The sequence below is a fragment of the Anaerotignum neopropionicum genome, from assembly GCF_001571775.1.
Lineage (GTDB): Bacteria > Bacillota > Clostridia > Lachnospirales > Anaerotignaceae > Chakrabartyella > Chakrabartyella neopropionicum.
Genome location: NZ_LRVM01000001.1, coordinates 57,438 through 518,810, shown reverse-complemented (window position 1 = coordinate 518,810; position 461,373 = coordinate 57,438). Strand labels below are relative to the sequence as shown.

Annotated in this window: 402 protein-coding genes, 11 tRNA genes, 2 other RNA genes, 3 pseudogenes, 4 riboswitches and 1 other annotated feature (2 of these 423 running past the window's edge); of the genes and pseudogenes, 192 read left to right on the top strand and 226 right to left on the bottom strand. The window is 42.3% G+C overall.

Annotation, left to right across the window (positions count from 1 at the left end):
- Window positions 1-874, top strand: partial view of an ABC transporter substrate-binding protein gene (locus CLNEO_RS02445; protein ID WP_066083844.1) — the 3' portion only. Its footprint begins 20 nt before the window's first position; 874 of the gene's 894 nt are visible here — the last part of the coding sequence; its start codon lies off the left edge, out of view; its stop codon occupies window positions 872-874.
- 334 nt (window positions 875-1,208) lie between these two features.
- Here the strand turns inward: CLNEO_RS02445 and CLNEO_RS02440 are convergent, their stop codons facing one another.
- The 7 genes from CLNEO_RS02440 to CLNEO_RS15675 all read right to left on the bottom strand — a co-directional run bounded on the left by CLNEO_RS02440 (window position 1,209) and on the right by CLNEO_RS15675 (window position 9,483).
- Window positions 1,209-1,889 (bottom strand): class I SAM-dependent methyltransferase, encoded by a 681-nt coding sequence (locus tag CLNEO_RS02440; RefSeq protein WP_066083842.1) that lies wholly within the window; start codon window positions 1,887-1,889, stop codon window positions 1,209-1,211.
- A gap of 35 nt (window positions 1,890-1,924) precedes the next feature.
- Entirely contained in the window at window positions 1,925-2,701 is a 777-nt protein-coding gene (locus CLNEO_RS02435; RefSeq protein ID WP_066083840.1) for a ZIP family metal transporter, read from the bottom strand.
- Window positions 2,702-2,721: 20 nt separating this feature from the next.
- A complete protein-coding gene (locus CLNEO_RS02430) occupies window positions 2,722-3,336 on the bottom strand; it encodes a class I SAM-dependent methyltransferase (RefSeq protein ID WP_066083839.1) in 615 nt (204 codons plus the stop codon).
- Between the two features lie 66 nt (window positions 3,337-3,402).
- Complete coding sequence (locus CLNEO_RS02425) at window positions 3,403-4,014, bottom strand: TetR/AcrR family transcriptional regulator (RefSeq protein WP_066083837.1); 612 nt, start codon at window positions 4,012-4,014, stop codon at window positions 3,403-3,405.
- Window positions 4,015-4,405: 391 nt separating this feature from the next.
- Complete coding sequence (locus tag CLNEO_RS02420; protein WP_066083836.1) at window positions 4,406-8,869, bottom strand: S-layer homology domain-containing protein; 4,464 nt, start codon at window positions 8,867-8,869, stop codon at window positions 4,406-4,408.
- A 55-nt stretch (window positions 8,870-8,924) separates the two neighbouring features.
- Window positions 8,925-9,116 carry a hypothetical protein gene (locus CLNEO_RS02415; RefSeq protein WP_162266448.1) on the bottom strand — a complete coding sequence of 64 codons (192 nt, stop codon included), beginning with the start codon at window positions 9,114-9,116 and terminating at the stop codon, window positions 8,925-8,927.
- 208 nt (window positions 9,117-9,324) lie between these two features.
- A complete protein-coding gene (locus CLNEO_RS15675; RefSeq protein WP_157723450.1) occupies window positions 9,325-9,483 on the bottom strand; it encodes a hypothetical protein in 159 nt (52 codons plus the stop codon).
- A 171-nt stretch (window positions 9,484-9,654) separates the two neighbouring features.
- Here CLNEO_RS15675 and CLNEO_RS02410 point away from each other — a divergent pair, with 171 nt between their 5' ends.
- From CLNEO_RS02410 to CLNEO_RS02390, 5 genes are all read left to right on the top strand, one after another.
- The gene (locus CLNEO_RS02410) at window positions 9,655-11,589 is read left to right on the top strand and encodes a sigma-54-dependent Fis family transcriptional regulator (protein ID WP_066083834.1); all 1,935 of its coding nucleotides are present in this window, start codon (window positions 9,655-9,657) and stop codon (window positions 11,587-11,589) included.
- A 276-nt stretch (window positions 11,590-11,865) separates the two neighbouring features.
- Window positions 11,866-13,308, top strand: coding sequence for an SLC13 family permease (locus CLNEO_RS02405; protein ID WP_066083833.1), 1,443 nt, complete (start codon window positions 11,866-11,868; stop codon window positions 13,306-13,308).
- A gap of 98 nt (window positions 13,309-13,406) precedes the next feature.
- Window positions 13,407-14,600, top strand: a complete 1,194-nt coding sequence (locus tag CLNEO_RS02400) for a CaiB/BaiF CoA transferase family protein (RefSeq protein WP_201032842.1) — start codon at window positions 13,407-13,409, stop codon at window positions 14,598-14,600.
- A gap of 28 nt (window positions 14,601-14,628) precedes the next feature.
- Window positions 14,629-15,531 (top strand): hydroxymethylglutaryl-CoA lyase, encoded by a 903-nt coding sequence (locus tag CLNEO_RS02395; protein ID WP_066083829.1) that lies wholly within the window; start codon window positions 14,629-14,631, stop codon window positions 15,529-15,531.
- A gap of 84 nt (window positions 15,532-15,615) precedes the next feature.
- The gene (locus CLNEO_RS02390; protein WP_066083828.1) at window positions 15,616-16,524 is read left to right on the top strand and encodes a hydroxymethylglutaryl-CoA lyase; all 909 of its coding nucleotides are present in this window, start codon (window positions 15,616-15,618) and stop codon (window positions 16,522-16,524) included.
- Window positions 16,525-17,112: 588 nt separating this feature from the next.
- On the opposite strand, the gene CLNEO_RS02385 is transcribed toward CLNEO_RS02390, so the two are convergent.
- The 21 genes from CLNEO_RS02385 to CLNEO_RS02280 all read right to left on the bottom strand — a co-directional run bounded on the left by CLNEO_RS02385 (window position 17,113) and on the right by CLNEO_RS02280 (window position 41,896).
- Window positions 17,113-21,660, bottom strand: a complete 4,548-nt coding sequence (locus CLNEO_RS02385; protein ID WP_066083826.1) for a GLUG motif-containing protein — start codon at window positions 21,658-21,660, stop codon at window positions 17,113-17,115.
- A gap of 579 nt (window positions 21,661-22,239) precedes the next feature.
- Window positions 22,240-22,749 carry a hypothetical protein gene (locus CLNEO_RS02380; RefSeq protein ID WP_066083825.1) on the bottom strand — a complete coding sequence of 170 codons (510 nt, stop codon included), beginning with the start codon at window positions 22,747-22,749 and terminating at the stop codon, window positions 22,240-22,242.
- Between the two features lie 182 nt (window positions 22,750-22,931).
- Window positions 22,932-23,432 (bottom strand): hypothetical protein, encoded by a 501-nt coding sequence (locus tag CLNEO_RS02375; protein WP_066083823.1) that lies wholly within the window; start codon window positions 23,430-23,432, stop codon window positions 22,932-22,934.
- A 327-nt stretch (window positions 23,433-23,759) separates the two neighbouring features.
- Complete coding sequence (locus CLNEO_RS02370; RefSeq protein WP_066083821.1) at window positions 23,760-24,479, bottom strand: FadR/GntR family transcriptional regulator; 720 nt, start codon at window positions 24,477-24,479, stop codon at window positions 23,760-23,762.
- A gap of 383 nt (window positions 24,480-24,862) precedes the next feature.
- Window positions 24,863-26,395: an L-serine ammonia-lyase, iron-sulfur-dependent, subunit alpha gene (gene sdaAA, locus CLNEO_RS02365; protein WP_066083819.1), complete on the bottom strand. Its 1,533-nt coding sequence runs from the start codon at window positions 26,393-26,395 to the stop codon at window positions 24,863-24,865.
- Window positions 26,396-26,868: 473 nt separating this feature from the next.
- The gene (dctP, locus tag CLNEO_RS02360; protein ID WP_066083815.1) at window positions 26,869-27,903 is read right to left on the bottom strand and encodes a TRAP transporter substrate-binding protein DctP; all 1,035 of its coding nucleotides are present in this window, start codon (window positions 27,901-27,903) and stop codon (window positions 26,869-26,871) included.
- A complete protein-coding gene (locus CLNEO_RS15670) occupies window positions 27,900-28,073 on the bottom strand; it encodes a hypothetical protein (protein WP_157723449.1) in 174 nt (57 codons plus the stop codon). The genes dctP (CLNEO_RS02360) and CLNEO_RS15670 overlap by 4 nt, the downstream gene beginning before the upstream one ends.
- A 44-nt stretch (window positions 28,074-28,117) precedes the next feature.
- On the bottom strand, window positions 28,118-29,425 hold the full coding sequence (locus CLNEO_RS02355; RefSeq protein ID WP_066083813.1) for a TRAP transporter large permease: 1,308 nt from the start codon (window positions 29,423-29,425) through the stop codon (window positions 28,118-28,120).
- Window positions 29,422-29,958: a TRAP transporter small permease gene (locus CLNEO_RS02350; protein WP_066083810.1), complete on the bottom strand. Its 537-nt coding sequence runs from the start codon at window positions 29,956-29,958 to the stop codon at window positions 29,422-29,424. Before CLNEO_RS02350 ends, CLNEO_RS02355 begins: the two co-directional genes overlap by 4 nt.
- A gap of 51 nt (window positions 29,959-30,009) precedes the next feature.
- On the bottom strand, window positions 30,010-31,305 hold the full coding sequence (locus CLNEO_RS02345) for an L-serine ammonia-lyase, iron-sulfur-dependent, subunit alpha (protein WP_066083808.1): 1,296 nt from the start codon (window positions 31,303-31,305) through the stop codon (window positions 30,010-30,012).
- Window positions 31,306-31,957: 652 nt separating this feature from the next.
- Window positions 31,958-32,413, bottom strand: coding sequence for a hypothetical protein (locus CLNEO_RS02335; protein WP_066083804.1), 456 nt, complete (start codon window positions 32,411-32,413; stop codon window positions 31,958-31,960).
- A 244-nt stretch (window positions 32,414-32,657) separates the two neighbouring features.
- A complete protein-coding gene (locus CLNEO_RS02330) occupies window positions 32,658-33,104 on the bottom strand; it encodes a hypothetical protein (RefSeq protein WP_066083801.1) in 447 nt (148 codons plus the stop codon).
- 190 nt (window positions 33,105-33,294) lie between these two features.
- Entirely contained in the window at window positions 33,295-33,492 is a 198-nt protein-coding gene (locus CLNEO_RS02325; protein ID WP_066083800.1) for a helix-turn-helix transcriptional regulator, read from the bottom strand.
- Complete coding sequence (locus CLNEO_RS02320; RefSeq protein ID WP_066083797.1) at window positions 33,479-33,850, bottom strand: DUF3796 domain-containing protein; 372 nt, start codon at window positions 33,848-33,850, stop codon at window positions 33,479-33,481. Before CLNEO_RS02320 ends, CLNEO_RS02325 begins: the two co-directional genes overlap by 14 nt.
- Window positions 33,851-34,051: 201 nt before the next feature.
- Window positions 34,052-34,125 (bottom strand) — tRNA-Arg (locus tag CLNEO_RS02315).
- 98 nt (window positions 34,126-34,223) lie between these two features.
- Window positions 34,224-35,573: a phosphoglucosamine mutase gene (gene glmM, locus CLNEO_RS02310; protein ID WP_066084571.1), complete on the bottom strand. Its 1,350-nt coding sequence runs from the start codon at window positions 35,571-35,573 to the stop codon at window positions 34,224-34,226.
- A 20-nt stretch (window positions 35,574-35,593) separates the two neighbouring features.
- Entirely contained in the window at window positions 35,594-36,865 is a 1,272-nt protein-coding gene (locus CLNEO_RS02305) for a CdaR family protein (RefSeq protein WP_066083792.1), read from the bottom strand.
- Entirely contained in the window at window positions 36,862-37,716 is an 855-nt protein-coding gene (gene cdaA / locus CLNEO_RS02300) for a diadenylate cyclase CdaA (protein WP_066083790.1), read from the bottom strand. Before cdaA (CLNEO_RS02300) ends, CLNEO_RS02305 begins: the two co-directional genes overlap by 4 nt.
- An 843-nt stretch (window positions 37,717-38,559) precedes the next feature.
- Entirely contained in the window at window positions 38,560-40,017 is a 1,458-nt protein-coding gene (gene lysS, locus CLNEO_RS02295; RefSeq protein WP_408605430.1) for a lysine--tRNA ligase, read from the bottom strand.
- A 104-nt stretch (window positions 40,018-40,121) separates the two neighbouring features.
- Window positions 40,122-40,598: a transcription elongation factor GreA gene (greA, locus tag CLNEO_RS02290; protein WP_066083786.1), complete on the bottom strand. Its 477-nt coding sequence runs from the start codon at window positions 40,596-40,598 to the stop codon at window positions 40,122-40,124.
- A gap of 365 nt (window positions 40,599-40,963) precedes the next feature.
- Window positions 40,964-41,896, bottom strand: coding sequence for a hypothetical protein (locus CLNEO_RS02280; RefSeq protein WP_066083784.1), 933 nt, complete (start codon window positions 41,894-41,896; stop codon window positions 40,964-40,966).
- Window positions 41,897-42,332: 436 nt separating this feature from the next.
- On the opposite strand from CLNEO_RS02280, the gene nifJ (CLNEO_RS02270) reads away from it, so the two are divergent.
- Entirely contained in the window at window positions 42,333-45,866 is a 3,534-nt protein-coding gene (nifJ, locus tag CLNEO_RS02270; protein WP_066083781.1) for a pyruvate:ferredoxin (flavodoxin) oxidoreductase, read from the top strand.
- Window positions 45,867-46,085: 219 nt separating this feature from the next.
- Here the strand turns inward: nifJ (CLNEO_RS02270) and CLNEO_RS02265 are convergent, their stop codons facing one another.
- From CLNEO_RS02265 to CLNEO_RS02255, 3 genes are all read right to left on the bottom strand, one after another.
- A complete protein-coding gene (locus CLNEO_RS02265; protein ID WP_066083780.1) occupies window positions 46,086-46,445 on the bottom strand; it encodes a hypothetical protein in 360 nt (119 codons plus the stop codon).
- A gap of 54 nt (window positions 46,446-46,499) precedes the next feature.
- Window positions 46,500-47,375, bottom strand: a complete 876-nt coding sequence (locus tag CLNEO_RS02260) for an alpha/beta fold hydrolase (protein ID WP_066083779.1) — start codon at window positions 47,373-47,375, stop codon at window positions 46,500-46,502.
- A 293-nt stretch (window positions 47,376-47,668) separates the two neighbouring features.
- On the bottom strand, window positions 47,669-48,793 hold the full coding sequence (locus CLNEO_RS02255; RefSeq protein WP_162266447.1) for a GGDEF domain-containing protein: 1,125 nt from the start codon (window positions 48,791-48,793) through the stop codon (window positions 47,669-47,671).
- Window positions 48,794-49,136: 343 nt separating this feature from the next.
- Here CLNEO_RS02255 and CLNEO_RS02250 point away from each other — a divergent pair, with 343 nt between their 5' ends.
- Window positions 49,137-49,787 carry a DL-endopeptidase inhibitor IseA family protein gene (locus tag CLNEO_RS02250; protein ID WP_066083773.1) on the top strand — a complete coding sequence of 217 codons (651 nt, stop codon included), beginning with the start codon at window positions 49,137-49,139 and terminating at the stop codon, window positions 49,785-49,787.
- A gap of 229 nt (window positions 49,788-50,016) precedes the next feature.
- On the opposite strand, the gene CLNEO_RS02245 is transcribed toward CLNEO_RS02250, so the two are convergent.
- Both CLNEO_RS02245 and proC (CLNEO_RS02240) read right to left on the bottom strand, forming a co-directional pair.
- Window positions 50,017-50,562, bottom strand: a complete 546-nt coding sequence (locus tag CLNEO_RS02245; RefSeq protein WP_083531794.1) for a cupin domain-containing protein — start codon at window positions 50,560-50,562, stop codon at window positions 50,017-50,019.
- A gap of 107 nt (window positions 50,563-50,669) precedes the next feature.
- Complete coding sequence (proC, locus tag CLNEO_RS02240; RefSeq protein ID WP_066083771.1) at window positions 50,670-51,482, bottom strand: pyrroline-5-carboxylate reductase; 813 nt, start codon at window positions 51,480-51,482, stop codon at window positions 50,670-50,672.
- Between the two features lie 232 nt (window positions 51,483-51,714).
- Here proC (CLNEO_RS02240) and CLNEO_RS02235 point away from each other — a divergent pair, with 232 nt between their 5' ends.
- Window positions 51,715-52,014, top strand: coding sequence for an ArsC/Spx/MgsR family protein (locus tag CLNEO_RS02235; protein WP_066083770.1), 300 nt, complete (start codon window positions 51,715-51,717; stop codon window positions 52,012-52,014).
- 95 nt (window positions 52,015-52,109) lie between these two features.
- Here the strand turns inward: CLNEO_RS02235 and CLNEO_RS02230 are convergent, their stop codons facing one another.
- From CLNEO_RS02230 to dapD (CLNEO_RS02195), 8 genes are all read right to left on the bottom strand, one after another.
- A complete protein-coding gene (locus tag CLNEO_RS02230; RefSeq protein WP_066083769.1) occupies window positions 52,110-52,820 on the bottom strand; it encodes an SDR family oxidoreductase in 711 nt (236 codons plus the stop codon).
- A 4-nt stretch (window positions 52,821-52,824) separates the two neighbouring features.
- A complete protein-coding gene (locus tag CLNEO_RS02225) occupies window positions 52,825-53,355 on the bottom strand; it encodes a flavodoxin domain-containing protein (RefSeq protein WP_066084565.1) in 531 nt (176 codons plus the stop codon).
- Between the two features lie 16 nt (window positions 53,356-53,371).
- The gene (locus CLNEO_RS02220) at window positions 53,372-53,953 is read right to left on the bottom strand and encodes a uracil-DNA glycosylase (protein WP_066083766.1); all 582 of its coding nucleotides are present in this window, start codon (window positions 53,951-53,953) and stop codon (window positions 53,372-53,374) included.
- A 235-nt stretch (window positions 53,954-54,188) separates the two neighbouring features.
- Window positions 54,189-55,202 carry a rhomboid family intramembrane serine protease gene (locus tag CLNEO_RS02215; protein WP_066083764.1) on the bottom strand — a complete coding sequence of 338 codons (1,014 nt, stop codon included), beginning with the start codon at window positions 55,200-55,202 and terminating at the stop codon, window positions 54,189-54,191.
- Window positions 55,203-55,429: 227 nt separating this feature from the next.
- Window positions 55,430-55,672, bottom strand: coding sequence for a pro-sigmaK processing inhibitor BofA family protein (locus CLNEO_RS02210; RefSeq protein WP_066083762.1), 243 nt, complete (start codon window positions 55,670-55,672; stop codon window positions 55,430-55,432).
- A 25-nt stretch (window positions 55,673-55,697) separates the two neighbouring features.
- Window positions 55,698-55,937, bottom strand: a complete 240-nt coding sequence (locus CLNEO_RS02205; RefSeq protein WP_066083761.1) for a DUF2508 family protein — start codon at window positions 55,935-55,937, stop codon at window positions 55,698-55,700.
- A gap of 211 nt (window positions 55,938-56,148) precedes the next feature.
- Window positions 56,149-56,577, bottom strand: a complete 429-nt coding sequence (locus CLNEO_RS02200) for an immunoglobulin-like domain-containing protein (RefSeq protein ID WP_066083759.1) — start codon at window positions 56,575-56,577, stop codon at window positions 56,149-56,151.
- A 131-nt stretch (window positions 56,578-56,708) separates the two neighbouring features.
- Window positions 56,709-57,419, bottom strand: coding sequence for a 2,3,4,5-tetrahydropyridine-2,6-dicarboxylate N-acetyltransferase (gene dapD, locus CLNEO_RS02195; protein WP_066083758.1), 711 nt, complete (start codon window positions 57,417-57,419; stop codon window positions 56,709-56,711).
- A 123-nt stretch (window positions 57,420-57,542) separates the two neighbouring features.
- On the opposite strand from dapD (CLNEO_RS02195), the gene CLNEO_RS02190 reads away from it, so the two are divergent.
- From CLNEO_RS02190 to CLNEO_RS02170, 6 genes are all read left to right on the top strand, one after another.
- Window positions 57,543-58,691 (top strand): M20 metallopeptidase family protein, encoded by a 1,149-nt coding sequence (locus CLNEO_RS02190; RefSeq protein ID WP_201032840.1) that lies wholly within the window; start codon window positions 57,543-57,545, stop codon window positions 58,689-58,691.
- Between the two features lie 249 nt (window positions 58,692-58,940).
- The gene (locus CLNEO_RS15660) at window positions 58,941-59,141 is read left to right on the top strand and encodes a hypothetical protein (RefSeq protein WP_157723447.1); all 201 of its coding nucleotides are present in this window, start codon (window positions 58,941-58,943) and stop codon (window positions 59,139-59,141) included.
- A gap of 118 nt (window positions 59,142-59,259) precedes the next feature.
- Window positions 59,260-59,739 carry a MarR family winged helix-turn-helix transcriptional regulator gene (locus CLNEO_RS02185; protein ID WP_066083753.1) on the top strand — a complete coding sequence of 160 codons (480 nt, stop codon included), beginning with the start codon at window positions 59,260-59,262 and terminating at the stop codon, window positions 59,737-59,739.
- Window positions 59,736-60,845, top strand: a complete 1,110-nt coding sequence (locus CLNEO_RS02180) for an efflux RND transporter periplasmic adaptor subunit (RefSeq protein ID WP_066083750.1) — start codon at window positions 59,736-59,738, stop codon at window positions 60,843-60,845. Before CLNEO_RS02185 ends, CLNEO_RS02180 begins: the two co-directional genes overlap by 4 nt.
- Before the next feature lie 3 nt (window positions 60,846-60,848).
- Window positions 60,849-63,968 (top strand): efflux RND transporter permease subunit, encoded by a 3,120-nt coding sequence (locus CLNEO_RS02175; RefSeq protein WP_066083748.1) that lies wholly within the window; start codon window positions 60,849-60,851, stop codon window positions 63,966-63,968.
- Window positions 63,969-64,096: 128 nt separating this feature from the next.
- Window positions 64,097-64,819 carry an MBL fold metallo-hydrolase gene (locus CLNEO_RS02170; RefSeq protein ID WP_066083747.1) on the top strand — a complete coding sequence of 241 codons (723 nt, stop codon included), beginning with the start codon at window positions 64,097-64,099 and terminating at the stop codon, window positions 64,817-64,819.
- Between the two features lie 154 nt (window positions 64,820-64,973).
- On the opposite strand, the gene CLNEO_RS02165 is transcribed toward CLNEO_RS02170, so the two are convergent.
- Window positions 64,974-66,014 (bottom strand): stalk domain-containing protein, encoded by a 1,041-nt coding sequence (locus tag CLNEO_RS02165; protein ID WP_066083746.1) that lies wholly within the window; start codon window positions 66,012-66,014, stop codon window positions 64,974-64,976.
- 15 nt (window positions 66,015-66,029) lie between these two features.
- Window positions 66,030-66,548 carry a C-GCAxxG-C-C family protein gene (locus CLNEO_RS02160; protein ID WP_066083743.1) on the bottom strand — a complete coding sequence of 173 codons (519 nt, stop codon included), beginning with the start codon at window positions 66,546-66,548 and terminating at the stop codon, window positions 66,030-66,032.
- A 121-nt stretch (window positions 66,549-66,669) separates the two neighbouring features.
- Here CLNEO_RS02160 and CLNEO_RS02155 point away from each other — a divergent pair, with 121 nt between their 5' ends.
- From CLNEO_RS02155 to CLNEO_RS02145, 3 genes are read left to right on the top strand one after another with little or no spacing between them, the layout of a single operon-like run.
- Complete coding sequence (locus tag CLNEO_RS02155; RefSeq protein ID WP_066083742.1) at window positions 66,670-66,870, top strand: 4Fe-4S binding protein; 201 nt, start codon at window positions 66,670-66,672, stop codon at window positions 66,868-66,870.
- A gap of 1 nt (window position 66,871) precedes the next feature.
- Window positions 66,872-67,072 (top strand): 4Fe-4S binding protein, encoded by a 201-nt coding sequence (locus CLNEO_RS02150; RefSeq protein WP_066083741.1) that lies wholly within the window; start codon window positions 66,872-66,874, stop codon window positions 67,070-67,072.
- The gene (locus tag CLNEO_RS02145) at window positions 67,065-67,637 is read left to right on the top strand and encodes a 4Fe-4S binding protein (RefSeq protein ID WP_066083739.1); all 573 of its coding nucleotides are present in this window, start codon (window positions 67,065-67,067) and stop codon (window positions 67,635-67,637) included. Before CLNEO_RS02150 ends, CLNEO_RS02145 begins: the two co-directional genes overlap by 8 nt.
- A gap of 49 nt (window positions 67,638-67,686) precedes the next feature.
- Here the strand turns inward: CLNEO_RS02145 and CLNEO_RS02140 are convergent, their stop codons facing one another.
- Window positions 67,687-68,346, bottom strand: a complete 660-nt coding sequence (locus CLNEO_RS02140) for a Crp/Fnr family transcriptional regulator (RefSeq protein WP_066083738.1) — start codon at window positions 68,344-68,346, stop codon at window positions 67,687-67,689.
- Window positions 68,347-68,490: 144 nt separating this feature from the next.
- Here CLNEO_RS02140 and CLNEO_RS02135 point away from each other — a divergent pair, with 144 nt between their 5' ends.
- Window positions 68,491-68,856, top strand: a complete 366-nt coding sequence (locus tag CLNEO_RS02135; RefSeq protein ID WP_066083735.1) for a hypothetical protein — start codon at window positions 68,491-68,493, stop codon at window positions 68,854-68,856.
- 322 nt (window positions 68,857-69,178) lie between these two features.
- Here the strand turns inward: CLNEO_RS02135 and CLNEO_RS02125 are convergent, their stop codons facing one another.
- The 10 genes from CLNEO_RS02125 to CLNEO_RS02080 form a co-directional block, all read right to left on the bottom strand.
- Entirely contained in the window at window positions 69,179-70,441 is a 1,263-nt protein-coding gene (locus CLNEO_RS02125; protein ID WP_066083730.1) for a sensor histidine kinase, read from the bottom strand.
- Complete coding sequence (locus CLNEO_RS02120; protein ID WP_066083726.1) at window positions 70,438-71,112, bottom strand: response regulator transcription factor; 675 nt, start codon at window positions 71,110-71,112, stop codon at window positions 70,438-70,440. The genes CLNEO_RS02125 and CLNEO_RS02120 overlap by 4 nt, the downstream gene beginning before the upstream one ends.
- Before the next feature lie 350 nt (window positions 71,113-71,462).
- Window positions 71,463-73,490, bottom strand: coding sequence for a carbohydrate-binding domain-containing protein (locus tag CLNEO_RS02115; protein WP_066083725.1), 2,028 nt, complete (start codon window positions 73,488-73,490; stop codon window positions 71,463-71,465).
- A gap of 14 nt (window positions 73,491-73,504) precedes the next feature.
- Window positions 73,505-74,197 (bottom strand): DUF4956 domain-containing protein, encoded by a 693-nt coding sequence (locus CLNEO_RS02110; protein WP_066083723.1) that lies wholly within the window; start codon window positions 74,195-74,197, stop codon window positions 73,505-73,507.
- Window positions 74,190-74,918, bottom strand: a complete 729-nt coding sequence (locus CLNEO_RS02105) for a polyphosphate polymerase domain-containing protein (RefSeq protein WP_066083720.1) — start codon at window positions 74,916-74,918, stop codon at window positions 74,190-74,192. The genes CLNEO_RS02110 and CLNEO_RS02105 overlap by 8 nt, the downstream gene beginning before the upstream one ends.
- 291 nt (window positions 74,919-75,209) lie before the next feature.
- Complete coding sequence (locus tag CLNEO_RS02100; protein WP_066083719.1) at window positions 75,210-76,016, bottom strand: MBL fold metallo-hydrolase; 807 nt, start codon at window positions 76,014-76,016, stop codon at window positions 75,210-75,212.
- A 234-nt stretch (window positions 76,017-76,250) separates the two neighbouring features.
- Window positions 76,251-76,324 (bottom strand) — tRNA-Met (locus CLNEO_RS02095).
- A 25-nt stretch (window positions 76,325-76,349) separates the two neighbouring features.
- Window positions 76,350-76,430 (bottom strand) — tRNA-Tyr (locus tag CLNEO_RS02090).
- An 8-nt stretch (window positions 76,431-76,438) separates the two neighbouring features.
- Window positions 76,439-76,511, bottom strand: a tRNA-Thr gene (locus CLNEO_RS02085).
- A gap of 103 nt (window positions 76,512-76,614) precedes the next feature.
- Window positions 76,615-76,821, bottom strand: a complete 207-nt coding sequence (locus tag CLNEO_RS02080; protein WP_066083718.1) for a hypothetical protein — start codon at window positions 76,819-76,821, stop codon at window positions 76,615-76,617.
- Between the two features lie 98 nt (window positions 76,822-76,919).
- Here CLNEO_RS02080 and CLNEO_RS02075 point away from each other — a divergent pair, with 98 nt between their 5' ends.
- The 4 genes from CLNEO_RS02075 to CLNEO_RS16840 all read left to right on the top strand — a co-directional run bounded on the left by CLNEO_RS02075 (window position 76,920) and on the right by CLNEO_RS16840 (window position 79,821).
- The gene (locus CLNEO_RS02075) at window positions 76,920-77,864 is read left to right on the top strand and encodes an alpha/beta fold hydrolase (protein ID WP_066083715.1); all 945 of its coding nucleotides are present in this window, start codon (window positions 76,920-76,922) and stop codon (window positions 77,862-77,864) included.
- 14 nt (window positions 77,865-77,878) lie between these two features.
- Window positions 77,879-78,361 carry a PaaI family thioesterase gene (locus CLNEO_RS02070; RefSeq protein WP_066083711.1) on the top strand — a complete coding sequence of 161 codons (483 nt, stop codon included), beginning with the start codon at window positions 77,879-77,881 and terminating at the stop codon, window positions 78,359-78,361.
- 16 nt (window positions 78,362-78,377) lie between these two features.
- Window positions 78,378-78,854: a PaaI family thioesterase gene (locus tag CLNEO_RS02065; RefSeq protein WP_066083710.1), complete on the top strand. Its 477-nt coding sequence runs from the start codon at window positions 78,378-78,380 to the stop codon at window positions 78,852-78,854.
- A 640-nt stretch (window positions 78,855-79,494) separates the two neighbouring features.
- Window positions 79,495-79,821: a hypothetical protein gene (locus CLNEO_RS16840; RefSeq protein WP_066083709.1), complete on the top strand. Its 327-nt coding sequence runs from the start codon at window positions 79,495-79,497 to the stop codon at window positions 79,819-79,821.
- Between the two features lie 47 nt (window positions 79,822-79,868).
- On the opposite strand, the gene CLNEO_RS02055 is transcribed toward CLNEO_RS16840, so the two are convergent.
- The 4 genes from CLNEO_RS02055 to CLNEO_RS02040 all read right to left on the bottom strand — a co-directional run bounded on the left by CLNEO_RS02055 (window position 79,869) and on the right by CLNEO_RS02040 (window position 90,237).
- A complete protein-coding gene (locus CLNEO_RS02055) occupies window positions 79,869-80,360 on the bottom strand; it encodes a DUF2442 domain-containing protein (RefSeq protein WP_066083706.1) in 492 nt (163 codons plus the stop codon).
- Between the two features lie 77 nt (window positions 80,361-80,437).
- Window positions 80,438-82,942, bottom strand: coding sequence for a helix-turn-helix transcriptional regulator (locus CLNEO_RS02050; RefSeq protein WP_066083704.1), 2,505 nt, complete (start codon window positions 82,940-82,942; stop codon window positions 80,438-80,440).
- Window positions 82,943-83,270: 328 nt separating this feature from the next.
- Complete coding sequence (locus CLNEO_RS15235) at window positions 83,271-83,699, bottom strand: hypothetical protein (RefSeq protein WP_157723445.1); 429 nt, start codon at window positions 83,697-83,699, stop codon at window positions 83,271-83,273.
- Complete coding sequence (locus CLNEO_RS02040; RefSeq protein ID WP_066083700.1) at window positions 83,623-90,237, bottom strand: GLUG motif-containing protein; 6,615 nt, start codon at window positions 90,235-90,237, stop codon at window positions 83,623-83,625. Before CLNEO_RS02040 ends, CLNEO_RS15235 begins: the two co-directional genes overlap by 77 nt.
- 892 nt (window positions 90,238-91,129) lie before the next feature.
- On the opposite strand from CLNEO_RS02040, the gene CLNEO_RS16600 reads away from it, so the two are divergent.
- Window positions 91,130-91,267, top strand: coding sequence for a DUF4368 domain-containing protein (locus tag CLNEO_RS16600; RefSeq protein WP_157723472.1), 138 nt, complete (start codon window positions 91,130-91,132; stop codon window positions 91,265-91,267).
- Between the two features lie 94 nt (window positions 91,268-91,361).
- On the opposite strand, the gene CLNEO_RS02030 is transcribed toward CLNEO_RS16600, so the two are convergent.
- From CLNEO_RS02030 to CLNEO_RS01965, 13 genes are all read right to left on the bottom strand, one after another.
- Entirely contained in the window at window positions 91,362-92,225 is an 864-nt protein-coding gene (locus CLNEO_RS02030) for an AraC family transcriptional regulator (protein ID WP_066083692.1), read from the bottom strand.
- A gap of 134 nt (window positions 92,226-92,359) precedes the next feature.
- Window positions 92,360-93,199 carry a nucleoid occlusion protein gene (gene noc, locus CLNEO_RS02025; protein ID WP_242864140.1) on the bottom strand — a complete coding sequence of 280 codons (840 nt, stop codon included), beginning with the start codon at window positions 93,197-93,199 and terminating at the stop codon, window positions 92,360-92,362.
- Window positions 93,200-94,051: 852 nt separating this feature from the next.
- Window positions 94,052-94,771 (bottom strand): 16S rRNA (guanine(527)-N(7))-methyltransferase RsmG, encoded by a 720-nt coding sequence (gene rsmG, locus CLNEO_RS02020; RefSeq protein WP_066083690.1) that lies wholly within the window; start codon window positions 94,769-94,771, stop codon window positions 94,052-94,054.
- 3 nt (window positions 94,772-94,774) lie between these two features.
- A complete protein-coding gene (locus CLNEO_RS02015) occupies window positions 94,775-95,209 on the bottom strand; it encodes a hypothetical protein (protein ID WP_066083688.1) in 435 nt (144 codons plus the stop codon).
- Between the two features lie 250 nt (window positions 95,210-95,459).
- Entirely contained in the window at window positions 95,460-97,412 is a 1,953-nt protein-coding gene (gene mnmG, locus CLNEO_RS02010; protein ID WP_083531789.1) for a tRNA uridine-5-carboxymethylaminomethyl(34) synthesis enzyme MnmG, read from the bottom strand.
- Window positions 97,413-97,577: 165 nt separating this feature from the next.
- Window positions 97,578-98,963 (bottom strand): tRNA uridine-5-carboxymethylaminomethyl(34) synthesis GTPase MnmE, encoded by a 1,386-nt coding sequence (gene mnmE / locus CLNEO_RS02005; RefSeq protein WP_066083686.1) that lies wholly within the window; start codon window positions 98,961-98,963, stop codon window positions 97,578-97,580.
- 357 nt (window positions 98,964-99,320) lie between these two features.
- Window positions 99,321-99,938 (bottom strand): RNA-binding cell elongation regulator Jag/EloR, encoded by a 618-nt coding sequence (jag, locus tag CLNEO_RS02000; RefSeq protein WP_066083684.1) that lies wholly within the window; start codon window positions 99,936-99,938, stop codon window positions 99,321-99,323.
- Window positions 99,931-100,611: a YidC/Oxa1 family membrane protein insertase gene (locus CLNEO_RS01995; protein WP_242864141.1), complete on the bottom strand. Its 681-nt coding sequence runs from the start codon at window positions 100,609-100,611 to the stop codon at window positions 99,931-99,933. The genes jag (CLNEO_RS02000) and CLNEO_RS01995 overlap by 8 nt, the downstream gene beginning before the upstream one ends.
- 22 nt (window positions 100,612-100,633) lie before the next feature.
- A complete protein-coding gene (spoIID, locus tag CLNEO_RS01990; RefSeq protein ID WP_066084575.1) occupies window positions 100,634-101,554 on the bottom strand; it encodes a stage II sporulation protein D in 921 nt (306 codons plus the stop codon).
- A gap of 345 nt (window positions 101,555-101,899) precedes the next feature.
- Complete coding sequence (locus CLNEO_RS01985) at window positions 101,900-102,697, bottom strand: hypothetical protein (protein ID WP_066083920.1); 798 nt, start codon at window positions 102,695-102,697, stop codon at window positions 101,900-101,902.
- Window positions 102,698-102,721: 24 nt separating this feature from the next.
- Window positions 102,722-103,594, bottom strand: coding sequence for a radical SAM protein (locus CLNEO_RS01980; protein ID WP_066083916.1), 873 nt, complete (start codon window positions 103,592-103,594; stop codon window positions 102,722-102,724).
- 433 nt (window positions 103,595-104,027) lie between these two features.
- Window positions 104,028-106,784 (bottom strand): S-layer homology domain-containing protein, encoded by a 2,757-nt coding sequence (locus CLNEO_RS01975; protein WP_066083915.1) that lies wholly within the window; start codon window positions 106,782-106,784, stop codon window positions 104,028-104,030.
- Window positions 106,785-107,130: 346 nt separating this feature from the next.
- Window positions 107,131-107,523 carry a YhcN/YlaJ family sporulation lipoprotein gene (locus tag CLNEO_RS01965; protein WP_066083910.1) on the bottom strand — a complete coding sequence of 131 codons (393 nt, stop codon included), beginning with the start codon at window positions 107,521-107,523 and terminating at the stop codon, window positions 107,131-107,133.
- Between the two features lie 127 nt (window positions 107,524-107,650).
- On the opposite strand from CLNEO_RS01965, the gene CLNEO_RS15650 reads away from it, so the two are divergent.
- A complete protein-coding gene (locus CLNEO_RS15650; RefSeq protein ID WP_157723452.1) occupies window positions 107,651-107,818 on the top strand; it encodes a hypothetical protein in 168 nt (55 codons plus the stop codon).
- A gap of 87 nt (window positions 107,819-107,905) precedes the next feature.
- Window positions 107,906-109,003, top strand: a complete 1,098-nt coding sequence (gene ychF, locus CLNEO_RS01960) for a redox-regulated ATPase YchF (protein ID WP_066083908.1) — start codon at window positions 107,906-107,908, stop codon at window positions 109,001-109,003.
- A gap of 422 nt (window positions 109,004-109,425) precedes the next feature.
- Here ychF and wecB read toward each other — a convergent pair whose 3' ends face one another.
- Window positions 109,426-111,273, bottom strand: a complete 1,848-nt coding sequence (wecB, locus tag CLNEO_RS16715; RefSeq protein ID WP_083531801.1) for a non-hydrolyzing UDP-N-acetylglucosamine 2-epimerase — start codon at window positions 111,271-111,273, stop codon at window positions 109,426-109,428.
- A 41-nt stretch (window positions 111,274-111,314) separates the two neighbouring features.
- Window positions 111,315-112,193 carry a fumarylacetoacetate hydrolase family protein gene (locus tag CLNEO_RS01950; protein WP_066083905.1) on the bottom strand — a complete coding sequence of 293 codons (879 nt, stop codon included), beginning with the start codon at window positions 112,191-112,193 and terminating at the stop codon, window positions 111,315-111,317.
- A 351-nt stretch (window positions 112,194-112,544) separates the two neighbouring features.
- Here CLNEO_RS01950 and CLNEO_RS01945 point away from each other — a divergent pair, with 351 nt between their 5' ends.
- Together CLNEO_RS01945 and argH are read left to right on the top strand one after the other, a co-directional pair.
- Window positions 112,545-113,762, top strand: a complete 1,218-nt coding sequence (locus tag CLNEO_RS01945; RefSeq protein ID WP_066083904.1) for an argininosuccinate synthase — start codon at window positions 112,545-112,547, stop codon at window positions 113,760-113,762.
- 115 nt (window positions 113,763-113,877) lie between these two features.
- Window positions 113,878-115,257, top strand: coding sequence for an argininosuccinate lyase (gene argH, locus CLNEO_RS01940; protein WP_066083902.1), 1,380 nt, complete (start codon window positions 113,878-113,880; stop codon window positions 115,255-115,257).
- A gap of 521 nt (window positions 115,258-115,778) precedes the next feature.
- Here the strand turns inward: argH and CLNEO_RS01935 are convergent.
- Both CLNEO_RS01935 and spoIIP read right to left on the bottom strand, forming a co-directional pair.
- A complete protein-coding gene (locus CLNEO_RS01935; RefSeq protein WP_066083900.1) occupies window positions 115,779-116,429 on the bottom strand; it encodes an HAD-IA family hydrolase in 651 nt (216 codons plus the stop codon).
- A gap of 448 nt (window positions 116,430-116,877) precedes the next feature.
- Window positions 116,878-117,948 (bottom strand): stage II sporulation protein P, encoded by a 1,071-nt coding sequence (spoIIP, locus tag CLNEO_RS01925; RefSeq protein ID WP_066083895.1) that lies wholly within the window; start codon window positions 117,946-117,948, stop codon window positions 116,878-116,880.
- A 503-nt stretch (window positions 117,949-118,451) separates the two neighbouring features.
- Between spoIIP and CLNEO_RS01920 the strand changes: the two genes are divergently transcribed.
- On the top strand, window positions 118,452-119,252 hold the full coding sequence (locus tag CLNEO_RS01920) for an AIM24 family protein (RefSeq protein ID WP_066083894.1): 801 nt from the start codon (window positions 118,452-118,454) through the stop codon (window positions 119,250-119,252).
- Window positions 119,253-119,547: 295 nt separating this feature from the next.
- Here CLNEO_RS01920 and CLNEO_RS01915 read toward each other — a convergent pair whose 3' ends face one another.
- Together CLNEO_RS01915 and CLNEO_RS01910 are read right to left on the bottom strand one after the other, a co-directional pair.
- Complete coding sequence (locus CLNEO_RS01915; RefSeq protein ID WP_066083893.1) at window positions 119,548-120,732, bottom strand: aminotransferase-like domain-containing protein; 1,185 nt, start codon at window positions 120,730-120,732, stop codon at window positions 119,548-119,550.
- Between the two features lie 489 nt (window positions 120,733-121,221).
- Window positions 121,222-122,406 carry an aminotransferase-like domain-containing protein gene (locus CLNEO_RS01910; RefSeq protein ID WP_066083892.1) on the bottom strand — a complete coding sequence of 395 codons (1,185 nt, stop codon included), beginning with the start codon at window positions 122,404-122,406 and terminating at the stop codon, window positions 121,222-121,224.
- Between the two features lie 604 nt (window positions 122,407-123,010).
- On the opposite strand from CLNEO_RS01910, the gene CLNEO_RS01905 reads away from it, so the two are divergent.
- The 5 genes and pseudogenes from CLNEO_RS01905 to CLNEO_RS16080 all read left to right on the top strand — a co-directional run bounded on the left by CLNEO_RS01905 (window position 123,011) and on the right by CLNEO_RS16080 (window position 127,854).
- Entirely contained in the window at window positions 123,011-123,544 is a 534-nt protein-coding gene (locus CLNEO_RS01905; protein WP_066083891.1) for a helix-turn-helix domain-containing protein, read from the top strand.
- A 16-nt stretch (window positions 123,545-123,560) separates the two neighbouring features.
- Window positions 123,561-124,565: pseudogene (locus CLNEO_RS16710) on the top strand (ABC transporter ATP-binding protein); the annotation flags it as partial.
- A 578-nt stretch (window positions 124,566-125,143) separates the two neighbouring features.
- Window positions 125,144-125,983, top strand: a complete 840-nt coding sequence (locus CLNEO_RS01895; protein WP_066083887.1) for an ABC transporter permease — start codon at window positions 125,144-125,146, stop codon at window positions 125,981-125,983.
- A 3-nt stretch (window positions 125,984-125,986) separates the two neighbouring features.
- Entirely contained in the window at window positions 125,987-126,784 is a 798-nt protein-coding gene (locus tag CLNEO_RS16085) for an ABC transporter permease (protein WP_066083885.1), read from the top strand.
- A complete protein-coding gene (locus CLNEO_RS16080; protein WP_066083884.1) occupies window positions 126,781-127,854 on the top strand; it encodes an ABC transporter substrate-binding protein in 1,074 nt (357 codons plus the stop codon). The genes CLNEO_RS16085 and CLNEO_RS16080 overlap by 4 nt, the downstream gene beginning before the upstream one ends.
- A gap of 380 nt (window positions 127,855-128,234) precedes the next feature.
- Here the strand turns inward: CLNEO_RS16080 and CLNEO_RS01880 are convergent, their stop codons facing one another.
- Window positions 128,235-130,124, bottom strand: a complete 1,890-nt coding sequence (locus tag CLNEO_RS01880) for a glycoside hydrolase family 5 protein (protein ID WP_066083883.1) — start codon at window positions 130,122-130,124, stop codon at window positions 128,235-128,237.
- A gap of 777 nt (window positions 130,125-130,901) precedes the next feature.
- On the opposite strand from CLNEO_RS01880, the gene CLNEO_RS01875 reads away from it, so the two are divergent.
- From CLNEO_RS01875 to CLNEO_RS01865, 3 genes are read left to right on the top strand one after another with little or no spacing between them, the layout of a single operon-like run.
- Window positions 130,902-132,083: a leucine-rich repeat domain-containing protein gene (locus tag CLNEO_RS01875; RefSeq protein ID WP_066083881.1), complete on the top strand. Its 1,182-nt coding sequence runs from the start codon at window positions 130,902-130,904 to the stop codon at window positions 132,081-132,083.
- Window positions 132,084-132,106: 23 nt separating this feature from the next.
- Entirely contained in the window at window positions 132,107-133,483 is a 1,377-nt protein-coding gene (locus CLNEO_RS01870) for a vWA domain-containing protein (RefSeq protein WP_066083880.1), read from the top strand.
- A 2-nt stretch (window positions 133,484-133,485) separates the two neighbouring features.
- Window positions 133,486-135,024: an ATP-binding protein gene (locus CLNEO_RS01865; RefSeq protein ID WP_066083878.1), complete on the top strand. Its 1,539-nt coding sequence runs from the start codon at window positions 133,486-133,488 to the stop codon at window positions 135,022-135,024.
- 430 nt (window positions 135,025-135,454) lie between these two features.
- On the opposite strand, the gene lsrF is transcribed toward CLNEO_RS01865, so the two are convergent.
- From lsrF to CLNEO_RS01830, 5 genes are all read right to left on the bottom strand, one after another.
- A complete protein-coding gene (gene lsrF / locus CLNEO_RS01855; RefSeq protein WP_066083875.1) occupies window positions 135,455-136,339 on the bottom strand; it encodes a 3-hydroxy-5-phosphonooxypentane-2,4-dione thiolase in 885 nt (294 codons plus the stop codon).
- A gap of 180 nt (window positions 136,340-136,519) precedes the next feature.
- Window positions 136,520-137,617, bottom strand: coding sequence for a substrate-binding domain-containing protein (locus CLNEO_RS01850; RefSeq protein ID WP_066083873.1), 1,098 nt, complete (start codon window positions 137,615-137,617; stop codon window positions 136,520-136,522).
- A gap of 400 nt (window positions 137,618-138,017) precedes the next feature.
- Entirely contained in the window at window positions 138,018-139,034 is a 1,017-nt protein-coding gene (locus CLNEO_RS01840) for an ABC transporter permease (RefSeq protein WP_066083870.1), read from the bottom strand.
- Window positions 139,031-140,065 carry an ABC transporter permease gene (locus CLNEO_RS01835; protein WP_066083869.1) on the bottom strand — a complete coding sequence of 345 codons (1,035 nt, stop codon included), beginning with the start codon at window positions 140,063-140,065 and terminating at the stop codon, window positions 139,031-139,033. The genes CLNEO_RS01840 and CLNEO_RS01835 overlap by 4 nt, the downstream gene beginning before the upstream one ends.
- A complete protein-coding gene (locus tag CLNEO_RS01830; RefSeq protein ID WP_066083867.1) occupies window positions 140,062-141,585 on the bottom strand; it encodes a sugar ABC transporter ATP-binding protein in 1,524 nt (507 codons plus the stop codon). The genes CLNEO_RS01835 and CLNEO_RS01830 overlap by 4 nt, the downstream gene beginning before the upstream one ends.
- 415 nt (window positions 141,586-142,000) lie before the next feature.
- Here CLNEO_RS01830 and CLNEO_RS01825 point away from each other — a divergent pair, with 415 nt between their 5' ends.
- The 5 genes from CLNEO_RS01825 to CLNEO_RS01805 all read left to right on the top strand — a co-directional run bounded on the left by CLNEO_RS01825 (window position 142,001) and on the right by CLNEO_RS01805 (window position 146,103).
- Window positions 142,001-142,912, top strand: a complete 912-nt coding sequence (locus CLNEO_RS01825) for a sugar-binding transcriptional regulator (protein WP_066083866.1) — start codon at window positions 142,001-142,003, stop codon at window positions 142,910-142,912.
- An 83-nt stretch (window positions 142,913-142,995) separates the two neighbouring features.
- Window positions 142,996-144,558, top strand: a complete 1,563-nt coding sequence (gene lsrK, locus CLNEO_RS01820; RefSeq protein ID WP_066083864.1) for an autoinducer-2 kinase — start codon at window positions 142,996-142,998, stop codon at window positions 144,556-144,558.
- Window positions 144,559-144,575: 17 nt separating this feature from the next.
- The gene (locus CLNEO_RS01815; protein WP_066083863.1) at window positions 144,576-144,914 is read left to right on the top strand and encodes a cupin domain-containing protein; all 339 of its coding nucleotides are present in this window, start codon (window positions 144,576-144,578) and stop codon (window positions 144,912-144,914) included.
- 89 nt (window positions 144,915-145,003) lie between these two features.
- Window positions 145,004-145,447 carry a hypothetical protein gene (locus CLNEO_RS01810; protein ID WP_066083861.1) on the top strand — a complete coding sequence of 148 codons (444 nt, stop codon included), beginning with the start codon at window positions 145,004-145,006 and terminating at the stop codon, window positions 145,445-145,447.
- 161 nt (window positions 145,448-145,608) lie between these two features.
- The gene (locus CLNEO_RS01805) at window positions 145,609-146,103 is read left to right on the top strand and encodes a GNAT family N-acetyltransferase (RefSeq protein ID WP_066083859.1); all 495 of its coding nucleotides are present in this window, start codon (window positions 145,609-145,611) and stop codon (window positions 146,101-146,103) included.
- Window positions 146,104-146,155: 52 nt separating this feature from the next.
- Here CLNEO_RS01805 and CLNEO_RS01800 read toward each other — a convergent pair whose 3' ends face one another.
- The 4 genes from CLNEO_RS01800 to scfA all read right to left on the bottom strand — a co-directional run bounded on the left by CLNEO_RS01800 (window position 146,156) and on the right by scfA (window position 150,156).
- Window positions 146,156-146,935, bottom strand: a complete 780-nt coding sequence (locus CLNEO_RS01800; RefSeq protein ID WP_066083858.1) for a sulfite exporter TauE/SafE family protein — start codon at window positions 146,933-146,935, stop codon at window positions 146,156-146,158.
- A 216-nt stretch (window positions 146,936-147,151) separates the two neighbouring features.
- The gene (locus CLNEO_RS01795) at window positions 147,152-148,489 is read right to left on the bottom strand and encodes an aminotransferase class I/II-fold pyridoxal phosphate-dependent enzyme (protein ID WP_066083855.1); all 1,338 of its coding nucleotides are present in this window, start codon (window positions 148,487-148,489) and stop codon (window positions 147,152-147,154) included.
- Window positions 148,490-148,494: 5 nt separating this feature from the next.
- Window positions 148,495-149,871: a thioether cross-link-forming SCIFF peptide maturase gene (gene scfB, locus CLNEO_RS01790; RefSeq protein ID WP_066084573.1), complete on the bottom strand. Its 1,377-nt coding sequence runs from the start codon at window positions 149,869-149,871 to the stop codon at window positions 148,495-148,497.
- A 138-nt stretch (window positions 149,872-150,009) separates the two neighbouring features.
- On the bottom strand, window positions 150,010-150,156 hold the full coding sequence (gene scfA, locus CLNEO_RS15215; protein WP_066053385.1) for a six-cysteine ranthipeptide SCIFF: 147 nt from the start codon (window positions 150,154-150,156) through the stop codon (window positions 150,010-150,012).
- Window positions 150,157-150,574: 418 nt separating this feature from the next.
- On the opposite strand from scfA, the gene CLNEO_RS01780 reads away from it, so the two are divergent.
- The 5 genes from CLNEO_RS01780 (at window position 150,575) to CLNEO_RS01760 (ending at window position 154,647) form a co-directional block, all read left to right on the top strand.
- A complete protein-coding gene (locus CLNEO_RS01780; RefSeq protein WP_066083851.1) occupies window positions 150,575-151,213 on the top strand; it encodes a TrkA C-terminal domain-containing protein in 639 nt (212 codons plus the stop codon).
- Window positions 151,214-151,363: 150 nt separating this feature from the next.
- Window positions 151,364-152,491 carry a betaine/proline/choline family ABC transporter ATP-binding protein gene (locus tag CLNEO_RS01775; RefSeq protein ID WP_066083850.1) on the top strand — a complete coding sequence of 376 codons (1,128 nt, stop codon included), beginning with the start codon at window positions 151,364-151,366 and terminating at the stop codon, window positions 152,489-152,491.
- Window positions 152,488-153,129, top strand: a complete 642-nt coding sequence (locus CLNEO_RS01770; protein ID WP_066083847.1) for an ABC transporter permease — start codon at window positions 152,488-152,490, stop codon at window positions 153,127-153,129. Before CLNEO_RS01775 ends, CLNEO_RS01770 begins: the two co-directional genes overlap by 4 nt.
- A gap of 4 nt (window positions 153,130-153,133) precedes the next feature.
- On the top strand, window positions 153,134-153,733 hold the full coding sequence (locus CLNEO_RS01765; protein ID WP_066083846.1) for an ABC transporter permease: 600 nt from the start codon (window positions 153,134-153,136) through the stop codon (window positions 153,731-153,733).
- A gap of 20 nt (window positions 153,734-153,753) precedes the next feature.
- Entirely contained in the window at window positions 153,754-154,647 is an 894-nt protein-coding gene (locus CLNEO_RS01760; RefSeq protein WP_066083844.1) for an ABC transporter substrate-binding protein, read from the top strand.
- Between the two features lie 334 nt (window positions 154,648-154,981).
- On the opposite strand, the gene CLNEO_RS01755 is transcribed toward CLNEO_RS01760, so the two are convergent.
- From CLNEO_RS01755 to CLNEO_RS15645, 7 genes are all read right to left on the bottom strand, one after another.
- On the bottom strand, window positions 154,982-155,662 hold the full coding sequence (locus tag CLNEO_RS01755; RefSeq protein ID WP_066083842.1) for a class I SAM-dependent methyltransferase: 681 nt from the start codon (window positions 155,660-155,662) through the stop codon (window positions 154,982-154,984).
- A 35-nt stretch (window positions 155,663-155,697) separates the two neighbouring features.
- On the bottom strand, window positions 155,698-156,474 hold the full coding sequence (locus CLNEO_RS01750; protein WP_066083840.1) for a ZIP family metal transporter: 777 nt from the start codon (window positions 156,472-156,474) through the stop codon (window positions 155,698-155,700).
- A 20-nt stretch (window positions 156,475-156,494) separates the two neighbouring features.
- Entirely contained in the window at window positions 156,495-157,109 is a 615-nt protein-coding gene (locus tag CLNEO_RS01745) for a class I SAM-dependent methyltransferase (RefSeq protein ID WP_066083839.1), read from the bottom strand.
- 66 nt (window positions 157,110-157,175) lie between these two features.
- Complete coding sequence (locus CLNEO_RS01740) at window positions 157,176-157,787, bottom strand: TetR/AcrR family transcriptional regulator (protein ID WP_066083837.1); 612 nt, start codon at window positions 157,785-157,787, stop codon at window positions 157,176-157,178.
- Between the two features lie 391 nt (window positions 157,788-158,178).
- On the bottom strand, window positions 158,179-162,642 hold the full coding sequence (locus tag CLNEO_RS01735; RefSeq protein WP_066083836.1) for an S-layer homology domain-containing protein: 4,464 nt from the start codon (window positions 162,640-162,642) through the stop codon (window positions 158,179-158,181).
- Window positions 162,643-162,697: 55 nt separating this feature from the next.
- Complete coding sequence (locus CLNEO_RS01730; RefSeq protein WP_162266448.1) at window positions 162,698-162,889, bottom strand: hypothetical protein; 192 nt, start codon at window positions 162,887-162,889, stop codon at window positions 162,698-162,700.
- A gap of 208 nt (window positions 162,890-163,097) precedes the next feature.
- A complete protein-coding gene (locus CLNEO_RS15645; RefSeq protein ID WP_157723450.1) occupies window positions 163,098-163,256 on the bottom strand; it encodes a hypothetical protein in 159 nt (52 codons plus the stop codon).
- Window positions 163,257-163,427: 171 nt separating this feature from the next.
- Here CLNEO_RS15645 and CLNEO_RS01725 point away from each other — a divergent pair, with 171 nt between their 5' ends.
- The 5 genes from CLNEO_RS01725 to CLNEO_RS01705 all read left to right on the top strand — a co-directional run bounded on the left by CLNEO_RS01725 (window position 163,428) and on the right by CLNEO_RS01705 (window position 170,297).
- Complete coding sequence (locus tag CLNEO_RS01725; RefSeq protein ID WP_066083834.1) at window positions 163,428-165,362, top strand: sigma-54-dependent Fis family transcriptional regulator; 1,935 nt, start codon at window positions 163,428-163,430, stop codon at window positions 165,360-165,362.
- Window positions 165,363-165,638: 276 nt separating this feature from the next.
- Window positions 165,639-167,081, top strand: a complete 1,443-nt coding sequence (locus CLNEO_RS01720; RefSeq protein ID WP_066083833.1) for an SLC13 family permease — start codon at window positions 165,639-165,641, stop codon at window positions 167,079-167,081.
- 98 nt (window positions 167,082-167,179) lie between these two features.
- The gene (locus CLNEO_RS01715) at window positions 167,180-168,373 is read left to right on the top strand and encodes a CaiB/BaiF CoA transferase family protein (protein ID WP_201032842.1); all 1,194 of its coding nucleotides are present in this window, start codon (window positions 167,180-167,182) and stop codon (window positions 168,371-168,373) included.
- 28 nt (window positions 168,374-168,401) lie between these two features.
- Window positions 168,402-169,304 carry a hydroxymethylglutaryl-CoA lyase gene (locus CLNEO_RS01710; protein ID WP_066083829.1) on the top strand — a complete coding sequence of 301 codons (903 nt, stop codon included), beginning with the start codon at window positions 168,402-168,404 and terminating at the stop codon, window positions 169,302-169,304.
- Window positions 169,305-169,388: 84 nt separating this feature from the next.
- Entirely contained in the window at window positions 169,389-170,297 is a 909-nt protein-coding gene (locus CLNEO_RS01705) for a hydroxymethylglutaryl-CoA lyase (RefSeq protein WP_066083828.1), read from the top strand.
- 588 nt (window positions 170,298-170,885) lie between these two features.
- Here the strand turns inward: CLNEO_RS01705 and CLNEO_RS01700 are convergent.
- From CLNEO_RS01700 to CLNEO_RS01595, 21 genes are all read right to left on the bottom strand, one after another.
- Window positions 170,886-175,433, bottom strand: coding sequence for a GLUG motif-containing protein (locus CLNEO_RS01700; protein ID WP_066083826.1), 4,548 nt, complete (start codon window positions 175,431-175,433; stop codon window positions 170,886-170,888).
- A 579-nt stretch (window positions 175,434-176,012) separates the two neighbouring features.
- Entirely contained in the window at window positions 176,013-176,522 is a 510-nt protein-coding gene (locus CLNEO_RS01695) for a hypothetical protein (protein ID WP_066083825.1), read from the bottom strand.
- Window positions 176,523-176,704: 182 nt separating this feature from the next.
- Window positions 176,705-177,205 carry a hypothetical protein gene (locus tag CLNEO_RS01690; protein WP_066083823.1) on the bottom strand — a complete coding sequence of 167 codons (501 nt, stop codon included), beginning with the start codon at window positions 177,203-177,205 and terminating at the stop codon, window positions 176,705-176,707.
- A 327-nt stretch (window positions 177,206-177,532) separates the two neighbouring features.
- Window positions 177,533-178,252, bottom strand: coding sequence for a FadR/GntR family transcriptional regulator (locus CLNEO_RS01685; RefSeq protein WP_066083821.1), 720 nt, complete (start codon window positions 178,250-178,252; stop codon window positions 177,533-177,535).
- A gap of 383 nt (window positions 178,253-178,635) precedes the next feature.
- A complete protein-coding gene (gene sdaAA, locus CLNEO_RS01680) occupies window positions 178,636-180,168 on the bottom strand; it encodes an L-serine ammonia-lyase, iron-sulfur-dependent, subunit alpha (RefSeq protein ID WP_066083819.1) in 1,533 nt (510 codons plus the stop codon).
- Between the two features lie 473 nt (window positions 180,169-180,641).
- On the bottom strand, window positions 180,642-181,676 hold the full coding sequence (gene dctP, locus CLNEO_RS01675; protein ID WP_066083815.1) for a TRAP transporter substrate-binding protein DctP: 1,035 nt from the start codon (window positions 181,674-181,676) through the stop codon (window positions 180,642-180,644).
- Window positions 181,673-181,846, bottom strand: a complete 174-nt coding sequence (locus CLNEO_RS15640) for a hypothetical protein (protein ID WP_157723449.1) — start codon at window positions 181,844-181,846, stop codon at window positions 181,673-181,675. Before CLNEO_RS15640 ends, dctP (CLNEO_RS01675) begins: the two co-directional genes overlap by 4 nt.
- A 44-nt stretch (window positions 181,847-181,890) precedes the next feature.
- Window positions 181,891-183,198, bottom strand: coding sequence for a TRAP transporter large permease (locus CLNEO_RS01670; protein ID WP_066083813.1), 1,308 nt, complete (start codon window positions 183,196-183,198; stop codon window positions 181,891-181,893).
- Entirely contained in the window at window positions 183,195-183,731 is a 537-nt protein-coding gene (locus CLNEO_RS01665; RefSeq protein WP_066083810.1) for a TRAP transporter small permease, read from the bottom strand. Before CLNEO_RS01665 ends, CLNEO_RS01670 begins: the two co-directional genes overlap by 4 nt.
- Window positions 183,732-183,782: 51 nt before the next feature.
- Window positions 183,783-185,078, bottom strand: coding sequence for an L-serine ammonia-lyase, iron-sulfur-dependent, subunit alpha (locus CLNEO_RS01660; RefSeq protein WP_066083808.1), 1,296 nt, complete (start codon window positions 185,076-185,078; stop codon window positions 183,783-183,785).
- A 652-nt stretch (window positions 185,079-185,730) separates the two neighbouring features.
- Complete coding sequence (locus CLNEO_RS01650; RefSeq protein ID WP_066083804.1) at window positions 185,731-186,186, bottom strand: hypothetical protein; 456 nt, start codon at window positions 186,184-186,186, stop codon at window positions 185,731-185,733.
- 244 nt (window positions 186,187-186,430) lie between these two features.
- Window positions 186,431-186,877 carry a hypothetical protein gene (locus CLNEO_RS01645; RefSeq protein ID WP_066083801.1) on the bottom strand — a complete coding sequence of 149 codons (447 nt, stop codon included), beginning with the start codon at window positions 186,875-186,877 and terminating at the stop codon, window positions 186,431-186,433.
- A 190-nt stretch (window positions 186,878-187,067) separates the two neighbouring features.
- Window positions 187,068-187,265 (bottom strand): helix-turn-helix transcriptional regulator, encoded by a 198-nt coding sequence (locus CLNEO_RS01640; RefSeq protein ID WP_066083800.1) that lies wholly within the window; start codon window positions 187,263-187,265, stop codon window positions 187,068-187,070.
- The gene (locus CLNEO_RS01635) at window positions 187,252-187,623 is read right to left on the bottom strand and encodes a DUF3796 domain-containing protein (protein ID WP_066083797.1); all 372 of its coding nucleotides are present in this window, start codon (window positions 187,621-187,623) and stop codon (window positions 187,252-187,254) included. The genes CLNEO_RS01640 and CLNEO_RS01635 overlap by 14 nt, the downstream gene beginning before the upstream one ends.
- A 201-nt stretch (window positions 187,624-187,824) precedes the next feature.
- Window positions 187,825-187,898: transfer RNA gene (locus tag CLNEO_RS01630), tRNA-Arg, on the bottom strand.
- A gap of 98 nt (window positions 187,899-187,996) precedes the next feature.
- Window positions 187,997-189,346 carry a phosphoglucosamine mutase gene (gene glmM / locus CLNEO_RS01625; RefSeq protein WP_066084571.1) on the bottom strand — a complete coding sequence of 450 codons (1,350 nt, stop codon included), beginning with the start codon at window positions 189,344-189,346 and terminating at the stop codon, window positions 187,997-187,999.
- A gap of 20 nt (window positions 189,347-189,366) precedes the next feature.
- On the bottom strand, window positions 189,367-190,638 hold the full coding sequence (locus tag CLNEO_RS01620; RefSeq protein WP_066083792.1) for a CdaR family protein: 1,272 nt from the start codon (window positions 190,636-190,638) through the stop codon (window positions 189,367-189,369).
- Entirely contained in the window at window positions 190,635-191,489 is an 855-nt protein-coding gene (gene cdaA, locus CLNEO_RS01615; protein WP_066083790.1) for a diadenylate cyclase CdaA, read from the bottom strand. The genes CLNEO_RS01620 and cdaA (CLNEO_RS01615) overlap by 4 nt, the downstream gene beginning before the upstream one ends.
- Before the next feature lie 843 nt (window positions 191,490-192,332).
- Window positions 192,333-193,790, bottom strand: coding sequence for a lysine--tRNA ligase (gene lysS, locus CLNEO_RS01610; RefSeq protein WP_408605430.1), 1,458 nt, complete (start codon window positions 193,788-193,790; stop codon window positions 192,333-192,335).
- 104 nt (window positions 193,791-193,894) lie between these two features.
- Window positions 193,895-194,371, bottom strand: coding sequence for a transcription elongation factor GreA (gene greA, locus CLNEO_RS01605; protein ID WP_066083786.1), 477 nt, complete (start codon window positions 194,369-194,371; stop codon window positions 193,895-193,897).
- Between the two features lie 365 nt (window positions 194,372-194,736).
- Entirely contained in the window at window positions 194,737-195,669 is a 933-nt protein-coding gene (locus CLNEO_RS01595) for a hypothetical protein (RefSeq protein ID WP_066083784.1), read from the bottom strand.
- Between the two features lie 436 nt (window positions 195,670-196,105).
- Between CLNEO_RS01595 and nifJ (CLNEO_RS01585) the strand changes: the two genes are divergently transcribed.
- Entirely contained in the window at window positions 196,106-199,639 is a 3,534-nt protein-coding gene (nifJ, locus tag CLNEO_RS01585; RefSeq protein WP_066083781.1) for a pyruvate:ferredoxin (flavodoxin) oxidoreductase, read from the top strand.
- A 219-nt stretch (window positions 199,640-199,858) separates the two neighbouring features.
- On the opposite strand, the gene CLNEO_RS01580 is transcribed toward nifJ (CLNEO_RS01585), so the two are convergent.
- The 3 genes from CLNEO_RS01580 to CLNEO_RS01570 all read right to left on the bottom strand — a co-directional run bounded on the left by CLNEO_RS01580 (window position 199,859) and on the right by CLNEO_RS01570 (window position 202,566).
- Window positions 199,859-200,218, bottom strand: a complete 360-nt coding sequence (locus CLNEO_RS01580; protein ID WP_066083780.1) for a hypothetical protein — start codon at window positions 200,216-200,218, stop codon at window positions 199,859-199,861.
- Window positions 200,219-200,272: 54 nt separating this feature from the next.
- The gene (locus tag CLNEO_RS01575; RefSeq protein WP_066083779.1) at window positions 200,273-201,148 is read right to left on the bottom strand and encodes an alpha/beta fold hydrolase; all 876 of its coding nucleotides are present in this window, start codon (window positions 201,146-201,148) and stop codon (window positions 200,273-200,275) included.
- 293 nt (window positions 201,149-201,441) lie between these two features.
- Window positions 201,442-202,566 (bottom strand): GGDEF domain-containing protein, encoded by a 1,125-nt coding sequence (locus CLNEO_RS01570; RefSeq protein WP_162266447.1) that lies wholly within the window; start codon window positions 202,564-202,566, stop codon window positions 201,442-201,444.
- Window positions 202,567-202,909: 343 nt separating this feature from the next.
- Between CLNEO_RS01570 and CLNEO_RS01565 the strand changes: the two genes are divergently transcribed.
- The gene (locus CLNEO_RS01565) at window positions 202,910-203,560 is read left to right on the top strand and encodes a DL-endopeptidase inhibitor IseA family protein (protein WP_066083773.1); all 651 of its coding nucleotides are present in this window, start codon (window positions 202,910-202,912) and stop codon (window positions 203,558-203,560) included.
- A gap of 229 nt (window positions 203,561-203,789) precedes the next feature.
- Here the strand turns inward: CLNEO_RS01565 and CLNEO_RS01560 are convergent, their stop codons facing one another.
- On the bottom strand, window positions 203,790-204,335 hold the full coding sequence (locus tag CLNEO_RS01560; RefSeq protein ID WP_083531794.1) for a cupin domain-containing protein: 546 nt from the start codon (window positions 204,333-204,335) through the stop codon (window positions 203,790-203,792).
- 107 nt (window positions 204,336-204,442) lie between these two features.
- Window positions 204,443-205,255, bottom strand: coding sequence for a pyrroline-5-carboxylate reductase (gene proC / locus CLNEO_RS01555; RefSeq protein ID WP_066083771.1), 813 nt, complete (start codon window positions 205,253-205,255; stop codon window positions 204,443-204,445).
- A 232-nt stretch (window positions 205,256-205,487) separates the two neighbouring features.
- Between proC (CLNEO_RS01555) and CLNEO_RS01550 the strand changes: the two genes are divergently transcribed.
- Window positions 205,488-205,787, top strand: coding sequence for an ArsC/Spx/MgsR family protein (locus CLNEO_RS01550; RefSeq protein ID WP_066083770.1), 300 nt, complete (start codon window positions 205,488-205,490; stop codon window positions 205,785-205,787).
- 95 nt (window positions 205,788-205,882) lie between these two features.
- On the opposite strand, the gene CLNEO_RS01545 is transcribed toward CLNEO_RS01550, so the two are convergent.
- The 8 genes from CLNEO_RS01545 to dapD (CLNEO_RS01510) all read right to left on the bottom strand — a co-directional run bounded on the left by CLNEO_RS01545 (window position 205,883) and on the right by dapD (CLNEO_RS01510) (window position 211,192).
- Entirely contained in the window at window positions 205,883-206,593 is a 711-nt protein-coding gene (locus CLNEO_RS01545) for an SDR family oxidoreductase (RefSeq protein WP_066083769.1), read from the bottom strand.
- Between the two features lie 4 nt (window positions 206,594-206,597).
- Window positions 206,598-207,128, bottom strand: coding sequence for a flavodoxin domain-containing protein (locus CLNEO_RS01540; protein ID WP_066084565.1), 531 nt, complete (start codon window positions 207,126-207,128; stop codon window positions 206,598-206,600).
- Window positions 207,129-207,144: 16 nt separating this feature from the next.
- Window positions 207,145-207,726: a uracil-DNA glycosylase gene (locus CLNEO_RS01535; protein ID WP_066083766.1), complete on the bottom strand. Its 582-nt coding sequence runs from the start codon at window positions 207,724-207,726 to the stop codon at window positions 207,145-207,147.
- Window positions 207,727-207,961: 235 nt separating this feature from the next.
- Entirely contained in the window at window positions 207,962-208,975 is a 1,014-nt protein-coding gene (locus CLNEO_RS01530) for a rhomboid family intramembrane serine protease (protein ID WP_066083764.1), read from the bottom strand.
- A 227-nt stretch (window positions 208,976-209,202) separates the two neighbouring features.
- Window positions 209,203-209,445 (bottom strand): pro-sigmaK processing inhibitor BofA family protein, encoded by a 243-nt coding sequence (locus CLNEO_RS01525; protein WP_066083762.1) that lies wholly within the window; start codon window positions 209,443-209,445, stop codon window positions 209,203-209,205.
- Window positions 209,446-209,470: 25 nt separating this feature from the next.
- Window positions 209,471-209,710, bottom strand: a complete 240-nt coding sequence (locus CLNEO_RS01520) for a DUF2508 family protein (protein ID WP_066083761.1) — start codon at window positions 209,708-209,710, stop codon at window positions 209,471-209,473.
- Window positions 209,711-209,921: 211 nt separating this feature from the next.
- A complete protein-coding gene (locus tag CLNEO_RS01515; protein ID WP_066083759.1) occupies window positions 209,922-210,350 on the bottom strand; it encodes an immunoglobulin-like domain-containing protein in 429 nt (142 codons plus the stop codon).
- A gap of 131 nt (window positions 210,351-210,481) precedes the next feature.
- Entirely contained in the window at window positions 210,482-211,192 is a 711-nt protein-coding gene (gene dapD, locus CLNEO_RS01510) for a 2,3,4,5-tetrahydropyridine-2,6-dicarboxylate N-acetyltransferase (RefSeq protein WP_066083758.1), read from the bottom strand.
- 123 nt (window positions 211,193-211,315) lie between these two features.
- Between dapD (CLNEO_RS01510) and CLNEO_RS01505 the strand changes: the two genes are divergently transcribed.
- The 6 genes from CLNEO_RS01505 (at window position 211,316) to CLNEO_RS01485 (ending at window position 218,592) form a co-directional block, all read left to right on the top strand.
- On the top strand, window positions 211,316-212,464 hold the full coding sequence (locus CLNEO_RS01505; RefSeq protein ID WP_201032840.1) for a M20 metallopeptidase family protein: 1,149 nt from the start codon (window positions 211,316-211,318) through the stop codon (window positions 212,462-212,464).
- A gap of 249 nt (window positions 212,465-212,713) precedes the next feature.
- Window positions 212,714-212,914, top strand: a complete 201-nt coding sequence (locus CLNEO_RS15630) for a hypothetical protein (protein WP_157723447.1) — start codon at window positions 212,714-212,716, stop codon at window positions 212,912-212,914.
- Window positions 212,915-213,032: 118 nt separating this feature from the next.
- Window positions 213,033-213,512, top strand: coding sequence for a MarR family winged helix-turn-helix transcriptional regulator (locus CLNEO_RS01500; RefSeq protein WP_066083753.1), 480 nt, complete (start codon window positions 213,033-213,035; stop codon window positions 213,510-213,512).
- Window positions 213,509-214,618: an efflux RND transporter periplasmic adaptor subunit gene (locus CLNEO_RS01495; RefSeq protein WP_066083750.1), complete on the top strand. Its 1,110-nt coding sequence runs from the start codon at window positions 213,509-213,511 to the stop codon at window positions 214,616-214,618. Before CLNEO_RS01500 ends, CLNEO_RS01495 begins: the two co-directional genes overlap by 4 nt.
- Window positions 214,619-214,621: 3 nt before the next feature.
- Window positions 214,622-217,741: an efflux RND transporter permease subunit gene (locus CLNEO_RS01490; RefSeq protein WP_066083748.1), complete on the top strand. Its 3,120-nt coding sequence runs from the start codon at window positions 214,622-214,624 to the stop codon at window positions 217,739-217,741.
- A 128-nt stretch (window positions 217,742-217,869) separates the two neighbouring features.
- Complete coding sequence (locus CLNEO_RS01485) at window positions 217,870-218,592, top strand: MBL fold metallo-hydrolase (protein WP_066083747.1); 723 nt, start codon at window positions 217,870-217,872, stop codon at window positions 218,590-218,592.
- Window positions 218,593-218,746: 154 nt separating this feature from the next.
- Here CLNEO_RS01485 and CLNEO_RS01480 read toward each other — a convergent pair whose 3' ends face one another.
- The gene (locus CLNEO_RS01480; RefSeq protein ID WP_066083746.1) at window positions 218,747-219,787 is read right to left on the bottom strand and encodes a stalk domain-containing protein; all 1,041 of its coding nucleotides are present in this window, start codon (window positions 219,785-219,787) and stop codon (window positions 218,747-218,749) included.
- A 15-nt stretch (window positions 219,788-219,802) separates the two neighbouring features.
- The gene (locus tag CLNEO_RS01475; RefSeq protein ID WP_066083743.1) at window positions 219,803-220,321 is read right to left on the bottom strand and encodes a C-GCAxxG-C-C family protein; all 519 of its coding nucleotides are present in this window, start codon (window positions 220,319-220,321) and stop codon (window positions 219,803-219,805) included.
- 121 nt (window positions 220,322-220,442) lie between these two features.
- Here CLNEO_RS01475 and CLNEO_RS01470 point away from each other — a divergent pair, with 121 nt between their 5' ends.
- From CLNEO_RS01470 to CLNEO_RS01460, 3 genes are read left to right on the top strand one after another with little or no spacing between them, the layout of a single operon-like run.
- Window positions 220,443-220,643: a 4Fe-4S binding protein gene (locus CLNEO_RS01470; RefSeq protein WP_066083742.1), complete on the top strand. Its 201-nt coding sequence runs from the start codon at window positions 220,443-220,445 to the stop codon at window positions 220,641-220,643.
- Window position 220,644: 1 nt separating this feature from the next.
- Window positions 220,645-220,845: a 4Fe-4S binding protein gene (locus CLNEO_RS01465; RefSeq protein ID WP_066083741.1), complete on the top strand. Its 201-nt coding sequence runs from the start codon at window positions 220,645-220,647 to the stop codon at window positions 220,843-220,845.
- Window positions 220,838-221,410: a 4Fe-4S binding protein gene (locus CLNEO_RS01460; RefSeq protein WP_066083739.1), complete on the top strand. Its 573-nt coding sequence runs from the start codon at window positions 220,838-220,840 to the stop codon at window positions 221,408-221,410. Before CLNEO_RS01465 ends, CLNEO_RS01460 begins: the two co-directional genes overlap by 8 nt.
- Window positions 221,411-221,459: 49 nt before the next feature.
- Here CLNEO_RS01460 and CLNEO_RS01455 read toward each other — a convergent pair whose 3' ends face one another.
- Window positions 221,460-222,119, bottom strand: coding sequence for a Crp/Fnr family transcriptional regulator (locus tag CLNEO_RS01455; RefSeq protein WP_066083738.1), 660 nt, complete (start codon window positions 222,117-222,119; stop codon window positions 221,460-221,462).
- Between the two features lie 144 nt (window positions 222,120-222,263).
- Between CLNEO_RS01455 and CLNEO_RS01450 the strand changes: the two genes are divergently transcribed.
- The gene (locus CLNEO_RS01450; protein ID WP_066083735.1) at window positions 222,264-222,629 is read left to right on the top strand and encodes a hypothetical protein; all 366 of its coding nucleotides are present in this window, start codon (window positions 222,264-222,266) and stop codon (window positions 222,627-222,629) included.
- Between the two features lie 322 nt (window positions 222,630-222,951).
- On the opposite strand, the gene CLNEO_RS01440 is transcribed toward CLNEO_RS01450, so the two are convergent.
- The 10 genes from CLNEO_RS01440 to CLNEO_RS01395 form a co-directional block, all read right to left on the bottom strand.
- Window positions 222,952-224,214, bottom strand: a complete 1,263-nt coding sequence (locus CLNEO_RS01440; RefSeq protein WP_066083730.1) for a sensor histidine kinase — start codon at window positions 224,212-224,214, stop codon at window positions 222,952-222,954.
- Complete coding sequence (locus CLNEO_RS01435; RefSeq protein WP_066083726.1) at window positions 224,211-224,885, bottom strand: response regulator transcription factor; 675 nt, start codon at window positions 224,883-224,885, stop codon at window positions 224,211-224,213. Before CLNEO_RS01435 ends, CLNEO_RS01440 begins: the two co-directional genes overlap by 4 nt.
- Before the next feature lie 350 nt (window positions 224,886-225,235).
- Window positions 225,236-227,263: a carbohydrate-binding domain-containing protein gene (locus CLNEO_RS01430; protein WP_066083725.1), complete on the bottom strand. Its 2,028-nt coding sequence runs from the start codon at window positions 227,261-227,263 to the stop codon at window positions 225,236-225,238.
- Between the two features lie 14 nt (window positions 227,264-227,277).
- Complete coding sequence (locus tag CLNEO_RS01425; RefSeq protein WP_066083723.1) at window positions 227,278-227,970, bottom strand: DUF4956 domain-containing protein; 693 nt, start codon at window positions 227,968-227,970, stop codon at window positions 227,278-227,280.
- On the bottom strand, window positions 227,963-228,691 hold the full coding sequence (locus CLNEO_RS01420; RefSeq protein ID WP_066083720.1) for a polyphosphate polymerase domain-containing protein: 729 nt from the start codon (window positions 228,689-228,691) through the stop codon (window positions 227,963-227,965). Before CLNEO_RS01420 ends, CLNEO_RS01425 begins: the two co-directional genes overlap by 8 nt.
- 291 nt (window positions 228,692-228,982) lie before the next feature.
- A complete protein-coding gene (locus tag CLNEO_RS01415; RefSeq protein WP_066083719.1) occupies window positions 228,983-229,789 on the bottom strand; it encodes an MBL fold metallo-hydrolase in 807 nt (268 codons plus the stop codon).
- 234 nt (window positions 229,790-230,023) lie between these two features.
- Window positions 230,024-230,097: transfer RNA gene (locus CLNEO_RS01410), tRNA-Met, on the bottom strand.
- A gap of 25 nt (window positions 230,098-230,122) precedes the next feature.
- A tRNA-Tyr gene (locus CLNEO_RS01405) sits at window positions 230,123-230,203 on the bottom strand.
- An 8-nt stretch (window positions 230,204-230,211) separates the two neighbouring features.
- A tRNA-Thr gene (locus CLNEO_RS01400) sits at window positions 230,212-230,284 on the bottom strand.
- A gap of 103 nt (window positions 230,285-230,387) precedes the next feature.
- A complete protein-coding gene (locus tag CLNEO_RS01395; protein WP_066083718.1) occupies window positions 230,388-230,594 on the bottom strand; it encodes a hypothetical protein in 207 nt (68 codons plus the stop codon).
- 98 nt (window positions 230,595-230,692) lie between these two features.
- Between CLNEO_RS01395 and CLNEO_RS01390 the strand changes: the two genes are divergently transcribed.
- The 4 genes from CLNEO_RS01390 (at window position 230,693) to CLNEO_RS16835 (ending at window position 233,594) form a co-directional block, all read left to right on the top strand.
- Complete coding sequence (locus tag CLNEO_RS01390; protein WP_066083715.1) at window positions 230,693-231,637, top strand: alpha/beta fold hydrolase; 945 nt, start codon at window positions 230,693-230,695, stop codon at window positions 231,635-231,637.
- 14 nt (window positions 231,638-231,651) lie between these two features.
- The gene (locus CLNEO_RS01385) at window positions 231,652-232,134 is read left to right on the top strand and encodes a PaaI family thioesterase (RefSeq protein ID WP_066083711.1); all 483 of its coding nucleotides are present in this window, start codon (window positions 231,652-231,654) and stop codon (window positions 232,132-232,134) included.
- A gap of 16 nt (window positions 232,135-232,150) precedes the next feature.
- Window positions 232,151-232,627, top strand: a complete 477-nt coding sequence (locus CLNEO_RS01380; protein ID WP_066083710.1) for a PaaI family thioesterase — start codon at window positions 232,151-232,153, stop codon at window positions 232,625-232,627.
- A 640-nt stretch (window positions 232,628-233,267) separates the two neighbouring features.
- Entirely contained in the window at window positions 233,268-233,594 is a 327-nt protein-coding gene (locus tag CLNEO_RS16835) for a hypothetical protein (RefSeq protein WP_066083709.1), read from the top strand.
- 47 nt (window positions 233,595-233,641) lie between these two features.
- On the opposite strand, the gene CLNEO_RS01370 is transcribed toward CLNEO_RS16835, so the two are convergent.
- The 4 genes from CLNEO_RS01370 to CLNEO_RS01355 form a co-directional block, all read right to left on the bottom strand.
- Window positions 233,642-234,133, bottom strand: coding sequence for a DUF2442 domain-containing protein (locus CLNEO_RS01370; protein WP_066083706.1), 492 nt, complete (start codon window positions 234,131-234,133; stop codon window positions 233,642-233,644).
- Between the two features lie 77 nt (window positions 234,134-234,210).
- Window positions 234,211-236,715, bottom strand: a complete 2,505-nt coding sequence (locus CLNEO_RS01365) for a helix-turn-helix transcriptional regulator (RefSeq protein ID WP_066083704.1) — start codon at window positions 236,713-236,715, stop codon at window positions 234,211-234,213.
- Window positions 236,716-237,043: 328 nt separating this feature from the next.
- Entirely contained in the window at window positions 237,044-237,472 is a 429-nt protein-coding gene (locus CLNEO_RS15210; RefSeq protein WP_157723445.1) for a hypothetical protein, read from the bottom strand.
- Complete coding sequence (locus tag CLNEO_RS01355) at window positions 237,396-244,010, bottom strand: GLUG motif-containing protein (RefSeq protein ID WP_066083700.1); 6,615 nt, start codon at window positions 244,008-244,010, stop codon at window positions 237,396-237,398. Before CLNEO_RS01355 ends, CLNEO_RS15210 begins: the two co-directional genes overlap by 77 nt.
- 892 nt (window positions 244,011-244,902) lie before the next feature.
- On the opposite strand from CLNEO_RS01355, the gene CLNEO_RS16585 reads away from it, so the two are divergent.
- Window positions 244,903-245,040 carry a DUF4368 domain-containing protein gene (locus CLNEO_RS16585; protein ID WP_157723472.1) on the top strand — a complete coding sequence of 46 codons (138 nt, stop codon included), beginning with the start codon at window positions 244,903-244,905 and terminating at the stop codon, window positions 245,038-245,040.
- 94 nt (window positions 245,041-245,134) lie between these two features.
- Here CLNEO_RS16585 and CLNEO_RS01345 read toward each other — a convergent pair whose 3' ends face one another.
- The 11 genes from CLNEO_RS01345 to rpmH all read right to left on the bottom strand — a co-directional run bounded on the left by CLNEO_RS01345 (window position 245,135) and on the right by rpmH (window position 255,673).
- Complete coding sequence (locus CLNEO_RS01345) at window positions 245,135-245,998, bottom strand: AraC family transcriptional regulator (RefSeq protein ID WP_066083692.1); 864 nt, start codon at window positions 245,996-245,998, stop codon at window positions 245,135-245,137.
- Window positions 245,999-246,132: 134 nt separating this feature from the next.
- Entirely contained in the window at window positions 246,133-246,972 is an 840-nt protein-coding gene (gene noc / locus CLNEO_RS01340) for a nucleoid occlusion protein (RefSeq protein WP_242864140.1), read from the bottom strand.
- Between the two features lie 852 nt (window positions 246,973-247,824).
- Window positions 247,825-248,544, bottom strand: coding sequence for a 16S rRNA (guanine(527)-N(7))-methyltransferase RsmG (gene rsmG, locus CLNEO_RS01335; RefSeq protein ID WP_066083690.1), 720 nt, complete (start codon window positions 248,542-248,544; stop codon window positions 247,825-247,827).
- A 3-nt stretch (window positions 248,545-248,547) separates the two neighbouring features.
- Entirely contained in the window at window positions 248,548-248,982 is a 435-nt protein-coding gene (locus tag CLNEO_RS01330; RefSeq protein ID WP_066083688.1) for a hypothetical protein, read from the bottom strand.
- 250 nt (window positions 248,983-249,232) lie between these two features.
- Entirely contained in the window at window positions 249,233-251,185 is a 1,953-nt protein-coding gene (mnmG, locus tag CLNEO_RS01325) for a tRNA uridine-5-carboxymethylaminomethyl(34) synthesis enzyme MnmG (protein WP_083531789.1), read from the bottom strand.
- 165 nt (window positions 251,186-251,350) lie between these two features.
- Complete coding sequence (mnmE, locus tag CLNEO_RS01320; protein ID WP_066083686.1) at window positions 251,351-252,736, bottom strand: tRNA uridine-5-carboxymethylaminomethyl(34) synthesis GTPase MnmE; 1,386 nt, start codon at window positions 252,734-252,736, stop codon at window positions 251,351-251,353.
- A gap of 357 nt (window positions 252,737-253,093) precedes the next feature.
- Window positions 253,094-253,711: an RNA-binding cell elongation regulator Jag/EloR gene (jag, locus tag CLNEO_RS01315; RefSeq protein WP_066083684.1), complete on the bottom strand. Its 618-nt coding sequence runs from the start codon at window positions 253,709-253,711 to the stop codon at window positions 253,094-253,096.
- The gene (locus tag CLNEO_RS01310) at window positions 253,704-254,768 is read right to left on the bottom strand and encodes a YidC/Oxa1 family membrane protein insertase (protein ID WP_066083683.1); all 1,065 of its coding nucleotides are present in this window, start codon (window positions 254,766-254,768) and stop codon (window positions 253,704-253,706) included. Before CLNEO_RS01310 ends, jag (CLNEO_RS01315) begins: the two co-directional genes overlap by 8 nt.
- Window positions 254,769-254,841: 73 nt before the next feature.
- Window positions 254,842-255,054 carry a membrane protein insertion efficiency factor YidD gene (gene yidD / locus CLNEO_RS01305; protein WP_066083680.1) on the bottom strand — a complete coding sequence of 71 codons (213 nt, stop codon included), beginning with the start codon at window positions 255,052-255,054 and terminating at the stop codon, window positions 254,842-254,844.
- 4 nt (window positions 255,055-255,058) lie between these two features.
- Window positions 255,059-255,442, bottom strand: a complete 384-nt coding sequence (gene rnpA, locus CLNEO_RS01300) for a ribonuclease P protein component (RefSeq protein ID WP_066084558.1) — start codon at window positions 255,440-255,442, stop codon at window positions 255,059-255,061.
- Window positions 255,443-255,538: 96 nt separating this feature from the next.
- Window positions 255,539-255,673 (bottom strand): 50S ribosomal protein L34, encoded by a 135-nt coding sequence (gene rpmH, locus CLNEO_RS01295; RefSeq protein ID WP_066083678.1) that lies wholly within the window; start codon window positions 255,671-255,673, stop codon window positions 255,539-255,541.
- A gap of 664 nt (window positions 255,674-256,337) precedes the next feature.
- Here rpmH and dnaA point away from each other — a divergent pair.
- The 19 genes from dnaA (at window position 256,338) to CLNEO_RS01195 (ending at window position 279,478) form a co-directional block, all read left to right on the top strand.
- On the top strand, window positions 256,338-257,666 hold the full coding sequence (gene dnaA / locus CLNEO_RS01285; protein ID WP_066083674.1) for a chromosomal replication initiator protein DnaA: 1,329 nt from the start codon (window positions 256,338-256,340) through the stop codon (window positions 257,664-257,666).
- A gap of 244 nt (window positions 257,667-257,910) precedes the next feature.
- Complete coding sequence (gene dnaN / locus CLNEO_RS01280) at window positions 257,911-259,023, top strand: DNA polymerase III subunit beta (RefSeq protein WP_242864139.1); 1,113 nt, start codon at window positions 257,911-257,913, stop codon at window positions 259,021-259,023.
- Between the two features lie 38 nt (window positions 259,024-259,061).
- Complete coding sequence (locus CLNEO_RS01275; protein WP_066083670.1) at window positions 259,062-259,283, top strand: RNA-binding S4 domain-containing protein; 222 nt, start codon at window positions 259,062-259,064, stop codon at window positions 259,281-259,283.
- Between the two features lie 194 nt (window positions 259,284-259,477).
- The gene (gene recF / locus CLNEO_RS01270) at window positions 259,478-260,563 is read left to right on the top strand and encodes a DNA replication/repair protein RecF (RefSeq protein WP_066083669.1); all 1,086 of its coding nucleotides are present in this window, start codon (window positions 259,478-259,480) and stop codon (window positions 260,561-260,563) included.
- Window positions 260,564-261,030: 467 nt separating this feature from the next.
- Complete coding sequence (gene gyrB, locus CLNEO_RS01265) at window positions 261,031-262,932, top strand: DNA topoisomerase (ATP-hydrolyzing) subunit B (protein ID WP_066083667.1); 1,902 nt, start codon at window positions 261,031-261,033, stop codon at window positions 262,930-262,932.
- A gap of 247 nt (window positions 262,933-263,179) precedes the next feature.
- On the top strand, window positions 263,180-265,672 hold the full coding sequence (gene gyrA / locus CLNEO_RS01260) for a DNA gyrase subunit A (RefSeq protein ID WP_066083665.1): 2,493 nt from the start codon (window positions 263,180-263,182) through the stop codon (window positions 265,670-265,672).
- A gap of 198 nt (window positions 265,673-265,870) precedes the next feature.
- A complete protein-coding gene (locus CLNEO_RS01255) occupies window positions 265,871-266,956 on the top strand; it encodes a GGDEF domain-containing protein (protein WP_066083662.1) in 1,086 nt (361 codons plus the stop codon).
- A 128-nt stretch (window positions 266,957-267,084) separates the two neighbouring features.
- Complete coding sequence (locus CLNEO_RS01250; RefSeq protein WP_066083660.1) at window positions 267,085-267,375, top strand: hypothetical protein; 291 nt, start codon at window positions 267,085-267,087, stop codon at window positions 267,373-267,375.
- A gap of 224 nt (window positions 267,376-267,599) precedes the next feature.
- Window positions 267,600-268,775, top strand: a complete 1,176-nt coding sequence (locus CLNEO_RS01245; RefSeq protein WP_066083658.1) for a CapA family protein — start codon at window positions 267,600-267,602, stop codon at window positions 268,773-268,775.
- A gap of 79 nt (window positions 268,776-268,854) precedes the next feature.
- Complete coding sequence (locus CLNEO_RS01240; RefSeq protein ID WP_066083656.1) at window positions 268,855-269,583, top strand: FadR/GntR family transcriptional regulator; 729 nt, start codon at window positions 268,855-268,857, stop codon at window positions 269,581-269,583.
- Window positions 269,584-269,802: 219 nt separating this feature from the next.
- A complete protein-coding gene (argS, locus tag CLNEO_RS01235) occupies window positions 269,803-271,497 on the top strand; it encodes an arginine--tRNA ligase (RefSeq protein WP_066083654.1) in 1,695 nt (564 codons plus the stop codon).
- 16 nt (window positions 271,498-271,513) lie between these two features.
- The gene (locus tag CLNEO_RS01230; RefSeq protein WP_066083652.1) at window positions 271,514-272,425 is read left to right on the top strand and encodes a YegS/Rv2252/BmrU family lipid kinase; all 912 of its coding nucleotides are present in this window, start codon (window positions 271,514-271,516) and stop codon (window positions 272,423-272,425) included.
- Window positions 272,426-272,559: 134 nt separating this feature from the next.
- A complete protein-coding gene (locus CLNEO_RS01225) occupies window positions 272,560-273,333 on the top strand; it encodes a ParA family protein (RefSeq protein WP_066083651.1) in 774 nt (257 codons plus the stop codon).
- A 2-nt stretch (window positions 273,334-273,335) separates the two neighbouring features.
- Complete coding sequence (locus CLNEO_RS01220) at window positions 273,336-274,232, top strand: ParB/RepB/Spo0J family partition protein (protein ID WP_066083649.1); 897 nt, start codon at window positions 273,336-273,338, stop codon at window positions 274,230-274,232.
- A gap of 5 nt (window positions 274,233-274,237) precedes the next feature.
- The gene (locus CLNEO_RS01215) at window positions 274,238-275,056 is read left to right on the top strand and encodes a DUF4446 family protein (protein ID WP_066083647.1); all 819 of its coding nucleotides are present in this window, start codon (window positions 274,238-274,240) and stop codon (window positions 275,054-275,056) included.
- Window positions 275,057-275,252: 196 nt separating this feature from the next.
- Window positions 275,253-276,059 carry a Cof-type HAD-IIB family hydrolase gene (locus CLNEO_RS01210; protein WP_066083645.1) on the top strand — a complete coding sequence of 269 codons (807 nt, stop codon included), beginning with the start codon at window positions 275,253-275,255 and terminating at the stop codon, window positions 276,057-276,059.
- Window positions 276,060-276,443: 384 nt separating this feature from the next.
- Window positions 276,444-277,733, top strand: coding sequence for a serine--tRNA ligase (gene serS / locus CLNEO_RS01205; protein WP_066083643.1), 1,290 nt, complete (start codon window positions 276,444-276,446; stop codon window positions 277,731-277,733).
- Between the two features lie 218 nt (window positions 277,734-277,951).
- Window positions 277,952-278,039, top strand: a tRNA-Ser gene (locus tag CLNEO_RS01200).
- A gap of 851 nt (window positions 278,040-278,890) precedes the next feature.
- A complete protein-coding gene (locus CLNEO_RS01195) occupies window positions 278,891-279,478 on the top strand; it encodes a class I SAM-dependent methyltransferase (protein WP_242864138.1) in 588 nt (195 codons plus the stop codon).
- Between the two features lie 310 nt (window positions 279,479-279,788).
- On the opposite strand, the gene CLNEO_RS01185 is transcribed toward CLNEO_RS01195, so the two are convergent.
- Window positions 279,789-280,520 carry an SIMPL domain-containing protein gene (locus CLNEO_RS01185; protein ID WP_066083639.1) on the bottom strand — a complete coding sequence of 244 codons (732 nt, stop codon included), beginning with the start codon at window positions 280,518-280,520 and terminating at the stop codon, window positions 279,789-279,791.
- Window positions 280,521-280,670: 150 nt separating this feature from the next.
- Between CLNEO_RS01185 and CLNEO_RS01180 the strand changes: the two genes are divergently transcribed.
- Window positions 280,671-281,609 carry a carbohydrate kinase family protein gene (locus CLNEO_RS01180; protein WP_066083637.1) on the top strand — a complete coding sequence of 313 codons (939 nt, stop codon included), beginning with the start codon at window positions 280,671-280,673 and terminating at the stop codon, window positions 281,607-281,609.
- Window positions 281,610-281,777: 168 nt separating this feature from the next.
- On the opposite strand, the gene CLNEO_RS01175 is transcribed toward CLNEO_RS01180, so the two are convergent.
- Window positions 281,778-282,857 (bottom strand): PTS transporter subunit IIC, encoded by a 1,080-nt coding sequence (locus tag CLNEO_RS01175; protein ID WP_242864137.1) that lies wholly within the window; start codon window positions 282,855-282,857, stop codon window positions 281,778-281,780.
- 295 nt (window positions 282,858-283,152) lie between these two features.
- On the opposite strand from CLNEO_RS01175, the gene spoIIID reads away from it, so the two are divergent.
- Window positions 283,153-283,410: a sporulation transcriptional regulator SpoIIID gene (gene spoIIID, locus CLNEO_RS01170; RefSeq protein ID WP_066083635.1), complete on the top strand. Its 258-nt coding sequence runs from the start codon at window positions 283,153-283,155 to the stop codon at window positions 283,408-283,410.
- 338 nt (window positions 283,411-283,748) lie between these two features.
- On the opposite strand, the gene CLNEO_RS01165 is transcribed toward spoIIID, so the two are convergent.
- Window positions 283,749-284,393 (bottom strand): Crp/Fnr family transcriptional regulator, encoded by a 645-nt coding sequence (locus tag CLNEO_RS01165; RefSeq protein ID WP_066083632.1) that lies wholly within the window; start codon window positions 284,391-284,393, stop codon window positions 283,749-283,751.
- Between the two features lie 153 nt (window positions 284,394-284,546).
- Here CLNEO_RS01165 and CLNEO_RS01160 point away from each other — a divergent pair, with 153 nt between their 5' ends.
- Window positions 284,547-284,927, top strand: coding sequence for a desulfoferrodoxin family protein (locus CLNEO_RS01160; protein ID WP_066083629.1), 381 nt, complete (start codon window positions 284,547-284,549; stop codon window positions 284,925-284,927).
- Between the two features lie 76 nt (window positions 284,928-285,003).
- Window positions 285,004-287,532, top strand: coding sequence for an FAD-dependent oxidoreductase (locus CLNEO_RS01155; protein WP_066083627.1), 2,529 nt, complete (start codon window positions 285,004-285,006; stop codon window positions 287,530-287,532).
- Window positions 287,533-287,732: 200 nt separating this feature from the next.
- Here CLNEO_RS01155 and rbr read toward each other — a convergent pair whose 3' ends face one another.
- The 9 genes and pseudogenes from rbr to argC form a co-directional block, all read right to left on the bottom strand.
- Window positions 287,733-288,272: a rubrerythrin gene (gene rbr / locus CLNEO_RS01150; RefSeq protein WP_066083625.1), complete on the bottom strand. Its 540-nt coding sequence runs from the start codon at window positions 288,270-288,272 to the stop codon at window positions 287,733-287,735.
- Window positions 288,273-288,415: 143 nt separating this feature from the next.
- The gene (dapF, locus tag CLNEO_RS16830; RefSeq protein ID WP_456297611.1) at window positions 288,416-289,234 is read right to left on the bottom strand and encodes a diaminopimelate epimerase; all 819 of its coding nucleotides are present in this window, start codon (window positions 289,232-289,234) and stop codon (window positions 288,416-288,418) included.
- A gap of 33 nt (window positions 289,235-289,267) precedes the next feature.
- Window positions 289,268-292,453: pseudogene (carB, locus tag CLNEO_RS01145) on the bottom strand (carbamoyl-phosphate synthase large subunit); the annotation flags it as partial.
- Between the two features lies 1 nt (window position 292,454).
- Entirely contained in the window at window positions 292,455-293,528 is a 1,074-nt protein-coding gene (locus CLNEO_RS01140; protein WP_066083620.1) for a carbamoyl phosphate synthase small subunit, read from the bottom strand.
- A gap of 15 nt (window positions 293,529-293,543) precedes the next feature.
- Window positions 293,544-294,449 carry an ornithine carbamoyltransferase gene (gene argF, locus CLNEO_RS01135; protein ID WP_066083618.1) on the bottom strand — a complete coding sequence of 302 codons (906 nt, stop codon included), beginning with the start codon at window positions 294,447-294,449 and terminating at the stop codon, window positions 293,544-293,546.
- 157 nt (window positions 294,450-294,606) lie between these two features.
- Window positions 294,607-295,779: an acetylornithine/succinylornithine family transaminase gene (locus tag CLNEO_RS01130; protein ID WP_066083616.1), complete on the bottom strand. Its 1,173-nt coding sequence runs from the start codon at window positions 295,777-295,779 to the stop codon at window positions 294,607-294,609.
- Between the two features lie 301 nt (window positions 295,780-296,080).
- Entirely contained in the window at window positions 296,081-296,938 is an 858-nt protein-coding gene (argB, locus tag CLNEO_RS01125; RefSeq protein ID WP_066083615.1) for an acetylglutamate kinase, read from the bottom strand.
- 16 nt (window positions 296,939-296,954) lie between these two features.
- The gene (gene argJ / locus CLNEO_RS01120; RefSeq protein WP_066083612.1) at window positions 296,955-298,169 is read right to left on the bottom strand and encodes a bifunctional glutamate N-acetyltransferase/amino-acid acetyltransferase ArgJ; all 1,215 of its coding nucleotides are present in this window, start codon (window positions 298,167-298,169) and stop codon (window positions 296,955-296,957) included.
- 17 nt (window positions 298,170-298,186) lie between these two features.
- The gene (gene argC, locus CLNEO_RS01115; protein ID WP_066083611.1) at window positions 298,187-299,116 is read right to left on the bottom strand and encodes an N-acetyl-gamma-glutamyl-phosphate reductase; all 930 of its coding nucleotides are present in this window, start codon (window positions 299,114-299,116) and stop codon (window positions 298,187-298,189) included.
- 632 nt (window positions 299,117-299,748) lie between these two features.
- Between argC and CLNEO_RS01105 the strand changes: the two genes are divergently transcribed.
- The 3 genes from CLNEO_RS01105 (at window position 299,749) to CLNEO_RS01095 (ending at window position 303,109) form a co-directional block, all read left to right on the top strand.
- On the top strand, window positions 299,749-300,606 hold the full coding sequence (locus CLNEO_RS01105) for a CPBP family intramembrane glutamic endopeptidase (RefSeq protein WP_066083606.1): 858 nt from the start codon (window positions 299,749-299,751) through the stop codon (window positions 300,604-300,606).
- Between the two features lie 356 nt (window positions 300,607-300,962).
- Complete coding sequence (locus CLNEO_RS01100; RefSeq protein ID WP_066083604.1) at window positions 300,963-301,526, top strand: PadR family transcriptional regulator; 564 nt, start codon at window positions 300,963-300,965, stop codon at window positions 301,524-301,526.
- Complete coding sequence (locus CLNEO_RS01095) at window positions 301,523-303,109, top strand: flavodoxin family protein (RefSeq protein ID WP_066083601.1); 1,587 nt, start codon at window positions 301,523-301,525, stop codon at window positions 303,107-303,109. Before CLNEO_RS01100 ends, CLNEO_RS01095 begins: the two co-directional genes overlap by 4 nt.
- A 139-nt stretch (window positions 303,110-303,248) precedes the next feature.
- Here CLNEO_RS01095 and asnS read toward each other — a convergent pair whose 3' ends face one another.
- The 4 genes from asnS to CLNEO_RS01075 form a co-directional block, all read right to left on the bottom strand.
- Window positions 303,249-304,643, bottom strand: coding sequence for an asparagine--tRNA ligase (gene asnS / locus CLNEO_RS01090; RefSeq protein WP_066083598.1), 1,395 nt, complete (start codon window positions 304,641-304,643; stop codon window positions 303,249-303,251).
- Window positions 304,644-304,723: 80 nt separating this feature from the next.
- On the bottom strand, window positions 304,724-305,695 hold the full coding sequence (msrB, locus tag CLNEO_RS01085; protein WP_201032838.1) for a peptide-methionine (R)-S-oxide reductase MsrB: 972 nt from the start codon (window positions 305,693-305,695) through the stop codon (window positions 304,724-304,726).
- Between the two features lie 342 nt (window positions 305,696-306,037).
- Window positions 306,038-306,862, bottom strand: a complete 825-nt coding sequence (locus CLNEO_RS01080) for a carbon-nitrogen hydrolase family protein (protein WP_066083597.1) — start codon at window positions 306,860-306,862, stop codon at window positions 306,038-306,040.
- 322 nt (window positions 306,863-307,184) lie between these two features.
- Complete coding sequence (locus CLNEO_RS01075) at window positions 307,185-308,561, bottom strand: sodium-dependent transporter (protein ID WP_066083595.1); 1,377 nt, start codon at window positions 308,559-308,561, stop codon at window positions 307,185-307,187.
- Window positions 308,562-308,789: 228 nt separating this feature from the next.
- Here CLNEO_RS01075 and CLNEO_RS01070 point away from each other — a divergent pair, with 228 nt between their 5' ends.
- From CLNEO_RS01070 to CLNEO_RS01035, 8 genes are all read left to right on the top strand, one after another.
- The gene (locus CLNEO_RS01070; RefSeq protein WP_066084549.1) at window positions 308,790-310,046 is read left to right on the top strand and encodes an L-cysteine desulfidase family protein; all 1,257 of its coding nucleotides are present in this window, start codon (window positions 308,790-308,792) and stop codon (window positions 310,044-310,046) included.
- Between the two features lie 225 nt (window positions 310,047-310,271).
- The gene (locus tag CLNEO_RS01065; RefSeq protein ID WP_066083593.1) at window positions 310,272-311,825 is read left to right on the top strand and encodes an alanine/glycine:cation symporter family protein; all 1,554 of its coding nucleotides are present in this window, start codon (window positions 310,272-310,274) and stop codon (window positions 311,823-311,825) included.
- 313 nt (window positions 311,826-312,138) lie between these two features.
- Window positions 312,139-312,211, top strand: a tRNA-Phe gene (locus CLNEO_RS01060).
- Window positions 312,212-312,302: 91 nt separating this feature from the next.
- A complete protein-coding gene (locus tag CLNEO_RS01055; protein ID WP_066083592.1) occupies window positions 312,303-312,665 on the top strand; it encodes a NusG domain II-containing protein in 363 nt (120 codons plus the stop codon).
- A complete protein-coding gene (locus CLNEO_RS01050; RefSeq protein ID WP_066083590.1) occupies window positions 312,666-313,160 on the top strand; it encodes a Gx transporter family protein in 495 nt (164 codons plus the stop codon).
- A 226-nt stretch (window positions 313,161-313,386) separates the two neighbouring features.
- Complete coding sequence (locus CLNEO_RS01045; RefSeq protein WP_066083588.1) at window positions 313,387-314,892, top strand: IMP dehydrogenase; 1,506 nt, start codon at window positions 313,387-313,389, stop codon at window positions 314,890-314,892.
- Window positions 314,893-315,510: 618 nt separating this feature from the next.
- Window positions 315,511-316,044 carry an RNA polymerase sigma factor gene (locus CLNEO_RS01040; RefSeq protein WP_066083586.1) on the top strand — a complete coding sequence of 178 codons (534 nt, stop codon included), beginning with the start codon at window positions 315,511-315,513 and terminating at the stop codon, window positions 316,042-316,044.
- Entirely contained in the window at window positions 316,034-317,158 is a 1,125-nt protein-coding gene (locus CLNEO_RS01035; RefSeq protein WP_083531786.1) for a hypothetical protein, read from the top strand. The genes CLNEO_RS01040 and CLNEO_RS01035 overlap by 11 nt, the downstream gene beginning before the upstream one ends.
- A 182-nt stretch (window positions 317,159-317,340) precedes the next feature.
- On the opposite strand, the gene CLNEO_RS01030 is transcribed toward CLNEO_RS01035, so the two are convergent.
- Together CLNEO_RS01030 and CLNEO_RS01025 are read right to left on the bottom strand one after the other, a co-directional pair.
- Window positions 317,341-317,532, bottom strand: coding sequence for a ferredoxin (locus CLNEO_RS01030; RefSeq protein WP_066083581.1), 192 nt, complete (start codon window positions 317,530-317,532; stop codon window positions 317,341-317,343).
- Window positions 317,533-317,749: 217 nt separating this feature from the next.
- Complete coding sequence (locus CLNEO_RS01025) at window positions 317,750-317,980, bottom strand: hypothetical protein (RefSeq protein WP_066083578.1); 231 nt, start codon at window positions 317,978-317,980, stop codon at window positions 317,750-317,752.
- A 389-nt stretch (window positions 317,981-318,369) separates the two neighbouring features.
- Here CLNEO_RS01025 and CLNEO_RS01020 point away from each other — a divergent pair, with 389 nt between their 5' ends.
- Window positions 318,370-320,964 (top strand): cation-translocating P-type ATPase, encoded by a 2,595-nt coding sequence (locus tag CLNEO_RS01020; RefSeq protein ID WP_066083576.1) that lies wholly within the window; start codon window positions 318,370-318,372, stop codon window positions 320,962-320,964.
- A 252-nt stretch (window positions 320,965-321,216) separates the two neighbouring features.
- Here the strand turns inward: CLNEO_RS01020 and CLNEO_RS01015 are convergent, their stop codons facing one another.
- Complete coding sequence (locus CLNEO_RS01015) at window positions 321,217-323,358, bottom strand: Tex family protein (RefSeq protein WP_066083574.1); 2,142 nt, start codon at window positions 323,356-323,358, stop codon at window positions 321,217-321,219.
- A 204-nt stretch (window positions 323,359-323,562) separates the two neighbouring features.
- Window positions 323,563-324,606 (bottom strand): MBL fold metallo-hydrolase, encoded by a 1,044-nt coding sequence (locus tag CLNEO_RS01010; RefSeq protein WP_066083573.1) that lies wholly within the window; start codon window positions 324,604-324,606, stop codon window positions 323,563-323,565.
- A gap of 173 nt (window positions 324,607-324,779) precedes the next feature.
- Here CLNEO_RS01010 and CLNEO_RS01005 point away from each other — a divergent pair, with 173 nt between their 5' ends.
- From CLNEO_RS01005 to CLNEO_RS00940, 14 genes are all read left to right on the top strand, one after another.
- Window positions 324,780-324,980 (top strand): helix-turn-helix transcriptional regulator, encoded by a 201-nt coding sequence (locus CLNEO_RS01005; protein ID WP_066083571.1) that lies wholly within the window; start codon window positions 324,780-324,782, stop codon window positions 324,978-324,980.
- Between the two features lie 70 nt (window positions 324,981-325,050).
- The gene (locus tag CLNEO_RS01000; RefSeq protein ID WP_330382549.1) at window positions 325,051-325,440 is read left to right on the top strand and encodes a DUF6773 family protein; all 390 of its coding nucleotides are present in this window, start codon (window positions 325,051-325,053) and stop codon (window positions 325,438-325,440) included.
- Window positions 325,441-325,473: 33 nt separating this feature from the next.
- Window positions 325,474-325,914 (top strand): DUF6773 family protein, encoded by a 441-nt coding sequence (locus CLNEO_RS00995; protein WP_083531785.1) that lies wholly within the window; start codon window positions 325,474-325,476, stop codon window positions 325,912-325,914.
- Window positions 325,915-326,071: 157 nt separating this feature from the next.
- A complete protein-coding gene (rpsF, locus tag CLNEO_RS00990; RefSeq protein WP_066084543.1) occupies window positions 326,072-326,359 on the top strand; it encodes a 30S ribosomal protein S6 in 288 nt (95 codons plus the stop codon).
- Between the two features lie 15 nt (window positions 326,360-326,374).
- Complete coding sequence (locus CLNEO_RS00985) at window positions 326,375-326,806, top strand: single-stranded DNA-binding protein (RefSeq protein ID WP_066083568.1); 432 nt, start codon at window positions 326,375-326,377, stop codon at window positions 326,804-326,806.
- A gap of 27 nt (window positions 326,807-326,833) precedes the next feature.
- Window positions 326,834-327,064 (top strand): 30S ribosomal protein S18, encoded by a 231-nt coding sequence (gene rpsR, locus CLNEO_RS00980; RefSeq protein ID WP_066083567.1) that lies wholly within the window; start codon window positions 326,834-326,836, stop codon window positions 327,062-327,064.
- 158 nt (window positions 327,065-327,222) lie between these two features.
- A complete protein-coding gene (locus CLNEO_RS00975) occupies window positions 327,223-327,417 on the top strand; it encodes a hypothetical protein (RefSeq protein ID WP_066083566.1) in 195 nt (64 codons plus the stop codon).
- 99 nt (window positions 327,418-327,516) lie between these two features.
- Window positions 327,517-327,629, top strand: a riboswitch (FMN riboswitch).
- 176 nt (window positions 327,630-327,805) lie between these two features.
- Complete coding sequence (locus tag CLNEO_RS00970) at window positions 327,806-328,390, top strand: ECF transporter S component (protein WP_242864136.1); 585 nt, start codon at window positions 327,806-327,808, stop codon at window positions 328,388-328,390.
- Window positions 328,391-328,591: 201 nt separating this feature from the next.
- Window positions 328,592-329,665 (top strand): D-alanine--D-alanine ligase family protein, encoded by a 1,074-nt coding sequence (locus CLNEO_RS00965; protein WP_066083564.1) that lies wholly within the window; start codon window positions 328,592-328,594, stop codon window positions 329,663-329,665.
- An 18-nt stretch (window positions 329,666-329,683) separates the two neighbouring features.
- On the top strand, window positions 329,684-330,487 hold the full coding sequence (gene murI / locus CLNEO_RS00960; RefSeq protein WP_066083562.1) for a glutamate racemase: 804 nt from the start codon (window positions 329,684-329,686) through the stop codon (window positions 330,485-330,487).
- A gap of 126 nt (window positions 330,488-330,613) precedes the next feature.
- A complete protein-coding gene (locus tag CLNEO_RS00955; protein WP_066083561.1) occupies window positions 330,614-331,717 on the top strand; it encodes an HD-GYP domain-containing protein in 1,104 nt (367 codons plus the stop codon).
- 616 nt (window positions 331,718-332,333) lie between these two features.
- Window positions 332,334-332,651: a thioredoxin gene (gene trxA, locus CLNEO_RS00950; RefSeq protein ID WP_066083559.1), complete on the top strand. Its 318-nt coding sequence runs from the start codon at window positions 332,334-332,336 to the stop codon at window positions 332,649-332,651.
- Between the two features lie 665 nt (window positions 332,652-333,316).
- Window positions 333,317-334,843, top strand: a complete 1,527-nt coding sequence (locus CLNEO_RS00945; RefSeq protein WP_066083558.1) for an L-lactate permease — start codon at window positions 333,317-333,319, stop codon at window positions 334,841-334,843.
- A 53-nt stretch (window positions 334,844-334,896) separates the two neighbouring features.
- On the top strand, window positions 334,897-335,838 hold the full coding sequence (locus CLNEO_RS00940; RefSeq protein WP_066083557.1) for an L-lactate dehydrogenase: 942 nt from the start codon (window positions 334,897-334,899) through the stop codon (window positions 335,836-335,838).
- An 881-nt stretch (window positions 335,839-336,719) separates the two neighbouring features.
- Here CLNEO_RS00940 and CLNEO_RS00935 read toward each other — a convergent pair.
- The 3 genes from CLNEO_RS00935 to CLNEO_RS00925 all read right to left on the bottom strand — a co-directional run bounded on the left by CLNEO_RS00935 (window position 336,720) and on the right by CLNEO_RS00925 (window position 339,136).
- Window positions 336,720-337,919 carry a vWA domain-containing protein gene (locus CLNEO_RS00935; RefSeq protein ID WP_066083555.1) on the bottom strand — a complete coding sequence of 400 codons (1,200 nt, stop codon included), beginning with the start codon at window positions 337,917-337,919 and terminating at the stop codon, window positions 336,720-336,722.
- Between the two features lie 16 nt (window positions 337,920-337,935).
- Window positions 337,936-338,748, bottom strand: coding sequence for an AAA family ATPase (locus CLNEO_RS00930; protein ID WP_066083553.1), 813 nt, complete (start codon window positions 338,746-338,748; stop codon window positions 337,936-337,938).
- A gap of 127 nt (window positions 338,749-338,875) precedes the next feature.
- Complete coding sequence (locus tag CLNEO_RS00925) at window positions 338,876-339,136, bottom strand: AbrB/MazE/SpoVT family DNA-binding domain-containing protein (RefSeq protein WP_066083551.1); 261 nt, start codon at window positions 339,134-339,136, stop codon at window positions 338,876-338,878.
- A gap of 327 nt (window positions 339,137-339,463) precedes the next feature.
- On the opposite strand from CLNEO_RS00925, the gene CLNEO_RS00920 reads away from it, so the two are divergent.
- From CLNEO_RS00920 to recR, 8 genes are all read left to right on the top strand, one after another.
- Window positions 339,464-340,048, top strand: a complete 585-nt coding sequence (locus CLNEO_RS00920; protein ID WP_334292142.1) for a nucleoside recognition domain-containing protein — start codon at window positions 339,464-339,466, stop codon at window positions 340,046-340,048.
- Between the two features lie 4 nt (window positions 340,049-340,052).
- Window positions 340,053-340,586 (top strand): spore maturation protein, encoded by a 534-nt coding sequence (locus CLNEO_RS00915; RefSeq protein WP_066083548.1) that lies wholly within the window; start codon window positions 340,053-340,055, stop codon window positions 340,584-340,586.
- A 154-nt stretch (window positions 340,587-340,740) separates the two neighbouring features.
- Window positions 340,741-342,060 carry an FG-GAP repeat domain-containing protein gene (locus CLNEO_RS00910; protein ID WP_066083547.1) on the top strand — a complete coding sequence of 440 codons (1,320 nt, stop codon included), beginning with the start codon at window positions 340,741-340,743 and terminating at the stop codon, window positions 342,058-342,060.
- Between the two features lie 19 nt (window positions 342,061-342,079).
- The gene (tadA, locus tag CLNEO_RS00905) at window positions 342,080-342,559 is read left to right on the top strand and encodes a tRNA adenosine(34) deaminase TadA (protein ID WP_066083545.1); all 480 of its coding nucleotides are present in this window, start codon (window positions 342,080-342,082) and stop codon (window positions 342,557-342,559) included.
- A 97-nt stretch (window positions 342,560-342,656) separates the two neighbouring features.
- Window positions 342,657-342,920: signal recognition particle sRNA large type (gene ffs, locus CLNEO_RS00900), an RNA gene on the top strand.
- A 339-nt stretch (window positions 342,921-343,259) separates the two neighbouring features.
- Window positions 343,260-344,852, top strand: coding sequence for a DNA polymerase III subunit gamma/tau (dnaX, locus tag CLNEO_RS00890; protein ID WP_066083539.1), 1,593 nt, complete (start codon window positions 343,260-343,262; stop codon window positions 344,850-344,852).
- Window positions 344,853-344,924: 72 nt separating this feature from the next.
- On the top strand, window positions 344,925-345,260 hold the full coding sequence (locus CLNEO_RS00885) for a YbaB/EbfC family nucleoid-associated protein (RefSeq protein WP_066083537.1): 336 nt from the start codon (window positions 344,925-344,927) through the stop codon (window positions 345,258-345,260).
- A gap of 16 nt (window positions 345,261-345,276) precedes the next feature.
- A complete protein-coding gene (gene recR, locus CLNEO_RS00880) occupies window positions 345,277-345,873 on the top strand; it encodes a recombination mediator RecR (protein ID WP_066083533.1) in 597 nt (198 codons plus the stop codon).
- Window positions 345,874-346,180: 307 nt separating this feature from the next.
- Here the strand turns inward: recR and CLNEO_RS00875 are convergent, their stop codons facing one another.
- Entirely contained in the window at window positions 346,181-346,666 is a 486-nt protein-coding gene (locus CLNEO_RS00875) for a threonine/serine exporter family protein (RefSeq protein ID WP_066083531.1), read from the bottom strand.
- A gap of 15 nt (window positions 346,667-346,681) precedes the next feature.
- The gene (locus tag CLNEO_RS00870) at window positions 346,682-347,434 is read right to left on the bottom strand and encodes a threonine/serine exporter family protein (RefSeq protein WP_066083529.1); all 753 of its coding nucleotides are present in this window, start codon (window positions 347,432-347,434) and stop codon (window positions 346,682-346,684) included.
- Between the two features lie 181 nt (window positions 347,435-347,615).
- A riboswitch (TPP riboswitch) is annotated at window positions 347,616-347,724 on the top strand.
- A 222-nt stretch (window positions 347,725-347,946) separates the two neighbouring features.
- Between CLNEO_RS00870 and tenA the strand changes: the two genes are divergently transcribed.
- The 14 genes from tenA to spoIIR all read left to right on the top strand — a co-directional run bounded on the left by tenA (window position 347,947) and on the right by spoIIR (window position 365,495).
- Window positions 347,947-348,612 carry a thiaminase II gene (gene tenA / locus CLNEO_RS00865; RefSeq protein ID WP_066083528.1) on the top strand — a complete coding sequence of 222 codons (666 nt, stop codon included), beginning with the start codon at window positions 347,947-347,949 and terminating at the stop codon, window positions 348,610-348,612.
- Window positions 348,613-348,628: 16 nt separating this feature from the next.
- The gene (locus tag CLNEO_RS00860) at window positions 348,629-349,384 is read left to right on the top strand and encodes an ABC transporter ATP-binding protein (RefSeq protein WP_066083527.1); all 756 of its coding nucleotides are present in this window, start codon (window positions 348,629-348,631) and stop codon (window positions 349,382-349,384) included.
- Complete coding sequence (locus CLNEO_RS00855; RefSeq protein WP_066083525.1) at window positions 349,381-350,124, top strand: ABC transporter permease; 744 nt, start codon at window positions 349,381-349,383, stop codon at window positions 350,122-350,124. The genes CLNEO_RS00860 and CLNEO_RS00855 overlap by 4 nt, the downstream gene beginning before the upstream one ends.
- A 2-nt stretch (window positions 350,125-350,126) precedes the next feature.
- Complete coding sequence (locus tag CLNEO_RS00850) at window positions 350,127-351,161, top strand: ABC transporter substrate-binding protein (RefSeq protein ID WP_066083521.1); 1,035 nt, start codon at window positions 350,127-350,129, stop codon at window positions 351,159-351,161.
- A 31-nt stretch (window positions 351,162-351,192) separates the two neighbouring features.
- Window positions 351,193-351,405 (top strand): hypothetical protein, encoded by a 213-nt coding sequence (locus CLNEO_RS00845; RefSeq protein WP_066083519.1) that lies wholly within the window; start codon window positions 351,193-351,195, stop codon window positions 351,403-351,405.
- A gap of 564 nt (window positions 351,406-351,969) precedes the next feature.
- A complete protein-coding gene (locus tag CLNEO_RS00840; protein ID WP_066083516.1) occupies window positions 351,970-352,722 on the top strand; it encodes an SDR family NAD(P)-dependent oxidoreductase in 753 nt (250 codons plus the stop codon).
- Between the two features lie 6 nt (window positions 352,723-352,728).
- A complete protein-coding gene (locus tag CLNEO_RS00835; protein ID WP_066083513.1) occupies window positions 352,729-353,574 on the top strand; it encodes a YihY/virulence factor BrkB family protein in 846 nt (281 codons plus the stop codon).
- 646 nt (window positions 353,575-354,220) lie between these two features.
- On the top strand, window positions 354,221-356,452 hold the full coding sequence (locus tag CLNEO_RS00830; RefSeq protein ID WP_066083511.1) for a copper amine oxidase N-terminal domain-containing protein: 2,232 nt from the start codon (window positions 354,221-354,223) through the stop codon (window positions 356,450-356,452).
- A 676-nt stretch (window positions 356,453-357,128) separates the two neighbouring features.
- Entirely contained in the window at window positions 357,129-359,537 is a 2,409-nt protein-coding gene (locus CLNEO_RS00825; RefSeq protein WP_066083508.1) for a copper amine oxidase N-terminal domain-containing protein, read from the top strand.
- Between the two features lie 216 nt (window positions 359,538-359,753).
- On the top strand, window positions 359,754-360,935 hold the full coding sequence (locus CLNEO_RS00820) for a TolC family protein (RefSeq protein ID WP_066083506.1): 1,182 nt from the start codon (window positions 359,754-359,756) through the stop codon (window positions 360,933-360,935).
- A gap of 167 nt (window positions 360,936-361,102) precedes the next feature.
- Entirely contained in the window at window positions 361,103-362,575 is a 1,473-nt protein-coding gene (locus tag CLNEO_RS00815; RefSeq protein ID WP_066083504.1) for a spore germination protein, read from the top strand.
- Window positions 362,576-362,578: 3 nt separating this feature from the next.
- Window positions 362,579-363,682, top strand: coding sequence for a GerAB/ArcD/ProY family transporter (locus CLNEO_RS00810; RefSeq protein WP_066083502.1), 1,104 nt, complete (start codon window positions 362,579-362,581; stop codon window positions 363,680-363,682).
- Entirely contained in the window at window positions 363,675-364,742 is a 1,068-nt protein-coding gene (locus CLNEO_RS00805) for a Ger(x)C family spore germination protein (protein WP_066083501.1), read from the top strand. The genes CLNEO_RS00810 and CLNEO_RS00805 overlap by 8 nt, the downstream gene beginning before the upstream one ends.
- Before the next feature lie 57 nt (window positions 364,743-364,799).
- Window positions 364,800-365,495, top strand: a complete 696-nt coding sequence (gene spoIIR, locus CLNEO_RS00800) for a stage II sporulation protein R (protein WP_083531782.1) — start codon at window positions 364,800-364,802, stop codon at window positions 365,493-365,495.
- An 85-nt stretch (window positions 365,496-365,580) separates the two neighbouring features.
- On the opposite strand, the gene CLNEO_RS00795 is transcribed toward spoIIR, so the two are convergent.
- The 19 genes from CLNEO_RS00795 to rsxC form a co-directional block, all read right to left on the bottom strand.
- Complete coding sequence (locus CLNEO_RS00795) at window positions 365,581-365,892, bottom strand: DUF1294 domain-containing protein (protein ID WP_083531781.1); 312 nt, start codon at window positions 365,890-365,892, stop codon at window positions 365,581-365,583.
- A 4-nt stretch (window positions 365,893-365,896) separates the two neighbouring features.
- Window positions 365,897-366,292, bottom strand: a complete 396-nt coding sequence (locus CLNEO_RS00790; protein ID WP_066083499.1) for a methylglyoxal synthase — start codon at window positions 366,290-366,292, stop codon at window positions 365,897-365,899.
- Window positions 366,289-367,437 (bottom strand): rod shape-determining protein RodA, encoded by a 1,149-nt coding sequence (gene rodA, locus CLNEO_RS00785; protein ID WP_066083495.1) that lies wholly within the window; start codon window positions 367,435-367,437, stop codon window positions 366,289-366,291. Before rodA ends, CLNEO_RS00790 begins: the two co-directional genes overlap by 4 nt.
- 106 nt (window positions 367,438-367,543) lie before the next feature.
- Window positions 367,544-367,828, bottom strand: coding sequence for a cell division topological specificity factor MinE (gene minE / locus CLNEO_RS00780; RefSeq protein WP_066083493.1), 285 nt, complete (start codon window positions 367,826-367,828; stop codon window positions 367,544-367,546).
- Between the two features lie 30 nt (window positions 367,829-367,858).
- Window positions 367,859-368,656: a septum site-determining protein MinD gene (gene minD, locus CLNEO_RS00775; protein ID WP_066083491.1), complete on the bottom strand. Its 798-nt coding sequence runs from the start codon at window positions 368,654-368,656 to the stop codon at window positions 367,859-367,861.
- 145 nt (window positions 368,657-368,801) lie between these two features.
- Window positions 368,802-369,434 (bottom strand): septum site-determining protein MinC, encoded by a 633-nt coding sequence (minC, locus tag CLNEO_RS00770; protein WP_066083489.1) that lies wholly within the window; start codon window positions 369,432-369,434, stop codon window positions 368,802-368,804.
- A 14-nt stretch (window positions 369,435-369,448) separates the two neighbouring features.
- Window positions 369,449-372,286, bottom strand: coding sequence for a penicillin-binding transpeptidase domain-containing protein (locus CLNEO_RS00765; RefSeq protein WP_066083487.1), 2,838 nt, complete (start codon window positions 372,284-372,286; stop codon window positions 369,449-369,451).
- Between the two features lie 91 nt (window positions 372,287-372,377).
- Window positions 372,378-372,890 carry a rod shape-determining protein MreD gene (gene mreD, locus CLNEO_RS00760; protein ID WP_066083485.1) on the bottom strand — a complete coding sequence of 171 codons (513 nt, stop codon included), beginning with the start codon at window positions 372,888-372,890 and terminating at the stop codon, window positions 372,378-372,380.
- Window positions 372,887-373,732, bottom strand: coding sequence for a rod shape-determining protein MreC (gene mreC, locus CLNEO_RS00755; RefSeq protein ID WP_066083483.1), 846 nt, complete (start codon window positions 373,730-373,732; stop codon window positions 372,887-372,889). The genes mreD and mreC overlap by 4 nt, the downstream gene beginning before the upstream one ends.
- Before the next feature lie 48 nt (window positions 373,733-373,780).
- The gene (locus CLNEO_RS00750) at window positions 373,781-374,809 is read right to left on the bottom strand and encodes a rod shape-determining protein (RefSeq protein ID WP_083531779.1); all 1,029 of its coding nucleotides are present in this window, start codon (window positions 374,807-374,809) and stop codon (window positions 373,781-373,783) included.
- Between the two features lie 204 nt (window positions 374,810-375,013).
- Complete coding sequence (locus tag CLNEO_RS00745) at window positions 375,014-375,277, bottom strand: DUF4321 domain-containing protein (RefSeq protein ID WP_408605427.1); 264 nt, start codon at window positions 375,275-375,277, stop codon at window positions 375,014-375,016.
- Window positions 375,278-375,462: 185 nt separating this feature from the next.
- Complete coding sequence (locus tag CLNEO_RS00740) at window positions 375,463-375,654, bottom strand: hypothetical protein (RefSeq protein ID WP_066083477.1); 192 nt, start codon at window positions 375,652-375,654, stop codon at window positions 375,463-375,465.
- A gap of 24 nt (window positions 375,655-375,678) precedes the next feature.
- Complete coding sequence (locus CLNEO_RS00735; protein WP_066083475.1) at window positions 375,679-376,464, bottom strand: hypothetical protein; 786 nt, start codon at window positions 376,462-376,464, stop codon at window positions 375,679-375,681.
- 281 nt (window positions 376,465-376,745) lie between these two features.
- Complete coding sequence (rnfB, locus tag CLNEO_RS00730; protein ID WP_083531778.1) at window positions 376,746-377,612, bottom strand: RnfABCDGE type electron transport complex subunit B; 867 nt, start codon at window positions 377,610-377,612, stop codon at window positions 376,746-376,748.
- Window positions 377,613-377,631: 19 nt separating this feature from the next.
- Entirely contained in the window at window positions 377,632-378,210 is a 579-nt protein-coding gene (gene rsxA, locus CLNEO_RS00725) for an electron transport complex subunit RsxA (RefSeq protein ID WP_066083474.1), read from the bottom strand.
- Window positions 378,211-378,227: 17 nt separating this feature from the next.
- Complete coding sequence (gene rsxE / locus CLNEO_RS00720; RefSeq protein WP_066083472.1) at window positions 378,228-378,839, bottom strand: electron transport complex subunit RsxE; 612 nt, start codon at window positions 378,837-378,839, stop codon at window positions 378,228-378,230.
- Window positions 378,839-379,378 carry an RnfABCDGE type electron transport complex subunit G gene (locus CLNEO_RS00715; protein ID WP_066083470.1) on the bottom strand — a complete coding sequence of 180 codons (540 nt, stop codon included), beginning with the start codon at window positions 379,376-379,378 and terminating at the stop codon, window positions 378,839-378,841. Before CLNEO_RS00715 ends, rsxE begins: the two co-directional genes overlap by 1 nt.
- Window positions 379,375-380,337 (bottom strand): RnfABCDGE type electron transport complex subunit D, encoded by a 963-nt coding sequence (locus CLNEO_RS00710; protein WP_066083468.1) that lies wholly within the window; start codon window positions 380,335-380,337, stop codon window positions 379,375-379,377. The genes CLNEO_RS00715 and CLNEO_RS00710 overlap by 4 nt, the downstream gene beginning before the upstream one ends.
- Before the next feature lie 18 nt (window positions 380,338-380,355).
- A complete protein-coding gene (rsxC, locus tag CLNEO_RS00705; RefSeq protein ID WP_066083466.1) occupies window positions 380,356-381,747 on the bottom strand; it encodes an electron transport complex subunit RsxC in 1,392 nt (463 codons plus the stop codon).
- Between the two features lie 455 nt (window positions 381,748-382,202).
- Here rsxC and rpoN point away from each other — a divergent pair, with 455 nt between their 5' ends.
- The 4 genes from rpoN to alaS all read left to right on the top strand — a co-directional run bounded on the left by rpoN (window position 382,203) and on the right by alaS (window position 388,745).
- Window positions 382,203-383,600 (top strand): RNA polymerase factor sigma-54, encoded by a 1,398-nt coding sequence (gene rpoN, locus CLNEO_RS00700; RefSeq protein ID WP_083531777.1) that lies wholly within the window; start codon window positions 382,203-382,205, stop codon window positions 383,598-383,600.
- Between the two features lie 13 nt (window positions 383,601-383,613).
- Window positions 383,614-385,050, top strand: coding sequence for a MocR-like pyridoxine biosynthesis transcription factor PdxR (gene pdxR / locus CLNEO_RS00695; protein WP_066083464.1), 1,437 nt, complete (start codon window positions 383,614-383,616; stop codon window positions 385,048-385,050).
- A 154-nt stretch (window positions 385,051-385,204) separates the two neighbouring features.
- On the top strand, window positions 385,205-385,423 hold the full coding sequence (locus CLNEO_RS00690) for a hypothetical protein (protein WP_066083463.1): 219 nt from the start codon (window positions 385,205-385,207) through the stop codon (window positions 385,421-385,423).
- Window positions 385,424-385,807: 384 nt separating this feature from the next.
- Window positions 385,808-386,029: a binding site (T-box leader), on the top strand.
- Window positions 386,030-386,102: 73 nt separating this feature from the next.
- Entirely contained in the window at window positions 386,103-388,745 is a 2,643-nt protein-coding gene (alaS, locus tag CLNEO_RS00685) for an alanine--tRNA ligase (RefSeq protein ID WP_066083461.1), read from the top strand.
- Window positions 388,746-388,755: 10 nt separating this feature from the next.
- Here alaS and CLNEO_RS16385 read toward each other — a convergent pair whose 3' ends face one another.
- Complete coding sequence (locus CLNEO_RS16385; protein ID WP_278276609.1) at window positions 388,756-388,878, bottom strand: hypothetical protein; 123 nt, start codon at window positions 388,876-388,878, stop codon at window positions 388,756-388,758.
- 189 nt (window positions 388,879-389,067) lie between these two features.
- Here CLNEO_RS16385 and CLNEO_RS16380 point away from each other — a divergent pair, with 189 nt between their 5' ends.
- Both CLNEO_RS16380 and CLNEO_RS00680 read left to right on the top strand, forming a co-directional pair.
- The gene (locus CLNEO_RS16380; protein WP_278276608.1) at window positions 389,068-389,199 is read left to right on the top strand and encodes a hypothetical protein; all 132 of its coding nucleotides are present in this window, start codon (window positions 389,068-389,070) and stop codon (window positions 389,197-389,199) included.
- A 149-nt stretch (window positions 389,200-389,348) separates the two neighbouring features.
- On the top strand, window positions 389,349-390,734 hold the full coding sequence (locus CLNEO_RS00680) for an NAD(P)/FAD-dependent oxidoreductase (protein WP_066083459.1): 1,386 nt from the start codon (window positions 389,349-389,351) through the stop codon (window positions 390,732-390,734).
- Between the two features lie 60 nt (window positions 390,735-390,794).
- Here the strand turns inward: CLNEO_RS00680 and CLNEO_RS00675 are convergent, their stop codons facing one another.
- Window positions 390,795-391,220: a hypothetical protein gene (locus CLNEO_RS00675; protein ID WP_066083458.1), complete on the bottom strand. Its 426-nt coding sequence runs from the start codon at window positions 391,218-391,220 to the stop codon at window positions 390,795-390,797.
- The gene (locus CLNEO_RS00670) at window positions 391,220-391,945 is read right to left on the bottom strand and encodes a S8 family serine peptidase (RefSeq protein ID WP_066083456.1); all 726 of its coding nucleotides are present in this window, start codon (window positions 391,943-391,945) and stop codon (window positions 391,220-391,222) included. Before CLNEO_RS00670 ends, CLNEO_RS00675 begins: the two co-directional genes overlap by 1 nt.
- Before the next feature lie 79 nt (window positions 391,946-392,024).
- Here CLNEO_RS00670 and CLNEO_RS00665 point away from each other — a divergent pair, with 79 nt between their 5' ends.
- The 4 genes from CLNEO_RS00665 (at window position 392,025) to thiE (ending at window position 395,178) form a co-directional block, all read left to right on the top strand.
- Window positions 392,025-392,294 (top strand): FmdB family zinc ribbon protein, encoded by a 270-nt coding sequence (locus CLNEO_RS00665; protein WP_066083454.1) that lies wholly within the window; start codon window positions 392,025-392,027, stop codon window positions 392,292-392,294.
- 143 nt (window positions 392,295-392,437) lie between these two features.
- Complete coding sequence (locus CLNEO_RS00660; protein ID WP_066083453.1) at window positions 392,438-393,349, top strand: recombinase family protein; 912 nt, start codon at window positions 392,438-392,440, stop codon at window positions 393,347-393,349.
- Window positions 393,350-393,725: 376 nt separating this feature from the next.
- A complete protein-coding gene (gene thiM, locus CLNEO_RS00655; protein ID WP_066083452.1) occupies window positions 393,726-394,553 on the top strand; it encodes a hydroxyethylthiazole kinase in 828 nt (275 codons plus the stop codon).
- On the top strand, window positions 394,540-395,178 hold the full coding sequence (gene thiE, locus CLNEO_RS00650; RefSeq protein WP_066083450.1) for a thiamine phosphate synthase: 639 nt from the start codon (window positions 394,540-394,542) through the stop codon (window positions 395,176-395,178). The genes thiM and thiE overlap by 14 nt, the downstream gene beginning before the upstream one ends.
- Before the next feature lie 143 nt (window positions 395,179-395,321).
- Here the strand turns inward: thiE and CLNEO_RS00645 are convergent, their stop codons facing one another.
- Window positions 395,322-396,035, bottom strand: coding sequence for a GntR family transcriptional regulator (locus CLNEO_RS00645; protein ID WP_066083448.1), 714 nt, complete (start codon window positions 396,033-396,035; stop codon window positions 395,322-395,324).
- A 538-nt stretch (window positions 396,036-396,573) separates the two neighbouring features.
- Here CLNEO_RS00645 and CLNEO_RS00640 point away from each other — a divergent pair.
- From CLNEO_RS00640 to CLNEO_RS00630, 3 genes are read left to right on the top strand one after another with little or no spacing between them, the layout of a single operon-like run.
- Window positions 396,574-397,710, top strand: coding sequence for a TRAP transporter substrate-binding protein (locus CLNEO_RS00640; protein ID WP_066083447.1), 1,137 nt, complete (start codon window positions 396,574-396,576; stop codon window positions 397,708-397,710).
- Window positions 397,711-397,730: 20 nt separating this feature from the next.
- Window positions 397,731-398,219: a TRAP transporter small permease gene (locus CLNEO_RS00635; protein WP_066083446.1), complete on the top strand. Its 489-nt coding sequence runs from the start codon at window positions 397,731-397,733 to the stop codon at window positions 398,217-398,219.
- A complete protein-coding gene (locus tag CLNEO_RS00630; RefSeq protein WP_066083445.1) occupies window positions 398,216-399,505 on the top strand; it encodes a TRAP transporter large permease in 1,290 nt (429 codons plus the stop codon). Before CLNEO_RS00635 ends, CLNEO_RS00630 begins: the two co-directional genes overlap by 4 nt.
- Before the next feature lie 252 nt (window positions 399,506-399,757).
- On the opposite strand, the pseudogene CLNEO_RS00625 reads toward CLNEO_RS00630, so the two are convergent.
- A pseudogene (locus CLNEO_RS00625) lies at window positions 399,758-399,967 on the bottom strand (hypothetical protein); the annotation flags it as partial.
- A gap of 122 nt (window positions 399,968-400,089) precedes the next feature.
- Here CLNEO_RS00625 and CLNEO_RS00620 point away from each other — a divergent pair.
- Window positions 400,090-400,560, top strand: a complete 471-nt coding sequence (locus tag CLNEO_RS00620) for a hypothetical protein (protein WP_066083440.1) — start codon at window positions 400,090-400,092, stop codon at window positions 400,558-400,560.
- Window positions 400,553-400,813, top strand: a complete 261-nt coding sequence (locus CLNEO_RS00615; protein WP_066083438.1) for a hypothetical protein — start codon at window positions 400,553-400,555, stop codon at window positions 400,811-400,813. Before CLNEO_RS00620 ends, CLNEO_RS00615 begins: the two co-directional genes overlap by 8 nt.
- Window positions 400,814-401,047: 234 nt before the next feature.
- Here the strand turns inward: CLNEO_RS00615 and CLNEO_RS00610 are convergent, their stop codons facing one another.
- Window positions 401,048-401,359 (bottom strand): hypothetical protein, encoded by a 312-nt coding sequence (locus CLNEO_RS00610; RefSeq protein WP_066083435.1) that lies wholly within the window; start codon window positions 401,357-401,359, stop codon window positions 401,048-401,050.
- A gap of 127 nt (window positions 401,360-401,486) precedes the next feature.
- Here CLNEO_RS00610 and CLNEO_RS00605 point away from each other — a divergent pair, with 127 nt between their 5' ends.
- The 14 genes from CLNEO_RS00605 to CLNEO_RS00535 all read left to right on the top strand — a co-directional run bounded on the left by CLNEO_RS00605 (window position 401,487) and on the right by CLNEO_RS00535 (window position 416,745).
- Complete coding sequence (locus CLNEO_RS00605; RefSeq protein ID WP_066083432.1) at window positions 401,487-402,275, top strand: metallophosphoesterase; 789 nt, start codon at window positions 401,487-401,489, stop codon at window positions 402,273-402,275.
- Window positions 402,276-402,604: 329 nt separating this feature from the next.
- A complete protein-coding gene (locus CLNEO_RS00600) occupies window positions 402,605-403,618 on the top strand; it encodes a deoxyguanosinetriphosphate triphosphohydrolase (RefSeq protein ID WP_066083430.1) in 1,014 nt (337 codons plus the stop codon).
- 191 nt (window positions 403,619-403,809) lie between these two features.
- Window positions 403,810-405,588 (top strand): DNA primase, encoded by a 1,779-nt coding sequence (dnaG, locus tag CLNEO_RS00595; protein ID WP_066083428.1) that lies wholly within the window; start codon window positions 403,810-403,812, stop codon window positions 405,586-405,588.
- 39 nt (window positions 405,589-405,627) lie between these two features.
- The gene (gene rpoD, locus CLNEO_RS00590; RefSeq protein WP_066083426.1) at window positions 405,628-406,701 is read left to right on the top strand and encodes an RNA polymerase sigma factor RpoD; all 1,074 of its coding nucleotides are present in this window, start codon (window positions 405,628-405,630) and stop codon (window positions 406,699-406,701) included.
- A gap of 266 nt (window positions 406,702-406,967) precedes the next feature.
- The gene (locus tag CLNEO_RS00585; RefSeq protein WP_066083425.1) at window positions 406,968-407,654 is read left to right on the top strand and encodes a tRNA (adenine(22)-N(1))-methyltransferase; all 687 of its coding nucleotides are present in this window, start codon (window positions 406,968-406,970) and stop codon (window positions 407,652-407,654) included.
- Complete coding sequence (locus CLNEO_RS00580) at window positions 407,645-408,769, top strand: Nif3-like dinuclear metal center hexameric protein (protein WP_066083424.1); 1,125 nt, start codon at window positions 407,645-407,647, stop codon at window positions 408,767-408,769. Before CLNEO_RS00585 ends, CLNEO_RS00580 begins: the two co-directional genes overlap by 10 nt.
- A 28-nt stretch (window positions 408,770-408,797) precedes the next feature.
- Window positions 408,798-410,450, top strand: coding sequence for a nucleoside kinase (locus tag CLNEO_RS00575; RefSeq protein ID WP_066084523.1), 1,653 nt, complete (start codon window positions 408,798-408,800; stop codon window positions 410,448-410,450).
- A gap of 33 nt (window positions 410,451-410,483) precedes the next feature.
- Window positions 410,484-410,816: RNase P RNA component class A (gene rnpB / locus CLNEO_RS00570), an RNA gene on the top strand.
- A gap of 487 nt (window positions 410,817-411,303) precedes the next feature.
- Complete coding sequence (locus CLNEO_RS00565) at window positions 411,304-412,020, top strand: serine/threonine-protein kinase (protein WP_066083423.1); 717 nt, start codon at window positions 411,304-411,306, stop codon at window positions 412,018-412,020.
- Between the two features lie 94 nt (window positions 412,021-412,114).
- Window positions 412,115-412,702: a hypothetical protein gene (locus CLNEO_RS00560; RefSeq protein ID WP_066083422.1), complete on the top strand. Its 588-nt coding sequence runs from the start codon at window positions 412,115-412,117 to the stop codon at window positions 412,700-412,702.
- Window positions 412,703-413,827: 1,125 nt separating this feature from the next.
- Window positions 413,828-414,376 carry a beta-class carbonic anhydrase gene (locus tag CLNEO_RS00550; protein WP_201032836.1) on the top strand — a complete coding sequence of 183 codons (549 nt, stop codon included), beginning with the start codon at window positions 413,828-413,830 and terminating at the stop codon, window positions 414,374-414,376.
- A gap of 1 nt (window position 414,377) precedes the next feature.
- On the top strand, window positions 414,378-414,950 hold the full coding sequence (locus tag CLNEO_RS00545; protein ID WP_066083418.1) for an SOS response-associated peptidase: 573 nt from the start codon (window positions 414,378-414,380) through the stop codon (window positions 414,948-414,950).
- A gap of 181 nt (window positions 414,951-415,131) precedes the next feature.
- Window positions 415,132-415,815, top strand: a complete 684-nt coding sequence (locus CLNEO_RS00540; protein ID WP_066083417.1) for an MBL fold metallo-hydrolase — start codon at window positions 415,132-415,134, stop codon at window positions 415,813-415,815.
- Window positions 415,816-415,938: 123 nt separating this feature from the next.
- The gene (locus CLNEO_RS00535) at window positions 415,939-416,745 is read left to right on the top strand and encodes an N-acetylmuramoyl-L-alanine amidase (RefSeq protein WP_066083416.1); all 807 of its coding nucleotides are present in this window, start codon (window positions 415,939-415,941) and stop codon (window positions 416,743-416,745) included.
- Window positions 416,746-416,890: 145 nt separating this feature from the next.
- Here CLNEO_RS00535 and CLNEO_RS00530 read toward each other — a convergent pair whose 3' ends face one another.
- Window positions 416,891-418,054, bottom strand: coding sequence for an AI-2E family transporter (locus CLNEO_RS00530; RefSeq protein WP_066083415.1), 1,164 nt, complete (start codon window positions 418,052-418,054; stop codon window positions 416,891-416,893).
- A 377-nt stretch (window positions 418,055-418,431) separates the two neighbouring features.
- Here CLNEO_RS00530 and CLNEO_RS00520 point away from each other — a divergent pair, with 377 nt between their 5' ends.
- The 4 genes from CLNEO_RS00520 (at window position 418,432) to gltX (ending at window position 424,614) form a co-directional block, all read left to right on the top strand.
- The gene (locus CLNEO_RS00520; RefSeq protein WP_066083412.1) at window positions 418,432-420,150 is read left to right on the top strand and encodes a LytS/YhcK type 5TM receptor domain-containing protein; all 1,719 of its coding nucleotides are present in this window, start codon (window positions 418,432-418,434) and stop codon (window positions 420,148-420,150) included.
- The gene (locus CLNEO_RS00515) at window positions 420,128-420,868 is read left to right on the top strand and encodes a LytR/AlgR family response regulator transcription factor (RefSeq protein ID WP_066083411.1); all 741 of its coding nucleotides are present in this window, start codon (window positions 420,128-420,130) and stop codon (window positions 420,866-420,868) included. Before CLNEO_RS00520 ends, CLNEO_RS00515 begins: the two co-directional genes overlap by 23 nt.
- Before the next feature lie 469 nt (window positions 420,869-421,337).
- Window positions 421,338-422,771, top strand: coding sequence for a carbon starvation CstA family protein (locus tag CLNEO_RS00510; protein WP_066083410.1), 1,434 nt, complete (start codon window positions 421,338-421,340; stop codon window positions 422,769-422,771).
- 394 nt (window positions 422,772-423,165) lie between these two features.
- Window positions 423,166-424,614: a glutamate--tRNA ligase gene (gene gltX / locus CLNEO_RS00505; RefSeq protein WP_066083409.1), complete on the top strand. Its 1,449-nt coding sequence runs from the start codon at window positions 423,166-423,168 to the stop codon at window positions 424,612-424,614.
- Between the two features lie 395 nt (window positions 424,615-425,009).
- Here the strand turns inward: gltX and CLNEO_RS00500 are convergent, their stop codons facing one another.
- Together CLNEO_RS00500 and deoD are read right to left on the bottom strand one after the other, a co-directional pair.
- Window positions 425,010-426,212, bottom strand: a complete 1,203-nt coding sequence (locus CLNEO_RS00500; RefSeq protein WP_066083408.1) for a class I SAM-dependent rRNA methyltransferase — start codon at window positions 426,210-426,212, stop codon at window positions 425,010-425,012.
- A 181-nt stretch (window positions 426,213-426,393) separates the two neighbouring features.
- Window positions 426,394-427,116: a purine-nucleoside phosphorylase gene (deoD, locus tag CLNEO_RS00495; RefSeq protein ID WP_066083406.1), complete on the bottom strand. Its 723-nt coding sequence runs from the start codon at window positions 427,114-427,116 to the stop codon at window positions 426,394-426,396.
- A gap of 221 nt (window positions 427,117-427,337) precedes the next feature.
- A riboswitch (Lysine riboswitch) is annotated at window positions 427,338-427,506 on the top strand.
- Window positions 427,507-427,739: 233 nt separating this feature from the next.
- Here deoD and CLNEO_RS00490 point away from each other — a divergent pair.
- On the top strand, window positions 427,740-429,380 hold the full coding sequence (locus tag CLNEO_RS00490; protein ID WP_066084519.1) for a Na+/H+ antiporter NhaC family protein: 1,641 nt from the start codon (window positions 427,740-427,742) through the stop codon (window positions 429,378-429,380).
- A 180-nt stretch (window positions 429,381-429,560) separates the two neighbouring features.
- Here CLNEO_RS00490 and CLNEO_RS00480 read toward each other — a convergent pair whose 3' ends face one another.
- A complete protein-coding gene (locus CLNEO_RS00480) occupies window positions 429,561-429,968 on the bottom strand; it encodes a bacteriohemerythrin (protein WP_066083403.1) in 408 nt (135 codons plus the stop codon).
- A 281-nt stretch (window positions 429,969-430,249) separates the two neighbouring features.
- On the opposite strand from CLNEO_RS00480, the gene CLNEO_RS00475 reads away from it, so the two are divergent.
- Window positions 430,250-431,083, top strand: coding sequence for a deoxyribonuclease IV (locus tag CLNEO_RS00475; protein WP_066083401.1), 834 nt, complete (start codon window positions 430,250-430,252; stop codon window positions 431,081-431,083).
- 144 nt (window positions 431,084-431,227) lie between these two features.
- Entirely contained in the window at window positions 431,228-431,695 is a 468-nt protein-coding gene (locus CLNEO_RS00470) for a methylated-DNA--[protein]-cysteine S-methyltransferase (protein WP_066083398.1), read from the top strand.
- Window positions 431,696-431,817: 122 nt separating this feature from the next.
- Here the strand turns inward: CLNEO_RS00470 and CLNEO_RS00465 are convergent, their stop codons facing one another.
- Together CLNEO_RS00465 and CLNEO_RS00460 are read right to left on the bottom strand one after the other, a co-directional pair.
- On the bottom strand, window positions 431,818-432,330 hold the full coding sequence (locus CLNEO_RS00465) for a folate family ECF transporter S component (RefSeq protein WP_066083396.1): 513 nt from the start codon (window positions 432,328-432,330) through the stop codon (window positions 431,818-431,820).
- A 138-nt stretch (window positions 432,331-432,468) separates the two neighbouring features.
- Window positions 432,469-432,568: riboswitch (THF riboswitch) on the bottom strand.
- A gap of 71 nt (window positions 432,569-432,639) precedes the next feature.
- Window positions 432,640-433,212, bottom strand: a complete 573-nt coding sequence (locus CLNEO_RS00460; RefSeq protein ID WP_066083393.1) for a hypothetical protein — start codon at window positions 433,210-433,212, stop codon at window positions 432,640-432,642.
- A gap of 211 nt (window positions 433,213-433,423) precedes the next feature.
- Between CLNEO_RS00460 and CLNEO_RS00455 the strand changes: the two genes are divergently transcribed.
- The 6 genes from CLNEO_RS00455 to CLNEO_RS00430 all read left to right on the top strand — a co-directional run bounded on the left by CLNEO_RS00455 (window position 433,424) and on the right by CLNEO_RS00430 (window position 436,503).
- Window positions 433,424-434,134, top strand: a complete 711-nt coding sequence (locus tag CLNEO_RS00455; protein ID WP_066083391.1) for an ABC transporter ATP-binding protein — start codon at window positions 433,424-433,426, stop codon at window positions 434,132-434,134.
- A 4-nt stretch (window positions 434,135-434,138) separates the two neighbouring features.
- Window positions 434,139-435,062 carry a SufB/SufD family protein gene (locus CLNEO_RS00450; protein WP_066083389.1) on the top strand — a complete coding sequence of 308 codons (924 nt, stop codon included), beginning with the start codon at window positions 434,139-434,141 and terminating at the stop codon, window positions 435,060-435,062.
- Window positions 435,063-435,087: 25 nt separating this feature from the next.
- Window positions 435,088-435,612, top strand: a complete 525-nt coding sequence (gene lepB, locus CLNEO_RS00445) for a signal peptidase I (protein ID WP_066083386.1) — start codon at window positions 435,088-435,090, stop codon at window positions 435,610-435,612.
- A gap of 15 nt (window positions 435,613-435,627) precedes the next feature.
- Window positions 435,628-436,002 carry a hypothetical protein gene (locus tag CLNEO_RS00440; RefSeq protein ID WP_066083384.1) on the top strand — a complete coding sequence of 125 codons (375 nt, stop codon included), beginning with the start codon at window positions 435,628-435,630 and terminating at the stop codon, window positions 436,000-436,002.
- A gap of 12 nt (window positions 436,003-436,014) precedes the next feature.
- Window positions 436,015-436,218 (top strand): PF20097 family protein, encoded by a 204-nt coding sequence (locus CLNEO_RS00435; RefSeq protein WP_066083383.1) that lies wholly within the window; start codon window positions 436,015-436,017, stop codon window positions 436,216-436,218.
- 78 nt (window positions 436,219-436,296) lie between these two features.
- Window positions 436,297-436,503, top strand: a complete 207-nt coding sequence (locus CLNEO_RS00430) for a DUF1858 domain-containing protein (RefSeq protein WP_066083381.1) — start codon at window positions 436,297-436,299, stop codon at window positions 436,501-436,503.
- A 197-nt stretch (window positions 436,504-436,700) separates the two neighbouring features.
- Here CLNEO_RS00430 and CLNEO_RS00425 read toward each other — a convergent pair whose 3' ends face one another.
- Complete coding sequence (locus CLNEO_RS00425) at window positions 436,701-437,366, bottom strand: hypothetical protein (protein ID WP_066083380.1); 666 nt, start codon at window positions 437,364-437,366, stop codon at window positions 436,701-436,703.
- Between the two features lie 17 nt (window positions 437,367-437,383).
- On the bottom strand, window positions 437,384-439,300 hold the full coding sequence (gene abc-f, locus CLNEO_RS00420) for a ribosomal protection-like ABC-F family protein (protein WP_066083379.1): 1,917 nt from the start codon (window positions 439,298-439,300) through the stop codon (window positions 437,384-437,386).
- Window positions 439,301-439,440: 140 nt separating this feature from the next.
- Here abc-f and CLNEO_RS00415 point away from each other — a divergent pair, with 140 nt between their 5' ends.
- The 3 genes from CLNEO_RS00415 (at window position 439,441) to CLNEO_RS00405 (ending at window position 442,279) form a co-directional block, all read left to right on the top strand.
- A complete protein-coding gene (locus CLNEO_RS00415) occupies window positions 439,441-440,142 on the top strand; it encodes a redox-sensing transcriptional repressor Rex (protein WP_066084515.1) in 702 nt (233 codons plus the stop codon).
- 133 nt (window positions 440,143-440,275) lie between these two features.
- Window positions 440,276-440,866 (top strand): LysE family transporter, encoded by a 591-nt coding sequence (locus CLNEO_RS00410; RefSeq protein ID WP_066083378.1) that lies wholly within the window; start codon window positions 440,276-440,278, stop codon window positions 440,864-440,866.
- Window positions 440,867-440,932: 66 nt separating this feature from the next.
- Complete coding sequence (locus CLNEO_RS00405) at window positions 440,933-442,279, top strand: MATE family efflux transporter (protein ID WP_066084511.1); 1,347 nt, start codon at window positions 440,933-440,935, stop codon at window positions 442,277-442,279.
- 70 nt (window positions 442,280-442,349) lie between these two features.
- Here the strand turns inward: CLNEO_RS00405 and CLNEO_RS00400 are convergent, their stop codons facing one another.
- The 6 genes from CLNEO_RS00400 to CLNEO_RS00375 form a co-directional block, all read right to left on the bottom strand.
- Window positions 442,350-443,168 (bottom strand): MerR family transcriptional regulator, encoded by an 819-nt coding sequence (locus CLNEO_RS00400; RefSeq protein ID WP_066083376.1) that lies wholly within the window; start codon window positions 443,166-443,168, stop codon window positions 442,350-442,352.
- A gap of 139 nt (window positions 443,169-443,307) precedes the next feature.
- The gene (locus CLNEO_RS00395; protein ID WP_066084508.1) at window positions 443,308-444,012 is read right to left on the bottom strand and encodes an ABC transporter ATP-binding protein; all 705 of its coding nucleotides are present in this window, start codon (window positions 444,010-444,012) and stop codon (window positions 443,308-443,310) included.
- Window position 444,013: 1 nt separating this feature from the next.
- Window positions 444,014-444,874 (bottom strand): ABC transporter ATP-binding protein, encoded by an 861-nt coding sequence (locus CLNEO_RS00390; protein WP_408605429.1) that lies wholly within the window; start codon window positions 444,872-444,874, stop codon window positions 444,014-444,016.
- The gene (locus CLNEO_RS00385; RefSeq protein ID WP_066083373.1) at window positions 444,849-445,937 is read right to left on the bottom strand and encodes a branched-chain amino acid ABC transporter permease; all 1,089 of its coding nucleotides are present in this window, start codon (window positions 445,935-445,937) and stop codon (window positions 444,849-444,851) included. The genes CLNEO_RS00390 and CLNEO_RS00385 overlap by 26 nt, the downstream gene beginning before the upstream one ends.
- 3 nt (window positions 445,938-445,940) lie before the next feature.
- The gene (locus CLNEO_RS00380; RefSeq protein WP_066083370.1) at window positions 445,941-446,828 is read right to left on the bottom strand and encodes a branched-chain amino acid ABC transporter permease; all 888 of its coding nucleotides are present in this window, start codon (window positions 446,826-446,828) and stop codon (window positions 445,941-445,943) included.
- A 209-nt stretch (window positions 446,829-447,037) separates the two neighbouring features.
- Entirely contained in the window at window positions 447,038-448,282 is a 1,245-nt protein-coding gene (locus CLNEO_RS00375) for an ABC transporter substrate-binding protein (RefSeq protein ID WP_066083369.1), read from the bottom strand.
- 287 nt (window positions 448,283-448,569) lie between these two features.
- Here CLNEO_RS00375 and thyA point away from each other — a divergent pair, with 287 nt between their 5' ends.
- Complete coding sequence (thyA, locus tag CLNEO_RS00365) at window positions 448,570-449,400, top strand: thymidylate synthase (protein WP_066083365.1); 831 nt, start codon at window positions 448,570-448,572, stop codon at window positions 449,398-449,400.
- Between the two features lie 13 nt (window positions 449,401-449,413).
- Complete coding sequence (locus CLNEO_RS00360; protein ID WP_066083363.1) at window positions 449,414-449,902, top strand: dihydrofolate reductase; 489 nt, start codon at window positions 449,414-449,416, stop codon at window positions 449,900-449,902.
- A 266-nt stretch (window positions 449,903-450,168) separates the two neighbouring features.
- Here CLNEO_RS00360 and CLNEO_RS00355 read toward each other — a convergent pair whose 3' ends face one another.
- The gene (locus tag CLNEO_RS00355) at window positions 450,169-451,374 is read right to left on the bottom strand and encodes a CCA tRNA nucleotidyltransferase (RefSeq protein ID WP_066083361.1); all 1,206 of its coding nucleotides are present in this window, start codon (window positions 451,372-451,374) and stop codon (window positions 450,169-450,171) included.
- 490 nt (window positions 451,375-451,864) lie between these two features.
- Here CLNEO_RS00355 and CLNEO_RS00345 point away from each other — a divergent pair.
- The 4 genes from CLNEO_RS00345 (at window position 451,865) to CLNEO_RS00330 (ending at window position 456,611) form a co-directional block, all read left to right on the top strand.
- Window positions 451,865-451,937 (top strand) — tRNA-Lys (locus CLNEO_RS00345).
- Window positions 451,938-452,103: 166 nt separating this feature from the next.
- Window positions 452,104-453,096 carry a CotS family spore coat protein gene (locus CLNEO_RS00340; RefSeq protein ID WP_066083357.1) on the top strand — a complete coding sequence of 331 codons (993 nt, stop codon included), beginning with the start codon at window positions 452,104-452,106 and terminating at the stop codon, window positions 453,094-453,096.
- A gap of 348 nt (window positions 453,097-453,444) precedes the next feature.
- Window positions 453,445-454,869, top strand: coding sequence for a PEGA domain-containing protein (locus CLNEO_RS00335; RefSeq protein WP_066083355.1), 1,425 nt, complete (start codon window positions 453,445-453,447; stop codon window positions 454,867-454,869).
- A gap of 14 nt (window positions 454,870-454,883) precedes the next feature.
- Complete coding sequence (locus CLNEO_RS00330; RefSeq protein WP_066083354.1) at window positions 454,884-456,611, top strand: phospho-sugar mutase; 1,728 nt, start codon at window positions 454,884-454,886, stop codon at window positions 456,609-456,611.
- Between the two features lie 79 nt (window positions 456,612-456,690).
- Here CLNEO_RS00330 and putP read toward each other — a convergent pair whose 3' ends face one another.
- The 5 genes from putP to CLNEO_RS00305 form a co-directional block, all read right to left on the bottom strand.
- On the bottom strand, window positions 456,691-458,235 hold the full coding sequence (gene putP / locus CLNEO_RS00325) for a sodium/proline symporter PutP (RefSeq protein WP_066083353.1): 1,545 nt from the start codon (window positions 458,233-458,235) through the stop codon (window positions 456,691-456,693).
- 312 nt (window positions 458,236-458,547) lie between these two features.
- Complete coding sequence (locus tag CLNEO_RS00320; RefSeq protein WP_066083351.1) at window positions 458,548-459,150, bottom strand: TetR/AcrR family transcriptional regulator; 603 nt, start codon at window positions 459,148-459,150, stop codon at window positions 458,548-458,550.
- An 18-nt stretch (window positions 459,151-459,168) separates the two neighbouring features.
- Entirely contained in the window at window positions 459,169-460,371 is a 1,203-nt protein-coding gene (locus tag CLNEO_RS00315) for a Card1-like endonuclease domain-containing protein (protein ID WP_066083349.1), read from the bottom strand.
- Between the two features lie 38 nt (window positions 460,372-460,409).
- Complete coding sequence (locus CLNEO_RS00310) at window positions 460,410-460,823, bottom strand: GerW family sporulation protein (protein ID WP_066083347.1); 414 nt, start codon at window positions 460,821-460,823, stop codon at window positions 460,410-460,412.
- A protein-coding gene (locus CLNEO_RS00305) for a hypothetical protein (protein WP_066083344.1) crosses the window boundary here: on the bottom strand, window positions 460,816-461,373 show its 3' portion. The gene runs 447 nt beyond the window's last position; the window shows 558 of its 1,005 coding nt (coding positions 448-1,005); its start codon lies off the right edge, out of view; it ends in the stop codon at window positions 460,816-460,818. Before CLNEO_RS00305 ends, CLNEO_RS00310 begins: the two co-directional genes overlap by 8 nt.

Genomic DNA, 461,373 nt, shown 5'->3' with positions numbered 1-461,373 from the left:
TCTGGCAATTGCCACTACGGCGCTTTTGTCCATGACATTAACAGGCTGCGGCAGCAAGGATACCGTTGTCATCGGCTCCAAGGATTTCAGCGAGAATATCATTATTGGCGAAATCCTTGCACAGCTAATCGAAAACAAAACCGAATTAAGCGTAGAACGCAAGCTGAATATGGGAGGAACCTTTATTAATTTTGAAGCGCTTAAGAAGGGGGATATTGATGTTTATGCTGAGTATACCGGTACCGGCTTGACTGCTCAATTAAAAATGGGCGTTCTTACCGACCCTGACGAAACCTATCGCATTGTTTCCGAAGAATTTGATAAACAATTTGATATTACTTGGATGGAGCCCTTGGGCTTTAACAACACTTATGCCATCGCCGTTACAAGGGATGTGGCTGACGAATATAGTCTGGAAACCTGCTCTGATCTTAAGGGCGTATCGGAAAATCTTGTATTTGGCGGCGAAAATGAATTTTTCAACCGTGAAGACGGGTTTGAGGGCTTTTGTGATTTGTACGACATTTCCTTCAAGGGAAATCCAAAAATGATGAATGTATCCTTAAAATACAAAGCCATCGGCAGCGGCGATATGAATGTAACCGACGTTTTTACCACCGATGCAGAAATTAAGAAATATGATTTGCAGGTATTGACGGATGATCAGAGCTTCTTCCCACCATATTATGCCGCTCCCATTGTCCGAAATGAAACCCTAAAAAACCATCCCGAGCTAGAGGAAGTGCTGAATCTATTGGCCGGAAAAATTTCTAACGAAGAAATGACAGACTTGAATTATCAAGTAAATGTAGAACAAACGGATGTGGCACAGGTTGCCAAAGATTTCCTACAAAACAAAGGTTTGTTGGATTAAATCTAATTTTCAAGGGTATTTTACCCTAATTCATCCAATTTTCCAATTGCTTTTATCTGTGTAAAAGGGTGTGGAAAAAACTTGGGTGACGCCCAAACCACTTGCTTTTTGTAAAAACAAGACCAAAAACTTATGTAAAAACCCCATATTCATGGGGTTTTTACTTGGTGAAGGATGCAATGGCAAAGAAATGCCACCTATTCAAAGGACAGCTTTAGAACAAAAGTGATGACCCCTCACTGCCCAAGATAGGGCAGACGGCGAAGCCGGCTTTTGCAAAGCAAAAGTGATGACCCCTCACTGCCCAAGATAGGGCAACGCCTAAAGCTGTCTTTTATTTTTTGCAAGTAAAACAAGCCATCCCTTCCACGCAGTTCACCTGTACCTCTGTAAACATGGTTTGCAGCCTGTCTTTTAAGCTCTCTGCCGTTTCAAAGGGGGGAGTAAAAAAACCTTTCGGTACATAAACCTTGCGGATAAACCAATCCGTTCGTCTGTTTTCTCCTCGTACATAAAAGCAACCGCAAAAAATGCCCCCGGGCTTTAAAACACGAAACACTTCCTCGTAAGCCGCCTTCTTATCTGGAAATGCATGAAAACCATTGAGTGACAATACCAAATCATAGGTTTCTTGGGGAAATTGCAATGCGCCCACGTCCCCTTGGTAAAAAGAAACATTGGAAATCCCCATTGCACCAGCCCTTCTCTGTGCCCTTGCCATCATTTCTACGGAATAATCCACACAAGTAATTTCTGCCTTTGGCAACGTGGCATAAATTGGCATCGTCAATATTCCGGTGCCTACGGGTATTTCCAACATTTTCCCCGAAAAATCCCCAGGGATTCCCGAAAGTGCAAGCTGTATATAGTGATTGTTTTTTTCCCGATTCATATTCCAAACAAGCTTGCATACAGCCTTTCCACCAAGGGTTGCACATGTAATCATACCGTCATAAAAGGTATGCTCTCCACCCAAGGCTTGATATGATCTTTGAATTTTACTGCGCCTGTTCAAGTTTTCTACCCCTTTCTTTTTTTCCCATCTTCCCTTTACCCTAAGGCCACATCAAGCACCATCATTAACGCAAAACCCAATGCCGCACCAATCGTGCCAATGTTGGAGTGCTCTCCTTCCTGGGCTTCGGGAATCAATTCCTCTATGACCACATAAATCATTGCCCCGGCGGCAAATGCAAGAAAATATGGCAATATGGGTACTACCTGCTTTGCCAGCAAAATGGTAATCACAGCACCCACAGGCTCAACAACCCCCGAGCCTACACCATATAAAAAGGCTTTTTTCTTGCTTGCCCCCTCATTGCGCAAAGGCATGGAAATAATGGCACCCTCGGGAAAATTCTGCAAAGCAATGCCCAATGCCAGTGCAAAGGCAGACATCATGGTAATATTACTGCTCTCCATCATCGCCCCTGCAAAAGCTACACCAACGGCCATGCCTTCGGGAAAATTATGCAGCGTTACCGCAAAAACCAGCATGGTTGTCTTAGACAATTTGCTTGGCACTCCCTCCGGCTTATCGCTGTCCATATGCAAATGTGGAATTATACTGTCCAATACTAACAAAAAACCTACCCCCAGCAAAAACCCTAGTAAGGCAGGCAGCCACGCAGGCCCGTTCCCCTCCTCCGCCAACGCAATGGAAGGAATTAATAGCGACCATACGGATGCCGCAATCATAACGCCTGCGGCAAAACCTAACAGTAGTTTTTTTAGTTTTAGGTTCATTTCCTCCTTCATAAAAAACACCATGGCAGAGCCAAGGGCAGTTCCAACAAACGGTATAAATAAAATCATAATTTCCTTCATCCTAATTCACCTTACTTTCCCTAAACCGCTTTTTTTGCCGCCAAATAACATATTGGCGTAATATTACTGTCCACCAACGAATATTCCGCGACCAAAAAACCTTTCTTTTCCACAAATTGTGCAAATTCCGCTTGGCTCCACCTATGGAACACCTTAAAACCAAACATTTGCAACAGCCAAGCTCCCACACCAAAGACCACGCCACTTTTCCATATAAAGGTGGGTGCAAACAGCAATCCTCCCGGCTTAAGCACACGAAATATTTCTTCCAAAGCCAGATCCGGTTGTGGCATAATATGCAAAGCATTGGCAATGAGCACCGCATCAAAGGAATGCTCCTCGTACGGCAGGCGTGTTGCATCCTGCACAGAAAAAATAATGTTTTTTTGCGTGCTTTGTTTTTTTGCTTCCCCAAGCATCGCCGGAGAAAAATCGGTGGCGTACCATTCCTTGACCTGCTTCGCAAGACAAAAGGTCAGCTGACCGCTTCCACAAGCCAATTCCAAAACCTTCATGTCTTTGTTTAGGCATTGTAGGATTTTACTGCTGATGATATCGTAGGAGGATAGGTTCCTTTTCATAAAAAATCCATATAAAGCCGCAACCCTTTCCCAAAACTTGATATTGCTTTCCATATTTTAAACCTTCCTCAAAACACTGGGATACATAAAATATAATTTACCCTGCCCCCAGACTATATTTTATTCAAATAATTGATACCAACAGGCAACCAAGCATTGAATCATTGTCTCCAAATGCTTTATCGCCGTTTCTTCCGACTTTTCGTGGGTTATGATATGCACAAAAAGATCAACCTGGGTATGGGTGAACCAATGAATCATATAGCTTTCTACCTTGGGGCTATTGTTTTGCATGGAAATTCCATTCGCCAACACTTGGTATTTTTTCTCCATAATTTCCACAAATTCATCCACGATTTGCTCAAACCTTGACCCTTGGGCTTTTGTAAGCAACAGCTGAAATTCATCATAATAACGATACATACAGCAGATTATTTTTTTCGCAATTTGAAAATGCGCCGGATCATCCACCCTTTGGGTATCCGTGCTTTTTAATTGCTCCAATTCGTGCTGCTGGTGCTGATTCATAATTTCTTGCAATTCCTGCAGCGGCTGCTCCACAATAGACACAAACAGCTCCTCCTTATTTTCGAAAAAAAAATATAAGGCCCCTGTCGTAACCCTGGCATTTTTGCAGATATTGCGTAAGGATGCCCGGGCATATCCCTTTTCCAAAAATTCCTTTTTACCGCTTAGCAACAGCCGTTCCTTCGTTTCCTTGTCGTTTTTCAATTGGCACTTCCCTTCGCCCCAACATAACACTGTTATCTATTGTTTTTATGTTAGCCTTTTATTTACGTTTTGTCAATAAGAAGAAAACAAATTACACCAAAAAACAAAAACCCTTACTCAGACTGCGGAAAAACCTTGGACGTTGCCCCCCTCACTGCCAAGATAGGGCAGACGGCGAAGCCGGCTTTTGCGTAGCAAAAGTGATGATCCCTCAACCCCTTATGGATGTTTAAATGCAAAGCCCTCAAGGTTTTGACCTTGTCTACACGCAGTCTTTTCCCTTTGGGAAAATATCCCTTTTCTTCTACACATATCATAATAAATAAAGCAGAAAACCAACCACTTTTTCTGCGGCTGATTTTCTGCTTTTTATCCCTTGCAAAATTTTAGATTATTTTCTAAGCAGGCTATAAAGTACCTGCACCATTTCACCACGGGTAGTTGTACCTGTCGGTGTAATCTTTCCGCCGTTGCCACTTACTGTGCCTGTCTTCACAAGAAGGGTCATCGCATCAACAGCCCATTTATCTACCTGTGGAGCATCAGTGAAGTCAGAGAGGGTCTTGCCCACACTGCCCTGGGGCAGTTGATCAATTGCCTTCAGCGCATTATACAGTAAAGTGAACATCTCCTGACGGGTAATTTCCTTGTTTGGTGCGTACATATTGTCCCCTATGCCCGACGTAATCCCCAATTGCTTTGCCGTTGCAAGATAGCCGGTATAGTAGGTATTTCCCGCATCCGCAAAGTTATCCTTCGCCTTCGTGTTGGGCGCAATACCATAAGCTTTCATCATCAGCACAATAAATTCGCCGCGGGTCAGCTTTGCTTCGGGGCTGAAATTTCCATCGCCTGTGCCTGTGGTAATTCCTCTAGCCGCAATGAAAGTCACGGCTTTCTTATACCATGCGTCTGCCGCCACGTCATGAAAGCTTACTGGGTTATATGCCACCCCATAATCACTAAAATGGGTCGTTTCAAAGGTAACTGTGCCTGTTGCAGCATGATAGTGTCCGTTGGGTATGGTGACAACGTTACCGCTGCCGTCGATATACCAAACAACAATGCTTTCGGGGTTTTCCAGCTCCTTTGCCGTGGGCGTATAAGGTATCGCAACCATTACCGGTGCAGCCGGATTATTCCATTGGGTCTGATTGCCGTCAACAGCAAGTGTAAGCTGAATGAGCGGTCTATTTCCAATTGCATCCTTCACCTGATCGGGCAAATTATCTTTGTCGCCTTCGCCCATGGTAATTTGCGCCTTGCTTCCATCCTGACCCTTTGCTCCTGTGAGCATATTAGAGGGAAGGGTTATGGTTCCATTTGCCGTATCTATGGTCAGACTGCCCATTAAACTATTCGTGGACAGATTTGGAATCGGGATGCCCACCGTATAGGAAGCCACATCCGGAATAGAGGGTACCGTTATTGTAGCGCCTTTCCCTTCGGACAACAGTTTGATTTGCGTACTTGCATCAATAGAAGCACTTCCCGTATTCGTATCCACCGCAACGGGCAATGTAGAACTATTACTCTCTCCCTTTACCTCCGCTTTGTAAGCCTGGGTCGTTACAGGGGTCGTTGTGGGGGTACTGGAAGATCCACCACCACCACTGGAAGAAGCGACACGGGGTGTTACACTGTTTGAGTCTAAGGATGCCCCACCTGTACCTACGGCGCTTGTCGCCGCTACAGTAAAGGTATAATCCGTACCGTTTGTCAGTCCCGTTATTACAATAGGGCTTGTTGTCCCTGTGGCAGTAATCCCGCCGGGATTTGAAGTAACGATATAACTTGTAATCTCTAAGCCGCCGTTTGATTCCGGTGGCGTAAAGCTTACGGTAGCCCGACCATTGCCCGCTTTGGCAGTGCCAATCGTGGGTGCTCCGGGCTCTACGCCATTTACATAAAAAGTGCGAGAAACGGGTATCGCAGGCAGATAGTTAATATTACCCTCCTGTTCTGCCGTTATGGTTGCTTGTCCTGCTCTGATAAAGGTAAGCACTCCTTCGGGGGTTATAGTGCAAACCTCTGGGGTTTCGCTTCTAAAGGAAACCGTCAAGCTTGAATCCGAGGAGGCTGTCAATTGAGGGGTAGTGCCGAAGTTTTGTGCCCCTGGATTATTAAAGGTAATGGTCTGGGATGCCGCCGGCGTCACGCTGTTTGATGGAGCTGACGACGGGCCATCACCTGCGACGTTTGACGCCGTTACAGTGAAGGTATATGCTTGTCCATTGGTAAGCCCTGTCACTGTAATTGGGCTTCCTGCTCCACTCACAGGGGCTATATAAGGAGAGTTCCCTGTAACGGTATAGACTGAAATATTCGTGCCACCAGTGAAATTAGGAGGGCTAAAGGCCACCGATGCACTTCCATCTCCAGCTGTGGCAACTACGTTTGTTGGTGCACCAGGAGCTACAGGGTTTACAGTAAAGCTCTGAGAAACCTGCGGTGCCGCTAGGTAGCTTCCATTCCCTGGCTGATCTGCATTTATCGTAGCAGTACCTGCAGTGATAAAGGTAAGATATCCATTCCCGTCTATAGTACAAACCCCCGTTGTACTGCTGGAAAACGTCACAGGCAAATTCGAGCTTGCCGTTGCTTCTAACTGGGGAGTTGTGCTGAAGTTTTGTGCCCCAGGATTATTGAAGGTAATGGTCTGGGATAACTTTGGTGTCACGCTGTTTGATGGGTCTGACGGTGCGCTTGTACCGCCCACGTTTGTCGCCGTTACAGTGAAGGTATATGCTTGCCCATTGGTAAGCCCTGTCACTACAATTGGGCTCCCTGTTCCACTCACAGAGGGTACATGAGAGGGGTTCACTAAAACGGTATAGGTTACGCCACTAGACGCTGGGGGCGTAAAGCTCACCGTTGCCGATGTATCGCCTGCTATGGCAGTGCAACCGCTTGGTGCGCTAGGTGGTTCGACACTCACTATAACCGTGGAAACAATGCTAAGGCTAGTTGAATCCTCACCGCCGTTTTCTGTACCACCATTGTCCCGAATACCCGTCAGCGTAATAACCCTGTTGAGAAGTGTAGGGCTGCTACTGGAGTTTTCATATGCAAGTCCGTCTACAAGTGTTTGTACCGCTGAGACTGAAATATCACCTGCCTTGGTAATGACCACCGTGGCAGTGCCCCCGGTAAGGGAAACTTGGTATGTATAGTCATTTCCTCCGCTTGTTCCAGAATTTCCAGTTGTCAAAGCAACCTTTGTACCGTCAATGGCAATCTTTTCACTTGCACCATCCATTACATTTGTGATCGTTAAGGCGAGTTGTTTAATCATCTGTCCCGCCTCTACTGTGTCAACTGCCGTATTACTAAAAAGCAAAACGGCGCTGCCACCCGAGGTAAAGGTGGGATTCCTGGGAGTTGCTGTCAGTGTAGGCGGGTCATTTACATTGCTTACTGTAATGGTGAATTGCTTATCAAAAGTCATTCCACCCATATCCATGGTACGAATGGATACAGTATAGCTGCTTTGGATAGCATAATTTGCACTGCTATTCATGCGTAACATTGTACCATTAATGTTGAAAGCAGAGGCATCATCCCCTCCCACAATAGCATAGGTAAAGGTATCCCCATGATCAATGTCGATGGTGCTTAAGCTGCCAACCATTCCATTTTCCCCTGCATTTTCCAGTATTGAACTGTTTGACAGTGCAATATCTGTAGGGATGTCATTGGCGCCCGTAATGTTCACCGTTAGGGTTGCAGAGCCTGCTAAATCACTGTTATCCGTAGCGGTAACAGTGAAGGTTTCGCTCTCATTTTCGATTGTACCGTTGATTGCGCCGTTATTGGGAACGTAAACATATTCACCACTTCCACTATCGACGTACAGCGTGCCATAGGTTCCCGCCTTAGATGCATCATAAGTCTTTCCTTCAATCTCCCAACTGCCTACCGTACCGTCGGAAATACCATAAGACGTGATGCTGCCGCCAGAGGTGGCTGAAATCGTACCTGTGGTGTTAGTAAACGTATCGTACGCTGAGGTATCGGTGTACGATACAGGCGTAGATGTAGTCACCGAAGGAGGTTCAACATAAGTAAACTGGTCAGCCGCACCTGTTTCACTTGTGCCAGCCCAATTTTCAACGGTAACGTGTACCGTACCCTCGCTCCCCTCCGGGGATGTGGCTGTAATTTGTGTTTCAGAGTTGACGGTGTAACTGCTTGCTGCAGTTGCGCCGAATTTCACGTCAGATACATCAATAAAGTTGGTTCCTGTAATGGTTACAATGGTGGCACCTCCGGTGGTGCCCGCAGAGGGAGATATGCCGGTTACCGTGGGGGCTAACTCACTGATGGCTTGTATATTTTTCAGCTCAATGTTCTGGAAAACCGCATAATTATCGGATGATAAGACAACCTTTGTTATATTCTGTGTGGGTAGCCCAGATACATTTATTGTCATTAGCCCTGAAGAGTTGATAGCGCCAAACGGAAAACTTTCGGAGTTACCATTGGCGTAGGTTACGTCAGCATTAACATTGCCGTCATCTGCCATTGCATCAAAGGAAGACAAATCAAACATATATTCGCTTTCGATTTCTATCGTTAATTTTACTTTATCATCGGGCCCTTCATAAGCATAGAGTCCCTGTCCGTCATACCATAACCCTCCAGCTCCTGTCAAGGTAAAGGTTTTTTCCCCTATGGTTCTGGTGATCGTTGTATTGCTCCCATCAAATAAATCAGCATCTGAGCCTGAAAAAGACAACGTCCCATCAGCCGCCCTCGCCTCAAGGGGAAAAGCCACAAACAGGCCCATCACCATCACCAATGTCAGCACTGCCGACAAGAATCGCCTTCCTTTTGCGCTTAATATGTTTTGCATATGCATTCCTCCATATTCTCGTAACTTTTTTCTTTCAATGAGTTATTTTTTTGCGCTATACTTCTGTTCTTTCTGCAAGAAGCTTGGAAAACGCCCTGCATTGCTTGGTAAACACAAACAGCCCATTGGTATCCTTGGTAGGCTTGTCCAGCTTAGCAATCTTATGGTCTTTTTCTGAAAAGCCGCCATAAACAAAAGTCCCTTCAATTTTTTCGTTTTTCACTGGGAATGGCGTAAGCCCTGCCACCAACAGCTTTTTCTTGTTTCGCCCTTAAACTCACCCGTCCCTTTCCCTGCGTGATTTATTGTTGCTTTGTGGCTTTATATCTGCCTTGTGGATCAAAGGTTTTGGTAGAACTATAAAATCCCCTTTTGTATCCTAAAAAAAAGTGGCATCCTCAAAAACCCCTAGTTCTATCCCTTTTCTAATCCCTAGCAACATAACTTTTCAATATTTAACCTGTATTATTTTCATTATAGATAACCATAGTTTTCCTGTCAATTGTTCTCTTTTGCTTTTCGGGAATAATGCTGCCAAAATATTTTTTCAGCCTTCTATTAAGCAGTAAAAAGAACACAAAAGCCTTCCGCAAACAGTCTTCCTCTCTTTTCATTTTACAGTAACCCCATTGGTGGTGCTAAAATATGATTGTAACACCCCAGCCAAATAAGCTATAATCTTATCAGAAAAAGAGTAAACATAATTTTGCTGCAAAAAATACAAAAGCATTTTTAAACACAAAAGCGGAAAATTTAATTATTGTGGTTGGAATGGAGGCAAGCAAATGACAAAGAGAGCAAAAAATGCGGAAATAAGTTTTATCGCACCATCCGAAAAGCTGGCAATAAGAGCTAAAAAAATAATTAAAGAAAGAAACGAAGACATTGACGTATATATATCCGCCTTGAATGAAGCTTATATTTTAGCCAAGGAGCTGCGCAAAAATGGCACTCGCGTTATTATAAGCAGAAAAGGTACGAAGGCATTTATGGAAAAGCATCTGGATATCCCCGTTGTTGGTGTAAATACTATTTTATCGGATTATATTGACATTTTAAAAACAGCAAAGAGCCTAGACGGAGTCATTGCTTTTTTTACTTATGATGAAATCACAGAAGGCATTAAAACAATGTGTTATTTGCTAAATATTAATGCAAAATACTATACATTTCACGATGTTGAAAGCTGCGAAGCCATTGTAAAACAGGCAATTGATGATGGAGCAAAGCTTGGTATTGGCGGAGCGCTGACCGAAACCTTCTCTCTAAAATATAATCTTGAACACATTGTTGTGGAAAATTCTGAGGAGGCAATTATAAATTCAATTGAAACCGCAAAGCAAATTTTAGCGATTCAAAAAGAGGAATTAAAGAAACAAGAAAAACTGAAGCTGAAGCTGAAAAGCTATCAAGCTGTGCTTGATTTTACCCACGATGCCATTATTTCCGTGGACACCTCCGGAAAGCTAACCGTAGTAAACCCTGTTGCAGAAAGAATCATGAATGTAAACAGGAAAAACTGTATTGGAAAATGGGTGGAGGATGTTCTCCCCAACAGCAAAATGATTGAGGTTTTACATAACGGAGAAAAAGAAATCAATGAGTTGATGAAAATAAACGGAACCTTGGTTTCCACAAACAGAATCCCCATCATTATAGATGATAAAGTAAAGGGCGCTGTTGCTACCTTTCAGGATATCAAAACAATTCAAGACAGTGAGAAAAATATAAGAATGCGGTTGAACAAAAAGGGATTAACGGCAAAATACACCTTTGACGATATCCAAGGTCACTCTGAGGCGATTCAAAAAACCATAGATACCGCAAAAAGATATGCCCTGTCAAACTCAACCATACTAATTCATGGTGAAACCGGCTGCGGCAAAGAATTATTTGCCCAAAGCATTCATAATTATTGCGCTAGAAAAAATGAGCCCTTTGTTGCAATTAACTGTGCGGCATTATCAAAAAATCTTTTGGAAGCGGAGCTTTTCGGATATGAGGACGGAAGCTTTACCGGCGCCTTAAAAGGCGGAAAGGCAGGTCTTTTTGAATTGGCGCACAAGGGAACTATATTTTTGGATGAAATCGGAGAAATCCCCATGGATGTGCAGGTGCAGCTTCTTCGGGTTTTGCAGGAAAAGGAAATCAGAAGAATTGGGAGCGTTGCAGTAACGCCCATTGATGTAAGAATCATTACAGCCACAAATAAGCGTCTTGAGGATGAAATTTTAAACCATAGATTTCGGGAAGATTTATATTACAGGCTAAATGTTTTGAATCTTGAAATCCCCTCCCTAAGGATGCGGAGGGAGGATGTGCCTGAAATAGGTAATTCTATCCTAAAAAAGCTGAGCGGCGAAAACTATGATGAATTTAAGAATTACTTTGATGAAGTCATAGGCAATGTTACTGATTATGATTGGCCCGGAAATATTCGGGAATTGCATAATTTTGTGGAACGAATTTTTGCAATTTTGTCAGGAGGCACCAAAAATATTCTCCTTGAGGATTTAATAAATACATCTTACGCAAAAGAAAAAAAAGACCTTAAATTTGAAAGGCAGGAACAAGAGGAGGATTTGGCTGTTTGGGAACGAAAAAAAATTATTGCAGCACTTACAAGCAATAATTGCAGCATGAAAAATGCTGCAATTGCTTTGGGAATCAGTAGGACAACCCTGTGGCGAAAAATGAAGGAATATAATATAAAACCATGATGTTTCATTGTGTTTCAATACGTTAACTTATTTTAATACAACTGAGCAACATCATGAAACAAAATATGTTTGTACAAAGTTAAAAATGTCAGCTTTATTTTTAGGCTGGCATTTTTTTAATCTCAACAAAATAAGGCAAATTCGACAATTATTTTTTGTTTCATAGCAGTTTGGCATGCATCTTGCTTAATACTATAATCACATGGCAAAGGGCTATTCCCACAGCATTGCCAACAGTCATTATTTTAATTCTATTCAATCAAAGGAGGAAAGTTTATGGGTAAGTATGCAATACGAAAAATTGGTTTCTTTATCGGTATTATCGTTTTTGTCATTATGCTTGCAATGCCGACACCGGAAGGGCTAACACCAATTGCACAAAAAGTTTTGGCTTCAACTGTTTTGATGGTTATTTTTTGGGTGACTGAAGCAATCCCCATTGCCATGACATCATATTTGCCGCTGATCGTTTTCCCGATCATCAGTTTAACAGGAGCGAAAGGACAAAATGATATTCAATTATTTAGTCACTATGCTTACACAACAGTATACTTACTTGTTGGTGTAGGGTTCCTCTCCGGCGCAATGGTGAAATGGAACTTACACCGCAGAATCGCCTTGGGTATTGTTAGAAAAGTTGGTGCCAAACCCAAAAACTTGATTTTAGGTTTTATTTTGGCAGTCGCCTTCGTTTCCATGTGGATGTCAAACACAACGGCAACCGTTATGATGATACCCGTTGCATTATCCATTACCGCTGCACTCAAAGATACGGATGGCGGATTTAAGAAAGCATTAATTTTGTCAATCCCCTTTGCAGCAACCATCGGTGGTATCGGAACAGTCATTGGTACAACAACAAACCCTACGGGCATTGGCCTCATCAGAGAATCCATTGGTCTTGATATCACCTTTACAGACTGGTTAAAAATAGGCCTCCCCTTTGTTATTGTAATTATCCCTATTTTATGGATCTATATGGTTAAGTTTTTCAAGGTTGACAAAATGAAGGATATTGATGTTTCTGCAATTGACAATGAATATCACAAACTTGGGCCTATGTCTAAGGGCGAGAAATTCACAGCTTACATTTTCCTTTTTGCCATTGTGGCATGGATGACCCGTTCACAGGTATGGGGCAAATTTATCCCCTTTGCAACAGACGAAACAATCGCTATGTTTGCGGCGTTACTTACAATTGTTGTCCCTGTTAACTGGAAAGAGGGAGAATATTTGATGGACATGAAAACAGCCATTAAAGAAATCCCTTGGTCTGCATGTATTTTACTTGGCGGCTCCATGGTAATGGGTAATGCATTTAAAGATTCCGGCTGTGCTGCATGGATTGCAGGAAAATTAGGCGGTTTGGCAGGCTTATCCCCATTACTTATTGTAATTATTGTTGGTGTTGTTACAGCAATCATTACAGAGCTTACAACAAATGCTGTTGTTGTTGCAGCGTTTTTACCCGTTCTTGCCAGCGTGGGAACAGCCATCGGCGTAAACCCTTTGGCAATGATGCTTGCATGTATGTTAGCATGTAACTTTGCATTTATGCTGCCCCCTGCAACACCTCCAAATGCGGTTGCATATGGTTCAGGCGAAATTGAGATGGCGGATCTTATTAAGTGCGGTCTTGGTCTAAAAATCATATGTTTAATTGTATTCCCAGTTATCATTTATGGTATTACAATGGGCGTTTTCGGCTTTGGAGTTTAAAAATACATAAGAAGCAATATTCAACAATATTAACATTAATGTAAATGCAACATTTACGGCGACTTTACTACTATCGCCGTATGAAAGGAGTAATGAAAATGAGTAGAGGAATACTTGACGGAATTGTAGTGCTGGACCTTACCAGGGTTCTTGCAGGTCCCTATTGCGGTATGCTTTTGGCAGATATGGGCGCAGATGTAATTAAAATCGAAAGACCCAAAAAAGGTGATGACAGTAGAGCTTTCGGGCCCTTTATCAATGGAGAAAGTGCATATTATATGAACTTGAACAGAAATAAAAGGGGTGTAACCTTAAACCTTAAGGATGAAGAAGGCAAAAAGGTTTTCATCGAAATGGTAAAAAAGGCGGATGTCGTTCTGGAAAATTACAGACCGGGAACCATGGAAAAATTGGGCTTAGGCTATGAAACATTAAAGGAAATTAACCCTCGTATCGTATATGGCTGTGTTTCCGGCTTTGGGCATTATGGCCCTTACAGCCAAAGAGCAGGCTACGATATCATCGGCCAGGCAATGGGCGGCTTAATGAGCACAACAGGGTGGCCCGGCGGCCAGCCCACCAGAACAGGCACAGCTATGGGTGATGTTTTGGGTGGTTTAAGCGTTACCATTGGTGTTCTTGCAGCCGTTGTAAATCAAATAAAGACAGGCGAAGGACAAAAGGTTGATGTTGCATTGGTAGATTCCGTGGTTTCCTCCCTTGAAATAATTACACAAATTTATCTTGCTTCCGGCAGAATACCCGAAAGAATCGGAAACAGATATGAATCAACCTACCCCTATGATTCCTTCCAGGCCAAAGACGGAAGCGTTGTTATTGCCTGCGGCAATGATAAATTATTTAAGCTTTTGGCCGATGAAATGGGTCAGTCTGAAATTGTTGATGACCCAAGGTTCAACAAAAATACAGAAAGAGTTTTAAATCATGCTGTGCTTAAGGAAATTGTTGAGGCATGGACAGTAAATTATACCATAGATGAAATTCAAGATAAGCTTCTTGCTATTGGTGTGCCTACTGCACCCATTAACACTATTGACCGAATCGTAAATGACCCCCATATTGCAGGGGCAAGAGAAATGTTTGTTGAAATTGATCACCCCGTTGCAGGCAAAACAAAAATCACAGGGGAGCATATTAAGTTCAGCGACCTAAAGGCAGACGTAAGAACACCTGCCCCCACTTTGGGTCAGCATAACGAAGAAATCTATAGTGACTTTGTGGGATTAAGTGCCGAGGAAATTGAAAACTGCATCAATAAAGGAATATTCTAAAGCGAGTGCTTTTTAGGAGGTGAACATCATGGGAAAAAAAATTGAAATCATTGAGGTTGGGCCAAGGGATGGGTTCCAAAATCTAAAGGACTACATTTCTGTGGAGGATAAGCTAAAGGTCATAGACGATATCGTTTCTTCCGGCGTAAAGCATATCGAGCATACTTCCTTTGTAAGCCCGAAGGCAATCCCCCAGCTTAAGGATGCAAAGGAAATTACGGAAATTGTTTTAAAGAAATATCCCGACGTGGAGTTTTTCCCGCTGGTTCCCAATCTTTATGGAGCAAAAATGGCTTGGGAATTGGGGCTGAAAAAGGTTTCCTACGTTGTTTCTCTTAGCTTAAGCCATAACAAGGCCAATATTAATCGTACACATGAAGAATCCTTTGAGGAATTTAAAAAAATACGAGAGAATTATCCCGAATTAAATATCTGCTTGGATTTAGCCACAGCCTTTGGCTGCCCCTTTGAGGGTAAGGTAAAAGATCCTAACGAGGTTGTTGCATTTTTAAAGGCGTATATTGATTTAGGAGTAAATAACGTTTGCCTCTGCGACACAATAGGCATTGCAAATCCTAAACAGGTAAGAGAGATTGTTACAGCTGTAAAGACCTCCTATCCCGAAGTAGAATTTGAGGTGCATATTCACGACACCAGAAATATGGGTATGACAAATACCTTAGTGGCGATTGAAGCAGGCATTACAAAAATCCAATCAACCCTAGGGGGATTGGGCGGCTGCCCTTTTGCCCCCGGAGCATCGGGCAATTTGGCAACAGAGGATGTTGTTTTTATGCTAAATGAGATGGATTATGAAACCGGCGTTGACTTTGAGAAAATTGTTTCTGCTGCAAAATTTGAAAATACCATTATTGATGGCACCTTTAGCGGTCACAATTTGAATATCGAAAAAATAACCGAGTGTAAGTAACAGATAATGCCGCAAAAGGATACTAAGTTTAAGTATCCTTTTGCTTTTTAAAATCTAAATTCTGGGATGAAAGGATGTAGAACGATGAATTTACCAAAAAAAGTGAAAATTGTGGAGGTTTGTGGACGCGACGGCTTCCAAAATGTAAAGACGTTTATAAAAACTGAAGATAAAATAGCAATTATTAAAAAAATAATTGATTCCGGCTTTCAAAAGGTTGAGATCACTTCCTTTGTGAATCCCAAAAGAGTTCCGCAAATGTCTGATGCAAAGGAGGTTTGCAAGGAAGTTCTTAAATATGCTGAGGGCAAAGGGGTGGACTTGGTGGCACTTGTGCCAAATATGAAGGGTGCGCAGCTTGCCTTTGAGTCAAACATCAAGGAGATTAACTATGTGGTATCTGTAAGTGAAAAGCATAATATGGCAAATGTTCAATCCACAGTAGAGGAATCCCTGCTTCATTTTGAAGAAATATGCAAAGAATACAAGGGTGCTTTAAAGGTAAGATTGGCTTTGGCCACCACCTTTGGCTGCCCCTTTGGGGAGAAAATTGAAACCCAAAAAATTATCACCATGGCAGAACGAGGATTAAAGGCAGGTGCAAGTAAAATTTTACTGGCAGATACCGTTGGGCTGGGCAACCCTGTTTTGGTAGACTCGGTTTTAAGTGAGGTAAAAAAATACATTCCTGTTGATGCAATTTCTATGCATCTTCATGATACCAGAGGCTTAGCTTTGGCAAATACATTGGCGGCACTCAATTATGGAGTCACGGAATTTGAATCGGCTGCCGCAGGCTTGGGCGGCTGTCCCTTTGCACCGGGTGCCTCGGGCAACGTTTCATCAGAGGACTTGGTAAATATGCTTACAATGATGGGCATTGAAACAAATATTAACATGGATGAATTAAAAACTGCCATAGCTTTCATCCGCGAAAGGGTAAATGCTCCCGTAATAAGCCATATGGCAAGTTTATTTGCAATCGGAATATAAGGGCAATGCCCCGTGATAGACAAACAAAAATTATCATGGGGCTTTTTGCCTTAGGTGTATGAGGATGCGCCCATAGAATCGGCGTTTGTATTGGTTGGTACAACACGTTATTTATTGGACATACAACAAAAGGAATGCTGTTTTTTTGCATTCCTTTTGTTGTAAAATTTAATTTTTTCTAACTTTGCCAACGGGATTTGAACTTACGATCCTTCGCTTAGGCACAGCCTCCATTTTTACAAAACACATTTCGTCACAACTTGTGCATTTACGATCACAAAAGCCCAGCTCCCTCTTAATCTTAAAAAACCCAATTTCTTTACATTATTAGCTCTGCTTATTTTATTGACTGATATAATTTTCGCCCTTTGTATTTTTTATTCTCTAATAATTTCTTTAATAATAAGGAAAGAACACGAACAAAACTCAGTAAAATGCCAAGACATACAGTTATTGTTGCTGCTGCACACCTTGTAATTCCTAAAACCCATTGGCTTATAAACAAAAAACATGGTACCCCAAAAGTCATAAATAGCTTAAGGGACACCATGTTTTCTTATTGGGGATGCCTAACCCCTAAAAATCGTCTTACTTCTCCATGTTTTGGCAAAAGCGCTGGAGAATTGCCGCAACCTGGGCACGGGTAGCACCGCCGGAGGGCATGAGACTGTTGTCACTTCCCTTAATAAGGCCTGCGCCGCATGCCCACTGCATTGCGGGAATTGCGTATTTACTGATGCCGGAAGCATCCTTAAAGCTTGAAATATTGGTTTCCTCTCCCCCGCTGAGGTCATAGCCCTTGTACTGGGCATAGCGGTAGAGGATGGATGCCATCTGCTCACGATTGATGGATGCTGCGGGATTGGTTCCATCGGAAATTCCGTTTTCCATGGCCCAAGCACGCGCCGCCTCCATATTGGCAGGAGCCTTGCCATCCATACGAGCCAGTACCATCCAGATCATCTGGCGCGTCATGGCAACATCGGGGCCAAACGTGGTTGCTCCAGTACCGGCAAACAGGCTGTTATTGTAAGCATACGCCACGCTGCCATAATACCAAGCATCCTCCGTTACATCCAGGAAGGGGAAGCTCAAAATTAGGTACTGGGAAAGATGGTTGGTAGTAAATTCCACGCTGCCCGCAGAAGCGTTATATTTTGCTTCCTTGGGTTCAATGGTACCATCATCCTTTACAAACCATACTGTGATACTATCAGCACTTTCGCCGGATTGCAGTGTGTAAGGAACAGAAACACTAATTTCCCCATCACCGAATGTACTAATTTTGGTGCCGCCTGCATAAAGATTTACATCCACCACAAGGGCAGTTTCCGTCTGCTTTCCAAGTACAGCTTTTTGCGCATCAGAAAGCTGGGCAGGGGAAACGGCTTCCACAGAAATCTTAATATCGCCCTTGCCTGCCACAGCGGCTAATGCCTCCTTATCCAGAGTAACGGTGCCTTCAGGCAATGCCACTTCAAGACCCTTGGTGCCGGAAGCTTCCTCTGTTGCAGAAATAATCTTCTGAGGGATTAACACCTCATCCACCTTCAGCTTGGATACGTCAATCTTAACCGTATCTTTGCTGGAAGCAATCTCTTTTAGCTGCCCATCTGTAGCCACAACTGTTGCAGTACTGCCGGAAACAGACACAGAGAATTCTGTTTCCGAATCACTTGTCGTTGGGGTAGTGGGGGTAGTGGTTGTGCTGGAACCACCTGTTGAACCACCGGAAGTGCTGTCATCACTGGACTTCTTTTTTGTCCGTTTTGCATAGGAAATAACATAAGCTTCCCCATCTTCTTCGCCTGTAAGGGTGAAAATGGTTTTTCCGCCACTCGTTGTAATGCTATAGTTTGCCCACTTCACTTCATCTTCATCACTGCCGGTTACATAAGCTGCATAAATTCCGGATTTTGTGTCGCTGGAGCCATCGTTGTCATAGGCAAAAACCTGATAATTGGAGGCATTTTGCCCATTGTAATAGGTGTGCCCGTTGCCCTTTGCATCCACTGTGAAATACAGCTTATCTGACATGGTCTGTCCATTAACATAATAATCCCATGTGCCTACCAAGTCGCTGATTTGGGACAGGGATGCGGTAGTACGAGGAGCAGTATAATCCATATTTTCCAAGCAGAACAGTGCAATTCCATTTCTTAATAAGGTTTCCTCAGGATCCTTCAATGCACTGGTGGGAATGCCTGCTGCCAGCCAGTAAGCACAATCTCCCTTGGCAAACTGGTTCAAATTATCGCCGCGTTCACTGCCATAACGGAACTCAATATGGTAGGTAGTATCCGGTGTATCACCACACATAAAGAAATACTTGAACTGATCCTCATTATCATCCAGACTTTGGAATACCCATGCATCCATAACTGGAGATGTACCATAGTATATATGATCCTCACCTACATATTGGTAAGGATGGGAGAAAAGCTCTTCACCATCAGCATCTTTACCGCTGATCTGGGAGCCGTTAAAGGTAATGGTTGCAACCTCTCCGGTAAAGCCGCAGAAGAACCGAATGCTTTCGGGGTTTTCTGCGTAAGCCGCCTCGGCTTCTTGTCCATATAGGGTACCGCTAATATGATTTTTCAACTGCGCTACTGTGGCATCAGCGTTATCCGCACCAACAATAGTTGCAGCGTAGTCATACCAGTAGAGGTTGTAATCTTCGTTAAAGGTGGCATCATCACCAAACAATTCCTGATAGGTATCTGTCAAGCCATACAGCAAAGCGCCGCTGACATCATCATCATACTGATCTGCGCTTTCGTACATAAGGCCGGTGGTGCCGATTTTATTTTCTGCGGCAACGCCATTTATGGTAAGGCCATCAAATGTGCAGCCGTCTACATCACAGCCCACTGCACGGCCTGCCACTGCACCGGGTGTTGATGCGCCAAAAACAGAGGTTTCATCTGTTCCCCCAATGATAGTACCCGTTACAGAGCAATTTGTAACATTAAAACGATCCTCCATGCCATAGTAGTAAAGACCTGTACCTACCAAGCCGCCTACATGTGTGGCATTGGGCGCATTAATATGAACCGCAACATCACAATTTGAAATTTCGCTAGGATCAGCTACTGTGCCTTTGCCATCATCGCCCATACCGGCAAAGCCGCATAAACCGCCGATAGCATGACCGCCATTGGTGGTATTGATGGTAACATTGGCTGTATTTCCCGAAATTTCCGCCATGCATTGCAGGCAGCCGCCGATGCCGCCAAGGCCCACAGGATCCTGCCCATTTGCCGTAATTGTTCCCGTTGCATCACAATCGATAACACTGCCACCAAAGCCGCCGCCTACGATAAGACCGCCGCACTCTGCGATATCACACTGAATGATACGACCATCGAAAAAATCGTTGTCACCAATGACAATAATTTCGGTGCCTCCTTCCGCCGACACTGTACAATCGCTGATTGCCCCTTCACTTCCGCCCACAATACCGCCGACGCAGTTCGTGCCTGTAATGGTGTTGGTGCCTGTCAAGATAACGCCTGAAACTGTACCATCCATGGCATAACCAACCACACCGCCGGTTGCCATGGTGGTTTCATCCCCTGTAACAGTCACATTTTCCAAGGTAAGATTTTCAATGGTACCTGTTGTGCAGGCAAAAATGCCGCCTACTGCCAGCATATCCCCGTCAGTAGTAACATCTACGTTGGAAATAGTATAATTGTCACCGTCAAAGATGCCGGAGAAAACCTTACTCATATCCACATCATTAGAATAGGTTAAGATACCGATGGGCTTCCAGCTGTTATACACATGTCCTTCGCCCATATTTAACACCAAATCATTTAAATCAATATTGTCTGTCAGCTTATAGCTTGCCTCCAAATCATAGCGCATAGCATACAGCTGTGCCGCACTGGCAATTTCATATGGATCGTCAGTCGAACCGTCGCCGCCGTCAAAGAGCGGCTGGTCAAAGCCCACCATATCCGACACGCCTGTCATATCGCTATTGCAATTTTCAATATTGCACAGGCAAGCATACCCCACAAGAGTACCTACTGCTTCACTACCTGCTCCCGCTGATATGCTGCCATCCGTTGCACAATTTGCCAGCTTAAAACGTGTGGGTATGGGATAAAAGGCTTTGTACGCATCAAGGTAGAATCCGCCGCCAATCAATCCGCCCACTCTTGCAGAATCATTTCCTACGGTGAGGTCCACCCCTGCGGAGCAGTTGGAAATCTCCGTTGCAGGATTTTCCCCATCCTGTCCCACATAACCCATCAGCCCGCCTATCAGATAAGCATAGTCGCCCACTGTTATGGTTACATCCATCACTTCACAATTCATAATATATTCAGCGGAAATGGCGCAGCCGGACAAGCCGCCAATGCCGAAGCAATAATCACCGTCCACGGCAATACTGCTATCATCCGCTGTACAATTCTCCAGATTGCAACCCTCTAAGCCGCCGCCCACCAAGCCGATGTCGTGAACATTGGTACCCAGCATACTCGCATCTTCGATTACCTCCATTGTCATGGTGGTTCCGGTAACGTCACAATTTAAAATGGTGGTGTCTATACCTGCGCCCACAACACCCGCCAGCATATTCGGGGGCATTGTTCCACTGTCCACAAAGCCGGTAATGGTATTGGCACCGGACAGATCTACGTCGTCTATTGTAGAGTGATAGGCATAGCCGATGGCTGCAGCAGCCATGGTATTGCCGGAAATGGTGGCATCTTCAATAATGAAGTTTTCCACCGTGGCATTTGCCACAACGCCAAACAAGCCGACACACATACTCTCATCTTCAACGGTCAAGCCGCTGATTGTGTACCCATTGCCATCAAAGGTACCATGAAAAGCATATTCCTCATCGGGCGCTTCGCCGGACGAATCATAGGGATCGGGCCTATAGGCTCCAACGGGAGTCCAATCCGTTTCAGACAGATCAATATCGTTTTCCAGTCGGTAGTAGCCGCCCAAATCCTCCCGCATGGCGTCCAGTTCTTCCACTGTACCAATCAGGTAAGGATCATTTCTTGTTCCGCTCCCCTCCCCGGGGAAATCCGCCGCCAATGCCATTGTGGGCATCAGTGACAACGCCATGGAAGCCGTTAGCACCCAAGACAGCATTCGTTTCTTTTGCATCTGTACCTCATCCTCTCTTTGTTCCAATTTTTTCGACTTGATACTGCTCTTATCAAGACTTTCCCTTCGGCAACAAGTGTTAGCCAACGCTAACCCCAGCACTAAATGAAATCCATGCCTTCTGCAATATCTGCTGCAATAAACATGGATTACTAAGTATTGAATGGCACATCAAATCGCCCCTGTACTATGGATTTCATAGTGTGAGAGTGTTTTTCTAACCCCTTTAAAATCATTTATGGAAAGCAATCCTTTTTGTAGGTTAGTTAAAGCTAACCATATCCCAAAAAAATACATCGTTTTTAGATTGTCTTAAAAACGAAGGTACCTAACGGATTATATCGACTGCTTCTTATTCTTTTTATATCACTTACTTTTCTCCTTGTCAAGTATTACCATCAATAAAATATACACAAAAAGAAAACATTTAAAAAAAAATCAATTCCATCTTTGCTTTCTTTGCGCAATGGTCAAGCTTTGGCCATCACAAACCATGGCTTTTGCTGCCCATCCTTTTTTCAATTTATGGTACCTGACTTAGGCGTTTTACTCTACACGGTTTATCATAAAATTGTTTTGTCATTCAATTTTGGGGATTTCATTCACACGTTCAATATGTGTAATCCTTGTATCAGAATCATAAGAGATATATTTTGTATAAAGCTGATAGATTTCATCAGATGTTGCAATGACAGTACCATCTGTAAGCATTACTGCAAATTGTGTTATTTTATCATTGGTAAGGATGGTAGATATTATATCCATAGAAGGAAAGGTCCCGTTTTGAGAATACATCAGTTGCTGTACATTTTCACCGTTACGCCAACGAATGCCTGCAACCATATTTTCTCTGCCTGTTTTTTCATAGGATAGAATATAAAATTTTCCGTAGAATCCTTCATCGTCACGAAAGAGGTAGTTGCTTTTCTCTCCATCTATAACAACGGTTGTCTTGCCCGTTACCCCTCCGTTTTGGTATATATTCGCAGAAACTTCTTGCTTTATATTTTGGTTAAATGGGATTTTTGAAAGCATCCAAAGCCCAATTATGCATACAACCGCTATTTTCATTGCTTTTTTCTCTTTCATACTTGCACCTCGAATTATAGATCCCCTTTACCAAATTTCATAATAAATCTTGCAAAAGACCCTGCATATATACATTTTCTCATCCATGACTTTTTGTGAAACGCTGTACACCCTTCGATTATTAAGAAACAATGGAAATTTCTTAAACACTGTGCCCTTTTTATTGGCGTTCAAATATAAATTTACTGATGCTGCTTCTCAACATAGTTTTGATACGCCTGGGCTGAAGTTGCAAGCACACGATCAGCGTCTATCGCCCATACCATCTCATCCATGCTGCGGTTCATAGAAAGCATGAAGGCTCCTCCCGTTTCTTCTATGTATGCGCTGCCAACTTGATTGCTGTGAAAGGTAATCAACTGATATTCATAATGCACGCCATCTATCTTCTCCTCGTACCAAGTAATTTCAGCATTTAACGAATCATTTTCCGTTTCAGGCACTTCTGCCACAGAAAATTTACCCCAAAAGCTATCTTCACGCAATAAGTGAGGATAGTATTTCCCGGAAATCGTTACGGATGTTTCCCCCACCTGCACACCATCTGCATAGATTCCCGTTGATATTGTGTGGTCAATTTTTTTGTGAATGGTAATTCCGTTATAGTCAAGCATCATCCATACAAAGTATAAAAGACACACAACAAACAATATTGTTGAAATGTATTTTCTCATTTTTTTCATTCCGTTACTTCTCCTTGCCCGTTTGTTTTGCCTTACGACGGTCTATCAAAACAGTCTTACCTTTATTTTACTACAAATAAAACAAAAAGTCATGTTTGCATTGAAATTCACAGATACAACTTTGGTAGGGTGTGGTTTCCCCCATAAAAAAAGACCAGACAAACATCTGGCCTTTGTAGCAAACTACTCATTTTATGTGGCATCCACTGAAATTTGTTCTTAAAAGACAAGCTTATGGGCAAAGGCTGGGTGGTACTATATGCATACTTTGCCCCAAAAATTCGTTCCCGCAATAAAGAGTTCTGTTATTTTAGAAACAAAAACTTATTAATGAGGAAGAAATTCTGTTGCATTTTTCTCATCAACAATCATACTCAGCACATCTTCTGTCATATGCATATGCCTTTGCATCTCTGCCTGTGCCGCCTCTACATCGCGGCAACGCAAAGCCTCACATATGCGTTTATGGCTTTCAATATAATAGGACTTATCCTCATAAAACGTAGCCATATTTTCCCTGTATTGCTCAACCGTATCGCCCAAAAAGCGAAGGTTAGAAATAAGAAGGGGATTCCCGCTCATCTCGGCTATTTTTGTATGAAATTTCGTACCCCATTGTACCCAACCGGCTTTGGCTAAAACCGCTTCTCTGTATTGGTGCGTAATTTCTTCCAATTCTTCAAAATCCTTCTCCGTTCCTCTTTGGGCAGCCAATCCAATGGCTAAAACCTCCAAAGGTGTACGGATCTCCATAATCTGCGCAATTGTTGCCCGCGCCTGTGTTTGTAATGTTCCATCCTCTCCTATGACTGTATTCATGGCCTTCGGCTGCAAAAAGGTTCCTTTCCCCGGCGTGGATGAAACCACTCCATTAATGCTCAACGCCTTCATGGCCTCACGAATGCTGGTACGACTGACTTGAAAAAATTCAGCAAATTCGCTTTCTGTTGGAATTTGATCTCCGGCCTTCAGATTGTTATCCTTAATATATTTAAAAATAGATTCAACCACCTGTTCAGACAGAGATTGGCGTTTTATAGCCTTCACAACAAAACCCCCCTATATTAATTATTTCCGTATCTAAATTTTATGACAAATGCCATTATGTTTGCAACCCCTTGGTCTGATAGATATTCCTCTTATCCCAAGAGAAGCTCATCCAAAAAAACTCCCATCATACTGAGAAACTTCTTTTCTAATTTATACTCTTTTCTTGAATTATACTTCAAAAAACATTTTCGCCCCATCAATTACAGAAGCCTTACAGTATTACCAAGTAAGCCCACATGCAGCAAAAATTAGGTAAAAGTGTTATGAGATGACTTGATCACAGCAATATTATTTCTTCAAATGTTATTAGAGATAATGTAGTTTTTATCCATATTTTATTCATTATAACATAGTATCCTATTTTAAACTATAGATTATTTTCATTCATTGCCCGACAGTTTTTCTCTTATTTTTTTTGCCGTACAGGTGCAAGCCAAACCGCCTACCGTAGCACACTTTAATTCCTGAGGCAGACGTTCCTCCACATCCACCAAGGCATCAATGACCTCATCCGGTGGAATAAAGCTTTCTATTCCGGCCAGTGCCATATCTGCGGAAATAAATGCATTTGCCACACCCACTGCATTGCGCTTAATACAAGGAATTTCAATGGGCCCTGCAATTGGATCGCATACCAACCCAAGAAGATTTTTAAGGCACAAGGCCATTCCATGGACAATTTTCGTAGGATTTTTGGTAAACAGGCTTACCATGCCCGCTGCTGAAATTGCACTGGATACCCCTACCTCACCCTGGCAGCCGCCAACAGAGCCGGAAAAAGACACCTTTCGATGCGCCATGATTACCCCCATGATTCCACATACAAAAAGGGCATTCACAATTTCCTCATCGGAAAAACCGTATTCCTTTTGCAATGTAATAAAGCAACCCGGCACAATGCCTGATGAGCCTGCTGTGGGCGCCGCTACAATAATGCCCATGGAAGCATTGTATTCCATAACCCCGATGGCACGAGAAACAGCCAAAGGGACAATACCCCCGGAAATTGTTTTCCCCTCCATCACTGCGTTATTTAACAGCTTCCCATCTTTACCAGACGCCAATCCATATAACAGCCTATTGGGCTTTTCACCCTCTTCCACAGACTTTTTCATTGTTTTTAAAAGCTGATGCATTTCATTGCAAATGTATTCTTGGGAAAATCCCGACCGTTTCATCTCGTAGCCCACCGCCAAGTCTGAAATTGTCAGTCCTTTTTCTTCAGCCACGCGGCATAAATCCAAACAGCTTTCATATTTCTCGTCTGTTAAAGTCACCCCATACGCAAGAATGGGAGGAATGATTTTCAATGCTGTAATACCTTTACATTCCCCAAGGTGTGCAACAAAGGCCTCCGAAGGCATGGCGGAAAAGGTAAGGCAGGTAATCATTCCTTTTTTACCCTCACCCCTTTGAACGACAGCCTCTGATTGGGGTAAATCCAAGGCATCCCCACTCCAAAGAATGATATGATATGCCTCGGGCATAATCCGCAGGCAGGCATCATCCACAGCATCAATTACTATGCTGCCACCGCCCACAGAAGTGCCTAAAACCGAAACCTCCCTTCCATCCTTGCAACCCACGGTAAGACGAGCAGTGTTTTGAGGATATTGACCCTCGGGCAAAAAATCAATTTTTGTTTCAATCCCTTTTTCATGGGCCAGCTCGATTGCGTCACGGATTTCTATATCCCCTTCACATAAGCCAATTACGCCCCCAATCAAAGCCGCATCTGAACGATGTCCATGATAGGTGGTTCGCAACATGGGGCTGAATTCAATATTGATATACCGAATGTCCCCATCCACAATCCTGTGTGTCATCCTTCCAATGCGAACCATGCCTGCCGTATGAGAGCTGGATGGCCCGATCATCGTTGGGCCTATAATTTCAAAAATACTAGTACTCATAAATAACCTCCAATCATTTGCCGTTATTGAGCGCTAAAAATTTCCAACAAAACTTGGCTCATATGCCTGCAGAAGCACTGGTAAGAGCATATCAACAAAGCTTTGTTGCAGCGAAGCCATTTTGTATAAAAATATTTGATATAAAAGTACAATAACATAATGAAAACGCATATTTATTTTAATAAGTTTAAGGCAAAACTGCATAATTCTATGTACCCAGCTGTAAACAGATGGGTACACAAAGCGTCCGCTGAAAGTTATGCGGCGTTGCCTTAAACCTCATCACATAAAATCATAAAATAGCAGCCAAAAAATTGTTAATAACACCCGTTTTCAAAATAAATTGTAAAAAGCTTTGCAAAGTCAAAGGCTTATTCCCTCTTGATTGATTCCGCCGCCCTTTTTGGGGAAAATCTAGCGGTACAAAAAAGCCACTTTATTTATGTGGCTTTTCTGTATCTCTTTTCAATTTTTTACTTAATACTATTTGTTACTGCTTCAAAATTCTCAGTTCCATATTCCTCTGCAATCGCCGGCCAAACAGCCTCACGAACAACCTTGGCAAACTCGCCTAATTGCTCATCTGTGTAATCCACAACAATTGTGCCGCTGTCGCGTAATTTCTGTTCATATTCATCGGTTTCGCCTTCAGCAACGTCCCATCTTGCCTTTTGCATATTATCGGCAGCAGTCTGAAGGGCATTGCGCTGATTATCACTTAAGCTGTTCCACTTGTCTGTATTAATATACATATACCATTGTTCAAAATGGTCGTTAATGGGCAAATAATATTTAACCAAGCCGGATAAATTGCCATAATACATTTCCGCACCTGCCCCTATTGCGCCATTCACTACACCCGTCTGAATAGAAGTAAACATTTCGGAGGATGCCAAAGGCGTTGCCAAATACCCAAGGGTTGTGGCGGTTTTCTCGAAGGTTGACATTGCTGGAACACGAATTTTAATACCGGAACGGGCATTGGGGTTTGTTGGATCCACGGGATCGGTATTTAGCGCAATACCACCAAAATACAGAGGATAGGAAGCTAAATAGGTCATATTATATTTTGCCATTTTCTCTTTGTAAATTTCAATCAGAGGACTATTCCCTGCAAACATCACCTTTGCTTCATCCCATGTACTGCACAGATATGCTGCATTGGACATGGCAAAAACCTTGTCCAGATTGCTGCCCAAACTGGCAATTTGCATATCAACATCCCCGATGCCTACACGCTCTTGAACGGTTGTATAGTCACCCAGCTGGCTGGCAGGATATACTTCAAACTGCAAGGTGCCGCCGGAAAGCTCTGTTGCTTCCTCTGCAAAAGCCTGGATTGCCAAGTCGGCAGTAGAACCTACTGGTCTTATATGTGCCAAAGATAATGTAACTGTTTGTTCCTCTTTCTGCTCTTGTGCCTGATTGCTGGAGTCGGCGCCGGAACCACAGCCCGCCAAGGCCAAAACCATCGTTGATGTAAGTAGTAAACTTAGCAGTTTTTTCATAATACATTCCTCCAATTCTTAGGCTTATCCGCCTGTAATAAAAAAGCCAACACCCTTGTCCCTGTTACCCCTAAATGAAGAAAATCATTTAAGCACATTTTTTTCTTTTGTGCCTTTTCATCAGTATCTGCCATAGTAGATGGATCGTTTCCTTCGTCAATGGTAAACACTTTTATTCCTGCCTCATCCCCTTTGTTATTGTGATTTTTGAATCCTATGCAAAACCAAATAATTTTGGCAAAAACATTGATAACTCTGGCCAAAAAGAGGTTAAAAACACAACCGGAACATAACCAAATATCAATAATTTCATGGCCGGCTTCAAAATATCTTGAAACTCACACTTACCAATGCGCATACCCAAGTAAAGAATACTGGCATAAGGAGGTGTTACGCCCCCCATTGCAAGATTTACACCCATAATTGCGCTAAAATGTATGGGGGAAATGCCCAGCTCTCGAACCAACGGCAGCAGCAATGGCGCACAAAGCAGCATGCCCGTTGAGTCATTTACAATCATACCAACAAGGAATAAAAAGAGATTCATAAGTATCAAAATGATCACTCTATTTGTAGTCAGGTTAAATATTATTTGAATCAAGGCCTGAGGTACTTGAAGCATAACAAAGGTCTGGCTTAGCATAAGACAAAAAACAATCATAACCATGATAGAACCAATGGAACAAATGGAATCAAAGGTCATCTGCTTAATATCCCTTAGCTTCATTGCCCGATAAATAAACAGCCCTACAGGTATGCTGTAAATTGCAGCAACCGCTGCCGCCTCGGTAGGTGTGAATACACCACAATAAATTCCGCCCAAAATAATCACAGGCATCATCAGTGCGGGAATTGCGGAAACGGTTCTCTTTCCCGTGATCTCGGCTTTTTCCTTCAAGGACATGGGAGGCATCAATTTTAAATCAAACTTTCTGCACTCAACCAAATTAATAACGCAAAATAAAATCATAACCAAAATGCCCGGGCCAACTGTAGCCAAAAAGCAGGCAAGAATTGAGGTTTCGGTAATCCAGCCATAAATAATCATAATAGCACTGGGAGGAATTAACAAACCAAGTACCGAGGATACCGTCACCAATGCGGTAGCAAAACCCCGGGAATAGCCTTGTTCCACCATACGGGGAATCATGATTGGCCCAGTAGCGGCAACACCGGTAAAACCGCTGCCGGAAATTGCACCAATGATGGCACAGGTAATAACACTTACCACGCCTAAGCCGCCTTTAATTCGTCCAACAAACGCATCGCAAAGATCCAAAAGCTTTTTTGCCACGCCACTGCCGCCCATATATGTACCTGCTAAAATAAAAAGCGGACTTGCCAGCAAAACTGTTCCTATAGACTGGGAATATGCCCACAACATCATGCTTTTCATTGACACATTGGCGGCAATACTGATGAAAAGTAATGCTCCGCCAAAGCAATAGGGCAACGGAACACTTAGCATAAGAAGTAAAATCAGTAAAATAACATCAATCCCTACAATAGCCAACGTACTCATACCCTTTTCCCCTCCTTTAAAAATGCGATTAGCTCTCGGATAGAATCAATCACTTCTAAGGCTGCAAAAAACAGCATGAATGCCAGACCCAAAAACATTGAGCTTTCACCAAAAAACATAGGAATTTTCAAAATACCGCTTGTCTTCCATAGGCCAAGGGAATATTGAAAATACCAAAATGCCCAGCGTGTCAGCCATGCACAAATTATGAAAGAAAAGATGGATTTAAAGCATTTAAAAATTTTTATTGTTTTTTCATTTTTAATATAAAGTGTCAAAATACCGCACTCTATATGGCAGCGCCTCTCTGATGCAACGGAACCGCTCATCATATAAAGCCAAATAATGAAAAAAGTTAACAGCTCCTCAATGCCCATTAAAGGTGCCTTCAGAACATAACGCAAAACCACTTGATAGGTAATAATGAGCGGAAGTGCTATTGCACAAATATAGCACACAAATCGTTGAACTGAGATAATCGCCCGATAAATCATTCTTAGTGCCGGCGTTTTAATGCCCTCATAATATTCCATATTATCCTCCTCCCATTTCAACAAAGCGCTAGGGTGTTTACTAAAAATCAATTAACCCTGTGCCTGTTGTTTTTCGTACAGTGCCTTGCATAATGCCAAGTCCGACTCTGCCATACCCGTCTGAGCAAATTTACCCATAAAATTTAAAGACATATCTGCATTTCCACCAACAACCCCTTCATTCAAAGGTGTTTCCACACCCTCTACGGCTAATATAGAACATTCTATAGCAATACCTGCCGCAGAAGCAAGTTTTAACGCACAAGCTAGGCGTGCCCCGTCACAAACAACGCCAAAAATGTTTACAATTGTATTATTGATTGCTTTGTTTATACAGGCTAAATCTCCACCAAGCAGCATAGTTGCACCAGCAGCTATCCCTTGGGAGGCAGCTGTTACACATGCACACATGGAGGATACACGGCCAATACGATTCTTTACACAAATCGTCATTAAAAAGCTCATGGCCAGGGCACGAAGTAACTGCTCCTCCTTACATTTCAAATCCTCCGCCATGCTAACTAACGGAAGGGAAGCAGTAATCCCAACATTTCCGCTGGTCGCACAACTCATTGCCGGCAGGGGATACCCAATCATTCTTGTTTCCGCTCCCGCAGCAGTCATGGCCTTTGCTTTTTTTACCATGTCCTCTCCTGCATGCTTTAACATAGAAATGCCAAACCCAGCACCCTTTGCCTCACCCATAAAACAAGCATCTGCCAGAGCTTTATTCAATTGTACAGCTTCTTTCAAAAATTCCAATTTCTCTATGGGCGTTTGCGTTGCAAAAGCATAAAAATCGGCAATTTCATAATGGGCCATTGCATCCTTCGTTTCATTCATGGATGCAATACGATCAAAAGGAATATCCACCTGCTTTATGCCGTTTGCCTCACGGTATACCAAATTGGTATGTGTTTTTAAAACGATGGCACGGCCAATCCCTTTATCCGTTGTAACCACGCAATCCATGTACAAGCCCAAAATATCTGTTTCTAAATCAGGAATTACGCTTACATTGCCGGATTTTGAAAAAGCCTGCGCCACGGCTTCATCCTCCTTTGTCACCTTATGTAAAACATTAAGACCCGCCTGTGCATCTCCGGCAATGGCCCCTAAGGCAGCAGCAATTTTCAAGCCTACACTACTTGTTCCCGGAATACCCACATCACTGTTTTTCGTGCCAATATGCCGGTCAACCTTAACTTCTACCTTTAACGGCTTTCCCCCAACGGCGGTTGCAGCTTCTGCCGCCACATAAGAAACGGCTGTAGGCCCTGTACAACCAAGGGCAGGTGCAAGTTCTTTTTTTAGAATTGCATACATTTCTTCTTGCTTCTTATCCATATTGTCTACCTCCATGTGTATTACAGCTATTTGTTTAAATGTATTATATTATTATAATATTACATTGTCAACGGGTATTTTTATTTTTTCAGGGGTGAATTCTTTGCAAAAATCAGCTGAGCACATTTTTCTCGAAAAAACCACCCAAGGGTTGGCGGAAGGCTGTGTAGGGACATAAAAAAAGCCGAAAACCTTAATTTATAAGGCTTTCGGCTTAGATTTTTCATAAAGTCATTTTTTATAACGGAAGGGGTTGGGAAACAAAGAGCTTCCCGAATGGCATCCACAGGATGAGCTATGCTCATCTAAGGAAAATAGGGGATTTCAAGACCTCTGGTCGCAGGAACTCATCTGTTTGGCCTATGTATCATTGACCCATCTAAAAACCCATGAATATGCGGTTTTAATATAAGTTTTTGGTCTTGCTTTTTTCAAAAAGCACTTGGGTTTGGGATAAAACAGCCAAGAAAACGCTGCCCTCACACACTGATCGTTTTGGGAGCAAAATTCCTGACCCAACGCCCAAGGTTTGTCTTTGCTCTGATTTATTTCATTCTACCATAAATAAAAAAAGCATGTGTGCGTTCAATTCCATACATGTCTTTTTTTGAATCCTTAACACAAACAAATACAGGCAATTCCTCGCTGCATGTCATTTCGTTGGATTAATATTAAAATTCAAAGTATATTCTTCTTTATCCTGATCAATTATTTTGATGCCTTGAAACAACTTCATGCCATCGATTTCTTCTTTGGTTTTATCATGGGTATCAAACACAAAGCTTCCCCCAATTTCCAAATATGGATTTTTCGTTTCTGCGTCTTTCATCTCTGCATTATGGGGACCGTTTTCCAACATGAACTTATCATATTCCATGTTAATTAATGGTTCTTGAACATCGATATTTTCAATATCCTCCTTGCTCCCTTTAATCACAACAGAATATATGACCTTCGTTTTATCTAAGCTCTCATCCTCCGCAACGCCTAAAGATACAGAACCACTCATGCTATATTTTTCTTTTGGTATCTTTGCTTGATTAACTAAATAACCAAATAAAAAAAGTATCATGGATAGCGTACAACAAAGAAACAACAATTTTTTCATAATAATTCTCCTTGCAGCATTCAAATAGTCTTTGTACTATTTTATCATAGATAAAACAAAAAGCCATATATGGGTTCATATACTCTTGCATACCTTTTTATTGGCGTTATACTGCAATAAAATCTCTTGTCATAAGCACAGTCAGACCGCGGGGTTTTGCGCATCAAATTCCCAGGACAGCAAAGAACTTCCCATGCAGGAGGCCTTTCTTAGATATGAACAATAAAAAAATTTCAGCTTCGCATTATATGGTGTGGCTGTCATCCGATTTTTCAGAAGCTATTTGTTCCTCCTCCTCTTCAATTTTCATATGCTTTCTATAAACCGTGGAAATATAAATACCAGAAGCCAAGGCAGATAACAGGCAAAGCCATAAAAACCATTCCCAAGTTGGCAACAGCATTACAACGCAAAAGCCCAATACTATAAAAAACATTGGACTCCACCGCACAAGAAAGGTAAATTTTCCGAATAGCTTTCCATTAACCCGTTTTGCTCTTTCCACACGCTTAACATATTCTTTATAGCAATCCTCTGAAAATGAAACACAGAGTCCGTCTATGATGTAATATGCCAAAAAGATCAGCTGCACAAAATCCTCCAAACCATTAAAACGAAGGATGGTAAATACAAAAAATCCACCACCTAATACTATACTCACCAAAAGAGTTTTCCAACTATATACTTTCATGGCATGATCCCTTTCAAATTTTTATGTAGCTACATGATTATGTGAAATCTTCTAATTATCATAACAAATTTTTATGCAAAAAGAAAGACACACCTTCCCTTTTCTAGAAGGTATGTTTTTTATTACCATCCCCAGCGTATTATGATATCATTTGAATTATCATCACTATAGATTGTGCTCATTGCAAGAACTAATCTGTCACTTCAAATATATCTTCTATTGTACAATTAAATACTTTTGCAATATTCCAAGATAAGATCAAAGAAGGATTATATTTTCCTTTTTCAAGATTTCCAATGGTTTCTCTGCGGACGCCTACCAATTTTGCTAAATCATCCTGTTTCATGTCGTGTTTTGCCCGATACTCTTTAATCTTATTCTTTATCATTTCCAGCCACCCAGCTTTCCCTGAAGCTATAATACCCAACGGAAAAACCATGCACGGCTACAGAAACACCCCACCCTGACGCAAATCCAGCTAAAAGGGCTGCGTTTCCTTGTTGACTGCCTGCAAAGAGACAAATTAGCGTAACAATAGCAGTGGTAATCATGCCACAGTAAAATCCTAATGAAGCAGCCTTATTCATGTATTCCTCCACCATTTCATCAGACTTAATGAAAAAGTATACAAAGTTAACAGCAAAAGCAAAAAAAGCCAAGAATCCTTTGTTTCCTGTATAAATTCCAATGAAACCCAGTAGCGATAGCAAACCCATAAGCCCACGCATAATGCACCTTAATTTCATAATTTCCCCTCCTATAATGTGGTGTATTTATATCTTTACGTTATAAATATACCACATTATTATGAAGCTTTCAATCTTAAAAACAGCAGACTATATTTCCAAGCCTACTAAAGAATATATAATTACCTTTACAATACAATATCCCAAAAATATAAAAAAGTCATGTATGAGTTCAAATCCTCAAACATGACTTTTTATTACCGTCCCCGGCGGGATTCGAACCCACGGCCTTTCGCTTAGGAGGCGAACGCTCTATCCTGCTGAGCTACGGAGACACTTATAAAAAATATTATGACCAAAGCAGTCCTTCTCTATTTTATGCATAACCCCCGTTGCAGTCAAGGATTTTCTTCTGCAACAGGGGAAAAATATATTATTGGAGCTTATCCTCTATAAAACAAGCCAGTTTTTTTGCTTCTTTTTCCATGGCCAGCTTATCCTTTCCTTCAATCATGACACGAACCAGTGGTTCTGTACCCGAGGTGCGAATCAGCACCCTCCCATCAGAGGAATATTTCTCCTGCATTTCTTCAATGGCGGCTTTAATTTCCGGCACCTCCATGTAGTCATTTTTTCTGTCATTGTTCACCCGGGCATTCACCAACACCTGAGGCATAACCTCCATAATTTTTGCCAATTCTGACGCTTTTTTTCCGCTGCACTTCATAACGGATAACAGCTGAATTGCCGTTAAAATGCCATCTCCTGTTGTGTTATAATCCAGGAAAATAATATGCCCCGACTGCTCACCGCCCAAGTTATAATCCTCCGCCAGCATACATTCCAAAACATATCTATCGCCAACATTTGCCTGTAAAACGGAAATATCATTTTCCCGCCCCATAACCGTCAGCCCAAGGTTAGACATTACCGTTCCAACAACGGTATTTTTTTTCAGCTCTCCCTTTGCCTTCATGGCACAGCCGCAAATTGCAAGAATTTTATCCCCGTCAATCAACGTACCGTTTTCATCCACAGCCAAGCATCGGTCTGCATCTCCGTCAAAGGCAAAGCCGATATCCGCACCGTTTTCCTTCACAAATGCCGCCAAGTCCTCCATATGGGTGGAGCCGCATTTTTCGTTGATATTTGTTCCGTCAGGTTCGTTATGGATAATGCATAACTGCGCCCCCAAATCCAGCATGGTTATGGGGGCCGCCTTATAGGCCGCCCCATTGGCACAGTCCAACGCCACCTTTATCCCCTGAAAACGCTCCCCTGTGCTATTTCTAAGGAAGGCAATATAATCATCCAATGCATCCTCCGCGTAGCCCTTTGTTCCAATGCCGCTCCCCGTAGGGCAAGGCAAAACCTCCATGCGGCTCAAGAGAATATCCTCAATTTCCTGTTCCAATTCGTCACTTAATTTATAGCCCTCATCGTTGAAAAATTTAATTCCGTTATATTCAACAGGATTGTGGGATGCGGAAATCATAACCCCTGCATCCAACCGATAGTGGCGCACCAAATATGCCACCGCAGGCGTAGGAATTACTCCCGCAATCACCGCATGGGCACCAACAGAGCATATCCCCGCTACCAAAGCTGATTCCAGCATATCCCCGCTGATTCTTGTATCCATTGCCACCAAAATGCGAGGTGCATATCTTTTCTCTTTTGTCAAAACATATGCCCCTGCACGGCCCAATTGATATGCCAGTTCACCTGTTAATTCCGTATTGGCAACGCCCCTGACACCATCAGTTCCAAATAATCTTCCCATATTCCTTTTTCCTCCAAAAATCACGATTCATTCTCCGCTGCGGCTATCGCCTCCGTAACAAGAACATCAATATAAGCATATCCCGCCGTTACGCCTTCCGGTAAGTCCAGCGCAATGAGCGCCTTATGCTGTCCCACAGAAAGACCGCTTACATCAACAGTACCTGTGAGATCACTCTCAATAATACGATTTACCACCGCCTCATCGCCGGTAATCATTACAGTGGTACTTCCGCTGATTTCATAGCTCTTTGTACTTTCCGCCTTAGCCAACGTCAATTGTTGCGCATTCACTGTTACCTCATGGCCATTGGCACTTATAATTTGTACATTTACCAATATTGTAAGACTATTTCCATTCTTTACTTCAACGCCCTGGGGCAGATAATCAGCCACTGCAAAGCTTCTGGTAACATCAGCATTGCGTCCCGAAATATCGATGTCCGGCAGCTGAAGATACATAAAATCAGTCAATGCCTCGGTTGCACCCATCACCTCTATAGTTTGAGGCGTACAGCTGGTTTCTCCCACCACAAAGCCATCCCCGGGCACACCGGAAATATTTACTTTAATGGGGATTGCTTTTATATTCATTGAATGATAAGTTACAGTAATTTCCTCTATCCCAAGGCTAACTCCCTTTACCGATGCTCCTTGTGCGTCACAGGCAATCAGCTTTGCACCAAGCTGAACATTGTCCCCAACATCTTGGGCATTAATCTCAGCTTTTACCGCGGAAACCTGATCCACTTGGGATGCCGGCCCCCTCACCAAAACACTTTCCGCGCTTAAAACAGGCGTGGAATATAATACATCCGCTGGAAGCTCACCATTTACAGCTACATAAATAGGCATCTCCTTGCTTGTCATTCTTTCAATATGCACAGTAACCGTTGTTGGCGCCTTCCCTACAATGGTATACCCCGTATAAACCCCTGTCATTTCCACATTTACAGGCAATGAAACCGTATCTCCCTCCATGACAGAAGCCAGCCCCGACAAATCCACGGTAGCCTGAAGCCAATCGTTCGTCTGGTTTAAACGGTCAAGTGCCGTTCTTTGGGCTTTAATTCTAATACTTATTTTTGTTGCAGTCAAATCCGTGGCATTCTCAACAGTAAGACCTCTATTCGTTAAAACATCCATATTTTTCAAGGTAATAAATTTGGTATAGGTTCTCGTATCCACAGGCTGATTGATATTGATTACCATAAACCACATAATCGTAGCAATGCCTATAGACAGTAGCTTCCACCCCAAATCCTTCATTAGCAATTCTTGAAATTTTTTCATTTATCCTGCCTCCCTTTCCAAAAAGAAAGTTTCTTTTTCCCAACCTTCTTGGTTTGCGAAAGCATTGTTCTTAATTGCTCCATGGTTAAATCACGGTAGAGAACGCCGCCTCTTGCCACAGAAATAGAGCCTGTTTCCTCCGATACCACAATAACATAGGCATCAGACACTTCGCTTGCGCCAATGGCGGCACGGTGTCTGGTTCCCAATTCCATACTAACCTCGTTGCTATCTGTCAGCGGCAAAAAGCACGTTGCTGCCGCCACACGGTTTCTACGAACAATTACCGCGCCGTCATGTAACGGTGTATTATGCTCAAAAATATTAATTAAAAGCTGACTGGAGATTACCGCATCAATGGGGATGCCCGTTCTTTCCAAATCCCCCAAAGGCACCTCTTGCTCAATCAAAATCAAAGCCCCTGTGCGCACTGCCCCCATTTTATCCACCGCTTTAATAATTTCATCTACGGTACGCGCTGAGGCTTTCTGGTTGTCCTCCTCCTCATTGCGTATAAAATAGGAAAAAAACTGTCCTTTTCCCAGCTGCTCCAACGCTTTTCTAAGCTCCGGCTGAAAAACAACAATCACTGCAATAATGCCCACGGAAATAGTATTCGACAAAATCCAAAGAATGGTATTTAGCTGTAATATGGTTGCAATTGCCGCTAAGCCAAGAATGACCAATATTCCTTTAAACAAAACCCACGCTCTTGTTTCTTTAATCCAAAAAATAATTTTATAAATAATATAGGCAACAATCAGAATATCCAAAAAATCAGAAAACCCGATGGATGGACGCACAAAGCCTGTTACCCCTAAATTGTCAAAAAACCCCTTAATTGACTCCATACAACACACCCTACCTCTTGAAAATATGACATCTTTTCCATTATATCATAACATTCGCCCATAGATTCTTAAAAAAAGAAAAATATCTCTCTGCCTGTTTTATTTCCAACTTCCATTGTTTTATTTTATTATAGCATAAACACAAGTGAATTGTTATAAAAAGTCTTTGAAAAACCTTTCTTTTCACGATTTGTCAAAAAAAATCTTTTCCTTGTAAAATTAAGCTTTCTGTAATAAATAAAGAAGGTTCAGACTGAAGATAACGTTATTTTTATACAAGGGAAAGGGTTGGGAAACAGGGGTTATTTCATTTCTCTTGGAGAAAAGACCGATCTTTTTCATACAAAATATGACTTAGCTTTGGGTTAACCCCTTCACGCACTCGCTTGTTCAAAAAATAAGGCATCATCACGCTGCACCCCCAGAGGACTGCCCGTAACTGCAGACCTTCTCATACTGTTGGACCAGCAACACCAGCTTTTTTCTCTCTGAAATGGAGCTATCGAATGGGGTAACGTATTGTCATCAGCAACGCATCGAAATTTCCTTTTTTATAGTATTTTCTTGAAACCAGCAACGAAATAAAAGAAGAAACAAAAATAACCATTGCATTTTGGTACGCCCAATCACCTATAATGCTTCACATATGCAGCTCCCCCGCCTTGCCTTTTAAAAAGACCCCACCGGGTAGATTTCTCTATCCAACGAGGTCTTTATTTCATCCATAGGATGTTCTATATCATCTTTCTCTGCAACATTTTTTTTCAGTGGTTGCGGTATCCATGCACACTGTAATGCTTCTAATCCACTAAAAATTAAATGTTTTGCGCCTTTCAAGGCACATTATTTATCCAAAGGCTTCATTGTAGGGAACAAAATGACATCGCGAATGGAAACGGCTTCTGTCAGCAGCATAACAAAACGGTCAATGCCCACACCCAAACCGCCGGTAGGAGGCATGCCATATTCCAATGCGGTTAAGAAGTCCTCGTCAATCATATTGGCTTCATCATCCCCTGCTTCACGCAGCATTTCCTGATATTCAAAACGCCCACGCTGGTCAATGGGGTCATTCAGCTCGGAGTATGCATTTGCATATTCACGACCGATGATAAACAGCTCAAAACGTTCGGTATAATCTGGGTTTTCAGGCTTTCTCTTGGTCAAAGGAGAAACCTCTACAGGGTAATCAATGACAAAAGTAGGCTGAACCAAATTCTTCTCCACAAATTCCTCGAAGAACAGCAGTAAAATATCCCCTTTTACATGACGCTCCTCAAATTCCACATGGCGTTCCTTTGCCAAAGCCTTCGCTTCCTCGGTATTCTCCACTGCATCAAAATCAATGCCTGTGTATTCCTTCACCAAGGAAACCATGGTTTTTCTTGCAAAGGGCTGACCTAAATCTAAATCATGTCCGCCATACTGTACCTTTGTTCCACCCAATACATTTTGGGCAACAGTACGGAACATTTCTTCCGTAATGTCCATCATGCCATTATAGTCTGTGTAGGCTTGATACAGCTCCATCAAGGTAAACTCGGGGTTATGTCTTACGGAAATCCCCTCGTTACGGAACACACGACCAATTTCATACACCCGCTCGAAGCCGCCCACAATAAGACGCTTCAAAGGCAATTCCAGAGCAATACGGCAGTACATATCAATATCCAGCGTATTGTGGTGGGTGATGAAAGGTCTTGCGGATGCACCACCGGGAATAGTCTGCAAAACAGGGGTTTCTACCTCCAAAAATCCTTTTCCGTCCAAAAATCTTCTGATTTCGCTGATGATTTTGGAACGCTTAATAAAGGTATCTCTTACCTCAGGATTTACAATTAAGTCCATGTATCTTTGGCGATAACGCAATTCCTGATCTTTCAAGCCATGGAATTTTTCGGGTAAAACCTGCAAGCTTTTGGAAAGCAGTGTAACCTCTTTTGCATGAACAGAGGTTTCACCTGTCTTTGTACGGAAAACAAAACCTTTGATACCGATGATATCACCAATGTCAAATTTTTTGAAAGCGGCGTAATCCTCATCTCCAATATCGTTACGGCTAACATAAGACTGAATGGTGCCGTTTCGATCCTGAAGATTGCAAAAGGATGCCTTCCCCATGATGCGTTTACTCATCAAACGGCCTGCGATTGCCACATCCTTGCCTTCCAATGCATCAAACCCATCCTTAATTTCATCGCTGTGATGGGTCATATCAAATTTTACAATTTCAAAGGGATTCTTCCCCTCTGCCTGCAATTGTGCCAGTTTATCACGACGGATGAGAATCTGCTCGCTCAACTCCTGCTGGGTTAATTCCTTCTCCTGTACGTTTTCATTTTGCTCTGCCACGTTTCTTCCTCCATTCCCTTTTGGCTTTGGTATCTCGCCAACTTCATAGTTTGTTATTTTCTAATGGATTTCACTTCAAAAACCGCTTCGCCATCCGGTGTGTCGATTTTAATTTTTTCGCCATTTGTATGTCCCAAAAGTGCCATTCCCACAGGGGACTCATTGGAAATACGCCCATTCATAGGATCAGCCTCTGCAGAGCCAACAATGGTATAGATCATAGTTTCGTCAAATTCCACATCATACAGCTCTACCGTAGAGCCCAAACCAACCTTATCATGGGATAACTCTTCGTCATCAATTACCTCTGCGTTGCGCAGCATTTTTTCAAGAACAACAATTCTTGCTTCAATTTCAGCCTGTTCTTCCTTCGCAGAATCATACTCCGCATTTTCGGACAAGTCCCCCTGCCCTCTGGCTTCTTTGATTTTTTCTGCAATTTCTTTTCTTTTGACGATTTTCAAATTTTCCAATTCTTCTTCCATCTTTTTCAAACCATCATAAGTTAAAACAACCTTTTTATCAGCCATGGCCGTCGTCATCTCCCTTTTTTTCGGATTTTCTCCGCTTTTTCATCCTGCCCTTGCCAAAATCACATTTACAAGGAAAAAAGAGGGTCGCGACCCTCAAAATTCATTGATAAATTATATAATACTTAAAGAAGAGTTGTCAATGTATAATCCCCCGAAAATAGAAATAATCCTATCACTCAAACTGTGGAAAAACCTTGGGCGCTGCCCAAACCTCCTTGCTTTTTGTAAAAAGCAAGACCAAAAACTTATGTACAAATTCCATGTTCATGCAATTTGTAATGGGTCAAGGGTGAAACCCTTGTGGGTGTTTGAGGGCAAAGCCCTCAAGGGTTTGACTTTAATGACACTCTGACTGTTACAAACTATCCTTGATTTTTCTGGATTTTTACCCGTTTGCCCAAGGCGGAAAAGCCGCTGACGGAAAAACCCTTTGCCTTTAAGGCTAAATAAATACCCTCAGCCGCCTGTTCCGGGAAATGATTCAGCCAAAAATTTTGAAATTCCATGAGCTTTATGAACGCCACAGCCTCAGCCCTTCTGCCCTCCAGCTGCTTTTCTTCATAGTTAAAATAAAATCCATCGGCCGTCACAACATCCCACCTTCTTTGGGACAAGCGCCGCAAAGCAGGCCGATTCCCCGCCGCATCAATAAACACGGCATAGCGTTTTAAAATGTGTTCATAACCCGTTTGCTCCATACCGCAAACAATGATCACATCTGCTTCCTGAAACAGGAGGTTTTTGGGAGAAGAAAATGCTTCTGTCATCAAGCCTTTCTCCGCAAAAAGTGTGTCTTGTATTTCCTCCAGCTCCCCAATATTATCCGCAAAAAACGAAAGATGATTCACATACGCTCCCATGCCTGCCAAAACCAAGGGTAACACGGTTTTTTCTGTTCCGCAAATCAAAAAATGTGCCTCCTCGGGATTTTTCCCCTGTCTGCGCAGTGCCTCTGCAGCACCATCAAAGGCAAATAAAGCCGCCAAAATTCTGCCATTGGCAACAGGCAAAATTTGTTGCGAAAATTCCCCCTCATATGGTGGAATAATAATTCCCGCCCCCTCCGCCGCCAGCGTTTTTGCCAAGGCTTCGGCCTTATCCCGCCACGGCGACGGCAAACCCTGCCCTTTGGTAAGGGAAAGGACGCCAAAGAGCGTGTTGTCCTTTTCCTCAATGGTGAACGGTTTTTTGGAAAGAATATATCTTTCCCGCCACTTTTGCGTCAAAAATTTACTCCAGCGAGGTAATACCACTTCCTCCTTTTTTTCCAGAAATCGAACCTCTGCAATTTTCATATAATCTCCCCCTTTTTGTATAAAACGATGTACTTATTGTCATACAATGGAGAACTTATTTGCTTTTTATCTCCACAAAACCTTTGATAATAACCTAAGACAGCCTTCAAAAGAACGAATTGTATGTATTTTTGTACAATTTTCCATTCTTTTCCTCCCTATATTTTGGTTTTAAAATCATATCCTTTCTTTGTTTTTAATATAATTATATATGTTTTAAATTTTATACAATCAATGTATAGCAAAAATGCACAAATATTATTTTTTATCACGATTTTTACCGTTTTTCAAAAAAATTTTTTCGTGAAATATTGACAACTACATTGCGGCAAACTATCATCAAATTATCAAAGAAGATTTGCCCTGTGTCCATCGTTTGGGATGCAGGATGTATTTTTCTCGTATTTTGTATACTGTATATGAAAGGAGCTTAGCCATGAATCCAAAAATCATGAAAACAATGGATGGTAACGAAGCTGCTGCGTATATTTCTTACGCTTTTACTGAAGTTGCAACCATCTATCCAATCACCCCTTCCTCCCCTATGGCGGAGCATGTTGATACTTGGGCCGCCAACGGCAAAAAAAATCTTTTTGGCCAAACCGTGCGCTTGGTTGAAATGGAATCCGAAGCAGGTGCGGCAGGCGCAATGCATGGTGCATTGGAGGCAGGCACTTTAACCACCACCTATACCGCCTCCCAAGGGCTTTTATTAATGATCCCCCCCATGTACCGCATTGCAGGGCAGTTAAAGCCCGGTGTATTCCACGTTAGCTCCAGAACAGTGGGCACCCACGCTTTTTCTATTTTTGGCGACCATTCCGATGTTATGAGCTGCCGCCAAATTGGTTGTGCCATGCTTTCCGCAGCCTCCGTACAGGAGGTTATGGATTTGGGCGGTGTTGCCCACCTAGCGGCCATCAAGGGCAGTGTCCCCTTCATTCATTTTTTTGACGGTTTCCGCACCTCCCATGAGCTGCAAAAAATCGAAGTAATGGATTACAAAGACATCGGTAGTCTTATGGATGAAGATGCACTCCACAAGTTCCGCAAAAATGCATTAAATCCTGAACGCCCCGTGCAACGTTCCACGGTGCAAAATCCCGATGTTTTCTTCCAAAACAGAGAAGCCTGCTCCCCTTTTTACAAAAGACTTCCTGGAATTGTGGAAGAATATATGAATGAAATTAACAAGCTTACAGGCAGAAGCTACAAGCTCTTTAACTACTTTGGTGCTACCGATGCAACCCATGTTATCATCGCCATGGGCTCTGTTTCCGGCGCAATTCAAGAGGTTGTGGAGCATCTTACTCAAAAAGGTGAAAAGGTTGGTTTCCTACAGGTTCACCTATATCGTCCCTTCTCCATGGAGCATTTTATGGCGGCTTTGCCAGAAAGCACAAAAATCATTACGGTGATGGACAGAACAAAGGAGCCAGGTGCTTTGGGCGAGCCTCTTTATGAAGATGTTTGCTCTGCATTGATGGAAGAAGGCAGAGTGCTTCGGGTGCTTGCGGGGAGATACGGTCTCTCTTCCAAGGATGTTACCCCTGCACAAATTGTTGCAGTGTTTGACAACATGAAGACAGAACAGAAAAATCATTTCACGGTAGGCATCAATGATGATGTCAGTATGAGCTCCCTTCGTGTGGGTGCTGAGCCGGAGGTGGCAGATGAATCCACCATTGCTTGTAAATTTTGGGGGCTTGGCTCGGACGGTACCGTTGGCGCAAATAAAAACTCCATTAAAATCATTGGGGACCATACCGATAAATATGCACAGGCATACTTCGAATATGACACAAAAAAATCCGGCGGTATCACAAAAAGCCATTTGCGCTTTGGCGATCGCCCCATCCGCTCCAGCTATTTGATTTCAAAGGCTGACTTTGTTGCCTGCCATCAGCACTCCTACATAAATAAATACGACATTGTTTCAGAAATAAAGCCCGGCGGCACCTTCCTTTTAAACTGCGCATGGAAAGCGGAGGAATTGGATGGCCATTTGCCTGGGGCTGTAAAAAGATACATTGCCAATCACAATATTTCCTTCTATACCATTGATGCTGTGGAAATCTGCCGTGAAATCGGATTAGGGAATAGAACAAACACCGTTTTGCAGTCAGCCTTCTTTAAGCTGGCGAACATTATTCCTGCGGAGGATGCCCTTGGCTATATGAAAGCCGCCATCGAAAAATCCTATGGGAAAAAGGGTGAAAAGATTGTAAATATGAACTATGCCGCTGTAGATGCGGGCTTGAGCGGTTTGGTGAAAATCGATGTGCCCGAAAGCTGGAAAAATGCAAAGGATATGGACAAAGAGGATTTCAAACGCATTCTGCCCGAATATGTGGAAAAGCTTTTGATTCCCATGAACGCACAAAAAGGCGACACTCTGCCCGTTTCCGTATTCCTTGGCAGAGAGGACGGCACCGTGCCCTTGGGTACCTCTGCCTATGAAAAGCGTGGCGTTGCCATTGACGTACCCCAGTGGAATATAGAAAACTGCATCCAGTGCAACCAATGTTCTTACGTTTGCCCTCACGCTTGTATCCGCCCCTTCCTCTTGTCGGAAGAGGAAGCAAAAAATGCGCCTGTTGGCTACGAAACAAAGAAGGCAAACGGCGGCGGCGAAATTGCAAGCTATCGCTACCGCATTCAAGTAGACCCTCTGGATTGCCAAGGCTGCGGCGCTTGTGTTGAGGTTTGTCCAGCCAAGGAAAAGGCATTGACCATGAAGCCTTTGGATTCCCAATTAGGTGAGATGGCAAACTGGGAGTATTCCTTATCCCTCTCCCATAAGGAAAATCCCCTGGATAAATACACCGTAAAGGGCAGTCAGTTTGAGCAGCCCTTGCTGGAGTTCTCCGGTGCTTGTGCCGGCTGTGGCGAAACACCCTATGCAAAGCTCATGACCCAGCTTTATGGTGACAGAATGTATCTTGCCAACGCAACAGGCTGTACCCAGGCTTGGGGCGCAGCAGCGCCTTGCGTACCTTACACAACAAATAAGGACGGTTGGGGCCCCGCATGGAGCAACTCCCTGTTCGAAAATAACGCAGAGTTCTCTATGGGCATGGTGCTTGCCGTAGAACAGCAAAGAGAACGGGTGAAAATGCAGTTAAATGACTTATTGCCCCTTTGCGATGATGAAGCATTGCTTGCTGCCGCAAAAACTTGGCTTGACCATTACGATGATGGCCACAGAAGCAAGGAGGATACCCGTGCACTCCTTACCGCTTTGGAAAACGCAAAGGTTCCTTCCGAGGGTTCAGAATTTAAGGCATTTATTTTGGATAACAAAGAACACCTGACCAAAAAATCCATGTGGATGTATGGCGGTGACGGCTGGGCATATGATATCGGTTACGGCGGCTTAGACCACGTTTTGGCGTCGGGTACAGATGTAAACGTATTGATTGTTGATACCGAAGTCTATTCCAACACAGGCGGTCAGTCCTCCAAGGCAACCCCAATCGGTGCAGTGGCACAGTTTGCCGCCGGCGGAAAGCCCACGGTAAAGAAGGATTTGGGGATGCTAGCCATGAGCTATGGTTACATCTATGTGGCACAGGTTGCCATGGGCGCAAACCCTGCACAGCTGGTAAAAGCAATGAAGGAAGCTGAAGCATACAAAGGCCCTTCCTTGATTATTGCTTATGCCCCTTGCATTAACCACGGCATTATGAAGGGTATGGCAAATGCCCAGCTAGAAAGCAAACTAGCCGTTGATGCGGGCTATTGGTTCTTGTATCGCTACAACCCAGAATTGAAAAAACAAGGGAAAAATCCATTTATTTTAGATTCCAAGGAGCCAACCATGGATTACAACGACTTTATCATGGGCGAGGTTCGCTACTCCTCTTTGGTACGCACCTTCCCCGAAACTGCAAAAGTTCTATTGAAGGAAGCCGCGGAACAGGCCGCGGAAAAATACAAAACCTATAAAAAGCTGGCAGAGCAATACTAATTTGTATTAATCACCGCTAAAAACCCCCTACCTAATTGGGCAAGGGGTTTTGGGGTGTAGACAAGGTCAAAATCTTGAGGACTTTGCCCTCAAACACCCACAAGGGTTTTACCCTTGACCCATTAATTAAGGGGCAGACGATTGTCTGCCCCTCTTTCTTTTTGCCAGTAACTCCTTATCGTCAGGCGAAGCTAAATAAAGTTTATGGTCTTGCTTTTTTCAAAAAGTAAGTGAGAGGTCATCACTTTTCTTCTTAAAAGCCGGCTTTGCCGTCTGCCCTATCTTGGGCAGTGAGAGGTCATCACTTTTCTTCGCAAAAGCCGGCTTTGCCGTCTGCCCTATCTTGGGCAGTGAGAGATCATCACTTTTCTTCGCAAAAGCCGGCTTTGCCGTCTGCCCTATCTTGGGCAGTGAGAGGTCATCACTTTTCTTCGCAAAAGCCGGCTTTGCCGTCTGCCCTATCTTGGGCAGTGAGAGGGAAACGCCCAAGGTTTGTCTACAGGCTGACCCCGTCAAATTAGGTAGGATTTTTTTGTTCCCTTGGGGTTGTACAAAGTAAACATCTTTGTTGACGCTCATTTTTTGAAATTGGGTGCCTTTGCAAAAATCGTTACAAAAAAATGCTTATTCCCTTTATTTTAAAAATTCCATCAGCGCCCCATAGGTTTCTTCCGGTGCTTCCTCGGGCAGAAAATGACCGCAGGGCAGAGGGCCGCCAACCACATTTTTCGCCCGCTCACGCCATACCCCCAACACATCATATAATTTCCCCACCAGACCTTTTTCTCCCCATAAAACAAGAAGGGGTACCTGAATTTTTTTATTCCGATCCTCTACATCATGGGTTAAATCTATGGTTGCGGCAGCGCGGTAGTCCTCACAGGTGGCATGCACAGCACCCGGAAGGCAAAATGCCCTTGCATATTCCTCCACCATTTGCTCATGAAAGCACCCTTTGTTGCGGCTCCATGCCTCCAACAGGCTGCGAAGGTAAAAAGCTGGATCACTGCCAATGAGCTTTTCGGGGATTCCCACGGGCTGAATTAGAAAAAACCAATGATAATACCCCTTTGCAAAATCCATATTCGTCGTATGATACATATCATAGGTAGGTAAAATATCCATCATGGTGCAGCTAGTCACCCTTTCGGGATAATCCAAAACCAATCGATGGGCAACCCGAGCGCCACGGTCATGGCCTACCAAATCAAATTTCTCAAAACCCAAAGCCTCCATTACCTTCACCTGATCTCTAGCCATGGCACGTTTGGAATAGTTGGAATGATCCTCCAAGCCTTCGGGCTTCTCACTGTCCCCATATCCCCGAAGGTCCGGCACCACAACGGTATAGTTTTGTTCCACAAGGCGGGGTGCCAGATTGTACCACATCATATGGGTTTGGGGATAGCCATGAAGCAGCAAAATGGGTTTTCCTCCGCCTGCATAATTTACATTAATTTCCACATCACCGGTATTAATACGGATTTCTTGAAAACCTTCCAATCTCATTGTTTTCCCTCCAATGTGTTATCACTTTACCAAAAGCAACAAAATATATACTTGCCTGTATAATGCTGTATTCTCTTTATTCCGTCCAAAAAGTTTCCCATCAAACCATTTCAAGGTTATTTTACACCAGCTTTTGGGGGAATCCCCACTGTTATTTGATTAGTTTAACATTTCCAGTTCCCCTTCTCAACCTTTTGCATTTTTTTTTGCTATAATTGCTTTTTTTCAAAAAAACAGTTTTTTAGATGCTTCAAAAAAAGAAGGCATCTTTCAAAAAACGACGACGCCCTCTGCTATTTAATTTTATTTTTATACATTTCTTTATCGGCCCGTTCCACAATGCACTCCTTAGAAAAGGACTCCTCCGCCAGAAAATCCGACGAACCAATACTTAGGGACAAGCCAACCCCTACGCTGTCTGCGGCATTAAACACCTCCACAAATTGGTGAATTCCTTTGGTGATTTCCTTCTTTACCCCTGCTTTGCAAATGATATAGAACTCATCACCACCATAGCGACCGATCATTGCGCCCGTTCCCTGGCATGCCCGCCGCAAAATTAAAGCTGTTTCAATCAAAACCCTGTCCCCAAAAACATGGCCATAGGTATCATTAACCTCCTTAAATTTATCCACATCAATAATCAAAATAGAATAAGGCTGACCCTTGGTGATTCCATGGCGTATATTTTGCAAATACATATCAAATTGATAACGATTGTTCAGCTGTGTCAACGGATCTGTTGAAATTCTTCTGTTTTGAAAATTAATAAATATAATTAATAATGACAGCACTACGCAAATCCATATTAAGGAAAGTCCATAAAAAAACATTTGAAACACAATACCAATCACAGGTAAAAAATAGGTTCTCATGATTATAGCGCAATCCTTTTTCTCAAGAATACTCTCTGAAGTTCGATAGATCTTAAAACAATAATAAAATGGGATCAAAAAATAGGGTAGCGCCAGCAAAAACGAAATAAAAAAGAATGGCCCTCTGGCATATACATTGTTTTCATCAATATAAAAGAAAATTTTATATTTAAAATTCAAGATAACCAACACCATATTGACCAGCAGGGGAATTCCTATGATTGCCCAAAATTTCTTATTTATTATTTTCTTATCATAAAACAATAAGGAAATATAAATAAACCAAATAAAGGCAACAAAACAGTTTAAAAAATAACAGCAACCAGATACTGCCCAATTGATTGTTTTGGCATAAAGAAATTGCTTTCCATCAATTAACCACATGACAGAGTCAAAAAACTGAATGGTAAAAACAGAATAAATTAAATATATAAACGCCTTTTGTCTGCCTGTACCGTCATCAATATTCTGTTGATTTGCAAGAATGATAAATATAATTATCATTCCAACGATATTTACTTGTAAATATAAAAACGAGATCATTTTTTCACCAATTTTCATTATATCGGGGGATTAAATTTGAAACCAACCTGTTTATTTTACATCTTACAACTTTTGACGTTTTAATTTTTTTCCTATCTTATACATTACCAAAAGCCGAGAATAAAAGCAATCTTCATGATTACATAATCTCCCATTTTTTTGTAAAATAATAAAATACATGGATCCATAATTTTTTTTTCATTTCTTATAATGCTTTTTGCTCATAATTTTGATTATTTTTTATTTCTTAATTGTTTTTATCAATTATTTACATTTACTTACAGATGCGAATAGTTATGATATAATAATTATTGAATGAAGAATGTTGAAAGGAGTTCCTTTTATGAGAAAATATGTAATTATCATACTGTCTTGCCTGTTGCTTTGCGCCCTTGTTTTTTCAGCCTGCACAAGCAACTCCGCCCCAAACTCACCATCTCCTTATGACGAAACCATCTACACCTCGGAGGATGGCTTGCCCCCTTTGGAAGATGATTTAAAACAACTTTATCAAGATGCGGAAGCCATCTATTTGAAAATTGTTTTTTTCGATTTTCACACTGACTTTAATCAACCAATAGAAAAGTATGGATATGTTTTTTATAAAGTAGACGAGGATCATTTTAATTCTTACGATTCCTTCAAAACCTATCTATCAAATTACTTTAGCCAAGATTTTATTAACGGAAAAATACTTGCTCCCGGGGATTCGCAGTTTATAGAGGGTGAAGATGGCGCTTTATATATGCTGGATGCTGGACGAGGCTCAAATATTTTTTATGCAGGGTGTGTATTCCATTCTGTAGAGCGCAGCGAAGATAAAATCAAATTTACTGCCACTGCATATTATGCAAATACGCAAGAAGGCTACGAAGGGGAACTCTTTTTTGCGGAGCCCGAAAACATGAGTGACTATTCAACGGAAGACTTTACCTTTATTCTGGTAATGGAGGGAGATAAATGGAAATTTGACCTATTTTCCTGTTTTTTTTAATGATACCATGCTATGAGCCTCAACGAAAAGCAAAAACTTCTGTTTACGAACAAAATTTTATTTTAAAAAACGGATACCGTTGAAAAACAGTATCCGTTAAATGAAAAGTAAAGTCATTTATATACAACAAAAGGGTGTCAACTATATATTGACACCCTTTTGTTGCGTTCAAAAACATCATCCGTTTTTCTTTTCCTATCCTCCCATATTTTAAATCAAAAAAATATTTTCATTGGTAATAATGCTTCTCCGCTTCTTCCGCTTCTTGTTTTGTAGAATGAACCGCACCTTTGGGATGATGGGCCGGGGCATAGACGGAATAAACCTTCAGTGGCTTATTACCCATATTAATCAAGTTATGCCAAGTTCCCGCAGGAACTAAAATAGCAAAGCGTCCATCCACATTTCTTTGATAGTTCAACTTATCCTTGCTGCTGCCCATTTGGATAACGCCGATACCATCTTCAACACGGATAAACTGATCCTCATCCGTATGAATTTCCAAGCCGATATCTCCGCCGGGAGGAATGCTCATCAAAGTCAACTGCAAATATTCGCCTGTCCACAATACAACACGGTAATTGGGGTTATGCTTTGTTACCATATCAATATTTACAACAAAAGGCTCAGGTCCGTAATCAATAGTGTTATAAACATTCTGCTCGGAATTTTGTACTTGATTCTGTGCCCGATTCTGTGCCCGATTCTGTGCCGGATTCTGTGCCGGATTTTGCGCTGCATTTTGCTTATTATTACGCATATTGTTTGGATACATTTCTTTTCCCCTTTTTCAGTTTTCTGGTATTTATTTTTATGTTTCAAAAAGAGAAATTAGAAATAGTCCGCATAAAAAATTAAAATTTTTTTATTTTATTCTGTTGCTTATTTCTTCTGGCCAAAGGCATTATCCTTCGCCAATACGGCGTCAAAAGCCTTCACCAGCGTTGCCTCAAAGCCGCCTGCCTGCAAAGCACTCACCCCTTCTATGGTAGTGCCGCCGGGGGAGCAAACTTGGTCAATCAAAGGCCAAGGTGCTTCTCCACCTTCCAATACCATTTTTGCACTGCCCAAAACGGTTTCCGCCGTAATTTGCAAGGCCTGTTTTTTTGGCATTCCCGCCTTTAGGGCAGCATGGGCCAAAGCATCCATATATAAGTAAGCAAACGCAACAGATGCACCGCCAATCACACTAAATATAGAAAACTGACTCTCATCAATTTCCGTAACGGTCCCAATGGTAGAAAAAATATCCTTCACCAACTGCTTTTGCTCTCCACTTACATATTCATTGCAGCAAAGCCCTGTTGTGGAGGCGCCGATTTTTGCATTAATATTGGGCATCGCCCTTACAATGGCAGTTTTTTCTGGGAAATATTCACTCAAATATTCTAATGTTTTCCCTGCGGCAATAGATACAACAAGGGGATTTTTTTTTGCAAATGCCTGCTGCAGCTCCGGCAAAATAACAGCAAGCACATTAGGCTTTACCCCAAGAATCACCACATCACTATGGGCAATTACCTCCAAAGAGGTTTGGCAGGCAGTTGCGCCGCACTCCTCTGCCAACTTTTTTGCCGTGGCTACACTTTTACTTGTAAGAAAAATATTTTTTCCTTCAAAGCTTCCTGTCCCCAGTGTCATTCCCTTTACAATTGCGCTTACCATGTTGCCTGCGCCGATAAAACCAAAATCCATATTACCTTCCTCCCATCCGCCTATTCATTAAGTTTAAAAGAAACAAATTGTTTTAATAAAAATAAAGTATGTAAAACTTTTTCTCATTTTACAGCCGTTTATTTGAAAAAGCAATCCTATATTCTTGCCCCTACCAAAAGGAGCCATTATAATATAAAAAAGGAGGTTTTCGAATGAATCTTATTTTTTTTCACTACCCAAAAGCAGCACTAGCCAAAAGGCAAAAAAATGGCTGAATTCCGCCGACGTAAAATATTTTGAACGTCATATGGTGGAGGAAAACCCTTCCTCATGGGAATTAGAATTTTGGTGGGAAATGAGTGACTTGCCCCTAAAAAATTTTTTTAACACCAGCGGTGTTTTATACAAGCAACTGGGCTTAAAAGACAAGCTGCCCCAAATGACGGCGGAAGAACAGCTGCAACTGCTAGGTACGAACGGCTTACTGGTAAAACGGCCCTTGCTTGTTGGGGAGGATTTTGTTTTGGTGGGCTTTCGAGAAGAGGAGTGGCAAAATAAATTGCTCCGGTAAAATAAAGTAAAAAAAACAGCCTTTTTACCCATTTGGACATTAAGACTGTTTCGTTAAAAAAATTATTTCAAAGGGTGTCTACTTTATTTGGCACCCTATTCGTCCAAAAACCAACCATTATCATCATGATAAATCATCTGCCGTGTCATACCGCCATCAATGCAAATATTTTCTCCCGTAATAAAGCCCGCCTTTTGGCTGCATAAAAACAGCACCATATTTGCAATGTCCATGGGGTGTCCCACACGCTTTACGGGATGTTGCTCTGCATCCGCACCGTCATAAACGGTATATGCCGTATCAATCCACCCGGGAGAAACGGAATTTACCCTTACCCGCCCTGCCAGCGTTATGGCCAAGGCATGGGTTAACGAGGAAATTGCCCCCTTTGCCGCCGTATAGCTTTCCGTGTTGGGCTGACTCATACGATCTCTGGAGGAGGATATATTCACAATCGCCCCACCCTCCGTGGCAAAATAAGAATTGAACAGCTTGGTTAAATAATACGGGGCAACAACCCCAACACGCAAAGCATAGTCAAAGGCACCATAACCGCAGGCGTTCAGCCCTCCCATGGAAAACATTGCGTTATTGATTAAATAATCCACCCTGCCGTAGTCATTGATAACCTTTTTTGCGAAGGCCTCTAAGGTTTCCCTATTCCCAATATCCCCTGTAAAATAGGGATTTTCCTCACGGTCAATGATGCAAACCTCAGCACCTTCCTTGGAAAACTCATCTGCAATGGCTTTCCCTATTCCATGAACGCCGCCTGTGATAACGACGACTTTTCCTTCAAACTCCATAACCTCATTCCTTTACATATGAAATCAATGCTTCCCCTTGAGAAACATCAACAAAATCCATAGGCGTTTTTTGTGTTTGCAGTATGCCTTCTTCTTCTGTAGTACGCTCCTTTTTCCGCTTTATCATTTCATATAATACCTTCATCATGCCCTTATGGGTAAGCTTCAGACGCTTATAATCCATAGCCCCTCGAAAAAAGAAAATCTTTGCGTGGCTCATCAATTCCTCCCCAAGGGATTTTTTCACTCCATTTAGAATGTTTTCCACATTTTTTTCATCCTGAGGATCGGAAATTCCACAGGTAAAAAGAATCAATTTTTTATGCAACAGCGCCTCTTGGTTTTTCTTCAGCCAATCACTCCCATTCAATCCGCTGGCATAAATTCCTCCGCCAAAAACAATGGTTTCATAGGATGATATATCCTTTGCCTCTTCCGTCGTAAAAATATCTGCCTGCAACTTTTCCCCAATATAGGTTGCATACCTTTTTGTACTGCCGTATTCGGAACGAAAGATCACTGCTGTTTTTGCCATAGATAGCTCCTCCTTTTTATTGTTCATATAAAAATTTTTTCAAGCTCTGCAAATCCTCCTGATAGGTTTCCGCCAAAGCCCGATTATAGATCACTGCCGCCGGATGATATAAGGGAAAAAGAAACCGCTCCTCCGTCAAGGGATACGGCCGTCCATGAACATCGCCAATGGTTATGCTTTTCTCTCCCCACACCGCCTTTAAGGGAACATTTCCTAGGGTAACAATCACTTTTGGAGAAATGATCTGTATTTCCTCCATTAAAAAAGGAAGAAAAAAAGCGATTTCTTCCCCCGAAGGCGGTCGATTTACCGCTTTCCCCGTTTTGGGACTTTCCTTGGTAGGACGCAATTTTACAACATTGGAAATATAAATTTCTTCACGCCTTAAACCGATAACTTCCAAAAAAGAGGAAAGATTTTTGCCCGCCTTTCCAACAAAGGGCCTGCCTAATTTTTCCTCTTCCCCTCCGGGAGCCTCACCAATCATCATTAATTGGGGTGCCTGCGCCCCTTCCCCAAAAACCAATCGTTTCTGGCCAAGGACGGCACTTTCAAATTTTTTAATGATTTTTTTTTGCAATTCCTCTTGCCTATTCATTTTTTGTTCCTTCCTTTTATAAACAAAGTTATCCACAACTTAACAACCTTGTCCACAGGTTTTCTGTTGATAACTTTTTATGTATACCCCAATATCTTGTGTTAAATTTCTCACTTCGACAATTTCACATTAAAATTTCATTGAAATTTAAGGAACGTGTATTATGCACCTTGTGTTGTATAATTTCGAGGTGGATAACTTCCACATTATCCACAGAAATCATGGGGATAACTCCTTATTTTTTACTATCATATCTGCGATAAATTAAGAATACCAGAATTCCACTAAGAAAACCACCAATATGGGCAAAATTATCCACGCCCATATCCAAAAAACCAAAACCTATGGAGGTAAAGGCCAAAAGCAGCATAGTGGCATAATTCATCCCCGTGTATCGAGGACCGTTTTTCTTCGTCAGCACCAGCATTGCCCCCAACACGCCATAAATGGCCCCCGACGCCCCTATGGCTAACACATCGTGAAACAGTATGCTGCAAATTCCACCACAAAGACCAGAAATCAAATACAAACCCAAAAAACGCCAATTCCCAAAGATATACTCCGCCTTAACGCCAAAATAATATAAGAAAATGCCGTTTGAAGCCAAATGAAGCAGGCCGCTGTGTAAAAACATTGAAGTGAAAAAACGGTAATATTCCCCCTTCAAAACGCCCCCTCGGCTAATTCCAAAGACCTGTATTATGGCATCACCGTTTCCGGAAAACATAGTAACTGCAAGGAGCAACGCACACACCACAAAAATTGTTAAGCATGCCCACGGCTTTCCGCTTTTCATGACAGGCGTAAGGGGCGTTTCCACAGCCTCCCCCGCCCTAGCCAGGGACAATAAGCGTTCTATTCCAAAAAGGCGGTTTGGCTCTCCTTCTCCGGCAAAAACCTTATTTTCCTGCAGGGAATAACGCCAGTTTACGCCATGAATCCGCGCATCTGTAAAAACCAGGGGGGGCTCATCCCCGTCCTCCTCTGCCAATAGTATTCCCAAGGCGATCAGATGATTACAGCGCATCTCCTCCAATACCGCCGACATCTGTTTGGTATAGGCAGTGAAAAGCGCCGTTGTTTTTTGCTGGGTTTCTTTGTCAAACACACCTAAAATATATAACACAGGGTTTTCCATACGGATATAAACTCCCGGTATTTTATCCCCATTGGGATCCTTTACTTGCAAAAAGCTGTGGGCCAATAATTGCTCATGAAATTTTTCTATAAAATTAATTAAGTTATCCACAATTTTCACCTACTTTTTTATGAAAAAACTCACTGCAGCGCAGTGAGTTTCTCTTAGATAAGAAATGGGGTTAAATCCTATCGTTTTAAGGATTTTAATTGCAAAAATTTGTAAATAACCAAGATTTGTACACAGGGAAGATTTGATTATCCACAGCATTATCCACAATATTATCCACAAACGAATATAGCACATTTTAATTCAATTGTCAAACAATAACAGTTGATTTATAGAAAAAAACTTAAAAAAAGTAATCCCACAAAGCCAGGTGCCCCCAAAAGCCCCACTGTACATAGTGTTGCAGGGTTCACCCCTACCTGTAATCCAAACCGATTGCAAAGCCAAAGGCAGGCTCCCCCAAGTGCAGCAGAAAGTATAAAGCGAAGTACAAGCCTTAATGGCTTTGCCAATGTGGCCAATGCTAAAATAAGCAGACAGCTAATAATCATAATTGCTAACACTTTTGTCATTTTTTCTTCCCCCTCTTGCGTTTTTTCAGCCTATCTTTCGGAAAGGCATTGTCAACCCCATTTCCTTTGCCGTTTTTAAAAAAAAGTCGTATTTTTTTTGCAAAGCAGTAATTTCGAAAATATAGCTGTCAACCAAAGCCTCATCTGTCGCCGCTTCAAAGCCTTGTCTGGCGCAGATGAGCCTTGTCTGAATTTCCTGAATGGCAAGGAGTAATTTTTCTCCTTCCGTAAGCATACTGTATTTATTTTGTTTCCTTTTGTTCATCCGCTTGCCTCCTTCCTATTACCCTAAATATAAGCAAAAAAAATGAATTTTATTCCAATGGCAATTTGATTTCAAAAAAAAAGAAGCATTTTCCCCTCTCCCAAGCTAAAAATACGTCTTGGAAATCGTTGAACCATGCTTCCTTAATCATGAAATTATGCTATATTTTTTGTTTTGGAAATGAGGTTATCCTCCATAAAAAGATGCCTTGTTAAATCCCCGTAATTTCAACTGCAACAGCGCTGCCATTGACCAGAATAATCAAGCGATATTGTGTACCTTTTACCGTACTTCCGCAGAAGGTTTTCCAGACATAGCTTAATTCAACCTCCTGACCCGCTTCCAGTGTAGCTGCTTCTTCACTCCAGTTGGCCTGGGCTGTTCCCGTAAATTCCACCCATTGCCCATCCTTCAGCTGCTCAAAATGATATTCATGGGCACTGTAATTGATTGGCCCTTCCGTATTATTGGTCAAAATAAAGGTTGCGCCGGAGCTTTTTAGGGTTCCCTCCTTTAAAACAAAGGAAATTCCATCCTCCACATTTACCTCCGTATAGACAGTTCCCCCATTTTCCCCACTGCCACACGCCGTTAAAAAAATCAAAAAAACCGAAACTAAAAAAACCAAACCTTTTCTCATTTTCTTCTTTCCTTTCCACTCCTGTTTTTTCCCACACAAAAGGAATCTATGCATATGGTAGCACAGCCCTTAGTATCTTGCAAGCAATGAAAAAAGGCCTGGCAAAACATTTTCACCAAGCCAATCATCCTTTATTTTCTTAAATCATCCAAAATCTGGGTTTTGCTTTCCGTCTTTTCGTCCTTCATCTTCACAATTTTTGCAGGAGAGCCGGCTACCACAGCACCCTCAGGTACATCCTCCGTCACAATGGCACCTGCCGCAACAACGGCATTTGCACCAATCTGAACCCCCTCCAAAACAACGGCATTTGCACCGATTAATGCTCCATCGCCAACAACAACAGGGGTTGCGCTAGGCGGCTCCAAAACACCTGCCAAAACGGCCCCGGCACCAATATGCGCATTTTTACCTACGGTGGCTCTTGCCCCCAAAACGGCATTCATGTCAATCATAGTACCATCGCCGATTTCCGCGCCGATATTGATGACAGCCCCCATCATTACAACGGCATTTTTTCCAATTTTTACCCGATCACGAATAAAACAGCCCGGCTCAATGCGCGCTTCCAAATTGGTAATATCCAGCATTGGTACGGCGGAATTTCTTCTATCATATTCCATATGATATTCCTGAATGTCTGCGGCTTTTTCCTCTAAAACCTCTTTTACCAAAGCAGCATCACCCAGCATAATCCAGAAGCTTCCGTTACCAAAGAGCTTCACATTTTCTTTTTTCACACCACTTAAATCGCCATTTACATAAACCTTTACAGGTGTAACCTTCTTTGCATCCTTAATATATTTTGCGATCTCATAAGGATTTGTCATATCGTAGTTCATTTTTGTTCCTCCATTCATGTTAATATAATTACCTATTATATATGAAAAAATAATATTTTCCAAGGTCGTCGGGCGTATTTTGTGATACAATGGTAAAAATTATTATAAAAAGGAGGGATTTCTTTGCGAAAAGCTATTTTAAATATGGAGCAAGAGCTTAGACAAATTCGTCGGGACTTACACCGGATTCCCGAATTAGGGCTTTCGGAGCATAAAACCGCCGCTTACATAGAAAATATGCTGCATACACTGGGCGTTGACGAAGTGGAGCGCTGCCTTGAAACTGGGGTAATCGGCTTAATTAGGGGAAAGGGAACGGAAAAACCCATTGCCTTTCGTGCCGATATGGATGCACTGACTGTGCAGGAGCCACCCCGGCCATATGCCTCCTGCCACGAGGGCTTGATGCATGCCTGCGGCCATGACGGCCATATGACCATTCTCCTTGGCTTTGCAAAATACCTTATGGCACAAAAGGAGCGTCCCAAAGGGGATGTGGTTTTGATTTTTCAGCCGGCAGAGGAAGGCCCCGGCGGCGCAAGGCTCATGGTTGAAGCAGGAATCATTGAAAAATACAACATTTCCAAGGTCATTGGCTGCCACATTTTTCCCGATGTTCCCCAAGGGAAAATTGCCTGCAGAGCGGGCGGGATGATGGCACGAAACGGAGAGGTTTCTGTGCGTATTCTTGGCAAAAGCTCCCACGGAGCACAACCTCATCTGGGGGCAGATGCGCTTTTGGCGGCGGGAGCAGTAATTAATGGCCTGCACACCATTTTATCCCGCAATATTTCTCCCTTGGAGAGCGGAATTTTATCCTTTGGCTCCATTCACGGCGGCGAGGCTTGCAATATCGTTGCAAAGGAGGTTTGCATCGAGGGTACCATGCGCGCTTTTTCCGACGAAGTCTATGAAAAAATGGTGCAAAGGATAGAGGCAGCCGTTAAATTCATTGCCGAAGGCTATGGCTGTGAGGGTGTTGTTGCCTTTCGCCATATGTACCGTGTGGTAAACAACGATGCCGTCTTGGTTCATGCCTTGGAAAAGGCCTGCGGCGACAGCTATCTGACAACACCGCCCTATATGCTTGCCGAAGATTTTTCCTTTTTTCAACAAGCAGTGCCCGGTTTATTTTTCTTTTTGGGCGCAGGAAATGAAGAAAAGGGCTTTATCCACCCTCTGCACAGCGGGGATTTTGATTTTGACGAAAAAATACTGTGCTTTGGCGTTGAAACCTATATGAATTTGTTGTTGGCATTGGGACTGACATAAACCAGTGGTTTTAGAAGCACACAGGCGAAAAACCTTGGCTTTGACAAGCAAAAACTGATGTCCAACGAAATAAATTAATTTATAAAGCATAGAAAAATGCCTTAGCCTGTCAATAAAGTCAAACCCTTGAGGGCTTTCCCCTCAAACACCCACAAGGGTTTCACCCATTGACCCATCTAAAACCCCATGAATATGGGGTTTTAATAAAAGTTTTTGGTCTTGCTTTTTTCAAAAAGCAAGGGGGTTTGGGTGGCACCCAAGGCTTGTCATCAGTCTGCGTATTTTCTTCCTTGGAAAAATGCCTTTTCTCATGCTCCCCATCCAATTGCAGCTATAAAAATTTATAACATTATATTTTCTTGGACTTTTACCAACTTTGTATCATTCAAAAATACAAATTGCACCTTTCTATTTCATCAGTTTAATTTATGGCCTTTCTTCCCAGCTTAAAAACACATTAAAATCTTTAACAATTCTTAATAATTTTTTACCATAAATCGATTGACACTAAAATAGTTTTATCATAAAATTAGTTGCATCTTACAAGTGGAAAGAGGAGGAAGTTTTTATGTCCGATGTAAGCGGTCAAAAGATCGCTGAGCTTTTTTTTAGTCTAAAGGTGAATATCACCTTTTGGAGCAAGCTTCATTTGGAGCAGGTGTTTAGCATAAATGGGAAAGGAGAGGTAGGAAAATTAACAATGCAGCAATTTCATTTCCTCCTTTGTATTCGAGATTTAGGCATAAATACCGTTTCCCAAATTTCAAATTCTTTTTGCCTTAGCAAAAGCAGTACGTCCCTAAGCATTGCAAAGCTAGTAAAAAAAGGCTATTTAGAAAAAGAATTGCCTTCCAATGATGATGACGGTCGAAAAATTTACTTCCGTTTAACCGATAAGGCAAATGCTACTGTGGATGCTACCCAAAATGCCCTCATGAACATTACCAGCAGCTACTTTGATTCGTTTGATGATGAAACGAAACAGACCTTATATCATCACCTAAGTGCAATCAATCAATTAATCATATCAGGAGGAACCTTAAAATGAACCAAAAGCTAATTGTTTTAAGTCTTTGTACTGTTCTTTTGGCGGGCTGCGCCAATGGGGCAAGCGAAGAAGAAACACCTGTATTACGTAGTGTTGAAGTCGCCGCCGTTGGAATAGACTCAATTTCCAATGCGTTCTCTTATTCAGGAAAGGCTGCCGCAGTAAAAGAGATTTCCGTTGTTACCACCGTTGCTGGCAAAGTCATGTCCTACAACTTTGAGGTTGGCGATACTGTAAGAGAAAATCAAGTTCTTTTTACCGTTGATTCCTCCAATTTGACCGACCAGCTGCGCAGTTCCGAAGCAAACTATAAGGCTTCAGCCCTTAGCCTTGAAAATGCAGAAAAAATCTATAACAACAACCAAGTGCTTTTGGAACAAGGCATTATTTCCAAAAACGAAATGGATCAAATTAAGCTGTCCTATGATTCTGCAAAGGCAAGTATGGAAGCGTTGGATATCAGCTTGGATGTTTTGAAAAAACAAATCGGCGATTGCACCGTCACCTCACCAATGAGCGGTGTTATTGTGCAAAGAAATGTGGAGCGCGGCAGCTTTATCAGCCAGGCTACCCCCGCTTATGTCATTATGGATCTTTCTACAATTAAAGTTGAGGTGGGTGTTTCCGAACAGGCAGTAAATTCCATTCACGTTGGAGATGAAGTGCAAGTATCCATGAGCGCCGTTTCTGACACTCCGTTGATTGGAAAGGTTTCTACCATAAGTCCTGCCTCCGGTCAAGCAGGTACATATTCTGTGAAGGTTGAGCTTAACAACAAGGATGGAAGCATTAAAGCCGGCATGCTGGCTGATGTCAGCTTTACAAAGGAAAAGGCGGAGGCCGTTGTGGTATTGCCAAGAAGCGCAGTCCTCACGAAAAATGATGAAACCTATGTTTATGTTGTTGAGGGTGATATTGCAAAGAAAACCCTGGTAACCACCGGAATTGATACGGGAGAAACCATTGAAATCACCTCCGATTTGCCTGCTGGCACACTGGTAGTTACCCGCGGTCAAACCTACATTTCCGACGGCGAACAGGTCGCCCTTCAAGACCCGGCCGCTTCAGCAGAAAGCTCCTCAGAAAATACGGCAAAGGGGGAATAAATTATGTTTTCCAGAATCTCCATACGCCGACCTGTCACCACAATCATGGTGACGCTGATGGTATTTATTGCAGGTATTGTGGCTTATACCAGCCTAAATCTGTCCTTAATGCCTAACGTTGACATTCCCGTTGTGCTGGTGAGTACCTCTTATGTAGGCGCAGGCCCCGAAGAAATTGAAAACATTGTTTCCAAGCCTTTGGAAAATGCCCTTGGCACAGTAAACAACGTGGATACCGTAACCTCCATATCCAATTCCGACACTTCGTTAATCATCGTTCAATTTGTGGACGGTACGGATATTGACATGGCCTCCCTAGATTTACGAGATGTACTAGACCGAGCAAAATATTCTTTACCTGACGATGTTAACGATCCTATTATCTTTAAAATAGATATGAACGCCATCCCCATTTATTTAGGGGTTACCGCCGATCATCTTGACTTAAAGGAGCTTAACGACCTGTTGGAAGACAATATTATGCCCCGCTTGGAGCGTATTGAAGGTGTTGCCTCTATTGATTCCTACGGCGGCATTGAAAAAGAAGTGGCTATTACCATTGATCCAACGAAGCTTGCCGGATACAATTTGAACATCAGCGCTCTTTCTCAAGTTTTAGCCGCAGAAAATATGAACCTTCCCTCCGGCACCCTTTCCCAAGGGGAAACCAAGCTGCAGGTGCGTACCATGGGACAATTCTCCTCTGTTGATGAAATCAGGGATCTGCCCATTGCCACACCCTCCGGCGCAATTATTCAGCTAAGCGATGTGGCAACCGTTGTGGAAACGGAAAAGGACGAAGAATCCATCTCCTATGTCAACAATCAAAAGGGTATGCTGATTGCAGTAAACAAGCAGTCTACGGCAAATTTAGTTAAAACAAGCGATAAGATTGAAAAAGAATTAAATAAAATTTCAAAGGAATATCCTGATCTAAAGATCAGCATTGTCATGGATACCTCAGACTATATTAAGGACTCCATTTCAAACGTAACCCAAACCGCATTCCTGAGTGCCCTGATTGCATTCTTTGTACTGATGTTATTCTTAAAAAATCCTGTTACCTCGGGAATTATTGCCGTATCCATTCCCACATCAATCTTAAGCACCTTTGCCTTGATGTATTTGGCGGGTATGTCCTTAAATATCATCTCCATGGGCGGTGTCGCCATCGGTATTGGTATGCTGGTTGACAACTCTATTGTTGTTTTAGACAGCATTTACCAATATTATGAACGGGGCTATTCACCAAAGGAAGCAGCGGAAATCGGTGCAAAAGAAGTTACCATGGCAATTACCGCTTCTACCTTAACAACAGTTGCGGTATTCTTACCCATTGCTTTCACCAAAGGCTCCGTCGGACAGCTTTTGCAAAACCTATCCTTCTCGGTTACCTTTGCCCTGTTATCCTCCCTTGTAGTTGCCATTACCTTCGTTCCCATGGCAAGTGCTTTAATGCTGCAAAAGGATAAGAAAACAAAATTACGAAAATACAAAAAATTCTCCGCCGGCCTTGTTCTGTGGGATAAAATTTTAGATTACATCACCCAAATATATGACCATCTCCTACGTTGGGCTTTGGCAAACCGTAAAAAAACGGTTCTCCTCATTCTGCTCGTCTTTATTGGCAGTTTGGCTACGGTACCCATGACGGGAATGGACTTTATGGAGGAAATGGATGAAGGTACAGCTAATATTTCCATTACCCTGCCCAACGGCACTTCCCTGGATACCACAGAGGAGGTTGTTTTGGAGGCCCTTTATCGCCTGCAAACCATACCTGAGGCAGAAACGGTTTATGCCAATATCGGTTCTGACTCCATGTCCAGCAATAGCGCAGCCGCAAGTATTTATATGAATTTGGTATCCAAAAACCAGCGCAGCCGCAGTACCTCAGAGGTTTGTGAGGAAATCAAAACGCTATTGGGTAATATTCCGGGAATGGAACTTTCCGTATCCGCATCCCAATCGGCAATGGGCAGTAGCAGCAGTGCCGATGTAACCTTTAATGTTTACGGCTATGACAATAATGTTTTGATGGACGTAGAGAACGATATTGTGGAACTTATCAGCAATATTAATGGCTTTAGCGATGTGGAAGGCTCAACGGGCACCACCGTTCCCGAAGCAAGAGTTGTAATTGATCGAAGCAAGGCCTCCCATTATGGTATTACCACCGCTGCCATTGCCAATACTTTAAGCACGGCAATCTCCGGAACCACGGCAACCAAATATAAGGTGGACGGCAACGAGTTGGATGTGGTATTGCGCTACGATACAACACAGCTGAATTATCTGGCGGACTTAAATAACCTAACGGTCACATCAGCAAGCGGTTCTCAAATTCCTCTTACTGACGTTGCCAACGTAGAAATCAGCGAAAGCGCAACCTCTATTACTCGCGAAAACCAAAAGAATTATATTACAATCAGTGCCAACACTAAGGATATGAGCGCAAGCGAGGCACAAAAATTGATTGATGGAGCCATGGCTTCTTATAATTTCCCTGATGGTTGCAGCTACGCTTATTCCGGCAACATGGAAATGATGATGGATTCCTTTAGAAGCTTAATGCTCTGTATGATAATTGGGGTGCTTTTGGTTTACATGATTATGGCTTCCCAGTTTGAATCCCTGCGTTATCCTTTTATCGTTATGTTTTCCATGCCTTTGGCAATTACCGGCGGTATTTTGGGTCTGTTCCTTACAGGGCATACCATAACAACGCCAGCCTTTATGGGCTTTGTCATGCTCATCGGTATGGTTGTTAATAACGGTATCGTATTAGTAGATTATGCAAATCAGCTGATGGGCCGCGGCTTAAGCTGCTATGATGCTTTGGTAACGGCAGGACCCAGACGTTTGCGCCCCATTTTAATGACCACCTTGACTACCATTTTGGGTATGCTTCCTATGGCATTAAGCATGAGAGAAGGCGGCGAAATGATGAAAAGCTTGGCCATCGGTGTTATTTTCGGCCTCGCCTTTTCCACCGTTGTAACCCTTGTGTTTATTCCCATTATTTACATATGGATGAATGAAAGAAAAGAGCGGAAAAAACAAAAGAAAGAAGCACGAAAAGAGAAAAAGGCATTAAAAGCACAAAAAAAAGCAACGGTATAACATAATTAAAATTTTGTATTGCTTTTTCCTATGTAAAAACGATATACTTAAGTAAGCATGGAAGTACCGTTTATTGATAAAATAAGCGGTACTTTGCTATGTTAAGTTGCCAAGAAAGGAAACGCACAATGAAGCTTACAAAAATATCAGAACATATTTATTATATGGAGCATGATCCTGAAACCGACCGCCCCGCCTTGGGCTATGTGAAAGGGGAAAAAGGAGGTTTTATGATGGATGCAGGCAATTCCTCTGCCCATCATCATCACTTCATAGAAAAATTGCAGGAAAATCAGCTTCCGCCTCCCCGCTATCTTTCTATAACCCATGCCCATTGGGATCATAGCTTTGGTCTTTGGGCAACCAATGCGGCGACCATTGCCGGAGGAAAAACCAATAAAGAGCTGGAGAAAATGTCCCATTGGGCGTGGGATGATGAAGCCATGGAAAAACGCCTGAAAACAGGGGAGGATTCCCTTTTTGCCCACACCCATATTTGCAAGGAATATACCCACCGCAGCGACATTAAAGTAAAAACGGCGGAAATCAGCTTTAATGGCTCCATGACCATTGATCTGGGGGACATTACCTGTATATTAAGAGAAATTGTTTCGCCCCACTGTCGGGATTCTGTGGTATTTATCATTCCTCAAGATAGCGTCATCTTTCTGGGGGACTCCTATTGCTCCGTTCCCCAAGGGGAGGAATGGGTTTATGATAAGGTTTTACTCACCGCATACATTGACGAATTGGAAAAAATCGACTTCCGCCTTGCCATCAAGGGACACCATCCCCCTCAAACTAAGGAGGAGCTTTTGGCTGAGCTTAAGGCAGAGTGGAAAAAGCTTTGAGCCTCAACGCAATAAGAAAAAAGCCTGTATTGCTTAAGATTTGCCTTGCAAATCCCCACAATACAGGCTTTTGTTTTATTCTTTTTGCAAAAATGGCCAGTGTTTCCATGCCGCCTGTAAAGGGGCGGGCTTCTATGCATTCAATAAAAATTCCCTAAAATTCATACTTCATGGTAAACGAAATAATTCCCGCTTCCTTGGGGGCAATGGTTTCCGGTGGCAAATAAAATGCAATACCATCTGCCGTCAAGTAAAACCCAACCTTATCCATGCACTTCTCCAAGCGCTTTTTTGCATCTGAATAAAAACCTGTGGGTTTTTCATCAATAAGTGTACCAAAGGAGGTACTCCAAAAAGCCTCTATCTCCTTTTGACTGTCATCTATGAGATCAGAAAGCTTTTGCTCCTTCCCGTTTTTAGCAGAGAAGGTATGGGACGAACAACTCCTCACTGTTTCACTTCCCCCGGTATACCCAGTGCTTGTTCCGTAAAAGGATACCAGGGCACTGTCCTCCCTCGTTATCTCATAGGAACCCACGGAATAATAGGGTGCAAAGGAATTGCCCGCTGCCTTTGCCCCTTCATAATCCTTTTTCGCTTTTGCACCATAAGTATTCACAAAATCTTTGGCAAGTTCTTCCGCTTCAGCCAAAAGGACTTTTTCCATTTGAGCCGCATACTGATTACTGCTTTGGGCAAGGGACATTTTATAGGATAAAACAACGGTACCATCCTCTGCCTCAACTGTGGTGGAATAGCTGTTTTGTGTTGCATCCTCTGCAGAGAAAATGGTTATCACATACCCAACGGAATCCCAATTCACCTCCGCATCAAAAGCCTCGGCAATGGCACGCACAGGCACCATAGTTCTGTCGTTCACAATTTGTGCAGGCACATCCATGCTATAGACGAGCTGTCCGTTTTTATAGAGCCCTGTTTGTCCAATAACCAAAACAAAGGAATCTCCGTCTTTTGTTGAAGTAACCGTTTTGGTAGGCTCATACCAGCTAACCTCACTGCCCAAGGCCTGAAAAATGGCACGCATGGGCACCAGCGTACGGTCATTTATAATGATAGGGGCTTGGTCAAAGGAAACCGCCTGACTATCCACATATACATTGATGGGCGGATGTGCAAATGCCGACGTTGCAAAGAGAAAACTTACCGTTAGTGCCATCAACAACCTCTTTTTCATGGTTTCACCTCTTTTTTAGCTTTCCCGTGCCAAAATTTCTTCCTCTTTTACCAGTTCCTCTGCCTTTAGGGCATATTTCATGGCTAAACCGCCGCAATAGCCGATAATTTCCATGCAATTTTTCTTTCTTGCCTTTCCTTCAAACTCGCCCAGTGGAGATGAAAGCTCCTTACAAATTAAGGTTCCATAGTGATCCTCAATTTCCTCCACCATTTCCCCCACCAGAGAATAAACGCCTTTTAGCTCTAAAATTCTCTCTCTCACCGTTTCTTTTGCAAAGGGATCCTTTCTGCCGATCACACTGCTCAACGCCATAACCGCCCCAGTGATTGCACCGCAGGTATTTTTTGTTTCCCCCATGCCCGAGCCAAAACCCGTTGCCAGCGCCATGCATTCCCTTGGCATATCCTTATTGTAGATATCCAAAAAGGTACACATAATGCATTCTGTGCAATTTAGCCCCTGGCGAAAATAGTTACTGCTATTTTGCGTTGCCTGCTCCACCAGCGTCAACTCGTTTTGTTCTTCACTCATGAAAAAGCCTCCTATCCATATTTTTCATTCGTAACAAAGTTACGGAATCTCTCATGCGTCTTATGTTATTATCATACCATAAAAACACAAAACCCGCTTTATTTTTGAAAGGAATTATGATATGAAAAAAATAGTAAAAATTGATATTAATCGATGTCCCCAAAACCACCGCTGCCCCTCTGTACGGGCTTGTCCTGTGGGGGCTTTGACCCAAAAAAACATTTTTTCCGCCCCCGTTGTTCATGAGGACAATTGCATCGGCTGCGGTAGATGCGCTATGGTTTGTCCCAAAAAAGCTTTATTTATGACACAGGAGGTTTGATATGAAAAAAATTGCAACCTTAGCGGCAAATGCTTGCGTATCCTGCGGCTGCTGCGAAAAGTCTTGTCCGAAAAATGCCATTGCCGTTTATAACGGCATCTTCGCCAAGGTAGAAAAGTCCCTTTGCATTGGCTGTGGGCTGTGTGTGAAAGCCTGTCCCGCAGATATCATTTCGTTAAAGGAGGTTCCACCCATTGACTAAGAAAAAAAATTGGTACGACTATCTATGGATTGCTTCTTTACTCTATATCTTCCTAGGTTTTTTTAATATCTTGTTTGCATGGCTTGGGTTGATTTGCTTTTTTATTCCCCTCATTATGTCCCTGACCGGCGGCAAAAAAGGCTATTGCAACCGTTATTGCGGCAGAGGTCAGCTTCTTTCTATCTTAGGAAAGCGGTTCTCAAAAAATCTGCCCATTCCCAAATGGCTTTACAGCAAATGGTTCCGTTATGGATTTTTGGTATTTTTTCTCACCATGTTTGCCAATATGCTGTTTTCCACCTATTTGGTTTTCGCAGGCACCCATGGTTTACGAGAAACCATTACCCTACTTTGGAGCTTTTCTCTGCCTTGGCACTTCGCCGCCTCGGCTGCGCCGATTGCCGACTGGGTAAAGCAGTTTGCCTTTGGCTTTTACAGCCTTATGCTTACTTCAACCTTGCTAGGACTGGTGACCATGGTTTTATTCCGCCCCCGCAGCTGGTGCGTTTACTGCCCCATGGGGACGATGACACAGCTTGTATGTAAAGCAAAATATAAGGAGTAATTCTTTTATCCCCCTCCAAGGGTATCGTTGGCAGCAATGATACCCTGATTTATAAAATAGCATACAGCTCTTTTTTATCCAGCAAATGAATACAGCCACGTTCTACGGAAATTAGTTTTTTTTCCTTCATCCGCTTTAGCGTGCGGCTGACCGCTTCTCTGGCACTGCCGATGTTTTCTGCAATTTGCTCTTGGGTTAAATAAAGGGCGTCGCTTTTGCGCTGACTGCTTTCATCCAAAAGATAGGCTGCCAGACGCTGCTCTAAGTTCAAAAACATCATTTGCTGTACTCCTTCCACGAGAGAGGACATGCGCTCCATCATTAACTCTAGGGAGAAGTTTTTTACATAAATATTTTGCTGCTCTACATCGGCAAAAACCTCTGTGGGTACAAGTAAAAGGCGGCAGTCTGCACAGGCCTCCACCTCGACATCAAAAGTAATTTGGGACATGGCACAGGCCATAGTCAGCATACAAAACTCCCCCTCACGCAGGCGGAAAATTGTTGCTTTTTTTCCTTCCTCGGAAATCAAATAGGCCCGCACCGCACCCTCCAATACCTGCACCATACCTAAGGACCCTTTGATGGGGGTATAAATTAAATCACCTTCTTCAAACTCCAGAATTTTTATATTTTTTTGTAAATAATCTTTTTCGTTCTCTGTAAGATGGGGAAAAAAGGGCAGCCCTTCTATTGCATTGGGAAACATATATCCTCCTCCTTTTTTGGTGATACAATGGCTTCGCTTGCTTTGATTTTATGTTATTGTTTAAATATTGTCAAGGACACCTTCCTTGACGCAGCCCTTCCTTCATGCTAAAATCCAGCCATAACATAGACGGAGGTACAAAAGATGAAATCTGAATTAGCGCTTTTACAAAAACTACCCCTTTTTCGGGGAATTGCCCCCCAAGGGTTGGAAACTATGCTGGATTGCTTTTCGGGGGAATTTATTTCCTTGAAAAAGGGCGAAAAGCTATATGGCGAAAAAAACAGGGCGGTTTGCGTCATTTTGGGGGCAGCTTCCGGCCTAGAAATCGGGCGCATTGCCCCCATGGTCGCAAAGGACAGCCCTTTTTTGGCCACAGAGGATAGTCTTGTTTTGGTCATGGAGAGCCATATGCTCCTTTATCCTTGCTACGGCTGCTGCTTTTTCCATGCCCAATTATTGGAAAATATGCGAGAGGACGGTATTGATTTTCAAGCCTTTAACAAATAATTTTTTTTGGTTTTTTATGCTTTTTAAAAAAGCAAAACTTTCATTTATTTTATGAAAACCGAAGCCTTTCTATGCTCAATCCCTATGCGGGTGCGGATATAGTACAAAAGCACAGCCAAACCCGCTGTCTTGTTTATGTGCATATGGCTGTCAGCCCTCAATTTATCTCTCGGGTAATCTCCCTGGGCAATGGCGTTAAAATCATGGGTACTGGGGCGATGGGGAAATAATACAAAACCGGATACAGGAATTAAAGGTTCCATATTTATAGCAAAAAAGCATCCCCTTCGTTGTTTTGTACAACCAAAGAGATGCTTTTATTTTATCTTAATGTAATCGTAATTTCCAAGGTATCCTCATTTAATGCCATAATGGAAATTTTTCCTCTATGCTGCTCAACTATGGCGTTTGCAATGGAAAGACCTAAGCCATAGCCTCCCGTTTGCCTGCTTCTTGAGGCATCGGTGCGATAAAAACGCTGCAAAAGAATATTCATATTCCCAGTTTTCTCTAAATAAGCCTTATTTTTTATGGTTAGCTTCCCACCGGAAGAAAGTGCCACCTCAATAGGCGAATTTTCCTTTGAATGCTTCACGCTATTATCCAAAAGAATATAAATCAATTGGCGCAGCTGATCCTCATTCCCGTTTACCATTACCTTGGGGCAAATAGCCGCTTGAATGGTCTTGTCCTGTCCTTGGGCACAGGCCTCCATTTCATCGCAAACCTCTGTAATAATCTGGGAAAAATCAAGGCTTTCCATAGAAATTTGCACCTGTCCTTCCTCCATTTTTGCAAGGGTGGTCAGCTGATTGGTCAAGCGGGTAAGACGTTCTATCTGATGCTTTATGCTTTGTGTCCATTGGCTTTCCCCGTGTTCCATTTCTATGACCTCTGTGTTTGCATCGATAATAGACAAGGGTGTTTTCAATTCATGCCCCGCATTGGTGATAAAAGTTTTCTGCTTTTCATAGCTTTCCGTCATAGGCCGTACGGCTGTTTTTGAAAAAATAATAATCAAAAGGCAAACAGCAAAAAACCCTGCGCCGCCAACATAAATGCTGTTTAGCAAAAAGTTGTTCATAAAAAATAAGTCCTTAGTACAGTCTAGAAAAACAACCATCTTGCCCTCGTCCAGCTCTGTAATACAGTAGCGATAGGCACCCCAAAACCCTTTTGTCTTCCCCTTTTCCATCACAGAATTGGTCATCTGCGTTGCTTCCTCTATGGAGATTGCAGCAATGTTATTCAGGTTCATTCCCGTTTGCTCTAAATCCTCAGTTAATGTAACGGAAAAATATCGGGTTGAAAAAGGATCCTCCGGGGTAAAATCCATTCGCTTTGACGGAACAGGCTGACCTTCGGTTTCCGTCTTATTTTCCGGAATCGGCTGGCTTTTAGGCTTGTCCTTATGTACCTTAGGAAAAGTGCCGTTATTTTCTGCAATGACAGATAATGTTCTATCTGCATTATCCGTCATGTTGCTGTAATTCCAAACATTAATGCACACAAGAAAGGAAAAAAGTACGATAAATACACTTAAGGATGCAATTGCAATAAAGCGAAGCCTCAATTTTTTGCTCATGCTTTAACCTCCAGTGTATAGCCCAAATTTCTGGCAGATTTAATCTGCACATTTGCTCCTACCGTGTTTAAGCGTCGGCGCAAGTAGGAAATATAAACCCAAACCACACTCAGCTCCGCTTGGGTATCATAGCCCCAAATGCGTTCCAAAAAACGCTCCGCAGAAATCAACTGATTGAGATTCAGCATCATCAATTCCATCATTTGAAATTCCTTGCCCATTAGACGAAGCTGTCCCGCTTCGGTGGAAAGGACAAATGTGCTGCGATCCAGTGTTATATTTCCAAAGGTTAACTGATTATCTCCCCCAACCTCTGTTTTTCTGGTCATCGCCCGCAATCTAGCTATCAGCTCCTTCATGGCAAAGGGTTTTGTCAAATAATCATTTGCACCGCTGTCTAGCCCTAAAACCCGATCGTCCACCTCGGATTTGGCTGTAAGCATTAATACGGGAATAGGGTTCTTTCTCTCCCTCAGCTTTTTTAACACCGTCAGCCCATCCACTTTGGGCATCATAATATCTAATATCACGCCATCATAATTGTCCGCCTCCAAATAATCCAAGGCATCGGCCCCGTCATAAACAGCATCCACAGAAAAGCCGCTTCTTTGTAAAATGGTTACCAAAGCGTTAGAAAGCTCTTTTTCATCCTCGGCCAATAAAATACGCATGGGTTCTCACCTCCGGTTGGTAAATCTTAATCTTTTTTTCTATTGTAACATACTTCATTTTGAAAAAAAGACCTATCTGTATTAGCAATAGGTCTTTTTTAATCAATATTTTGAATAAGAGTAAAATATTGATGGGGGTCAAATACTTTGCTTACTCATAGTAACATTGAAAGCTTAAATGAAGTTAAAATTTTAATCTTTTTTAATTTACAACCATAATGCGTAGTTTTTAACTGCTTTATGTAACAAATTTTTTTATAAAATTCTTCCCTTGGTTCACAAATTTTGTGTGTCTATAAAGAATCCACCATTTTACGCCAAGTGGGAAGGGATATTTTTTTATGAAGCTGTTATTTCGTCGTTTGTGTGCCGTTTTGGGCTGTAGTTCTATCGGGCTTCGTTCCCGTCATAGTACCATTATTCCCTCTGTTGCCAAAAGAATTCGTTGCAGTACCTGAGGTATAGCTTAATCCATCCATGGTAAAGGTCTGGGTTTCAGAGCCCATGGTTATAGTATAGGTGGAGCCACTCTTTAACAGTGGACTGGAAATCAAAACCGTAGGATAAGCTCTTGTTGGTGTATAGCTTAAAATAGTTGTGTTCCCACTTTTTACTGTGATTGCACCTGTCTGGGATGAGGTTAAATGAAACTGTGCCCAACCCTGTGTTGTGTCTGTACCAAAGCCGTTAAACATTCCATTGGAACCGCAGGCAACAATGATTCCTCCTGTCACCGTAACGCTGCCATCACTGTCAATGGGTGAATCTGCGCCGCTTTCAGCTCCTGTAATATAAATTTCTCCGCCGGTAATGTTGATTGTTCCGTTGGAATCTATACTATCACCCTTTGTATCAAGGGTAATTTTCCCACCGCTAATGGTGATGTCACAATTTGCATTTGCACCAAAGCCGCCGCCATTTCCCATGCGTCCGCCTCCAAAATTTGCATTTTCTGTTGCTGTCTCAGTTCCATCAGCAGCAGGGGCTTGACCGTTTGCCTGTGGTGCGTTTGCAGAGTCAAAGGTTGGTCTTTCGCCGTTTTCTGTAGGTGCGTTTGCAGGGTCAAAGGTTGGTCTTTCGCCGTTTTCTGTAGGTGCATTTGCTGCATCAAAGGCCGGTCTTTCGCCGTTTGCCATAGGGTTTTGCCCGCCACCCATTGCAGTATCTTCTGTATCCTCGCCGCTTTCTGCCGCATTGATACCGTCATCGGATGCAACAATATGAATCGTACCTGCGGAAATAAGCACGGTTTCGCCTTCAATGCCTTCGTAGCTGGTTGTAATATTAATGGTGCCATCCTCAATAATTGTAGCTGCATCGGCATGGAAGCCGTCATCTCCTGTAGCAATGGTATAGGTACCATTTTTCACCGTCAAATTCCCGTTGGAATGAAAAGCATCATCTGCACAATCCAAGGTAAAGGTGCCCTTTGTAAGCAACAGGTTTCCACCTGCCTTTATCCCCTTTGCACTGGCATCCGCATCCGTTAGGGTAGCAGTAGCGCCGCCGCCTGTTTTGATTTGGAAGGTACCATCATCAACCTGCAAAATTGCCGCAGAATCAAAGCCATCGCCTTGGGCTGTAATCGTATAACTGCCGCCACCCACATAGGTAAAGCCCTTTGTGGCGTCATCCTTATTTTCGCTGTGGAAGCCATCCTTGCCAGAAGTTATCTGGAAGGTACCATCTGCAATGGCAATACTATCTTTTCCGGCAAAGCCATGCGCCGCCGCAGTAACCTTATAAGTACCTCCTGTAATGGTAAGGTCATCCTTTCCAACCACGCCGCTGCCGTAGGCTGCGTTGATGGTTAAGGTGCCACTGCCGTTGATCGTGAGGTCATCCTTTGCATAAATAACACCGTCAATGCTGTTATCATCAATGGCAACAAACTCGTTTTTGTTGGAAAGGGTATTTGTTGTGTTTGCAGCCAGGGTGATAAACACCTTATCCGCCTGACGAACGTATATGGCAGCACTTGTATCACAATTAATGGTTACACCCTTTAGCACCAGCTGAACCTTGTCGGTATCCTCGGCGTCGATAATAATTTGCCCATTGGTCAGCTGCCCGCTTAAAACATAAACACCTTCCTCCTTTATGGTTACTTTTGCTCCGCTGATACTCACCTTAGAGCTGTCGGAAGTGGTGGCTTTTGTGGTGCTTAGCGCAACAGAAACAGCCTCGCTTTCATCATAGGTTGCCGCTTTATCTCGGCTTGTAAATAAATCCTCGGGGTTTAGGGCTGTAAGCTGTGTTGCTGTTGTGTCAGTTGCTGCTACATCTGTTGTTTCACCCTTTGCCGTTGCCTGATTACAGCTGCATAATAAGCAAGCCATGGTTACGACGGCCAAAGCCGTTCTTTTTCTTTGCTTCATATTAAATGTCCTCCTTATAATTCATTGTGGTTTAAAGGTCTGGATAGACTGATTTCTAAGTTCCCGTTGCGAACGCGAATTGCGTCCATCATCTTCTTTTCTGCCACGCCGTCCTTTATCGTTACAAGATAAGTTAAACGGAATAGGCTGCCCAGGTTTGTGGTCTTTACCTCGGTAAGCTCATAGCTTTTAAAGCACTTTACAAAAATATCATCAAAAACATCGGCATAGTCCAAATCCTCAGGGATGGTGATGCGAAGCTGTTTTTGCTGTGTGCTTCCATAAAAATTCTGCATTTTTTCTGTGCTGTAAAATACTTCAACCACACAGAGAATTATTGTGAATAAAATCGCCAAAATTAAGTATCCCATACCAACGGCAAGCCCTGCTGCCATCGCAATGAATATTGCACAAATTTCCTTTGCCGTACCGGGAACAGAACGGAAACGCACCAAGCTAAAAGCTCCGGCAACAGCAACCCCTGCGCCAATATTTCCGTTTACCATAAGGATTACCATACCAACCACAGTTGGTAAAATGGCTAATGTAACCAAAAAACCCGGGGAGCTTTTCCCCTGTTTCTTGTAAGTAAGAGCAATCAAAAACCCGATGAATAACGCAGCCACAATGCAAAGGATAAAGGGTAAAAATGTAATTCCTGTTTCTGTTGTCCCACTTAAAATGTTTTCTGTTAATAAATTAGGCACTGTATCTATTTCTCCTTTCAATATTTTCCTTATTTTTTTGTATCATTTGGGTATATGCTTTTCCATACTTTGAAAAGCTGGTTGCAAAAATATTATTTTCGCTAAAAAATTTTGTTAGCCACATAGGCATTCCCATTCCTGCCTTTACTTCTAAAAGCTGCGTTTTTGGGGGTAAAATTGCCTTGCCGTAGGCACCTTTGCAAAGGCAAATATCATAATCCCGCCAAAGAATGGCGTCATCAAAGGTCATTCGAAATTCGGGATCTTCTTTGCCAAAAAAAGCCTCTCTTTCGTAGGAAAGCAATACCGCTGGCTTTATGGTATATACATGAGTAAAATAATCAATCTCCCGAATAATCTGGGAATCCTTTGGCGGCATATCATCCCGCTCCAGCCAAAGCTTTGCATCCCCCTGGCTCATAGAAACCCTTCTTTTGTAAACAATACCTTTGTATTTTTTCTTTAATTCCACAAAAACCGTTGATTCAGGGGTGGCTGTGCCATAGCTTCGCACACGCAGCTTCTCTTTATAAACGGGTTTCTCCATGGAATGACGGATCAGTTCCTTGTTATCCGTATCATAGTAAATATTCATGATCGTTGATCTTCCAAAGCTGTCGGGGGACATATGCTCCTCCATCAAAGTCTGCAGCTTAATTCTTTGATCATAAGTAATAAAATACTTAACTTCCTTACGCTTAAATGTTGTTGGTGTTCCCATTGCTTTCGCCTCCTTACCTGCTGTTATTTTGCAGGCTTTACTCCGTTTTCCAAGACCAAGTATATTGGGGAAACCTAAAATCTACTTTAAATTTAAAAATTATTTTACAAGAATTTTACAAACAGCTTTTAGCCATATAAAGCTTGCAATTTTAATGAAAAAAGGCATTCAACGGTATTGTTTTCATAAAAAAAGCCCCGAAAGCTTTCATTTCCGGGACTTTTCTTGCTTTTCTATATATACTTTTTGTTTCTGCTTCCACCCATAGGTTGAGTTTTTCTTCCTATATAATTATAATTTGTCTAAACTCATTGTACGAAATACTTCGCAATATTTTTTGAATCCTTCGCTCCCAAGGATGTAGATGTTAGGCATATATGCCAGCCTTTTTTGAGAATATTGAATACGCTCCAGGCCATTGTCCATTGCAGTATGATTACTTAAAGCCACATCCACATTTTTTTCTATTGCCCCAGCCATAAAGTAGTCCAAAGATTTCAGATATTGTTTCACTGCGGTTTTTTCCCAAGGCGGTGTCACCCCTCCCCACAGGGCCGCCATATGCTTTTCTCCGTTTTCCTTTACAGGGAAGATGTAGCTCATACATCCGGGGGTATGACCAGGGGTGGCATAAACGTATATTGTTTTATCGCCAAGGGTGATACTATGACCATCTTTCAGGTAATGGCTAATGGAATAATCCTTCCACGTTTCCGGTCTATCCGGCTTTGTTGGATGCTCCTTCCAGAAAATATCATCCACCTGGGAGAGGTATGTCTCCACATGATATTGGTCAACAAACCACCTTCCGCAGCCTGTATGATCCACATGTCCATGGGTTAAAACCAGTTTTTTGATGGTATCTGGGTTCCATCCCACCTCTTTTATTGCATGAACGATGGCTTCAAATGCCTTTTTTGCGGGCCAAATGGCATCAATCACTATCAGCCCTTCCTTGGACTTTAGTACAAAGCAATTGGTTTCTCTTTGTGCGACAATCAATAGGTCATCAAAAATGAGGGCATGGATAAAAAATGACATATCCTCCATTGCTTTGATGGTTTCAACGGTAATCATTGGTTTTTTCAGTCGATTCATTTATTATGCACTCCTCTATACAATTTTTATTTTAACTTTGTATAGAGGAAAAACGATTCTTTGGAGGCACAGTATCACTTCTTTCATGAATTTTGGTATTTGTTCCTTTGAGGGCTATTTTTTCTTGGAAAATCTAAAATTATATTAGCATATTTTCGAGGGGAAGGAAACCTTAAACACAAATGCCCAACGAAAAAAGGCTTAAAACCTAGGTTTTAAGCCTTTTTATCACAATTGCGGAGGCCAGATTTGAACTGACGACCTTCGGGTTATGAGCCCGACGAGCTACCGGACTGCTCCACTCCGCGGCAATAAAAAATTATGAAGTTACTATGGGCGGAGAAGGATTCGAACCTTCGAAGCTATCGCAACAGATTTACAGTCTGCCCCCTTTGGCCGCTCGGGAATCCACCCATATAAAAAGCCGATGATCGGACTCGAACCGATAACCTGCTGATTACAAGTCAGCTGCTCTGCCAATTGAGCCACATCGGCAAGATACCCGTAAATCGAGTACGAATAATATAATAACACAGGAATTATATTTCGTCAAGCATTTTCTTCTTTCGTCAAATGAACCATTTCTTTTTCTTATATTTTAAAAAAGTCGACTCAGGGAGTTTAAAATATCCGCCAAATATTGCTGCATAAAGCGCAGCACTAAAAGCAAGGATGCAATATAGCAACCAAGGGCAATGGGTTTTTGCAAATGGTACTGCCTTCTGGAAGATGACATTACTTCTAGTATGGACTGAATGCACAAAATTATAAAAAATTGTCCTGCCAAAATTAGAAAATCCTGCATATTTTTACTCCTTTTCCAAAACTTATTAACATACTATGAAATTTTCTCTTTTCAAATGACGTTTTTTCGTTCATAATAATAGAAAAGGAGGGTCTAATATGCACAAAAAAGTAAAGGAAGCGGCACTTTCCCTTTCTGCCGCAGCTGCGGGTCTTTTGGGCGGACTATTTCTTTGGCAAAAAGCTTGTTTTTGGCAAGCACAAAAAAAAGCAGCTATAACGAATTTTGAAATTTACACTTCACCTTTTGGTGATATTGCCTATACAACTATGGGTCATGGCCGCCCTTTGCTGCTCATCCATAGCATGATGCTGGGGACAAGCCTACAGGAGTGGGACATGGTCATTCGTGATTTGGCGAAAAGCTATCATGTTTATGCCATGGACTTACCCGGTTTTGGCGCATCCTTTGTGCCCGGCAAACCCTGGACAGCTTATCAATATGCCCATTGCATTGATGATTTTTTGCAGAAGGTAATCCGGCGACCTGCTTTTATTTTGGCTTCCAACGGCGGTGCAGATATGGCTTTGGTTGCATCCATGCTTTATCCCGCAAAAATAAAGGGTCTGATCCTAGTATCGCCGGAGGGTTTTGGGCGTGGTTTTGCAACAAATGCAGAGGTAAAGCCCCTGCACAGCCTGCTTTTACCTATTTTGGGTACGCAGCATTATCTTTCTGGAACAACAAAAGGTAAAATCAAGGAAATCTTGGAAGAAGCCTTTTTTGCAAAGGAGAACATTTCAAAAGATTTGGTAAATGCCTGCTATTATTCTGCCCGAAGAAGCCAGAAAGCACAGGTTTCATTTGCAACTTTAAAAACCAGCTTTTGGCGTGCGGAAACAAAAGCGGCTTTTTCTGCCCTTAACGTGCCTTTTGAAATTATTTGGGGTGAGGAAAACAAGCTAAATCCCATTTTAAACTTAGAATGGGCCAAAGATGTTCGCCCCGACGGGGAATATGTTGTTTTTGAAGAAGTGGGTAATTTCCCCCATCTTGAAAACAACCAGGCTTTTACTGGTATTATCAAAGATTTTTTGAAATAGAGGAGATTATTGCAATGAATGAATTAGAATCGGCGCAAGCTCAAGAAGTAATGGAAAGCTGGTTTCGCCAGGTAACCACTCCCGGTTCCAGGCTTTTGAGTCATGGCGTTGTACCAAAGATCGAACCCAAATTTGTCAGCTGCAATTTTGAAGAAAAAACCGTTACCCTCTCGTTTGATGTTTTAGAATGGGAATTGAACCCGCAAAATGTCATTCATGGCGGCATCATTGCCACTGCCTTTGATACAACCTTAGGGCTTCTTTGTCATTATTTCACAAAGCCCCAAGTGGTGATTACGGTAAGTTTAAATACCACCTACCACAAGCCTATTTTCATGGGCGATGCCTTTTACATCAAGGCAAAAATGGAATTTCAAGGGGGCTCCTTATGCAATATTACGGGAGATGCGTGGACACAAAACAATTCTGTTTTGGCGGCAAGTGCCACCGCAGTTTTTAAGGCCCTCAGAGAAATGCAACATAACCCATTAGTATAGGAAGGAAGACTTACTTATGATTGGCAATCAAAACTTAAACCAAGGGGATATGGAGACTTGGTTTTCTCAAATAAACGCACCTGATTTTTATATGCGAAAAATGGGCATCTTGACTTTATTAGATCCCCGATTAAAAGAATGCAGCTTTGAAAAAAAAGAGCTGGTTTTATCCTTTGACGTTAAGGACTGGGAATTAAATCCAGAAGGTGGATTGCATGGCGGTATCATTGTAACAGGGTTTGACATGACCTTTGGCTTATTATGCCATTATTTTGAGAAGCCAAATATGGTTTGTACTGTAAATCTTTCCACCACGTTCATTCAGCCCGTTCTTCCTACGGATACCGTGGAGTACCATGTCCGCATTATTTCCCATGGCAAAAATATGGTCAGCATGACAGGGGAAGCGCGATTAAAAAGAGAGAATATCCTTGCGGCAACGGCTGCAACCACGTTTATGATTTTAAATAAGCAAATAGAGGTGCCAAAATAATACTTTGGTTGGAAAAAGCTGTCCACAAACCTTGGACGCCGCCCTCTCACTGCCCACGATAGGGCAGACAGCGAAGCTGGCTTTTGCGAAGCAAAAGTGATGACCTCTCACTGCCCAAGATAGGGCAGACAGCGAAGCTGGCTTTTGCGGAGCAAAAGTGATGACCTCTCACTGCTTTTTGTAAAAAGCAAGACCAAAAACTTATGTACAACCCGTATATTCATGGGGTTTATAACGGGTCAAAAGGGCGAAACCCTTGTGGGTGCTTGAGAGCAAAGCCCTCAAGGTTTTGACTTTATCGAAAAAAAGGTGCAGACTTTAATAGCCCTCCAATAAGGATGTTTACGAAAATTATAATTGTTTAACGCACAGCCGAACAATTACCGATGAATTGTAAATAATCTTTATTGGAGGGTTTGCTTTATGGCAAAGTTTGAATTTAAGTACACTGAAATTGATGGGTTAAATATCTGCACATTGAGCAGATGCTTTTGGCATTCCATTACACACCCATGCGGTTTATGGACTGGCTTTTAGAGCGATATTGTTATATGCATTTTTCAAAAGCACTTCCGGAGTATATTGAATATCTTCAAATAATAGGGTTGGATACCTGCTTTGGCAGAGTTACTCAGGAGTTATGCCGGAGATTTTATCCCAAGTGATTTTTCATATTAAAAAGGGTGCACAGGCTGAAATTTCAACTTGTGCACTCTTTTGTGTTAATACCTTATTTCGTTTTTCTCACGCCATGTTCGTCGACTTCATAGCCGTCAATCTTTGTGCTTCGAGCAAGAGAACCGTCGGTGTTAAAGTAATACCATTTACCGTCGAATTCATGCCATTTACAGAATATCATCAGGCCATTTTTGTAGTATATAGGTACTGTCCAGCATCGTTTTGCGACCAGCCCTGCACTGGGGCAGAATTTATGGTGAGCTTAATTAACGGTACAACATTAAAGTAATTTGCGTTTTGTTTCTTTGATTGTTGTTCCCTTTCTAAATTCATTTTTTAAGCAAAATAATGCAATATAGTGCTAACAGGAATCTCTAATTGGATATTAGAATCCTGCCAAAGTAGAGAATGTTCCTTTGCTTTTATGGTTTTCCATAACCCTTTTTGTAAAAGGGGTGCAAACAGCGAAAACTCCAGAAGTTGGCTCATATCCATATCCAGTCGATTTCCGTTATCAAGTTCAAGGTGCAGCAGCCAGTTTTTTTCTGATGTAACCCTGTCTATTTTCGCATCCTCACCAAATTTCACCCCCATTTTAAATAATCCTGCCAACCTGTCTATGGAAAGCTCAACGGTAGAATTGCCACCCCAACGAAGACAAGTATCCTGCACCTCCACAGAGTTCCATATCGTTTTATCCTTGAGTGGACAAAACTGCACAGTTTCCAATTGCGTTGACATATCTAAAAATAAACGATTTCCGTTGTTCATAATGATGTCCAGCGTATAATCTTCTCTTGGAACAGCGCTTTGAAAACAAACAATCATAAATAACTCTCCTTTCAAAAAAATTCCCTATACCTAAGTATAGAGAATTGATTCTGAAAATGATATTAGCCAAACGGCTAATTCTTTAGGATATTAAGTTCCTGTGCTTTTTGTACCGCCCTAATTTTATTGTTGACATTAAGTTTTCCATAGATATTCTCCAGATGCTTTTTAATACTCGAAACTGAAAGATAGAGTCGTTGCGCCATTTCCCGCTGTGTCAGCCCCTGCGCCAGTAAATACAGCACCTCTATTTCTCGATTAGTCAATTCAACCATGCAACCCTGTGACGACTTCAAGTTCTCATTGCATCGCTCGCAGAGCCGTATCAATCCCTCTAAATAGCACTGGTCAAGCTTTTCACTTTTCTTCAGTTCATTGAGGATGGGCAAAACAGATTCAGCGTTTTCAGCAAATGGTATCATGATTCCGTCCGATTGAGCCTCAAAAAGTGCAGGAAGAATTGCGTTTATGCCTGCCTCCATACCATAAAGGTTATATTTTGCCGTTGCGGAATAAATTGAATTGTATAACAAACTGAGCTGATTATGAAAGACGGAAAAGCCTGCATCAAAACTCTCAGAGAGAATTTCAAGCTCTATCCAATTTTTTGTTAACATGATTGCTTTTCCATAAATAATATAAGGATAGCCCATGCCACGCAGCATTAAAGTTCTGGAACCGATATCCCCACTGCGCAACCATTCGGGTATCAAATCAGGAAAATTCAAGTAGCCATATAAATATCCTTCACACATATCAATGGTTGCATTATAAATAATGGTATCTTGAAGATTAATTTTTTCTTCTAAATCCAAAAGAAATTTTCGCATGATAGCAACCTGCTCTTTTGCGTCGGAAAAATTCCCCTGAAGTAAGCATAGCCTCATTATGGTAAAATATGCACATAAAATGATGCTTGTTTGTCCCATTGTTTTTGCTTTATAAGTTGCCTTTTTGGCAAACATTTCTGCGTTTTGGAAATCACCTATTTCTAAAGCATATTCCGCCTGTGCCACAAATTCACACCCTGTACCACAGCCGTCAAATACCTTAGGCGGAAATCCTGCTTGAACATAATCAACGGTTTCTTTCAGCTTTCCTGCTTCACGATAATAGCTATAAAGGAAGTGGGGTATTCCAAAGGTGAATATATCGTTTCTCAAAACAACAGTGGACACTTCCCCCGCACCCAGTAGCTTTTCAGCTATTTGTGAAAGTTTGACCATTTTATCTGCGTCGTTGACCACAAGAAATATCTTAACAATATTAATTTCACCAAGTATCCGATTGCGCAATTTCTCCGAGATTTTTTCTGTGTGGCTATAATGGTTCTCTAGGACAGTAATTATCTTTACACTTTCCTCAGCTTGCGTTTTTTCACCGCTGAGAACAAAGCTGCGGGCAAAGTGTAGCATCGGAAAAGGATACTTAACATACCACCCGCTTGGCAATTCCTGATAAATCTTTTTCAGCAAATGAACCCCAATAAACCAGCTTCCTATATTTTTAATTTTGTTAATACGATTAAGAAGCTCCTCAAGCTGTTCTGCACGGTAATAATAATCAAAAGCAGAAATGGTTTCACCCTGCTCAAAAAACCACTTTCCTGCACAATGATATACCATACGCATATCGATATTATCTTTGATAACCTTATCTCTGAGAAAATCCAGAAGAACATTATGCAGTTTATAAACTCCTGTTTTCCCATCATATTCCACAAAAGCATTCTGTGCTAAAAGTCGTTCAATAATTGGGGGGATTTTTGGATTTTTTAAAATTTGCACTGCCTGGGGAAGGGTAAATGTATCCAAAATAGATAGCTTCAGAAGAACTTCCTTGACTGAATCATCAAAAGTTGAAAAAAGGTTGTCGCTTACAAGCTGAGTAATATTCGAAACCTCTGTCAAAGGCAACCCTTTTTTTATTCCCAACATAAGCAAATAAACAGCGGAAATCCAGCCTTCGGTATAGCTGTATATTTTTTCAATATCTTGAGGAAGTGCACAAAAGCCCATTAAATCTAAATATTCCTTTATTTCCTGCATAGTAAAGGATAACGAATCTGTATCCAAATAGTAGCATAGCCCTTTTGATATTAAATTCATGTGATTGAATTTCGGTCGGGTACGCGTAAGCAGTAAAATATGTAAATTAGGAATTTCTTCTTCTGCCAGCAGCTCAATTAATGTGCCAAGCTGTGTACTCTGATTGATTAGATGATAATCATCAATGACGAGTACAAGTGGTGCTTCATTTTTTAAGTTCCAAAACAAATCTATAATTGCTACAGTTTGTCTTACATCTATCGGAAAACCCAGACGTTCAAGATGCTTGCCGAATTCCGGATAGAGTCTGCCAACAGACATTGACAGCTTATTCCAGAATATCATTTCGTCACCATCACAACCAAGCAAGGGAATCCATATGGTCCGTAAATCTCGTGCAGTCAAATATGTGCGCACAGAAGTGGTTTTCCCATATCCCATAGTGGCTGAGACGATGGTGAGTGGGTAATTGGTCAGATTGTCCAAATCCTCTTCCACCCTTTGACGCCTCAGTATTTTGCTTTCCTTCAATCAACATCCCCCTTTCTCTTAAAGTATTTCCTTTATTTAAACATGTATAACTAAATAGTTATTTCCCTCATGCTTTGTGTACTACAATTACTATATTATACATCTTTAATCAAAATTTTTCTATTGTAAATTGCAAGCTCTTCTGGGATACGGTAGGAGGGAGTACCGGAATAGGAAAAGGTGAAATAAATCATATGAACAGCAACTTTGTTAAATACAAAAAAACAGCACTTTTCCCATAAAAGCAAAATGCTGTTTTTTTGTATTTGTTGATTATCGTTCTATCTTTATTTCCATACCCGAAAAGCATGGAAGTTTGGAATGTCGGTTACTTTGTTTTTCTTACACCTTTTTCATCCACTTCATAGCCGTCGATTTTTGTGCTTCTAGCAAGAGAACCATCGGTGTAAAAGTAATACCATTTGCCGTCAATCTCAAGCCACTTACCGGATACCATCAGACCGTCTTTCATAAAGTAATAGGTCTTGTTGTTTCCGTTTGCACCAAGATCCCAAAAGCCGACTAACATTGTCTTACCGGAATAAAAACGCCAGTTATCGCCGTCCTTGACCCATCCGGTTTTCAGCGTACCATCGGTATTGAAGAAATACTTCACACCGTCGATGGTCTGTGTACCGGTGAGGGCCTTGCCGTCCTTATAGTACAGATACTGTCCGGTGTCATTCAGCGCCCTGCGCTGTGTCAGCGTTAATGGTAAGTTTAATGTAACGGCTGAGCATGGAGGAAACCTCCGCACGAGTGGCATTTCCTTTGGGATTAAACTTATTGTCACCGCCGCCCATCATAATGCCAGCCTGCTGCATGGCCTTTACAGCGTCTTTATAAGCACTGCCAATGCTGGAAGCGTCTGCATAAGTTGTAGCTTCACCAGTAACAGGGAATGTATATCCTGTTGCTTTCCCATAGTTTGCAAAGATCACCGCAATTTCCTCACGGGTGATCGCTCTATCAGGCGCAAACTGGTTGTCACCGATGCCCCGAATAATACCTTTGCTGTACGCCCATTCAACATATGGACGATATGCGCTCTCCTCATTGACATCTGTAAATCTATTTGTGGTGTAAGCCTTCGCATCCGCTCCTGCCAATTTGCCAAACGCTGTTACCAACATGCCCCGCGTCATAGGAGAATCAGGCGCAAAGGTAGTTTCCGTCATGCCCGAAACAAGGCCTCTGCCTACCACATATTCAATGCTTTCCTTGCCCCAATGGGAGGAAATATCCGTAAAATTTTCTGTTGGCGCGGTATAACCGATGCCGTACTGTGAAAAGTGAGTTGTGGTGAAAATAACACTGCCGCTGTTTGCATCGTAAGCAGAGCCTGCAATGGGAGTGGCGTTGCCCTTTTCGTCTACATACACGGCATACAGACCGTCAACTACTTCATTCTTGCCCAGCGTATACGGGATAGATACCGTTGCAACGCCACCGCCAAAGTTTGCTACGCTCTTACCGCTTCCATAACCCACAGTGATGTCATATACCGGTCTTGTGCCAATTAATATTTTTGCCGCATCTGAAAGGTTTGTCTTCGGAGCAATGGCAATATTTACGTTACCACTGCTCTGCTTCTGGATTTCCATCAATGCCGTTTTGTCAAAGCTTACCTTTACAAGGGAGCCGTTGATTTCAAGGCTGCTTACCCCTGCACTCACAAGGCTATCCAGAGAACTGCGTGTGAGAACTGCCGTCAGGGAAGATGCTCCCTTTGGCATAATTATGTTCAGCTCCACAGAAAATTCATTTGCAGTTTTCCCCTGTGCTTTTGCGTCAGCTTGCGCTTTCGCAATCGCGTCGGTTACTGTTTTATCCGGAATAGATGCACTTGCAGTGCCATTGGCCCCTGCTGTTGCTGTTACCGGCTGATTTGGCTTCTTTTCCGGTGTTGTGGTTGATGTTGAACTTCCGCCCGAGGAGGAACCTCCGCCATTGCTGCCGCCGGATTGCTTGGTAAACGTCACGGATAACACGCCGCTGTCTATCATGCCCGTTTTTACCGCAATCGCCTTGACGGTCGTGGTAGACGTCAACGGAAAGGGTGCGCTGTACAGGGTACTGGTCGTTGTTGGCGTGCTGCCATCTGTGGTGTAGTAAATCTGCACACCAGCCGTCTGGCAAGAGAGTATCACGCTTTGACTTCCTTTAAATGTGCCGCCGTTTGGCGAAGCCGCGGGCGTTTTCACCTGAAACAAAGGCAGAGTCACGCTGTCGATTATGTTGGAGCTGGCATTATAGCCCGGCTTTGCCGCCATGCGCTTATAGCCTGTGATGCTATCGCCGGACTGGCAGCCGGTTTTGGTGTTTTCTCCGCTCCAAGTTGTGCCGTTAAAGCTATACTCCGCGCCTGCTGTTGCAGGAATCGTTACGGTGTAGCTTGCATCATCTACACTTTCATAGGTCAGTGTAAATGCAGACGGCGCGCTCTGATCCTGGTTTGCCGTATTGACGGTTACGCTAGTCTCTGGGGATGCGTTATATGCTTCCGTTTCTTTGAGGCGAATAGACAGCATTACCTCCTCAACGCTGTTTGAAGTAAAGATTCTTGTTTGAGAATATCCGCCGTTGTTAAATTGATATTCCGCGCCCTCAACCTCTGTGATAGTCACGGTTTTGGGAAAGTCGCTTTCGCTCACGGTATAGTTCAGTGCCGGAGCCGAACGATCATTCCGCTTTTCTATGTTGTAGGTTACACCGGTTTTTGTACCGGTAAAGCTGCCGATGCCCGTCAAGGTCAGCGTTACGGTTCCAGCATTTGTGCCTGCACTGGTGTCTGTGCCGTCTACGCTTGTAGCTGAAACGGTATAATCCACATCCTTCTCAAGCGCTTGTTTACCAAAGATAACTTCCAAGGTAGGGAGGATGGGACTGCCAGTGTAGGTATAGGTATTTTCATTGAGTGTTACCAAGACACCCGCAATATCACGCGTGATCAGGTATAGGCCGCCGTCGCCAGATTGCGTACCACCCACATTTTGAAGGATGGGCAGTTTGCCGTTTACTGCCGTCCAGATACTGGTATCGGCAAAGCATCCGTCAATGGTACCGTCCGCTTTGATTTGGGCAGCGCTTATATCTTCGCCGTTTATGTTATCTGCCGCACCGTCGCTGATGGATTGGGGTACACCATTTACCTTAACCGTCATACTAGAAAATGCCACGTTGTCAGAAAGTGGATCACCATAGGGAATGTAGCCCACCACACGGCCGACATCACTACTACCATTGACGCTTGGATTCAATGCAGCACAACTTGTCGCACTGCCGTCAACATAGCCTGCCACGCCGCCGACATAATTTGAGCCGCTAACCGCACCTGTGGCATAGCAATTTATCACACTGCTGTTGCATTGGAGTTGGCCTGCCACACCGCCGACATAATCTGTGCCGCTGACCGTGCCCGTTGCATAGCAGTTTGTTACGCTGCCATAAACCAGACCCGCCACGCCGCCGATATTGTATTTGCCACTGATCGAGCCGGTTACATAGCAATTTGTTATACTGCCAGAAACATAGCCTACCACGCCGCCAACATTCGTACCTGTGCCGCTGACCGCGCCGGTTACATAGCAATTAGTTACACTGCCAGAAACATAGCCTGCCACGCCGCCAACCTCCGAACCTATGCCGACAATGCTGACCTCCTCAAGTCCAAGGTTTTGCACCGTGCCGTCTCTTATATAACCGAACAGACCTGTGTAATTCGCCGTGCGTTTGATATAAAGCCCGGTGATTTTCTTGCCGTTTCCGTCAAAGCTTCCCTTGAAGCAATTGGCAACGTCCCTTCCCATAGGTATCCAGCCTTTACCGCTGTTCCAGTTTTTCCCGTAGGCAGAAAGGTCAAGGTCAGCAGTGAGCTTATAATATTTGTCATTGTAATTTGTGTCATCTGCATTTACCAGCTCTGCCAGCTTTGCAAGCTGTGCCGCCGTGCTGATTTGGTATGGGTCACTGTCTGTGCCAGCACCAAGAAAGTAAGTGCTGCTGCCGCCTGCAAGATGGGGTGGCAGGGCAGCGTTCTGCGTACCGCCTACATTTTTCAGGATAGGCAGCTTGCCATCTTCAACCGTCCAGATACTGGTGTCGGTAAAGCGGCTGCCGATGGTACCGTCCGCTTGGATTTCGGCGGCGCTTATATCTTCACCGTTTATATTATCTGCCGCACCGTCACTGATAGTTTGGGGTGCACCGTTTAACATAACTGTCATGCCGGAAAATGCCCCAGTGTTAGAAAGTGTGACTTCACCGGCATTTTGACCCAGCACACGCATGACAGAGCCTGTGCCGTTGACGCCTGGGTTCAACGCTGCACAGCTTGTCACACTGCTGCTATCGCCACCACTGCCAATGACGCCGACCAAGCCGCCTACAGTTGCACCACTGACCGCACCGGTGGCATAGCAGTTTGTCATGCTACCGCCAAGCAATCCCACCACACCGCCGACATAAGCACCTGTGCCTGTGACAGCACCTGTGGCATAGCAGTTTGTCACGCTGGCATCGGCAACCATACCTGCCACGCCGCCGACTCTCACGCTGCCGCTCACTGCACCGGTGGCATAGCAGCTTGTCACACTAGCATTGATGTTAGCACCGGCCACCACACCACCGGCAATTCTGCCACTGACAGTGCAGGTGGCATAGCAGTTTTTCACACTTCCATCAGCAGAGCCCTCCACGCCGCCGACATAGCCCGCCACGCCGCCGACATAGCCGCCTGTATTGCTGACCGCACCGGTGACATGGCAGTTTGTCACACTGCCGGTATCAATTTTTCCTGCCATGCCGCCCACATAATCTTGGCCAACAAGGCTGACCTCCTCAATTCCAATGTTTTGCACCGTACCGCCTTTTATATAACCAAACAGACCTATGTAATTCTCCGTGCCTCGGTTGATATAAAGCCCAGAAATTTTATGGTTATCTCCGTCAAAGGTTCCCTTGAAGGTTCTGTAGTCCGTGGTTCCAATGGGTATCCAGCCTTTGCCGCTATTCCATCCTTCGCCATAGGCAGAAAGGTCAAGGTCAGCGGTAAGCTTATAATACTTGTCATTGTAATTTGTGTCGTATGCATCTACCAACTCCGCCAGCTTTGCAAGCTGTGCCGCCGTGCTGATTTGATAGGGGACTGTTTCTGTGCCCTCACCAAGAAAATAGGGTGCGCTAGTATCGTTCGCAAGGTGGGGCGGCAGGTCAGCACTCTGCGTACCGCCCACATTCTGGAGAATAGGCAGCTTGCCGTTTTCAACCGTCCAGTCGTTGGTAGTGGTGAAGCGGTTGCCGATGCTACCGTCCGCTTGGATTTCGGTGGCACTTATATCTGCACCACTTTTATTATCTGCCGCATCGTCACTGATGGTTTGGGGTGCACCATTTACCGTAACCGCCATGCCGGAAAATGCCGCATTGTCGGAGAGCGTACCTTCATCGACAATGTAGCCCACCACACGACCAACATCGCTGTTCCCGATTACACTTGGATTCAGCGCAGCGCAGCTTGTTACATTACCAGTAATGGCCCCCGCCACGCCACCGACATAACCGTCTATGCCTGTGACGACACCTGTGGCATAGCAGTTTGTCATGCTGCCGTCAACATAGCCCGCTACGCCACCGACAGTACCGTTGCCGCTAACCCCACCTGTGGCATAGCAGCTTGTCACACTGCCATCAACCCTGCCCGTCACGCCACCGACAGCAGTTGTGCCGCTGACCGAACCTGTGGCATAGCAGTTTGTCACACTGCCGTCAACCGTGCCTGCTACGCCGCCGACATGAGTGTTACCGCTGATCCCACCTGTGGCATAGCAGTTTGTCACACTGCCGTAAACATCTCCCGCTACGCCACCGACAACATTTGTGCCGCTGACCGCGCCCATAGCATAGCAATTTGTCACACTGCCGACACTTGCAATTGTACCTACCACGCCGCCGACATTTTCGTTACCGCTAACCGAACCGGAAGCATTGCAGTTTGTCACACTGCCGTCAACCCTGCCCGCCACGTTGCCGACATTATTGCCACCGGTGATGCTTACCTCTACAAGCCCAAGGTTTTGCACTGTACCGCCGTTTATACGTCCGAACAGACCTGTGTAATCCTCTGTGCGGTTGATATAAAGTCCTGTAATTTCATTATCGTTTCCATCAAAACTTCCCTTGAAGGAATTATTTAACGTCCCAATGGGTACCCAACCTTTACCGCTGTTAAAGTTTTCACCGTAAGCGGAAAGGTCGAGGTCGTTCATGAGTTTTAGTGATACTGTGGCTGTGCTGTCGCCCAGCAAAAAGCTTTCCAATCTGCCGTCGTTTACCAGTACGGCAATTTCTGCAAGCTGTGCCGCCGTGGTAATTTCCAGTGGGCTCGTGGAGGTGCCGCTACCCGCCATAAGCCTCATCATCCGCTTTACAGCAGGAATGTATACGGTGATGCGAGGCGATTCCACATCTTCAGCAAGGGTATAGTCTTCGCCCGGTTTCGCGGTGAACACATACAGCCCAGTTGTTGGAGAATCAGAGTCATAGTCGTGGTCGGCTTCCCATGTTACTGAGATTTGGACATTTTCCCCCTCCACTGTACCGGTGAGTTCCGACGGAAGCTCCGCCTTTGTGGTGTTCTGCCAGCGAATTTCATCTTTTAGCTCGTCAAAAGCGGTGATTGTGCCCGTAGCCGTCGCCTGACCCACTGTTATGGTGATGACAGGTAACTCGCTACTAACTGTAAAGCCGCTAATTTCGGCAGTATAGACATACACCCCTGCCGCATTCCCGTCATAGTCCGGCGAAGCCGTCCATGTGACCGGCACTTGGACAGTCATTTCCGTATATCCAGTATCGGATTCTTCCTGTACTAGGTCTACGGCTTCCTGATCAGATGCGGAAGTGTCCTCATGTTCTGGGGATATTTCCTCTTCGGGAGCTTGCTCCTGCTGTGTGCCCTCGTCAGCTGGTTCTTCCTGTGCAAGCGTTACGGCTGCTCCAGTAGCGACCTGCTCCTGCTGTACCGAATTACCGGAATCCTGCGCCTGCTGGCTTGCGTCCGTTTCAAGGCGTACCGTAGCCGTCAAGGTTTCAGGCAAATCCAAATCTTCAAACGGTGTACCAAGCGCTACCGTTTGTATTACTGTCCCATCCACTAATTTTTCGAATGCAGTAATCTCGCCGCTTGTTCCAGCGGGCAAGTCTTCTGCTGCTGCCGTTATAGGCAGCATTCCCAGTACCATGACAACGGACAGAGCCATTGCCAAAAGCCGCCGGGATGGTTTGTGTTGATTCATATAGTTTCCTCCTCATTCTCCTGTTTTTCTGTTACCTCAAAGTCCTACGCAAAGTAACGGAGTATCGTGTTTATGGGTAGCTTCAGCCGGAAAAATTTCGTTGAAAAAGAGTAATCGTAAGAATATCGTCCGCCGCGAAAACAGTGCTTTGAAATGTTGCGATTAAAAAACCACTCCTTTCCGGTAAGGTAAATTGGCAAAGCAATTTTTATTTTCAAAAATAAAAAATTTCCCTATACCTAAGTATAGAGAATTGATTCCAAAAATGATATTAGCCAAACGGCTAATTCTTTAGAATATTAAGTTCCTACAGGTAAGGAATATTTATCCTATAAGCAAAACAGCTTCGGTCTTGGCTTTTCCTCTATTCTGGAAACCGCAGAGCGGTATGATGGCCTTTACAAACTGCATTTTTTGCAGTAAGATGAGCACATAACCATGAACCTTGACAAATGAACATCGTATCCCGCAATGCAACGTGAGCATTGGGCGAGCGACGAGCCGAAGGGCACTGACGGAAGTTCATTTCCAGCGATACACCTTGCGGCTGTTACTGCTGTGCGGTACAGCAGAATTGCAATAACCCCAATGATAATTATGATACTTCTGCCATGGCGGCAGGTCTGAAAGACGGCAACACGCATCACCCCGGTTTGAGAAAGAATCAGGGGCGGCTGTTATGGGATTTGCGTAACCGGCAAATCGGCATTGTGGACTGGAAAACCTTTTTAATACGCATTTATTATTTGTATGAATGTCTAATTTTTAAAAAGAGACAGCCGGTTCCAAGGGAATAGTATGTTCATTTGTAGAATAGAATTGTGACCGAATAGCTCTGTGTGATTTTTGGCACGGAGCTATTTTTACGTCCATTTGAGAGTAAGAGTCAAAACTGCCTAAAAAGCTGACACCTGAAATCGTGCGGGAGTTTGTTGAGAAGATTGTGGTGCATGAGCGTTCCGAGCCATACAAGAAGAAAAACTATACCCAGCAGGTTGATGTCTATTTCAACTTTGTGGGCAAGGTTTAAGACAAGAGAAAAACCGTAGGACTTGAAATCCTACGGCAAATCTTAAAAATTGAAAACATCCTTATTGACATGGGACTTTGTCCGCACCCTTTTTTTACTGTTTTTTCACAATGGGAAGCCAAACCTGACTGCGGTAATTCGCTGCACTTTGATCTCCCTCATAATAAACCTCTATATCCGGCGCCGCTGCATATTCGTAACCCGATGTGGGAAGCCATTCTGTAATGATTCTTTGCTGCAAACTTTGTATTGCATGGGGCATAGGGCCAACACAATCAAAGATTGCCCAAGTTCCTTGGGGAACAAAATACTCCTCCATCCCCTCTGCGCAAGGCTGCTTCGTTGCCGCGGCAATATAATATCCGCTAAATTCACCATTGTCACAGGTGGAAACACCTAATATCCCCTGGGGCTCTGTCCCATCTACCAAAGTACAAACCTTCTCAATGCCGCCCTTCGCAGCTACCTCCTGCCAAAAAACCGGCACCTTTTCTAAGCAATCCTCCATTGTCATGGGTTCCTTTAGGGCATAGCCTGCAATTCTGAAGCCTTCCTTTGTTTCGATTCTGAAATTCATTGCCTCATCTCCTTTTATTGATAGAGTAAAGGTAATGCGTGGATAGACCGTTAAGGAGACCCCCTCGTTTTTTGCCGCCGTGGGTGCCATCCCATGAATTGCCTGAAATGCACGGTTAAATGCCGTTGGCGAATCATACCCATATTTTACTGCAATATCAATGACCTTTTGACCACCCTGCAGCATTTCAAATGCCGCCAAGGTCATTCTTCTTTTTCGGATATAATCTCCTAGGGTTACCCCTGCAATATAGGAAAACATTCTCTGAAAATGAAAGGTAGAGCAAGCTGCAATTTTTGCCGCTTCATCCACATGAATTACCCTATCAAGATTGTTCTCTATATAGTCCACCGCCTGGTTCAGTCTTTGTATCCACTCCACATTCCTTACCTCCTATGATAAAAGGATAGCATTTCCTTTTTTCCTTTTCCTCTCTAATCTGAAACAGAAATTGAGAGCTTACACTCACTGTATCACAAAAGGTTTTTTCCAACAATATTAAAATTTTTTTTGCATTACGCCGATTCCACTACACCCTTACGAATACGAATTATGATTTCACAGCCTTCTTCGTTCTGCGAATCCTCGTATACCACATCCATACCGCTGCGACGGATCACCTCAAGAGATTGCTTAATAGTATTGGTAAACAAACGAAAATCAGTAACAAAGCGTTTTTCCTTACGCTCTCCTTTTGGCGTATGCTTATTTCGCATTTCTTCCAAGGTATACTCCACCAAGTCCTCTGTCCGTTTTACATTCATTTCCTCACGAATCATCTGCGCCATTACCACCAAGCGGCTTTCTTCATCAGGCAGACGAAGCAAGGCTCTTGCATGACGTTCTGTGAAGCTATGATCCAAAAGCTCTTTTTTTACACTTTCCTCCAGCTTTAAGACACGCAGCTTATTTGCAATAGCCGATTGGCTTTTAGAAAGCTTTGCCGCCAGCTGCTCTTGGGTCAAGCCATAGTCCTCCATCATGTTGCGATAGCCCTCGGCCTCTTCCAAAAAACTAAGATTTTGCCGTTGAATATTTTCAATGAACGCCAATACTGCACTATCGCTGTCATTTACTTGCACAAATAAGGCGGGAATGGTTGTAAGCCCTGCCATTTGAGCCGCACGCAAACGGCGTTCCCCCGCCACCAATTCGTAAAATCCTCCACTCATTTTTCGCACGGTAATGGGCTGCAATATTCCATATGCAGTGATGGACTCCGCCAACTCCTCCAAGGCAGTCATATTGAAATACTTTCTTGGCTGGTATGGATTGGGGCGGATTTTTTCAATGGGTAGCTGATAAACTGCCTTTTCTTTTTTCAAACGCATTTCGGGAAATTTCAAAACCTCCATATGTATTTCCTCCTTTTTTATTCTATGGAAACCGCAATACCTTTACAAATCTACGGCATTTTTCTTTTTTTTCATTTTATCACAGGAAACCCATTTGGGCAGAAAAAGAGTACAACAAAATCACTGTGGCCTCGACAAAAAGACAGCGCAACAGACACAAAAAGCTCGAAGCTTTGGAGATATTGGCGGAGGTTGTGAAAAAGAGATGGGGTAATTTCCTTTTTATGTCAAAATTTTTTAAATAAATACTACATATACTGCTTTTTTTGACATTCAAATACTATATATTGAAAGTGTATTTTTCCATTCAAAGAAAAATTTATAAAGATTTTCTTGTTTTTTTCAATAAAAATTTAATTTTTGAACTTGTTGAAAAACAATAACCATTGCTATGACTTTATGAATTTGATTTTTATAGGAATAAAATCCTTATCAAAAAAACATTTCCCAAGAAATTCCATGGCGAGAGCAAATTTAAAATTCTCCCGGCTTTGCCGTCTGCCCTGTCTTGGGCAGTAAGGGTCATCACTTTTGCTTCGCAAAAGCCGGCTTTGGCGTCTGCCCTGTCTTGGGCAGTGAGGGATCATCACCAATGTTTTATACCATTACATATGTCAATCATTTTTTAATTGAAAACAATACAAAGCCTTTTTTAAAAAAAATTTAAGGGTCTACTTTGCCATTTTCCCAAAAAATGATTTTAAAAACCTTTGTTTCCAAAACACCCTCATTTTTTTATTTTGGCGAAAAATAAAAAAGCCTTTTTTTGCAAGGCAAAGCTTTTGCCAAGTAATTGGGCTTTTTTTAAGGTGTGTGGGAACAACCCACACAGGCCATATATTGTCCACCTTATCATTTTAAGGGGTTTTTTGTAATTTTACCTGCTTTTCTGGGATATGCTTTTGGCGTAGAAGCTACCTTTTCGATAAAAACAAGCTTATGGGATAGCTCCGTAAACGGAATGGCAACGTCAATCACCTCTGTCACCCTGCCCCCAAGCTTCCCTAAAGCACCCTCTGCTGCGGCGATTTCCGCCAGTGCATCCGGGCCTTTTAAGGCTGCCAGTTTGCCGCCTACCTTTACAAAAGGCAGACAATATTCCGCCAACACAGCCAAATTCGCCACCGCACGGGATACACAGTAGTCAAACTGCTCCCGATACATGGGGTTTTGCCCACCATCCTCCGCCCGCGCATGGACACAAGCAACATCCGTCAGACCCATGGCCTGAATGGCCTCCTCCAAAAAACCGATTCTTTTTTGCAAGGAATCCAATAGGGTCATAGAAACCTGAGGACAGACAATTTTCACGGGCAGACCGGGAAAGCCTGCACCCGTTCCCACATCTATTATTTTCGTGGCGTCCCATAGCTTTAAATAAGGCACAAGGCTTAGGCTGTCAACAAAATGCTTTAACACAACCTCGCGTTCCTCCGTTATGGCGGTTAAATTCATTTTTTCGTTCCATTCCAAAAGCAGGGACTGATACGCCATAAACTGGTCTGCCATTTGTGGGGAAAGATGAATTTGCATCTCCTCACAACAGGCTTGCAATAGCATTTTATTTTCCATAAGCTACTCCTTTTCAATATAATTTATTTTCCACTTGCCAAAACGGTTGGGTTCAGCCACCATTTGAACAAAAATCACTTCGGTATTGCCCTCGTCATTTTTACAAGTCAACGCTACCGTTCTGATTTCGTTAAAAATATCATCCGAAAAAAAACGCAGCAGCTTTCTCTCGCCAAAAAAGTTTTTAATTCCCTCAAAATCCACCATAGTAGCTGCTGATGTAGAAAGATAGCCCATCGCCTCGTCTTGATGATCCTTTTCTAAAGCGTTCAAAAAGGAACGCACCGTTCCACTGGGATTTGGCAATGAAAAAAAAGGGCCGCCAATTGTTTTAAAACAGGAATCCTCCAAAGGAACTCTTCTTTTTGGCAGAAATACTTTTCTGTCTTTATTGGGCTTTTCCATTTCAGAGCCCTCCCAAGGCAGAAATAACTTCATGAAACCGCCTCCTTTCTGAATAAAAATCAAGACCGTGGGGCTTTGCCCTCTCACTGCCCATGATAAAGCAAACAGCGTAACAAAAGTGATGAACAACCCCACTTGCTTTTTGTAATAAACAAGACGAAAAACTTTTATTTGAAACCGCATAACTATGGGGTTTCAGGGGGATTGGGATATAAACTTTCATTTTACCCATTCCCCTGCAAAAACGAATGGTTTTGCATGTAAAAGTTTCGCTCAAGCCTTTTCAAAGGCTTGCAGGGTTCGGGATAGCATCCCGAGAACTTGCCCTTTCTGGGTTCGGGATAACGTCCCGAGAACTTGCCCTTTTTTGCTGCTCTAAATAAATAAGCAAAACGGAAATATCCGCTGGCGATACCCCAGTAATTCGGGAAGCCTGCCCTAGTGAGCTGGGATGAATTGCATCTAGCTTCTGCTGTGCCTCGATGCGCAGCCCTTGAATACTCTTATAATCCATGTCATCCCCTAGCTTACGGTTTTCCAGCTTCTTAAACTGCTCTACTTGCTTTAATTGCTGCCCAATATACCCCTCGTACTTGATCTGGATATTTACCTGCTCCTTCACTGGCTCTGGCAAATCGGGTCTTTCCCCATCAACGGGCGCTAGCTTTTCATAGTCCAATTCAGGCCTTTTGATCAAATCCGATAGCCTTACCCCGGATTTGATGGCCGAGCTTTGATATTTCTCCAAAATTTCCAATGTTGTTTCATTGGGTGCAATGGTTAAGCCCTTTACACGCTCAATTTCCAAGGCAACCAAGCGTTCCTTCTCCCGTAATGCTAAGTAACGCTCCTGGGAAATCAAACCGATTTCGTGTCCAATGGGCAATAACCTTTGGTCCGCATTGTCCTGGCGTAACAGCAAACGGAACTCCGCACGGCTTGTCATCATACGATATGGCTCTTTGCTCCCTTTGCTGATTAAATCGTCAATCAGTACACCGATATACCCATCGGAACGCTGTAAAATAACAGGCACTTCTCCTTGAATATAGCGCGCCGCATTGATCCCACCGATTAACCCCTGGGCCGCCGCTTCCTCGTATCCCGAACTGCCGTTAAACTGCCCCGAACTAAATAAACCCTTATACTCCTTAAATTCCAAGGAAAGCTTTAATTGTGTGGCATCAATGCAATCATATTCAATGGCATAGGCAAAACGGGTAAATTCGCAGTGCTCCAATCCGGGAATGGTACGATACATGGCAATTTGCACATCCTCAGGCAAGGAGGAGGACATTCCCTGTATGTACATTTCCTCTGTCCCCTCGCCTTCCGGCTCGATAAAAATCTGATGGCGGTCCTTATCGGCAAAACGAACCACCTTATCCTCAATAGACGGACAATATCTGGGGCCTGTCCCTTCGATGACACCGCCAAACAATGGGGAACGATGCAAATTATCCCGTATTACTTGATGGGTTTTTTCGTTGGTATAGGTCAACCAGCATAAAAGCTGTTCTCTTTTAATATCCTCTGCTGTATTTTCAAAGGAAAAGGGAACGATATTTTCATCCCCATATTGAGGTTGCATTTTCTCAAAATCCAAGGAACTTTTCAATATTCTTGCCGGTGTGCCCGTTTTAAAACGATACAGACGGATGCCCATATCCTTTAAATTTTCGCTTAAGTGGGTGGCTGGCATCAAATTATTAGGCCCACTGGGCACAATTACTTCACCATGCAAACAACGCCCATGCATAAATGTACCCATGCAAAGAACAGCGGCTTTACAGCGAAAGATTGCTCCAGCAGCAGTCACAACGCCCGAAACCTTGCCATTCTCCGTCAAGATCTCTGCAATCTCCCCTTGATAAATCCGCAAGTTTGGCGTTCTTTCCAAGGTAAGCTTCATTTCCGCCTGATATTTTACTTTGTCCGCCTGGGCACGCAAGGAATAAACTGCAGGACCTTTCCCCGTATTCAACATTTTTGTCTGAATATAGGTTTTATCAATCGCTTTCCCCATTTGCCCGCCCAAAGCATCGATCTCTCTTACCAGATGACCCTTGGAGCTGCCGCCAATGGACGGATTGCAGGGCATCATGGCAATGCTGTCCAGACTGATGGCAAACATTATGGTTTTCATGCCCATTCTTGCCGCCGCCAACGCCGCCTCACAGCCTGCATGGCCGCCGCCGACAACAGCAACATCGATGGTTCCCGCCTCATACATCATGATTAAAACTCCTTTATATCGCAAAGGGAAATCCCCTCGGTTTATTTTCTATTCTCAACCTACTATTTTAGGATAAGTTCGCTAAATAAGCAATGGTTTCCGGGCAATTCCGTGGGAAAAAATTTCCCATTTTCAACAAAAATCGTTAAACAACATTCCTGTAAATTATTTGCCCAAGCAAAATTTTGTAAAAATACGGTCTATAATTTCCTCATCTGCCACATCCCCAGTAATTTCGCCCAAGGCACGGTTGGCATCTTGTAAATCCAAGGAAATAAAATCCTCGGGCATACGGGTACGAATGGTAATCAAGCATTGCTCCATGGCTTCTTTGGCACGGAATAGTGCATTTTTATGGCGGGTATTACCCAAAAGCCCGTCCTCCGCCTTTACACCTTCGCCATGGAAAAACAATTCCTTTAAGCCGTTGATTAATTCCTCAAAGCCACGGTTTTCCTTAATGGAAACGGAAAGCAGCTGCTCCTTAGGGATATATTTTTCCAACTCCTCCATGGAAAGCGCCTGGGTCAAATCCGTTTTATTCAGCAAAACCAGAGTCTTTTTTCCCTGAATGAAGGACAAAATCTCTCTATCCTCCGCCTCCAGCGGTCTTGAGCTATCCAGCATCATCAAAATTAAATCGGCTTTTTCAGCATGGGCCTTGGATTTCTCCACACCCATTTTTTCCACCAAGTCGCCGGTTTCTCGAATACCTGCGGTATCCACAATTTTCATAGGAATGCCGTCGATATTAATATATTCCTCAACGGTATCCCTGGTTGTGCCGGGGATGTCCGTTACGATTGCCCGTTCCTCCTCCAAAAGCCAATTCAAGAGGGAAGATTTACCCACGTTGGGCTTGCCCACGATAACGGTTTCCAAGCCTTCCCGGATGATTTTACCTCGATCGGCATTTTGCAACAGTTTTTCCATACGGTCTAAAATTTTCAAAGTGCCCTGCTCCATAGTTCCATAAGTTTCTTCTTCCACGTCATGCTCGGGATAATCGATGACTGCCTCAATGGAGGCAATCATATCCAGAATTTCCTGACGCATAGAACCCACTTCTATTTTCAATCTACCCTCCAGCTGATTCACCGCCGCCTGACGGGACAGATCAGTATGGGAGTTGATGATATCTATGACTGCCTCGGCTTGGGTCAAATCCATACGGCCATTTAAAAAGGCTCTCTTGGTAAATTCTCCCGGCTCCGCCAATCTTGCGCCCTCGTTTAAAACCGCTTCTAATATTCTACGAGTGACCAAAGAACCGCCATGACAGTTGATTTCCACAATATCCTCTTTGGTATAGGTTTGGGGGGCTTTCATAACGGAAACCAGCGCCTCGTCAATGATCTCGCCATGATGAATGATTTTACCATAGGACAGGGTATGACTTTTCTTGGACAAAAGAGTGTTTTTTCCCGAAAACAGGCCATCCACCAATTCGATACTGCCCCCTCCACTGATTCTGACAATCCCGATTCCGCCCACACCCAAGGGGGTTGAAATCGCCGCTATTATATCATCTAGTTGGTTAAATCTATTCATTTTATCCCTCCTATTTAGGTCAAAGTCAAGTTCAAGGGCAAAGACAAGGGCAAGACCTCGGGACGCTGTCCCGAACCCTGCAAGCCTTTGTAAAGGCTTGAGCGAAACTTTTATACGCAAAAACATTTGTTTTTGCTAGTGGTTTTCATTAAAAGTTTTTGGTCTTGTTTTTTTCAAAAAGCAAGTAAGTGGTTCATCACTTTTGCTACGCAAAAGTCGGCTTCGCCGTCTGCCCTATCTTGGGCAGTGAGAGAGCAAAGCCAAAGGTCTTGCCCTTTTATCTTGCCCTTATGTCTTGACTTTAGATATAGCAAAACCCGCAACAAGCGCTCCTGTAACGGGTTTTTTTGACTGCGTTTATTTTAAAGTAATCACAACATTGCGGTAAGGCTCTTCTCCCTCGCTAAAGGTTGTTACAAAGCGGTCATTTTGCAATGCGGAATGGATAATTCTTCTTTCATAAGGATTCATTGGTTCAAGCACTACATTTTTCTTTGTGTGCTTTACCTTCTTTGCTAAGTTAAAGGCAAGGGTTTCCAAAGTTTCCTTTCTTCTTTGACGGTAATTTTCCGTATCCAACATTACGCTGATATAGGAATTACTGTTTTTATTCACAACAAGGTTTACTAGGTATTGCAACGAATCTAAGGTTTGGCCTCTTTTGCCGATTAGAATGCCCATTTCATTGCCAATTAAATTTACCAACAAATGCTTGTCCTTTATTTGGGATTCAATTTTTACAATTAATCCCATAGCTAAAAATACTTCTCTTAAAAAATTTTCTGCAGCACGCTCGGGTTTGAAATTTTTACGAACCAATACAATTGCATCTTTTCCGCCAAATACACCAAAAAAGCCTTTTGATCCCTCATCAATCACGGTTATGGAAACTTCTTCCTTAGACGCTCCCATCTCTGCTAAAGCAGCATCCACCGCTTCTTCAATGCTTCTACCGCTTTTTCTGATTTCATCCATTCTGAGCAGCCTCCCCCATAAATTTCTTTTTATAGTACTTCTGCAAGATTACCTGCTGAATAATACCGAACACGTTACTGATTGTCCAGTAAAGGCCAAGACCAGCCGGCATACTAATACAGAAGAAGCCCATCATAAACGGCATTACATACGTCATTGTTTTTGTCATAGCCATTGCAGGGTTCTCCTGCCCGCCATTGCTCGCAGGTGGTGTCATAGACATCATAATTTTAGATTGGGCATAGGTGGTAATTGCCGCTAAAATAGGAACCATGATACCCGGCCATTTCAACCCTGCCTGGCTTACCAAGGGCAGGAATAAAAATGTTTCAATATTATTCTTTGTTGCCAAAAGATCTACCAATGCAGTTCCATTGGAACCAAGCTGACTTACAATTGACTGCCATGAATCAACATTCAGATAATTCACCAGCATTACAATGTCATTTAAACGACTTAAATCAAAGCCATTGGCTTTAATTGTTGCAACATTTTTATATTGATCCACAAATGTCTGAGCATAGGGCCCAAAAACTTCCATTCTGGTAGTTTGGGGAATTTGCAAAATTGCGTTTGCAATATCTGTATAATTTTGACCAATAACATCAACATATACATATGCATTTTGGAAAATGTAGAACAATGCATATAATATAGGAAGCTGAACTAACAAAGGCAAGCAGCCGCCCATAAGGTTAATGCCGTTTTTCTTTTGAAATTCCCTGATAATAATGACATAATATTTCCCGATAATCCATGCCTTCCTCCGCTAAATAAGAAGCGCCATATTGGCTCATTCCTGCACCATGACCATAGCCATGGGTTACAAAAACAAAGCTGTCCCCTTGCCGCTCCACCTCAAAGTTTGCGCTGCGCAGCCCCAGCGCGGTGCGAACCTCCAAACCGCTTAGACTAATGCCGCCTACTCTTAACTTTTGAATGTAGCCCGCTTGGGATCTATCTATAATATTGAAGGTCAAATTCGTTTCATCTTGATTTAACTCCCCAAATTTTTGCAGCTTATCCCAAACCTCCTTAGCGGAAATCGTACAAGTATATTCGTTATTGGGCGCATTCTTATCCTCCTCGCTGTCAACGCTTTTTAAATAGGGCAGAGCACTGGACCACACATTTTCCGAGGCCTCTGTTTTGCCGGCGCTTTGGGCATGAAATACCGCCAAAATTGGCTCCCCATCATAAACCATAATTTCGCCCTGGGTTTCCTTTACCGCTTTTCTAATTTTATTTGCATTATCAATATAATTTTCGCCCCATTTTTTCTTTTGCTCCACAACGGAATTGTAGGCTTGTCCTACATCATAAAGAACTTCTTCGGAGCCCGCCTCCTGCATCTTTCTCACTTCATAGGTACGAGCAGCCACAGCCTGCGCCTTTAAGGCTTCTTCCGGAAAAGAAGCAGGCATTTCCGCAGAAACAACCCCCACAATATATTCCTCCAGCTCCGGCGAAAACACATCATCAATCCCGATCAGCGTTTTTGCCTCCTTCACCTCTTGGGTGAAAAATCCGCCCCAAAGCAGGGTAATGAACAACGGAAGAAGGATAACTGCCAATATAATATATCCAATCAGGATTGCCAAAAGCTTTTTTCCCATGTTTTCACTTCCCCTCCCTCCAACATATGAAGAAAAGGGACGTTCCATGCTTTGCAGAAGGAAGAATCCGGGGCAAAATTCGGCTATTTTTTGACGATAACAGTGCATTTCAATACAAATACCTGCTCTCGATTTTTCGGAAAGTTTTTTTTCAATGCTTTTTTCAAATTTATCAAAAAATTTATTTCTCCGTAGAAATTTTGGCGACAAATAATATCTCTACTCCTTAATTTAGCGTATTTCCGGTTTTAAAAAAGCCTCTTTATAAAAATCAAGGAATCAAAAAACCTGTATCACATAGCATCTGCTTTGCAATACAGGTTTTTTCATTTCATAAAAAAATATCTATACCAAAAATAACCATACACCAAAGGCTGTGACTAAAATACAACCAAATATACCAAGCTTAGCATCCCGTCTGTCTGTTCTGCGGATTCGTTTTAAGAATTCAGCCGCATCCAACTGCGTAATATATAACCCACCAAAAACCCCAATTTTTGCCTTGAGATTTAATATAGATTCCTGCTGCAGCATAAAATAGGTGCGCCGCGTCATTCTAAAATGATAGGTAATTCCATTTTGAATTCCCTCCAGAAAATAGCCCTTACCAATCCCTTTTTCCACACCGCTTTCGCTGGCGATATAAAACTGACAGGAAAGAAGCGTCAGCTCCTTTTTTTTGCAGTATAATCGATCCATCGCAGTAAACACCATTTGTGTAAAAATCCAATTCAAGGCCAGCATCGGCGTTATAGTAAGCAGCATTGTCCAAACACTTCCGTGGTCACTTTTCCAGCCCTGAACATTTAATATATACCCATAGAGTTGAGCCTGGGCAAAGGAATATAAAAACATGATGAACACAATGATATATACCATTGCAAAAATAATGCTGTGGCGCTTTCTGACCTTTGTATTCCACATTTTTACATCCACCAAGCCTCGTCGGCAGACCCAAAACATCAAAATGCAAATAATTACCATCAACCCGTTAATTGATATATCGCCTTCATAGGTAATGGTCATTGCAAGAATGGGTATCAGCCAAATACAAATGGCAATCCACCCCAGCCTTCCTGACGTGGCAGAAGTAAAAACGCACCAATATATTGTTATCAAGGTAATAATTCCCAACCACGCCATATGCCCTTCTCCTTACCCGAAAACTCAGATTCCTCTAAAGCTGTCGGGGCGGAACGAGCTCCGACGGCGGCTAGCCTCAATTTGCGCCAAAATTTTCTCTTTATCTCCATTTAATGTACCGCCCAATGCAGTATAATTAGACGCATGGTTTGAACGGAACACAGTGCCCTGGGCATCTACGTTACGAATAAATAATTCCGTTTCATCCAAAACCTCTTGGGGATTCAAAAGCTCAACTTCCCCTCTTTGCACCTGATCGTATATTTCGGTGCCGGGTTCAACCATTAATGTCAAAAATCCCACATACTCTGGCTTAATGGCAGAAATCACCCTTGCACTGCCCAAAGCATGCTCCTGCCAATATTTTTTCCCGCCTAACCCGGAAATTACAGTCATGGAAAGCACCATCCCGGCCTCCCTCACCTTTTTGCCTGCCTCAATCATTTCTGCGGAAGTAACACCTTTTTTTACATCCTTCAAAACTTCATCCGCACCGCTTTCCAAGCCCACATAAACCATATCCAAGCCAGCTTCCTTCAAGCGGCGTAAGTCCTGGGGAGTCTTGTTGATAATATCCTTTGGCGCACCATAAACGGAAATTCGTTCCACTTCGGGAAAATATTCATGGCACTTGTCAATAATATACAACAAATCCTCAGTCTTTACAATCAACGCATCGCCATCAGCAAGGAAAATGCGGCGCACCTGAATGCGGTTGTAATAGTTTCTTGCCATTTCCAAGTCCTCCGCCACCTCATTTAAGGGACGAATACGAAATTTTTTGTCCTTATACATATTACAAAATGTACAGGTATTTCTGGCACAGCCAATTGTTAATTGAATAATTAAGCTTCCCGCCTCGCTGGGCGGTCTATATACCGTTCCTTCATATCTCATTTTATAATCAACTCCTATTCCCATACTATCTTATCTATTATACAGGGATTATTGCAAAATTATCAATACCCATTTCTTACAATTGACAAAGATCACAAATTTGAATATAATTAAGCTTGTACTTTTGGTCTTTGTATATTGTTTGCGACTATTTGGATGAATTGTTTCGGGGATAAGAATACAACCTCTCGGCTGTTTTTTTACACTAAACATTTTTCCTTCTACGCCACAGCCCAATAAGCCTAGCTAGGTCCGGTCATTCCGGCACACCCATTCCTTGTCTGCGTTTATTCGGTTGCAATATCCAAAGAAAAAAAACAAGGGCAATTTTGCTCTTGTTTTTTTTATTGATTTTTATTGAAAAGAAACTTTACTTATTCATAATGCATAATTTATAACTACAAATTATGCATTATGAATGATACATCGTATTTCAGCCTGTTACGGATTGCAGCAAACCGTCACTGTTAAATGTAAGCTTTACGGTTTTGCCTACGGCAAGATCATTCACCTTATCTTTTGCAACACCACTGATATTAATCGTAGGGTTGGCAACCGTATTAAACGTGAACTTATTCCCATCCTCGGTCAAAATTCTTAATAATTTGGTGTCATTATTATATTCCTGGAAAGCACCCTTAGCATCTTTGATGTAAACATTTATGCGTTCCACATTATTCTTTTCATTCAGTCGAACCTCTGCATATACAGTAACGTCCTCGTCCTCAATCGCTGACTTCACACGATCTAAGGAAGTAGTGTTCAAGCTATAACTATGCAAGTCTGTATTGGAGCTGCTCAACCATCCATAAACCGCAGAATTGCCAGAGAATTTCAAACCGTTCGCCGCTGATTCAGCAGTACCTTTTGCGCTGATAGATCCAGATAAATATGCATTTTCAGAAACATTGATTTTTTGCACAATGCCATCTTTGTCAAAGCTTAGCGTAAGTGCAGAGCCAATATAGCCCGATGTTCCAATGTCCTCATAGGTATAATCATCCGTTCCGGTAGATGGCTTTCTAGCTGTAGTAAATGTAATTTTTTTACCATCCGTAGTTTCCAGCACCAATTCTTTTTCATCAATATCATAGGAAACCAGATTGCCCTTAGCAGCCGTAGGCCTTGCTTCAATGGACTGAATAACGTTATTGCCATCCGCCTTAATTTCCGCATAAAGGGTAACCCCGCTAGATTCTGCCATTTTTCTGAAAACAGTCAAAGAGCTCACCGGGGAACCCAACATAACCAAGGGATATTTCACCGTATTTCCATTGGAATCAGTACCCGTAATTACGTCAACATCCTTGCTTCCATCAATTTTCACATTATACTGGTTTAACAATGTATAGGCTACCGTGGAGTCTTTAAATTTCAGCGTATTTCCGGAAAGAGAAGCAACCTCGGCAGTTCTTTCTGTATACGCACCACTGCCTGTAGACCACGAAGATTTTTGGGTAGACAGATATACCTTGTTTATTTTTTTGCCACTATTAAACTCAACCTTGCCATAAACTTTTTTATTATTATCGTCATTTGTGTCAAAGTAGGTTACCGCATTGGAGAGTTTGCAAGATAACCAATCATCATCAGATGTATCCCACTTATAGAACGTAATATTTGAAACGGGGTTTGTTGAGCCAAATTTATAAGTAAGATTGTTGCTGCCATTTTTCAAAACAATTCCCGTATCCGAAAGATCAGCCACTTCATAAATGGAGGATGTATCACTGCTCACCGTAAAGCTCTCCTCGGATAATATTATCTTCGTTGCTTTTCCTGTTTTATCCACCGTAACTTTTACATATACCGTTCCGCTGTTTGCCAAAGACTTGAGCTGTGACAAAGAAACCGAGGTTTCATTAATGTAGTAAGTACACCCAGATGCAAAGTAAGTTCTGCTTGTCGCACTGGAATCACTAGCCTTAAAGGTAATAGAAGTGTCATCCATGGTGCTTACAATGCCGGAGCTCATATATTGTTCGTAAAAGGTCACATAAACCTCTGTAGCATATGTGTTTTCAACCTGAGTAGAATTGCCGCTGCTGTCCTTGCCCTTTTCCACCTTTGAATTGGTATTAATTCCGGCATAAGCATATTTATCGGAATTATCTTTTAATTCAGTTTGCAAATCAGCCCGCTTAATGCTCTTGTTATCTAAATAAAACAGACAGTCGCTATCTAACTCTATTTTTTCAGTTTCTCCCGTATTATCATTTTCAATCGTTACTTTGTCGGTGGCTAAAGCTGTAATATAACCCGTAATATTGTATTTTTGCTGCAGAGTTGAACCATCCACAATACGGATTGTATCTAAAGCACCGCTGTTATAAGTAAAGCTAACCTTATCTCCCACGCTTAAGCGGGATAAAGCCAATTCCTGTGTAGTACTCCCACTGTAAAGCTTTACATGCTTCGCTGTAGCATTAAAATCCAAAGCCATGCCGGCATCTGTTTTTATGGTTATTTTATAGGTGCTGCCGTCCCCCTCAAAAGCAGTGACTGTTCCTGTGGTTTCCATACCATTCTTTAATACTTCATAGGTTTTATTCAGCATAACTGCCATTTCTGCACGGTTGATATTGTTTGTGGGGTTAAAATTATTACCAGTATCTCCATTTATAATACCAAGACGAGCTAAAACATCAACCAAAATAATAGCATCCTCGGAAATACGATAATAATCATTAAACTTACTGGCTGTCGCAGCTTTTCTGTCCACATCATAGCGCACAGCCATGGCATTGCCAAACATCTTTGCCACATCCTGTCTTGTAGCAGAATTGCTGGTTTTTCCGGTCATGAACTTTGCCATATCCGTTGTGGTAATCAAGCTTTTTTCCAGTCCATAAGAAACTGCGCTTTGTGCCCAGGTAGGAATATTATACGCTTGCATAAATGTAGTATATTTGTATTGCTCTGCTGCATCCAGCTGCTGCGCAGTGCCCGTTTTCACCAAAACAGAATACAGCATTTGTATTGCTTCACAATATGTAACGTTATTACGGGCACGGAATGTGTTGTCCTCATACCCGTTTAATAAACCTAAATCGGCAACGCTATTAATAACAGCTTTTGCCCCGTCCCAAGGAACATCATTAATATCCTTAAAACCTGCTGCATATCCTGTTACATTCATGCAGGAAGATGCCATCACTGCTGCCATAGCCAGTGTTATTTTCTTTTTCATGAATTTACCCCCTTTTGTTCTTTTTGGAGCTTCCATATTTTACTCTTGCTTACAAGTTTATCATATTTTTTTTAACATGCCTAGACCTTTCGTTCTTAAGGATTTATTAAAAACTTACAAATTGGAATAAAAATGAAATTATTTTACTGTTATATTTTGAAAAATGCTAAAAACATCATATATTTTACACGAATGCCTTTCTGTTACAAACGCATAATTAGCATAAATTTCCAAGAATCTTTGCAAAAAACCAGCCCGCCTTGCCACAATTTCCAGAAAAAATTCTGTTTGCTGCAATCGGGCTGTATTAAAGGGTTTCGGTATGAATTTCTGCATTTCCTCTCTTTCACCTTGCTCTTTTTTGTTCCATTTCCTCAATCAAGGAAACAATTTTTTTATTGGTTGTGATTGAGGTATTATTGATATATTCGTCAGCTTCCCGGGCAGCATTGTCTGCTTCTTTGCTTATTCTAGCCGCCTCATTTTCCATGCCATCCTCCAAACGCAGCCCAATAATAGCCGTATGCCCTTCCACCACTACTGCGTTACCGGAAATCCCTTTAATTTTGTGAAGCAAAGCTTTAATGCTTTGTGCTCGTTCCTCAAAGGTTTTATCTCCAATTTTTTCATCCGCTTTTACAAAATGCACACCGGACAAATTATTTTCCGTTACCTTTGCGGAACATCCGCTGAAAACAAATATTGCCAAAATCAAAATACTCATCCTTTTTTTCCACATTTTTCGCCGCCTCCCTTTTTCTTTAGTATGTCTTAAAAAAAAAGATTTATGAAAAGCAACTTATGGTTGATTTTGATTTTTGCCCTAAAATCGGATATACTAAAGGCAGAAAAAAGGAGGCGAAAAAATGGAGCCCAATAAAAAGAAGCATTTTCGTGTAATTGTGAAAAATATTCACGAAACACCTGCAAATGGAATTTATTTAACAAATGTTGAAGCAGCTAAGTTCTGTGTTTTCGGAGGTATTGTTTTTTTTATTTTAACAATTTTTGCTGTTTTTCCCCGAAAAAAATAAGGTTCCACTACTTCTTTCTTGCCAATTGAGTCCCTTTTCGCTATAATAATTTCAGTATGAGTGAAACCCATGGAAAGGAAGAATAACATGAAACTCGGTATTGTAGGTCTGCCCAATGTGGGCAAAAGCACCTTATTTAATTCAATGACATTGGGAAAAGCGGAGGCGGCCAACTATCCCTTTTGCACCATTGACCCCAACGTAGGCGTAGTAACCGTTCCCGATGAACGTTTAACAAAACTGGCCGAAATACACGCTTCGGCAAAAATTGTACCTGCGGTCATTGAATTTGTTGATATTGCAGGCTTGGTTCGCGGTGCAAGCAAAGGCGAAGGCTTGGGGAATAAATTCCTCTCCCATATTCGTGAGGTGGATGCCATTGTTCACGTTGTACGCTGCTTCGAGGACACCAATGTAATCCACGTTGACGGTTCTGTAGACCCCATTCGTGATATTGAAACCATCAATTTGGAGTTAGTATTCTCCGATTTAGAAATTTTAGAGCGTCGAATTGCGAAAACAGGAAAAATGGCAAAGGCGGACAAGTCCTTGCAGCACGAAATGGATCTTTTGCAAAAAATAAAAGATACTTTGGAGCAGGGAATTTCAGCAAGGGCCATGGAATTTGATACGCCTGAGGATAAGGCTTTCGTGGAATCCCTTACGCTGCTGACGACAAAGCCTGTTTTATATGCTGCAAATGTATTGGAAGAGCATTTGGCTGATGACGGCACTACCAATCCTTTTGTTGGAAAGGTGCGGGAATATGCGAAAAACGAAGGTAGTGAGGTATTTGTCCTTTGTGCAAAAATCGAAGAGGAAATTGCCGATTTAGACGAAGGGGATAAAAAAGAATTCCTTGCGGAACTGGGCGTAGCCTCCAGCGGACTTGACCGTCTGATTGCTGCAAGCTATCAGCTTTTGGGCTTAATCAGCTACTTAACCGCAGGTCCCCAGGAAACCCGTGCATGGACAATCGTCAACGGCACAAAAGCACCCCAGGCAGCAGGTAAAATCCATAGTGATTTTGAAAGAGGCTTTATTCGTGCAGAGGTTGTTGCCTATGACGATTTGATTCGTTCCGGCTCTAACACCGCCGCAAAAGAACAAGGCTTGGTTCGTTCCGAGGGCAAGGAATATGTTTTTAAAGACGGAGATGTGGTTCTGTTCCGCTTTAACGTATAATTGCATTTTTCATAAATACAAGGTCAATACCTTGAGGACTTTGCCCTCAAACACCCACAAGGGTTTCGTTCAGCACTTTGCTTCGCAAAGCTGTCCTTCGGACAGTTGGCACTTCTTTGCCATTGCAACCTTGATCATTTAGAAACCGCATAACTATGCGATTTCAATAAAAGTTTTTGGTCTTGCTTTTTACAAAAGCAAGCAGGGGGTCATCACTTTTGCAAAGCAAAAGCCGCCTTCGTCGTCTGCCCTATCTCGGGCAGTGAGAGGGCGGCGCCCAAGGTTTGTGAATTTCAAATACTCCACTTTCGGGATAAACAAAAAAACGATAATCACTAATTCTGGTGATTATCGTTTTCTTTATGTTGTAATATCCATTGCAATATAAATTAATATATTGCTGTGACAATTTTTACTTTTTCTTATTTATTTTCCTCATAGGAAGGCTCTTTCTTTGATGCTTCTCCTTCCACCAATTCTTCTGCAAGCGCCTCAGCCTCTTTGGTTTCCTCATCTTCTTCCAAAGCAGCATCAAAATCCCCAAGGGCGGACTTCAAAAAACTTTCTGCATCATCAATTTCATTCATTTGAATTTGCAATGAATTTAAAACTGACTCAACATTTTGCGTATATGCCTCCTCTTCTGAAAAAGCATCTGAATTATCCGTGGCCGAAGGCTCTGTTTCCTGCGCATCCATGTCTGTCCAGTCCTCAGCCTGATCTCTTTCTCTTTTTTCCTTCATCTTTTCCCTGTAATTTTTTACATCCTCCTTTAGGCTGTCCATCATCTCTGCCATTCGGAAAGCCGCACTTCTTACTGCCGGTTCAAGATCTTCAGCCTTTTCGGAAGCCTTGTTCGCCATATCCTTAACCATGGGCTGAATTTTTTCCGCCTTTTCGCCTACGGTCTTGGCTACGGAATTCAAAGCCTCTCCCGCCTTGCCCAAAACATCCCCTACAGATTTGCTGATTCCTTCCTTGTCAAAGCCTGCGCTGCTTTGTAAAATAATTAATAATCGCTCTGCTTCATCAACATTGATAATCCCTTTTTCCAGCATACTTAAAATTGCCATCCGTTCTTCATTCATTGATCGTTCCTCCTTTTCATGGGAATTTATATAAACATTATATTCATCCGGTCTATTTTCGCTTTTCCCAAAGGCAAATAAAATGCTTTCCACAATGCGTCTGGAAGCCTGTCCGTCCCCAAAGGGATTCTTTGCCCGGGCCATTTTTTCATAGGCCGTGCCGTTGTCCAAAAGCTCCTTTGCAGCAGAGTATATTGCTTCTTCATTGGTCCCCACAAGCTTTAATGTTCCGGCTTCCACCCCCTCGGGACGCTCCGTCACGTTGCGAAGCACCAAAACAGGCTTGCCCATGGAAGGAACCTCCTCCTGCAAGCCACCGCTATCCGTCAATACCAAATAGGAACGGCACATTAGGTTGTGCATATCCTTTAAATCCAGAGGCTCCGTCAAATAAATTCCCTGGGTTTGCCCAAGAATTCTGTGAACAGGCTCCATCACCGCTGGGTTTTTATGCACTGCATAAACAACCTCCACATCGGGATATTCCTCCACCAAACGCTTTACGGCATGGCAAATATTTTCCAACGGCTCCCCAAGGTTTTCCCTCCTGTGGGCAGTCATGGCAATGACACGCTTCTTTTGAAAATCAATATGATTTAGCTCCTCCACCGTAAAGGTATAGCCCTCCTCAATGGTATGTGCCAATGCATCAATGACGGTATTTCCTGTAACGAAAATACTATTTTCATCCAAATTTTCCTTTAAAAGATGCTCCTTTGCCAAGGGCGTGGGGGCAAAATGCAAATCCGTCAGCGCCCCTGTTAAACGGCGGTTCATCTCCTCGGGAAAGGGTTGATATTTATCATAGGTACGCAGCCCCGCTTCCACATGACCCACCTTCGTTTGATTGTAGTACGCAGCCAAAGCCCCGGCAAAGGTGGTAGAGGTATCTCCATGCACCAAAACAATATCCGGCTTTTCCTTTGCAATAACACCCTCCAAGCCTGTTAAGGCTCTTGTTGTAATTCCTGCTAAGGTTTGTCTTGACTGCATAATATCCAAGTCATAGGCCGGGTGCAAATCAAAAATCTCCAGAACCTGATCCAGCATTTCTCTGTGCTGCGCCGTTACGCAAACAATGCTTTCTACTTGTTCGTTTTTTTCCAATTCCTTCACAAGGGGGGCCATCTTGATTGCCTCCGGTCTTGTGCCGAAAACACTCATTACTTTAATTTTATTCATGCTGGGTGCCGCGCTCCTTTATGTCTAAATTTAGGTCAAACTTACTTAATATAATTTGTGATTGTACCGATGCCATCAATTTCGCATCTTACTACATCGCCCTTTTCCAAAAATTTGGGGGGATCAAAGCCCATACCAACACCCGCCGGTGTACCCATGGCAATAATAGTGCCTGCCTTTAAAGTCATTCCCTGTGAAAGCTGGCTGATTACGTCGGCAACGCCTGTAATCATCAAGGATGTGTTCCCGTCTTGTCTTAATTCCTCGTTCACATAACAGCGAATCCCCAGGGCAGGAGGGTTCTCAAATTCATTTTTCGTTACAATCCAAGGGCCAATGGCAGTAAAATCATCCAAACTCTTGCCAAAATACCACTGCTTGTGGGCAGTCTGCAAATTTCTTGCGCTAAAATCATTGATAATCGTATAGCCAAAAACATAATCAAAGGCATCCAGTTGGGAAACATTTTTTGCATCCTTCCCAATGATTACGCCCAATTCAACCTCATAATCCAACCCATCCACAATGTCCCAATGACCATCCACCATTTCATGGTCTGCCACAGCAACATTCACACGCTTGGAAAAGTAAATGGGCGCAGGTCTTTCGCCGCCAAAAGCTTCATCATGAAACTTCGCCGCTTCCTCAGCATGGGCATAGTAATTAATTCCCAGACAAATCAGATCCTGCTTAGGCACCGGAATGGGGGAAATTACCTTCACATCCCTCATGGGAATACCCTTCATCAATTCCTTATTTTTTTCCAATTTTTTTTCTTTTTCCGGTGTCATCAAGTCTAAAAATTCATTCATATTATGGGCAGTACAGCCTAAGTAATTTACAGGCACTACTTCCAAACCATCATCCTTCAGTACACCAACCATTACTCTACCACTATTTTTAAATGTTAAAACCTTCATTATCAAACACCCTCCTTTTTCGGTTTTCTTTTGTAGTCAAATTAATTTCTAGTATCCATCATATCATAAAAAATGTATGAAGCAAAGACCATTCTTTCGTATACTTCACCTTAATAGAGCTACTTATCCCTCTCACCTTTTGCATAAATATACTGATTTCATTTATTTTTTTGATAAAAAATAGCTAAATGCGCCTTATGGCAGAAATGCATTTTAACACTAATATACAAAAAAACTTAATTCTTTTTATTTTTATTATTTTCTATTGCATTTTACCCCTTCGTTATGTATAATTTGTTTATATTATTCATTCTGAAATCATTTTTCAAATATAAGGAGGATACAATTATCATGAAAGAAAAAATTGTTTTGGCATATTCCGGTGGTCTTGATACTTCCGTTATTATTCCCTGGCTGAAAGAAAATTATGATGCTGAGGTCATTGCTGTTTGCGGTGATGTGGGTCAGGGCAAGGAAACCGATGGCTTGGAAGAAAAGGCACTGCGCACCGGTGCAAGCAAGCTTTATATAGAAGATTTAACTGAAGAATTTATCACAGAGGCAATTTACCCTTGCATTAAGGCAAACGCTGTTTATGAAGGAAAATACCTCTTGGGTACCTCCATGGCAAGACCAATTATTGCGAAAAAATTGGTTGAAATCGCAAAAAAAGAAGGCGCAACGGCAATTTGCCACGGCGCAACAGGCAAGGGCAACGATCAGGTTCGTTTCGAATTAACCATTAAAGCTTTGGCTCCTGAATTGAAAATCATTGCGCCTTGGCGTCTGGATACATGGGGTATGGAAAGCCGTGAAGACGAAATGGCTTACTTGGAAGCAAGAGGCATTCCTTTCCCTGCAAAGAAGGATGATTCTTATAGCCGTGACCGCAATATCTGGCACTTAAGCCACGAAGGCTTGGAATTAGAAGATCCCGCGAATGAGCCTAATTATGAACATTTGCTCCAGATGGGCGTTTCTCCCGAAAACGCACCGGACGTACCCGAATATGTAACCGTTGATTTTGAAGCTGGCGTTCCCGTTTCTGTAAATGGCGAAAAATTAGGTCCCGTTGCTTTGTTGACAAAGCTCAACGAAATCGGCGGAAAAAACGGTATCGGTATCATTGATATTTGCGAAAACCGTGTTGTTGGCATGAAATCCCGTGGTGTATACGAAACCCCCGGCGGTGCAATATTATACTATGCACACCGTGAATTGGAATACCTTTGCCTAGATAAGAAAACATTAGCGTACAACGAGGTTGCAAGCAATAAGCTGACGGAATTGGTTTACAGCGGCGAATGGTTTACGCCTTTGAGAGAGGCTCTTTGCGCTTATTTCGACCATACCAATGCTACCGTTACAGGTTCAGTAAAAATGAAGCTCTATAAGGGCAACATTATTTCCGCAGGGGCAACCTCCCCTTACAGCCTATATAACGAATCCATTGCAAGCTTTACAACAGGCGAAATGTATAACCATAAGGACGCAGACGGATTTATTAACCTGTTTGGCCTGTCCATGAAGGTTCGTGCAATGATGCTGCAAAATAACGAGAATAAATAAATATCCGTAAAACATTTTGGGGCTTTGCCCCATACCCAAATGTCTGTAACAAGATGTCATGGGTTTGGGACAAGCCCCTTTGATTTTATGGATCAATAAGAAAGGATGCATAACTATGAAACTTTGGGGCGGCCGCTTCACAAAGTCCACCGATAGCTTCACCGACCATTTCCATTCCTCCATCTCCTTTGACAGCCGTATGTATCAAGAGGATATTACAGGTAGTATGGCCCACGCAGCAATGCTTGGCAAACAGGGCATCATCCCCCAAGCGGATGCAGATCTGATTATCACGACCTTACAAGAAATCCTTGCAGATATTGAAAAGTGCGACGTAACCTTTGACGAAAAAGCGGAGGATATCCATATGAACGTGGAATCCATCCTCATTACCCGCATTGGCGACGTAGGCAAGCGTCTGCATACAGGAAGAAGCCGAAACGATCAAGTTGCCTTGGATACCCGCATGTATACCAAAAAGGAAATTAAGTCCATTCAAGTCTTGGTGAAAGAGCTGATGGGCGTTTTAAATACCTTAGCCGAAAAGCATACGGAAACCATTATGCCCGGCTATACCCACCTGCAAAGAGCACAGCCTGTCACCTTGGCCCACCATTTGTTGGCATATATTGAAATGTTCAAGCGTGATTATGACCGCTTGGCGGATTGCTTCAAGCGTACCGATGTACTGCCTTTGGGCAGTGGCGCCTTGGCAACCACAACCTACCCGTTGGATAGGGAATTTGTTGCGGAGCAGTTAAGTTTTTCTGGAGTTACTTCAAACAGTATGGATGGCGTTTCCGACCGTGATTTTTGCATTGAATTGGTTTCCGATTTATCCATTTTAATGATGCATTTAAGCCGTTTCTGCGAAGAGATCATTCTTTGGAGCAGTCATGAATTCCGTTTTATTGAATTAGACGATGCGTATTCCACAGGCTCAAGCATCATGCCACAGAAAAAGAATCCCGACATGGCAGAATTAATCCGCGGAAAAACAGGCAGAGTTTACGGGCATTTGATGGGGCTTTTGACCACCATGAAGGGTCTGCCCTTGGCTTATAATAAGGATATGCAAGAGGATAAGGAAGCTTTGTTTGGTGCCATAGACACCATTAAAATGTGCGTCCCCGTATTTACCAATATGCTGGCTACCGTTACCGTTCGTAAGAATAATATGCTGGAGGCGGCAAAGGGCGGTTTTACCAATGCCACTGATGCAGCGGACTGGTTGGTAAAACAGGGCGTTCCCTTCCGTGATGCCCATGAAATTATTGGAAAATTGGTTTTATACTGCATCCAAAACAGCACCAATTTGGATGATCTTTCCCTTGAGGAATATCAGTCAATCTCCCCTGTATTTAATGCAAGCGTGTATGACGCCATTTCCGTAAAAGAATGCGTGGAAGCAAGAAACGTGATTGGCGGCCCGGCGAAGGCAGTTACGACGAAGGCAATTGAAGGGAATAAGGCTTATCTGGATTCTTTGGCATAAAACAATAAGTTCTCGGGACGCTGCCCCGAACCTTGCAAGCCTTTGAAAAGGCTTGACCTAAACTTTATTTGCAAAAATTTGTATTTTGCTGAAAGCTATGCAATTTCTATGAAAGTTTTTAGTCTTGCTTTTGTAAAAAGCAAGTGAGTTTGTTCATTACTTTTGATATGCAAAAGCCAGCTTCGCTGTCTGGTCTATCTTGAGCAGTGAGAGGGCAACGCCCACGGTCTTGAATTTTTCTTGGAACAGCGTCCCGAACCTTAACAAATCAAGGTCAAGTTCTCGGGACGCTGTCCCGAACCTTGCAAGCCTTTGAAAAGGCTTGACTTAAACTTTATTTGCAAAAATTTGCATTTTTGCTGGAAGCTATGTAATTTCTATGAAAGTTTTTGGTCTTGCTTTTGTAAAAAGCAAGTGGTTTGTGAGGGGGCAAAGCCCTCAAGGTCTTGCCTTTATCGACACCCTGCGGGTTTTGCCTTTTTCCATACCCTTACCAACATTTTTTGATTTTCTTTCATCCATCAAAACAGCTCCTCCACAGCCTTTGGTGTCGCCGCAATATAATCCGCGCCGCAGGCATCAAATTCCGCCTTGTCCCCATAGCCAAATTCCACAGCAACACAAGGAATTCCCACCAAATGGGCGCCCTCAACGTCAAACTTCCGATCCCCCACCATAATAGCATCTTCCTTTTCTACCTTCATGGTTTCCAACACATATTCAATGACCTTTCCCTTCGTATCACGGCCGATTTCTCGGTTATCACCGCCAATTACCTCAAAAAATTCATCTATTCCAAAGTGCTTCAAGATACGAACCGCCGTTTCTTCTTTTTTAGAGGTAGCTACTGCAAGGCGTTTCCCCTTTTTTCCTAATTCCTCCAGCATTTCAGGAATCCCATCATAAACCTTATTTTCAAATAGACCCACCGTGGCATAGCGTTCTCTGAAATACTCCAAAGCCTTTTGCGCCTCTTCCACGCTCATTTTAAAATCCTCGGTAAAGGTTCGCATCAAGGGCGGGCCAACAATAAACCTTAAATCCGCATCTACCCACTTGGGAATCCCCATCTTTTCTTGCATATGCTGTGCGGAACGAATTACCCCCTCGGCGGAGTCTGTTAAAGTACCGTCCAAGTCAAATAATATCACCTTTTGCTGTAATTTTTTCATATCGTCGCTCCTATCCTCAATACCTAGCCTTATCCTAAACAAACTGTAATAAGGCAATCATTTTCTGATTTTCTTCTATGAAAGTTTTGTTTATTTTACCCCAAATACTGCTTTTGTGCAATTAAAAAACCCCTTAAAGATTCTTATTAAGGGGTGAGAGTGTCGAAAAACCCATTTTATAAACGGAAGGGTTTGGAAAACGAAGAGTTTCCCAAATGGAATCCGCAGGATGAACTTTGCCCATCCGAGGATAATTGTTCTGCACCCTGAAAATAACAGGGCGGCGGAGCCGTTTCCCCGCCTGGGAAAATGCTTTGACCCGTTTTGAAACCTTTTGGTCACAGGAACGCATCTATTTGCCCTCTGCTAACTTAAAAAAGCTTGAAGGAACTGAGCTTTTTCAAAGGGTATCGACTTTATCAACACCCTGCCCCCCCAAAGATTCTCTCTAGGGGGTATCCTCCAACAGCACTTCTGCCAAAATTTTTGCCAAAGGCTCCATTGCATTGAGTGCTTCCTGCTTTGTATTTGTTTGCGCTCCCACTTCAATCAGTGCAGAGCGAGGCATATAGTGCAAAATAAAACGATAGGGGTTTAAATAATTTTTCCGCATAAACCCTGGAAATTTCTGTCCTGCCAAGGTATGTATTTGGAGGCTAAAGGCCAAATTTTCTTTAATATATTTATTTTCCAGCCAAGAAACCGGCTCTGCCTGGCCATCCTTATTCAAACGGCATATACCGTTTACAAGCATTACTTTTGCACAGGTTTTCCCATCAATTTCAGTAACCAATCTCATGGTTTCCGGTATTCCATCCCTATGTAAATCAATACACACCTCAATGGATGGATATTGCTTCAATATTTTCTCCACCCCAGGGCCGCTGCGTTCATAGGCTCCCTCTCGCTGTAAAACACCATTCACTGCATCATAAATATTCATATCGTGCAATACGCTTATTCCATATTTTTTCTCCAAAATATCCTTTAATTCCTCACCCACGCCGCATATGCCCTCTTGAAGCCCCTTCGACATATCACTATCCACAAAATCCTCATGGGTATGGGTATGAAATATCAAAATCCTCGGCTCCTCTAAGGTAGGTTTTATGGAAAAATCCATGGATAAGGCTTCACTCACATTGATATCGCCTTCCAAAAGGGAGGTTCTTGAATCTATAGTATAAAAATTACTTTTTAAATAAGAAAAGTCCTTCATCTTTTCAAGGACTTCCGCTGTTACACACAAACCCTTTTCGCCAATGAGATTCGTGTCTTTTTGCTGAAATTCCACATCCTTCACACCCCAAACAGCAACGTCGTCCATTTCCTTGGGCACTGTCCGTTCAAACCGCAAGCTTTCTATGGACAATGAATCGTGGGGTACTTGTCCTGGCAATACTTCTGCCAAAAGCCATTGTCCACCACCCATCTGCAAAAAAAGCGGCATGGATAGCAGAAAAAGCAGAAGGCCAAAAATGCTTAGACCAAGTTGCCTTCCGCCACCTTTTTGCTCCACTGGCACCGCCTCCTTTCATACAAAGTTTATGCCAGTGGAAAAGGACGTAGAACAATAATCTATAGCAATGGTTTTTTACATCTTTCAGTGTCTCCAAGAAAATATAATGCAGTCACAAATCTCTCTGCTCACCGCTTGACTTCTATTTTTTTGTCAATTCTTATAGCTATCTCTAAAAAATTGATAAAGCATCCTATTATTCAAAAAACCCATACATTTTGTTGCCAATTGCATTTTTTTGCTGCGCTTTTTCACTTCAAATGCAATTGCAGCCAAGCTTTTGACAGCGCGTATTTTTCTTCTATAAATATTTACACTGGGTAAAAACCATCATAAAATATTCAAAACAGTAGAAAAAATTGCAAACCAGTGCTATCATGATAATTGTTAAGTCACTATGTATTTTTCACAAAAATACACCAGACGAATGACAAACCTTGAATAACTTAATATAAAGCATATCTTGATTTTTTTTATGCGCATAACGCAAAGGAGGATTTTTTATGATTCGCACCAATTTGTTTCAGCCCACCGACGCACACAAGGTTGTTGCAAGCCAAGGATGCTTTTCCCTTTTGGAGTACGAAAAAGATATTTCTGTGACCCCCGAAAGTGCCCAGTTTTCTTATTTTGCTTCAAAAATGAATGTTCGAAAAAGACAGGTCATTGCCAACCTCAATGGCGACAACGGGGTTATTATTCAAGGCGGAACCATGCAGATGATGATTGGTCAGCTTCAAGTAACCACCAATATAAAGGGCGCAGGGGATTTAATGAAAAAGTTTGTGGGGAGCAAAGTCACCGGCGAAACTACCATTAAACCACGCTATACAGGAAACGGTTTATTGGTCTTAGAACCCACTTATAAATACGTTTTCTTTGAGGATTTGGCAACATGGAACGGAAGCATGGTTATTGAGGATGGAATGTTTTTGGCATGTGACGATAGTGTCAACATGAAGGTGACCGCAAGGTCTAATCTTTCTTCTGCGGTTCTTGGAGGCGAGGGATTTTTCAATACAGCATTGACAGGAACAGGCATTGCCGTGCTTGAAAGCCCCGTACCCAAGGAGGAGCTAATTGTGGTTGAGTTAGAAAAAGATGTTTTGCGCATTGACGGAAACATGGCAATCGCATGGTCAAACACCCTAGAATTCACAGTTGAACGCACTACAAATACTTTGGTTGGCTCCGCCGCTTCCGGCGAGGGACTTGTGAATGTATACAGAGGAACGGGCAAGGTATTGATTGCCCCTGTTGCTCGGAACAAAAAAATTTCCACCCCACAGCCTACAAAAAAGTAAGCAGTTTATCATGGCACACTTTTCGTGCATAAACGCTGTATTTTTGTGCTTCTTGCCAAGGAAAAGCCAGCTTCGCCGTCTGCCCTGTTTTGGGCGATGCAGGGCCAACGCCTAAAGTTTGTCAAACACTCTGGTTAAATGCAAAATTTATGTTATCACAAAATACATATTTCCCTTTTCCTCTATCCTTACACTAAGTTTTTTACAAATCCTATATAACATAAAACCCCCACAACAAAAGCTGCGGGGGTTTTACGCATATGGAGTTATGGTTTGTATGTTCAAAGCAACAAGATTATCTCAAGTTCGCTTTGATTACCTCTGCAATACGCTTAATGCCCTCTTCAATTTTTTCCTCAGGCATATTGGAATAGTTCATGCGGAAAGTATTTTCGTGTCCGCCATTGGGGAAGAAGCTGCCACCGGGAACATAAGCAACCTTTTTTTCCAAGCATTGAGTCGCCAATTCCTTTGCATCCATGTATTCAGGTAAAATTACCCATGTAAATAAACCACCGTCGGGATAGGTCCAGGTACATTCCTTGGGGAAATACTCCTCCATGGCTTTCAACATACAGTTACGTCTTTTGCCATAAACCTCTTTGATTTTTGCAACATGCTGATCCAAATCATTCATTTCCAAGAAGGTATTTGTTTCTATCTGGGAAACTGTGGAGGACTGAAGATCTGCGCCCTGTTTAATAAAGTTGAATTTTTCCAAAATTTCGTCCTCTGCACAAACCCAACCCAGTCTGTAGCCAGGTGCTAAAATTTTAGAGAAGGTTCCTAAGAAAATAACAAGATCCTTTGTATCCATTGATTTCAATGAAGGCATATTTTCATTTTCAAAACGCAATTCCCCATAAGGATTATCTTCAATAACAGGGATTTCAAATTTGTTAATGATTTCCATAAATTTTTCACGTCTTTCCAGCGTCCATGTTCTGCCTGAGGGATTCTGGAAATCGGGAATTACATAAATCATTTTTACATTATCTGTAGTAGCAAGAATTTTTTCCAATTCTTCCATAAGCATACCGTTGTTATCGGTAGGAACCTCTACAAATTTTGGTTCACTGGCCTTAAACGCATTGATCGCCCCTAAGTAAGAAGGGCTTTCCATTAAAACAACATCACCCGGGTTTAAGAAAACACGCCCTGCAAAATCCAACCCTTGTTGAGAACCACTGGTAATCAATATGTGGTCAATATCTGTTTGGATACCGTTTTTTGCTTTCATTCTGTCCACAATTTTCTGTCTCAACGGCGGAAAACCCTCTGTAGTGGAATACTGCATGGCAGCCTCTCCACTTTCCTCCAAGGTTTTAATAGCTGCGGCTTTCATTCCCTCAACAGGAAACAATTCGGGTGCAGGTAAACCGCCTGCAAAAGAAATAATATCAGGCTGAGCAGTGAGCTTAAGCAACTCTCTGATTTCAGAGCCTGTTAAAAGATTCATTCTGTCTGCAAAACGTATCATCGATTTCTTCCTCCTTAAAAAACAATTAATGTCTGACAAGTATCATATTTTTTTTATACATTGACAAATTAATTAAAAATTTCTTACATAATTTAATTAAAGCATATCTTTTTACCAAAGTCAATGTAATCTTATGATTTTTAAAGCTAAAAAATCACATAAAATAAATCATTCTCCAATATTTTTTTGTATAAATTCAAGAACAATTTTTCTTGCTTTAAAACAACACCCATTAAATTGTTTTTATTCAAAAACAATTTTTACAAAAAACTTCTTAACCTCAAAACTAATTTTGTATTAATTTACAAACATGTTCCGTTTCCTCTCCATAAACCCAACAACAACTATCTAAAAAAAACGCCATGATTTTTGTTAAAAAATTATCAGGACTTTTATAGTAGAAAAACCCTCGCATATCATCCGTCTTTGGATATATTACGAGGGTCTATTTTATCTAACTTCAAAGAGGGCGAAAACTTTCCCGCGTGCTTATTTCAGGTTTGCCTTAATAACCTCCGCCAAAGCCTTTACACCTTCAATGATTTTTTCATCACTCATACAGGAATAATTCATACGGAAACAGTTATTTTTCCCCCCATTGGGAAAGAAACTGCCGCCGGGAACGTATGCAACCTTCTTTTCCAGACACTGCAAAGCCATATCCTTTGTGTTAATGTAGGAAGGCAATTCCACCCAAGTAAACAAGCCTCCAACGGGATAGGTGAACTTTGCTTCCTCTGGGAAATACTCTTTCATTGCCGCCATCATTACATCACGTCTATGCTTATAAACCTCACGAATCTTATTCACATGAGCATCCAGGTCATTCAAATCCAAATACTTGTTTGCCTGAAGCTGTGTCAAAGTTGAGGTCTGCAAATCTGCCCCTTGCTTCATCGTGTTGAACTTAGAAAGGATTTCATCCTCTGCACAAACCCAACCTAAGCGGAAACCAGGAACCATAATTTTGGATAGTGTACCAAGGTAAACCACAAGACCCTTAGTATCCAAGGATTTCAACGCCGGCATATCTTCGTCCTCAAAACGCAGCTCGCCATAAGGGTTATCCTCAATGACAGGGATTTCATATTTATTAATAATTTCCATAAACTTCTTTCTTCTCTCCAAAGACCATGTACGGCCTGTGGGGTTTTGGAAATCAGGAATCACATAAACCATTTTTACATTTTCCGTTGTGGCAAGAATTTTATCCAAATCCTCCATAATCATGCCACCATCATCGGTAGGCACTTCAATAAAGGTAGGCTCACTTGCCTTAAATGCGTTAATCGCACCTAAATAGGAAGGGCTTTCCACCAAAATTACATCGCCCTTATCTATAAATACCCGTGCCGCAAAATCAAGTCCCTGTTGAGAACCACTGGTAATCAAAATCTGATCTGCGCTGGTATGAATATTGTTTTTTACTTCCATTCTTTCCGCTATTTTTTGTCTTAACGCAGGCAGACCTTCGGTAGAGGAATACTGACAGGCAACAGTGCCCATTTCTTCCATGACCGCAATCCCGGCCTGTTTTAATTCTTCTACAGGAAACAGCTCCGGTGCGGGCAAGCCGCCTGCAAAAGAAATAATGTCGGGTCTGGCAATGAGTCTTAAAAGATCTCCAATATCCGAACCATCTAATAAATCAAGTCTTTTTGCAAAACGAACCATATTTATTTATTCCCCTTTCATGTCGGTTTTTTAACCTTATAATAATGTACTTCAATAAAGACATGTACTTATTAAGCCACAAAATCCCCTAGCTGTCAATGTCATTTTGTAAAAATTGTATGTTTTTAAATACAGTTAAACTAGTGATTTTTAAGGCTTTGTTCAGCGAAATACTGTTAATTTTTATAACAAAATGAATTCTTTATTTTTAGCTTTTATCTTATTTCCGTCAAAACAACAACAGATTTGTTTAAAAATGACAAAAATTCATGATTTTTTTTAAAGCTTCAAATCTCTAATTTATTTCACTTTTCCTCACAAAAGTTTATTATATAAATATAGAAAGTTTTATATTGATAAACAGCAGAGAATGTATGCAATTTGTAAAGGATTCCTTTCCCCAGTTGATGAGCGAAGAAACTAAAAAACGGCAATAAAATATAATTTTATTACTGCATTTTGTCAAAAAGTTTTATATATCAAATTTTTTGTTTCATTTCTATTGCTTTTCGACTTATTTGTTGTATAATAATTGAGGTTTAGTAAAATTAATACAAAAGTTTAGCGCTGCTAAATTTTTTACGATAAAAAGGAGTTGTTGAGGATGGAAATCGGACATAAAATCAAGCAGCTTCGTGTGCAAAAGGGCCTAACCTTAGAAGAATTGGCCAGCCGCAGCGAGCTGACAAAGGGTTTCCTCTCCCAGATGGAAAGGAATTTGACGTCTCCTTCCATTGCGACCTTAAATGATATTTTAGAGGCCTTAGGCACCACCCTTGCGGAGTTTTTTAAGGAAGAAAAACAAGAGCAGTTGGTTTTTCATAAAAAAGATTTTTTTATGGATGAACGCGGACAATACACCGTTCACTGGATTGTGCCAAATACACAAAAAAATGAAATGGAGCCAATTTTAATTGAGCTGCCGCCTGGTGGAGAATCCTTTCAAATGAACCCTCACAGCGGCGAAGAATTCGGCTATGTCCTTGAGGGCAGCATTATGCTTGACTGCGGGGAGGAACGCCATACTGTGCATAAAGGAGAAACCTTCTACCTCTTGGGCAAAACAAGTCATATTTTAAAAAACGATAAAAAAACGAAGGCGAAGGTTCTATGGATTTCAACGCCACCGTTATTTTGATATGTGGGAGGCAAACATGAAAAAGCTGATTCAATTCAAAAACATCGTCAAGGACTTTGACGGCAAATTGGTTTTAAAGGGTATCAATTTGGATATCTACGAAAACGAATTCGTTACACTGCTTGGCCCCAGTGGCTGCGGAAAAACAACCCTCCTGCGTATTTTGGGTGGTTTTTTAACACAAACTGAAGGACAGGTTCTTTTTGATGGCCAGGAAATCACTAAAGTACCTCCCTACAAAAGAGAAATCAACACGGTATTTCAAAAATACGCTTTGTTTCCTCACATGAATGTTTATAATAACATCGCTTTTGGATTGAAAATCAAAAAAGAGCCAAAGGATATTATCGAGCAAAAGGTAAAGCGTATGCTTAAGCTTGTAAATTTAGAAGAATACGCAGACCGCAACGTGACGGAAATGAGCGGCGGTCAACAGCAGCGTGTTGCCATTGCCCGTGCCTTGGTAAACGAACCAAGCGTACTGCTTTTGGACGAGCCTCTGGGTGCGCTGGATTTAAAGCTAAGAAAGGAAATGCAGCAAGAGCTGAAAAAAATTCAGCAGGAGGTAGGCATTACCTTTATTTATGTTACCCACGATCAGGAAGAAGCCCTCACCATGTCCGATAAAATTGTGGTTATGAAGGATGGGGAAATTCAGCAAATCGGCACGCCCACCGATATTTATAACGAGCCTGTCAACCAATATGTTGCCAACTTTATCGGGGAAAGCAATATCATTGACGGTGTCATGCAGGAGGATTACCTTGTTATATTTGAAGATAAAAAATTCAAATGTGTGGATTTTGGCTTTGCCCCCAACGAGAAGGTGGATGTTGTCATTCGTCCCGAGGATTTGGATATTGTCCCAAGAACAGATGGCAAGCTAAAGGGCATTGTAAAATCCGTATTGTTTAAAGGGGTACATTACGAAACCATTGTAGAAACCAAGGTGGGTACCTCAATCACCGTAAAAATGATGGTTTCCGACGACCGCCCTGTTTATAACGAAAGCGCCAACGAAAAAATTTCTGCCAACGACTTTTACCTTGATGTGGAGGACGTTGAAAAATTGGACGAAGGCACCATTGTAGCCCGTGCCGATGCTCAGGCATGGGATCCCGAAACAGACGAGTTTATTTCCATTAAAGAAATCAGTTATTCTATCCAAAAAGAAAACGGCAGCTATCCCGTAACCTTCTCTACCGCCGCTGGCACCTCCGTAACGGTAAACATGATTGTGAAAGACGAAAACCGTGTGGCAAATAAGGAATATCAGGAAGAAATTTTTGCCGTAAACTTCTTTAAAAAGGCGGATGAAATCCACGAATCCATCGCCTTGGAAACAGACTTGAAAACTTGGGCAAATGCCTCGGCCTGGAGCCTGGAGGACGGCACTTCCGTGGAAATTGCCGACGTAAAGTACACCTTTGACCCTGAAACCGTAGCACCCGGCACCTACGAAGTAACCTTCGCCACCGAAGGCTACGAATACAAGGTTGACACCACCGACCGCTACGAAATCGGCAACGAGGTGGGTCTGATCTTCCAGCCCGAGGATATTCATATCATGACAAAGGAAAACTGAGGGGAGGGTGACCGGTGAAACAATTTCGAAATATGGCTTTGCCTTATATCGTTTGGATGGCGGCAATTATTGTTGTACCCATGCTGCTGATCATACTATATGCCTTTACTGTCAAAGGAAATGATGTGGCCACCATTCGCTTTTCCTTGGAAAACTTTGCACGTTTTTTTAGCGATACCGTATTTATGAGTGTATTGAAGCGCTCCTTATACATTGCAATTATTACAACGATAATTTGCATCCTTTTGGGCTATCCCATTGCCTATGCCATCGCAAACCGCAGTGAAAAGAGCAAGCTGTTTTGGATTCTTTTGATTACCCTGCCCACATGGATTAATATGCTGGTGCGCACCTATGCGTGGATGGGTATTTTGCAAGATGAAGGGGTCATCAATTATTTTTTGGGCTTTTTAGGCATTGGTCCCATTACTATGATACACACAACCTTTGCCGTTGTTTTGGGTATGGTTTATAACTTTATCCCCTTCATGATTTTACAAATTTATACCGCCCTTACAAAAATGGATAGAAGCTATCTGGAGGCGGCGAGCGACCTTGGGGCAAACGCCGTACAGTCTTTTTTGCGGGTGACACTCCCCCTCTCCATTCCTGGGGTCATCAGCGGAATCACCTTGGTGTTTTTGCCTGCTGTATCCAGCTTCTTTATCCCAAAGCTTTTGGGCGGCGGACAGTATGTATTAATCGGTAATGTCATCGAAACAGAGTTTTTGACCTCAGGGGATTGGAACTTCGGCAGTGCCATTTCCTTGGCTATGGCAGTCATCATCATGGTTTCCATGTACATTACCAAAAAAGTGGATACCGACCCTGCGGCAAACAGAAAGGGGGAGTAAGAAATGGAAAAGAAAAAAATCCGCCTGTTTTCCAAGCTTTTATTAGGCTTAACAGCAATTTTCTTTTATGCACCAATTTTGTATATCATTCTATTTTCTTTCAATAGCTCCCGTTCCCTGACAAAATTTGAAGGCTTTTCCCTGCGCTGGTATGAGAAAATGTTTTCCGACTCCACCATGATGGAGGCTGTGGCTTATACCGTAATCATTGCAGTTTTAGCCACCATCATTTCCACCATTGTGGGTACCTTAACGGCAATTGGACTTTCCAAATCCCGAAAGCTGATGCGGGGTATTGTGGAGCAGGTAAATAACCTGCCCATTATGAACCCGGAAATCGTTACAGGTATTGGGCTGTTAATGTTTTTCAGTGCATTGGGTGTGAAAAAAGGGTTTCTAACCTTGCTTCTTGCCCATGTCATGTTTTGTATCCCCTATGTGATATTAAGCGTAACTCCCAAGCTGCGTTCCTTAGACCCGAATTTGGCGGATGCCGCCTTAGACCTTGGCGCAACGCCCATGCAGGCACTCTGGAAGGTTATCGTTCCCCAAATTCGCCCGGGAATCATTTCCGGTGCTTTGATCGCCTTCACCATGTCCTTTGATGACTTTGTGATTTCTTATTTTGTCACAGGCAATGGTGTCAATAATATTTCTATTTTGGTTTATACCATGAGCAAGCGTGTCAATCCTTCGATTAACGCCCTAAGCACATTGGTTATTATCATTATTACCGTGACTTTATTTATTGTAAATATTATCCCTATTCTAAAAGAAAAGAAAGGAAGAAAAACGACATGAAAAAAATGATTGCCTTAGCTCTTGGCGCAGCGTTATTACTCTCCGGCTGTGGCGGTTCCGCTACCTCAGATGCAGCACAAAAATACGGCTCCGCAACCTTAAAGCTCTACAACTGTGGGGAATATATGGGTGAAAACCTAATTTCCGATTTTGAAAATGAATATGGCGTAAAAGTGATTGTAGAATACTTTGATTCCAACGAAATGATGTATACAAAATTACAAGCCGGCGATGCTTACGATGTGATCGTGCCCTCCGACTATATGATTGAGCGTTTGATGAAAGAAAATATGCTGCAAAAGCTGGATTTGTCCTTAATCCCCAATATTTCCAACTTGGCAGAAGGGGTAAAAAATCTCCCCTATGACCCCGACAACAGCTATTCTGTTCCTTATTTCTGGGGCAATGTGGGTATCGTTTATAACCATAACAACGTTGATCCCGCCGAGGTGAAACGCTTAGGATATAATATTTTGCAGGATACCGCCTATCAGGGACGGATTTATGTTTACGACTCCGAACGGGATTCCTTTATGATGGCTTTAAAGGCATTGGGCTACTCTATGAATACAGAGGAAGAAAGGGAAATTCAAGAAGCCTACAACTGGCTCCTTCAGGTAAACGACACCATGAATCCTGCTTATGTTACCGACGAAGTCATTGACGGAATGATTAACGGCAACAAGGATATCGCCGTTGTTTACAGCGGTGATGCCACAACCATTCTGGATGAAAACGAGGATATGAGCTTCTTCCTGCCAACAGAGGGCACAAACCTGTGGAGCGACTCTATGGTGATTCCCACAAACGCAGAAAACCCTCTTTTGGCTCATGAATTCATTAACTATGTATTGACGCATGACGCTTCCTATGGTAACTCCGAAACCGTAGGCTACGCTTCCTCCAATCAAGAAGTATTGGACGAAATGTCAGCGGCAGACGGTATCTATGCCGAAAACGAAGCATATCTGCCCAGAATTGATTATGCCAAGGACGAGGTGTTTGAGGATAGCCCCGTGTTAAAGCAGAAGCTGGCGGAGCTTTGGATTAAAGTAAAGGCTTCTCACTAAAATGTATCACAAAAGCCCGTATTGCAAGGATTGAAAAATCAAATCCTCTGAAAGCAATCGGGCTTTTTGTTTGCTGAAAAGCTTGGTTCAATCAGTCGTAGCCAATCTTAATTGCTGATACATATATATTTAATGCATGATAAAAGATGCATGATAAAAGGCTTCAAAAACCACACAGTAAAAACAAAAAATAGGCACCTTTATCTCAACCCGTCACAGAACAAAGTTTAGGGCATCCCGTTTGCAAGCAAGAATGCCCTTTTTTGTTCTAATGAAGTGCAACGCTATTGCAAGGCTTTTTGACGATGTCCAAACAAAATTTTACCCATTAGCTGTGCACAACGGAATGAATCAGTGCTTCTCTAAATCCAGCTTAAATACTATTCAGCCAACAGTCCATGAAAAATATCATAATTCTCCTTCACCTTATAATGTGCTGAATTCGGTATTTTTTCATAGGTCACATCTGCATCGGGCACGGGATAGGGTGTAACCAAACCCAACCCTCCTATATAACTACCATAACTCCAACCAATTCCATTTTCCTCAAAAGCATGAATTATATCTGTAAAAAATTTTTTTCTGATTTCATTGGAATACGCAAAAGGAAATAAGGTTCCCCCTTCCCCATCATAAAAACAGCCCCACTCACCAATCATAAATCCCACATTGTTTTTTTTCGCAATTTCTTTCAACTCTAATGGAGTAACCAACAGGTCGGATTGATTCAGACACGCATTGGCATCCCAAACCTTGCCGTCTTTGTCGGTATACGGCCAATCATAAGCGTCGAAAGCACTGGGATTCTTTGCATAAAGATACATATTGGGAACACAGAATTCTCTCGGCTCATAAAGATGATAGCTTAAGGCTACGCCTTGCTTTGCCATCTCTTCCCCTGTAATATCCATATCATGAACATCCGCTACCAATACTCTGTCAGCAGATTCTTTTCTGATTGCCTCAATGGAAGGAAGATATGCTGCTACATATGCCTGATCATTGGGGTGATTAGGCTCATTCATTAGGTTAAAGCTCAAATAGTTATTGGGAATATCCTTATATCTTCTGGCTAGGGCACCCCAAATATCTGCAACATCCTTTTGAAGCTGTTCATCTGTAAAAATGCTGTCATTTAGGTCAAACATAACTTCTTGCTTTTTCACATCTCCATTTGCACCCGGCACCTCAAACATAACAAATTGTATATGAACACCATATTCCATGCCCCATGAAAGAATTTGGTCTAAATATTCAATCTCCCGCAAATTTAACGTACCCTCTTGGGGATAAATCGTTCCTGTTAATGTATTTGCGGATTGCAGTCTGCTGAAGCTTATTCCAACTCTTGCAAAATTAAAGCCACACTCTGCTAAGGTTTTTATATCATTCTCCATGACAATATCATCCACATCACAGCCATTGGCTCCATCAATTGTCCATGTTTCATGACAAAGCAGCATGCCTTTCCATTGGGGAAGCTGCTGATTGGATGCATCAGGCAAGGTTGTGCTTCCTGTATATAGAGCTTTATCAATAGAATGTATGCCTATTTCCTTAGGTAAAACAAATACCGCTTCAGGAAGTTTTGAACCATAATAACGCGTCATTACAAGTAACGCGTCTTGGATTGAAACACTGCTTTCTGGGTTGAATTTTTGGTTCTCATCCAAGGTTAATATTTTTTCTCCCGTGCTTAAATCACAATACTTCAAAAAAAATTCAACATGTGCTCCCGCTCTGCCAGGCAATAGAAGCCCAGAAAAACGCGATTCATCTATTTCGGAGAGATCTATACAGCAATACTGTATGCTGCACTCTCCGTATGTATTATCCATCCTTTTTTCCACTAAAGAATATCTTTCGTTTATAATAGGTGCTGAATAGCGTTCTTTAAGCTCCTGAATTTTTTCATACCCAAAAATCCGCTCCGCTTCTGCCAAATACAGCAACTCTACCATATCATACCTTTTGGCAACATCATCATTGTACATAGCTTTCGCTTCACTAAGCACCTTAAGCTCACCAATATGATACATCTGGCTTAAGGTGGTTTGAATTAATTCCGATAATTCACCAACCGTAATGGTTTCTTCATATTTTTTGAAAAGCTCATCTCCTGCAATATTTAATGTGTATGCCTTTTTCAATTCTTCCGGCAGTGTATCTTGATTGATGGTGCTTGAAGCAGAATTAGAATTTGTATTGCAGCCTGTCATTCCCAATAGCATAGCAATTACCAAAAAACACGCAAATAAAATTTTTTTCATACTCCACCCCTATTTTCAAAAATTCAAATCATTTCCATTAATTATAGCATATTACACAAATTATACAATATCGGTCCAGGGCAATCTGTGGGAATTACGGGGGCATTGTGGGGTGAAAAAGTAGGTGCGTATACATCCAACCTCCGTTGTTCGCCTATATATTTCCTTTTTAAAAGCCTTTGTTCGGTTTTCTTACCATCATGCAGTAATTCACATTATCAAAAGCAGTCATAGGGTGCTGAGGATTTGCCCAGTCATATAATTCAAAATACTGTTTGGTAATTTCTGCGGGGCGTCAAATGCTCATAAATTAAAAATCCGTGGTTAGAAAGAAGCTGTTTCATGCTCTCATAGGAAAATCCCCCTTCTTATTTTTTTAAACATAATACCAAGTTCTCGGGACGCTGTCTTAAAGCAAGGTCAAGTTCTTAGGACGCTGTCCTCATCCCCGGAAGCTTTTGAAAAGGCTTGTGCGAAACTTTTATTGCAAAGATATTTATTTTTGCCACTGTTAACATTTTTTTCTTCTATTCTTAATACACCTTTTCCTCAATTCGTACAAGACTTGAAATTTTGCCGTTTTTATGGTATTATAAATACAGAAAATCAAAGAACTTTTCATTTTTCGTCACCTTTTTTGTGGCGATTTTTTATTATATGAACCAAATGGAAAGCAAAATTCACGATTGTTTTTATAAAATCTATGTGATTTTTTTGACACAGTTCACGCAAGGAAGTATAATGAAAAAATAGATAAAATTTGAAAAGGACACAACTATGAAACCAACAAAAAAGGTTATATTATACTATAAAGCCTACGGCGAAGGCATAATTATTTGGGGCATTAAGGGCAGAGCAAGCCAACTGCATATTCCAGAAACCATTGACGGAAAGCCAGTGGTTGCCCTTGGGGATTTTGCATTTGCAATAGAAACGGAGCAACCCATAGGGGATGAGGAAAGCTTTGGGGAAATAACTCTTTGTCCAGCCCTAGGGGAAAGAACTACCCCGCTCCAAGCAGACGAAGGAGATGCCCTTGTGCGCATCGTTCTTCCCGATACCCTCCGCCATATTGGTGCTTCTGCCTTTTTGGGCTGTAACGCGTTGCGGACTCTTCTTTTGCCCGAAGGGCTGGAGGAAATTGCACCCTATACCTTTTCTGGCTGTTCTGCTTTAGAAACACTGACATTGCCCGAAAAAGTAAAGAAAATCGGCTGTTATGCCTTTTATGATTGCCACAGTTTAAGGTCCCTTTATATACCGGAAAACGTGGCCTCCATGGGGCGATACGCTTTTTATAATTGCAGGGCGCTCACCAAAATAAATATCCCGAAAACCGCGGAGCATTTGGAGACAGGCTTATTTTTGAATTGTGACAGCCTATATGAAATTCATTTTGGGCAATGCAAGCACATTTCCGATTTAATTGCCGTTTTAAACCACGAGCTGTTGCTTTCCATAGACTTCCCCGATGCCCACGTAAAACTATTGATCCCAGATTTTCAATACGAATATATCGAGGACACACCGGCAAGAATGTTTCATCAGATCAATTACGGCACAGGGCATTTATTCCGCCAATGTATTCGCAATGGAGACATTGACTTTCGCAGATATGACGAACTGTTTTATCTTACCCGACGAGAGGATGCGGCGGTTTTGGTACTGCTTTTGGCGGTTTACCGCCTTTCCTATCCCTATCGTCTGCCCATAGAGCGGCGGGAGACCTATCTTTCCTATGTGCGGGAGCATTTGCTTTTTGCGGTAGATTATTATATCCAGAGCAGCGATTTGGAAGTCATCCGTCAGCTTGCCCAATGGGAACTTTTTACCGCCGAAACCTTGCCCAAAATCATTGCGCTGGCACAAAAAAAAGGAAAAACGGAAATACTCAGCTTTCTTATGGACTATCAGCATAAAAATGGGATATCGACAAAGAAAAAAAGCTTTGATTTGTAAAGGAAGGAGGGGGGAAAAACACTATGAATGAAAACCATGAACGTCTGATACAAATCGGCAACGCAATTTTAAACGCCTCCCGCAACGAATTATATTTATCCCTGCGGTTTTTGGATATTGCCTTAAGTGGATTAAATTATCAAATGAACCTCTCCTCTCTTTATGTGGGAACGGACGGCGAAAAGGTGTTGTTTAACCCCCGCTATCTGGCGGAACGGTATCAGTCCGATCCTGTTTTGGTCAACCGCCTTTATCTGCATATGCTTTTGCATTGTATTTTCCGCCATCCCTTTCACACAGGGGAACGAGATGAAGCCCTTTGGGGTGTTGCCTGTGATATTGCCGTGGAATCCATTGTGGACTCCCTGCCCTTAAAGGCTACCCATTTGGTAGTTTCCGACCGTAGAAATGAAATGTATGATGAGCTAAAAAAAGATTTGAAGGTACTTTCCGCCGAGGGCATTTACCGCATGCTTTCTGAGAAAAAATTTACCGACAAAGAGTTCGGGAAGCTACAGCTTGAATTTTGGGTGGACGACCATGTTTTTTGGGAGAAGAAAAAAGAGGACGAGCAAAATAACGACAATCAAAATGATGATACTTCCGAAAACCAAGACCAAACAGAACAGGAACAGGAAAAACAAAAGCAGTTAGAAGAAAAATGGCAGCAAATCGGAGAAAAAATGGAAACCAATTTGGAAACCTTCTCCAAGGAAATGGGCGAAAATGCCGGGGATTTATTACAGCTTTTGAAAATAGAAAACCGTGAAAAATATGATTACCGCCGGTTTCTTCAGAAATTTATGACCTTGAAAGAGGACTTGCGGGTGGATGACGATGCCTATGACTATATTTTTTATACCTACGGCCTATCCCTTTATGGAAATCTCCCTTTGATTGAGTCCTTGGAATATAAGGAAGTGAAAAAAATCGAGGAACTGGTCATTGCCATTGATACCTCGGAATCCTGCGAGGGAGAAACGGTTCGCCGCTTTTTGGCGGAAACCTATACAATTCTTGGAACCAGTGAATCCTTTTTTCATAAAATTAATATTCACCTCATCCAGTGCGATGCAAAATTACAGCAGGATACCATCATTACCTCCAAAGAAGAACTGGAGCAATATATGGAAAGCTTTCGTCTGATGGGCAGTGGCGGCACGGATTTTCGTCCTGTATTTGAATATGTAGACAAGCTGATTTTGGAGAAAGCCTTTCATAACCTAAAGGGGCTGATTTATTTTACCGACGGCTACGGCACCTTTCCCCGCCGCAGACCCAGCTACGATACGGCTTTTATCTTTTTCCACGAGGAATATTTAGACCTGAATGTACCCCCTTGGGCAATGAAGGTTGTGCTTGGGCCGGAAGACCTTTCCATTTATGATAAGGAGAAGTGAGTATGAATATTAAGCAGGCAAAGGAAGAAATCCAAAGAGCCATACAGGCTTATTTATTGAAAAATGAATTTGGGGAATACGTTATCCCCCGGGTACGTCAGCGTCCCGTACTACTCATGGGCCCTCCGGGCATCGGCAAAACCGCCATTATGGAGCAAGTGGCTAGGGAATGCGGCGTTGCTCTTGTGTCTTACAGTATTACCCACCATACCCGCCAAAGCGCCATCGGTCTGCCCTTTATCAGCCATAAGGAATACGGTGGCAAGGAATATGCCGTAACAGAGTATACCATGAGCGAAATCATTGCTTCTGTTTATAACAAAATGGAAGAAACAGGCCTTTCGGAGGGCATTCTTTTCATTGATGAAATCAACTGCGCCTCGGAAACCCTTGCCCCTGCTATGCTGCAATTTTTACAGGCAAAGACCTTCGGCGCCCATAGTGTGCCCCAGGGATGGCTCATTGTGGCGGCAGGAAATCCTCCCGAATTCAACAAAAGTGTGCGCGAATTTGACGTGGTCACCCTTGACCGTGTGAAAAAAATCGACGTAGAGCCGGACTTTCAGGTTTGGAAGGAATATGCCTATAAGCAATCCATTCACGGGGCAATTCTCTCCTATTTAGAAATCAAGAAAAATTATTTTTATGCCATGGAAACGACAGTGGACGGAAAGCGTTTTGTCACCCCAAGAGGTTGGGAGGATCTTTCCACCATTTTAAAGGTATATGAAACCATGGGCATTGAGGTGGATGCAGGGATGCTTGTGCAATATTTACAGCACCCAAAAATGGCCAGAGATTTCGCCAATTATTTGGATTTATATAACAAATACAAAACGGATTATCATTTGGAGGATATTTTAAAGGGAGCCTTTACGGGGCAGGCAGTTTCCAAGCTTTCCTCCGCAGCCTTTGATGAAAAGCTCAGTGTCCTTGGGTTGCTGCTTAGCCGTCTTTCCGACGATTTCAAGCTGGCTTATGAAGGGGATTTATTTACCACCGAATTACACCAAGCCCTTTTGGAGCTAAAGGAACGCTTCCAAAGCCCTTATTGTGAGGAAACCCCTTGGGATCAGCTGATGGAAGGCTTATTGGAAGAAAAAGAAAACACCTTCATTCAAGAGCAAAAGGCAGCCCTTTTAGATCAAAACATCAAAAAAAGCCGTCGCATGACCATAGAACGGCTGATTGCCATGGAAAAGGAAATAAAAGGCCTTGGGCTTCGGGAAAAGGATGCGGTTTTCGAGGAAATCAAAGCTTCCTTTGCCAAGGATGTAGCCCTTCGGGAAATGCTTATTGAAACAGGGGAAAGAGAATTGGAAAATACCTTTCTGTTTTTAGAGGAAGCCTTTGGCGCAGGACAGGAAATGGTTATTTTTATTACAGAATTGACCACCAATTTTTACAGTGTAAAATTTATCAGCGAAAACGGCAGTGAAAAATATTATCAGTATAACAAGGAATTACTGTTTGATGAAAAACAGAAAAGCATTCTAAAGGATATTGAATCTGCAAAGGCAGAGGGAACGTTGCTGTTTTAAGGTTTCATTCATGGAAGGCAACCCTAACAAAAAGCTTTCGCCTGTTGATAAAATCAAAACCTTGAGGGCTTGCCCTCAAACACCCACAAGGGTTTGGGTCATCACTTTTGCTTCGCAAAAGCCGGCTTCGCCGTCCGCCCTATCTTGGGCAGTGAGTGGTCATCACTTTTGCTATGCAAAGCTGTCCTTTGGACAGATGGCACTTCTTTGCCATTGCACCTTGACCCATTGCAAACCGCATGTATATGCGGTTTGCACAAAAGTTTTTGGTCTTGCTTTTTTCAAAAAAGCAAGGGGGTTTGGGCAACGCCCAAGGTTTTTGCCAACAAAACTGAGGACGTCCTCCTTACAAAAAGGTGACGTCCTCAGTTTTTCTTTTATAAAAGTAATCCCTATCTTCAATACCTTAGTGCATTTGAATCGGCTTTTCTTACTTGCGGCTTTTTTCTTCTCTATAGATTTCATATGCTTCCTCAATGGTTGCCTTTTTATGCACAATTGCGCCGATGGCCTTTGCCATACCAATGGGGCAATCGCTCTGGAAAATGTTTCTGCCCATATCAAGGCCTCTTGCCCCACCATCCATCGCTCTAAAAGCCATGGTTAAAGCCTCTTTCTCTTCAATTTTTTTCCCGCCAGCCACCACAATGGGCACAGGGCAAGCTGCTGTAATTTCTTCAAAATCATCGCAATAATAGGTTTTAACAATCTGTGCGCCCATTTCCGCAACAATACGCGTTGCCAGCTTGAAGAAGGTTGGTGTTCTTTCCATGGTCTTACCCACTGCCACGACACCCAGTGTGGGAATGCCATAACGGTTTCCTGCATCAATGGTTTTGCATAGGTTTTCGATGCTTTCTTTTTCTCCCGCCGCTCCAATAAAGGTTTGCACTGCCATGCAAGAAGCATTCATACGAATGGCATCCTCAATATTTACAGCAATGACTTCATGGGACAAGTCATCATCAATCATGGATGAGCCAGCACTGCAACGCAAAGCAATACCTTTTTTGAAATCTGGGGGAATACAGCTTCTCAAAGCACCCCGCGTTGCCATCAAAACATCAACATAAGGAATCAGCGGCGGCATGGATAAATCCATTCTCTCCAAGCCTGCCGTTGAGCCCATAAAATATCCATGGTCAAAAGCAAGCATGACTGTGTTGCCACTTTCCTTCTGAAAAATTGTTGACAAACGTGTTTTCATACCCCAATCAACATCGTCCATTCCTTTTACATGAAAGCCGCCTTTTCTGCCGAATTCCACATTCGTCTGATAATCCTTTGCAATTCTGTTTCCATCTTTATCTGCCATAAAAAAACTCCTTCTCCTAAAAATTTTTTCCACTTTTTTGTATGAACATAAGTAAGTTCTTTTTGTTTTATCATGCTGTCACAAAAATGTCAAATACTTATGTCAACTCTATAAAATATAATAATGTAGCTGTGGCTTTTACACCACAGCTAATTTATTCACTTGTGATTGTTACTTTATTTAGAAATTGTAATCGTCAATGTTATCCTTTGTAAATACAGTTCTCTCCGGCAGTAATACTACGCCTGAGTCGTCAGCTGTGTATGCGTTAGGATCCAAAACGGTGTTGGGCATTACTTCAACCTGACCAATGCCAGGAATATCAATCTTATCGCCAACCTTGAAGGTGTTGCCTGCCGCCAGCCAGTAACCAAGGTAAGCACCCATAGCGCCTTGTACCTTACAATCCCAAAGACCAAATACAGGTACTGTGCCGTTCTTGCAGAAATCTCTCATTCCGTTTGGCGTACAGAAGCCTGTTACGATAACCTTGCCAACCATGCCAAGGTTTTCAACTGCCTGAGCCTGCCCGGGAAGTGCTGTGGAATCGTTGCAGATGATTGCATCAATGTCAGTATGTGTCTTTAAAATAGATTCGCCTACGGATACAGCCTTTTCTGCATCCTGATCGCTGTAATAATTGTCGGGAGCTACGTTTACCCAGTTAGGATATTTTTCTTTTATGTACGCTTCTCCGGCAACCTGCCAAGAATTCTGGTCAGTTACTGTTGCAGAAGAATAATGCCAGCAATATTTAATGCTGTCTTTTTTGTCATCAGGTAATTGCTGAACAACCATTTCAACCAACATTTGGCCAAGCTGCTCGGGTGTGCCCTGGGCTACATGGAGGGAACGCATGTCGTTTTGAACGTCCGAATCCCAGCAAACAATCTTAACTCCTGCATCCCTTGCAGCCTTGAGTGCATTGTTCAAGCCATCGGGAGTAACGGAGGAGATTGCAACTGCATTGAAGCCCTGCTGTACTGCAGAGTTGATTACCTGAACCTGGTTTGCAACGGAAGCCTCGGGATTTCCTGTATAAACACATTCAAAACCGACTTGCTTTGCCATATCCTGCGCACCAACATTTGCAGATTCAAAGAATGAGTTTCCTGTTAATTTGGGGATGAATGCTACCGAAATATCAGAAGCATCGGCTACTGCAGCGCCTTCGCTTGATACAGGTGCACTTTCATCGGCTTTTTTCGCTGCACCTCCACAGCCAGCCATAGAAACAGCCATTGCAAGAGAAAGCAGTACTACTAAAAACTTACGCATAAAACCTCTCCTTTCAATTTTTCTCATCTAATTATTTTATTAAATACTATCTGGCGATAATACTAATAACAATTTGATCGCTTACCCATTAAGCAGCCAGGGTGTGGATAAAGTGAAAACCTTGAGGGCTTTGCCCTCAAACACCTACAAGGGTTTCGTTTCAGCACTTTGCTCTGCAAAGCTGTCCTTTGGACAGATGGCACTTCTTTGCCATTGCAGCCTTGGCCCCTTTGAAAACCCCATAAATATACGGTTTCAATAAAAATTTTTGCGCTTGCTTTTTACAAAAACAAGCTGGTTTTGGCTGGAACAGCCAAGAAAACGCTACCATCACACAGTGATGGTTTTGCAAAGCAAAATTCCTGACCCAACGCCCAAGGTTATTCCGCTGTCTAACTGTTTAAACTGATTTTTGTTTTCTTACCAAAAAAGACGGGCGTTTCATGTACAAACTGGCTCCTCTTGCCGCAACTGCTACAATCAACAGCAGTCCAACGGGGATATCAAGATACTGCGTGCTCACACCGGACATTTGAAGTCCAAATCTTAGCAGTCCAATAACAATAGCCGCAAGTCCCGTTCCTATAATACTGCCTTTTCCGCCGGTAATTGCAGTTCCGCCAAGCACCACCGCGGTAACAATGGGCATGGTCAATCCATTTCCAAGGTCTGCCCTGCAAGAACCCAAATAGCTGGTTAATACAACGCCTGCAACGGAGGCAGCCATGCCGGAGAATATATAAGCAAACATGGAAACCAATCTGTAATTGATACCCGAAAAACCGGCCGCATTGGGATTGACACCCACAAGAAAAACATATCTGCCATAACGGCTCTTGTGAAGTAATATATAAGCAATCACAACCAAAATTAAAAATATGATAAACGGATTGGGTATTACGCCAAATACCTTTCCCCCTGCGATATGCAAAAATTCCTCAGGAAAGCCACCGATTCCTTCATAAGCACTGGACACGGACAAAGTAGATAAAACCACTGCCAAACCGGAGTAAAGGAACATTCCCCCTAACGTCACAACCATGGCCTGCACACCTATATAGGAAACCAAGAAGCCATTTAATGCGCCGCAGATGGCCCCAGTGAAAATGCTGATTACAACCGCCACCCAAATATTCATTCCCACATCCTGCCAAAGAAGCCCCAGCACCATGGAGGTCAACCCAACAATTGCACCTCCTGAGATATCAATCCCTCCGGTAATCATGACGATGGTTCCAAATAAAGCAATAATACAAATACTGATGTAGTCGTTGATGCTGCCAAGAAGTACAGGAATCTTGAGAAACCTTGGATTAATAGAACCAAAGATAACAATTTCCAAAAGCAGGATTAAAACCAATGCCATTTCCCATCTGAAAATTAATTTTTTCCAATTAAATGTGCTCGATGTTTTCATTGGAATACACCTCCCACTTCCTCGCAGGTCTTTTCTGCAACGAATAAATCTCTGGCGGCCAAGCGTTCCCTTCTTGCCTTTTCCTTCAAATGCTTCTGAATCAATGCATCAGCCACAACAATGATAATCAGAAGAATTCCGGTAATCGTATTATCCCAGTTGGAGGAAAACTGTAAAAACACCAGTATTCTACTGATGGAGGACATAATGATTGCACCAAACATTGCCCCGATAACCGAGCCAACACCACCCGTCAGGCTGACACCGCCCAAAACACAGGCGGCTATGGCTTTCATTTCATAACCATTGCCTGCCGTTGGCGTTACAAAGCCAATTTTGCTAGCAAAAATAATTCCGGCAAAAGCAGCGAAGATGCCACATAAAATAAAGGCCAAAATTCGTGTTCTGTCCACAGGAATGCCAATCAATGTGGCGCCGCACATATTATCCCCGATGGCGGCAAGATATTTCCCCTTATTTGCTTTCTTTATGTATAGATATACCCCAATTACAATCAGTACTGTAACAAGCAGGAATAAATTTACAAAGCCTGCCAAGGTGATTTGCCCATATCTTTTGAATGCGGCAGGCAGATTTTCAACCCACTTACCTTCTGTATAAACATAAATGGAACCCCTAACTACGCCATTTACACCCAATGTCATAATAATGGCAGGGATACGCAGCTTGGTTACCCCAAGACCGTTAATCAAACCGATTATAGCACCAATGAGTAAAGCCGTAGCGGATGCAGCAAGCAGAGAGCTGCCATCTCGTATCATTGTGGCACAAACCGCAGCCGTTAACCCCAGCGTAGCGCCAATGGAAACATCAATGTCACCTGTTGTGATAACGAAGGAAATTCCGATTGCCAACAGTATGTAAATTACACTTCCGTTTAAGCAAAGCAAAATATTATCCGGCGCTAAAAAGCCAGGATTAACAATCCCCGTTCCCAAAAACAAGACAAACATGAATACAACCGTAAACACCTCTCTTGTCTGAGTTATCCTTTCAATCAGCTTATTCACGCCGTCACCTCCTTCTTATATACACCGAAGGAAGCTGCCATCAGATTGTCCACCGTTATGCTTTCCCCTTTAAAGGTGTGATTGATACGGCCCTGATACATAGTTACCACACGATCTGATAGCTCCACAACTTCCTCTATGTCAGATGAAATCAGTAAAATAGCTACACCCTGGGCTCTTAATTCATTAATAATGCGATAAACATCCCCTCTGGCACCGGCATCAATCCCTCTGGTTGGCTCATCCAAAATTACCACCTTAGGATTCGCTGCAAGGGTTTTTCCCAAAACAACCTTCTGTTGATTCCCCCCGGAGAGAGAGCCAATGGCCTGATCCCTCCCCGTTACTTTGATACGGAAATTATTAATATATTGATCCGTTAATTCGTTTACCTTTTTTCTATCCACAAAAAACTTATTCAAGTTTCCCAACACACCGGAGGTTATATTGGCTTCCACATCGCTTATGGAATAAATTCCGTTCAAATGTCTGTCCTCGGGAACATAATTCAGGCCTTTTTCAATGATACAGCTGCATTTCTTCCCTGTAATATCCTCTCCGCCAAGAAATACCTTTCCGCTCTTTACAATATCCTTGCCAAAAACAGTAACCGCAAACTCCGTTCTTCCCGAGCCCACAACACCTGCCATACCAAGAATCTCACCGGGATACACCTCAAGATTAATATCACTGAAACCGTAGCCACTAAAATTTTTTATATCTAACAACGGCTTTACACCGGAACATTCCACATCCGTACATTCTCTTTCTTTTTTTACGGCACTTTCATAATTGGCAGGCAGCAGACCTTGAATCAGCATTTCCTGATTAAACTCTTCCACAGCGCCTTCCATGGTGATTTGTCCATCCCGAAGGATCACAACTCTTGTGGCAATATCAAACACCTCCGTCAAACGGTGGGTTATGTAGAAAATGCTGATACCATTTTTATGTAAATCAGTTACAATACGAAACAATGATTCAATCTCATGAAACGTCAGGGCTGATGTTGGTTCGTCTAAAATCAAAATCCTTGAATTGCGCAGTAAACCTCGCAAAATTTCCACCAGTTGCTGTTCTGCAATGGATAGGCTTTCCGCCTTACGATCTAATTTCAAATCCCAGCCCAGATTTTCAATAAGCGCCTTCAAGCGCTCATGCAATTGACTTCTTTTTTCTTTGAAGCCCAATACGATGTTTTCTTCCACCGTCATATTTGGAAACAGCATGGGTTCCTGGGGAACCAAATAAATGCCCTGGGCCAGTGCCGCAGAGGGTGAGGATAAACTTACCCTCTTGCCGCTCATGAAAATTTCACCAGCATCCGGCTGATAAATTCCCATAAGAATTTTCATCAAGGTGCTTTTCCCAGCGCCATTGCCTCCGATTAATGCCACAACATCACCCTCGAAAACATGGAGATTGATTTCTCGAAGCACCACATTGGATGCAAACGATTTGCTGATTCTCTTGATGCTGATAGCAGGAATCTTTACCTCATCCTTTTTGTTTGAACCCATAATGAATCCTCCATTTGACAAAATCGCTTCAATTTATACATAAGTTATTGATTCAATCTTTTGTTTTATCATAAGGCTTTTTGTTCAGTTTGTCAACAATTGATGTGCAAAAATATATTTTTTTCTCGTTTCCAGCATCCACTTTTCTTTTCTATATAAAAAAATACCATCAAATCCGACTTTTTCGCTCTGTTTTCATCAATATTTTCGTATTTTAATAAATTCCCGCAAAAAAAGAAAGAGATTGACACGTCTGTTTTTTCGCTATATAATGGAAACAAATTAAAACAAAATATCAACTGCAAAACATTTGTTTATCTTTTGTAAAAATTTTTTTGCCGTCTGTCTTGATTCCCTGGGACATTTGAAGTAGTCTATTAAAGTAAAGAAAAAGCAGAAGCGAAGGGGTATTACAATGAACATGGATTATGAACATTCTTTAATTATAAAAGCAGTCTGGTGTTATTATATCGAAAACATGACACAACAGGCCATTGCAGATCACCTGGGAATTTCCCGCATGCGTGTGATTAAGCTTTTAGAAAAGGGCAGAGAGAAAAAACTGATTCAATTTAAAATCAGAACAGACGCATACCAGCAAACAGAAATCACCATGCAGTTAAAGGAACGCTATGCCTTGCAAGAAATCATTCTGGTTCCTTCCATTTCCAATAATATTAACGAAACCGTAGCCCATGCCGCCGCCATGTATCTGAGCGACCATCTGACTGACGGAGATTTTGTTAATGTAGGCTTCGGCGATACCATGTCCCGTACGCTGCGCAATCTGGAACTGCCCGAGGAAGCCCGAGTGTCCTTTGTTTCCCTTACAGGAGGCGTTAAACATTACAACGTCCCCTCCAACAGCGAGGCTCCCCATGCGGTATTGTATATTGTTCCAACCCCGTTTATTGCTTCAACCCCCCAGATGGCTTGTGCAATGAAAGAAGAGCCTTCTGTGAAGGACGTCTTGAAGCTTTCCAGCCTTGCGGGCTATACCATTGTGGGCATCGGCGGCGTAACAGAAAAGGCTACTGTCGTCAAGGAAGGCAACATGACCGCCAACGATTTGCTTAGACTTCAGGCGGAAAGCGCCGTGGGTGATGTTTTGGGATACTTTGTGGATAAGGACGGCAACGTATTAAATGGTACGATTAACGACCGCCTTGTCAGCACCCCTCCCCATGTTCTGGCTTCCTTCCCTAATGTGATTGCAGTGGCAGGCGGTATTGAAAAGGCAGAAGCAATTGCAGGTGTTTTAAAAACCGGCTGTATCAACATTCTGATTACAGATGAAGAAACCGCTAAGGCCATCTTGGAGATATAGAACCCTCCATCGTTAAATCAAAATATTGCAGTATGATTTTATATGCATTTCAAATATTGAAGTATATTTAAAGGAGGAATCATATGGCTCAATACTTAATGGCAATTGACGCCGGTACCGGAAGTGTAAGGGCAGTCATCTTCGATACGGATGGGAAACAGCTTTGTGTTGCCCAACAGGAATGGGCGCACAAAGAGGATCCTCGCTACCCAGGTTCCATGGATTTTGACTGGACGCACAATTGGGGGCTTGCTGCGCAGTGCGTCCGTGAAGTACTTAGGGAAAGCGGCATCAATCCTACAGAGATTGCGGCAATCGCAACCACAAGCATGCGAGAGGGCATTGTGCTTTATGATGAAGGCGGCAAAGAAATTTGGGCATGTGCCAACGTGGATGCCCGTTCCACAGACGAAGTAATTCAGCTGCAAAAAATTTCTCAGGGATTGGAAAATGAAATCTATCTTCCGTCAGGGCAAACCTTCGCCCTTGGCGCTCTTCCCAGAATACTTTGGGTAAAAAATCATCTCCCAGAAATTTATGAAAAAACCAAGACAGTCACTATGTTTAATGATTGGCTGATTGCAAAGCTTACCGGTTTATTAACCGCCGAGCCCTCCAACGGATGCACAACAGGCATTTTTGATCTTTCCAAAAGAGATTGGCTTCCGGAGATAGCGGAAAAATGCGGCTTAAAATCGGATATTTTTCCTCCCGTTTACGAAAGTGGTACTGTCATTGGGGAAGTTTCTAGGGAATGTGCAGCCAGGACCGGTCTGGCGGAAGGAACTCCCGTAGTCACAGGCGGCGGCGATGCCCAGCTTGGATGCGTAGGGGTTGGCTTAGTCGAGCCAAATCAAGGGGCGATTTTTGGCGGCAGCTTTTGGCAATTTGAATTCAATACGGATGAAGCAAAAACAGACCCCGCTTGCAGAGTACGGGTAAACTGTCATGCAGTGCCCGGCCTTTGGCAATATGAAGCTTTGGCATTCTATCCCGGATTGATTATGCGATGGTATCGGGATGCTTTCTGTCAATGGGAAAAGGCGGAAGCGGAAAAAACAGACGTTGACCCCTATAACCTTATGAACGCGGAAGCCGCCAAAATTCCACCTGGCTGTTATGGCATGCTATGTACTTTTTCCGATGTGATGGACTTCATTCATTGGAAACACGCCGCACCCTCCTTTATCAATTTTTCTATCAATCCTGATAAGTTCAATAAATACACCTTCTATCGGGCTTTGATGGAAAATGCCGCCCTTGTAACCAAAGGAAATGTGGAGCTGGTTTCCGAATTAACAGGCAAACGCCTTGATTCCGTGATTTTTGCCAGCGGTGCATCAAAAAGTCCAATTTGGTGCCAAATTCTCTCCGACGTCCTGGGCATCCCCGTAAAGGTTCCAAAGGTAAAAGAAGCAACGGCATTGGGTGCGGCAATTACCGCAGGTATCGGCGTTGGGATCTATCATAACCTCTCCGACACAGCCAAGGAATTGGTGCGGTGGGATGCAGAGTATCAGCCAAACATGGAAAACCACAAAATATACAGCGAAATTTACATAAACTGGCGAAACATATACAAAGACAGTCTGGAGCTAACGAATCAAAAGCTTACCACCCCTATGTGGGCAGCTCCCGGCTTATAATAGAAAGGAGAACAGCTATGTATATTATAGATGAAAAGAATTTAGAGTATCGCAATGGAGATAACGGCCCCAAATATTTGATGAAAGGCCCTCGCATGAATTTTGCAATTGTTCAGTTCCCTCCTGGCTGTGATTTTAAGGCCCACTATCACAACATCATGGAGGAAAACTTTTATGTTATGGAGGGCGAAATTGATATTTTTGTGGATGAGAAAAAATTCACCCTGACACAAGGTCAATTTATTCATGTGGAGCCTACAGAAAAGCATTATCTAATCAATAATTCCGACAAAACAGCAAAATTGGTAGCAACCCTTGCCCCCTATCAGGAATCCGACAAGGTGGAAACGGACTAATTTCAAAATCCTTTCATTCATTTAAAAGCTGATAATTCAATCAGCGGTATATCTATTTAGTAAATGGGTGAAAACGAGAAGGGGAAATAATGGCCAAAAAAATGTTTATAATAATCGGCATTATTTTAATGGGCTTTATTGCAAAAGATGCATTTCTGTATCAAATACCCAGAAGCTCCTATGCTGATATCATCCAATTAAATTGGTCCATTGATATTTCAAAAAATTATGACGAAATATACTCTATCGATAGCGGCGCAAGCTTTCACGGTGATGGTGAGAGATACCATATCTTTCAATACAAAAACAGTAGTGATCTCCTTTCGTCTCTAAATTTGATGAGCGGTAAAAATACAGACATGGAATCAAACGTAATGGAGATTCTTAATTCCCTCCAAATTCCCGCGGAATATATTCCTGATTTTCAAAGGGACTATCAATACAATGCAACAACAGCAACAGATTCCTCAAGAATATTCTTTATATTTGTTCCAGATACAAAAAAACTTTATATTATTGAACATATTCTATAAGAATTGTTGGATAAAACAGAGCGTGGATTTTCAAGGACATTGAAACGGCAAAGAGGGAAGAATTGTATTTTGTAAACAATACAATTCTTCCCTCTTTTTACGGTTGTCATGTTGTGTTATTCTATAAATTGGTTTATCATTACTTTCAGGAGGTGTATATCATGAATATTGTTTTTGAAAAGCTTGGAACGGAGCATCAAAAATCGGTTATGGAGATTTTTAACTACTACATTACCACAAGCACTGCGGCATTTCCGCCCGCTCCCCTGCCCGAACAGTTTTATTCTATGCTAATAAAAAGATCAGAGGGCTTATGTGCCTATGGGATAGTTGATACGGAAACCAAGCAAACCATAGGCTTTTGCACTTTGAGTCCTTTTCACCCCTTCTCCACCTTTCAGACAACTGTCGATGTTTCCTATTTTATTGCCGCCGATTATACGGCAAAGGGAATTGGCGCAAAATGCCTTGCTTTGCTGGAAAAAGAGGGGAAAGACCTTGGTGTGCAGCACTTGCTTGCGGAAATATCCTCAGAAAACGAGGCCAGCATCCAATTCCATAAAAAGAACGGGTTTGTGCAAGTGGGCGAGCTGAAAAATATCGGAGAAAAATTGGGCCGCAAGTTTGGTGTTGTACTGATGCAAAAAAACATATAAATGGAAATAAAAATGGCCGCCAACATTGATGCCGTGTTGACGTCCTTTTATATTACAATAAAAAATCTGCACCCATTTTAATAAATAATAATACAATTACAACATTTAACATTAATTTAATGGCTTTCGCACCCTTTATTATGGCAAACCCCGATCCAATAAAATTTCCTACAACGCCAAAAACCGCTGCCGGAATTGCAATTTTAAAGTCTACCGTTCCTTCCAATAAAAATACCGCCAAAGCCGCATAATTAGATGCCAAATTCAAGCATTTTGCATTGCCCGAAGCAGTACGCAAATCATATTTCATTATAAAACAAAAAGCCATTAAAGCGAACGTTCCCGTCCCCGGGCCTGCCACCCCATCATAAAACCCAATCAATCCGCCAATCAACAACGCCAGAACGGTCTTTTTTTTCATAGAATAGGTATCGGCATGATTTTCATTCCCCATATTTTTATTGAGCACCGTAACTACCCCCGCAATGGGCAAAACAATCAGCATCAAGGTTTTTAAGGTACTGTCGTTTAAGTAAATTACTACCTTGGCTGCCAAAGCTGATGTCACAAAAGCCCCCATTGCCGCTAAAATACCCACTTGAATATCCAGCATCTTATGCTTCCAAAATCGCAGTGTGGCTATGGTTGTTCCGCAGACGGCAGAAAATTTGTTACATCCATAAACATAATGCATAGGCATTCCCGTCAGCGTATAGGCTGGCAAAGAAATCAATCCTCCGCCACCAGCAATGGAATCCAAAAAACCGGCAAAAAAACAAGCCACCATTAACATGATAAAGCTTGGAACGGAAATGATTATATCTGCACCCATACCTGCTCACCTCACCGACATTAGCCAACCTTACGCAAAACAGCACCTATAGCTACTTACTAAAAAACGAATTAACATAGAAAATTTGCAGATCGCGGAGAAAACTTTTTTCATTTTCAGTAAAAGCCCAGCAAGCACCGCAATTGCCGGACTTTTGATAAAACCAAAAAAAATAATTTCCAATCACATGTGCCTATGACATAAATCAGTGTTGCTCTAACTCTCCAAAACAACTTGAATTTCCTCTATTCCATAAAGCAAAAACAGCCTTATCATTTCCTCCGTAATCCGCTCTCCACTGACGGCAATGGGTATGGCAGGCGGGCAGGATACCGCAGATGCTGCGCAAATTCGCCCCAAGGCTTGCTCCGCCAAAACAGTACACCCCTTTGCAAACACGGCCTCTCTAATAGACATCACCCGTTCTCCCCGAGAGGAGATTGCTGTTTTTGGCCCATTGCCCGCCTTTGCAATCATAGGGGGAAGAGCCTTCTCAATTTTTTCAAAATCCTCTTCCGTTGTTTCAGGTGTGAACATCAAAACAAGATGGTCTGCATCGGAAAATTCCGGCTCAATCTCATTTTCACGTAAAAATTCCCCAAGCTCATACCCTGTAATGCCCATCTTTTCGCCCTCTAACACCAGTTTCAACGGCTCAAAATGCTGTAAGGAATAGCCCATATCCCTTAACCCCTCCGCCAACTGCGCTATCCGCTTGACGCAATGATGAATTTTATCCCCATACCCTTCCGCCAAAATGCGGTTACATAAATCTAAGGATTGCAAGATGAGATAGGAAGGACTTGTAGATCCAAACAATGCCAAGGCATTTTTCCCGTCCTCTTCAAAGGAAGCCAAAGCTTTCGTTCCCACGTGCAAATATGCCCCTCCCGTTAACACAGGAAGGGTTTTATGGGCAGAATCGCAGCATAAATCCGCCCCCAAATCCATTGGATGTAAGGATTCGGGCAAAAAACGCAAATATGCACCGTGGGCGTTATCCACCAAAAGAGGAATGCCAAATTTTCTGCAAACCGCTGAAAGCCCCTGAATATCTGCCATTCCTCCCAAATAATCAGGGGAGGTAATATAAAAGGCAAAGGGCAAAACCTCCATTGACCGCAAAATATGCTCCAGCTGTTTGGGGGAAATAGGGCAGCTACAAAGGGTTGCCTCTCCCTGGGGATAAACCCACTTCACATCTAAATCCAGCAGCGCACAGGCATGCAAAAAAGCCTTATGGACATTTCTTGCCGCCAAAATGGGCTGTCCCTTTTTGCCATGGAGCATGGTCAGATACACCATGGCCCCAATACATTGAGAGGAACCCCCCGTGGCATAAAAGGTTTTTCTTGCCCCAAACAAATGGGTTGCATTCTCCTCACTTTTATGAATAATGCCTTGCGCATGATACAAATCGTCAGCACCTTTGATCTCTGTAATATCTAGAGCCTCGCAACCCAAAAAAGGGCTGCCTTTATGCCCCGGCATATGCAGGCGTACAGTCCCTTTTTCTTGATATTTTTTTACAAAGTCATAAATTGGTGTATCCATCCCTTTTATTCCTCACAGTTTTCCGCGACCTTCATCATAATGGCACATTCGATGCGCTTTTTAAACAGCTTACAGCCATATTCGTATACACCACGAACACTACCTGTAGCATGGTAAGCATTTGCGGCACAGCCGCCGGAACAGTACATTTTTGCCCAGCAATCTCTGCATTCCTCTCTTGCGTAAGCATTGCAATGACGAAATTCGTCCTGAATTCCTGTGTTTTTTACACCGTCCCAAACGTTCCCCAAGCTATACTTGCTATCCCCAACAAACTGATGGCAGGGGAATAGCTCGCCCCAAGGAGTTACTGCCATATATTCCGTTCCCGAGCCGCAGCCTGTTATTCTTTTATATACACAAGGGCCATTTTCCAAATCCAATATATAATGATAAAATTCAAAGCCATTGCCCGCTTTTTTACGACGAAGCATTTCCTTTGCCAAAATTTCATACTGCTCAAAGAGCTTTGGCAAGTCCTCCTCTGTCAATGCATAAGGGTCGGAAGGATCGCAAACAACAGGCTCCATGCTCAATTCCGTAAAGCCCATATCCGCCATATGGAACAAATCATTTGTGAAATCCACATTATTATGGGTAAAGGTTCCACGCATATAATAATCTTTTCCACCTCTTTTTTCCACAAATCTCTTAAACTTGGGCAAAATGGTATCATAGCTGCCCTGACCTGTAATGGTTTTACGCAAATGGTCATGAATTTCCTTTCTGCCATCCAAGGACAATACTACATTGTGCATTTCCTTATTGGCAAAATCAATCACATCATCATCAATGAGCATCCCGTTTGTTGTTAAGGTAAAGCGAAAATTTTTATTATGAATAGGCTCCTGCTCTCTCGCATAAGCCACCAATTTTTTGACAACCTCCCAATCCATTAAGGGTTCGCCACCAAAAAAATCCACCTCCAAGTTCACTCTGCTTCCCGAATGGGCAATCAAATAATCCAAAGCCTGCTTGCCAACTTCAAAGGTCATCAAGGCACGCTCTCCCTGATATTTTCCTTGACTGGCAAAGCAATAACTGCAATTTAAATTACAAGTATGGGCAACATGAAGGCAAAGAGCCTTTACCACACTGCTGTTATTTTTGAAATCCATGGCAAGATTTTCATATTCATCCTTGGTAAATAATCTGCCCTGATCTGCCAAGGCTTGAATATCCTCCAAGCACAGCAAAATCTCTTCCTCCGTTACATCGGATCTATCTGCATATTTTGTCAAAACTGTGCGTACAATCGTTTCCTTCTCACTTTTTTCATACAGCTCGATGATATCATACGCAACCTCGTCCACCGCATGAACCGAGCCGCTGCAGGTATCCAATACAATGTTATATCCGTTTAATTTATACTGATGTACCAATTTATTCAATCCTTTCTACTCCAAAGGGAGCCTTTCGGGGAAACGCCCATTGTCAGCGGCTCCTTTCCAGTCCCCAATACGAAAAATGCCGCTCTACTTAGAAAGCAGGCGGCGGGTTCGTTTTCAATCCTTTTGAGCTTACTTCTGTTTGTTCTCGCAGGGCTGATTTGCAACGCCACAGGAGGTTTTGCAAGCAGACTGGCAGGATGTCTGGCATTCGCCGCAGCCGCCAAAAGCTACGCTCTTTTTCAAGTCACGTGTTTTAATTGTTTTAATTCTCTCCATGGTTTCATCTCCATTCCAATTATGAAAATTCTATGCGTTTTCTATTGTTTAAAAGAGGAAATCTCTTCCATTGAAAATCGCTTTATACACTAAAAAAGTATATAGCAACATGCCCCAATTGTCAAGGCGTATCCGTCTGAATGCAAGAATCCTCCCGCCTTTTTTCTGCCTAAGGGAAGCCTTTTATTTAAAGCTATCCTCCAAGTAAATTTTTATTTTTATAGGGAAGTTTGAAATTTGAATCCCTCTGGACTTATGGAAAGAAATATGTTAGAATGCATCTTAGAATTTGGGGAATATTAACCCCTGCAAGCACTGTGATCTTTACAAAAAAACAAGGCTTCCAACCTTAGTGGCATTAAAATTGTTTCACGCCCAAAGAAACGCAAATAAAATTTAAAATGAAATGGTGTTTATTATGAAGGAAAAAATCAGTCCACCTGTCTATTCGCAGATTGCCCTCGATATCGCACTGCGTATTTCCAGAGAAGAATTAAAAGAAAACACAAAAATTTATGGCCGTTCTGTGATGTCCTCAGAGTATGGTGTATCCCCGGAAACGATCCGCAGAGCGTTGAAGCTGCTTGAGGATATGGGTATTGTGGAGGTCCGAAAAAACAGCGGGGTGGTGATTCTCTCCGTGGAAAAGGCAAAGGACTTTGCTCAGCGTTTCAGTGAGCAAAATGATACTCGCCTGATAGAGCGTAACCTGAGAAAGCTTTTGGAGCAGCAGCATAGTCTAAACGAGCAAATTAGTGAAATGGTATCTCATTTGGTACGTACCAATGATAAGTTTTCCAAAAGCAACCCATTTCAAAATTATGAAATTGATATCCCAGCGGATTCCCCCCTCATTGGCAAAAGCCTGATGGATCTTATGTTTTGGCACAAAACCGGAGCAACGATCATCGCCATTCGCCGAAAGGATAAGGTTATTTTATCTCCCGGCCCCTATGCCGTTTTGTTAGAAGAAGATACGATTATCTTTGTGGGGGATATTTCAACCATTGAAACCGTTAGCAGCTATGTTTCAAAGGCCGAGCAAAGTCCCGAATAAAAATAATAAAGCTAAGAGATACTACCTCTGTCTTCCAAAAAAAAAGACAGGGGGTTTTTTTTGTGAAAATCCTCTTTATTTGACATCTGACAACTTAAAATGTATAATAGAGTTGTTAGTTTCGTAAAAAAAGAAAGGAGATTTGAACCTATGATTCAATTTCGCAATGTAAGTAAGCGCTATGGTAAGAAAACAATTTTAGATAATCTTACTCTAGATATAAAAGCGGGCGAGTTTGTAATCCTTATCGGGCCTAGCGGCTGCGGGAAAACAACCACGTTAAAAACCATCAACCGTTTAATTGAACCAGATTCCGGTGAAATTATCATTGACGGAAAGGATATTACCAAAGTAGATCCCGTAAAGCTGCGCCGTACCATTGGCTACGTCATTCAACAAATTGGGCTTTTTCCAAATATGACCGTGGAGCAGAATATTGCCGTTGTACCAAAGCTGCTCAATTATAGCAAAGAGGAAATCGACGCAATCGTACACCGTTTGTTAGAATTGGTTAATATGCCCTACGAAGAAAATGCAAAAAAATATCCTTCGGAGCTTTCCGGCGGACAGCAGCAGCGTATTGGTGTATTACGTGCCCTAGCGGCATCCCCTCCCATCGTACTGATGGATGAGCCCTTTGGTGCCCTCGATCCCGTAACAAGGGATTCCCTTCAGGAGGAAGTAAAAAAAATTCAGAAAAAACTGGGGAAAACCATTGTTTTTGTTACCCACGATATGGATGAGGCAATTCGCCTCGCCGATACCATCGTTTTTATGAACGATGGTAAGGTTTTACAGGTGGCTTCTCCCGAAGAAATGCTGCAAAATCCCGCTGACCCCATCATCAAAAGCTTCCTTGGGAAACATATGAATCACGAAAACAACGCCGCCAATTTAGTTGCGTCGGATTTTATGCGGGCAAAGGTTCTTACCGTACCAAAAACAAAGAAAACACTGGAATGCATTGAGCTAATGAGCCGAAGGGACGTATCTTCCCTTATTGTTGTGGAGGAGGACGATACCTATTTAGGAACTGTTTCCGTTGACAAAATCAGGGCACAAGGAAAGGCAGGCAAGGAAATCAAAGAGCTTGTCACCGTAGAATCCATGACGGTAACCCGCAATTCCAACGCCCAAGAGGCCTTTGAGCTATTAATTGCTTCACCCACCGGCTATGTGGTTGTGCTAAACGATGACAATACCGTTGCTGGGCTTATTACAAAAACCAGCATGGCAAAAGCCATGGGCGAAGCTCTGTGGGGGGAGATGACACAATGAGTTATTTAGCATTTTTCACAAAGCATTCTAACGAAATACTTAAGGCCTTGCTAACCCATATGGAGATTGTGCTGATCTCCGTGGGGATCGGTGTTGTCATTGCAGTACCCGTTGGAATTTTACTGTCACGCCATAAAGGTGCGGCAAGCTATGTTCTGGCCTTTGCCGGTGTTATTCAAACAATTCCCGGGCTTGTGCTTTTGGGTATTATGCTTATTTTAATGGGAATCGGCAAACCCCCGGCCATTGCGGCACTATCACTATATGCAATTTTGCCGATCTTGCGCAATACCTATACAGGCATTTTGGAAGTGGATGCCCATTGCATCGAAGCCGCAAGGGGCATCGGCATGAGCCAAAAACAAATTCTGTTTCAGGTGGAACTGCCCCTTGCCATGCCGGCAATTATCGGTGGACTGCGTTTGTCCACAGTTTATATCATCAGCTGGGCAACCCTAGCCGGCATGATTGGTGCAGGCGGTCTTGGTGATATGATCTGGACTGGGCTTTCCACCTATGAATCAAAATATATTCTCGCAGGGGCAATTCCCTCTGCAATTCTGGCTCTTTTGGCGAATGCACTGATTGGGTTTATCCAACGTGCCATTACGCCCAAAGGCCTACGGCTTGGGAGGTGAAAAAATGGCTGATTTATTTTTTCTGACAATAGAACACATGGTACTTGTTTTAATTGCCATTGTTATTTCCACGGCTTTTGGAATACTCCTTGGAATTATCTCCTACTGGACCCCTTATCTTGATAAAATAATCCTCTGGACTGTAGATTCGTTACAAACAATTCCTTCCTTGGCCCTTCTCTCCATTTTAATGATTTTTTTTGGTCTTGGTAATGTAACGCTGATTGTAGGGCTGATACTGTATTCTCTTTTGCCCATTGTGCGCAATACCTATATTGGCTTGACAGGCGTTTCGCCCCACTTAAAGGATGCGGCTAAGGGTATGGGAATGTCCAAGCTGCAACGAATGTTCAAGGTAGAGCTTCCCCTTTCGTTCCCGCTGATTTTTTCTGGGATTAAAATTGCAACCGTAACCGCATTATCCATTGCAGTAATTGGCGTTTTGATCGGTTCCGGCGGACTGGGGTATCCCATCTATCGAGGAATTCAAACGATGAATTTTTCAGCAATCATAAAAGGAACCATTCCCGTTGTAATTATGGCAGTGATTTTCGATTTTTTTATGTCGAAAATTGAACAAAAACTTGTAGCACGAGGAAAGTAAATTTTATAGGAGGCTAACACATGAAAAAGAAAATACTATCTCTGGCAATTGCCACTACGGCGCTTTTGTCCATGACATTAACAGGCTGCGGCAGCAAGGATACCGTTGTCATCGGCTCCAAGGATTTCAGCGAGAATATCATTATTGGCGAAATCCTTGCACAGCTAATCGAAAACAAAACCGAATTAAGCGTAGAACGCAAGCTGAATATGGGAGGAACCTTTATTAATTTTGAAGCGCTTAAGAAGGGGGATATTGATGTTTATGCTGAGTATACCGGTACCGGCTTGACTGCTCAATTAAAAATGGGCGTTCTTACCGACCCTGACGAAACCTATCGCATTGTTTCCGAAGAATTTGATAAACAATTTGATATTACTTGGATGGAGCCCTTGGGCTTTAACAACACTTATGCCATCGCCGTTACAAGGGATGTGGCTGACGAATATAGTCTGGAAACCTGCTCTGATCTTAAGGGCGTATCGGAAAATCTTGTATTTGGCGGCGAAAATGAATTTTTCAACCGTGAAGACGGGTTTGAGGGCTTTTGTGATTTGTACGACATTTCCTTCAAGGGAAATCCAAAAATGATGAATGTATCCTTAAAATACAAAGCCATCGGCAGCGGCGATATGAATGTAACCGACGTTTTTACCACCGATGCAGAAATTAAGAAATATGATTTGCAGGTATTGACGGATGATCAGAGCTTCTTCCCACCATATTATGCCGCTCCCATTGTCCGAAATGAAACCCTAAAAAACCATCCCGAGCTAGAGGAAGTGCTGAATCTATTGGCCGGAAAAATTTCTAACGAAGAAATGACAGACTTGAATTATCAAGTAAATGTAGAACAAACGGATGTGGCACAGGTTGCCAAAGATTTCCTACAAAACAAAGGTTTGTTGGATTAAATCTAATTTTCAAGGGTATTTTACCCTAATTCATCCAATTTTCCAATTGCTTTTATCTGTGTAAAAGGGTGTGGAAAAAACTTGGGTGACGCCCAAACCACTTGCTTTTTGTAAAAACAAGACCAAAAACTTATGTAAAAACCCCATATTCATGGGGTTTTTACTTGGTGAAGGATGCAATGGCAAAGAAATGCCACCTATTCAAAGGACAGCTTTAGAACAAAAGTGATGACCCCTCACTGCCCAAGATAGGGCAGACGGCGAAGCCGGCTTTTGCAAAGCAAAAGTGATGACCCCTCACTGCCCAAGATAGGGCAACGCCTAAAGCTGTCTTTTATTTTTTGCAAGTAAAACAAGCCATCCCTTCCACGCAGTTCACCTGTACCTCTGTAAACATGGTTTGCAGCCTGTCTTTTAAGCTCTCTGCCGTTTCAAAGGGGGGAGTAAAAAAACCTTTCGGTACATAAACCTTGCGGATAAACCAATCCGTTCGTCTGTTTTCTCCTCGTACATAAAAGCAACCGCAAAAAATGCCCCCGGGCTTTAAAACACGAAACACTTCCTCGTAAGCCGCCTTCTTATCTGGAAATGCATGAAAACCATTGAGTGACAATACCAAATCATAGGTTTCTTGGGGAAATTGCAATGCGCCCACGTCCCCTTGGTAAAAAGAAACATTGGAAATCCCCATTGCACCAGCCCTTCTCTGTGCCCTTGCCATCATTTCTACGGAATAATCCACACAAGTAATTTCTGCCTTTGGCAACGTGGCATAAATTGGCATCGTCAATATTCCGGTGCCTACGGGTATTTCCAACATTTTCCCCGAAAAATCCCCAGGGATTCCCGAAAGTGCAAGCTGTATATAGTGATTGTTTTTTTCCCGATTCATATTCCAAACAAGCTTGCATACAGCCTTTCCACCAAGGGTTGCACATGTAATCATACCGTCATAAAAGGTATGCTCTCCACCCAAGGCTTGATATGATCTTTGAATTTTACTGCGCCTGTTCAAGTTTTCTACCCCTTTCTTTTTTTCCCATCTTCCCTTTACCCTAAGGCCACATCAAGCACCATCATTAACGCAAAACCCAATGCCGCACCAATCGTGCCAATGTTGGAGTGCTCTCCTTCCTGGGCTTCGGGAATCAATTCCTCTATGACCACATAAATCATTGCCCCGGCGGCAAATGCAAGAAAATATGGCAATATGGGTACTACCTGCTTTGCCAGCAAAATGGTAATCACAGCACCCACAGGCTCAACAACCCCCGAGCCTACACCATATAAAAAGGCTTTTTTCTTGCTTGCCCCCTCATTGCGCAAAGGCATGGAAATAATGGCACCCTCGGGAAAATTCTGCAAAGCAATGCCCAATGCCAGTGCAAAGGCAGACATCATGGTAATATTACTGCTCTCCATCATCGCCCCTGCAAAAGCTACACCAACGGCCATGCCTTCGGGAAAATTATGCAGCGTTACCGCAAAAACCAGCATGGTTGTCTTAGACAATTTGCTTGGCACTCCCTCCGGCTTATCGCTGTCCATATGCAAATGTGGAATTATACTGTCCAATACTAACAAAAAACCTACCCCCAGCAAAAACCCTAGTAAGGCAGGCAGCCACGCAGGCCCGTTCCCCTCCTCCGCCAACGCAATGGAAGGAATTAATAGCGACCATACGGATGCCGCAATCATAACGCCTGCGGCAAAACCTAACAGTAGTTTTTTTAGTTTTAGGTTCATTTCCTCCTTCATAAAAAACACCATGGCAGAGCCAAGGGCAGTTCCAACAAACGGTATAAATAAAATCATAATTTCCTTCATCCTAATTCACCTTACTTTCCCTAAACCGCTTTTTTTGCCGCCAAATAACATATTGGCGTAATATTACTGTCCACCAACGAATATTCCGCGACCAAAAAACCTTTCTTTTCCACAAATTGTGCAAATTCCGCTTGGCTCCACCTATGGAACACCTTAAAACCAAACATTTGCAACAGCCAAGCTCCCACACCAAAGACCACGCCACTTTTCCATATAAAGGTGGGTGCAAACAGCAATCCTCCCGGCTTAAGCACACGAAATATTTCTTCCAAAGCCAGATCCGGTTGTGGCATAATATGCAAAGCATTGGCAATGAGCACCGCATCAAAGGAATGCTCCTCGTACGGCAGGCGTGTTGCATCCTGCACAGAAAAAATAATGTTTTTTTGCGTGCTTTGTTTTTTTGCTTCCCCAAGCATCGCCGGAGAAAAATCGGTGGCGTACCATTCCTTGACCTGCTTCGCAAGACAAAAGGTCAGCTGACCGCTTCCACAAGCCAATTCCAAAACCTTCATGTCTTTGTTTAGGCATTGTAGGATTTTACTGCTGATGATATCGTAGGAGGATAGGTTCCTTTTCATAAAAAATCCATATAAAGCCGCAACCCTTTCCCAAAACTTGATATTGCTTTCCATATTTTAAACCTTCCTCAAAACACTGGGATACATAAAATATAATTTACCCTGCCCCCAGACTATATTTTATTCAAATAATTGATACCAACAGGCAACCAAGCATTGAATCATTGTCTCCAAATGCTTTATCGCCGTTTCTTCCGACTTTTCGTGGGTTATGATATGCACAAAAAGATCAACCTGGGTATGGGTGAACCAATGAATCATATAGCTTTCTACCTTGGGGCTATTGTTTTGCATGGAAATTCCATTCGCCAACACTTGGTATTTTTTCTCCATAATTTCCACAAATTCATCCACGATTTGCTCAAACCTTGACCCTTGGGCTTTTGTAAGCAACAGCTGAAATTCATCATAATAACGATACATACAGCAGATTATTTTTTTCGCAATTTGAAAATGCGCCGGATCATCCACCCTTTGGGTATCCGTGCTTTTTAATTGCTCCAATTCGTGCTGCTGGTGCTGATTCATAATTTCTTGCAATTCCTGCAGCGGCTGCTCCACAATAGACACAAACAGCTCCTCCTTATTTTCGAAAAAAAAATATAAGGCCCCTGTCGTAACCCTGGCATTTTTGCAGATATTGCGTAAGGATGCCCGGGCATATCCCTTTTCCAAAAATTCCTTTTTACCGCTTAGCAACAGCCGTTCCTTCGTTTCCTTGTCGTTTTTCAATTGGCACTTCCCTTCGCCCCAACATAACACTGTTATCTATTGTTTTTATGTTAGCCTTTTATTTACGTTTTGTCAATAAGAAGAAAACAAATTACACCAAAAAACAAAAACCCTTACTCAGACTGCGGAAAAACCTTGGACGTTGCCCCCCTCACTGCCAAGATAGGGCAGACGGCGAAGCCGGCTTTTGCGTAGCAAAAGTGATGATCCCTCAACCCCTTATGGATGTTTAAATGCAAAGCCCTCAAGGTTTTGACCTTGTCTACACGCAGTCTTTTCCCTTTGGGAAAATATCCCTTTTCTTCTACACATATCATAATAAATAAAGCAGAAAACCAACCACTTTTTCTGCGGCTGATTTTCTGCTTTTTATCCCTTGCAAAATTTTAGATTATTTTCTAAGCAGGCTATAAAGTACCTGCACCATTTCACCACGGGTAGTTGTACCTGTCGGTGTAATCTTTCCGCCGTTGCCACTTACTGTGCCTGTCTTCACAAGAAGGGTCATCGCATCAACAGCCCATTTATCTACCTGTGGAGCATCAGTGAAGTCAGAGAGGGTCTTGCCCACACTGCCCTGGGGCAGTTGATCAATTGCCTTCAGCGCATTATACAGTAAAGTGAACATCTCCTGACGGGTAATTTCCTTGTTTGGTGCGTACATATTGTCCCCTATGCCCGACGTAATCCCCAATTGCTTTGCCGTTGCAAGATAGCCGGTATAGTAGGTATTTCCCGCATCCGCAAAGTTATCCTTCGCCTTCGTGTTGGGCGCAATACCATAAGCTTTCATCATCAGCACAATAAATTCGCCGCGGGTCAGCTTTGCTTCGGGGCTGAAATTTCCATCGCCTGTGCCTGTGGTAATTCCTCTAGCCGCAATGAAAGTCACGGCTTTCTTATACCATGCGTCTGCCGCCACGTCATGAAAGCTTACTGGGTTATATGCCACCCCATAATCACTAAAATGGGTCGTTTCAAAGGTAACTGTGCCTGTTGCAGCATGATAGTGTCCGTTGGGTATGGTGACAACGTTACCGCTGCCGTCGATATACCAAACAACAATGCTTTCGGGGTTTTCCAGCTCCTTTGCCGTGGGCGTATAAGGTATCGCAACCATTACCGGTGCAGCCGGATTATTCCATTGGGTCTGATTGCCGTCAACAGCAAGTGTAAGCTGAATGAGCGGTCTATTTCCAATTGCATCCTTCACCTGATCGGGCAAATTATCTTTGTCGCCTTCGCCCATGGTAATTTGCGCCTTGCTTCCATCCTGACCCTTTGCTCCTGTGAGCATATTAGAGGGAAGGGTTATGGTTCCATTTGCCGTATCTATGGTCAGACTGCCCATTAAACTATTCGTGGACAGATTTGGAATCGGGATGCCCACCGTATAGGAAGCCACATCCGGAATAGAGGGTACCGTTATTGTAGCGCCTTTCCCTTCGGACAACAGTTTGATTTGCGTACTTGCATCAATAGAAGCACTTCCCGTATTCGTATCCACCGCAACGGGCAATGTAGAACTATTACTCTCTCCCTTTACCTCCGCTTTGTAAGCCTGGGTCGTTACAGGGGTCGTTGTGGGGGTACTGGAAGATCCACCACCACCACTGGAAGAAGCGACACGGGGTGTTACACTGTTTGAGTCTAAGGATGCCCCACCTGTACCTACGGCGCTTGTCGCCGCTACAGTAAAGGTATAATCCGTACCGTTTGTCAGTCCCGTTATTACAATAGGGCTTGTTGTCCCTGTGGCAGTAATCCCGCCGGGATTTGAAGTAACGATATAACTTGTAATCTCTAAGCCGCCGTTTGATTCCGGTGGCGTAAAGCTTACGGTAGCCCGACCATTGCCCGCTTTGGCAGTGCCAATCGTGGGTGCTCCGGGCTCTACGCCATTTACATAAAAAGTGCGAGAAACGGGTATCGCAGGCAGATAGTTAATATTACCCTCCTGTTCTGCCGTTATGGTTGCTTGTCCTGCTCTGATAAAGGTAAGCACTCCTTCGGGGGTTATAGTGCAAACCTCTGGGGTTTCGCTTCTAAAGGAAACCGTCAAGCTTGAATCCGAGGAGGCTGTCAATTGAGGGGTAGTGCCGAAGTTTTGTGCCCCTGGATTATTAAAGGTAATGGTCTGGGATGCCGCCGGCGTCACGCTGTTTGATGGAGCTGACGACGGGCCATCACCTGCGACGTTTGACGCCGTTACAGTGAAGGTATATGCTTGTCCATTGGTAAGCCCTGTCACTGTAATTGGGCTTCCTGCTCCACTCACAGGGGCTATATAAGGAGAGTTCCCTGTAACGGTATAGACTGAAATATTCGTGCCACCAGTGAAATTAGGAGGGCTAAAGGCCACCGATGCACTTCCATCTCCAGCTGTGGCAACTACGTTTGTTGGTGCACCAGGAGCTACAGGGTTTACAGTAAAGCTCTGAGAAACCTGCGGTGCCGCTAGGTAGCTTCCATTCCCTGGCTGATCTGCATTTATCGTAGCAGTACCTGCAGTGATAAAGGTAAGATATCCATTCCCGTCTATAGTACAAACCCCCGTTGTACTGCTGGAAAACGTCACAGGCAAATTCGAGCTTGCCGTTGCTTCTAACTGGGGAGTTGTGCTGAAGTTTTGTGCCCCAGGATTATTGAAGGTAATGGTCTGGGATAACTTTGGTGTCACGCTGTTTGATGGGTCTGACGGTGCGCTTGTACCGCCCACGTTTGTCGCCGTTACAGTGAAGGTATATGCTTGCCCATTGGTAAGCCCTGTCACTACAATTGGGCTCCCTGTTCCACTCACAGAGGGTACATGAGAGGGGTTCACTAAAACGGTATAGGTTACGCCACTAGACGCTGGGGGCGTAAAGCTCACCGTTGCCGATGTATCGCCTGCTATGGCAGTGCAACCGCTTGGTGCGCTAGGTGGTTCGACACTCACTATAACCGTGGAAACAATGCTAAGGCTAGTTGAATCCTCACCGCCGTTTTCTGTACCACCATTGTCCCGAATACCCGTCAGCGTAATAACCCTGTTGAGAAGTGTAGGGCTGCTACTGGAGTTTTCATATGCAAGTCCGTCTACAAGTGTTTGTACCGCTGAGACTGAAATATCACCTGCCTTGGTAATGACCACCGTGGCAGTGCCCCCGGTAAGGGAAACTTGGTATGTATAGTCATTTCCTCCGCTTGTTCCAGAATTTCCAGTTGTCAAAGCAACCTTTGTACCGTCAATGGCAATCTTTTCACTTGCACCATCCATTACATTTGTGATCGTTAAGGCGAGTTGTTTAATCATCTGTCCCGCCTCTACTGTGTCAACTGCCGTATTACTAAAAAGCAAAACGGCGCTGCCACCCGAGGTAAAGGTGGGATTCCTGGGAGTTGCTGTCAGTGTAGGCGGGTCATTTACATTGCTTACTGTAATGGTGAATTGCTTATCAAAAGTCATTCCACCCATATCCATGGTACGAATGGATACAGTATAGCTGCTTTGGATAGCATAATTTGCACTGCTATTCATGCGTAACATTGTACCATTAATGTTGAAAGCAGAGGCATCATCCCCTCCCACAATAGCATAGGTAAAGGTATCCCCATGATCAATGTCGATGGTGCTTAAGCTGCCAACCATTCCATTTTCCCCTGCATTTTCCAGTATTGAACTGTTTGACAGTGCAATATCTGTAGGGATGTCATTGGCGCCCGTAATGTTCACCGTTAGGGTTGCAGAGCCTGCTAAATCACTGTTATCCGTAGCGGTAACAGTGAAGGTTTCGCTCTCATTTTCGATTGTACCGTTGATTGCGCCGTTATTGGGAACGTAAACATATTCACCACTTCCACTATCGACGTACAGCGTGCCATAGGTTCCCGCCTTAGATGCATCATAAGTCTTTCCTTCAATCTCCCAACTGCCTACCGTACCGTCGGAAATACCATAAGACGTGATGCTGCCGCCAGAGGTGGCTGAAATCGTACCTGTGGTGTTAGTAAACGTATCGTACGCTGAGGTATCGGTGTACGATACAGGCGTAGATGTAGTCACCGAAGGAGGTTCAACATAAGTAAACTGGTCAGCCGCACCTGTTTCACTTGTGCCAGCCCAATTTTCAACGGTAACGTGTACCGTACCCTCGCTCCCCTCCGGGGATGTGGCTGTAATTTGTGTTTCAGAGTTGACGGTGTAACTGCTTGCTGCAGTTGCGCCGAATTTCACGTCAGATACATCAATAAAGTTGGTTCCTGTAATGGTTACAATGGTGGCACCTCCGGTGGTGCCCGCAGAGGGAGATATGCCGGTTACCGTGGGGGCTAACTCACTGATGGCTTGTATATTTTTCAGCTCAATGTTCTGGAAAACCGCATAATTATCGGATGATAAGACAACCTTTGTTATATTCTGTGTGGGTAGCCCAGATACATTTATTGTCATTAGCCCTGAAGAGTTGATAGCGCCAAACGGAAAACTTTCGGAGTTACCATTGGCGTAGGTTACGTCAGCATTAACATTGCCGTCATCTGCCATTGCATCAAAGGAAGACAAATCAAACATATATTCGCTTTCGATTTCTATCGTTAATTTTACTTTATCATCGGGCCCTTCATAAGCATAGAGTCCCTGTCCGTCATACCATAACCCTCCAGCTCCTGTCAAGGTAAAGGTTTTTTCCCCTATGGTTCTGGTGATCGTTGTATTGCTCCCATCAAATAAATCAGCATCTGAGCCTGAAAAAGACAACGTCCCATCAGCCGCCCTCGCCTCAAGGGGAAAAGCCACAAACAGGCCCATCACCATCACCAATGTCAGCACTGCCGACAAGAATCGCCTTCCTTTTGCGCTTAATATGTTTTGCATATGCATTCCTCCATATTCTCGTAACTTTTTTCTTTCAATGAGTTATTTTTTTGCGCTATACTTCTGTTCTTTCTGCAAGAAGCTTGGAAAACGCCCTGCATTGCTTGGTAAACACAAACAGCCCATTGGTATCCTTGGTAGGCTTGTCCAGCTTAGCAATCTTATGGTCTTTTTCTGAAAAGCCGCCATAAACAAAAGTCCCTTCAATTTTTTCGTTTTTCACTGGGAATGGCGTAAGCCCTGCCACCAACAGCTTTTTCTTGTTTCGCCCTTAAACTCACCCGTCCCTTTCCCTGCGTGATTTATTGTTGCTTTGTGGCTTTATATCTGCCTTGTGGATCAAAGGTTTTGGTAGAACTATAAAATCCCCTTTTGTATCCTAAAAAAAAGTGGCATCCTCAAAAACCCCTAGTTCTATCCCTTTTCTAATCCCTAGCAACATAACTTTTCAATATTTAACCTGTATTATTTTCATTATAGATAACCATAGTTTTCCTGTCAATTGTTCTCTTTTGCTTTTCGGGAATAATGCTGCCAAAATATTTTTTCAGCCTTCTATTAAGCAGTAAAAAGAACACAAAAGCCTTCCGCAAACAGTCTTCCTCTCTTTTCATTTTACAGTAACCCCATTGGTGGTGCTAAAATATGATTGTAACACCCCAGCCAAATAAGCTATAATCTTATCAGAAAAAGAGTAAACATAATTTTGCTGCAAAAAATACAAAAGCATTTTTAAACACAAAAGCGGAAAATTTAATTATTGTGGTTGGAATGGAGGCAAGCAAATGACAAAGAGAGCAAAAAATGCGGAAATAAGTTTTATCGCACCATCCGAAAAGCTGGCAATAAGAGCTAAAAAAATAATTAAAGAAAGAAACGAAGACATTGACGTATATATATCCGCCTTGAATGAAGCTTATATTTTAGCCAAGGAGCTGCGCAAAAATGGCACTCGCGTTATTATAAGCAGAAAAGGTACGAAGGCATTTATGGAAAAGCATCTGGATATCCCCGTTGTTGGTGTAAATACTATTTTATCGGATTATATTGACATTTTAAAAACAGCAAAGAGCCTAGACGGAGTCATTGCTTTTTTTACTTATGATGAAATCACAGAAGGCATTAAAACAATGTGTTATTTGCTAAATATTAATGCAAAATACTATACATTTCACGATGTTGAAAGCTGCGAAGCCATTGTAAAACAGGCAATTGATGATGGAGCAAAGCTTGGTATTGGCGGAGCGCTGACCGAAACCTTCTCTCTAAAATATAATCTTGAACACATTGTTGTGGAAAATTCTGAGGAGGCAATTATAAATTCAATTGAAACCGCAAAGCAAATTTTAGCGATTCAAAAAGAGGAATTAAAGAAACAAGAAAAACTGAAGCTGAAGCTGAAAAGCTATCAAGCTGTGCTTGATTTTACCCACGATGCCATTATTTCCGTGGACACCTCCGGAAAGCTAACCGTAGTAAACCCTGTTGCAGAAAGAATCATGAATGTAAACAGGAAAAACTGTATTGGAAAATGGGTGGAGGATGTTCTCCCCAACAGCAAAATGATTGAGGTTTTACATAACGGAGAAAAAGAAATCAATGAGTTGATGAAAATAAACGGAACCTTGGTTTCCACAAACAGAATCCCCATCATTATAGATGATAAAGTAAAGGGCGCTGTTGCTACCTTTCAGGATATCAAAACAATTCAAGACAGTGAGAAAAATATAAGAATGCGGTTGAACAAAAAGGGATTAACGGCAAAATACACCTTTGACGATATCCAAGGTCACTCTGAGGCGATTCAAAAAACCATAGATACCGCAAAAAGATATGCCCTGTCAAACTCAACCATACTAATTCATGGTGAAACCGGCTGCGGCAAAGAATTATTTGCCCAAAGCATTCATAATTATTGCGCTAGAAAAAATGAGCCCTTTGTTGCAATTAACTGTGCGGCATTATCAAAAAATCTTTTGGAAGCGGAGCTTTTCGGATATGAGGACGGAAGCTTTACCGGCGCCTTAAAAGGCGGAAAGGCAGGTCTTTTTGAATTGGCGCACAAGGGAACTATATTTTTGGATGAAATCGGAGAAATCCCCATGGATGTGCAGGTGCAGCTTCTTCGGGTTTTGCAGGAAAAGGAAATCAGAAGAATTGGGAGCGTTGCAGTAACGCCCATTGATGTAAGAATCATTACAGCCACAAATAAGCGTCTTGAGGATGAAATTTTAAACCATAGATTTCGGGAAGATTTATATTACAGGCTAAATGTTTTGAATCTTGAAATCCCCTCCCTAAGGATGCGGAGGGAGGATGTGCCTGAAATAGGTAATTCTATCCTAAAAAAGCTGAGCGGCGAAAACTATGATGAATTTAAGAATTACTTTGATGAAGTCATAGGCAATGTTACTGATTATGATTGGCCCGGAAATATTCGGGAATTGCATAATTTTGTGGAACGAATTTTTGCAATTTTGTCAGGAGGCACCAAAAATATTCTCCTTGAGGATTTAATAAATACATCTTACGCAAAAGAAAAAAAAGACCTTAAATTTGAAAGGCAGGAACAAGAGGAGGATTTGGCTGTTTGGGAACGAAAAAAAATTATTGCAGCACTTACAAGCAATAATTGCAGCATGAAAAATGCTGCAATTGCTTTGGGAATCAGTAGGACAACCCTGTGGCGAAAAATGAAGGAATATAATATAAAACCATGATGTTTCATTGTGTTTCAATACGTTAACTTATTTTAATACAACTGAGCAACATCATGAAACAAAATATGTTTGTACAAAGTTAAAAATGTCAGCTTTATTTTTAGGCTGGCATTTTTTTAATCTCAACAAAATAAGGCAAATTCGACAATTATTTTTTGTTTCATAGCAGTTTGGCATGCATCTTGCTTAATACTATAATCACATGGCAAAGGGCTATTCCCACAGCATTGCCAACAGTCATTATTTTAATTCTATTCAATCAAAGGAGGAAAGTTTATGGGTAAGTATGCAATACGAAAAATTGGTTTCTTTATCGGTATTATCGTTTTTGTCATTATGCTTGCAATGCCGACACCGGAAGGGCTAACACCAATTGCACAAAAAGTTTTGGCTTCAACTGTTTTGATGGTTATTTTTTGGGTGACTGAAGCAATCCCCATTGCCATGACATCATATTTGCCGCTGATCGTTTTCCCGATCATCAGTTTAACAGGAGCGAAAGGACAAAATGATATTCAATTATTTAGTCACTATGCTTACACAACAGTATACTTACTTGTTGGTGTAGGGTTCCTCTCCGGCGCAATGGTGAAATGGAACTTACACCGCAGAATCGCCTTGGGTATTGTTAGAAAAGTTGGTGCCAAACCCAAAAACTTGATTTTAGGTTTTATTTTGGCAGTCGCCTTCGTTTCCATGTGGATGTCAAACACAACGGCAACCGTTATGATGATACCCGTTGCATTATCCATTACCGCTGCACTCAAAGATACGGATGGCGGATTTAAGAAAGCATTAATTTTGTCAATCCCCTTTGCAGCAACCATCGGTGGTATCGGAACAGTCATTGGTACAACAACAAACCCTACGGGCATTGGCCTCATCAGAGAATCCATTGGTCTTGATATCACCTTTACAGACTGGTTAAAAATAGGCCTCCCCTTTGTTATTGTAATTATCCCTATTTTATGGATCTATATGGTTAAGTTTTTCAAGGTTGACAAAATGAAGGATATTGATGTTTCTGCAATTGACAATGAATATCACAAACTTGGGCCTATGTCTAAGGGCGAGAAATTCACAGCTTACATTTTCCTTTTTGCCATTGTGGCATGGATGACCCGTTCACAGGTATGGGGCAAATTTATCCCCTTTGCAACAGACGAAACAATCGCTATGTTTGCGGCGTTACTTACAATTGTTGTCCCTGTTAACTGGAAAGAGGGAGAATATTTGATGGACATGAAAACAGCCATTAAAGAAATCCCTTGGTCTGCATGTATTTTACTTGGCGGCTCCATGGTAATGGGTAATGCATTTAAAGATTCCGGCTGTGCTGCATGGATTGCAGGAAAATTAGGCGGTTTGGCAGGCTTATCCCCATTACTTATTGTAATTATTGTTGGTGTTGTTACAGCAATCATTACAGAGCTTACAACAAATGCTGTTGTTGTTGCAGCGTTTTTACCCGTTCTTGCCAGCGTGGGAACAGCCATCGGCGTAAACCCTTTGGCAATGATGCTTGCATGTATGTTAGCATGTAACTTTGCATTTATGCTGCCCCCTGCAACACCTCCAAATGCGGTTGCATATGGTTCAGGCGAAATTGAGATGGCGGATCTTATTAAGTGCGGTCTTGGTCTAAAAATCATATGTTTAATTGTATTCCCAGTTATCATTTATGGTATTACAATGGGCGTTTTCGGCTTTGGAGTTTAAAAATACATAAGAAGCAATATTCAACAATATTAACATTAATGTAAATGCAACATTTACGGCGACTTTACTACTATCGCCGTATGAAAGGAGTAATGAAAATGAGTAGAGGAATACTTGACGGAATTGTAGTGCTGGACCTTACCAGGGTTCTTGCAGGTCCCTATTGCGGTATGCTTTTGGCAGATATGGGCGCAGATGTAATTAAAATCGAAAGACCCAAAAAAGGTGATGACAGTAGAGCTTTCGGGCCCTTTATCAATGGAGAAAGTGCATATTATATGAACTTGAACAGAAATAAAAGGGGTGTAACCTTAAACCTTAAGGATGAAGAAGGCAAAAAGGTTTTCATCGAAATGGTAAAAAAGGCGGATGTCGTTCTGGAAAATTACAGACCGGGAACCATGGAAAAATTGGGCTTAGGCTATGAAACATTAAAGGAAATTAACCCTCGTATCGTATATGGCTGTGTTTCCGGCTTTGGGCATTATGGCCCTTACAGCCAAAGAGCAGGCTACGATATCATCGGCCAGGCAATGGGCGGCTTAATGAGCACAACAGGGTGGCCCGGCGGCCAGCCCACCAGAACAGGCACAGCTATGGGTGATGTTTTGGGTGGTTTAAGCGTTACCATTGGTGTTCTTGCAGCCGTTGTAAATCAAATAAAGACAGGCGAAGGACAAAAGGTTGATGTTGCATTGGTAGATTCCGTGGTTTCCTCCCTTGAAATAATTACACAAATTTATCTTGCTTCCGGCAGAATACCCGAAAGAATCGGAAACAGATATGAATCAACCTACCCCTATGATTCCTTCCAGGCCAAAGACGGAAGCGTTGTTATTGCCTGCGGCAATGATAAATTATTTAAGCTTTTGGCCGATGAAATGGGTCAGTCTGAAATTGTTGATGACCCAAGGTTCAACAAAAATACAGAAAGAGTTTTAAATCATGCTGTGCTTAAGGAAATTGTTGAGGCATGGACAGTAAATTATACCATAGATGAAATTCAAGATAAGCTTCTTGCTATTGGTGTGCCTACTGCACCCATTAACACTATTGACCGAATCGTAAATGACCCCCATATTGCAGGGGCAAGAGAAATGTTTGTTGAAATTGATCACCCCGTTGCAGGCAAAACAAAAATCACAGGGGAGCATATTAAGTTCAGCGACCTAAAGGCAGACGTAAGAACACCTGCCCCCACTTTGGGTCAGCATAACGAAGAAATCTATAGTGACTTTGTGGGATTAAGTGCCGAGGAAATTGAAAACTGCATCAATAAAGGAATATTCTAAAGCGAGTGCTTTTTAGGAGGTGAACATCATGGGAAAAAAAATTGAAATCATTGAGGTTGGGCCAAGGGATGGGTTCCAAAATCTAAAGGACTACATTTCTGTGGAGGATAAGCTAAAGGTCATAGACGATATCGTTTCTTCCGGCGTAAAGCATATCGAGCATACTTCCTTTGTAAGCCCGAAGGCAATCCCCCAGCTTAAGGATGCAAAGGAAATTACGGAAATTGTTTTAAAGAAATATCCCGACGTGGAGTTTTTCCCGCTGGTTCCCAATCTTTATGGAGCAAAAATGGCTTGGGAATTGGGGCTGAAAAAGGTTTCCTACGTTGTTTCTCTTAGCTTAAGCCATAACAAGGCCAATATTAATCGTACACATGAAGAATCCTTTGAGGAATTTAAAAAAATACGAGAGAATTATCCCGAATTAAATATCTGCTTGGATTTAGCCACAGCCTTTGGCTGCCCCTTTGAGGGTAAGGTAAAAGATCCTAACGAGGTTGTTGCATTTTTAAAGGCGTATATTGATTTAGGAGTAAATAACGTTTGCCTCTGCGACACAATAGGCATTGCAAATCCTAAACAGGTAAGAGAGATTGTTACAGCTGTAAAGACCTCCTATCCCGAAGTAGAATTTGAGGTGCATATTCACGACACCAGAAATATGGGTATGACAAATACCTTAGTGGCGATTGAAGCAGGCATTACAAAAATCCAATCAACCCTAGGGGGATTGGGCGGCTGCCCTTTTGCCCCCGGAGCATCGGGCAATTTGGCAACAGAGGATGTTGTTTTTATGCTAAATGAGATGGATTATGAAACCGGCGTTGACTTTGAGAAAATTGTTTCTGCTGCAAAATTTGAAAATACCATTATTGATGGCACCTTTAGCGGTCACAATTTGAATATCGAAAAAATAACCGAGTGTAAGTAACAGATAATGCCGCAAAAGGATACTAAGTTTAAGTATCCTTTTGCTTTTTAAAATCTAAATTCTGGGATGAAAGGATGTAGAACGATGAATTTACCAAAAAAAGTGAAAATTGTGGAGGTTTGTGGACGCGACGGCTTCCAAAATGTAAAGACGTTTATAAAAACTGAAGATAAAATAGCAATTATTAAAAAAATAATTGATTCCGGCTTTCAAAAGGTTGAGATCACTTCCTTTGTGAATCCCAAAAGAGTTCCGCAAATGTCTGATGCAAAGGAGGTTTGCAAGGAAGTTCTTAAATATGCTGAGGGCAAAGGGGTGGACTTGGTGGCACTTGTGCCAAATATGAAGGGTGCGCAGCTTGCCTTTGAGTCAAACATCAAGGAGATTAACTATGTGGTATCTGTAAGTGAAAAGCATAATATGGCAAATGTTCAATCCACAGTAGAGGAATCCCTGCTTCATTTTGAAGAAATATGCAAAGAATACAAGGGTGCTTTAAAGGTAAGATTGGCTTTGGCCACCACCTTTGGCTGCCCCTTTGGGGAGAAAATTGAAACCCAAAAAATTATCACCATGGCAGAACGAGGATTAAAGGCAGGTGCAAGTAAAATTTTACTGGCAGATACCGTTGGGCTGGGCAACCCTGTTTTGGTAGACTCGGTTTTAAGTGAGGTAAAAAAATACATTCCTGTTGATGCAATTTCTATGCATCTTCATGATACCAGAGGCTTAGCTTTGGCAAATACATTGGCGGCACTCAATTATGGAGTCACGGAATTTGAATCGGCTGCCGCAGGCTTGGGCGGCTGTCCCTTTGCACCGGGTGCCTCGGGCAACGTTTCATCAGAGGACTTGGTAAATATGCTTACAATGATGGGCATTGAAACAAATATTAACATGGATGAATTAAAAACTGCCATAGCTTTCATCCGCGAAAGGGTAAATGCTCCCGTAATAAGCCATATGGCAAGTTTATTTGCAATCGGAATATAAGGGCAATGCCCCGTGATAGACAAACAAAAATTATCATGGGGCTTTTTGCCTTAGGTGTATGAGGATGCGCCCATAGAATCGGCGTTTGTATTGGTTGGTACAACACGTTATTTATTGGACATACAACAAAAGGAATGCTGTTTTTTTGCATTCCTTTTGTTGTAAAATTTAATTTTTTCTAACTTTGCCAACGGGATTTGAACTTACGATCCTTCGCTTAGGCACAGCCTCCATTTTTACAAAACACATTTCGTCACAACTTGTGCATTTACGATCACAAAAGCCCAGCTCCCTCTTAATCTTAAAAAACCCAATTTCTTTACATTATTAGCTCTGCTTATTTTATTGACTGATATAATTTTCGCCCTTTGTATTTTTTATTCTCTAATAATTTCTTTAATAATAAGGAAAGAACACGAACAAAACTCAGTAAAATGCCAAGACATACAGTTATTGTTGCTGCTGCACACCTTGTAATTCCTAAAACCCATTGGCTTATAAACAAAAAACATGGTACCCCAAAAGTCATAAATAGCTTAAGGGACACCATGTTTTCTTATTGGGGATGCCTAACCCCTAAAAATCGTCTTACTTCTCCATGTTTTGGCAAAAGCGCTGGAGAATTGCCGCAACCTGGGCACGGGTAGCACCGCCGGAGGGCATGAGACTGTTGTCACTTCCCTTAATAAGGCCTGCGCCGCATGCCCACTGCATTGCGGGAATTGCGTATTTACTGATGCCGGAAGCATCCTTAAAGCTTGAAATATTGGTTTCCTCTCCCCCGCTGAGGTCATAGCCCTTGTACTGGGCATAGCGGTAGAGGATGGATGCCATCTGCTCACGATTGATGGATGCTGCGGGATTGGTTCCATCGGAAATTCCGTTTTCCATGGCCCAAGCACGCGCCGCCTCCATATTGGCAGGAGCCTTGCCATCCATACGAGCCAGTACCATCCAGATCATCTGGCGCGTCATGGCAACATCGGGGCCAAACGTGGTTGCTCCAGTACCGGCAAACAGGCTGTTATTGTAAGCATACGCCACGCTGCCATAATACCAAGCATCCTCCGTTACATCCAGGAAGGGGAAGCTCAAAATTAGGTACTGGGAAAGATGGTTGGTAGTAAATTCCACGCTGCCCGCAGAAGCGTTATATTTTGCTTCCTTGGGTTCAATGGTACCATCATCCTTTACAAACCATACTGTGATACTATCAGCACTTTCGCCGGATTGCAGTGTGTAAGGAACAGAAACACTAATTTCCCCATCACCGAATGTACTAATTTTGGTGCCGCCTGCATAAAGATTTACATCCACCACAAGGGCAGTTTCCGTCTGCTTTCCAAGTACAGCTTTTTGCGCATCAGAAAGCTGGGCAGGGGAAACGGCTTCCACAGAAATCTTAATATCGCCCTTGCCTGCCACAGCGGCTAATGCCTCCTTATCCAGAGTAACGGTGCCTTCAGGCAATGCCACTTCAAGACCCTTGGTGCCGGAAGCTTCCTCTGTTGCAGAAATAATCTTCTGAGGGATTAACACCTCATCCACCTTCAGCTTGGATACGTCAATCTTAACCGTATCTTTGCTGGAAGCAATCTCTTTTAGCTGCCCATCTGTAGCCACAACTGTTGCAGTACTGCCGGAAACAGACACAGAGAATTCTGTTTCCGAATCACTTGTCGTTGGGGTAGTGGGGGTAGTGGTTGTGCTGGAACCACCTGTTGAACCACCGGAAGTGCTGTCATCACTGGACTTCTTTTTTGTCCGTTTTGCATAGGAAATAACATAAGCTTCCCCATCTTCTTCGCCTGTAAGGGTGAAAATGGTTTTTCCGCCACTCGTTGTAATGCTATAGTTTGCCCACTTCACTTCATCTTCATCACTGCCGGTTACATAAGCTGCATAAATTCCGGATTTTGTGTCGCTGGAGCCATCGTTGTCATAGGCAAAAACCTGATAATTGGAGGCATTTTGCCCATTGTAATAGGTGTGCCCGTTGCCCTTTGCATCCACTGTGAAATACAGCTTATCTGACATGGTCTGTCCATTAACATAATAATCCCATGTGCCTACCAAGTCGCTGATTTGGGACAGGGATGCGGTAGTACGAGGAGCAGTATAATCCATATTTTCCAAGCAGAACAGTGCAATTCCATTTCTTAATAAGGTTTCCTCAGGATCCTTCAATGCACTGGTGGGAATGCCTGCTGCCAGCCAGTAAGCACAATCTCCCTTGGCAAACTGGTTCAAATTATCGCCGCGTTCACTGCCATAACGGAACTCAATATGGTAGGTAGTATCCGGTGTATCACCACACATAAAGAAATACTTGAACTGATCCTCATTATCATCCAGACTTTGGAATACCCATGCATCCATAACTGGAGATGTACCATAGTATATATGATCCTCACCTACATATTGGTAAGGATGGGAGAAAAGCTCTTCACCATCAGCATCTTTACCGCTGATCTGGGAGCCGTTAAAGGTAATGGTTGCAACCTCTCCGGTAAAGCCGCAGAAGAACCGAATGCTTTCGGGGTTTTCTGCGTAAGCCGCCTCGGCTTCTTGTCCATATAGGGTACCGCTAATATGATTTTTCAACTGCGCTACTGTGGCATCAGCGTTATCCGCACCAACAATAGTTGCAGCGTAGTCATACCAGTAGAGGTTGTAATCTTCGTTAAAGGTGGCATCATCACCAAACAATTCCTGATAGGTATCTGTCAAGCCATACAGCAAAGCGCCGCTGACATCATCATCATACTGATCTGCGCTTTCGTACATAAGGCCGGTGGTGCCGATTTTATTTTCTGCGGCAACGCCATTTATGGTAAGGCCATCAAATGTGCAGCCGTCTACATCACAGCCCACTGCACGGCCTGCCACTGCACCGGGTGTTGATGCGCCAAAAACAGAGGTTTCATCTGTTCCCCCAATGATAGTACCCGTTACAGAGCAATTTGTAACATTAAAACGATCCTCCATGCCATAGTAGTAAAGACCTGTACCTACCAAGCCGCCTACATGTGTGGCATTGGGCGCATTAATATGAACCGCAACATCACAATTTGAAATTTCGCTAGGATCAGCTACTGTGCCTTTGCCATCATCGCCCATACCGGCAAAGCCGCATAAACCGCCGATAGCATGACCGCCATTGGTGGTATTGATGGTAACATTGGCTGTATTTCCCGAAATTTCCGCCATGCATTGCAGGCAGCCGCCGATGCCGCCAAGGCCCACAGGATCCTGCCCATTTGCCGTAATTGTTCCCGTTGCATCACAATCGATAACACTGCCACCAAAGCCGCCGCCTACGATAAGACCGCCGCACTCTGCGATATCACACTGAATGATACGACCATCGAAAAAATCGTTGTCACCAATGACAATAATTTCGGTGCCTCCTTCCGCCGACACTGTACAATCGCTGATTGCCCCTTCACTTCCGCCCACAATACCGCCGACGCAGTTCGTGCCTGTAATGGTGTTGGTGCCTGTCAAGATAACGCCTGAAACTGTACCATCCATGGCATAACCAACCACACCGCCGGTTGCCATGGTGGTTTCATCCCCTGTAACAGTCACATTTTCCAAGGTAAGATTTTCAATGGTACCTGTTGTGCAGGCAAAAATGCCGCCTACTGCCAGCATATCCCCGTCAGTAGTAACATCTACGTTGGAAATAGTATAATTGTCACCGTCAAAGATGCCGGAGAAAACCTTACTCATATCCACATCATTAGAATAGGTTAAGATACCGATGGGCTTCCAGCTGTTATACACATGTCCTTCGCCCATATTTAACACCAAATCATTTAAATCAATATTGTCTGTCAGCTTATAGCTTGCCTCCAAATCATAGCGCATAGCATACAGCTGTGCCGCACTGGCAATTTCATATGGATCGTCAGTCGAACCGTCGCCGCCGTCAAAGAGCGGCTGGTCAAAGCCCACCATATCCGACACGCCTGTCATATCGCTATTGCAATTTTCAATATTGCACAGGCAAGCATACCCCACAAGAGTACCTACTGCTTCACTACCTGCTCCCGCTGATATGCTGCCATCCGTTGCACAATTTGCCAGCTTAAAACGTGTGGGTATGGGATAAAAGGCTTTGTACGCATCAAGGTAGAATCCGCCGCCAATCAATCCGCCCACTCTTGCAGAATCATTTCCTACGGTGAGGTCCACCCCTGCGGAGCAGTTGGAAATCTCCGTTGCAGGATTTTCCCCATCCTGTCCCACATAACCCATCAGCCCGCCTATCAGATAAGCATAGTCGCCCACTGTTATGGTTACATCCATCACTTCACAATTCATAATATATTCAGCGGAAATGGCGCAGCCGGACAAGCCGCCAATGCCGAAGCAATAATCACCGTCCACGGCAATACTGCTATCATCCGCTGTACAATTCTCCAGATTGCAACCCTCTAAGCCGCCGCCCACCAAGCCGATGTCGTGAACATTGGTACCCAGCATACTCGCATCTTCGATTACCTCCATTGTCATGGTGGTTCCGGTAACGTCACAATTTAAAATGGTGGTGTCTATACCTGCGCCCACAACACCCGCCAGCATATTCGGGGGCATTGTTCCACTGTCCACAAAGCCGGTAATGGTATTGGCACCGGACAGATCTACGTCGTCTATTGTAGAGTGATAGGCATAGCCGATGGCTGCAGCAGCCATGGTATTGCCGGAAATGGTGGCATCTTCAATAATGAAGTTTTCCACCGTGGCATTTGCCACAACGCCAAACAAGCCGACACACATACTCTCATCTTCAACGGTCAAGCCGCTGATTGTGTACCCATTGCCATCAAAGGTACCATGAAAAGCATATTCCTCATCGGGCGCTTCGCCGGACGAATCATAGGGATCGGGCCTATAGGCTCCAACGGGAGTCCAATCCGTTTCAGACAGATCAATATCGTTTTCCAGTCGGTAGTAGCCGCCCAAATCCTCCCGCATGGCGTCCAGTTCTTCCACTGTACCAATCAGGTAAGGATCATTTCTTGTTCCGCTCCCCTCCCCGGGGAAATCCGCCGCCAATGCCATTGTGGGCATCAGTGACAACGCCATGGAAGCCGTTAGCACCCAAGACAGCATTCGTTTCTTTTGCATCTGTACCTCATCCTCTCTTTGTTCCAATTTTTTCGACTTGATACTGCTCTTATCAAGACTTTCCCTTCGGCAACAAGTGTTAGCCAACGCTAACCCCAGCACTAAATGAAATCCATGCCTTCTGCAATATCTGCTGCAATAAACATGGATTACTAAGTATTGAATGGCACATCAAATCGCCCCTGTACTATGGATTTCATAGTGTGAGAGTGTTTTTCTAACCCCTTTAAAATCATTTATGGAAAGCAATCCTTTTTGTAGGTTAGTTAAAGCTAACCATATCCCAAAAAAATACATCGTTTTTAGATTGTCTTAAAAACGAAGGTACCTAACGGATTATATCGACTGCTTCTTATTCTTTTTATATCACTTACTTTTCTCCTTGTCAAGTATTACCATCAATAAAATATACACAAAAAGAAAACATTTAAAAAAAAATCAATTCCATCTTTGCTTTCTTTGCGCAATGGTCAAGCTTTGGCCATCACAAACCATGGCTTTTGCTGCCCATCCTTTTTTCAATTTATGGTACCTGACTTAGGCGTTTTACTCTACACGGTTTATCATAAAATTGTTTTGTCATTCAATTTTGGGGATTTCATTCACACGTTCAATATGTGTAATCCTTGTATCAGAATCATAAGAGATATATTTTGTATAAAGCTGATAGATTTCATCAGATGTTGCAATGACAGTACCATCTGTAAGCATTACTGCAAATTGTGTTATTTTATCATTGGTAAGGATGGTAGATATTATATCCATAGAAGGAAAGGTCCCGTTTTGAGAATACATCAGTTGCTGTACATTTTCACCGTTACGCCAACGAATGCCTGCAACCATATTTTCTCTGCCTGTTTTTTCATAGGATAGAATATAAAATTTTCCGTAGAATCCTTCATCGTCACGAAAGAGGTAGTTGCTTTTCTCTCCATCTATAACAACGGTTGTCTTGCCCGTTACCCCTCCGTTTTGGTATATATTCGCAGAAACTTCTTGCTTTATATTTTGGTTAAATGGGATTTTTGAAAGCATCCAAAGCCCAATTATGCATACAACCGCTATTTTCATTGCTTTTTTCTCTTTCATACTTGCACCTCGAATTATAGATCCCCTTTACCAAATTTCATAATAAATCTTGCAAAAGACCCTGCATATATACATTTTCTCATCCATGACTTTTTGTGAAACGCTGTACACCCTTCGATTATTAAGAAACAATGGAAATTTCTTAAACACTGTGCCCTTTTTATTGGCGTTCAAATATAAATTTACTGATGCTGCTTCTCAACATAGTTTTGATACGCCTGGGCTGAAGTTGCAAGCACACGATCAGCGTCTATCGCCCATACCATCTCATCCATGCTGCGGTTCATAGAAAGCATGAAGGCTCCTCCCGTTTCTTCTATGTATGCGCTGCCAACTTGATTGCTGTGAAAGGTAATCAACTGATATTCATAATGCACGCCATCTATCTTCTCCTCGTACCAAGTAATTTCAGCATTTAACGAATCATTTTCCGTTTCAGGCACTTCTGCCACAGAAAATTTACCCCAAAAGCTATCTTCACGCAATAAGTGAGGATAGTATTTCCCGGAAATCGTTACGGATGTTTCCCCCACCTGCACACCATCTGCATAGATTCCCGTTGATATTGTGTGGTCAATTTTTTTGTGAATGGTAATTCCGTTATAGTCAAGCATCATCCATACAAAGTATAAAAGACACACAACAAACAATATTGTTGAAATGTATTTTCTCATTTTTTTCATTCCGTTACTTCTCCTTGCCCGTTTGTTTTGCCTTACGACGGTCTATCAAAACAGTCTTACCTTTATTTTACTACAAATAAAACAAAAAGTCATGTTTGCATTGAAATTCACAGATACAACTTTGGTAGGGTGTGGTTTCCCCCATAAAAAAAGACCAGACAAACATCTGGCCTTTGTAGCAAACTACTCATTTTATGTGGCATCCACTGAAATTTGTTCTTAAAAGACAAGCTTATGGGCAAAGGCTGGGTGGTACTATATGCATACTTTGCCCCAAAAATTCGTTCCCGCAATAAAGAGTTCTGTTATTTTAGAAACAAAAACTTATTAATGAGGAAGAAATTCTGTTGCATTTTTCTCATCAACAATCATACTCAGCACATCTTCTGTCATATGCATATGCCTTTGCATCTCTGCCTGTGCCGCCTCTACATCGCGGCAACGCAAAGCCTCACATATGCGTTTATGGCTTTCAATATAATAGGACTTATCCTCATAAAACGTAGCCATATTTTCCCTGTATTGCTCAACCGTATCGCCCAAAAAGCGAAGGTTAGAAATAAGAAGGGGATTCCCGCTCATCTCGGCTATTTTTGTATGAAATTTCGTACCCCATTGTACCCAACCGGCTTTGGCTAAAACCGCTTCTCTGTATTGGTGCGTAATTTCTTCCAATTCTTCAAAATCCTTCTCCGTTCCTCTTTGGGCAGCCAATCCAATGGCTAAAACCTCCAAAGGTGTACGGATCTCCATAATCTGCGCAATTGTTGCCCGCGCCTGTGTTTGTAATGTTCCATCCTCTCCTATGACTGTATTCATGGCCTTCGGCTGCAAAAAGGTTCCTTTCCCCGGCGTGGATGAAACCACTCCATTAATGCTCAACGCCTTCATGGCCTCACGAATGCTGGTACGACTGACTTGAAAAAATTCAGCAAATTCGCTTTCTGTTGGAATTTGATCTCCGGCCTTCAGATTGTTATCCTTAATATATTTAAAAATAGATTCAACCACCTGTTCAGACAGAGATTGGCGTTTTATAGCCTTCACAACAAAACCCCCCTATATTAATTATTTCCGTATCTAAATTTTATGACAAATGCCATTATGTTTGCAACCCCTTGGTCTGATAGATATTCCTCTTATCCCAAGAGAAGCTCATCCAAAAAAACTCCCATCATACTGAGAAACTTCTTTTCTAATTTATACTCTTTTCTTGAATTATACTTCAAAAAACATTTTCGCCCCATCAATTACAGAAGCCTTACAGTATTACCAAGTAAGCCCACATGCAGCAAAAATTAGGTAAAAGTGTTATGAGATGACTTGATCACAGCAATATTATTTCTTCAAATGTTATTAGAGATAATGTAGTTTTTATCCATATTTTATTCATTATAACATAGTATCCTATTTTAAACTATAGATTATTTTCATTCATTGCCCGACAGTTTTTCTCTTATTTTTTTTGCCGTACAGGTGCAAGCCAAACCGCCTACCGTAGCACACTTTAATTCCTGAGGCAGACGTTCCTCCACATCCACCAAGGCATCAATGACCTCATCCGGTGGAATAAAGCTTTCTATTCCGGCCAGTGCCATATCTGCGGAAATAAATGCATTTGCCACACCCACTGCATTGCGCTTAATACAAGGAATTTCAATGGGCCCTGCAATTGGATCGCATACCAACCCAAGAAGATTTTTAAGGCACAAGGCCATTCCATGGACAATTTTCGTAGGATTTTTGGTAAACAGGCTTACCATGCCCGCTGCTGAAATTGCACTGGATACCCCTACCTCACCCTGGCAGCCGCCAACAGAGCCGGAAAAAGACACCTTTCGATGCGCCATGATTACCCCCATGATTCCACATACAAAAAGGGCATTCACAATTTCCTCATCGGAAAAACCGTATTCCTTTTGCAATGTAATAAAGCAACCCGGCACAATGCCTGATGAGCCTGCTGTGGGCGCCGCTACAATAATGCCCATGGAAGCATTGTATTCCATAACCCCGATGGCACGAGAAACAGCCAAAGGGACAATACCCCCGGAAATTGTTTTCCCCTCCATCACTGCGTTATTTAACAGCTTCCCATCTTTACCAGACGCCAATCCATATAACAGCCTATTGGGCTTTTCACCCTCTTCCACAGACTTTTTCATTGTTTTTAAAAGCTGATGCATTTCATTGCAAATGTATTCTTGGGAAAATCCCGACCGTTTCATCTCGTAGCCCACCGCCAAGTCTGAAATTGTCAGTCCTTTTTCTTCAGCCACGCGGCATAAATCCAAACAGCTTTCATATTTCTCGTCTGTTAAAGTCACCCCATACGCAAGAATGGGAGGAATGATTTTCAATGCTGTAATACCTTTACATTCCCCAAGGTGTGCAACAAAGGCCTCCGAAGGCATGGCGGAAAAGGTAAGGCAGGTAATCATTCCTTTTTTACCCTCACCCCTTTGAACGACAGCCTCTGATTGGGGTAAATCCAAGGCATCCCCACTCCAAAGAATGATATGATATGCCTCGGGCATAATCCGCAGGCAGGCATCATCCACAGCATCAATTACTATGCTGCCACCGCCCACAGAAGTGCCTAAAACCGAAACCTCCCTTCCATCCTTGCAACCCACGGTAAGACGAGCAGTGTTTTGAGGATATTGACCCTCGGGCAAAAAATCAATTTTTGTTTCAATCCCTTTTTCATGGGCCAGCTCGATTGCGTCACGGATTTCTATATCCCCTTCACATAAGCCAATTACGCCCCCAATCAAAGCCGCATCTGAACGATGTCCATGATAGGTGGTTCGCAACATGGGGCTGAATTCAATATTGATATACCGAATGTCCCCATCCACAATCCTGTGTGTCATCCTTCCAATGCGAACCATGCCTGCCGTATGAGAGCTGGATGGCCCGATCATCGTTGGGCCTATAATTTCAAAAATACTAGTACTCATAAATAACCTCCAATCATTTGCCGTTATTGAGCGCTAAAAATTTCCAACAAAACTTGGCTCATATGCCTGCAGAAGCACTGGTAAGAGCATATCAACAAAGCTTTGTTGCAGCGAAGCCATTTTGTATAAAAATATTTGATATAAAAGTACAATAACATAATGAAAACGCATATTTATTTTAATAAGTTTAAGGCAAAACTGCATAATTCTATGTACCCAGCTGTAAACAGATGGGTACACAAAGCGTCCGCTGAAAGTTATGCGGCGTTGCCTTAAACCTCATCACATAAAATCATAAAATAGCAGCCAAAAAATTGTTAATAACACCCGTTTTCAAAATAAATTGTAAAAAGCTTTGCAAAGTCAAAGGCTTATTCCCTCTTGATTGATTCCGCCGCCCTTTTTGGGGAAAATCTAGCGGTACAAAAAAGCCACTTTATTTATGTGGCTTTTCTGTATCTCTTTTCAATTTTTTACTTAATACTATTTGTTACTGCTTCAAAATTCTCAGTTCCATATTCCTCTGCAATCGCCGGCCAAACAGCCTCACGAACAACCTTGGCAAACTCGCCTAATTGCTCATCTGTGTAATCCACAACAATTGTGCCGCTGTCGCGTAATTTCTGTTCATATTCATCGGTTTCGCCTTCAGCAACGTCCCATCTTGCCTTTTGCATATTATCGGCAGCAGTCTGAAGGGCATTGCGCTGATTATCACTTAAGCTGTTCCACTTGTCTGTATTAATATACATATACCATTGTTCAAAATGGTCGTTAATGGGCAAATAATATTTAACCAAGCCGGATAAATTGCCATAATACATTTCCGCACCTGCCCCTATTGCGCCATTCACTACACCCGTCTGAATAGAAGTAAACATTTCGGAGGATGCCAAAGGCGTTGCCAAATACCCAAGGGTTGTGGCGGTTTTCTCGAAGGTTGACATTGCTGGAACACGAATTTTAATACCGGAACGGGCATTGGGGTTTGTTGGATCCACGGGATCGGTATTTAGCGCAATACCACCAAAATACAGAGGATAGGAAGCTAAATAGGTCATATTATATTTTGCCATTTTCTCTTTGTAAATTTCAATCAGAGGACTATTCCCTGCAAACATCACCTTTGCTTCATCCCATGTACTGCACAGATATGCTGCATTGGACATGGCAAAAACCTTGTCCAGATTGCTGCCCAAACTGGCAATTTGCATATCAACATCCCCGATGCCTACACGCTCTTGAACGGTTGTATAGTCACCCAGCTGGCTGGCAGGATATACTTCAAACTGCAAGGTGCCGCCGGAAAGCTCTGTTGCTTCCTCTGCAAAAGCCTGGATTGCCAAGTCGGCAGTAGAACCTACTGGTCTTATATGTGCCAAAGATAATGTAACTGTTTGTTCCTCTTTCTGCTCTTGTGCCTGATTGCTGGAGTCGGCGCCGGAACCACAGCCCGCCAAGGCCAAAACCATCGTTGATGTAAGTAGTAAACTTAGCAGTTTTTTCATAATACATTCCTCCAATTCTTAGGCTTATCCGCCTGTAATAAAAAAGCCAACACCCTTGTCCCTGTTACCCCTAAATGAAGAAAATCATTTAAGCACATTTTTTTCTTTTGTGCCTTTTCATCAGTATCTGCCATAGTAGATGGATCGTTTCCTTCGTCAATGGTAAACACTTTTATTCCTGCCTCATCCCCTTTGTTATTGTGATTTTTGAATCCTATGCAAAACCAAATAATTTTGGCAAAAACATTGATAACTCTGGCCAAAAAGAGGTTAAAAACACAACCGGAACATAACCAAATATCAATAATTTCATGGCCGGCTTCAAAATATCTTGAAACTCACACTTACCAATGCGCATACCCAAGTAAAGAATACTGGCATAAGGAGGTGTTACGCCCCCCATTGCAAGATTTACACCCATAATTGCGCTAAAATGTATGGGGGAAATGCCCAGCTCTCGAACCAACGGCAGCAGCAATGGCGCACAAAGCAGCATGCCCGTTGAGTCATTTACAATCATACCAACAAGGAATAAAAAGAGATTCATAAGTATCAAAATGATCACTCTATTTGTAGTCAGGTTAAATATTATTTGAATCAAGGCCTGAGGTACTTGAAGCATAACAAAGGTCTGGCTTAGCATAAGACAAAAAACAATCATAACCATGATAGAACCAATGGAACAAATGGAATCAAAGGTCATCTGCTTAATATCCCTTAGCTTCATTGCCCGATAAATAAACAGCCCTACAGGTATGCTGTAAATTGCAGCAACCGCTGCCGCCTCGGTAGGTGTGAATACACCACAATAAATTCCGCCCAAAATAATCACAGGCATCATCAGTGCGGGAATTGCGGAAACGGTTCTCTTTCCCGTGATCTCGGCTTTTTCCTTCAAGGACATGGGAGGCATCAATTTTAAATCAAACTTTCTGCACTCAACCAAATTAATAACGCAAAATAAAATCATAACCAAAATGCCCGGGCCAACTGTAGCCAAAAAGCAGGCAAGAATTGAGGTTTCGGTAATCCAGCCATAAATAATCATAATAGCACTGGGAGGAATTAACAAACCAAGTACCGAGGATACCGTCACCAATGCGGTAGCAAAACCCCGGGAATAGCCTTGTTCCACCATACGGGGAATCATGATTGGCCCAGTAGCGGCAACACCGGTAAAACCGCTGCCGGAAATTGCACCAATGATGGCACAGGTAATAACACTTACCACGCCTAAGCCGCCTTTAATTCGTCCAACAAACGCATCGCAAAGATCCAAAAGCTTTTTTGCCACGCCACTGCCGCCCATATATGTACCTGCTAAAATAAAAAGCGGACTTGCCAGCAAAACTGTTCCTATAGACTGGGAATATGCCCACAACATCATGCTTTTCATTGACACATTGGCGGCAATACTGATGAAAAGTAATGCTCCGCCAAAGCAATAGGGCAACGGAACACTTAGCATAAGAAGTAAAATCAGTAAAATAACATCAATCCCTACAATAGCCAACGTACTCATACCCTTTTCCCCTCCTTTAAAAATGCGATTAGCTCTCGGATAGAATCAATCACTTCTAAGGCTGCAAAAAACAGCATGAATGCCAGACCCAAAAACATTGAGCTTTCACCAAAAAACATAGGAATTTTCAAAATACCGCTTGTCTTCCATAGGCCAAGGGAATATTGAAAATACCAAAATGCCCAGCGTGTCAGCCATGCACAAATTATGAAAGAAAAGATGGATTTAAAGCATTTAAAAATTTTTATTGTTTTTTCATTTTTAATATAAAGTGTCAAAATACCGCACTCTATATGGCAGCGCCTCTCTGATGCAACGGAACCGCTCATCATATAAAGCCAAATAATGAAAAAAGTTAACAGCTCCTCAATGCCCATTAAAGGTGCCTTCAGAACATAACGCAAAACCACTTGATAGGTAATAATGAGCGGAAGTGCTATTGCACAAATATAGCACACAAATCGTTGAACTGAGATAATCGCCCGATAAATCATTCTTAGTGCCGGCGTTTTAATGCCCTCATAATATTCCATATTATCCTCCTCCCATTTCAACAAAGCGCTAGGGTGTTTACTAAAAATCAATTAACCCTGTGCCTGTTGTTTTTCGTACAGTGCCTTGCATAATGCCAAGTCCGACTCTGCCATACCCGTCTGAGCAAATTTACCCATAAAATTTAAAGACATATCTGCATTTCCACCAACAACCCCTTCATTCAAAGGTGTTTCCACACCCTCTACGGCTAATATAGAACATTCTATAGCAATACCTGCCGCAGAAGCAAGTTTTAACGCACAAGCTAGGCGTGCCCCGTCACAAACAACGCCAAAAATGTTTACAATTGTATTATTGATTGCTTTGTTTATACAGGCTAAATCTCCACCAAGCAGCATAGTTGCACCAGCAGCTATCCCTTGGGAGGCAGCTGTTACACATGCACACATGGAGGATACACGGCCAATACGATTCTTTACACAAATCGTCATTAAAAAGCTCATGGCCAGGGCACGAAGTAACTGCTCCTCCTTACATTTCAAATCCTCCGCCATGCTAACTAACGGAAGGGAAGCAGTAATCCCAACATTTCCGCTGGTCGCACAACTCATTGCCGGCAGGGGATACCCAATCATTCTTGTTTCCGCTCCCGCAGCAGTCATGGCCTTTGCTTTTTTTACCATGTCCTCTCCTGCATGCTTTAACATAGAAATGCCAAACCCAGCACCCTTTGCCTCACCCATAAAACAAGCATCTGCCAGAGCTTTATTCAATTGTACAGCTTCTTTCAAAAATTCCAATTTCTCTATGGGCGTTTGCGTTGCAAAAGCATAAAAATCGGCAATTTCATAATGGGCCATTGCATCCTTCGTTTCATTCATGGATGCAATACGATCAAAAGGAATATCCACCTGCTTTATGCCGTTTGCCTCACGGTATACCAAATTGGTATGTGTTTTTAAAACGATGGCACGGCCAATCCCTTTATCCGTTGTAACCACGCAATCCATGTACAAGCCCAAAATATCTGTTTCTAAATCAGGAATTACGCTTACATTGCCGGATTTTGAAAAAGCCTGCGCCACGGCTTCATCCTCCTTTGTCACCTTATGTAAAACATTAAGACCCGCCTGTGCATCTCCGGCAATGGCCCCTAAGGCAGCAGCAATTTTCAAGCCTACACTACTTGTTCCCGGAATACCCACATCACTGTTTTTCGTGCCAATATGCCGGTCAACCTTAACTTCTACCTTTAACGGCTTTCCCCCAACGGCGGTTGCAGCTTCTGCCGCCACATAAGAAACGGCTGTAGGCCCTGTACAACCAAGGGCAGGTGCAAGTTCTTTTTTTAGAATTGCATACATTTCTTCTTGCTTCTTATCCATATTGTCTACCTCCATGTGTATTACAGCTATTTGTTTAAATGTATTATATTATTATAATATTACATTGTCAACGGGTATTTTTATTTTTTCAGGGGTGAATTCTTTGCAAAAATCAGCTGAGCACATTTTTCTCGAAAAAACCACCCAAGGGTTGGCGGAAGGCTGTGTAGGGACATAAAAAAAGCCGAAAACCTTAATTTATAAGGCTTTCGGCTTAGATTTTTCATAAAGTCATTTTTTATAACGGAAGGGGTTGGGAAACAAAGAGCTTCCCGAATGGCATCCACAGGATGAGCTATGCTCATCTAAGGAAAATAGGGGATTTCAAGACCTCTGGTCGCAGGAACTCATCTGTTTGGCCTATGTATCATTGACCCATCTAAAAACCCATGAATATGCGGTTTTAATATAAGTTTTTGGTCTTGCTTTTTTCAAAAAGCACTTGGGTTTGGGATAAAACAGCCAAGAAAACGCTGCCCTCACACACTGATCGTTTTGGGAGCAAAATTCCTGACCCAACGCCCAAGGTTTGTCTTTGCTCTGATTTATTTCATTCTACCATAAATAAAAAAAGCATGTGTGCGTTCAATTCCATACATGTCTTTTTTTGAATCCTTAACACAAACAAATACAGGCAATTCCTCGCTGCATGTCATTTCGTTGGATTAATATTAAAATTCAAAGTATATTCTTCTTTATCCTGATCAATTATTTTGATGCCTTGAAACAACTTCATGCCATCGATTTCTTCTTTGGTTTTATCATGGGTATCAAACACAAAGCTTCCCCCAATTTCCAAATATGGATTTTTCGTTTCTGCGTCTTTCATCTCTGCATTATGGGGACCGTTTTCCAACATGAACTTATCATATTCCATGTTAATTAATGGTTCTTGAACATCGATATTTTCAATATCCTCCTTGCTCCCTTTAATCACAACAGAATATATGACCTTCGTTTTATCTAAGCTCTCATCCTCCGCAACGCCTAAAGATACAGAACCACTCATGCTATATTTTTCTTTTGGTATCTTTGCTTGATTAACTAAATAACCAAATAAAAAAAGTATCATGGATAGCGTACAACAAAGAAACAACAATTTTTTCATAATAATTCTCCTTGCAGCATTCAAATAGTCTTTGTACTATTTTATCATAGATAAAACAAAAAGCCATATATGGGTTCATATACTCTTGCATACCTTTTTATTGGCGTTATACTGCAATAAAATCTCTTGTCATAAGCACAGTCAGACCGCGGGGTTTTGCGCATCAAATTCCCAGGACAGCAAAGAACTTCCCATGCAGGAGGCCTTTCTTAGATATGAACAATAAAAAAATTTCAGCTTCGCATTATATGGTGTGGCTGTCATCCGATTTTTCAGAAGCTATTTGTTCCTCCTCCTCTTCAATTTTCATATGCTTTCTATAAACCGTGGAAATATAAATACCAGAAGCCAAGGCAGATAACAGGCAAAGCCATAAAAACCATTCCCAAGTTGGCAACAGCATTACAACGCAAAAGCCCAATACTATAAAAAACATTGGACTCCACCGCACAAGAAAGGTAAATTTTCCGAATAGCTTTCCATTAACCCGTTTTGCTCTTTCCACACGCTTAACATATTCTTTATAGCAATCCTCTGAAAATGAAACACAGAGTCCGTCTATGATGTAATATGCCAAAAAGATCAGCTGCACAAAATCCTCCAAACCATTAAAACGAAGGATGGTAAATACAAAAAATCCACCACCTAATACTATACTCACCAAAAGAGTTTTCCAACTATATACTTTCATGGCATGATCCCTTTCAAATTTTTATGTAGCTACATGATTATGTGAAATCTTCTAATTATCATAACAAATTTTTATGCAAAAAGAAAGACACACCTTCCCTTTTCTAGAAGGTATGTTTTTTATTACCATCCCCAGCGTATTATGATATCATTTGAATTATCATCACTATAGATTGTGCTCATTGCAAGAACTAATCTGTCACTTCAAATATATCTTCTATTGTACAATTAAATACTTTTGCAATATTCCAAGATAAGATCAAAGAAGGATTATATTTTCCTTTTTCAAGATTTCCAATGGTTTCTCTGCGGACGCCTACCAATTTTGCTAAATCATCCTGTTTCATGTCGTGTTTTGCCCGATACTCTTTAATCTTATTCTTTATCATTTCCAGCCACCCAGCTTTCCCTGAAGCTATAATACCCAACGGAAAAACCATGCACGGCTACAGAAACACCCCACCCTGACGCAAATCCAGCTAAAAGGGCTGCGTTTCCTTGTTGACTGCCTGCAAAGAGACAAATTAGCGTAACAATAGCAGTGGTAATCATGCCACAGTAAAATCCTAATGAAGCAGCCTTATTCATGTATTCCTCCACCATTTCATCAGACTTAATGAAAAAGTATACAAAGTTAACAGCAAAAGCAAAAAAAGCCAAGAATCCTTTGTTTCCTGTATAAATTCCAATGAAACCCAGTAGCGATAGCAAACCCATAAGCCCACGCATAATGCACCTTAATTTCATAATTTCCCCTCCTATAATGTGGTGTATTTATATCTTTACGTTATAAATATACCACATTATTATGAAGCTTTCAATCTTAAAAACAGCAGACTATATTTCCAAGCCTACTAAAGAATATATAATTACCTTTACAATACAATATCCCAAAAATATAAAAAAGTCATGTATGAGTTCAAATCCTCAAACATGACTTTTTATTACCGTCCCCGGCGGGATTCGAACCCACGGCCTTTCGCTTAGGAGGCGAACGCTCTATCCTGCTGAGCTACGGAGACACTTATAAAAAATATTATGACCAAAGCAGTCCTTCTCTATTTTATGCATAACCCCCGTTGCAGTCAAGGATTTTCTTCTGCAACAGGGGAAAAATATATTATTGGAGCTTATCCTCTATAAAACAAGCCAGTTTTTTTGCTTCTTTTTCCATGGCCAGCTTATCCTTTCCTTCAATCATGACACGAACCAGTGGTTCTGTACCCGAGGTGCGAATCAGCACCCTCCCATCAGAGGAATATTTCTCCTGCATTTCTTCAATGGCGGCTTTAATTTCCGGCACCTCCATGTAGTCATTTTTTCTGTCATTGTTCACCCGGGCATTCACCAACACCTGAGGCATAACCTCCATAATTTTTGCCAATTCTGACGCTTTTTTTCCGCTGCACTTCATAACGGATAACAGCTGAATTGCCGTTAAAATGCCATCTCCTGTTGTGTTATAATCCAGGAAAATAATATGCCCCGACTGCTCACCGCCCAAGTTATAATCCTCCGCCAGCATACATTCCAAAACATATCTATCGCCAACATTTGCCTGTAAAACGGAAATATCATTTTCCCGCCCCATAACCGTCAGCCCAAGGTTAGACATTACCGTTCCAACAACGGTATTTTTTTTCAGCTCTCCCTTTGCCTTCATGGCACAGCCGCAAATTGCAAGAATTTTATCCCCGTCAATCAACGTACCGTTTTCATCCACAGCCAAGCATCGGTCTGCATCTCCGTCAAAGGCAAAGCCGATATCCGCACCGTTTTCCTTCACAAATGCCGCCAAGTCCTCCATATGGGTGGAGCCGCATTTTTCGTTGATATTTGTTCCGTCAGGTTCGTTATGGATAATGCATAACTGCGCCCCCAAATCCAGCATGGTTATGGGGGCCGCCTTATAGGCCGCCCCATTGGCACAGTCCAACGCCACCTTTATCCCCTGAAAACGCTCCCCTGTGCTATTTCTAAGGAAGGCAATATAATCATCCAATGCATCCTCCGCGTAGCCCTTTGTTCCAATGCCGCTCCCCGTAGGGCAAGGCAAAACCTCCATGCGGCTCAAGAGAATATCCTCAATTTCCTGTTCCAATTCGTCACTTAATTTATAGCCCTCATCGTTGAAAAATTTAATTCCGTTATATTCAACAGGATTGTGGGATGCGGAAATCATAACCCCTGCATCCAACCGATAGTGGCGCACCAAATATGCCACCGCAGGCGTAGGAATTACTCCCGCAATCACCGCATGGGCACCAACAGAGCATATCCCCGCTACCAAAGCTGATTCCAGCATATCCCCGCTGATTCTTGTATCCATTGCCACCAAAATGCGAGGTGCATATCTTTTCTCTTTTGTCAAAACATATGCCCCTGCACGGCCCAATTGATATGCCAGTTCACCTGTTAATTCCGTATTGGCAACGCCCCTGACACCATCAGTTCCAAATAATCTTCCCATATTCCTTTTTCCTCCAAAAATCACGATTCATTCTCCGCTGCGGCTATCGCCTCCGTAACAAGAACATCAATATAAGCATATCCCGCCGTTACGCCTTCCGGTAAGTCCAGCGCAATGAGCGCCTTATGCTGTCCCACAGAAAGACCGCTTACATCAACAGTACCTGTGAGATCACTCTCAATAATACGATTTACCACCGCCTCATCGCCGGTAATCATTACAGTGGTACTTCCGCTGATTTCATAGCTCTTTGTACTTTCCGCCTTAGCCAACGTCAATTGTTGCGCATTCACTGTTACCTCATGGCCATTGGCACTTATAATTTGTACATTTACCAATATTGTAAGACTATTTCCATTCTTTACTTCAACGCCCTGGGGCAGATAATCAGCCACTGCAAAGCTTCTGGTAACATCAGCATTGCGTCCCGAAATATCGATGTCCGGCAGCTGAAGATACATAAAATCAGTCAATGCCTCGGTTGCACCCATCACCTCTATAGTTTGAGGCGTACAGCTGGTTTCTCCCACCACAAAGCCATCCCCGGGCACACCGGAAATATTTACTTTAATGGGGATTGCTTTTATATTCATTGAATGATAAGTTACAGTAATTTCCTCTATCCCAAGGCTAACTCCCTTTACCGATGCTCCTTGTGCGTCACAGGCAATCAGCTTTGCACCAAGCTGAACATTGTCCCCAACATCTTGGGCATTAATCTCAGCTTTTACCGCGGAAACCTGATCCACTTGGGATGCCGGCCCCCTCACCAAAACACTTTCCGCGCTTAAAACAGGCGTGGAATATAATACATCCGCTGGAAGCTCACCATTTACAGCTACATAAATAGGCATCTCCTTGCTTGTCATTCTTTCAATATGCACAGTAACCGTTGTTGGCGCCTTCCCTACAATGGTATACCCCGTATAAACCCCTGTCATTTCCACATTTACAGGCAATGAAACCGTATCTCCCTCCATGACAGAAGCCAGCCCCGACAAATCCACGGTAGCCTGAAGCCAATCGTTCGTCTGGTTTAAACGGTCAAGTGCCGTTCTTTGGGCTTTAATTCTAATACTTATTTTTGTTGCAGTCAAATCCGTGGCATTCTCAACAGTAAGACCTCTATTCGTTAAAACATCCATATTTTTCAAGGTAATAAATTTGGTATAGGTTCTCGTATCCACAGGCTGATTGATATTGATTACCATAAACCACATAATCGTAGCAATGCCTATAGACAGTAGCTTCCACCCCAAATCCTTCATTAGCAATTCTTGAAATTTTTTCATTTATCCTGCCTCCCTTTCCAAAAAGAAAGTTTCTTTTTCCCAACCTTCTTGGTTTGCGAAAGCATTGTTCTTAATTGCTCCATGGTTAAATCACGGTAGAGAACGCCGCCTCTTGCCACAGAAATAGAGCCTGTTTCCTCCGATACCACAATAACATAGGCATCAGACACTTCGCTTGCGCCAATGGCGGCACGGTGTCTGGTTCCCAATTCCATACTAACCTCGTTGCTATCTGTCAGCGGCAAAAAGCACGTTGCTGCCGCCACACGGTTTCTACGAACAATTACCGCGCCGTCATGTAACGGTGTATTATGCTCAAAAATATTAATTAAAAGCTGACTGGAGATTACCGCATCAATGGGGATGCCCGTTCTTTCCAAATCCCCCAAAGGCACCTCTTGCTCAATCAAAATCAAAGCCCCTGTGCGCACTGCCCCCATTTTATCCACCGCTTTAATAATTTCATCTACGGTACGCGCTGAGGCTTTCTGGTTGTCCTCCTCCTCATTGCGTATAAAATAGGAAAAAAACTGTCCTTTTCCCAGCTGCTCCAACGCTTTTCTAAGCTCCGGCTGAAAAACAACAATCACTGCAATAATGCCCACGGAAATAGTATTCGACAAAATCCAAAGAATGGTATTTAGCTGTAATATGGTTGCAATTGCCGCTAAGCCAAGAATGACCAATATTCCTTTAAACAAAACCCACGCTCTTGTTTCTTTAATCCAAAAAATAATTTTATAAATAATATAGGCAACAATCAGAATATCCAAAAAATCAGAAAACCCGATGGATGGACGCACAAAGCCTGTTACCCCTAAATTGTCAAAAAACCCCTTAATTGACTCCATACAACACACCCTACCTCTTGAAAATATGACATCTTTTCCATTATATCATAACATTCGCCCATAGATTCTTAAAAAAAGAAAAATATCTCTCTGCCTGTTTTATTTCCAACTTCCATTGTTTTATTTTATTATAGCATAAACACAAGTGAATTGTTATAAAAAGTCTTTGAAAAACCTTTCTTTTCACGATTTGTCAAAAAAAATCTTTTCCTTGTAAAATTAAGCTTTCTGTAATAAATAAAGAAGGTTCAGACTGAAGATAACGTTATTTTTATACAAGGGAAAGGGTTGGGAAACAGGGGTTATTTCATTTCTCTTGGAGAAAAGACCGATCTTTTTCATACAAAATATGACTTAGCTTTGGGTTAACCCCTTCACGCACTCGCTTGTTCAAAAAATAAGGCATCATCACGCTGCACCCCCAGAGGACTGCCCGTAACTGCAGACCTTCTCATACTGTTGGACCAGCAACACCAGCTTTTTTCTCTCTGAAATGGAGCTATCGAATGGGGTAACGTATTGTCATCAGCAACGCATCGAAATTTCCTTTTTTATAGTATTTTCTTGAAACCAGCAACGAAATAAAAGAAGAAACAAAAATAACCATTGCATTTTGGTACGCCCAATCACCTATAATGCTTCACATATGCAGCTCCCCCGCCTTGCCTTTTAAAAAGACCCCACCGGGTAGATTTCTCTATCCAACGAGGTCTTTATTTCATCCATAGGATGTTCTATATCATCTTTCTCTGCAACATTTTTTTTCAGTGGTTGCGGTATCCATGCACACTGTAATGCTTCTAATCCACTAAAAATTAAATGTTTTGCGCCTTTCAAGGCACATTATTTATCCAAAGGCTTCATTGTAGGGAACAAAATGACATCGCGAATGGAAACGGCTTCTGTCAGCAGCATAACAAAACGGTCAATGCCCACACCCAAACCGCCGGTAGGAGGCATGCCATATTCCAATGCGGTTAAGAAGTCCTCGTCAATCATATTGGCTTCATCATCCCCTGCTTCACGCAGCATTTCCTGATATTCAAAACGCCCACGCTGGTCAATGGGGTCATTCAGCTCGGAGTATGCATTTGCATATTCACGACCGATGATAAACAGCTCAAAACGTTCGGTATAATCTGGGTTTTCAGGCTTTCTCTTGGTCAAAGGAGAAACCTCTACAGGGTAATCAATGACAAAAGTAGGCTGAACCAAATTCTTCTCCACAAATTCCTCGAAGAACAGCAGTAAAATATCCCCTTTTACATGACGCTCCTCAAATTCCACATGGCGTTCCTTTGCCAAAGCCTTCGCTTCCTCGGTATTCTCCACTGCATCAAAATCAATGCCTGTGTATTCCTTCACCAAGGAAACCATGGTTTTTCTTGCAAAGGGCTGACCTAAATCTAAATCATGTCCGCCATACTGTACCTTTGTTCCACCCAATACATTTTGGGCAACAGTACGGAACATTTCTTCCGTAATGTCCATCATGCCATTATAGTCTGTGTAGGCTTGATACAGCTCCATCAAGGTAAACTCGGGGTTATGTCTTACGGAAATCCCCTCGTTACGGAACACACGACCAATTTCATACACCCGCTCGAAGCCGCCCACAATAAGACGCTTCAAAGGCAATTCCAGAGCAATACGGCAGTACATATCAATATCCAGCGTATTGTGGTGGGTGATGAAAGGTCTTGCGGATGCACCACCGGGAATAGTCTGCAAAACAGGGGTTTCTACCTCCAAAAATCCTTTTCCGTCCAAAAATCTTCTGATTTCGCTGATGATTTTGGAACGCTTAATAAAGGTATCTCTTACCTCAGGATTTACAATTAAGTCCATGTATCTTTGGCGATAACGCAATTCCTGATCTTTCAAGCCATGGAATTTTTCGGGTAAAACCTGCAAGCTTTTGGAAAGCAGTGTAACCTCTTTTGCATGAACAGAGGTTTCACCTGTCTTTGTACGGAAAACAAAACCTTTGATACCGATGATATCACCAATGTCAAATTTTTTGAAAGCGGCGTAATCCTCATCTCCAATATCGTTACGGCTAACATAAGACTGAATGGTGCCGTTTCGATCCTGAAGATTGCAAAAGGATGCCTTCCCCATGATGCGTTTACTCATCAAACGGCCTGCGATTGCCACATCCTTGCCTTCCAATGCATCAAACCCATCCTTAATTTCATCGCTGTGATGGGTCATATCAAATTTTACAATTTCAAAGGGATTCTTCCCCTCTGCCTGCAATTGTGCCAGTTTATCACGACGGATGAGAATCTGCTCGCTCAACTCCTGCTGGGTTAATTCCTTCTCCTGTACGTTTTCATTTTGCTCTGCCACGTTTCTTCCTCCATTCCCTTTTGGCTTTGGTATCTCGCCAACTTCATAGTTTGTTATTTTCTAATGGATTTCACTTCAAAAACCGCTTCGCCATCCGGTGTGTCGATTTTAATTTTTTCGCCATTTGTATGTCCCAAAAGTGCCATTCCCACAGGGGACTCATTGGAAATACGCCCATTCATAGGATCAGCCTCTGCAGAGCCAACAATGGTATAGATCATAGTTTCGTCAAATTCCACATCATACAGCTCTACCGTAGAGCCCAAACCAACCTTATCATGGGATAACTCTTCGTCATCAATTACCTCTGCGTTGCGCAGCATTTTTTCAAGAACAACAATTCTTGCTTCAATTTCAGCCTGTTCTTCCTTCGCAGAATCATACTCCGCATTTTCGGACAAGTCCCCCTGCCCTCTGGCTTCTTTGATTTTTTCTGCAATTTCTTTTCTTTTGACGATTTTCAAATTTTCCAATTCTTCTTCCATCTTTTTCAAACCATCATAAGTTAAAACAACCTTTTTATCAGCCATGGCCGTCGTCATCTCCCTTTTTTTCGGATTTTCTCCGCTTTTTCATCCTGCCCTTGCCAAAATCACATTTACAAGGAAAAAAGAGGGTCGCGACCCTCAAAATTCATTGATAAATTATATAATACTTAAAGAAGAGTTGTCAATGTATAATCCCCCGAAAATAGAAATAATCCTATCACTCAAACTGTGGAAAAACCTTGGGCGCTGCCCAAACCTCCTTGCTTTTTGTAAAAAGCAAGACCAAAAACTTATGTACAAATTCCATGTTCATGCAATTTGTAATGGGTCAAGGGTGAAACCCTTGTGGGTGTTTGAGGGCAAAGCCCTCAAGGGTTTGACTTTAATGACACTCTGACTGTTACAAACTATCCTTGATTTTTCTGGATTTTTACCCGTTTGCCCAAGGCGGAAAAGCCGCTGACGGAAAAACCCTTTGCCTTTAAGGCTAAATAAATACCCTCAGCCGCCTGTTCCGGGAAATGATTCAGCCAAAAATTTTGAAATTCCATGAGCTTTATGAACGCCACAGCCTCAGCCCTTCTGCCCTCCAGCTGCTTTTCTTCATAGTTAAAATAAAATCCATCGGCCGTCACAACATCCCACCTTCTTTGGGACAAGCGCCGCAAAGCAGGCCGATTCCCCGCCGCATCAATAAACACGGCATAGCGTTTTAAAATGTGTTCATAACCCGTTTGCTCCATACCGCAAACAATGATCACATCTGCTTCCTGAAACAGGAGGTTTTTGGGAGAAGAAAATGCTTCTGTCATCAAGCCTTTCTCCGCAAAAAGTGTGTCTTGTATTTCCTCCAGCTCCCCAATATTATCCGCAAAAAACGAAAGATGATTCACATACGCTCCCATGCCTGCCAAAACCAAGGGTAACACGGTTTTTTCTGTTCCGCAAATCAAAAAATGTGCCTCCTCGGGATTTTTCCCCTGTCTGCGCAGTGCCTCTGCAGCACCATCAAAGGCAAATAAAGCCGCCAAAATTCTGCCATTGGCAACAGGCAAAATTTGTTGCGAAAATTCCCCCTCATATGGTGGAATAATAATTCCCGCCCCCTCCGCCGCCAGCGTTTTTGCCAAGGCTTCGGCCTTATCCCGCCACGGCGACGGCAAACCCTGCCCTTTGGTAAGGGAAAGGACGCCAAAGAGCGTGTTGTCCTTTTCCTCAATGGTGAACGGTTTTTTGGAAAGAATATATCTTTCCCGCCACTTTTGCGTCAAAAATTTACTCCAGCGAGGTAATACCACTTCCTCCTTTTTTTCCAGAAATCGAACCTCTGCAATTTTCATATAATCTCCCCCTTTTTGTATAAAACGATGTACTTATTGTCATACAATGGAGAACTTATTTGCTTTTTATCTCCACAAAACCTTTGATAATAACCTAAGACAGCCTTCAAAAGAACGAATTGTATGTATTTTTGTACAATTTTCCATTCTTTTCCTCCCTATATTTTGGTTTTAAAATCATATCCTTTCTTTGTTTTTAATATAATTATATATGTTTTAAATTTTATACAATCAATGTATAGCAAAAATGCACAAATATTATTTTTTATCACGATTTTTACCGTTTTTCAAAAAAATTTTTTCGTGAAATATTGACAACTACATTGCGGCAAACTATCATCAAATTATCAAAGAAGATTTGCCCTGTGTCCATCGTTTGGGATGCAGGATGTATTTTTCTCGTATTTTGTATACTGTATATGAAAGGAGCTTAGCCATGAATCCAAAAATCATGAAAACAATGGATGGTAACGAAGCTGCTGCGTATATTTCTTACGCTTTTACTGAAGTTGCAACCATCTATCCAATCACCCCTTCCTCCCCTATGGCGGAGCATGTTGATACTTGGGCCGCCAACGGCAAAAAAAATCTTTTTGGCCAAACCGTGCGCTTGGTTGAAATGGAATCCGAAGCAGGTGCGGCAGGCGCAATGCATGGTGCATTGGAGGCAGGCACTTTAACCACCACCTATACCGCCTCCCAAGGGCTTTTATTAATGATCCCCCCCATGTACCGCATTGCAGGGCAGTTAAAGCCCGGTGTATTCCACGTTAGCTCCAGAACAGTGGGCACCCACGCTTTTTCTATTTTTGGCGACCATTCCGATGTTATGAGCTGCCGCCAAATTGGTTGTGCCATGCTTTCCGCAGCCTCCGTACAGGAGGTTATGGATTTGGGCGGTGTTGCCCACCTAGCGGCCATCAAGGGCAGTGTCCCCTTCATTCATTTTTTTGACGGTTTCCGCACCTCCCATGAGCTGCAAAAAATCGAAGTAATGGATTACAAAGACATCGGTAGTCTTATGGATGAAGATGCACTCCACAAGTTCCGCAAAAATGCATTAAATCCTGAACGCCCCGTGCAACGTTCCACGGTGCAAAATCCCGATGTTTTCTTCCAAAACAGAGAAGCCTGCTCCCCTTTTTACAAAAGACTTCCTGGAATTGTGGAAGAATATATGAATGAAATTAACAAGCTTACAGGCAGAAGCTACAAGCTCTTTAACTACTTTGGTGCTACCGATGCAACCCATGTTATCATCGCCATGGGCTCTGTTTCCGGCGCAATTCAAGAGGTTGTGGAGCATCTTACTCAAAAAGGTGAAAAGGTTGGTTTCCTACAGGTTCACCTATATCGTCCCTTCTCCATGGAGCATTTTATGGCGGCTTTGCCAGAAAGCACAAAAATCATTACGGTGATGGACAGAACAAAGGAGCCAGGTGCTTTGGGCGAGCCTCTTTATGAAGATGTTTGCTCTGCATTGATGGAAGAAGGCAGAGTGCTTCGGGTGCTTGCGGGGAGATACGGTCTCTCTTCCAAGGATGTTACCCCTGCACAAATTGTTGCAGTGTTTGACAACATGAAGACAGAACAGAAAAATCATTTCACGGTAGGCATCAATGATGATGTCAGTATGAGCTCCCTTCGTGTGGGTGCTGAGCCGGAGGTGGCAGATGAATCCACCATTGCTTGTAAATTTTGGGGGCTTGGCTCGGACGGTACCGTTGGCGCAAATAAAAACTCCATTAAAATCATTGGGGACCATACCGATAAATATGCACAGGCATACTTCGAATATGACACAAAAAAATCCGGCGGTATCACAAAAAGCCATTTGCGCTTTGGCGATCGCCCCATCCGCTCCAGCTATTTGATTTCAAAGGCTGACTTTGTTGCCTGCCATCAGCACTCCTACATAAATAAATACGACATTGTTTCAGAAATAAAGCCCGGCGGCACCTTCCTTTTAAACTGCGCATGGAAAGCGGAGGAATTGGATGGCCATTTGCCTGGGGCTGTAAAAAGATACATTGCCAATCACAATATTTCCTTCTATACCATTGATGCTGTGGAAATCTGCCGTGAAATCGGATTAGGGAATAGAACAAACACCGTTTTGCAGTCAGCCTTCTTTAAGCTGGCGAACATTATTCCTGCGGAGGATGCCCTTGGCTATATGAAAGCCGCCATCGAAAAATCCTATGGGAAAAAGGGTGAAAAGATTGTAAATATGAACTATGCCGCTGTAGATGCGGGCTTGAGCGGTTTGGTGAAAATCGATGTGCCCGAAAGCTGGAAAAATGCAAAGGATATGGACAAAGAGGATTTCAAACGCATTCTGCCCGAATATGTGGAAAAGCTTTTGATTCCCATGAACGCACAAAAAGGCGACACTCTGCCCGTTTCCGTATTCCTTGGCAGAGAGGACGGCACCGTGCCCTTGGGTACCTCTGCCTATGAAAAGCGTGGCGTTGCCATTGACGTACCCCAGTGGAATATAGAAAACTGCATCCAGTGCAACCAATGTTCTTACGTTTGCCCTCACGCTTGTATCCGCCCCTTCCTCTTGTCGGAAGAGGAAGCAAAAAATGCGCCTGTTGGCTACGAAACAAAGAAGGCAAACGGCGGCGGCGAAATTGCAAGCTATCGCTACCGCATTCAAGTAGACCCTCTGGATTGCCAAGGCTGCGGCGCTTGTGTTGAGGTTTGTCCAGCCAAGGAAAAGGCATTGACCATGAAGCCTTTGGATTCCCAATTAGGTGAGATGGCAAACTGGGAGTATTCCTTATCCCTCTCCCATAAGGAAAATCCCCTGGATAAATACACCGTAAAGGGCAGTCAGTTTGAGCAGCCCTTGCTGGAGTTCTCCGGTGCTTGTGCCGGCTGTGGCGAAACACCCTATGCAAAGCTCATGACCCAGCTTTATGGTGACAGAATGTATCTTGCCAACGCAACAGGCTGTACCCAGGCTTGGGGCGCAGCAGCGCCTTGCGTACCTTACACAACAAATAAGGACGGTTGGGGCCCCGCATGGAGCAACTCCCTGTTCGAAAATAACGCAGAGTTCTCTATGGGCATGGTGCTTGCCGTAGAACAGCAAAGAGAACGGGTGAAAATGCAGTTAAATGACTTATTGCCCCTTTGCGATGATGAAGCATTGCTTGCTGCCGCAAAAACTTGGCTTGACCATTACGATGATGGCCACAGAAGCAAGGAGGATACCCGTGCACTCCTTACCGCTTTGGAAAACGCAAAGGTTCCTTCCGAGGGTTCAGAATTTAAGGCATTTATTTTGGATAACAAAGAACACCTGACCAAAAAATCCATGTGGATGTATGGCGGTGACGGCTGGGCATATGATATCGGTTACGGCGGCTTAGACCACGTTTTGGCGTCGGGTACAGATGTAAACGTATTGATTGTTGATACCGAAGTCTATTCCAACACAGGCGGTCAGTCCTCCAAGGCAACCCCAATCGGTGCAGTGGCACAGTTTGCCGCCGGCGGAAAGCCCACGGTAAAGAAGGATTTGGGGATGCTAGCCATGAGCTATGGTTACATCTATGTGGCACAGGTTGCCATGGGCGCAAACCCTGCACAGCTGGTAAAAGCAATGAAGGAAGCTGAAGCATACAAAGGCCCTTCCTTGATTATTGCTTATGCCCCTTGCATTAACCACGGCATTATGAAGGGTATGGCAAATGCCCAGCTAGAAAGCAAACTAGCCGTTGATGCGGGCTATTGGTTCTTGTATCGCTACAACCCAGAATTGAAAAAACAAGGGAAAAATCCATTTATTTTAGATTCCAAGGAGCCAACCATGGATTACAACGACTTTATCATGGGCGAGGTTCGCTACTCCTCTTTGGTACGCACCTTCCCCGAAACTGCAAAAGTTCTATTGAAGGAAGCCGCGGAACAGGCCGCGGAAAAATACAAAACCTATAAAAAGCTGGCAGAGCAATACTAATTTGTATTAATCACCGCTAAAAACCCCCTACCTAATTGGGCAAGGGGTTTTGGGGTGTAGACAAGGTCAAAATCTTGAGGACTTTGCCCTCAAACACCCACAAGGGTTTTACCCTTGACCCATTAATTAAGGGGCAGACGATTGTCTGCCCCTCTTTCTTTTTGCCAGTAACTCCTTATCGTCAGGCGAAGCTAAATAAAGTTTATGGTCTTGCTTTTTTCAAAAAGTAAGTGAGAGGTCATCACTTTTCTTCTTAAAAGCCGGCTTTGCCGTCTGCCCTATCTTGGGCAGTGAGAGGTCATCACTTTTCTTCGCAAAAGCCGGCTTTGCCGTCTGCCCTATCTTGGGCAGTGAGAGATCATCACTTTTCTTCGCAAAAGCCGGCTTTGCCGTCTGCCCTATCTTGGGCAGTGAGAGGTCATCACTTTTCTTCGCAAAAGCCGGCTTTGCCGTCTGCCCTATCTTGGGCAGTGAGAGGGAAACGCCCAAGGTTTGTCTACAGGCTGACCCCGTCAAATTAGGTAGGATTTTTTTGTTCCCTTGGGGTTGTACAAAGTAAACATCTTTGTTGACGCTCATTTTTTGAAATTGGGTGCCTTTGCAAAAATCGTTACAAAAAAATGCTTATTCCCTTTATTTTAAAAATTCCATCAGCGCCCCATAGGTTTCTTCCGGTGCTTCCTCGGGCAGAAAATGACCGCAGGGCAGAGGGCCGCCAACCACATTTTTCGCCCGCTCACGCCATACCCCCAACACATCATATAATTTCCCCACCAGACCTTTTTCTCCCCATAAAACAAGAAGGGGTACCTGAATTTTTTTATTCCGATCCTCTACATCATGGGTTAAATCTATGGTTGCGGCAGCGCGGTAGTCCTCACAGGTGGCATGCACAGCACCCGGAAGGCAAAATGCCCTTGCATATTCCTCCACCATTTGCTCATGAAAGCACCCTTTGTTGCGGCTCCATGCCTCCAACAGGCTGCGAAGGTAAAAAGCTGGATCACTGCCAATGAGCTTTTCGGGGATTCCCACGGGCTGAATTAGAAAAAACCAATGATAATACCCCTTTGCAAAATCCATATTCGTCGTATGATACATATCATAGGTAGGTAAAATATCCATCATGGTGCAGCTAGTCACCCTTTCGGGATAATCCAAAACCAATCGATGGGCAACCCGAGCGCCACGGTCATGGCCTACCAAATCAAATTTCTCAAAACCCAAAGCCTCCATTACCTTCACCTGATCTCTAGCCATGGCACGTTTGGAATAGTTGGAATGATCCTCCAAGCCTTCGGGCTTCTCACTGTCCCCATATCCCCGAAGGTCCGGCACCACAACGGTATAGTTTTGTTCCACAAGGCGGGGTGCCAGATTGTACCACATCATATGGGTTTGGGGATAGCCATGAAGCAGCAAAATGGGTTTTCCTCCGCCTGCATAATTTACATTAATTTCCACATCACCGGTATTAATACGGATTTCTTGAAAACCTTCCAATCTCATTGTTTTCCCTCCAATGTGTTATCACTTTACCAAAAGCAACAAAATATATACTTGCCTGTATAATGCTGTATTCTCTTTATTCCGTCCAAAAAGTTTCCCATCAAACCATTTCAAGGTTATTTTACACCAGCTTTTGGGGGAATCCCCACTGTTATTTGATTAGTTTAACATTTCCAGTTCCCCTTCTCAACCTTTTGCATTTTTTTTTGCTATAATTGCTTTTTTTCAAAAAAACAGTTTTTTAGATGCTTCAAAAAAAGAAGGCATCTTTCAAAAAACGACGACGCCCTCTGCTATTTAATTTTATTTTTATACATTTCTTTATCGGCCCGTTCCACAATGCACTCCTTAGAAAAGGACTCCTCCGCCAGAAAATCCGACGAACCAATACTTAGGGACAAGCCAACCCCTACGCTGTCTGCGGCATTAAACACCTCCACAAATTGGTGAATTCCTTTGGTGATTTCCTTCTTTACCCCTGCTTTGCAAATGATATAGAACTCATCACCACCATAGCGACCGATCATTGCGCCCGTTCCCTGGCATGCCCGCCGCAAAATTAAAGCTGTTTCAATCAAAACCCTGTCCCCAAAAACATGGCCATAGGTATCATTAACCTCCTTAAATTTATCCACATCAATAATCAAAATAGAATAAGGCTGACCCTTGGTGATTCCATGGCGTATATTTTGCAAATACATATCAAATTGATAACGATTGTTCAGCTGTGTCAACGGATCTGTTGAAATTCTTCTGTTTTGAAAATTAATAAATATAATTAATAATGACAGCACTACGCAAATCCATATTAAGGAAAGTCCATAAAAAAACATTTGAAACACAATACCAATCACAGGTAAAAAATAGGTTCTCATGATTATAGCGCAATCCTTTTTCTCAAGAATACTCTCTGAAGTTCGATAGATCTTAAAACAATAATAAAATGGGATCAAAAAATAGGGTAGCGCCAGCAAAAACGAAATAAAAAAGAATGGCCCTCTGGCATATACATTGTTTTCATCAATATAAAAGAAAATTTTATATTTAAAATTCAAGATAACCAACACCATATTGACCAGCAGGGGAATTCCTATGATTGCCCAAAATTTCTTATTTATTATTTTCTTATCATAAAACAATAAGGAAATATAAATAAACCAAATAAAGGCAACAAAACAGTTTAAAAAATAACAGCAACCAGATACTGCCCAATTGATTGTTTTGGCATAAAGAAATTGCTTTCCATCAATTAACCACATGACAGAGTCAAAAAACTGAATGGTAAAAACAGAATAAATTAAATATATAAACGCCTTTTGTCTGCCTGTACCGTCATCAATATTCTGTTGATTTGCAAGAATGATAAATATAATTATCATTCCAACGATATTTACTTGTAAATATAAAAACGAGATCATTTTTTCACCAATTTTCATTATATCGGGGGATTAAATTTGAAACCAACCTGTTTATTTTACATCTTACAACTTTTGACGTTTTAATTTTTTTCCTATCTTATACATTACCAAAAGCCGAGAATAAAAGCAATCTTCATGATTACATAATCTCCCATTTTTTTGTAAAATAATAAAATACATGGATCCATAATTTTTTTTTCATTTCTTATAATGCTTTTTGCTCATAATTTTGATTATTTTTTATTTCTTAATTGTTTTTATCAATTATTTACATTTACTTACAGATGCGAATAGTTATGATATAATAATTATTGAATGAAGAATGTTGAAAGGAGTTCCTTTTATGAGAAAATATGTAATTATCATACTGTCTTGCCTGTTGCTTTGCGCCCTTGTTTTTTCAGCCTGCACAAGCAACTCCGCCCCAAACTCACCATCTCCTTATGACGAAACCATCTACACCTCGGAGGATGGCTTGCCCCCTTTGGAAGATGATTTAAAACAACTTTATCAAGATGCGGAAGCCATCTATTTGAAAATTGTTTTTTTCGATTTTCACACTGACTTTAATCAACCAATAGAAAAGTATGGATATGTTTTTTATAAAGTAGACGAGGATCATTTTAATTCTTACGATTCCTTCAAAACCTATCTATCAAATTACTTTAGCCAAGATTTTATTAACGGAAAAATACTTGCTCCCGGGGATTCGCAGTTTATAGAGGGTGAAGATGGCGCTTTATATATGCTGGATGCTGGACGAGGCTCAAATATTTTTTATGCAGGGTGTGTATTCCATTCTGTAGAGCGCAGCGAAGATAAAATCAAATTTACTGCCACTGCATATTATGCAAATACGCAAGAAGGCTACGAAGGGGAACTCTTTTTTGCGGAGCCCGAAAACATGAGTGACTATTCAACGGAAGACTTTACCTTTATTCTGGTAATGGAGGGAGATAAATGGAAATTTGACCTATTTTCCTGTTTTTTTTAATGATACCATGCTATGAGCCTCAACGAAAAGCAAAAACTTCTGTTTACGAACAAAATTTTATTTTAAAAAACGGATACCGTTGAAAAACAGTATCCGTTAAATGAAAAGTAAAGTCATTTATATACAACAAAAGGGTGTCAACTATATATTGACACCCTTTTGTTGCGTTCAAAAACATCATCCGTTTTTCTTTTCCTATCCTCCCATATTTTAAATCAAAAAAATATTTTCATTGGTAATAATGCTTCTCCGCTTCTTCCGCTTCTTGTTTTGTAGAATGAACCGCACCTTTGGGATGATGGGCCGGGGCATAGACGGAATAAACCTTCAGTGGCTTATTACCCATATTAATCAAGTTATGCCAAGTTCCCGCAGGAACTAAAATAGCAAAGCGTCCATCCACATTTCTTTGATAGTTCAACTTATCCTTGCTGCTGCCCATTTGGATAACGCCGATACCATCTTCAACACGGATAAACTGATCCTCATCCGTATGAATTTCCAAGCCGATATCTCCGCCGGGAGGAATGCTCATCAAAGTCAACTGCAAATATTCGCCTGTCCACAATACAACACGGTAATTGGGGTTATGCTTTGTTACCATATCAATATTTACAACAAAAGGCTCAGGTCCGTAATCAATAGTGTTATAAACATTCTGCTCGGAATTTTGTACTTGATTCTGTGCCCGATTCTGTGCCCGATTCTGTGCCGGATTCTGTGCCGGATTTTGCGCTGCATTTTGCTTATTATTACGCATATTGTTTGGATACATTTCTTTTCCCCTTTTTCAGTTTTCTGGTATTTATTTTTATGTTTCAAAAAGAGAAATTAGAAATAGTCCGCATAAAAAATTAAAATTTTTTTATTTTATTCTGTTGCTTATTTCTTCTGGCCAAAGGCATTATCCTTCGCCAATACGGCGTCAAAAGCCTTCACCAGCGTTGCCTCAAAGCCGCCTGCCTGCAAAGCACTCACCCCTTCTATGGTAGTGCCGCCGGGGGAGCAAACTTGGTCAATCAAAGGCCAAGGTGCTTCTCCACCTTCCAATACCATTTTTGCACTGCCCAAAACGGTTTCCGCCGTAATTTGCAAGGCCTGTTTTTTTGGCATTCCCGCCTTTAGGGCAGCATGGGCCAAAGCATCCATATATAAGTAAGCAAACGCAACAGATGCACCGCCAATCACACTAAATATAGAAAACTGACTCTCATCAATTTCCGTAACGGTCCCAATGGTAGAAAAAATATCCTTCACCAACTGCTTTTGCTCTCCACTTACATATTCATTGCAGCAAAGCCCTGTTGTGGAGGCGCCGATTTTTGCATTAATATTGGGCATCGCCCTTACAATGGCAGTTTTTTCTGGGAAATATTCACTCAAATATTCTAATGTTTTCCCTGCGGCAATAGATACAACAAGGGGATTTTTTTTTGCAAATGCCTGCTGCAGCTCCGGCAAAATAACAGCAAGCACATTAGGCTTTACCCCAAGAATCACCACATCACTATGGGCAATTACCTCCAAAGAGGTTTGGCAGGCAGTTGCGCCGCACTCCTCTGCCAACTTTTTTGCCGTGGCTACACTTTTACTTGTAAGAAAAATATTTTTTCCTTCAAAGCTTCCTGTCCCCAGTGTCATTCCCTTTACAATTGCGCTTACCATGTTGCCTGCGCCGATAAAACCAAAATCCATATTACCTTCCTCCCATCCGCCTATTCATTAAGTTTAAAAGAAACAAATTGTTTTAATAAAAATAAAGTATGTAAAACTTTTTCTCATTTTACAGCCGTTTATTTGAAAAAGCAATCCTATATTCTTGCCCCTACCAAAAGGAGCCATTATAATATAAAAAAGGAGGTTTTCGAATGAATCTTATTTTTTTTCACTACCCAAAAGCAGCACTAGCCAAAAGGCAAAAAAATGGCTGAATTCCGCCGACGTAAAATATTTTGAACGTCATATGGTGGAGGAAAACCCTTCCTCATGGGAATTAGAATTTTGGTGGGAAATGAGTGACTTGCCCCTAAAAAATTTTTTTAACACCAGCGGTGTTTTATACAAGCAACTGGGCTTAAAAGACAAGCTGCCCCAAATGACGGCGGAAGAACAGCTGCAACTGCTAGGTACGAACGGCTTACTGGTAAAACGGCCCTTGCTTGTTGGGGAGGATTTTGTTTTGGTGGGCTTTCGAGAAGAGGAGTGGCAAAATAAATTGCTCCGGTAAAATAAAGTAAAAAAAACAGCCTTTTTACCCATTTGGACATTAAGACTGTTTCGTTAAAAAAATTATTTCAAAGGGTGTCTACTTTATTTGGCACCCTATTCGTCCAAAAACCAACCATTATCATCATGATAAATCATCTGCCGTGTCATACCGCCATCAATGCAAATATTTTCTCCCGTAATAAAGCCCGCCTTTTGGCTGCATAAAAACAGCACCATATTTGCAATGTCCATGGGGTGTCCCACACGCTTTACGGGATGTTGCTCTGCATCCGCACCGTCATAAACGGTATATGCCGTATCAATCCACCCGGGAGAAACGGAATTTACCCTTACCCGCCCTGCCAGCGTTATGGCCAAGGCATGGGTTAACGAGGAAATTGCCCCCTTTGCCGCCGTATAGCTTTCCGTGTTGGGCTGACTCATACGATCTCTGGAGGAGGATATATTCACAATCGCCCCACCCTCCGTGGCAAAATAAGAATTGAACAGCTTGGTTAAATAATACGGGGCAACAACCCCAACACGCAAAGCATAGTCAAAGGCACCATAACCGCAGGCGTTCAGCCCTCCCATGGAAAACATTGCGTTATTGATTAAATAATCCACCCTGCCGTAGTCATTGATAACCTTTTTTGCGAAGGCCTCTAAGGTTTCCCTATTCCCAATATCCCCTGTAAAATAGGGATTTTCCTCACGGTCAATGATGCAAACCTCAGCACCTTCCTTGGAAAACTCATCTGCAATGGCTTTCCCTATTCCATGAACGCCGCCTGTGATAACGACGACTTTTCCTTCAAACTCCATAACCTCATTCCTTTACATATGAAATCAATGCTTCCCCTTGAGAAACATCAACAAAATCCATAGGCGTTTTTTGTGTTTGCAGTATGCCTTCTTCTTCTGTAGTACGCTCCTTTTTCCGCTTTATCATTTCATATAATACCTTCATCATGCCCTTATGGGTAAGCTTCAGACGCTTATAATCCATAGCCCCTCGAAAAAAGAAAATCTTTGCGTGGCTCATCAATTCCTCCCCAAGGGATTTTTTCACTCCATTTAGAATGTTTTCCACATTTTTTTCATCCTGAGGATCGGAAATTCCACAGGTAAAAAGAATCAATTTTTTATGCAACAGCGCCTCTTGGTTTTTCTTCAGCCAATCACTCCCATTCAATCCGCTGGCATAAATTCCTCCGCCAAAAACAATGGTTTCATAGGATGATATATCCTTTGCCTCTTCCGTCGTAAAAATATCTGCCTGCAACTTTTCCCCAATATAGGTTGCATACCTTTTTGTACTGCCGTATTCGGAACGAAAGATCACTGCTGTTTTTGCCATAGATAGCTCCTCCTTTTTATTGTTCATATAAAAATTTTTTCAAGCTCTGCAAATCCTCCTGATAGGTTTCCGCCAAAGCCCGATTATAGATCACTGCCGCCGGATGATATAAGGGAAAAAGAAACCGCTCCTCCGTCAAGGGATACGGCCGTCCATGAACATCGCCAATGGTTATGCTTTTCTCTCCCCACACCGCCTTTAAGGGAACATTTCCTAGGGTAACAATCACTTTTGGAGAAATGATCTGTATTTCCTCCATTAAAAAAGGAAGAAAAAAAGCGATTTCTTCCCCCGAAGGCGGTCGATTTACCGCTTTCCCCGTTTTGGGACTTTCCTTGGTAGGACGCAATTTTACAACATTGGAAATATAAATTTCTTCACGCCTTAAACCGATAACTTCCAAAAAAGAGGAAAGATTTTTGCCCGCCTTTCCAACAAAGGGCCTGCCTAATTTTTCCTCTTCCCCTCCGGGAGCCTCACCAATCATCATTAATTGGGGTGCCTGCGCCCCTTCCCCAAAAACCAATCGTTTCTGGCCAAGGACGGCACTTTCAAATTTTTTAATGATTTTTTTTTGCAATTCCTCTTGCCTATTCATTTTTTGTTCCTTCCTTTTATAAACAAAGTTATCCACAACTTAACAACCTTGTCCACAGGTTTTCTGTTGATAACTTTTTATGTATACCCCAATATCTTGTGTTAAATTTCTCACTTCGACAATTTCACATTAAAATTTCATTGAAATTTAAGGAACGTGTATTATGCACCTTGTGTTGTATAATTTCGAGGTGGATAACTTCCACATTATCCACAGAAATCATGGGGATAACTCCTTATTTTTTACTATCATATCTGCGATAAATTAAGAATACCAGAATTCCACTAAGAAAACCACCAATATGGGCAAAATTATCCACGCCCATATCCAAAAAACCAAAACCTATGGAGGTAAAGGCCAAAAGCAGCATAGTGGCATAATTCATCCCCGTGTATCGAGGACCGTTTTTCTTCGTCAGCACCAGCATTGCCCCCAACACGCCATAAATGGCCCCCGACGCCCCTATGGCTAACACATCGTGAAACAGTATGCTGCAAATTCCACCACAAAGACCAGAAATCAAATACAAACCCAAAAAACGCCAATTCCCAAAGATATACTCCGCCTTAACGCCAAAATAATATAAGAAAATGCCGTTTGAAGCCAAATGAAGCAGGCCGCTGTGTAAAAACATTGAAGTGAAAAAACGGTAATATTCCCCCTTCAAAACGCCCCCTCGGCTAATTCCAAAGACCTGTATTATGGCATCACCGTTTCCGGAAAACATAGTAACTGCAAGGAGCAACGCACACACCACAAAAATTGTTAAGCATGCCCACGGCTTTCCGCTTTTCATGACAGGCGTAAGGGGCGTTTCCACAGCCTCCCCCGCCCTAGCCAGGGACAATAAGCGTTCTATTCCAAAAAGGCGGTTTGGCTCTCCTTCTCCGGCAAAAACCTTATTTTCCTGCAGGGAATAACGCCAGTTTACGCCATGAATCCGCGCATCTGTAAAAACCAGGGGGGGCTCATCCCCGTCCTCCTCTGCCAATAGTATTCCCAAGGCGATCAGATGATTACAGCGCATCTCCTCCAATACCGCCGACATCTGTTTGGTATAGGCAGTGAAAAGCGCCGTTGTTTTTTGCTGGGTTTCTTTGTCAAACACACCTAAAATATATAACACAGGGTTTTCCATACGGATATAAACTCCCGGTATTTTATCCCCATTGGGATCCTTTACTTGCAAAAAGCTGTGGGCCAATAATTGCTCATGAAATTTTTCTATAAAATTAATTAAGTTATCCACAATTTTCACCTACTTTTTTATGAAAAAACTCACTGCAGCGCAGTGAGTTTCTCTTAGATAAGAAATGGGGTTAAATCCTATCGTTTTAAGGATTTTAATTGCAAAAATTTGTAAATAACCAAGATTTGTACACAGGGAAGATTTGATTATCCACAGCATTATCCACAATATTATCCACAAACGAATATAGCACATTTTAATTCAATTGTCAAACAATAACAGTTGATTTATAGAAAAAAACTTAAAAAAAGTAATCCCACAAAGCCAGGTGCCCCCAAAAGCCCCACTGTACATAGTGTTGCAGGGTTCACCCCTACCTGTAATCCAAACCGATTGCAAAGCCAAAGGCAGGCTCCCCCAAGTGCAGCAGAAAGTATAAAGCGAAGTACAAGCCTTAATGGCTTTGCCAATGTGGCCAATGCTAAAATAAGCAGACAGCTAATAATCATAATTGCTAACACTTTTGTCATTTTTTCTTCCCCCTCTTGCGTTTTTTCAGCCTATCTTTCGGAAAGGCATTGTCAACCCCATTTCCTTTGCCGTTTTTAAAAAAAAGTCGTATTTTTTTTGCAAAGCAGTAATTTCGAAAATATAGCTGTCAACCAAAGCCTCATCTGTCGCCGCTTCAAAGCCTTGTCTGGCGCAGATGAGCCTTGTCTGAATTTCCTGAATGGCAAGGAGTAATTTTTCTCCTTCCGTAAGCATACTGTATTTATTTTGTTTCCTTTTGTTCATCCGCTTGCCTCCTTCCTATTACCCTAAATATAAGCAAAAAAAATGAATTTTATTCCAATGGCAATTTGATTTCAAAAAAAAAGAAGCATTTTCCCCTCTCCCAAGCTAAAAATACGTCTTGGAAATCGTTGAACCATGCTTCCTTAATCATGAAATTATGCTATATTTTTTGTTTTGGAAATGAGGTTATCCTCCATAAAAAGATGCCTTGTTAAATCCCCGTAATTTCAACTGCAACAGCGCTGCCATTGACCAGAATAATCAAGCGATATTGTGTACCTTTTACCGTACTTCCGCAGAAGGTTTTCCAGACATAGCTTAATTCAACCTCCTGACCCGCTTCCAGTGTAGCTGCTTCTTCACTCCAGTTGGCCTGGGCTGTTCCCGTAAATTCCACCCATTGCCCATCCTTCAGCTGCTCAAAATGATATTCATGGGCACTGTAATTGATTGGCCCTTCCGTATTATTGGTCAAAATAAAGGTTGCGCCGGAGCTTTTTAGGGTTCCCTCCTTTAAAACAAAGGAAATTCCATCCTCCACATTTACCTCCGTATAGACAGTTCCCCCATTTTCCCCACTGCCACACGCCGTTAAAAAAATCAAAAAAACCGAAACTAAAAAAACCAAACCTTTTCTCATTTTCTTCTTTCCTTTCCACTCCTGTTTTTTCCCACACAAAAGGAATCTATGCATATGGTAGCACAGCCCTTAGTATCTTGCAAGCAATGAAAAAAGGCCTGGCAAAACATTTTCACCAAGCCAATCATCCTTTATTTTCTTAAATCATCCAAAATCTGGGTTTTGCTTTCCGTCTTTTCGTCCTTCATCTTCACAATTTTTGCAGGAGAGCCGGCTACCACAGCACCCTCAGGTACATCCTCCGTCACAATGGCACCTGCCGCAACAACGGCATTTGCACCAATCTGAACCCCCTCCAAAACAACGGCATTTGCACCGATTAATGCTCCATCGCCAACAACAACAGGGGTTGCGCTAGGCGGCTCCAAAACACCTGCCAAAACGGCCCCGGCACCAATATGCGCATTTTTACCTACGGTGGCTCTTGCCCCCAAAACGGCATTCATGTCAATCATAGTACCATCGCCGATTTCCGCGCCGATATTGATGACAGCCCCCATCATTACAACGGCATTTTTTCCAATTTTTACCCGATCACGAATAAAACAGCCCGGCTCAATGCGCGCTTCCAAATTGGTAATATCCAGCATTGGTACGGCGGAATTTCTTCTATCATATTCCATATGATATTCCTGAATGTCTGCGGCTTTTTCCTCTAAAACCTCTTTTACCAAAGCAGCATCACCCAGCATAATCCAGAAGCTTCCGTTACCAAAGAGCTTCACATTTTCTTTTTTCACACCACTTAAATCGCCATTTACATAAACCTTTACAGGTGTAACCTTCTTTGCATCCTTAATATATTTTGCGATCTCATAAGGATTTGTCATATCGTAGTTCATTTTTGTTCCTCCATTCATGTTAATATAATTACCTATTATATATGAAAAAATAATATTTTCCAAGGTCGTCGGGCGTATTTTGTGATACAATGGTAAAAATTATTATAAAAAGGAGGGATTTCTTTGCGAAAAGCTATTTTAAATATGGAGCAAGAGCTTAGACAAATTCGTCGGGACTTACACCGGATTCCCGAATTAGGGCTTTCGGAGCATAAAACCGCCGCTTACATAGAAAATATGCTGCATACACTGGGCGTTGACGAAGTGGAGCGCTGCCTTGAAACTGGGGTAATCGGCTTAATTAGGGGAAAGGGAACGGAAAAACCCATTGCCTTTCGTGCCGATATGGATGCACTGACTGTGCAGGAGCCACCCCGGCCATATGCCTCCTGCCACGAGGGCTTGATGCATGCCTGCGGCCATGACGGCCATATGACCATTCTCCTTGGCTTTGCAAAATACCTTATGGCACAAAAGGAGCGTCCCAAAGGGGATGTGGTTTTGATTTTTCAGCCGGCAGAGGAAGGCCCCGGCGGCGCAAGGCTCATGGTTGAAGCAGGAATCATTGAAAAATACAACATTTCCAAGGTCATTGGCTGCCACATTTTTCCCGATGTTCCCCAAGGGAAAATTGCCTGCAGAGCGGGCGGGATGATGGCACGAAACGGAGAGGTTTCTGTGCGTATTCTTGGCAAAAGCTCCCACGGAGCACAACCTCATCTGGGGGCAGATGCGCTTTTGGCGGCGGGAGCAGTAATTAATGGCCTGCACACCATTTTATCCCGCAATATTTCTCCCTTGGAGAGCGGAATTTTATCCTTTGGCTCCATTCACGGCGGCGAGGCTTGCAATATCGTTGCAAAGGAGGTTTGCATCGAGGGTACCATGCGCGCTTTTTCCGACGAAGTCTATGAAAAAATGGTGCAAAGGATAGAGGCAGCCGTTAAATTCATTGCCGAAGGCTATGGCTGTGAGGGTGTTGTTGCCTTTCGCCATATGTACCGTGTGGTAAACAACGATGCCGTCTTGGTTCATGCCTTGGAAAAGGCCTGCGGCGACAGCTATCTGACAACACCGCCCTATATGCTTGCCGAAGATTTTTCCTTTTTTCAACAAGCAGTGCCCGGTTTATTTTTCTTTTTGGGCGCAGGAAATGAAGAAAAGGGCTTTATCCACCCTCTGCACAGCGGGGATTTTGATTTTGACGAAAAAATACTGTGCTTTGGCGTTGAAACCTATATGAATTTGTTGTTGGCATTGGGACTGACATAAACCAGTGGTTTTAGAAGCACACAGGCGAAAAACCTTGGCTTTGACAAGCAAAAACTGATGTCCAACGAAATAAATTAATTTATAAAGCATAGAAAAATGCCTTAGCCTGTCAATAAAGTCAAACCCTTGAGGGCTTTCCCCTCAAACACCCACAAGGGTTTCACCCATTGACCCATCTAAAACCCCATGAATATGGGGTTTTAATAAAAGTTTTTGGTCTTGCTTTTTTCAAAAAGCAAGGGGGTTTGGGTGGCACCCAAGGCTTGTCATCAGTCTGCGTATTTTCTTCCTTGGAAAAATGCCTTTTCTCATGCTCCCCATCCAATTGCAGCTATAAAAATTTATAACATTATATTTTCTTGGACTTTTACCAACTTTGTATCATTCAAAAATACAAATTGCACCTTTCTATTTCATCAGTTTAATTTATGGCCTTTCTTCCCAGCTTAAAAACACATTAAAATCTTTAACAATTCTTAATAATTTTTTACCATAAATCGATTGACACTAAAATAGTTTTATCATAAAATTAGTTGCATCTTACAAGTGGAAAGAGGAGGAAGTTTTTATGTCCGATGTAAGCGGTCAAAAGATCGCTGAGCTTTTTTTTAGTCTAAAGGTGAATATCACCTTTTGGAGCAAGCTTCATTTGGAGCAGGTGTTTAGCATAAATGGGAAAGGAGAGGTAGGAAAATTAACAATGCAGCAATTTCATTTCCTCCTTTGTATTCGAGATTTAGGCATAAATACCGTTTCCCAAATTTCAAATTCTTTTTGCCTTAGCAAAAGCAGTACGTCCCTAAGCATTGCAAAGCTAGTAAAAAAAGGCTATTTAGAAAAAGAATTGCCTTCCAATGATGATGACGGTCGAAAAATTTACTTCCGTTTAACCGATAAGGCAAATGCTACTGTGGATGCTACCCAAAATGCCCTCATGAACATTACCAGCAGCTACTTTGATTCGTTTGATGATGAAACGAAACAGACCTTATATCATCACCTAAGTGCAATCAATCAATTAATCATATCAGGAGGAACCTTAAAATGAACCAAAAGCTAATTGTTTTAAGTCTTTGTACTGTTCTTTTGGCGGGCTGCGCCAATGGGGCAAGCGAAGAAGAAACACCTGTATTACGTAGTGTTGAAGTCGCCGCCGTTGGAATAGACTCAATTTCCAATGCGTTCTCTTATTCAGGAAAGGCTGCCGCAGTAAAAGAGATTTCCGTTGTTACCACCGTTGCTGGCAAAGTCATGTCCTACAACTTTGAGGTTGGCGATACTGTAAGAGAAAATCAAGTTCTTTTTACCGTTGATTCCTCCAATTTGACCGACCAGCTGCGCAGTTCCGAAGCAAACTATAAGGCTTCAGCCCTTAGCCTTGAAAATGCAGAAAAAATCTATAACAACAACCAAGTGCTTTTGGAACAAGGCATTATTTCCAAAAACGAAATGGATCAAATTAAGCTGTCCTATGATTCTGCAAAGGCAAGTATGGAAGCGTTGGATATCAGCTTGGATGTTTTGAAAAAACAAATCGGCGATTGCACCGTCACCTCACCAATGAGCGGTGTTATTGTGCAAAGAAATGTGGAGCGCGGCAGCTTTATCAGCCAGGCTACCCCCGCTTATGTCATTATGGATCTTTCTACAATTAAAGTTGAGGTGGGTGTTTCCGAACAGGCAGTAAATTCCATTCACGTTGGAGATGAAGTGCAAGTATCCATGAGCGCCGTTTCTGACACTCCGTTGATTGGAAAGGTTTCTACCATAAGTCCTGCCTCCGGTCAAGCAGGTACATATTCTGTGAAGGTTGAGCTTAACAACAAGGATGGAAGCATTAAAGCCGGCATGCTGGCTGATGTCAGCTTTACAAAGGAAAAGGCGGAGGCCGTTGTGGTATTGCCAAGAAGCGCAGTCCTCACGAAAAATGATGAAACCTATGTTTATGTTGTTGAGGGTGATATTGCAAAGAAAACCCTGGTAACCACCGGAATTGATACGGGAGAAACCATTGAAATCACCTCCGATTTGCCTGCTGGCACACTGGTAGTTACCCGCGGTCAAACCTACATTTCCGACGGCGAACAGGTCGCCCTTCAAGACCCGGCCGCTTCAGCAGAAAGCTCCTCAGAAAATACGGCAAAGGGGGAATAAATTATGTTTTCCAGAATCTCCATACGCCGACCTGTCACCACAATCATGGTGACGCTGATGGTATTTATTGCAGGTATTGTGGCTTATACCAGCCTAAATCTGTCCTTAATGCCTAACGTTGACATTCCCGTTGTGCTGGTGAGTACCTCTTATGTAGGCGCAGGCCCCGAAGAAATTGAAAACATTGTTTCCAAGCCTTTGGAAAATGCCCTTGGCACAGTAAACAACGTGGATACCGTAACCTCCATATCCAATTCCGACACTTCGTTAATCATCGTTCAATTTGTGGACGGTACGGATATTGACATGGCCTCCCTAGATTTACGAGATGTACTAGACCGAGCAAAATATTCTTTACCTGACGATGTTAACGATCCTATTATCTTTAAAATAGATATGAACGCCATCCCCATTTATTTAGGGGTTACCGCCGATCATCTTGACTTAAAGGAGCTTAACGACCTGTTGGAAGACAATATTATGCCCCGCTTGGAGCGTATTGAAGGTGTTGCCTCTATTGATTCCTACGGCGGCATTGAAAAAGAAGTGGCTATTACCATTGATCCAACGAAGCTTGCCGGATACAATTTGAACATCAGCGCTCTTTCTCAAGTTTTAGCCGCAGAAAATATGAACCTTCCCTCCGGCACCCTTTCCCAAGGGGAAACCAAGCTGCAGGTGCGTACCATGGGACAATTCTCCTCTGTTGATGAAATCAGGGATCTGCCCATTGCCACACCCTCCGGCGCAATTATTCAGCTAAGCGATGTGGCAACCGTTGTGGAAACGGAAAAGGACGAAGAATCCATCTCCTATGTCAACAATCAAAAGGGTATGCTGATTGCAGTAAACAAGCAGTCTACGGCAAATTTAGTTAAAACAAGCGATAAGATTGAAAAAGAATTAAATAAAATTTCAAAGGAATATCCTGATCTAAAGATCAGCATTGTCATGGATACCTCAGACTATATTAAGGACTCCATTTCAAACGTAACCCAAACCGCATTCCTGAGTGCCCTGATTGCATTCTTTGTACTGATGTTATTCTTAAAAAATCCTGTTACCTCGGGAATTATTGCCGTATCCATTCCCACATCAATCTTAAGCACCTTTGCCTTGATGTATTTGGCGGGTATGTCCTTAAATATCATCTCCATGGGCGGTGTCGCCATCGGTATTGGTATGCTGGTTGACAACTCTATTGTTGTTTTAGACAGCATTTACCAATATTATGAACGGGGCTATTCACCAAAGGAAGCAGCGGAAATCGGTGCAAAAGAAGTTACCATGGCAATTACCGCTTCTACCTTAACAACAGTTGCGGTATTCTTACCCATTGCTTTCACCAAAGGCTCCGTCGGACAGCTTTTGCAAAACCTATCCTTCTCGGTTACCTTTGCCCTGTTATCCTCCCTTGTAGTTGCCATTACCTTCGTTCCCATGGCAAGTGCTTTAATGCTGCAAAAGGATAAGAAAACAAAATTACGAAAATACAAAAAATTCTCCGCCGGCCTTGTTCTGTGGGATAAAATTTTAGATTACATCACCCAAATATATGACCATCTCCTACGTTGGGCTTTGGCAAACCGTAAAAAAACGGTTCTCCTCATTCTGCTCGTCTTTATTGGCAGTTTGGCTACGGTACCCATGACGGGAATGGACTTTATGGAGGAAATGGATGAAGGTACAGCTAATATTTCCATTACCCTGCCCAACGGCACTTCCCTGGATACCACAGAGGAGGTTGTTTTGGAGGCCCTTTATCGCCTGCAAACCATACCTGAGGCAGAAACGGTTTATGCCAATATCGGTTCTGACTCCATGTCCAGCAATAGCGCAGCCGCAAGTATTTATATGAATTTGGTATCCAAAAACCAGCGCAGCCGCAGTACCTCAGAGGTTTGTGAGGAAATCAAAACGCTATTGGGTAATATTCCGGGAATGGAACTTTCCGTATCCGCATCCCAATCGGCAATGGGCAGTAGCAGCAGTGCCGATGTAACCTTTAATGTTTACGGCTATGACAATAATGTTTTGATGGACGTAGAGAACGATATTGTGGAACTTATCAGCAATATTAATGGCTTTAGCGATGTGGAAGGCTCAACGGGCACCACCGTTCCCGAAGCAAGAGTTGTAATTGATCGAAGCAAGGCCTCCCATTATGGTATTACCACCGCTGCCATTGCCAATACTTTAAGCACGGCAATCTCCGGAACCACGGCAACCAAATATAAGGTGGACGGCAACGAGTTGGATGTGGTATTGCGCTACGATACAACACAGCTGAATTATCTGGCGGACTTAAATAACCTAACGGTCACATCAGCAAGCGGTTCTCAAATTCCTCTTACTGACGTTGCCAACGTAGAAATCAGCGAAAGCGCAACCTCTATTACTCGCGAAAACCAAAAGAATTATATTACAATCAGTGCCAACACTAAGGATATGAGCGCAAGCGAGGCACAAAAATTGATTGATGGAGCCATGGCTTCTTATAATTTCCCTGATGGTTGCAGCTACGCTTATTCCGGCAACATGGAAATGATGATGGATTCCTTTAGAAGCTTAATGCTCTGTATGATAATTGGGGTGCTTTTGGTTTACATGATTATGGCTTCCCAGTTTGAATCCCTGCGTTATCCTTTTATCGTTATGTTTTCCATGCCTTTGGCAATTACCGGCGGTATTTTGGGTCTGTTCCTTACAGGGCATACCATAACAACGCCAGCCTTTATGGGCTTTGTCATGCTCATCGGTATGGTTGTTAATAACGGTATCGTATTAGTAGATTATGCAAATCAGCTGATGGGCCGCGGCTTAAGCTGCTATGATGCTTTGGTAACGGCAGGACCCAGACGTTTGCGCCCCATTTTAATGACCACCTTGACTACCATTTTGGGTATGCTTCCTATGGCATTAAGCATGAGAGAAGGCGGCGAAATGATGAAAAGCTTGGCCATCGGTGTTATTTTCGGCCTCGCCTTTTCCACCGTTGTAACCCTTGTGTTTATTCCCATTATTTACATATGGATGAATGAAAGAAAAGAGCGGAAAAAACAAAAGAAAGAAGCACGAAAAGAGAAAAAGGCATTAAAAGCACAAAAAAAAGCAACGGTATAACATAATTAAAATTTTGTATTGCTTTTTCCTATGTAAAAACGATATACTTAAGTAAGCATGGAAGTACCGTTTATTGATAAAATAAGCGGTACTTTGCTATGTTAAGTTGCCAAGAAAGGAAACGCACAATGAAGCTTACAAAAATATCAGAACATATTTATTATATGGAGCATGATCCTGAAACCGACCGCCCCGCCTTGGGCTATGTGAAAGGGGAAAAAGGAGGTTTTATGATGGATGCAGGCAATTCCTCTGCCCATCATCATCACTTCATAGAAAAATTGCAGGAAAATCAGCTTCCGCCTCCCCGCTATCTTTCTATAACCCATGCCCATTGGGATCATAGCTTTGGTCTTTGGGCAACCAATGCGGCGACCATTGCCGGAGGAAAAACCAATAAAGAGCTGGAGAAAATGTCCCATTGGGCGTGGGATGATGAAGCCATGGAAAAACGCCTGAAAACAGGGGAGGATTCCCTTTTTGCCCACACCCATATTTGCAAGGAATATACCCACCGCAGCGACATTAAAGTAAAAACGGCGGAAATCAGCTTTAATGGCTCCATGACCATTGATCTGGGGGACATTACCTGTATATTAAGAGAAATTGTTTCGCCCCACTGTCGGGATTCTGTGGTATTTATCATTCCTCAAGATAGCGTCATCTTTCTGGGGGACTCCTATTGCTCCGTTCCCCAAGGGGAGGAATGGGTTTATGATAAGGTTTTACTCACCGCATACATTGACGAATTGGAAAAAATCGACTTCCGCCTTGCCATCAAGGGACACCATCCCCCTCAAACTAAGGAGGAGCTTTTGGCTGAGCTTAAGGCAGAGTGGAAAAAGCTTTGAGCCTCAACGCAATAAGAAAAAAGCCTGTATTGCTTAAGATTTGCCTTGCAAATCCCCACAATACAGGCTTTTGTTTTATTCTTTTTGCAAAAATGGCCAGTGTTTCCATGCCGCCTGTAAAGGGGCGGGCTTCTATGCATTCAATAAAAATTCCCTAAAATTCATACTTCATGGTAAACGAAATAATTCCCGCTTCCTTGGGGGCAATGGTTTCCGGTGGCAAATAAAATGCAATACCATCTGCCGTCAAGTAAAACCCAACCTTATCCATGCACTTCTCCAAGCGCTTTTTTGCATCTGAATAAAAACCTGTGGGTTTTTCATCAATAAGTGTACCAAAGGAGGTACTCCAAAAAGCCTCTATCTCCTTTTGACTGTCATCTATGAGATCAGAAAGCTTTTGCTCCTTCCCGTTTTTAGCAGAGAAGGTATGGGACGAACAACTCCTCACTGTTTCACTTCCCCCGGTATACCCAGTGCTTGTTCCGTAAAAGGATACCAGGGCACTGTCCTCCCTCGTTATCTCATAGGAACCCACGGAATAATAGGGTGCAAAGGAATTGCCCGCTGCCTTTGCCCCTTCATAATCCTTTTTCGCTTTTGCACCATAAGTATTCACAAAATCTTTGGCAAGTTCTTCCGCTTCAGCCAAAAGGACTTTTTCCATTTGAGCCGCATACTGATTACTGCTTTGGGCAAGGGACATTTTATAGGATAAAACAACGGTACCATCCTCTGCCTCAACTGTGGTGGAATAGCTGTTTTGTGTTGCATCCTCTGCAGAGAAAATGGTTATCACATACCCAACGGAATCCCAATTCACCTCCGCATCAAAAGCCTCGGCAATGGCACGCACAGGCACCATAGTTCTGTCGTTCACAATTTGTGCAGGCACATCCATGCTATAGACGAGCTGTCCGTTTTTATAGAGCCCTGTTTGTCCAATAACCAAAACAAAGGAATCTCCGTCTTTTGTTGAAGTAACCGTTTTGGTAGGCTCATACCAGCTAACCTCACTGCCCAAGGCCTGAAAAATGGCACGCATGGGCACCAGCGTACGGTCATTTATAATGATAGGGGCTTGGTCAAAGGAAACCGCCTGACTATCCACATATACATTGATGGGCGGATGTGCAAATGCCGACGTTGCAAAGAGAAAACTTACCGTTAGTGCCATCAACAACCTCTTTTTCATGGTTTCACCTCTTTTTTAGCTTTCCCGTGCCAAAATTTCTTCCTCTTTTACCAGTTCCTCTGCCTTTAGGGCATATTTCATGGCTAAACCGCCGCAATAGCCGATAATTTCCATGCAATTTTTCTTTCTTGCCTTTCCTTCAAACTCGCCCAGTGGAGATGAAAGCTCCTTACAAATTAAGGTTCCATAGTGATCCTCAATTTCCTCCACCATTTCCCCCACCAGAGAATAAACGCCTTTTAGCTCTAAAATTCTCTCTCTCACCGTTTCTTTTGCAAAGGGATCCTTTCTGCCGATCACACTGCTCAACGCCATAACCGCCCCAGTGATTGCACCGCAGGTATTTTTTGTTTCCCCCATGCCCGAGCCAAAACCCGTTGCCAGCGCCATGCATTCCCTTGGCATATCCTTATTGTAGATATCCAAAAAGGTACACATAATGCATTCTGTGCAATTTAGCCCCTGGCGAAAATAGTTACTGCTATTTTGCGTTGCCTGCTCCACCAGCGTCAACTCGTTTTGTTCTTCACTCATGAAAAAGCCTCCTATCCATATTTTTCATTCGTAACAAAGTTACGGAATCTCTCATGCGTCTTATGTTATTATCATACCATAAAAACACAAAACCCGCTTTATTTTTGAAAGGAATTATGATATGAAAAAAATAGTAAAAATTGATATTAATCGATGTCCCCAAAACCACCGCTGCCCCTCTGTACGGGCTTGTCCTGTGGGGGCTTTGACCCAAAAAAACATTTTTTCCGCCCCCGTTGTTCATGAGGACAATTGCATCGGCTGCGGTAGATGCGCTATGGTTTGTCCCAAAAAAGCTTTATTTATGACACAGGAGGTTTGATATGAAAAAAATTGCAACCTTAGCGGCAAATGCTTGCGTATCCTGCGGCTGCTGCGAAAAGTCTTGTCCGAAAAATGCCATTGCCGTTTATAACGGCATCTTCGCCAAGGTAGAAAAGTCCCTTTGCATTGGCTGTGGGCTGTGTGTGAAAGCCTGTCCCGCAGATATCATTTCGTTAAAGGAGGTTCCACCCATTGACTAAGAAAAAAAATTGGTACGACTATCTATGGATTGCTTCTTTACTCTATATCTTCCTAGGTTTTTTTAATATCTTGTTTGCATGGCTTGGGTTGATTTGCTTTTTTATTCCCCTCATTATGTCCCTGACCGGCGGCAAAAAAGGCTATTGCAACCGTTATTGCGGCAGAGGTCAGCTTCTTTCTATCTTAGGAAAGCGGTTCTCAAAAAATCTGCCCATTCCCAAATGGCTTTACAGCAAATGGTTCCGTTATGGATTTTTGGTATTTTTTCTCACCATGTTTGCCAATATGCTGTTTTCCACCTATTTGGTTTTCGCAGGCACCCATGGTTTACGAGAAACCATTACCCTACTTTGGAGCTTTTCTCTGCCTTGGCACTTCGCCGCCTCGGCTGCGCCGATTGCCGACTGGGTAAAGCAGTTTGCCTTTGGCTTTTACAGCCTTATGCTTACTTCAACCTTGCTAGGACTGGTGACCATGGTTTTATTCCGCCCCCGCAGCTGGTGCGTTTACTGCCCCATGGGGACGATGACACAGCTTGTATGTAAAGCAAAATATAAGGAGTAATTCTTTTATCCCCCTCCAAGGGTATCGTTGGCAGCAATGATACCCTGATTTATAAAATAGCATACAGCTCTTTTTTATCCAGCAAATGAATACAGCCACGTTCTACGGAAATTAGTTTTTTTTCCTTCATCCGCTTTAGCGTGCGGCTGACCGCTTCTCTGGCACTGCCGATGTTTTCTGCAATTTGCTCTTGGGTTAAATAAAGGGCGTCGCTTTTGCGCTGACTGCTTTCATCCAAAAGATAGGCTGCCAGACGCTGCTCTAAGTTCAAAAACATCATTTGCTGTACTCCTTCCACGAGAGAGGACATGCGCTCCATCATTAACTCTAGGGAGAAGTTTTTTACATAAATATTTTGCTGCTCTACATCGGCAAAAACCTCTGTGGGTACAAGTAAAAGGCGGCAGTCTGCACAGGCCTCCACCTCGACATCAAAAGTAATTTGGGACATGGCACAGGCCATAGTCAGCATACAAAACTCCCCCTCACGCAGGCGGAAAATTGTTGCTTTTTTTCCTTCCTCGGAAATCAAATAGGCCCGCACCGCACCCTCCAATACCTGCACCATACCTAAGGACCCTTTGATGGGGGTATAAATTAAATCACCTTCTTCAAACTCCAGAATTTTTATATTTTTTTGTAAATAATCTTTTTCGTTCTCTGTAAGATGGGGAAAAAAGGGCAGCCCTTCTATTGCATTGGGAAACATATATCCTCCTCCTTTTTTGGTGATACAATGGCTTCGCTTGCTTTGATTTTATGTTATTGTTTAAATATTGTCAAGGACACCTTCCTTGACGCAGCCCTTCCTTCATGCTAAAATCCAGCCATAACATAGACGGAGGTACAAAAGATGAAATCTGAATTAGCGCTTTTACAAAAACTACCCCTTTTTCGGGGAATTGCCCCCCAAGGGTTGGAAACTATGCTGGATTGCTTTTCGGGGGAATTTATTTCCTTGAAAAAGGGCGAAAAGCTATATGGCGAAAAAAACAGGGCGGTTTGCGTCATTTTGGGGGCAGCTTCCGGCCTAGAAATCGGGCGCATTGCCCCCATGGTCGCAAAGGACAGCCCTTTTTTGGCCACAGAGGATAGTCTTGTTTTGGTCATGGAGAGCCATATGCTCCTTTATCCTTGCTACGGCTGCTGCTTTTTCCATGCCCAATTATTGGAAAATATGCGAGAGGACGGTATTGATTTTCAAGCCTTTAACAAATAATTTTTTTTGGTTTTTTATGCTTTTTAAAAAAGCAAAACTTTCATTTATTTTATGAAAACCGAAGCCTTTCTATGCTCAATCCCTATGCGGGTGCGGATATAGTACAAAAGCACAGCCAAACCCGCTGTCTTGTTTATGTGCATATGGCTGTCAGCCCTCAATTTATCTCTCGGGTAATCTCCCTGGGCAATGGCGTTAAAATCATGGGTACTGGGGCGATGGGGAAATAATACAAAACCGGATACAGGAATTAAAGGTTCCATATTTATAGCAAAAAAGCATCCCCTTCGTTGTTTTGTACAACCAAAGAGATGCTTTTATTTTATCTTAATGTAATCGTAATTTCCAAGGTATCCTCATTTAATGCCATAATGGAAATTTTTCCTCTATGCTGCTCAACTATGGCGTTTGCAATGGAAAGACCTAAGCCATAGCCTCCCGTTTGCCTGCTTCTTGAGGCATCGGTGCGATAAAAACGCTGCAAAAGAATATTCATATTCCCAGTTTTCTCTAAATAAGCCTTATTTTTTATGGTTAGCTTCCCACCGGAAGAAAGTGCCACCTCAATAGGCGAATTTTCCTTTGAATGCTTCACGCTATTATCCAAAAGAATATAAATCAATTGGCGCAGCTGATCCTCATTCCCGTTTACCATTACCTTGGGGCAAATAGCCGCTTGAATGGTCTTGTCCTGTCCTTGGGCACAGGCCTCCATTTCATCGCAAACCTCTGTAATAATCTGGGAAAAATCAAGGCTTTCCATAGAAATTTGCACCTGTCCTTCCTCCATTTTTGCAAGGGTGGTCAGCTGATTGGTCAAGCGGGTAAGACGTTCTATCTGATGCTTTATGCTTTGTGTCCATTGGCTTTCCCCGTGTTCCATTTCTATGACCTCTGTGTTTGCATCGATAATAGACAAGGGTGTTTTCAATTCATGCCCCGCATTGGTGATAAAAGTTTTCTGCTTTTCATAGCTTTCCGTCATAGGCCGTACGGCTGTTTTTGAAAAAATAATAATCAAAAGGCAAACAGCAAAAAACCCTGCGCCGCCAACATAAATGCTGTTTAGCAAAAAGTTGTTCATAAAAAATAAGTCCTTAGTACAGTCTAGAAAAACAACCATCTTGCCCTCGTCCAGCTCTGTAATACAGTAGCGATAGGCACCCCAAAACCCTTTTGTCTTCCCCTTTTCCATCACAGAATTGGTCATCTGCGTTGCTTCCTCTATGGAGATTGCAGCAATGTTATTCAGGTTCATTCCCGTTTGCTCTAAATCCTCAGTTAATGTAACGGAAAAATATCGGGTTGAAAAAGGATCCTCCGGGGTAAAATCCATTCGCTTTGACGGAACAGGCTGACCTTCGGTTTCCGTCTTATTTTCCGGAATCGGCTGGCTTTTAGGCTTGTCCTTATGTACCTTAGGAAAAGTGCCGTTATTTTCTGCAATGACAGATAATGTTCTATCTGCATTATCCGTCATGTTGCTGTAATTCCAAACATTAATGCACACAAGAAAGGAAAAAAGTACGATAAATACACTTAAGGATGCAATTGCAATAAAGCGAAGCCTCAATTTTTTGCTCATGCTTTAACCTCCAGTGTATAGCCCAAATTTCTGGCAGATTTAATCTGCACATTTGCTCCTACCGTGTTTAAGCGTCGGCGCAAGTAGGAAATATAAACCCAAACCACACTCAGCTCCGCTTGGGTATCATAGCCCCAAATGCGTTCCAAAAAACGCTCCGCAGAAATCAACTGATTGAGATTCAGCATCATCAATTCCATCATTTGAAATTCCTTGCCCATTAGACGAAGCTGTCCCGCTTCGGTGGAAAGGACAAATGTGCTGCGATCCAGTGTTATATTTCCAAAGGTTAACTGATTATCTCCCCCAACCTCTGTTTTTCTGGTCATCGCCCGCAATCTAGCTATCAGCTCCTTCATGGCAAAGGGTTTTGTCAAATAATCATTTGCACCGCTGTCTAGCCCTAAAACCCGATCGTCCACCTCGGATTTGGCTGTAAGCATTAATACGGGAATAGGGTTCTTTCTCTCCCTCAGCTTTTTTAACACCGTCAGCCCATCCACTTTGGGCATCATAATATCTAATATCACGCCATCATAATTGTCCGCCTCCAAATAATCCAAGGCATCGGCCCCGTCATAAACAGCATCCACAGAAAAGCCGCTTCTTTGTAAAATGGTTACCAAAGCGTTAGAAAGCTCTTTTTCATCCTCGGCCAATAAAATACGCATGGGTTCTCACCTCCGGTTGGTAAATCTTAATCTTTTTTTCTATTGTAACATACTTCATTTTGAAAAAAAGACCTATCTGTATTAGCAATAGGTCTTTTTTAATCAATATTTTGAATAAGAGTAAAATATTGATGGGGGTCAAATACTTTGCTTACTCATAGTAACATTGAAAGCTTAAATGAAGTTAAAATTTTAATCTTTTTTAATTTACAACCATAATGCGTAGTTTTTAACTGCTTTATGTAACAAATTTTTTTATAAAATTCTTCCCTTGGTTCACAAATTTTGTGTGTCTATAAAGAATCCACCATTTTACGCCAAGTGGGAAGGGATATTTTTTTATGAAGCTGTTATTTCGTCGTTTGTGTGCCGTTTTGGGCTGTAGTTCTATCGGGCTTCGTTCCCGTCATAGTACCATTATTCCCTCTGTTGCCAAAAGAATTCGTTGCAGTACCTGAGGTATAGCTTAATCCATCCATGGTAAAGGTCTGGGTTTCAGAGCCCATGGTTATAGTATAGGTGGAGCCACTCTTTAACAGTGGACTGGAAATCAAAACCGTAGGATAAGCTCTTGTTGGTGTATAGCTTAAAATAGTTGTGTTCCCACTTTTTACTGTGATTGCACCTGTCTGGGATGAGGTTAAATGAAACTGTGCCCAACCCTGTGTTGTGTCTGTACCAAAGCCGTTAAACATTCCATTGGAACCGCAGGCAACAATGATTCCTCCTGTCACCGTAACGCTGCCATCACTGTCAATGGGTGAATCTGCGCCGCTTTCAGCTCCTGTAATATAAATTTCTCCGCCGGTAATGTTGATTGTTCCGTTGGAATCTATACTATCACCCTTTGTATCAAGGGTAATTTTCCCACCGCTAATGGTGATGTCACAATTTGCATTTGCACCAAAGCCGCCGCCATTTCCCATGCGTCCGCCTCCAAAATTTGCATTTTCTGTTGCTGTCTCAGTTCCATCAGCAGCAGGGGCTTGACCGTTTGCCTGTGGTGCGTTTGCAGAGTCAAAGGTTGGTCTTTCGCCGTTTTCTGTAGGTGCGTTTGCAGGGTCAAAGGTTGGTCTTTCGCCGTTTTCTGTAGGTGCATTTGCTGCATCAAAGGCCGGTCTTTCGCCGTTTGCCATAGGGTTTTGCCCGCCACCCATTGCAGTATCTTCTGTATCCTCGCCGCTTTCTGCCGCATTGATACCGTCATCGGATGCAACAATATGAATCGTACCTGCGGAAATAAGCACGGTTTCGCCTTCAATGCCTTCGTAGCTGGTTGTAATATTAATGGTGCCATCCTCAATAATTGTAGCTGCATCGGCATGGAAGCCGTCATCTCCTGTAGCAATGGTATAGGTACCATTTTTCACCGTCAAATTCCCGTTGGAATGAAAAGCATCATCTGCACAATCCAAGGTAAAGGTGCCCTTTGTAAGCAACAGGTTTCCACCTGCCTTTATCCCCTTTGCACTGGCATCCGCATCCGTTAGGGTAGCAGTAGCGCCGCCGCCTGTTTTGATTTGGAAGGTACCATCATCAACCTGCAAAATTGCCGCAGAATCAAAGCCATCGCCTTGGGCTGTAATCGTATAACTGCCGCCACCCACATAGGTAAAGCCCTTTGTGGCGTCATCCTTATTTTCGCTGTGGAAGCCATCCTTGCCAGAAGTTATCTGGAAGGTACCATCTGCAATGGCAATACTATCTTTTCCGGCAAAGCCATGCGCCGCCGCAGTAACCTTATAAGTACCTCCTGTAATGGTAAGGTCATCCTTTCCAACCACGCCGCTGCCGTAGGCTGCGTTGATGGTTAAGGTGCCACTGCCGTTGATCGTGAGGTCATCCTTTGCATAAATAACACCGTCAATGCTGTTATCATCAATGGCAACAAACTCGTTTTTGTTGGAAAGGGTATTTGTTGTGTTTGCAGCCAGGGTGATAAACACCTTATCCGCCTGACGAACGTATATGGCAGCACTTGTATCACAATTAATGGTTACACCCTTTAGCACCAGCTGAACCTTGTCGGTATCCTCGGCGTCGATAATAATTTGCCCATTGGTCAGCTGCCCGCTTAAAACATAAACACCTTCCTCCTTTATGGTTACTTTTGCTCCGCTGATACTCACCTTAGAGCTGTCGGAAGTGGTGGCTTTTGTGGTGCTTAGCGCAACAGAAACAGCCTCGCTTTCATCATAGGTTGCCGCTTTATCTCGGCTTGTAAATAAATCCTCGGGGTTTAGGGCTGTAAGCTGTGTTGCTGTTGTGTCAGTTGCTGCTACATCTGTTGTTTCACCCTTTGCCGTTGCCTGATTACAGCTGCATAATAAGCAAGCCATGGTTACGACGGCCAAAGCCGTTCTTTTTCTTTGCTTCATATTAAATGTCCTCCTTATAATTCATTGTGGTTTAAAGGTCTGGATAGACTGATTTCTAAGTTCCCGTTGCGAACGCGAATTGCGTCCATCATCTTCTTTTCTGCCACGCCGTCCTTTATCGTTACAAGATAAGTTAAACGGAATAGGCTGCCCAGGTTTGTGGTCTTTACCTCGGTAAGCTCATAGCTTTTAAAGCACTTTACAAAAATATCATCAAAAACATCGGCATAGTCCAAATCCTCAGGGATGGTGATGCGAAGCTGTTTTTGCTGTGTGCTTCCATAAAAATTCTGCATTTTTTCTGTGCTGTAAAATACTTCAACCACACAGAGAATTATTGTGAATAAAATCGCCAAAATTAAGTATCCCATACCAACGGCAAGCCCTGCTGCCATCGCAATGAATATTGCACAAATTTCCTTTGCCGTACCGGGAACAGAACGGAAACGCACCAAGCTAAAAGCTCCGGCAACAGCAACCCCTGCGCCAATATTTCCGTTTACCATAAGGATTACCATACCAACCACAGTTGGTAAAATGGCTAATGTAACCAAAAAACCCGGGGAGCTTTTCCCCTGTTTCTTGTAAGTAAGAGCAATCAAAAACCCGATGAATAACGCAGCCACAATGCAAAGGATAAAGGGTAAAAATGTAATTCCTGTTTCTGTTGTCCCACTTAAAATGTTTTCTGTTAATAAATTAGGCACTGTATCTATTTCTCCTTTCAATATTTTCCTTATTTTTTTGTATCATTTGGGTATATGCTTTTCCATACTTTGAAAAGCTGGTTGCAAAAATATTATTTTCGCTAAAAAATTTTGTTAGCCACATAGGCATTCCCATTCCTGCCTTTACTTCTAAAAGCTGCGTTTTTGGGGGTAAAATTGCCTTGCCGTAGGCACCTTTGCAAAGGCAAATATCATAATCCCGCCAAAGAATGGCGTCATCAAAGGTCATTCGAAATTCGGGATCTTCTTTGCCAAAAAAAGCCTCTCTTTCGTAGGAAAGCAATACCGCTGGCTTTATGGTATATACATGAGTAAAATAATCAATCTCCCGAATAATCTGGGAATCCTTTGGCGGCATATCATCCCGCTCCAGCCAAAGCTTTGCATCCCCCTGGCTCATAGAAACCCTTCTTTTGTAAACAATACCTTTGTATTTTTTCTTTAATTCCACAAAAACCGTTGATTCAGGGGTGGCTGTGCCATAGCTTCGCACACGCAGCTTCTCTTTATAAACGGGTTTCTCCATGGAATGACGGATCAGTTCCTTGTTATCCGTATCATAGTAAATATTCATGATCGTTGATCTTCCAAAGCTGTCGGGGGACATATGCTCCTCCATCAAAGTCTGCAGCTTAATTCTTTGATCATAAGTAATAAAATACTTAACTTCCTTACGCTTAAATGTTGTTGGTGTTCCCATTGCTTTCGCCTCCTTACCTGCTGTTATTTTGCAGGCTTTACTCCGTTTTCCAAGACCAAGTATATTGGGGAAACCTAAAATCTACTTTAAATTTAAAAATTATTTTACAAGAATTTTACAAACAGCTTTTAGCCATATAAAGCTTGCAATTTTAATGAAAAAAGGCATTCAACGGTATTGTTTTCATAAAAAAAGCCCCGAAAGCTTTCATTTCCGGGACTTTTCTTGCTTTTCTATATATACTTTTTGTTTCTGCTTCCACCCATAGGTTGAGTTTTTCTTCCTATATAATTATAATTTGTCTAAACTCATTGTACGAAATACTTCGCAATATTTTTTGAATCCTTCGCTCCCAAGGATGTAGATGTTAGGCATATATGCCAGCCTTTTTTGAGAATATTGAATACGCTCCAGGCCATTGTCCATTGCAGTATGATTACTTAAAGCCACATCCACATTTTTTTCTATTGCCCCAGCCATAAAGTAGTCCAAAGATTTCAGATATTGTTTCACTGCGGTTTTTTCCCAAGGCGGTGTCACCCCTCCCCACAGGGCCGCCATATGCTTTTCTCCGTTTTCCTTTACAGGGAAGATGTAGCTCATACATCCGGGGGTATGACCAGGGGTGGCATAAACGTATATTGTTTTATCGCCAAGGGTGATACTATGACCATCTTTCAGGTAATGGCTAATGGAATAATCCTTCCACGTTTCCGGTCTATCCGGCTTTGTTGGATGCTCCTTCCAGAAAATATCATCCACCTGGGAGAGGTATGTCTCCACATGATATTGGTCAACAAACCACCTTCCGCAGCCTGTATGATCCACATGTCCATGGGTTAAAACCAGTTTTTTGATGGTATCTGGGTTCCATCCCACCTCTTTTATTGCATGAACGATGGCTTCAAATGCCTTTTTTGCGGGCCAAATGGCATCAATCACTATCAGCCCTTCCTTGGACTTTAGTACAAAGCAATTGGTTTCTCTTTGTGCGACAATCAATAGGTCATCAAAAATGAGGGCATGGATAAAAAATGACATATCCTCCATTGCTTTGATGGTTTCAACGGTAATCATTGGTTTTTTCAGTCGATTCATTTATTATGCACTCCTCTATACAATTTTTATTTTAACTTTGTATAGAGGAAAAACGATTCTTTGGAGGCACAGTATCACTTCTTTCATGAATTTTGGTATTTGTTCCTTTGAGGGCTATTTTTTCTTGGAAAATCTAAAATTATATTAGCATATTTTCGAGGGGAAGGAAACCTTAAACACAAATGCCCAACGAAAAAAGGCTTAAAACCTAGGTTTTAAGCCTTTTTATCACAATTGCGGAGGCCAGATTTGAACTGACGACCTTCGGGTTATGAGCCCGACGAGCTACCGGACTGCTCCACTCCGCGGCAATAAAAAATTATGAAGTTACTATGGGCGGAGAAGGATTCGAACCTTCGAAGCTATCGCAACAGATTTACAGTCTGCCCCCTTTGGCCGCTCGGGAATCCACCCATATAAAAAGCCGATGATCGGACTCGAACCGATAACCTGCTGATTACAAGTCAGCTGCTCTGCCAATTGAGCCACATCGGCAAGATACCCGTAAATCGAGTACGAATAATATAATAACACAGGAATTATATTTCGTCAAGCATTTTCTTCTTTCGTCAAATGAACCATTTCTTTTTCTTATATTTTAAAAAAGTCGACTCAGGGAGTTTAAAATATCCGCCAAATATTGCTGCATAAAGCGCAGCACTAAAAGCAAGGATGCAATATAGCAACCAAGGGCAATGGGTTTTTGCAAATGGTACTGCCTTCTGGAAGATGACATTACTTCTAGTATGGACTGAATGCACAAAATTATAAAAAATTGTCCTGCCAAAATTAGAAAATCCTGCATATTTTTACTCCTTTTCCAAAACTTATTAACATACTATGAAATTTTCTCTTTTCAAATGACGTTTTTTCGTTCATAATAATAGAAAAGGAGGGTCTAATATGCACAAAAAAGTAAAGGAAGCGGCACTTTCCCTTTCTGCCGCAGCTGCGGGTCTTTTGGGCGGACTATTTCTTTGGCAAAAAGCTTGTTTTTGGCAAGCACAAAAAAAAGCAGCTATAACGAATTTTGAAATTTACACTTCACCTTTTGGTGATATTGCCTATACAACTATGGGTCATGGCCGCCCTTTGCTGCTCATCCATAGCATGATGCTGGGGACAAGCCTACAGGAGTGGGACATGGTCATTCGTGATTTGGCGAAAAGCTATCATGTTTATGCCATGGACTTACCCGGTTTTGGCGCATCCTTTGTGCCCGGCAAACCCTGGACAGCTTATCAATATGCCCATTGCATTGATGATTTTTTGCAGAAGGTAATCCGGCGACCTGCTTTTATTTTGGCTTCCAACGGCGGTGCAGATATGGCTTTGGTTGCATCCATGCTTTATCCCGCAAAAATAAAGGGTCTGATCCTAGTATCGCCGGAGGGTTTTGGGCGTGGTTTTGCAACAAATGCAGAGGTAAAGCCCCTGCACAGCCTGCTTTTACCTATTTTGGGTACGCAGCATTATCTTTCTGGAACAACAAAAGGTAAAATCAAGGAAATCTTGGAAGAAGCCTTTTTTGCAAAGGAGAACATTTCAAAAGATTTGGTAAATGCCTGCTATTATTCTGCCCGAAGAAGCCAGAAAGCACAGGTTTCATTTGCAACTTTAAAAACCAGCTTTTGGCGTGCGGAAACAAAAGCGGCTTTTTCTGCCCTTAACGTGCCTTTTGAAATTATTTGGGGTGAGGAAAACAAGCTAAATCCCATTTTAAACTTAGAATGGGCCAAAGATGTTCGCCCCGACGGGGAATATGTTGTTTTTGAAGAAGTGGGTAATTTCCCCCATCTTGAAAACAACCAGGCTTTTACTGGTATTATCAAAGATTTTTTGAAATAGAGGAGATTATTGCAATGAATGAATTAGAATCGGCGCAAGCTCAAGAAGTAATGGAAAGCTGGTTTCGCCAGGTAACCACTCCCGGTTCCAGGCTTTTGAGTCATGGCGTTGTACCAAAGATCGAACCCAAATTTGTCAGCTGCAATTTTGAAGAAAAAACCGTTACCCTCTCGTTTGATGTTTTAGAATGGGAATTGAACCCGCAAAATGTCATTCATGGCGGCATCATTGCCACTGCCTTTGATACAACCTTAGGGCTTCTTTGTCATTATTTCACAAAGCCCCAAGTGGTGATTACGGTAAGTTTAAATACCACCTACCACAAGCCTATTTTCATGGGCGATGCCTTTTACATCAAGGCAAAAATGGAATTTCAAGGGGGCTCCTTATGCAATATTACGGGAGATGCGTGGACACAAAACAATTCTGTTTTGGCGGCAAGTGCCACCGCAGTTTTTAAGGCCCTCAGAGAAATGCAACATAACCCATTAGTATAGGAAGGAAGACTTACTTATGATTGGCAATCAAAACTTAAACCAAGGGGATATGGAGACTTGGTTTTCTCAAATAAACGCACCTGATTTTTATATGCGAAAAATGGGCATCTTGACTTTATTAGATCCCCGATTAAAAGAATGCAGCTTTGAAAAAAAAGAGCTGGTTTTATCCTTTGACGTTAAGGACTGGGAATTAAATCCAGAAGGTGGATTGCATGGCGGTATCATTGTAACAGGGTTTGACATGACCTTTGGCTTATTATGCCATTATTTTGAGAAGCCAAATATGGTTTGTACTGTAAATCTTTCCACCACGTTCATTCAGCCCGTTCTTCCTACGGATACCGTGGAGTACCATGTCCGCATTATTTCCCATGGCAAAAATATGGTCAGCATGACAGGGGAAGCGCGATTAAAAAGAGAGAATATCCTTGCGGCAACGGCTGCAACCACGTTTATGATTTTAAATAAGCAAATAGAGGTGCCAAAATAATACTTTGGTTGGAAAAAGCTGTCCACAAACCTTGGACGCCGCCCTCTCACTGCCCACGATAGGGCAGACAGCGAAGCTGGCTTTTGCGAAGCAAAAGTGATGACCTCTCACTGCCCAAGATAGGGCAGACAGCGAAGCTGGCTTTTGCGGAGCAAAAGTGATGACCTCTCACTGCTTTTTGTAAAAAGCAAGACCAAAAACTTATGTACAACCCGTATATTCATGGGGTTTATAACGGGTCAAAAGGGCGAAACCCTTGTGGGTGCTTGAGAGCAAAGCCCTCAAGGTTTTGACTTTATCGAAAAAAAGGTGCAGACTTTAATAGCCCTCCAATAAGGATGTTTACGAAAATTATAATTGTTTAACGCACAGCCGAACAATTACCGATGAATTGTAAATAATCTTTATTGGAGGGTTTGCTTTATGGCAAAGTTTGAATTTAAGTACACTGAAATTGATGGGTTAAATATCTGCACATTGAGCAGATGCTTTTGGCATTCCATTACACACCCATGCGGTTTATGGACTGGCTTTTAGAGCGATATTGTTATATGCATTTTTCAAAAGCACTTCCGGAGTATATTGAATATCTTCAAATAATAGGGTTGGATACCTGCTTTGGCAGAGTTACTCAGGAGTTATGCCGGAGATTTTATCCCAAGTGATTTTTCATATTAAAAAGGGTGCACAGGCTGAAATTTCAACTTGTGCACTCTTTTGTGTTAATACCTTATTTCGTTTTTCTCACGCCATGTTCGTCGACTTCATAGCCGTCAATCTTTGTGCTTCGAGCAAGAGAACCGTCGGTGTTAAAGTAATACCATTTACCGTCGAATTCATGCCATTTACAGAATATCATCAGGCCATTTTTGTAGTATATAGGTACTGTCCAGCATCGTTTTGCGACCAGCCCTGCACTGGGGCAGAATTTATGGTGAGCTTAATTAACGGTACAACATTAAAGTAATTTGCGTTTTGTTTCTTTGATTGTTGTTCCCTTTCTAAATTCATTTTTTAAGCAAAATAATGCAATATAGTGCTAACAGGAATCTCTAATTGGATATTAGAATCCTGCCAAAGTAGAGAATGTTCCTTTGCTTTTATGGTTTTCCATAACCCTTTTTGTAAAAGGGGTGCAAACAGCGAAAACTCCAGAAGTTGGCTCATATCCATATCCAGTCGATTTCCGTTATCAAGTTCAAGGTGCAGCAGCCAGTTTTTTTCTGATGTAACCCTGTCTATTTTCGCATCCTCACCAAATTTCACCCCCATTTTAAATAATCCTGCCAACCTGTCTATGGAAAGCTCAACGGTAGAATTGCCACCCCAACGAAGACAAGTATCCTGCACCTCCACAGAGTTCCATATCGTTTTATCCTTGAGTGGACAAAACTGCACAGTTTCCAATTGCGTTGACATATCTAAAAATAAACGATTTCCGTTGTTCATAATGATGTCCAGCGTATAATCTTCTCTTGGAACAGCGCTTTGAAAACAAACAATCATAAATAACTCTCCTTTCAAAAAAATTCCCTATACCTAAGTATAGAGAATTGATTCTGAAAATGATATTAGCCAAACGGCTAATTCTTTAGGATATTAAGTTCCTGTGCTTTTTGTACCGCCCTAATTTTATTGTTGACATTAAGTTTTCCATAGATATTCTCCAGATGCTTTTTAATACTCGAAACTGAAAGATAGAGTCGTTGCGCCATTTCCCGCTGTGTCAGCCCCTGCGCCAGTAAATACAGCACCTCTATTTCTCGATTAGTCAATTCAACCATGCAACCCTGTGACGACTTCAAGTTCTCATTGCATCGCTCGCAGAGCCGTATCAATCCCTCTAAATAGCACTGGTCAAGCTTTTCACTTTTCTTCAGTTCATTGAGGATGGGCAAAACAGATTCAGCGTTTTCAGCAAATGGTATCATGATTCCGTCCGATTGAGCCTCAAAAAGTGCAGGAAGAATTGCGTTTATGCCTGCCTCCATACCATAAAGGTTATATTTTGCCGTTGCGGAATAAATTGAATTGTATAACAAACTGAGCTGATTATGAAAGACGGAAAAGCCTGCATCAAAACTCTCAGAGAGAATTTCAAGCTCTATCCAATTTTTTGTTAACATGATTGCTTTTCCATAAATAATATAAGGATAGCCCATGCCACGCAGCATTAAAGTTCTGGAACCGATATCCCCACTGCGCAACCATTCGGGTATCAAATCAGGAAAATTCAAGTAGCCATATAAATATCCTTCACACATATCAATGGTTGCATTATAAATAATGGTATCTTGAAGATTAATTTTTTCTTCTAAATCCAAAAGAAATTTTCGCATGATAGCAACCTGCTCTTTTGCGTCGGAAAAATTCCCCTGAAGTAAGCATAGCCTCATTATGGTAAAATATGCACATAAAATGATGCTTGTTTGTCCCATTGTTTTTGCTTTATAAGTTGCCTTTTTGGCAAACATTTCTGCGTTTTGGAAATCACCTATTTCTAAAGCATATTCCGCCTGTGCCACAAATTCACACCCTGTACCACAGCCGTCAAATACCTTAGGCGGAAATCCTGCTTGAACATAATCAACGGTTTCTTTCAGCTTTCCTGCTTCACGATAATAGCTATAAAGGAAGTGGGGTATTCCAAAGGTGAATATATCGTTTCTCAAAACAACAGTGGACACTTCCCCCGCACCCAGTAGCTTTTCAGCTATTTGTGAAAGTTTGACCATTTTATCTGCGTCGTTGACCACAAGAAATATCTTAACAATATTAATTTCACCAAGTATCCGATTGCGCAATTTCTCCGAGATTTTTTCTGTGTGGCTATAATGGTTCTCTAGGACAGTAATTATCTTTACACTTTCCTCAGCTTGCGTTTTTTCACCGCTGAGAACAAAGCTGCGGGCAAAGTGTAGCATCGGAAAAGGATACTTAACATACCACCCGCTTGGCAATTCCTGATAAATCTTTTTCAGCAAATGAACCCCAATAAACCAGCTTCCTATATTTTTAATTTTGTTAATACGATTAAGAAGCTCCTCAAGCTGTTCTGCACGGTAATAATAATCAAAAGCAGAAATGGTTTCACCCTGCTCAAAAAACCACTTTCCTGCACAATGATATACCATACGCATATCGATATTATCTTTGATAACCTTATCTCTGAGAAAATCCAGAAGAACATTATGCAGTTTATAAACTCCTGTTTTCCCATCATATTCCACAAAAGCATTCTGTGCTAAAAGTCGTTCAATAATTGGGGGGATTTTTGGATTTTTTAAAATTTGCACTGCCTGGGGAAGGGTAAATGTATCCAAAATAGATAGCTTCAGAAGAACTTCCTTGACTGAATCATCAAAAGTTGAAAAAAGGTTGTCGCTTACAAGCTGAGTAATATTCGAAACCTCTGTCAAAGGCAACCCTTTTTTTATTCCCAACATAAGCAAATAAACAGCGGAAATCCAGCCTTCGGTATAGCTGTATATTTTTTCAATATCTTGAGGAAGTGCACAAAAGCCCATTAAATCTAAATATTCCTTTATTTCCTGCATAGTAAAGGATAACGAATCTGTATCCAAATAGTAGCATAGCCCTTTTGATATTAAATTCATGTGATTGAATTTCGGTCGGGTACGCGTAAGCAGTAAAATATGTAAATTAGGAATTTCTTCTTCTGCCAGCAGCTCAATTAATGTGCCAAGCTGTGTACTCTGATTGATTAGATGATAATCATCAATGACGAGTACAAGTGGTGCTTCATTTTTTAAGTTCCAAAACAAATCTATAATTGCTACAGTTTGTCTTACATCTATCGGAAAACCCAGACGTTCAAGATGCTTGCCGAATTCCGGATAGAGTCTGCCAACAGACATTGACAGCTTATTCCAGAATATCATTTCGTCACCATCACAACCAAGCAAGGGAATCCATATGGTCCGTAAATCTCGTGCAGTCAAATATGTGCGCACAGAAGTGGTTTTCCCATATCCCATAGTGGCTGAGACGATGGTGAGTGGGTAATTGGTCAGATTGTCCAAATCCTCTTCCACCCTTTGACGCCTCAGTATTTTGCTTTCCTTCAATCAACATCCCCCTTTCTCTTAAAGTATTTCCTTTATTTAAACATGTATAACTAAATAGTTATTTCCCTCATGCTTTGTGTACTACAATTACTATATTATACATCTTTAATCAAAATTTTTCTATTGTAAATTGCAAGCTCTTCTGGGATACGGTAGGAGGGAGTACCGGAATAGGAAAAGGTGAAATAAATCATATGAACAGCAACTTTGTTAAATACAAAAAAACAGCACTTTTCCCATAAAAGCAAAATGCTGTTTTTTTGTATTTGTTGATTATCGTTCTATCTTTATTTCCATACCCGAAAAGCATGGAAGTTTGGAATGTCGGTTACTTTGTTTTTCTTACACCTTTTTCATCCACTTCATAGCCGTCGATTTTTGTGCTTCTAGCAAGAGAACCATCGGTGTAAAAGTAATACCATTTGCCGTCAATCTCAAGCCACTTACCGGATACCATCAGACCGTCTTTCATAAAGTAATAGGTCTTGTTGTTTCCGTTTGCACCAAGATCCCAAAAGCCGACTAACATTGTCTTACCGGAATAAAAACGCCAGTTATCGCCGTCCTTGACCCATCCGGTTTTCAGCGTACCATCGGTATTGAAGAAATACTTCACACCGTCGATGGTCTGTGTACCGGTGAGGGCCTTGCCGTCCTTATAGTACAGATACTGTCCGGTGTCATTCAGCGCCCTGCGCTGTGTCAGCGTTAATGGTAAGTTTAATGTAACGGCTGAGCATGGAGGAAACCTCCGCACGAGTGGCATTTCCTTTGGGATTAAACTTATTGTCACCGCCGCCCATCATAATGCCAGCCTGCTGCATGGCCTTTACAGCGTCTTTATAAGCACTGCCAATGCTGGAAGCGTCTGCATAAGTTGTAGCTTCACCAGTAACAGGGAATGTATATCCTGTTGCTTTCCCATAGTTTGCAAAGATCACCGCAATTTCCTCACGGGTGATCGCTCTATCAGGCGCAAACTGGTTGTCACCGATGCCCCGAATAATACCTTTGCTGTACGCCCATTCAACATATGGACGATATGCGCTCTCCTCATTGACATCTGTAAATCTATTTGTGGTGTAAGCCTTCGCATCCGCTCCTGCCAATTTGCCAAACGCTGTTACCAACATGCCCCGCGTCATAGGAGAATCAGGCGCAAAGGTAGTTTCCGTCATGCCCGAAACAAGGCCTCTGCCTACCACATATTCAATGCTTTCCTTGCCCCAATGGGAGGAAATATCCGTAAAATTTTCTGTTGGCGCGGTATAACCGATGCCGTACTGTGAAAAGTGAGTTGTGGTGAAAATAACACTGCCGCTGTTTGCATCGTAAGCAGAGCCTGCAATGGGAGTGGCGTTGCCCTTTTCGTCTACATACACGGCATACAGACCGTCAACTACTTCATTCTTGCCCAGCGTATACGGGATAGATACCGTTGCAACGCCACCGCCAAAGTTTGCTACGCTCTTACCGCTTCCATAACCCACAGTGATGTCATATACCGGTCTTGTGCCAATTAATATTTTTGCCGCATCTGAAAGGTTTGTCTTCGGAGCAATGGCAATATTTACGTTACCACTGCTCTGCTTCTGGATTTCCATCAATGCCGTTTTGTCAAAGCTTACCTTTACAAGGGAGCCGTTGATTTCAAGGCTGCTTACCCCTGCACTCACAAGGCTATCCAGAGAACTGCGTGTGAGAACTGCCGTCAGGGAAGATGCTCCCTTTGGCATAATTATGTTCAGCTCCACAGAAAATTCATTTGCAGTTTTCCCCTGTGCTTTTGCGTCAGCTTGCGCTTTCGCAATCGCGTCGGTTACTGTTTTATCCGGAATAGATGCACTTGCAGTGCCATTGGCCCCTGCTGTTGCTGTTACCGGCTGATTTGGCTTCTTTTCCGGTGTTGTGGTTGATGTTGAACTTCCGCCCGAGGAGGAACCTCCGCCATTGCTGCCGCCGGATTGCTTGGTAAACGTCACGGATAACACGCCGCTGTCTATCATGCCCGTTTTTACCGCAATCGCCTTGACGGTCGTGGTAGACGTCAACGGAAAGGGTGCGCTGTACAGGGTACTGGTCGTTGTTGGCGTGCTGCCATCTGTGGTGTAGTAAATCTGCACACCAGCCGTCTGGCAAGAGAGTATCACGCTTTGACTTCCTTTAAATGTGCCGCCGTTTGGCGAAGCCGCGGGCGTTTTCACCTGAAACAAAGGCAGAGTCACGCTGTCGATTATGTTGGAGCTGGCATTATAGCCCGGCTTTGCCGCCATGCGCTTATAGCCTGTGATGCTATCGCCGGACTGGCAGCCGGTTTTGGTGTTTTCTCCGCTCCAAGTTGTGCCGTTAAAGCTATACTCCGCGCCTGCTGTTGCAGGAATCGTTACGGTGTAGCTTGCATCATCTACACTTTCATAGGTCAGTGTAAATGCAGACGGCGCGCTCTGATCCTGGTTTGCCGTATTGACGGTTACGCTAGTCTCTGGGGATGCGTTATATGCTTCCGTTTCTTTGAGGCGAATAGACAGCATTACCTCCTCAACGCTGTTTGAAGTAAAGATTCTTGTTTGAGAATATCCGCCGTTGTTAAATTGATATTCCGCGCCCTCAACCTCTGTGATAGTCACGGTTTTGGGAAAGTCGCTTTCGCTCACGGTATAGTTCAGTGCCGGAGCCGAACGATCATTCCGCTTTTCTATGTTGTAGGTTACACCGGTTTTTGTACCGGTAAAGCTGCCGATGCCCGTCAAGGTCAGCGTTACGGTTCCAGCATTTGTGCCTGCACTGGTGTCTGTGCCGTCTACGCTTGTAGCTGAAACGGTATAATCCACATCCTTCTCAAGCGCTTGTTTACCAAAGATAACTTCCAAGGTAGGGAGGATGGGACTGCCAGTGTAGGTATAGGTATTTTCATTGAGTGTTACCAAGACACCCGCAATATCACGCGTGATCAGGTATAGGCCGCCGTCGCCAGATTGCGTACCACCCACATTTTGAAGGATGGGCAGTTTGCCGTTTACTGCCGTCCAGATACTGGTATCGGCAAAGCATCCGTCAATGGTACCGTCCGCTTTGATTTGGGCAGCGCTTATATCTTCGCCGTTTATGTTATCTGCCGCACCGTCGCTGATGGATTGGGGTACACCATTTACCTTAACCGTCATACTAGAAAATGCCACGTTGTCAGAAAGTGGATCACCATAGGGAATGTAGCCCACCACACGGCCGACATCACTACTACCATTGACGCTTGGATTCAATGCAGCACAACTTGTCGCACTGCCGTCAACATAGCCTGCCACGCCGCCGACATAATTTGAGCCGCTAACCGCACCTGTGGCATAGCAATTTATCACACTGCTGTTGCATTGGAGTTGGCCTGCCACACCGCCGACATAATCTGTGCCGCTGACCGTGCCCGTTGCATAGCAGTTTGTTACGCTGCCATAAACCAGACCCGCCACGCCGCCGATATTGTATTTGCCACTGATCGAGCCGGTTACATAGCAATTTGTTATACTGCCAGAAACATAGCCTACCACGCCGCCAACATTCGTACCTGTGCCGCTGACCGCGCCGGTTACATAGCAATTAGTTACACTGCCAGAAACATAGCCTGCCACGCCGCCAACCTCCGAACCTATGCCGACAATGCTGACCTCCTCAAGTCCAAGGTTTTGCACCGTGCCGTCTCTTATATAACCGAACAGACCTGTGTAATTCGCCGTGCGTTTGATATAAAGCCCGGTGATTTTCTTGCCGTTTCCGTCAAAGCTTCCCTTGAAGCAATTGGCAACGTCCCTTCCCATAGGTATCCAGCCTTTACCGCTGTTCCAGTTTTTCCCGTAGGCAGAAAGGTCAAGGTCAGCAGTGAGCTTATAATATTTGTCATTGTAATTTGTGTCATCTGCATTTACCAGCTCTGCCAGCTTTGCAAGCTGTGCCGCCGTGCTGATTTGGTATGGGTCACTGTCTGTGCCAGCACCAAGAAAGTAAGTGCTGCTGCCGCCTGCAAGATGGGGTGGCAGGGCAGCGTTCTGCGTACCGCCTACATTTTTCAGGATAGGCAGCTTGCCATCTTCAACCGTCCAGATACTGGTGTCGGTAAAGCGGCTGCCGATGGTACCGTCCGCTTGGATTTCGGCGGCGCTTATATCTTCACCGTTTATATTATCTGCCGCACCGTCACTGATAGTTTGGGGTGCACCGTTTAACATAACTGTCATGCCGGAAAATGCCCCAGTGTTAGAAAGTGTGACTTCACCGGCATTTTGACCCAGCACACGCATGACAGAGCCTGTGCCGTTGACGCCTGGGTTCAACGCTGCACAGCTTGTCACACTGCTGCTATCGCCACCACTGCCAATGACGCCGACCAAGCCGCCTACAGTTGCACCACTGACCGCACCGGTGGCATAGCAGTTTGTCATGCTACCGCCAAGCAATCCCACCACACCGCCGACATAAGCACCTGTGCCTGTGACAGCACCTGTGGCATAGCAGTTTGTCACGCTGGCATCGGCAACCATACCTGCCACGCCGCCGACTCTCACGCTGCCGCTCACTGCACCGGTGGCATAGCAGCTTGTCACACTAGCATTGATGTTAGCACCGGCCACCACACCACCGGCAATTCTGCCACTGACAGTGCAGGTGGCATAGCAGTTTTTCACACTTCCATCAGCAGAGCCCTCCACGCCGCCGACATAGCCCGCCACGCCGCCGACATAGCCGCCTGTATTGCTGACCGCACCGGTGACATGGCAGTTTGTCACACTGCCGGTATCAATTTTTCCTGCCATGCCGCCCACATAATCTTGGCCAACAAGGCTGACCTCCTCAATTCCAATGTTTTGCACCGTACCGCCTTTTATATAACCAAACAGACCTATGTAATTCTCCGTGCCTCGGTTGATATAAAGCCCAGAAATTTTATGGTTATCTCCGTCAAAGGTTCCCTTGAAGGTTCTGTAGTCCGTGGTTCCAATGGGTATCCAGCCTTTGCCGCTATTCCATCCTTCGCCATAGGCAGAAAGGTCAAGGTCAGCGGTAAGCTTATAATACTTGTCATTGTAATTTGTGTCGTATGCATCTACCAACTCCGCCAGCTTTGCAAGCTGTGCCGCCGTGCTGATTTGATAGGGGACTGTTTCTGTGCCCTCACCAAGAAAATAGGGTGCGCTAGTATCGTTCGCAAGGTGGGGCGGCAGGTCAGCACTCTGCGTACCGCCCACATTCTGGAGAATAGGCAGCTTGCCGTTTTCAACCGTCCAGTCGTTGGTAGTGGTGAAGCGGTTGCCGATGCTACCGTCCGCTTGGATTTCGGTGGCACTTATATCTGCACCACTTTTATTATCTGCCGCATCGTCACTGATGGTTTGGGGTGCACCATTTACCGTAACCGCCATGCCGGAAAATGCCGCATTGTCGGAGAGCGTACCTTCATCGACAATGTAGCCCACCACACGACCAACATCGCTGTTCCCGATTACACTTGGATTCAGCGCAGCGCAGCTTGTTACATTACCAGTAATGGCCCCCGCCACGCCACCGACATAACCGTCTATGCCTGTGACGACACCTGTGGCATAGCAGTTTGTCATGCTGCCGTCAACATAGCCCGCTACGCCACCGACAGTACCGTTGCCGCTAACCCCACCTGTGGCATAGCAGCTTGTCACACTGCCATCAACCCTGCCCGTCACGCCACCGACAGCAGTTGTGCCGCTGACCGAACCTGTGGCATAGCAGTTTGTCACACTGCCGTCAACCGTGCCTGCTACGCCGCCGACATGAGTGTTACCGCTGATCCCACCTGTGGCATAGCAGTTTGTCACACTGCCGTAAACATCTCCCGCTACGCCACCGACAACATTTGTGCCGCTGACCGCGCCCATAGCATAGCAATTTGTCACACTGCCGACACTTGCAATTGTACCTACCACGCCGCCGACATTTTCGTTACCGCTAACCGAACCGGAAGCATTGCAGTTTGTCACACTGCCGTCAACCCTGCCCGCCACGTTGCCGACATTATTGCCACCGGTGATGCTTACCTCTACAAGCCCAAGGTTTTGCACTGTACCGCCGTTTATACGTCCGAACAGACCTGTGTAATCCTCTGTGCGGTTGATATAAAGTCCTGTAATTTCATTATCGTTTCCATCAAAACTTCCCTTGAAGGAATTATTTAACGTCCCAATGGGTACCCAACCTTTACCGCTGTTAAAGTTTTCACCGTAAGCGGAAAGGTCGAGGTCGTTCATGAGTTTTAGTGATACTGTGGCTGTGCTGTCGCCCAGCAAAAAGCTTTCCAATCTGCCGTCGTTTACCAGTACGGCAATTTCTGCAAGCTGTGCCGCCGTGGTAATTTCCAGTGGGCTCGTGGAGGTGCCGCTACCCGCCATAAGCCTCATCATCCGCTTTACAGCAGGAATGTATACGGTGATGCGAGGCGATTCCACATCTTCAGCAAGGGTATAGTCTTCGCCCGGTTTCGCGGTGAACACATACAGCCCAGTTGTTGGAGAATCAGAGTCATAGTCGTGGTCGGCTTCCCATGTTACTGAGATTTGGACATTTTCCCCCTCCACTGTACCGGTGAGTTCCGACGGAAGCTCCGCCTTTGTGGTGTTCTGCCAGCGAATTTCATCTTTTAGCTCGTCAAAAGCGGTGATTGTGCCCGTAGCCGTCGCCTGACCCACTGTTATGGTGATGACAGGTAACTCGCTACTAACTGTAAAGCCGCTAATTTCGGCAGTATAGACATACACCCCTGCCGCATTCCCGTCATAGTCCGGCGAAGCCGTCCATGTGACCGGCACTTGGACAGTCATTTCCGTATATCCAGTATCGGATTCTTCCTGTACTAGGTCTACGGCTTCCTGATCAGATGCGGAAGTGTCCTCATGTTCTGGGGATATTTCCTCTTCGGGAGCTTGCTCCTGCTGTGTGCCCTCGTCAGCTGGTTCTTCCTGTGCAAGCGTTACGGCTGCTCCAGTAGCGACCTGCTCCTGCTGTACCGAATTACCGGAATCCTGCGCCTGCTGGCTTGCGTCCGTTTCAAGGCGTACCGTAGCCGTCAAGGTTTCAGGCAAATCCAAATCTTCAAACGGTGTACCAAGCGCTACCGTTTGTATTACTGTCCCATCCACTAATTTTTCGAATGCAGTAATCTCGCCGCTTGTTCCAGCGGGCAAGTCTTCTGCTGCTGCCGTTATAGGCAGCATTCCCAGTACCATGACAACGGACAGAGCCATTGCCAAAAGCCGCCGGGATGGTTTGTGTTGATTCATATAGTTTCCTCCTCATTCTCCTGTTTTTCTGTTACCTCAAAGTCCTACGCAAAGTAACGGAGTATCGTGTTTATGGGTAGCTTCAGCCGGAAAAATTTCGTTGAAAAAGAGTAATCGTAAGAATATCGTCCGCCGCGAAAACAGTGCTTTGAAATGTTGCGATTAAAAAACCACTCCTTTCCGGTAAGGTAAATTGGCAAAGCAATTTTTATTTTCAAAAATAAAAAATTTCCCTATACCTAAGTATAGAGAATTGATTCCAAAAATGATATTAGCCAAACGGCTAATTCTTTAGAATATTAAGTTCCTACAGGTAAGGAATATTTATCCTATAAGCAAAACAGCTTCGGTCTTGGCTTTTCCTCTATTCTGGAAACCGCAGAGCGGTATGATGGCCTTTACAAACTGCATTTTTTGCAGTAAGATGAGCACATAACCATGAACCTTGACAAATGAACATCGTATCCCGCAATGCAACGTGAGCATTGGGCGAGCGACGAGCCGAAGGGCACTGACGGAAGTTCATTTCCAGCGATACACCTTGCGGCTGTTACTGCTGTGCGGTACAGCAGAATTGCAATAACCCCAATGATAATTATGATACTTCTGCCATGGCGGCAGGTCTGAAAGACGGCAACACGCATCACCCCGGTTTGAGAAAGAATCAGGGGCGGCTGTTATGGGATTTGCGTAACCGGCAAATCGGCATTGTGGACTGGAAAACCTTTTTAATACGCATTTATTATTTGTATGAATGTCTAATTTTTAAAAAGAGACAGCCGGTTCCAAGGGAATAGTATGTTCATTTGTAGAATAGAATTGTGACCGAATAGCTCTGTGTGATTTTTGGCACGGAGCTATTTTTACGTCCATTTGAGAGTAAGAGTCAAAACTGCCTAAAAAGCTGACACCTGAAATCGTGCGGGAGTTTGTTGAGAAGATTGTGGTGCATGAGCGTTCCGAGCCATACAAGAAGAAAAACTATACCCAGCAGGTTGATGTCTATTTCAACTTTGTGGGCAAGGTTTAAGACAAGAGAAAAACCGTAGGACTTGAAATCCTACGGCAAATCTTAAAAATTGAAAACATCCTTATTGACATGGGACTTTGTCCGCACCCTTTTTTTACTGTTTTTTCACAATGGGAAGCCAAACCTGACTGCGGTAATTCGCTGCACTTTGATCTCCCTCATAATAAACCTCTATATCCGGCGCCGCTGCATATTCGTAACCCGATGTGGGAAGCCATTCTGTAATGATTCTTTGCTGCAAACTTTGTATTGCATGGGGCATAGGGCCAACACAATCAAAGATTGCCCAAGTTCCTTGGGGAACAAAATACTCCTCCATCCCCTCTGCGCAAGGCTGCTTCGTTGCCGCGGCAATATAATATCCGCTAAATTCACCATTGTCACAGGTGGAAACACCTAATATCCCCTGGGGCTCTGTCCCATCTACCAAAGTACAAACCTTCTCAATGCCGCCCTTCGCAGCTACCTCCTGCCAAAAAACCGGCACCTTTTCTAAGCAATCCTCCATTGTCATGGGTTCCTTTAGGGCATAGCCTGCAATTCTGAAGCCTTCCTTTGTTTCGATTCTGAAATTCATTGCCTCATCTCCTTTTATTGATAGAGTAAAGGTAATGCGTGGATAGACCGTTAAGGAGACCCCCTCGTTTTTTGCCGCCGTGGGTGCCATCCCATGAATTGCCTGAAATGCACGGTTAAATGCCGTTGGCGAATCATACCCATATTTTACTGCAATATCAATGACCTTTTGACCACCCTGCAGCATTTCAAATGCCGCCAAGGTCATTCTTCTTTTTCGGATATAATCTCCTAGGGTTACCCCTGCAATATAGGAAAACATTCTCTGAAAATGAAAGGTAGAGCAAGCTGCAATTTTTGCCGCTTCATCCACATGAATTACCCTATCAAGATTGTTCTCTATATAGTCCACCGCCTGGTTCAGTCTTTGTATCCACTCCACATTCCTTACCTCCTATGATAAAAGGATAGCATTTCCTTTTTTCCTTTTCCTCTCTAATCTGAAACAGAAATTGAGAGCTTACACTCACTGTATCACAAAAGGTTTTTTCCAACAATATTAAAATTTTTTTTGCATTACGCCGATTCCACTACACCCTTACGAATACGAATTATGATTTCACAGCCTTCTTCGTTCTGCGAATCCTCGTATACCACATCCATACCGCTGCGACGGATCACCTCAAGAGATTGCTTAATAGTATTGGTAAACAAACGAAAATCAGTAACAAAGCGTTTTTCCTTACGCTCTCCTTTTGGCGTATGCTTATTTCGCATTTCTTCCAAGGTATACTCCACCAAGTCCTCTGTCCGTTTTACATTCATTTCCTCACGAATCATCTGCGCCATTACCACCAAGCGGCTTTCTTCATCAGGCAGACGAAGCAAGGCTCTTGCATGACGTTCTGTGAAGCTATGATCCAAAAGCTCTTTTTTTACACTTTCCTCCAGCTTTAAGACACGCAGCTTATTTGCAATAGCCGATTGGCTTTTAGAAAGCTTTGCCGCCAGCTGCTCTTGGGTCAAGCCATAGTCCTCCATCATGTTGCGATAGCCCTCGGCCTCTTCCAAAAAACTAAGATTTTGCCGTTGAATATTTTCAATGAACGCCAATACTGCACTATCGCTGTCATTTACTTGCACAAATAAGGCGGGAATGGTTGTAAGCCCTGCCATTTGAGCCGCACGCAAACGGCGTTCCCCCGCCACCAATTCGTAAAATCCTCCACTCATTTTTCGCACGGTAATGGGCTGCAATATTCCATATGCAGTGATGGACTCCGCCAACTCCTCCAAGGCAGTCATATTGAAATACTTTCTTGGCTGGTATGGATTGGGGCGGATTTTTTCAATGGGTAGCTGATAAACTGCCTTTTCTTTTTTCAAACGCATTTCGGGAAATTTCAAAACCTCCATATGTATTTCCTCCTTTTTTATTCTATGGAAACCGCAATACCTTTACAAATCTACGGCATTTTTCTTTTTTTTCATTTTATCACAGGAAACCCATTTGGGCAGAAAAAGAGTACAACAAAATCACTGTGGCCTCGACAAAAAGACAGCGCAACAGACACAAAAAGCTCGAAGCTTTGGAGATATTGGCGGAGGTTGTGAAAAAGAGATGGGGTAATTTCCTTTTTATGTCAAAATTTTTTAAATAAATACTACATATACTGCTTTTTTTGACATTCAAATACTATATATTGAAAGTGTATTTTTCCATTCAAAGAAAAATTTATAAAGATTTTCTTGTTTTTTTCAATAAAAATTTAATTTTTGAACTTGTTGAAAAACAATAACCATTGCTATGACTTTATGAATTTGATTTTTATAGGAATAAAATCCTTATCAAAAAAACATTTCCCAAGAAATTCCATGGCGAGAGCAAATTTAAAATTCTCCCGGCTTTGCCGTCTGCCCTGTCTTGGGCAGTAAGGGTCATCACTTTTGCTTCGCAAAAGCCGGCTTTGGCGTCTGCCCTGTCTTGGGCAGTGAGGGATCATCACCAATGTTTTATACCATTACATATGTCAATCATTTTTTAATTGAAAACAATACAAAGCCTTTTTTAAAAAAAATTTAAGGGTCTACTTTGCCATTTTCCCAAAAAATGATTTTAAAAACCTTTGTTTCCAAAACACCCTCATTTTTTTATTTTGGCGAAAAATAAAAAAGCCTTTTTTTGCAAGGCAAAGCTTTTGCCAAGTAATTGGGCTTTTTTTAAGGTGTGTGGGAACAACCCACACAGGCCATATATTGTCCACCTTATCATTTTAAGGGGTTTTTTGTAATTTTACCTGCTTTTCTGGGATATGCTTTTGGCGTAGAAGCTACCTTTTCGATAAAAACAAGCTTATGGGATAGCTCCGTAAACGGAATGGCAACGTCAATCACCTCTGTCACCCTGCCCCCAAGCTTCCCTAAAGCACCCTCTGCTGCGGCGATTTCCGCCAGTGCATCCGGGCCTTTTAAGGCTGCCAGTTTGCCGCCTACCTTTACAAAAGGCAGACAATATTCCGCCAACACAGCCAAATTCGCCACCGCACGGGATACACAGTAGTCAAACTGCTCCCGATACATGGGGTTTTGCCCACCATCCTCCGCCCGCGCATGGACACAAGCAACATCCGTCAGACCCATGGCCTGAATGGCCTCCTCCAAAAAACCGATTCTTTTTTGCAAGGAATCCAATAGGGTCATAGAAACCTGAGGACAGACAATTTTCACGGGCAGACCGGGAAAGCCTGCACCCGTTCCCACATCTATTATTTTCGTGGCGTCCCATAGCTTTAAATAAGGCACAAGGCTTAGGCTGTCAACAAAATGCTTTAACACAACCTCGCGTTCCTCCGTTATGGCGGTTAAATTCATTTTTTCGTTCCATTCCAAAAGCAGGGACTGATACGCCATAAACTGGTCTGCCATTTGTGGGGAAAGATGAATTTGCATCTCCTCACAACAGGCTTGCAATAGCATTTTATTTTCCATAAGCTACTCCTTTTCAATATAATTTATTTTCCACTTGCCAAAACGGTTGGGTTCAGCCACCATTTGAACAAAAATCACTTCGGTATTGCCCTCGTCATTTTTACAAGTCAACGCTACCGTTCTGATTTCGTTAAAAATATCATCCGAAAAAAAACGCAGCAGCTTTCTCTCGCCAAAAAAGTTTTTAATTCCCTCAAAATCCACCATAGTAGCTGCTGATGTAGAAAGATAGCCCATCGCCTCGTCTTGATGATCCTTTTCTAAAGCGTTCAAAAAGGAACGCACCGTTCCACTGGGATTTGGCAATGAAAAAAAAGGGCCGCCAATTGTTTTAAAACAGGAATCCTCCAAAGGAACTCTTCTTTTTGGCAGAAATACTTTTCTGTCTTTATTGGGCTTTTCCATTTCAGAGCCCTCCCAAGGCAGAAATAACTTCATGAAACCGCCTCCTTTCTGAATAAAAATCAAGACCGTGGGGCTTTGCCCTCTCACTGCCCATGATAAAGCAAACAGCGTAACAAAAGTGATGAACAACCCCACTTGCTTTTTGTAATAAACAAGACGAAAAACTTTTATTTGAAACCGCATAACTATGGGGTTTCAGGGGGATTGGGATATAAACTTTCATTTTACCCATTCCCCTGCAAAAACGAATGGTTTTGCATGTAAAAGTTTCGCTCAAGCCTTTTCAAAGGCTTGCAGGGTTCGGGATAGCATCCCGAGAACTTGCCCTTTCTGGGTTCGGGATAACGTCCCGAGAACTTGCCCTTTTTTGCTGCTCTAAATAAATAAGCAAAACGGAAATATCCGCTGGCGATACCCCAGTAATTCGGGAAGCCTGCCCTAGTGAGCTGGGATGAATTGCATCTAGCTTCTGCTGTGCCTCGATGCGCAGCCCTTGAATACTCTTATAATCCATGTCATCCCCTAGCTTACGGTTTTCCAGCTTCTTAAACTGCTCTACTTGCTTTAATTGCTGCCCAATATACCCCTCGTACTTGATCTGGATATTTACCTGCTCCTTCACTGGCTCTGGCAAATCGGGTCTTTCCCCATCAACGGGCGCTAGCTTTTCATAGTCCAATTCAGGCCTTTTGATCAAATCCGATAGCCTTACCCCGGATTTGATGGCCGAGCTTTGATATTTCTCCAAAATTTCCAATGTTGTTTCATTGGGTGCAATGGTTAAGCCCTTTACACGCTCAATTTCCAAGGCAACCAAGCGTTCCTTCTCCCGTAATGCTAAGTAACGCTCCTGGGAAATCAAACCGATTTCGTGTCCAATGGGCAATAACCTTTGGTCCGCATTGTCCTGGCGTAACAGCAAACGGAACTCCGCACGGCTTGTCATCATACGATATGGCTCTTTGCTCCCTTTGCTGATTAAATCGTCAATCAGTACACCGATATACCCATCGGAACGCTGTAAAATAACAGGCACTTCTCCTTGAATATAGCGCGCCGCATTGATCCCACCGATTAACCCCTGGGCCGCCGCTTCCTCGTATCCCGAACTGCCGTTAAACTGCCCCGAACTAAATAAACCCTTATACTCCTTAAATTCCAAGGAAAGCTTTAATTGTGTGGCATCAATGCAATCATATTCAATGGCATAGGCAAAACGGGTAAATTCGCAGTGCTCCAATCCGGGAATGGTACGATACATGGCAATTTGCACATCCTCAGGCAAGGAGGAGGACATTCCCTGTATGTACATTTCCTCTGTCCCCTCGCCTTCCGGCTCGATAAAAATCTGATGGCGGTCCTTATCGGCAAAACGAACCACCTTATCCTCAATAGACGGACAATATCTGGGGCCTGTCCCTTCGATGACACCGCCAAACAATGGGGAACGATGCAAATTATCCCGTATTACTTGATGGGTTTTTTCGTTGGTATAGGTCAACCAGCATAAAAGCTGTTCTCTTTTAATATCCTCTGCTGTATTTTCAAAGGAAAAGGGAACGATATTTTCATCCCCATATTGAGGTTGCATTTTCTCAAAATCCAAGGAACTTTTCAATATTCTTGCCGGTGTGCCCGTTTTAAAACGATACAGACGGATGCCCATATCCTTTAAATTTTCGCTTAAGTGGGTGGCTGGCATCAAATTATTAGGCCCACTGGGCACAATTACTTCACCATGCAAACAACGCCCATGCATAAATGTACCCATGCAAAGAACAGCGGCTTTACAGCGAAAGATTGCTCCAGCAGCAGTCACAACGCCCGAAACCTTGCCATTCTCCGTCAAGATCTCTGCAATCTCCCCTTGATAAATCCGCAAGTTTGGCGTTCTTTCCAAGGTAAGCTTCATTTCCGCCTGATATTTTACTTTGTCCGCCTGGGCACGCAAGGAATAAACTGCAGGACCTTTCCCCGTATTCAACATTTTTGTCTGAATATAGGTTTTATCAATCGCTTTCCCCATTTGCCCGCCCAAAGCATCGATCTCTCTTACCAGATGACCCTTGGAGCTGCCGCCAATGGACGGATTGCAGGGCATCATGGCAATGCTGTCCAGACTGATGGCAAACATTATGGTTTTCATGCCCATTCTTGCCGCCGCCAACGCCGCCTCACAGCCTGCATGGCCGCCGCCGACAACAGCAACATCGATGGTTCCCGCCTCATACATCATGATTAAAACTCCTTTATATCGCAAAGGGAAATCCCCTCGGTTTATTTTCTATTCTCAACCTACTATTTTAGGATAAGTTCGCTAAATAAGCAATGGTTTCCGGGCAATTCCGTGGGAAAAAATTTCCCATTTTCAACAAAAATCGTTAAACAACATTCCTGTAAATTATTTGCCCAAGCAAAATTTTGTAAAAATACGGTCTATAATTTCCTCATCTGCCACATCCCCAGTAATTTCGCCCAAGGCACGGTTGGCATCTTGTAAATCCAAGGAAATAAAATCCTCGGGCATACGGGTACGAATGGTAATCAAGCATTGCTCCATGGCTTCTTTGGCACGGAATAGTGCATTTTTATGGCGGGTATTACCCAAAAGCCCGTCCTCCGCCTTTACACCTTCGCCATGGAAAAACAATTCCTTTAAGCCGTTGATTAATTCCTCAAAGCCACGGTTTTCCTTAATGGAAACGGAAAGCAGCTGCTCCTTAGGGATATATTTTTCCAACTCCTCCATGGAAAGCGCCTGGGTCAAATCCGTTTTATTCAGCAAAACCAGAGTCTTTTTTCCCTGAATGAAGGACAAAATCTCTCTATCCTCCGCCTCCAGCGGTCTTGAGCTATCCAGCATCATCAAAATTAAATCGGCTTTTTCAGCATGGGCCTTGGATTTCTCCACACCCATTTTTTCCACCAAGTCGCCGGTTTCTCGAATACCTGCGGTATCCACAATTTTCATAGGAATGCCGTCGATATTAATATATTCCTCAACGGTATCCCTGGTTGTGCCGGGGATGTCCGTTACGATTGCCCGTTCCTCCTCCAAAAGCCAATTCAAGAGGGAAGATTTACCCACGTTGGGCTTGCCCACGATAACGGTTTCCAAGCCTTCCCGGATGATTTTACCTCGATCGGCATTTTGCAACAGTTTTTCCATACGGTCTAAAATTTTCAAAGTGCCCTGCTCCATAGTTCCATAAGTTTCTTCTTCCACGTCATGCTCGGGATAATCGATGACTGCCTCAATGGAGGCAATCATATCCAGAATTTCCTGACGCATAGAACCCACTTCTATTTTCAATCTACCCTCCAGCTGATTCACCGCCGCCTGACGGGACAGATCAGTATGGGAGTTGATGATATCTATGACTGCCTCGGCTTGGGTCAAATCCATACGGCCATTTAAAAAGGCTCTCTTGGTAAATTCTCCCGGCTCCGCCAATCTTGCGCCCTCGTTTAAAACCGCTTCTAATATTCTACGAGTGACCAAAGAACCGCCATGACAGTTGATTTCCACAATATCCTCTTTGGTATAGGTTTGGGGGGCTTTCATAACGGAAACCAGCGCCTCGTCAATGATCTCGCCATGATGAATGATTTTACCATAGGACAGGGTATGACTTTTCTTGGACAAAAGAGTGTTTTTTCCCGAAAACAGGCCATCCACCAATTCGATACTGCCCCCTCCACTGATTCTGACAATCCCGATTCCGCCCACACCCAAGGGGGTTGAAATCGCCGCTATTATATCATCTAGTTGGTTAAATCTATTCATTTTATCCCTCCTATTTAGGTCAAAGTCAAGTTCAAGGGCAAAGACAAGGGCAAGACCTCGGGACGCTGTCCCGAACCCTGCAAGCCTTTGTAAAGGCTTGAGCGAAACTTTTATACGCAAAAACATTTGTTTTTGCTAGTGGTTTTCATTAAAAGTTTTTGGTCTTGTTTTTTTCAAAAAGCAAGTAAGTGGTTCATCACTTTTGCTACGCAAAAGTCGGCTTCGCCGTCTGCCCTATCTTGGGCAGTGAGAGAGCAAAGCCAAAGGTCTTGCCCTTTTATCTTGCCCTTATGTCTTGACTTTAGATATAGCAAAACCCGCAACAAGCGCTCCTGTAACGGGTTTTTTTGACTGCGTTTATTTTAAAGTAATCACAACATTGCGGTAAGGCTCTTCTCCCTCGCTAAAGGTTGTTACAAAGCGGTCATTTTGCAATGCGGAATGGATAATTCTTCTTTCATAAGGATTCATTGGTTCAAGCACTACATTTTTCTTTGTGTGCTTTACCTTCTTTGCTAAGTTAAAGGCAAGGGTTTCCAAAGTTTCCTTTCTTCTTTGACGGTAATTTTCCGTATCCAACATTACGCTGATATAGGAATTACTGTTTTTATTCACAACAAGGTTTACTAGGTATTGCAACGAATCTAAGGTTTGGCCTCTTTTGCCGATTAGAATGCCCATTTCATTGCCAATTAAATTTACCAACAAATGCTTGTCCTTTATTTGGGATTCAATTTTTACAATTAATCCCATAGCTAAAAATACTTCTCTTAAAAAATTTTCTGCAGCACGCTCGGGTTTGAAATTTTTACGAACCAATACAATTGCATCTTTTCCGCCAAATACACCAAAAAAGCCTTTTGATCCCTCATCAATCACGGTTATGGAAACTTCTTCCTTAGACGCTCCCATCTCTGCTAAAGCAGCATCCACCGCTTCTTCAATGCTTCTACCGCTTTTTCTGATTTCATCCATTCTGAGCAGCCTCCCCCATAAATTTCTTTTTATAGTACTTCTGCAAGATTACCTGCTGAATAATACCGAACACGTTACTGATTGTCCAGTAAAGGCCAAGACCAGCCGGCATACTAATACAGAAGAAGCCCATCATAAACGGCATTACATACGTCATTGTTTTTGTCATAGCCATTGCAGGGTTCTCCTGCCCGCCATTGCTCGCAGGTGGTGTCATAGACATCATAATTTTAGATTGGGCATAGGTGGTAATTGCCGCTAAAATAGGAACCATGATACCCGGCCATTTCAACCCTGCCTGGCTTACCAAGGGCAGGAATAAAAATGTTTCAATATTATTCTTTGTTGCCAAAAGATCTACCAATGCAGTTCCATTGGAACCAAGCTGACTTACAATTGACTGCCATGAATCAACATTCAGATAATTCACCAGCATTACAATGTCATTTAAACGACTTAAATCAAAGCCATTGGCTTTAATTGTTGCAACATTTTTATATTGATCCACAAATGTCTGAGCATAGGGCCCAAAAACTTCCATTCTGGTAGTTTGGGGAATTTGCAAAATTGCGTTTGCAATATCTGTATAATTTTGACCAATAACATCAACATATACATATGCATTTTGGAAAATGTAGAACAATGCATATAATATAGGAAGCTGAACTAACAAAGGCAAGCAGCCGCCCATAAGGTTAATGCCGTTTTTCTTTTGAAAATCCTGCATTTCCATGGCCATTTTTTGCTGGGAAAGCTGATCCTTTTGCCCTTTATATTTATTCCTAATCTTTTCTAACTCTGGCTGAAGCATTTGCATCTTAATTGAAGATTTTTGCTGCTTCACCATCAGCGGAAATAGAATGATTTTCACAATTAACGTAAATATAATGATTGCAAAGCCTAAAACGCCAACATTCATTACACCATAAAGCCCATTAAAAAGCATATTGTATATTTGTCCCAAAATTTTTGCAATGGGGCCCAATATGCTGCCGGGCATCTTTACAGACGAAAACGTCGTCAAAACGACACCTGATAACAGTTCACTTCCTAACACTTTTTATGCCTCCTTAAACAAACAGATAGAATTTTTTGCCCCGCAGGACAAGCTCACGGACAATAAGATTTTTTTAAGGTACGGGGTCAAAGCCGCCTTCATGGAAGGGATGGCACTTCAGAATTCTTCTGACGGCAAGATATGTGCCCTTAAATATACCATAACGAGTAATAGCAATGTAAGCATACTGAGAGCAGGTGGGCGTAAACCTGCAATGGGGTCCAATCAACGGAGAAATTCCCACCTGATAAAAACGGATTAAAAATAAAAAAATTTTTCTTACCATTTTTTCATCTCTCTTCTTTTTCGTCTTCCTTCCCTGCTTCCTTTGGTTGCTGAGAACGAAGCAATTGTTGTTTTTTCAATAAATGCCGCAGGGAAACGTTGATTTCCTCATAGGTTGTATCCTTGCAAATCACTCTTGCAATCACAACGATATCATAACCAGAGCGAAGTCCGTCTTCCATATTGCGATAGCTTTCTCGAATCAAACGAGTTACACGGGAACGGACAACGCTTTTCCCAACTTTTTTACTGACAGAAATCCCCAGCTTGTTGCCCTGTGTCCCATTTTTCACCACATACATAACCAAATGGCGGTTGGCAATGGATCTGCCCCGATTGTATACATACCGAAATTGAAAATTCTTTTTTAAAGATTCTGTAAACTTCATAAAAACAAGCCTTCTTTCATTCGGCACCGCCAAAAAAAGCTCCTCATATGAACAAAAGGCCACTTACAGCGGCCTAATATACTTTTGGTATGAGGATTATGCGGATAATACTTTTCTACCTTTTTTTCTTCTTGCTGCAAGCACTTTTCTGCCGTTGGATGTTAACATTCTTTTTCTAAAGCCATGTTCTCTGCTTCTTTGTTTCTTTTTCGGCTGAAATGTCATTTTCATAGTTATACGCACCTCCTTTGTTGCATGGTTTCGCTGCCCAATTTATGAACACTGTTACTATTATAGTAAAAAACAAAAGGAACGTCAAGAAAAATATTTACCTTCAAAGCCTTAAAAAGCTGGGATTTATGGCATAAAATATATTTTCACTTAATTTTTTTTCTTCATACAAAGATATTGTCTTTGCTTTGTCTTTCTTTACTATATATTGTAAGAAAATTTTCCACCGTAAAAATTAACAAAATTATTAATTTTTTTTTTTACTTATTCCCAGAAGAATTATCAGATTTTTTGATTGCGGTTGTGGATAACTTTTGTTATACTATGCTTAAGGTATTAGAAAGCGGATCCACAAAATTCACAATTTTTACCGATTTAAAAATTATGTTATCCACAATCTGTTGATAACCCTGTGCATAACTTAATTTTTTTGTGAAAAACCTCTTGAAAAATTTGTTCCTTTTTACTAAGCTGCTACCTTATATTTAGGATGTTTCAAGTTTTTCTTTCAACATTAGTCTGTTTATTTTGTGGGTAAATATGAATCACCAATTGTGAATAACTAAGCTTGTCTACCAAAAAACAGAATTTTTTTCACAACCAAACTATATTCGTTTGTGAATAACTATTCTGTTATCCACAAAATTTTAACAGGAGGTACATAATGGAACAACTGAATGAATTTTGGAACGAAGCACTTAAAATTATCGAAGAAGAAAGCTCTGCCGTTAGCTTTGAAACGTGGTTTCGTCCCATTTCTCCGTACGGAATACAAGGAAATTGCCTATATTTGCAGGTTGAAAATCCTTTGGCCAAGGATATGCTGGAAAAACGGTATTTTGACTTATTACGCAATACAATAAAGCAGGTGGCTAAAAGGGACTATGAAATTATTATTTTGCTGGGTAATGAACTTCCCCAAAAACTAGTAACAGAAAAAAATATACAAAAATCTCATAATGATATTCCAAGGAATTTAAACCCTAAATATGTGTTTAGCTCCTTTGTAGTTGGCAACAGTAACCGTATGGCCCACGCTGCATCACTGGCAGTTGCCGAGGCGCCTGCAAGAAATTATAACCCTTTGTTTTTATACGGAAACTCCGGGCTGGGCAAGACCCACTTGATGCACTCTATCGCTCATTATATTCTGGAACATAATAACGATGCAAAAGTATTATATGTAACCAGCGAAACCTTCACCAATGAGTTGATTCTTTCAATTCAGAACAACAGAAACGAAGCTTTTCGTAACAAATACAGAAATATCGATGTTCTTTTGATTGACGATATTCAGTTTATTTCGAAAAAAGAAGGTACGCAGGAGGAATTTTTCCATACCTTTAACGCATTATATGAATCCACAAAGCAAATTATTATTTCCTCTGACCGCCCTCCAAAGGAAATCGAAACTCTGGAGGACAGGCTGCGCAGCCGCTTTGAAATGGGCTTAATTGCCGATATTCAACCGCCGGATTATGAAACAAGAATCGCCATACTTCGTAAAAAGGCTGAGCGGGACAACCTTCAGGTTCCCGATGATGTCATGGCTTATATTGCAAAAAATATTGCCTCCAATATTCGAGAATTAGAAGGTGCATTAACACGTATTGTTGCTTTTGCAACATTAACAAATCAAAATATTTCTATCACCTTGGCTGAAAATTCTTTGAAGGATATTTTCAGCGAAAATGCGTCGGCACCCTTGACACCTAATTTGATTCAAGAAATTGTTGCGCACCATTATAATATTCGTATTGAAGATTTGCAGGGAAGCAAAAAACCGAAAAATATTGCATTTCCTAGACAAATTTCCATGTATTTATGCCGGAAATTATTAGATATTTCCTTACCAAAGATTGGCGAAGGCTTTGGTGGGCGGGATCATACCACTGTTATTCACGCCATTTCTAAAATTGAAAAACAATTAGAAAATGATACGGCATTGCAAAACACAATTTTGCAGCTTGAAAAGGAAATTAAGGGGCAATAATTTTCCACATATACCTGTGGAGCACGATAGGGAAAAGCTGTGGATAAGTTTTTGTTTTTTAAAGGGGCTGTGTATGATGTGGATAAGCCACTCTTGTACACACATGGTATCCACACTACTTGCCCACAACAACTATCCCCATTTTTTGGGGGAAAAACCACTTTTCCACAAACTCACAGCCCCTACTACGACTACTACGCTTAAAATCTTATTTATTTCTTTATAGACTGTGTGAAAAGGAGTTGTGAACAACTTGAAACTGATTTGTAATAAAGATTTGCTGCTACAATACATTAACATTGTGAATAAAGCTGTTTCCAATCGAACGACACTACCGATTTTGGAATGCATTTTATTAACGGCGGATGAAAAAGGATTTCTTTTAACTGGGAATGACTTGGAGTTGGGGATAAAAACCGCCTCTATTGAAGCAGAAATTTTTGAACAGGGCGAAATTGCCATTGAGGCTCGTATTTTTAATGACATTATCCGCCGATTGAACGGAGAAAATGTAACGATTACTACAGATGAGAAAAATGCTGTTAACATTCTTTGCGGTTCTTCAGAATTTACTATTATGGGACAAAGTGGAGAGGATTTTCCTGCTTTGCCGGAGGTGGAACAAAATCAAGCCTATACCTTAAAACAAAATAATCTGAGAAATATGATTCGCCAGACGATTTTTTCCATTGCCCAGGATAATGCAAAGCCTGTGTTAACCGGAGAATTATTTGAATTTAATGGAGATTTTTTCAGCATAGTATCTGTGGATGGATATCGCATTTCTTATCGGAAAAATAATTTAATCAGCAGCTTTCAAAAAACCGAGGTAATTGTTCCCGGAAAAACCCTAAGTGAGTTAAATAAAATTTTATCTCAAGAGGATGAGGAGCTGGTTTCCGTTTATATTACAGATAAACATATTTTATTTGATTTGGGTACGGCAATTATGGTTTCCCGTTTGATCGACGGGGATTTTATTCGTTATGAGCAAAGTTTTTCCGAGGATTATAAAACAGAAATTTTAGTGAATAAAAATGAACTGATTCAGTCCTTGGAAAGGGCTTCTCTGGTTTCCAGAGATAACAGAAAAACGCCGGTTCGTTTTCAAATTAAGTCAAAATCCCTGGAAATTACAGCAAAAAGTGATATGGGAACTGCATTTGAGGAAATTTCTGCGGAAATTGATGGCCAGGAAATTACCATTGCCTTCAATCCCCGTTATTTTATTGAAGCATTGCGTTCCATTGATGAAGAAAGGGTAAGAATTCATTTTACCGCTTCTTTAAGTCCCTGCACTATTTTGCCTGTAGAGGGAGATTCTTATAAATATTTAATTCTTCCGTTGAGAATGTAAATAATTTTATGTTAACTTTTAGAAAGAAGGATAAAGAAATGCAGGAAGTTGAAATTCATACCGAATTTATTAAATTACAGCAGGTGCTAAAGCTTGCAGGCATGATTGGCCAAGGATCTGATGTAAAGTCGTTTCTTGCGGATGGAGTTGTTTATGTAAATGGCCAGCCTGTAACGGAAAGAGGAAAAAAAATTCGCCCTGATGATGTGATTGAGGTTAAGGGTTTTGAAGCTGTCAAGGTTGTTTACAGTGAAGGGTAAAGGTCAAGGCAGGATTAAGGGCACGGACAAGACCTTGAGGGCTTTGCCCTCAAACTCCTACAAGGGATGCGCCCTTGACCCTTTAAAAACCCCATAGATATGGGGTTTGAAAGATTGTTATTTTTATAACTATTTAAATATTTTGTCTGTTTTTTTTGTTTTTATTATTTTTATTGTATATTAGGTGGATATTTATGCAAATATCAGAGGTTTCTCTGCGAGGCTTTCGTAATTTGGAGGAATTGAACATTCATCCATCTGCGGGAATTAATGTTTTTTACGGAAAAAATGCCCAAGGGAAAACAAATTTTTTGGAATCCCTTTATTTTTGTGCAACGGGAAGATCCATGCGCACGAAATTGGATTGGCAAATGATTGGGTTTGACAAAGAGGAAAGCCATATTCGTATTTTGGTCCAAAAAAACAATAGAAAAGAGCGTATCGATGTTCATTTAAAACGGGATACAAAAAAAGGAATTGCCAGAAATGGCGTTCCTGTGAAAAAGCTGGGGGATTTATTCGGTACTTTATATACCGTTGTGTTTTCTCCCGAGGATCTGGCTTTGGTGAAGGAGGGTCCGGGGGAGCGTCGACGTTTTATGGATCTGGAGCTTTGCCAGCTCAGCCGAATTTATTATTATGATTTGCAGCAATATTATCGCATTTTAAAGCAGCGAAACAATTTATTAAAGGAAATTCAGAAAAAACCTTCCTTGCAGGAAACGCTTTTTGTGTGGGATGATCAACTAATTGACTTTGGTGAGCGCGTTATGGCAGCTAGGAAGGGTTTTTTGCAAAGATTGGATATATTAGCCGCCCAAAGGCTAAATGCCCTTACAGGTGGCTTAGATCATCTAAAAATCATATATAGGCCAAATTGCGAGTTGGGGCAGATGGCGGAGCGAATCAAACGCAATTTGCAGAGGGATATATATTTGGGTACTACCAATAACGGCCCTCATAAGGATGATATTCTATTTTCCATTGATGGCAAGGAGGTTAAAATCTTCGGTTCTCAGGGACAGCAGCGAACAACGGCCTTGGCTGCAAAATTGGCAGAAATTGATTTAATTCGGGAGGAAACGGGAGAAGAACCGGTTTTACTGCTGGATGACGTACTTTCGGAATTGGATGAAAGGCGGCAAAAATATTTAATGGAAAGCATTGATGGCTTACAGTCTTTTTTAACCTGCACGGGAATTGAGGATGTTGTGAAAAAATATATTCGCAGCGAGAATTTGTTTTATGTTGAAAAAGGTCGGATTTTACCGGAAAATTAAATTGGTTTTAAAACAGGTGTGATTGAGATAAATGAAATTACACCTTTTTTATTGATTATAATATTGAAAATATGTGAAAAATATAAGTGTTTCTTTAATTAAGGAAGAAAAAAAACAAAATAATTTATTAAAAATTTGAGTTTTCCTTGAAAATATAAGGCTTTATGCTTGTGAAATTTGTTTTTTGATGGTATAATATTAAATAGAATGTTAATTTCTTGATAGGCAGAGAAATCCTAGCTGTGTTTTTGATACAAGGTTCTTGGATGATCTGCTTTTGAAGGAATAAAAAGGGTTTTATTTTTAAAATATAATTAGGGAACATAAAAACTGTGATTGCGCGTAAATTTTTTAAATTTTGCCTAGAATATTTGATTTGAAATAGGTTTAATGATACAAACCTATTTTTTCTTTGGCGTAAAGAAAAGACGAAGAACCCTAAAAGATTTAGTTGAAGGAGAGGTTTTATGTCATCAGATTATAATGAAAGTCAAATCCAAGTGCTGGAAGGCTTGGAGGCTGTTAGAAAGCGTCCGGGGATGTATATCGGTTCTACCAGTGCAAGAGGTCTGCATCATTTGGTGTACGAAATTGTGGATAATGCGGTGGATGAGGCTTTAGCTGGGTTTTGTAATGAAATTACGGTGAAGATTCATCCGGATAATTCCATTTCCGTTATGGATAATGGCCGTGGTATTCCTGTGGGAATTCAGCAGCAAAAAGGAATTTCTGCAGTTGAGGTGGTTTTTACAATTTTACATGCCGGAGGAAAGTTTGGTGGCGGGGGATATAAGGTTTCCGGCGGTTTGCATGGTGTTGGTGCATCCGTTGTAAATGCGTTGTCAACGTGGCTGACGGTGAATATCCATACCGAGGGTAAGGTTTATGAACAAAAGTATTGTCGGGGAGATTCATTAACACCTTTGAGTGTGATTGGTGATTCTCAAGAACATGGGACATTTGTACATTTTTTGCCTGATCCTGAGATTTTTGAGGAAACGGTTTTTTCCTTTGAAATTTTATTGCAGCGTTTCCGGGAAACTGCTTTTTTGACAAAGGGATTGAAAATAAATCTCATTGATCTGCGAGAGGGCATAGAGCAGGAACGCACTTTTCATTATGAAGGCGGGATTAAGGAATTTGTTGCCTATATTAACAAAAGCCGCCAGCCCTTATACGACGATATTTTTTATGCCTGCGGCGAGAAAGACGGCGTTTTAGTTGAGGTAGCGTTTCAGTATAATGATGGATATGTGGAAAATATATTCAGCTTTGTTAATAATATTAATACGCCGGATGGCGGTACACATTTAATTGGGTTTAAAAGTGGTTTAACGAAGACTTTAAATGATTACGGGAAGAAAATCGGTGCAGTTAAGGATTCGGATAAAAAGCTTTCTGGTGATGATGTGAGGGAAGGTATTTCTGCTGTCATCAGTATTAAGGTGGAGGAGCCACAGTTTGAAGGGCAGACAAAGGCTAGGTTAGGCACAAGTGAAGCAAAAGGTGCAGTAGAAAGCGTTCTAAGCGAATATTTGACCTATTATTTGGAGGAGAACCCAACGGTAGGTAAAACTATATTAGAAAAGGGTATGATGGCTTCCAGAGCCCGTGATGCGGCCAGAAAGGCAAGAGAACTGGTGCGGCGGAAAACCGGGTTAGAAAATACAAGACTGCCCGGAAAGCTGACGGATTGTACAAGCAAAGACCCGTATGAATGCGAAATTTATATTGTTGAGGGTAACTCTGCGGGAGGTAGTGCCATTAAAGCAAGAGATCCCAAAACACAGGCAATTTTGCCTTTAAGGGGTAAAATATTAAATGTGGAAAAGGCGCGATTAGATCGCATTTTAGGCAGTGAGGAGATCAAAAACATGATTACTGCCTTTGGTACAGGGATTTCCGAGGATTTTGATCTGGAGAAATTACGATATCACAAAATTGTAATCATGACCGATGCCGATGTTGACGGCGCGCATATACGTACGCTTTTATTAACCTTCTTTTATCGGTATATGCCCCAATTGATTCAGGAGGGCAAGGTATATATTGCACAACCACCCTTATATCGTGTGGAGAAGAACAAGCAGCATTATTACGTATATGACGATCCCCAGCTTGAGGTATTATACAATGAGATTGGAAAAACGGGTATTAAAGAGGTGCAGCGGTATAAAGGTCTTGGTGAAATGGATTTTGACCAATTAAGGGATACAACAATGGCGGTGGAACACCGAATTTTAAAGAAGGTGGACATCAATGATGCGTTACTTGCCGATGAAATATTCAGTATGCTTATGGGCGACAGTGTAGAGCCAAGAAGGGATTTTATTGCTGAGAATGCCCAATATGCTGAAATGGATTTTTAAGATTAAGTGCAAGGTCAAGACCTTAGGGACGCCGTCCCTAAAACCTAGCAAGGGCTGTGCCCTTGACCCGATTTGGAAAACTACGTTTTCCAAGGTGGGAATAAAGGCTTAAGAAAATTTTGTAATGAATTAATTAACCCTTCAAAAACGAAGTTTTTGAAAAATAAAGGGTCAAGGGATGAAATCCCTTGCGGAGTTTGAGGCAGAGCCTCAAGGTTTTAAGTTTTAATAAAAAAGAGGTGAAGAAATGAGCGACGAATTCAACGAAATAGATAAGGTCGTTTCTATAGATATTAACGACGAAATGCGAAAATGTTATATCGATTACGCTATGAGCGTTATTGTAGCCCGAGCTTTGCCGGATGTTCGTGATGGCCTGAAGCCGGTGCAAAGACGTATCCTGTTTTCTATGAACGAAATGAATCTTGACCCTAATAAGAGCTATCGTAAATCAGCGCGTATTGTGGGTGATACCATGGGTAAATACCACCCTCATGGTGATGGCTCTATCTATCAGGCAATGGTTCGTATGGCGCAGAATTTCTCTATGCGTTATATGCTGGTAGACGGTCATGGTAACTTTGGCTCTATCGATGGCTATGGTGCTGCTGCAAGCCGTTATACTGAGGCTAGAATGTCTAAAATTACGGCGGAGCTTTTGGCGGATATTGAAAAAGACACCGTTGATTTTGTACCAAACTACGATGAAAACGAAAAAGAACCCACTGTTTTGCCCGCTAGAATCCCAAACTTACTGATAAATGGTTCGTCTGGTATCGCTGTTGGTATGGCAACCAATATCCCTCCTCATAACTTGACGGAAGTCATTAACGGCGTTGTTTGTATGATTGAAAATACAATTAATGATAAGGAAACGGATATTGAGGAACTCATGGAGCATATCCAAGGCCCGGACTTCCCAACTGGCGCTTCGATCCTTGGAAAAAGCGGTATCCGCGCAGCGTATCGTACCGGTCGAGGGAAAATTTTAGTACGCGCATTGGCGGAAATCCAGCCTATGGCAAACGGACGTGAAAAAATTGTAGTCACTGAATTACCTTATATGGTAAATAAACTGCGTTTAATCGAAAAAATCGCCGAATTGGTAAAGGATAAGCGCATAGAAGGCATCAATGATCTTTATGACGCTTCCGCCGGTGATGATATTAAAATCATTATTGAACTGAAAAAAGACGTTAATGCAAATGTTATCTTAAACCAGCTCTATAAGTATACCCAGCTGCAAGAAAGCTTCGGCGCAATTATGCTTGCATTGGTAGATGGTAAGCCTGAGATTTTAAATTTAAAGCAAATTATTACAGAATACTTGAAGCATCAAGAAATTGTAGTTACTAGAAGAACCAAGTTTAATCTGGATAAGGCGGAAAAACGTGCCCATATTTTGGAAGGTCTGCGTATTGCCATCAATAATATTGACGAAGTAATTCGCATTATACGTACTAGTTATGATGATGCAAAGGAACGCTTGATGGAGCGTTTTCAGCTTTCTGATGTGCAGGCACAGGCAATTTTGGAAATGCAGTTACGTCGTTTACAGGGCTTGGAGCATGAAAAAATTGATGCAGAATACAATGGGTTAATGGAAAAAATAGCTTATTATAAATCCATATTGGCGGATAGGAAGCTAATGCTGGGTGTAATCAAGGATGAAATTACAGAGGTTCGGGATAAATTTGGCGATGAACGCCGTACCCAATTGATACAAAATCCCGGTGAAATTGATGTGGAGGATTTAATCGAGGAAGAAACCTGTGTTATGACCCTCTCCAACTTGAACTATATCAAGCGTACCCCGTTGGATACCTATAAGAGCCAAAATAGAGGCGGCAGGGGCATTGTGGGTATGCAGACAAGGGATGAGGATTTTGTAAAGGATATGTTCCTTTCTTCCACCCATGATACGATTTTGTTCTTCACAGATAAGGGCAGGGTTTATCGTATGAAGGGTTATGAGATCCCCGAAGCAGGGCGTACCGCAAGGGGCATGGCAATCGTGAATCTACTGGAAATTGCCCCCGGAGAAAGTATTACCGCCGTTATTCCTGTAAAAGAGTTTAAGGAAGACGAGTATCTTGTGATGATTACAAAGCAAGGTATTGTTAAGAAAACGGAAATGTCATGCTATTCTAATATCCGCAAAGGCGGTTTGATTGCAGTTAATCTGAGAGAAGACGATAGCTTAATCTCAGTAATGACAACAAACGGCGGGAATGAAATTTTTGTTGCCACAAGAAAGGGCATGGGCATTAAATTCTCTGAAAATGATGTGCGCGCTATGGGTCGTACCGCAACAGGGGTAAAGGCAATTAGCTTGCGCAAGGAGGATTTTGTGGTTTCTGCCGTCAAAATTATGGATGGCGCAAAAATATTAAATGTAACGGAAAATGGCTATGGCAAACGTACCGAGATTGATGCATTCTCTGTTCAGTATAGAGGTGGTAAGGGCTCAAAAATCCATCACTTAACGGAAAAAACAGGGTTACTGACAGGTGTTCTTTTAATTGAGGAAAATGAGGAAGTTATGCTGATGACCTCAGAAGGAATCATTATCCGTTTGCGGTCAAGGGATATTTCAACATTTGGCCGTGTTTCCCAAGGCGTAAAGCTGATGAACTTAAATGACGGTGTTTACGTTGTGGGTATTGCAAAAATTTCTGAGGAAGATGTAAAAGATGAATCGGAAGAATTGCAAGAAACAGAGGTAGAAATCACTGAGTAAACATTTTGAAATGAAGCTGCACTGATAAAAGGTGCAGTTTTATTTTTGATTTTTTTCTAATTAATTTTTAATTATCGAAAATTATTGTTTCTTTTTTTGTACGAAGGCTTTAAAATAAAAGATGATTATATAAGTTTTTTTGTTTTTTTTATACTAAATGAAAAGGGTGGCAAGAATAATACGAAAGAGGGCGATAGTATGATACTGCACTATGTTTCTTTAGGTATCGTGAGTGCTATGGCAATGTTGTTGCTTTGCATCATAATCAATCATAATGAAACCTTGAACCGTAAAATGAAAATGTTCTTTACCCTTGCCATTATTGGCATAATTATTGTTACGCTTGCAGAGGTTGCGTCATACTATTACGCAAAACCCAATACAGATTTTCGATTACAAAGGATCATTTGCTGTGAAATAATTTTTTGCGTTTCGCCGTTTATTACCCTTTTTATTACCTTGGCATTTTGTAAATTAGCCCTTAATGTTATTGTTATTTGGTTTTTACCTGCAATCGTAAATTTATTTTTAACGCTTCTTTCTCCTTTTTTCGGGTTTATTTTTTATGTTTCCGCCAATAATGTTTATTCTAGAGGGCCATTTTACGGTTTATTTATGCTATCAATTATGTTGGGCGGGGTTTTATTGATTTTTGAAACAGTAAATTCAGATAAAAGATACCAATCAAAAAATGGCCATATTCTTTATTTAATTTTATTATTCATGGTAATTGGTGTAACTATTCAAATTTTGCTGCCAATGGTACATACCATTTGGATTTGTGTTGCACTTTCTACCTCTTTTTATTACTCGTATTTTTGTGAATTGAGCGAAAAATATGATGCGCAGACCTTTCTTTTTAATCGTCGTGCTTACGAATGTGAGTTGGAACGTATTGAGGATGCAGCCCATGCTTATATTTTACTTTTTGATATTGATGATTTTAAAATTATTAACGATACTTATGGTCATCAATACGGAGATGAATGTTTATATAAGGTGGCTTGTTGTATAAAGGATACTTTTCAAAGCTTAGGCCTATGTTTTCGTATTGGCGGGGATGAGTTTTGTGTGGTTTCAAAAAATATTGAGGAAAAAATAATTATAGATGCAAAGAAAGATTTTAAGAAAAAGCTATTGGAATGCATGGAAAAGGATAAAAGATTACCAAAGGTATCCTTAGGATGTGGATATTATAAAAAGGGTTTTTGTCAGGTTAGCGAAGCAGTTAGACTTGCAGATGAGCAATTGTATGCGGCAAAAAATGTTAAAAAATTTGTTTAAAATTCATAGCATTTTATTTTGTGAAATATTTCTAATTTTTTTATAAAATTTTATGATTATTTGACAAATATTCATTATACTGCTAAAATTGAAATAGAGATGAATAAAAAATTGAGGTGTTAAGGAAGATGTGGGATATTGATTTTATATTAGGTGTGGGGAAGCTTATATCATTGGTGCTTTGTATGGTTTTTATTGAGGGTGTTGTTGCAAGCAGGCCAAACGGGAAATGGACGGGGCTGCTGTTACCAGTTATTATGGTAATGCTTTCCATTTGGGTGTTTTTAACTTGGAAAAATTTTACTTATTTTATTTTGGTTTTTTGTCCTGCTTTATTATGTTGTTTTATCTTTTATATTTGCCGTCGCTCCATTAAAAATGGTACGGCTTTGAGCCTAAATCAAGATGAGGAAAGCTGATTTTTTTTGTATTATATATTTTAATTAAATTTTTTTATAACTGGCATATATTTTAAAGTAAAGCCCGTTTTGCAGTGATTTCTGAATTAAATCTTGTTGTATAGCAATCGGGCTTTTTCTCTATATATTATTAATTCATTGAATTTGCATGCTTTTTATGGATGCAACCTTTTTTTGTTTATTTTTAAAATTAAGGTTCTCCTTTCCTTCTTAGGGGGTGTCGAATGAGAAAAAAAATCTTTTTGTTAATTATTTCTTGTTTTCTTTTTACTTCTTGTGCAAAAGCGGAGCCCGGTTACTCTGTTTCAGCGGGCTTGTCTAAGCCTATGATAAAGCAAGTAACCCTTGCTGTGGTGGGGGATATTATGGTTCATGATTATCAATATAATGAGGCCTATGACCCAATGACAGGTACATATGATTTTATGCATAATTTTCAGGATGTAAAAAAATATTTTGACGGCTATGATTTGGTTTTAGGAAATTTGGAGCTGACCTTTGGCGGAAAAGAAAGGGGCTATTCCTCCTATCCTTGTTTTAATACGCCCGATGAATTTTTGGATGCAATAAAGGATGCAGGTTTTGATATTTTAACCACTGCAAATAATCATTCCATGGATACGGGAAAGCAGGGTTTAATTCGCACGCTGGACAAGCTTGATGAATATGGAATTGCGCATATGGGTACATATCGCTCAGCGGAGGAGCGGGATAAGATTTTATACAAAAATGTAAATGGAATTAAATTTGCATTTTTATCTTATACTTATGGTACCAATGGCATTGCCGTTCCTGATGCATATTTGGTAAATCTGATTGATAATGAGCAAATGGTTGACGATATTAAGAGGGCTAGGGAAAATGCGGATGTTGTGGTTGTAATGCCTCATTTGGGTAACGAATATGAAACCTATCCCAAAAATATATTTCAGGATTGGACGGATTTGATGTTTCTTTCCGGTGCAGACATTGTTTTGGCCAGTCATCCTCATGTTTTACAGCCCATGGAGTATGTTAGGGTGGATCATGGGGATGGGGCGCATGATGGTTTTATCATTTATTCACTGGGTAATTTTATTTCTTCCCAAACAACACCACCGAGAAACGCTTCTATTGTTTTGCATTTAACCGTTGAAAAGGTGGGAAATGAGCCGCCCAATGTAAAAGAGGTTTCATTTGTTCCAATCTGGACGCAGTTTCGAAATGCGCAGGAGAAAAACCATTTTGTAGTGCGAAGTGTTTATGAAATGTTAACTTTAGAACAAAGTGAAAAAGATCGTTTGTTGCGTAAAATTGATCAAGCACGTTTGGTAGAGGTGCACGAGGAAACCGCATCATTTCTTTTAAATCGCAAAGTACCGCTTTCTGAGATACAAGAGGAATATGTTTTTGAAAAGTAAGGAAAGTCCTTGTCATGCAAGGATAGTAATGTTAAAATAGTCTTGTGATTGTTAAAGGTGAAACACAGGGAGGATCGATATGGAAAGAGATTTTCTTGCAGAGAACGTTTCTTATTTAACCAAGGATTTAGGTAAATGTAACATTTCTCAAAATTTGTTCCAACGGTTCAAAGAATTGATTATGAGTGGGGTGCTTCCCGCAGGATATATGCTGCCAAATGAAAATATTGTTAGTGAAATGCTGGGAGTAGGGCGAAGTACACTAAGAGAAGCCTACACAGCTTTGGCTGTATTTGGTTTTATTAAGCGCTCCAAGGCGGGTACATTTATCAATGAAATTGACAATATCGTGAATATTGCTCCTTTTTGTATTACTGTTGAAAATTCTGATTTGGGCGACCTTTTGGAATTTAGATATATGCTTGAGGCGGAAACTGCAAGCTACGCTGCAAAACGGGCAACGGCTGAGGATATTGCCAATATTGCTTTTTGTTATGAAAAAATGATGGAAAGTAAGCATGATGTGAATTTATTTGTGGATTATGACTCAATGTTTCATATGCAGGTTTCAGCAGCCACCCATAATAAGCTTTTGATGAGTACAATGATTGCTGCGAAGGAATCCTTTGAAAAGGGGATTCGATTGGCGTTGAGGGAGTCGCTTACGCAAAATCCCCGTGCCATTGATGTTACCATTGATTTGCACGGAAAGCTGTTGAATGCAATTAAAAACGGGGATTATCAAACGGCTTATGCAGTTATGAGAGAGCATATCTCTTATGTCAATTTAACTGTGAAATATGGTTGATATTTTTTAATTTAATTTATTAAAAAGACACCTTAAGATTGGGGAGATGATGCATACCTCTGTTTTATGTGTCTTTTTTTATGAAAGGGGAAAAGCCTTGAAAAGTGGAGTTTTCCTTGATTTTACTGGTGTTTTGTGATAACGTTATATAAGTTGCACTATTTTTTTTATGTTTATCATTGAAAATTGAATATATAATTCTGATTGGAGGATTTTGATATGGATTTTAAGTTGGAGGTTGCAAGGCTCTTGGCGAAAGCGGCCGATCTGCCGTTGGAAGATGCCTTGAGTACCGTGGAAATCCCTGCAAATAAGACAATGGGTGATTTTGCTTTTCCATGTTTTCGTTTGGCAAAGGTTTTTCGAAAAGCACCCCCTATGATTGCACAGGAAATTGTTGAAAAGATGGAAAAGGCTGATTTTATTGAAGAAATTCAGGTGGTTGGAGCTTATGTTAACTTTTTTATGCAAAAAGGCGTCTATACGCAGCAAATTTTGTCTAAGGTTTTAGAGGAAAAGGAAAGCTACGGCAAAAGCAATATTGGCCATGGTAAAACCATTGTAATTGATTATTCTTCCCCTAATATTGCGAAACCTTTCCATGTTGGACATTTACGTTCCACTGTCATTGGAAATGCCATTTATAAAATTCATGAGGAATTGGGTTATCATTGTGTTGGTATTAACCATTTGGGTGATTGGGGCACGCAGTTTGGCAAATTAATTGTGGCTTATCGCAATTGGGGCTCAAAGGATGCTGTGGAATTAAACGGAATACAGGAATTGATGCGCATTTATGTAAAATTTCACGATGAAGCAGAAAAAAATCCATTATTGGACGATGAAGCCAGACTTTGGTTTGTGAAAATGCAAGAGGGGGATGAAGAGGCTCTCACTCTTTGGAAGTGGTTTTATGATATTAGTATTAAGGAATTTGAGCGTGTATATGACATGCTTGGTGTGAAATTTGATGCTTATACCGGCGAAAGCTTTTATAATGATAAAATGGCACCTGTTGTGGAAGAATTAAGAGATAAGAATATTCTCAAAGAAAGCGAAGGTGCTATGATTGTTGATTTAGAGGATAAAAACATGCCACCTTGTTTGATTATTCGTAAGGATGGTGGTACTCTTTACGCAACCAGAGATATTACAGCGGCTTTGTATCGTAAAAAAACCTATGATTTTGATAAATGTATTATTTTGACAGCGTTGGATCAGAATTTACATTTTGCTCAGTTTTTTGAAGTCATTCATAAAATGGGGTATGATTGGTATAAGGATTTGATTCATGTACCTTTCGGTTTGGTTAGCTTGGACAGCGGAAAGCTTTCCACACGTCATGGAAATGTGGTTTTGATGGAGGATTTATTGCATCAAGCCATTGGGGAAACAAGAAAAATTATTGAAGAAAAAAATCCTACTTTGGAAAATAAGGAATTGGTTTCTGAGCAGGTGGGTATTGGTGCAATTATTTTTAATGATTTATATAATGGACGCATTAAGGATGTTGTTTTTTCTTGGGAAAGAATGCTCAATTTTGATGGAGAAACAGGGCCTTATGTGCAATATACCCATGCCAGAGCTTGCAGTATTTTAAAGCGTGCCGGCGATATTTCTTTGGAGAACATTTCGTTTGATTTAATTACAGATGAGGCTTCTATTGATATTTGCAAGCTGTTGGAGGCTTATCCTGAAAAAATTATGGATGCGGCAAATAAGTTGGAACCTTCCGTTGTAACCAGGCATTTGGTGGCCATTGCCCAGGCATTTAATAAATTTTATCATGATAATCCTATATTGAGCAGTGAGGATGATGTGCGTAAGGCTCGTTTGGCCATTGTAGTGGCTGTAAAAACAGTAATGAAGGAAGGGTTGCGTCTTTTGGGTATTGATGCGCCGGAACAAATGTAAAGTGAGGTGTTTTAGCATGAAAAAGCTAAAGCTGATTTACAATCCTTTTTCTGGAAATAAAAGTTTTAAATTTGATTTAGATGTTTGTATTGGAATTTTTCAACGGGGTGGCTATGAGGTTCACCCTTTTCGCTCTATGGTGGAGGGTGATATTGAAAAGCACATTAAAGAAATGTCTTGTGACTATGATATTATTGTGGTTTCCGGTGGAGACGGGACAATTAATATTGTGATTAATGCAATGATGCGGCAAAAAATGAACATTCCCTTGGGAATTATTCCATCGGGGACGGCCAACGATTTTGCAACTTATCTTGGTTTTAAAAGCGGCCAAGTGGAGGAGGCTTGTCAAGCAATTGTAAATGCAAAGCCTGTGTTTATTGATTTGGGGCTGGTGAATGAGGAAACCTATTTTATCAATGTTTGTGCCGGCGGACTGTTAACGAATGTTTCGCAAACGGTGGATAAGGACGTAAAAAATGCTCTTGGAAGTCTGTCTTATTATTTAAAGGGAGTGGAGCAGCTTCCAAATTTTCATAAAATTCCTTTTCGTATTACAACAAGCAGTGAGGTTATCGAGGATGATTTGTATTTATATATGATAATGAATAGTGCAGGCACGGGAGGTCTTACTAAATTATCCCCTCAGGCATCCATTCAAGATGGGCTGTTTGAATTTTTAGCCATTCGTGCGAAATCATTGATTGAATTATCTCCTGTTTTTTTAAAAATGTTGACGGGTGAACATATTAATGACAAAAAAAATATTCTTTATATTCGGGATAATTATTTTAAGGTTGAATGTTTACAGGATGATTTTAATATTATGGAATCAACGGTTGACGGAGAAATGGGACCGAAAATGCCTTTTGAGTTAAGGGTTGTTTCTAAGGTAATACGAGTGTTTTTTAATCCTGTAAGAAAATAAATGTTTTATGTGAAATATTCCTATTTTTAAAATATTTAAACAGTAATGTTTCACGTGAAACGTTACTGTTTTTCTTTCCAATTATAAAGGTATGTGTTATAATTTTCGTAGAAAGAGAAAGGCGGTGGGATTTTATGGGCAAAGTGCGGGTCATTGCGGTGACCAATCAAAAGGGTGGTGTTGGTAAAACAACAACGGCAATCAACCTGTCTGCCAGTTTGGCGGTTAGCGGAAAAAAAGTTTTAGTTATTGATGCAGACCAGCAGGGAAATACAACCAGTGGTTTTGGACTTGATAAAAACAATTTTGCATTGACCATTTATAATGTATTTTTAGGTGAAGTATCAATTACTGATGTGAAACAGTCAACTTGTGTAGAAGGATTGGAAATACTTCCGGCAAATATAAGTCTTACAGGTGCAGAAATAGAATTGATAGGGAAAGATAAAAGAGAATTTATATTAAAGGAAGAATTGGATAAAATAAAAGAGGAATATGATTTTGTTATCATAGATTGCCCGCCATCTCTAAACCTAATAACAATAAATGCCCTTACAGCCGCCGATACTGTTTTAGTACCCATACAATGCGAATATTTTGCCTTGGAGGGACTGGAACAGCTGTTGCACACCATAAATTTAGTGAAAAAACGCCTAAATCCATACTTGGATATTGAGGGAATTGTGTTTACTATGTTTGACGCAAGAACAAACCTATCATTACAGGTGGTTGAAGAAGTGAAAAGAAGTCTAGGAAGTAACGTGTATCGCAGCATTGTTCCAAGAAATGTACGTTTGGGAGAGGCTCCAAGCCATGGCTTGCCCATTCATTTATATGATCCAAAATCAAAGGGCGCGGAAAGCTACGCCTTATTAGCAGAAGAAGTGATAGAAAAGGAGTGGAACTGATTATGGCTGCAAAAAAAACGGGACTTGGTTCCAAAGGCAAGGGGTTAGAAGCTCTAATTAACAATAAATTGGAGGATTTCAATGAAACAGGGAAGGAAGTCAACAAATCCGCCCTTTGGGAATTAGATATTAATATGATTGAGCCAAACAGAAAGCAACCAAGAAAGCATTTTGATGAAACAGCCCTTGAGGAGCTGGCAGCTTCCATTAAAACCTATGGCATGATTCAACCCATTGTTGTAAGAAAAAATAAAGATTATTATGAAATTATCGCAGGAGAAAGACGATGGAGAGCTGCAAAAATTTGTGGACTGAAAAAAATTCCTGTAATTGAAAAAAAGTGGGAAGATGCGGAGGCGTTTGAGGCAGCCCTTGTAGAAAATTTACAAAGGGAGGACCTAAATCCCATTGAGGAGGCGGAAAGCTATCAACGTTTACAGGAGGTTTTTGGGTTAAGTCAGGAACAAATTTCTACAAAGGTTGGAAAAAGTCGTTCAGCTGTTACCAATTCTCTTCGCTTGTTGCAGCTTGATCCCAGAGTGTTGAATTTTGTCATTGAAAATAAGCTGACAGGCGGCCATGCAAGAACACTGCTTTCAATAACAGAGAAAGAGCGGCAATTTGAGTTAGCAGAATGGGTAATTGAAGAAGAATTAAGTGTAAGAGCCACAGAGGCACTGGTAAAGGCAGAGCTAAATAAAAAAGAATCAGCAAAAAAAGAAAAGAATGAAAAAAACCTTAATGTAAACCAAAAAGCAGTTGAGGATGAGCTGAAAACTATATTTTCCACCAAAGTTCATATTAGTCAAATGAAAAATAAGGGAAAAATAGAAATAACGTATTATTCTCAGGAAGATTTGGATAGACTTTTAACCATTATGAAAAGAATGGAAGGATAATTATAATGGAATTGTTACAAGATTATATCATATATATTCTTTTAGGGCTAGGAATAGCGGTTCTTGTACTTTTCATTTTGTGCATCGTATTATTTGTGAAGCTAGGAAAACAAAAGAAAAAATACGATTTTTTTATGGGTGCAAATCGAAGACCAAGCCATAATTTAGAAAGTAAACTAGAGAAATATTATAAATCCACAAAAGGGATTGAAGAAAAGTATCAACAGCTTCTGGATATGGTAACTGATTTGGATAAAACCATGAAAAGCAATATTCAAAAGGTTGGATTAGTGCGCTATAATCCTTTTGAAGAAATGGGCGGTAACCTTTGTTTTGCTTTGGCTCTTTTGGATGGAGAGGACAATGGCATCGTTTTAAATGGAATTCATAGTCGTACAGGCTCTTTTACCTACGCAAAGCCCATTCAAATGGGTGTTAGCATCTATATGCTTTCTGAGGAAGAAATAAAGGCTGTTCAAATGGCAAAGGACCAGGCTTATCAGCCGGAACACGAAAAAGTAATAAAAATTAAATTTAAACCAATCTTCCGCAAAAAGGATAAAGAGGTTATGGAGGAGCAGATCCCCCTCAATATAGAGGATGAAAGCACAAAGGAAATAAGTGAAGAATTAGGCGATGTTACCTCAGCTGAAAAAGAACAAATACTACAAGAAGAAATGATAGCCAGCCAAATTGCAGCAGTAGAAATTTTGAAAGAGGAAGCTGTGACGAAGGAAGAATATGATGAAGAATCCCATAAAGAAAATGGTTTTCAGGAGAATTCTATTTTTATAGAAGAACAATGGCAGGAAGAAAAGGAATAAAAAAGGGGTGGAAGAAAAAAATGTATTTTTTTTTGAATACCACCTTTTTTTCTTAAAAACTGTGACTATGTGCATAAAAAATGTGGAAATTGTGGATAACTCTGTGGTATAATATAAAAAATCAAGAAGCACACGGGACAAATAACAAAAAGTTATCCACAAGTTGTTGATAAAAAAGTGTAAAAAGGAGAAATTTATGTCCTATAAAATGATTTTTTCTGATATGGATGGAACATTATTAAAAAATGATACTGAAGTATCAGAGGGGAATAAAATAGCAATTAAAAGAGCAGTAGAAAAGGGTGTACAGTTTGTTATCTGCACAGGTCGGGGTTTATTCGGTGTGGAACGCTTTTTGGAGCAACTAGGCCTAATTGGGCGAAATGGATATGTTATCTGCCAAAATGGCGGTGCGGTTTATAACTTAAAGGATATGTCCCTTGAGATTCGGGAAAGCTTTTCCCCAAAAATTTATGCTCCTGTTGTGGAATTAGCGCGTGAGTTTGATTTAGAATTATATTATTATGATGACCGCATTTTTATTGCGGAAAGGGAAACAGAAAGGGTAAAGCGCTACTGCGAAGTCATGGGAAGTGGCGTTAAAATCATGAAAGATCCATTAAAATATACGGGGGAATTTACAAAATCTCTCATTACCGGCGAAAGGGATAAATTGCTTTTACTCCAAAAAAAGGTGGAATCCATGGCGGGAGAAGAATTAGATTGCTTTTTTTCAAGTAAAATATTTATGGAAGTTGTAAAAAAGGGCGTCAGTAAGGGCAATGTTATGGTAGAAACGGCAAAAAAAGCAGGAATTCCAATACAATCGGTAATTGCAGTGGGTGACAGTGACAATGATATTTCTATGATAAAAAAGGCTGGATTGGGTGTGGCAGTTGCAAATGCATGGCCGGAAGTCAAGGAAATTGCGGATTTTGTGACCGAAAGTCGCTGCGAGCAGGATGCAATTGCAGAGGTAATTGAAAAGTTCATACTTAGTTAACATAATATTTAACTACGTAAAAGGGAAAACATTTAAAAAACTATTGATTTCTTGTTGCAATTTGGTATATAATAATGGGGCAAAATGGTGTGTGGCGTGGATAGCGCCCATAGGAAAGCTAAGTTTTCTGTATTTCTCCAGAGAGTCGGTGTTTGGTGCGAGCCGATGAAAAAAGAAAATGCTCCACTTTCTCAGCCGCCGATGAAAGTCGGAAGGGTAAGCCCTTTATCGCTGTTTTAAGAGGCTCGAAATTTATTTTGGGCAATCTGGGTGGCAACGCGGGAAAATACTCTCGTCCCTGATTTTTATGGGATCGGGGGTTTTTTTATTTACTCCGATTCCCCGAGTTTGGATAGATTTAGAAGAATTGAAGGAGGAACAAAGATGCTGGATATTAAATTTGTAAGAGAAAATCCCGATGTAGTTAGAGAAAATATCAGAAAAAAATTTCAGGAAAATAAGTTGCCTTTGGTAGATGAGGTGATTGCTTTAGATCTTGAAAACAGAGCCATTAAGCAAGAGGTTGAGGTGCTTCGTGCTGAAAGAAACAAGCTTTCCAAGGAAATTGGCGGGTTAATGGCAAAAGGATTAAAAGAAGAAGCAGAGCAGGTAAAAGCAAAAATTGCCGCGGAAGCAGTAAGAGTTGATGAACTGACGGAAAAGGAAAAGGAAGTAGAAGAAAAAATTAAAAAAATTATGATGACAATTCCCAACATCATTGATCCTTCCGTTCCGATTGGGAAAGATGACAGCGAAAACGTAGAGGTTCAAAAATACGGAGAACCAGTTGTACCTGATTTTGAAATACCGTACCACACAGAAATTATGGAAAACTTTAACGGCGTTGATTTAGAAGGTGCAAGAAGGGTTGCCGGAAATGGTTTTTATTATTTAATGGGGGATATTGCACGTCTGCATTCCGCAGTTTTGGCCTATGCCAGAGATTTTATGATTGACCGCGGCTTCACATATTGCATCCCGCCTTTTATGATCCGCAGCAATGTGGTGACCGGCGTTATGAGCTTTGCGGAAATGGATGCCATGATGTATAAAATTGAAGGGGAAGACCTATATCTCATAGGTACCAGTGAGCATTCTATGATTGGTAAATTCATTGATACAATGAATAAGGAGGAAGAGCTGCCGCATACCCTAACAAGCTATTCTCCTTGCTTCCGTAAGGAAAAAGGCGCCCATGGTATTGAGGAACGCGGCGTATATCGCATTCATCAGTTTGAAAAGCAGGAAATGATTGTTGTTTGTAAACCGGAAGAAAGCCCCATGTGGTATGAAAAGCTGTGGCAAAACACAGTGGATTTATTCCGTACCATGGACATTCCTGTGCGGACTCTAGAGTGCTGCTCCGGTGACTTGGCGGATTTAAAGGTGAAATCCGTAGACGTTGAGGCATGGTCCCCAAGACAAAAGAAATATTTTGAAATCGGTAGCTGCTCCAATTTGGGCGATGCACAGGCAAGAAGATTGGGTATTCGTGTGGCAGGGGCAGATGGTAAAAAATATTTTGCTCACACATTAAACAATACGGTTGCCGCACCTCCCAGAATGCTGATCGCTTTCCTAGAAAATAATTTACAGGCTGACGGATCGGTGCTGATTCCAGAAGTATTGCGTCCATATATGGGCGGCTTGGAAAAAATAGAAAAAAAGAAGTAATTGCTGTTATTATAGGGGCTGTGAATTCATAGCCCCTATAAAAAACAGTGGAATATGTACAGGTTTTCACATTTTTGGGGGCGAAGCGCAAGATTTAGGACGAGAAATCACTGGAATTTATATCATTTTTGAAGGAAAAAATATGAAATACCATTGCCCATAGTTTTGGCTTGACAAAGCCAAGTAAAAATGGTATGATATTTTGGCAGTAAGCATTTGGAGAAGTACTCAAGTGGCTGAAGAGGTGCCCCTGCTAAGGGTATAGGTCGTTAACGCGGCGCGAGGGTTCAAATCCCTCCTTCTCCGTTCATAAAAAGTCATGTATGGCTAATTCATACATGACTTTTTCCTTTATTTATAATAAATAAGGGGTACAGGAAGTGGACGATTATTATGCATTGGATTGATATGCATTGTTGGATTACTGGCTTATTACGAAATTTCCACATTAAAAAACATGATGATGAATCTAGAAAACCGACGGAATTACTTAGCCAAATTCACAGATCACGAAGATTTATTTTTCTATTGGGTATCTGACGAATGAAAGGAGCAGGTAAAGTAGTAAAATGGGATGGAAAAAATGTGGCAGCTATTAAAAAAGTTTGTGAACAACCCATATGAATTTAATGGAAGCAAAACAATAAGTTGGCAAATTAGATTAAACGCGTAGTTTAAGTTCCTAGAGAATTTATATTTTAAGAAAGGAAAAACAAGGTGAAAGAGAATTGGAAAAAATTTAATGGCTATCAAAAGTTATTACTTATCATACTAACCTTTTTTATGATAATAACTGATATTCTAATATTTTGTTTTAACTTAATATTGTTAGGAATGATTAGCTTTATCGTCGTTATCGTTGTTGGAATTTTATTTTATAAGTCATGCAAATAAATATATAATAATTCATTGCTTCTTGACAATAAAAAATGTAGGCGTATAGTAATGTCTAAAAGTTAGTTATTACTAACAAAATAAATTTCATTTTGGTGGATAGCTATGCCAATAAAATTAGACGGAGTAATGGAAACCTTACTGATTACCCTTTATGTGAGGGCGAAGGATGCTATGAGAACTAACCCAGTAATTCATGATAAAAAAGCAATTGAGATTATTTAAAAAATAGATATAATTTTAAAAAGTTTGAGAGCGGTGAAATGTCCTATTATGGTGTTTTGGCAAGGGCGAAAACCATGGATAAAGAGGTGAACAAATTTATAGCGGAAAATCTCGATTGTGTCATTGTTTCTGTGGGCTGTGGGCTGGATACCCGTTTTTCTCGGGTAGATAACGGCAAAATAAAGTGGTATAATTTAGATTTTCCTCAGGTGATTGAGCAAAGAGAACTATTTTTTGAAAAAACTCATCGGGTCATAAATATTGGAAAATCTGCGTTAGATCCTACATGGACACAGGATGTTAAAACAGAGGGAAAAAAGCTGTTAATTATTTCCGAAGGGATGCTTATGTATTTGAAGGAAAATGAAATCAGTCAGCTTTTGCAGATTCTTACACATGGCTTTGACAGCTTTGAGGCTCAATTTGACCTCTTGTACAAAGGGCTTGTCAACAAAGCAAAAATACATGATACACTGAAAAAAACCAGTGCCCAATTTAACTGGGGCGTAAAGGATGGCAGCAAAGTTGTTGCTTTATGCCCAACGCTGCAGCAAAAAGGTCTAATTAATTTTACAGATGAATTAAAGCACCTGCTTCCGGGAGTAAAAAAGCTTTTGGTCCAATGATGTATGTTTTCAATAACAGGCTAGGTATATACACCTATCAGAAAATGAAATGAAAACAGGAACATACCTGACGATAATTCAATGAGGTGGTACAGAAAAAACAAGGCGGCAAAGGCGCAAAGCTTAAAATGTATGGTGCATATCGAAAACGGCATTATAGGAAAAATATAAAAGAAATGCAAAAGTCCGATTTAAAATGTAGATTTATTGACAGAAATCGGGCTTTTTTTATGAAAAAACAGCAGAATAAAACCTGCCAAGGTCATTGGCAGGTTCAAAAATTGATTGTAATGGGTTCTGTTATGCATTTTTACAGGCCATAAGTTGCGGTAATATTTGCCGTAACTTGTATTTTATTATACTGAATTTCTGTGCCTCTGTCGCTGCTGCCGTAGGCGGAGGTACCCGAAAGGGCTTTTTGATTATAATCAGCCGATTCCTGATAGGAAGCGTAGGATGCATGCTCCTCTACAGCTTGAATCTGCCCAAGGGGCTTGCCGTAAGCGGCTGCAATGGCATTGGCGGAAATGGAAGCGTTCTTTACTGCTGCCTGCAAGGCTTGAATATAAAATTCATTGGGATTTTCTAAGGAAAAAACAACGCTGTTAAAGCCTGTTGCGCCGGCTTTCAATGCGCCATCAATGTAGGTTCCTGCGTTATCAATATCCTTAATGGCTACTTCAAGATTTGCATTTGCCCGATACCCCGAAATCGTTGCTTTTCCCGTAACATCGTCGTATTGGTAGGTAGGGTATACAGAAGAATAGCTCGTGATAATTTTATCCTTGGCAATGCCCATTTCTTCTAATTTACTTACAACTTTTGAGGAGATTTTGTTGTTTTCACTTTGTGCAGCATCGGCGGTTTTCCCAGTGGTTTGAATGGACAGAGAAATCGTGGCAATATCCGGTTGAACGGATACAATGCCTGTGCCGTTGGTGGTGATTGTTGCCCCCTCTGCGGCAAAAACCGATGTGGCGGAGCCAAAGGCCAGGGCGGCTGCAAGAGAGGCTGTAAGCAATAAGGTTTTCAATTTTTTCATATATGGTTCTCCTTTCTAATACGCAGTAATATTTTCCATTATAATAGACGATACTTTTTTTAAACAGTTCCCCAAAAAAAAAGAAAAGATTCGATTTTTACAAGCTTTATGCTATACTAGGAGAAGTGACTTGAGTTAGGAGAGAAAGCAATGAAACAAACGTTGGTTATTGGTTCTGCTGTGGTGGATGTTATTGTAAATATTCCTCATTTGCCTGTAACAGGGGAGGATGTACATATTTCAAAGCAAAGTCGATCCCTAGGAGGATGCGCCTATTTAACTTCGGATATTTTGCGCCATTTTTTGGCGCCTTATAGTTTGTGTACTGCGGTTGGCGGCGGAATTTATGGGAATTTTGTACTGGAAAAGCTAAAGGAACGGGGTGTCACCATTTATGTGCGCCGCGGGGAGAAGGAAAACGGCTGCTGCTATTGCATGGTGGAGGAGGGCGGCGAGCGTACCTTTATCGTTGACCATGGAATAGAATATACTTTTCATGAAGCATATTTGGAGAAGATCCACACAAAATCCATTGATAGTGTGTATATTTGCGGCTTAGAAATTGAGGAAACAACGGGGACGAATATTATTGATTATTTGAGAAAGCATCCGGAATATGAAATATATTTTTCGCCCAGCCCAAGAATTATGAAAATACAGGCAGAAAGAATGGCGGCGGTTTTAGCGCTTCACCCCATTGTGCATTTGAATGAAAAAGAGCTATTGGAATTTACAAATGAAAGCTCTGTGGAAGGGGGGGCAAAAGCTTTGCATGAAAAAACCCAAAGGCCAGTGATTGTAACCTTGGGGGAAAAAGGAGCTTATTGCTTTGATGGGGAGAAGGATTTATATGCACATCCTGTGAAAACAACAGTGGTAGACACCATAGGCGCAGGAGATTCCCACATGGGGGCAGTGATTGCCGCAAGACGTTTTGGCTTGGGCTTTGGGGAGGCCATAGAAGCGGCAAACTATATTTCTGCGGCAGTGGTGGCAAAGTCCGGCGGTCTTCTTGAGAAAGAGGATTTTAGAAATGCGCTGTCAAAAATGCCCGAGAGATTGCAGCAAAAATTTTCAACCAGGGTATAAATAGGAAGAAATAAATAATTTTAATCAGCATAATATGAAAAAAGCCCGAATGCTTGGCAAAAAATTGCCTTGCAAACGGGTTTTTTTAATGAAATGAATAAATAAAGGATTTGTTTTTAATTTTCAAACTTGTCCCACAAAAAAAGAAAATATCAAAAAACTCGTAGATTACAAATTTAATTTCAAATCGTTTTCTTTAATCCAGCCAATTTTTCTTAAAATATAAGCAAAAATCAACGTGAAAATGGCAGGCAAAATAAAGCAGATCATTCCCATACCCATCCAGTCAAAGGCGGTGATGGCTGTTTTTGTTCCTGCAGAAATATCATTGACCCACCCTGTGTATAAGCCGATTTGACCCACAAAACCGCAAGTGCCCATGCCCGAGGCAACGGGACTGCCATTCATTTTCATTTGAAAAATGCAGGTGGCAATGGGCCCGGTGATTGCGGAAGCAAGGGTGGGGGGGATCCAAATTTTGGGGTTACGAACAATATTTCCCATTTGCAGCATGGAGGTGCCAATGCCCTGGGCGAATAAACCACCCCATTTGTTTTCGGGAAAGCTCATGACCGCAAAGCCGATCATTTGGGCACAGCAGCCGGCCAAAGCCGCACCACCGGCAAGACCCGTTAGGCCTAAGGTTGCGCAAATGGCAGCGCTGCTAATGGGAAGTGTTAATGCAATTCCCACAATAACCGCAACTAAAATGCCCATCAAAAACGGCCGAAGCTCTGTCGCCCACATAATTGTTTTTCCTACGCCGTTTGCAAGAGCGCCTAAAGAGGGCGCCCACCACATGGACAACAAAACCCCTATAATAATGGTGACTAAAGGTGTTACTAAAATATCAATCTTTGTTTCTTTTGAAACAGCCTTGCCAAACTCCGCGGCAAAAATTGTAACAATAAGAACAGCCAGCGGCCCGCCGGGCCCGCCTAGGCTATTTGCCGCACCACCTACGGCGATTAACGAAAACAGTACCAACGGCGGACATTTTAAAGCATAGCCAATTGCAACAGCCATGGCTGGGCCGGTAACGCCCTTTGCAAAATCGCCAATTTGAACCAAAATTTCAATACCAAGCTGTTGCCCTAGGGTTGAAATAATGGTGCCGATCAGTAAAGAAGCAAATAAGCCCTGTGCCATGGCACCTAAGGCTTCGATTCCGTAACGTTTTGCGGAAAACTCAATATCTTTCCGTCTTAGAAAGGAACGAAACCCTTGGGGCGAGTGATTCATTTCCATAACAACCTCCCATAAAAAAATATTTTTTTAATCATTATTATAATTGTTAACGTTAAGGAATACAATAAAATTTGACAAAAAATTATTAATCTTTTTTAGACAACACATTTCAAAGATGATAAATTTTGCTTGGTAATCATTTCAATAGTTCGTTTTAACATAACACAGAAAATAATTATTATGCTGTTTGACGAAAGAATTTTTTACTTCTGAAAGAAATCCCCGAAAAGGTTCATATATGACGCTAGTGCTTGCATATAAATAATCCAAGATGATCTTTAGGGGAGTGCAAAGGTTGAAAACATATATTGAAGAGAGGGCGGTTGAGGTGGCAAAGTTTATGATCTATACAAATGCCACAGTTAGGGAAACGGCGAAAAAATTTGGGATCAGTAAGTCCACGGTACATAAGGATATTACTGATCGCGTAGAACGCATTGATCCGGATTTGGCGCGTTCTGTTCGTCGTGTGCTTGAAGTCAACAAAGCGGAACGCCACATCAGAGGCGGTTTGGCCACCAAGGAGAAATATCTGCACAGACTAAAAGGCTGAAGGTAAAATGAAAAAAGCTATGGTTGCTCAAGCTTTTTTAAGGAGGCATAAGAAAAAAGCCCGTTTGCTGTATCATTTAGGTAATACGGGCTTTTGTAATATGAAAAAAGGGGACACATTTTTGTGTCCCCTTCAAACGGTGGAAAAACCTTTGACACCGCCCAAACTTGCTTGCTTTTTGTAAAAAACAAAATAAAAACTTGTGTAAAACCCAAATTCTATGGGATTTATGCCGGTCAAGGGTGAAACCCTTGTGGGTGCTTGAGGGCAAAGCCCTCAAGGTTTTGACTTTGTCAACAGTCTGTGGGGACACATTTTTGTGCCCCTTTTTTTCGTATTTAATAAAGTTGAATTTTTTTACCATCTATTTTTATAAGGTCTTCCTCTTTCATTTTCTTAAGCTCTCGCATCATTGCACTTCGGTCAATGCAAAGATAATTGGCCAAAGCAAGAAAAGAAAAGGGCATTTGAAAGGAGCTTGCACCACTTTTTGCCGATTGCATACGAAAAAAGCATAAAAGCTTATTACGAATGGTTCGGCGGCTTAAAATATCCACTTTTTCCGATAGGTTGGCTATTTTTGTTGACATAAAGGTAAGAAGGTTTTCAATGACAATGCTATGGTGGGCGCAGGCCTTGTAACAACGCTTTGTAATCTGCGCTCTATCGACAAAAAGAACAGCACAGTCCTTTTCGCATAAAACAATAAATTCTTCATCATGTTCTAAAAAGGAAAAGGTTGCACCAAAAATACCTGAATTTTCAATATATTCCATCATGTCCAAAGAACCGTCCGCATTGATTCTGTTTATGGATACACACCCATGATAAAGCAAGCCAACCTTTTGACAGCCCGCATCATAAACGTAAACCGTTTGCTTATCACGAAAGATTTTTTTTTCAGCCTCAAAACAAACAATCATTTTTTCGATATCTTCCATGGAAACCCCTGTAAAAATTGGGTTAATAATCAAATTTTTCATGAAAACACCTCGAATTGTCGCTTTTGCAACTTTTAATTTTTTGATTTTATGGTATCATAAATTTATACAAAAGTAAACTTTTTTGTATAAAGCAAAGCAAGAAAAAACATGATAAAAACACAAAGAACTTAATTATGAAGGAGGCTGACATTTATGACACCGAAGTTTTTTAGATGCAATCACTGTAAAAATATTATTCTTAAGGTAGAAGACAAGGGCGTTCCCGTTGTCTGTTGCGGAGAAGCGATGCAGGAGTTGAAAGCGAATACCTCAGACGGTGCGGCAGAAAAGCACGTTCCCGTTGTTACTGTGGAAGGTAATAAGGTAAAGGTTGTTGTAGGCAGTGTTGCCCATCCTATGCTGGAAGAACATCACATTGCTTGGATTTACCTGGAAACATCTCAGGGCGGACAGCTGAAGTACCTTGACCATACAGGCGCTCCCGAAGCTGAATTTGCTTTGACAGAAAATGAAAAATTTATTGCTGCGTACGAATACTGTAATTTGCACGGTCTTTGGAAGTATGAAGCGTAAGAATGTATAACCATAAAAGGCCGGTTTTTACCGGTCTTTGTTTTTTATAAAAAAGAGTGGAAAAGGAGGATGCAGAATGAAAACATTACAGCTAAAGGATGACCTTTATTGGGCCGGCATTTTGGATAAGGATTTACGCGTTTTTGATATTATTATGCACACTGAGTTTGGAACTACCTACAATTCATACATTTTAAAGTGTGGGGATAAAACCGTTCTTTTTGAAACGGCAAAGGCAAAATTTTTTGGTGAATATGAAAAAGCTTTATCCGAAAAGTTGGATATAGAAAAAATTGATTATATCGTTGTTGACCATACCGAGCCGGATCATGCGGGAAGCATCAGGAATATTATTGAGAAATGCCCTCGTGCCAAAATAATTGCAACGCCTACGGCAATCGGGTTTTTAAAGCAAATTGTAAATCGTGATTTTTATAGTATACCGGTAAAGGATAAGGTTGAATTACCCATTGGGAATAAAACTCTGCGTTTTTACGTTTTACCCAACCTGCATTGGCCTGATAGTATGTATACTTATATCGTTGAGGATAAGGTTTTGGTAACCTGTGACTCCTTTGGTTCTCATTATGCCCATGACGGTATTTTGAGAAGTACGGTTACGGATGAAGAGGGCTATATGCGTGCTACCAAATATTATTTTGATAATATTTTAGGGCCGTTTAAACAGCCGTATATGACCAATGCGTTGGATGTGGTAAAATCCTTGGATATCGACATGATATGCACCGGGCATGGACCTGTTTTGGATAGCCATATTGAGGAATTGATTCAGATCTATGAAGATTGGTGCAAGGTTCCTGTGAATGAAAAAACAACAGTTGTCATGCCTTATGTAAGTGCTTACGGCTATACAGGCGAGCTGGCGGAAAAAATTGCCCAAGGCATTCGTGCAAGCGGAGAGATTGATGTGAAAATTTATGATATGGTGACGGCGGACCCCGCTGTCGTTTTGGGTGAAATCGCTCTGGCCAAGGGCTTCTTGCTGGGCACACCTACCATTTTAGGGGATGCATTAAAACCCATTTGGGATTTAACCACTTCCTTATTTGCCCCTGTGCACGGCGGCAAGCTTGCCAGTGCTTTTGGCAGCTACGGCTGGAGCGGAGAGGGTGTACCCCATTTGATTGAGCGCTTAAAGCAGCTGAATATGCGGGTCATGGATGGTTTCCGTGTGCAATTTAAGCCTTCTGAAAAAGAGCTTTTGGAGGCCTTTGAATTTGGCTACCAGTTTGGAGAGAAGTTGCAGAAAAAGGATGCTCCCCCAAAATCCGGTGCAAGGTCTACCCTTGTGAAGTGCTTGGTTTGCGGCGAAATATTGGATTCTTCTTTGGATCGCTGCCCTGTGTGTGGTGTAGGGCCTGAAAATTTTGCACCTATTGAAGTGGAATCGGTATCCTTTTACAAGGATAGCATGGAAAAATATATTATTTTGGGCGGCGGCACGGCAGCCTTGAATGGGGCAAAAGCCATTCGAGAGCGCAATAAGACAGCTAGTATTACCATGATTTCCGAGGAAGGCGAATTGCCTTATGATAGACCGATGCTGACAAAAAATATGTTTGGTGCCTTAAGCGGTGATGCCATTGCCAGCGAGGAAAGAGCGTGGTATGAGGACAATCATGTAGCACTGAAATTAGATACAAGGGTGGTAAAGATAGATACCCAAAAGAAAGAAATTTTTCTTTCCAATGGAGAGGTATTGCCATACGATAAGTGCATTTATGCTTTAGGCTCCTATAGCTTTGTTCCTCCAATCAAGGGCAAGGATCTGGAGGGTGTTACGGCAATCAGAACGATTTTAGATGTGGAGAAGGTAAGCCTTTGGGCACATGAAGCAAAATCAGCCGTTGTCATTGGCGGCGGTGTTTTAGGGCTTGAAGCCGCATGGGAATTGCGGAAGGAGAAGCTGGAGGTTACAGTTTTAGAAGGCGCACCTGTTTTGATGGCAGGTAAAATAGACAAGGAAGCTGTGGATATGCTTACAAAGATTGCAGATGATGAGGGTATCCGTATTGTAACGGGAGCAAAAATATCTGAAATTAGCGGAAACGGCAGGGTTGACAGCGTAGTATTAGAAGGTGGCGAAAGCATCCCAGCGGATTTGGTGATTATTTCAACGGGTGTTCGGGCAAACATAGCCTTGGCGGCGGATGCAGGAATTATCTGTGAGCGTGCTGTGGTTGTAGATGAAGGAATGCGCACCAATAATACAGACATTTTTGCTTGCGGTGATTGTGCCCAATATCAAGGCATGAATATTGCAATTTGGCCAGTGGCAGCGGAAATGGGACGGATTGCAGGGGCAAACGCAGCGGGAGATAACTTGAGCTATGCCCAAAAAACCTATGGGATAACCCTAGCGGCCTTGGGAACAATGCTCTTTGCCATGGGTGATGTTGGAAGCAAAGAGGATATGATTTATAAAACAATGGAAATTAAGGACGAAAGGAAGGGCATACTGGAGAAGTATTATTTCTTAAATAGTACGCTTTGCGGTGCAATCCTTTTGGGCGACACCTCAAAAATTGCAAAGGTGACAGAAGCAATTGAGGAAAAGAAAAGCTTTACAGAGTTTTTCAAGTAAGGAATACTTGATTTTTGAGGGTGTCCACAACGGACACCCTCTTTTTAATAAAATTTACCAAAAAAATGCTTCATAAACTTTTGGAAGGAAAGGTCTTTTCACTAAACCCGGATCATTTTAAAAGAAGGGCAAAAAAAACAGAAAAAAAGAATTGATAGGGAAGTATCAATTCTTTTTTTCATTATTGTTCAAATTTTATTTTAATAATTTTCAGCAACTAAGCGGAAATAGGACTGGGGATGATTACAAACGGGACAAACCTTGGGTGCATCTTTTCCAACAAATCTGTGACCGCAGTTTTCGCAGTGCCATACGGTTTCTTCTTCTTTGGAGAATACCTTGTCGTTTTTCAAATTATCCAAAAGCTGACGATATCTTTCTTCATGGTCTTTTTCAATTTTTCCAACTGCTTCAAAAAGATAAGCGATACGGTCAAAGCCTTCTTCCTTTGCTTCTTTTGCAAAAGTAGCATACATATCGGTCCACTCGTAGTTTTCGCCCAAAGCTGCATCTAACAGGTTTTGCTCTGTGGAAGGTACATCGCCTTCGTGCAACAGCTTAAACCAAATTTTTGCATGCTCTTTTTCATTGTTTGCTGTTTCCAAGAAAAGTGCTGCAATTTGCTCATAACCCTCTTTTTTTGCTTTACTTGCATAGTATGTATACTTATTTCTTGCTTGGGATTCCCCTGCAAACGCAGACTGTAAATTCGCTTCTGTTTTAGATCCTTTTAAATCCATATAGACACCTCCGAAATTGTTTTATATATTTTTGTTACTTCTCTTTTATATGATTATTATATATTAAATAATAATCATTGTCAACTAATAAATTATTTATTTTTAAAAAACGTGATATCCCTTTGGGATACCACGTCAATTTTTTAAATTTCTATAAAGCCTTCAAAGTCCTTGCGGGCATCACCGGTCATGGTGATATTGTTTTCATCACAATGAATAATTAAATCGCCACCACGAAGCTTAACGGTAATATCTTGTTTGTCGGGGCAATGACCTAAAGCAACTGCTGCCGCCGCAACAGCACAAGCGCCTGTGCCGCAAGCCATGGTTTCGCCAATGCCTCTCTCCCATACACGCATACGCAGTGTTGTACGGTCCTCTATGGAAGCAAAGGAAATATTTGCCCGTTCCGGGAAGAAAGGTGCATGCTCAAGCATTGGCCCAACCTCCTCCAAAGGAATGTATTCCACATCCTCCGTGAAAATCACGCAGTGAGGATTGCCCATGGAAAGGCAGGTGATGAAGTATTCCTTATTGCCAATGGTAACTGCCTTGTGAATTACTGGTTCCTCACCAAGGGTAACGGGTACAGCCGTGGGGTTAAAATCAGCCGTTCCCATATGAACCATAACGGAATAAACTTTGTTTTCACGAATAAAAAGTTCCAAGTTCTTTACGCCGATTCCCGTTTCTATGGTTACATTTTCGGAAGTAACCATTCCCTGATCATAAAGATATTTTGCAACGCAGCGGATGGGGTTTCCCGCCACGGCGGATTCCGTGCCATCTGCGTTAAACATACGCATTTTCGCATCTGCAACCTTGGATGGCTCAATGAGCACAATGCCATCACCGCCAATGCTGTTGCGACGGCTGGAAAGCCATACGCTTAAAAACTCGGGATTTCTAATTTCCTGATCAAAGCAGTCGAAATAAATGTAATCGTTGCCGCTTCCCCGCATTTTTATAAAATGCAGCTTTTCTTTTTCCCTGGGCAAATGAGCAATATCAATGAGCTCCATGTTATTTAGGTGGAAGCCGCTGGATAAAGCGTTTACCAAAGCGTTTGTGGTGTCAATGCTGGTGAGGCAGAAAATACCACGTTCTGTTGCTTTTCTACGAATTTTTACGCTGGCAAGCTGTGGCAGTGTGCTTTTGTTGGAGGTGGAAACCATGTACTGAATTTTTCCACTTTCCAATAATGCCATGATTTCGTCAATGCCCTCCACCATAGTGGGTAACTCCGTTACAGGGATGCCGTATTTATTGAGTTCATAAGCAGTGCCTTCCGTTGCATAGAGTTGGAAGCCCAATTCATGGAGCTTTCTTGCAGGGTGCACCACTTCTACCTTATCTCGCTTTTTCACCGTTAGCAATACGCCGCCACGATGCTCCATTTGATAGCCTGCCCCTGCCAAACCCTTGTAAATGGCTTCCTCCAAGGTGCGACCGATGCCTAAAACCTCGCCTGTTGACTTCATTTCAGGCCCAAGGTGGGTATCTACATCTGTCAGCTTCTCAAAGGAGAATACAGGTACCTTAACCGCCGAGAATAGGGACTGGCGGAATAGGCCTGTGCCGTAAGGCATATCCGCAAGCTTCTGACCCAGCATTACCTGTGTTGCAATGTCAACTACGGGCAGGCCTGTTACCTTGCTGATATAAGGGATGGTTCTGGAGGCACGAGGGTTTGCTTCAATAATATAGATTTCATTTTCAAAAATAACATACTGTATATTAATCAAGCCTCTGGTTTCCAATGCCAAGGCAAGCTTTTCTGTTGCTTCAATCAAACGGCGTGTCAAGGGGCCGCTCAAATTCCAAGCAGGGTATACGGCGATAGAGTCACCGCTGTGAATACCTGCACGCTCCACATGCTCCATAATCCCTGGAATGAGCACTGCTTCGCCGTCACAAATTGCATCCACCTCAACCTCGGTGCCCATGAGATATTTGTCCACCAAAATGGGGTTTTCAATGCCCCCCGCCAGAATAATATCCATGTAGCGTTCCACTTCCTCGTCGGAAAAGGCGATAATCATATTCTGTCCACCCAAAACGTAGGAGGGACGTACCAAAACAGGATAGCCAAGCTGGGTTGCTGCTGTCAAGGCTTCTTCCTTTGTCATAACGCCAAAGCCCTTGGGTCTGGACATTTGCAGCTTCTCAAGGATAGCATCAAATTTTTCTCTGTCCTCCGCTGCATCAATGCTTTCTGCGGAGGTGCCTAAAATACGCACGCCAGCCTCGGAGAGGGCCTTTGTCAGCTTGATTGCTGTTTGTCCGCCGAAGGCAACCACAACGCCGTAGGGCTGCTCTGTGGCGATAATATCCATAACATCCTCAGGGGTGAGGGGTTCAAAGTAAAGACGGTCGGCAGTGTCAAAGTCGGTGGATACGGTTTCTGGATTATTGTTTACCATAACCACGTCATAGCCTTCTTCTTTTAATGTCCAAACGCAGTGAACGGAAGCATAGTCAAACTCAATACCCTGACCGATACGGATGGGGCCGGAACCGAAAACAATAACTGTTTTCTTGCCGTTGTTATGAGATTGGATGAATTCTGCGGCTTCGTTTTCTGTGTCGTAGGTAGCGTAGAAATAAGGGGTTTGCGCCGCAAATTCCGCCGCACAGGTATCAACCATTTTATAAACCGCATTTCTGTGGGGGTGGGTTTGTCCCGAAAGGGCGAAAATGGTCTTATCCAAAAAGCCTGTATTCTTTGCCAAAACATATAATTCCTCGGTAAGGGTTTCTTTTGCAAGACGGTTTTCCACCTCTAAAATATTCATCAGCTTGCCCAAGAACCACTCGTCAATTAATGTGATTTCGTGAACTTCATCCATGGAAATGCCACGCTTTAAGGCTTCATATACCACAAAAAGTCTGCGGTCGGTGGCTTCAAAGAGCATTTCTCTGATTTCATCGGTGGTGTTTTCCTCTAAAAGAGCTAAATTCAGGGTGTTCATGGAGATTTCTGCGCCACGAACGGCTTTCAAGAGTGCTTGCTCAAAGGTAGGTGCAATGGACATTACCTCGCCCGTTGCCTTCATCTGGGTGCCAAGCTTTCTCTTTGCGTAAACAAACTTGTCGAAAGGCCATTTTGGCAGCTTTACAACCACATAGTCCAAGGTAGGCTCGAAGAATGCGCTTGTTTTGCCTGTTACGGCGTTTTCGATTTCCCCCAAAGTAAGACCAACGGCAATGAGTGCCGCAACCTTTGCGATGGGGTAGCCTGTTGCCTTGGAAGCCAAGGCGGAGGAACGGGAAACACGGGGGTTTACCTCGATTACCGCATAGCGGAAGCTTTCGGGGTCTAAAGCAAACTGAACATTACAGCCGCCTTCCACCTGTAATTCGGTGATAATATCCAAAGCGGCAGTACGCAGCATTTGATATTCCTTATCTGCCAACGTAACGGCAGGGGCAATAACGATGGAATCTCCGGTATGCACGCCAACGGGGTCGAAGTTTTCCATGGAACATACGGCGATTACGTTGCCGTCCCCATCACGCATTACCTCAAATTCGATTTCCTTCCAGCCGGAAATGCACTGTTCCACCAAAATCTGACGAATGGGGGAGGCCTCCAAGCCACTGTGGGCAATTTCCGCCAATTCCCCTTTATTGTTGGCGATACCGCCGCCACTTCCGCCCAAGGTAAAGGCAGGACGCACAATCACGGGATAGCCGATATAATCTGCAAATTTCAAGGCGTTTTCAATATCTGTTACAACCTCAGAGGGGATACAGGGCTGATTCAGCTTTTCCATGGTTTCCTTAAACATCAAACGGTCTTCCGCTTTGTCAATGGTTTCCAAACGAGAGCCTAACAGCAAAACGCCCTCTTCCTCCAAAAAGCCCTCCTTTGCCAACTGCATGGATAGGGTCAAGCCGTTCTGACCGCCCAAGGTGGAAAGGAGGCCGTCAGGCTTTTCTTTTTTAATGATTCTTTTGATTACATCAATTTTCAGCGGTTCAATATAAATTTTATCCGCAATGGCATTATCCGTCATAATGGTAGCGGGGTTGGGGTTGATCAAAACAACCTCAAGACCAAGGGATTTCAACGCACGACAAGCCTGTGTGCCTGCATAGTCGAACTCTGCCGCCTGCCCAATGACAATAGGGCCGGAGCCGATAATCATAACACGTTTTAATTTTTTATTCAGCGGCATTTTATTTCCCTCCCATTAAAGACATAAACTGATCAAACAAAAAGTTGGTATCCTTAGGCCCACCGCAGGCTTCGGGGTGAAACTGTACGGAAAAGGCGGGGATATCGGTATATTCGATGCCTTCGCAGGTATTGTCGTTTACATGGGTAAAGGACAGCACAGCGGAAGGGGGTAGTGTTTCCGATTTAATGGCATAGCCATGATTTTGGCTTGTGATATACAGTCTGCCTGTTGGGGTGTAGCATACAGGCTGGTTAGCCCCTCTATGGCCGTATTTTAATTTGGTGCTAATGGCACCCTTTGCCAGCGCCAGCATTTGGTGTCCAAGGCAAATGCCGAACACGGGAACCTTGCTTTGGGCAACCTTGCCGATATTTTCGATGATGCTCTTATTATCGGAGGGGTCGCCAGGGCCGTTGGAAAGTAAAATTCCATCAGGCTTTAGGCTCAAAATTTCCTCGGCAGAGATTTGGGCGGGAACAACGGTGACCTTACAGCCTCTTTTGATTAATTCATCGCCCATGTTTTTCTTATAGCCAAAGTCCCAAAGAACCACGTGTTTGCTGCCTTCGGGGTTCTTTACATAGCTTTCCTTACAGGTTACCTTATCCACGCTGCTGCTTAAGGCGGCGTTGGAAAGACTTCTTGCGAAAGCCTCCATATCCTCTGGGATTTCATTTACAATGGCAGCGTTCATAACGCCGTATTCACGGATAATTTTTGTCAAGGCACGGGTATCCAAATCGCAAAGGCCGATAATCCCCTGTTTCTCCAAATATTCCCCCAAGGTGCCCTCATTTCTGAAATTAGAGGGTAAATCGCAGATGTTTCTTACGATATATGCGGAAAGAGAAGGGGATTGGCTTTCAAAATCATCGGGAATTACCCCATAGTTCCCAATTAAGGGGAAGGTTTGCACCACAATTTGACCATGATAGCTAGGGTCGGTCAAAGTTTCCAAATAGCCCTCCATGCCTGTTGTAAAAACTAACTCCGCAGTAATTTCGCCTTGATTACCAAAGCGTTTTCCAGGAAATACTTTTCCGTTTTGCAGAACTAAATATGCTTTGTTCATTGGTATCACATCCTATCAGCCCATTAATTTTACGAGAATTGCTTTTTGTGCATGAAGACGGTTTTCCGCTTCATCAAAAATTTCGTCTGCGTGTGCTTCAAAAACCTCAGCGGTAATTTCCTCGCCTCTGTGGGCAGGCAGGCAGTGCTGCACCATACAGCCGTCATTTGTCAGCGTCATTAATTCGTCATTGATTTGATAGCCGTCAAAGGCCTTTGCGCGGATTGCCTGTTCCTCCTCCTGGCCCATAGAAGCCCAAACGTCGGTAATCATAACGTCGGCATTTTTTGCGGCAACCTTAGGGTCGTCGGTGAGAAGGAATTTGTCGCCGTATTCCTTGGCAAAATCCAGCACCTTGCTATCGGGGCGATAACCTTCAGGGCAGGCAACGCTTACCGTCATGCCAACCTTTAAGCCGCCTACGATTAAGGAATTCGCCATATTATTCCCATCTCCGATGTAACACATCCGAAGTCCGTCTAATTTTCCCTTATGTTCACGAATGGTCTGCAAATCCGCCATAATTTGGCAAGGGTGGCAGAAGTCTGTCAGGCCGTTGATAATGGGGATGGAGCCAAAGTTTGCAAGGGTTTCCACTTCCTCTTGTTCAAAGGTACGAATCATAATGCCATCCAAATAGCGAGAGAGCACACGGGCAGTATCCTGTGTTGGCTCGCCACGGCCGATTTGCGCATCCTTAGAGCTGATGAAAAGGGCATGTCCACCTAACTGATACATTCCTGTTTCGAAGGAAACACGGGTACGGGTGGAGGATTTTTCAAAAATCATTCCCAGGGTTTTCCCCTTTAGGAAATGATGCTCTTTTCCTTCTTTAACATATTTTTTCAATTGATCAGCCAAGTCTAAAAGCTCGATGATTTCTTCCGTTGTGCAATCTAACAGCTTTAAAAAGTGCTTCATGTGCATGCCTCTCTTTCTTGTGCGCTAGTGAGAAATTGTAATATATACAGCGCAAAACGCAGGAGGACAAGGGTGGATTTTTCATTCAAAGCAAACCGAATTGCTTTGAAACCACTTAGCCTGAAGCTGCGTTTTTGCGGAATAACCTAATTCTATTTTACATTGTTTTTAATACATTGGCTAGTATGGAAAGTGCTTTTTCCAATTCTTTTCTGGTAATGGTTAAAGGTGGTAACAATCTTACCTTTGTTTTGGCAGAAAGAACCATTAAGCCGTTCTCCAAACATTGATTAATAACCTCTTTTGCATCTACATCAAGGCTTACGCCAAGCATCATGCCCATTCCTGCAACGCCTGTTACATGGGGCATAGTTAAAATCTGATTTCTAATAAATTCGCCTTTTTTCTGAACCTCAGCCAGAAAATCATCGTTCAAACGGTTTAAAATTTCAACGGAGCCGGCACAAACCACGGGATTGCCGCCAAAGGTTGTGCCATGGTCACCGGGGGATAAACATGCTTCGGTTTTTTCGCCAAACAACACGCCGCCAATGGGCAAGCCGCCGCCAAGGCCCTTTGCACAGGATACCAAGTCGGGTTGAATATCAAATTGCTGATAGCTAAAGAAGGTGCCAGTTCTGCCCATGCCTGTTTGCACTTCGTCTACGATAAAAAGAATATCCTTTTCCTTGCAGAACTGATAAACAGCCTGTACATATTCTTTATCCAAGGGAACAACGCCGCCTTCGCCTTGAACCATTTCCATAATAACAGCACAAACGTCATTCGTCAATTTAGAAAGTGTATCTTCCACATTATTTGCTTTTGCGAATACAATACCCTCCACAAATGGGAAGAAATAGTTATGGTAATGATCCTGACCTGTTGCGGAAAGGGTTGCCAAAGTTCTGCCGTGGAAGGAATTTTCCAAAGCAACAATGGTGCTTCTGCCCTTGCCATATTTTAAGAAGCTATATTTTTTGGCGGCTTTAAACACGCCTTCGTTTGCTTCTGCGCCGCTATTGGCAAAGAACATTTTTTTCATGCCGCTTTTTTCGCAGACCAATTTAGCCGCCTCGCCGCAAGGCGCAGTATAATACAGGTTTGAGATATGCTGTAATTTATTCAGCTGCGTGGTGACTGCGCTAATCCAAGCCTTATCGCAAAAGCCCAATGCGTTTACGCCGATGCCGCTGGTCATATCGATATATTCTTTACCGTCCACATCATAGCAGGTGGCGTTTTTTCCGTGGTCAAGTGCAACGGGATAGCGGCCGTAGGTATGCATGATATATGCTTCATCTTGTTGTTTGATTTCTTCAAAGCTCATTTCATTCACCTTCCTTTTTAAATAATATAAGTTCAAGTTCAAGGTCAAGTTCAAGGTCAAGGTCAAGACCTCGGGGCGTTGCCCCGAACCCTGCAAGCCTTTGAAAAGGCTTGAGCGAAACTTTTATATGCAAAAACTGCGTTTTTGCTAGGGGCATAATTATTTTTATTTATGATTATGTGTTATTCGTTTTTTCTTTTTCTAAACCGCATATAATGCGGTTTAAATAAAAGTTTTTGGTCTTACTTTTTTCAAAAAGCAAGTAGGTGTGGGCAAAGCCCACGGTCTTGACCTTGCGTTTTTATTTTATAAACATGGTGCCGACGCCCTCATCGGAGAACATTTCGATTAAAATGGAGTGTTCAATTCTCCCGTCAATCATGACCGCTTTTTCCACGCCGGACTGTACTGACTTTTTTAGGCTTTTCACCTTGGGTATCATGCCCCCGCTGATGATACCGTCATTCATCAGTGTTTCCACTTCGTCTATTTTTACAACGGGGATTAAGGAATTTTCGTCAGAAATATCTCGCATCAGGCCCCGAATATCTGTAAGGGTAATAATGCTTTCCGCTTTCAACGCCGACGCAATTTCCGCCGCCGCTGTATCTGCATTAATATTGTAGGTTTGGCCCTTGCAATCTGTGCCAACGGTGGCAATGACTGGGATGTAACCGCTTTGAATAGCCTGCGTGATGGGGTCTGTATTAATTTGTGTGATTTCGCCCACAAAACCATAGTCACCATCAATCTTCTTTGCCTTAATCATACCACCGTCAATGCCACAAAGTCCAATGGCATTTCCGCCTAATTGTCCAATGAGGGAAACCAGGTCTTTGTTCGTTTTTCCCGCAAGCACCATTTGTACAACCTGGGCTGTTTCCTCGTCTGTATAACGCAATCCATCCACAAAGCGGGAAGGGATGTCTAATTTTTTCAGCATACCGCTGATTTCCGGGCCGCCGCCATGCACCAGCACCACATGAATCCCCACCAGGGAAAGCAGTATAATATCGCTCATGACTGCTTTTTTTAAGTCAGCATGAACCATGGCGTTGCCGCCGTATTTTACCACAACGGTTTTACCTGCGTATTTTTGAATATAAGGCAGAGCGGCGGTTAATACCTTTGCCTTTATGTTATTGCAATCTGCAATCATTGCTTCTGCCTCCCTATTAGGTACGGTAATCTCCGTTAATTTTTACATAATCATAGGTTAAGTCACAGCCCCATGCCGTTGCTGTTCCATGGCCTTGGTTCATTTCTACCTGAATATGAATTTCTTCTTCCAAAAGAATGTTTTTTGCCACTTCTTCATCAAAAGCAACGCCTGCGCCGTTTTCACAAACGTGAATATTGCCCTTTGGCGAGGAAATATCTACGGAAATGGTATCTACCGCAAAATCCCCGTCTGTATAGCCGATGGCACAAAGGATGCGTCCCCAGTTGGCATCTGCGCCGAACATTGCCGCCTTTGTTAGGCTGGAGGTAATGATGGATTTGGCGATTGCCTTTGCCAAAGGTGTGGTGGGTGCGCCGTTTACCGTGCATTCCATAAGCTTTGTGGCACCTTCGCCGTCTCCTGCAATTTTTTTCGCCATGGAGGTACAGATTTCCTTGATTACCGTCAAGAAGGCATCAAAGTCAGCTCCTTCCTCCTCAATCAAAGGGTTTTCCGCCATTCCGTTTGCCATAATGGAAACCATATCGTTGGTGGAGGTATCTCCGTCAACACTTACCATGTTAAAGGTATCGTCTACCGCTAATTTCAAGGCTTTATTCAGCATGGGAGCGGAAATTGCCGCATCCGTTGTCAAAAATCCAAGCATGGTTGCCATATTCGGGTGGATCATACCACTGCCCTTTGCCATAGCACCAATGGTTACTGTTTTTCCGCCGATTTCAATGGTATAGGCCTCTTCCTTTGCCTTAGTGTCGGTGGTCATAATGGCCTCTGCCGCCAAAGCACCGCCGCCTGCTGTAAGTTGGGGAGCCAATTCCCTGATGCCCTTTGCAATGGGTTCTAAGGGTAATACTGCACCAATGACGCCTGTGGAGGCAATAATAATATCCTCTGGGGCAAGTCCTAAGGCCTCTGCTGTCATTTGACACATTGCCTCTGCCTTTTCTACGCCGTCGGCGTTGCAGGTATTGGCATTGCCGCTGTTGCAAATGAGTGCCTGAGCCATACCGTCGGCAATATTATTTTTGGTAACGGTAATGGGTGCTCCATATACCTTGTTTTGTGTATAAACGGCCGCCGCTGTACAAGGGGTTTGGCTGTAAATCATGGCCAAATCCTTTTTACTTTGGCTTGCACGCACGCCGCAGTGCAAACCGCCGGCAAGAAAGCCTTTAGGAGCGGTGACACCGCCTGTTATTTTCTGCATAAAATTTCCTCCTTTGCTTATATCAGCGATTCGGTTTCGTCTAAACCGAGGACAATATTCATATTTTGTACTGCCGCACCCGATGCGCCTTTTCCTAAATTATCAAATACGCTGGTAATGGTTATTTGTTCGTCGTTTCCTTCAATATAAAGGATTAAGCCGTTACTGTCCGCCATTAGGTTGGATGGAAGAAAGCCGCTTTCCTCGTGGGCAATTTTGATAAAGCTGGACTCTTTATAAAAATCCTCTATTAATAATGTAAGTTCTGCCTTTGTTATTTTTTTGGAAAAAAGCCTGCTTTGCAAAGGGACGCATGTTTCCATGCCGCGGTAAAAATCGCAAACAATGGGAGAAAATACAGGTGGAGCGGAAAGCCCTGTAATATACTGCATTTCCGGTAGATGCTTATGGGCTTGGCTCAAGGCGTATTGTCTTGGGCTTTCATAGGCTATGGAGCGGTCTGCGGCCTCATATTCTTGAATCATTCCCTTGCCGCCGCCGCTATAGCCTGTAATGCTGTGGGCGGAAAAAGGATAGTCGGGGCTTACAATGCCCAGCTTTACCAAGGGGTAAACTGCGGCAATAAAGCCTGTTGCATGACAGCCGGGATTTGCAATGCGCTTTGATTTTGCAATTTCCTCTTTGAGCCTTGGGGAAAGCTCCGGAAAGCCGTAGGTCCAAAGGGGGTTGGTTCTATGGGCTGTACTGGCGTCAATGATGCACACCTCTGGGTTTTCTACCAGTGTCACTGCTTCCTTTGCCGCTGCATCGGGCAAGCAAAGAAACACAACGTCGGCGCGATTCATCAGCCTTTTTCTCTCTGTCTCGTCCTTTCTCAGCTCCTCGCTGATGAGCATTAGCTCAATATTCGGATGGTGCTCCAGACGCTGACGCAGCTGCAAGCCTGTGGTACCTACCTGGCCGTCAATAAAAATTTTATGCTTCATAGCCTTTCCCCTCTTTAAACGTTTTATTTTTTATTATTATATACCTTTAAAACTTAAAGTCAATGGGAAAATGCATAATTATTCAATTTTGGAGAAATGCAAACAATATTGTGGGGTTGCATGGCAGGAAAGCATAAAAATAAATAAAAACATTAAGGGATATGGTAAAAATTTTATGGTAAATACCATAAATAATAAGCGCACAAACAAATTTGGTTGTGAGGGAGTAGGAAAGCATATTATGTTCAATATGAATAATATACAAAATTGCGGTGATTATGCATGGGGGTTATACAAAAAAACAGGAGTTAACACTAAATAATATGCAAAAAATCTGCTTGCCCATGGTATAAAAATAAATTGCAGGCGCTGCCAAAGAAATTGCTTTTCTTTGTTATTCTTTAAATAAAAAAGGGTTATCAATTTCGGGCAGGGAGGGTTGCCATTTTTATTAAAAGATTTTTCGCTTTGGCCCTTATATATATTAGGAAGAAAAAGCTTGAATTTTTATAAAAAACCATGATAAAGGGCAAGCTTATCAAGCTTCGGCTTTACAGGGAAAATAAGTGGTGTTAATATGGTAACAATCATGAATATGCAATCATCAATGAATACAAAAAAAGGAGCACGTTATGAAAAAGGAAAATAAAAATTGGGGCATGGCGTTAATTATGATCATATATGTTCTTTGCTTTGTATTTCGGGGCTTTGAATATATGATATTGCGAACGGATCGCACCATAGTTGGGGAAGCATTTATACATAAGCTGATGGGGATTGTCCTTCTTTTTTGGGCACTGCGGTATCTTTGTATCAAAGGAAGGGAGATTGGTTTTACAACTGTCAGGGTTGGAAAAAATATTGCATACGGCTTATTGCTTGGGCTGCTTGTATTTATTCCTGCCTATGGAATTGAGCTTTTTATGCAATATGCTTCCGGTAACGAGCCAAGTCTGAATTTTTTTGTTACCAGTTATGGGATCCAAGGAAATTTGGGGAATCATAAAGCATTGCTTTTCTATTTTTTATGCATTATGGGCAATATCATCAATGTAATCATGGAGGAGGGTGTTTTCCGTGGCTTATTCTTAAAAATTGCAGAGGGGAAATACTCCTTTTTTAAAGCGGCGGTGCTATCTTCAGTTTTGTTTGGTTTTTGGCATATTGCTGCACCCTTGCGCAGCTTTTTGGATGGGGAAATGCAGCTTTTTTCTGCTTGTATGGCAATGCTCAGCTTGGGTGTGATGTCTGGTGTTATGGGGTTAAAGCTATGTATGCTTACAAAAATTTTCGGGAATCTTTGGGTGCCTATGGCGGATCATTTTTTCAATAATACCATAATTAATTTATTGCATATTACAGCCCTTTCGGGGGCAGATCAAATGCAGGTAATGCGTATTGCCCTTGCCCAAACCCTTTCCTTTATGGTAGTTCTTTTTTTGTATTGGAAAACCAAGGCAAGGCAGAAAACCACTTTTCGTGAAGCATGAGGAAAAGTTAAAAAAAGCGCCTAAAACCGTGGGCTATGCCCACACCTACTTGCTTTTTGAAAAAAGCAAGACCAAAAACTTTTATTTGAAACCCCATTTCATGGGGTTTTGCTAAGAAATAACCTTACATAAATGGGTCAAGGGATACATCCCTTGCGAGGTTCGGGGCAGCGCCCCGAGGTCTTGCCCTTGTCTACGTTTTGTCTCCTCGTAGCACTGGTACTATGCTCTTAATCTTGTTAACGGAAAAATTTTTTCGACACTCTGTATGCTCTCTATAGCAAGGTGCGCTTGACATAATAATCAAAATGTTGTATATTAAACTTGTTGAATATATAACTTTGGAGGTATTGATTATGTCGCTTAAGCATGGTTTACTGGGGCTTTTGAATTATGGTTCTATGACGGGGTATGAATTGGATAAGGCATTTAAGGCCTCCCTTTCATTTTTTTGGCAGGCAAAGACCAGTCAGATTTACCGAGAGTTGGACGCTATGGAACGCCAAGGCTGGTTGACCAGCCAACGGGTGATTCAGAGTGAAAAACCAAACAAGAGAGTGTATACCATAACAGAGGGGGGGAAAGAAGAACTTACGAAGTGGCTGTCCTCTCCGGAATCAGATATTATGGATGCAATGAGCGTTCGGAGCCCATTTCTAATGCGTGTATTCTTTGCCGGAGAAACCAGTACAAAACAATCGTTGGAAATGCTGTATGCCTACCGTCAAAAGTGCCTTGAAAGCAAAAATAGATTGGGTAGTGCTTATGATGCTATCTCTGAATATGGGGCGATTGTGGGTGATGAAAAGAAGTCAAAATACTGGCAAATAGCGGCGCTTTATGGGGATGCTTTTTTTGATGCCGGATTGAACTGGGCGGACAAAGCGATTGTTCTGTTAAAAGAGGAGCTGGGAGAATGAAAGTCTTGGTTTTCAACGGTTCGCCGAAAGGGGAACATAGCAATACCATGCACCTTACCCGTGCATTTTTAAAGGGCGCCGCATGGACTGATGCGGAGATTGTTGATGTTGCAAATGCCAACGTAAAGGGCTGTCTGGGGTGCTTTGCTTGTTGGAATAAAACACCGGGCAAGTGCATTATAAATGATGGAATGGCTGAAATTCTTGATAAAATAATTGCCGCGGATGTGATTGTTTGGTCTTTTCCCCTATACTATTTCAGCGTCCCTGGGGGCTTAAAAAACCTGATTGACCGCCAGCTTCCCCTAAATCTGCCCTTTATGGCAGAAGGCGTAGAGAGCGGAGGGCATCCGTCGCGCTATGACCTAAGCCGTCAAAAGCATATTGTTATTTCTACTTGCGGCTTTTGGTCTTCCAAAGGGAATTATGACGGGGTTATCTCTATGTTTGACCACTTTTGCGGCAAGGGTAACTACACGGCAATCCTTTGCGGACAGGGAGAACTGTTCAGCGTGCCAGAACTGAAAAATCGCATAGACACATATTTGGAAATTGTCTGTCGTGGGGGGGCTGAATACGCCGCCGGAGGAATACGTGTGGAAACCCAAGGGGCGCTGGAAGAGCCATTATATCCTCGGGATGTATTTGAAAAAATGGCTGATGCTTCTTGGGGAATTACCAAGGGGGAGGACGCAAAGGTGCCGGCCGAGGAAAGCCTTCGCTTTACAGTGCAGATGGCAGCTTTATATAGACCGGATGGAATGGAACGGGTATTGGAGTTTCATTACACCGACATTCAAAAAACCTATCAAATTTTGTTAACAAAGGAAGGCTCTAACGTTATAACAGACGGATTCAGGCCATATACTACAAGGATTGAAACGCCGTATTCCCTTTGGCGTTCCATCTCTCGCAATGAAATTTCCGGGCAGGATGCCCTGTTTCAACGCCTTTATACAGTCCGTGGGGATTTTAGCCTGATGCTAAAATGGGATGAGCTTTTTGGAGCATACATTCCTGCACAACCATCCCCTGCAGACCCTCAGCGCAAGACCAATATGTTGATTTTTCTTGTGCCTTGGATTGTCATTTGGACAGTCATAGCCATAAATCCCATCATCGGCAGCGCCGCAGGCATTGTTGTGACTACGCTTGTTACGTTGTTATGGCTTGTATTCCGACCTGTGGTTTTTGAGCAAGTCAGTGTGCCCATTGTGGCGGGACTTTCGTTGGCGGTCTTACTGGGTGGGGATATAAGGCTTATCGTTTCCGCCAGCTATTTCATATTTGGCCTGCTATGGATCGTGGGAGCATTTACGAAAATCCCCCTTACCGCCCATTACAGTGCAGAAAATTATGGAAAGGAAAGGGCCTTTGCCAATCGTTTATTTATTAAAACTAACCGTATATTGACTGCCGCTTGGGGCGGACTGTATCTTGTCACAGCGGTATGGACTTATATTTTGATGGGTACCGGCTTTTCCCCCTACATAGGCGCAATCAATTCTGTTTTGCCTGTGCTGATGGGTATTTATACAGCATGGTTTCAAAAATGGTATCCGGCACGGTGGGCAAGAGGATAGGAAACAAAAAAAGAGTAGGTAAAGCTTCGTTGTTACCTGCTCTTTTTGCTGTAAATTTTTGTATTTTAGGTCAAAGTCTGCCATAGGCAAATCATTTCATAAACAAATTATTATTTTTGATTTCCCGAGGCAAGGCTTATTAGAATTCTGCGTTCTTAACCGTTCTTGGGTAAGGCAGTACGTCACGGATATTGCCCATGCCCGTCAAATACATTACCGCCCGTTCAAAGCCCAAACCGAAGCCTGCGTGTCTGGTGCCGCCGTATTTTCTAAGGTCAAGATACCACCAGTAGTCCTCTTTGTTCAGCCCCAATTCTTCCATACGCTCTTCCAGAAGCTCCAAGCGCTCCTCTCTCTGGCTGCCGCCGATGATTTCGCCAACACCGGGCACCAAAAGATCCATAGCGGCAACGGTTTTGTTGTCTTCATTCATGCGCATATAGAAAGCCTTGATTTCCTTGGGATAGTTGGTGACAAAAACAGGCTTTTTAAAAATCTGCTCTGTTAAATAGCGTTCATGCTCCGTTTGCAAATCAATGCCCCATTCTACGGGATATTCAAAGGTTTGTCCACTTTCAATCAACAATTCCACGGCCTTTGTATAGGTTACACGGCCAAAGTCGTTGTCCAAAATATTTTGCAGTCTTTCTAGTAAGGTTTTATCCACAAAGCTGTTGAAAAACTCCATTTCTTCTGGGGCGTTTTCTAAGACATAACGAATGATGTATTTCAGCATATCCTCCGCCAGTTCCATATTGTCCTCAAGGTCTGCAAATGCCATTTCCGGCTCAATCATCCAAAATTCTGCCGCATGACGGGCGGTATTGGAATTTTCTGCACGGAAAGTAGGCCCAAAGGTATATACGTTACGAAAGGCCATAGCGAAGGTTTCTGCGGAAAGCTGACCGCTTACAGTCAGGTTTGTTTCTTTGCCAAAGAAATCCTTGGAAAAATCCACCTTGCCGTCCTCTGTTATAGGTAAATTATTTAAGTCCAGTGTGGTAACACGGAACATTTCGCCGGCACCTTCGCAGTCACTGCCTGTGATAATTGGTGTGTGGGCATAAACGAAGCCTCTTTCCTGAAAAAAGCTATGGATTGCATAGGCAATTAAGCTTCTGATACGGAAGGTTGCGGAAAACATATTGGTTCTGGGGCGCAAATAAGCAATTTGGCGTAAAAATTCAACGCTGTGGCGCTTTTTTTGCAAAGGAAAATCAGGGGTAGAGGTGCCTTCTACTTCGATTTCAGATGCCTTTAATTCAAAAGGCTGCTTTGCATCGGGCGTTTCCACTAAAAGCCCTTTTACAATCAAAGCTGCGCCAACGCCCTGCTTTGTTATTTCTGTATAATTAGACAAGGTGTCAGCTTCAAAAACAACCTGTAGGTTTTTAAAGAAAGAGCCGTCATTCAGCTCAATAAAGCCAAAATTTTTGGAAACACGCATGGTACGAATCCATCCGCCAATGGTTACCTCTTTGCTTGCATAGGCTGCCGTATCACGATAGATCGATTTTACTGTTGTCAAATCCACAAGAGATCGCTCCTTTTCCTATTACTGAATTCATATGTTTCCTATTTTAGCCTTTTGCCGCAAAAAACACAACCATTTTCTTATAGAAATGGCAAAAATTCGCCATATCCTTCCTGTTCCATCTCCTTTTTGGGGATAAAACGCAAAGCCGCACTGTTGATGCAATAACGCAATCCCCCCAACTCTTTGGGGCCATCGGGAAATACATGTCCCAGATGGGCATTTCCCGACCGACTGCGCACCTCTGTGCGGATCATATCATGGGAAAGGTCATCATATTCCAAAAGGGTGTTTGGATCTAGGGGTTTTGCAAAGGCGGGCCAGCCGCAGGCGGATTGGAATTTGTCCTTTGAAGTAAACAAAGGCTCGCCTGTTGTGATATCCACATAAATCCCTTCCTCCTGGGTTTGACAATACTCGTTTAAAAAGGGTGGTTCGGTTTCGTTTTTCTGGGTAACGGCGTATTGCAGGGGTGTGAGCGTTGTCTTTAAAACGCTGGTTTCGGGTTTTGGGTAATTTTCTTGATTTATAATGCTTTGCTTTTGCTTTGCAATTTTTGCAAAATTAATGTGGCAGTAGCCATTGGGATTTTTGGTCAAATATTTTTGGTGATATTCTTCTGCCTGGATAAATTGCAGTAATGGAAGGTTTTCCACAACGATGGGGCGATCGTAGTCTTGCTGTAATTCCTGCAAAAAGGCGGCGATGATTGGTGCTTGTCCTTCATGGGTATAATAAATCCCCGTGCGGTATTGAATGCCAATGTCCATGCCTTGTCTACCCATGGTGGTAGGGTCTATGGTGTAGGCAAATTCCTTAAGGATTTCAGTAAGACTGATTTTTTGCGAATTAAAAATAACCTCTACGGTTTCTGCATGACCAATGCCGCCGCAAACCTGCTCATAGGTAACGATTTCGGGCAGAGTGATTTCTCTGCCTTCTTTTTTGCCCAAGGCATAGCCGACACGCGTGGAAATTACACCGTCTATGGTTTCCATATATTGTTCTGTGCCCCAAAAGCAGCCGCCTGCCAAATATATTGTTTCTTGCACTTTTTATTCCTCCTTTCAGAACCAAGGTCAAGAACCAAGGTTAAGACCGCGGGTTTCACCCTCTCACTGCCCAAGATAGGGCAGACAGCAAAGCTGGCTTTTGCGTAGCAAAAGTGATGAACAAACCCGACTTGCTTTTTGAAAAAAGCAACAGCAAAAACTTTTATAAAAACCCCATTGCCATGGGGTTTCGGTGGAAAGTCGCTTCGCAAAAACGTAGTTTTTGTATAAACGGGTCAAGGGATGAAATCCCTTGCCGGGTTCGGGGCAGCGCCCCGAGGTCTTGACCTTGAACTCCCCCTTGCCGGGTTCGGGGCAGCGCCCCGAGGTCTTGACCTTGCTTTATCTATTTGTAATATCCGTCAAACGATACAAATCCGTACGGCGATGCTGCAAAAGGGGTAACTCTCTGCGTACTTTCTCCAAATATTCCAAATCCCATTCAACAAAAGCAATTTCCTCTTTTTCCTCCAGCTGTACAAGAACCCTGCCCCAAGGATCGGTGGAGATGGTGTGTCCCCATGCAACGTAGGAGGCGGAATTGTCCCTTGCCGGAGCAATCCCTGCCATATAAAGCTGATTGTCTAACGCTCTTGCACGGAAGGAAAGCTCCCAATGGGCAGGGCCTGTGGTCATGTTAAAGGCGGCAGGCACAATAATCCCTTTTGCGCCTTGAAGCGCCAAAAGACGGGCAAGCTCGGGGAAACGAATGTCATAGCAAATCATTAGACCTAGTTTCCCCCAAGGTGTGTCAAAGGTGGTGAAATCCTCGCCGGGTGTGAGTACATCGGACTCCATAAAGCGCTGACCGCCCTCTATGTTGATATCAAATAAATGCATTTTGCGATGCTTTTCAATTCTGTGTCCTTTTGGATCAAAAACAAAAGAGGTATTATAAATTTTATCCTTAAATTTTTCGGGTACAGAGCCGGCAACAATATAAATTCCATGTTCCAATGCTAGATTTCCCATTTCCAAAAGAAAAGGGTCGTCCTTATCCATGGCGAAACGAGGAAAACAGCTATTGTCATAGGGGCAGGCAAACATTTCGGGAAAAACGGCAATATCAATTTTTTCCGCCGCCGCTTCAGCAAGAAGGGTCTTTGCTTTTATCAAATTTTCCTCGGGGGTGTTTTTTACTTGCATTTGAATTAAGGCTAATTTCATGAAAATCTCCTCCGCTCTTTTTGTTTTGAGTATAACATGGTTTTTCCATGGAAAAAAGTAGGATAAGCAACAAATAGCGACAGTTTTTGAAAGGGATAATGAAAACCTTGGGCATTTCCCTCTTATTTGATTTTATAAAAAAGCAAGACTAAAAACGTTCAATGAAATCCTATCCCTGGGATTTAAATACAAATGAATACAAAAAACCATCCCAAAGCTTTTGGGATGGTCAGACTGCGAGTAAGCTTTTTCAAAACTGCAACGCTCAAGAGAGGGCGGCTGTAAACTTGCAGGTTTGGAGTAGTGTTTTGAGATCTTGATATTAGCTGAAAAACAGGGATTTATACCCCATTACAAAAACAAACAATACGACAAGGGGCAAAATCCATTGGATATAAAAACGGATGGACTTGGGAAATCTTAACCCTTTGCCGCTGTTTGCCTCTGCCATAAAATTATCCCAGCCCCAGCCCATTTTCATGGAGCAAAATAGAACGTAAACTACACTGCCTAGGGGGAGGATGTTGTTGCTTACAATAAAATCTTCAAAATCCAAAACGGTGGAGCCTGCACCTAAGGGCTGAATGCCGCTTAATAGGTTAAAACCCAATACGCAAGGCAGGGAAAGGAGAATAATTGCCACAAGGTTAATGAAAACCACCTTTTTTCTGCTTGCATTTGTAAGGTCTGTGCCAAAGGAAATAATGTTTTGGAATACGGCAATCACTGTGGATAATGCGGCAAAGCACATAAATAAAAAGAATAAACTTCCCCATAAACGACCGCCGGGCATTGCATTAAACACATTGGGCAGGGTAATAAAAATTAAGCTGGGGCCGGCCCCGGGGTTGATTCCGTAAGCAAAGCAGGCAGGAAAAATAATCAGCCCCGACATTAAGGCAACCGAGGTATCCAGCAAAGTAATGAAAACTGCCTCTCCCGTTAAGGAGCGGGAGCGGTCAATATAGCTGCCAAAAATTGCAATGGCACCCATACCGATGCTAAGCGTGAAAAAGGCCTGTCCCAAGGCGGCAAATAAAACCTCCAGAATCCCGTTTTCCTTTAAGGCGGAAAAATCGGGCGTAAGGTAAAACCGCAGACCTTCTTCGCCGCCTTCTAAGACTGCGGAGCGAACGGCCAAAACCACCATTAAAAGCAGCAGCAATACCATCATTACCTTTGTGATTTTTTCAACACCTTTTTGTAGACCACGGCTGCAAATGCCAAAACCAATCAAAACCACCTCAATCATAAAACCAGCCATAAGGGCGGGGTTTTCCAGCATAGAACCGAAAATATTCGCCACACCGTCTTGATCCAAGCCGCCAAAGCCTCCACTGGCCATTTGGATAAAATAGTACAGCATCCAACCGGCAACCGTAGTATAAAACATCATTAAAAGATAATTACCAGCCATGGCAAAATATTTGAAATAATGCCACTTGGTTCCTTTTTGCTCTAAAACATCCATGGACATGGCAACACTTCTTTGGCTGGCACGCCCAACGGAAAGCTCTGTTACTAAAATGGGAATGCCAAGCAAAACCAAAAATAAAATGTAAATCAATACGAAGGCTGCACCGCCGTATTTTCCTGTGACATAGGGGAATTTCCAAACATTTCCCAAGCCAATGGCACAGCCGGCGGAAATGAGGATGAACCCTAATCGGGATGAGAATTTTTCTCTTTGTTGATTCATAATACCCTCCTAAAAAAACGGCATCTTTGCCGTAAAAAAATAAAAGCGATTCCATTATAGGTAAAATAGACATAAAAAACAAGGGAAAACAGCGAATTATGCAGTATACATAGAAAAAAGTAAAAATTTTTTACAATACCCATAAGAAAAAAAGTGGTATTTTACTTGGCGAAACGGTATACTGAAAACAGCAGAAAAAAGCAAAAAGAAGCAGAAAGAAGGGGCAAGATGATAGACTTTTCGCAGCTATTAAAATCTGAGATTCGCCCTGCGTTAGGAGTAACAGAGGTTGGGGCCATTGCCCTTGCGGCGGCAAGAGCCTACGATGCCGTAAGGGGCGAGGTATTGCATATGGAAATAAATATGAACGGAGGAATGTTTAAAAATTCCTTTTCCTGTGGAATTCCCGGTACCAACGAGCTGGGATGCAAAATGGCGGCGGCACTGGGAGCTGTAGGCGGCAATTGGCAGCTGGGGCTGGAGTGCTTAAAGGGCATTACGGAGGAACAGGTGAAAAAAGCAAAAGCCCTTCCTGTGGATATTTTTGTGGATAAGGAAAAGGATGGAATATATATTCAAGGGGAGGTTACCACCACAAGGGGCGTTGGCATTGCCCGTATTGAAAATTTCCACGATGGGATTACATATGTGGCAAGGGATGACGAAATTATTTTCAAGGAAGAAAAAGGGGAAGATGAGAAAAAAGAGCCTTTTCATTTTGACTCCATCACCATTGGGGATATGGTGGAATACGCTTCTTTCGTTCCTTGTGAGGAAGTATCTTTTTTGAAGGAAATGATTGCAATGAACTGTAGGCTTTCCAAAGCGGGGGAAAAAGGTGTTGGCTTGGCCATCGGTTCCACTTTGGATGCATTTCATAAACAAGGTGTTTTGGGCAGGGATATGTTGTATGATGCCCAAAGGCTGACCTGCTGTGCCATGGATGCAAGGCTTTCGGGTCTGCCTTATCCTGCCATGAGCATTGTGGGCAGTGGTTCTCATGGCATTGTCTGCTCTTTGCCTGTGGTTTCCTACGGCAGAAATATTGGGGCAGGGGAGGACAGAATTTTGCGTGCCATTGCATTAAGCTGTTTGATTACCATTTACAGTAAGCATTATACAGGCAGGCTTTCCGCCCTTTGCGGCTGTGTTTTGGGCGGCGGAAGCGGCGCTGCCGCAGGGCTTGTATACCTTATGGGTGGTGGTGCGGCAGAGGTTTCCCATGCAATGAATCATATGGCGGCAAATTTAACGGGTATGATTTGCGATGGCGGCAGTATTGGTTGCTCCCTAAAGGCATCAGCAGGGGTGTATTCTGCGTTTCTTTCAGCCATGCTTGCCATGAACGAAACTGCTATTCCCAATGATTTTGGGGTGATCGGTGCCTCGGCAGAGCAAACGGCGAAAAATCTTGGGAGAATTTCCGCAGAGGGTATGGCACCCATGGATAGAACCATTATTGATATTATGCAGCAGAAAAGATAAGATATTAAGACATGAAGACCTTAAAACCTTGGGTCTTGCCCAAACCTACTTGCTTTTTGAAAAAAGCAAGAGCAAAAACTTTTCATGAGAACCGCATATTCATGCGGTTCTAGAAAATAAAGTTTAGGTCAAGCCTTTTCAAAGGCTTGCAGAGTTCGGGACAGAGTCCCGAGACCTTGACCTTATACCTTGACCTTTTTAAAACCAGTTTGGAGGGGATTTTTTTTGAAGGAAATATTTGATGCAGTAAACGGAGTTTTTCATTTTGTTGTGCCCATTGCCGATTTTTTGTGGGACTTTCCCACAAACTTTGGATGGTACGCAGCCATTCCCGTTTTGGGTAAATTAAGCTTTGCAGTTGTCTTGCTGATCGGCTCGGGCATTTTCTTTTCCATAAAAACAGGCTTTATCCAGATAACCCATTTTAAAGAAGGTCTTCGTATTTTAACCAGACAAAGAGCGGCAGCCATCGGTATTTCGCCCCTTGCGGCGTTTTTCTTAAGCTCTGCCATGCGCGTTGGTCCGGGAAATATTTTGGGCGTTACCGGCGCCATTTCCGTTGGAGGTCCCGGCGCATTGTTTTGGATGTGGGTAAGCGCATTTTTTGGAATGTCAACAGCTTTTATGGAGGCAACCCTAGCTCAGATTTTTAAGGAGAAAAAAGGCGATGAATTCGTGGGCGGCCTGCCCTTTTACGGAAAGAAAATTATGGGAAACCGAGCGTGGGTGGGCGTAGCCCTGTCGGCAATTTTTATCCTTTATGCCATGTTCTGCCTGCCTGCTCAGGCGTTTAATGTATTTTCCTCCGTTGGCTCCATTGCAGAGGTTGTAACGGGAAATACATATGACAGAACCTCTGTGCTGTATTATATTATTGCGGTTGTGCTGATCGTGGGGACAACAGTGTTTGCCTTTGGCGGTATCAAAAAAATAACCAAGGTTACAGATAAAGTGGTTCCTATTATGGCGGTAATCTATTGCCTTACGGTTATCGTCATTGCCGTTTTGAATTTCCGTACCATACCCTTTTTCTTTGGTGCCGTATTTAAGGGTGCATTTACACCCGAAGCGATTTTTGGCGGTTTTTTTGGAACGGCATTGGTGCAAGGGGTGAAGCGCGGCTTGATGTCCAATGAGGCAGGGCAAGGTACCATTACCATGTCTGCGGCAGCCTCCAATGCAGAGCATCCCTGTGAGCAGGGCTGTGTGCAGGCGTTAGGTGTTTTTTTGGATACCATTATCATTTGTACTCTCTCGGGCTTTATCGTTGTTATGGCCCAGCTTTGGAACAATCCTGCCCAATGGGAAGGCTTGCATAGCCAAAAGCTTCCTTTATATTTGGCCTCCATTACTTCCCTGACACCGGGCATTGGTGCAGATAGCATCATTACCCTTTTGATCAGCCTTTGCTATGGCTTGTTTGCCTATACCTGCGTGGTCGGGTTTATCATTTTTTCCGAAATTGCGGCAAATCGTATCAGTCAAAAGAAAAGCTTTATTAATTTTATCCGCATCTTAGGCGCCTTGGTTTTTATCCCCTTTGGTGCGCTTTCCGTACTGGCAGGACTGGAGTTAGATAATTTATGGTATATTTCCGACTTGGGTAATATTATCATTGTGTATTGCAACTTGCCCATACTGTTTGTTGGTGCAAAATACGCATTCCGTGCCACAAACCATTACAAAACCAAGAAAGGGGAACCATTTACCTCTGAGGTCGTGGGGATTACCTGTGAATATTGGGATGAACGAGCGAACAATTTAGGACGAAAATCCTAATTAATCAAGGAAAAAAGCGGGCAGGCTTGTTCTGCCCGCGAAAGAAGAAAGATAAAGACAAGACCTTGTGGGCTTTGCCCTCAAACACCTACAAGGGTTTCACCCTTGACCCATCTCAACCCCACATATCTATGTGGGGTTGAATAAAAGTTTTTGGTCTTGCTTTTTTCAAAAAGCAAGTGGGTGTGGGTGAAACCCACGGTCTTATGGCAGCGCCCAAGGTTTGTCTCTACGTTCTGCCTGCGAAAAATGAAAATAATTGTTGACATTTTAATTATTATTATATATAATAATATGGCGTCATTAAAAATGCGCCCAGATAGCTCAGTCGGTAGAGCAGAGGACTGAAAATCCTCGTGTCACTGGTTCGATTCCGGTTCTGGGCATTTAGCAGTTTGTTTTTAATAAATCCTATTACATAGAAAAAAGGAAGCAAATGCTTCCTTTTTTTCCTATGTGGAAGAAAGGTGGAGGGGTATGAAAAAGGCAGATAAAATTTTGATTCTGGTTCTTCTTCTTGCAGCCGTAGGCTTTGCCCTTTTTTTCTTTCTGCAGGCGGAAAAAGGTGGCATTGTAAGAGTGACGGTAGATGGTGAGGTAAAGGTGGAGCTCCCTTTATCAGAGGATACATTATATAACATTGAAACGAAATATGGATACAACATAATACAGGTGAAAGACGGCTATGTTTCCATCCATGAGGCGGATTGCAGAGATCAAATTTGTGTGGAGCATAGAAAAATCCATTTGACAGGGGAAACCATAGTTTGCTTGCCTCATAAGCTGGTGGTTGAAATTCTGGGAGAAAAGGAAACCGAGTATGATGCGGTGGTGAGATAAATGCACAGAAAAAATGTTGCGTATTATGGCTTGTTTGCAGCCTTAGCAATTCTTATGGGGTATGTTGAAATGCTGATCCCCATTCCTCTTTTGGTTCCGGGGATGAAACTGGGCCTTGCCAATGTGATTATTGTCATTGTTTTGTATTTTATGGATACAAGGGCGGCATTTTTTATCTCTTTGGTAAGGGTGCTTCTTTCCGGATTGCTCTTTGCCGGCTTTGCCGGCTTGTTATACAGTCTGGCGGGGGCGTTATTCAGCTTTTGCATTATGGTACTGTTGAAAAAAACTGATAAATTTAGCATCCTTGGGGTGAGCGTTGCCGGCGGTGTTTTTCATAATATTGGTCAAATTATTGTAGCGGCGCTGGTTGTGGAAAATATAAGACTCATGTATTATTTACCTTTTTTGCTGTTTTTTGGAGTTTTAACGGGTGCGGTCATTGGCATTGTTGCCCGAATGACTTTGGGATATTTGAAGCGGCATTTTTCTTGAGGATGAATGTCTTTTTGACAAGGACAGGTCATACAATTTGTTATGCTATTCGTTAAGGGATTTGCATATAATACTAAGAAAATCCGACGAAATCAACAAAAACTCAAAAAATATAAAGTCCCCCTTGTATAGGGGGTTTTTTAGTGCTAAAATCTTATGAAATAATTATTATAAAGTTGGAGCGTAGAAGATACGCTCCCTATTTTTCATCAGGAGGAGAGAAAAAATGGCGAAATACTTTACAGAACCATCCAGAACCTTTAGCGAATTTTTACTGGTGCCCGGCTATTCTTCAAAGGAATGTACCGTTGAAAATGTGAGCTTGAAAACGCCGGTTGTGAAATTCAAAAAAGGTGAAAAACCGGATTTGGAGATGAATATCCCCTTAACCTCAGCAGTAATGCAGGCGGTTTCTGACGACAGAATGGCGGTGGCTCTGGCAAAGGAAGGCGGCATTTCCTTTATTTACGGCTCTCAGAGTGTGGAAAGCCAGACTACAATGGTTGCCCGTGCGAAGGCGTATAAAGCAGGCTTTGTAATAAGCGATTCCAACATCAGCCCAGAGGATACGCTTCAGGATATTTTAATTCTCAAGCGAAAAACAGGCCATTCCACCGTTGCCGTTACCACAGACGGTACGGCGCAAGGAAAACTGGTGGGGCTTGTGACCAACAGGGATTATAGAATCAGCCGAATGGAAAGGGATACAAAGGTTAGTGAATTTATGACCCCTTTAAATCAATTGATTATGGCACCGGCAGGCACAAGCTTGAAGGAAGCCAATAACATCATTTGGGATAACAAAATTAATCAGCTGCCCATTGTGGACAAGGACGGCAGATTACAGTATTTGGTGTTCCGCAAGGATTATGATAATCATAAGGAAAACGAAGGGGAGCTTTTGGATAAACAGAAAAGATATGTGATTGGTGCCGGCATTAACACCAGAGATTATATGGTTAGAGTGCCTGCTTTGGTTGATGCGGGTGCGGATATTTTTTGCATCGACTCCTCCGAGGGCTATAGCGAATGGCAGAAGGACACCCTGGAATGGATCCGTAATAACTATGGTGACAGTGTGAAGGTTGGCGCAGGTAACGTGGTAGATAAGGAAGGGTTCCGTTTCTTAGCGGAAAGCGGCGCAGATTTTGTGAAGGTTGGTATCGGCGGCGGCTCTATTTGCATTACCAGAGAGCAAAAGGGCATTGGTCGTGGACAGGCCTCAGCGGTCATCGAGGTTGCCCAAGCAAGAAACGAATATTTCCAAGAAACCGGCATTTATATTCCCATTTGCTCCGACGGCGGTATTGTTTATGACTACCATATGACCTTGGCGCTGGCCATGGGTGCGGATTTTATTATGCTGGGCAGATATTTTGCACGTTTTGATGAAAGCCCCACAAACAAAGTGAACATCAACGGCAGCTATATGAAGGAATATTGGGGCGAAGGCTCCGCCCGTGCAAGAAACTGGCAGAGATACGATATGGGTGGCGACGAAAACCTGTCCTTTGAAGAAGGCGTGGATTCCTATGTGCCCTATGCCGGCAGCTTGCGTGACAACGTAGGCCTTTCCTTGAAGAAGGTGAAATCCACCATGTGTAACTGCGGTGTTCTCTCCATTCCTGAGTTACAGGAAAATTCTAAGATTACCGTAATCTCTACCACAAGCTTGGTAGAAGGCGGTGCCCATGATGTATTGTTGAAGGATAATAATTTGAATTATAAATAAGAGTAGGTTAAAAATTGTGGCATCTGTTTTTACAGGTGTCATTTTTTTTGTTTTAAGACGAGTATCCCAGAATTTCTGGAGAAAAATAGTATGATTTATTTGGAGCAGTAAGGAAAAACAAAGAAAAATGTAAATTTTAAGCGCTGTATTATACATTATAATATAATCCTATAGATCTATAATGCATAAAACCATGGAAGATGCTGAGTGGGGGTTTGAGGGCAACGCCCTCAAGATTTTGACTTTGTCTATAGTCTGAAGGAGTCGACAAACCTTGGGCTTTGGGTCAGGAATTTTGCTGCGCAAAACTATCACTGTGTGATGGCAGCATTTTCTTTGCTGTTCCATCCAAATTCGCTTGCTTTTTGAAAAAAGCAAGACTAAAAACTTTTATAGAACCCGCATGTTATGCGGGTTTAAGTGGGTCAAGGGAGAAACCCTTGTGGGTGTTTGAGGGCAAAGCCCTCAGGGTTTTGACTTTGTCTTTACCCTTTGATGCTTGTACCCTTCCCCGCCAATGTTAGATTATTTAAAAAATAATATATTTTTTAGTGAACCATCTGGAAAGTTATTACCATATATAGGTGAAGGGCAAAACCACATGTGGAGGAATTCAAATTGAAAGTTTCAGAGGTAAGTGATCTGGTTAACGTTCATGGCAAGAATATATACAATTTTTGCAGGCAGCTAACGAAAAATAAAGAGGATGCGGATGAACTTTATCAGGATACGTTTTTAAAGGCGATAGAGCTATGCCATAGAATTGATAAAGGGAATAATCCAAAAAGTTATCTGCTATCAATTGCAGTGAAATTATGGAAGAACCGCAAGCGTAAATATGCCTGGCGAGAAAGAATTGTAGCAATGGAAAGCTACCAGGATGAGATTGATTATGATCAAAATCAGTGTGTTAATGTTCAAACTCCTGAAGATGAATTATTAGAAAAAGAGTGGCAGGGAATTGTTGCCAAGACAGTTGGAGATTTGAAGGAAGAATATCGTATTCCGATGTATCTTTATTATACAGCCGAATTATCATTAAAAGAAATTAGCCGAATTCTATTTTTGCCAGAGGGTACTGTAAAAAGCAGGCTTTATAAGGCAAGAAATGAGGTTAAGAAATATTTGGAGGTTAAAGGATATGGAAGATAAAGAATTAGATCAATTATTAAAAAATGCCCTTTCAAAAGATTTTGAGCTGGATGATAAATTAAACACAAAAATTTTGCAAAAAGTGAGGGAAAATGAAATGAAGGATGTAAGAAAAATAAGAAGATTTCCTATTGTAGCAGCCATTTGTTGTGCATTGTTTTGTTGTACTGCGTTTGCAGCGTGGAAGTATTTAACGCCAAAAGATGTAGCAATTGAATATGGGGATAAACAGCTTGCAGCTGCTTTTGAAGGTAATGATGCAATTTTAATGGATGAATCTAAAACTTATGATGAATATACAGTTAAATTATTAGGTGCCGTATCTGGACAGAATTTAACTAATTTCTGTACGGATGGTCAAGTTGTATCAGAACGAACGTATGCAGTTGTTGCCATCGCTAAGACGGATGGCACTCCAATGCCAAAGACTTCGGATGATGATTACGGAAAAGATCCGTTTTTTATATCACCATTGATTCAGGGATTGAATCCGCAGCAGTATAACATTATGACAATGAACGGAGGGTATTTTGATATCGTAAGGGAAGGCATTATGTATCGGATGATTGAATGTGACAATATTCAGATATTTGCGGATCATGCACTCTATTTATGTGTCAGCAATTCAACTTTTTATGAGGGAGATGCCTATCAGTATAATGAGAAAACGGGGGATATTTCTGTAAATGAAAGTTATAAAGGGATGAATCTCTTATTTGATTTTCCATTAAATAAGGATAAAGGGAATAAAGAGGCTGCCCAAGAGTATTTGAAGGAACTTTCAGATGCCCAGGAAGCTGATGCACAAGAGGGAAGCAACGAGGAAGAAGAAGCTGTACAGAATGTTGACATAAATGAAATAATGAATCATTGGACATTGGTTTCAAAAGAGAAAGTAACTCCGGATCAGGATGAAAGAATTTATTATTCCTATAAAACTTCCAATGGTTCTGGAGAAGGTTTTATTACAGTGGATGCATTATTTGAAAAGGACGAAATAGGATACTCAAAGAATTTAAGTATTAGCGAAAGTGACACTGGTCAGAACACGGTGATTTATTATAGAGATGAAAAAGGAGATGTTACTGTGTCGGTTTATGAAACAGTAAAATAATATGGGATTATAAAAGATAAGATGTGTCTATATGCCTATATAAGAAAAAGAAAATTGGAAAGTATTTTTTAGTAGTCACCATAACAAAGATTTTTTCATACTGGAAATAAGAAATGCTGGTTTACCGATATAAAAAAAGGGAGGAATCCAAACAGGAGCCTCCCTAAATTTATATTTTTTTATTAGTGCCCTGTTGTTTCAATAGCAACGGCAGGGCAGTTTGTTTTTGATTCAATGACCATTGCCTCTGTACTGGGGGGAACATCTTCAGGAATTGCTTTTGCCAAACCGTTGTCATCCAGGGAAAAAACTTCACCACAAAGGGTGATACAAAGGCCGCAGCCAATACATTTTTCATTTACATATGCTTTCATAGAATCTCTCCTTTTTTTGCAGTTTGTACTATTGTTTCAATTTCCAAAAAAGATATGCAAATTTCGTGAAAAAAGAAACTATTAATTTTAAATTTTAAGAGAATTTATAGGGGCAAAAAAAATGTAAAAAAGAATAAAAACCTCTAAATTTTATTTTATGAAACACAAAAAAGCATGGATTGCAATTTTTGCAATCCATGCTTTTTATCAGAAAACATTAGTATTCCTTGCCCATCATAAGCGCAACATCCATCCATTCGGTGACCATACGATAGGCTTCATCCTCGTCCTTCAGGCGTGCCAAGGTTTCTTCATCGCTGTCAAAGGAAAGCAGCAACGCGCCATAAATGTTGTAAAAATCAATCTGCCAATCGTTTTTATCTTTGTATTCTCTCAGGTGATAAACCATTTCGTTTAGCCCTGTAATAGTAATCTTTTTATGGATCATATCAATCCCTCCTTTTTGGTTGAGGCTATTTTTCACTTAGTATAGCAAAAAAATACTTATATGAAAAGAGGAAATGTTAAAAAATATACAAGATCATAGAAAAAGACTATTTAAATAATTTATAATTTATGGGAAATAATAAAAATGGAAGATTTTTCGGAATAAAAAAGATTTGTATTGATTTTTAAACCTTGTTATGTTAGAATTCATACAAATAAAGGGGAGTAGCTTACGCATTATGCGACGCCAGCGTTCGTCATCACGGCTCATCCGCCCGGACGTTGCCCGAAGGATACTTTGTATTCTAGGAAGCAAGACTTTTATTGTACCGAAAAATCAAGAAAGGTGCAATGAGGGTCTTTTTTGTTTGCACTGAAAGGAGAATGGAAATGGATAAGCTTTGGATGCGGAAAAAAGAGGAGCTGTTACACGAATATGCAACCTCTAAGCGTGGACTTACGGGGGAAGATGCGGAAGAGCGCATTGAAAAGTACGGCGAGAACAAGTTGAAAGAGGGAAAACGCAAGGGTGTGGTTCAGGTTTTCTTTGAACAGTTTGCGGACCTTTTGGTTGTAATTTTAATTGCGGCGGCAATTATTTCCGCAGCAACAGGGGGCATAGAAGGAACCATTGTTATTATTGCTGTGCTAATTATAAACGCAATTTTAGGCACCGTACAGCATTTTAAGGCAGTGAAGTCCTTGGAAAGCCTAAAGGCCATGTCTGCGCCCAATGCCAGAGTCATCCGAAGCGGGGAGAAAATGGAGATTCCGGCGGTAAAACTTGTCCCCGGGGATATTTTGCTTCTTGAGGCAGGAGATGTAGCGGCGGCAGATGGACGAATTTTGGAGAACCACTCCCTACAGGTGAACGAAAGTGCTCTTACGGGAGAATCCGAAAATGTAAATAAATCTGCGGAAATTATTGATAAAGAGGATTTGCCCTTGGGTGACCGTTTGAATATGGTTTTTAGCGGCTCCTTGATCTCCTATGGTCGTGCCGTTGTTTTGGTAACAGGCACAGGGATGGATACGGAAATTGGGAAAATTGCCAATTTGATGGAGTCTGCCCAAGCAAAAGCAACGCCGCTGCAAAAAAGTCTGGATGATTTTTCAAAGAAGTTGTCCATCATTATTTTGGGCATTTGTGCGGTTGTGTTTGGGCTTGGGGTATGGCGTGGTCAGCCCATTGGGGATGCGTTGATGTTTGCTGTGGCGTTGGCGGTGGCGGCAATTCCCGAGGCGTTAAGCTCTATTGTGACGATTGGCTTAGCCATCGGTACGCAAAAAATGGCAAAGGAAAATGCCATTATCAAAAACCTTCATGCTGTGGAAAGCCTTGGCTGTGTTTCTGTTATCTGTTCCGATAAAACTGGGACCTTAACTCAAAATAAAATGACGGTGCAGAAGGTTTTTACCTTGGAGGGCACAACGGATGCCGACGATGTGGAGTGTAATAAAAATCCGTATGCCCAGCTGATTATAACAGGGGTGCTTTGTAACGACGGTGCAATCAGCGCCGAAGCCATGATTGGTGATCCTACGGAAACGGCATTACTAAGCTTTTGCCGTAAAGCAGGGGGGCATGAAGGGGAGATTCGGATGACCTACCCTCGTTTGAGTGAACTACCCTTTGATTCAGATCGCAAGCTCATGTCAACACTGCATCAGATTGATGGAAAGTACATGATGATGACAAAGGGTGCGCCCGATGTTTTGTTGGCAAGGTGTAAAAATATTGTGGAGAAAGAATCCATAAGGGAAATTACCCAAAAGGATTTAGAAGCAGTTATAGCCCAAAATCAAGGGTTTTCCTCCCAAGGCCTGCGTGTATTGGCTTTTGCGAGAAAGGAAATCGGCAAGCATCGGCTGCTCACCTTGGAGGACGAGAAGGATTTGACCTTTATCGGCTTGATTGCCATGATGGACCCCCCTCGTTTGGAGTCAGCTGCTGCCGTTAGCGATTGTCTTCGGGCAGGGATACGTCCTGTTATGATTACGGGGGATCATAAGATAACGGCTTCCGCCATTGCAAAGGAAATCGGCATCTTAAAGGAGGGGGATAGAGCCCTTGAGGGTGCAGAGTTGGAGCAAATCAGCGACGATGAGCTGCGGAATAGGGTAGAGGAAATTTCCGTTTATGCCCGTGTATCTCCGGAGCATAAAATCCGCATTGTGCGGGCTTGGCAGGAGAATGGGCATATTGCTGCAATGACAGGGGACGGTGTCAACGATGCTCCCGCACTAAAGCAAGCCAATATTGGAATTGCCATGGGCATTACCGGCACTGAGGTTTCCAAGGACGCAGCGGCGATGATTTTGACGGATGATAACTTTGCCACCATTGTAAAAGCTGTGGCCAACGGCAGAAATGTATATGCAAACATCAAAAATTCCATTCAGTTTTTGCTTTCCGGTAACCTGGCGGGGATTTTGACGGTATTATTTACCTCCTTTCTTGGCTTACCATTGCCCTTTACAGCGGTGCAGCTATTGTTTATCAATCTTTTGACAGACAGTTTGCCGGCCTTGGCGGTGAACATGGAAAAACCCACAGGATACTTGCTTAATGACAAACCAAGAAATCCAAGGGAAAGCATTCTCACCAAGGATTTTATGGGCAGATTGATTATGCAAGGCGGTATGATTGCCGTTGTGACGATGATCGCGTTTTATATTGGCTTAAGAGAAAACAACGGATTGGCTTCAACTATGGCGTTTGCAACCCTTTGCATGGCCCGTTTGTTCCATGGGTTTAACTGCCGAGGCACACGTTCCGTTTTCCGCTTGCAAAATAATCCCTATAGCTACGGGGCTTTTGCCATCGGCACGGCTTTATTAATGGCGGTATTGTTTATTACGGGGTTGCATGGCTTGTTTGATATCAATGGCGCTTTGAGGGGTACCCATATTTTGAAGATTGTAGGCTTGGCGTTTGTTCCAACACTGGTAATTCAGTTAGAGCGTTTTGTAAGAGGGAAATAAAAGAGGAAAGGTCAAGGGAAAGACCTCAGGGCTCTGCCCCGAACCCTGCAAGGGATTTCATCCCTTGACCCGTTTATGCAAAAACATGCGTTTTTGCTAGGAAACAAAATTAATATTTTCCTTAACCCCCCCCATGATTATGGAGGGGGTTAAAATAAAAGTTTTTGGTCTTGCTTTTTACAAAAAGCAAGTGGGTGTGGGCAAAGCCCACGGTCTTGACCTTAGCGTCTTGACCTTAGCGTCTTGACCTTTTTACTCCACGTTTTTCATGGTCAAAGAAATTCTCTTTTTCTCAATATCAACGGAAAGCACCTTAACCTTTACTGCATCCCCCAGCTTGACGGCCTCTAATGGGTGCTTGATGAAGCGGTTGCAGATTTGGGAAATGTGCACCAAGCCATCTTGATGCACGCCAATGTCCACAAATACGCCAAAATCAATGACATTGCGTACTGTTCCCGTTAAAACCATGCCTTCTTGTAAATCCTCCATGGAAAGAACATCGCTGCGTAAAATGGGGGCAGGTGCATCCTCACGGGGGTCACGCCCCGGCTTTTCCAGCTCCTTGATAATGTCTTGTAAGGTGGGAACACCAATCCCTAGGGTTTCCGCTATTTTTTCAGGGGACGTAATTTTTTTGTCAAGACCTTTTACCTGTTTTTTTGCCACATCCTCTAAGGTATAGCCGCAAGCTTGTAGAAGCTTTTCCGCCGCCGAATAGCTTTCGGGATGCACTCCGGTATGATCTAACGCCATGGTGCTTTCGGGAATGCGCAAAAAGCCGGCACATTGCAAAAATGCCTTGGGGCCTAATTTTGGCACCTTTAATAATTCCTTTCGGCTTTTAAATTTTCCGTTTTCTTCCCGATACAATAATATATTTTTTGCAACGGTGCTGTTAATGCCTGCAACGTAGGAAAGGAGAGAGGGGCTGGCGGTATTTAAATCCACACCCACGCTGTTTACGCAATCCTCCACCACGCCGCCTAAGGCCTCACCAAGACGTTTTTGGTTCATATCATGCTGATATTGACCCACCCCAATGGATTTGGGATCGATTTTTACCAGCTCCGCCAAGGGGTCCTGTATTCTTCTGCCAATGGAAACGGCACTGCGCAAGGATACGTCATACTGGGGGAATTCCTCTGCACCCAGCTTTGATGCGGAATAAACAGAAGCACCTGCTTCGTTGGCAATGATATATTGCACCCTTCGATCTAAGCTTTTTAGCACCTCGGCAACAAATTGCTCCGATTCTCTGGAGGCTGTGCCGTTACCAATGGAAATCAGTTCTACACCGTAGGATTCAATGAGTCGTTTTAAGGTTTTTTCCGCCTCTGCCCTTTTGTTTTGGGGCGGTGTGGGGTAAATGACTGCGGTTTCCAAGGGTTTCCCCGTTTCGTCAATGACGGCAAGCTTACAGCCGGTTCGAAAAGCGGGGTCTAACGCCAATACCACCTTGCCTGCAATGGGGGGCTGTAATAAAAGCTGCTTTAAATTCTCACGAAAAACACCTAATGCCGATTCCTCTGCTTTTTCCGTGAAATCGTTGCGAAGCTCTCGTTCCAAGGAGGGGGCAATCAGACGTTTATAGCTGTCCTCTATGACCTCTTGGAGAATTTCTGCGGTGTGGCTGTTTTTCTTGATAATGGCCCGCCCCATTTTTTCAAAAAGCCTTTCGTCCTCCCCTTGAATTTTTACTGAAAGAAAACCTTCCTTTTCGCCACGGTTGATGGCTAAAATGCGGTGGCCAACAATGGTTTTCAGCGGTTCGCTGTAATCATAATACATCTCGTAAACGGACGGCTCGTCCTTGGTTTTTTGTGCCAACAAAAGACTGTTTTTCAACCATTCCTCTCGGAGTAGCTGTCGGATATTTGCATCGTCGGAAAGCTGTTCTGCTAAAATATCCTTTGCACCCTCTAAGGCTTCCCCAACAGAGGCAACCCCGTTTTCCTCATCCACAAAAAGAGTGGCATATTCCGCTAGGGGTGTCAATAAAACCTGACCCCATATCATTTCTGCCAAAGGGGAAAGCCCTTTTTCCTTGGCGATGGAGGCTCTGGTGCGGCGTTTGGGGCGGAAGGGGCGGTAAATATCGTCAATTTCCGTTTGGGTCATGGCCCTATCCAGTTTTTTCTCTAATTCCTCGCTAAGCATGCCCTGCTCTGCGATAGAGGAACGCACCTGTTCCCTTTTTTCCTCTAAATTTCTGAGGGCGGCCAGACGGTCGGCAAGGACACGAATCACCTGATCGTCTAGGGAGCCTGTCATTTCCTTGCGGTAGCGGGCGATAAAGGGTACTGTGTTGCCTTCATCCAAAAGGGTAACCGTATTTTCAACTTGAAAAGTTTTAATATTAAGTTCTTCCTGTAATCGTTTTAAAATATCCATTTTTATGCCATCCTTTATTTTTGTAATTTTTGAAAAGAGCTCGGTTTTGAAGCTTTTTCAAAGTAACAGAGGAAAAAGCCCAATTGCTTTTTAAAAAAAGCAAGCCCAAAAACTTTTACAGAACCCGCATATTATGCGGGCTGAGATGGGGCAAGGGTGAAACCCTTGTGGGTGTTTGAGGGAAAAGGCCTCAAGGTTTTGACTTTATTTTTCATAAGCAAGCCAAAGCCTGTTCAATTTCTCCTTGCATCTTTCAGTGGTATCCGTTAAGGTGTAGCCGAAAAAATCCCCTTCTGTTTTTTCCATCAAACCACGCTTAATTAAATAATCCAAATGGGACATGGTTTCTCCCACGGCAAACCAACGCTGGGAGAGGGGAAATTCTTCCCAAGTTTTGCCCCGCATTGACCATTTTAAGCAAGAACCGATTTGTGTTGCATGAGCATTAGGAAATTTTCCCACGGCATCAATGGTTTCTTCCAAGCGTATTAAGTGATGATGAATAATTTCCTCAATGCGCACATAAACGTCCATCTCGTTTTTTCTGTGAGCAGGCAAAGCGGTTTTCATATCAAAAGCACGAATTTTTACTAAGCTGTCCAAATAATCCCCCAAGGAGTCCTCAATGCCCACCCAAGCGGTGATATTTGGCGTAATATCAAATAAAATATGGTCAGCGGAAAGCATCAGCTTTTCCTCGGGCAGATACAGACAGGTTTGCCCCGGCGTGTGTCCCGGAACAAATACACACTGAAATGTATATGAACCCACTTGAATGGCGTCCCCATCTCCCACAATTTCTGCATCAAAATAATAATCGGGCTCAAAGCCTCTGGCAGGGTTTTCGTCTTTTAGCCAAAGCACCTGTTCCTCTGTAAAGCCCTCTTTTCGGTAAAGCATATCATACGTGTCCCAACGGTTTCCGTTTAAAATCCAGCCTAAATATTCATAATCCTTTTGGCTCATGAAAATTTTCCCCGGCTTTTCATGCATCACCCCAGGGGCAAGACCGGAGTGGTCGGAATGCAAATGTGTCAAGAACATATTCGTTTTTCCCCAATCCACATTCAGCTCCCGCAAGCCCTCAAGTAAGGCCTCCTTGCACTCGGGACGGTTAAAGCCCGTATCAATGATCAGACTTTCTTCGCCATCTTGCACCACATAGCAATTTAGGTTTTTCAAGGGATTGTTGGGCAGGGGGACATCTATTTTATAAATGTTTGGAGTTTCATAAACCTTTGTAATCATCTCATTTTCCTTTCTTCCTTTGTTTTTTTATCTATATATTATATAGGGAAAGAGAACTTAACACAAGTTGGATTGCAAAAAGTAAAATATTATATTTTTTATGCAATATATAGTTGACATATAGGAAAATATATTGTATAACTAAAGTACAGCAGCGGAAAGGAAGTGGAGGTATGAAAAACTTAAGGATAAAGTCGGCAAGGGCGGCCTTAGACCTTTCTCAGGATGAGCTTGCCCAAAGGGTGGGTGTAACAAGGCAGACCATTGGAATGATTGAAGCGGGGAAATATAACCCTACCTTAAATTTATGCATCGCCCTTTGCAAGGCGTTAGGGAAAACGTTGGATGAACTTTTTTGGGAAGCAGAAAATTAAAAATAGGAGGTTATATTATGTTAGCGCAAAGAAAATTTGATGATGAACGTCTGGAAAACGCGAAAAAAAAATTGCAACAGAGTGGTTTATAGGAATTTATTATTTCTGCTTAATTTCAATTATAGCGAAGTTCGTTATCTTTGATTTAAGCTTTAGCCAATGTAGCACAGAATTTTTTTTGATATTGTTAACGCCTTTGTATTTTTACATTCGCCCAAGGCAAATGGGGTTTGCATTTTCTGAAGATAAGAGATGCAATAAAAGAATAATCATCACATTGGTTTTTATTGCCACTGCGTGGGTGGCTTTGGCAGGATGGGTAGATGGTATTCATGGCGCGGTTAATTGGATAGCAACCTTGCTTGTCTATGGTTTTATCGCCGTTGCAGTTGGGGGGGTTATTGTCCCGGCAGAGAAAGAGCGTAAGAAAAAGATTGAGGAGCAATGGAGCGATGACTGAATTTTAAAAAAAAGAAAATAGGAGGTTTTTAGTATGAAAATTAGGGATGAAAGAGTAGAACAAAACAAAAACAAAATATTAGCAGAGTTGATGCGGTTAGTGTGTTTTTTTGTTGTCATATCCTTTGTTGTGAAATCACTGTATTTTAAAATGGATTTATCTCAGTGTATCACGGAATATGTGATTATAATTTTTGCACCCATTTATCAAATGGTGCGCAGCCGACAGCTTGGGGTGGTGCTTACGACCAACCTTCGGGAGCAGTTGAATCCCAAGAGAAATATTATAATGGCAATTTTGGGTGTGGTAGTATTCTTTTTCATTTGGTTTACCAGTGGGAGACAGGTAACGAAAGAATTTGCATTTTGGTATATTGCAACCTTCCTTGTAGCATTTTTTCTGATTCGGGTTGTTTTTGTCCGTTCTGAGGAGGGCAGAATAAAAAAGTTGGAAAAAGAATTTGAGGATGATTGAAAAAATCTTCCAAATAATAAGAAATGTTTCAAAAAGCCTTGCAGAAGCAGGGCTTTTGTGTTATTTTATTTTAGTGTCGGTAATTATGCCGACCTGTAAAAAATCCTTGTTCTCCCGTAAAAGGAGAGCCATATGTCCAAAAGGAGGTGTAACATATATGAACAAGTACGAATTAGCTATGATTTTAAGTCCCGTACTGGACGAAGAAGGCAGAGTAGAAGAAGTAGCAAAAATTCAGGCTACTTTGGAAAGATTTGGTGCGAAAATCGAAAAGGTTGATGATTGGGGCAAAAGAAAGCTCGCTTACGAAATTAAAAAAGTAAACGAAGGTTTCTACAGCTTCACAGCATTCGAAGCTCCCGCTGATGCTCCCGCAGAAATTGAATCTCGTATGCGTATTATGGAAAACGTTTTGCGTTATCTCATTATCCGTAAAGAGGCGTAAGAAGGAGGGAATCCTATGAACAAAGTGATCCTAATGGGCCGATTGACCAAAGATCCTGAGGTAAGATATTCTCAGGGAAATGAACCTTTGGCCGTAGCAAGATACACTTTGGCGGTGAACCGCCGCTTCAAGCGTCAAGGCGAGCCCGAGGCCGATTTTATCAATTGTGTTTCTTTTGGTAAAACAGGTGAATTCGCGGAAAAATACTTCAAAAAAGGTCAAATGGTTAGCGTTGTCGGTAGACTCCAGGTTCGTTCCTGGGACGATAACGAGGGTAAAAAACGATGGAGCACAGACGTTGTGGTTGAAGAACAGTTCTTTGCGGAAAGCAAGGCGTCCTTCGAAGGTCATAAGGCCGAAACGCCTGCCGCACCAAAGCAAACAGCCCGTGATGATGGTTTCTACCCAATTGATGAGAGCATCGAAGATGACGATTTGCCCTTCTAAAATCCAGTAAAGAAGGAGGACTTAAACATGATTCAGAAAAGACGTGGTCGTAGAAGAAAACGCGTTTGCCAATGTTGTGCTGATAAAATAGCAACAGTGGATTATAAAGATGTAAACAAGCTGAGAAGATATATATCTGAAAGAGGCAAAATTCTTCCCAGAAGAATTACAGGCAATTGTGCAAAGCATCAAAGAGCGTTGACAACAGGAATTAAAAGAGCAAGACATATGTGCCTGATGCCTTATACACAGGACTAAAAAATATAAAAAAGACGGTTCTCCGTCTTTTTTTGTTGTTTAAAAAAATTTGAATTTTAAAGAATCCTTTACAATCATCAAAAAATTACATAATATAAGAATATTAATGGCAATTGAAATTTGAATACCAACAGCGGCATCAAAAAGGAGGTTGGTCAGTGGTGATATTATTTGCATTTTTAAGTGGGTCGGCGCGGCAAATTGAAGAAATGCCCCAGGTTTTGCCTTTGCTTTTAGGTTTTTTGGTGGCTTTGTTTCTTTTAAACCTGGGAATAAGCTTGATTAGAAAAAAAGCTGGCAGGGATAACAAAAAAGAGGCCGCTTCTCCAGAGAAAAAACAGCTGAAACCATAAATTTCTAGGACGAATTTGGCGAAATATACAGAAAAAACTTGTGGTTTTTTGTTGACAATGGTTTCACAAGGCTTTATAATGAATCTGTAATTAAATATTGAAATTCTTCAGGGCAGGGTGAAATTCCCGATCGGCGGTAAAGTCCGCGAGCGTAAGCAGGATTTGGTGAAAGTCCAAAACCGACAGTATAGTCTGGATGGAAGAAGAATAAAAGTTTGATGTTTTTTTCGTGGAAAAATCATTTTTTTCTGCGAGCATGCGTCGGCCTTTATTTTGCTTGTTTAGCCTGAAGATTTTCAGGCTTTTTCTTTTGCAAAAAGAAAAAGTTCGCTTTTATACCTTGGCGATCAGCCTGAAAATTTTAGACGGAAAATGGAGGAGAAAGTAAATGGAAAATATATCTACAAAAGTAACAATGACGGGGGACAAGAAAAAAATGTCCACAAGAATTATGGTATCTTTGGCAATGCTAGCGGCAATTTCTGTTGTATTGGTGGCGGTGATTCACTTTCCACTGATTCCCGCGGCAGCCTTTTTAGAGTATGACCCGGCGGATATTCCTATTTTGATTGGTGCGTTTGCCTTTGGGCCTGTGGCAGGCTTATTGCTTGCAATTGTTGTTTCTGTGATTCAGGGTATTACCGTAAGTGCTGCCAGCGGCCCTATCGGCATTGTAATGCATATTTTTGCAACGGGTGCCTGTGCCTTTGTTGCCGGCAGTATTTACAAGAGAAATAAAACCAGAAAAAATGCGGTGATTGCGTTAATCGCCGGCGCTTTGGTGCAGACGGTTGCCATGGTTATCATGAACATGATCTTTACACCTTTATTTATGAATGTTCCCTTAGAAAAGGTAATTGGGATGTTGGTTCCCATCATTATTCCCTTTAATTTATTAAAAGCAGGTATTAATTGTACAATGACATTTTTCCTGTATAAATCCATTTCCCATCTGATAAAGGGAAATGCATGATTGAAGGCTACGTTTATTACTAAGTCCCTTCCAAGAAATTTTAAGAGGCGTTCCCTTGATGTAACACAAGGGGACGCTTTTTTTTTATGGTGTTTCAGACAAAAAAACATTTTATTTATTTTTTTATTGTCACAGAAAGACAGATTGCATATAATGGTACTAATTGGACTCAGCTTTTAGGAGCGGAAAAGAGGTTTTTATATGAACAGAAAAACAGTAATCGTTTTATTCGGTGGGCAGTCATCGGAGCATGAGGTTTCCAGAATGTCTGCAACAACCATGCTAAATGCATTGGATAGTCAGAAATATCAGGTCATCCCCGTAGGCATTACAAAAGAGGGGCAATGGCTTATTTATACAGGTCCAACAGAACACATTAGCACAGGGCAGTGGGAAAAATATGCAACGCCTGCAATTTTAAGCCCTGATGCAAAACAGAAGGCTCTTTTGAAAATTGTGAACGGACATGTGAAGGTGATCCCTGTTGATGTGGTAATTCCTGCACTCCACGGTTCATGGGGGGAGGATGGAACAATCCAGGGTCTTTTGGAAATGGCTCGTATTCCTTATGTTGGCTGTGGTGTTTTAGCCTCATCCGTTTCCATGGATAAGGTTTTTACAAAGCTGATTGCAAAAAATTACGGGATTCCTCAGGCAAAATATATTTGGTTTTACAAGGATGAATTTGACCAAATGGATAAGCTCATAGAACGAGTGGAAAAGAAATTAGGCTTTCCCTGCTTTGTGAAGCCGGCCAATACAGGCTCATCCGTGGGGATTAGCAAGGCAAAGAATAAGGCTGATCTGGAAAAGGCATTGCTGCTAGCGGCTGGATATGACAGAAAAATTATTGTGGAGGAGGCTATTGCGGGTAGGGAGTTCGAATGCTCCGTCCTTGGCAATGAAGAACCCCTGGTAAGCGGTGTGGGCGAGGTTTTATCCGCCGCAGAATTTTATGATTATGACGCAAAATACAATAACAGCGAATCTCGCACGGTGATCCCTGCCCCCATTACGGAGGAAGAGGAGAAAACCATACGGAAAATTGCGGCAAAAATATTTCAGGCCGTGGACGGCAGTGGCTTAGCTCGGGTGGATTTTTTCATGGAAGAGGAAACAGGGCGTGTTTTGTTTAACGAAATCAACACCATGCCCGGCTTTACCGCCATTAGCATGTATCCTATGCTGTGGGAGGAAGCAGGGCTGAAGAAAGCGGAACTGATGGATCGCTTGGTTGAATTGGCGCTTTTGCGTGACAATGGAATCCGAGGCTGAAAAGAAAGAAGGAACCTTATGGATAAAAGACCGATTGGTATATTTGATTCAGGAGTGGGTGGCTTGACGGTTGTAAAACAGGTCATGAAGGTCATGCCTCATGAAAATATCGTTTATTTTGGCGATACGGCACGCTTGCCCTATGGCAGTAAGTCAAAAGAGGCGGTCACAAAATTTTCCAAGCAAAATGTACGTTTTTTACTGACCAAGGAAGTAAAAGCAATTATTGTTGCCTGTAATACAGCCAGCTCCAACAGTTTGGAGGAGCTGCATAAAGCTTTTGATGTGCCTATTTTTGGTGTGGTGGATGCAGGCGTGGCGGAAGCCCTCCGTACCACACAAAACAAAAAAATTGGTGTGATTGGTACAGCGGGGACGGTGCGGTCTAGGGCTTATGAGAAAATGATCCTCAGGCAGGAGGCTACAATGGAGGTGTTTTCCAAGGCATGCCCTCTTTTTGTGCCCTTGGCCGAGGAGGGCTGGACAGAAAATGAAGTGGCTCGGCTGACGGCGGAAAACTATCTGGAGGGGCTGTTGGCAAAGGGGATTGATTCCTTGGTTTTAGGATGTACACATTATCCACTGCTGAAGCGATGCATTGGAACGGTGGTGGGGGAAAATGTAAAGCTGGTTGATCCTGCAAAGGCAACGGCTAAGCAGGTGAAGCTTTTTTTGCAGGAAAAAGGGATAACAAACCTTGAGGAAAAAACGGGGGAAAGAACCTTTTACTTAAGCGATTATACAGACATGTTTTATTCAATTTGCCAAAAGGCGTTAAAACAGGGGTATCATCCAGAGATTATGGATATTGAACAGTTTTAAATATCCTTGAAGCGGGATTTTTTTAAAGGCTTCAAGATACATTATTCCTTGTATTTGTACAAATGAGATTGTCAACAAATTTTGGAGCGTTTTTGAAAAACAAAATTTGCTACAGGAGGAAGGAACATGGCGCTAAATAAAAATAAAGAACTGCTGGTCGTTGATGATGTTGAGGTAAACCGTGTCATCCTTCGTGAAATTTTTCAAGAGGATTATACAGTCTTGGAGGCCCAAAACGGCTTGGAGGCCTTGGCGATTATTGATGACCATGGCGAAAACCTGGCTGCGGTATTGTTGGATATTGTTATGCCGGTAATGGATGGGTTTGGTGTTTTGGAGGCTTTGCAGGAAAGGGATTTCATAAAAAAAGTCCCTATTTTTTTAATTACGGCGGAATGTTCAGAAGAAGTGACATTGCGTGGCTTTGAATTAGGGGTTATGGATGTGATTGAACGGCCCATTGTTGCCCATATTGTGAAGAAGCGCATGGAGAGCATTATTGAGCTGTGTATGATGCGCAATCAGTTAAACAATCAGGTTTCACTCCAGGAAAAGAAGCTGGTGGAAAAGGCAAGGGAAATTCAAGAGTTAAACAATGCCATGATTAGTGCATTGGCCACTGCCATTGAGTTTCGTGATTGTGAAAGCGGAGAGCATGTAAAAAGAATTCAGGATTTAACACTGTTTCTTTTGAAAAAAACAAGCTTTGGCAAAGGACTGCGTGAACAGGAAATCGAAAAAATTGCAACAGCTGCCATCATGCATGACGTGGGGAAAATTGCAATTCCCGATTATATTTTGAATAAGCCGGGGAAATTGACGACGGAGGAATTTGAAATTATGAAGACCCATACTGTGCGCGGCTGCGACCTTTTGGATCAGATTCCTACCATCCATCACAATTCTGTGTATCGTTATGCCTACGATATTTGCAGGCATCATCACGAACGATGGGACGGCAAGGGCTATCCCGATGGCTTAAAGGGAGATGAAATTTCATTATGGGCTCAAATTGTTGCCCTGGCGGATGTGTATGATGCGTTAACCAGTGAAAGGGTTTATAAACCGCCCTATACCCACGAAAAGGCAATTGAAATGATTTCCAATGGGGAATGCGGAACCTTTAACCCCATATTAATTCAAGAATTCCGTAGATTTTCCGAAGAGATAGAGGGATTGGTTTATCCAAGGCAAGGTGGGTGTAGAGATGGAGGAAGCAAAAAAAAATAAAACTGCAATTTGTTGCTGTAAACCTGTATAAAGGTGTAAAACAGTTTTTGAATAAGGAAGTTTTATATGAGAAATTTTTATTTCGATTTCCTTGGGATTCGAATATGCAAATACTTAGAGCGGCATAGGCGGTGGAAGAAAAGCAGGCGGCTTTTTACGCAACACATACATTATTGGGGGCGTAGCGGCAAATTTATCAATGGAGTGGTTTTATGAGGTGTTGTATCCCCTTACGCAGGCACTCCGCCAGAAAAACATTGCTTTGGCAAAATGCCATATGCCATCTGTGGAGAAGGCATATGTTTTTATATTGGAAGCACTAAAATAAATAGGAAAAGAGGGTATTCCGCAAGGCATTTTATGTCTTTTGGAATACCCTCTTTTAAGGGGAAGAAGTAGAAAGAATGTTATTATATGGGGGAGAATAACATCCTCGTTATTCAGTATTGCCTGTTTCTATTGGAAATATTCCTATAGTAAAAGGAAAAATTAAGCCAAATAATAATAATTATTATTTAGTAAAATCTATTGATTTCTTCCGAGATCTGTGTTATACTCAAAAAAAAAGAATAGAAGCAAATTGGATTGGATAAAATCAAATAAGGAGGAATGAAAAATGTTGCAAATTAAATCGGATAAATTTCAAAAAGAAGTGCTTGATAGTAATGTTCCTGTGTTAGTTGATTTTTCGGCTACATGGTGTGGCCCTTGTAAAATGATGGGGCCTGTTTTGGAACAGCTCTCCGCGGAATATGAAGGTAAGGCAAAGGTATTTAAGGTTGATATTGATGAGTCAATGGATTTGGCGGAAAAGTATCAAATTATGAGCGTTCCCAATATGTTGATTTTTAAGGATGGAAAACCCGTTGACGCTGTGGTTGGGGTAACGCCTCCCGGCGTTTTGAAACAGAAGCTTGATAAGATTGTAAAATGATTCTAGGTAATACACTCCTCATAGGTATTTGTTTGGAAGCACCCCAAGACACCTGTCTTGGGGTGCTTTTCTGTGGTTTTGGAACGCATTTTATACATAAAAATCGTGTAGCAGGGGTCATTTTTTCACATAATTTGTATTTATTTAAGTACATAATTTGTAGAAAAAAATCAGGAAAAACAGCATACAAAATACAGTATTCTAAAATATTTTGAAATTTTGTATGTAAATAAATACATTTTAATAAAAAAGATTGGTGTTTTTGTCAATAGAGAAAATTTTATGTACAAAAACATATACAATTTTAAAAAAAGTGAAAAAAAGACAAAGTTGACACCTTTAAAATTACATGGTATTGTTTTCACAATCCATTTTTAAGAATAAAGCGAGGTTTTATCCATGAATTGTGTTGCAGATTTAACAACTCAATATGGTCTTGTGCTGATTATTAGCACTATCCTTCTGGTCCTTGTGGTGATTATTTTGACCAAAGAGAAGAATAGTGCTGATTGTCATGTGAGAAAAACCTCTGCAATATAAGAAATAAGAGCAAAAGGCTCTTGTGCAGAAAGAGGAAAGGACTTATGGCGATCGCTGTAAGTCCTTTTGTTTTAGAAATGGAACAACAACAACAAGCTTAAATAGCGAAAGAGGAGATGGTTATAATGGATTTTGTAATGGCACTTAGCCCCCTGGTATTAATTTTGGTAGGAATCGTTGTTCTCAAAAAGCCGGCGATGAAGGTAGCGCCCATAGGACTTGTATATATTATTATTTTGGCGTTTACATATTTCTCTCCTGGGGATGTCGTATTCAAGGATACGGTTACAATGATTGATGGTCTTTTATGGAAGGGCATTAAGGAAGGCTCTAAGATTGTTATGTTGGTTTTTTCTTCCTTCCTGCTGTTAAATTTAATGCAAAGATCGGGGGCTATGAAGCAGGTACAAAATACATTAGCCAATGTTACAAATGACCGCAGAGCTCAGTTAATTATTGTAGGGCTTATGGTACCCATCTTTTTGGAGGGTGCGGCAGGTGCGGGTTCTCCTGCGGCGATTGCGGCACCATTTTTGGTAGGCTTGGGCTTTAATCCCATTGTTGCCATTGTGGTTGCCCTTATTGGGGATGCCACACCTTGCTCTTGGGGCGGCGCAGGACTTACCACCATTACAGGCGGCGCCTATTTGGTTGACCAGGGCGTAAGCACTGCAGCGCTAAATTCCGCCATGGTTGGCAGAATTCATATGTTTGGCGTATTTGTAATTCCATTTTTAATTGTAATGATTGCTTTTGGCAAAAAAGGCTTTAAAGGCATTATTCCTTATCTGCTGTTTTCTGGAATTAGCACAGGCTGTATTATGTTTGCAATTTCCAATTTTGTGGGGCCGGAAGTTACAAGCTTAGGCACAGGGCTGTTATCCATCATTTGTTCCATCATCTTCTTAAAAGTTGTAAAGATTAAAACGCCTGAGGAGTTTCAATACAAAGGCGAAAATAAAGGGGAGAACGCCGGAGAACGCCGTTTTTCCTCCTTCCATGCCCTATCTCCTTATTTGGTGTTGGTAAGTGCGCTTCCCATTGTGCGCTATACCGTACCTTTTTCCATCCTTACAACCTTTGGCTATATTGTTTGGGTAGACGTTGTTGTTTTCCTTTGTGCCTGCATTGGCTGTGTTATTTTGGGCGTTAGCCTGGAGGGCTTCTTTGATACCATGGGCCAGACGATCAGGCGTGTGGTTCCCGTATTGGTTACTATGGGCTCTTTATTGACGGTTTCTTATATTATGCAAAACAGCCAGACGGGTATGATTCAAATCATTGCCACAACCATTGCCGATGCGGCAGGGCCCCTTTATCCTGCGGCGGCGGTTGCCATTGGTGCGGCAGGCTCCTTTATTACGGGCACAGGGGTTGGCTCAAACATTATGTTTGCACCCATGCATTTGAACGCAACAAATATGCTGGGGCTGAACCCCATTACTGTTTTTGCGGGACAAAATGCCGGCGGGTCTTTAGGCAACCTAATTTGCCCCAACAACGTTGTTGCAGCCTGTGCAACCGTTGGTGTCATTGGCAGGGAGGGCGAGGTTTTAAAGCGCACTTTGGCGGCATTTGCCGTTATTTTAACAATTTATATGATTTTGTGCATGGTTTATACCCATATACTTTTTACCGGTTTTGGATTATAATCATTCTATATTTGAATAAAACTAATATAATTTCTAACTAGGAGGTCTTTAGAATGAAAACAAGAAGTGTTGGTATCATTGGTGTTGGACATGTTGGTGCCCATTGTGCGTACAGCTTGGCGGTACAGGGCATTGTGGATGAATTGGTTTTGGTGGATATTAATGAGCAAAAAGCAATCAGCGAGTGCCAGGATTTAAGAGATAGCGTGGCATATCTGCCCCACAGAGTAGAGGTTCGCACCGGCGGCTATGCCGATGTAAAGGATTGTGACGTGGTTGTAATCAGCGTTGGTGTAATCACAAAGAGCAATAACCGTTTGGATGAATTGAATGTATCCATCGGCATGGTAAACAGCTTTGTAAAGCAGGTAGTGGATGCAGGCTTTGATGGTATTTTTGTTAACATAACAAACCCTTGTGATATTATTGCAAGACAGGTGCATAAGCTTTCCGGCTTCGATAAATCCCGTGTATTCGGCACAGGCACAGGCTTGGACAGCTCCCGCTTTAAAGCCGTTTTGGCAAGAGAAATGGGCATTGACCATAAATCCTTAGTGGCTTATACCATGGGCGAGCATGGAGATTCTCAGATGGCTCCTTGGTCACATGTAACGGTAAACGGCAAGCCTCTTCCAGAGCTTATGGAAAAAGATAAAAAATATGACGTAGATAAGGAAGCGGTTTTAACGGAAGCAATTAGAGGGGGCTGGGTAACCTTTGCAGGCAAGGGTTGCACAGAATATGGCATTGCCTCCACCCTTGCACGAATTGTAAACGTTATTTTCCACGATGAAAAGGCAGTTATGCCTTGCAGCACACAGTTAAACGGCGAATACGGACAGAATGACCTCTTCATCAGCACGCCTTGTGTCATTGGCAAGAATGGCGTTGAGGAAGTATATGAAATGAACCTTACTGAAGAAGAAATGGCAGCGTTCCATCACTCTTGCGATGTAATCCGCACCAATATTGGTTATATTAACGAGGAAGCATAATAAAATTTTGCAAGTCTCTGCTAAAAAAGCGTGGTATGTAAAAAATTGCAGCCTAATCTATAGTAAAACGCTTTTTTTCAGTGGTGATATTCCAACAACGATGTTTGCATAAAATTTCTTTGTAAAAAGCCTGTTTAGGGGAGTTCAGTTTGTTTTTCGTAAACCGGATCGTTATTTATTTTGCAAGGTTTTTCCGTGCTTGAAAGCTGCAGCGATACAATAAAAGGAAAAATTCGTACCTTATGGTACACCTCCCTCTACAATTTTCCATTTTATTGTGTTTGCTGGAGCAATCGAAAATGGTCAAAAGTCTTACGGGATAGTTGCGCTCAGGCTTATAAGAAGCAAGGGAAAAGAGGGGATAAAATCAAACCAAAATCCCTCCCGATTTTGGTTTGATCTAATCTGGGTATATGGAGGCGTAATTTGGTAAAACGAAACCGATGACATAGGGAACATGGGTATTGGGAACCATTTGAGCAGGCATAAATCATTACTTTTTTCCAAGGGCATAATATTGGGGTAAAATTGTAAAAAAAGCCTTTGGCAGAATTTTTTTAAGCAGCAAGCATTTCTCTAGTTTTTTATAAAGGAGAGGCTGTGTTTTTTGAAAAACAGAAAGGTTATATTTTCCTTAGGAAAGTTCATTGGGGAGGATAAAACTGTTTTCTGGGATTCATTTCAGCTTTAGAAAAGGGAATTTTGCGTATGACAAAGTTGATTTGGAAAGGCCCTTTTTGGGCAAGTAAGGGTGTTTATCGAAAAAAGATAGACACTCTTATTTTTTTTCCCGACTGTTTTTTGTCCGTTTTTAAGAAGTTTTTGGGCAACTTCCAAAAAAAGACTGTACCGGCAAAGAATGCCCATACAGCCAATTTAAACTATCTGGAAACCATAAGCTTTTTTAACGCAGTGTTTAAATCCTCCAGCGTTAAGCGGTACATATCAAAATCCTTGTGAATGATATCGTAGGTTTTTGCCCACCAGCCACCCCAGGTTGGACGCTCGGAGGGATTTAACCAAACAATATGAGGGTATTTTTCCTTGAAGCGCTGCAGCCATTCTAAGCCCGTAACCTGATCCCTTGCGCCATAGGAATAGTAGCTTGGGTCTAAAAGCTCGGAGGGCTCCATTTGGGCATCGCCAACGATAATAACCTTGTATTCACTGCTGATATTGTTTAAAATCCAATCTGTAGAAATGATGTTACTGGGCCGCAAATCCGCCTCGGTATAGATTTTGGAATAAATGCAGTTATGGAAATAAAATACCTGCAAATCCTTAAAATGGCTTGATTTGCTTACGGCCTGGAACAGTGCGCTGCAAAGGCGGCTGTAATATTCCATGGAACCGCCGCTATCCATCAGCAGTAAAACCTTAACCATATTTTTTCTGGGCTTTTCATAAACGATCTTTAAACTGCCTGCATTATCACAGGTTTCACGGATGGTTCCGTCAATGTCAAATTCTGTTCTTGTTTCCTCGGAACGAGAGGAAAACTGACGCAGCTTACGAAATGCTACTTGGAACTGACGGGTATCCAGGGTGTTATCTTGACGGAAGTCGCGGAATTTACGCTCTCCTGCAACTTGAAAAGCACGACGCTGGCCGCCTTGACCGCCAACGCGAATCCCTCGGGGGCTAAAGCCGCTGTTGCCAAAAACGGAAACACCACCTGTGCCAACCCAATAGCTGCCGCCGTTATGCTCCTCCTTTTGCTCCTCCAGCCGTTCTTGAAACATTTTCTGAATTTCAGCTTGGGAAATGCGCTCGTTTTCCATGGCGCGGGCCATATCAAACTCTTTTCCCGGCTTATCTTTAGGCTTTTCTAACCAGTCCAAAAGCTCCTGAGGCAATTCGTCGGTGGCAAATTCCATATCCTTAAAGAACTCAAGGAAAGCACCGTCAAATTTATCAAAGTCTGCCTCGCTTTTTACAAGAACACTGCGGCAAAGATAGTAAAAGCCTGTAAAGCTTGAGGCATGAAGCCCCTTATCCAATGCTTCCACCAAGGACATCCACTCGTTTAGGGAAACCTTAAGCCCTCTGGCGCGAAGCAGATAAAAAAATGAAGTAAACATATAGGCTCACCTGCTTTTACTTTAAATATCTTCTCATGGTGTCAATATCTTCGTTCTTTTTGAGCAATACTCCGGCAAAAGGTACCTTTGTTTTGATTTTTTCGGGATCAATTCCGCCAAGCACAAGGGCTTGAATCCAGTCGATTACCTCTGAGGTGCTGGGTTTTTTCTGGATATTATACAAATCCCTGATCCAATAGAAGGTGTCCATAACCTGTTGTAATAAATGCTCCTCAATATCTTGATAATGAACGGCGATGATTTCCCTCATCTGCTCCTCGTTGGGGAATTCAATGTAGTGGAAAATACAGCGGCGCAAAAAGGCATCGGGCAGCTCTTTTTCTGCATTTGAGGTAATAATTACAATGGGACGTTGCTTTGCCTTCACCGTTTCCTTTGTTTCCGGGATATAGAACTCCATTTTATCCAATTCCCAAAGCAAGTCGTTGGGGAATTCCAAATCCGCCTTATCAATTTCATCAATGAGCAAAATCACCTGCTCGTCCCCAGAAAAAGCCTCGCCCAGCTTCCCCAGCTTAACATATTTTTTGATATCATCTACACCTTCATTGCCAAACTGACTGTCGTAAAGACGCTGTACCACATCATAAACATAAAGGCCATCCTGTGCCTTTGTTGTGGATTTAATATTCCAAATTATCAGTTTCTTTCCCAATGCGGCGGAAATTGCTTCTGCCAGCATTGTTTTACCAGTACCCGGTTCACCCTTAATGAGCAATGGCTTTTGAAGCGCAATGGCAATATTAACAGAACGCATCAACTCGTCACTTGCAACATAATCCTTACTGCCTTGAAACGTTGTATTCATATAGTATCCACCTTTCGTTTGTCAAAAAATAATCACAATAGCTCTATTTTATGAGATGCAATACAGTTTTGTCAATAAAAATGCCGCTTTTCCTTAAAGAAAAGCGGCATTTTGGCTGTTTAACGAATTATTTCATCTCAAAGCCTGCAAGCTTTGCCAATTCTAAGATAGAAGCCTTAGAAACTTTTTTGCCCTTGTACTCGATAAGTTCCTCCATACTACCGGAGAAAATATCAGCGGGTTCGTATTTTTTAAGTACAATGGAATCTTCCTCCACAAAGATTTCCAAAGAATCCTTAATTTCGATTCCCATATTTCTGCGCAATTCGATAGGCAGTACAACTCTCCCCAATTCGTCAACTTTACGTACGATACCTGTAGATTTCATGTGTTTCACCTCTGGATTGTATTTTTTCATTAGCAGTCCCAAACAAAGCTGTAACTTAAGAAAGAGTTTAGCATGAAATTTGACAAATTACAACAAAAAATTACTGGGAACATAAGGAAAAATCCAAAAATTTGAAATTTTTTAAGATAATCAAAAATATTTGAGAAACAGGGGGTTCTGATCAATTATAATTTTATTTTTGGTATACATAACACTGTGTTATTGGTACGTTTTTTAAAAGGAAAATTTTGAATTTTGGAAAAGCTTCTGACATGAACCCACAGGGTACAAGCATAGAATAAAAGAACAGAATTAAAAGAACAGGAGGTGAGGGCATTGCTGGATGCGATATGGGGATTTTTTATCATAGGCGGAATTTTAACCGGGGCGGCCTTGGGGCGCATGGATATGGTTACGGCGGCGGTTATAAGCGGCGGCAAAAGTGCCGTAGAGTTGGCAATTACTATGGGTGGCGTGGTGGCCATGTGGTCTGGGGTATTAAAAATAGCGGAAAAAGGCGGCATGATTGACAGCCTATCGGTAAAACTAACGCCGGCCATGGATTTTTTATTCCCCTCGGTACCCAGGAACCATAAGGCCAGACAATATATTGCGGCCAATTTTGCCGCAAATTTTTTGGGCTTGGGGTGGGCGGCTACGCCGGCAGGGCTTATGGCAATGAAGGAGCTGCAAAAGCTAAATAAAGAAAAGGAATGTGCCACAGGAGCAATGTGCATGTTTCTTACGATAAATATGTCCTCCTTACAGCTGGTTACGGTAAATATTTTGGCGTATCGTACGGAATTCGGTTCTCAAGCACCGGCGGAAATTGTGGGGGTGGGTATTGTGGCTACACTCATCACCACCCTCGTAGGAATGCTTGCGGCAAAAATAATGGATAAGGTGGGGTGAAAAAATGCGGCTGCTATTGGTAATTTCCGACTTTATTATCCCTGTTACGGTTTTATTTATCGTATGCTTTGGATGCTTAAAAAAAGTAAAAATATATGAAACTTTTCTGGAGGGGGCAAAAGATGGGCTGAAAACAGTGGTTGAAATTCTGCCCACATTAATTGGTTTAATTGTTGCTGTGGAGGTGTTTCGTTCCGGAGGGCTTTTGGATATTTTGACAAATTTTATCCGCCCTTTGGCCCAGAGAGTGGGGTTTCCTGCGGAATTGGCACCGCTTAGCCTAATACGATTGGTTTCCTCCTCGGCGGCCACAGGGCTTTTGCTGGATATTTTCCGCAATTTTGGGCCAGATTCCTTTTTGGGACGGGTTTCTTCCGTTATGATGAGCTGCACGGAAACGGTGTTTTACACCATGAGCCTGTATTTTTTATCCGTAGGTATAAGAAAGACGCGATATACCCTTCCCTGCGCTTTACTTGCTAATTTTGCAGGGGTTATTGCCGCTGTTCTTCTGGTGGGAATGGCTTTTGGAAAATGAAATTGAAAAATGTAAGGACTTATTATATAATAGAGAACAAATGGATGCATAAGGATGGCAAGAAACATAGGAAAATATAAAAGGTTTTCCGCAGGGCCCCGTTTTACTTAGGATAAAAACGAAGTCTTAACAAGCCTTTGAGAGGAATGAGATCATGAAAAAAACGATTTGTCTGTTGGTGGGATTATGTTTATTTTGCATGACAGGTTGCAGCAATGATAAAAAGGATCAAAGTATAAGCTTATCCGCCGCAGAGCAAGAGGCCTATCTTAAGCAAATTGATGGTGTGATGGATGAATTTTATTGGAGCTATGATAAAGACAGCCTAACCTTCCGCGGCGGCGAGGTTCCCGAGGACAACCAGGACAATGCCCTTTTGTTTACTGCTTCCCAGGATGCAGGATATTCGCTGAAGGCTGTTTCGGGCAGCCAATGCATCATGGCCATGGCCAAACTGCTGCATTACAACGGGGATGGGGCAGGGGAATTAAATTGTATTTTTGTAAATAAGCAGCTTGTAGGGATATATTATATTGGCGGTTACAAGGACGAGCCCTATAGCTTGCGAGAGAGAAATCCGTTTTTGGCAAATGGAAATTTTACTGCCTATGAAAACTGGACGGGTATGAACACCCAATATAGAGAATACAGCGGAAATTTACCGGCAGACGGCTTTGTGACAAAAAGCTCCGACAGCGTTGCTGCGTCCATACAAAATGACAGGGTGGAGCTGTATCGCCTTTGGGGCAATACAATCAGCAGACTGCGTACTATAACACCGCAGGGTGGATTGGGAGCCATCTCTGCTGCTTATGTGGAAACCGATGATGAGGAGTTTCTTGCGGTGCTTATGGCAGAAAAGACGGAGAAGAACGCTGGAGAGGATGCTTTGTTGACGGAAAAAGTGGTTTTTTATGATTCCTCCTCACGCTCTGTGTCGGAAATTTCTTTGGAGAGTGAAGGCTGCGCGGCATTAGCCTCGGAAAACGGAAAGCTGTTTGTGTTTACGGGACAGGCAATGGAGACCTATGAAATGGGAGAAGACGGCTGGCAAAGAACGCGACGGGAAATTCTGCGCCACAGAGTAACCCAGTGCCAAATTACGGATTTGGATGGAAATGGGGTTATGGAATATCTCATGACCGATGGCATGGATTTATATGTATATCAGCACTTGGAAACGGGATTATTAAAGCTTTGGAGCACCCATTTGGGGGTGGAAAGCCTGTATGGTTCTTTATACAGTGGAGATTTAAATGGCGATGGGGTGAAGGAGATTTATATTTGTGATGCCACAGGAACCACCATCCGTTATATTTTAACGGAGCGTGGACTGCGTTCTTCCAATGAGGATATTCAATATGGACAGGCAATTTATCCTTGCGACTGGAATGGCGATGGCATAGATGACTATTGGAATATAGCAGACGGGGAAGACGGAAGAGGCAGCCTATTTCTCTCTCAAACCCGTTAGGATTAGGAAAGGAAGCAGGATGGAAGATTCTGAGAAATTTATGAAAGAGGCACTGCTGGAAGCCCAAAAAGCCTTTGATGCAGGTGAAGTGCCCATAGGGGCGGTTATGGTGAGAGATGGGGAAATCATTGCCCGTGGCTATAATTTACGAAATACCGCAAAAAATCCCCTGCGTCATGCGGAAATGGATGCCATTAACAAGGCGGCAGATATTGTTGGGGATTGGCGGCTGGAGGACTGCACGCTTTATGTTACCGTTGAGCCGTGCCCCATGTGTTCGGGAGCCATTGTGCAGGCAAGAATACCAAAGGTAGTTTTTGGTACAAGAAACAGTAAGGCAGGCTGTGCAGGTTCTATTTTAAACATTCTAAACGAGCCGAGATTTAACCATCAGGTGGCTGTGGAGGAAGGGATTTTGCAGGAGGAGTGCAGCGAATTAATGCGCTTATTTTTTAGAAGGTTTCGGAAAAATGGCACGTCCTTGTTGACAGAAAAATAAAAAACGGTTATACTAATAAGGCTATTTCAGATGAAGGATATAATATTTCAGATGAAGGATATAATTTGGAATAGAAAAAATAATTTTGGTAATATTTCCGTGCTAGCCGGGGAGGCAGCGGTGCCCTGTACTCACAATCCGCTATAGTGAGGGTGATGTCTGTTCTCGGTACAGCGCTTGACAGCCTGCCCGTGGAAAACGGCGTTGATGCTTTGGTCTTACGCAATAGGAGCCTGTGAATCGTGTCAGGGTCGGAAGGCAGCAGCACTAAGCAGTCTACTTCTGTGTGTTGTAAGGGTGCTGAGGAGGAGTCGTGGAACACGGTAACGTGTTGGGCGTTGTAACAAAAACAGATGCACGGATTCCTATAAAAATCCTAAATGGATTGTTTCAAAAAAATATGAAAAGGCAGAGATCAGTTTACTGGTACCTGCTTTTTTTTCTTGAGACAAGGACAAGGTCAAAACCTTGAGGGTTTTGCCCTCAAACACCCACAAGGGTTGCACCCTTGACCCACCTGAACCCGCATAGAATGCGGGTTCTATAAAAGTTTTTGGTCTTGCTTTTTACAAAAAGCAAGTAGGTTTGGGCAAAGCCCAAGGTCTTGAACTTATTTGGGCAAAGCCCAAGGTCTTGAACTTTGCTTTTCATTTTTTCAGCAATATGGTATACTGACGTAAGAATAAAAAGGAGGCAGACCATGTCTTATACGGCGCTATATAGAAAATTCAGACCCAATACTTTTGCCGGTGTGATTGGACAAGAGCATATTGTAAAAACGCTGAAAAACCAAATCAAAACAGGAAGGGTTTCCCATGCCTATTTGTTTTGCGGCACAAGAGGGACAGGTAAAACCTCCACCGCAAAAATATTTTCCCGTGCCATCAACTGCCTTTCTCCCACCCAAGAGGGGGAGCCTTGCAACGAATGTGCCCTATGCAGGGATATTTTGCAAGGCAGAAGCATGAATGTCATGGAAATTGATGCAGCCTCCAATAACAGTGTGGATAATGTACGGGAAATCAGAGAGGAAGTAAAATATCCGCCCACAGAGGGATATTATAAGGTTTATATTATTGACGAGGTGCATATGCTTTCCAATAGTGCGTTTAATGCATTATTAAAAACCCTGGAGGAACCTCCTGCCCACGTTATTTTTATTTTGGCAACAACAGACCCCCAAAAGGTGCCTGCCACTATTCTTTCTCGGTGTCAGCGGTTTGATTTCAGAAGGATTACCACGGAGGATATTGCTAAAACCCTCATGGGCTATTTGGCGGAGGAGGGACAGCACATTACCCCCGAAGCAGTGCGTTATGTGGCGCAGCTAGGGGATGGCTCCATGCGTGATTCCTTAAGCATTTTGGATCAATGCCTTGCTTTTTACAGCGGGGAGCAGGTTACGCTGGAGATGGTTTTGGATGTGATGGGTGCGGTGGATCAAACGGTGCTGTTTGAAATGACAAAGGCGCTGGGCAAAAAGGACAGCCACCGTGTCATGGAGCTGGTGGAGGAGATGCTCCTCTCCGGCAGAGATATTAAACAGTTTGTTTCCGAATATTTAACACATCTGCGTAATTTTTTAATGGTGGTAACCATTGGTGATGCAGCGGCAGTGTTGGATCTTTCCGGTGAAAGTTTGGAGCGTTTAAAGGGGTGCGGTGCGTTTTTGTCCCCCCAGGAAGCCATTTTTTTCATCGAACGCTTCTCTTATTTGCAAAGTGATATGCGTTACAGTGCCAACGAGCGGATTTTGTTGGAGGTTGAGCTTTTGCGCCTGTGCTCTCCGTGGACACAAACGGATGTAACTGCCCTGGCTGCAAGAATTGCAGGCTTGGAGCGGCAGGTTGCCCAAGGGGTGAAGGTTCAAGTGCAGCCGTCAGAGGGCAAGGCAGAAAAACAGGAAAGGCCAAAGCCCAAGAAAAAGCCACCTGCCCTTCCAGAGGACAGGAAAAAATTAAAAGAGGAATGGCCTTTATTGCGTAACGAGGTGGAGGACCCCATTTTAAAAAGTCAGTTAAAGCAGATTGAGCTTGCTTTTAAAGAGGATGATTGCGTTTATTTGGTTTGTGCCTATGCTGCTTTGGCGGATATGCTGCATAAAAACATGGAAAAAATTGAAGCCTTGATAGAAAAAGCAATGGGCAAGGCCTTTGAGCTGCGAACCGTCTCCAAAGAGGAGTACGACCGCTGGTATGAAGCAACCTATGGCAAGGCGGAGGATAGGGCCAAGGATGCTGAATTTGCAAGCCTTTTGGGCAGCTATTTCCCTGGGGCGGATTTTGAAGAGTAAAAGGCTTGCATGGAATAGGTGTTTTATTATAGAATAATAGAAATAGATGATAAATTTAGGAGGAATCGAACAATGGCAAAAGGTGGTTTTCCCGGAATGGGCGGCATGAATATGAATAATTTAATGAAGCAGGCGCAGAAAATGCAAAAGCAGATGCAGGAAAAGCAGGAGGAGCTGGCGGAAAGAACGTTGGAGATGACCAGCGGCGGTGGTGCAGTGAAGGTGGTTATTACAGGCAAGAAGGAAATCAAGGAATTAAAGCTGAACCCCGATGTAGTAGATCCCGACGATGTGGAGATGCTGGAGGATTTAATTATGTCTGCTGTAAATGAGGCAATCCGTCAGGTAGAGGAAATGTATAACAACGAAATGGGCAGAATGTCCGGCGGCATGGGCATGGGCTTCTGATAAAAAGAGGGATCATATGAATTATTACGGAAATCCCGTTACAAGATTGATTGAGGAATTGGCGGCTTTACCCGGAATCGGCGCAAAATCGGCGCAAAGGCTTGCGTTTCACATGATTCACATGCCAAGGGATGAGGTTGCCGCTTTATCCCAGGCGATTTTGGAGGCAAGGGATAAGGTACGCTACTGTACTGTTTGCTGCAACTTAACGGAGGAGGAAGTTTGCCCTATTTGCGCAAATTTAAAAAGGGATCATAGTTTGATTATGGTGGTGGAGGACCCACGGGATATGGCGGCTTACGAGCGAACCAAGGAGTTCCACGGGGTATACCATGTGTTGCATGGGGCAATTTCACCCATGACCGGCATGACACCTCAGGATATTCGCATTAAGGAATTAATCCGTCGTATGGACGATACGGTGCAGGAGGTTATCCTTGCCACAAATCCCAATGTTGAGGGGGAGGCTACGGCCATGTACATCAGCAAGCTTTTAAAGCCATTAGGGGTCAAGGTGACGAGAATTGCAAACGGTGTGCCCGTAGGCGGAGATTTGGAATATGTGGATGAAATAACCCTTTCCCGTGCCTTAGAGGGCAGGCGAGAGCTGTAAAGACAAACCTTAAGACAAAGACTTTGGGCGCCGGGTCAGGAATTTTGCTACGCAAAACCATCACCGTGTGATGGCAGCGTTTTCTTCGCTGTTCCATCCCAAACCTGCTTGCTTTTTGCAAAAAGCTAGACCAAAACTTTAATTGGCTTCGCCCGACGATAAAGGGTGCCGCAATAAAAAACAAAGAGGGGCAGACATTCGTCTGCCCCTAAATTAATGGGTCAAGGGTGAAATCCTTGTAGGCGTTTGAGGGCAAAGCCCTCAAGGTCTTGCTCTTGACCTTTTCTTTAGTTTGACCGCAAAGCCCTCAAGGTCTTGCCTTTGCCTTTACCCTTTTCTTTGCTTTTTTTTGCCGTTTTGGAATAATCTCGAAGAAGGAATAGGGTAGGGCTAGAATTAGGATAGAGCCTGCGCCAATTGCCCCTGCCAGCTTTAACCCCAGTAAAATATTGGAATAGGTTTCCAGAACCTGGCCACTTAAGGCAGTGGCCATGGTGTTGTATACCATAGTACCGGGCACCAGTGGCATAATCCCCGGAATATGATAAAGGGTCGAAGGCGCCTGCCTGTGATAAGAAGCAAAACGGGAAAAAGTGGCAACAACCGCAGTGGAAATTAAGGTGGCCATGGTAGGATTTAAGTTTAGCGTGAGCACAGCGTATAAAAACCAGCTGATGCCCCCGGAAAGGCCGCAGAAAACCAATTCCTTTTTCGGTGCATCAAAAACAACGGAAAAAGCAATACAGGCCCAAAAGGCCATAAACGCTTCGAATAATATGGTAAGAAAAGTCATTTTGGATATCCTCCCTTAGCTTCCCCAAATTGTAATGCCAAAGCCGACGCCACCGGCAATGGAAAAGGCAATCAATAGAGTTTCTACCATTTTTGCGGTGCCGCTGATTAAATGCCCTTCCATAATATCTCGAATGCTGTTGGTCATGGTCATGCCCGGCAATAACGGCATAATACTACCAATGATAATCATATTAACCCCTGCAGTGGGTACTATTTTATGAAAAACAGTAGCGCCCGCACCTGCAATAAACCCTCCAATCATACAGCTGAAAAAATAAGGCAACTTTGATTTTCTGCTGTATTTTAATAAAACACCAATCATTAACCCGAAAATAAACGCAGCCAAAGCGTCGATGATAGCACCGTTTAAAACCAAGGTAAAGCCGGCACAAGCAACCCCGGAACAAATAATTCGTGTAAGGGGCGAATAGACCGAGGCCTCATTCACTTCTTTTAGCCGCATTGATGCCTTCTCTAAGGATAGCTGTCCGGAAACAAAGGCCCTGGAAACTTCGTTTACGGAACAAATTTTACCAAAGTTCACCGAGCGATTGTAGATCCCTCTGGTGAGGGAGAGGGAGCCGTATGTGTCGCTTGAAACGCTGGCAATTAAAAAGGTACTCATCGCCAGTGCCTCAACCCCTGTGGGGTGATTGACGGATAGAATGCGATGCATGGTATCCTGTACTCGATGGGTTTCTGCGCCGCTAGAAAGCATAATCTCTCCCGCGTCCAAAGCAAGTTTTAAAAGCTTATTATCATCCATTTTTTTATAAATACCTCCCACGAAACAGGAATGATTTCCAGTAAGATTGTAATCTACAGTTTAATTTCTTTTTTTAAAAATGCAAGGATTTTTTTATTAACTTTGTTCTTTTTGCAAACCAGAGATAATTATATTTACAAGTCTGGTATTTTATACTATAATAAAATTTATACAACTAAATAATAAAGGCTGGGGGTGCTTTGATTCGTCGAAGCTGAGAGGAATTTTCTTTCCAACCCTTTGAACTTGATGTGGTTAGCACCAACGGAGGGAAGCAAATTTTTATTTGAAAGCGCAAGGTCTTTCCCTATTTTGGGAAAGGCTTTTTTGTTTGCAAATTTTCTCTGGGGACGATTACCTTTATTCTATAGAATTTATTGTATTTTTGCAATGCTTGCGTTGAATTAAAATATTTATGAAGGCTTACATAAAAATAGTTAGGCTGTTTGCGAATAAAGACGTTCCCATAACCTTGCCGATGAAACATCTAATTTAACGAAAGGAGAAATAGAATGAAATTAACAGATCGGTTGTATGAAGAAGTAAAGGATATTTGGAAGGGATACCTTACGCAGACCTTTGTAAAGGAATTGGGCGAAGGCACTCTAGGGGAGGATCGCTTCCGTTTTTACATGGTACAGGACTACTGCTATTTATTGCAATACGCCAAGGTGTTTGCCTTGGGGATTGTAAAGGCGGAGGAGGAACCCTTAATGCGCCGTTTTGCCTCTATGGTGCATGATACACTGGATGGGGAAATGGATGTGCATAAAATTTATATGAAGCGCTTGGGCATTACAAATGAGGAAATTGCGTCAGCAAAAATTGCCTTGGCAAATCAGTCTTACACCTCTTATATGCTGGATATTGCCTATAAAGGCGATATTTTGGATGTTTTGGTGGCGGTATTATCCTGCGCATGGAGCTATCAAATGATTGGTGAGCACCTGAGAACAATCCCCGGGGCGCTGGAACATCCTCTTTATGGCGAGTGGGTGAGCGGCTATTCTTCTGAGGCGTATATCCAAAGCGTAAAGGATATTATGGATGCGGTGGACGAAATTGGGGCTGATATTTCTCCCAAAAAGGAAGTCTATATCAAAGAAATCATGAGAAAATGCAGTCTATACGAAAGAGATTTTTGGGAAATGGCCTACCATATGGATATGGGGGACTAAAAAGGAGTGAGGCGTGATGCTGCGGTTTGAAGGTGTATCCTTCCGTTATCCGGAGGATGAATTGGGTATGGTGGAGAACTTGTCTTTTCAAGTGGCAGACGGTGAGTTTGTTGCCATTATCGGTGCCAGCGGCTGCGGAAAAAGTACGGTTTTTCGTTTAATCAATGGATTGGAGCGGCCCGATGGCGGAAAAATTTTGGTGGATGAAAAGCCCATTGAAACCATAAAAAATTACAGTGCCTTTATGCCCCAAAAGGATTTGCTTTTTCCATGGCGCAGCGTGGAAAAAAATGTTTCTCTGCCCATGGAGCTTGGAAAGGTACCCATGGGGGAACAGGAAAAACGGGCGGCGCTGGTTTTGGAGCAGGTGGGCTTGGCAGATTATGCAAAAAAATACCCCAAGGATTTATCCGGCGGCATGAAGCAAAGGGTTTCCTTTGCCAGAACCCTTCTTTCCGGGGCGGATATGCTTTTATTGGACGAGCCCTTTAGCGCCTTGGATTATCTCACAAGGGTGGAAATGCAGGAATGGCTGCTTGCGCAGTGGGCCCATTACCATAAAACCATTTTATTTATTACCCATGATGTGGAGGAAGCCATTTTTTTGGCAAAGAGAATATACATCATTCAAGATGCAAGACCCTTCACCCAAATGGAATCTATTGAGGTGCCCTTGGGCTACCCAAGAAACCGTGAGGCTTTAAAACAAGGGGAAATTGTGGAGTTAAAGGAAAGCCTGATTGGAAAGCTTAGAAGGAGCGTGAGCCTATGAAAAAAAACTTGCCTTCTGTGCTGCTGGTGCTTGTTTTATTGCTGCTTTGGCAGGGTGCCGCCATGGGAATTAATGCGGCGTATATTTTGCCCTCGCCTACGGGGATATTGGTACGCCTGTGGGAGCTTCGGGTGCCGTTGTTTAAGGTGCATTTGCCTGCAACCATGGGGGTAACCGCCCTTGGACTTTTAATTTCCATAGGCTTGGGACTGTTATTGGCAATTTCCATGGATTGGAACCCTAAGCTGGAAAAGGCGTTATATCCCGTCATTGTGGCATCACAGACCATCCCCACCACTGCCATTGCGCCGTTATTTATCCTTTGGTTTGGATACTCTATTTGGAGCAAGGTTTTGGTGACGATTTTGATGACCTTTTTCCCCATCGCCATTACGGTGTTTGATGGGTTTAAGTCCACAAAACGTGAAATGGAGGAATTGTTGTTTACTTATGGCGCTACGAAAAAGGATATTTTCCTAAAGCTGAAGCTGCCTACGGCTTTGCCCCATTTTTTCTCTGCCATCAAAATGGCAATCCCCCTCAGCGTGATTGGGGCGGCCATTGCCGAGTGGCTGGGTGCGCAAAAGGGCTTGGGCTATTTTAGCAAACGAATGATGACTCAGTTGGATGGCGCAGGGGTGTTTGCGCCGGTGGTATTGCTTTCTGTTGTGGCGATGCTGACGGTTTGGGTAATTACTATTGTAGAAAATAAATTAATTACATGGAGAAAGGAAATTTGACAATGAAAAAAAGATTATTTGCGTTTTTAATGACAGCCATTATGGCGGTGGGTACTGTTGGCTGTACCAGCAGCAGTAAGAATGCCGACGGTAATACAGGAGATATCAATGAAAATGGACAACAAAAATTGGAGGACTTTTCCATCGTTTTGGACTGGTATCCCAATGCCATTCACAGCTTTTTGTATACGGGGATTGAAAAGGGCTATTTTGCCGAGGAGGGCTTGAATTTGGTGATTAATTTCCCTTCCAACGTGAACGACGGTATTTCCTTACCTGCCGCAGGAAAGGCGGATTTGGGTATTTATTATTTGCAGGATGCAATTTTAACGGCAACGGAGGAAAACGTCCCCATTGTTTCGGTGGGTGCGCTGACACAAAGCTCTTTAAATGTTGTAGTTGCTCTAAAGGATAGCGGCATTGACGGTGCGGAGGATTTAAAGGGCAAAAAAATTGGTTATTCCGGAACGGTGCTTTCCGAGGAGCAAATTAAGTCTATGTTAAAATATGTTGGTCTTTCCGCAGATGATTGTCAATTTATTGATGTTGGCTTTGATCTTTTGACCGCCGTAACAACAGGGCAGGTGGATGCTACCATCGGCAACATGGTAAACCATGAGGTGCCCCAGTTGGAGGAAAACGGCTTTGAAATCAATTATTTCTATCCCACCGATTTTGGTGTGCCACAGCAGTATGAGTTGGTGCTTTTGGCAGGAAAGAATGCAGTGGAAAACAATCCTGAAAAAATTCAGAAATTTTTGCGTGCCTGCCAGAAAAGCTATGCAGATATGAAAGCAAACCCGGATGAAAGCCTGCAAGTTTTGCTGGATAACCAAAACGAGGAAAACTTCCCCTTGTCTAAGACGGTGGAGCAAAAGAGCATGGAAATCTTGCTTCCTGTTATGGAAACCGCAGATGCACCTTTCTTGCATCAGGAAGTAAGTGTTTGGCAGGAAAATGCGGATTGGCTTTATGATAGAGGCATTCTTTCTGAAAAAACAGATGTTTCGAATTTAATTGTAAATTTAGTGGATTAATATTACCTATTTGGGAAGTCCCACCACCTTTTTGGTGGAGGGAGCTTGCGAAAGGTATTCAGGGGAGAAAAGCATCATAGCCTACAAAGGTGTTAAAAACACCGCAAAACGCCAACGAGCCTTGGACGTTGACCCCTTCACTGCCCAAGAAAGGGCAGACGGCGAAGCCGGCTTTTGCATAGCAAAAGTGATGACCCCTTCACTGCCCAAGAAAGGGCAGACGGCGAAGCCGGCTTTTGCATAGCAAAAGTGATGACCCCATAGATATATTGATTTAGGTGGGTCGAGGGTCCCTCGTGGGTGGTTGAGGGCAAAGCCCTCAAGGTTTTGTGTTTGTCTTCAGTGGGAGGCGTTGCAAACACCTACCGTTATGCGCAAAACGATGAAATAACTTTCGAATGGCTGTGACAATGCTTGTAAAACCCTAAGTTTTGTTTCATGTACAAGATTTTTATTCAAAAAAAGGACAAAAACGAGTTGTAAAAAAGCTTCCCTACCGTTCGTGGAGAAACGTTACGAAAATCATTTATTCGTAAAAATTCCACGAGCGGTTTTTTTATTTTAGAATAGTTCCTTGTACATTTTGGAAAGCTTATAGATAGAATATGGATGCTTGGCTTAAAAAAATAATTTTCTAGTGTTCACAAGGTGTTTCCCAAATTGTTTACTTTTTTTGGCAATAAATTGATATTTTTAAAAAATACCAGTATAATACAATGATAATCCTCAGATGAAGCGGTGAAAATGCAGTCAGAATCAAGGAAACCGTTTTGAAATCAGTCAAAATAATGGAATAGGATGTGAGTTTATGAAGGCATTGATTACAGGCGCATCGGGTGGCATTGGAAGGGATATCGCCCTGATTTTAAGCCGAATGGGGTATGATTTGATTTTGGTTAGCCGGAATACAGGGAAGCTGGAGCAGGTAAAAAAGCATTTAAATACAGACGTACAAATTATTTCCGCTGATTTATCCAACGAAAAAGAGTGCTTTGACCTTTATGAAGCTGTGAAGGAACAGGGCGTTGAAATATTGGTAAATAACGCAGGTTTTGGCGTCTTTGGAACATTTTGGAAAATTCCTTTGGAACAGGAATTGAATATGCTGAATTTGAATGTTCGGGCGGTGCATATCCTCACAAAGCTATTTTTGGAGGATTTTCGCAAAAAGGATCGGGGTTATATTTTAAATGTGGCTTCCTCGGCAGGTTTTTTGGCTGGACCTTTAATGGCAACCTATTATGCTACAAAAAACTATGTCTTAAGGCTTACGGAAGCCATTTATGAGGAATTGCGCAAGGATGGAAGCAATGTGCATATTTCTGCCCTTTGCCCCGGGCCTGTGGATACAGGGTTTAATGACAGGGCAGGGGTGAAGTTCGCTCTTCCTGGCTTGCGCTCCCTTGATGTGGCGAAGTATGCTGTAGAGGGAATGTTTGCAAAAAAGCCGGTCTTGATTCCCGGTATTGCCATGAAGTTGGCACTTCTTGGCGAAAAATTTCTGGGTGAAAAAACCCTGTTGAAAGCGGCTTACTACTTTCAGCATAAAAAGAAGGGCTGATAACCTATGCGGGAGAACCTATTAGCCAAGGCGGATCGCCCTTGGAAACGAGTGTTTTTTTATACCTTTGATGGGTATTTTGTCAATGAAATCGGCAAGACGGCTGCATCCTTAACCTATTATTTTATATTTGCCATTTTTCCGTTTTTGATTTTCATCAGCTCCCTTTTGGGTTTTTTGCAGTTACCCATGATCTCAGTGGAGGGAGATGCTTCCGCATTGCTGCCGGTGGATGTGGTAACGCTGATTAATTTAACCATCGCCCATATGACCGAAACCAGCAGCGGCGCATGGCTTACCTTCGGGCTGGCCTTTACCGTTTGGTTTCCGCTGCGGGCGGTTATGAGCCTGGTTGGTGCAATCAACCGAATTTATGGGGGCGAAAAAGCCCGGAGGCATACCAAGCGCATTGTATTCCTTACGGTTCTAATTATTGTTTTTGTGCCGGCGCTTCTGGTGATTTTGCTGATTAGCCAAAGCGTATTGGAGTTTCTCAGTATTTTTATCCCCATGGCGGAAAACTTTATTGAGCTTTGGACAAAAATACGTTTTTTGCCCATTTCTCTTGGGGTGTTGTTTTTAATTTGCGGTGTTTATTTTTTATCGCCCAACACACGACCGCAAAAAAGATTTGTTCTCCCCGGGGCGTTTTTATCCACGGCGGCATGGGTGCTTTTTTCCGCAGGCTTTGCCCATTATGTGGATCATGCGGGAAAATACTCGGTGATCTACGGTTCCATCAGTGCCATTATAGCGTTTTTAATATGGCTTAATATCAGCGTGGTTGCCTTGCTCATGGGGGCGGTTTTTAATCAGGCATTGCGCAACGAATTTGAAAAAAAGAGGTTCTAGTTGGATTTTTTTCCTTAGAACCTCTTTTTTTATAAGTATTTTATCTAAAGCATCCACTTTCCTATCTATATTATCAATTCGTAAAAATGCAAAAGCAATTCTCTCAAAAAAAATAAATTTCCAAAGCGTTTAGGTACAGCGAATAATAAAATAAAACGCAGCTAGTTACCATAATATCAAAAATGTAAATATTAATATGTTATTATCTTATTATTGGATAATTTACGTAAATAATGAAAAAAATAGTTAAAATGATTAAAAATAGCAATTAAAACAAATAAATTATGTAAATAATTTAAAATAAAACCATATATTTGCTTGAAATGTTACAAATCTTTCGGCAATATTTCAACAGCGTTACAGTTACATTACAACTTGACATAATCTATTGCGTAATCCTTAGAAGCTTCGTATAATGAGCAGGCAAAGTAAATTTCGCTTTCGATGCTTCAAAGCAACGCTTTGGGCGATTAATCGGCGCAACAAGGTTTTTTTGTGGAATGGGTGCTAAAAAAACGGCGTGGCAAAGGTTGTCAAACAGAGTGTTGTGGCGAAGCAGTCTAAAGAAGGATTGAAATGCATTCGTTTTATAATTATGCAACGAAAACGAAAAAAAAGTACATAATTTCTAAGGAGGAATGCAACGATGAAGAAAATAGTTTCTTTTGTAATGGCTGCAGCTATGGTTACTTCTCTTATTCCCGCAACGGCGTTTGCGGCAGGCGAAGTTACTGCTACAGCAAAAGTAGTCGACGCTTTGAAAAAAAGCGAAGGCTTTAACGGTGCTATCACAGGAGTAGATACACCCGAATTGCAGTTAAAGGTTACCGGTGTGGATTACCGTGTATCCGGTGGCGCAACACCCACAGTTGATGTAACAGTATCTTTGGGCAATGCAGAATTTGTAGCAGCAGATGATGTAGCGCTTGAAGCTTTGGTTAACGTACCTGCGGGAATCAATGTAGCAGTAAAAGAAAGTGATAAAGACGAAGTAACTTACACCTTGGAAGGTGAATTTGCAAAAGATGATATTATTGCAATTCAGCTGGAATCTCAAATGACAAAGGTTAACGTTGGCAGAACAGCAACTGTATCCGTAGATTCCAAAATGGTAACAGCAGACGATTTAGTTTATGCTTCCGTTTTGGCAAAAGGTATCGAAGCTTCTGTTAGAAAAACAGCAACCGTAGCAGTTGACGAAGTAGCAGAGCTGGACAGCAAGGGCTTGACAATCAAACCTTCTGTAGCTGGTTCCTTTGCAGTAGGTACAGAGTTTACATTGAAGCTTTCCAAGGGCTTTGAATTTGCAAACAGTACTTTAGCAGGCTATGCTGACTGGTCTATCGATGGCAGCGAAGCTACCTTCACATCTATTTCTAATGAAGAATTTACTTTGACAGGCATCAAAATCGAAGCTACAACAGCTAAGGTTGGCGATGTTGCAACAATTAGAGCAACAGCGAAAAACGTTGGTTCTGCTTCCGTAGAAGTAGCCACAGTTGTTGATTACAAAGTAACTCTTTCCGTTGATGAAGACGAAGACATCCCTGTAATCTACAGTGGTACAGACGTAGACAACACAGGCTTGACAGATGATTCCGATCATATGACATTGGAAATTACAGCAGAAGAATCTTTCCCTGGCGCATGGTCCATGAGACAGGGCTTTGACTTCACATTGCCTGAAGGCGTTTATGTAACAGGTGTAGACGTAATTGAATCAGAAAACTTCTTGCAAAACAACGCAGCAGTTGGAACAGCTGAATGGGAAGCAGCTTTTGAAGCAGCTTACAAAAAAGGCGATTACACAACCTTTACTTTTGCAAAGAGAGTATTTGACGATGTAAACACAAACTTGGCTTCCGATCCTGCAAGCGTAACCTTCCAGTTAGAATTGGTAGCTGATCCTACCTTCGAAGGCGACGTAGTATTGGGCTTTGAAGGCGCTTTGGTTGATTCTCAGGAAGTAACCGTAGCAAAATTTGTAAAACCTTACACAGTTAAGGCAGAACAGAACGATGTAATCATCGACTACAGAAACACAGCAGTGAAAACACCTATCGTTATCACAGAAGCAGAAGCAGGCTTATGGGCAGCAGATGCAGCATTCACTTTGACAATAGACAAGGGCGACATGATTCAGTTTGAAGATGATGCAACCTTTGATGTAACTGGTGATTCCGATATGACCTTGAAGAACAAGAAAACAGCAAACGGTCAGCTTTCCTTCGCTGTAAAGGCTACATCTGACGAAGCAGCAACAGTAGAAATCAAAGACATTGAATTATTCATGCAAAGAAACATCCCTGCAGGCGCTTACAGCTTGAAGGTTGATACAACAATGAGCGCAGCTTACGATGCACAGGCAATCTATGCAGCAAGCGGCGACAATCAAGTAATTGATGATGTTTGCGATTACAGCAACACAGTAAAAGAAGCATTCATTAACGTAGTAACAAGCGGTAGAGATCAGGACAACCTTTTCACAACAAAAGTAGTAGTGCCTATTGGCGAATCTTACTTAATGGCTGGCGAAACAAAGGTTGAGTTGGATGTACCTTCTTACATCAGTGCAGCAGGCTACACAATGCTTCCTGTAAGAGCGGTTTCCAAGGCACTTGGTGTAAACACAAACAACGTATTGTGGAGTGCAGAAACAAGAACAATCACCATTATGTACGGACAGAGAATCATTACAATGACAGTTGGTCAGAAAACAATCCATGTAAACGGTTCCGCAATCCCTGCATCCTCCGCACCTGAAATCACAGGCGACAGAGCGTTCCTTCCTATGAGAGATTTAGCTGTAGCTTTAGGCGTAACAGACATCACATGGGATGCAGCAACAAGAACAGCAACATTGAACGGCAGCAAGTAATTTAAAGCAAGAGCAAGAGAAAGTGTAAGACCTTGAGGGCTTTGCCCTCAATCTCCCACAAGGGATTCTCCCTTGATCTATATTAAGGGGCAGACAATTGTCTGCCCCTTTTTCTATTGCGTAAATCAGCTTAAGACCCAAGGTCTTAGGCTTTTACTGGAATCCCCAGGGTGAGCTTTGCCCAGCCGAGGAAAATTGTTCTGCACCCTAAAGAAAACAGGGTGGCGGAGCCGTTTCCCTGCCGGGGGAAATGCCTTGACCCATTTCAAGACCTTTAGGTGGCAGGAACGCATCTGTTTTACCTCTGTCTACTTGAAAGAAGCTTGAACGAAGTGAGCTTTTTTCAAAAGCGAAGGGCCAGAAAAACTATATTACAGTTATGTTACATTTTGCCAATTACTATTGCCATTTTTAAAATGCGTGCGTATAATAACCTTGCATAGTAAATGGTAATGCTTTCCTATTGACAGAACAAAACAGGACGGGCGGCAAGGCAAAGGGACGGCGTTTCACTCTCCTAAATGGGTGTGAGGGTAAAGCAAAGAAACTAAGTTTTGGCAAACGAAGGGGGATGGGACGTTAGTGGCAAGGCGGAACAATTGAAATGCATTCGTTGTATAATTATAAAACGAAACAAAAACGAATACTTAATTATTTTAAAGGAGGAATGAAAACGATGAAGAAATTACTTTCTCTCGTTATGGCTGGCGCTATGGTGCTTTCCCTTGTACCTGCAACTGCATTTGCAAAGGGCGAAGTTACTGCAACAGCTAAGGTTGTAGATGCAATCAAAAAGAACAAAGACTTTTCTGGCGTTATCGCAGGAACAGATTCACCAGAATTGCAGTTGAAGGTTACAGGTGTTGATTATTTGACATCATATTCTGTAGCTCCTAAATTGGATGTAACAGTTTCTTTGGATAATGCTGAATTTACAGCAGTATTAGACGCTCTTTCTGCTGCAAGTGTTAAAAACGTATCTGCTTTAGATCCTGCTGATTTAACTGCTTTGGCTGGTGACTTGGAAGATTTAGTTACTTACATCCCTGATGATGATAATACGATGGGAGCTTCTGATTGGCAAATCATAATCGATGAAAGCAGCATTGCTAAGGATGAATTTAAGTTTACAATTACAGGTGATGGTGGAACTCCTGAAGAATTTAGACTTGTTAAAGATGACCTTTTCGTAATTCAGTTAGAGTCCACAATGACAAAAACTACAAACGGCACAAAGGCTACTGTATCTGTTGATTCCAAGGCTGTATCCGTTGACGATTTGGTATACTGCACAATCGTTGATACAGGCATCACAGCTTCCGTTAAGAAGACAGTAGATATCGCTGAAGACGAAGTAACAACTTTGAGTGATAAAGGCATTAAAATTAAAACTGCTGTTGGAAACTTCAACAACCCTCAGTACTTTGAATTAAAGCTGTCCAGCGGCTTTGAATTCAGCAAAGTAAAAGATGGTGGCGATTATGAATTTGACACCATTAATGGCAACAAAGTTTTAATGTTATACACAGGTGCTGGCGATGAATTTACAATCGAAGGTGGAGACATCGAAATCGAAGCTACCTCCGCTAAATCCGGCGCAGTTGCTACATTGACAATTAAAGCAATTAAAACTGACTTTGATGGTGACGCTGTTTCTAATACATTCAGCGCAACAGCAAGCATTGAAGTAGCTAAGGTTGTTGATTACAAAGTAAGCCTTACAGTTGATGAAGACGAAGATGTTCCTGTAATCTACAGCGGCGTTAACGTTGACAACTATGGTTTGACAGATGATTCCGATCACTGGTCTTTGGAAGTAACAGCGAAAGAATCTTTCCCTGGCGCTTGGTCCATGAGACAGGGCTTTAACTTCAACTTGCCTGACGGCGTTTATGTAACAGATGTTGAATTGGTAGATCATGACAACTTCTTGTACAGCGGCGACCCTGCAACTGATACACAATGGGAAGATGCATTTGAAAAAGCTTACAAGGATGGCGGTTTCAAAAACTTCGAATTCAAGAAGAGAGTATTTGACGATGTTAATACAACATTGGAATCCGATCCTGCAGAATTGTCCTTCAAGCTTCAGTTAGTAGCTGATCCTACTTTCGAAGGTGATGTAACATTAGCACTTGAAGGTGGTTTGCTTGATACTCAGTCCGTAACAATCGCTAAATTTGTAAAACCTTACACAGTTAAGGCAGAACAGAACGATGTAATCATTGATTACAGAAATACAGCAATTGATACACCTATCGTTATCACAGAAGCTGAAGCTGGCTTGTGGGCTAAAGAAAAAGCAGCATTCGGCTTTGCTATTGAAACAGGTTGGATTGAATTTGAAGCTGACCCTACTTTCGGTGTAGACAGCAGCTCTGATATGGAATTGAAGAGCAAAAAGGCTGATAAGGGTACTTTGACCTTCACAGTTAAGACTGAATCCGATTCCGCAGCAACAATCACAATTTCCGATATGGAACTGTTCATGAACAGAAGCATCCCTGCAGGTGCTTATGATTTGGTAGTTATGACATCCATGTCCGGTAAGTATGTTGATCAGGCTATTTATGCTGCAGCTCTTGATGCTGATACAGACGACATTAGTGATGTTTCCGATTACGACGATGAAGACGGCGTTACAGTAAAAGAAGCATTCGTTAACGTAGTAACAGCTGGTGTTGACAAGAACAACATGTTCACAACAAAGGTAGTAGTACCTGTTGGCGAATCTTACTTGGTAGCTGGTTCTACTAAGATTGAATTGGATGCACCTGCATACATCAGCGCAGCTGGTTACACCATGCTTCCTGTAAGAGCAGTATCCAAGGCTCTTGGCGTAGACACAAACAACGTATTGTGGAGCGCTGAAACAAGAACAGTAACAATTATGTATGCTCAGAGAATCATCACTATGACTGTTGGTCAGAAGACAGTATATGTAAATGGTTCCGCTATCCCTACATCCGCAGCTCCTGAAATCACAAACGGCAGAACATACTTGCCTTTGAGAGATTTAGGTACAGCTTTGGGCGTAACAAACGTAAACTGGGATGCAGCTACAAAGACAGCTACATTGAACTAATCAATCGTAACTGAATAAATTAAGCTTGAGGGCTTTGCCTTTAAGTTCCCGGAAGGGGCAGACGTTGTCTGCCTCTTCTTTTTTGTTCAAAAAATGGGAAATAATAAAATACACTAAAGAAATGATTAAGAAATCCTTAACCTGCTGGTATTTTTTAAAAACTATGGTATAATTAGTTTTATTATAAAAACAAGTGCAATCCAAGGAGGATATACCATGAAAAAAAGAATGAGGAGCGGGAAAGGTACCTTAGCGATAGTACTTTCGGTGGCTCTTTTTGGCACAACGGCATATGGCGCCCAAGCCCCTTCTACCGTGGAGGCGGCAGCAACCCAGGCAGAGCAGACAACCCCCCATTTAACCTATGAGGAAGCTTTGAAAAAAGCTAAAAATCATAGCGTTGACTTGAGGGATTTGCAGAAGACAACGGATTTTTTACAAGAATCAAAGGAAGATATATGGGATAAGGTGGGCAATTTTTCTGTGCCAATCTATGACTATCAACAATGGGTGAATGATGCGGTTTTTGCTTACACCTCCGCAATTTATACCACAGATAGCAGTATGACAAAAAATAAGTATGCAACCCAAATTACAAATTTAGCGTTGGAGGCAACCTTGAAAAGCACATTTTCCTCCATCATAGAAAATGAAAACAATTTGAAATTATTGAAGGAAACAAGTGAAATACAAGGAACCCTATATGAACAGGGAAAAACGAAATTTGGCTTGGGTCTGATTAGTCAGTATCAGTTGGATCAGCTGAAGGCGAGTTATGAAACAAGCAAGACAAACGTGTATCAATTGGAAAGAACCTTGGAACAGATGTATATGAACTTGAATGATTTAATGGGCGAGGCGGTAGATAAAAAATATACACTGGAGTATGAAGTGGAATTTGAGCCTTATGTTTTGCCAAGCTCTATGGAAGCATATATAAATGCGGCGCTGAAAAAGGATTATTCCATTTTGTTAAAGGAACAAGCCATAGAGGATGCAAAGTTTAAACAAAACTATTTGTCGGAAGAGGATAACTCTAATAATAAAAGTAACAAATTTTCCTATGAATCAGCCCAGCGAGAGTTAAAAGCGGCGAAGCAGGATAAGGAAATTGCCATTCGCAATGCTTATGTGCAGCTGCAGCAGGCAGAGGTTAATTATAATCAGGCAAAAGCAGATTTGGCACTGGCACAGGCGGATTTAAAAACCGCTGAAGTAAATTATAAGGTGGGTAATATTACAGAGCTTACTTTAACGCAGGCGCAATTAGGGGTAACACAAAAGGAACTTGCTTTGGAAAAAATAGTTTTTGCATATGATATGCAGGTATTTACGTTTAAAAATACCAGCTTGATGAGCGGTAGCTCCCCAAGTAGCAACTCCGCAAGTGCATCATAAATTCCTGCCCAAAAATTGTTTAGGTAAAACGAAGCGTGATTTCCAGTATATGAAAACGTCCATAATAAATATGGGCGTTTTTTTATTGCAAAAAAAGAAAGAAGCCTATTACAAGTATAGTTTTTGGAATCTATGGAAAAATAAGCAAAAGGAAAGGCGGTGGATATATGCAGATTTCTAAAAATCTGTCGGAAAATATAATTGCCATCAAGGAAGCATTTCGTGATTGTGGCGATGTTGTGATGCGTGAGTTTGTTGTGGGAAGTGGAAAATCAAGAATTTTTATGATTTATACCGATAATATTGTGGATGGGAATACCATAGAAGATTTTATCATGACAAACTTGATGAGCCGTTATCGGGAATGCAACGAAAACGGGATGTTAGACGTTTTCATGGAGGACATTATTGCCATAGGCGAATTGAGCAAAATTACGGAGCTTACCCAGGCGTATGATGCGGTTTTATTGGGGGATACGGTGCTTTTTATGGAGGGCAATGCTTTTGCCCTGCAGGCATCCACCAAGGGGTTTCCCTCCCGCGGGGTAAATCAGGCGCAAACTGAGGTAGTTGTGTTGGGGCCAAAGGATGCTTTTTTGGAGGTAATGGCTACCAACATTGTATTGATCCGTCGTCGAATTCGGGACACCAATTTAAAGCTAAAGCGGAAAAAAATTGGTACAAGAAGTAAAACGGATGCCGCCTTGATGTATATGGAGGACTTGGTGCGGCCGGAAACCTTAAAAATCGTTGAGAAACAGTTGGAAACCATAAATGTGGATGGGGTTTTGGATAGTGGCTATGTGGAGCAGCTTATGGAAAAACGCTGGCTTTCTCCATTTCCTCAATTGCAGATGACCGAACGGCCAGACAAAGCCGCCTCTGCCCTATTGGAGGGGCGAATTGTTTTGGTAATTGATAATACGCCTGTTGTTATCATGCTGCCTGTAACGCTGAATGTATTTTTTCAAGCCGCTGAGGATTATTATGACCGCTGGGAGATCATGAGCTTTATTCGTGCCATACGCTATGTGGCGGCGGTGGTTGCCATTGCCTTGCCAGGCCTTTATATCGCCTTATCGGTATATCATCCCTCATTGATTCCTACAGCTTTGGCCATAAAAATTGCGGCTACAAGGCAAAATATTCCCTTTTCCGTGGTGGGAGAGGTTATCATTATGGAACTTGCCTTTGAGCTTTTGCGGGAAGCGGGCATACGATTGCCCTCTCCTGTAAGCTCCACCATTGGCATTGTTGGCGGTATTATTATTGGGTCAGCGGCAGTGGAGGCGGGAATTGTCAGCCCCGCAGTTGTAATTGTTTCAGCACTTACGGGCATTTGTTCTTTTGTAATTCCTAATATTTCTCTGGTTTCAGGGCTGAGGTTGAGCAAATATTTGGCAGTTTTTTTATCGGCAATCTTCGGGCTGTTTGGTCTTTGGATCGCCTTATTGCTGGTGCTTGCCCATTTGTGCAGCCTAACCTCCTACGGAATCCCTTTTATGTACCCATTTTGCTCCGCATCTGTCAATGATGACATAGACTGGGAGGACACCATTTATCGTTTGCCTTTGCATAAAATGAAGCGTCGGCCCATCTTTACAAAGCCATCGGCAAGAGGGCGAAAGGGAGGAGAATAAATTATGTTTGCAGAAAATGAAAAAATTTCTGTGCGACAGCTGCAAACCATGCTTTTGTTGTATTATTTTGGGACTGCAGTCTTGTTTTTGCCCAGTGAAGCTGCAATTTCCGCAGGCAATAGCTGTTGGATTGTTACGATACTTTGGGGTGTTGCATCGGCGGTGGTTGCTGTTTTTTTGGCTTATCTGGGGGAAAGGCATCCTACCTATACAGCGGTGGAATGGTATAAAAACTCATTTGGCAGGGTGCTGGGCACTGTTTTATCCTTTGGATTGGCGGCAAAAATTGCATTTGACGGCGCTCTGGAGCTTCGCGTGTTTTGTGATATTATTTCCTCTTCCATGCTGCCCCGAACGCCCTTATGGCTGATTATCTTGCTTACCCTCTTTTTATGCGTTATGACTGCCCTCCATGGCACAGAATGCAGCGCAAGAGCAGCGGAAATTTTGTTTTTGGCTGTGTTTGTACCACTAATTTTTGTATTAATATTTGTGGCAATTTCTACTGGTTATCATCGGGTTTTGCCGGTACAAATACCTAATTTTGAAGAACTTAGAAAAGGTGTGCCCTTTTTTGGGCAAATGTTTCAAGGCCTAATTATATTTCTTTTTGTATTTCCCAATTTGCAAAAAAGGAGGCATTTTTGCAGGCGAATTTGCCTAACCAGTTTGTTGGCCACAGGGGTTCTCGGCAGCATTGTTTTTCTATCCTTGGCTGTTTACGGCGCCGGGGTTTTGTCGGAAAAAATGCTGCCAACGCTGCAAATGATGGAGCGAGTCAGCTTTTCGGGAATCTTTTTGGGGCGGCAGGATTTATTTTTGCTTTGGCTTTGGATGGTTACAGTGTTTCTTTATGTAGCCATACTTTTATTTTTCGGTATGGAGCTTTGCACACGGGTTTTTAAAACCAAAAGACAACAAAGGAATCGGTGGCTTTTTTTATGGGTACCCTTGCTATTTATTGTGGCGCTTTTTCCCAAGGATATGGCGGCGGCTTACTGGGTCAGGCTAAAAGTATCGCCATGGCTCAACGGCATATTTTTCATACTTTTGCCACTCATTACGTTTTTCATTGATGCAGTGAAAGGGAGGGGCAAACATGAATAAATGGAAATTAATTATTTTAACGGTATTGCCTCTTTTTATGGCAACGGGTTGCTGGGATAAACGAGATCCCGAGGACAGGGAATATATGTTAACCATGGGGATTGACTTAGGGGACGAGGGATATGTTATTTCCTTCGCGCCGGCAAAAACAAATGAAAAGGACCCCGAGAAAATGGTTTGTACAGGAAACACTTTGGCTGATGCCATTGCCAATAATGATAGCCAAAATTCACGAAAAACAGAATTGGGTCAGATGAAAATGATTGTCCTTGGGAAAAGCATTTTAGAGGATAAAGAGGGGCTTACTTCCATGCTGGAGGAGTTAAAGCGCAGCCAGGAAATTTCCAAAAAAGTGACGGTTTTGGGTACGGGCGCAACAGCAGAGGAATGTATCCAGGCAATTATGGAGGCGGATGACGGAACAGGTCTTTTTCTCTGGGAGTTTTTTAAAAATACAGCAAAAGAGGTGGGCGTTACCAAGGGTTTGGATATGGATACCTTTTTCACAGAACTTAAACAGCAACAGGGTGCTTGCGTTTTACCAAGGATTGAATTGTCCGAGGAAGGGCTTCATCTGGGGGGCGGCGTTGCAGTAGCAAACATGGAATTTGTCGCTTTCTTAAACGATAAAGAAGAGCAGGGGTATTTATTCTTACTGGGCGAGGCGGAAGGCGCAGTTTTAGAGGCAGAAGAGGATGGAAAAAAAATTCCACTGAAAATTGTAAACAGCAAAGTAAAGTATGATTTTGAGCCCCAAAAGGATGGCAAGACAACCTGCCGTATCCGTTTAAAATTATATGGAAACCTCTTAGGAAACGGAAACTCCGATGCCTTTTCCCAACAGAGTGCAGAGAAATTGGAAAAGCTTTTTACACAAATTGTGAAAGAGCAAGTAGAAAATACAATGAAAATTGCCCAGGAGCAAGAAACGGCAGAATTTCTTGGCTTTGCGGAGCGTTTGCGACAGGAAAATCCGGAGTACTCTGGAGATTTTTGGAGTGAGGTAACTGTTTCCATTGAACCGGAGCTGAAAATTCGAGATACAGGAAGAATTCGCTGATTAAAAAATGGAAAATTTGGTAATCATCCTAATAACAAAGAAAAAAAGGGTGAGTTTATGGGTAGAATTTATGAATTTATGGGAAGCGTAAAAGAGCTGTGGAAAAAAGAAAAATGGTATTGGTGTGGAGCTGTGGTGATAGGCATTGCATTTAGCGCTGCCTTTGGTGCCCAGTGGACAAAAGGCTATTCCGAAATGATACAAAATGGAATTTCTGCAAAGGTAGTACGTTTTCATGTGTTGGCTAATAGTGACTCCGATGAGGACCAGGCACTAAAGTTAAAGGTGAGAGATAAGGTTTTGGAGGACTACGGTGCGCTATTGTCAGACGCTCAAAGTAAAGAGGAAACCTTAGCTGCTTTGGATGCAGTCAAAGAGGAAATTTGTAAATCTGCCCAGGCAGAGGTGCTTGCCCAAGGCTATGATTATCCGGTCAGTGTGTCTCTTGTGCGAGAGGATTTTCCGTTTAAGCGTTACGACGATTATATTTTTCCTGCAGGTGTTTATGACGCACTGCGCATAGAAATAGGTGAGGCAGAAGGGCGTAATTGGTGGTGTGTATTGTATCCGCAAATGTGCTATGTCGATGCTTCTTGGGGGTTTTCCACTCAGGAAAGCTATGAAAGATTGGAAAATACGCTGACGGAAGAAGAGTTTTTAATTGTTACTGCAATGGAGCAGGATAAAATTACACCCAAAGTGAAATTCAAAATTGTAGAATGGTGGCAAGAACGGGAAGTCACGAAAGAATAAAGCTTTCATCTATGCAATCAAAAAAAGCGGAAATACCGGGGATAATCCAGGTATTTCCGCTAAATTTTTTGCTTAAAAATAAACATTAACCAAAGGTAACAATAAATTTTCCCATAAGAAAATAAATGACTAATATATGCAATATAGCGGTTACAGTAAAAACAAAAACAAAATCCAAGTGGCGTGTTTTATGCCGCTTAATAATCTGGGCAAGAAGCCCTCCCAGACCGCCACCCAATATTGCCATCAAATAAAAATTTTTTTCGGGAATTCGTCTTTTATGATTGATTGCCGCCTTTTTATCAAAGCCCATTGTCCCATAGGTGGTTAGGTTAATCAAAAAATAGTAGCCTGCTAATACTGCAAAAGCAGTGCCATTAAAATGCATCTCCGCCATAATGCTATCTCACCACATTTCTCCAGTCCAAATCGCCTCTATCTAATGCAAGCAAAAGAGCTTCCGCAGTTGCCAAATTTGTGGCAAGGGGAATATTATGCATATCACAAAGACGGAATATCGAGGTAACCTCCGATTCATAATCCTGTGGGGATACAGGATCTCTTAAAAATATCATTACATCAATATCGTTGTTTACAATTTGTGCCCCCATTTGTTGCTGTCCGCCTAAACGGCTGGAGAGATACTTATGGACAACCAGATTTGCAGCATCCTCAACCAGGCGGCCGGTAGTGCTTGTTGCATAAATGTCGTGCTTGCAAAGAATATGCCGATAAGCAATACAAAGGTTTTCCATTAATTTCTTTTTATTATCATGGGCGATTAAACCGATATTCATAACAATCCTCCCTCAAACAATGATTTCGTTTCTTTTTTTCTTATGTTTAAAACCAGGCCGATAGCAACCATATTAGTCCACATGGAACTACCACCGTAACTGACAAATGGTAAAGACATACCCGTATTTGGCAAAATGCCCAAGGCTACACCGGCGTTTACAAAGGTTTGAAATGCAAACATTCCGGCAATTCCCACAACGAGCAACTGACTAAATAAATCTCTGGATGATATTGCTATTACTATACAACGAAATACGATAAAAAGCAAGACTCCTAAAACAAATATGCAGCCGATAAAGCCGAATTCTTCGCCGATTACAGAGAAAATAAAATCATTATGCGGCTCCGGAAGATAGCTTAATTGGTTCAGCGTACCGCTAAAAAGACCTTTGCCTGTAAGCTGCCCTGAGCCAATGGCACTTATGGATTTTTCCGTTTGATAATAAAGGCTTGCATCTCTTTTGGGATCTACAAAGGAGAGAATACGATTGAACTGATGGGGTTCAAAAATTTTATCCATAAGCAATGGTGTTTCCCTTCCCACATCCCAAAGGATAAAAACAATTATCGGTATAGTAATAATGCATAAATTTCGAATAAATGTATAATCAAGCCCAGCCACAAAAAGCTGAATGCAAAATATTGCGATTAAAACCATGCTGGCTGAAAGGGCCGGCTGTTTTTGAATCAGTACAATAGGTATCATAATATATACGCAAAGAAAAGCCAGAAAAAGCAGGCTGTTTATTTTATTGTAATGCAATTTGATGATTTGTGCCAGACAAAAAATCATAATTATTTTGGAAAATTCTGATGGTTGTATGGTTAAGGGGCCGATGGCAATCCAACGAACAGCACCTTTTGCGCCTGTACCAAGGAAAAGCACGGTAAGAAGCAATAAAAGGTTAATGCAATAAAGGGGAATATGAAACTGAGAAAAGTATTCATAGTCTATGTTTGCCGCAAAAACCATTAAAATAATGCCCATTATAAAAAATGCACCTTGTTTTACGACAAAAGCTGTGCTTTCCCCAAGATTTACATGGGTTGCACTGGCAATGGAAAGAAGCCCAAACAGGGTAAGAATTGCAACAGCGCCTAAAAGCAGGTAATCATAATTTTGAAAATATTTTTTCCATTCCATGGGCTAAATTCCTCCGGCTGGGCTAAAAAACGCCCGTATTACTGAAACAAGGAAAGCCGAGAGGGTGACGTTCATGCCACTCTTTTCTCGGCTTACATGTATAATTTTAATCTTGCACCTTACGCATGCTTTTAATGGGAATATTGGCATACAGCACAGGGACTGTTCCGTTGTTTTCTTCGGATTGGGTTTGTGTAATTTGGATATCAAGTTCTTCTTCATCTATTTCCATATAGTTGGAGATGACTTTAATAATGTCTGTTTTTAACATTTCAAGAACCTGAGAGGAGCAATTTACTCTATCATGAACCAAAACAAGCTTTAATCTATCTTTCGCAACACTGCCGGAAGATGGAGTGTTTTTCTTTTTAAAGAAGCTAAAGAAATCCATGGGGACACATCCTTTCATCTGGGTTGTGGTTTAATGACGAAAAAGGCCTTTTAGCTTTTCAAAAAAGCTTACGGGCTCTTCCTCAAAGGACATAATCGGTACTTCTTGTCCTATAATACGCTGCACAATATTCCGATAGGCTTGTCCTGCACGAGATTCCGGATTGGAAACTGCAGGCTCCCCTTTATTCGTTGCAATAACAATGGTTTCGTCATCGGGTACAACACCCAGAATATCGATTGCCAAAATTTCAGTAACATCTTCAATATTCATCATTTCGCCTCTTTGCACCAAATCAATGCGCAAGCGATTGAGAATAAGCATAGGGTTATTTAGCCCATTTGCCTCCAAAAGGCCAATAATGCGGTCAGCATCCCGCACGGCGGAAACCTCGGGCGTTGTTACAACAATTCCCCTGTTAGCGCCTGCGATGGCGTTTTTAAAGCCCTGCTCGATACCTGCCGGGCAGTCAATTATAATATAGTCAAAGCCTTCTTCTTTTAGGCTTTCACAAAGCTTTTGCATCTGTTCCGGAGAAACTGCATCCTTATCTCTGGTTTGGGCAGCAGGCAAAAGAAAAAGCCCATCATAACGCTTGTCTTTAATTAATGCTTGTTTTATGCGGCAGTTACCCTCTACAACGTCTACAAGATCATAAACAATTCTATTCTCCAAGCCCATAACAACGTCAAGGTTGCGCAGACCAATATCAGCATCAACTAATGCAACTTTTTTACCTAATACCGCCAAACCGCAGCCAAGGTTAGCACTTGTAGTTGTTTTACCTACACCGCCCTTGCCGCTGGTGATTACGATTACTTCACTCATCTATGTTCCTCCTAATCCAGAAGTCAGTTTTCTTCCCCCAAAAATAAATAATATAATAGGGAGCTACGTATATATTACTATATTAACAAAAAGTAGCAAGATTTGCATCCATTTTTTTTAGTAAAAACAGAAAAAATTTTCTATTTTACGACAACGGCATGACAAAAATTTGCCCTTCTTGTACAAAAGCGTATTCGGGAGATTTGGGACCCCGTTTATTTTCTTCGGGAAATCTGGTTATTATGTCCCCAATTCTTAACTGAACGGGGGCCATGTAAACAGCGGCAACAAAAGCGTCAGCCATTCCCTCGCAGCCGGCATGCGCCATCCCCTTTAATTGGCCCAAAATAATAATGTTTCCCGTTGCCTTGACCTCTGCGCCGGGGTTTATATCACCGATTAACACTACACTGCCGTCAAATTCGATTTTTTGTCCGTTTCGCAGAGAGCCTTTATGAAACTTTGTTAGGTTATAGGGGGTGATTTCCTTTTCCAACAGGCTTGTCAATTGCATTAATTCGTTATTTTCTGTTTTCAAAAAAGAAATTTCCATAGTTGTATAGTCGGTAATAATGCGAAGCAATTCCTGTTCCTCTTCATGGGAAAAAGAACGACCTTTAAATGCCAACGAAGTTTTTACACTATCAAAAAATTTTCCGGCTTCTTGAACCTTCTTTTCCAGCTGCTCGCAAAGAACCTCAAAGGGTGCATCTTCTTCAAAAAGCACGGTAACGCCGTCTTTCGTTCCTTTAAAAATAACATAGTTTTCTAGATTCATAATACCCTCCTATATCATTGTGTCAAAACAGTTTGTAAATTGGTGTTTTCGGGTGTATAATCCAACCCCAGATATTCGGTAATGATAGCCTTAGCAACTTCGGGAGCGGGTGTACCACTGCCCTCGCCAAAGGGAATCATAACGGTAATGGCAATTTGAGGGTCGTCGTAGGGGGCAAAACAAACCAGCCATGTATGGGAGCTTCTTGTTTTATCTTCCTCGGCGGTGCCGGATTTTGAAGCTATTTTTACGGGAAAATCCGCAAAGGAGGTACGCAAAGTACCACGATCCCCTGCTGAAACCTGATACATACCTTGGTATACCTTTTGTAGATTTTCCTCATGAAACACCTGAACATTTTCAACAGTTTCATCTACACGATAATAGAGGGAACCGTCGGGATTTTGCAGGTGACTAATCATATGCAGGCGGTATAAGGTTCCGCCATTTGCAAGGGTAGATATATATTTTGTAATTTGTGCCGGGGTATAGCTGTTTACGGATTGCCCAATGGCCGCACGGATGGTATCGCCGTCTGTCCAGCGGGTTTGGCTTGTTGTAGCATCGGGGTTAAAGGTTTTTACGATGCGTTCTTTGTAGTAGGGAGATGCCATGGTAGGCGCATACTCGTCTAATTCTAAGCCAGTCAAGGTGTTTAAGCCAAAGGCCGCCATATATTCATTTAAGGTTGTAATTCCTTCCTCGGTAGTGCCAGCCTTGGCATTGCCCATACGAAAGGCAACCTCGTAGAAAAAGTAGTTGCAGGATACTTCCAATGCCGATGCCACATCTAAAATACCGTGGCTTCCGCCGTTATTGCTGTAAAGCCAGCAACGGGCATAGGGTTTACCCGCTTCCGTAAATATCCCCTGGTCACGAATGTGGGTTGTGGTGGAAATTGCCCCGGTTTCCAATCCAGCCAAGGCGGTAACCATTTTAAAGGTGGAGCCGGGCGCCTTTTTTTGCTTTAAAGGACGATTTACCAAGGGTGTATTTCCGTCTTGCAAAAGGGCGTTATAGTAGGCGTTGTTAAAGGTATTGACAAGCTCGTTATTATCATAGGAAGGATAGGAAACGCTGGCTAACACCTCGCCACTGCCTACCTTTGTTACAAATACAGAGCCGGTACAGGGATCTAACGACGTATCTGCAGGGCTGAGTTCGCCACTGTTTAGCTTGTTTAAAACCATTGTCAAAGGGGCGATGCGTCCGTTTTGAAGGTCAGCCTTCTCCTCGTCGGTAGCACGGACTGTGCCTTGCTCTATGGCTACCAAAAGGGCCTCCTTTGAGGTAAAGGTTCCCCGGGTCAAGCCGTCAAGCAGATAGGTTTGTACTCTCAGCACAGCATCCTCATCATCCTTGGAGAAATCTAAATTATCCGCCAAAAATTCATCAAAGATTTCCTTTTGAACGCCGCCAGTGGCTTTCATAAGCTTGGAGGCTGAAATATGGTTTGCCTTTATCATGGCGGTATACATTTCCGTAATAGATACTGAATTTTTTGTATAAGTGGTTAGGTGCTTGATAATGGATTTGCGAAGCTCTGCCTCTAGGGTATCATAAGCAATCTTTTGCAGCTTACTGTCTAGGGTGAGAAAAATATCCTTTCCTGAAATTGGCTCCGTTGAGTCAATCACGCTTATTCGTCGGCCCTGATTATCAACTTCAATGGATACCTTGCCGTCTGTGCCGTTTAGCTGGCGTTCATGAAGCTTTTCAATACCCGTTTGACCAACAATATCCGTTTGGGAATAAATAGGGTTTCCGTCCATATCCACATCATCCTTATACAATGCGTAGTCGGCTTCTGTCATTTGACGAATATATCCAAGAATATGAGAAAAATATTCCCCCTGGGGATATTCTCTCAAAGAAACAGTGTCAACAAGAACATTTGGAAAAATGTCCTGATTTTCCTCAACATAAGCCAAGGTTTTTTCGCTAATATTTGTGGCAACAGTAACGGATTTGTACTGCTGATACCGCTGCAAATAAAGGGAGTAACGAATCCCCACGGTGTTTCTTACAACATCCGTAGGCAAACCCTCCGGCAGACCAAAGAAATCCCTTAAATAATCCAGTGTTTCTAAGGAGTCATAGCCCAGTTCCTCGCCTTTCATCCCAACGCTTTCCTTCCAGCTTTCTTCCCTGGTTTGGCTGTCGTTAAATTGAAGAAGATAAGGATAATCCCTGGCCAAGGGAAGCTCATCCGACATGGTTTCGCCAAACCCTGTTAATTTCAAGGCCAAAGTTAAAGCCATTAGGTTTTTATGGCTTAAAGAAATGGAATAAGAAACATATGCCCTTTTTTGAGCCGATGTATACGCAGCGGGGGCGTGGTATTTCTGAAATAAATATTCAAGACTTTCGCCGGCGGAAGCATCCATCATATTATCCGGAAAATGTAAGGATTCCTTCCAGCTTTTTTCTGCCTTATTCATCTCTCTTTGGGAACCCTCAAAGGTAAAGGAATATGGTGCTGTGGCGGAAATAGGCAGGGTGTCATAGGGGGTTGCCCCTTGTTCCCATAAAGCCTGTGTTAACTGTAAAAACAAATTTTCCTTGTAATTTGTTAAGTCAAGGGTAATGCTGTCGTCAATTTGAACGGAATAGGCCACGGTATTGGTAGCCAAAGGAATGCCATAGCGATCGTAGATATTTCCACGAGGCGCTGGCACATTAATTGTTTTGGAAACGCTTGCGGTAATAGATTTGTCATACTCTTCTCCATGAATAATTTGCAGCGAGAATAAACGCAATAGTAATATGAAAAAAAGCAAACAAATTGCGCAAAGCATTACAAAAATTCGGCTTCTACATAATTCAAAAAAATGTTCTATATAATGTCTCATCGGTTCCTCCTATTGGAAACAGACGGTTGTTCGGTTTTGGTTTTTGGGTGGTGCGTAAAATACTCCGAGTGAAACATAGTTTTCCTAGATTTTAAAACAAACGATATTTATATTTTTCCTTTAGCTCCAGCCATTCATTCAGTCCAAACAAAATTCGATAAATTGGTACGGTAACAACTGCCGTATAAACAATGGTGGGGAGGAAAATTTTTATAACAAAAAAAAGTATATTTCCGTCTTTACGCAAGACCAACTCCGTTAAAAATTGAAAAAATTCAAATATTCCGGCGGCCAGTGCGCAAAAAAGAATGGGTAAAAGGTAATTTTCTCGATAAAAATTCTTCTGACTCTTCCCTGTAAAATAGCTGAGGGCAAAATATAATAGCGTGTAATAGCCCATTGCAGTACCAAAAAAAACATCAAACAATAACCCTGTAAAAGCGCCCACAATACAGCCCTCCTTACTGCCTCGCAAAAGAGCGTAGGAAACCACAATAATTAAAGCGGTATTGGGAAAAATGCTCTGGATTGCAAGGTGTTGCAAAAGAGTTGTTTGCAATATGAAATTAATCAATACCATAGCGATTGTAATGATGATTCTCAAGGGGCTTCCTCCAGTGTGTTTTTATCAATAACCAAAAGAGTATCCAAATGCTTTAAATCAACAAAGGGTTCAATAATGGCATACTTTGTAAGGCCGTTGGTATCGGTTTCAATTTTTGTTACCTTACCAATGGAAAGTCCCGCAGGATAAACATCAGAAAGCTGGGAGGTAACAATTTCATCCCCCACTGCAATTTGTGCTTCGCCGTCAATATACTCCATTTTACAAAGACCGTCGTTCATTAGGGTATAATCGCCTTTTACAACGCCTAAATCTCCCGTTCGAACGCTCATGGCAGGCACGGCACTTCGACTGTCCAGTATGGATTGGGCTTTTGAATAAGTTTTGCCGCTTTCAAGAATTTTCCCCACAACACCGCCGGGTGCAATTAAAATCATATTTGCGGATACGGTGTCGTCGGTGCCTTTATTTATTGTAAAGGTGTTGTACCAAACGCCGGGGTTTTTGGCGATAATTTTGGTTCCCGTACTTTTATATTCCGGGTACTTTTGAGAAATTTTCAGCAAAGAGGAGAGGGCGGCATTTTCTTTTGCATATTGCTCCAGACGTTTATTTTCGTCCTGCAACTTTGCCAAATCTGCCTTCAGCTGCGCATTTTCCTCTGTAAGCGCAGTTTTATCTTTGGCGGAAGCAGCCGTGCTATCCACCCAGTTTTCAATACCCGTTGTTAAATCTTGAAAGGGCGTAACGACAAAGCCTAAGACGCTTTCCAGTGCAGAGGCATTTAAATTTTTTCCGCCGGCAAATAAGGCAACGGCGACAATGGCAATTGCAATTACACCAATAATTTTCTTTTTATGTTCTTCCCAAAATTGAATCAAAATCTAACGCTCCTTCAAGGGTTAAAGATTTGCCTGTAACTTTTCAGGTTAAAAGAGTGCTTTTCTGGGAGAAATCAACACGGACTTCAAGGTGTCAATATGCTCCAAAACAAGGCCTGTCCCCATAGCAACACAATTTAAGGGTTCGTTTGCCACATGAACGGGCATTCCGGTTTCGGCATTAATGAGTTGATCCAAGCCTCTTAATAAAGCGCCGCCGCCCGTAAGGGTAATGCCAAATTCCATAATATCTGAAGCCAACTCGGGAGGGGTTGCCTCCAACGTTTGCTTAATTGTTTCAATAATTGAATTCACAGGCTCAGAAAGGGCTTCACGAATCTGAATGGAGGTAACCTCAATGGTTTTCGGCAAACCATTGATTAAATCCCGTCCGCGAATTTCCATAATTTCTTCTTTTTCCATAGGGAAGGTTGAACCAATGGTAATTTTAATTTCCTCTGCTGTGCGGTCGCCAATGGCAAGATTGAATTCCCTTTTAATGAAATTCACAATGGCATTGTCCAAGGCATCACCGGCTACGCGCAAAGAGGTACTAGTTACGATGCCCCCAAGGGAAATAACAGCCACCTCGCTGGTGCCGCCGCCAATATCCACAACCATGCTTCCCGTAGGCTCTGCAATGGGCAGCCCTGCACCAATGGATGCAGCCATGGGTTCTTCAATCAGGTAAGTGTCCTTATCCTTAGAGCCAGCTGCAATAGCAGCCTCCAATACTGCTCTTTTTTCAACCTCTGTGACGCCTGAGGGCACACAAATGACGATGCGTGGTTTCGGACCAAACATAGAGCGAACGTAGGCTTTATTGATAAAATAGCGAAGCATTGCCTGTGTCACATCAAAGTCAGCAATTACGCCATCCTTCATGGGGCGAATTGCAACGATGTTACCCGGCGTACGGCCAATCATTTCCTTTGCCTCATTTCCAACGGCAAGTACCTCTTTCGTTTGTGTATTTATTGCAACAACAGAAGGCTCGTTAACAATAATTCCTTTTTCTTTCATATATACCAATGTATTAGCGGTACCAAGATCGATACCCATATCTTTCGAAAACATATTTATGCCCCTTTCATTATAGGAAAACTCTGTATTCAGCTACAGATATAAATTTCTGTGTTAAGTAAAGATCAATAAAAGCCTTAATTTTTATGATACATCTTTTTGGCGTTCTTTTCAATAAAAACAAATGCACTTTTCATAAAAGCCAAATTTTTGTGTCCCGTAAAATCGACAAAAAAAAGCCGCCAGGCGGCTTATGGATTACAGTTTACGGTATATTAATATTGCAATGCTAATTCCAATAATTCCCGCAACGGTAAATCGGATGGTTAAAGCAAACTGCAACGTAAGCACGCCGATATCCAAAACCAGAGGAGAGGAAAGACCAAATGTGTTACCGTAGGATAGCCAGCTTAGTGCAGGAACATCGGCAAAAATGCTTCCAATGAAGCCGCCTAAAACAACACCAGCTAATATAAATAAAACCAAAACCCATACATTTCGTGGTTGTCCTCTCAAGATCATTGTCCTCCTTATAGCTTTAGCGCCGATAAAACATATTGAGATCATCTCAGAAAAAAGATTCCGCCGCTTAATGAAAACTATTATACCATATTTGTAATTTGGGGTAAAGGGAACAAAAAATAAAAATCTATGAAAATAGGGTGGCACAAACTTATCGTTTGGTGACACCCTTATTCATTCTGTAATTAGTTTCCATTTCGAAAAAACATCTTTATATTTTCTTTTATTTCTTTCCTTTGCTGACGTCCATCTTTGCTATTTTCTTTAAGCCAATCTATAAACGTAGCGGGCCATTGCCGCCCTGAACTTGGATAAATCAAGTATTTATCTATAAGAAAACAAGAAATCAAAAGCAATGCGCAAATTAGCAAATCCATAAATTGATCCTTCCTTTAGACAAATTAATGATTATTGATAGACTGAAGTGCATATATAGTACCTCCCGAATGATAGTCTTTATATTTTGAATCCTTATAATATTCGGTTGTTATTTTGAAATAATATTTCAAAGTACTAGAACCTAAATCCGGGTTTCCATTTGTCCATGTGGTTTTTTTAATATATAGACAACTAGCTTCTGGATCAAAAGCATTCAACCAATCATAGTATTCAGCTAATCCTTTGTATGATAATAACCCAGCGGCCACCCCAACGCTCATATCTTTAAACAATCCAGCGGCAACAATTCCAGCAATCACCGATAAAGATAATTGTGAAATTTTTTGTTCCAAACGCACCGTGGTTTTTTTTGTTATTTCATTTGAAGTATAGGGTCCCGGTGCAAATGCCCTGTCATTATAATCCCAAGACTCATAATAAGACCTTGTGGTAATATCTGACGTTGCGGTTGCTTGGGAAGTCGTTGAAAAAGTTACTAAATTTCCATCTAAATAGATTTCCCCAATTGGTGTAATTAATATTTCATTTGTTAATTCTCCTTCATGGACTGTATATAAGTCCCCATTGGAAACGGGTTCTTTTTTTATATTTGCTAAAACCCCTGCTGTTTCAATTGTGTAATTTTCGACCCCCGATTTTTCCGTGGACTCATTTATAAGCCTAGATGCTCCACAATTAATCATGTTCTCTACCATATTTATATTATTTGTTGGCTCGCTCGCAAAGGTGGGTGCTACAGTTGAAAGAACGAATATACCTGATAAAATAATAGAGAAAAATCTTTTCATTTAGTATTCCTCCTTTAATATAAAATTTAATTTATCATCTTAGAAGAACTACATAGCTTTCGGAAGGCCTTCGGTAAACTAGTTACCTCTTCTGCTCTAATCATAATATATATATATATATTGTCAACGAATTGTCAATGTTTTGAGCAAAAAGATGTCGACATAATATTGTAAATGTGTACATTTTTTTTGTTATTCTGTTAAGAATGAATAATCCGCCATTTAAAAAAGGGTGCCCCTTCTTATAATTTATAAGAAGGGGCACCCTTGATACTACAGAATTATTCAGCTTTCGCTTCTTCCTTTGCAGGCGCCTCTGCTTTAGGGGCAGCCTGAGCAGGAGGTGTAGGTCTTTTTCCTGTAATAACGTTTTTCGGGCATTTGTTAGCGCAAATACCGCAGGATTTACATTTGTCGTAATCAATGACTGCTAAGTTGTCAATGACATGGATTGCGTCAAAAGGACAATTCTTTTCGCAAATCTTACATGCAATACAGCCAACGGAGCAAACCTGCATTACGTTTTTGCCAATGTCCTTGGAGGAACACTGAACCTTAACCTTCTTCTTTGCGGGAAGAAGCTCAATGATATGCTTGGGGCATGCGGATACACATTTACCACAAGCAACACATTTATCTTTATCAACAACTGCAATACCATCTACAATTTCGATTGCGTCAAAAGCACAAGCTTTTTTACAGCTGCCAAGGCCTAAGCAGCCGTAGGTGCAGCTTTTGCCGCCACCGCCAGCAAGCTGAACAGCCATATTACAATCGTCAATGCCAAAATACTCATATTTATCTTTAGCTTTTTCACAAGTACCGCCGCACTTAACGAAAGCAGCAATAGGATCGGAAGCAGAAGCTTCAACACCCATAATTGCGCCAATTTTTTCAGCACAAGCCGCGCCGCCAACGGGACAACCGTTTACAGGTGCGTTTCCACAAGCAATGGCAGTAGCAAGACCGCCACAACCGGGGAAACCGCAACCACCACAGTTTGCACCGGGAAGAGCTTCTAAAATCTCTCCGATTTTAGGATCTTCCTCAACTTTGAAAACCTCACCGGCGATGCCAAGGCCTGCACCAAAAACAACACCGAGTCCACCGATACTAAGGATCGGATTTACAATATTCATAATGTCCATTTTTGTCACCCTCCCTGCATTAAAGTTTGATTAAGCCGGAGAAGCCTAAGAATGCGATGGACATAAGACCTGCGGTAAGCAGTGCCAAAGGGAACCCATCAAAGGCTTTCGGAGTATCATTGTCTGCGATTCTTTCACGGATACCGGCAAACAGAACAATCGCCAAAGCAAAGCCTGTTGCACCACCGAAGCCATTCAATACGGCTTCAATGAAGTTGTAACCTTTTTGCATGTTCAAAACGGCAACACCCAAAACGGCACAGTTTGTTGTAATCAAAGGAAGGAATACACCCAGTGCCTGATAAAGAGCGGGTGCTGCTTTCTTTAAGAACATTTCTACGAACTGTACTAAGGATGCAATAACCAAAATGAACGCAATGTTGTACAAATATGTTATATTCAATGGCACCAGAATAAGATTGTATACCAACCAAGCTACTGCTGCTGCCAAGGACATAACGAAGATAACGGCCATACCCATACCTGCTGCTGTTTCAACTTTTTTCGAAACGCCGAGGAAGGGGCAGATACCTAAGAACTGGGATAATACATAGTTATTTACGAAAATCCCGGCTAAAATCAATAAGAAAAGATTCATTTAATTTCCCCTCCTTCTCAAGCTTTTTTCTTGTTTCTGAAATAGTTTAAAGCAGCCATCAAGCAACCTAATGTAAAGAATGCGCCAGGAGCCATAACGAACAATAATGTTCTAGGGAAGGCTGCGGGCAATATAATTTCAAAAGGCAAGCTGCTAAACAGTGTACCAGCGCCAATTATTTCACGCACTAAGCCTAAAGTGCCTAAGCCCAGTGTAAACCCAAGACCCATGCCGATACCATCGAAAACAGAAGCGATGGGACCGTTTTTAGAAGCAAAGGCCTCTGCTCTTGCAAGAATCAAGCAGTTAACAACGATCAAAGGAATAAAAAGTCCCAAAGAAGCGTTTAACGCTGGCAGGTATGCTTTGAGCATAAATTCGATAATGGTAACGAATGTTGCAATAACAACGATAAAGCATGGAATTCTTACCTTATCGGGAATAACTTTTCTAAGCAAAGATACGAACAAGTTCGCACATATCAAAACAGCGGTTGTAGAAAGACCCATGCCAACACCGTTAAAGAATGAGCTTGTTACAGCAAGTGTAGGACACATACCAATTACCTGTACAAAGGTAGGGTTTTCGTCAATCAAACCATTTTTAATTAATTTTAATGGGTTAGCCATTAGTAAGCACCTCCGTTCGCAGCAAACCATTCCAAGGCTTCGTTTGCACCACTTGTTACGGCTCTGGAGGTGATTGTGGAGCTTGTAATGGGAATAACTTCTCCGCCATCCTTTGTTACAGCCAGTGTACCGGACATACCTGTAAACTGTTCATAGAAGGAAGGATCGGTAGATTTTGCACCCAAACCAGGTGTTTCGGCATGTTTTGTAACGCGTAGTCCTGTAATTACGCCATCTGTATCAATGCCGACCATTGTATTCACAGCGCCACCAAAGCCGCCGGGAGCTGCAGTAATAACAAAACCACCGTTATCAGCTTTGTAAACTGCAGTAAGGGAGCCTGTTAATTCCAAATCGGTAATTTCTTCAAAAGAGCTTGCATCGGGCATAACTGCCTGCATGGAAGCTGCTCTTGTTTGTTCTTCCTGCAGTCTTATGGGTTCTGCTGTAATCGACTGAACTGCACCCAAAGCAGCGGCAGCAACACTGGCGATAATCAGCAACACCAAAGCTGGTTTTATAACTTCTTTTGTGTTCATGCTTTCTTCGCCTCCTTCACTTTAGGTAATGCACCGAAGATTGTAGGTTCTGTAAATCTTTCAATCAAAGGTACGCAAAGGTTCATAATCAAAATTGAGTAGGACACGCCTTCGGGGTAACCGCCAAAAATTCTGATTAAGGTTGTCAATAGACCACAGCCAACTGCAAAAATAATCTGCCCCTTAGGTGTTACAGGGGAAGAAGCATAGTCTGTTGCCATAAAGAATGCACCAATCATCAAACCGCCTGTAAAGATTTCATAAGCAGGTACACGCAAGCCATTTCTGCCGATTAATGCGGTTAAAATGAAAACAGTAGCAATATAAATCACAGGAACTTTCCAGCTAATTACATGCTTTACAATCAAATAAATTCCGCCGATAATCAAAGCAATTGCACAGGTTTCACCAATACAACCACCAATATTACCAATCAAAACATCAGCAAAGCTTGCATCAGGCATTACGCCGCCCTTCAGCTGTGCCAAAGGTGTTGCAACAGAAACCGCATCCACACCGAAGTTGCCTGCGGATGTCCAAGTGGTCATTTCTGTAGGGTAGGAAGCTACTAAGAAAGCTCTGCCGGCAAGGGCAGGGTTGATAAAGTTTTGTCCCAAACCGCCGAAAAGCTGTTTTGCAAAGATAATTGCAAATGCACTACCAACAACAGCAACCCAAACAGGAGCTGCAACAGGTAAGTTTAGTGCCAAAAGTAAGCCGGTTACAACAGCGCTTAAATCGCTGATGGTAACGGGTTTTTTCATTATTTTTTGATACAGCCATTCAAAGAAAACGGCTGAAACGATGGTTGCAACCACCAAAATCAGTGCCTTCACACCGAAGTAGAAAATGCCCATCACGGTAGCAGGAACCAGAGCGATGATTACATCACGCATGATGCTCTGGATAGATTCCTTAGAACGTACGTGAGGGGTACCGGATACTACAAAATTAGCCATGTTTTATTTTCCCCCTTCTCAGTTCTTTTCAGCTTTTGCTTTTGCTTCTGCTTCAGCCTTTGCTCTTGCAGCAGCAGCAGCAGCCGCTTTTTTGCCTGCTTCAATTTTCTTTAGGGCACGGATGGACTGTGCTAACTGACGTTTTGCAGGGCATTCGTAGGAGCAGCTGCCGCATTCGATACAATCCAAGCCGTGGTGAGCCACAAAAGCGTCGCCGTCACCCTTGAGAGCCAAGAAGTTCAGCATGAAAGGCATAAGTCCCATAGGACAGTGATCAACACACTTGCCGCAACGAATACAGTTCTTTTCCTCGGGAATGTATGCTTCTTCTTTTGTGAAGCAAAGCAAACCGGAGGTTGTTTTTACGGATGCAACATCCAAGGTATAAAGAGTGGGTCCCATCATAGGGCCGCCGGCAATGAGCTTTACAGGAGGGTTTTCCTCGTTAAAGCCGCCGATGGCATCTACCAAATCACGCAGTGTCATGCCTATACGGATTTTGTAGTTACCTGGGTTTTTGATTCCCTTACCGGAAACGGTTACAACTCTTCTCATCAATGGTCTGCCCTTGATGATGGCTCTTTCAATTGCAATAACGGTATCAACGTTGTCAACGATACAGCCTGCACTTGCGGGCAGAGCGCCAGATTTTACTTCTCTTTGTGTAATTGCGCAGATTAAATGTTTTTCGGAACCCTGCGGGAACTTTGTAACCAAAGGCTGAACAACGATATTGTCAATGCCTTCGCAAGCCTTTGTCATTGCTTCAATTGCCTTAGGCTTGTTCATTTCGATGCCGATTACGCCTTTTGCGTTGGGATGCAGCTTCAGCATAATTTGCAGGCCCTTCACAATACGCTCGGGTTCTTCCACCATCAAACGATAGTCACATGTGAGGTATGGCTCACACTCAGCCGCATTAATCAAGATATGATCAATGGGTGTATCCTTTGGTGGATTCAGTTTTACATGGGTAGGGAAACCAGCACCACCCAGACCAACAACGCCTGCATCTTTAATCGCTGCAAGAATTTCTTCGTTCGTCATTTTGGTGTAGTCTTTTCCCTGATTCAGGCCTTCGATTTCTTCCATTTTGCCGTCGTTTTTCACAACGATGGAATTTACCATTACGCCGCCGGGAACGAGCATAGGACGAATGTCCACAACTTCGCCGGAGACACTGGCAAAAATCGGAGAAGACATGAATGCGGGTGACTCTGCGATTTTCTGACCTACCTTTACATGATCACCAACAGCAACGATGGGTGCACAAGGAGCACCGATGTGCTGGCTCATGGGGGAGAACAACTCAGAGTTTTCCTTTGGGAGTATCACCTGTATAGGCTGCTCTGCGGACAGAGCTTTTCCATCAGGCGGATGAACTCCACGTTTAAACGTTAAAGCTTGCATATTATCCCCCTCTGTCAAGTGTTTTCGCGCTAAAGAAGCGCATAAATTTAGTTGTACCTTCATTAAAAATGATAAAACTATACATTCAACAGCAGTATTTTAATACAAAAATGAAGTTTTCACAACATATTTGCAAAAAAAACTGCAAAACCTTATTTGTGAAAAAACATTTAAGATGTTTTTTCACTGTAAAAATGAATTAGCATGTATAGATTAATGTGCATACAATCAGTTTGTATGCTAGGTATTAGACCTACTTTAGTGTACTATTATTATCTAAAAATGTAAATGATAATATATTACCATAAATAGTAGGGAAAACTTGTACATTTTTTAAAGTAAATTGACAAAAACAGAAAAGTATAAAGGAGAAAACCATGGAAACCTAGTGGATTTGTAGCTTTTTTTTTCATAAAAACTATGATAAAATAAAAAAAGTGCCAAAGACAAGAAAAATGATTGTTAAAAATATAAGCAAAGAAGGTGATATTGTGGATTTGTCCTTGCAATTAGCACAAAAACAGATTTTATCTCAAAGAATGCAGCAATCTGTTGAAATTTTGCAGATGAATACCATTACGCTTTCAGAATATATGAATGAACTCACGCAGGAGAACCCCCTTTTGGAATGGCAGGAGGCTCCTATGGAACAGCCTGCAAGGGATGATAAACTTTTGTGTAAGCTGGAGTGGCTCAAAGAAGCTGATGAGCAAAACCGCAGTTTGTATCGTGTGGAAATGGAAGATGAAAGGGATAGAAAAGAAACCATTGGGAGGCGTGAGCGGGAGAGCTTGCGAGAATATCTCTTATTCCAAATCAATATATTAAAGGTGGACGAAGGCGTAAAGCATGTTTTACGGTTTTTGGCCCAAAGCACGGAAGAAAGCGGGTACCTGGAGCAGGGTGCCTTGGAGGCGGCGGAGGGAAAGTTCCATCTAAAAAGAGCTTGCAGCACAGATATTTTGGGTCTGCTGCAAAGTTTAGATCCTCCTGGTGTGGGTGCCAGAAGCCTGGAGGAATGTTTGATGATACAGCTAAAGCAAAAAAATGCTTCTCCCCTTGCTATTAATATGGTAGAAAAACATTTGGAAGATTTGGCAAAGAACAAAATCAACCGTGTTGCCAAACAACTGAAGGTTTCTTTGGAGGAGGCGAAAGATGCCTTTGACGAGATAAGAAAGTGCGAACCAAAGCCGGGGCAGGGCTTTATTAGTGAAAAGCCTGTGGAATATATACTGCCCGATATTTTTGTGGAAATACGGGAGGGGCAGCCGGTTGTGAGTTTGAACAGCTCTGCCACACCCAAGCTCTTTATCAGTCATGCTTATGTAAATATATTAAAAGAAGGCGCCGCCCAAGAAACAAAGGAATATATTTCAAACAAAATGAAACAGGCGGAGTGGGCAATACAATGTATTTCAAAAAGAGAGGAAACGCTGTTGGGAACGGCAAATTGCATCGTTGCCAGACAAGAGGATTTTTTTATGCATCCAAATGGGCAGCTGAAGCCATTGCGTATGGCGGATATTGCCGAGTGTATGCAGGTGCATGAGTCAACGGTGAGCCGTGCCGTTAGAGATAAATATCTCCAATGCAGCAGAGGTGTATTTCCGTTACATGCTTTTTTCTCTAAAGCGTTAACATCAGAAAAAACGGGGACGATTTCTGCCGATAGTATTCAACAAAAATTAAAATTATTGATAGAAGGGGAGAATAAAAAGAAGCCCTTAAGCGACAGAGAGCTGACGGAAAAATTGCAAGAAGAGGGCATTCAAATTTCCCGCAGAACCGTTGCAAAATATCGCGAGAGTATGGGAATTGCGGGGACATCGGGTAGAAAATGCTACGAGTAAAAAGGAGAGTTCTATGCCGGATAAAATCTTTCATATAAAAATAAATAAGGAGAAACAGGTGCCGATCTATCAGCAGTTGGCCGAAGGGCTGACGAAGCTCATTGCCCAGGGGGATTTACCTGCTGACAGCAAGCTACCGCCCATACGGAAAATGGCGGAGGAATATGGCGTAAATAATGTTACCATTGTTTCGGCATATAAGCACCTGGAAAGCAAGCAGATGGTGTATTCCAGAAAGGGCAGCGGCACCTTTGTATCCCCCTTGCCTGTGGAAGCAATTCCCGAGCCGGTTGCAAGGGGAAACCTGCATCATTTTGAGGCGGGAATTTCCTTTGACAAGGCCATCAATTTTGCAAATACCTCCTTGCCTCACGAGCTGTTTCCTGTGGATGCCTTCAAAAAAGCCTTTGATGAGGTGCTGGAGCGGGAAAAGGGCGGTGCCTTCCGCTATACGGACAGTATGGGTTATCAGCCCTTGCGCCAACAACTTTGCAGTTATTTAGAGGATAATGGCATTAAAACAACCGTGGACAGCGTGCAGATTATTTCTGGTGCCCAGCAGGGCATTGACGTCATTTCCAAAGCTATGGTGCGCTTTGGGGATGTGGTTTTTGTGGAAAGCCCCACCTTTTACGGTGCGGCAGGGGCGTTTTTGTCCAGAGGGGCAAAGCTGATAGAAATTCCTATGGAAGCCGATGGCATGAAAATGACGGTTTTGGAGGATTATCTAAAGCTGTACCATCCTAGGTTTATTTATATGATGGCATATTTTCAAACACCTACGGGGATTTCTTATTCCATGGAGAAAAAGCGCCGACTGCTGGAATTAGCGGAGCGGTATGATACCTATATCATAGAAGAGGATGATTTTTACGATTTCTACTATAATAAAGAGGCTCCGGTAGCTTTAAAAGCACTGGATTATAAAAACAGGGTTATCTATATCAAGAGTTTTTCCAAAATATTAATGCCGGGGCTTCGTATGGGGCTTATGGTTTTGCCGAAAAAGGTGCATCAAGGGGTGATGGAGGCAAAATACACCACGGACATTTCCACCTCCAGCTTTATTCAAAAGGCCATGGAGCAATATTTCAGAGAAAACGGCTGGGAGCAGCATGCAAAAGCCATGCGTCGTTTTGGCGGCGAGAAATACCGCTATGCCCTTTCCTTTGCAAAGAAATATTTGGTGGGCAGAGCCACCTATTCTTTGCCAAACGGCGGTGTGAGCCTTTGGATTCGCTTACCTGAAACGATTAGCGCAGAGGCTTTTTGCAGCCGCATGCTGGAGAAAAATGTCATTTTGACACCAGGGAGTCAATTCGAAATCAGTGGCAAGGACAGCGGACACGTCAGACTAAGCTTTTGCGGCGTAGAGGACGACAAAATTGAGGTCGGCTTAAAGCGCATGGGGGAAACGATAGATAACATGGCGATGAACAAACTATTTTAGAAAATAGGGTTTCTTTTGCTGAAGTTTGGTTTTGGAAAGACTATGGAATGTGTCATGTATTGTCGAAAGGAACTTATGCAAAGGTTATGCTAAATGATATACTATTCGATGGAGTGAGCTCCAAACAAATTTAGATTTGAAGGGTGGAGATAAATTGAAGAAAATCAGCATTGTTGCGGTAGAGCTTTTCGTAATTTATATTTCTTTGTATTGTTTTTTTACACCTACGGTATTAACATCACATGGATATAGTTTGGCAATTGATGGGGCTGTAACCGGAAGAACACTTTGCTTGCTCTTTGCTTTGTTTAGGTTTGTAAAACTTATATATTTTATTAGTTGTGACGAAAAGAAAGAGCCTATTAAAAAATAGGTTTCAGACTGAATATAAGGGCAAGACCTTGAGGGCGTTGCCCTCAAACTCCTACAAGCGTTTGGTCATCACTTTTGCTATGCAAAAGCCAGCTTCGATGTCTGCCCTATCTTGGGCAGTGAGTGGTCAGCACTTTGCTGCGCAAAGCTGTCCTTTGGACAGATGGCACTTCTTTGCCATTGCACCTTGACCCACCTTAACCCCGCATAGATATGCGGGGTAGGATAAAAGTTTAGGTCAAGCCTTTTCAAAGGCTTGCAGGGTTCGGGACAGTGTCCCGAGAACTTGTCCTTTGCAGGTTTGGGCGGCGCCCAAGGTTTGTTTGTCCTTCCCCTTGACAAACGAAACACGAATCACTATAATCTTCTTAATTGAATAAATTCAATAAAGCCATAAAAAGAAGGAGTATTTTGCGGTAGCCCTTTTCAGAGAGAAAACCATTTGGTGGGAGGTTTTCGGAAGCCCGTGAAAGAAGCAGTCTTTTTGGATATTCACAGCTCTGCGGCGGAAAATAGAGTATGTCGTGGCGTAGGTCGGCGTTAACGGCATTAAAGCGACGGTTTTTCACCGTAAGCAGGGTGGTACCACGGTTGATTCGTCCCTGATCCTTAGTGATCGGGGGCTTATTTTTTTTCCAAAAAAACAATAGAGATGAAAGTTGATTTAAGGAGGAAATATTATGAAATACATGGGTGTAAATGAAGTGAGAGAGGCTTTTCTTTCTTTTTTCGAAAGTAAAGAGCATTTACGTTTGCAAAGCTTTCCCTTGGTTCCGCATAACGATAAAAGCTTGCTGTTGATTAATTCCGGCATGGCGCCAATGAAGGCGTTTTTTACCGGGCAGGAAATTCCGCCCAGCAAAAGGGTAACAACATGCCAGAAATGTATCCGCACGGGGGATATTGAGAATGTGGGAAAAACAGCACGCCATGGTACTTTTTTTGAAATGCTGGGAGATTTTTCTTTTGGAGATTATTTTAAAAATGAGATTATCCCCTGGTCTTGGGAGTTCGTGACAAAGGTTTTGGAAATCCCCCAGGATAAGCTGTATGTGACCATTTATGAAGAGGATGATGAATCGGGGGATATTTGGCATAACATGGTTGGTGTGCCTCGAGAGAGAATTAAAAAGTTAGGTAAGGCTGATAATTTTTGGGAGCATGGCACGGGCCCTTGCGGTCCCTGTACGGAAATCTACTACGACAGAGGAGAACAATACAGCTGCGGCAGTCCTACCTGCGATGTAGGGTGCGATTGCGACCGTTATATGGAATTTTGGAATTTGGTACTCACCCAGTTTAATGCAGAGGCAGATGGTACCTATACCGAGCTTGCCCAGAAAAACGTGGATACAGGCATGGGTTTGGAACGTATGGCGACGATTTTGCAGGGGGTTGACTCTATTTTTGATGTGGATACCGTAAAATCCATTCGTGATGCAATATGCCTAAAATCTAATGTAAAATATGGTAAAAATGCCAAAACCGATGTTTCTGTTCGCGTGATTACTGACCATATCCGTTCTGTAACCATGATGACTGCCGATGGTGTTTTACCCTCTAATGAGGGGCGTGGCTATGTGCTTCGTCGCTTGCTTCGCCGTGCGGCACGCCATGGAAGGCTTTTGGGCATTGAAGAGGAATTCTTGGCAGAGCTTTCAAAGGCTGTCATTGCCTGCAGTGGCGACGCTTACCCCGAATTGGTGGACAAGCGGGAATATATTTTCAAGATTCTTTCCATTGAAGAAAACAGCTTCTATAAAACCATTGATAAGGGCATGGATATTCTAAAGTCAGACATGGATGAGATGAAAACAGCTGGTCAGACAACCATGAGCGGAGAGAAGGCCTTCCGCTTGTACGATACCTATGGCTTTCCCATTGATTTGACAAAGGAAATCTTGGAAGAGGCAGGCATGAATGTGGATGAAGAAGCATTTGTGGCAGAAATGAAGCAACAAAAGGAAAGAGCCCGTGCGGCAAGGGGTAAATCCACCTATATGGGTGCGGCGGAAACGGTTTATCATGAATTGCCCGTTGAGCTGGAAACAAAATTTGCAGGATATGATGTTAAAGAGCTTACGGATGTAAAAGTTATAGCTTTGATTGCAAATAACGAGGTTTCAGGTGCGGCACAAAGGGGCGACAGCGTTTCCGTGTTCCTTGAAAATACGCCTTTTTATGCAGAAAGCGGCGGACAGGTGGGCGACCATGGTACCATCAAAACACCTAAGGGCGTTGTTACGGTAACGGATTGTATTAAGGTAATCGGCGGCAAAATTGCCCATGTTGGACAGGTAAGCGAGGGAACGGTGTTTGTTGAGGAAAAGGCGATTGCCACGGTGGATTGGGAAAGACGCATGGCAACGGCAAGAAATCACAGCACAACCCATTTGCTGCAAAAGGCATTGAGAACGGTTTTGGGAACCCATGTTGAGCAGGCAGGCTCCTTTGTAAGCCCCGAACGCTTGCGCTTTGACTTTACTCATTTTACGGCAATGACGGATGAGGAATGGAAGGCTGTTGAAGAAATAGTCAATGAATCCATTTTTGCAAGCTATGTGATTGAAACCAACGAAATGAGTATTGAGGAAGCAAGAAATAAGGGGGCAATGGCGTTGTTTGGTGAAAAATACGGCGACGTTGTTCGTGTGGTAGACATGGGCGGTTATAGCATAGAGCTTTGTGGCGGTGCGCATTTGAAAAATACGGCGCAGGCAGGCTCCTTTAAAATTCTTTCCGAAAATGGTGTTGCCGCTGGCGTCCGCCGTATTGAAGCCGTAACAGGCAGCGAGGCCTTGAAGCATTATCAGGCACAGGAGGATGAATTGAAGGAAATCTGCCGCTTGGTAAAAGCTGCGCCGGATAAGCTGCTTGCTCGCGTTGAGCAATTGATGTCAGAGCAGAAAGATTTGACGAAGGAATTGGAAAAATTAAAAGCCAAAATGGCCGGAGGTGCCGCTGAGGATATTATAAACAGTAAGGTGGAAATAAACGGCGTTGCTGTATTGGCGGCGGAGATTAAGGATTTGGATGCCAATGCTATGCGTACCTTGGGGGATCAGCTGAAGAACAAGCTGGGCAGTGGCGTTGTTGTTTTGGCCGGCGGTACAGAGGGAAAAGTCAATCTTTTGGTTATGGCAACGGAGGATGCCGTTGCAAAGGGCGCGCATGCGGGCAATATTGTTAAGGCGGCGGCGGCTGTTTGCGGCGGCGGCGGCGGTGGTCGTCCCAACATGGCTCAGGCCGGCGGCAAGAACGCTGCAAAAATTGGCGAGGCATTGGAAAAAGCAAAAGAAGTTATTGCAGAGCAAGTAAAATGATATAGGAAATTTATAAGCGGTTGTCCATTGGGACAGCCGCTTCAGACAGTCGATAAACCTTGGGCGCCGGGTCAGGAATTTTGCTTCGCAAAACCATCACTGTGTGATGGCAGCATTTTCTTCGCTGTTCCATCCAAAACCCCTTATTTTTTTTAAAAGGCAAGGCAAAATTCTTATGTATAACCCTATCTTCTTGGGGCTTGTAATGGGTCAAGATGGCAGTGGCAAAGAAGTGTCACCTATCCAAAGGACAGCTTTGCGTAGCAAAGTGGTGAAACCTCACTACCCAAGATAGGAAGACAGCGAAGTTGGCTTTTGTGCCATGAAAAGGCAAAAGTGGAATGTTTTTGTTGGAAAGACAAATATTCTTCCTGTGTATGATTATGCGCAAATGGAATATTATGTTCCGTGGGTAATGAAAGAAGCTCTTGACTTAAATAAAGAAATCAGTTAGAATAAGACGTAAGTAAAGCGAAACTTTTCTTACACAAGTAAAGAAAAGTTTCGCTCTTTTTCTGTGTGCGAAGAATATTTATGCAGAAAAATATAATATTTTGAATGATTGAAATTGGCATTTTGAATGCCCCATTAGGAGGTGCTTCTATGAATTTAAAAAAGCATTATGACGTAGCAATTATCGGTGGCGGGATTGGCGGTATTATGACCGCATATCGTTTGGTTGAAAGCAATCCCCAGTTGAAGGTGCTGATTATGGAAAAGGGTCATGCCATTGGACAGCGCCATTGCCCCATTGTGACAGGGAAGGTTGACAAATGTGTCAAGTGTGCTTCTTGTGCCATTATGGAAGGAATGGCCGGCGCAGGCGCGTTCTCTGATGGAAAATACGTCATTTCTACGGAATACGGCGGCTGGCTGACAGATTTTTTAGAACCGCAAACGGTAATTCATTACATTGAGCAGGCGGATGAGGTTTTGGTAAAATTTGGTGCAACCACGGATCGTTTTATGCCTAACGATGACTTGAAGCACCTTTGTTTACAGTATGATTTGCATATGAGTCAGGCACAGCTAAAGCATTTGGGAACAGACAGCAACTTTGAAACCATGCGCAAGCTGATTGAATATTTGGAAGATAAAGTAGATATCGTTGTAGATACGGAAGCAACAGATGTGAATAAAGATACCAAGGAAATTTATTTGGTACACAAAGGAGAAAAGGACGTGATTACGGCAGATAAAATTATTTTTGCTGTAGGGCGTGTTGGCAGCCGCTTTTTCTCTGATTGGTGTGAAAAAAATAAAATTCCCCTGAAAAATAATCAGGTAGATATTGGCGTAAGAGTGGAATTGCCCTCTATGATTTGGGATCATTTCAGCAAAAAAATCTACGAGCCTAAAATTTGGTATCGCTCCAAGCAATACGGTGATACCACCAGAATGTTTTGTTTTAACGAAAGAGGGCATGTGGTAACGGAAAACACAGGGGGCGTTTTGACAGTAAACGGCCATTCCTACCGCGATCAGAAAAGAAAGACGCAGAATTCCAACTTTGCCCTGCTTTCCACCATTCGCTTTACAGAGCCGTTCAAAAAGCCTATTGAATATGCAAGATATGTTGCCAGCCTGGCAAACCTCATTTGCGGTGGCGGTGTTATGGTACAGCGTCTGGGGGATTTGGAAAGAGGCAGACGTTCTGACGAAAGCCGTATCAGAAAATCCACTACCAGACCCACTCTCCATGCAGTTGCAGGGGATCTGAGCCTTTGTATGCCCAAGCGTCAGTTGGATAATATCATAGAAACGCTGCATGCGTTGGATAAAATTGCGCCGGGCACGGCAAATTGCGATACATTGCTTTACGGTATTGAATGTAAATATTATTCCGCAAGGCCAAATTGTACGGAATTTGAAATTGATAACTGTCCGGGGCTGTACGCCATCGGTGATGGTGCGGGCTTTACTCGTTCCCTATCTCAGGCGGCGGCAAACGGAATGTATGTGGCGGATAAAATTTTAGGAAAAAAATAAAATTGAATTAAGCACATGAAAAAAAGGGATTGGCATGTTTTTGCCGATCCCTTTTCTGTTTTAAAACTTCCCCATTAAAGCAATGGACATTAGGAGGCCTGCAATTTTTGCTGTTTGCGGGTTTAAATTTTCCTCCGAGCCGTCACTGCTTCGTGCGGCAATGAAGGCGCCATCTTGTGCAATGCAGGCAACATTTTCATTTACGTTTTTTATTGTCTGCATAAAGAGCAAGGAACGGCAAATGTCGTGGATTTGCCCCCGGCTGCCCTCGTCTAAAAAAGGCGCCATTGCCCGCAGAAGCGTAACTTCTTTGGGTGGGTGTTCAAAGCAAAAGTCTTTTTGGGTGCCTGCTGCCATTTGTATTTTTTGAACATAGTTTTTTTCGATTGCTTCGCGCAACGACGTAGCCATCTCCAGAAAGTCTTTTTCCAGACCATCTGTTTTCTGTAAAGTTTTTGCCAATTCATAAACCAAATTTTGTTCCATTAAGCCAAAACCACCTTTCCTGTTTGAGTAAGACAGGTTTTTTGATCCAGCAGTCCTCCATTTTCGGTTGCTATTTTAATCAAGGCAGCCTTAATGTTGTTTGGTCTGGCATAGGGAAAATGTTGAAATAGCAAAGCAGCCCCACCACTTACCAAGGGCGTTGCCATGGAAGCACCGCTCATACTGATATAGTTAGGATAAATAATATTCTCCCGACTGCGATTGGGCATAGAAAATTGGTAATCCGGCGAAAGAACGGAAACCACGTTTTCCCCTGGTGCCCAAATATCCGGTAGCTGGCAAAGATCCTTGGAAAAAAGTGAAAAGGGTTTATGGCGAATAAAATAATCACGATCTTCCCAGGTTCCCACGGTAATTACTATGGGGCTGATGGGTGGGGGCGGCTGATAGCCTCTGCGCCCATCAGGATTCCCAGCGGCTGCAACTACAACAATTCCTTTATGCCAAAGGGCTTCAACGCTTTCTTTCAAAGGCTGGTTTACCTTTCTGTCATTGGAACCGATGGATAAATTCACTACTTTTATATTATATTTCGCAGAATTGTCCATTATCCATCTTAATGCGGCAACTGCATGAGAAGAGCTGCCTTGGCCGTTGCGGTCAAGAATTTTTAAGGAGATAATATGGGTTTCCGGTGCAATTCCGGCGTAGCGCCCGTTGGAGAGAGCGCCATTGCCACTGGCGATACCCGTGACATGGGTCACGTATTTTATATTGCTTTTGCTTACTGATTGAGATAAAATAAAAAAAGAGAAGATTACAAAAAAAGTGGGAGGGTCTTTTGTGAAAATATCTGAAAAAGGTCAGGTTTTACTGGCAAAATATAAAAAATTTCAAAAATTATATTTTTTATTATTGCTTTTAGCTGCAATAAGTTTCGTTTATTTACATAACATTTTTTTGATGATTGCGATTGTGGCGTTTACCTTTGTTTTGGAAGCGAAAGTGTATATCTGTCCCCATTGCAAAAAAACGTTTGACTGTAAAAGAAAGATTCAAGAGGATACTTCCTGTCCACATTGTAAAAAATACTTATTTAAGGATTTGGGTTAAAATTTCCCCGCAGGCTGCTGCGGGATTTTTTATGGAAAAATGCGTTATATTTTGTGATAAAAGCATAAGAAAAATCTTTTTAGGGTTAAAGCAGCCTTTTCTTTGTATATATTGATAGTAAGAAGGAATGAGGGGGCGAAAGCATGCCCAAGGCTGCCTTATACTGTCGTTTATCGGTGGAGGATGGAACGGGAGAGGAAAGTGAAAGCATACGGAATCAAAGGCTTATGCTGATTGCCTATGCCCAAAAAAACAATTGGGAAATATATGATATTTATGAGGACGAGGATTATTCGGGCTTGCGGGAGGATCGCCCTGCATTTTGCCGCATGCTTGAGGATGGCAGGAAAAAGCGGTTTGACATCATACTTTGCAAAACGCAGTCACGTTTTACCCGAAGTGCCGCTACGGCAGAAATATACCTTCACGAAAAGTTTCCTCTATGGGGGATACGTTTTGTCACTGTGGTAGATGGAGTGGATACGGCAAAAAAGGAAAACAAAAAAGCCAGACAAATTAACAGTCTGGTAAACGAATGGTACTGCGAGGAGCTTTCCGAAAACATCCGCTGTGTTTTGCGAAAAAAAATGGAGCTGGGACAATTTTTAGGGAACTATGCCCCCTATGGGTATGAAAAGGACTGTGGGAACCGCCATCATTTGGTGGTTTTTGAGGAGGAGGCACGGGTGGTGCGGCATATGGCAAAGCTGTATTTGTCGGGGTTATCCTGCAAGAAAATAGGGGTGCGGCTCACCGCCGAGGGTATCCCTACGCCATCGGAAGAAAAGCAAAAAAGAGGGCAGGATTTGGGGCGGAAGCCGTGCAGCAGGTGGGGAGCAACTACAGTGAGAAAAATACTGACAAACCCTGTGTATATGGGGCATATGGTGCAGGGAAAGGAGCAAAAAATAAGCTATAAAGCATCCAAAACCGTGGGGGTTCCCAAGGATCGGTGGATTGTAGTAAAAAATACCCATCAGCCCATTCTGAGCGAAAAAACCTTTGCAAAGGTGCAAAAAAAAATGCAGGAAAACAGGCGGGGAACAAGGCAATAACGTTTGACAAAGAAAATACCCTGTGCTATTCTAACAGAAGGAAAGAATTCCGTTATAGATACAAATGGGAGCTTGTAGGCAGGCTGAGAGGAAGTACCCATACTTCGACCATAAACCTGATTTGGATAATGCCAACGTAGGGACATACTTCGGTTATGAAGACATTCCCTTTGGGGAATGTCTTTTTTTAACGGGCTACCGTAAGCCCCCTCTTTATAAGGACTTACGAAATGTATTCTGTGGGAGAATAAGCCTCTACGGAATACAAGGGTGTTAAAAATACTGTCCGCTTATGAGTAAAATATGAAATAATTTACTCGTAAATTTTACGAAGCGTTTCACTGCAAAATCCAATGGATTTTAAGGAGGAAAAGTGATGGAAAAAAAATTAATTGAGAATGTCAGACAAAGTGTGCCCTTGGTGCACAACATTACAAATTACGTTACGGTAAATGATGTGGCAAATATTTTATTGGCCTGCGGCGGCTCTCCCATTATGGCGGATGATGCCGAAGAGGCTGAGGAAATTACAAGCATTTGCGGCGGGTTAAATATCAATATCGGAACGTTGAATGCCCGCACCATTGAATCCATGCTTTTGGCAGGTAAAAGAGCCAACGAATTGGGTCATATTATTGTTTTGGACCCTGTGGGTGCGGGAGCGTCAAGGCTGCGTACGGAAACGGCGATGCAGCTTTTGGAAAAGGTTCGTTTTTCCGTAATCCGCGGGAACGTTTCGGAGCTGAAAACCCTTTGGGGCGGGAGCGGCAGTACAAAGGGTGTAGATGCTGACCTGGCGGACCGTGTGACCGAGGGAAATTTGGACGAGATGGTGGAATTTGCAAAGAAGCTGAGCAAAAAAACAGGAGCTGTGATTGCAATGACCGGTGCAATTGACATTGTAACCGATGAAAGCAAGGCCTATGCCATCCGCAATGGAAATCCGTTGATGTCAAAAATAACGGGAACGGGATGTATGCTCAGCGGCGTGGTAGCGGCATATTGTGTGGCAAATCCTGATCATTTACTGGATGCAACGGCGGCAGCGGTGGCAGCTATGGGGCTTTCGGGGGAAATCGCCTTTGAAAGACTGGAAAAAACCGCTTTGGGAGGAACGTCCTCCTATCGTACCTATATCATTGATGCCATGAGCAATATGAGTGATGAAATTTTGAAGGAGGGAATGAAGCTTGAAGCTAGATAAAAAAAGCTTGCTTTTGTATGGGGTGACAGATCGCTCGTGGTTAAACGGTAGAAGGCTTGCCCAAGATGTGGAAAAAGCGCTGCAAGGTGGTGCAACCTTCATACAGCTGAGGGAGAAGGATGCGTCCTTTGAGGAATTTGTGGAACAGGCAAAGGAGGTAAAGGCGGTTTGCAAAGAATACGGCGTTCCCTTTGTGATTAACGATAATATTGAAGTTGCCTTAGCCGTAGATGCCGACGGTGTCCATGTGGGACAAAGTGATATGGAGGCAGGAAGTGTTCGCCAAAAACTGGGGAAGGACAAAATTATTGGTGTTTCTACCCGTACGGTGGAGGAGGCTCTCCTTGCCAAAGAAAGAGGTGCCGATTATTTAGGCGTTGGGGCCATGTTTCAAACCGCAACAAAGCTGGATGCAGCGGATGTAACCTTTGGGCAGCTAAAGGAAATTTGCAAGGCAGTGGATGTTCCTGTGGTGGCCATTGGTGGAATCAGCAGCAAAAATGTGGAGGAGCTTGCAGGCACAGGAATTGACGGTGTGGCGGTGGTATCTGCATTATTTGCAGCAGAGGATATAAAGCAGGCAACTGTGGAAATGAAAGAGAAGCTGAAGAAAATTGTGAAGTGAGCAAGAAAAAGCCTAATTTGAAAAGGATTACGGTTCTAAAGGAAAGTGCTTTTTCCAGAGCTTATGAATGGAAAACAACCAAGGGAAACCAGTGAAATTTGGAATAAAAAAAGCCTCCCGGCATGTGCAAGAGGCTTTTTTTATCATTCGTTGGGCAAAACGATTTGGTTAACTTTGAAAATCAGCTGTAACGCACGCCTTGAATTTTCAATATGTGTATGCACTGCCTTATTCAGTCCATCCAGATCTCCGTTAAAGGCAGCTTTTAATATTTCTTCGTGCTCAGCAACACATTCGCAGTCGCGATAATGGGGCTGATTCAGATAGGTACCAGTTGCATAGGTAAAGGGCTGCAAATCGTTAAATACATCCACGGCTTTTTGATTTCCGGAAGTGGTTAAAAAAAGGGTGTGAAATTCCATATCCAGAGAAAAATAGGTTTCCGGATACAAAGAGGATTCACAGTTTTCCACAAATTTCTTTTGCTCCTCCAGATTTTCAATCAGCTGTTGACGCAGCTTGTTGTTGTAGTTCAAGGTTGATATCACATTCTTAATAAAAAAAGTATCCATCATTAAGCGCATATCAAAAATATCATTTAGCTCGTTGGGAGTGAGTAAATATACGCTCATGCCCTTATTCGGCGTGTTCATTACCATTTTCTCATCAGCCAAACGTTGAAGAGCTTGTTTTACTGGTGTATCACTCACATTATACGTTCTCGCCAGTTCTTTAATATTCAGTTTTTCCCCCGGTTGAAACTGTTTTTTCGCAATACCATTTTTAATGTCTTGGTAAATTTGGTTTGTCAATGTACTTTTTTTGTTTTCTTTTGTTTGTTTTACTGTCTTATCCACACTATTCTCCCGTCCTTACAATTTATTTTTCTTTCATCTATCCCCCAAAATTGATTATATTATATCTTTATTGAAAAATCTACTTTTTTATTATAAAACTTTGACAAAATAAGGGTTTGTTTTTTATATGAAACTTTTATTGTTAAAATAAAACTATTATTTTGTGATTTGCAACATTTATTAAAAAGTATAGCGTTGGGCAATCACAAAATACGAGAAGGTTTTTTGTGCAAAAACATAGTTTTTTGGTTTTTAGCAACTATAAAATCAAAAAATTCAGCAAAAATGATAAAAAAATCGTTCGAAAATTAACATTTTAAGAGTTTTATTCGGCTTTATTACGGATTGACTATGAAAATTTGAATAATTATAATAAAGAGAGGTGATTAGTTTCTATGCGAAATATTTTTATGGAATTATCATCTTGTATCCTCGGCCGGGACACAGCAATACCCTTACAAAAGATGATCCCAAAAAAGCATATTGTTTTTGGAGAGAGTAAAAACCGGAAACTGTTCAATATTTAGGAGGGAAATCTATGTTGAAAAGAGGGATAGCTGCTGCACTGGCAACAGTTATGATGCTCGGACTTACTGCATGTGGAGAAAAACCTGCGGACACAGCAACAGGTGATACCAAAACCCCTGCAGCTCCGACTGGTTTTGTTGAAGCAAAGGTAGAGCCTGACAGTTATGATTCAGGCGTAGAACTGACGAGTGATTGCTATCGTTTTATCTATGCGTTAGGAAATGCACCTGCTACAATTGACGCTGCAAAATTCTTTAAAATGCGTCTAGAGCAGGAAAGCGGCGGTACATTAAGCTGCGATATTTATACAGATAACGTTTTGGGCAGCGAGCGTGAATTATTGGAAGGCTGTCAATTTGGGAATTATGATATTGTATTGGCTACAAATGCAACTGTAGCATCTTTTAGCAAGGATATCTTCTGCTTAGATATTCCTTGGTTGTATGATAATAAGCAGCAAGTTTATGAGGTGCTGGATGGCGTTTTGGGTGATACCCTTGCCGCTGGCCTTGAGGATAGAGGCTATAAGCTTTTACAATGGCAGGAGAGCTCCTTCCGTACACTGACAACATCTGATAGAAAAGTTGAGAAGGTTTCTGACCTGAAGGGCTTGAAGATTCGTATCATGGAAAACGAATTACAGTTGGCACAGTGGAAGGCTTATGGTGCAAACCCAACACCTATGGCATTTACTGAATTATTTACTGCATTACAGCAGGGTACGGTAGATGGTCAGGATAATGGTGCGGAATTAACATGGCAGACAAAATTCTGTGAAGTACAAAAGTACTATACATACACAAAACACATTTACTCCCCTTATTTGATCATGATGAGTAAGGAAAGATTTGAAAAGCTGACACCGGAACAGCAAGAAATCGTATTGAAGGTTTCTGACGAAGCAGTACAATATGAGCGTGAAAGATGTTCCAAGTACGAAGCTGCTGCTTTGGAAAACATCAGAAACTATCCTGGTATGACCTTTACAGAGTTAACACCGGAAGCAATTGCTGAGTTTAAAGCTGCTTGTGCCGGTCTTAAGGAAATGGCTTACCAAAAAGTTACTCATCCGGAAATTGTAGACTTATTGTATAGCGAGGTAGAAAAAGCGCAAGCAAAATATCCCGCTGAAGGGTCAGCTTCGTAAATAAGAGGGGAGGCAATAAAATGAAATTTTTAAATGAACACTTGGAAGAATTTTTTATCATTCCTTTGATGTTTTTAATGAGTATTATTATTTTCATCCAGGTTATCATGCGTTATGTATTCCAGTCTTCTTTGGTTTGGTCTGAGGAATTGGCAAGATATCTGTTTATTTGGCTGGTTTATTTTGCGGTAAGCCATACGGCAAGACGTGAAAAGCATATTCGTATTGATGCAGCTATTAATTTGTATCCAAAGAAGCTTAGACCTTATGTTGAAATCTTAAGCGAATTAATTGTTTTAGCATTTGCTATATTCATTGCTACAACAGCTGTTACGGTATATCATAAAATTACTTGGAGCGGTCAGCTTTCTCCTGCTATGCGTATTCCTATGCAGTTTGTATATGCGGCGCCCTTGATTGGTTTTATCTTAACTGCCATCCGTCAGGCTCAATGTATTTTGAGAAGGATAAAAGCATTAAAGAATCATGAGGAGGTGGCAGAGGCATGACAGGAAGTATTGCTCTTGTTGTTTTTGCAACATTAATTATCTGCTTAATTTTGACTGTACCAATTGGTTTCTCTTTGGGTATTGCGTCTTTGGCATATATCTTATACACAAAACAGTTGACTTTTGGATTCATCGCACAGAACATGGTAACCGGTGCTGACTCTTTCCCCATCATGGCAATTCCGTTTTTCGTATTTGCCGGGGAATTAATGGGCGGCGGCGGTATCTCCCAAAGATTGCTGAATGTTGCCAACGTATTTTTTGGTCGAATCAGAGGTGGTTTGGCCATCGTAACAGTCGTTGTATGTATGTTCTTTGCGGCGATTTCCGGTTCCGGCCCTGCAACCGTTGCAGCGGTAGGCGGTATGGTTGTTCCTACCATGATTCAAAAAGGATATGACAGAAAGTTTGTATTGGCTTTGATTGCTGCGGCAGGGTCTATCGGCGTAATTATCCATCCCAGTATCCCCATGGTTGTTTACAGCGTTACCACAAACAGCTCTGTAAGTAAGCTGTTTATGGCAGGCTTTATTCCCGGTATTTTAATTGGTCTGGTACTGATTGGATACGCATATTTCTTTGCAAGAAAAATGGGTTATAAGGGCGATACCGAACCATTTTCTTGGGGTAGAGCAGGTAAAGAAGTATGGAAGAGTAAATGGGCATTGCTTTCTCCCGTTATTATTTTAGGTGGTATTTACGGTGGTATTTTCACACCTACAGAAGCAGCGGCTGTAGCCGTTATTTACAGCTTGGTAATTGGTTGCTTGGTTTACAAGGAATTGGACTTCAAGCAGTTATTGGGTGTTACTAAGAATGCCTGCGAAACAACAGCTACCATTATGATTGTTATTGGTTGTGCTGCTGGTTTCTCCAAGGTTCTTACACTGGGACGTATCCCTACAACAGTAGCAACCTTCTTAACTTCTTTGACAGACAGCAAGATTGTTATTCTCTTGTTAATCAACGTATTACTGTTGGTTGTTGGCTGTTTCATGGAAACCTTGTGTGCAATCATGATTTTGGCTCCAATCCTATTCCCTGTTGTAAAGGTTTTGGGTGTGGATCCAATCCATTTTGGTATTATCATGGTAGTAAACTTGGCAATCGGCTTTATCACCCCTCCTTTGGGCGTAAACCTGTTTGTCGCCGCCCGTGTTGGTGAGACTACGCTGGATAGTGTCATAAAGGGTATTATACCTTTCTTGATTTTAATGATTGTTACATTACTGTTGATTACTTATATACCTGAAATTTCCTTGTTCTTGCCGAGGCTCTTATCCTAAGGCAGGCGTGGATTGGAAAGGATGTTATGTATTATGACATTTGTAAATAAGATAAAGGATCGCTTGTTTGATTGTGCAATCATCTTATTTGCTGCGGTTTGTATGTTTTATTACTATTGAGTTAAGGTGTCCGCTATCCTTAGGGTAGTTGTGATTCATATTGAACGCCGGAAAAACCCTCTTTCTGAAAAGAAAGAGGGTTTTTCGTTTCCTCCAAAATGAAGGCAAACACTACTGCTACAAATACGTGTCGTGAGTGCCGTGACCGTTATCATCATAAGGATTTATTTTCCCGCTCACAAAATCTCGAAACGCAACGATTCTGTTTTGGGGTGTGATAAAATCCGCAACGGGAGAGATACCTGTATCAAGGAAGGCAATACCGATTCCTCTTCCTGTAAGGAGGGCTTCGGGAGAGGTTTTAGCTTCGCCTCTTTGGGACGAATAATTTGGAAAAGACATGGAAAACATCTCCTTTCTTTCTCTAATAAAATATGTAGAAATAAGTTTTTGGGAATAGGAAAAGTTATTTTTTCTTGTCATTCGTCATATGTTTTTAAAAGGCTTGTTGGGGGAGGTTAAAAATGGAGGAAAAACTGAGCAGCGAGCAAATGAAGCTTTTGTCCGGAATGATGGGAGCAGACAACAGTGATACTTTTCAATTGTTAGAAAGAATCAACCGGCTGCGCCGTCTTTTTGGGAGCACAGAGGAACAAAAGCCACAGGATATTCAGGTAAAAGAAAGCTCAGCCCTTGAGGCGCCCTTTGGCAGTACCCAAGGGGAAAAAATATTATGTGCGGCCATTCCTTTTTTGGATATGGAGTTTCAGAAAAATATTTTTGTGGCGGTGCGCTTTATGGAGCTAAGGCGTGTGTTGCAGGGCACAAAGCTGGAAGCAAGGGAGAAACAGGAGGATCCGGTGTATCGGCGGCATAAAATGCTACACGCCGTGCGACCGTATTTGGCAGCAGAAGAAAAAAACCAGTTGGATAGCATGATGAAAATTATGGAAATAAGACAAATTATGGGTGCAAGGAGGGACGACAGTGAGTAAGGAATGGGATATTCCAGAGGTACAGGCATTAGGAGAGGAAAGGTTGCGTTTGATTCGTGAGGCAGCAGAAAAAAGCCGAGGAAAAACAGGAATGGAAAGATTGGATGTGCTGTTGGAATATGGGGAGAAGCTGTCCCAGGGCGGGAAGTTGGAGGCGGAGCAGCAAAAGGCTCTTTTGGCGGCTGTAAGCGCAACCCTGCCACAGGAAGAACGGGATAGGATGATCCAAATTATGTCCATGTTGGGCTATTAATTTTCACCGAAGGCGTTTCTACATTATTTTTTAGGGTGGCATGGCGGTGGTTATAAGTCCCTGTAAATGTCACTTTGTCTTCGTTAAAAAACATAAAAAAGCCCGCTTGCAAATTACAAGGTTTCTCTTGTAATTTTTGCAATGCGGGTTTTTTGTTTTGTAGCGCTATTTATGAAATAGGGGTGGGGCAATTAGATAAGTGTGGGACAGGCTAAAATTTTGGGGCACCATAAATTAAATGCACCCATATAAGCAAAGCAAAAGTAATATAACCGGAAACTGATTATCGTTGCAGGACGGGCTGCAGGAAGCTTTTTCAATTGGTTTTCCACAGCAGTTTTTCTCACAGGTTTCCGTATCCATCTTGGGCGGGCTTGCATGTTCAAGGATAGGAGCTTCTTTATAATCAGGCTTCCTTTCATTTATTTTTGGTTCCTCCAAAATGGGTTTTTGCATCTGTTTTTTCATGGGTGCTGGGCGCGAACCAGATGCGGGGTCGCATGCACGGGCGTTAAATGGATCAGGTAAATATGGGTTACGATACATGGAAAATCCCTCCGTATTGTCGTTTTATTAAATATATGAGGAAAAGAGAAATAATTCTCTTCTTTTTTTTTACCTGCGAAGATTTTTATGTTATAGTAAGAAGGAAGGTTAGGAGTGGAATGACGGCATGAGAGAGCAACGGGAACGAAATTTCCGCATATTAGAATTTAAAGAAAATAAATTTGATATCATTGGAGATGTCCATGGCTGTTATGACGAGCTGATGGAGCTTGTGCAAAAGTTGGGCTACGAAAAAAAAGGACAAGCCTATGTGCATCCCCAAGGCAGAAGGTTAATTTCTGTGGGTGATGTGGCGGATAAAGGCCCGAAGAATTTAGCGGCCTTGGAATTTTGGATGGATCAGGTCATTTATGGCGGTTCTTTCTGGGTGCATGGAAATCATTGCAATAAGCTGTACCGTTTTTTCTTAGGGAATAAGGTTCGAATGTCCCATGGCTTGGAAAATACCATAGAGGAATTGGAAAAGCGGTCAAAAGAGGAAAGGGTTGCGTTTCGAAATCGGTTCATGAGCTGCTATAAAAGCCAATGCTACTATTTGTTGCTGGATAAACGAAGGCTGGCAGTTGTTCATGGCGGTTTGCGAGAGGAATCCATGGGGCGGTTTTCCAATAAAATTCGTGCCGTTTGCTTATATGGTGAAACAGCCGGGGTTTTTGAAAAAAACGAAAAGCCCATACGTTTAGACTGGGCAGAGGAATACAGAGGGAAGGCGTTTGTTGTTTATGGGCATACCGTTCAGGAGAAACCAAACATCGTCCATAATACTGTGGATATTGATCAAGGGTGTGTTTATGGCGGATATTTGACGGCGCTGCGTTATCCTGAGCGGGAGTTTGTGCAAGTGCGGGGGAAAGCCTATGCTGAGTATTTGGGTAGTGGTAAGGTGCCTGAATAAGGGAATGGTTATCCAAAGAAAAAAATAGACGCTTGGAAAAACCTGTCTGCGGATATATTTATTTATAAGACATATTCCATTAATAAAATAATAAACTGGTAAAAACCATCTGTAGAAGCGGATGGTTTCTTTATTTTTATCCAATGAAACTACGAAAATGTGGAAATTTTGTTTACAGGAGGATGGGATATGGAAAGGCTTAATTATTTTATAAAGCAGGAATATGATGAAAATGCAATCTTTTCGTGGGAGAAAAAGAGGATTTTTGCGCAGAACGACGTATTTTTCTAATATAAGAAAAAATTTGCGAACCATAAAGGAGGGATAGTATGGAGTTACGGCTTTTACAAGAGGCAAGAGAGGAAAAGCTCCTTGGGGAATATGCCCAAAAGAGTGTTGCTACAAAAGGGAGAGAAAAGTCTGAAGAAAAATGCGACATTCGCACAGATTTTCAAAGGGACAGGGATCGGATCATTCACTGCAAATCCTTTCGCCGCATGAAGCACAAAACGCAGGTGTTTATTTCCCCTGAGGGGGATCATTACCGCACACGCTTGACCCATACCCTGGAAGTATCGCAAATTGCAAGGAGCATTGCAAGGGCGTTGAACCTAAACGAGGATTTAACCGAGGCCATTGCCTTGGGACATGATTTGGGGCATACACCCTTTGGTCATGCGGGGGAGCGAAAGCTGTCCAAGCTTTGTGAAGCCTATGGGAGTTTTGCCCATAACGAGCAAAGCTTACGGGTGGTTGATCGTTTGGAAAAAAATGGAGAGGGGTTAAATTTGACTTGGGAAGTGCGGGATGGAATTTTAAACCATCGCACTAGCTGCAAGCCTGCCACCATGGAGGGAAAGGTAGTTCAGCTTTCTGATAAAATAGCCTATACCAATCATGATATTGATGATGCTGTGCGGGCGGGGATGCTTACGCCGGAGGATATTCCGCCGGAAATTGTCGCCCTCATTGGCACTACCTCCAGCAGCCGTATTAATGCCATGATCAGAGATACCATTACAAACAGTGCCCGTAGAAACGAAATCCGCATGAGTGTGCAAATGCGAGAAACCTTGACCAATCTACGAGATTTTATGTTTCGTAATGTTTACATGAGTGACATTGCCATGGAGGAGCACGAAAAGGCGGATAAAATCATCGGGGATTTGTACGAATATTATTGGAGCCACCCAGAGGTTATGGAGGGGGAGTTTTTACAGCTTTTGAAAGAGGGCGAACCCCTGTGGAAGGTGGTTTGCGACTATATTGCCTGCATGACCGATCGCTTTGCGGTGGCTAAATATACGGAGCTTTTTATTCCTAAGGAATGGGGGAGGCTTTGAAAAGTAGATGGATTTTTTAAAAAAAATATCATTTTCCCCATATTTTTTGGGCATATATACAAAATAAAGGTTGGCAAAAGGATTTTTAAAGTTTCTGTCGAATTATTTAAGGTGAGAAGGAAGTGCAAATTGAGGTTCACTTCCTTTTGGACTGTTTATAGAAAAGCGAAGGGAAAAGGTGGGTGTTAGGTGTGCGTTATCCCCGTGAAATTGTGGAAGAAGTACGTTTGCAGAATGATATCGTTGAGGTGATTTCTCAGTACGTTCCTTTGAAGAAAAAGGGGAATTCCTATTTTGGCCTCTGCCCGTTTCATAACGAAAAGTCGCCATCCTTTTCCGTTAACAGCGAAAAACAATTTTATTATTGCTTTGGATGCGGTGCCGCCGGGAATGTTTTTGGTTTTGTCATGGAAATGGAAAACTGCGATTTTCCCGAAGCCTTAAAAAAGCTGGCGGATCGTGCCCATATCACCCTGCCGGAGCCGGAAAAAAACGCCCAGGCCATAGCGGTGGAGCAATTAAAGGAAAGACTGTTTGAAATTCACAGTATTGCGGGGCGTTTTTATTATGATGTCTTACAAAGCGAAGAAGGAGCGGATGCCCGCAGCTACATAGAAGGAAGGAAGCTGCAGGCGGCAGTGAGCCGTAAATTCGGTTTGGGCTATGCACCGGAACGGCGAAATGCCTTAATGGAGCATTTAAAAGAAAAGGGCTACGCTATCAATGATATGCTGCAAAGCGGATTGGTCATTGAAAATAAGGATAAAAACGGGTATCACGACCGTTTTCGCGGCAGGCTCATGTTTCCTATTTTTGATTTCCAAGGCAGAGTTGTAGGCTTTGGCGGACGAATCATAGGAAAAGGAGAGCCGAAATACTTAAATTCTCCCGAAACCATTTTATTCAGTAAAAGCAGAAACCTATACGGCTTGAATTTTGCCAAGGCAGAGCGAAAAAAGGAACTGATATTGGTAGAGGGCTATATGGACATGATTTCTCTTTACCAAGGGGGATTTCGTAATGTGGTGGCATCCTTGGGAACGGCCTTTAATCAGGAGCATGCCCGAACGCTGAAAAAATTTGCTGAGGATATTATCCTTCTTTACGACAGCGACGAGGCAGGCACTAATGCGGCATTGAGGGCAATTCCTGTTTTATGTACAAATGGTTTTCGTGTACGGGTGATGCAAGTGCCAAACGGGAAGGACCCTGATGAGTTTATTAAGCAAAACGGAGCGTTAGAGTTTTCAAAGCTATTGGTAAACGCTGTTCACTATATTTCCTTTGAAATAGCCTGTATTCAGAAAAAATATAATTTGGATAACCCCGAGCATAGAGTGCGCTTCGCTACAGAAGCGGCAGATATCCTTTCCAAGCTGGATAATGCTATTGAGCGGAATGTATATGCAGGCGAGGTTTGCCGTATGACAGGGGTGGAAGAAGCTGCCATACGCAGTGAAATTGACAAGCGTGTGCAAAAAGAGGAGATCGCTTTTCAAAATAAGGCCGAAAAAAAGCGGCAAATGAATCAAAAGGCAAGTAATGTGAAGAACCCTGGGGAGAAGGGCCTTTTGGAGGCCCAAAGAAGTATCTTGTATTATTGTGCATCTGAGCAAAAGATTTACGAAAAGTTAGTAAGTGTTTTAGAGAAAGAGGATTTTACCGAGGAACTCTATGATCGGGTTTTTGAGGCAATTGGTCAATTATGGCGGAATAACGGCAACGTATTCCCAGCGGAGCTGGTAAGCTTTTTTGAAGATGGAGCCGAACAAAAGCCTGTGACGGAGATTTTCGCAATCCAACTTCCCGCCCAAAGCAAGGAAGACTTACAAAAGTCGATCAATGAAGCGGTAAAACTACTGAAACGGACGAAAATCGTCAATTTAATGGCTGACACAACTGATGCGGAAGAGTTACAAAGGCTGGTGGAAGCCAAAAGAAGGCTGGATTCCCTGTATATTACCATTTAAGATGGTTAGACTATAAGAGCAGAGAAAGGAAGGATTGCGTTGAAATCCGTCGAAGAAAATACGTTGTTGACCCGTTTAGAGGAATTGGTGCAGCATGGAAAAAAGAAAAAGGGTGTATTGGAATATAAAGAGATCATGGAACATTTGGCGGATTTGGACCTTGACCCCGACCGAATTGAGCGTATTTATGAGTACCTGGAATCTCAAGGAATTGACGTTTTGGGGAATATAGATGCCGAAGAGGAAGTTGAAAAGGATCTGGATCTGACATTGCCCGAGGGCATCAATATTGATGATCCGGTGCGTATGTATTTAAAGGAAATTGGCAAGGTACCTTTGTTAAGCGCAGAAGAAGAGGTTGATCTTGCCCAGCGCATGGAGAATGGCGACGAGGAAGCAAAAAAGAAGCTTGCCGAAGCCAATTTGCGTTTGGTTGTCAGTATTGCTAAGCGTTATGTGGGTAGAGGAATGCTGTTTTTGGATTTGATACAGGAAGGAAATCTTGGATTAATTAAGGCGGTTGAAAAATTTGACTACCATAAGGGGTATAAATTCAGCACCTATGCCACCTGGTGGATCAGACAGGCCATTACCCGCGCCATTGCCGATCAGGCAAGAACCATTCGTATTCCTGTGCATATGGTAGAAACAATCAATAAATTGATTCGTATCTCCAGACAGCTTCTACAGGAATTGGGCCGTGAACCAACGGCGGAGGAATTGGCGGCGGAAATGCAGATGTCTGAGGATAAGGTGCGGGAAATTATGAAAATTGCCCAGGAGCCGGTTTCTCTGGAAACGCCTATCGGCGAGGAGGAGGACAGCCATTTGGGAGATTTTATTCCCGATGACGATATTCCTGCTCCTGCGGAGGCGGCAGCCTTTACCTTGTTAAAGGAACAGCTCATTGAAGTTTTGGATACCTTGACAGACAGAGAGGAAAAGGTATTACGCTTGCGCTTTGGCTTGGATGATGGACGAGCAAGAACCTTGGAAGAGGTAGGGAAGGAATTTAACGTTACACGTGAACGAATTCGTCAGATTGAGGCAAAGGCGCTTAGAAAGCTAAGACACCCCAGCCGCAGCAAGAAATTGAAGGACTATTTGGAATAAATGTATAAAGGGTGTCGATCAAATCGGCACCCTTTAACAAAATTACAATATTATCAAAAAGAGAAGGATTGCTGTGTTTTGGCGGGTTTTAAAAGGCATCTACAGTCTGAAACGGGCGAAATTCCTTATTTTCGACCGTTTTTTTATTGAGAAAACAAAAAAGCTGTTTAATAATGCAGCGGAAAGAAGGATTCCCTTCTTTTTTTGAAAAAACGTTGTAAAAGCATAATTATTAGAATAAACTTTGACATAGAAAGGGGAAACCCATGGATATTTCAAAAAGACTGCAAGCAGTTGCGGCCTTGGTTTCCTATCCGCAAGTGGCGGATATTGGAACGGATCACGGCTATGTACCTATATTTCTACATAGTTTAGGGAAGCTTACAAGAGGCTTTGCCTGCGATGTGCGCAAAGGGCCTTTGGAAAAGGCAAGGGAAAATATTCTTTTGTATGGTGCACAGGAGATCATTGAAACCAGATTGGGCAGCGGCCTTTTGCCAATGCAGCCAAAGGAAGCGCAAACGGCGGTAATTGCCGGTATGGGCGGTATGCTTACTATAAGAATATTAAAGGATAGCCCAGAGGTGGCTGCATCCTTAAAGGAGCTGATTTTGGCGCCGCAGCACGATGTGGATGCGGTGCGCCGGTATTTGCATACCATTGGTTTTTCCATAGAAACCGAGGAGATGCTGAAGGAGGACGGCAAGTATTATAATATCCTGCGATGTATACCGGGAGAGGAAAAATATCATCGTGAAATTGACTATTTGTATGGAAAGGGATTATTATTACAAAAGAACCCTTTTTTGAAAGAGTTGTTAACCGCCGAGGAGAGGAAATATTGTTTGGTGGAGAAAAGGCTACTGGAGAGTCAAACAGAAAACGCAAAGGAACGCTTGCTTCAAGTGAGAGAAAAACTTGGGTTCATGAGGGAGGCTTTGGCATGCTTGTGAAGGTAAAGGATATTGTGGCGTTTATGGAAGGGGTAGCACCCTCCCAATTGGCAGAAGACTGGGATAATACGGGGCTTGCCGTGGGCGACCCTGACCATAGGGTAAAAAAGGTTCTGGTGGCCTTGGATGTCATTGATTCTGTGGTGGAGGAAGCCGTTGAAATTGGGGCGGATTTGATTCTGACCCATCATCCCATGCTGCTGTTTCGGAAAATAAATAGCATCACAAAAACGGATGCCTTGGGTAGACGAATTTATAAGCTGATTGAAAATGAAGTGGCGGCGCTGTCTGCTCATACAAATTTAGATGTGGCAAAGGGTGGCACCAATGATGTTTTGGCGGAAATGATTGGCCTTACCCATGTAGAAATTCTTGAGGAAACATGGGCAGAGGAATTGAAAAAAATTGTGGTTTATGTACCCCAAAGCCACCTGGATGTGGTGCGTGAAGCCATGTGTGCTGCCGGTGCCGGTCATATAGGAAGCTATTCTCATTGTACCTTCCAGACGGCGGGAGAGGGTACTTTTTTGCCCCAGGAGGGCACTTCTCCCTATATAGGCACAGAGGGCATTTTGGAAAAAACGCCGGAGGTGCGTCTGGAAACCATTGCGCCTGGGGGGAAAGTAGAAAAAATCCTGGAAGCAATAAAAGCAGTCCATCCCTATGAGGAGGTGGCCTACGATATTTATCCTGTGGAACAAAAGGGCAAAAAAGAGGGAATTGGCCGCATCGGGGATTTAAAACAGCCTATGGTGTTTTCCGATTTTGCGTTAGTATTAAAGGAAAAGCTGGGGTTGGAGGGAATCATTCGTCTTGTGGGTGATTCCAACAAAGAGATTCAGCGTGTGGGTCTTTGCACAGGAAGCGGCACAGAATTTTTTTCCACTGCAAAAAAACAGGGTGCAGACCTTTATTTAACGGGGGATTTAAAATTTCATGAAGCGCAAAAAGCCTTGGAACTGGGGCTTTGTGTTGGAGATATTACCCACTATGCCAGCGAAGTGATTATTGTACCTGTACTGCAAAAAGCATTGCTTGAGGCAGCGAAACAAAAGGACTGGGATTTAGAGGTTGTGTGTTCAAAGGTAAACGGACAAACATTCTGGACAATTTGATGAAATAGGAGGAATTGTATTGGAACAAATGCAGATAAATGTAATGGGCAAAGACGTTTTGGTGAAAGAAGGCACCACTTTTGGAGAATTAGCAAAAGATTTTCGTGAAGAATGCGTAGGCGGCATTATGGTGGCAAAGCAGGAAAATCGACTGAAGGAACTGCACAATGTCATTCACGAGGACATCCCCATTTCTTTTTTTGATATTACCCACGAAGAAGGAATGCGGGTATACCAAAGGGGAGTTTCCTTCCTACTGGTGAAAGCGGTTTGGGATTTGTTTGGTAAGGATGCCTCTTTGATTATCGAACATTCGTTAAAGGGAAACCTATATTGTGAAATTGCTAAGCCTAGGATTACCGTGGATGAAGATTTATTGCGGAAATTAAAAGAAAAAATGGATGGGTATGTTAAGGCGGATTTGCCCTTGGTGAAGCATACCTGCCGCAAAGATAAAGCCCTTGATATTATGAAAAAGCAATGTATGCTTGATAAGGCTGAGCTCCTTCGGTTTCGCCGTGCATCCAATGTCAATTTGTATGAGATTGAGGGATTGTTTGATTATTTTTATGGATATATGCCTCTCTCAACGGGAACATTGAACCTGTTTGAGCTTATGCTTTATGAAAATGGGTTTTTAATACTATTACCCCAGGCAAAGAATCCTCTTAACATTCACCCGCCGTTTCATCTGCAAAAAATCAGCGGTGTGTTTATGGAGCAGATGAAATGGTGCCAGCTCATGGGGGTTGCAAATGTGGCGGATTTAAATAACACCTTGGTAAGGGGAGAATTTGGCGAATTGATACGAATCAATGAGGCGCTCCACGAAAAGAAAATTGCCCAGATAGCGGATCAGGTATATCATAAAATTGATCAGGTGAAAATGGTCTTAATTGCCGGGCCTTCCTCTTCCGGGAAAACCTCTTTTGCCAACCGTTTGTGTATTCAGCTTCGGGCGTTAGGCGTTCGGCCTCATAAAATTTCCCTGGACGATTATTTTGTGAACCGAGAGTTTACCCCTGTGGATGAATTGGGAAACAAAAATTTTGAGAGCATTGATGCGTTGGACTTAAAGCAATTAAATGAGGATTTAAAAAATATTATTGCGGGGGATCGTGTTGAAATTCCATCCTTTAATTTTGTGACGGGAACCAGGGAACACAAGGGGACTTATATTCAGCTGGATAAGGATGAAATTTTGGTAATTGAGGGCATTCATGGCTTAAACAACAAATTGACTTCGGAAATTCCCGATGAAAATAAGTTTAAAATTTTTATCAATGCAATTACCCAGTTAAATATTGATGACCATAATAGAATTTCTACCTCGGACAGCCGTTTGATTCGCCGCATGGTGCGGGATAATCAATTTCGGGGGAGAGATGGTGCGGCCACCATTGAATCTTGGAATATGGTAAAAAAGGGGGAGGAAGAAAATATTTTTCCCTATCAGGAAAATGCAGATGCCATTTTTAATTCGGCAACGATTTATGAGTTGAGCGTATTAAAGCAGTATGCCGAGCCGTTATTGTTTGCCATAGACCCTTCCAAGCCGGAGTATATTACAGCAAAAAGATTAATTAAATTTTTGGGATATTTTCTGGCTGCGCCCGGCATTGAAATTCCCAATAATTCGTTGATTAAGGAATTTGTTGGTGGAAGCTGCTTCAAGGTTTGACATTAGAAACAGGATGTCGTATAATGGTGTTCGTGAGTAAGCTGGATGGTCGCGCCCCATAAAGGTGAGGAAAGTCCGGGCTTCGTAGAGCAGGGTGCCGGTTAACGACCGGTGGAGGCAACTCTAAGGATAGTGCAACAGAAATAAACCGCCTGTTTTTGCAGGTAAGGATGGAAAGGTGGGGTAAGAGCCCACCGCTTCTCTGGTAACAGGGAAGGCTCTGTAAACCCCACCCGAAGCAAGACGAAATGAAACAATAGGGCTGCTCGTCCTGTTTCAATAAATGTCGCATGATGCTGTTGGCAACAACAGACCAAGATAGATGGCTGTCCAAGACAGAACCCGGCTTATAGGCTTGCTCATACAAATGAAGATAAGAAACTTTGGATTTACTGAGGTTTCATGCGTTCCCTCCAAAACCAAGAACAAGGTTATAGATAAAAAAATTATCTTAGACTTGTACAAGGATTGGAGGGATTTTTTGTGCAAAAAAATAGCATGAAAGGTTATAACAAAATAGGAAAAAACAAGACATAAAGCTTTGATAAACCTTATAAATTGAGATATTTCCAGTCAGTGGAAAAACATTAGTGGTAATGTAACACAATGTACAAGCGAGGAATAATATATAGTACAGCTAATCCAAATCGTAACTGCTGTATAAAAAGCAACTAACCAATATAAAAGGAGGAAATATCATGAAAGAAAAAAACTTTGATCCTAATAAGGGGCATAGCTATTACCAAAGACGTAGCCGGTCTAGTGTTTCCAGAAGTTTTTCTGGTAGATCAGCTACCCGTTCTTACAGTTTTAGTCGATAATTTAACACAAGCATTAAGCGAAGTGTTGTATTATGGTGAACTACTATGAGCAGGGAGAACAAATAAAAGATTATTCCATCTTGGATATACTTGGTGAGGGGAGATACGGTATTGTGTATCTTGCGAAAAATACTAAAGATGAAAAATGCATCATTAAATTACTAAAAAAAGACATGCTAAAAAAATCCAAATCAAAATTGTTTTACGAACAGGAAATCTTAAAAAGTTTAAATAGTCCTAAATTCCCCCAATTTATTGAATATCTAGAAATAGATAACCTGCCAGCTTATGTATTAGAATATATCCCGGGAATAGTCTTTGAAGATTTATTAGCTGATGATTCTTATTTGTTTCGTAAGGAGCAGATTTTTGAAATTGCGATTCAACTGGTAGAGATTATATCTATATTGCAGCAAAACAATATTGTTCATCGAGATATTAGGCCGCCTAATGTCTTAATCAAAGAAAATCAAGATATCGTTTTAATCGATTTTGGGTTAGCTAGATATATAGATGATAAAAAATATACAAAGCAAGTTGATTATTGGTACTTGGGAGATTTTTTAATCCATTTATACTATACATCTTTTTATCAAGACTTAGAGTTAGAAGAGAGGCCTTGGTATGAAGAACTAGATATAACAGAACAAGAAATCTTGTTTTTAAAAAAACTCATGGGAATTGAAGATAGCTATACGAATATTGAGGAAATTCAAAGTGATATTATGAAATTAAAAATACAAGACTAAGATGATGATAAACCATATGGTTAAGCGCAGTATTCTTAACTATATGGTTTATATCTTAAATATAAATAATAAATGAAACATGGGAGGGTAGAGTATGAACAATTCAATTTGTATTAAAGAAATAAATATAAAAAGCTTTTGTGCGAATATATACTCTGTGAAACATTTTAGAATGATTGGTTTAGTAGATGTGAATATTGAATATGATCATGATATAGAGCAAGTTACATTAGCTTATTACAGTTCTTCGGGTACGAATAATGGAAAGATCAAAGGTCTATGGTATCCTATTATAGGTATAAAAACAACGACAGGGGAATTTACAGAATTTACAGAATATTTAAATTTTGTTCTGACTAATACAACAGAAGGCGGTTTGGCGGAAAAAGGTTGGCTTGCCAAATCTCTTTTTTTCTATGGTGATTTTTCCGACAATTCTAAGATTATGGGTTTTTCTAATGGAAGTCATTATGAAAAACTTTTAGAGATTGGAAGAACGCTAAAAGATTTGTATGATAAAGATGAATTTTGTAAAATGAATTATCTTGACCCGGGTTTGTTAAATCAAATTGTAATTTCCAATAATCTTTATAGAGGGAATAAACATAAACAAAGAGAAAATTATGAACGATTCATGGGTGATGTATTTATTCAGACGCAGAATTCTTTAAATGCCAAATAAAATTGGATTCAAAGACCTTATAAGGCTTAGTTTCCTTTGTTCGTTGCGCATTATGCTATTATGAATCAGTAAACAGAAAAAATAAAGAAGATAGGTAGTCAATAGCCAATGGTTCGTAGATACCTTTGCTAAATTTTATGGTAGGTATGAAGATGTTTTCCGGTATTGTATTGCGTTTATTGCCGGAGCGTGGAAACAGGGAAGGCGTTGCAAAACTCATCCGGAGCAAGACGAAATGAAAGGATAGGGCGACTTATCCTGTTGTAATAAATGTGGCAGGATGCTGTTGGGAACAACAGACCAAGATAAGGGATAAGACCTTTTGTGTGCAGCAATGCATCTATTTGTATTCTGTATCGTTGAAAAAAGCTTGAAGGAACCAAGTTTTTGCACAGGGTGTGGACATTGTCCACACCCTGTGCAAACGTATTCTCATGTGGTTTGTATGCCTTAAAATTTATGGTGGGGTATGTGAAACAAAGTTTGTAAATTAAGTATTAAACTGAATCAATCTTTCATCCGGAAACGCAAGTGAGTGGTTGGAGTTTTGGAAGCCTGTTGTAGGTAGTTATACTATCCTTGAAATGGATAGGACGATGGTTTTTTTAGAACCCTCTATAATTTTAAGAGGGTATTTTTTTCGAGTTGTTAGAACGTGGGACGCAAAAAAAAGAAATTTGTGTTTCTAAATAGCTTGGCGGGATACTGTTCCAAGGGTATTAGAAGGAGGCTTTCCTTCTTTTATCAAGAAACAATCAACTTTACAGAATACTGATTATTATGTTATAATAAGTTAAATTTATAATGGATTTTTACAATTGTTAAATAATTCAATGGTTTAAAGGAATTTTAGGAAGGCTCTTTTTAGAGTCTTTTTCTGCAAAAAAAACACTTTGAAAGAGAGAGGCGCAAAAAAGTGAAGGGGTATATGCAAATTGTGATGGGTGCATATTTTTTGATTGTTGCTGCAGGGCTTTTTTTATGGATACATTTTTTTTCTGCGAATAGTTTAATAAAAAACATTATTCCTGTTGCATTGGGGTTAATTGTATTATGGTTTTTGCTGATTTATACCGTCATGAAGCAGGCCAAACAGCACAGAAGGAAAAAAGAGGAGAACAAGCTATGAATGAACGCGTGAGGAAAATGCTGGAATATAACCGGGTGTTTGTGGAGAACGAGCTTTACTCAAAGTATGCAACGTCCAAATATCCCGACCGGAAAATTGCTATTTTGTCCTGTATGGATACTAGAATGACGGAGCTTTTGCCGGCGGCATTGGGCTTTAAAAATGGTGATGTGAAAATGATAAAAAATGCAGGGGCGCAAATCAGCCATCCCTATGGAAGTGTGATTTTCAGTTTTTTGATTGCAATCTATGAATTGGGTGTGGATACGGTTTTGGTCATCGGTCATGATGACTGTGGTGTTCAAATTTTGGATGGGTTAAATATTGTTGAGAAAATGAAGGCAAAGGGAATTACCCAAGAGGCGCTGGCGGAAGCGGAGAGAAACCACCGCAATCCTGTGGAATGGCTCACAGGATTTGGCGATGTTAGCCAGACAGTGGAGAAAACCGTGGAAATGATTCAGACTCATCCGCTGATTTATAACGGTGTGGAGGTTTATGGTTTTGTTATGAATCCGGAAACAGGCGAGGTGCGTGAGGTTTAATATGTGCAGGCAGTTTTTGTGGCGGCAGGAGGAAAACAGCAAGGCGGTGCAAAAAATTATGGCGGAAATTCGCAGAAAATCCCCCAATGCTGCGTTGCCTCAAATCGCCCGTCCCGCTAACTCGATCCCCTATCTTTTGGTTTCCCCAGAAGGGACAACCACTGCATCCGTAGGTCGTTGGGGCTTTCAAGTGCAGGGGAAAGGGCTGGTTTATAATGCAAGGCAGGAAACGGCGTTGACGAAGGGGTTGTTTCGAGGCTGTTTTCAAAATGGCAGATGTATTGTTCCTGCCCATAGCTTTTTTGAATGGGATAAAGAGCGGCATTGTTTTGCGTTTTCTCAAAAAGAGAAAGAATTACTCTACTTTGCGGCTTTATATCGAACGCATCAAAATGGGGCGGAAATTGTGATTTTAACTACCCACAGCAGCAAAACCGTGGACGAGGTGCATCATCGTATGCCCTTAATTTTAGGTGAAAAGGAGCTAAGACCATGGCTTTATGATACCTCGGCTTCCCAATTTTTGTTGTCCCAAGGTATTGGTGCGTTAAAAAAGGAAATTGTGGAATACTAGTAAAGACTTGAGAAAATCTTAAGTCTTTTTTACGAGGACAAAAAACAGAAAAAAATGTGCTACAATATTAATATGAGAGAGCTTGTGCAAATGATTGATATTATAGGACGAAACTAGAATTTCTTGAAATAATAATTTTTATTTTTTTTAATAATATACATGAATATGAGGGAGGGCTTTTATGAACGTAATTTACTTGAATCACAGCGGTTTTTTAGTGGAAACAGAAAACAAGGTGCTTGTATTTGATTATTATTCCCAGGGTGGTCGTTTTGATTTTTTTAACCCTCAACATTTCATAGGAAAGGACATTGTTTTTTTTGTATCCCACAATCATAATGACCATTTTGACGCAAGAATATTGGACTGGGCAGAGAGGGTGTCCTATGTTGTTTCGGATGAAACAAGGCTTTCCTCTGATTTTCAGGGGGAGGTTTTGTATGTGAAGCCTCATGAAGTCTATCAATTTCGAGGGATGGAGATTGAAACCTTGCTTTCCAACGACGAAGGCGTTGCGTTTGTGGTGGAAGCGGATGATAAAATGATTTATCATGCCGGGGATTTGAATTGGTGGCATTGGAATGGGGAAAGCAAAGAATTTAACGACGAGATTGCCAAGAGTTATCAAGAGGAGATTCAGCAAATAAAGGGCAGACAGATTGATGTGGCATTTGTTCCGGCGGATTTGCGCCTAGAGGATAAATATTGCTGGGCAACGGATTATTTTATGCAGGAGGTTGGAGCGGCGGCTGTATTTCCTATGCATTTTTGGGGAAGGTTTGACGTTTGTGAGATGTTAAAGGAAAAGCCCTATGGAGATAAAATTCACAATATTACGAAGGAAAATCAGAAATTTACGTTTTAACCCGAAGGTATGCCGACAAAAAAATGGGGGGTACTTTTGAAGCAGATTATATTATCTTAGTCTAAGAGGCTATCAGCCGTTGTCCGTTTTGGTGCAGGCAATGGAAATTGGGAGTGACAGAGCATGAAGGGCAAAAATTGGCGGGAATATCAGCCGCAAAGAAAGCAAAAAAAACGGCACAGACATAGAAAAGGCGGAATATTGAAAAAGCTGATATTAGCGGTGCTTCTTTTTGCATTGGGATACGTGGGGTTTCAAATATATTTTCGCTACAGCAAGCCCTATGTGATTGGGCTGGATGCCGGCCACGGAGGTATTGATGTGGGTGCTGTTGGGGTAATTCAGGAAGTGGATTTAACGGAGCACACAACGGCAAAATTGGCAGAGCTTTTGCAGGCAGATGGACGTTTTCGGGTTGTGCTCTCCCGTGACGAGGGGGAGGATAAAAGCATTACCGATAGAAACAAATTGTTTCAAAGGGTTAAGCCGAATCTGGTGCTCTCCATTCATGCAAATTCCGGCGAGGATGCATCAGCCTTTGGCTTTGAATGCTATCCTTCTCCGCCGGGCAAACCAAACTATGAGAAAAGCCTGGTTTTGGCCCAATACATAGCGAAAGAAATGGAAGGGGCAGGGGCAAGACTGCGGGGAACGGATGGCGTTCGGTTTGGCTATTATGTCGCTGATGAAGAGGGGAACACCTCAAAGCTGCTGTTGGATTCTACGGATACCCAAATTTATGATTATGACACCTTTGGAATGTTAAAAAACATGGCCTGCCCTACAGTGCTGGTGGAGCAATGCTTTGTGACCAATCAAGAGGATGTGGCGGAATTTGGCACAGACGAGGGGTGCGCAAGGGCAGCACAGGCTTATTATCAGGCAATATGCAAGTACTTAGAGGATGTGGAAAAGGCGGAACCAAAATAAATTTCTTGACGATTTAGATGCTGAAAGTTAGAAAGCTTTGTTTTAGGATAGAAAGACATTTTAAACAACAAACCCCCCATTGCAGGAGTTACAAGGCAAAGCTTGTAACTCCTGCAATGGGGGGTTCTTTTGAAAAGGAAAGGGGCTATTCTACGTTTAAATGTTTTTCCTTTAATCGATAATTGGTTGTTTCTCGAAGCAGGGTGTAAATTACAGAAACAATCGGAATAAATACAAGCATACCAATGATGCCAAATAGGCTGCCGCCAACAGTTACCGCCGCCAAAACCCATATGGAGGGTAAACCTACAGAGCCGCCCACCACCCGGGGGTAAATCAGATTACCCTCTATTTGCTGCAAAATCAGAAAGAGGATAATAAAAGTAAGGGCTTGGGTGGGGTTTACCGTTAAAATCAAAAAGGTACCAATCAAGCAGCCCACAAAAGCGCCAAAAATGGGAATCAAAGCGGTAAAGGCAATGAGTACCCCCACCAACAGCGCATAGGGGAAACGAAAAATAGTCATGGAAAGGAAAAACATGGTGCCTAAAATTACTGCCTCCAAGCATTGCCCTGTGAGAAAGTTTGCAAAAATTTTATGGGTTAAGCCGCAAATTTCAACTATTTGCTCAGCATGCTTTTCGGATAAAAAAGCAAAAAGCAGTTTGCGGCTTTGTCTGCCCAGTGCCTCTTTTTGCAAAAGAATATAGCAGGCAAAAACAAAGCCAATCAAGAAGGTGGCAAATGCGCTTAAAATTCCTTTGGCAATACCGAGAGTGGAACCGAAGAAGGAGGTCGCACCTGATTTGAAAAAGTCCGCCATGTCTTTTATGAGCTGTTGCCAGTCGATTTGAATGTTTTCCAGCCAAGATAGGGTATTGGGATAGGCGGCAAGAAAGCCCTTTAGCTGTTCCACCAAAAGAGGAATCTTTTTGGGTAGGGACTGGGTTAAATCCGTCACCGTAGCAGTCAATTGAGGCAGCACCATAGCCATTACAAAATACAGCAGAGCAAGCACCAAAAGGATAGATAACAGCAGGCTTACGGAGTTCGCCAGTTTTTTCAAAGGCTGAACCTTTTTCTCCGTTGTCTGGGCCAACGCTTTCCCAAAAAGCAATTTTCGGATATGTTCCATGGGAACGCTTAGAATGAAAGCAATAGCACAGCCTAAGAACAGGGGAAATAAAATATCAAGAATAAAACCAATGGCGTTTAATATCATCTCGAAGCGGTAAAGCCCGATAAGGAGGAGTATTGTAAAAACAATGAGTCCCCTTATTTTACGAATATTTTTTCGATCAAGCTCCAAGCAGCAGCACCTACTTTCTGTAGTTTACGGAATTTTACAGCCCTTCATTTTTCCAGCGTTAGAAAAAAATATTTTATCTAAGGAGCTGCCCAAAGAAACGGATATTATCTTTTTAAAAATAAAATAATTTGGAATAGTATAGCATGGAAAAAAAGAAATAGCAACGGATATCCAAAGCACAAAAACATGGGTGTATGGGCGCATAACGAATACAAAAGGCATAAATAAATTTTTGCATTTTTTGCAAATAGCGGGAATAAACTTATTTTCTCCAGTGAATTTATGGAAATGTAAAAAAATCAATATCCCTTAGGTTGACCTCTTTGATGGGTTGTAGTATTCTAATAGCAGAAAATAGGGGAAATTGAGGTAGAAATATGACGATTGATATTTTCAAAAATTTAATTTTAAATTTATCCATGCTGGTTATTATAGCGCAGCTTTTGACAAAAACAACGTTTGTGAAGCAATTTATGTTTTCCTATAAAACAGACCTAAAATCCAATATTGCCTTGGCAGTAATTTTTGGGCTGATCAGCATATTATCCACCTATACAGGAATTAATGTTAACGGCGCAATTGTGAATACCCGCGTGATTGGGGTAATGTCCGGGGGGATTATTGGCGGGCCCATTGTTGGTATTGGTGCGGCAATCATCGGTGGTTTGCACCGTTATTTTTTTGATGTGGGTGGCTTTACTGCTGCTGCCTGTGCCATTTCCACCTTTGTGGAAGGTATTATGGGGGTATTGGCATCAAAATATTTAAAAAGGAACAGTTGGAAAATGCGGGATATTTTTCTAATTGCCGCCTTGGCGGAGATTTTCCAGATGATCATTATTTTGCTGGTTGCAAAGCCCTATTGGGCTGCCTTGGCAACGGTGAAAATTATTGCCTTTCCCATGATTCTTTTTAATTCCTTAGGGATGGTTATTTTTATTTCTGTTTTTAATTCCATCTTCATTGAACAGGATAATGAATCCGCAAAAAGGATTAAATTGGCTTTTGATATTTCCGAGCAATGTCTGCCTTTTTTACGCAAAGGTATATATAATAAGGAAAATATGGACAGGGTTACAAAAATGATCTTGGAGAACTCCAGAGATGGGGGCGTTGTGATTACGGATCGGGAGAGAATCCTCAGCTATCAATGTGAGGAGGTATCCCTGAAGGCGGAATATCAAGAAGGAGGGCTGCCGGAAATTGTTCGTGAGGTAATTGCCGAGGATGCCCTAAAGGTTGCGGAAGCAGCTGAGGAAAAGGATGTTTTTTACGAGCATTTAAAAAAATTTACCATTGTTGGGGCGCCCCTTCACAGCAAGGGTAATGTGGTTGGGGTTATTTTGGTGTTTACTAAGAAATTCAAAATTTCTATTCAAACGGATAAGGATTTTGTGGACGGGTTGTCCAAGCTTTTCTCTACCCAGTTGGAGCTGGTGGAAGCTCAAAAACAGCGGGAGCTGCTGCAAAAGGCGGAATTTAAAGCTTTGCAATCTCAAATCAATCCCCATTTCTTGTTTAATGCATTAAATACCATCACAGCCTTTTGTCGTGAAAAGCCGGACAAGGCAAGGGAATTACTGATTGTATTAAGCACTTATTTTCGAAATATCCTCAACACAAATCAATATATGATTGATATTTATGATGAATTTTCCCATGTGGATTCCTATTTGCAGCTGGAAAAAGCTAGGTTTGATGATAGATTGACGCTGATTATGGACGTTCCCAGAGATTTAAATTGTCAGGTGCCAAGCTTTATTTTGCAGCCCATTGTGGAAAACGCGGTAAAGCACGGGGCAATGAAGCGAAGCGCAGGCACGGTGGAGATTAAGGTACAGCAAACGGAGGATTTGGTGACAATTTCGGTAAAGGATTCGGGGCAAGGAATCCCTCAGGATATTATAGATGCACTGCATCATGACACACTGGACAGTTCAAAGGTGGGGCTTTCCAACGTGGACAAAAGACTGCGAAGCATTTATGGGCAAAAATATGGCTTGGACATTAAATCAGCCCCATCGGGGACAGAAATCATCATAAGAATTCCAATGGACAAGGGGGCGGAAGGTGATGAAAATAGCAATAGTGGATGACGAAAGGCCGTCAAGAAGCGAATTACGGCACTTGATTTGCGAAGCCTTTGCAGACGCAGAGGTTATGGAGGCAAGCTGTGGGGAAGAAGCAATGGAAATGTTTTTGAAAGAGGATTTTGATCTGATTTTCATGGACATTAATTTGGGGGATATGGATGGGACAACCTTAGCCGCCATGGCAAAAAAAGCCCAACCCAACGTGGAAATTGTTTTTGCAACGGCATACAATAGTTATGCGGAAAAAGCCTTTGACATTGACGCCCTGAACTATATTTTAAAGCCCTTTGATTCCAAAAGAATTGAACAAACCCTGCAGCGGTATATGAAAAAACAAAGCAAGCACAGCTATATGAGGGAAACGGGGAAGGAAGAAGAGAAAACCACAATTTCTAAAATTTCAATTAATTCCGATAAAAAGATGATTTTGGTTGATATTTCAGACATTGTATATATTGAAACGGGAAACCGTGCTTGCATTGTGCACGTCAAGGGAAAATCCTATACGGCGGCTTGTGCCATGAATTCTTTTGAAGAACGGCTAAAGGAAAACGGTTTTTTCCGTATCCACAAAAGCTACTTGATCAATTTAAAATATGTGGTGGAAATTTACCCTTGGTTTAATAATACTACTTGTGTAAAAATGCAGGGCTATGAGAAAGAAATTTTAACCGTGGGACGAAATCAGATCAAAGAGCTAAAGCAGCTATTTAGTATGTAGCTTATCAAAAAGAGCTTGCATCCTTGAAAAGGGAAAGGCTCTTTTTTTGTTCCTTGCATATGAGAGGGAAAGGCGGAATATCACACGGTTTTTGCTGTAATTTCCCAAAGATTAAAAAACAAGCAAATTAAAGCGTTTGTAAAAGAGTAGGGAAAAATACAAAAGGTAAAAAGATGTAAAAAAACAAGAAAAAAACGGTATTTCTATACGACTTTCTTTGTTTATATTAAAAACAGATTAAATATAGATGCATTTTGCACAGGCATTTTTGCGTTTTATGCGCTGATTTTAACCAGTGACACTAAAAATCGGTACAAAAAAGAAAAAATACGCTATTCTTTTTCTATCAACATATTCAAAGGAATATGCAGCTTATGCCGTCTGGGAAATCAGACGGCATAAGCCCTGTCTTGACAGACAGAAGAACTTATAAAATACTAATTTTTATTTATGAAAGGAAGGGAAAGTTATGATTAGTTTCTTCGTATGTCTAGCAATTCTTATCGTTGGGTATTTATTGTATGGTGCTTTCGTGGAAAGAACCTTTAAACCCGATGACAGACCTACGCCTGCGACAACAATGGCGGATGGAACAGACTACGTAGTAATGAGCAACCCCAAGATTTTTTTGATTCAGCTGTTAAACATTGCAGGATTAGGGCCTATTTATGGTGCAATTGCAGGTGCATTATGGGGGCCATCCGTATTTTTATGGATTACTTTCGGTACTATTTTTGCAGGTGGTGTGCATGATTACCTTGCAGGTATGATTTCTATGCGTCACAAAGGCACCAGTATTTCTGAGATTGTTGGTATCTATCTTGGACCCTTTATGAAAACAGTAATGCGTATTTTCTCCGTTGTATTACTTGTTTTGGTAGGTACTGTTTTTGCAACAGGTCCTTCAGCCTTGTTGGCAATGCTGACACCGGCTGCCTTTAATGCAAAATTTTGGTTGGTAGTGGTTATTGCATATTATTTCCTGGCAACATTGGTTCCTATTGATAAATTAATTGGTAAGGTTTATCCAATCTTTGGTATTTGTTTGATTGTTATGGCCATTGGCGTGGCAGGCGGAATCATCATCAAGGGCTACACAATTCCTGAAATTGCTTTTAACAATCTTCATCCGAAGGGTACAGCAATTTGGCCGTTTATGTTTATTACCGTTGCTTGCGGTGCAATTTCCGGCTTCCATGCAACACAGTCACCTTTGATGGCGCGTTGCATGAAGAGTGAAAAAGACGGTAGAAAAATTTTCTATGGTGCCATGGTTTGTGAAGGTGTAATTGCGTTGATCTGGGCCGCAGCAGGTGTTGCATTCTACGAAGGCACAGGCGGTTTGGCAGAAGCAATTACAAGACTTGGCGGACAAGGCGGTGTTGTTTATGAAATCTGCAACTCCCTCCTAGGACCTATCGGTGCTGTCATTGCGATGGTTGGCGTTATTGCCTGCCCCATTTCTTCCGGCGATACAGCCTTTAGAAGTGCCCGCTTGGTAATTTCCGACTGGTTCAAAGTAGATCAGCAAAAAATCAAAACCAGACTTATGGTTACCATTCCACTGTTGGCAATTGGCGCTCTGCTATCTCAGGTTGATATTACTATCATTTGGAGATATTTCTCTTGGAGTAACCAGACATTGGCCATGATCGCTCTTTGGGCAGCAGCAGCTTACCTGCGTAAGAATGAAATTTTACCTTGGATTGCTGCAGTTCCAGCTACATTTATGTCCGCAGTAAGCTGTACATATATTTTGATGGCGCCCGAAGGCTTTAAATTAGGTGCGGGAATTTCTTATCCTGCAGGCATTATTTTTGCCGCTGTTTGCTTAGGGTTATTTGTGGTTAAGTTTATGAAAAAAGCACCTTCCATGGATCAGGATATAGCAAAGAATCTTTGATGCATCAATGCCTTGCAAAGACGGGAATGATTGCTGGCAAGGTTAGCCCTCTTTGAAAAGACTACCTTTCTTCTAGTTTTTTCTTAAATATTAACAGTAAAGAAAGTGAACTCCTTTTGATAGACGAAACAGGTCTAGTGAAAGGGGTTCATTTTCATGTTATTAGGGAAAATCCTCAAAGGTGGAAAGTGCCGAAAAATGTATTTCATTTGAAATAAAAGAATGGGATTCGCTGAAAATGGATATTATGCTTCTATCAAAAAAGCCGCAGTACACCGCTAGAAGGCTGAAAAGCCCCAAGGAAAAAGGACTTTACACGAGGGAGGTTTGCGTATAAACTATTAATATGTGTTATTGGGCTTGTCAGATTATTTATGGGAAAGGAAGTATTAAAATGGAAATTAGAACCAGGTTTGCGCCCAGCCCTACCGGATATATGCATATCGGAAATTTACGTACGGCGTTATATGAATATTTAATTGCAAAATCTCAGGGTGGAAAGTTTATTTTGCGTATTGAAGATACGGATCAGGAGCGCTTTGTTGAGGGCGCTACAGATATTATTTATAATACCTTGAAAATGACAGGGCTGCACCATGACGAAGGCCCTGATGTAGGGGGAGAATACGGCCCTTATGTGCAGAGTGAAAGAATGGGCATGTATATGAATTATGCCCTGGAATTGATTGAAAAAGGCGAGGCTTACTATTGTTTTTGTACCAAGGAACGGTTGGACGGCTTGAAGGAAAGCAATGGGGAGGGCGCGGCTTTTGCAAAGTACGACCGCCATTGCTACCATTTATCAAAGGAAGATGTACTGGGGAAACTGGATTCAGGGGTGCCCTATGTCATTCGTCAAAAAATGCCTGAGGAGGGGACAACCACCTTTCATGACTTGGTTTATGGGGAAATCACAGTGGAAAATAAGGAGCTGGATGACCAAATTTTGATGAAGGCAGACGGATTTCCCACCTATAACTTTGCAAATGTGGTGGATGACCACTTGATGGAAATTACCCATGTAGTAAGAGGGAGTGAATACTTATCCTCCACGCCTAAGTACAATTTACTGTATCGGGCGTTTGGGTGGGAGGCACCGGTGTATGTGCATTTGCCGGCGGTAATGCGTGATGCCCATCATAAGCTTTCTAAGCGTCACGGAGATAAGTCCTTCGAGGATTTGGTGAGAGAGGGGTATTTGGTAGAGGCCATTGTGAATTACATTGCCCTGCTGGGCTGGAGCCCTTCGGATAATTCTGAAATTTTTACCTTAAAGGAATTGGAAGGAAAGTTTGATATTGCAGGGTTGAGCAAGTCTCCCTCCATTTTTGATATTAAAAAATTGACTTGGATGAATGGGGAATATATGAAGGCCATGGATTTTGAAAAATTCTATGGCTTGGCGGAGCCAAAGCTAAAGGAGGCTTTGGGGGAAACTCAGCTGGATTTGAAGAAAATTGCAACACTCCTGCAAAAACGCTTGGAAACCTTGAACGATATTCCGGCGTTGGTTGCATTTTTTAAAGAGCTGCCTGAATATGGCACAGAGCTTTATACCCATAAGAAGATGAAAACGGATGATGCCATTGCCCTTTCAAGCCTACAGGCGGCAATGCCTGTTTTAGAGGCCTTGACTCAGTGGGACGAAACGGCAATCCATGATAGCATGATGGCCTTGGTGGGCGAATTGGGGATCAAGAATGGTCAGTTATTATGGCCTATTCGAACAGCTTTATCAGGTGAGCCAACCTCCCCCGGCGGTGCTTTTGAATTGGCGTATATTTTAGGGAAGGAAGAAACCCTTCGTCGTATGGAAAAAGGCATTGCTCTTTTAAGTCAATAAAAAGAAATATTGGCGGTGTTGGAAGGTTTGTTTGAAAAAGAGGAAAGTGATCATTTGATTTTGAAAATTTAATATAAAGAAAAAGCCTATGTTGCAGGGAAAAACCTTCGGCATAGGCTTTTTTATAGGGGGTCATCTGATCTACCCTCTTTAAAGCACTTGATGCCCATGCATTAAGAATCTATACGGGATTTCTTAAAAAAAACGACGGTTTTTGTCCATTGTTTCTTCAAAAAGATTTGGTATCTTATATACATGAAATCGTCAACAAGCCTTACGGCTTTTCAAATACATTGACATAGATGCACCTCCCCTCAAAAAGAACAGGCAATGATGATAGCGGTATGGGCCTTCATCATTGCCTGTTCTCCATTTTTCCATTATTAAAAGATAAATTATGGGTTTTTACAAACTTGAAAAATATAAAACTTCAAGTAATAGGACTCGTCCGCCGCCCAAAGGATGGGGTGGTCGGGGGATTGGGTGCGATATTCCACTTGGCGCAGGCGTTTATGCACATTTTTTGCCGCTTGTCCTATGGTTTGCGTGAATAAGTCATAGCTCATAAAATGGGAGCAGGAGCAGGTTGCCAAAAATCCTCCGTCTTTTATAAGCTTCATGGCCCGAAGATTAATTTCCCGGTAGCCCTTGACTGCATTTTTTATGGAGCTTCTAGATTTCGTAAATGCGGGAGGGTCAAGGATGATGACATCAAACTTCCGGCCTTCCGCCTCCAAACGGGGGAGCAGTTCAAAAACATCCTCGCATTGAAAGCGAACCACGTTTTCAATGCCGTTTAGCTTGGCGTTTTGGGTTGCTTGATCCACGGCAAGTTGAGAAGCATCAACACCCAATACGCTTTTTGCCCCGGCAATGCCTGCGTTTAGTGCAAAGGAGCCTGTATGGGTAAAGCAGTCCAAAACCTCTGCGCCGCTGCAAAGCTTATGAATTGCGGCACGGTTATATTTTTGGTCAAGAAAAAAGCCTGTTTTTTGTCCATCTTCCACATCCACAATATACTTCACACCGTTTTCCGTAATTTCCACCTTTGTGTCAAAGGGTTCGCTTAAAAAGCCTTTCACACGCTCCATGCCTTCTTGTTCCCGAACCTTTGCGTCGCTTCGCTCATAAATCCCTCGGATGGATACGCCGTCCTTTTCCAAGGCTTCCAGCAAAAGACGGAGGATATCCCCCTTCATTTTATCAATGCCCAGGGCCAGAGACTGCACCACCAATACATCGGAAAATTTGTCAATGATGATACCGGGGAGAAAGTCCGCCTCGCCAAAAATAAGGCGGCAGGAGGAGGTATCGACGGTTTTTTTTCGGTATGCCCAAGCGGTTTCCACGCGACGGCGCAAAAAATCCTGGTCTACTTCCCCATTTTTATCTCGTGTCATCATACGAATGGTGATTTTTGAGTGATTGTTATAAAAGCCTGTGCCCAAGGCATAGCCGTCAAAATCCTGCACACAAACCAGCCCGCCGTTTATCGTATCCTGGCTGACGGTGGCTATTTCGTTATCGTAAATCCAAAGACCGCCTGCCTTCAGCATACGGCCCTCACCCTTTTTTAGAGTGACAATGGGTAATTTCATGGGAGAAGCCTCCTTTATTATATAGGGTGAAAAAAAGAGTGTTTCCAAACACTCACGCTTTTTGATGTCGGCAAAGTCAACACCCATTGAAAAAAGCTGAAAAATTCATATTCGCAATGAGCATTGATTTTGCCGATAATCCCGAGGGCATGGAAAATTTTCATGCCCTCGGTTGTATTTATCAGGGTTGCTGTTCCATCTTGATGGCGGTTTCCAAGGCAATCTCCATCATTTGGGTAAAGGTTGTCTGGCGCTCCTCGGCTGTGGTTTCCTCGCCGGTAAGGGGCTTATCGGAAATGGTAAGTAAAGCCAACGCGCGTTTTCCTAATCTGGCTGCATTCATATATAATGCAGCGGCTTCCATTTCCACGCAAAGGATACCCATTTTTGTCCAATTTTTCATGTTGTCGGGGCGGTCGTCATAGAAGGTATCGGAGGATAAAACATTACCCACCTTTAAATCCTGCCCCAATTCTTTGGCGGAGGTAACGGCAGCACTGAGCAAATCGTAATCAGCCAAATTGCAAAGGGTGCCTGAAATTTCATATTGTGCGCCAAAATTTGAAGTGGTGCTTGCGCCCATACCTGCTACAATATCACGCAGCTGCAGCTTATCATTGAAGGCACCTGCGGAGCCGATGCGGATAATATTTTCAACGTCATAAAAGGAAAATAGCTCATAGCTGTAAATCCCCATGGAGGGTATACCCATGCCGCTGGCCATAACGGATACCCGTGTGCCCTTGTAGGTTCCTGTGTAGCCTTGAATTCCTCTGACGTTGTTAACTAAAACAGCATCCTGCAAAAAAGTTTCGGCAATAAATTTTGCACGTAAGGGATCGCCCGGCATTAGAACAGTTTTTGCAAAATCTCCTTTTTCTGCGGAAATATGTGGTGTTGACATAAGAAATTACCTCCTTTGTTTTATATCTTACAATTTGCGTTTTTTTAATTTCTATACCATACTATACCATTTTTTTAGTTTTAATGGAATAGTCCGCGAGAAAAAGACATTATATCGCAAAAATTAAGGGGAAAACATGGTTTTTGGGTGAAAAAGCTTGACTTTTACATAGCGTGTATGGTATGTATGAAGCATAACCGATTTTGATCGGTATTAAATTAATATTAGATAGAGGCGCAGTGTTCATGAGTAAAACTTCAACAAACGTTAAGGTGACGGAAGCGGAAAGGGAACATTGCCGAAGCTGAGTTTCTCTGCCTTGGGGGTGCTTGGCTGGCGCATTATAAAATATATAATGTGCTGTCACTTTAGTGGAGCGCTATCGGGAACTCGGAACTTCCAAATAATATTGGATATTTTGAAGCCATGCGTTGCATGGCTTTATTTTTTTGTTTTTTGATTTCTTAGCAAAAACAAAAAAAGGATTGCAGCGCCTGAGGACGGTATATTTGAAAGCTTACTGCTTATATGGGGAGATTGTGTAAGTGGTAGTTTTTCTTGAGGTTTCCAAAGCGAATGAAACGATGGAATTATACTTTATGATTATGGAAAGGGGACGGATTATGAGAAACACAAAGAAAGACACCAGGATCAATAAGCTTGTTATTTTCTCGCTTTTGATTGTGGCGATGACAGTTACTGTTTTTGCCGGTGAAGCAGAAGCGGGAGAAGTAAGTAATATGTATGCAACCGTTTGGTCTTTGGTACCACCATTGGTTGCCATTATTTTGGCACTGATTACAAAGGAGGTTTATTCCTCGTTGTTTGTAGGTATTGTTGTAGGCGCCCTGTTTCACAGCAATTTCAACATAAAACAGGCGTATTTGACAATGGTTACAAGCGAAACAGACGGCGGCTTACTGGCGAAGCTTTCTGATGGCTGGAATGTTGGTATTTTAATTTTCTTGGTTGTATTGGGCATTATTGTATCCTTAATGAATAAAGCAGGCGGCTCTGCGGCTTATGGTGCTTGGGCGAGAGAAAGAATTAAAACAAGAAAAGGCGCTTTATTATCCACATTTATGTTGGGAGTTTTGATTTTTGTAGATGACTATTTTAACTGTCTGACTGTAGGCAGCGTTATGCGTCCTGTAACGGATACCCATAATGTTTCTCGTGCAAAGCTGGCATATATTATTGATGCAACGGCAGCGCCAGTTTGTATTATTGCACCGATTTCCTCTTGGGCGGCAGCGGTTGCCGGGGTTGTAGATGGTGTAAATGGCTTGGATTTATTTATTCGTGCCATTCCCTATAATTTCTATGCATTGCTGACTATTGTTGCCATGCTAACTTTGACTTTGTTAAACTTTGACTTTGGCCCAATGCGACTGCATGAGAAGAATGCACAGTCGAAAAATGACCTTTATACAACAGAATCTAGACCTTTTGCAGCTGAAGCCGCGGCTCAAGTAACTGGCAAAGGGAAAGTGATTGATTTGGTGTTACCGGTTATCATTTTGATTGCCTGCTGTGTTCTTGGTATGATTTATACAGGCGGATTTTTTGATGGCGAATCCTTTATTGATGCATTTGCAGGATGTGATGCTTCTGTAGGCTTATTATTAGGCTCCATTGCGGCATTACTGCTCACCTTTGTACTATACATTCCTCGCCGTATTTTGAGTTTTAACGAATTTATGTGTTGTCTGCCCGAAGGCTTTAAGGCTATGGTACCTGCAATTTTGATTTTGACCTTTGCATGGACCTTAAGCGGTATTACCGGTCTTTTGGGGGCAAAAGAGTTTGTTGCGGGTGTTTTGGAAAGTAACAAAGGCATGTTTCACGTTTTATTGCCGGTTATAGTATTTTTAATTGCTATTTTCCTGGCGTTTGCAACAGGTACCTCATGGGGAACCTTCGGTATTCTTTTGCCCATTGTTGTTCCTATTTTGGACCCTACCAGCGAATTGCTGATTATTTGCGTTGCAGCTACCTTGGCCGGGGCAGTATGTGGCGATCATTGCTCTCCAATTTCTGATACGACCATTATGGCCTCAACGGGGGCCCAGTGCGATCATATTAACCATGTTTCCACCCAGCTGCCCTATGCTTTAACGGTAGCGGCTGTTTCGGCTGTAAACTATATTTTGGCAGCGCTGATTCAAAATTGGCTCATTAACCTGCCCATTGCTATTGCATCTATGGTAGTTACAATTTTCATTATTAAGAAGATTTATGATGCAAAAGAAAAGAGGGCATAGCTTCTTTTTTCTGCGATGTTTTGAAAAAGGCGAAAATGAATTTGTGTGAACAATAAAGCAGATGGCAAGTCATATGCAGAAAGGGGTGCCGAAAAAGTCGGCCCCCTTTCTTTAATATCAGAAAATTTTAAAATAAAAAAGGACAGCAAGGCGTGTTTTGCTATCCTTTTTTTATGGTTCTCATTTAGTTTGTTCAAGGATGTGTTTTGCAACCTTAACATCTTCCCGCTTAATATGATTGATCAGCCAGTTACCTATCTGCATATTAACTTCGCCAACCAACTGAATTGTGGGGCCTTGGGCTTTCAAGCGAGTGGAAATGCCGTCTACCACTTTAATAAAATCCTCATGATATTTTTTGTGATTAACGAAATCGGGGTAATGATATTTCTGCTGCAATACCTGTTCATGCGCAAAATGAGTTTTTGTGTACTGCGCCAAAAAGTTCACAGTATTCTCAACCTCAGCGCGTCCTTTTCCGGAAGAACAAGCTGTTAAAAGGTTATTGATTGCTTGAATTAATTCTTTATGCTCCGTATCAATTTGTAAATTTCCTGTTTCTAGTTCCTTTGTCCATGTAAAAGCCATAATAAACCTCCTTGTAGTTGTATGTTTTAAAGTATTTAGTGGAAAAATAAGTATCTTTTTGATGAATTATATCACATAAATTTTAAAATGAAAATAGTTTATTAAAAAATAATTATTATTATTTGATAATTCTAAAAAATAACTTTGATATATAAAAAGCTCTTCGTCGAATGCTTGCGTAAAAACAGGCTTTGCAGTAATATAAAATAAAGTAGCGGGAATGCTTCCTTGTGAATTTTATGGGGGCGCAAATTTTAGCTCTAAATGTGGAGGAATGTGAAATGTTTTGGATTGGCTGCCATTTATCGGCAGGAAAAGGATACCTTGCCATGGGGAAGGAAGCGGAGCAAATCGGCGCGACGGTATTTCAATTTTTCACCAGAAATCCAAGGGGCGGCAGTGTAAAAGCCTTGGATAGAGGGGATATTGATGCATATATTGCCTTTGGAGAGGAGCGAGGGGTGGGTACGTTATTAGCCCATGCGCCGTATACAATGAATCCTTGTTCTGCTGACAAAGGCCTAAGAGAATTTGCCCGCCGTATGATGGAGGAGGATTTGGAACGGCTGGAGCTGTTGCCAAACGTGATGTATAATTTCCACCCCGGCAGTCATGTGAAGCAAGGCGCACAAGTGGGGATTGCAATGATTTGTGAGATGCTCAACGAGGTTTTGCAAAAAGGAGGAAAAACGCCCATTTTGCTGGAAACCATGGCAGGCAAAGGGAGTGAGGTAGGACGAAGCTTTGAAGAAATTCGCCAAATTATTGATGGAGTTCATGGACATGAACGTATGGGCGTGTGCCTGGATACCTGCCATGTTTATGACGGCGGATACGATGTTGTGGGAAATTTGGATGGGGTTTTAGAGGAATTTGACAGGGTGATTGGACTGGAAAGGCTTCGTGCCATTCATTTGAATGACAGTAAAAATCCCATGGAAAGCCATAAAGACCGCCATGAAAAAATTGGAGCGGGTACTTTGGGTCTTGAGGCAATTACAAGAATCATAAATCACCCTAAGTTGGCCCAACTGCCCTTTTATTTGGAAACACCCAATGACTTGGAGGGGTATGGGGCGGAAATTGCTTTGCTGAAGGGCCGAAGAGAGGTGTAGAGAATCTAAGGTAACACTGAGCGCTTCCTCAGCATCCACCGTTTATAAAAATCAAGTTTCGCACAGGCTTGCAGGGGCTAGGACAGAGTCCCCAGAATTTGTATTTGATACAACAGAATTACCACGCAGAAAAGAGGGGTTGAGTTGGAGAAAATATTTTTTTACCATAGCCCAATTGGCACCCTGGTTTTGGGCGAAGAGGAAGGCTTCCTTATCCGTTTGTCCTTTCAGGAGGCAATAAAAACGCCTTATATTATAGAAAAAACACCTTTGCTTGAACAGGCGGAGGAACAGCTGGAAGAATACTTCCAAGGCCAAAGAACAACCTTTTCTTTGCCATTAAAGCTTAAGGGAACAGAATTTCAAAAAAAGGTGTGGCAGGCATTGCAAGAAATACCCTTTGGTACGACTGCTTCCTATGGTGAGGTTGCAAGGCGAATCGGTAACCCAAAAGCCGCTAGAGCCGTTGGCATGGCGAACAATAAAAACTCAATAGCCATTATCATCCCTTGTCATCGGGTAATCGGTAGCAATGGCAAGCTGGTAGGCTATGGCGGAGGGCTGGAAAAAAAGGTTTTTTTGTTGGAGCATGAGGTGAAAAATCAAAAATAAAAAAAGCTGTTGGCTGGGGAGATTACTTGCCAACAGCTTTTTGTGTTTTTAAAACAAGGGGAAATCCTATGTTTTCTTGAATATTTAACAAATTGAAATATGGTTTTTCTGCCCTTAAATGCTTACGCTTTTTGCATTTTATAAATTTGGGGCGCATAGCCTGCCAAAATGCGAACTACAATAACTTGAATTACAATCATAACACAAGTTTGCACAATGCGTGTAGGCAGCAAAGCCAAGAATGGGGTTCCGTACAACATGGAAATCCATAGGGTGTTTAAAAGCAGTGAGCCAATTATTTGGGTTATAACTGCGGAAATCACGATATTTTTCATATCTGCTTTTTTGTAGAGAAAAATGCCAAATAGGATACCCGTTAAAAAAGCGGTAAAGGTAAACCCTGGAAAATATTGTCCGATGGGGAATAGTGTTGCCCCAAGAAAATCCGCCACTGCAGCCACGATTGCTGCGGGAATGGGCCCCAAAAGAATCCCCGCCAAAGCGATCGGCGCAAAGGCAAACCCGATTTTTAAATTCCAAGCAGCAATAGAGAGAAAACGGGACAGAATAACGGAGATTGCCACCAAAAGAGCCATAATCACAAGGCGATGGGTGTTGGAAAATGTTTGTTGCATGAAAAAGGACCTCCTTTTTGTTGGTTCGGGGTCTTTTTGAAAATAAAAAACCCCTTCATTATCGTGATAAATACGCAAATATCCCCAGACATTCTGGGGTTGCTGTGATAATAAAGAGGAATTGCTTCTTCATTATTTGACAGCGGGATGCGGGGTTTGTACCGCAAGGAAAATCCTTTTCGTTCCTGTGGCAACTCCCCGTCCACAAGACACTTAACGCACAAAGCCCTACTCTGTATTTGCACATGGATTTTCTTTTCCATGCAAAATTATTCTAGCACTCTTTTTGTATTGGGTAAATAGGCTTTTTTACAAAACAAAAGCACGGGTAAAGTGGTATTTTGAGTCAAAAGTACCCGCCAATAAAACTTTACCCATATCCATACCAAATTCTTTTGTTAATTTTACAAATAGTTGGTCACTTTCCATAAAACCGCCGTTGGAAAAGCAAAAGCACATGGCAAAGGCGTCCTTGGGAATTTTACCAAAATCCTCCTCACAAAGGGCAATGATTTTTTTACCCTTTTCCTCTGAAAGCCGTTCCTTTAGCTCGGAAAGCTCAAAATCCAGGTGTAAAAACCCTTGGGAGGCATAATAAATTGCTGTAATAAAATCAGCCAGGTCTGCTTCTTGTTGAAAGGGCAGGGTATTTTGGGTGGGACGAGGAAAATCACCCACAGTGCAGACAAACCACGGGGTTTCTCCTGCAAAGAAGGAAGTGGCGTATAATTTTTTTGTTAGTATATTTGTTTCATTGATTGCAAATACCAAGGTATTGCCTGTAATTTCAGAAGCAATGGGCAATTTTCTCTGTTTTAGTAAAGAAATAAGTTGAGGGGATGCGCCAAAAAGACGAATTCCGTCCGTATGAAAGCCGAGCATGAGGTGCCCTCCTTTTTTATGTTTGATTTTGTATCTATACTATTGTAATATAGAGAAGCAAAAAAGAAAAGGTGGTTTTTATACAGGAAAATCGCTAAAAAAACGGAAAAATATTGACAGTCTCTTTGGAAAATTGCTATAATTTAGGATAGCGTTTTTCTATGAATTTGCAAAACAAAAAGGCATGAGCCTTTGAAACGGAGGATAGCGTATGTTGGAGTTGAAAAATGTTTCTTTTTCAGCAGATGGGAAAGAAATATTAAAAAATATTAATTTGGTTATTGAGAATGAAAAATTTGTGGTAATGACAGGGCCAAATGGTGGTGGAAAATCAAGCTTGGCTAAAATTATTGCAGGGATTCAAAAGCCCGACAGCGGTCAGATTTTGCTGGATGGAAAAGACATTACCGATTGGAGCATTACAAAACGTGCCAATTCGGGCATCAGCTTTGCTTTTCAACAGCCTGTTCGCTTTAAAGGCGTTACGGTAAAGGATCTGATTACCCTTGCCAGCGGTAAAAAAATGAGCACAATCTCGGTATGTCAATATTTATCGGAGGTTGGTCTTTGTGCAAAGGACTATATTGACCGTGAGATTAACGGCAGCCTTTCCGGCGGCGAATTAAAGCGTATTGAAATTGCAACGGTTATGGCAAGAAAAACAAAGCTTACCCTTTTTGATGAGCCGGAGGCGGGCATTGACCTGTGGAGCTTTAAAAATTTAATTGATGTATTTGAAAAAATGCATGCGGAAGTCAGGGGTTCTATTTTGATTATTTCTCATCAGGAGCGGATTTTAAACATTGCAGATCAGATTGTGGTAATCAGCGGTGGACAAGTTTCCCAGGTAGGAACAAAAGAAGAGGTTTTGCCCGGATTATTTGGCGTGGATTTGGGCTGTAAGTATTTTAAGGAGGTATAATGCCATGTTGAGTGATGTAATAAAAAATTTGCTCTCTGAGGTGGCGGGAATTCAAACCATACCTACCACGGGAGCGTTTAATATTCGCAATAACGGCAAAAGCGCGGGGAGTAGTTCCACAAAAAATATTCAGATTATTCCCAAGGCGGATGGTTCCGGCATTGATATTTATATTAAGCCGGGGACAAAAAATGAAAGTGTGCATATTCCTGCGTTGGTGACGGAAACAGATATGCATGATGTAGTATACAATGATTTTCATATCGGAGAGGATGCCGATGTAACCATTGTTGCAGGATGCGGGATTCATAATTGCGGCAGTGGTATATCCCAGCATGATGGCATTCATCGTTTTTATGTAGGCAAAAATGCAATCATGAAATATGTTGAAAAGCATATTGGAGAAGGGGAGGGAGATGGGCAGAATATCATCAATCCCCAAACGCATATTATAGCAGAGGATAACAGCTATATTGAGATGGATACTGTGCAGTTGAAGGGCGTGGACTCCACAAACCGAATCTCCAGCGCAAAGCTGGCCGCCGGTGCAACGGTTGTAATCAAGGAAAAAATTATGACCCATGGTTCCCAGTATGCGGAAACCTCCTTTGACGTTGATTTAGAAGGCGAGGGCAGCAGCGCAAAGCTGATTTCCCGTTCTGTTGCCAGAGACAATTCCAGACAACTGTTTCGCTCCAAGCTTTGCGGTGAGAATGCTTGCTATGGCCATTCTGAATGTGATGCCATCATCATGGATAACGGCATTGTTGCGGCAGAGCCGGAAATTATTGCCAATAACGTAGATGCTACGCTGATTCATGAGGCGGCTATTGGTAAAATTGCAGGAGAGCAGTTGACAAAGCTCATGACCTTGGGTTTGACGGAAAAAGAAGCGGAAGCCCAAATTATCAATGGGTTCTTAAAATAAATATTATCCCAAAGGAGATGGGTATGTGAGCGGTACGATAAAGAGGGAAATCATCAGTTGGATCAAGACTGTTTTATTGGCCATAATATTAGCTGTGCTGGTGAATAAATTTCTCATTGTAAATGCGGAGGTTCCTACAGGTTCCATGGAAAACACGATTATGCCGGGAGATCGTATTTTGGCCATGCGTACGTCATATTGGTTTGATGATCCGGAAAGAGGGGATGTGGTTGTATTCCGTTATCCAGATGATCCCGAGGGCAAAACCTTGTATGTAAAGCGCATTATCGGCGTGGGCGGTGATGAAGTCGTCATAGAAAACGGAAACGTTTATGTGAATGGCGAAGCGCTGGAGGAGCCCTATATCAAAGAAATCACTCAGGGGAATTTTGGGCCCTACGAGATACCCCAGGATTGTTATTTTATGCTGGGGGACAACCGAAACAGATCGCTGGATGCCCGATATTGGGAAAATCAGTTTGTAGAGCCGGATGCAATTTTAGGTAAGGTTAAGTTGCGTTACTTCAAGGGTTTCAAATGGATTTCTTAATCGGGGGGATGGAAAATGAAGAAAAAGGATAAGCTGCTTTTAGTGTTTCTTGGGTTTTTGGTGGTTGTGGCTTTTGTGGGCGGACAGTTGTGGAACAGCTACAAGGATTTTACCAAAGAAAAATGGGTAAACTACGAAGGCAACAGCAGGCAGGCGATTGTAGACAATTTTTTTGATCGTACCATTGTGAATGATCTTTCCGAAGAAGAGTTGGTGGAATACTTAGGTGAGCCTGATCAGAGGAAGGAAGCGGAAATGCTCTACTATTTGGGTACGCCCAAAGGCTTGTTTGGAGATAGAGAAGGTGAGGAAGAATTTTTATCTTTTACTTTTATAGACGGAAAAGTTACAGGCGTATCAAAGGTTTCTGCGTCTGCCATGGCAGAATAGGAGATGGTAGGTATGAAATGCCCTTTTTGCGGTGAAGAAATGACCGAGGGGAGCTTGGAATCGGGAAGATATTTCATTTGGAAGGCGGAAGACGAGCGTGGCAAAAAGCAAGAATACCTGTTGGCAAAAAGCTATATGGGCAGCGTAAAAATAAAGGGTGATATTTGCCCCTATTGTCGAAAGCTGATTTTGGATATTCCAGAAGTTCAAACATAAAAATTTAAAGAATTAATATTTATAAGTGGTTTTTGACAGAATACTTAACAGAAAAAATATAAATGAGGAGGAATTAAAATGAAAGCGACGAAGGATATGACGATTGGTGAACTTTTAATGATGGATAGAGGTGCAGCTGCAATTTTAATGGGAAATGGGATGCACTGTGTTGGATGCCCCTCGGCAGCCGGCGAAACCTTGGAAGAGGCAAGCATGGTACATGGTATGGATGTGGAAAAGCTTATGCAGGATATCAATGATTATTTGGCAAACAAAGGCGAATAATTCTGTGGTAAATGCACAGTGTTTTTGAGCGGGAATTGAAACAGGCTGTAGTGGAGTTTTCCATTACAGCCTGTTTTTTCATGCCGATGAAGGTACTGGATAATTTCGTGATCATAGCGAATCGATAAATTTTCCGTTTGGACGTCATCAAAAAAATCTTCCGCTGTCAGTATACCCACCATGAAATCAGGGCTTCCCTAAATTTCTTTGTCGGCATTTTCGTGCTTTGCCAATTGTGCTTCCAAAAAAGAAAAATCCACGCCGGTAACCCTATCCGGCCAGCTTTCTTTACTGCTTTTCATTTTTTCATTTGCCTCTGCCCATTTGCCTTCCTGCATTGCTTCAAAAATTTGTACAAAGGCAATTAAGCGGGGTAAATTTCCACCCATGGGCAGACTAAGAATTCGTTTTTTATATTTTTTGATAATCTCCATTGCCGATTCGTTTTCCCCAAGATGGATTAAAACATAGGCAAGGTTTAAAAAATAAACGGCACCATTTGCTTTTTTTAATGCACCGCTGTTAATTCTTTTTAATTTTTGCTTTGCTGTGATAAAATCGTTCTTTTCCATATAAGCAACGGCAATATTCATAATCAACATTGAACGGATGTTGGTTGGGAGCCTTCCTTCCAGCAACTTTTCCGTTTCTGCAATATAAGTGTCGGGCTCTGTTTCAATAAGGGGCAAAAGAGCATTCACCTTTTGTGCGAATTTTTTAAACCAAAATGCATAATACGCACCGCCCACCCCGATAGCAAGGATGACTACATAATATAAAATGTCTGCATTTTTCCCTAAAACATTGCCTCCTCCAAAAATAACCAAAACCAACAATAAAAATAAAACATATATTATTCTCATTTGACTTCCTCCTTTGTTTATTGAAGCTCCTCCCACTGGGCGTAAAGAAGCTCTAATTTTTCTTCCAGTTTGATTTTTTCTTCGAAAATCTGCTGCGCCTTGGTATAGTCTGTGCTGGCCAGCGCCATGTTATCGTCGGCTTTTGCGATGGCGGTTTCGGTTTTCTCAATTTCTTGCTCCAAACGAGAAATTTTTGCCGCCAATTTTCGTTCTGCCGCCTGTTGTTCCTTTTGCTTTAGCCAATCCGTCTTTGTTTCACTGGTATTTGGCGTGGGGGCAAGGGAAGTGCTGCCGGCATCCTTTGCCTTTTCTGCTTCATTGCGCAGGTAATCCGCTTTTTTCTCCAGATAATAATCATAATTTCCGGCATATTCTACTACGCCATTGGGTGTTAATTCCAGAATCTTTTCCGCTGTTTTATTGATAAAATAACGGTCGTGGGAGATATAGACAACGGTTCCTTCGTAGCAGTTTAAGGCATTCTCCAAAACTTCCTTGGAAAACATATCTAAATGGTTTGTAGGCTCATCCAGCATAAGTAAATTTGCCTTGGAGAGCATGATTTTTGCTAAGGAGACCCGCCCTTTTTCTCCACCGCTTAAAGCGGCAATGGGCTTAAAGACTTCATCGTTGGTAAATACAAAGGCGGCCAAAACATTTCTGATTTGTCCCGCCGTTAGGTTGGGGTAGGTATCAGCAATTTCACTGAAAATTGTTTTGGATTCGTCCAGCTTTTGCTGTTCCTGATCGTAGTAGCCAACATGAACATTGGTGCCCAAGCGAATGATTCCGCTGTCTGAGGCAACCTCTCGCAAAAGCATCTTAAACAGTGTGGATTTACCTACGCCGTTTGGGCCGATGATTGCAGCTTTTTCTCCCCGCCTTACATCAAAACCCACATTTTGGAATATTTTGTTTCCGCCGTAAGTCTTGGAGAGTTCTTCTGCATGAAGTACATCGTTACCACTTGTAATCAGCGGGGTTAAGGTTAAGCGCATATGATCCGGCAAAGAATCGGGCCGATCCACACGCTCAATTTTATCCAGTGCCTTTTCGCGGCTTTCAGCGCGCTTGATTGATTTTTCCCGATTGAAGGCACGAAGGGTACGAATGACATCTTCTTGACGCTTCAGCTCCTTTTGCTGCGTGTCAAAGGCTTTTTGCTGAACATCTCTGTTGATTTCCTTTTGATTAAAATAAAAGCTGTAATTACCGTTATAAACATTGGATTTTTTGTTTTCGATTTCCACAACCTTTGTAACGATTCTATCCAAAAAATAGCGATCGTGGGAAATAATTAGAACAGCCCCTTCATAGCCCCTTAAAAAATCCTCCAGCCATTCGATGGAGGCAATGTCCAGGTGGTTTGTAGGCTCGTCAAGAAGCAAAATATCAGGCTTGGAGAGCAAAAGCTTGCCAAGGTAGATTCGGGTTTTCTGCCCGCCGGAAAGCTGGGTCAAAGGGCGATTAAAATCTTCCTCGCCAAAGCCAAGACCCTTGAGCACCCCGCGCAAGCGGCTTTGATAGCTATATCCGTCATTTTGCTCAAAAAAATGCTGCAAAAAGGAATATTCCTCCATCTTGTCGGACAATTCTTGTCCCAGAAGGCGTCCCATTTCGTTTTCCATTTCACGAAGAAGTGTTTCGGTTTCCAATATTTTTTGGAAAACCGATAGCATTTCTTCATAGATTGTGCGGCTGCTTTCGATTTGCTGATTTTGAGCCATATAACCAAGGGAAGCATCCTTTTTGATATAAAATTCTCCGTGGTCGGCAGGGGTTTCTCCTGTTAACACACGGAATAAAGTTGTTTTACCGGCGCCGTTTACCCCGACAATGGCGGCTTTTTCCTTCTCCTCCAGGTGAAAGGTGATTTTGTCTAAAATGACATCAATCCCATAAGCTTTGTGTAATTGTTTACATGCAAGTATCATTATTTTTGTCCTCCGTTTTTTCTGGGGATACAAGTATAATGATAGCAGAAATGCGGCGAGAATAAAAGAGTTATTGTTGACAATAAAATAACAGGAGTGCTATACTGAGGATAAGTTGACAAGGAGAGGATTTGGATAAAATGGATAGTGAAAAGAGAATTTCGCCGGCGGTGATTAATCGGCTTCCACGATATTACCGCTACTTGGGCGATCTTTTGGAGAGCGATATTACCAGAATTTCATCAAAAGAACTTAGTGCAAAAATGAACATTACTGCATCTCAGATACGTCAGGATTTAAACAATTTCGGCGGATTTGGACAGCAGGGCTACGGCTACAACGTTGAATATCTTTATAACGAAATAAAAAAGATTCTTGGTTTGGACAGATTGTACAATATGATCGTTGTCGGTGGGGGCAATATTGGTCAGGCTTTGGTAAATTATACAAATTTCGAAAAAAGAGGTTTTGTAATAAAGGCTGTATTTGATACGAACCCACGCTTAATTGGAATGACCATTCGTGGCATCGAGGTTTATGATGTTGATCAAATGGAGGAATACATCAAGAATCACAACGTAGATGTAGCGATTCTTACGTTGCCTCGTTCAAAGGCGGCGAAGGTTGCCAATGACTTGGCAAAGTGGGGCGTAAAAGGCATGTGGAATTTTAGCCATGTGGATTTACAAGTACCCGATGATGTTTTGGTAGAAAATGTACATCTTACAGACAGCTTGATGACCTTGATTTACAAGATCAACGAGATGTACAGTGAGGAAAATGAATTAAATCAACTCGCCAATGGATTACCCATAAAACCTATAATTGATTTGGAAGATTAATATTGCAAAAAACTGCTCTGTTGAGGGCAGCTTCAGGGTGTCGACAAAGTCGACACCCATTCAATAAAGTCTTTTTTAGTCCAAAGCTGCTCCAAAGAGGGCAGTTTTTATTTTACATTGAAGGGTGAGTGTTTTGTTACATATTTTTGCGTTCATTTCCTACGTTTTTATTTCCTGTATTACGCCGGGGCCAAACAATATCATGTGCATGAACAATGGTGGGAAATACGGGGTGAAAAAAAGTCTGCCCTTTTGCGCTGGTGTAGCGACAGGCTTTTCTTTGGTCTTAATTTGCTGCATGCTATGCAATCTTTTTTTATACCGCTATATCCCTAAAATTGTGGGCGTAATGACGGTTTTTGGTGCGGTCTATATTCTTTACCTTGCTTGGATCGTTTGGAGGGACAAGCCCAAGAAAACGAAAAATAGAAGGTATTCGTTGGATACATTGGCCTTTTCAACGGCGATAATGCTTCAATTTGTAAATCCTAAGGGCTTGCTGTTTGGAATGACATTGATTACGAGTTTTGTTTTTCCCTATGATCAATCCATGCGGGTTTTTTTGCTGGTGCTTGGGTTTAACTGGATTGTGGTTGCCTTTAGCTGTGGCTGTTGGGTGCTGTTTGGCTCGGTTTTTCATAGCTTTTTCGAAAAATACAGAAGGATTTTGAATGGGTTTATGGCTTTGCTTTTGGTTTACTGTGCTGCCTCGTTATTTATTTAGGAGGGCAAGCTTTACAGTGGATATGAAATTCGGAATGTTTAGATTTGGGGAGTTAAAAGATTTATGATGGAAGCAAATGAGAAAAACCATATATTTACAAATAGAGATTTACAAAGATTAATTATACCCATCGTGATTGAGCAATTTTTGGCGATTTTAGTAGGTCTATCTGATTCCATTATGGTTGCAAGCGTGGGCGAGTATGCCGTATCCGGCGTTTCCTTGGTAGACAATATTTTTATTTTGCTGATTTATTTATTTGCCGCTTTGGCCACAGGCGGAGCAGTGGTTGCAGGGCAGTTTTTGGGACAAAACAACCGGGAGAAGGCCTGCATGGCAACGGATCAGCTGGTGCTTTTGACGGGAATTTCTGCTGTTATCATTACAGGGGGCATCTACCTTACCAGGGATTTGATTTTACATAATGTTTTTGGTAAAATTGAAGGCAACGTAATGGAAAGCGCAAAAATCTATTTGATGATTGTATCCGCATCCATTCCCTTTATTGCCCTTTATAATGCGGGTGCCGCCATATTCCGCTCTATGGGCAATTCCAAGGTGCCTATGTTCCTTTCCGTACTGATGAACGCAATTAATGTGGGTGGAAATGCCATTTTGATTTTTGGTTTTGGCATGGGAGTCAAGGGGGCAGCCATTGCCACGTTAGTATCCCGTATTGTTGCCGCTGTGGGTATTATTTTGCTACTGCGCGGGCAAGAGCATATGCTCCATCTTTCCAGACCATTTTCCTTTCGTCTGAAAAAGGATTTGATTCAAAAAATAGCTTTTATCGGCATTCCCAATGGCTTGGAAAACAGTATGTTTCAGCTGGGGAAAATTTTGGTGCTGAGTATGGTAACCGGGTTTGGTACAGCGGCAATTGCCGCAAATGCAGTGGGCAATATCACAGCCACGTTCCAAATTATGCCGGGCTTGGCTGCCGGCATGGCCCTGGTTACAGTAAGCGCTCGCTGTGTGGGTGCAGGGGACTATGCTATGGCAAGATACTATACTCGAAAAATTTTAAAGCTGATTCATATTTTAATTTTTCTGTTCAATTTTGTAATTTTATTGGCATTGCCGGGAATTTTGATGCTGTATCGTCTTTCTCCCGAGGCCACGAGGCTGGCAACGGAAATCACATGGCTTCATGGTATTTGTGCCGTTATCATATGGCCAGAGGCATTTTCTTTGGCAAGCACCCTTCGTGCGGCAAATGATGTGAAGTTTTGTATGGTCTGGTCCATTTTTTCCATGTGGGTCTTCCGCATTGTATTTAGCTATATTTTAGGTGTTTATTTTGAAATGGGGTTATTTGGTGTTTGGACTGCTATGATTATTGACTGGTGCGTTAGGGCAATATTTTTTATTTACCGTTACCGAGGAACCAAGTGGCAGCTACATAAGATTTAGGAATAAAGATAAAAGAACCCGATTGCTTGCAATCGGGTTCTTTGTTGTTTATAATAAGCAAGCCTTTTGCTTATTTTTTCTTCACTGGATAGCACACCTCGGTCACCCATTGACTGCTGTCTTGCGTTTCATGAGGGCTGACATGATAAATTGAGAAAGATAAGCCGTTAAATTCATAACCGTTATCCTTTACCCAATTGGCAACCGCCGCATTGACCTCGTTAATCTTGTCGTAGCTGCCCTGATAGGTGGCGGAAGCAATGAAAATAGGAGGAACGGTTTTGAATACAACATGCTCTGTATTGGGATAATTGCCCTTTACGGATTTTTGTACCTCAACATCAACATCACATTCCTTATGCTCTCCATCGTGGAAAATGGCAAGGGTATAGCAGGGTTCTGTATCCTGTATTTGCAAAGGGGCGGTTTCCTTTACTAAGATATGCCAAAGAATTCCTTCTTGGTCATAGGAGGGGATAATTTGTCTAACGCTTGCAACATATCTTTCTGGCAATTCTTTTATTGATACACTATACGTCATAGCTGATTCATCCTTTCTGAGTTTGGCCATGGTTGTTTCCAAAAGAATCAAGCGGCGTTCAAGCTCACCGGCTTCCTCTGTGACCTCGGCTTTCTTGACGGAAAGAAATTGAAAAAAAGCATCACGATCATCGAAGTTTTCTAAAATTTCTTTTGTGGCCATCAAAGAGAACCCCATGTTTTTTAGGAAGGTAATCCTTTCGGCAATGGGAAGCTGGGCTTCGCTGTAATATCGGTATCCACTGAAGCGGTCTATGACCTCTGGCGCCAATAGGCCGATTTCATCATAATGACGCAGCATTCGTATACTGATTCTGGATAATTTTGAAAACACACCAATCTTAAGCATTTTGTCACCTCGCGCGTGGTTTATTTGAGCTCAAACTCAGTATAGAGTATTACATTATGTGAGAGTCAAGAGGAATTTTCAAATCATTTTAAAAAAATTCCCCTTGCGGTTTTTTTGTAAAACACCACAAGGGGAAGAATTATTTTGTTTTTCCCAAATATGCCTGTTTGATTTTTTCGTTGGCCAAAAGCTCCGCTCCGGTGCCCTCCATGGTAATGGTTCCGGTTTCAATCACATAAGCCTTATGGGCAATTTTTAAAGCCATGTTTGCATTTTGCTCAATCAATAATACGGTAATACCTTCTTTGTTGATGGTCTGGATAATATTGAAAATATCCTTTACCACCAAAGGCGCAAGGCCTAAAGAGGGTTCATCCATCATAATTACCTTTGGACGACTCATAAGGGCACGACCAACGGCCAGCATTTGCTGCTCTCCGCCGGAAAGGGTGCCTGCCATCTGCCATTCTCTTTCCCTTAAGCGAGGGAACAGCGTAAAGACATATTCCAAGTCATCCTTCAAGCTATCCTTGCGCAAATAAGCGCCGATTTTCAGGTTTTCCATTACCGTAAGGTTGGGGAAAACCCTTCTGCCCTCGGGAACCAGGGTAATGCCTTGAGAAACAATAAAATCGGGGGACTGCCCCACAATTTCTTTTCCTTTATAGAGAATGGAGGCCTGCTTTGGCTTCACCAAGCCGGAAATGGACTTTAGCGTGGTAGATTTTCCGGCACCGTTTGCGCCGATTAAGGTTACAATTTCTCCTTCGGGAACGGCCATTTGAATGCCTTTTACAGCCTCAATACCGCCATAGGAAACCACCAAATTTTTGATCTCTAGAATATTACTCATCCTCAGCCACCCCCAAATATGCGTCAATAACCCTCTGGTTGTTTTGAATTTCATTGGGTGTGCCGTTGGCAATCATTTTACCAAAGTCGATGACATAAATACGGTCGGAAATATCCATTACCAAATTCATGTGGTGCTCTATCATAAAAACGGTGAGATGGAATTGATCTCTGACTTTTCGGATAAAGTCCGTCAGCTCATCGGTTTCCTGGGGGTTTAACCCTGCCGCAGGCTCATCCAGCAAAAGCAGGGAGGGGGTGGTTGCCAAAGCACGGGCGATTTCCAAATGACGCTGCTTGCCATAGGGCAGGGAGCTGGATTTTTCGTCCTTTAGCTCATACAAATCCAATATACGCAAAAGCTCCAGCGCGTCCTCCTTCATCTTTTTCTCTTCCTTCCAATTAATGAGGAAGGTATCCGCAAAAACATTTGCCTTCATGCGCATATGCTTTGCAATTAATACATTTTCTAAAACGGTTAAGTTTTTAAATAGACGAATATTTTGGAAGGTACGGGCGATTCCTAGCTTTGTAATTTTATCCGGCGTAGGCTCCAGTACTTTTTTATATTTTCCCTTATGTTCCCCGGCATATAATTTTTCCATTTTACCCCTGGGATAGTTAGAAATAATATTTTTTCCTTCAAATTCCACTGACCCATTGGTGGGGGCATAAACACCGGTAATTACGTTAAAGGCCGTTGTTTTGCCGGCGCCATTTGGCCCGATGAGAGAAACGATTTCCCCTTTATGTACCTCCAAGGAGAGGTTGTTTACGGCAACAACGCCGCCAAACTGCATGGTAACATCCTCTACGGAAAGGACTTTCTCACTCACAGCCTTCACCTCCCGTATTTTTCTTTTTCCCCAAACGTTTCAATATAAAGTTCCAATTAAACTCCCTCGTGCCCATAATGCCTTGGCGGAAGAATAAAACGACAATCATTAAAATAACCGAAAATACAACCATACGGAAGCCGCTCTTTAACAGGGGCACCTTAAAGCTGCCGATATAGGTTTCCATATCCAAGAAGCGCAGCCACCATTCTCTTGATGCAATGACAAGGAAAGAGGAAATAATGCTTCCTGTGACAGAACCCATACCGCCGATGACAACAATCAGCAAAATGTTGTAGGTTAAGGTGATGTTAAAGGTGGTGGAGGTGATTGCGCCTAGGTACATCCCCATAAGTGCACCACTAATGCCTGCAAAAAAGGAGCTGATAATGAAGGAAAGCTGCTTATGCTTTGCAAGATTAATCCCCATGGCCTCCGCGGCAATTTCATCCTCACGAATTGCTTTAAAGGCCCGGCCATAGGAGGAACGAATCAAAAGGCTGATGATAAAAATACAAATTCCCACAACAATAAAAGGATAGTAAAAGTTGGAGAACTTTGGTATCATTTTTAGCCCCAAAGAACCATTTGTTATACGATTCATGGGGGAGCTGCCCACAATAATACGAACAATTTCCGCAAAGCCTAAGGTGGCGATGGCGAAGTAATCGCTTTTTAATCGAAGTACAGGGGCACCGATTAAAGCTGCAAGAATTGCCGCAACCAATCCTGCCAAAACAAGCCCTGCCCAAACGGGCACCTGCAAATTGGAGAGCCAATCGGCAACGCCATAAAGATAGTATACGCCGGGGCGGCTTTTTGCAGGAATGGTAAAAATGGCAAAGGTATAGGCCCCAATTGCCATAAACCCTGCCTGTCCTAAGGAAAACAGCCCGGTAAAGCCGTTTAATAAATTCATTGAGACTGCCACAAGTGCATAAATTGCGCCTAACTGCATTACGGTGCGAAGCATGAAGGTAGGCCTTGTATAATGATTAACATAATATAAAATGCCTGCGCATACCAAAAGGGCAATCACGGAAAAAAGGATTTTTAATTGAGTGTTCTTTTTTTCTGTCATGTTTTACACCTTCTCAGTTATTTTTTCGCCAAACAGACCTGTCGGCTTAATCAGTAAAATGACGATTAATAAAATAAACGTAAATACATCGCTAAACTCCGAGTAACCTGCTGCTTTAATAAAGGTTTCGGAAAGACCAATGATGAAACCACCCAAAACCGCTCCGGGAACAGAGCCGATTCCGCCGAATACCGCCGCAATAAAGCATTTTAAGCCGGGCAAGGAGCCGGCAAGAGGGTACACGGAGGGACGTGGTGTGAAATATAAAATAGAACCGATTGCAGCCAAAAAACAGCCGATGACGAAGGTGAAGCTAATGACACGATTGATTTTAATTCCCATGAGCTGTGAGGTTTCAAAATCCTTGGAGACAGCACGCATTGCCATGCCGATTTTGGTATGATTGATTAACTGTATTAAAATAAATACGAAACCCAAGGTTAAAATTGGGGTAATAAAGGTTACAACAGAGGTGGAAATACCGCCGAAGGAAATGATTTTTGTCAAAAAACCAATGGCAGGATATGGCTTTGGCAAGGCTGAAAATAAATATGTAGCTACATTTTGCAAAAAGTAGGAAACGCCGATGGCGGAAATCATGATAGACATACGAGGTGCGCTTCTTAAGGGCTTATAGGCCAGCTTTTCTATTACAACGCCAAGAATAATGGTTGCGCCGATTACGATTACGATTGAAACATACCAAGGTAAAGTAAAATTCACCATAGAAAAAATCATAAAATAAGCAGCCATCATAAAAATGTCGCCGTGGGCAAAGTTAATTAAGCGCAAAATACCGTATACCATGGTATAGCCAATGGCAATTAAGGCGTAAATTCCGCCGATGGAAATGCCTGTTAGGCAATATTGTAAAAATGCGTTTGTTGTCATGGTTACAACCTCCAGACAAGTTATAGTTGGTTTAGCGGCTTGAAAAGGTTTAAAAAGGGACGTTATCTTTTGTTAAAAATGAAACCCCTTTTGTTTCCTTTGCAAACCTTCACAAGCCGCGGGTGCAGAAAAAAAGTGCCGAGAGGAGAAACTCCTCCCGGCAAATTGCTTCAATGATTGTGCCAAGGGTTAATTTTCCCTATTCAATATTATTCGGCAGACTGTGTTTTCAAGAAGTTAAACTTACCATCTTTAATTTGCTTGATGTAAGCTACGTTCTTTATAGCATCGCCGTTTTCGTCAAAGGAAATTGCGCCGGTTACACCAGTGAAGGATGATGTTTTTAATGCATCACGCAGTGCTACGGAGTTTAACGCATCAGATCCGTCTAAGGATTTCAAAGCTTCGTAAATGGACATATATGCATCGTAACCCAAAGCAGAAACGGCAGCAACACCGTCGGAACCGCCGTTGGATGTAAGGTTTTGAGGATTGCTGTTCAAGTAAGCCTTGAAGCCTTCAACAAATTCCTTTGCAACGGGGTTGGTATCATCATGTTCATCAAAGAAGGTGGAAAGAGCAACGCCTTCTGCGGCAGAGCCTGCTGCGGAAATGATTGTTTCATTTTCCCATGTATCGCTGGCAATAATTTGTGCAGTAATACCGTTTGCCTGCGCCTGAGGCAACAGCAAGGTCGCGGTAGCGATAGAGGAAGGAGCAAAGATACAATCGGGGTTTGCTGCCTTAATTGTAGTCAAGATTGCATTAAAGTCAGACTCATTTGTCTGATAGGTTTCATTAGCAACAATTGTGCCGCCCATGCCTTCAAATGCCTGCTGGAAGAATGCGGCAAGGCCTGTGGAATAGTCATCGCCGTTCTGGCTGATGAGGGCAGCTGTTGTATAGCCCTGCTCTTTTGCGTAGGAAGCCATGACTGTGCCCTGGAAAGGATCCAAGAAGCAGGTGCGGAAATAGAAATCATTACCCAGTGTTACCTGAGGGTTTGTGCAAGAAGCACCCATGGCAGGAATCTGAGCATCAGCAAAGGTCTGGCCTGCGGCAATGGAAACACCGGAACCATAGGAACCAAGAACTGCAACAACGCCGGAGCTGATTAAGGACTGTGCTGCTGTAACGGCTGCTGTTTTGTCAGACTGGTTGTCAACTTCTACTAATTCAATTTTGTATGTAGTGCCATTAATGTCAACGGTAGGGTTCATCTGGTTTGCATAACGCATACCCAGAACCTCCTGCATACCGCCGCCGCCGTTTTCACCTGTGGTAGGCTCGAAAACACCGATTTTGATTGTGTCGCCTTCAATAGCGACGCCTGTTGCAGTCGCGTCATTTGCTGCATTATCACCAGCAGCGCCATCATTGGAAGCACTACCGCCGCAAGCTGCCAATGACAGCATCAGTGCAGCTGACATAGTTAAAGCGAGAAACTTTTTCATAATACAACTACCTCCCTAGTCTTTTTTGCCCCAAAGGACAAAATACTGTTTTTAGCGATGGGTGTCCTTAAGAAATGGACAGATGATTTTCGCATCGCTGACAAGAGTGTACCACAATTTAGATTATTAGGCAATATTTACAACATCTTTTTAAAAAAAATACATGGTTTGTCTAACACAACTATGCCAAATATTTTCTCTAAAGCTATAGAAAAACAGGCAGTGTTCCTATATAATGAAAGCGGACTCCTCGACAGTAAGGGATCCAAGAAAAGGAGGAGAGAAATTTGAGCAAAGCCGACGATATTTTTATTAAAAATTGCACGGAAATTCTTGGAAATGGGTTTTCCACTGAAAATGAAAAGGTTCGTCCTCACTGGGAGGATGGTGCGCCTGCATATACCATAAAAACTTTTGGTGTTGTCAATCGCTATGACCTTTCACAAGAGTTTCCTCTTTTAACCCTGCGGGCAACCAATTGGAAGGCCGCCATTGACGAAATTCTTTGGATTTGGCAAAAAAAATCTAACAATATCCACGACCTAAACAGTAAAATTTGGGATTCATGGGCGGATGAAAACGGCTCCATCGGGAAAGCTTACGGCTACCAGCTGGGGGTGCCCTATCCCTTTAAGCATGGCGTGATGGATCAGGTGGATAATGTGTTGTGGCAGTTGAAAAACACACCCTATTCCCGTAGAATCATGACAAATATTTATAATTTTGCGGATCTGGCGGAAATGGGTCTGGAGCCTTGCGCCTACAGTATGACCTTTAATGTGGTTGGGGATAAATTAAACGCAATTTTGAATCAGCGTTCTCAAGATACCTTGGCGGCAAATAATTGGAATGTGGTACAGTATTCTGCCCTTTTGATGATGTTTGCTCAGGTAAGCGGTTTGAAAGCGGGAGAATTGATTCATGTAATCAGCGATATGCATATTTATGACAGGCATATTCCTATGATTGAGGAATTAATGCAAAGAGAAAAATTTCCTGCACCAAAGGTACGATTGAATCCCGAAGTAAAGAGCTTCTATGATTTTACAGTGGAGGACTTTATTGTGGAGGAGTATCAACATGGGAAGCCCATAGGGAAGGTTCCTGTGGCAATATGATAGGAGGACACATATGAATTTAATTGTAGCGGTGGATGACAAATGGGGGATTGGCAAGGACGGGGATTTGTTGTGCCGTATTTCAACGGATATGAAGCGGTTTCGTGCCATTACCTCGGGGAATGTATTGATTTTGGGGCGAAAAACCTTGGAATCCTTCCCCAATAAAAAGCCTCTCCCCAATCGTGACCATGTTGTTTTAACCAATAATTTGGAATATAAAGCAGAAGGCGTTGTCCTTTGTCATAGTATAGCGGAGTTACCCGATGCGTTGAAGAATTTTGGAGAGAAAGAGGTATTTGTGGCAGGGGGCGAAAGCATTTATCAACAGCTTTTGCCGTTTTGCCAAAAGGCGTATATTACGAAAATACATGCCACCTTTCCAGCCGATACCTATTTCCCCGACTTAGACCAACTGCCTGAATGGGAGATTGGGGAGGAAGGCGAGGAACAAGAGGAAAACGGTGTGAGGTTTTCTTTTGTGTTGTACCAGAAAAAGTAGGAGCATAAGACCTTGGGACTAAGACCTTGGGCGTTGCCCTCTCACTGCCCAAGATAGGGCAGTGAGAGGAGCTGGATTTTGCGCAGCAAAAGTGGTGAAAACGCCTGCTTGCTTTTTGAAAAAAACAAGAGCAAAAACCTTTGTTGAAACCGCATATTTATGCGATTTCTAAAGGGTCAAGGGTGAAACCCTTGTGGGTGTTTGAGGGCAAAGCCCTCAAGGTTTTGGCCTTGCCCTTGACCTTGCCCTTTATCTTGGTCTTGCCCTTACATTAGTTCTTTCGCCTTATCCAGTAAAAGCTGTTTATCGTTCCACTGTGGGTTTTGATGCACGAAATCCAAAAGCGTAGCCAAAAGCTGCCCTAACGCTTTCCCCTTGGGTACGCCAATCTCCATTAGCATCTGCCCATCTACTGCCAGTTGCTTTAAGCTAAGGCAGTCCCTATCAGCAAGGATTTTCGCAAGACATTCAGCGGTTTTTGCATAAGACGACGTTGGCTGTAATAGCTCTTGCAGGATCAGTAGCTGCTGTAGAGCTTCAATGCCAAGTTTTCCTGCTAACATACGCAATGGATACCCTTCGGTGGGAAGCTCCTGCTTAAGGTATTCCACCAAAAGACAAATCCGCTTTAGTCCGTCATTGTCAAACTTTAGTTTTCTTAAAAAAACCCTTGCTTCTTGGACAGAATAATCCTGCAAAACAATGGTCCAACGCAATATTGCATCCTTTGGTGCTTGGCGTAATTGCTCTAGAAGGTTTGTCCCACGTTCTGTAATTCGGGTAGCAAGAAGGGGGTCAAACTGGGTTAGCAAACCGCTTTCCCAAAGCAAGGGCATTTTTTCATAATGGGCGCAAAGCCATAGCTTCTCCATTTCATCATGAATCCGTTCCACACTGATTTTTCGTATCAGCTCTTTGTTTTCACAAAGGGCATTGTAGGTTTCCTCCTCCACGAAAAAACCTAATTGTGCCGCAAAACGTACACAACGCAGCATCCGCAGGGCATCCTCTTGAAACCGCAGGGCAGGTGTTCCTACCCCACGAATGGTTCTTCGTTGTATATCCTCCCTGCCCTGAAACGGGTCCTGATAGCCTTCTTGGGGATGGTAGGCAATGGCATTCATGGTAAAGTCACGGCGCAACAAATCCTCTGTAAGGTTTTTGGTGAAGGCAACGCTGCTTGGGCGGCGATAGTCTTCATAGGCTCCTTCGATGCGGTAAGTGGTCACCTCGTAATTGGTATGGTTTAATACTACCGTTACGGTACCATGCTGAATGCCTGTATCAAAGGTGCGAGGGAACAGCTTCTTTGTCTGCTCCGGGTTAGCTGAGGTAGTAATATCCCAGTCTTTTGGCGTGGTGTGTAAAATGGTATCTCTGACACAACCCCCTACGATATAGGCCTGGTGGCCATCTTGATTAAGGGTTTTTAAAATATATAAAACATCCTCTGGCAATGTGTTTGAAAGCATAAGCATTCTCCTTTGATAAGCGTTTGGTTCATATTTTTGTGTGTAAAGGAAAAATGGAATAAAACCTTTTTTGAAAAGCTGCTTAGAAAAAACTTGATTATTTTATGGGTTTTAATTAAGGCAACGCCGCACAATTTGCGGCTGACGCCTTGTACGCCCATCTGCTTGCATCTTTTTCGTCAGCCTGCACAGTTGGACATACAGAATGATGCGGTATTACCTTAAATATCATTGGTTTATAAAAAAAGCGTTTTAAAATAATCAACCAGTAAGTACATAATAAAAGCATATGATAGAATATTATAACATAAATTTTTAAATTACAAAGAAAAGCTGTCGCAGTTTTTTTTAAAAATGCTGAAAAAAGTATTATTTTTAGAAAAATTGAAATATTAATGAATAAAAAAACAAGAAATTGAAAAAAATAATTGCAAAACAGTTGACAAAATAACAAAGGAGTGCTAACATATTTTTTGCAGTCAACAAATATGCGCCCTTAGCTCAGTTGGTAGAGCAACTGACTCTTAATCAGTGGGTCCAGAGTTCGAGTCTCTGAGGGCGCATCTACGAAGCAGAGTGACTTAGAGGTAATTCTAGGTTGTTCTGCTTTTCTTTTGCCCATTTTACTTCCTCGGTTTGGAAGTTTTTCTTTTTTTACGGATATTTTCATTCGTTTCCCCATAGAATGGTACAGAAATGTTTTGTCCGTAATCGGCAGGGGGAATGGATATGGAGGACATATACGAGAAAATATTGTGGGAGGGCTATGGTCTGCGTTTTTACAGCGGAACACGCACTCGAACAGGACTTGTCTGTAAGACGGACAAAGGGCTCAGAGAATTAAAAAAGGCAAGGGAGCGGATGAACAGCATTCGCTATGCCCATGATGTAAAGGAATGCCTCTATCGAAATGGGTTTACTGTGATTAGTAGGTTTTATAATGCTATGGATGGGCAGCCTTGCTTTGTTAAGGATGGAACAATATATGTTTTAGAGGAGCTTTTGCCTGCCGCATCCATGGAGGAGGAAAAGGAGGAGGCGTTTATCAAAGGGGCGGAAACATTAGGTAGGATGCATTTTTGCGCTAAGGGCTTAGAGAGCAATTTTGCCCAGTGGGATACAGGGCGTTTGCCGGCACAATTCACCAAACGTAGAATAGAGCTTGCCAAAATAAAGCGCCGTATTCAAAGACAGGGTGGCTACGATGCCATAGATTTATTGGTGATGGAGCATTATGATACATATATGGAGCATACCCAACAGGCAGAAGCTCTTTTACAGCAAGCGGATTATCCCAAATTGGTTGAACAAGCCAAAAAGGAAGGCACGTTTTGTCATCAAAGCTATAAGGGCGAAAACCTAAGAGTGGGCGATGACGGAAGGCTGTATGTAGGCGGCTTTGAGGGCTGCAGCAGCGATATTCCATTGTTGGATTTGGTGGCATATCTAAAACGCTATATGAAAAAAACAAACGGCAGCAAAGCCGGGGTGATGCAAATTCTTGAAGCATATGAGAAAAATAACCCATTGGAGGAAGATGAAAAAATATTATTACAGGCGCTGGCAATCTATCCGGAAAAATTCCTGCGGCTGATCAATGAGTATTACAACAAAAGGAGGGCCTGTGTATCACCGGCCATGCAGGAGCGACTAGCACTGGCTGCAGAGGAGGAGGAAAGAACAAAGGATCTGCTTTGCTTTATCCAAGAAGTGCAGCCATGATCATGAAAAAACAAAAAAGCCCTTTTTCGATGAAATTAGATTAGAATGGAAAAGGGCTTTTCATTTTTTCTCGTTTTTCAGAGAATTTTGGGAAGAGCCTTTGTCAATTCTTCTTGCAACTTATAGGGGAAGCGTATAAAATGTATTTAGGGAAACACTGATTTATTCCGTGGGCACATCTAATTGGTAAATTTTTTTCTTGGACATCGTCAAAAAGCTTGGCAATAGCGCCGCTGTTACTATGTTTTTGACTTGCTAATGGAAAATTTCCTCGACAATCTGTGCGCCTTTTATTAAATCCGGGCTTCCTTAGGTACGTCTGAAAATTCCCCGAAGGAGGAGAAACCCATGAAGGACTATCACTTTGAAAAAGATAATGATGACTTTGATGAAACCATTCGGTTAGATGATATAAATAGGGAAATGAAAAAGCTGGAGCAGGAGCAGCCGGAGGATGATTTGGGAGATAAGGATGCGTTTTTGGATGCATTTGAAACGGAAAAATTTGAGCAGTCCAAAATTTCGGAGGAGCCCCGGCAACCGTCAGGTGCAAAAGAGGCTGCGCCCTTTGTGGATGGGGACGAGCCTATGTTTAATAAAAAAACAGCGGCAATCATTGCTGCCCTTGCGGTTATTGTGGCCATTGCTTGCTTTGCTATTGTACGGGGGATGTTTTTTTCTGGCAACAGCAATCAAATTGTATCTTTGGAACAAACGCCTGTATTAATACAAGGGGCGTTGGCCAGCGGTGAATTGATTGTTTATGATATTAAGGCAGATGTGAATAAAAGCATCGCCGTGACGGAGGAAACGGAATTTACCAATGCCCAAGGCCAGGTGACAACTGCAGTTCAGCTTAACATAGGGGAGCTTATTATGGTGGGGCTGGATAAGGATGGGAAGAGCGTATTAAGCCTGAACATGGGTGGAGAAATAGAGATTATTGAAGAAACAGGGCTTACGGCAGATATTGCTTCAAAACAGCTCCTCGGTGCGCAGAAGAATTATAGCTACGGCGAGAAGGCTGTTTTTATGTATAATCAAGAGGAGATTCACCCGAAAGACCTGGAAGCGTGTGATGTGCTGATTTTAAAAAGCTATGAGGATATTGTTTGGTCTGTTGATGTGGCGGAATATCATGGATATATTTCTGTTGAAAATAAGGACAACATCATAAACGGCATGTTTCAGCTAGATGATGAGGAACCGGTGCCCCTGGAGGATTTGGAGCGCATTGCAGTCAAGGAAGGAACACATACGGTGACTGTTTTGGGAGACAATATCGAAAAAAGAACAGACAGCATTTTTGTTGAAACAGGCGAAGAATATAAATATGATTTATCCAAGGCGCAAGAAAAGGTAGGCGTTTTAATTATTAATTCCAATGTGTCAGATTACAAACTTTATGTCAACGGCACTTTGGTGGATAGCGTAGTTCCCTCTGTGCTGCCTTTGGGTGAATATGACGTTGTGATTTTAAAAACCGGTTATTTGGAATGGAGTCAACGTATTGTTTTAAATGCGGATACGCTTACAATCGATGCAAACTTGCAAAAGGACATACAATTTGGCACGGTTTATATCGTTGCAAATGTGGATGGAACACAGATTTATATTGATGGAAAGGAGATGGGTACTGCACCCATGGAATGTAATCTGCCTTTTGGAAGCTATACCCTTGAGGTGGAAAAGAGTGGATTTCAGCCATTTTCTACAACCATTACAGTCAATGGCAGTTTTGTTCGTGTAAATGTGGAATTGTACAAAGAATAAGTGGAGGCGGGAGTATGGAGCATATGAATAGATACCATCAATGGCTATCGGATCCGTCCATTGATGAAAAAACAAAGGCGGAATTACGCTTGATTGTGGATGACGAAAAAGAAATTAAAGAGCGTTTTTATAAGGAGTTGGAGTTTGGAACAGGCGGTTTGCGTGGAATTATCGGCGGGGGGAGTAACCGACTGAACACCTATACCGTTGGAAAAGCAACTCAAGGCTTGGCAAATTATATTAAAAAAGAGGGCGTACAGGCAAAGGGGGTTGCCATTGCTTATGATTCCAGGCGTATGTCCCCGGAATTTGCACAGATTGCAGGCTTGGTTTTAGCGGCAAATGGTATTCCGGCGTATGTATATCCTTCCCTGCGGCCTGTGCCCATGCTTTCTTTTGCTGTCAGACATTTTGGCTGTACGGCGGGGATTGTTATTACTGCAAGCCACAACCCCCCGGAATATAATGGATATAAGGTGTATTGGGCGGACGGCGCCCAGGTGGTTTCACCTAGAGATACAGGAATTATTGATGAGGTAAATGCTGTGGCGCAGTACGGGCAGATACTTAGAATGGAGCAAAAAGAGGCAGAGGAAAAGGGCCTTTATCACATCATTTCAGAGGAGGTTGACAACCTTTATGATGAGCAGGTGTTAGCTCAGCGTCTTTGTCCTGAAGTTGTGGCGGAGATGGGGGAGGAGCTTTCTGTTGTTTATACGCCCATTCATGGTTCGGGAAATTTGCCGGTACGCCGTGTTTTGAAAAAAGCAGGTTTTAAAAACGTATTTGTGGTTGCTGAGCAGGCGGAGCCAGATGCGGATTTTACAACTGTAGGCTATCCAAACCCCGAAGATCCCAATGTATTTACCCTTGCGAAGAAACTGGCCGAGGAGAAAAACGGAGATATTATCGTGGGTACAGATCCGGATTGTGACCGGGTGGGCGCAATGGTGAAGAACGAAAAAGGCGAATATGTTGCTTTAAGCGGAAATGTGGTTGGGGTACTTTTAACGGATTATATTCTAAGCCAAAAGGCAAAAAAGGGTTTATTGCCTAAAAACGGCGTGGTTGTTAAAACGATTGTTAGCACAGAAATGATTCAGCCTATTTGTGATAACTTTGGTGTGGAAAAAATGGAGGTTTTAACGGGGTTTAAATTCATAGGGGAGAAGATTAAGGAATTTGAAGAAACAGGAGCCTATGCGTATATTTTTGGCTTTGAGGAAAGCTATGGCTATTTGGCGGGAACCTATGCCAGAGATAAGGATGCCGTGGTATCAACAATGCTCCTTTGCGAAATGGCCGCTTATTACAAGAAAAACGGCTTAACCATTTATCAGGCATTGCAAGGGCTATATGAAAAATATGGGTACTATTTGGATGGTGTAAAGGCCATTACCCTGAAGGGGTTGGATGGGGTAGAGCGCATCCAAAGGATTATGGCATCTTTGCGAGAAAAAACGCCCCGTGCTTTTGCTGAAAAAGCTGTGGTTTGGGCAAAGGATTATAAAATGCAGATTTTTAGAAACCTGCAAACGGGAGAAACCCAAACGAGTACCTTACCCATGTCTGATGTGCTTTATTATACGCTGGAGGATGGAACCTGGCTTTGTGTACGTCCTTCGGGCACAGAACCTAAGCTGAAATTTTATATAGGAGTAAAAGGGGAAAGCCTTGAGGATGCCAGAGAACAACTGGCGGCGGTGGAAAAGGATTTGGATGAAAAGATTGCTGCTATCTAAAGTAAAAATATTTTTATAAAATGAAAAGCCATGATAAAAAATATCATGGCTTTTTTATGTAGTGTTTTCTTAGAAATTCTTATTTGCCGGTGCACATCATTTTTACACGATCAAACACATCGGTGACTTCTTTTTCAGGAGCTTTTGTCATAAGGCTTACAATGATAATCGCCGCAAAGGAAACCAAAAATGCGGGAAGTAATTCATAAATATTCCAAGCGCCGCCCATGGGTCTTACGAAGTATTTCCAAAGGAATACCATTGCGCCGCCGGCAACCATCCCTGCCAAAGCGCCTTGCTTGTTAGAGCGTCTCCAGAACAATGCAGTCAGTACAACAGGGCCAAAGGCAGCGCCAAAGCCTGCCCAGGCAAAGGATACAATGGCAAAGACGGAGCTTGCGGGATCTCTTGCGATAAAGGCTGCAATAATCGAGATAACAACAACGGAGCATCTTGCGACAGTCATAGCTTTTTTCTCGGACATTTTAATGCCGAAGAAGGTTTGCAGCAGGTTATGGGAAACACTGGAGGATGCCGCCAAAAGCTGAGAATCAGCAGTGGACATGGTTGCCGCCAAGATACCAGCCAAAATAACACCTGCAATCAACGCAGTTAGAATATTGCTTTGACTTAATAGGTTTGCAATTTGAACAATAATGGTTTCGGAAGCAGAGCCCTCTAAAACAGGGACTGCACCAACCTTAGAAACACTATAGCCAACAACACCGATAAAGATGGCTACCGTCATGGAAATTACTACCCAAACCGTTGCAATACGGCGAGAAAGGGTCAGCTTTTGGGTATCCTCAATTGCCATAAAACGCAGCAAGATATGGGGCATACCAAAATAGCCTAAGCCCCAAGCCATCGTGGAGCAGATGGTTAAAAAGCCATAAGGAGTGGCAGAATTTGCAGAAGCACTGTACATAGAAGTCAGGCTTAAGTAGCCGGGTAATGCCCTTGCATTTGACATTACGGTATCCAAGCCGCCCGCAACAATAATGCCAAAAATTACAACAACAAATAAAGCAATTGTCATAACGATGCTCTGAATTAGGTCAGTGGTGCTGGCAGCAGAGAAGCCGCCTGTTGCTGTATAAGCAACAATTACAATGGCGCTGATAATCATAGCCGAGTGATAGCTTACGCCGAACAAGCTGCTAAATAGCTTGCCGCAAGCTGCAAAGCCCGAAGCTGTGTAGGGGATAAAGAAAATGATAATTACCACTGCCCCGATGCACATCAGTATGTTTTTATCATCCTTGTATCTTCTGGAGAAGAAATCGGGCAGGGTAATGGAGTTTTGTGCCTCATGGGTGTAAATACGGATACGCTTTGCCACGAAAAGCCAGTTAATATAAGTACCTATGGCCAAGCCGATGGCCGTCCATGCTGGGTCAGCAATGCCGCAAAGGTATGCAACACCAGGTAATCCCATAAGAAGCCAGCTGCTCATATCGGAAGCTTCAGCGCTCATTGCTGTTACAAAGGGGCCCAGTTTTCTTCCTCCTAAATAAAAATCCCCCACGTTTTCATTCTTTTTTGACCAGTAAATTCCAATTGCCACCATAACCGACAGATATACGGCGATGGCAAGCATAATACATACTTGTGCTGATGACATACTCTCATATCCCTTCTTTTAAGATGATAGAGTTTTTGTGAAAACTTCAGATTTTTTCAAAAATTGACGGTAGGCTGTGCTTTTGTTCCTTTAAAGAAGAAAATCAGCACAGTAATCTGAAAAATAAGTTTTCAGAAACACTCTAATTAATTTAATGTAAAGGATTATAACATAATATTTTTAAGACTAAAATACAGAATAAAGTATAGAATTTATATTATACTAAAAACTAAAAAATAGCCAAAAAGTCTTTGTATTAAAAGGTTTTTGACTAGACGAAAATTTATATTTTTATTATTTCCCAAAATATAATTAATGGCAACGGGTCGCTTTTGCCCGAAATCCTGCCAAAAAAAGGGGCATCATTTGCTTGGCATATTGGCAAAGGGAATACTCCCCATTACAGATACACCAGTCATAAATTAACGCCCGTTCGCACAAGGCGTAGGCTTTTACGAATTCATTCACCGAAACATCGGAACGCAGGTCACCCTTTTGCTGACCCTCGGCTGTAATTTGACGCAATATTTTATAATAAACGCGGTTATGGTCCAATAGATGTTTTTGTCCGCTTGTAATAAGCTGGGAAGAATACAGTCTTGCTAGTAAATCCATGGAAACGCTGTTATCAATCATACGAAACAGCTCTTGATTTAAAAACATGAGCTTATCAAAGCTGTCCATTTCCCCATCAAGCTGAGGAATTAATTCTTGATATTTTTCATCAAACAGTTCTGAAAGTGTGCCAAAAAGGGCATCCTTTCCGCCGAAATAATGGTAAAAAGAGCCTTTTGAGGTGCCGGATTCCTCCACGATTTCTTCAATGGTGGTGGCATCATAACCCTGTTCGTAAAAAAGCTTCCATGCTGCGGAAATGATTTTGCTTTTCGTATTGCGGCTGTTCTTTTTCGCCATTTTCTACCTCCTTGCATATTAAATCTTTTTCCATTTTAAGCTGATCAGATCATGCTCTCGAATTGCCCGTACCAAGCGCTGGTCAAAATCCTCCGCCATGATGTCTGTTGCATCTAAAAGCTCCAAGCCCAGCTCTTGGGCGCGCTTATAGGTTCCTATATGAATTTTCTTTTCCTTACTATAGGTTACAATAATGCCTTTTGAAAACCATCCGCCCAAACGTTTTTTTGCAATCAAAAGTTCATTTAACGCCGCAGTATCCGCCTCTCGTAATTTACAGGAAATAAACACAGGCAAGGATTCATCCATCAGAATGACATCAATTTCATTCCCTGCCACGGTGATGTTATCATAGGCGTTCCAATCAATCATGGTTCCTAGTTTTACATCATTAAACTCCCCCGATTGAGCGGCAGCAATATACACATAAAGCTCCAGCCAAACACCAAAGCTGATGCAGTATTGTCTATCCTCAATGGTGGAAAAGGAAAATTGAACCTGCTTACCTTCTTTTATATACAAGTCTTGCATAAAGCCCAGCTCTTGAAATTTTTCCAAAATTTCTCTATCGGGATAAACAGCCTTGCCATTTTTCATATGTATATTCCATTTGCTCTCCATAAACAGCTCATGGGGCAAGGTTCTTGCCACGACGGTTTGTATGAAGCTGCAAGTAAATTTCCATTGAAAAAGACGCTGAAACAAAAAACGTGCCATTTCTTGAATGGCGGCAAATCGCTCCTGAGAGGGGGGACGATGAGATTCGCCCATGAAGCAGGCGCCCTTTGCATCCACAAAGTCCTCCAGGGTTAAGGCTCCAGTTTTTGCCACTAAGCTGTCGTCCGCAAGGTTTGTGATGCACTTATTTACCAGGTCTGTATGCAAAAGGGGAATATTTAATTTGGTTCCCGCCTTATATCCCGCAAGGAGCATCAATTCGCTGCCGCCCGTTAAATCCAAAGCGCATTCTTCAATCCCATGGCGATCTACAACCCTTGTAATTTGACGGAATATTTTATCAACGGATAAAATATTAATGGGATAATGCTCTAGCTGAATTCCTGGAATATTACGCTCCAGGCACTTTTTTAAAGAAGCAAAAACCAGCATATCCTGCATGCCGCTGTCATAAAAATAGATTATTTTTTTCGGCCGCAGTGCCAAGGGTGCCACAATGTTTTTTAATACATCCTTATCGTAAAACTCAATGAGAAGCTCCACAGGAACCATCTCCCTTCAAATCAATTTGCTGCAAAAGCTTATTTTTCGAACTCTTCAATGATTACCTCTTCTTCAAATTTAACGGGGGTATCGTCTTCCTGAGGTTCTTTTTTATCTCTATCGCCAAAAATTGCACCAAAATTCAGCTTGCTTACAACACCGGGTGCCATGTCAATTAATTTGCTGACAGCGTCCTGATTTTTAATATTAATGGTTTGAACGCTTCCGTTATGGATTACCAGTACGGCAGAGGGCGTAATTTTTGCCCCAACACCGCCTGCAGCGTTTATATTTTCCTTTGCCCCGGCGCCGGCGCCAACGGCCACTTCAATGAGAGGCAGCAGGGTTAAATCCCCAATCACAATAGCCTCGCCAACTACGGTTTTTGTGGAAACCAAATCCTCCACCTTATTGAAAAGCACATCCACCGATTCCTTGAAATCTTTACCCATTCTGCTTTCTTCCTTTCCAAAGTTTAATTAAAATTCTTCGCACGGGCTTTGTCCAAGCAAATGCCAAAAGGCTATATAAAAAATACCCCGGCACCAGCTTTCCTTTTATGCGTACTTCTATATCCTCCGCCACAAGACGGGTAAAATCTGCCTTTACTTGAATATTTCTACCGAATTTTGCTGTCAAAACGCCTACCAGTCCCATGAGATATCCGGTGAGATGGGGCTCACCCAAGCCCAATGTGGCCTTTAGCATCAGCTCATGGGGCAAAATACCTTTGATTAGGCGTTTTAACAGTTTTTTTGCAGCTTGGAATATTTCCCGCTTGCCCTCAATTTCCTGAAATTTGTTTAGGTAATGCCGGAGCTTGTCTGCTTTTGAGAAGAAATGGGAATTCTCATTTTTTTCTCCTGTAAAGAAATCTTCATTTTCCGTTTCCTTGTGAATTTCTATGGGCTTTTCTTCAATTTCAGAAAGCTTCACACGCCGCACTTTTGGCGTTGGCGGCAAAGGCTCTGCGTCCGTTTCCCTTTGGGGGGGGAGGGCTTC

Coding starts and splice junctions, on each gene's coding strand:
- CLNEO_RS00680 (WP_066083459.1), top strand. CDS start 389,349: ATGAATTTAAAAAAGCATTATGACGTAGCAATTATCGGTGGCGGGATT.
- CLNEO_RS02125 (WP_066083730.1), bottom strand. CDS start 70,441: ATGAGCAAAAAATTGAGGCTTCGCTTTATTGCAATTGCATCCTTAAGT.
- CLNEO_RS02280 (WP_066083784.1), bottom strand. CDS start 41,896: ATGAAAATTGCAGAGGTTCGATTTCTGGAAAAAAAGGAGGAAGTGGTA.
- CLNEO_RS02250 (WP_066083773.1), top strand. CDS start 49,137: ATGAGAAAATATGTAATTATCATACTGTCTTGCCTGTTGCTTTGCGCC.
- CLNEO_RS00455 (WP_066083391.1), top strand. CDS start 433,424: ATGTTGGAGTTGAAAAATGTTTCTTTTTCAGCAGATGGGAAAGAAATA.
- CLNEO_RS01035 (WP_083531786.1), top strand. CDS start 316,034: ATGGAAGATAAAGAATTAGATCAATTATTAAAAAATGCCCTTTCAAAA.
- CLNEO_RS02210 (WP_066083762.1), bottom strand. CDS start 55,672: ATGACAAAAGTGTTAGCAATTATGATTATTAGCTGTCTGCTTATTTTA.
- CLNEO_RS01255 (WP_066083662.1), top strand. CDS start 265,871: ATGATACTGCACTATGTTTCTTTAGGTATCGTGAGTGCTATGGCAATG.
- CLNEO_RS00915 (WP_066083548.1), top strand. CDS start 340,053: ATGCGGCTGCTATTGGTAATTTCCGACTTTATTATCCCTGTTACGGTT.
- CLNEO_RS00450 (WP_066083389.1), top strand. CDS start 434,139: ATGTTGAGTGATGTAATAAAAAATTTGCTCTCTGAGGTGGCGGGAATT.
- CLNEO_RS00935 (WP_066083555.1), bottom strand. CDS start 337,919: ATGTTTACTTCATTTTTTTATCTGCTTCGCGCCAGAGGGCTTAAGGTT.
- rodA (WP_066083495.1), bottom strand. CDS start 367,437: ATGGAATGGAAAAAATATTTTCAAAATTATGATTACCTGCTTTTAGGC.
- proC (WP_066083771.1), bottom strand. CDS start 51,482: ATGGATTTTGGTTTTATCGGCGCAGGCAACATGGTAAGCGCAATTGTA.
- CLNEO_RS01015 (WP_066083574.1), bottom strand. CDS start 323,358: ATGGATATTTTAAAACGATTACAGGAAGAACTTAATATTAAAACTTTT.
- rnfB (WP_083531778.1), bottom strand. CDS start 377,612: ATGGACATTATGAATATTGTAAATCCGATCCTTAGTATCGGTGGACTC.
- CLNEO_RS01195 (WP_242864138.1), top strand. CDS start 278,891: ATGTCCTATTATGGTGTTTTGGCAAGGGCGAAAACCATGGATAAAGAG.
- CLNEO_RS02260 (WP_066083779.1), bottom strand. CDS start 47,375: ATGAGATTGGAAGGTTTTCAAGAAATCCGTATTAATACCGGTGATGTG.
- CLNEO_RS01095 (WP_066083601.1), top strand. CDS start 301,523: ATGAAAGTCTTGGTTTTCAACGGTTCGCCGAAAGGGGAACATAGCAAT.
- CLNEO_RS02305 (WP_066083792.1), bottom strand. CDS start 36,865: ATGAAAAAATTTCAAGAATTGCTAATGAAGGATTTGGGGTGGAAGCTA.
- CLNEO_RS01765 (WP_066083846.1), top strand. CDS start 153,134: ATGGCTGATTTATTTTTTCTGACAATAGAACACATGGTACTTGTTTTA.
- nifJ (WP_066083781.1), top strand. CDS start 42,333: ATGAATCCAAAAATCATGAAAACAATGGATGGTAACGAAGCTGCTGCG.
- minD (WP_066083491.1), bottom strand. CDS start 368,656: ATGAGTGAAGTAATCGTAATCACCAGCGGCAAGGGCGGTGTAGGTAAA.
- CLNEO_RS01635 (WP_066083797.1), bottom strand. CDS start 187,623: ATGAAATTAAGGTGCATTATGCGTGGGCTTATGGGTTTGCTATCGCTA.
- CLNEO_RS15645 (WP_157723450.1), bottom strand. CDS start 163,256: ATGAAAAGAGAGGAAGACTGTTTGCGGAAGGCTTTTGTGTTCTTTTTA.
- CLNEO_RS01440 (WP_066083730.1), bottom strand. CDS start 224,214: ATGAGCAAAAAATTGAGGCTTCGCTTTATTGCAATTGCATCCTTAAGT.
- CLNEO_RS00500 (WP_066083408.1), bottom strand. CDS start 426,212: ATGAAATTACCCATTGTCACTCTAAAAAAGGGTGAGGGCCGTATGCTG.
- CLNEO_RS01240 (WP_066083656.1), top strand. CDS start 268,855: ATGGAAAGAGATTTTCTTGCAGAGAACGTTTCTTATTTAACCAAGGAT.
- CLNEO_RS15650 (WP_157723452.1), top strand. CDS start 107,651: ATGGAGCCCAATAAAAAGAAGCATTTTCGTGTAATTGTGAAAAATATT.
- CLNEO_RS01175 (WP_242864137.1), bottom strand. CDS start 282,857: ATGGAAATGAATCACTCGCCCCAAGGGTTTCGTTCCTTTCTAAGACGG.
- CLNEO_RS01725 (WP_066083834.1), top strand. CDS start 163,428: ATGACAAAGAGAGCAAAAAATGCGGAAATAAGTTTTATCGCACCATCC.
- dnaA (WP_066083674.1), top strand. CDS start 256,338: ATGGAACAACTGAATGAATTTTGGAACGAAGCACTTAAAATTATCGAA.
- CLNEO_RS02120 (WP_066083726.1), bottom strand. CDS start 71,112: ATGCGTATTTTATTGGCCGAGGATGAAAAAGAGCTTTCTAACGCTTTG.
- CLNEO_RS01795 (WP_066083855.1), bottom strand. CDS start 148,489: ATGGATACACCAATTTATGACTTTGTAAAAAAATATCAAGAAAAAGGG.
- CLNEO_RS00745 (WP_408605427.1), bottom strand. CDS start 375,277: ATGATCTTGAGAGGACAACCACGAAATGTATGGGTTTTGGTTTTATTT.
- dapD (WP_066083758.1), bottom strand. CDS start 57,419: ATGAACTACGATATGACAAATCCTTATGAGATCGCAAAATATATTAAG.
- CLNEO_RS01870 (WP_066083880.1), top strand. CDS start 132,107: ATGAATGAAAACCATGAACGTCTGATACAAATCGGCAACGCAATTTTA.
- trxA (WP_066083559.1), top strand. CDS start 332,334: ATGTTGCAAATTAAATCGGATAAATTTCAAAAAGAAGTGCTTGATAGT.
- CLNEO_RS00965 (WP_066083564.1), top strand. CDS start 328,592: ATGAACAGAAAAACAGTAATCGTTTTATTCGGTGGGCAGTCATCGGAG.
- CLNEO_RS02155 (WP_066083742.1), top strand. CDS start 66,670: ATGAAAAAAATAGTAAAAATTGATATTAATCGATGTCCCCAAAACCAC.
- mnmG (WP_083531789.1), bottom strand. CDS start 251,185: ATGATGTATGAGGCGGGAACCATCGATGTTGCTGTTGTCGGCGGCGGC.
- CLNEO_RS01080 (WP_066083597.1), bottom strand. CDS start 306,862: ATGAAATTAGCCTTAATTCAAATGCAAGTAAAAAACACCCCCGAGGAA.
- CLNEO_RS01665 (WP_066083810.1), bottom strand. CDS start 183,731: ATGGAATATTATGAGGGCATTAAAACGCCGGCACTAAGAATGATTTAT.
- CLNEO_RS00550 (WP_201032836.1), top strand. CDS start 413,828: ATGAATGAACGCGTGAGGAAAATGCTGGAATATAACCGGGTGTTTGTG.
- CLNEO_RS01535 (WP_066083766.1), bottom strand. CDS start 207,726: ATGAATAGGCAAGAGGAATTGCAAAAAAAAATCATTAAAAAATTTGAA.
- CLNEO_RS01910 (WP_066083892.1), bottom strand. CDS start 122,406: ATGGTTCGTTTTGCAAAAAGACTTGATTTATTAGATGGTTCGGATATT.
- CLNEO_RS01030 (WP_066083581.1), bottom strand. CDS start 317,532: ATGAAAGCATATGTAAATGAAAAATGTATTGGCTGCGGCCTTTGTATC.
- CLNEO_RS00340 (WP_066083357.1), top strand. CDS start 452,104: ATGGAGGACATATACGAGAAAATATTGTGGGAGGGCTATGGTCTGCGT.
- lsrF (WP_066083875.1), bottom strand. CDS start 136,339: ATGGCAGATAAAGATGGAAACAGAATTGCAAAGGATTATCAGACGAAT.
- CLNEO_RS01875 (WP_066083881.1), top strand. CDS start 130,902: ATGAAACCAACAAAAAAGGTTATATTATACTATAAAGCCTACGGCGAA.
- CLNEO_RS02400 (WP_201032842.1), top strand. CDS start 13,407: ATGAGTAGAGGAATACTTGACGGAATTGTAGTGCTGGACCTTACCAGG.
- CLNEO_RS01495 (WP_066083750.1), top strand. CDS start 213,509: ATGAACCAAAAGCTAATTGTTTTAAGTCTTTGTACTGTTCTTTTGGCG.
- CLNEO_RS01575 (WP_066083779.1), bottom strand. CDS start 201,148: ATGAGATTGGAAGGTTTTCAAGAAATCCGTATTAATACCGGTGATGTG.
- CLNEO_RS01165 (WP_066083632.1), bottom strand. CDS start 284,393: ATGAAAAATTTGATTATTAACCCAATTTTTACAGGGGTTTCCATGGAA.
- CLNEO_RS00415 (WP_066084515.1), top strand. CDS start 439,441: ATGGATAGTGAAAAGAGAATTTCGCCGGCGGTGATTAATCGGCTTCCA.
- CLNEO_RS01105 (WP_066083606.1), top strand. CDS start 299,749: ATGAAAAAGGAAAATAAAAATTGGGGCATGGCGTTAATTATGATCATA.
- CLNEO_RS02325 (WP_066083800.1), bottom strand. CDS start 33,492: ATGATAAAGAATAAGATTAAAGAGTATCGGGCAAAACACGACATGAAA.
- CLNEO_RS02390 (WP_066083828.1), top strand. CDS start 15,616: ATGAATTTACCAAAAAAAGTGAAAATTGTGGAGGTTTGTGGACGCGAC.
- rpmH (WP_066083678.1), bottom strand. CDS start 255,673: ATGAAAATGACATTTCAGCCGAAAAAGAAACAAAGAAGCAGAGAACAT.
- argJ (WP_066083612.1), bottom strand. CDS start 298,169: ATGCAGAAAATAACAGGCGGTGTCACCGCTCCTAAAGGCTTTCTTGCC.
- CLNEO_RS01540 (WP_066084565.1), bottom strand. CDS start 207,128: ATGGCAAAAACAGCAGTGATCTTTCGTTCCGAATACGGCAGTACAAAA.
- CLNEO_RS01880 (WP_066083883.1), bottom strand. CDS start 130,124: ATGAAAAAAATTTTATTTGCGTGTTTTTTGGTAATTGCTATGCTATTG.
- rsxA (WP_066083474.1), bottom strand. CDS start 378,210: ATGAATCTTTTCTTATTGATTTTAGCCGGGATTTTCGTAAATAACTAT.
- CLNEO_RS01620 (WP_066083792.1), bottom strand. CDS start 190,638: ATGAAAAAATTTCAAGAATTGCTAATGAAGGATTTGGGGTGGAAGCTA.
- CLNEO_RS00995 (WP_083531785.1), top strand. CDS start 325,474: ATGAAAATTAGGGATGAAAGAGTAGAACAAAACAAAAACAAAATATTA.
- CLNEO_RS16080 (WP_066083884.1), top strand. CDS start 126,781: ATGAAAAAAATGATTGCCTTAGCTCTTGGCGCAGCGTTATTACTCTCC.
- CLNEO_RS01830 (WP_066083867.1), bottom strand. CDS start 141,585: ATGGGTTCAAACAAAAAGGATGAGGTAAAGATTCCTGCTATCAGCATC.
- CLNEO_RS02220 (WP_066083766.1), bottom strand. CDS start 53,953: ATGAATAGGCAAGAGGAATTGCAAAAAAAAATCATTAAAAAATTTGAA.
- gltX (WP_066083409.1), top strand. CDS start 423,166: ATGGAAATTAGAACCAGGTTTGCGCCCAGCCCTACCGGATATATGCAT.
- CLNEO_RS16835 (WP_066083709.1), top strand. CDS start 233,268: ATGCCGGAGATTTTATCCCAAGTGATTTTTCATATTAAAAAGGGTGCA.
- mnmG (WP_083531789.1), bottom strand. CDS start 97,412: ATGATGTATGAGGCGGGAACCATCGATGTTGCTGTTGTCGGCGGCGGC.
- CLNEO_RS00440 (WP_066083384.1), top strand. CDS start 435,628: ATGAAGAAAAAGGATAAGCTGCTTTTAGTGTTTCTTGGGTTTTTGGTG.
- minE (WP_066083493.1), bottom strand. CDS start 367,828: ATGGATTTCTTTAGCTTCTTTAAAAAGAAAAACACTCCATCTTCCGGC.
- CLNEO_RS02175 (WP_066083748.1), top strand. CDS start 60,849: ATGTTTTCCAGAATCTCCATACGCCGACCTGTCACCACAATCATGGTG.
- CLNEO_RS01070 (WP_066084549.1), top strand. CDS start 308,790: ATGATAGACTTTTCGCAGCTATTAAAATCTGAGATTCGCCCTGCGTTA.
- CLNEO_RS00630 (WP_066083445.1), top strand. CDS start 398,216: ATGACAGGAAGTATTGCTCTTGTTGTTTTTGCAACATTAATTATCTGC.
- CLNEO_RS01935 (WP_066083900.1), bottom strand. CDS start 116,429: ATGAAAAAATTACAGCAAAAGGTGATATTATTTGACTTGGACGGTACT.
- CLNEO_RS01695 (WP_066083825.1), bottom strand. CDS start 176,522: ATGAAAGAGAAAAAAGCAATGAAAATAGCGGTTGTATGCATAATTGGG.
- CLNEO_RS02230 (WP_066083769.1), bottom strand. CDS start 52,820: ATGGAGTTTGAAGGAAAAGTCGTCGTTATCACAGGCGGCGTTCATGGA.
- CLNEO_RS00940 (WP_066083557.1), top strand. CDS start 334,897: ATGAAAACAAGAAGTGTTGGTATCATTGGTGTTGGACATGTTGGTGCC.
- CLNEO_RS00710 (WP_066083468.1), bottom strand. CDS start 380,337: ATGGCTAATTTTGTAGTATCCGGTACCCCTCACGTACGTTCTAAGGAA.
- CLNEO_RS01965 (WP_066083910.1), bottom strand. CDS start 107,523: ATGTGGAAAAAAAGGATGAGTATTTTGATTTTGGCAATATTTGTTTTC.
- CLNEO_RS02435 (WP_066083840.1), bottom strand. CDS start 2,701: ATGAAGGAAATTATGATTTTATTTATACCGTTTGTTGGAACTGCCCTT.
- CLNEO_RS01700 (WP_066083826.1), bottom strand. CDS start 175,433: ATGCAAAAGAAACGAATGCTGTCTTGGGTGCTAACGGCTTCCATGGCG.
- CLNEO_RS01975 (WP_066083915.1), bottom strand. CDS start 106,784: ATGAAAAAGAAAATAACACTGGCTATGGCAGCAGTGATGGCATCTTCC.
- alaS (WP_066083461.1), top strand. CDS start 386,103: ATGAAATACATGGGTGTAAATGAAGTGAGAGAGGCTTTTCTTTCTTTT.
- CLNEO_RS02170 (WP_066083747.1), top strand. CDS start 64,097: ATGAAGCTTACAAAAATATCAGAACATATTTATTATATGGAGCATGAT.
- CLNEO_RS00510 (WP_066083410.1), top strand. CDS start 421,338: ATGATTAGTTTCTTCGTATGTCTAGCAATTCTTATCGTTGGGTATTTA.
- CLNEO_RS01565 (WP_066083773.1), top strand. CDS start 202,910: ATGAGAAAATATGTAATTATCATACTGTCTTGCCTGTTGCTTTGCGCC.
- CLNEO_RS00805 (WP_066083501.1), top strand. CDS start 363,675: ATGAATAAATGGAAATTAATTATTTTAACGGTATTGCCTCTTTTTATG.
- CLNEO_RS01275 (WP_066083670.1), top strand. CDS start 259,062: ATGCAGGAAGTTGAAATTCATACCGAATTTATTAAATTACAGCAGGTG.
- CLNEO_RS00385 (WP_066083373.1), bottom strand. CDS start 445,937: ATGACAGAAAAAAAGAACACTCAATTAAAAATCCTTTTTTCCGTGATT.
- CLNEO_RS02105 (WP_066083720.1), bottom strand. CDS start 74,918: ATGGGAACACCAACAACATTTAAGCGTAAGGAAGTTAAGTATTTTATT.
- CLNEO_RS01130 (WP_066083616.1), bottom strand. CDS start 295,779: ATGAGCTTTGAAGAAATCAAACAACAAGATGAAGCATATATCATGCAT.
- jag (WP_066083684.1), bottom strand. CDS start 99,938: ATGGATGAAATCAGAAAAAGCGGTAGAAGCATTGAAGAAGCGGTGGAT.
- CLNEO_RS02375 (WP_066083823.1), bottom strand. CDS start 23,432: ATGAAAAAAATGAGAAAATACATTTCAACAATATTGTTTGTTGTGTGT.
- CLNEO_RS00820 (WP_066083506.1), top strand. CDS start 359,754: ATGAAAAAAAGAATGAGGAGCGGGAAAGGTACCTTAGCGATAGTACTT.
- CLNEO_RS02185 (WP_066083753.1), top strand. CDS start 59,260: ATGTCCGATGTAAGCGGTCAAAAGATCGCTGAGCTTTTTTTTAGTCTA.
- CLNEO_RS01250 (WP_066083660.1), top strand. CDS start 267,085: ATGTGGGATATTGATTTTATATTAGGTGTGGGGAAGCTTATATCATTG.
- proC (WP_066083771.1), bottom strand. CDS start 205,255: ATGGATTTTGGTTTTATCGGCGCAGGCAACATGGTAAGCGCAATTGTA.
- CLNEO_RS01075 (WP_066083595.1), bottom strand. CDS start 308,561: ATGAATCAACAAAGAGAAAAATTCTCATCCCGATTAGGGTTCATCCTC.
- nifJ (WP_066083781.1), top strand. CDS start 196,106: ATGAATCCAAAAATCATGAAAACAATGGATGGTAACGAAGCTGCTGCG.
- CLNEO_RS00575 (WP_066084523.1), top strand. CDS start 408,798: ATGCAGATAAATGTAATGGGCAAAGACGTTTTGGTGAAAGAAGGCACC.
- rsmG (WP_066083690.1), bottom strand. CDS start 94,771: ATGGAAAATAAAATGCTATTGCAAGCCTGTTGTGAGGAGATGCAAATT.
- gyrA (WP_066083665.1), top strand. CDS start 263,180: ATGAGCGACGAATTCAACGAAATAGATAAGGTCGTTTCTATAGATATT.
- CLNEO_RS00565 (WP_066083423.1), top strand. CDS start 411,304: ATGGTGAACTACTATGAGCAGGGAGAACAAATAAAAGATTATTCCATC.
- jag (WP_066083684.1), bottom strand. CDS start 253,711: ATGGATGAAATCAGAAAAAGCGGTAGAAGCATTGAAGAAGCGGTGGAT.
- CLNEO_RS02200 (WP_066083759.1), bottom strand. CDS start 56,577: ATGAGAAAAGGTTTGGTTTTTTTAGTTTCGGTTTTTTTGATTTTTTTA.
- CLNEO_RS00660 (WP_066083453.1), top strand. CDS start 392,438: ATGCCCAAGGCTGCCTTATACTGTCGTTTATCGGTGGAGGATGGAACG.
- CLNEO_RS02345 (WP_066083808.1), bottom strand. CDS start 31,305: ATGGATAAGAAGCAAGAAGAAATGTATGCAATTCTAAAAAAAGAACTT.
- CLNEO_RS01020 (WP_066083576.1), top strand. CDS start 318,370: ATGGATAAGCTTTGGATGCGGAAAAAAGAGGAGCTGTTACACGAATAT.
- CLNEO_RS01985 (WP_066083920.1), bottom strand. CDS start 102,697: ATGGCGTGGTTGGGAATTATTACCTTGATAACAATATATTGGTGCGTT.
- CLNEO_RS02140 (WP_066083738.1), bottom strand. CDS start 68,346: ATGTTTCCCAATGCAATAGAAGGGCTGCCCTTTTTTCCCCATCTTACA.
- CLNEO_RS01160 (WP_066083629.1), top strand. CDS start 284,547: ATGACACCGAAGTTTTTTAGATGCAATCACTGTAAAAATATTATTCTT.
- CLNEO_RS01670 (WP_066083813.1), bottom strand. CDS start 183,198: ATGAGTACGTTGGCTATTGTAGGGATTGATGTTATTTTACTGATTTTA.
- CLNEO_RS01865 (WP_066083878.1), top strand. CDS start 133,486: ATGAATATTAAGCAGGCAAAGGAAGAAATCCAAAGAGCCATACAGGCT.
- CLNEO_RS01640 (WP_066083800.1), bottom strand. CDS start 187,265: ATGATAAAGAATAAGATTAAAGAGTATCGGGCAAAACACGACATGAAA.
- CLNEO_RS02100 (WP_066083719.1), bottom strand. CDS start 76,016: ATGAATCGACTGAAAAAACCAATGATTACCGTTGAAACCATCAAAGCA.
- CLNEO_RS01815 (WP_066083863.1), top strand. CDS start 144,576: ATGTATATTATAGATGAAAAGAATTTAGAGTATCGCAATGGAGATAAC.
- mnmE (WP_066083686.1), bottom strand. CDS start 98,963: ATGAATAGATTTAACCAACTAGATGATATAATAGCGGCGATTTCAACC.
- rpsF (WP_066084543.1), top strand. CDS start 326,072: ATGAACAAGTACGAATTAGCTATGATTTTAAGTCCCGTACTGGACGAA.
- CLNEO_RS16840 (WP_066083709.1), top strand. CDS start 79,495: ATGCCGGAGATTTTATCCCAAGTGATTTTTCATATTAAAAAGGGTGCA.
- CLNEO_RS00515 (WP_066083411.1), top strand. CDS start 420,128: ATGAAAATAGCAATAGTGGATGACGAAAGGCCGTCAAGAAGCGAATTA.
- CLNEO_RS00580 (WP_066083424.1), top strand. CDS start 407,645: ATGCTTGTGAAGGTAAAGGATATTGTGGCGTTTATGGAAGGGGTAGCA.
- CLNEO_RS02420 (WP_066083836.1), bottom strand. CDS start 8,869: ATGCAAAACATATTAAGCGCAAAAGGAAGGCGATTCTTGTCGGCAGTG.
- CLNEO_RS00930 (WP_066083553.1), bottom strand. CDS start 338,748: ATGAATACAACGTTTCAAGGCAGTAAGGATTATGTTGCAAGTGACGAG.
- glmM (WP_066084571.1), bottom strand. CDS start 35,573: ATGGGAAGATTATTTGGAACTGATGGTGTCAGGGGCGTTGCCAATACG.
- CLNEO_RS01465 (WP_066083741.1), top strand. CDS start 220,645: ATGAAAAAAATTGCAACCTTAGCGGCAAATGCTTGCGTATCCTGCGGC.
- CLNEO_RS02075 (WP_066083715.1), top strand. CDS start 76,920: ATGCACAAAAAAGTAAAGGAAGCGGCACTTTCCCTTTCTGCCGCAGCT.
- argC (WP_066083611.1), bottom strand. CDS start 299,116: ATGAAGCATAAAATTTTTATTGACGGCCAGGTAGGTACCACAGGCTTG.
- mnmE (WP_066083686.1), bottom strand. CDS start 252,736: ATGAATAGATTTAACCAACTAGATGATATAATAGCGGCGATTTCAACC.
- CLNEO_RS00885 (WP_066083537.1), top strand. CDS start 344,925: ATGGCAAAAGGTGGTTTTCCCGGAATGGGCGGCATGAATATGAATAAT.
- CLNEO_RS00475 (WP_066083401.1), top strand. CDS start 430,250: ATGTTTTGGATTGGCTGCCATTTATCGGCAGGAAAAGGATACCTTGCC.
- CLNEO_RS02405 (WP_066083833.1), top strand. CDS start 11,866: ATGGGTAAGTATGCAATACGAAAAATTGGTTTCTTTATCGGTATTATC.
- CLNEO_RS00520 (WP_066083412.1), top strand. CDS start 418,432: ATGACGATTGATATTTTCAAAAATTTAATTTTAAATTTATCCATGCTG.
- CLNEO_RS01225 (WP_066083651.1), top strand. CDS start 272,560: ATGGGCAAAGTGCGGGTCATTGCGGTGACCAATCAAAAGGGTGGTGTT.
- CLNEO_RS01525 (WP_066083762.1), bottom strand. CDS start 209,445: ATGACAAAAGTGTTAGCAATTATGATTATTAGCTGTCTGCTTATTTTA.
- thiM (WP_066083452.1), top strand. CDS start 393,726: ATGGAAAAAAAATTAATTGAGAATGTCAGACAAAGTGTGCCCTTGGTG.
- CLNEO_RS00870 (WP_066083529.1), bottom strand. CDS start 347,434: ATGGATGATAATAAGCTTTTAAAACTTGCTTTGGACGCGGGAGAGATT.
- CLNEO_RS02265 (WP_066083780.1), bottom strand. CDS start 46,445: ATGAGCGTCAACAAAGATGTTTACTTTGTACAACCCCAAGGGAACAAA.
- CLNEO_RS00955 (WP_066083561.1), top strand. CDS start 330,614: ATGGCGCTAAATAAAAATAAAGAACTGCTGGTCGTTGATGATGTTGAG.
- CLNEO_RS00600 (WP_066083430.1), top strand. CDS start 402,605: ATGGAGTTACGGCTTTTACAAGAGGCAAGAGAGGAAAAGCTCCTTGGG.
- CLNEO_RS02080 (WP_066083718.1), bottom strand. CDS start 76,821: ATGCAGGATTTTCTAATTTTGGCAGGACAATTTTTTATAATTTTGTGC.
- putP (WP_066083353.1), bottom strand. CDS start 458,235: ATGTCATCAGCACAAGTATGTATTATGCTTGCCATCGCCGTATATCTG.
- CLNEO_RS01770 (WP_066083847.1), top strand. CDS start 152,488: ATGAGTTATTTAGCATTTTTCACAAAGCATTCTAACGAAATACTTAAG.
- CLNEO_RS02225 (WP_066084565.1), bottom strand. CDS start 53,355: ATGGCAAAAACAGCAGTGATCTTTCGTTCCGAATACGGCAGTACAAAA.
- rnpA (WP_066084558.1), bottom strand. CDS start 255,442: ATGAAGTTTACAGAATCTTTAAAAAAGAATTTTCAATTTCGGTATGTA.
- CLNEO_RS00635 (WP_066083446.1), top strand. CDS start 397,731: ATGAAATTTTTAAATGAACACTTGGAAGAATTTTTTATCATTCCTTTG.
- CLNEO_RS02410 (WP_066083834.1), top strand. CDS start 9,655: ATGACAAAGAGAGCAAAAAATGCGGAAATAAGTTTTATCGCACCATCC.
- CLNEO_RS01045 (WP_066083588.1), top strand. CDS start 313,387: ATGGCGAAATACTTTACAGAACCATCCAGAACCTTTAGCGAATTTTTA.
- CLNEO_RS00435 (WP_066083383.1), top strand. CDS start 436,015: ATGAAATGCCCTTTTTGCGGTGAAGAAATGACCGAGGGGAGCTTGGAA.
- CLNEO_RS01245 (WP_066083658.1), top strand. CDS start 267,600: ATGAGAAAAAAAATCTTTTTGTTAATTATTTCTTGTTTTCTTTTTACT.
- CLNEO_RS01415 (WP_066083719.1), bottom strand. CDS start 229,789: ATGAATCGACTGAAAAAACCAATGATTACCGTTGAAACCATCAAAGCA.
- CLNEO_RS01825 (WP_066083866.1), top strand. CDS start 142,001: ATGAACATGGATTATGAACATTCTTTAATTATAAAAGCAGTCTGGTGT.
- CLNEO_RS00380 (WP_066083370.1), bottom strand. CDS start 446,828: ATGACAACAAACGCATTTTTACAATATTGCCTAACAGGCATTTCCATC.
- CLNEO_RS01840 (WP_066083870.1), bottom strand. CDS start 139,034: ATGAAAACATCGAGCACATTTAATTGGAAAAAATTAATTTTCAGATGG.
- CLNEO_RS01780 (WP_066083851.1), top strand. CDS start 150,575: ATGAAGGAAAAAATCAGTCCACCTGTCTATTCGCAGATTGCCCTCGAT.
- CLNEO_RS00835 (WP_066083513.1), top strand. CDS start 352,729: ATGCGGGAGAACCTATTAGCCAAGGCGGATCGCCCTTGGAAACGAGTG.
- CLNEO_RS01430 (WP_066083725.1), bottom strand. CDS start 227,263: ATGAAGCAAAGAAAAAGAACGGCTTTGGCCGTCGTAACCATGGCTTGC.
- CLNEO_RS01520 (WP_066083761.1), bottom strand. CDS start 209,710: ATGAACAAAAGGAAACAAAATAAATACAGTATGCTTACGGAAGGAGAA.
- CLNEO_RS01915 (WP_066083893.1), bottom strand. CDS start 120,732: ATGATACGTTTTGCAGACAGAATGAATCTTTTAACAGGCTCTGAAATC.
- CLNEO_RS01155 (WP_066083627.1), top strand. CDS start 285,004: ATGAAAACATTACAGCTAAAGGATGACCTTTATTGGGCCGGCATTTTG.
- CLNEO_RS02320 (WP_066083797.1), bottom strand. CDS start 33,850: ATGAAATTAAGGTGCATTATGCGTGGGCTTATGGGTTTGCTATCGCTA.
- CLNEO_RS01230 (WP_066083652.1), top strand. CDS start 271,514: ATGAAAAAGCTAAAGCTGATTTACAATCCTTTTTCTGGAAATAAAAGT.
- CLNEO_RS00335 (WP_066083355.1), top strand. CDS start 453,445: ATGAAGGACTATCACTTTGAAAAAGATAATGATGACTTTGATGAAACC.
- CLNEO_RS00860 (WP_066083527.1), top strand. CDS start 348,629: ATGCTGCGGTTTGAAGGTGTATCCTTCCGTTATCCGGAGGATGAATTG.
- CLNEO_RS02055 (WP_066083706.1), bottom strand. CDS start 80,360: ATGATTGTTTGTTTTCAAAGCGCTGTTCCAAGAGAAGATTATACGCTG.
- rsxC (WP_066083466.1), bottom strand. CDS start 381,747: ATGCAAGCTTTAACGTTTAAACGTGGAGTTCATCCGCCTGATGGAAAA.
- CLNEO_RS02040 (WP_066083700.1), bottom strand. CDS start 90,237: ATGAATCAACACAAACCATCCCGGCGGCTTTTGGCAATGGCTCTGTCC.
- CLNEO_RS01560 (WP_083531794.1), bottom strand. CDS start 204,335: ATGTATCCAAACAATATGCGTAATAATAAGCAAAATGCAGCGCAAAAT.
- CLNEO_RS00620 (WP_066083440.1), top strand. CDS start 400,090: ATGGAGGAAAAACTGAGCAGCGAGCAAATGAAGCTTTTGTCCGGAATG.
- CLNEO_RS00540 (WP_066083417.1), top strand. CDS start 415,132: ATGAACGTAATTTACTTGAATCACAGCGGTTTTTTAGTGGAAACAGAA.
- CLNEO_RS01420 (WP_066083720.1), bottom strand. CDS start 228,691: ATGGGAACACCAACAACATTTAAGCGTAAGGAAGTTAAGTATTTTATT.
- CLNEO_RS00715 (WP_066083470.1), bottom strand. CDS start 379,378: ATGAACACAAAAGAAGTTATAAAACCAGCTTTGGTGTTGCTGATTATC.
- CLNEO_RS01660 (WP_066083808.1), bottom strand. CDS start 185,078: ATGGATAAGAAGCAAGAAGAAATGTATGCAATTCTAAAAAAAGAACTT.
- ychF (WP_066083908.1), top strand. CDS start 107,906: ATGAAACTCGGTATTGTAGGTCTGCCCAATGTGGGCAAAAGCACCTTA.
- CLNEO_RS01650 (WP_066083804.1), bottom strand. CDS start 186,186: ATGAAAAAATTGTTGTTTCTTTGTTGTACGCTATCCATGATACTTTTT.
- CLNEO_RS02015 (WP_066083688.1), bottom strand. CDS start 95,209: ATGAAGTTATTTCTGCCTTGGGAGGGCTCTGAAATGGAAAAGCCCAAT.
- pdxR (WP_066083464.1), top strand. CDS start 383,614: ATGCCGGATAAAATCTTTCATATAAAAATAAATAAGGAGAAACAGGTG.
- gyrB (WP_066083667.1), top strand. CDS start 261,031: ATGTCATCAGATTATAATGAAAGTCAAATCCAAGTGCTGGAAGGCTTG.
- CLNEO_RS01580 (WP_066083780.1), bottom strand. CDS start 200,218: ATGAGCGTCAACAAAGATGTTTACTTTGTACAACCCCAAGGGAACAAA.
- CLNEO_RS01950 (WP_066083905.1), bottom strand. CDS start 112,193: ATGAAGGTTTTAACATTTAAAAATAGTGGTAGAGTAATGGTTGGTGTA.
- CLNEO_RS01140 (WP_066083620.1), bottom strand. CDS start 293,528: ATGAACAAAGCATATTTAGTTCTGCAAAACGGAAAAGTATTTCCTGGA.
- CLNEO_RS01005 (WP_066083571.1), top strand. CDS start 324,780: ATGAAAAACTTAAGGATAAAGTCGGCAAGGGCGGCCTTAGACCTTTCT.
- scfA (WP_066053385.1), bottom strand. CDS start 150,156: ATGGAGAGAATTAAAACAATTAAAACACGTGACTTGAAAAAGAGCGTA.
- CLNEO_RS01710 (WP_066083829.1), top strand. CDS start 168,402: ATGGGAAAAAAAATTGAAATCATTGAGGTTGGGCCAAGGGATGGGTTC.
- CLNEO_RS01355 (WP_066083700.1), bottom strand. CDS start 244,010: ATGAATCAACACAAACCATCCCGGCGGCTTTTGGCAATGGCTCTGTCC.
- CLNEO_RS00850 (WP_066083521.1), top strand. CDS start 350,127: ATGAAAAAAAGATTATTTGCGTTTTTAATGACAGCCATTATGGCGGTG.
- CLNEO_RS00875 (WP_066083531.1), bottom strand. CDS start 346,666: ATGACTTTTCTTACCATATTATTCGAAGCGTTTATGGCCTTTTGGGCC.
- CLNEO_RS00945 (WP_066083558.1), top strand. CDS start 333,317: ATGGATTTTGTAATGGCACTTAGCCCCCTGGTATTAATTTTGGTAGGA.
- CLNEO_RS00970 (WP_242864136.1), top strand. CDS start 327,806: ATGGAAAATATATCTACAAAAGTAACAATGACGGGGGACAAGAAAAAA.
- cdaA (WP_066083790.1), bottom strand. CDS start 191,489: ATGGAGTCAATTAAGGGGTTTTTTGACAATTTAGGGGTAACAGGCTTT.
- CLNEO_RS01100 (WP_066083604.1), top strand. CDS start 300,963: ATGTCGCTTAAGCATGGTTTACTGGGGCTTTTGAATTATGGTTCTATG.
- CLNEO_RS02065 (WP_066083710.1), top strand. CDS start 78,378: ATGATTGGCAATCAAAACTTAAACCAAGGGGATATGGAGACTTGGTTT.
- CLNEO_RS00490 (WP_066084519.1), top strand. CDS start 427,740: ATGAGAAACACAAAGAAAGACACCAGGATCAATAAGCTTGTTATTTTC.
- CLNEO_RS02430 (WP_066083839.1), bottom strand. CDS start 3,336: ATGGAAAGCAATATCAAGTTTTGGGAAAGGGTTGCGGCTTTATATGGA.
- CLNEO_RS02395 (WP_066083829.1), top strand. CDS start 14,629: ATGGGAAAAAAAATTGAAATCATTGAGGTTGGGCCAAGGGATGGGTTC.
- CLNEO_RS00825 (WP_066083508.1), top strand. CDS start 357,129: ATGAAGAAATTACTTTCTCTCGTTATGGCTGGCGCTATGGTGCTTTCC.
- CLNEO_RS01775 (WP_066083850.1), top strand. CDS start 151,364: ATGATTCAATTTCGCAATGTAAGTAAGCGCTATGGTAAGAAAACAATT.
- CLNEO_RS02180 (WP_066083750.1), top strand. CDS start 59,736: ATGAACCAAAAGCTAATTGTTTTAAGTCTTTGTACTGTTCTTTTGGCG.
- CLNEO_RS16380 (WP_278276608.1), top strand. CDS start 389,068: ATGAAAAGGCAAAAGTGGAATGTTTTTGTTGGAAAGACAAATATTCTT.
- CLNEO_RS00815 (WP_066083504.1), top strand. CDS start 361,103: ATGCAGATTTCTAAAAATCTGTCGGAAAATATAATTGCCATCAAGGAA.
- CLNEO_RS01720 (WP_066083833.1), top strand. CDS start 165,639: ATGGGTAAGTATGCAATACGAAAAATTGGTTTCTTTATCGGTATTATC.
- CLNEO_RS01595 (WP_066083784.1), bottom strand. CDS start 195,669: ATGAAAATTGCAGAGGTTCGATTTCTGGAAAAAAAGGAGGAAGTGGTA.
- argS (WP_066083654.1), top strand. CDS start 269,803: ATGGATTTTAAGTTGGAGGTTGCAAGGCTCTTGGCGAAAGCGGCCGAT.
- CLNEO_RS00605 (WP_066083432.1), top strand. CDS start 401,487: ATGAGAGAGCAACGGGAACGAAATTTCCGCATATTAGAATTTAAAGAA.
- glmM (WP_066084571.1), bottom strand. CDS start 189,346: ATGGGAAGATTATTTGGAACTGATGGTGTCAGGGGCGTTGCCAATACG.
- CLNEO_RS00310 (WP_066083347.1), bottom strand. CDS start 460,823: ATGGGTAAAGATTTCAAGGAATCGGTGGATGTGCTTTTCAATAAGGTG.
- rsmG (WP_066083690.1), bottom strand. CDS start 248,544: ATGGAAAATAAAATGCTATTGCAAGCCTGTTGTGAGGAGATGCAAATT.
- CLNEO_RS00375 (WP_066083369.1), bottom strand. CDS start 448,282: ATGAAAAAGTTTCTCGCTTTAACTATGTCAGCTGCACTGATGCTGTCA.
- CLNEO_RS01850 (WP_066083873.1), bottom strand. CDS start 137,617: ATGCGTAAGTTTTTAGTAGTACTGCTTTCTCTTGCAATGGCTGTTTCT.
- CLNEO_RS02330 (WP_066083801.1), bottom strand. CDS start 33,104: ATGAAAGTATATAGTTGGAAAACTCTTTTGGTGAGTATAGTATTAGGT.
- CLNEO_RS00330 (WP_066083354.1), top strand. CDS start 454,884: ATGGAGCATATGAATAGATACCATCAATGGCTATCGGATCCGTCCATT.
- CLNEO_RS01800 (WP_066083858.1), bottom strand. CDS start 146,935: ATGGGTGCAGATATAATCATTTCCGTTCCAAGCTTTATCATGTTAATG.
- CLNEO_RS00925 (WP_066083551.1), bottom strand. CDS start 339,136: ATGAAATCTACAGGTATCGTACGTAAAGTTGACGAATTGGGGAGAGTT.
- CLNEO_RS00640 (WP_066083447.1), top strand. CDS start 396,574: ATGTTGAAAAGAGGGATAGCTGCTGCACTGGCAACAGTTATGATGCTC.
- CLNEO_RS01745 (WP_066083839.1), bottom strand. CDS start 157,109: ATGGAAAGCAATATCAAGTTTTGGGAAAGGGTTGCGGCTTTATATGGA.
- rsxE (WP_066083472.1), bottom strand. CDS start 378,839: ATGGCTAACCCATTAAAATTAATTAAAAATGGTTTGATTGACGAAAAC.
- CLNEO_RS02350 (WP_066083810.1), bottom strand. CDS start 29,958: ATGGAATATTATGAGGGCATTAAAACGCCGGCACTAAGAATGATTTAT.
- deoD (WP_066083406.1), bottom strand. CDS start 427,116: ATGTCAACACCACATATTTCCGCAGAAAAAGGAGATTTTGCAAAAACT.
- CLNEO_RS00425 (WP_066083380.1), bottom strand. CDS start 437,366: ATGAGAATAATATATGTTTTATTTTTATTGTTGGTTTTGGTTATTTTT.
- rbr (WP_066083625.1), bottom strand. CDS start 288,272: ATGGATTTAAAAGGATCTAAAACAGAAGCGAATTTACAGTCTGCGTTT.
- CLNEO_RS01945 (WP_066083904.1), top strand. CDS start 112,545: ATGAAAGAAAAAATTGTTTTGGCATATTCCGGTGGTCTTGATACTTCC.
- CLNEO_RS00790 (WP_066083499.1), bottom strand. CDS start 366,292: ATGAATATCGGTTTAATCGCCCATGATAATAAAAAGAAATTAATGGAA.
- CLNEO_RS02205 (WP_066083761.1), bottom strand. CDS start 55,937: ATGAACAAAAGGAAACAAAATAAATACAGTATGCTTACGGAAGGAGAA.
- CLNEO_RS00985 (WP_066083568.1), top strand. CDS start 326,375: ATGAACAAAGTGATCCTAATGGGCCGATTGACCAAAGATCCTGAGGTA.
- CLNEO_RS16385 (WP_278276609.1), bottom strand. CDS start 388,878: ATGGAACAGCGAAGAAAATGCTGCCATCACACAGTGATGGTTTTGCGA.
- CLNEO_RS00810 (WP_066083502.1), top strand. CDS start 362,579: ATGTTTGCAGAAAATGAAAAAATTTCTGTGCGACAGCTGCAAACCATG.
- CLNEO_RS02335 (WP_066083804.1), bottom strand. CDS start 32,413: ATGAAAAAATTGTTGTTTCTTTGTTGTACGCTATCCATGATACTTTTT.
- CLNEO_RS02150 (WP_066083741.1), top strand. CDS start 66,872: ATGAAAAAAATTGCAACCTTAGCGGCAAATGCTTGCGTATCCTGCGGC.
- argH (WP_066083902.1), top strand. CDS start 113,878: ATGAAACTTTGGGGCGGCCGCTTCACAAAGTCCACCGATAGCTTCACC.
- CLNEO_RS01810 (WP_066083861.1), top strand. CDS start 145,004: ATGGCCAAAAAAATGTTTATAATAATCGGCATTATTTTAATGGGCTTT.
- CLNEO_RS01570 (WP_162266447.1), bottom strand. CDS start 202,566: ATGATCTCGTTTTTATATTTACAAGTAAATATCGTTGGAATGATAATT.
- dapF (WP_456297611.1), bottom strand. CDS start 289,234: ATGCGGGGAAGCGGCAACGATTACATTTATTTCGACTGCTTTGATCAG.
- CLNEO_RS00360 (WP_066083363.1), top strand. CDS start 449,414: ATGAATTTAATTGTAGCGGTGGATGACAAATGGGGGATTGGCAAGGAC.
- CLNEO_RS01010 (WP_066083573.1), bottom strand. CDS start 324,606: ATGATTACAAAGGTTTATGAAACTCCAAACATTTATAAAATAGATGTC.
- spoIIR (WP_083531782.1), top strand. CDS start 364,800: ATGGGTAGAATTTATGAATTTATGGGAAGCGTAAAAGAGCTGTGGAAA.
- CLNEO_RS00735 (WP_066083475.1), bottom strand. CDS start 376,464: ATGAAAAGATTTTTCTCTATTATTTTATCAGGTATATTCGTTCTTTCA.
- CLNEO_RS01210 (WP_066083645.1), top strand. CDS start 275,253: ATGTCCTATAAAATGATTTTTTCTGATATGGATGGAACATTATTAAAA.
- CLNEO_RS01480 (WP_066083746.1), bottom strand. CDS start 219,787: ATGAAAAAGAGGTTGTTGATGGCACTAACGGTAAGTTTTCTCTTTGCA.
- CLNEO_RS00405 (WP_066084511.1), top strand. CDS start 440,933: ATGGAAGCAAATGAGAAAAACCATATATTTACAAATAGAGATTTACAA.
- CLNEO_RS01645 (WP_066083801.1), bottom strand. CDS start 186,877: ATGAAAGTATATAGTTGGAAAACTCTTTTGGTGAGTATAGTATTAGGT.
- CLNEO_RS01395 (WP_066083718.1), bottom strand. CDS start 230,594: ATGCAGGATTTTCTAATTTTGGCAGGACAATTTTTTATAATTTTGTGC.
- CLNEO_RS01180 (WP_066083637.1), top strand. CDS start 280,671: ATGAAACAAACGTTGGTTATTGGTTCTGCTGTGGTGGATGTTATTGTA.
- murI (WP_066083562.1), top strand. CDS start 329,684: ATGGATAAAAGACCGATTGGTATATTTGATTCAGGAGTGGGTGGCTTG.
- serS (WP_066083643.1), top strand. CDS start 276,444: ATGCTGGATATTAAATTTGTAAGAGAAAATCCCGATGTAGTTAGAGAA.
- argF (WP_066083618.1), bottom strand. CDS start 294,449: ATGAAGCACTTTTTAAAGCTGTTAGATTGCACAACGGAAGAAATCATC.
- CLNEO_RS00765 (WP_066083487.1), bottom strand. CDS start 372,286: ATGAGACATTATATAGAACATTTTTTTGAATTATGTAGAAGCCGAATT.
- CLNEO_RS01905 (WP_066083891.1), top strand. CDS start 123,011: ATGGAAATCGGACATAAAATCAAGCAGCTTCGTGTGCAAAAGGGCCTA.
- sdaAA (WP_066083819.1), bottom strand. CDS start 180,168: ATGAGTACTAGTATTTTTGAAATTATAGGCCCAACGATGATCGGGCCA.
- recR (WP_066083533.1), top strand. CDS start 345,277: ATGAATTATTACGGAAATCCCGTTACAAGATTGATTGAGGAATTGGCG.
- CLNEO_RS01490 (WP_066083748.1), top strand. CDS start 214,622: ATGTTTTCCAGAATCTCCATACGCCGACCTGTCACCACAATCATGGTG.
- CLNEO_RS01330 (WP_066083688.1), bottom strand. CDS start 248,982: ATGAAGTTATTTCTGCCTTGGGAGGGCTCTGAAATGGAAAAGCCCAAT.
- CLNEO_RS01500 (WP_066083753.1), top strand. CDS start 213,033: ATGTCCGATGTAAGCGGTCAAAAGATCGCTGAGCTTTTTTTTAGTCTA.
- CLNEO_RS02115 (WP_066083725.1), bottom strand. CDS start 73,490: ATGAAGCAAAGAAAAAGAACGGCTTTGGCCGTCGTAACCATGGCTTGC.
- CLNEO_RS02070 (WP_066083711.1), top strand. CDS start 77,879: ATGAATGAATTAGAATCGGCGCAAGCTCAAGAAGTAATGGAAAGCTGG.
- CLNEO_RS00610 (WP_066083435.1), bottom strand. CDS start 401,359: ATGTATCGTAACCCATATTTACCTGATCCATTTAACGCCCGTGCATGC.
- CLNEO_RS00430 (WP_066083381.1), top strand. CDS start 436,297: ATGAAAGCGACGAAGGATATGACGATTGGTGAACTTTTAATGATGGAT.
- CLNEO_RS02355 (WP_066083813.1), bottom strand. CDS start 29,425: ATGAGTACGTTGGCTATTGTAGGGATTGATGTTATTTTACTGATTTTA.
- CLNEO_RS01920 (WP_066083894.1), top strand. CDS start 118,452: ATGATTCGCACCAATTTGTTTCAGCCCACCGACGCACACAAGGTTGTT.
- CLNEO_RS01545 (WP_066083769.1), bottom strand. CDS start 206,593: ATGGAGTTTGAAGGAAAAGTCGTCGTTATCACAGGCGGCGTTCATGGA.
- noc (WP_242864140.1), bottom strand. CDS start 246,972: ATGGAGGTTTTGAAATTTCCCGAAATGCGTTTGAAAAAAGAAAAGGCA.
- CLNEO_RS01475 (WP_066083743.1), bottom strand. CDS start 220,321: ATGAGTGAAGAACAAAACGAGTTGACGCTGGTGGAGCAGGCAACGCAA.
- CLNEO_RS00545 (WP_066083418.1), top strand. CDS start 414,378: ATGTGCAGGCAGTTTTTGTGGCGGCAGGAGGAAAACAGCAAGGCGGTG.
- CLNEO_RS01705 (WP_066083828.1), top strand. CDS start 169,389: ATGAATTTACCAAAAAAAGTGAAAATTGTGGAGGTTTGTGGACGCGAC.
- dctP (WP_066083815.1), bottom strand. CDS start 27,903: ATGAAAAAACTGCTAAGTTTACTACTTACATCAACGATGGTTTTGGCC.
- CLNEO_RS02255 (WP_162266447.1), bottom strand. CDS start 48,793: ATGATCTCGTTTTTATATTTACAAGTAAATATCGTTGGAATGATAATT.
- lsrK (WP_066083864.1), top strand. CDS start 142,996: ATGGCTCAATACTTAATGGCAATTGACGCCGGTACCGGAAGTGTAAGG.
- CLNEO_RS00750 (WP_083531779.1), bottom strand. CDS start 374,809: ATGTTTTCGAAAGATATGGGTATCGATCTTGGTACCGCTAATACATTG.
- CLNEO_RS00535 (WP_066083416.1), top strand. CDS start 415,939: ATGAAGGGCAAAAATTGGCGGGAATATCAGCCGCAAAGAAAGCAAAAA.
- CLNEO_RS00320 (WP_066083351.1), bottom strand. CDS start 459,150: ATGGCGAAAAAGAACAGCCGCAATACGAAAAGCAAAATCATTTCCGCA.
- CLNEO_RS01690 (WP_066083823.1), bottom strand. CDS start 177,205: ATGAAAAAAATGAGAAAATACATTTCAACAATATTGTTTGTTGTGTGT.
- CLNEO_RS01515 (WP_066083759.1), bottom strand. CDS start 210,350: ATGAGAAAAGGTTTGGTTTTTTTAGTTTCGGTTTTTTTGATTTTTTTA.
- minC (WP_066083489.1), bottom strand. CDS start 369,434: ATGAATCTAGAAAACTATGTTATTTTTAAAGGAACGAAAGACGGCGTT.
- CLNEO_RS01370 (WP_066083706.1), bottom strand. CDS start 234,133: ATGATTGTTTGTTTTCAAAGCGCTGTTCCAAGAGAAGATTATACGCTG.
- CLNEO_RS00480 (WP_066083403.1), bottom strand. CDS start 429,968: ATGGCTTTTACATGGACAAAGGAACTAGAAACAGGAAATTTACAAATT.
- CLNEO_RS01715 (WP_201032842.1), top strand. CDS start 167,180: ATGAGTAGAGGAATACTTGACGGAATTGTAGTGCTGGACCTTACCAGG.
- argB (WP_066083615.1), bottom strand. CDS start 296,938: ATGATTGCAGATTGCAATAACATAAAGGCAAAGGTATTAACCGCCGCT.
- CLNEO_RS00830 (WP_066083511.1), top strand. CDS start 354,221: ATGAAGAAAATAGTTTCTTTTGTAATGGCTGCAGCTATGGTTACTTCT.
- CLNEO_RS01055 (WP_066083592.1), top strand. CDS start 312,303: ATGAAAAAGGCAGATAAAATTTTGATTCTGGTTCTTCTTCTTGCAGCC.
- sdaAA (WP_066083819.1), bottom strand. CDS start 26,395: ATGAGTACTAGTATTTTTGAAATTATAGGCCCAACGATGATCGGGCCA.
- CLNEO_RS00910 (WP_066083547.1), top strand. CDS start 340,741: ATGAAAAAAACGATTTGTCTGTTGGTGGGATTATGTTTATTTTGCATG.
- CLNEO_RS01380 (WP_066083710.1), top strand. CDS start 232,151: ATGATTGGCAATCAAAACTTAAACCAAGGGGATATGGAGACTTGGTTT.
- CLNEO_RS02380 (WP_066083825.1), bottom strand. CDS start 22,749: ATGAAAGAGAAAAAAGCAATGAAAATAGCGGTTGTATGCATAATTGGG.
- CLNEO_RS01760 (WP_066083844.1), top strand. CDS start 153,754: ATGAAAAAGAAAATACTATCTCTGGCAATTGCCACTACGGCGCTTTTG.
- CLNEO_RS01220 (WP_066083649.1), top strand. CDS start 273,336: ATGGCTGCAAAAAAAACGGGACTTGGTTCCAAAGGCAAGGGGTTAGAA.
- CLNEO_RS00460 (WP_066083393.1), bottom strand. CDS start 433,212: ATGCTCGGCTTTCATACGGACGGAATTCGTCTTTTTGGCGCATCCCCT.
- rpoN (WP_083531777.1), top strand. CDS start 382,203: ATGATTGTTAAAAATATAAGCAAAGAAGGTGATATTGTGGATTTGTCC.
- CLNEO_RS01805 (WP_066083859.1), top strand. CDS start 145,609: ATGAATATTGTTTTTGAAAAGCTTGGAACGGAGCATCAAAAATCGGTT.
- CLNEO_RS01455 (WP_066083738.1), bottom strand. CDS start 222,119: ATGTTTCCCAATGCAATAGAAGGGCTGCCCTTTTTTCCCCATCTTACA.
- CLNEO_RS00560 (WP_066083422.1), top strand. CDS start 412,115: ATGAACAATTCAATTTGTATTAAAGAAATAAATATAAAAAGCTTTTGT.
- noc (WP_242864140.1), bottom strand. CDS start 93,199: ATGGAGGTTTTGAAATTTCCCGAAATGCGTTTGAAAAAAGAAAAGGCA.
- recF (WP_066083669.1), top strand. CDS start 259,478: ATGCAAATATCAGAGGTTTCTCTGCGAGGCTTTCGTAATTTGGAGGAA.
- greA (WP_066083786.1), bottom strand. CDS start 40,598: ATGGCTGATAAAAAGGTTGTTTTAACTTATGATGGTTTGAAAAAGATG.
- CLNEO_RS00795 (WP_083531781.1), bottom strand. CDS start 365,892: ATGGCGGAGATGCATTTTAATGGCACTGCTTTTGCAGTATTAGCAGGC.
- CLNEO_RS02385 (WP_066083826.1), bottom strand. CDS start 21,660: ATGCAAAAGAAACGAATGCTGTCTTGGGTGCTAACGGCTTCCATGGCG.
- CLNEO_RS00675 (WP_066083458.1), bottom strand. CDS start 391,220: ATGGAACAAAATTTGGTTTATGAATTGGCAAAAACTTTACAGAAAACA.
- CLNEO_RS02135 (WP_066083735.1), top strand. CDS start 68,491: ATGAAATCTGAATTAGCGCTTTTACAAAAACTACCCCTTTTTCGGGGA.
- wecB (WP_083531801.1), bottom strand. CDS start 111,273: ATGAATAAAATTAAAGTAATGAGTGTTTTCGGCACAAGACCGGAGGCA.
- CLNEO_RS02245 (WP_083531794.1), bottom strand. CDS start 50,562: ATGTATCCAAACAATATGCGTAATAATAAGCAAAATGCAGCGCAAAAT.
- CLNEO_RS02160 (WP_066083743.1), bottom strand. CDS start 66,548: ATGAGTGAAGAACAAAACGAGTTGACGCTGGTGGAGCAGGCAACGCAA.
- CLNEO_RS01450 (WP_066083735.1), top strand. CDS start 222,264: ATGAAATCTGAATTAGCGCTTTTACAAAAACTACCCCTTTTTCGGGGA.
- CLNEO_RS02165 (WP_066083746.1), bottom strand. CDS start 66,014: ATGAAAAAGAGGTTGTTGATGGCACTAACGGTAAGTTTTCTCTTTGCA.
- CLNEO_RS00585 (WP_066083425.1), top strand. CDS start 406,968: ATGGATATTTCAAAAAGACTGCAAGCAGTTGCGGCCTTGGTTTCCTAT.
- CLNEO_RS15675 (WP_157723450.1), bottom strand. CDS start 9,483: ATGAAAAGAGAGGAAGACTGTTTGCGGAAGGCTTTTGTGTTCTTTTTA.
- CLNEO_RS01050 (WP_066083590.1), top strand. CDS start 312,666: ATGCACAGAAAAAATGTTGCGTATTATGGCTTGTTTGCAGCCTTAGCA.
- CLNEO_RS01735 (WP_066083836.1), bottom strand. CDS start 162,642: ATGCAAAACATATTAAGCGCAAAAGGAAGGCGATTCTTGTCGGCAGTG.
- abc-f (WP_066083379.1), bottom strand. CDS start 439,300: ATGATACTTGCATGTAAACAATTACACAAAGCTTATGGGATTGATGTC.
- CLNEO_RS00740 (WP_066083477.1), bottom strand. CDS start 375,654: ATGGATTTGCTAATTTGCGCATTGCTTTTGATTTCTTGTTTTCTTATA.
- dnaX (WP_066083539.1), top strand. CDS start 343,260: ATGTCTTATACGGCGCTATATAGAAAATTCAGACCCAATACTTTTGCC.
- CLNEO_RS00400 (WP_066083376.1), bottom strand. CDS start 443,168: ATGCTTAAGATTGGTGTGTTTTCAAAATTATCCAGAATCAGTATACGA.
- CLNEO_RS01215 (WP_066083647.1), top strand. CDS start 274,238: ATGGAATTGTTACAAGATTATATCATATATATTCTTTTAGGGCTAGGA.
- CLNEO_RS01470 (WP_066083742.1), top strand. CDS start 220,443: ATGAAAAAAATAGTAAAAATTGATATTAATCGATGTCCCCAAAACCAC.
- rpsR (WP_066083567.1), top strand. CDS start 326,834: ATGATTCAGAAAAGACGTGGTCGTAGAAGAAAACGCGTTTGCCAATGT.
- CLNEO_RS00355 (WP_066083361.1), bottom strand. CDS start 451,374: ATGCTTTCAAACACATTGCCAGAGGATGTTTTATATATTTTAAAAACC.
- yidD (WP_066083680.1), bottom strand. CDS start 255,054: ATGGTAAGAAAAATTTTTTTATTTTTAATCCGTTTTTATCAGGTGGGA.
- CLNEO_RS00840 (WP_066083516.1), top strand. CDS start 351,970: ATGAAGGCATTGATTACAGGCGCATCGGGTGGCATTGGAAGGGATATC.
- spoIID (WP_066084575.1), bottom strand. CDS start 101,554: ATGGGAAAAAAGCTTTTGGCAATCCTGATTGGATATATTATATTGGCA.
- tadA (WP_066083545.1), top strand. CDS start 342,080: ATGGAAGATTCTGAGAAATTTATGAAAGAGGCACTGCTGGAAGCCCAA.
- cdaA (WP_066083790.1), bottom strand. CDS start 37,716: ATGGAGTCAATTAAGGGGTTTTTTGACAATTTAGGGGTAACAGGCTTT.
- greA (WP_066083786.1), bottom strand. CDS start 194,371: ATGGCTGATAAAAAGGTTGTTTTAACTTATGATGGTTTGAAAAAGATG.
- CLNEO_RS16085 (WP_066083885.1), top strand. CDS start 125,987: ATGGAAAAGAAAAAAATCCGCCTGTTTTCCAAGCTTTTATTAGGCTTA.
- CLNEO_RS01980 (WP_066083916.1), bottom strand. CDS start 103,594: ATGAGATATGAAGGAACGGTATATAGACCGCCCAGCGAGGCGGGAAGC.
- CLNEO_RS01435 (WP_066083726.1), bottom strand. CDS start 224,885: ATGCGTATTTTATTGGCCGAGGATGAAAAAGAGCTTTCTAACGCTTTG.
- CLNEO_RS01390 (WP_066083715.1), top strand. CDS start 230,693: ATGCACAAAAAAGTAAAGGAAGCGGCACTTTCCCTTTCTGCCGCAGCT.
- CLNEO_RS01750 (WP_066083840.1), bottom strand. CDS start 156,474: ATGAAGGAAATTATGATTTTATTTATACCGTTTGTTGGAACTGCCCTT.
- CLNEO_RS00855 (WP_066083525.1), top strand. CDS start 349,381: ATGAAAAAAAACTTGCCTTCTGTGCTGCTGGTGCTTGTTTTATTGCTG.
- CLNEO_RS01185 (WP_066083639.1), bottom strand. CDS start 280,520: ATGAAAAAATTGAAAACCTTATTGCTTACAGCCTCTCTTGCAGCCGCC.
- CLNEO_RS01385 (WP_066083711.1), top strand. CDS start 231,652: ATGAATGAATTAGAATCGGCGCAAGCTCAAGAAGTAATGGAAAGCTGG.
- CLNEO_RS00465 (WP_066083396.1), bottom strand. CDS start 432,330: ATGCAACAAACATTTTCCAACACCCATCGCCTTGTGATTATGGCTCTT.
- dctP (WP_066083815.1), bottom strand. CDS start 181,676: ATGAAAAAACTGCTAAGTTTACTACTTACATCAACGATGGTTTTGGCC.
- CLNEO_RS01025 (WP_066083578.1), bottom strand. CDS start 317,980: ATGATCCATAAAAAGATTACTATTACAGGGCTAAACGAAATGGTTTAT.
- CLNEO_RS01485 (WP_066083747.1), top strand. CDS start 217,870: ATGAAGCTTACAAAAATATCAGAACATATTTATTATATGGAGCATGAT.
- tenA (WP_066083528.1), top strand. CDS start 347,947: ATGAAATTAACAGATCGGTTGTATGAAGAAGTAAAGGATATTTGGAAG.
- dapD (WP_066083758.1), bottom strand. CDS start 211,192: ATGAACTACGATATGACAAATCCTTATGAGATCGCAAAATATATTAAG.